The sequence below is a fragment of the Klebsiella sp. LTGPAF-6F genome (assembly GCF_001753185.1).
In the GTDB taxonomy this organism is placed as follows: domain Bacteria; phylum Pseudomonadota; class Gammaproteobacteria; order Enterobacterales; family Enterobacteriaceae; genus Klebsiella; species Klebsiella michiganensis.
The window spans coordinates 633166-1094538 of record NZ_CP017450.1 but is presented as its reverse complement, the minus strand read 5'-3'; the positions used below and the strand labels follow the sequence as shown (position 1 = coordinate 1094538).

Below are 461373 nucleotides of genomic sequence, written 5' to 3'. Positions count from 1 at the left end.
CACCGTTTCTTCCGGCAGCGCCATCTTCACGCCCAGCGCGGCGGGAAGGCCAAATCCCATCGTTCCCAGACCACCTGAGTTGATCCAACGCCGCGGTTTGTCGAAAGGATAATAAAGCGCCGCGAACATCTGATGCTGACCCACATCGGACGTCACGTACGCATCGCCGTGCGTCAGCCGCCAGATGGTCTCAATTACCGCCTGCGGTTTAATCTTGCCGCTTTGCGTGTCGTACTGCAGGCAATGACGCGCGCGCCACTGCTCAATCTGCTGCCACCAGTCGCGGATTTCATCCAGCGGCTGCTGCGTCTCTTCATGGTCGAGCAGTTCCAGCATCTGTTCCAGCACCAGGCGGGCGTCGCCAACGATAGGCACGTCGGCAGGAACGGTCTTGGATATCGAAGTGGGATCGATATCAATATGCAGCACCGTCGCGTTCGGACAGTACCTGGCCAGATTATTCGTTGTACGATCGTCGAAGCGCACGCCAACGGCGAAAATCACGTCGGAATGGTGCATGGTCATATTGGCTTCATAGGTCCCATGCATGCCCAGCATCCCTAACGCCTGCTGGTGTGAAGCAGGGAAGGCGCCCAGCCCCATCAGCGAAGACGCCACCGGCAGCTTCAGTTTCTCAACCAGCGCGAACAGCTGCGGTTCACATTGCGCATTAATCGCCCCGCCACCGACATAAACCACCGGTTTTTTGGCCGCCACCAGCGTCTGCAGCGCACGTTTAATCTGCCCTTTATGACCCGACGTCGTCGGATTATAAGAGCGCATGCTGACCGTATCTGGCCAGGCGTACGGCAGTTTTTTCGCCGGATTGAGAATATCTTTCGGTAGATCCACGACGACCGGGCCGGGACGCCCGCTGGCCGCCAGCCAGAACGCTTTTTTCAGCACGCCGGGAATATCTTCGGTTTGCTTAACCAGAAAGCTGTGTTTTACCACCGGTCGGGAGATCCCCACCATGTCGCACTCCTGGAAAGCATCGTAGCCAATTAAGGACGTCGCGACCTGGCCGGAAAGAATCACCAGCGGAATGGAATCCATATAAGCCGTCGCAATGCCGGTAATCGCGTTAGTCGCCCCCGGACCCGAGGTCACCAGGACTACCCCGACCTCGCCCGTTGCGCGCGCAAGGCCATCCGCCATATGCACGGCAGCTTGCTCATGGCGGACCAGTACGTGATCGATTCCGCCAAGGGTATGTAACGCATCATAGATATCGAGGACCGCGCCCCCGGGATAACCGAACACCTGCTTGACGCCCTGATCGACCAGCGACTGGACGACCATTTCGGCTCCTGACAACATCTCCATGGTTTGCCTCCCGGCTTATAGTTTTTAACGACAGCGGAATCCGATTTCCGCGCGCTCGCACAGGACGAAGCGCAAAAGCTTCGTCCTGAGGTGAATAGACTGCATGCCGTTACCATAACTGCTCGCTAACGGGCAGGCAATTGGCGACCGTCGGCACCTAAGAGGCATTAAAAGGATAAAAGAAAGGTTCGCAGCTAAAACACGGTGAAAAACTTCGGAGATAAGAAAATATGATAGTCAATGCTCGGGGAAAATAACCAACTACAGCAAATCATCCATTTTTTAACGGGCAGCGCCGGGGGCGGACAAGCGCAAACAGAATAAAATTCTATGTTTAGTGATTTTTGTCACACAAAGCAGGAGCCGAAGCCCCCGTTTGTATCGCGACCGTTTAGCGCTGGCAGATATTGACCAGCAATTCTTCCATCCACTGATGCCCTTTATCACGGCCCGCCGCTTCATGCCATGAAAGATAGCAGGTACGGCTATTCACTTTCAGCGGCAACGGTAATATTTGCAAATCCAGCTTATCGGCGAACTCGCTGGCTAACCAGCGCGGTGCGATAGCAACCATATTGGTCTGGGAAACCACATTTAATACGCTGACCATCGCGTTGCCTTGATAAGCAATACGCGATTGTTTATCCGCGGTGTCATACCACGGCTGGCTAAATGAAGCGTAGCGATCGAGAGCGACAACCGCGTGCTCCTCCTGATAAATATCATTTTCCATCATTGGGCCAGAAATACGCGGATGTTTCCGGCTCGCCACCAGCACCATTTCATCTTTAAATAAAGGCACGCAGGCAAACTCAGGGCGACGAAACTCTTCATAACCAATAACGAATTCAATTTCCTGATAACGTAATTGATGTTCCGTGTTTTGATTCAATGCCGATTTAAAGACCAAATGAATGTTGGGCGCAATCTCGCCAACTTTATTGAAAATAACCGAAGTCAATGCGTTATCCAGCGGGCTGCAAACGCATAAATTAAAGACCCGCTCGCTGCTGAGCGGCTCGAAGCCCGAGCCCGGCAACTCGTTCTGCACTAATTGTAATGCCTGTCGTACAGAACCAAATAGCTGATAAGCACGCGCCGTTGGCTGGATGCCGCGCCCATAACGAACAAACAGCTCATCATTAAACATCACCTTCAGTCTTGATACGGCATTGCTGACCGCCGGCTGCGACATCCCCAGGGAGTGTGCCGCACGGGTGATATTTTGTTCCTGCATTACCGCATCAAATACGGTTAACAGATTGAGGTCGACCATTCTCAGCTGAGGTTTTGCGTTTTCCACCTCTGAGTCCGGCTTATATTCAGTATTTTCTTTTAACATATTTAACTCCACTGTCACGCTAAATTCCCTTTGCCAAAGTGCAGTAATTAATTCTGAAAATATCATTTACCATGCATATGACATTTACAAAAGGGCAAAGATGAATTTTAGGAATATATTAAGGTTATGAGTGGCGACGAAAATTCTGCAGTTGAACGTACCCGCAACCCCCTAACCATATTGTTTACTTGATAAAACCAAGTGTACCCATAAATATCAAAAATAAACAATAACAGCAGCGGTTAACTATAATTTAAGCACTATTACAATATCGGTTTAAGCCGCCCTTAACATTCACATTTTATTATCATTGATAATACCCCTTTACAAACACGAACACATTCAGCAAACAAATAAATTCAGCTATTTCATTAAGATATGATTCTGGCCAGGCGCGCTATCCTTGCGGCTCTCAGCGAAAATCAAAATTATCAAATAGTGAAAATATCTCAACATGCGCTGATGTCCTAAAAAGGATCATCGGCAAAAAAGCGCGATCGTCAGCACAATTAGCTAATTCTTCTCGCGGGTAAAAAGACCTTTTGTTCACCCAAGGGTTGACATCAAACCCCATATCCAGTAACTCTAAATACATAACGATTTCATCTGGAGCATGACGCAATGATTCGCAGCATTCGCTTTCTCAGCCTACTACTACTAAACGCATCCATTTTGCGCGGTAGGCTGTTGGGCGACGTTCATCGTTAAGTCATCTTCCAGCAAGACTATAAAACCCGCGCCAATGCGCGGGTTTTTTTATGCTCGTAAGCAAGGCGCCAGGACACAGACCAAGGATCTAAACCATGAGCCAGCAAGTCATTATTTTCGATACGACCTTACGCGACGGTGAACAAGCGTTACAAGCCAGCCTGAGTGTGAAAGAGAAACTGCAGATTGCTATGGCCCTGGAGCGGATGGGCGTTGACGTCATGGAAGTGGGCTTCCCAGTCTCGTCTCCAGGCGACTTTGAATCCGTGCAAACCATCGCGCGCACGATCAAAAACAGCCGGGTTTGCGCCCTGGCCCGCTGCGTAGAAAAAGATATCGATGTTGCAGCAGAATCATTAAAAGTGGCGGAAGCGTTCCGTATTCACACTTTTATCGCCACCTCGCCGATGCATATCGCCACCAAGCTGCGCAGTAACCTGGATGAGGTTATTGAACGTGCCATCTATATGGTGAAGCGCGCACGCAACTACACTGACGATGTCGAGTTTTCCTGTGAAGACGCTGGCCGTACGCCGATTGCCGATCTGGCTCGCGTCGTTGAAGCCGCGATTAATGCAGGCGCAACAACCATCAATATTCCGGATACCGTCGGCTACACCATGCCGTTCGAATTCGCCAATATCATCACCGGTTTGTACGAACGCGTGCCTAACATCGACAAGGCCATTATCTCCGTCCATACCCATGACGACTTAGGCATCGCGGTCGGTAACGCGCTCGCAGCGGTCCACGCCGGCGCTCGCCAGGTTGAAGGCGCGATGAACGGTATCGGCGAACGCGCCGGCAACTGCTCGCTGGAAGAAGTGATCATGGCGATTAAAGTGCGCAAAGACATTATGAATGTGCACACCCGCATTAATCACCAGGAAATCTGGCGTACCAGCCAGACCGTCAGCCAGATTTGCAATATGCCGATCCCTGCCAACAAAGCTATCGTCGGAACCGGCGCCTTTGCCCACTCTTCCGGTATTCACCAGGACGGCGTGCTGAAGAATCGCGAAAACTACGAAATCATGACGCCGGAATCTATCGGTCTGAACCAGGTGCAGCTGAATCTGACCTCACGCTCCGGCCGCGCGGCGGTAAAACACCGTATGGAAGAGATGGGCTATAAAGACACCGACTACAACATGGACCATCTGTATGACGCGTTCCTCAAGCTGGCGGATAAAAAGGGCCAGGTGTTTGACTATGACCTGGAAGCATTAGCCTTCATTAATAAACAGCAGGAAGAACCGGAGCATTTCCGCCTGGATTACTTCAGCGTGCAGTCCGGCTCCAGCGATATCGCAACCGCCTCCGTGAAGCTGGCCTGCGGTGATGAAACAAAAGCTGAGGCCGCCAACGGTAACGGCCCGGTGGACGCCATTTATCAGGCTATTAACCGCATCACCGGCTATGAGATTGAGCTGGTCAAATATGACCTCAATGCCAAGGGTCAGGGTAAGGATGCGCTGGGCCAGGTGGACATCGTGGCGAACTACAACGGCCGCCGCTTCCACGGCGTGGGTCTGGCGACGGATATCGTGGAATCTTCCGCGAAAGCCATGGTTCACGTCCTGAACAATATCTGGCGCGCCGCTGAAGTCGAAAAAGAATTGCAACGCAAAGCTCAGAATAAAGAGAACAATAAGGAAACCGTGTAATGTCGAAGAATTACCATATTGCTGTTTTACCAGGTGATGGTATTGGCCCGGAAGTCATGAACCAGGCGATGAAAGTACTGGAAGCCGTTCGCCACCGTTTTGATATGCGCATTACCACCAGCCAGCACGACGTCGGCGGTGTCGCCATCGATCGTCAGGGCACTCCCCTGCCGCAGACTACCGTCGAAGGCTGCGAACAGGCCGACGCGATCCTGTTTGGCTCCGTTGGCGGACCGAAATGGGAGCACCTTCCGCCCGCGGAGCAGCCGGAGCGCGGCGCGCTGCTGCCCCTGCGTAAGCATTTCAAATTATTCAGCAACCTGCGCCCGGCTAAGCTGTACCAGGGCCTGGAAGAGTTTTGCCCGCTGCGCGCCGATATCGCCGCTAACGGCTTCGACATTTTATGCGTCCGCGAACTGACCGGCGGCATTTACTTCGGCCAGCCGAAAGGCCGTGAAGGCAGCGGCCAGCATGAGAAAGCGTTCGATACCGAGGTGTATCATCGCTTTGAGATTGAGCGTATCGCCCATATTGCGTTCGAGTCCGCCCGCAAGCGTCGCCACAAAGTGACCTCGATTGATAAAGCGAACGTGCTGCAGTCTTCTATTTTGTGGCGTGAAATCGTTAGTGAAGTCAGTAAGCAGTATCCTGACGTTGAGTTGTCGCATATGTATATCGACAACGCCACCATGCAGCTGATCAAAGATCCGTCCCAGTTTGACGTCCTGCTGTGCTCCAATCTTTTCGGCGACATCCTGTCTGACGAATGCGCCATGATTACCGGTTCAATGGGCATGCTGCCGTCCGCCAGCCTCAACGAGCAAAGCTTTGGTTTATATGAACCCGCAGGCGGCTCCGCGCCGGATATCGCCGGTAAAAACATCGCTAACCCCATCGCGCAGATCCTCTCCCTGGCGCTGCTGCTGCGCTATAGCCTGGATGCCGATAACGCGGCAACCGCGATTGAAAATGCGATCAACCGCGCATTAGAAGAAGGCGTACGCACCGGCGATTTAGCGCGCGGCGCGGCGGCGGTCAGTACCGATGAAATGGGCGATATCATTGCCCGCTATGTCGCTGAAGGGGTGTAATCATGGCGAAGACGTTATATGAAAAGTTGTTCGATGCTCACGTGGTTTATGAAGCGCAAAACGAAACCCCGCTGCTGTACATTGACCGTCATCTGGTTCATGAAGTGACCTCGCCGCAGGCGTTTGACGGTCTGCGCGCCCACAAACGCCCGGTACGTCAGCCGGGCAAAACCTTCGCCACGATGGATCACAACGTTTCGACGCAGACGAAAGACATTAACGCGTCCGGCGAAATGGCGCGCATCCAGATGCAGGAGTTAATTAAAAACTGCAAAGAGTTCGGCGTTGAGCTGTACGATCTGAACCACCCTTTCCAGGGCATCGTCCACGTGATGGGGCCGGAACAGGGCGTCACCCTGCCGGGTATGACCATCGTCTGCGGCGACTCACACACGGCAACCCATGGCGCATTCGGCGCGCTGGCCTTCGGTATCGGCACCTCTGAAGTCGAGCACGTCCTGGCTACGCAAACGCTGAAGCAGGGCCGCGCTAAAACCATGAAGATCGAAGTCAAAGGTAAAGCGGCTCCGGGCATCACCGCCAAAGATATCGTTCTGGCGATTATCGGTAAAACCGGCAGCGCCGGCGGCACCGGTCATGTTGTCGAATTTTGCGGCGAAGCCATCCGTGATTTAAGCATGGAAGGCCGTATGACCCTGTGCAATATGGCTATCGAAATGGGCGCGAAAGCGGGCCTGGTCGCGCCTGACCAGACCACCTTCGATTACGTGAAAGGCCGTCTGCACGCGCCGAAAGGCAAGGATTTTGACGAAGCCGTCGCCTGGTGGACAACCCTGACCACCGATGATGGCGCGACCTTTGACAGCGTTGTCACCCTGCAGGCGGAAGAGATTGCCCCGCAGGTCACCTGGGGCACCAACCCAGGTCAGGTCATCTCCGTCACCGACATCATTCCGGATCCGGCATCATTCACCGACCCGGTAGAGCGCGCGAGCGCGGAAAAAGCGCTGGCCTATATGGGCCTGAAATCTGGCGTACCGTTAACCGACGTGGCGATTGATAAAGTCTTTATCGGCTCCTGCACCAACTCGCGTATCGAAGACTTACGCGCGGCGGCCGAAATCGCTAAAGGCCGCAAAGTCGCGCCGGGCGTTCAGGCGCTGGTCGTGCCAGGCTCTGGTCCGGTAAAAGCGCAGGCCGAAGCCGAAGGCCTGGATAAAATCTTTATTGAAGCCGGCTTTGAGTGGCGTTTACCCGGCTGCTCCATGTGCCTGGCGATGAACAACGACCGCCTGAACCCGGGCGAGCGCTGCGCCTCCACCAGCAACCGTAACTTTGAAGGCCGTCAGGGCCGCGGCGGGCGTACTCACCTGGTCAGCCCGGCCATGGCAGCCGCGGCGGCCGTTACCGGTCATTTCGCCGATATCCGTAGCTTGAAATAAGGAAACCATCATGGCAGAGAAATTTACCCAACATACCGGCCTGGTGGTTCCGCTGGACGCCGCGAACGTCGATACCGATGCAATCATTCCAAAGCAGTTCCTGCAGAAAGTCACGCGTACCGGTTTTGGCGCCCATCTGTTTAACGACTGGCGCTTCCTGGACGACAAAGGCGAACAGCCTAACCCGGAATTCGTGCTGAACTTCCCGGAATATAAAGGCGCATCTATCCTGCTGGCGCGGGAAAACTTCGGCTGCGGCTCTTCGCGCGAGCACGCGCCGTGGGCGCTGACCGATTACGGTTTTAAAGTCGTCATCGCGCCGAGCTTCGCCGATATCTTCTACGGCAACAGCTTTAACAATCAGCTGCTGCCGGTCACCCTGAGCGAAGCGCAGGTCGATGAGCTGTTTAAGCTGGTCCACTCTCAGCCGGGCATTAAGTTTGAAGTCGATCTGGAAGCCGAAGTGGTTAAAGCAGGCGCTAAATCTTACAGCTTTAAAATTGACGCTTTCCGCCGCCACTGCATGCTGAACGGTCTGGACAGCATCGGCCTGACTTTGCAGCATGAAGAGGCGATCTCAGCCTATGAGAAAAAACAGCCGGCCTTTATGAATTAAGGCAGCCGCCATGTATATCTCAGCCCGGACCGCGATCCGGGCTTTTTTTTGCCGGTAAAAATGAGATCTGGCGCACATATATCAATATTCGTCGCTATAACGGGGCGACATTTTCGCCGCGATAAAAATAAATCATTATCAATTGGGCATCTATTCAATCATTCCCCTACTCTTTTTGTGTCATTCCACAAGTACAAGTAAAAAATCGATTGAAATATTTAAGGTAAAAACACTAATGTGTGAATAAATTGTTAATCCCATAGAATCACGCTATAGCTCCGCGCAAAAAAAAGCATTATTTTTCTATTAAACGCCTCGTTATCTTTCCCCACAGAGAAATATTAACTTTGGACAGGCCAGAATCGCCGTAAAAGGCCATCAGGCATCCAGTGGAGAGAGCATATGAGCCACTATCCCCATCTTTTTTCCCCGTTGACCATTAACGGAATGACAATAAAAAACCGCATCATCATGCCGCCAATGGGAACCAACCTGGCGAGCCTGAACGGGGAAGTCACGCAGGAGCAGATTGACTACTATGAGCTACGCGCGCGGGGCGGCACAGGACTCATCACTATCGAGAATATTTGCATCGATTTTCCTTTCGCCTCTAACGGCACTACGCAGCTGCGTATCGATAACGATCAATATATTCCGCGCCTGTTCAAATTAACCGAAACCTTACATAAACACGGCGCCTGCGTCAGTATTCAATTAAACCACGCCGGCGCGTCGGCCTATGCGTATCGCCTGAACGGCGAAATGCCGCTGTCTTCTTCCAGCACGCCGTCCAAAAAGAACGGAAATATTCCCCGCCCGATGACGCACGATGAGATATATCATGCCGTCGATAAATTTGGTGACGCGGCGGAGCGCGTTCGCCGCGCTGGATTCGACTGCGTGGAAATTCACGCCGGCCACTCTTATTTAATTAGCCAGTTTTTATCACCGCTGTTTAATAAGCGCACCGATGAATTTGGCGGCAGCGTAGAGAATCGCGCCAGAATATTAACCTTAATCGTCGATAAGGTTCGGGCCTGCGTAGGTCCGCGTTTTCCGGTCAGCCTGCGTATTAGCGCCGATGACTTTCTGAAAGGTGGAAATACGCTCGAAGACTCCTTGCGGATCCTCGAACTGTGCCAGGAAAAAGTGGATATTATCAACGTCTCCGCCGCGCAAAACGACAACCTCAATTTCCAGATTGACCAGATGTCTCTGGAAGATGGCTGGAAGCGCTACCTCTCTCGCGCGGTACGCGACAAATTCCACAAGCCCACGGTGATAGCCGGCAACATCCGTACCCCGAAAGTCGCCGAAGATATTATCGCCAGCGGCGATGCCGACCTGATTGCCATTGGCCGCGGCCTGATCGCCGAGCCGGAGTGGGTGCAAAAAGTTCAAAGCGGCAACGAACGTTTGATGCGGAAATGCATCTCCTGCAACATTGGCTGCGCGGATCACCGCATCGCCCGCTCCCGCCCTCTTCGCTGCTCGATCAACCCGGATATCATCCACGGCGACGCGTATAAGCAGCAGCGCGTGATCCGCGATACCAACGTCGTGGTCATCGGCGCGGGTACGGCGGGAATGGAAGCGGCCTGCACCGCGGCTGAAGTCGGCTGTCATACCTGGCTGCTGGAAGAGAAGCACAGCATCGGCGGACTGGCCAGCGAGATCTCCCTGCTGCCGGAGAAAAAGCGTATCGCTGATTTTCCGCAGTTTATGAAAAACCGTATCGCCTCGCTCGATAACCTGATGCTGCAGGTCGGCAGACGCGCCACCGTGGCGTCCGTTTCCGCTCTTCGCCCGGATTTAATCGTCAACGCCACCGGTTCAGTGCCCCTGCTGCCGCCCATTGAAGGACTGCGCGAGAACATCGATGTCGAAGGCGGGAACGTCTTCTCCATTACCAACATGATTCATCATCTGGACCAGTTTGCCGATGCTACAGGTAAACGCATCGCCGTCGTCGGCGCAGGCGCCGTGGGTCTGGACGTTATCGAGTACTTCTCCGCGCGCGGTGCCAGCGCCGTGCTTATCGAGATGCAGGACGCGCCGGGTCGCGATCTGGACATCATTACCAAAAACGCCATGTTGACCATGCTGGATGAACATCACGTGGAACAGCACATGCGCACGCAGCTGGTTGCCGTCACCCCGACGCATTTCACCGTTAAAAATGCGGATGGCACCTTTGACATTCCTTTCGATTACGGCTTCGTCTGCCTGGGAATGCGCGCCAACACCGCCGGTCTCACTGAGATTGAACAATGGGCCAGAGCCAATAACGTAAAAATAATGAACATCGGCGACAGCCTGATGGCCCGGCGAATCATTGATGGCGTGCGCGAAGGGCGCAACGTGCTGGACACCCTCGAAGATATGGGGGCTCTCGGCAACCGCGAATCGACAAAAATTCCATTTCTAACATATTGAGGATTTTATCATGGCAGAACGTATTACCGGACATACCGAGCTGATTGGCCTGATTGCGACCCCGATTCGTCACAGCATGTCGCCAACCATGCATAACGAAGCCTTTGCCCATCTGGGGCTGGACTACGTTTACCTGGCCTTCGAAGTGGGTAATGAAACGCTGAAAGATGTCGTTCAGGGCTTTCGCGCGTTAAAACTGCGCGGCTGTAACGTCTCCATGCCGAACAAAACGGAGATTTGCCAGTATCTGGACAAGCTCTCGCCGGCGGCAGAACTGGTTGGCGCGGTGAATACCGTGGTGAACGACAATGGCGTACTGACTGGCCACATTACCGATGGCACCGGCTATATGCGCGCGCTCAAAGAAGAGGGCATTGATATCCTCGGCAAAAAAATGACCGTTCTGGGCGCAGGCGGCGCGGCAACCGCGCTCTGCGTTCAGGCCGCGCTCGATGGCGTCAAAGCGATCTCCATCTTTAACCGCAAAGATAAGTTCTTCGCCAATGCCGAACAGACCGTCGCCAAAATCCGTAATAACACCAACTGCGAGATCCACCTGTTCGATCTGGACGATCATGACAAACTGCGCGTGGAAATCGACAGCAGCGTCATTCTGACTAACGCCACCGGCGTGGGCATGAAACCGTTTGAAGGCCAGATGCTGCTGCCTGACGACAGCTTCCTGCGCCCGGATCTGATCGTGTCTGACGTGGTCTATAACCCGCGCAAAACTTATCTGCTGGAAGTGGCCGAGAAAAAAGGCTGCCGCACCATCAACGGTCTGGGGATGATGCTCTGGCAAGGCGCGCGCGCTTTTGAAATCTGGACGGGCAAAGAAATGCCGGTTGAACACATCAAAAGTATCCTGTTCTAAGGATGGGCGCGATGAAAAATCCATATGTCCCAACGGCGGCTGGGCTCTATCTTAACTACCTGATCCACGGCATGGGGGTTTTGTTAATCACCCTCAATATGGCGAATCTGCAGGAACAGTGGGGAACCGACGCAGCCGGCGTCTCCATCGTCATTTCGTCGCTCGGGATCGGTAAGCTCGCCACGATCGTCACAGGATTCCTGTCCGACCGTTTTGGCCGTAAACCTTTTATCTATCTCGGCATCGCCAGCTATCTGGTGTTTTTCCTCGGTATTTTACTGACGAAAAACATTTATATGGCCTACTTCTTCGGCATTATGGCCGGTCTGGCAAACAGCTTCCTCGATTCCGGAACCTATCCGGCGTTGATGGAGTCTTTCCCTAACTCCGCCAGCCGCGCGAACGTGCTGATCAAAGCCTTTGTCTCTGCCGGGCAGTTCCTGCTGCCGTTCATTATCGGTGCGCTGATTTGGGCGAATATGTGGTACGGATGGTCGTTTATCATCGCCGCCGTATTGATGATTATTAGCGCTATCTACCTGATAAAAATGCCTTTCCCGGACCATCGGGCGAAAAAGGAAACCGCAGAAAAATCGTCGGCCGCCGCCGTTGCCCCGCAGGCGAACGCCGGCAAGCTGGATATGGCCATCTTTACCCTGTACGGCTATATCGGTATGGCGACTTTTTATCTGGTCAGCCAGTGGTTAGCGCAGTACGGCGAGTTCGTTGCCGGCATCCCGCACGAGTCGGCCATTAAACTCCTGAGCGTCTATACAGCCGGTTCCCTGACGTGCGTGTTCGTCACCGCGGCCTTTGTCAAAGAGGTATTTAGCTCGGCCGTCGCCATGATCGTTTACACTTTCCTGTCGATGATGTCACTGCTGATCGTTTGCCTGTTCCCTACGCCAATGATAGTGACCGGCTTCGCCTTTATCATCGGCTTTGCCGCCGCCGGCGGCGTGCTGCAGATAGGCGCGACCATTATGGCCATGAGCTTCCCGAACGGAAAAGGCAAAGCCACCGGGATCTTTTATACCGCAGGAAGTCTGGCCAGCTTTACGATCCCGCTGATCACGGCAAAACTGTCGAAGATAGGTATTGCCAGCATTATGTGGTTCGATCTTCTGATCGCGATCGTCGGCTTTGTGATCGCCCTGTACATCGGTTATCGTCAGCTTCAGGTTCGCGCCGCTGCAAAAACATCCCGGGTTGCAGCAACCGCCTGATGGTCAATGACAAAAAGAATAATGGATACCAACATGACTCAAGCAGTAACAGTAAAAAACATCACCTTCCAGGAAGGGGAAACCTTAATCTGCGTACCGCTGATCGGCAAAACACTTGCCGAGCTGCAGACTAACGCGCGCGCGCTTGCTACCGCCGGAGCCGATATTATCGAGTGGCGCGTCGATCACTTCACCCAGGTCAGAGAAACGGAGCAGGTACTGCTGGCGCTGGGCGAGATTCGCCAGCTGCTGAAAGAGATCCCGCTGCTGTTCACCTTCCGCAGTAAAAAAGAGGGTGGCGAAACGGAAATCAGCGACGAAGCCTATTTTGAGCTGAATCGCCAGGCGGCCGTTAGCGGTCTGACCGACGTGATTGATATCGAGCTGTTCAACGACGAAGCGCAAATTCGCTCGCTGGTGAGCGATGCCCACGCTGCGGGCGTCAAAGTTATCATGAGCAATCACGATTTCCATAAAACGCCGGCTCAGGAAGATATCATCTACCGCCTGCGCCGCATGCAGGATCTTGGCGCTGACCTGCCGAAGATCGCAGTTATGCCGCAGTCGCCGCAGGATGTCCTGACCCTGCTCTCGGCAACCCTGACGATGAAAGAGAAGTACGCGACTCGGCCGTTAATCACCATGTCGATGGGTAAATCCGGCGGCGTGAGCCGGGTAACCGGCCGTTTGTTCGGTTCAGCAATGACCTTCGGTACCGTCGGCCAGGCTTCTGCACCAGGGCAAATCGCCATTACCCAACTGCGTGAACTGATGGATATTCTTTCCTGATAAAACTTCGCCCGGGGGTCACCCTCCGGGCGATGTTGCTAGCGGATTTTTTGGCTGTCATTAATAATGACATCTTTAAATGACTGAATCGCCGGAGAAAGTACCCGCTCTTTCATCGTTGCCAGATAGATATAACGCGGAGGAATCGCATTTTTAATCGTCAGGATATGCACGTTGTAATACGAGAGCGCGGAAATTCGCGGCATAATCGCAATACCGTAATCAATACTGACCAGCCCCGCCATCGCCGTATCCTCATCAACGTAGCAGGCAATATCCGGCACCAGCTTTTGCTGCATAAACACGTTATCAATAAAGGGGCGTAACCCGCTATTTTCTGAAAAATAGATATAGGGATAGTGGATAGTCTCCACCAGGTCGACTTCATTTTTATAGAGCCTGGCCAGAGGGTGATCTTTTGCCGTCACCACGACCAGCTCCTGCTGAATAATAGGAATAAAGTCGATATCAGGTTCATCCGCAATATAGGAACAAATCGCCAGGTCGCTTTTCCCGGCCTTCAGTTCCTGCAGAAGCGTTAACGACGTTCCCTGAGTAAAAGAAAATGTCACATTGTGACGAGATGGTGAAAGGGAATATTTATTAATTAACTGCGGAACAACATATTCGCCCATGGTGTAAATGAACGCAATGCGAATATTCTCCTTGTTCTCGTCGCTATTTTTTTGCAACGTCATGCGGCCATTCTCTAATGAGGCCAGGGCATCTTCGACGTAGGGCAGAAAGCGCTTACCATTCTGCGTAATTTTGACATTACGCCCTTTCCTGGCAAATAGCGCCACGCCAAGCTCTTTCTCCAGTTCAGATATGGCGTGGCTTAGCGAGGGTTGAGTGATAAAAAGACTGGAGGCGGCTTCAGTGTAGTGCTCGGTTTCTGCCAGCCGCTTAAAATAATAAAGTTGCTTTAGGTTCATTATTTTTGCTCGTATAATATAAGAATTAAACTCATGCCCCTAATATACCATACAGGCTATCGATGATGAGCCGAAAAGGAGAAATATCGGGGTCATATCAAATATTGTTATGCCATGTCACAGAAGCCGTAACAAAGCGTGACTTATCATCGATAGCGTCAACGTCAAATAGAATATTTTTGCCTGCATAAATTCATGCAAAAATATTTTAAACTTTAAAGGAAATCACTATGAGGACGATCGATGCTCAGGAACGGCCGATTTTGCCGTCGGCCACGCAAAAGCGAACTAAAACGCGAATTGTAATTTTAATGTTACTATCGATAGGGACGATGATAAATTATCTCGATCGGACTATTTTAGGTGTTGTTGCGCCCAAGTTAACGAGCGAAATAGATATTGACCCGGCCATGATGGGGATCGTTTTTTCCGCTTTCGCCTGGACCTACGCGCTGGCGCAAATTCCCGGCGGGATGTTTCTCGATCGCTTCGGCAATAAGCTGACCTACGCGCTTTCTATTTTTTTCTGGTCAACCTTTACCTTACTGCAAAGCTTTTCTGTCGGCCTAAAATCGCTGCTGCTGCTGCGTTTAGGCTTAGGCATCAGCGAAGCCCCCTGTTTCCCGGTTAATAGCCGTGTCGTCAGTAAATGGTTTCCGCAGCATGAACGCGCCCGGGCAACGGCGACTTACACCGTCGGTGAATATATTGGCCTGGCCGCATTCTCTCCGCTCCTTTTTTTAATTCTGGAGCATCATGGCTGGAGAACGCTATTTTTTCTGACCGGTGGGTTGGGTATTGCGTTTACTTTTGTATGGTGGAAGTTTTATCACGAGCCACATGAATCAAAAACGGCAAATAAAGAAGAGCTGGAGTATATCGGCGTAGAAAATACGGCATCCGTCAATGAAAATATCCCTTTCAACTGGCATGATGCGAAACGTCTGCTGTGCTGCCGGCAAATCATCGGCGCCAGCCTTGGTCAATTTTCCGGTAACACCACGCTGGTTTTCTTCCTGACATGGTTCCCGACTTATCTGGCTAACGAACGCCACCTCCCCTGGCTTCACGTGGGTTTCTTCGCCTCCTGGCCGTTCCTGGCCGCGGCTATCGGTATCTTTTTCGGCGGTTGGGTATCCGATAAAATAATAAAGAAAACCAACTCAGTAAATATTAGCAGAAAGCTGCCAATTATTTCCGGACTGCTACTGTCGAGCTGCATCATCATTGCTAACTGGGTCGATAGCAACACCGCTGTCATTATTATTATGTCGATTGCATTTTTTGGCCAGGGTATGGTTGGCCTCGGCTGGACGCTTATTTCTGACATTGCCCCTAAGAATATGGGCGGATTGACCGGCGGCATTTTCAACTTCTGTGCTAATATGGCATCAATTATTACCCCATTAATTATTGGGGTTATCATATCCATGACCGGTAATTTTTTCTACGCGCTGATTTATATCGGTTTAACCGCGCTGGTTGGCGTCATCGCGTATGTTTTTATTATCGGCGATATTAAAAGGATCGTGTTGAAATAACCTGTCCAGCCCCTGTCCCGGCATCCTGCCGGGACAGGGGTGGCGATTCAGATATCTTTCACCCTGCTGGTCATAAACAGCGTCACCAGCGAAATTGCGGCAATCGTCCAGTAGACGCTGGCGTGACCATAGCTTTGCGACAGCGCGCCCTGAATCACCCCCGCCAGAATCACCCCGGTGGAAATACTGTTGGTAAACAGCGTCGTCGCGGCGCCCGCCCGTCCGGGCATCAGATCCTGAAACCACAGCATGCCAATCCCGGCAACAATCCCGATAAATACGGCATTAAACAGCTGTAGCACCAGCAGCGCCACGCGGTCGTGGAACAGAATCAGACCGATATAAAACAGCACGCCCGCCGCAACCGCTGTCACCATCATCTTGCGTTTTCCCCAGCGCTTAACGTAGTAGCCCGCCAGGATCATCGCCGGGATCTCCAGCCCGGCAGCGGTGCCCATCAAAATCCCCGCGAGGCTGTCCGGCAGGCCAAGATCGCTGCTGATCCACAGAGGCATATCAATGATATACATGGTATTGCAGGTCCACATCAGCGTGGAGGCGATAAACAGCATCCGCACGTTTTTATCGTGCCATCCTCCGGCCTGCACCAGCACGTCAGCGCCTTCCGAAGGTTGCTCAACGCGGGCGACCGAGGGCAGTTTGACGGCGATCAGCGCCAGGCTTATAACAAAGATCCCGGCGGCAATCGAAAACATGGTGGTGAAGCCATAATTCAGCGCCAGCATAAAAGCCAGCGGTGGACCAATAACCCACGCCAGCGAAAGCTGCGCACGCATTATCGAACTGAACATCACCACTTCGCGCGCCGAGCTATCGGCATATTCCCGCGCCAGGGCAAAAAGCTGCGGCATCGCGGCATTCGCCACCGAGGCCAGCATAACCCCGCAGGTAATCAGCGTCAGATAGTGGCGATTAAAAGCGAACAGCAGCGCGTTTCCCACCGCCATCAGGCAGCAAAACATAATCAGCCGCCGGCGATCGCCCCGGCTGTCGGAGCGTTTAGCCAGCGCCAGGCTGACCAGAATGCCGGCAATGGCGTTAACCGTATAGAACAGTCCTACCCAGAACGGCTGCGCGCCCACTTCGCGGCTGAGGAATAAGCTGAGCGTCGGCGCCTGCAGCGCGCCGGCGATCCCCATCATGAAAGCGACAAGCATAAAAGCGGCGTAAACGCCGTTTAGACGACGCCCCATCGTCATTAACCACAGCATGAAATATCCTTAAGCACGCGAAGAAAACGAAAAAAGCCAGCAGAAGTATTCTGCTGGCGGGTGATTCTATACTCTATGGATTTCGAGTTGCGGGCAGGCGGCCAGAACGTAAGTCCCTGGAAACATAGATAACTATGTGGCCTGGGCGAGCGGGCGCAGCCAACGCACCTGCAGCTTGAAAGACGACGAGTATAACACCAATACTCAGTCACACATGATGTCTGCAAGTCAATGATCCGAGGTCTGCGACGTAACTCCCCACTGCATCAGCTCGCCGAGCATTTTCTGCTGTCTTCCTGCCATCAGGCGGGCCAGCCAGGACGCATCCTGCGTCGCAGAAAAGTAGCGTTGGTAGAACTGTTTCATGGTTGACCCCATCATATTCACCTCCTCGCTTCATCGACGTTGATTATTGACTTAATATAGGAAGTAATAAATTGCTGAGTTTTTATCAGGAGTTCCCCTTTTATGTCTTCCGGTCGTTTACAACAGCAGTTCATCCGCCTGTGGCAGTGCTGCGATGGCAAGTCGCAGGAGACCACGCTGAATGCGCTGGCAGAGATGCTAAGCTGCTCGCGCCGCCATATGCGTACCCTGCTCAACATGATGGAAGCGCGCGGCTGGCTGACCTGGGAGGCGGAGGCCGGGCGCGGCAAGCGCTCCCGCCTCTCTTTTCTCTATACCGGTCTCGCCCTGCAGCAGCAGAGGGCGGAAGATCTGCTGGATCAGGACAGAATCGATCAGCTGGTGCAGCTGGTTGGCGATAAAGCCGCCGTCCGGCAAATGCTGGTTTCCCATTTAGGCCGCAGCTTTCGTCAGGGCCGGCATATCCTGCGCGTGCTCTACTATCGGCCGATGAAAAATCTGCTGCCCGGCAGCGCGCTGCGCCGCTCGGAAACGCATATTGCCCGGCAGATTTTTAGCGCCCTGACGCGGGTAAATGAGGAAAATGGGGAACTGGAGGCCGATATTGCTCACCATTGGCAGCAGATCGCCCCCACCCACTGGCGCTTTTTTCTGCGTCCGGGGATTCATTTTCATCATGGACGAGAACTGGAGATGGAAGATGTCATTACCTCTCTGCAGCGCAGCAACGCCCTGCCGCTGTTCTCTCATATCGAGCGCATCGACTCTCCCACCGCATGGACCCTCGACATTCATCTCCGCCAGCCCGACCGCTGGCTGCCGTGGTTGTTAAGCCAGGTCCCGGCCATGATCCTCCCGCATGAGTGGCGAACGATGGAGAATTTCTCCAGTATCCCCGTGGGGACCGGGCCCTACTCGGTTGTGCGTAATAACCAGAATCAGCTCAAAATTCACGCCTTCGATGACTATTTCGGCTACCGGGCGCTGATCGATGAAGTGAACGTCTGGGTCCTGCCGGAAATCAGCGAAGAACCCAACGGCGGGTTGACGTTACAGGGCACCACGCAAAGCGAAAAAGCGGTGGAAAGCCGCCTGGAAGAGGGGTGTTATTACCTGCTGTTCGACGCCCGCAGCCCGCTGGGCGGTAACAGCGCGGTACGCCAGTGGCTAAGCTATGTGTTCCAGCCCGCTAACCTGCTCTATCACGCGGGCGAGCACTATCAGGGCAACTGGTTCCCGGCGTATGGCCTGCTGCCCCGCTGGCATCATGCGCGCAGCCACGCCTGCGAGAAGCCTGCCGGCCTTGAGACGGTCAGGCTGACCTACTACCAGGATCACGTCGAGCATCGCGTGATGGGCGGGATCATGGCAACGCTGCTGGCCGAGCATCAGGTTAAGCTGGAGATCCAGGAGCTGGAGTATCAGGAGTGGCACCGCGGGGAGGTGGTCAGCGACGTTTGGCTCAACAGCGCCAACTTTACGCTGCCGATCGATTTCTCCCTGTTTGCCTGGCTGTATGAAGTTCCGCTGATTCGCAACTGTATCCCCATCGACTGGGAACAGGACGCCGTTCGCTGGCGCGCGGGCGAGCTGAACCCGGCCACCTGGAGTCAGCAGCTGTTGGCCAATCAAACCGTGGTGCCGCTGATCCACCACTGGCTGATGATCCAGGGGCAGCGCAGCATGCGCGGCGTACGCATGAACACGCTCGGCTGGTTTGACTTTAAGTCCGCGTGGTTCGCGCCGCCGGAGCCGTAATGCTTTCCGTTGGCAAACAAAATCATTACACTAACTGCCGTTCTCAACGGGGTGCTAATAAACATACGCAATCTCATTCAAGTTGCCTCAACGCGCGGTTAGCGCAGAAGCAACCCGAAGATAAAGCGTATGGGCTGAGAAAATACCCGTCGAACCTGATCCGGATAACGCCGGCGAAGGGATTTGAGGCCCTCTCAAAATCCTTTGCCCCCCCTTTTTCTGAGGTGCAAAGTGTTGAAAAAATTACTCCCCCTGCTGGCGCTGGTCGCCGCGCCCGTTTTTGCCAAACCGCTGCTCACCGTTTATACCTACGACTCGTTCTCCGCCGACTGGGGCCCGGGCCCGGCGGTTAAAAAAGCCTTTGAAGCCGACTGCGGCTGCGAGCTGAAGTTCGTGGCGCTGGAAGATGGCGTCTCGCTGCTCAACCGCCTGCGAATGGAAGGCAAAAACAGCAAAGCCGACGTGGTGCTGGGGCTGGATAACAACCTGCTGGAAGCCGCTTCGCAAAGCAAGCTGTTCGCCAAAAGCGGCGTCCCGGCCAGCGCGGTCAACGTGCCCGGCGGCTGGGACAACGACACCTTCGTGCCGTTCGATTACGGCTACTTCGCCTTTGTTTACGATAAAAACAAGCTGAAAAATCCGCCGAAAAGCCTGAAAGAGCTGGTTGAGGGCGAGCAAAAATGGCGGGTGATTTATGAAGATCCGCGCACCAGTACGCCGGGCCTGGGCCTGCTGCTGTGGATGCAAAAAGTCTACGGCGATAAAGCGCCGGAAGCCTGGCAGAAGCTGGCGGCGAAAACCGTTACCGTTACCAAGGGCTGGAGCGAAGCCTACGGCCTGTTCCTGAAAGGCGAAAGCGATCTGGTGCTGAGCTACACCACCTCCCCGGCTTACCACATTATCGAAGAGAAAAAAGATAACTACGCCGCGGCAAATTTCGCTGAAGGCCACTACCTGCAGGTTGAGGTAGCCGCCCGCACCGCGGCCAGCAAACAGCCGGAGCTGGCGGAAAAGTTCCTTAAATTTATGGTATCGCCGGGCTTCCAGAACGCGATCCCCACCGGCAACTGGATGTATCCGGTGACGACGGTTGCGCTTCCGGCAGGCTTTGACGCGCTGATGAAACCGCAAACGACCCTCGAATTCACACCGCAACAGGTGGCCGCCGAACGTCAGAACTGGATTAGCGCATGGCAACGCGCCGTCAGCCGCTAGCTTTCGGCTGGCTCCTGCCGGGACTCACGGCGGCCATCGTGCTGGTCGTCGTGGCGCTGGCCGCCTTTCTGGCGCTATGGTTCAGCGCTCCGGAGACCTCCTGGAACGCGCTTATCCGCGACAGCTATCTCTGGCACGTGGTGCGTTTCTCCTTCTGGCAGGCCTTCCTTTCCGCGCTTTTTTCGGTGCTACCGGCGATATTCCTCGCCCGCGCCCTGTACCGGCGGCGCTTCCCCGGGCGCACGCTGCTGCTGCGCCTTTGCGCGATGACCTTAATTCTGCCGGTACTGGTGGCGGTCTTTGGCATTCTTAGCGTCTACGGTCGTCAGGGCTGGCTGGCCCAGCTATGCCACGTTTTTGGCTGGCAGTGGGAATTCTCGCCCTACGGGCTACAGGGGATCCTGCTGGCGCACGTATTCTTTAATATGCCGATGGCCACGCGCCTGCTGCTGCAGACGCTGGAAAATATCCCCGGCGAACAGCGGCAAATCGCCGCCCAGCTCGGCATGCGCGGCTACGTCTTCTTCCGGCTGGTCGAGTGGCCGTGGCTGCGCCGGCAAATTCCACCGGTCGCGGCGCTGATCTTTATGCTCTGTTTCGCCAGCTTTGCGACCGTGCTGTCGCTGGGCGGCGGCCCACGGGCGACCACCATCGAACTGGCGATTTACCAGGCCCTTAATTTCGACTACGACCCGGCGCGCGCGGCGATGCTGGCGCTTATCCAGATGGTCTGCTGCCTCGGGCTGGTGCTGCTTAGCCAGCGCCTGAGTAAAGCCCTCGCCATCGGGGCCAGCCATATTCGCGGCTGGCGCGATCCCGACGACCGGCTGTACAGCCGGCTGTGCGACGCGGCGCTGATTGGCGCGGCGCTTTTACTACTGCTGCCGCCGCTGCTGGCGGTGATAGGCGACGGGCTGAACAGCAATCTGCTGAGCGTGCTGCATCAGCCGGCGCTGTGGCAGGCGCTGTGGACGTCGCTGCGTATCGCGCTTGCCGCCGGGCTCTTAAGCGTCATCCTTACCATGATGCTGCTCTGGAGCAGCCGCGAGCTTCGCGCCCGCCGTCACCCTCTGGCCGGTCAGGCGCTTGAGCTGAGCGGGATGCTGATCCTCGCCATGCCGGGCATCGTGCTGGCCACCGGTTTCTTCCTGTTGCTCAATAACAGCGTGGGCCTGCCCGAGTCCGCCGACGGTATCGTGATTTTCACCAATGCGCTGATGGCAATCCCCTATGCGCTCAAGGTACTGGAAAATCCGATGCGCGATATCGCCGCCCGCTACGGCACCCTCTGCCAGTCGCTGGGGATGCACGGCTTCACCCGCCTTCGGGTGGTTGAGCTTCGCGCTTTAAAGCGGCCGCTGGCCCAGGCGCTGGCCTTCGCCTGCGTGCTATCGATTGGCGATTTCGGCGTCGTGGCGCTGTTCGGCAACGAAGATTTCCGTACGCTGCCCTTTTATCTGTATCAGCAAATTGGTTCTTACCGTAGCCAGGACGGCGCCGTGACCGCCCTTCTGCTTCTGCTGCTGTGCTTTTTACTCTTTAGCGTGATTGAAAAACTTCCGGGACGCGATGCTAAAACTGAATGATGTGACCTGGCTTTACCAGCATCTGCCGATGCGTTTTACGCTTTCCGTCGAACGCGGTGAGCGCATCGCGGTTCTTGGCCCGAGCGGGGCCGGAAAAAGCACGCTGCTGAACCTGATTGCCGGTTTTTTAACGCCCGCCAGCGGCAGTATCGCGCTCGACGGCCAGCCCCATACCCACACGCCGCCCGCGCGTCGTCCGGTATCGATGCTGTTTCAGGAAAATAATCTGTTCAACCATCTCACCATCCGCCAGAACATTGCGCTGGGAATGCACCCGGGGCTCAAGCTGAACGCGGATCAATCCGCCCATCTGCAGGCGATTGCCGGGCAGATGGGGATTGACGCGATGTTAGAGCGGCTGCCGGGCGAGCTTTCCGGCGGCCAGCGCCAGCGTGCGGCGCTGGCGCGCTGTCTGGTGCGCCAGCAGCCGGTACTGCTGCTGGATGAGCCCTTCTCGGCGCTCGATCCCGCGCTGAGGCTGGAGATGCTGACGCTGGTTGCCGACGTCTGCCAGCAGCGGCAGCTGACGCTGCTGATGGTCTCGCACAGCGTGGAAGATGCGGCGCGCATCGCGCCGCGGTCGGTGGTCGTGGCTGAGGGACGCATTGCCTGGGATGGCGCGACAGCCGCGCTGCTCAGCGGCAACAGCAGCGCCTCGGCGCTGCTGGGAATTAGCGCAAAATAACCTTATGCAGGATGTCGAGATAGACCGGCATCAGCGGATGACGGAAGACAAACACCAGCGCTGCGCCGGCGGCGCACACCATGAGCGGAGCGAGCCACAGCAGGCGCGAACGCGGCAGAAAACGGGTGAGACGATCGCCAGCGCTTTTGGCGCTGCGCCACAGCCGCCAGCATAGCCACGCCGCCAGCCACGCCAGCAGCGCCGCCCCCAGCAGCAGCCACTTAAAGCTGGCGCTATTCTCATCGGCCGGGATATCAATGGCCGCCCCGGCAAGGATTCCCGGTAAGAAGTAGAGCGGCGGCCACAGCAGGCAGCCGATGATATTCGGCGGGATGAACTTCGCGACCGGCAGATCGAGCATTCCGGCGACCATCGGCACCAGCGGACGCGTTGGCCCGACAAAGCGGCCAATCAGAATCGTAAACATGCTGTGCTGATGCAGCGCATGTTCGGTTTTATCCAGCAGCGCTTTGTTTTTCTTCAAAAAAGACCAGCGATGCAGCGGCTTTTTAAACCGCCAGCCAAGCCAGAATGAAATCCAGTCGCCGAGAAAACAGCCGATAATCCCCGCCAGCCACGCCTGCCAGAAGTTAACCTCGCCGCTGCCGATCAGCGCCCCCAATCCGGCCATCATCACCGTTCCCGGTAAGATAAGCCCCACCAGCGCCAGCGACTCGAGGAAGGCGACCAGCAGAACGGCTATCAGAGAATAGACCGTGGATTGAGTAATAAAGTGTTCCAGCAATGCTTGCATAATGTACCCGGTTTAAAAACGAAGCACGGATTCTCCGGAGCCGTTCATACTTCGTCAAGCCATCATTTGTTTGTATAGTTTACTGGCTGTGTTAAAAATCCGGGCCATCATTTCACTTTCTTTACTTTTTATTCACACCCTGCGCGAAACTCGCTCGGGCTGGCGCCGGTGCATTTCTTAAACACGCGCGAAAAGTAGAGCTGGTCCTCAAAACCGACGTTACGGCCAACGGTCGCGATCGGCATCCGCGTCGTGCTCAGCAGCAGCTTAGCCTGGCTAATGCGCTGATCCTCCCGCCACCCCAGTACGCTGATCCCCAGCTGCTGGCGGAACAGATGCGACAGGCGCGACGGCGACAGGCACACGTGCTGGGCGACGCTGGCAATATCGAAATGGCTGTCCGCCAGATGATCGCTGATGTACTGGCAGGCATCGCGCACCCGGTTATCCAGCGGCGGATGCAGCGATTCGTTGATAGCTTCCATGCGCCTGAGCAGCAGCTGCTCCATAAGATTGATCGCCAGCAGCTCGGAGTAACGCCCGGCGCCCTGCCCGGCTTCCACAATCTGCCCGAACAGTTCGCCAAAGCGCGCCTGCCACTGCTCATCCGGGCGGAAAAAGCCGGTCTGGGCAAAAATCGTTGGCCAGTTAAGCCATTCATGCCAGTAGGCGCGCGGCCGGAAATAGACCCACTGGTGATACCACTCGCGGGCATCGGGATGGCGGCCATAATGGTGAATCTCTCCCGGCGGGAACAGCAGCATATCGCCAGGCCGGCAGATAAACTGCTCCCCCGTGGTTATTGATCACCCCCTTCGCCGCGAATCGTCAGATTAAGGATATAGCCCTTCATGCCCAGCGGACGGTCAATAAAGAAATCAAGATAGCCATCGGCTTCAATTGGCGTCAGGCCCGTCACCAGATGGGCGTTAAAAGAGTAACCCGGCAACAAAGGATCGTTTTGCGTTTCGGCCATAAACTCTGCTCTCCAGGAGACATTAAGGACACCAATTGTCCATACCTTGTATTTTATCCTCTGGCTGGTCGCTCATGCTGCGACGCGGGTTAGAAAATGAATTAAAACCCGCCTCTTCTCGATAAAAACTGAGCACGGCGCACAGTTCAGGCGCTTTCAGCGCATAACTGAAGTGTCTATAAAGACGGCAGGAAAGTCCACATTGAATATTTGCACGGCGTCACACTTTGCGACGTCACAGCAATATAGTCCATAAGATTAGCGAATACGGCCTGACGGTTTTCAGCCCAGATATCTACTGTTTCACCATGAATGATTTTTAGCATGGAGTAACAGTATGGCAATTGCGATTGGCCTCGATTTTGGCAGTGATTCAGTACGCGCCCTGGCGGTAGAGTGCGCGACCGGCGAAGAGCTCGCCGCAGGCGTCGAGTGGTATCCGCGCTGGCAGGAGGGGCTATTTTGCGATGGTCCGAACAACCAGTTCCGCCATCATCCACGCGACTATATCGAATCAATGGAAGCCGCGCTGAAAAGCGTCCTCACATCCCTTAGCGCCGAACAGCGCGCTGCCGTGGTGGGTATCGGCGTTGACAGCACCGGCTCCACCCCCGCGCCCATCGACGCCGACGGCAACGTGCTGGCGCTGCGCGACGAGTTCGCCAGCAACCCCAACGCCATGTTCGTGCTGTGGAAGGACCATACCGCGGTGGAGGAGGCGGAGGAGATTACCCGCCTGTGTCACCTGCCGGGCAAAGAGGATTACTCCCGCTATATCGGCGGTATCTACTCCAGCGAATGGTTCTGGGCCAAGATCCTCCACGTGACCCGCCAGGACAGCGCCGTCGCCGAGGCCGCCGCGTCGTGGATTGAGCTGTGCGACTGGGTGCCGGCCCTGCTTTCCGGGACCACCCGCCCGCAGGATATTCGTCGCGGCCGCTGCAGCGCCGGGCACAAATCCCTTTGGCATGAAAGCTGGGGCGGACTGCCGCCTGCCGGTTTCTTCGATGAACTCGACCCGATAATCAACCAGAGCCTGGCCTACCCGATGTTCAGCGATACCTGGACTGCGGATATCCCGGTCGGCACGCTCACCGCCGAATGGGCCGCGCGCCTGGGCCTGCCGCAAACCGTCGCCATCTCCGGCGGCGCATTCGACTGCCATATGGGCGCCGTCGGCGCCGGTGCGCAGCCAAACGCGCTGGTCAAAGTTATCGGCACCTCCACCTGCGACATTCTGATCGCCGATAAACAGAGCGTTGGCGAGCGCACGGTGCAAGGGATTTGCGGCCAGGTCGACGGCAGCGTCGTGCCTGACTTTATCGGTATGGAAGCGGGGCAATCCGCTTTTGGCGACATCTACGCCTGGTTTGGCCGCATTCTCGGCTGGCCGCTGGAGCAGCTGGCGCAGGCCCACCCGGAACTCAAAGAGCAGATCAAAGCCAGCCAGAAACAGCTGCTGCCCGCGCTGACCGACGCATGGGCAAAAAATCCGTCTCTTGACCACCTGCCGGTGGTGCTGGACTGGTTTAACGGCCGCCGTACGCCGAATGCCAACCAGCGTCTGAAAGGGGTCATTACCGATCTGAACCTCGCCACCGACGCCCCGGCGCTGTTCGGCGGACTGATTGCCGCCACCGCTTTTGGCGCCCGCGCCATTATGGAGTGCTTCACCGAACAGGGGATCCCGGTCAATAACGTGATGGCGCTCGGCGGCATCGCGCGCAAAAACCCGGTGATCATGCAGGCCTGCTGCGATGTGCTGAATCGCCCGCTGCAAATCGTCGCGTCCGATCAGTGCTGCGCCCTGGGCGCGGCTATCTTCGCCGCCGTTGCCGCCGGCGTATACCGCGATATCCCTGCCGCGCAGGAAAACATGGCCAGCCAGGTGGAAAGTACCCTGCAGCCTCGTCCGGCGCAGGCGCAACGCTTCGAACAACTCTATCAGCGCTACCAGCAGTGGTCGCTCAGCGCGGAACAACGTTATCTCCCTTCGACTGCAAAAGCGGAATCCGCGCCGCAATCTCAGGCAGCCCTCACCCATTAAGGACATGAAAATGACGATTTTTAATAACTATGAAGTGTGGTTCGTTATCGGTAGCCAGCATCTGTACGGCCCTGAAGCGCTACGTCAGGTGACAAAGCACGCAGAACATGTGGTGAACAGCCTGAATGCGGAAGCCAAACTGCCGTGCAAACTGGTGCTTAAGCCGCTGGGTACCACGCCGGATGAGATCACCCATATCTGCCGCGACGCAAACTACGATGATAAGTGCGCCGGGATGGTGGTGTGGCTGCATACCTTCTCGCCGGCGAAAATGTGGATCAATGGCCTCACGATCCTGAATAAACCGCTGATGCAGTTCCATACCCAGTTCAACGCGGCCCTGCCGTGGGACAGCATCGATATGGACTTTATGAACCTGAACCAGACCGCCCACGGCGGCCGCGAATTTGGCTTCATCGGCGCCCGCATGCGTCAGCAGCACAGCGTGGTGACCGGCCACTGGCAGGATAAAGAAGCCCATCAGCGCATCGGCGCGTGGATGCGCCAGGCGGTCTCTAAACAGGATACCCGCCACCTGAAAGTGTGCCGTTTCGGCGATAACATGCGCGAAGTGGCGGTCACCGACGGAGATAAAGTCGCCGCGCAGATTAAGTTTGGCTTCTCGGTTAACACCTGGGCGGTGGGCGATCTGGTGCAGGTCGTCAATGCGGTCACCGACGGTGAAATCAGCGCCCTGGTGGATGAGTATGAAAGCAGCTATCGCCTGACCCCCGCGGTGCAAATCCACGGCGATAAGCGGCAGAACCTTCTCGATGCCGCGCGCATTGAGCTGGGGATGAAGCGCTTCCTGGAACAGGGCGGCTTCCACGCGTTCACCACCACCTTTGAAGATTTACACGGCCTGAAACAGCTTCCGGGTCTCGCCGTGCAGCGTCTGATGCAGCAGGGCTACGGCTTTGCGGGCGAGGGCGACTGGAAAACCGCCGCTCTGCTTCGCATCATGAAGGTGATGGCAACCGGTCTGCAGGGCGGCACCTCCTTTATGGAGGATTACACCTACCACTTCGAGAAAGGCAACGATCTGGCGCTGGGCTCGCATATGCTGGAAGTCTGCCCGACCATCGCCACCCCTGAAAAACCGATTCTCGACGTGCAGCCGCTGGGCATCGGCGGGAAAGCCGATCCGGCGCGCATCATCTTTAACACCCAGACCGGCCCGGCGATCGTCGCCAGCCTGATCGATCTCGGCGATCGCTATCGTCTGCTGGTGAACACCATTGAAACGGTGAAAACGCCGCACGAACTGCCGAAGCTGCCGGTGGCCAACGCCTTGTGGAAAGCGCATCCGGATCTGCGCACCGCGTCCGAAGCCTGGATCATCGCCGGCGGCGCGCACCACACCGTCTTCAGCCATGCGCTCACCCTCGACGATATGCGCCAGTTTGCCGAGCTGCAGGATATCGAGCTGACCGTGATTGATAACGAAACCCGTCTGCCCTCCTTCAAGGACGCGCTGCGCTGGAACGAAGTGTATTACGGTTCAAAACGCTAAGGGCCGTCCCTTCACCCTCTCCCTGAGGGTGCGGGTGAGGGGAACTGACTCGCCAGCAATTCGGAGCACAGTATGTTAGAAGATCTCAAACGCCAGGTTCTCGAAGCCAACCTGGCCCTGCCAAAGCACAATCTGGTTACCCTCACCTGGGGCAACGTCAGCGCCGTCGACCGTGAACGGGGCGTGCTGGTGATTAAACCCTCCGGCGTCGACTACAGCGTCATGACCGCCGAGGATATGGTGGTGGTCAGCCTGGAGACCGGCGACGTGGTGGAAGGCAAGAAAAAGCCCTCTTCGGATACGCCAACCCACCGTCTGCTGTATCAGGCATTCCCGACGCTGGGCGGCATTGTTCATACTCATTCGCGTCACGCCACCATCTGGGCGCAGGCCGGACAGTCGATTCCCGCTACCGGCACCACCCACGCCGACTATTTCTACGGCGCGGTCCCCTGTACCCGTTTGATGACCGACGATGAGATCAACGGCGAGTACGAGTGGCAAACCGGCGAAGTGATCGTTGAAACCTTCCGTGAGAAAGGCATCGATCCGGCGCAAATGCCCGGCGTGCTGGTGCACTCGCACGGCCCGTTTGCCTGGGGGAAAAACGCCGAAGACGCGGTGCATAACGCTATCGTGCTGGAAGAGATCGCCTATATGGGCATCTTCTGCCGCCAGCTGGCGCCGCAGCTGCCGGAGATGCAGCAAACGCTGCTGGATAAACACTATCTACGCAAGCACGGCGCGAAAGCCTATTACGGGCAGTAAAGCCGCAGCATTCCCGGCTCGCGCTGCGCTTAGCGGGGCTACAGGCTGGTAGCCCGGCTAAGTCCGGGAAACAGCGCGCCACACCTGTATAAAACCCCAGCATCATTTGGTGAACCAGGCTATAATCAGGCCTGGTTTTTACTGATGAGAGCACGGCGTGACGCAGCCACGAGCAGGTTTTTTACTCACCCGTCACTGGCGGGATACCCCGCAGGGCACCGAACTGACATTCTGGCTGGCGACCGATGACGGCCCGCTTGAGGTCACCCTGCCGCCGCAGGAATCCGTCGCGTTCATTCCCGAATCGCAGCGCCCGCAGGCTGAACGCCTGCTGCAGGGCGAAAACGGCCATCGCCTTGCTGCGCTCACTCTGCAAGATTTTCATCGCCAGCGGGTGTTTGGTCTCTACTGCCGCGCTCACCGCCAGCTGATGCGGCTGGAAAAAAAGCTGCGCGAAAACGGCGTCACGGTATATGAAGGCGACGTTCGCCCGCCGGAGCGCTATCTGATGGAGCGCTTTATCACCGCCCCGGTGTGGGTTGAAGGCGAGGCGCGCGGCCAGCGGCTGGTCAACGCGCGGATGAAGCCCAATCCCCACTACCGACCGCCCCTAAAGTGGGTGTCGCTGGACATCGAAACCAGCCGCCACGGCGAGCTCTACTGCATCGGCCTTGAAGGCTGCGGCCAGCGGGTCGTCTATATGTTAGGGCCGGAACCGGCCACCCCGCCTGCCGTCGATTTCGAACTGGAGTACGTCGCCAGCCGCCCGCTGCTGCTGGAAAAGCTTAACGCCTGGTTTGCCGCCCACGACCCGGACGTGCTGATCGGCTGGAACGTGGTGCAGTTTGATTTACGCGTCCTGCAAAAGCACGCCGAGCGCTATCGCATCCCGCTGCTGCTCGGCCGCGGCAACAGCGAACTGGAGTGGCGCGAACACGGTTTTAAGAATGGCGTCTTCTTTGCTCAGGCCAACGGCCGCCTGATTATCGATGGCATCGAGGCGCTGAAATCCGCGTTCTGGAACTTCTCCTCTTTTGCGCTGGAGTCGGTCGCCCGCGAGCTGCTCGGCGAGGGCAAAGCCATTGATAATCCCTGGGATCGGATGGATGAAATCGATCGCCGCTTTCACCAGGATAAACCGGCGCTGGCCACCTATAACCTGCAGGACTGCGAGCTGGTCACGCGCATCTTCCACAAAACCGAGATCATGCCGTTTTTGCTGGAGCGCGCGACGGTCAACGGCCTGCCTGCGGATCGCCACGGCGGTTCGGTAGCCGCCTTCAGCCATCTCTATTTCCCGCGCATGCACCGGCTCGGCTACGTCGCGCCGAACCTCGGTGAAGTGCCGCCGCAGGCCAGCCCCGGCGGCTACGTGATGGACTCCCGCCCCGGCCTCTACGACTCGGTGCTGGTGCTGGACTACAAAAGCCTGTACCCGTCGATTATCCGCACCTTTCTGATCGACCCGGTAGGGCTGGTGGAAGGTCTGGCGCAGCCCGATGACGCTCACAGCACCGAAGGCTTTCTCGGCGCGCGCTTCTCGCGAGAAAGACACTGCCTGCCGGGGATCGTCGGGCAAATCTGGCACGGGCGCGACGAGGCCAAGCAGCATAAAAACAAACCGCTGTCGCAGGCGCTGAAAATCATTATGAACGCCTTCTACGGCGTGCTCGGTACCAGCGCCTGCCGCTTTTTCGATCCGCGTCTGGCCTCATCCATCACCATGCGCGGCCACGCGATTATGCGCCAGACCAAAGCACTGATTGAATCCCAGGGCTATGACGTTATCTACGGCGATACCGACTCCACCTTCGTGTGGCTCAAACGGTCCCACAGCGAAGAGGAAGCCAGCAGCATCGGCCGCTCGCTGGTGGCCTTTGTCAACGAATGGTGGGCGGCGGAGCTGAGCAAAGAGGGGCTTGTCAGCACCCTCGAGCTGGAGTTCGAAACCCACTTCTGCCGCTTTCTCATGCCCACCATTCGCGGCGCGGATACCGGCAGTAAAAAGCGCTACGCCGGGATGATTCAGGAAGGCAGCGAGCAGCGCATGGTGTTTAAAGGGCTGGAGACGGTACGCACCGACTGGACGCCGCTGGCCCAGCAGTTTCAGCAGGAGCTTTATCTGCGCATTTTCCGCCATCAGCCCTATCGCGATTACGTGCGCGAAACCATTGATAAGCTGATGAACGGCGAGCTTGACGATCGGCTGGTCTACCGCAAGCGCCTGCGCCGTCCGCTGGCGGAGTATCAGCGCAACGTGCCGCCGCACGTGCGCGCGGCCAGGCTCGCTGATGAGCAAAACGTCAGGCTGGGCAGGCCGCAGCAGTATCAGCAGCGCGGCAGCATTAAATACGTCTGGACCACCGGCGGGCCGGAGCCGGTGGATTATCAGCAATCACCGCTGGATTATGAACACTATCTTTCTAAGCAATTAGAGCCTGTCGCCGAAGGAATACTTCCCTTTGTCGACGACGATTTTGCTACAATAGTGACGGGGCAGCTGGGGCTATTTTGATTTTTTCTCACTCATTCCGCTGGCGCAAAAGCCGCAAAATGAAGGGTGAGGAGGACGTGACGAACGTTCCGCCATCCAGTAATATAGCGCCCTTTCCATTCCTGGACCCAATTTTGACGTATCTCCGATTCTCCATGGAGATGCTCAACTATTGCCTGCAATCAAAGAACTAAAGAGCCGAACATATATGCCTTTTACACTTGGTCAACGCTGGATTAGCGACACAGAGAGCGAACTGGGATTAGGGACGGTCGTTGCGCTGGACGCGCGCATGGTGACCCTGCTTTTCCCCGCCATCGGCGAAAACCGTCTGTACGCACGCAACGACTCCCCAATCACCCGCGTGATGTTTAACCCGGGCGATACCATCACCAGCCACGAAGGCTGGCAACTCCAGGTTGACGAAGTTAATGAAGAGAACGGTCTGCTGGCCTACACCGGCACCCGCCTCGATACCCAGGAAGCCAACGTTACCCTGCGTGAAGTGCTCCTCGACAGCAAGCTGGTCTTCAGCAAACCGCAGGACCGTCTGTTCGCCGGACAGATCGACCGTATGGATCGTTTCGCCCTGCGCTATCGAGCGCGTAAATTCCAGAGCGAACAGTACCGCATGCCGTGGAGCGGCCTGCGCGGCCAGCGCACCAGCCTGATCCCGCATCAGCTGAATATCGCCCACGACGTTGGCCGCCGCCACGCGCCGCGCGTCCTGCTGGCGGATGAAGTAGGTTTAGGTAAAACCATTGAAGCCGGGATGATCCTGCATCAGCAGTTGCTCTCCGGCGCCGCGGAACGCGTTCTGATCGTCGTCCCGGAAACCCTGCAGCACCAGTGGCTGGTGGAAATGCTGCGCCGCTTTAACCTGCGCTTCTCGCTGTTTGACGATGAGCGCTATGCCGAAGCGCAGCACGACGCGATTAACCCGTTCGAAACCGAACAGCTGGTGATCTGTTCGCTGGATTTCGTGCGCCGCAGCAAGCAGCGCCTGGAACACCTGTGCGAAGCCGAATGGGATCTGATGGTCGTTGATGAAGCGCACCACCTAGTCTGGAGCGAAGACGCCCCGAGCCGGGAATATCAGGCGATTGAACAGCTGGCCGAATGCGTGCCGGGCATTCTGCTGCTCACCGCGACGCCGGAGCAGCTGGGAATGGAGAGCCACTTCGCCCGCCTGCGCCTGCTCGACCCCAACCGTTTCCACGACTTCGCCCAGTTTGTTGAAGAGCAGCAGAACTACCGTCCGGTTGCCGACGCGGTCGCCCTGCTGCTGGCCGGTAATAAGCTGAGCGACGCCGATCTGAACGCGCTGAGCGATCTGATCGGCGAACAGGATATTGAACCATTATTGCAGGCCGCCAACAGCGATCGCGATGATGCCCAGGCCGCTCGTCAGGAGCTGGTGTCGATGCTGATGGACCGCCACGGCACCAGCCGCGTGCTGTTCCGCAACACCCGTAACGGTGTCAAAGGTTTCCCGAAACGCGAGCTGCATACGATTCGTCTGCCGCTGCCGACCCAGTACCAGACGGCCATTAAGGTTTCCGGCATTATGGGCGCCCGCAAAACCGCCGAAGAGCGCGCCCGCGACATGCTCTATCCGGAGCAGATTTATCAGGAATTTGAAGGCGATACCGGCACCTGGTGGAACTTCGATCCGCGCGTTGAATGGCTGATGGGCCATCTCACCAGCCACCGCTCGCAGAAAGTACTGGTCATCTGCGCCAAAGCGGCCACCGCGCTGCAGCTGGAGCAGGTCCTGCGCGAGCGCGAAGGCATTCGCGCCGCGGTGTTCCACGAAGGGATGTCGATTATCGAACGCGACCGCGCCGCCGCCTGGTTCGCCGAGGAAGATACCGGCGCTCAGGTGCTGCTGTGTTCTGAGATCGGCTCCGAAGGCCGTAACTTCCAGTTCGCCAGCAATCTGGTGATGTTCGACCTGCCGTTCAACCCGGATCTGCTGGAGCAGCGTATCGGCCGTCTTGACCGTATCGGCCAGGCTCACGATATTCAGATCCACGTTCCCTATCTGGAAAGAACCGCCCAGTCGGTGCTGGTGCGCTGGTATCACGAAGGCCTGGACGCGTTCGAGCACACCTGCCCGACCGGCCGAACCGTCTACGACAGCGTGCATAACGAACTGATCAACTATCTTGCCACGCCGGAAAATACCGACGGCTTTGACGACCTGATCAAAGCCTGCCGCCAGCAGCATGAAGCGCTGAAAGCGCAGCTGGAACAGGGCCGCGACCGTCTGCTGGAGATCCACTCCAACGGCGGAGAAAAAGCCCAGCAGCTTGCGGAAAGCATTGAAGAACAGGATGACGACACCAGCCTGATCGCCTTCTCCATGAACCTGTTTGATATCGTCGGCATCAACCAGGACGATCGCGGTGAGAATCTGATTGTCCTGACCCCCTCCGACCATATGCTGGTCCCGGATTTCCCGGGCCTGCCGGAAGATGGCTGCACCATTACCTTTGAGCGTGACGTCGCCCTGTCCCGCGAAGACGCGCAGTTCATCACCTGGGAGCATCCGCTGATTATCAACGGTCTGGATCTGATCCTCTCCGGCGATACCGGCAGCAGCACCATTTCGCTGCTGAAGAATAAAGCGCTGCCGGTAGGTACTCTGCTGCTGGAGCTGATTTACGTCGTTGAAGCGCAGGCGCCGAAGCATCTGCAGCTCAACCGCTTCCTGCCGCCGACGCCGGTGCGCATGCTGCTCGACAAAAACGGCAACAACCTCGCCGGTCAGGTGGAGTTCGAAAGCTTCAACCGTCAGCTGAGCGCGGTTAACCGCCACACCGGCAGCAAGCTGGTCAACGCCGTCCAGCAGGACGTCCACGCGATTTTACAGCAGGGCGAAGGCCAGGTAGCCAAAGCGGCCCAGGCGCTGATCGACGCCGCGCGTAAAGAAGCCGACGATAAGCTGACGGCCGAGCTGTCGCGCCTTGAAGCGCTGCGCGCCGTGAACCCGAACATCCGCGATGATGAACTGGCGGCTATCGAGAGCAACCGTCAGCAGGTTATGGACGCGCTGGCGCAGGCGGGCTGGCGCCTGGATGCGCTGCGCTTAATCGTGGTCACCCACCAGTAACGGAACGCGAATATGGCGATGGAAAACTACAATCCGCCGCAGGATCCCTGGCTGGTTATTCTCTACCAGGATGAGCACATTATGGTGGTCAACAAGCCAAGCGGCCTGTTGTCCGTGCCGGGCCGGCTTGCCGAGCACAAAGACAGCGTGATGGCGCGCGTTCAGCGCGACTTCCCGCAGGCCGAGTCGGTGCACCGGCTGGATATGGCGACCAGCGGCGTGATTGTGGTGGCCCTGACCAAAGCGGCAGAGCGCGAGCTGAAGCGGCAGTTCCGCGAACGGGAGCCGAAAAAGCAGTACGTCGCCCGCGTCTGGGGGCATCCGGAGAAAACCGAGGGTCTGGTGGATTTACCGCTGATTTGCGACTGGCCGAACCGGCCAAAGCAGAAGGTGTGTTACGAAACCGGCAAAGCGGCGCAAACCGAGTATGAAGTGCTGGAGTTGGCGGCGGACAACACCGCCCGCGTGCGCCTGAAGCCGATTACCGGGCGTTCGCATCAGCTGCGCGTGCATATGCTGGCGCTGGGCCATCCGATTCTTGGCGACCGCTTTTATGCGTCGCCGGAAGCGCTGGCCATGGCGCCGCGTCTGCTGCTGCACGCCGAAACGCTGACCATCACCCACCCCGCTTTCGGTAATACGATGACGTTTCGCGCGCCGATCGACTTCTGACCGTACCTCTCTGTCCCGGGTCGTGCCGCCAGCGGCTCACCCGGGCTACTCCTCGCTCATCAATGCCGCGGAAAACGGGCGTCAGTCGCGGGCAAACCACGCATCAATCATCTGCTCAACGCGGGCCACAACCTGCCCGGTGTCATGACGGCGGCTGCGCGCGCAGGCGTGCGCGGGCTCGTCGCACAGCAGGCAGCGGCGCTGGTTCTCCCCCATTGACTGACGGCCAACCAGGCCATTTTTCGGGCAAATGACGTCAATATCCCACAGGCGGCCCAGCGGATGAGTATGCTCGAGGTCGGTACAGAAGGCTTTGATTTCACTGGCGGCGTGATCGACGCACCACAGCGCTTCCGGCCCGGTCGGCAGCCACAGCACCTGGCGATCCAGCGTCTGCCAGCGGTGTTTCCACAGCATCTGATCGCAGGCCTGCAGCGCCACCCCCATCATATTACGGTAGCGAATGCTGTCTTTCACCGCGCCCGGCGTCACCAGGGTCAGCGAAATCACCGGCCGCTGATAATGGGCTAACCAGTCGGCCTGGCGCGCGGCGCGCTGCTCTTTCGCCGCCAGCAGCGCTTCCATGCTTACGCCCTCACGGGCGAGAGTATCCACTGACATTTGTTTCTCTCCTCACTTAATAAAAGGCAGCGGACAGGCTGCCGTCGCAGTCGCGAATAATGGCGCTGATTGTATCGCTAAACGATCCCTGTTTTGGAGACGGGGCGCAGATATTTTCTGCGCCATTTAGCACGAAAAAGCAGACTTAGCGGTTATAAAAAAGTTAAATCAGGCCAGAAAGTGACTGAGGAACAGCAGACCCAGCGAAACATTAATCGCGCCGCCGATCCGGGTTGCGATCTGCGCAAACGGCATCAGGTTCATGCGGTTGCCGGAGGTCAGAATCGCCACGTCGCCGGTACCGCCCTGACCGCTCTGGCAGCAGGAGACAATCGCCACGTCAATCGGGTACATGCCAATCTTTTTGCCGACCAGGAAACCGGTCGCCACCAGCGCCGTTACGGTGCTGATAATCACCAGCAAATTGGTCACGGTAAAGGCGTTGACCAGCTCCTGCCACGGGGTGATCGCCACGCCGACGGCAAACAGAATCGGATAGGTGACCGCCGTGCGGAAGAACTTATACACCATCTGCGAACCTTCCTGCAGGCGCGGAGAGACGCCGTTCACCAGCTTCAGCAGCACCGCGAGGAACAGCATGCCCACCGGCGCGGGCAGGCCGATGGTCTTCTGCCCCAGCATACCCAGCATATAAAGCAGCACCGCCAGCAGCGCGCCGGAGGCCAGCGTTGTCACGTCCATTTTGCCCTCGGCGGGCGTTTCGCGATGCGTCTCGTTGCGGCGGTTCGGCATCAGCTGCCCCTCCCCGGTCAAATGCGGGAAACGCTTGCCCAGCTGGTTCAAACAGCCGGAGATAACGATCGCCGTCAGGCTGCCCAGCATTACCATTGGCAGCACGCGCCCAAGCGCCACGCCCTGATCCATATGCATCAGCGCGGCGTAGCCAATCGACAGCGGGATCGCCCCCTCGCCAACGCCACCGGCCATGATCGGCAGGACGATAAAGAAGAACACCTGAAACGGCTCCAGCCCCAGCGCGGTACCGACGCCGACGCCGACCACCATGCCGACGATTTCGCCGCACAGCATCGGGAAGAAAATCCGCAGAAAACCCTGAATCAGCGTGGTGCGGTTCATGCTCATAATGCTGCCGACGATAATGCAGCAGATATAAAGATAAAGAATGTTGGTCGACTTGTAGAATTTGGTGGTCGACTCCACTACCACCTCCGGCAGCAGGCCGTAATGCACCAGCGCAGAAGGGATAAAGGTCGCGCAGATGGCCGCCGCGCCGAGCTTGCCGAGTACCGGCAGCCGTTTACCAAATTCGCCGCAGGCAAAGCCGAAAAAGGCCAGCGTCGCTACCATCACGACGATATCGCTCGGCAGCTTGCCGCCCAGGCAGTCCAGCGCGATCAGGCCGCCGGCCAGCAAAAAGAGCGGCAGCGGGATAATACCGACTTTCCAGTTATCGAGGATATGCCACCAGCGCTGCTTAAGCGCGGGTTTCGGCGTATTAATAGGGTCGATGGTTGCAGAGAATGCATTGTCTGTGGTGCTCATAATTAAGCCCTCTGGTTATTATTACTTTTCAGGTTAGAGGGCCACGTGCGGAGTTAATGTGAGGATCGGCAGATTAAAAAAGAAGTTTTAATGGTCACTATGGTTTTTATGGTTTCTATTATTATTGTGAAACCGCTCTGATTTATTGCCGTGGTTTTTAAGGTTTTTAAATCCAGCGCCTGATTAACCTTGATAAATTCCCCGCCAGCGGATAATTGTGGTTCCCGGACGCTCTTGTGACGTTCACCGGTTTCCCTCAGCCACGATGCCGGCAGCGAAAAAATGATACGCTGCCGTATCCCTGATACTGTGCATTATACTTATGAAGGTTTCATTCCAGTTTAAGCTGTTCATTTCGCTGGTCGCTTTTTTCTCAGTGCTGTTTGCGCTGCTGGGCGTGTATTACTATTTCGACGCCAGCCATCAGCTTTATCAGGAAATGAGCGCCCGCGCGAAAATACAGGCAGAAGAAATCGCGCTGATGCCGGATTTACGTCAGCAGGTGGCGCGTGAAGACGCGCTGGCGATAAAGCCTTTTATGCAAAATATCGCCGCCCACAGCGACGCCAGTTTTATCGTCATTGGCGATAAGCGGGGCGTGCATCTGTTTCACTCTGTCCATCCGGAGTGGGTCGGCACGCGGCTGGTTGGCGGCGATAACCAGCCGGTACTTGAGGGGAAAAGCACGACCACCATCCGCAAAGGAGGACTCGGTATTTCCCTGCGCAGCAAAGCGCCCATTTTCGATGACGCGGGTCGGGTCGTTGGCATTGTCTCCGTCGGCTATCTCACCAGCTATCTCGACAGCATTACGCTGGCAAAAGTCATCAATATCTTCATCGCCGCGGTGCTGCTGCTTATCGCGCTGTTTATCTTCTCCTGGTACTTCACCCGCAGCATTAAGAAACAAATTTTCTCGCTGGAGCCGCGCGAAATCGGCCTGCTGGTGCGTCAGCAAAAAGCGATGATGGAGTCGATATACGAAGGGGTGATTGTGATTGACCATCACCGGCGTATTGAAGTGATAAACCACGCCGCCCGCAGCCTGCTCGGACTGAGCCAGCCCGCGCACCAGCTGCGCGGTAAGTCTATCGATAGCGTCATTACGCCGCAGCCGTTTTTCGCCGGCGGAGAGATGTTCGAAAGCGATACCCACGACGAGCTGTGCCGTTTTAATCAGCTGACGGTACTCGCCAGCCGGGTGCGAATCATGCTGGAGAATGCGCTCCAGGGCTGGGTGATCACCTTCCGCGACCGCGATGAAATCAACTCCCTGAGCGCCCAGCTCAGCCAGGTAAAACGCTACGTTGATAATCTGCGCATCATGCGCCATGAACAGCTCAACCGGATGACGACCCTCTCCGGCCTGCTGCATATGGGCCACTATGACGAGGCGATTCGCTATATTCAGGCGCAGTCGGAGCATGCCCAGGAGCTGCTGGACTTTATTTCATCGCACTTTAATTCGCCGACGCTGTGCGGCCTGCTGCTGGGTAAAGCCGCCCGCGCGCGGGAAAAAGGGGTTGAGCTGAGCTTTGACCCGGCCTGCCGCATCGACCGCCCGCTGCCGTCGTTGATGGAGTCCGAGCTTATCTCTATCATCGGTAATCTGCTGGATAACGCCATTGAAGCCACCCAGCGCGCTGAACTGCCGCACGAACCGGTCGAGATCCTGATTCAGCTCAACGCCCGGGAATTAATGATTGAAGTCGCCGATCGCGGCGTCGGTATTCGTCCGGAGATCCGCGAGCATATATTTGAGCGCGGCGTCACCACCAAAACCCGCGGCGATCACGGTATTGGACTGTATCTTATTGAGCGCTATGTCACCCAGGCTGGCGGCACGATTGAAGTGGCCGACAACGCGCCGCGCGGGGCGATTTTCACGCTGTTTATTCCCGCCAGCGGGCCAGCCCATCCGCAAGAAGAGACGCACTATGCATCATGACCTGGTCGATGTCCTGATCGTTGAAGATGAAAGCGAACTGGCGCGGCTGCACGCCGAGCTTATCCAGAAACACCCGCGCATGCGGCTGACCGGCACGGCGGCCTCTCTCGCCCAGGCGCGGCAGATACTCAACGCCAGACCGCCGCAGCTGGTGCTGCTGGATAACTACCTGCCGGACGGCAAAGGGGTCACCCTGATGAACGACCCTATTATGGCCCATGCTAACTGCTCGGTGATCTTTATCACCGCCGCCAGCGATATGGAAACCTGTAGCCAGGCAATCCGCAACGGCGCCTTCGACTACATTCTTAAGCCGGTATCATGGAAGCGCCTGAGCCAGTCCCTTGAACGGTTCGTGCAGTTCTACGATCAGCAGCGCGAATGGAAAATCGTCGACCAGCAGAACGTGGATTCGCTGTATCAGCTGCAGGCTAAAAACTACCGAGCCGATAGCGGCAGTAAAGGCATTGAAGAAAAAACGCTGGCGCTGGTGCAGAGCCTGTTTACCGGCGAAGAAGAGCGCTGCTTTTCGGTTGATGACGTGGTGAGCGAGGCTGGCTTGAGCAAAACCACGGCCCGTCGCTATCTGGAGCACTGCGTGGAAATCGGCTTTCTGGAGGTGGAAATGCTGTACGGCAAGATTGGCCATCCGCGGCGTATGTACCGCCGCGCCGCCGGCGCATCGTGACGCCTCTCCCGCCCGGGAGAGGCCGGTCGTTTAGAAGCCGCGCTGCTCTTTAATCAGCTCCCAGGCTTTCTGGATCTCCTGCGCTTTCTGCTTAGCCATCTCCATCATTTCCGGCGGTAGCCCTTTCGCCACCAGCTTATCCGGATGGTGCTCGCTCATCAGCTTACGATAGGCGCGCTTGACGGTGGCGGCATCGTCGGTCGCTTTGACGCCCAGCACATTGCAGGCATCTTCAAGGGTTGGCCCGCGCTGCGCCTGCTGCCAGCCGGCGTTGCCGCCGCGCTGGCCGTAAGATTGCTGCTGCGAACCGCCGCCAAACTGCGCCCCGCCCTGCATCATGCGCAGGAACTGTTCGAACTGAGCGCGGGAGATGCCCAGCTCGTCGGCAATCACAAACAGCACGTCACGTTCGTTGGGATGCAGTTCGCCGTCGGCGAAAGCCGCCTGCAGCTGAATTTCCAGAAACATCCGAATTAAATCAAAACGCCCAAAGCAGACGCTGCGCAGCTGGCGCATTTTCTCCCGCAGCGGGTAATCATCTGATTTCCCTACGCGAAACGCGTGCTGGGCCGCGGTACGCGCTTCGCCGTGCAGGTTCATGCGATCCATCAGCAAATTGGCGACCTGAATATCGGCTTCGGTAACGCGCCCTTTCGATTTGGTCAGATGCCCCATCACTTCAAACGTCGTCGAGAAGAACAGCGACTGGCGCTCCTGCTGATTGGCAAAGACGTTCAGCCGGCGGCTGCGCGCGCGGTCAAACATATGCCCGATTAAGAAGCCCAGCACCACGCCCCAAAAGCCGCCGCCCATCATCAACGCAACCGCAACGCCAATTATTTTACCCAAATACTGCATAGACTCCCCAATCTCTCTGCCGCCAGTTAAGCTATATCTGACCGCACGTTACAAAGCGTTTACGCCTCGGTCAATTGTGGGACATAGCCTATAATTTGCTTTATCATACTCGTCATTCTACACGGTGCCTAACGCTCGGGCTCGAAACGGGCAGGATTAACACTAGCGCGATTTAGACGAGTACGTTAGGCTCTGACCGTTTGCAAGCCGCTGCCACACGATGACGGAACAACAAATACAACGTATGAAAAAACGTATTCCCAGCCTCCTGGCCACCATGATTGCCAGCGCCTTGTATAGCCAACAGGGCCTCGCTGCCGATCTCGCCACGCAGTGTATGCTTGGCGTACCAAGCTACAATCGTCCTTTGGTTGAAGGGAAACCCAACGACCTGCCGGTGACGATCGATGCCGATCATGCGAAAGGCAACTATCCTGATAACGCCGTATTTACCGGCAACGTTGATATCAATCAGGGGAACAGCCGACTGCAGGCCGATGAAGTGCAGCTTCACCAGCAGCAGGCCGCGGGCCAGCCGCAGCCGGTGCGCACGATCGACGCCCTCGGCAACGTTCACTATGATGACAATCAGGTGATCCTCAAAGGGCCGAAAGCCTGGTCGAATCTGAACACCAAAGATACCAACGTCTGGCAGGGCGATTACCAAATGGTTGGCCGTCAGGGGCGCGGTACCGCTGACCTGATGAAACAGCGCGGTGAAAACCGCTATACCATCTTAGAAAACGGCAGCTTCACCTCCTGTCTGCCGGGCTCTGACACCTGGAGCGTGGTCGGCAGTGAAGTCATCCACGACCGCGAAGAACAGGTCGCTGAGATCTGGAACGCCCGCTTCAAGCTCGGTTCCGTACCGATTTTTTATAGTCCCTACCTGCAGCTGCCGGTGGGCGACAAGCGTCGTTCGGGTTTCCTGATCCCCAACGCCAAATACAGCACCAAAAACGGCGTCGAGTTCTATCTTCCTTACTACTGGAACATCGCCCCGAACTTCGACGCCACGCTGACGCCGCACTATATGAGCAAGCGCGGCGGCGTCATGTGGGAGAACGAATTCCGCTATCTGACCAAAGCAGGAACCGGCTTAATCGAGTTCGACTACCTGCCTTCGGATAAAATTTACCAGGACGATCACTCTGGCGACAGCAATAGCCGCCGCTGGCTGTTCTACTGGAACCATTCTGGCGTCGTAGACCAGGTGTGGCGCTTCAACGCCGACTACACCAAAGTCAGCGACCCGGACTACTTTAACGACTTCAGCTCTAAATACGGTTCCAGTACCGATGGCTACGCGACGCAGAAGCTCAGCGCCGGCTACGCGAATCAGAACTTTGACGCCACCGTATCGACCAAGCAGTTCCAGGTCTTTAACCGCGACTCAAGCAACGCCTATTCCGCCGAGCCGCAGCTGGACGTGAACTACTACCAGAACGATGTCGGCCCGTTTGATACCCATCTTTATGGCCAGGCGGTGCATTTTGTTAACTCGAACAGCAGAATGCCGGAAGCAACGCGCGTTCACTTCGAGCCAACCATCAATCTGCCGCTGTCTAACGGCTGGGGAAGCATCAATACTGAGGCAAAACTGCTGGCAACCCATTACCAGCAAAGCAACCTTGATGACTACAACGCGGCCAACGGTACCGATTACAAAGACTCCGTTAACCGCGTCATGCCGCAGTTTAAAGTCGATGGTAAAATGGTTTTCGAGCGCGATATGCAGGAGAACTATACCCAGACGCTTGAGCCGCGGATGCAGTATCTGTACATCCCCTATCGTGACCAGAGCAAGATCGGCAGCTACGACTCAACCCTGCTGCAGTCGGACTACAGCGGCCTGTTCCGCGACCGTACCTATAGCGGCCTCGACCGTATCGCTTCCGCCAACCAGGTCTCCACCGGCGTCACATCTCGCGTTTATGATGCCGCCGCCGTTGAACGTTTTAATATTTCCGTTGGTCAAATCTACTATTTCACCGAGGCACGTACCGGTGACGACAACATCAACTGGGAGAACAACGACACGCGAGGTTCACTGGTATGGGCTGGCGATACCTACTGGCGCATCGCCGATGACTGGGGTTTACGCGGGGGAATTCAGTACGATACGCGTCTGGATAACGTCGCAACCGGCAGCGGAACCGTGGAATACCGTCGCGACGAAAACCGTTTAGTACAACTTAACTATCGTTATGCGAGCCCGGAATACATTCAGGCGACCCTGCCGTCTTATTCCACCGCTAAGCAGTACAAAGATGGTATCTCGCAGGTGGGGATGACCGCCAGCTGGCCAATCGTCGATCGTTGGGCAGTCGTCGGCGCGTATTACTACGACACGAATACCAGAAAGTCAGCGAACCAGATGTTAGGGGTTCAGTATAGCTCCTGCTGCTACGCTATCCGCGTCGGCTATGAACGTAAGATCAACGGCTGGGATAACAGCAGCAGCGAAAGCAAATACGACAACACCTTCGGCTTTAACATTGAGCTGCGCGGCCTGAGCTCCAACTACGGTCTCGGCACCCAGCAGATGCTGCGTTCGAACATTTTACCGTACCAGAGCTCCCTGTGATGTGGCTGGTTTACACGTAATCCGCAATTGCGGTTAATTGAAATGGAAAAAGTATGAAGAACTGGAAAACGCTGCTTCTCGGTATCGCCATGATCGCGAATACCAGTTTCGCTGCCCCACAGGTTGTCGATAAAGTAGCGGCTGTCGTCAATAATGGCGTTGTTCTTGAAAGCGACGTCGATGGCTTGATGCAATCGGTAAAACTGAACGCCGGCCAGGCCGGGCAGCAGCTGCCGGATGACGCCACCCTGCGTCATCAGATCCTTGAGCGTCTGATCATGGACCAGATTGTCCTGCAGATGGGCCAGAAAATGGGCGTGAAGATCTCTGACGATCAGCTCGACCAGGCCATCGCCAACATCGCCAAACAAAACAACATGACCATGGATCAGATGCGCAGCCGTCTGGCCTATGACGGTATCAACTACAGCACCTACCGTAATCAGATTCGTAAAGAGATGCTGATTTCGGAAGTACGTAACAACGAAGTCCGTCGTCGTATCACCGTTCTGCCGCAGGAAGTTGAAACCCTGGCCAAACAGATTGGCGATCAGAACGACGCCAGCACCGAGCTGAATCTCAGCCACATACTGATCCCGCTGCCGGAAAACCCAACGTCCGAGCAGGTGGCCGAGGCTCAGGATCAGGCCAATTCAGTGGTTCAGCAGGCGCGCAGCGGCGCGGACTTTGGCAAACTGGCTATCACCTACTCTGCCGACCAGCAGGCGCTGAAAGGCGGCCAGATGGGCTGGGGCCGGATTCAGGAACTGCCGGGCATCTTCGCCCAGGCGCTGAGCACCGCGAAAAAAGGCGATATCGTCGGCCCGATACGTTCCGGCGTGGGCTTCCATATCCTGAAAATTAACGATATGCGCGGCGGCAGCCAGAACATCTCCGTGACCGAAGTTCACGCTCGCCATATCCTGCTGAAACCGTCGCCGATCATGAACGACGATCAGGCTCGGGCGAAGCTGGAGCAGATCGCGGCTGATATTAAGAGTGGAAAAACCACCTTTGCCAAAGCGGCAAAAGAGTTCTCTGAAGATCCGGGCTCTGCCAACCAGGGCGGTGATTTAGGCTGGGCGACGCCGGATATCTTCGATCCGGCCTTCCGCGACGCCATTCTGCGCCTCAATAAAGGCCAGACCAGCGCTCCGGTTCACTCCTCCTTCGGCTGGCACCTGATTGAGCTGCTGGATACCCGCAACGTCGACAGAACCGACGCCGCGCAGAAAGATCGCGCTTACCGCATGCTGATGAACCGTAAGTTCTCTGAAGAAGCGGCGACCTGGATGCAGGAACAGCGCGCCAGCGCCTACGTGAAGGTTCTGAGCAACTAATTGCATTAGCCTCATACACAACATCGCTCAGGGTGTATCGAGGCGGCTGAGCAAATCGCCCCGGTCTCTGACGGGGGCGACGAAGCGCAGCCAGTAAGAGACCGCCTGAAGGATGACGTGTATGAATCGAGTTGTTATCACTCCCGGTGAACCCGCCGGGATTGGCCCCGACCTCGTTGTGCAGCTTGCGCAGCGCGACTGGCCGGTAGAGCTGGTGATCTGCGCCGATGGCGCTCTGCTGTCTGACCGGGCGAACCTGCTCGGTCTTCCTTTATCGCTTCTGCCTTACAACCCCACCGCTCCCGCTACGCCGCAGCGTGCAGGCACCCTGACCCTTCTCCCCGTCGCGCTCAACGCGCCGGTTGAACCGGGCGTGCTCAACGTCAGCAACGGCAGCTACGTGGTGGAAACGCTGGCCCGCGCCTGCGATGGCTGCCTGAACGGCGAATTCGCCGCGCTGATTACCGGGCCGGTGCACAAGGGCATTATTAACGATGCGGGGATCGCCTTTACCGGTCATACCGAGTTCTTTGAAGAGCGCTCGCAGGCCAGTAAAGTGGTGATGATGCTGGCGACCGAAGCGCTGCGCGTGGCGCTGGTGACCACTCACCTGCCGCTAAAAGCGATAAGCGATGCGATTACCCCTGAGCTGCTGCGGGAAATCATCACTATCCTGGATCACGATCTGCGCACCAAATTTGGTATCAGCAACCCGCACGTGCTGGTTTGCGGCCTGAACCCGCACGCGGGCGAAGGCGGCCATATGGGGACGGAAGAGATCGATACCATCATTCCGGTGCTCGAAGAGATGCGCGCGAAGGGGATGAATCTCAGCGGCCCGCTGCCGGCGGATACCCTGTTTCAGCCGAAATACCTCGACCATGCCGATGCGGTACTCGCGATGTATCACGATCAGGGCCTGCCCGTGCTAAAATACCAGGGCTTTGGCCGCGGCGTGAACATTACGCTCGGTTTACCATTTATTCGCACTTCCGTTGACCACGGCACCGCGCTTGAACTTGCGGGCCAGGGGAAAGCGGAAGTCGGCAGTTTTATCACGGCGCTTAATCTCGCCATTAAAATGATTGTTAATACTCAATGAATAATCGAGTCCATCAGGGCCACTTAGCCCGTAAACGCTTCGGGCAAAACTTTCTCAACGATCAGTTTGTGATCGACAGCATTGTCTCGGCCATCAATCCACAAAAAGGCCAGGCGATTGTTGAAATCGGCCCCGGCCTCGCCGCGCTGACCGAACCGGTCGGTGAACGCCTCGACCAGCTCACCGTTATCGAGCTGGACCGCGACCTGGCCGCTCGTCTGCAGACGCATCCGTTCCTCGGACCTAAGCTGACGATTTATCAGCAGGACGCGATGACCATGAACTTCGGCGAGCTGTCGCAGAGTATGGGCCAGCCGCTGCGCGTATTCGGCAACCTGCCGTACAACATCTCGACCCCGCTGATGTTTCATCTGTTCAGCTATACTGATGCCATTGCCGATATGCACTTTATGCTGCAAAAAGAGGTCGTCAATCGCCTGGTTGCCGGGCCGAACAGTAAGGCGTATGGTCGGTTAAGCGTAATGGCGCAGTACTACTGCCAGATCATTCCGGTGCTTGAAGTTCCTCCGAGCGCCTTTACGCCGCCGCCTAAAGTCGATTCCGCCGTGGTGCGTCTGGTGCCTTACCGCACGCTGCCGCATCCGGTGAAAGAAGTGCGCGTACTGAGCCGTATCACGACGGAAGCCTTTAACCAGCGTCGGAAAACGATCCGCAACAGTCTCGGCAACCTGTTCAGCGTTGAGGTTCTGACCGAACTGGGCATCGATCCGGCGAAGCGCGCAGAGAATATTTCCGTAGCGCAGTACTGTCAGCTAGCTAACTGGTTATCTGAGAACGCGCCCACCAAGGAGAGCTAACCATGATTAATTCGCCCCGAGTTTGTGTACAGGTGCAAAGCGTCTACATCGAATCGCAATCTTCTCCGCATGAAGAGCGCTACGTCTTCGCTTATACCGTGACCATTCGCAATCTGGGGCGGACGCAGGTTCAGCTTCTTGGCCGCTACTGGCTTATCACCAACGGCCACGGTCGTGAGACCGAAGTCCAGGGTGAAGGCGTGGTCGGCGAGCAGCCGCATATTCCGGCCGGCGGCGAATATCAATATACCAGCGGCGCGGTCATTGAAACGCCGCTGGGCACCATGCAGGGACATTATGCGATGATCGATGTGAACGGCGCGCCGTTCACCATCGAAATCCCTGTTTTCCGTCTCGCAGTACCCACTCTCATCCATTAAAACATGTCTACATACCTTATTGGCGACGTTCACGGTTGCTACGATGAACTGATCGCATTATTAGAGCAGGTGGAGTTTAACCCTGAGACTGATACGCTGTGGCTCACGGGCGACCTGGTCGCGCGCGGCCCCGGTTCGCTCGAAGTACTGCGTTTCGTGAAACAGCTTGGCGATAGCGTACGCCTCGTTCTGGGCAATCATGACCTGCACCTGCTGGCGGTCTTTGCGGGCATTAGCCGCAATAAACCCAAGGATCGGCTGAAATCGCTGCTTGAGGCACCGGACGCCGACGATCTGCTCAACTGGCTGCGTCGTCAGCCGATGATGCAAATCGATGAAGAGAAAAAGCTGGTCATGGCCCATGCCGGGATCACCCCGCAGTGGGATCTGGAAACCGCCAAACAGTGCGCCCGCGATGTGGAAGCCGTACTTGCCAGCGACTCCTATCCGTTCTTCCTCGATGCGATGTACGGCGATATGCCGAACAACTGGAGCAACGAACTCAGCGGCCTGGCGCGCCTGCGCTTTATCTCCAACGCCTTTACCCGCATGCGCTACTGCTTCCCGAACGGGCAGCTGGATATGTACGCCAAGGAGGCGCCGGAAAACGCGCCCGCGCCGCTCAAGCCGTGGTTTGCTATTCCCGGGCCGGTGGCCAGCGAGTACAGCATTGCCTTCGGTCATTGGGCTTCGCTGGAAGGGAAAGGCACGCCGGAAGGGATTTACGCGCTGGATACCGGCTGCTGCTGGGGCGGCGATCTGACCTGCCTGCGCTGGGAAGATAAAACGTACTTCACGCAGCGATCGAACCGGCAGAGCAATCTTGATGAAGGCGAGGCGATCGCCTCCTGAAGAGAGTCACCCCGGTGAGCGAACGTCACCGGGGAAAACCTTAGCGGCGCTCCAGAATCTCGAAGCAGTAGCTATGGGAATTCTGCGCATCGGCATCGTGGAACTCGCTGAATACCGACTCCCACTCATCCGGATCGTAATCCGGGAAGTGGGTATCCCCTTCCACTTCCGCATCAATATGGGTCAGATAGAGCTTGTGCGCTTTCGGCAGGAACTGCTCGTACACGCGTCCGCCGCCGATCACCATCATCTCTTCCACGTCGCCGCAGGCGGCAATGGCTTCATCTACCGATTTGACCCACTGCACGCGATCGTCGGTGCCGGGCTGGCTGCTAATCACGATATTTTTACGCCCCGGTAACGGACGGCCGATGGATTCCCAGGTAAGACGTCCCATCACTACCGGTTTGTTTAAGGTATTGCGCTTAAACCAGGCGAGATCGGCAGGCAGATTCCATGGCATGGCGTTTTCCATACCAATGACGCGATCTACCGCTAACGCCGCAATCAGACTGATCATTGAATAATTCCCGAATGCAAAAAATTGTCGCCACTATACGGAAAGCGTAATACTTCGTCGACTGGGCGAAGAGTAAAGAATCAGAAAATTTTAAGATTTGCTGGCGAGCCCACGTAAGCCCCGTGAGCCGCCAGGCAGGATTTAAATTGAAAACAAAATGTTACTTGTAAAGCTAACGTAACACCCTGAATTCTCCCTTATGCCGAGGGCTTATTTTGCGGCTCATCGGCGATGTCACCGGTATGCCGTCCCTCTTCCGTTCCTTGCCAGCCGTGACGCTGAACCAGCGATAAATGATTGCGGTCTTCGTTGATAATGCCGGTCAGCATATCGCTGGTGCGCTTGAATACCGCCACCCGGGAAGCCGCGTCGTTTTCCGCCATCGCCACCATCTCTTCCACCATTTGCAGATTGAAACGGCGGAACAGATCGGCCCGTTCGCGGGCCTCGTAGGCGCCCAGGCCCAGCGCCTCCAGCGTCATGCGTCCGGACTTCAGCGCCGCTTCGAAGGTTTCACGCTCCGGCGCTTCGACCCCGGCCTGGCGCAGCTTGATGTAATGATCGACATCGCGGGCGCGGGAGATGATCTGCAGATGCGGGAAATGTTCTTTTGCCAGCTCCGTCAGCTGCAGGTTCGTCTGCGGATCGTCGATGGCGTTAATCAGCACTTCCGCCTTTTCCGCCCCCGCCGACTCCAGCAGGTCCACCCGCGTCGCATCGCCGTAGAACACCTTCATATCAAATTTACGCAGGGTGTCGACGTGGTCAGGATCGTGATCGAGAATCACCATCTTCACCCCGCTGGAGAGCAGTACGCGGCCGGCGATCTGCCCGTAACGACCAAAGCCGGCGATAATCACCCGCGGCTGCTCTTCGTCAATTTCATCGGCTTCGCGCTCCTGGCCGCTGGCGGATTTCTCCAGGCGGGTCAGCAGCACCAGCAGGATTGGCGTGGCCGCCATTGATAGCGCCACCGCGAGGGTCAGCGCCTTCGCCCATTCGCCGTCCAGGACATCGGCCATCTGCGCCGCGCCGAAGACCACAAAGGCGAATTCGCTCCCCTGCCCCAGCAGCACCGCAAACCAGCGGCGCTGGGCGCGCGGAACGCCTAACGGCCGGGCGATCAGCCACAGCATCAGGGATTTAATCACCAGGAATCCCACCAGCAGAATCAGGATCCGCAGCGGATGCGTCACCAGGGTACCGAAGTCGATAGACATCCCGACGCCGATAAAAAACAGCCCCAGCAGCAGGCCCTTAAACGGTTCAATGTCGCTCTCCAGGGCGTGGCGGTACTCCGAGCTCGCCAGCAGCACGCCGGCGAGGAAGGCCCCCATCGCCATCGACAGCCCGACCTCTTCCAGCAGCAGCCCGAAGCCAAACACCAGGAACAGCGCCACGGCGCTGAAGACTTCACGCAGGCCGGAGCGCGCGACAAAACGCAGCATCGGCCGGGTCAGATAGCGTCCGAGCGCCACCACCAGCGCCAGCGCGCCCGCCACTTTCAGGGCCGAGAGCGCAAACGCGCCCAGCGTCGTCGAGCCGCCGCTCGCCGCCAGCAGCGGGATCATCGCCACCAGAGGAATGGCCGCGATATCCTGGAACAGCAGCACCGCAAAGGCGCTGCGGCCCAGCTGGGTAACCGTCAGGTTACGTTCGTTCATCGCCTGCATAGCGATCGCCGTTGAGGAGAGCGCCAGGGTCATGCCAATCAGCTCGGCAACCTGCCAGCGCAGACCCAGCGACATGCAGAACAGGCCAATCAGCACGCCGCAGACGACCATCTGCAGCGCCCCGCCGCCGAACACCGAGGCGCGCAGTTTCCACAGCCTCTGGGGATCGAGCTCAAGACCGATAACGAAAAGCATCAGCACCACGCCGATTTCCGCGAAGTGCAAAATCGACTCGGCGTCGGTGACCAGCCGCAGCCCCCACGGGCCAATAATACAGCCGGCAATTAGGTAGCCGAGCACCGACCCCAGCCCAAGGCGTACGGCAATCGGCACGATCAGCGCGGCGGATCCTAAATAGATCAGCGCCTGTATCAGCGTATGGCTATCCATTATTGTGCGCCTCCTGCCATTCGATTAAACGTTGACGGTAGTGGCGCGCCTGCGCCTGAAGGGTTTCGTCATCGCAGATAAAAGTGCAATGCATCGCGAACGGCGGCAGCCATTTCATGCCGCAATACAGCGCGGTCGCCTGCAGCGGCTGCGCCAGGACGTCGAAACCGGGAAAGGAACCAATATCAAAGTGGCTTTCGCCGCCGCCGGTGGTCACCGCCCACATCAGCGATTTACCGCGCAGCGCGATACCGTTGTGCCCGTATGCCCAGCCGTGCGCCAGCACTTTGTCCATCCACAGCTTGAGCAGCGGCGGCACGCTGTACCACTGCATCGGATGCTGCCAGATGACCAGATCGGCACGGGCCAGCGCCGCCTGCTCGGCAGCGATATCGATATTGAAATCGGGGTAAAGTTGATAGAGAGAGCGTATCTCGACGCCGTCAAGCGTCCCTGCCTGCTCAAGCATCCGCTTATTCGCATGCGAGTGCTGCGGATAAGGGTGCGCATAAATTATGAGGATCATTGATTAGCCTGCGTTAGCTCTTGTTGTAATCAGCAAGAGTGTAGACAGTTAATCGAACCGCTTACAGTGATAAGTGTGATTTATCTCTCGTTCAGGGCGAGGATCGGTCAGGCAGGCGTGACCCCGCGGTACGGGGCCGTGGATAACGCTTAGTTATCCAGTTCGTCCATGGACTTAACCTGATCGCGATTGATCTGCTCGGTGCGGCCGGTTTCCGCGTTTTTGTAAGACACCAGGCCGGTGTCGTCATCCACCTGCGGTTTGCCATCGGTGACAATGGTTTTTCCGTCGGTCGTTTTTAGCGACTGATTAGATGAACAGCCGGCCACGGTGAACAGTGCGGCAGCGGCGAAGATAGCAGCGGTGAGGGGCTTGTTGTGCATGGTGTTTCTCTCCCGTTATTAAGAGCCTATCCCATTAGGACTATTTCACTTGCCATTTTGGACCTGGGCAGTGCTCGAAATCCTCACGTACTACGTGTACGCTCCGGTTTCTCCGCGCTGTCCGTATCCAAACTGGCTGCGCCAATAACGCCAACTGGGATAGGCTCTAAGTCATATTCATTATCACCCTAACCACTTTAGGCTAGCTGACTGTCCGGCGAGAGAAAACCAGAACTCTCCGAAGTGGCCTGTTAACGCCGATCCCCCTGTTTTTGTTCGACGTTCAGCGCCGCGGGGAGCGTCACTTTATTCCGCCCAGGCTTATCGTCACGCAAAAAAAAGCGCCTCCGGCGTTGGCCACCGGAGGCGCTTTTACTGGCAGATAATATTACTTTTTAATCTGCGCGTGCATTTCCTGCACCGAGGTCACTTTTTCCATCGCGTTGGCATTCAGCGCCATTGCGGTCGCGAAACCGCCGTTCAGCGTGGTGTCGTAGTGCACTTTGTACTGCAGGGCGCTGCGGCGAATCAGCTTGGAGTCTTCAATCGCCTGGCGGCCCGCGGTGGTGTTGATGATGTAGGTGTATTCACCATTCTTGATGCGGTCCTGAATGTGCGGACGGCCTTCATGCACCTTGTTCACCAGACGCGGGTTGATGCCGGCTTCGCCCAGCACAATCGCGGTACCGTGGGTCGCATCCAGCTCGAAACCAAACTTCAGCAGTTTTGCCGCCAGATCCACCACGCGCTCTTTGTCGCCTTCGCGAACGGAGAGCAGCGCGCGTCCCTGTTTCTTCATCGTCGAGTTGCTGCCCAGCTGCGCCTTGGCGAACGCTTCCGCGAAGGTGCGGCCTACGCCCATGACTTCACCGGTAGAGCGCATTTCTGGCCCTAACAGCGGGTCGACGCCCGGGAATTTGTTAAACGGCAGCACCACCTCTTTCACCGAATAGTACGGTGGGATGATCTCTTTCGTGACGCCCTGCTGAGCCAGCGTTTTGCCCGCCATCACGCGCGCCGCGACTTTCGCCAGCGGTACGCCGGTGGCTTTCGAGACGAACGGGACGGTACGCGCCGCGCGCGGGTTGACTTCAATCAGGTAGACTTCGTTGTTTTTGACCGCAAACTGCACGTTCATCAGGCCGCGCACCTGCAGCTCAAAGGCCAGCTTCTGCACCTGCTCGCGCATCACGTCCTGAATTTCCTGGCTCAGAGTGTAAGCCGGCAGCGAACACGCGGAGTCGCCGGAGTGCACGCCCGCCTGCTCAATATGCTCCATGATACCGCCAATCAGCACCATTTCGCCGTCGCAGATCGCATCGACGTCGACTTCAACCGCATCGTCAAGGAAGCGGTCCAGCAGCACCGGCGCATCGTTAGAGACGCTGACGGCGGTCTGGAAGTAGCGACGCAGGTCGATTTCGTCGTAGACGATTTCCATCGCGCGGCCGCCGAGAACGTAGGACGGACGCACCACCAGCGGGTAGCCAATCTCTTTCGCCTTTTCGACCGCCATTTCGATCGCGGTCACGGTGGCGTTCGCCGGCTGCTTCAGCTTCAGGCGGTCAACCGCGTGCTGGAAGCGCTCGCGGTCTTCCGCACGGTCGATGGCATCCGGGCTGGTGCCGATAACCGGCACGCCTGCCGCTTCCAGCGCGCGCGCCAGCTTCAGCGGCGTCTGGCCGCCGTACTGCACGATAACGCCTTTCGGCTTCTCAATGCGCACGATTTCCAGCACGTCTTCCAGCGTCACCGGCTCAAAGTAGAGGCGGTCGGAGGTGTCGTAGTCGGTAGAGACGGTTTCCGGGTTACAGTTGACCATAATGGTCTCGTAGCCGTCTTCGCGCAGCGCCAGGGAGGCATGGACGCAGCAGTAGTCGAACTCGATGCCCTGGCCGATACGGTTCGGGCCGCCGCCGAGCACCATGATTTTGTCGCGGTCAACGGACGGGTTGGCTTCGCACTCGTCTTCATAAGTGGAGTACATGTAGGCGGTGTCGGTAGCGAATTCCGCCGCGCAGGTATCCACGCGCTTGTAGACCGGGTGCAGGTCATACTGGTCGCGCAGCTTGCGGATTTCCGCTTCGCGCACGCCAGCCAGCTTCGCCAGACGCGCATCGGCAAAGCCTTTACGCTTGAGCTGACGCAGGAAGTCGGCGTCGAGGCCGGTAATACCGACTTCAGCCACTTTCTCTTCCAGACGCACCAGCTCTTCAATCTGCACCAGGAACCAGCGGTCGATATTGGTCAGGTTGAATACGCCATCAACGGAGAGGCCCGCGCGGAAAGCATCAGCGATGTACCAGATACGCTCAGCGCCCGCGTCTTTCAGCTCGCGGCGAATCTTGGTCAGCGCTTCCGGGTCATCGAGGCTCACTTTCGGGTCGAAACCGGTAGCGCCCACTTCCAGGCCGCGCAGCGCTTTCTGCAGGGACTCCTGCTGGGTACGGCCAATCGCCATCACTTCGCCCACCGACTTCATCTGGGTGGTCAGACGGTCGTTCGCGCCGACGAATTTTTCAAAGTTGAAGCGTGGGATTTTGGTCACGACGTAGTCGATGGACGGCTCAAACGACGCCGGGGTGCGGCCGCCGGTGATATCGTTCATCAGCTCATCAAGGGTGTAACCAACCGCCAGCTTCGCCGCCACTTTAGCGATCGGGAAGCCGGTGGCTTTCGAGGCCAGCGCCGAGGAGCGGGAGACGCGCGGGTTCATTTCGATAACGATCAGGCGACCATCTTTCGGGTTCACCGAGAACTGAACGTTGGAGCCGCCGGTTTCTACGCCGATTTCACGCAGTACCGCCATCGAAGCGTTACGCATGATTTGGTACTCTTTGTCGGTCAGGGTCTGCGCCGGCGCCACGGTGATGGAGTCGCCGGTGTGGATGCCCATCGCGTCGAAGTTTTCGATGGAGCAGACGATGATGCAGTTGTCGTTTTTATCACGCACTACTTCCATCTCGTACTCTTTCCAGCCGATCAGCGATTCATCAATCAGCAGCTCGTTGGTCGGGGAGAGATCCAGACCGCGTTCGCAGATCTCTTCGAACTCTTCGCGGTTGTAGGCGATACCGCCGCCGGTGCCGCCCATCGTAAAGGACGGACGGATGATGCACGGGAAGCCAACTTCAGCGGCAACCGCCAGCGCTTCTTCCATGGTATGCGCGATACCGGAACGCGCGGTATCGAGACCGATTTTCTTCATCGCCACGTCGAAACGGCGACGGTCTTCGGCTTTATCAATCGCGTCGGCGGTCGCGCCAATCATGGTCACGCCGAACTCTTCAAGCACGCCCTGACGCTCCAGCTCCAGCGCGCAGTTCAGCGCCGTCTGGCCGCCCATGGTCGGCAGAACCGCATCCGGACGCTCTTTCTCGATGATCTTGCGCACCACTTCCCAGTGAATCGGCTCGATGTAGGTGGCATCAGCCATTTCCGGGTCGGTCATGATAGTGGCCGGGTTAGAGTTCACCAGAATAACGCGGTAGCCCTCTTCGCGCAGCGCTTTACACGCCTGGGCGCCGGAGTAGTCAAACTCACACGCCTGACCGATAACAATCGGGCCCGCGCCCAGAATCAGGATGCTTTTTATATCTGTACGTTTTGGCATTGCTTTCTTCTCCGAAGAACCTGTTTATGGTCGTCGCGAGCGATGGGTAGACAAGGAAAAAATTTGTGAGAAAGCGCAGTTTACAAAACGTAAATGAGCATTTTGAACAAATTTTAACGCCGTATTCCCGAGCACAGCAGAACATAAACAGGTTCTGATTATTTCGCGGACTGACGGTAGAGCTCAATTAATTCGATAAAATGGTCGAACAGCGGTGCGGCATCGTGCGGGCCGGGGCTCGCCTCCGGATGTCCCTGGAAGCTGAACGCCGGTTTATCGGTACGGTGAATCCCCTGCAGGGTGCCGTCGAACAGCGACTTGTGGGTCACGCGCAGGTGGGCGGGCATAGATGCCTCATCCACCGCAAAGCCGTGGTTCTGCGCGGTGATCATCACCACGTTGTTATCAATATCTTTTACCGGATGGTTGCCGCCGTGGTGGCCGAACTTCATCTTCACGGTCTTCGCGCCGCTCGCCAGAGCCAGCAGCTGGTGGCCGAGGCAGATGCCGAATACCGGAATATCGGTCTCCAGGAACTTCTCAATCGCTGCGATAGCGTAGTCGCAGGGCGCCGGGTCGCCGGGACCGTTGGACAGGAAGATACCGTCCGGATTCATTTTCAGCACCTCTTCAGCGGAGGTCTTTGCCGGCACCACCGTCAGACGGCAGCCGCGATCGACCAGCATGCGCAGGATGTTGCGCTTGGCGCCGAAATCGTAGGCCACCACGTGGAACGGCAGCTCGCTTTCCGCTTTGGCTTCCGGCAGGTCGCCCGCCAGCGTCCAGCTCCCCTGGGTCCAGCTGTAGGTTTCTGCGGTGGTCACTTCCTTCGCCAGATCCATGCCGTTGAGGCCCGGGAACGCTTTCGCTTTTTCCAGCGCCAGCTGCGCATCCGGGCTATCGCCGGCGATGATGCAGCCGTTCTGCGCGCCTTTTTCGCGCAGCAGGCGGGTCAGCTTACGGGTATCGATATCGGCAATCGCCACGATATTGTGGCGCTTCAGATAAGAAGAGAGGTCTTCGGTATTGCGGTAGTTGCTGGCAATCAGCGGCAGATCGCGAATGACCAGACCCTGCGCATGTACCTGAGAAGATTCTTCATCGGCGGCATTGGTGCCGACGTTGCCGATATGGGGATAAGTTAGAGTGACGATTTGGCGGGAATAGGAAGGATCAGTGAGGATTTCTTGATAACCGGTCATTGAAGTATTGAAAACGACTTCCCCAACCGCCGTGCCGGTAGCCCCAATGGCCCGACCGTGAAACTGGGTTCCGTCTTCCAGAACCAATAGCGCTGACTTAATCAAAACACCCTCCAGAGAATATCCACTCACTTTATTTGCATATTAATTCATAATGTAGATCTGAATCAATGCAAATCTGTTGCCCGCAGAATTTTGGCAAACGGCGGCATTCTGGAGAGATGGCGGATAAAAGTCAACTTAAAGCGGATATTTTTAATCTTGTTTCAGGCCACTATTCAGCAATACCTGCCTTAACGGGCAAAAAGATCACCTAACTCGCCCGGGAAAACGCTTGCGGAGGAGGATGTTTGTAAAATCGCCGGGCAGGGATTGAAAAAGTAGACCAGATGGTCAAAATTTACAATAAAACAACAAAAATAAGGCGGATAAGATAGTATTTTTCAGCCCTGGCGATAAAAAATCGATTAAACGCCAAAAATAAAAAAGGGCAATAAGACATTGCCCCTTGCAATCAATTACTTATTGAAAGCAATAACCACATCACGATGGGTAATAATCGTTATAAAGAGTTCAACTCAAGCACATCACGCATATCAAAAAGACCGTTTTTCTTGCCTTTTAGCCATAAAGCGGAACGAACGGCACCATTTGCAAAAGTCATTCGGCTGGAAGCCTTATGGCTGATCTCAATACGTTCGCCGATATCCGCAAACATCGCCGTATGTTCGCCGACGATATCCCCGGCGCGCACGGTCGCAAAGCCGATGGTGCCGGGAACGCGTTCGCCGGTATAGCCTTCGCGACTGTAGACCGCACACGCTTTCAGATCTTTATCCAGGGCTCCGGCAATCGCCTCGCCCATCGCCAGCGCCGTACCCGATGGCGCGTCGACTTTGTGACGATGATGCGCTTCGATAATCTCAATATCGGTATAGTCGCCCATCACCTTCGCCGCCTTTTCCAGCAGCTTAAGCATCACGTTGACGCCGACGCTGAAGTTGGCGGCAAACACGATGGCGATCTCCTGCGAAGCGTCGCGAATCGCCTGCTTCCCGGCGTCGTCAAAGCCGGTGGTGCCGATAACCATGCCTTTGCCGTGTTGACGGCAAAACGCAAGATGGGCCAGCGTGCCTTCCGGGCGGGTAAAATCGATGAAAACGTCAAAATCGTCTTTTACCGCCTCAAGGCTGCTTTGCACCACCACCCCTGACCTGCCCGCGCCCGCCAGCTCGCCCGCATCGCTGCCGAGCAGCGAGGAACCTTCGCGCTCCAGCGCCGCGCCAAGCGCCGCGCCGTCCATCTGCTGTACCGCCTGAATTAACTGGCGTCCCATCCGGCCGCCCGCGCCCGCGATGGCCACGCGGATTTGTGCATCATGCATAGCTATTCTCTTTTGTTAACACTACGTAAATTGTTTTCAGAGTAACCAGCCCAACGATGAGCCGCTACTCAAAAACACCGATAATTAGAAATTTATGACAAACTGCCGCCGATATCAGTAAAAACTATAAGATTGTGCCGGGAATTTGCCGTGGAGTAGTGAGAAGCGAGGAGCGCGCGCAGTCCGCAACCCCGGATTGGCCCTGTATGGCCAATCCGGGGAATACGGCGACAGAAAAGCAGCGATTAGTGCAGGAACAGCTCGCCGGCCGGGAAACCGGACAGGAACCAGGTGACCGCCAGCAGGTCGGCGCTGCCGCCCGGGCTAAGGTGGCGAATAATCAGCTCATCATCCAGCCGGCGCAGCGCGTCCATCCCGCCGTCGGACAGCACCCCGCCTTCCCACAACAGCTTTTGCGCCTGCTGCTGCACAAAATTGAGCCCTTCCAGCCCGCCGCGCGACACCAGATTGGTATCGTCATTCCAGGCCATCAGGTGCAGCAGAGTCTGCAGTAACGCCAGATTGGTATCGCCGGTGTCCGCCATAACGCGATTGAAGACCGGCATCGCCTGAGTGCGCACGGTGCGAAAGCCGCTTTCCGCTTCGCCTCTGGCGCCGGAGAGCCCGTAGCGCAGGAAATGCCCTTCGCCTTTACTGACCTTCATTCCTTCAGGAGAGGAGAGCTCGCGCCCGACCAGGCCGCGGCAGAAGCGGGCCACCCGATCGCAAACCCGGTGCTGTTCAACCGGCTCCCCTCTGGCCACCAGCCTTCCCGCCGCCGCGCTGAGCAGGCCAAAAGCGAAGATCGCGCCGCGATGGGTATTCACCCCGCCGGTAGCCTCCAGCATATCCGTCTCGCACGCCATGCCCACCGGACGCAGCATCGTCAATACCTGCTCCGGCGTGATATTGGCCGTGTCGTGGCCCATAATGAAAAACTTCTCCATCCATGGCGCGACAGCCGCCGTGCTGGCCTCAAAGGAGGCCAGATCCATATCCCGATGCGCGCCGGCGTTACGAATATCCACCAGGCCCGGTTTCGGCGTCAGGCGGACTTCGGTCAGCAGCGCTCGTTCCACGCGAGAAACCATCTCCTCCGCCGTCACCGTTTGACGGCTCAACGGGCGACGCTGGCTTATCATCACTTCGCTCATGCCTTTCTCCTCAGCGCGTTTAACCGGCGCTTTTGACCTGATGAATGACATCAATCACTGAACCGTCGCGATAGCGCACCACGGCCACCACCCGATCGGTGAATTCGATCGGGTCAGGCGTGCCGGTCAACAGTTCGGCGCGCTGCTGCAGCTCTTCAATGGTCATCAGCGGGATACCCGCGTTACGCAGGTTATCAATCAGGTCCTGACGCGCCGGGTTGACGGCAATACCGTGATCGGTGACCAGCACATCCACGCTGGCGCCCGGCGTCACGCGAGTCAGCACCTTCTCCACCACGCACGGAATACGCCCACGCACCAGCGGCGCGGTGATAATGGTTAAATCCGCGCCTGCCGCCGTATCGCTGTGGCCGCCGGATGCCCCGCGCAGCACGCCGTTGGAGCCGGTCATCACGTTAACGTTGAATCCGGTATCGATCTCCAGCGCGCTCAGCATCACCACATTCAGGCGTTCGCAGGAGACGCCTTTCGAACCGGGATTGGCGTACTGATTAGCGGAAATTTCAATATGGTTAGGGTTATTGGCCAGCGAACGCGCGGCATCGCCGTCAAAAGACTGGGTATCCAGCAGCGCTTTGATCAGACCCTTTTCGTGCAGATCGACCATCGTGCCGGTGATCCCGCCCAGACCAAAGCTGGCGGTAATATTGTTACGACGCATCTTATCTTCGAGGAAGCGGGTCACCGCCAGCGATGCGCCGCCGGTCCCCGTCTGCAATGAGAAACCGTCTTTGAAATAGCCAGAGTGTTCGATCACCTTCGCCGCCTGGCGGGCGATCAGCAGTTCGCGCGGGTTGCTGGTCAAACGGATCGCCCCGGCGGTGATTTTCGCCGGATCGCCGACCTCGTCTACCTGCACGATCAGATCGACCCGATCCTGGGCGATGCTGGCCGGATAGTTTGGATAATCCACCCACTCTTCGGTGAGCAGCACCACGCATCCGGCGGCCTCGGCATCCACTCTGGCGTAGCCCAGCGATCCGCAGCGGGATTTACCGCTAAAGCCGTTGGCGTTGCCATACTCATCGCAGCACGGCACGCCGAGGAACGCCACATCAATGCGTAGCTCACCGGTTTGCACTAAATGCGCCCGGCCGCCGTGAGAGTGGATTTGTACCGGATTTTCCATCAGCCCGGCGGAGATCGCTTCCCCCAGCTTCCCGCGCAGACCGGAGGTGTAAATCTGGCGGATCACGCCATTCTTAATATGTTCAATCAGCGGCCAGTGGGCGTCGATCAGCGAGCTTGAGGCCAGCGTCAGATCGCGAAAACCCATTTCAGCCAGCTTCGCCACCACCATATTGACCACCTTGTCGCCGCCGCGAAACGCGTGATGGAAGGAGATGGTCATACCGTTTTGCAGCCCGGAACGGCGAATCGCCTCCTCCAGCGAGGCGCAGATTTTACGCTGCCGCTTTTCGCTTTCGCTGGCCAGCCACGGGCTCTGCGCCGTCACGCCCGCATAGGGCGCTAATCCTTCCGGCATCACGTACTGCTGATTAAGCATTGCTACGGTCTCTTTCATTATTTACTCCTTAATCACGAATGCCGGAAGCCGACAGCGCCACGACTTTGCGCGCATGATCGATAATCGGTCCATCTATCATCTTGCCGTTCAGCGATACCACGCCCAGACCGCGCGCTTCCGCCTCTTCCGCCGCCGCGATCACCTCCCGCGCATGTTCAACGTCTTTCAGCGTGGGGGCATAAACCTGGTGCAGCAGCTCAATCTGGCGCGGGTTGACCAGCGATTTACCGTTAAAGCCAAGATTCTTCGCCAGATTCGCTTCCGCGAGGAAACCCTCTTCATTGTTAATATCCGACCACACCACGTCGTACGCCGCGATCCCGGCGACGCGCGCCGCGTGCAGCACCGCGCAGCGGGCGTAAAACAGTTCGGTGCCATCGCCGCGGCTGGTGCCCATATCCATAACGTAATCGAAGGCCGCCAGCGCGATGGCCGACAGGCGCGGGCTGGCGCGAGCGATCTCAACCGCGTTCACTACGCCCAGCGCCGACTCTATCGCCGCCATTAATTTCGTGCTGCCCACTTCCCGGCCGCATTCGCGCTCAATCCGCTCGACCTGCGCTTCCAGCTCATGGATATCTTCTTTGCTATCGGTTTTGGGCAGGCGCACCATATCGACGCCCGCGCGCACCACCGCCTCAAGGTCGGCGAGACCAAACGGCGTGCTGAGCGGGTTAATGCGCACCACGGTTTCCACGTCCCGGTAGAGCGGATGCTGTAGCGCATGATGCACCAGCAGGCGGGCGGTATCTTTTTCACGGAGCGAGACGGCATCTTCGAGGTCGAACATCACCGCGTCAGCGCCGTAAACAAATGAGGTGCTTAACATCGCGGCGTTGGCGCCGGGGATAAACAGCATACTGCGACGAGGTTTCATAGCTGACTCCAGTGCGGTTGAGATTGTTGCGCCGCGCGCAGCGCCGCGGCCTGAACCCGAGCCTTCAGTACGCATTCGAGCGCGCCTTTATCATCGACGACGACGTTCGCCCGGGTAACGCCAAGCTGCGTCAGCGTCTCTCTGACCACCCGCTCAATCGCCGCGCCAAACTGCTGCTTCACAATGCTGTCGATTTCAAGCTGAATACCTGGCTCATTCGCAGGCCCGATCCTGACCATCACATCGCTGGATTCCAGCGTGCCGGCCAGGGCGTCAATCATCATTTCCATAGAGGCTGATCCTTAGTTATGGAGGTAAATCAGGCGGTTTGGTGTTCGCTTTCCGCCAGATGCATCAGAAAAGAGAGGGTTCCCGGCGGCACCAGCGGCGCAATCGACGACCACTGGCGCTGCTGATACAGCCTGCGCACCCGGGAAGCGGAAATGGGCGCGCCCTCTTTCTCAACCCGCGCCAGCTCAACCACCTGAATCGCCGGCGCGTCGCCGGGCGCTTCCAGCAGCTGGTGCATGCGCTGGTTGTAGCGACGGGTTAATTCACACAGCGGTTCGCTGCCGACAAAGCGGTGGGTCACGCCCAGCGCCGGGGCTAAACGTTCGCGAAAGAGCTGCAGATCGATCTGGCTGTGGCAATCGTCAACCACGCCTTTGTCTTTAAGGAAGTAGCCGGGAAAAGTGGCGCGCGAGATCAGATAGGCCGATCCCGGATGCAGGGTCACGTTGGCGATCCCGGCGATCCCCTGTTCAATCAGCGCCACGCGATCGCGGTAGCGGAAAAACGAAGCATCCTCCTTCACCACGAACAGATGCAGCCAGTCGCAGCGTTGAGCCGCCTGCTCCACCAGCCAACGATGCCCCAGGGTAAAGGGATTGGCGTTCATCACGATGGCGCCGATTTTTTCGCCGGGCTGACGATACATCGTAAGCTGGCGGCAATAGCGGGCCAGACGTTCGCGGCTATTTTCCATTAACACGGCCTGCTCCCCCGCGCGGGCGATAGGCCAGAACCCGGCGCAGGAGAAGAGCGCCGCGTTATAGGGTTTAGTGAACAGAAACAGTTCGCTGCGGCCCAGCTCATACGCCAGGGTCATCAGTTCAGTCAGCAGCTTCAGGCTGAGCCCTTCCCCCTGCAGCGACGGGTCGACGGCAATACACTTCAGGACGCATCCGGCAATGGCGCCGCAGCCGACAATGCGCCGCTGGTACTCGACGATAATCGCCCATTCGCAGTCCGCCTCCAGCGAGAGCTGGTGCTGATGAAGAAAGAGGTCAACGGCCTCTCGCCGCCGTGGGTCGAGCTGTACCGCGACGCGTTTTACTATCAGATTCATTTTTTTCGCGCTTCATTGACCAAAACGAGCTGTATTTCGCCATCGTTCCCGCAGCGGTTCTTTTATTTCAATCACATTTTTCCGCGTACCTTAATTGGCTTTATGGTTTTTATGTTGTTAATTAATTCAGCAGAATAAAAACAATTAAATTAATTAAAAACACGACTAATCAGTGAAGATAATCACATATCGCCGGGGAACATATTTATTATTATGCCGCCGTCCTATTATTGTTTTTTCTAACGGCATTAATACACAAAATCATTCAAGTTGCATCGAGGCGGTAACTGAATGAATCCCCAGGAGCTTACGCATAGTAAGTGACTGGGGTGAGTGAAGGCTGCCAACAAAGAGGCAGCTTGAAGGATGATGTGTATATTCCTTTTTTTAACAGGGTGACGTCATATGACTAATATGAGCCAGGCTCCATCTGCGGAGAAAAAAGGGGTTAGCGATATTCTGGGGTTTAAAATCTTCGGCATGCCGCTACCGCTTTACGCCTTTGCGTTAATCACTTTACTACTTTCACACTTTTATAATGCCCTGCCGACCGACATTGTTGGTGGCTTCGCGATCATGTTTATTATTGGCGCCGTTTTTGGCGAAATTGGCAAACGCCTGCCAATCTTCAATAAATATATTGGCGGCGCGCCGGTGATGATCTTCCTCGTGGCCGCCTATTTCGTTTACGCCGGCATTTTCACCCAGAAAGAAATTGATGCGATCACTAATGTGATGGATAAAAGTAACTTCCTGAACTTATTCATCGCAGTATTGATTACCGGCGCAATCCTCTCGGTTAACCGTAAGCTGCTGCTGAAATCTCTGCTGGGTTATATTCCGACCATTTTAATGGGGATCCTCGGCGCATCCATCTTCGGGATTATCATTGGCCTGTGCTTCGGTATCTCCATCGACCGCATCATGATGCTGTACGTCCTGCCGATTATGGGCGGCGGCAACGGCGCGGGCGCGGTGCCGCTGTCTGAAATTTATCACTCCGTCACCGGCCGTTCGCGTGAAGAGTACTACTCCACCGCGATTGCTATCCTGACCATCGCCAACATCTTTGCCATCGTCTTTGCTGCACTCCTCGATATTATCGGTAAAAAACACACCTGGCTGAGCGGTGAAGGCGAACTGGTGCGTAAAGCCTCCTTTAAAGTCGACGACGATGAAAAAGCGGGCCAGATTACCCATCGCGAAACCGCCGTCGGCCTGGTGCTCGCCACCACCTGTTTCCTGCTGGCCTACGTTATTGCCAAGAAAATTTTGCCAAGCATTGGCGGCGTCTCTATCCACTATTTCGCCTGGATGGTGCTGATCGTCGCGGCGCTGAACGCTTCCGGCCTCTGCTCGCCGGAGATCAAAGCCGGGGCCAAGCGCCTGTCTGACTTCTTCTCTAAGCAGCTGCTGTGGGTACTGATGGTCGGCGTCGGCGTGTGCTACACCGACCTGCAGGAAATTATCGACGCGATTACCTTCGCGAACGTCATCATCGCGGCGGTGATCGTGGTGGGTGCGGTCGTCGGCGCAGCCGTCGGCGGCTGGATGATTGGCTTCTTCCCGATTGAGTCCGCGATCACCGCCGGTCTGTGCATGGCCAACCGCGGCGGCTCGGGCGACCTGGAAGTGCTCTCGGCCTGTAACCGTATGAATCTTATCTCTTATGCGCAAATCTCCTCCCGTCTGGGCGGCGGTATTGTGCTGGTCATTGCCAGCATCGTGTTCGGCATGATGATGTAACCAACACGCACGATGGCGATGTTTGAGCGTCAACCACAGCGGTGCTCTTTAGGGTCCAGAGCCGGGGGCGGCTTCGGGAAATCCACCCTACTCCTTAGCCGGAAGTATCGTTTGGTTAGCCTTCAAACACGCCGTCGTGCCCTTACTTTAGGGTCTTTCAATGACTGAAGCTGTACTGCTGGGTGAAGGCTTCACCCTGATGTTTCTCGGCATGGGGTTCGTGCTGGCGTTTCTGTTTCTGCTGATTTTCGCCATCCGCGGCATGTCCGCCGCCGTCAACCGCCTCTTCCCGGAACCGGCTCCCGCGCCGAAGGCCGCACCCGCCGCCGTAGCGCCCGCTGACGACTTCGCCCGCCTGGTGCCGGTGATTGCCGCCGCTATCCACCACCATCGCCGACTTAACCCTTAATTCACGGAGGAATCCATGACCGTTGCCATTACCGATGTCGTCCTGCGCGACGCCCACCAGTCCCTTTTCGCCACCCGCCTGCGCCTCGACGATATGCTCCCCGTTGCGGCCGCCCTCGATGACGCGGGCTACTGGTCCCTTGAATGCTGGGGCGGCGCCACCTTTGACGCCTGCATCCGCTTCCTCGGCGAGGACCCCTGGGTCCGCCTGCGCGAGCTCAAAAAGGCCATGCCGAAGACCCCGCTGCAGATGCTGCTCCGCGGCCAGAACCTGCTCGGCTACCGCCACTACGCCGATGACGTGGTGCAGCGCTTCGTCGAGCGCGCCGTCAAAAACGGCATGGACGTGTTCCGCGTCTTCGACGCCATGAACGACCCGCGCAATATGCAGGCCGCCCTGCAGGCGGTGCGCAGCCACGGCGCCCACGCCCAGGGCACGCTCTCCTACACCACCAGTCCGGCCCACACCCTGCAGACCTGGCTCGACCTGACCGAACAGCTGCTGGAGACCGGCGTCGATTCCATCGCGATTAAGGACATGTCCGGCATTCTCACCCCGATGGCGGCCTTCGAGCTGGTGAGCGAAATCAAAAAACGCTATGACGTCAGGCTGCACCTGCATGCTCATGCCACCACCGGGATGGCGGAGATGGCCCTGCTGAAGGCGATTGAAGCGGGGGTTGACGGCGTCGATACCGCCATCTCTTCCATGAGCGCCACCTACGGCCACCCGGCCACCGAGGCGCTGGTCGCCACCCTGGCGGGTACTGAGCACGACACCGGGCTGGATATCCTGAAGCTTGAGAGCATCGCGGCGTACTTCCGCGAGGTGCGCAGGAAATATCACGCCTTTGAAGGCCAGCTGAAGGGCACCGACAGCCGTATCCTCGTGGCCCAGGTGCCGGGCGGGATGCTCACCAACCTCGAGGGCCAGCTGAAGCAGCAGAACGCCGCCCACCGTCTGGATGAGGTGCTGGCGGAAATCCCCCGGGTGCGTGAGGACCTCGGCTTTATCCCGCTGGTCACTCCGACCTCGCAGATTGTCGGCACCCAGGCGGTGCTTAACGTGCTGACCGGCGAACGCTACAGAACCATCGCGAAGGAGACCGCCGGGATACTGAAGGGCGAGTACGGCCACACCCCGGTGCCGGTGAACGCGGCATTACAGGCGCGCGTGCTGGACGGAGCAGAGGCCATCACCTGCCGTCCGGCGGACCTGCTGAAGCCGGAGCTGGCGCAGCTGGAAGCCGACGTGAAGCGCCAGGCGCAGGAGAAGAATATTCAGCTTGCCGACAACGCCATCGACGACGTGCTCACCGTGGCCCTGTTCCCGCAGGTCGGCCTGAAGTTCCTTGAGAACCGCCACAACCCGGCGGCCTTTGAGCCGGTACCGCAGGCTGAAGAGGTCAAACCTGCTGTGAAAGCAGAGAAACCGGCCGCCTCCGGCGTCTACACCGTGGAAGTGGAAGGCAAGGCCTTTGTGGTGAAGGTCAGCGACGGCGGCGATATCAGCCCGCTGACGGCAGCGGCCCCCGTTCAGGCCACGGCCCCCGCAGCCGCCCCGGCAGGCGCCGGCACCCCGGTGACCGCGCCGCTGGCGGGTACCATCTGGAAGGTCATTGCCACGGAAGGCCAGACGGTGGCCGAGGGCGACGTGCTGCTGATTCTGGAAGCCATGAAGATGGAAACCGAAATCCGCGCCGCGCAGGCCGGGACCGTGCGCGGTATCGCGGTGAAATCCGGGGACGCGGTGGCGGTGGGCGACACCCTGCTGAGCCTGGCGTAAGGAAGAGGAACGGAAATGGAAAGTCTGAACGCCCTGATTCAGGGCATGGGGCTGATGCACCTCGGCGCCGGCCAGGCCGTCATGCTGCTGGTGAGCCTGCTGCTGCTGTGGCTGGCCATCGCGAGGAAGTTCGAGCCGCTGCTGCTGCTGCCGATTGGCTTCGGCGGTCTGCTGTCGAATATCCCGGAGGCCGGGCTGGCGCTGACCGCCCTGGAGAGCCTGCTGGCGCACCACGACGCCGGACAGCTGGCGGTGATTGCCGCGAAGCTCCACTGTACGCCGGATGTCCACGCCATCAGGGAGGCGCTGGCGCTGGCCCTGCCGTCGGTGCAGGGGCAGATGGAGGAGCTCGCCGTGGATATGGGCTACTCCGCCGGGGTGCTGGCCATCTTCTATAAGGTCGCCATCGGCTCGGGTATCGCCCCGCTGGTGATTTTTATGGGCGTCGGGGCGATGACCGACTTCGGCCCGCTGCTGGCCAACCCGCGCACCCTGCTGCTGGGGGCGGCGGCGCAGTTCGGCATCTTCGCCACGGTGATGGGGGCGCTGACGCTGAACTACTTCGGCATCATCAGCTTCACCCTGCCGCAGGCGGCGGCCATCGGCATCATCGGCGGCGCGGACGGCCCGACGGCGATTTATCTGTCGGGCAAGCTGGCGCCGGAATTACTCGGGGCCATCGCGGTGGCGGCGTACTCGTATATGGCGCTGGTGCCGTTAATCCAGCCGCCGATTATGAAGGCGCTGACCAGCGAGAAGGAGCGGAAAATCCGCATGGTGCAGCTGCGCACGGTGAGTAAGCGGGAAAAAATCCTCTTTCCGGCGGTGCTGCTGCTGCTGGTGGCGCTGCTGCTGCCGGACGCGGCGCCGCTGCTGGGGATGTTCTGCTTCGGCAACCTGATGCGCGAGAGCGGGGTGGTGGAGCGCCTGAGCGACACGGTGCAGAACGGGCTGATAAATATCGTGACCATTTTCCTCGGGCTGTCGGTGGGGGCCAAGCTGGTGGCGGACAAGTTCCTGCAGCCGCAGACGCTGGGGATACTGGTGCTGGGGGTGATTGCGTTCTGCGTGGGGACGGCGGCGGGGGTGCTGATGGCAAAGCTGCTGAACCTGTGCAGCCGGAACAAAATCAACCCGCTGATTGGCTCGGCCGGGGTGTCGGCGGTGCCGATGGCGGCCAGGGTGTCAAACAAGGTGGGTCTGGAGTCGGACGCGCAGAACTTCCTGCTGATGCACGCGATGGGCCCGAACGTGGCGGGGGTGATTGGCTCGGCGATTGCCGCCGGGGTGATGCTCAAGTACGTGCTGGCGATGTAAAAACGTGTTGTTCCCGGCTCGCGCTGCGCTTAGCCGGGCTACCCGCCCGGACGGGCGCCGCGCGCCGCCTCCGGGAAATACCCCAGGCTACGGCGCAAAAGCCCGATCGGGTGGTACGTAAAACGTCGTATTCCTACTGGATGTGTTCTGAAATCAGTAAATCTGTGGGCCGATTCAGCGCCGTCGGCCCCTAAAAAAGAGAAAATGACCTTTTGATGTCAATTCGCCCAATGTTTGCCCGAAAAATCACGCACTGGTTTGCCCGACGTTCGTTTCAGAACCGCATCTTCCTGTTGATCCTGTTTACCTCGACAATCGTGATGCTGGCCATGTCATGGTATCTCACCAGCATTACGGAGGAACGCCTGCATTACCAGGTGGGACAGCGCGCGCTGATTCAGGCCATGCAGATCTCCGCCATGCCTGAACTGGTTGACGCGGTAGAAAAGCACGATTTACCGCGCATTAAAGAACTTATCGACCCGATGCGATCGTTTTCCGACGCCACCTATATCACCGTCGGTGACGCGAAAGGCAGGCGCCTGTATCACGTGAATCCAGAGGAAATCGGTAAATCGATGGAAGGCGGAGACAGCGACGAGGCGCTGTATAACGCCAAAAGCTACGTGTCGGTGCGTAAAGGATCGCTCGGTTCGTCATTACGCGGCAAGTCGCCGATCCAGGACAGCACCGGGAAGGTGATCGGTATTGTATCGGTGGGCTACACCATCGAACAGTTAGAAAACTGGCTGAGTCTGCAAATCGGATCGCTGATGATCCCGATGGCGATCATGCTGCTTCTGCTGCTCTACTGCGCCCGGCGCTTCTCGCTGCATATCAAAAAACAGATGCTGAATATGGAACCACAGCAGCTCTCACAGCTGCTTATCCAGCAGAGCGTCCTGTTTGAATCGGTCTTTGAGGGGCTGATAGCCATTGACTCCCACTACCGAATTACCGCCATCAATCAAACCGCAAGGAGGCTATTAAACCTGAGCCAGCCGGAAACCATTCTGATTGGCAAAAGCATCAGCAGCGTCATCTCTCAGGAGGCATTCTTCTATGACGCGCCGCAGACAAATAAAAAAGACGAAATCGTCACTTTTAATCAGATTAAAGTGATCGCCAGCCGTATGGCCGTCACGCTTAATAACGAGCCCCAGGGCTGGGTCATTAGCTTTCGCAGTAAAGACGATATCAACACTCTGAGCCTGCAGCTCAGCCAGGTCCAGCAGTACGCGGATAACCTGCGCGCCGTACAGCACGAGCATCGCAATCTGATCTCCACCATTGCCGGGCTGCTGTTTTTAAAACGCTACGATAACGCGCTGGATCTTATTCAGCAGCAGTCTGAGAGCCACCAGAAAGTGCTCGATTTTATTGCCCGCAATTTTAAAGTGAACCACCTTGCCGGGCTGCTGATCGGCAAATATTACCGCGCCAAAGAGCTCGGATTAGAGCTGGTCTTCGATCCCGCCTGCCACGTTGAAACTCTCCCCTCTTCGCTGTCGCATAATGAATGGATCTCGATCGTCGGCAATTTGTTGGATAACGCCTACAACGCTGCCCTACGTCAGCCGGCAGGTTCAAAGCAGATCGAATGCCTGATCAACAGCGAGGGCGGCGAAGCGATCGTCGAGATCGCCGACCAGGGCTGCGGGATTGAGGAATCGCTGCGCGATCGTATTTTTGAGCGCGGCGTGACCAGCAGCGACAGCGGCGATCACGGCATCGGACTCTGGCTGGTTCGCAGCTACGTTGAGCAGGCGGGCGGCAATATCGTCGTCGATGACAACATCCCTTTTGGCACTATTTTTACCCTTTATATCCCCCTGACCCGAGATGAACACCATGGATAGCATCACCACTCTCATCGTTGAAGACGAACCTATGCTGGCGGAAATTCTGGTGGATACCATCAAGCAATTTCCCCAGTTCGAAGTCATTGGCATTGCGGATAAACTGGAAAGCGCAAAAAAGATGCTTCGCCTCTATCAGCCCCAGCTCACCCTGCTGGATAACTTCTTACCCGATGGCAAAGGACTCGATTTGATCCGCCACGCCGTCAATACTCATTATAAAGGGCGCATCATTTTCATCACCGCCGACAACCATATGGATACCATCAGCGAAGCCCTGCGGATGGGCGTTTTTGATTACCTGATTAAACCCGTTCACTATCAGCGCCTGCAGCATACGCTTGAGCGTTTTGCCCGCTATCGCAGCTCTCTTCGCTCAAGCGAGCAGGCAAGCCAGACCCATGTTGACGCCCTGTTCAATATCCAGGCAAAAGAGCACGCGGAAGCCGCAGGCTCTCCGCTGCGGGGTATTGATGAGAGCACCTTTAATCGGGTATTACAGCTCTTTGCCGACCCGGAAACGGTCCATACCGCAGACACCCTGGCCCGTATTCTCGGCAGTAGTAAAACCACCGCCCGCCGCTACCTTGAGCAGGGCGTTAAAAACGATTTCCTTGAGGCTGAAATCAGCTATGGCAAAGTCGGCAGACCGGAGCGGATTTATCACGGTAAACATCCTGCGCATATTTAAGCACCGGGAGATGCCCTGTTGAGTGTGCATCTCCTTTTCACTCGCTTATTCCACCGTGTAGCTGACAATAATTTGCCCTTTTTTCATCTTCACCTGGGAAATGACGACTTTACCCAGTTCGGACAGGCTGGCCACGTGCGTCCCGCCGCAGAGATAGCTCTGCATGTCGCCGAACCCGACCTTGCGCAGGCCATCGGCAAAAGTAAGCTGACGCGGTAAATTGTCTGCCTGCCAGGCCTCAACTTTTTCCAGCAGCGCGCTGGCCTCGGGCAGCCCGCCATGCGCGCCTGGGGCAAAAATAATACGGCTTTCTCCCGGCCAGTGATGTCCTTTGATCGGCTGCCAGCCCGACAGCTCCCCGGCCTGGGCAAGCGCGTGCCCGGCGGAGTGCAGACGCGCGTGCAGCCGCCGGCTCTCTGGATCGATGCGGATCGTGACCTCGCCGGCCGGCAGCGGCTGTGAAACGATATGCGCCACGCTATCGCCGCGGCTAACCACGCCCTCGACGGCGAGGCCGGCAATCCAGCCGCGATCCGCCGGCTGCCCGCCGCCCTGCGGGTGAAACAGCGTGCGATCCAGCTCAATGGCATAGCGGCCATCGGCTTCGCTCAGGCAGTTGACGACTTGCGCAAGGCATTCCTCGGCGTCGCTGGTGTAATAAAGGCGTTCAGTCATGGTTGTCCTCCTCTCTGTCAGGACAGTATATTGATATTGCTGGCGGCGATAATCCCGCCTGACATCAACGCAATTTTGCTCCGGAAGCACAAATGAATCTGAGCCTACTGCCCGACCTCGCCCTGTTCGTACAGATTGTGGAACAGGGCAGCTTCTCCGCCGTCGCACGCCAGGCCGGCGCAACGCCTTCGGCGATCAGCCGCAGCGTCTCGCGCCTGGAGCAGGAGATGGGCTGCAAGCTGCTGCACCGCACCACGCGCAAGCTGCGCCTCAGCGATGCCGGGAAAATGGTGTATGAACATGCGCTGGAGATGCTGGAATCGGCGCGTCTGGCCATGGACTCCGCCAGCAGTACCCAGGCGGTGGCGCAGGGCAAGCTCACGCTCAGCGTGCCGAAAGCCGTGGGCCGGTTTGCCATTCACCCGCTGATGCTGGAATTTTTTAACCGCTACCCGAAGATCGACGTCTGTCTGCGGCTTGAGGATCGGGTTCTCGATTTTATTGATGACGGCATCGATCTGGCGCTGCGTATCACCCCTACCCCCTCGCCGGGGCTGCACGGTAAGCCTTTGATGACTATCAGCCACGTCATCTGCGCGACGCCCGGCTATCTGGAGCACTATGGAACGCCGCAAACGCCGCAGGATCTGCGCGAACATAGCTGTATCAGCCTTGGCGAGACGCCCGCCGATTCGCGCTGGAAGTTCCGCCGCGGGGGGAAAACGGAAACAATTCAGACTCATGGCCGCTACGCCGCCAACCATACCGCCGTGCGCCTCGATGCCGTGAAGCAGAATCTGGGCATCGGCAGCCTGCCGCTGTTTACCGCCCGTGAGGCGCTGGCGCGCGGCGAGATTGTGCAGGTTTTACCGGAGTGGGAGTTTATCAGCCGCTATTCCGGCAAGCTCTGGCTACTGTGGTCGGGCAATAAGCATATGCCCGCCAGAATGCGGGCGATGATTGATTATCTTAGCGAGAAGATGAAGCCGGCTTCAGGCAGCCCAGCTTTAGCGCCGCGATCGAAAACCACGGAATAAGCGGCTATGAATAAAAACGGGGATGCAATATCACCCCCGTTGATTCATCTTGATGATCAATATCGTTTACTGATGGTGGGTTGTTAAGCGTAATTTATTATAATTAATCAGGCTTCCCGCCTTAATTATCTCCCGCTCTGCTGAGGTGAGCCCCTCCATGTAAAGAGAGAGCTCTTTAATGGGGCGCTCGTGGCCGATCACGAACGCGGTAATCTGACGCAGATCGGTTTCCAGGGCTGACCTGATCCCCGGGATATAGATGAAGTCGCCGACCTCAAACTCCGGCAGCGCCTTCATCTGCAATGGCAGCATTCCCCAGTTAATCACGTTCGAACGATAGCGCTTCGTGGCATACTGCTGGGCAATATTTGCCAGGCCACCAAGGACTCTCTGGCAGCTGGCGGCTTGCTCTCGGGCGGAACCATCGCCGGGTTTGACCGCATAAACCATGCTGCCAATCTCCGTCTGCTCAAGCGTGACATTTTCCTGCCCCGGAAGTTGGCGGATCCGGGAAAAAACCGCCTCAAGCTGCGGCTCCAGACGACAAGGATCGTCCCCCTCGATTCGTAATTTTTCCAGCGCCGCAATCTTCTTACTACGGCCGACATAGCCCGGATCGCGTCGCGAAAGGGTAAACTCAGCCAGCCCTAACGGATTGGAGCGAAATGATGAGGTTTCGCCTGATGGAATCAGTTCATCGGTGGTGGTCACCGGATCCATGATTTTTGAGGTCACGTTTAACAAAATATTGTCCGTCAGCTCACTCATCTCCGGCCAGTCTTTTATATTGGGGCCGTAGATCAGCGATTGGCGGGACGCTCCTTTAATAAACCCTTGATAAACACGGCTCCGATAAGGTGAAGCATCAAATTCATACTGCGGAATGTCTTCCCAGCAATCGAGCGCGGAAGCCGATGTCAGCACGCCCCCATTGGCAGCCGTCGCCGCTATGGAGCGGGCATCCATCAGCGCAACGGCCGACATTTGCCCATTCCCGGGTTTGGACCCTTCCCGGTTGGGAAAATTACGCGTCGTGTGGCGAATGCTCAGTCCATTATGCATGGGCGTGTCGCCTGCGCCGAAGCAGGGGCCGCAAAATGCGGTACGCATAATTGCGCCGGCGCTCAATAACGCGGTGGTCATGCCCTTTTTAGTCAGGTCCATCAACACCGGCTGGGAAGAGGGGTATATCGCGAGAGAGAAAGCGCTATCGCCGCAGGCGTGATTTTTCAAGGCATGAGCCGCTTCGACCACGTTAACATAATTTCCGCCAGCGCAGCCGGCGATGATCCCCTGCTGAATCCGCAGCTTTCCATGTTCGACTTTATCCAGCAGGGAGAGCCTGGCGCGTCCCTGGGAAATGTTATCCGCCGCAATCTCAACCTCGTGCAAAATATCCTGCAAATTCTCATTAAGCGTATCAATTTCATATACGTTGGCAGGGTGAAAAGGCAAGGCGATCATCGGCTTGATGGTGCTTAAATTCACTTCTATGCAGCCATCATAGTAGGCCATCTCTTTTGCTGAGAGCGGACAATAGTCTTGTTCCCTGCCGTGAATACGCAGGTAGTTTTTTGTCTCTTCATCCGTTTGCCAGATGGACGATAAACAGGTGGTCTCCGTGGTCATCACATCTACGCTATTCCTGAAGTCGGTAGACATTGTCGCCACCCCAGGCCCCACAAACTCCATAACTTTATTTTTCACATAACCGCGCTCGAACACCGCGCCAATTATCGCCAGGGCAATATCCTGAGGGCCAACGCCGGGCGAGGGTTTCCCTGTCAAATACACGGCGACAATCTCAGGATAATCAATATCCCAGGTCTCTCCGAGCAGTTGCTTAACCAACTCGCCGCCCCCCTCGCCAACCGCCATGGTCCCTAAAGCGCCATAGCGCGTATGGCTGTCTGAGCCCAGGATCATTTTCCCACCGCCGGCCATCATCTCGCGCATATATTGATGAATAACTGAGATATGGGGCGGGACATAAATACCGCCATATTTTTGCGCTGAGGACAAACCAAATATATGATCGTCGCTGTTGATAGTGCCGCCGACAGCGCAAAGCGAATTATGGCAATTCGTCAGAACATAGGGTAATGGAAAACGTTCCATTCCCGAGGCCTTAGCAGTCTGGATGATGCCCACAAAAGTAATATCGTGGGAGGCCATTGAATCAAATTTAATTTTTAACTGCTGTTCGTTCCCTGAAGTATTATGGGCGGAGAGGATCGTCCACGAGATCGTTCCCTTGCGCGCCTCATGCTTATCTAACGCGACTGACCCCTTATCAGCAGCAATAATACCGTGCTGATGTGATATATAGACTCCGTGGTCATACAATTTAATCATCACATATATCCTTAGATGTTGAAAAAACACGCCTGACATTAGCCATTCGGTAAAAATGGCTGACCGCGATTAATAAAATGGGAAGAAAACAGGCAGCAAAATAAAGCTGACAATGACCGATATCAAAATAAGCGGCAATCCAACCTTAACGTAATCGACAAATTTGTAGCCACCCGCGGAAAAAATCATCATATTAGCCGGGGTGCCCACCGGCGTTGCGTAAGCACATGAACAGCCGATAACAATCGCCATTAACACCGCCCGGGGATCGGCGCCCATAGAATGAGCAATAGACAGGCCAATCGGCATTAATAAAGCGGCGGTTGCCGTATTCGACATGAAATTGGTTAACGCGCAGGAGATTATCAATACGGCGCTCAGAAGTAAGAAAGGCGACGCCTGCTGGCCTAATAACGCGATAATTGAGCGCGCCATAATGGCGCCAGCGCCGGTGGTTTCCAGCGCTTTTGCTAATGCCAGAGTGCCGCCGAAGAGGAAAATCGTCTGCGAGTCGATAGCCTGGTAAGCCTGTTTTTCCGTAATAACCCGGGTCACAATCAACGACAATGCGCCAATTGAACCGACGATCGCAATCGGCAAACCCAGCTGTTTTTCAAATATCATGCCCAGTACGGTCAGGATTAATACCGATAGCGCAATCACCTGCTTATATTTCGGGCATGCCTGCGCTTTAATATTATTAACACTTTGACGCTGGGCCACATTCGTTTTTGGCAATATGCGATAGCCGATCGTCACAAAATAGAGTATGCCGCAGGCCAGCATCGGAATGCCTAACTTAGCATATTCAAAAAACCCGAAGCGTTGACCAACCTGCTCCAGCGCCGACTGCGCGATAAGATTGCCGGGTGAGCCGATCAGCGATAAATTTCCCCCCAGCGCCGAGGCAAAAGCCAGCGGCATAAGCAAGCGCGACCGGGCATATCCTGATTTCATCGCTGCGCCAATCACCACAGGAATGAGGACCGCCGCCGTGCCGGTATTGGATAGCAGCCCGGAAAGCGTTCCGCAGACCAGCATAATGACGACTATCAGCTGCTTTTCTGTCCTGGCGTAGCGTGTAACCATACTACCAATTTTATCCGTCACCCCGGTTTCGAATAAGGCGCCGCCAACCACAAACATAGCCACAAACAAAATCACATTTTGATTAATAAAACCGGCAAAAGCCGTTTTGACATCAAAAACCCCGGTCACCACCAGAGTAATACAAACAATCATGGCCGTTACCGCTAAAGGTATTTTTTCCCAAACAAACATGACAATAGAAAAAACCAATAGCGACAACGTAATCGTAACTGGAGACATAAATATATCGCACCTCACCTTGCTAAAAGGCTATGTTTTCTTAATAAGAGGACTTCCCCCCGGGCATCAGAGGATGCCCGGGCAAACCTTCATCTCCTTAAAGATTATTTAAATTACTCCCCAGGCGATTAACATCTCCCACCACCATACCCCGAGGGTGATTTGCAGAATAAAAGTCAGCAATGCTAATATCCCACCAATAATCCACCATGATTTGATATCATTATAGCCAACGCCAAAAATAACTGGCCCAGCCGCACCGCCGTAGTGGGTTACCATGCCCCCATAAGAGTTGCTGAATAATAGCGCGAGCGCGGTGAGCATTATCGGTGCGCCAGAAACATTCGCCAGCATGGCAAAGACCGGTACCATGGCGACAATATAAGCACTCCCTGACGCGAAGAAATAACGAACCAATATGCTCAGTGCGACAATCACAATAAAAGCGACATTGCCGTGGCCATCAAAGGAAATATTATTTTTAAGCGCCTCTGCAAGCCATACGAAAAATCCAACCTTAGAGAGCAATGAGCTTAAACCAATAATACCCCCGTACCAGATGAGCGTATTCCATCCTCCTTTATTCTTAATCACGTCATCCCAGGTGACGATTTTCAATACCAGCATCAGCGCCATTACGCAGATTGCAACGGTAGACTCATTGACCCCCAGGGCGCTGCTGAATACCCAACCGCCGAGCGCAAGAACAAAGAGGCAAGACAGCATCTTTTCCCGCACCGTCATCGGCCCCAAAGCGTCTATGCCTGTCTGAGCAATCTTTTTATTATCAACCCGCTTTAATTCTGGCGGATACAGCTTGTAGGTAATCAGCGGCGTCAGCAGCAACATAATGATGCCAGGTAGTCCTGCGGCCAGCGCCCAACCTCCCCAGCTTAATTTTATGTGGCAAATATCTTCGATCATTTTCAGCGCGAGGATATTCCCGGCCATGGCGGTGAAGAACATGTAGCTGGTCGTTTTAGTGACCATATAGATGTTCAGCATGAGGTAGTGGCCCACGCGCTTCGCGCTCCGCTCCGGCTCTGACCCTAAGGCGACGGCGACGCTATTGATTATGGGTAAGACGATGCCGCCGGCGCGGGCCGTATTCGACGGCGTGGCGGGCGCCAGAATCAGGTCAAGAAAAGCGGTAACATAGCCAAGGCCCAACGTCGTGCTGCCAATCTTGCCGATAAGAATATAAGCAATTCTTTTACCCAATCCGGTAATCACAAATGCCGCGCTCAGGGTAAATGCAGAAAAGACTAACCAGGTGGTACCTGATGAATATCCGCTTAATACGCTGGCGGCTTTTATCGAACCGTCACCCAAATTGCCCACAATCACCATTGATGCCGCAACGGCGATCAGCAGTACCACGGGTTCAGAAAACGGTTTAATCACTAAACCTACAATCGCTGCCAGATAGATACCGGATAATACCCAGGCAAGTGTTGATAATCCTTCCGGCGCCGGGCATAAACTGATGAGTAACGGTATTGCTATAATAACAAGCAGCTTCCATAATTTATTATTTTGCATTTCCATTCCTTACCTGCACTCAATATTTGAGGATGCTTGCTGAACGTATTCACATGCCTCCCCTCTCCTCTTCTACGGTGGATTGATAGATAAGCGGAGGGTGGATATTTATTCGGGGATGTAAACCGTTCCTGAAAGGATTTTCCGCGCGGTACGTATAACCGATGCCCGAATATCCTCCGGGCGCTCAGCTGTATGACTTAAATCGACGTCGATCCCCCCGCTGGGGTGTTCGACCGTAATAACGCCATCGCCCGATAGCTTCGTCAGTTCATTCGCAATGGTGCCTGGAATAATGCATGCGCTTGCCAGACCGATAGCGCCGGTAATCGCCAGCGATTTATGACAGTTATGCGGCATAAAATAACGTACATTTAGCGTTCCGCCGCTTAGCCCCGGAGAAATCAGAACCGGTTTAGGGATAACCATATTGCTCACATCCCCAAACCCCATCGCCTTCCCGGCCTGACGGCGAATAGATTCCAGCGATTTGAGTAAGGCTGTATCCCGATCTAATTCGCTGGCAGATTCATATCCGGTTTTTCCCAGACTCTGGGCCGGGATCACCACCATAGGCATCGCCATATCAATACAGGTCACTCGCACATTATCAAAAACTTCCATACGATTGCCCGTTGGGAAAAGCTGGCCGGATTTTGCGCCCGCGGCATTCAAAAAAGTCAGCGCAACCGGCGCGGCATGGCCTGGAACGCCATCGATTTGCGTATCGCCTTCATAAATAACCTTTCCATCTGGTGTTTGAACGTCAGCGTCAACAAAGGTATTGGTGTTCACATTTCTTATACGCACTCGCGTAACCGGCGACACCGCCTTAACCAACCCATGTTCAATGGCAAAGCCGCCAACCGCGCACAGCATATTGCCGCAGTTTGGCGTCGTATCCACCCGCCGTTCATTGACGATGACCTGAACAAACAGATAATCGATATCCGCTTTGTCGCTTAGGGATTGACTAATAATGGCCACTTTACTGGTTTGCGGGCTCCCTCCGCCAATACCGTCAATCTCCAGCTCGTGACCGGATCCCATTATGGTTAACAAGCACTCATCACGTTTCTGAATATCCTTAGGTAAATCATCTGCTAATAGAAAGGCACCTTTTGATGTCCCTCCACGCATTAATACACAGGGAATGCTCTTCATAGCATGTTCCTTATCCGCCAGAAATAAATAGAAGAATTGAATAAAACGCCGCGTGAATTTAATTGGTTTTATGTTCTTTAAGATTTTTATTTACTTAATTAACGGCCAGATAAATCACGTCAGATATTTTACCGATTCATTCTACTTGCAAGAATTTCGCTGGTTGATAAAATTTTGCCATAAGAGTTATTCCTGCTAAGTATTAATAAAAAAGCATGTCTGCTTAATAATGACTTGTCGTCTACTTAGAACAACGCTTATTAAACCCTACGGAGCAATAATGAAAAATGAACTATCCGGTATGAAAGCCTTTGTCACGGTGGCAGAGCTTGGCTCATTTAGCAAAGCCGCCGAGCAGCTCAGCCTCTCGCAGCCGGCACTCACCAAAAAGATAAAAAAAATAGAGAGTCATCTGAATATTGCGCTGTTCGAACGAACCACGCGAAAACTTGCGCTTACCCAGGCCGGAAAAATACTGCTCCCCAAGGCCAAAGCGTTGATTTCCAGTCTTGATGCGGCAATATTTAACCTCAACGATTCAACTTCTCAATTACATGATACCGTTACGCTATCTTGCATTCCGACCGCCGTATTTTACTTTTTACCGCGCGCTATCGTGCAATTTAATAAAAACTACCCCAACATCAAAGTACGAATTTATGAACAAGGTATAGAAACGTGCATGAACTCGGTACGAAAAGGCGAAGTCGATTTTGGAATAAACATGAACTTCATCACATATCCAGACATCGATTTTATCCCCCTGGTGAATGAACCTTTTGTTCTGGCCTGTCGGCAAGACCACCCTCTGGCGTGTCGAAAATTAGTCGAATGGCGGGAACTGGTGAGCCAGACCTTAATCGGCGTCAGGAAATCAAGCGGCAACCGACAGTTAATAGAGAAATGCCTGGCGGATAAGCCCTGGCGACTGGATTGGTTTTATGAAGTCAGGCATTTGTCGACCTCGCTCGGCCTTGTCGAAGCCGGACTGGGCGTCTCGGCGCTTCCCTGTCTGGCTATGCCCCATAGCGGCAATAGCACCGTCGTGAGCGTTCCGCTCGTGGAGCCGGTTATCCGGCGGACGCTTGGTATGATCCGCGTAAAGAACAGACCTCTCTCCGCGGCGGCGGAACGATTAGCTTCGCTATTACTGCTTATGTGGACGGATGAAGCGGGCGCGCTATGGCGCAACGTCGTTGATGCCACTCACAATACCTGAGCGCCGCGCCGGCCGCTTCGTCCCCCGGTTAAGGCGCCAGGGCAATCACCTCGGCCGCCCAGCGCTGAAATCCTTCGACGTCCAGCCCCAGCGCCACCCGTGCATTTGCCGGCTGGCCCAGCCTGCCTTCGATATCAACCACCGTGGTGCCTGAGGTCCATGTACCCTGGGTTTCTACCGCCACAAAGCATGGTTCAAGGGTAAAGAGCTGCGGGCGAACCAACCACGCAATCGCGCACAGGTCGTGCATACGCAGCCCGCTGCTCATGCTGCCGCTACGGTAGTGGCTAAACAGAGCGTGCAGCATTTTCCCGGTCTGATTCAACGTTGGCAGAGTGGCGAGGTAATCCGGCGCCAGCATCGCCTGATTGGTGACGTCCAGCCCGCACATGACGATATCCAGCCCGCTGTTGAACACTTTAGCCGCCGCTTCGGGGTCGATGGCGATGTTAAATTCCGCATTCGGCGTAAAGTTGCCGCGCCCGGCGGAGCCGCCCATGATCACCAGGCGACGGATATTAAAGCGGCATTCCGGGTACTGGGTCAGCAGAAGCGCAATGTTGGTTAACGGGCCGATCGCCACCAGGGTCATCGGCTCCGGGGCGTGCATCAGCGCGTCGCGGATCGCCTGAAACGCCGGTTTCGCCAGCGGCTGGCGGTGATGTTCAACGAAATCGTAGCCTTCCATACCGGACTCGCCGTGCACCGAGGCGGCGTCGCGCAGAGGGCGAACCAGCGGCATCGACGCGCCCTGGGCCAGGGGAACATCAGCGTTCCAGAAATGCAGAAGCTGAAGGGCGTTGCGGGTCGTTTTCTCCACCGACACGTTGCCCGCCACCGTGGTCATCAGTTGCAAATCAAGCTCGGGGGCGAACAGCGCGGCGGCAATCGCCGCGGCGTCATCAATGCCGGGATCGGTATCCAGAATGATAGGTAAGCGCATCGTTTCTCCATAAAAAATGCCAGACGTTAAGTCTGGCATCTTCTCATACTGCGGCGAAAAAGAACTTACTCTACTTCACGGACATCTACGCGCAGCTCTTTCGGCACCTCGAAAACGATGTTCTCTTCGCGGCCTTCCAGCGGCACCGCTTCGCCGCCGCCCAGCTCCTGCAAACGCGAAATCACGTTCTGTACCAGGATATCCGGCGCCGATGCGCCCGCGGTCACGCCGACGCAATCCGCTTCTTTGACCCAGGCTTCCTGGATATCGGTCGCGTCGTCGATCAGATAGGCCGCTTTCCCCATCCGCTGCGCCAGCTCGGCCAGGCGGTTAGAGTTAGAGGAGTTCTTCGACCCCACCACCAGCACCACGTCGGCCTGCCCGGCCAGCGCGCGGACGGCTTCCTGACGGTTAGTCGTGGCGTAGCAGATATCATCTTTACGCGGCCCGACGATTTTCGGGAAGCGCTCGCGCAGAGCGTCAATCACGTCGGAGGTATCGTCGACGGAGAGCGTCGTCTGGGTCATAAACGACAGCTTAGCGTCGTTTTTCACGTCCAGCGTCCAGACATCGTCCGGCGATTCCACCAGGTACATCCCCCCCTGCGGGTTGCTGTACTGCCCCATGGTGCCTTCCACTTCCGGGTGACCGGCGTGGCCAATCAGAATCGACTCTTCGCCGCGGCGGCTGGCGCGGGCGACTTCCATATGCACTTTAGTCACCAGCGGGCAGGTGGCGTCAAAAACCGTCAAATCGCGGCTTTTCGCCTCGTTGCGAACGGCCTGAGAGACGCCGTGGGCGGAGAAAATCAGGATGGCGCCGTCCGGCACTTCGCTAATCTGCTCGATAAAAATAGCGCCGCGTTGACGCAGGCTGTCGACAACATAGCGGTTGTGCACGACTTCATGACGCACGTAGATCGGCGCGCCGTATAGCGTCAGCGCATTTTCAACAATGCTGATAGCGCGGTCAACGCCTGCGCAGAAGCCGCGCGGGTTAGCCAACAGAATCTGCATCTTACCCCTCCAGCGCCGGATCGATCTCCAGCACTTCAACATCAAAATGAACGGTACGCCCGGCCAGCGGATGATTGAAATCAACGGTGATCGAATCGCCGTTCACTTCGCGGATCACGCCGGGCATTTCGCTGCCATCCATTGCGGTAAAGAGCATTATCGCGCCGACTTCCGGCTCGCCCGCGTCGATAAACTCCCGGCGCGAGAAATATTGAATCAGGTCCGGGCTCGGTACGCCAAACGCGGCGTCCGGCTCCAGCGAAAAGGTGGTTTTATCCCCTTCTTTCAGCCCCAGCAGATGCTGTTCAAGACCTTCAGAAAGCGAGGTATCGCCCAGGCGAAAGAGCGCGGGTTTACCGTTATTGCGGGTTGACTCTGCGGTGGAGCCATCGTCGAGCTTTAAGGTGAAGTGCACCAGCACCGCACTGTTGCTCTGTACTGATTTAGACATGCAGGTTGCTCACTTGTTTTGCCCGGCGGCAGCGCCGCCGGGCGAGTTTTGTTACGCCTGTTTCTTCGCAGCCGCGTTCGGTAAGAAGCCTTCCAGCACAATCAGCGCCGCGCCGATGCAGATAGCGGTATCGGCGAGGTTGAAGGTGGCGAAGTGCCAGTTCCCGACGTAGAAATCGATCATATCGACGACAAAACCATGCCACAGCCTGTCGAATAAATTCCCCAGCGCGCCGCCAATAATCAGGGCGTAGGCAATATTATTCAGCTTTTGCGTCGCCTTAGAACGATACATCAGCACCGCAAGGATCACGCAGATACCGATAGCGATACCGGCGAAGAACCAGCGCTGCCAGCCGCCGCTGTCGGCGAGGAAGCTAAAAGCCGCGCCATAGTTGCGCGCATAGTGCAGATTAAGCGATGGGAACAGCGATACCGTATCCCCCAGAGCGAAGTTCTGGAGGATCAGGAATTTACTGCCTAAATCGATAATCAGCACGGCTACGACGACCCACAGCCAGCGTAGCCCCGTTGAACAAATCGGTTTACTCATCAGGCAAACTTACGTTTTTCGCCGTCACCGGCGATGTTGCTGACACAGCGTCCGCAGATATCCGCGTGTTCCGCCACCTTGCCGATATCCGTGGTGTAATGCCAGCAGCGCGGGCACTTGTCACCTTCGGCTTTGCTCAGCACGACTTTCAGACCTTTGAGCAGTTCACTCTGCCACGCGTCGGCCGGAGCCTGCGCATAATCGGCAACGTTCGCCCCTGAGGTCAACAGGACAAATCGCAATTCATCGCCCAGCGCGTTCAGCTTCGCCGCGAGATCGGCATCGGCGTACAGCGTTACCGCCGCTTCCAGAGAGCCGCCCACCTGCTTGTCCGTACGAGCCTGTTCGATAACCTTGTTGACTTCGCCACGCACCTTCAGCAGCGCGTCCCAGAAGCCGTCGTTCATCGCTTCGTCAGCGTCCAGGCCAAACAGGCCGGTATACCATTCGCCGGTAAAGACGTATTTCTCGCGGTCGCCCGGCAGGTAACCCCAGATTTCGTCAGCGGTGAAGGACATGATCGGCGCCATCCAGCGCACCAGCGCCTCGGCAATATGGTACAGCGCGGTCTGGCAGCTACGACGCGCGATGCTGTCAGCCTTGGTGGTGTACTGGCGATCTTTAATGATATCGAGCCAGAACGAGCCCATTTCGATGGAGCAGAAGCGCATCAGGCGCTGCACCACTTCGTGGAAGTCGTAGGATTCGTAGGCTTTGACGATATCGTCCTGAGCCGCTTGCGCGCAGCCTACTGCCCAGCGGTCCAGCACGACCATCTCTTCCGGTTTCACCATATCTTTTGCCGGATCGAAACCGTTGAGGTTCGCCAGCAGGAAGCGCGCGGTGTTACGGATACGACGATAGCTGTCAGCGGCGCGTTTGAGGATCTCGTCAGAGACCGCCATTTCGCCGGTGTAGTCGGTGGAAGCCACCCACAGGCGCAGAATATCCGCGCCCAGCTTGTTCATCACGTCCTGCGGAGAAACGGTGTTGCCGATAGACTTGGACATCTTGCGGCCCTGGCCATCAACGGTAAAGCCGTGGGTCAGTACCTGGCGGTAAGGCGCTTTGCCCTTCATCGCGGTAGAGATCATCAGGGATGACATAAACCAGCCGCGGTGCTGGTCGGAGCCTTCCAGATACATATCGGCGGCGTGACCGGCGAACTCCGGACGCACGTCAACGACGGAAGAGTGGGTCGACCCGGAGTCAAACCAGACGTCCAGCGTATCCGGCACCTTCTCGTAGCTATCCGCGTCGGCGCCGAGGATGTCGCGGGAATCGAGATCCCACCACGCCTGGATGCCGTCGACTTCTACGCGTTTCGCCACTTCTTCCATCAGTTCCAGCGTGCGCGGATGCAGCTCCTGCGTCTCTTTATGCACGAACAGCGACATCGGTACGCCCCAGGTGCGCTGACGGGAGATACACCAGTCAGGACGGTTGGCGACCATCGATTCGATACGCGCCTGGCCCCAGTCAGGGATCCACTGCACGCCTTTGATTTCGGAAAGCGACTGTTTGCGCAGGCCTTTTTGATCCATGCTCACGAACCACTGCGGCGTGGCGCGGAAGATGATCGGCGTTTTGTGACGCCAGCAGCACGGGTAGCTGTGCTGCATTTTTTCAACGTGCAGCAGCGCGCCTTTTTCTGACAGAAGCGCAACGACAACATCGTTGGCTTTAAAGACGTTTACGCCGTCCAGCGTTGGGTAGGTTCCCGGCAGATAGGCGCCGTCCGGGCCAACCGGGTTCGCCACTTCAAGGCCATATTTTTGACCGATGACATAGTCATCCGGACCGTGGCCTGGCGCGGTATGCACCGCACCGGTACCCGCGTCCAGCGTGACGTGATCGCCCAGGATCGCCGGGACGTCAAAATCGAGGAACGGATGCTTAAAGCGCATCAGTTCCAGCTCGGCGCCGTTCACCACCGCCAGGATGGTGTAATCAGCAATGCCGGCGCGCTTCATCACGCTGTCGACCAGGTCTTTTGCCAGAATCAGCGCCTGACCGTCAACCTGCACCAGCGCATAGTCAAACTCCGGGGAGAGCGAGATGGCGCGGTTCGCCGGCAGGGTCCACGGGGTGGTGGTCCAGATAACCAGAGAAACCGGGCCGTTGACGTCGGCCACGCCAAATTTCGCCAGCACCGCCGCTTTATCGGCCGCGTGGAACGCCACGTCGATGGACGGAGAGGTTTTGTCGTAATACTCGACTTCCGCTTCCGCCAGCGCGGAACGGCAGTCTACGCACCAGTGCACCGGCTTAGCGCCTTTGTGCAGATGGCCGTTGCCGATGATTTTACCCAGCGCGCGGATGATGTTGGCTTCGGTTTTGAAGTCCATGGTCAGGTACGGGTGCGACCAGTCGCCCAGCACGCCCAGACGGATAAAGTCTTTACGCTGTCCGTCAACCTGGGTGGCGGCGTATTCGCGGCACTTAGCGCGGAACTCGGCGGCGGTGAATTTCTCACCCGGCTTACCGTACTCTTGCTCCACTTTCAGCTCGATCGGCAGACCGTGGCAGTCCCAGCCCGGTACGTACGGAGAGTCATAGCCCGCCAGCCCTTTGGACTTAACGATAATGTCTTTCAGAATCTTGTTAACCGAGTGACCAATATGAATGCTGCCATTCGCATAAGGAGGGCCATCATGCAGAATGAAGGTTTTTTTGCCTTTTTTGGCTGCACGAATGATGCCGTACAGGTCATCATCGGTCCAACGCGCCAGCATTCCCGGTTCACGCTTGGCGAGGTCGCCGCGCATCGGGAACCCTGTTTCCGGCAAATTCAGGGTCGATTTATAGTCACTCATCAGATTCTCGGTTCCGTATTTCGGTTTGATAAACACCGTCAGGGTTATGCCTGGCCGGTTAGCCCAAAGAAGTCGCGGGCCGTTAACTCATCACGTGCGATTTGCGTTTTCAGCTCATCAAGCGACGCAAATCGCTGCTCATTACGTATTTTTTTACGCAGTATTACATCTATATGGCGACCGTAGAGGTCCATTACAACATCCAGGAGATGAACTTCCAGCTGCTGACGCACGCCGGAGACCGTTGGACGAGTACCAATGTTGGCGACGCCCATAAAAGGTTTGTCGCCAAGCCCTGTCACTTCTACCGCATAGACCCCTTTTACGGGGGAAACCTGACGGCGCAGCGGTAAATTCGCCGTCGGGAAGCCTATTGTGCGCCCAAGTTCATCGCCGTGCACGACGCGACCGGAGATAGTAAACGGATGCCCCAGCAGCGTCTCCGCGAGGGGCAGATCGTCGTCCGCCAGCGCCTGACGTACCGCCGTGCTGCTGATGCGCACGCCGCCTTCACAGAAGGTTTGAGTGCTGGTGACGTCAAAGCCGAACTCCACGCCGGCTTTTTGCAGTAACAAGAAATCCCCCTGGCGACCGGCGCCAAAGCGGAAATCATCGCCAACGGCGAGGAACTGGACGCCCAGCTGGCGCACCAGCAGTTCGCTGATAAAGTCCTGGGCGGTCAATGCCGCAAAGCGCCGATCGAAGCGCACGCACAGTACGTAATCGACGCCGCTTTCGGCCAGATAATTCAGCTTCTCACGCAGGCGCGTTAAACGCGCGGGCGCTTTATCGGCGGCAAAAAGCTCAAGCGGCTGTGGTTCAAAAATCATCACCACCACCGGTAAGCCACGCTGGCGACCTTCTGCGCGCAAACGCTGCAATAATGCCTGGTGCCCGCGATGCACGCCGTCAAAATTTCCAATGGTCAGCACGCACCCGTGCGGGGCCTGACTGAGATTATGTATGCCGCGTATCAGCTTCATGTCTGGCTCAAAACAGTGAAAATCGTCCGAGTATACCTTGTACAACTGGCGACGTTAACCAGCGATTGCACCTCTTCACCGAAAGATCCCGGGAATTCATTCACTCAGCGCGAGATTGCGGGAAAATCTCTCCAGCGTCGTCGATTTTTATGGTCGAAAGGCTGTATTCGCCTGCAACAAGCTGGTAGAATCTTGCGCCATCACTACGTAATAAAGCGTTGTTGGTTTAAACGACGCTTATTTGCACAAATCCATTGACAAAAGAAGGCTAAACGGGCATTCTCCTCGGCCTTTGAATTGTCCATATAGAACACATTTGGGAGTTGGACCTTGGCTAATATCAAATCAGCTAAGAAGCGCGCCGTTCAGTCTGAAAAGGCCCGCAAGCACAACGCTAGCCGTCGCTCTATGATGCGTACTTTCATCAAGAAAGTATACGCAGCTATTGAAGCTGGCGACAAAGCTACTGCACTGAAAGCATTTAACGAAATGCAACCAATCGTGGACCGTCAGGCTGCTAAAGGTCTGATCCACAAAAACAAAGCTGCGCGTCATAAAGCAAACCTGACCGCTCAGATCAACAAACTGGCTTAATCGCCTGCTTGTTGTCGCTTTGTAAAAAAACCCGCGAAAGCGGGTTTTTTTATGCCTGTCGTTTATCACGTAATACGTCACGACTCGCGTTCTGGTTATCGCAGCCAGCTCATGCTTCCGCATGAACTGGTGGGGTATTTTCCGCGCGGCAAGAAACCGTTCTGGCCTATGCCTGAGGCGGCGTAAAGAGCGCCGAATAGTCGCGATGACAAATACGCTGCACCGCTGGATGCTGGATCATTCGTTCGGCAAAGATGGCGTGATACTCCTCCATGACGTTGTCCATGCGTCCGATCTCGACTATCGACTCATCGCTATAGAAATCATGCGCATAGAGCGTCGGCGCGACAAATATCGCATTGTGCGCCGCGCCGAAGGCCTTCATCAACGCCGCATCATCAAACTCGCCCAGAATCTCCACCTGCAAACCCTGCGAGTTAAACCAGTTCAGCAGCTTGCGCCCTAACATAGAACGGCGGCCGGGGATCAGCAAACGGCGTTCTTCCAGACAGCCGGGGAACGGTTTTTCCGGCGGCGGATTCATGCACCAGAAGCTCACGCTGCACTCGCCGATTTTCACCGAAAACAGCCCTTCCTGCTGGGTGGAATCGATGGGGCAGTCGGAGATAATCATATCGAGTTTATGCTGGCTTAGCTGCTCCAGCAGCATTTCGTGGGTCGACTCGAAGCAGCGTAAATGGATCTGTTCATTCTCGACGACGGCGGCATCCAGTACGCCGCTCACCAACCTTTTCGACAGCGCATCCGCAACGCCAACATCAAACAGCAGATTCGACTCTTTACGGTAGTTAACGATGTCGAGCATTTCCTGGCTCAGCGTAAACATGCGATCCGCATAGCGGAACACCAATTCACCTAATTCGCTAGGCTCCAGCCCCCTTCCTTTACGCTTGAACAATTTCCCCTGCAGGCGTTCTTCCAGCGCCTTAATTTGCCCGGTAATGGTCTGCGGCGTCAGGAACAGCGCTTCCGCCGCGCCAACAACGGAGCCCTCTTTGTAGACATGCCAGAAGTAGTACAGGTGGTTGTAGTTGATATGCGACATGCTTCTCTCCCTGATAATGTCCAGGAGAGCCGTAGCGGCTCTCCGTGAGATGTTAAGCCGCGTAGCCCGAATCCGTTACGCGCTTACGCAATATTATGTATCCCGTGACGGCCGATAATATCGATCCAATCAGGATGCCAAGCTTGGCCCAGTTGATCAATCCGGGGTCGACGCTACCGAAGGCCAGGGTGGCAATAAAAATCGACATTGTGAAGCCAATCCCACACAGGATGCCGACCGCCATAATTTGCTTACAGGTGGTTCCTTCGGGTAACGAAGCCCATTTCAGCTTCAGCGCCAGCCAGCAGAAGACGCTAATACCCAACGGCTTACCGATAAACAGCCCGGCAATAATACCCAACGGCAGCAGTGAGGTCAGCCCTTCTACCGTGACGCCCTGCAAAGAAACGCCCGCGTTAGCGAAGGCGAACAGGGGCAGGATCAGGAATGCCACCCACGGATGCAGCACGTGCTCAAGCTGCTTCGCCGGCGATTTGCCGTTCTGCTCTTTTAGCGGGATCATAAAGCCGACAATGACCCCGGCCAGCGTTGCGTGAACCCCCGACTTAAGAACCGCGGTCCAGAGTATGGCGCCCACCAGAATATAGATCCCGGTACGCCGTACGCCGCACAGATTTAACCCCGCCAGCACAGCAATGGCTCCGGCAGCGACAACCAATGAGACGACGGAAAGATCGTGCGTATAGAACAGCGCAATAATAATAATGGCGCCCAGATCGTCGATAATGGCCAGCGCCATCAGGAAAATCTTCAGCGCGGCGGGCACCCGATTCCCCAGCAGCGCCAGCACGCCCAGCGCGAAGGCAATATCGGTGGCGGCCGGAATTGCCCACCCTTCTCTGGCAATCGCATCCTGGCCGTTAAACGCCAGGTAGACCAGCGCCGGAACCACCATTCCGCCCAACGCCGCGACCACCGGAAACACCGCCTGGCGACGGCTGGCCAATGCCCCCTGATTCATTTCACGCTTCACTTCCAGACCGATAAGCAGGAAAAATACCGCCATCAGCGCGTCGTTAATCCACAACAGCATGTTCTTGTTGATCTCTAACGCACCGATGCGCAGCTGGACGGGCGTTTCCAGGAAAGAGCGATACAGGCCGCTGGTCATGCCGGTATTGGCTAATAACATGGCCATGATAGCGGCCAGGATTAAGATAATGCCCCCGGAAGCATCGCTCTGAAAAAAACGCTGCAGATGTTTCACTTTTACCTCACCATATCCGCAAACAACTCGATAAAAGCATAATACATATGCGGAAACCTCGAAAAAATCAGTTTTAAATTGCCATTACATTCGTTTTTTACGAATTAACCCTCATCAAGAGATTGGCCGTCCGCTCGTCAATGGGTGACGCTGCGTTGTCCGAACAGGAAGTCAGAGGTACGCCAGCCCCATCCTCAACGGCCATAAGGAAAGAATCCGTATCGCCATCTTCATGGTTATGCGTATTAGCTTAGCGTGAATGGGATGATGCATGAGCGGTTGCCGCGATCGTCGACTTTTTTATGTCCCCATAAGATATTTAAAAATTATACCAATGGGAAATCTCTCTTTACGTCATTAGCATGATTGACAGGATAATCAATATATGAATATCTCGACAATTTCCGTACCAAGAAAGTTTAAAAGGTGACTACTAATACTAATAAACACCTTTGCCCTGAAAAGTATTAAAAAGCCGTGGGTAATTTTTTCATATCTATTAAACGGCCGCCATCAATAGTTATATAGCCGCCTTTTTTCAGTTCAGAGAGAAGCTTCATGGTACGGCTACGGGAAATTCCTGTTCGGCGTTGAATGAAGTTAAGCACATTAATACTTTGTCGATATTCGCTGGCATAAGCCCAAAGCTCGATTAATAACGATCTCACCTTCAGATAAGAATCCACACCGACCAGTTCACGATCGCGTACGCTCATGACCATCAGACGATAGGCAAGTATTCGTGCGACATCGTGCCACAGATCGCACTCATCAACAGTCTTGATAAAGTCGGGCAGAGACACTGCGCGTCCGCTGCACTTCGTTTCCGCTATCAGAAAGTGTTCTGGCCGGGTCGGAACATTGTAAGTCACCCCATAACTATCGACTAATCCGATAATGGCGGGAGCAAAAGAGGAATTAACATGAAGTCCGCTGCCACAGCGGCAAAAAGAAAATATACCGGACTCCAACAGCACAATTTTATTTTCCCCGTCTGAATTCAGTAAAAACTCATCTCCGGGAGCCAAATTAAAAGGTTTACCGAAGGACCATAGCGAGGCGAAGAGTGCATCAAGCGCTGCATGCGGTTTAGCCTGTTGGGAAAAAAGATAGGAATGCAGGGTATTCCCATTATCATTTTCAGCAACGTCTAATTTCATTTTTCATTATTACCATAATCATAGATTACCCCAAGATATACTTAACGGAGGTTATCTTCAATTCATTATAAACATCCTCCCGGAAGTATATTTTTAGCCGCAAGCACGAAAACGCAATACTTAGCACAAAGCGCAAATTCTTAATATAAACTTCAACAACCACAAATAAATCGCAAAACAAAAAATTAACATAACAATAAAATAACTGCTGAAACTATCTCTCACGAAATAAAAATACACTAAAAATAGTGATTCAGAAATTAAATATTCTGAATCACTATGAACAGCGATGCATTTTTCAGGCGCTATGGCGGGGTAAATGTGACATTAACTGAAATAGGCCGGTGCGGTATAATACTCAACCATTTTATCTGCCAGCCAACCGCCATCTTCACCATTAGAGTGAATGGTGGTTATGCTTACCGTCGAGCCGCCGCCCCACAGTACTGAGAAAACATGGTAGTCGGGTAGATTCAATGCCTGCATTTGCCCCCAGTCGTAACCCTTATCCTGGCGTAAAAAGTCACCGACGGTCGCCGCGCCGTAAGTTGCGCTATTCACCGCCGTATTGAGCAGATCTGACGCGATGGTATCGAGATCGCAGCCAATACGCGCATCGCCCATAAAGAAGCTTCCGCCCGATGCGTAATGCGCGGCGGCAATTTTACTGCTGCCTTCATCCACGGTTGGCATATGGCCGCCCGGAATTTGCCACAGCATTGCCGGTTTACGCAGCGCTTTAGCCGCGTGTTTTACCATCCCCAGATAATTAAACCAGCAGGTCGCGTTCCAGGCATAGTGCGCTAATGCATCAGGGCTAAAGCAATCGCGCTCAAATTTATCAAAAGCGATAAAGTCTGGCGCATACTCACCGCTATAGACACCCAGCTCATTGATAAAGTTGGCGATAGCGGTCCCCTGCGCGGCCGGATCGGCGTTCGGCCTGAGTACCCAATCTGCCGTTCCCGTCGCCCATACGTTTGTCTGCCAGCCGAATGCCACATCCGGCGCGAACTGCCGCACAATGTAGTTGATCGCCTGGACATAACCGTAGAGATCGTTAGAAAACGTCGGCAACACCGGCGCGCTGAATCCCGGAAGCGCAGGCAAAGCATTAATCGCGGCCGCCAGTTGGACATTAACCTGCATGCTATTCGCTTGACGCACCGCAGCGTAGCCATACGGCTCCTGCTGCATCGCGCCAAGAAAATCGGGGTTCAGCACAAAGGTGGCGGGAACCGGATGCTCGTCATCCTTCCAGAATTGCGCCGCGAGACACTGGGTGATGAAGTTGCCAAAATGGTTACGCAACCGCTGAGCGTCCTGGAGATCGGCGAGCGCGCTGCCGCCGCTGGCATTGGCGGTATACACCACCATGACCGGCATTACGCAACGGCCCGCCTCTTTTTCAATCTCACGTACCAGAGGAACGGTTTTGTGAATCGGGAGCGAATCATAATCAAGAAAGCCGTCGCCGTTTTTATCCACTTCCGCAGCCGGGACGGGGTCACCGCCGCCATCAAAACCATCGTATTTAAACAGGGCGCTAAAGGGGACGTCGCGGTATAGCGATACGGTGTCCGCCGCATTCACCGTCACGCCACCGTGGGCGAGATAGTTTGGCCAGCCTTTAACCTGCAAGGGAACGCCCTGAACAAACTCCAGGGTGATATGGTTGACGCTTTGCAACAGCCGCAGCGGCGCGTCCGGTTCACAGCGCCACGGCGTCCCGGAGAGATAAACCTCTGGCGCCTCAACGCTGTACTGGCCAGGAGCCATAGGCATCGCCAGCGTTTGCAGATGGGGAGTGCTCTCCAGCATCAGAGTATATTGATATTGCCCATAGCAGAACCGATAGCGCTGGGGCGAAACGCCCTCAGGCAAGCCCAGTATAGTGGCCTGAACCTCAACAAAATCATGGCTATCAACCTCCGTCTGCCGGAAGCCGACGAGCACCTCTTTCGCCACCCCTTGTTCAGGGGTAAAAATAGTCGGCAGGGCGGGAGTCGTCACCATCTGGTTATTGATAACCGCAGGTTGCAAACCCATCTGATAGCGGTGCCCCGCGGTAAGCCGGGTCACCAGCTGCATTTGATTGACGGGCATTGTCAGGGTTCTTTCGCAGACGCCAGATTCCGTCCACAGCTCAACCACCATTTCCGCGCCGATGAACTCAGGGGCATCGACAGTCAGGCGTACCGAAGCCAACGGTACTGGCGATTGATACGCAACCCGGCAGGTTTGGGCGTCATGACCGGAAACAAGCTTAAGCGAATACGTCGATTCAACAGGCGCGATCCGCATATCATCATTGCACAGCTCCAGCACGGTGATAGCGTAATCGCCGGCGCTAAGATCGCCGATGACTAAAGCCTGTCCCCACTCGCCGGCAAAGCGTTGTGATGTTGCGTCTGGATAGCGCAGATCGATGGTCGGCTTGAGGGTTGTGCTTTCCGCCAACGGTGGAAACTCAATTTCAATCGTCCCCTGACGGCCAGGATCGTGCGCCAGGGTTGCGGTTAAGCCGCTCATCGTGACCGGAGTTTGGGTAGCGGAAAGAAAGAACTGCAGCTCGGCGCTGGCCCCGGCCGTCAGCCAGAACTCGCCATCATGATGAATGGTAATCGTATTTTTCTCGATGGGCCAACCGCCGTCGCTGCCCAGCGTCACGGGCTTATTGCCGAGCAAAGAACCGCTGAATGGGCTGTAAGGATCGGGATGCCCGCTGGCGGTAAACTCCAGCTTAAGTTGATTAAGATCGATAGAGTGGGAATAGAGATTGGTCAGCGTCAGGGTGACGCGCTGATACCAGCTGGTCGTACTCAGCTGGCTTGCCGCAATAACTATCCCTTCCTCTTCCTCAACCGCATCATCACCCTGCTCTTGAGGTTCCGGAGCAACCTCATCCGTTTCCTCATCAGCAGGGATATTGTCTTCAGGTTCGGGCTTCAGGCTATCAGTATCATCATCGGCGGGAACTTCAGGTTCTGGCTCAACCTCATCTGCAGCGTCATCCGTTGTCTCGTCTTGTGCCGAAGAGGCCAGAGTTAATGTGAAGGTCGAGAGTTTTACCGGAACCTGAGTGGCGGCAAAACTGAAGAATAACGTACCGCTTTCGCCCGGCTGCAGTAACAGCTGCCGGCTGTTATTAATAATGATTTCATTGACGTCAACGGTCCCCTGTGATTTACCGCTTAACGTAAGAGGCATGTCCCCTTTGAGGGTACCGCCAAAATTTCCCCACGGATCCTGATGGCCGGACCCGGTAAAGCTAATGACCGCATGATTCATATCCACGGCACGGTTATTTTCATTGGTGATGGTTAACGTGATTTTCTGATACCAGCTATTCACATCGATCTGGCTGTTTTTAATCGAGACCGTCATTGACAACACTCCTCGTTCCCTGGTGGAAAAAGCCCCGGTTTTCCGGGGCTTGTATTGTTGAACTCAATCCTTTTCCTTTAATGAAAAGGATTAGTAAGCACCAAGGTCAGTCCATGCCTGGCCCGCAGCGCAGTTCAGATCCGGCTGATCGCCCTGAGACCACCATTTCACCTGGTAGTTATGGCCTTTCCAGCTTACCGTTTCGAATGACCCCCAGTTCCCACCGTACACGGTTGCGGCATCCCACAGCGGATAAGGCGTAGTCGCGTCATCCCCCGAAGTCTCATCTTCTGCCGGCGTGGTATCTTCTTCCGGCTCTACGGGCACAACGCTATCTTCCTCTTCCGGCTCAGGTTGAATCTGAGACGCAGCCGGAACGGCGACCAGCACGAAACGCTGCTGGGTAGAAGGCTCGCCCCAGACATCCCGGACAAACAGGGTGAACTGGAAGTTGGTTTTAACGGAAACGTCCGGAACGACGAACTCGATCACGGGAACGGTTTTGTCAGCCACGGTGATTTCAGACGGAACACCCCAGCTGAAGGTGATATCGTCTTTATCTTCGTCAGAGGATCCTTCACCGGAAAGCTGTACGGTAGAGCCGCCGACGACGCGCAGTTCAACGGCGGCTTTCGGCGCGTGGTTCACGTCGGTAGTCGCATCTTCTTCATCCGGTTCATCCGCCGGGTCGACGTTGATGCCTTCGAAATAGAACGGCTCCATATCGATAACTTCAGACGCCATTTCATAGCCCAGACCTTCACGGGCGGCGTTAACCAGCACGCCGTTGTCCTGGTCGATTGTCCAGGTGAACAGCGCGCCCAGGCCGAGGCTGGCGGCGTATTCACCCTTGGCTTTCACCGTGCGCGGCGTATCCAGGGACATGAACAGTTTGCTGTCAGGGTTGTAGAGGTAGTCCGCGTCGGCAACCTTGTCGGTGTAGACGTTGAAGCCGTTACGGCCTTTCTGGTTTTCCAGATCCAGGTAGTTATAAATGATGTCGTACCATTCGGTGGTACCCGATTCGAAGGAGCCGACGGTGGTGCCGGTGCCCGGGCTATAGGTGCCTTTCAGCGGGGACAGGGATTCCAGCTCCGCGTTGCGCCCGTTACGGGTGTAGGCAGCGTAACCAATGTTGATGCGCTCTGCCGGGAAGCCTTCGGACAGCAGATGGCCGACAACGGTATCCACCCCCCAGCCGCCTTCTTCCAGCGCCTTCAGGTTGGTGTGGTGGGTCACGCTCTCCGCCCACGGGGTACCGAAGAAGTCATAGGTCATGACGTTGATACCGTACAGGCCCGCTTTCAGCAGCGCATTGACGTTGGAGTAGCCGAGCGTCTTGACCACCGCGGAGCTGGCAATGGAGATTTTGACGTTGCTCAGGCCTGCGGCGTCCAGCTGCTTACGCAGTTCGCCAATCAGCAGGGCGTAGTTCTCGCCGTCTTCCGGGCCGTACGGGTTGCCAGCGCCTTCGGCATTCGGATATTCCCAGTCAATGTCCACTTCGCTGAACATCGGGAACTGCTTGAACAGTTTTACCACGCCTTTGGCAAAGACCTTACGCGAGGCGTCAGACGCGGCGGTTTCATGGAAACCGTTACTCATACTCCAGCCGCCGATGCTCATGGACAGCACCAGGTCGTGGCCCTGCTGCTTCGCTTTAGCCTGCAGATCGCGCAGGCCGCCGAGCAGGCCCTTAGTATTACTCTGGGTCACGGTCTTCGGATCGACATCCCAGCCGCTGACGGTATGGCCAACGTTAACGTAAGACTGGAAGTCGCCCCACGGGTCGAGGAAGGTGGGCTCGTACTTCACTTTTCCGCACTGATCGGCACCTTCGGCAACCACGTCGCGCCACAGGTTGTCCACTTTGTGGAAGCCGGTCACGCCGACGAAACCGACGATGATTTTGTCGTAGGCGGTAGGAGAAACGTTGGCCAGGTCGTAGCCGCGACCGCGGTTATCTTTTGAATCATCGCCCTGCAGACGACCATCGTACTGTGACCAGTCGGTGTAGTAGCCGAAGACTTTGGGTTTGGTGGTGGAAGCTTTGTATTTGTTATAGACCGGTTTAGCGACGCGAGCGGAGGTATAGCTGTATGCGCTCACTTCTGTTGCCGGGTTAAAGCCGTCTGCGGCGTTGCTGGTTTCGGTCAGCGTATCGCCTTGAATCAATTTGCTGGTAGCCATTTTTAATTTCCTTTTAAGTTTGAAAAATTGTCGCAGTTCGTTCTGCCGGGCCAATAATCCAATCCTTACGAGGCGATGGCTAATCACAAAACATCACGTTTTCGATACAGACTTCACGCTAATTTATGAGGCTAAAATGATAGTAATAATCTCCGGCTCATCAGCAGGTAAACGCATCTCATCAAAACGGGATTAAAACATCAGCAGCATAGTAAATATCATTAATCACCTAGTTAAATATCATTTAACTTACATGAGATTATGTGATTAAGCTCTCACCATCAAATGACATTACAATAATACGGATGACAAGTAATAGATTAAGACAATTCTCGTACAATATATTTAACGCAAGCAAACAGGATCATATCTAAAGGACGACAATATGAAAACTTATCTCATCAACGACAATTGCGTTTATAATGAAGGAAAGTATGAACTGAGAACCGCTTCCAACTCAAAGGTCATTAAAATGACGGCAATGAGGGCGAAGTGTCTTAGCTTCATCATCGAAAATGCTGATATGGATATTATTGAGCGCCAAAAAATAACCACAGAGTTATGGGGAAGTCGTAGCCATTTTGTCAATGATGCAAATTTAACGCAAATACTCTACCTGATCAGACGAGATCTGAAGTCGCTTGGAATAAACGATCTCTTTATCACCATCCCAAGACAAGGCATTCAAGTTAATAAAGAGATCCCTATTAAAGCAATGGAAAGCAAGAAGAAAGAAAACAAACGACAGGTTTTCAGAAAGACGCTGGCAGCATTAACCACGGTCTTTTCTGTCACCCTCGGTACAGTGATGTATTTGCATATTCATTAATTCAAGGAGAGAAAAAATGAACCCAATCATTGATGGCATTTTGGCGATGGAAGGTGGTTACAGCCTGAACCCGAAAGATAAAGGTGGTGCAACCAACTGGGGAATCACTGAGGCGACAGCCCGGGCCCATGGTTATACCGGTGAGATGATCAACCTGACGCGAACTGAAGCATTTTCTATTCTCGAAGAAGATTATTGGATTAAACCCGGCTTCGAGCAGATATCAACACTCTCCTGGCCCATTTCCTTTGAACTCTGCGATGCCGCAGTCAATATTGGCCCCCACTATCCCTGCGTGTGGCTACAGCGCTGGCTAAATGCACTAAATCGGGAAGAAAGAAGCTACCAGGATATCAAAACCGATGGCAAGATTGGCCCCCGAACGCTCGCGGCCCTCAAGCATTTTCTGACCTTACGGGGTAAGCAGGGGGAGGAGGTATTAGTCAAAGCGCTCAACTGCAGCCAGGGCGCCTACTACCTGGATATCACTGAAAAAAATAGACAAAATGAAGAGTTCATTTTTGGCTGGATGAAAGCCAGAGTCAAATAACACGATTATTTAATTATAGCTAATAAAAGACTCAGGGATGAGCCTTTTATCATGATCGATATACATTAAATATGTAGTTAATGTATTTTTGCGTCATCCAGCGCTTTTTTAATTTTCTCGCCAAGAATTTTTAAAATCGGCCCTGCGAATACTCCGCCAAGACCGGCGGCGAGTAGCACCATATTAAAACTAAGCTCTTTTTCAATCGCTACAGCGCTGAGCAAAAAACTGGTAAAACAGGAAACCACCACCTGGGTCAAACAGTGCATGATTCCCTTATGGGAATGATCGTCACCCTCTTGCCTATCACGGCGGATAAGATAGCTAACAAATCCCCCCCAGGCGCCGGTAGCAATAATGGTGAACAATATTTCGACTTCCAGCAAAACGACTTCCGTGGTTTCGAGATGGTTGGGAATAGACATAGTACACTCCTTGATTAACTCATATAAAAAGGCACCACCAGAGTGTAGGTAGGTTGACTATTTTAAAATAATCAAAGAGTATCAAACCAAACCATATTTGATATAGTGTTTGAAAAGATACTCCTCAGCGACGAAATGATGACAGCGTGTGTAACCGGGAGACAACTTCGTTAATGATGGATATATTTTTACTATTTTTGTCCCATGATGCATAAATCTGTATAGATTTGAACGTAAGTTCAGGTGGCGGCTGAACAAACTTAATATCATATTTGCGCTGATTTTTATAAAAAAGTGCCAGCTTTAACGGCATTAATGCGATTAATGAGGTGCGTTCAATCATACTTAACATCCCATTGAGTGAATCGCTGCGATAGCCGATAATGCGCGATCCTTTATAATAAAAATTATCTTTAAAAAGGCCTTTATCATTTATAATCATCGGTGAATACCTACCCAGTTGATACATCGCGTGACGAGAAGAATAGAAATGATGTAATGAGATATGAGGTAAGGTACTCAGGATATGGTTGCTGGCGAAAATGCAAACAAAGCTCCTGAAGCTGTCGATAAGCTGATTATCAATTCCCGGGATATTCAACGGCTCGCTGCTAATCAGAAGATCGCATTCCGCAGTGAGTAGTAAATCAGCCAGCACCTCGCGGGAAAGGTTTCGTGATGAATAATGATTAAGTAACACGCGCTCAAAGATATCGTCTGCATAAAGCTGAGAGAGGTAGTAAGTCTCAACGATATCTCCGCCTAAAATAGTCATCCTGGCGTCAGCGTTATCTTTTTTGTCGGAAATAAATGTGCTCTCTACCAATTCCATCACCTGACGGAAATTTTGATAGATTTCAATCGCCTTCGCGGTAGGTAACAGACCATCCTTACCACGAACAAACAACTCTTCCTGATAATACCCTTGTAAACGGCGGAGCGCCAATGACACGGCAGAAGGGGTAATTCCAAGTTTTTTGGCTGCTTTAGCAGCATTTCCAGCCGAAATAACAGCATCAAGAGTCTTGATTAAATTATAATCAAAATCCTTATTGGCACCTTTCGATCCCATCCGCTGTAGGCCTCTAAAAATGAAAAAAGCAATATAGATAATACTCAAAATAAATCAATTGTTAGCCCTGATAAATAATAGGTTAATTTAAATAGTGTAGAAGCCTGATAGAAAAAAGCCTGGGCACGAAGGCCCAGGCTTGAAGAAAGTCAGGAAATGAATAGCAATTAGCGCGTCAAATCATCGAAAAACTTCTTCACGCCATCGAAGAAACTTTTAGAGCGCGGACTGTTCTTCTCACCCGTTGGCCCACCAAAGCTCTCCTGAAGATCTTTCAGCAGCTGCTTTTGTTTATCGTTAAGGCCAACCGGTGTTTCAACCACCACGCGGCACAGCAGATCGCCCTGCGCACCGCCGCGCACGGACTTCACGCCTTTACCGCGCATCCGGAACAGCTTACCTGTCTGCGTCTCGCCCGGCACTTTAAGATTTACACGACCGTCCAGCGTCGGAACCTCAATTTCTCCGCCGAGAGCGGCCATGGTGAAGTTAATCGGGACTTCGCAGTACAGATTATTTCCTTCACGCTCGAATATGGCGTGCTGCTTAACCTGAACCTGTACATACAGATCGCCAGCCGGTGCGCCATGCTCGCCCGCTTCACCTTCACCTGCCAGACGAATACGGTCGCCGGTATCGACGCCCGCCGGGATTTTAACCGACAGCGTTTTGGTTTTCTCAACGCGACCATGACCGTGGCATTTATTGCACGGATCTTTAATCAGCGTACCGCGCCCCTGGCAATGCGGACAGGTCTGCTGAACGGCGAAGAAACCCTGGCGCATCTGGACCTGGCCCGCACCGTGACAGGTTGGGCAAGTCTGCGGCTGGCTACCCGCTTTGGCTCCGCTGCCGTGGCAAACGTCGCACTCTTCCAGAGTCGGGATACGGATCTCTTTGGTTACGCCGCGAACGGCTTCTTCGAGCGTCAGATCCATGTTATAGCGCAGGTCCGAGCCGCGCGCTGCGCGCTGGCGACCGCGTCCGCCGCCAAAAATATCGCCGAAAACATCGCCAAAGATATCGCTGAAATCCGCGCCGCCGCCAAAACCACCGCCGCCGCCACCCATGCCGCCCTGCTCAAACGCGGCGTGACCGTACTGATCGTAGGCTGCACGCTTCTGGGCATCGGTCAGGATTTCATACGCTTCTTTGATTTCTTTGAATTTAGCTTCAGCCTCTTTATCACCCTGGTTACGGTCCGGGTGATACTTCATGGCCAGGCGCTTATACGCCTTTTTGATTTCACGCTCTTCCGCTGTTCTGGAAACGCCTAAAATCTCGTAATAGTCTTGCTTTGCCATTGGTGTTTTTCAGCCCCTTAACATGCGTGCACGGGCGGAGAGGAAACCTCTTCGCCCGTGCCAGTGTTTTACCCGTTCAAAGGGCGATTATTTTTTGTCTTTCACTTCTTCGAACTCAGCGTCAACAACATCGTCGTCCTTCGCGTTGCTCTCGGAAGCGTCAGCGCCGCCAGCCTGCTGCTGAGCGTGCTGCTGCTGAGCGATTTCCATCAGCTTCTGGGAAGCCTGGGCCAGCGCCTGCATTTTCGCTTCAATATCGGCTTTATCTTCACCTTTCAGCGAAGTTTCCAGCGCAGTCAGCGCAGACTCGATAGCGGTTTTATCGTCAGCCGGCAGTTTATCGCCTGCTTCCTCAACCTGCTTACGCGTGCTGTGCAGCAGGTGGTCACCCTGGTTACGGGTCTGTACCAGTTCTTCAAACTTACGGTCAGCTTCTGCGTTAGCTTCAGCATCGCGTACCATTTTCTGAATTTCTTCTTCGTTCAGACCAGAAGAGGCTTTGATGGTGATCTTCTGCTCTTTACCGCTGTTTTTGTCTTTCGCGGACACATGCAGGATACCGTCAGCATCGATGTCGAAAGTCACTTCGATCTGAGGCATACCGCGCGGTGCCGGGTTGATACCATCCAGGTTGAACTGACCCAGAGATTTGTTATCCGATGCGCGTTTACGCTCACCCTGAATAACATGGATGGTTACCGCAGACTGGTTGTCTTCAGCGGTTGAGAACACCTGGCTGTGCTTGGTCGGAATGGTGGTGTTCTTATTGATCAGCGCAGTCATCACGCCGCCCATGGTTTCGATACCCAGAGACAGCGGGGTAACGTCCAGCAGCAGAACGTCTTTCACTTCACCCGTCAGGACGCCGCCCTGAACAGCAGCGCCAATGGCAACGGCTTCGTCCGGGTTAACGTCTTTACGCGGCTCTTTACCGAAGAACTCAGCAACTTTTTTCTGCACCATCGGCATACGGGTCTGACCGCCGACCAGGATAACGTCCTGGATATCGGATACGGACAGGCCAGCATCCTGCAGAGCAACTTTCAGCGGCTCGATGGAACGGTTAACCAGATCTTCTACCAGGCTTTCCAGTTTCGCACGGGTCACTTTGATGTTCATATGTTTCGGACCGGTGGCATCTGCGGTGATGTACGGCAGATTCACGTCGGTCTGCTGAGCGGAAGAGAGTTCAATCTTCGCTTTCTCAGCGGCTTCTTTCAGGCGCTGCATCGCCAGCGGGTCGTTACGCAGGTCAATGCCCTGATCTTTCTTAAACTCGTCAACGAGGTAGTTGATCAGACGGGTATCGAAGTCTTCACCGCCCAGGTGGGTATCACCGTTGGTCGCCAGAACTTCGAAGGTTTTTTCGCCGTCAACTTCGTCGATTTCGATAATGGAGATATCGAAGGTACCACCACCGAGGTCGTACACCGCGATAGTGCGGTTGCCGACTTCTTTATCCAGACCGTAAGCCAGCGCAGCGGCAGTCGGTTCGTTGATGATACGTTTGACTTCCAGACCTGCAATACGGCCGGCGTCTTTGGTTGCCTGACGCTGAGCATCGTTAAAGTAAGCAGGTACGGTGATAACCGCTTCAGTTACCGGTTCACCCAAGTAATCTTCAGCCGTTTTCTTCATTTTCTTCAGCACTTCGGCAGAGATCTGCGGCGGTGCGGTTTTGGTGCCTTTCACATCAAGCCATGCGTCGCCATTGTCTGCGGCAACGATTTTGTACGGCATGATAGAAACGTCACGCTGGACTTCTTCGTCCTGGAAGCGGCGGCCAATCAGGCGTTTAATCGCAAACAGGGTATTTTGCGGGTTTGTCACTGCCTGACGTTTAGCCGGCTGACCAACCAGAGTTTCACCATCCTGGGTATAGGCAATGATAGAAGGCGTGGTGCGATCGCCTTCGGCGTTCTCCAGCACGCGTGCAGTAGTGCCATCCATAATCGCTACACAAGAGTTGGTAGTACCCAGGTCGATACCAATAATTTTACCCATCTAAACGTCTCCACTAAAAATTCAGTCAACATGTGGTTGTGAACCTGTAATAAGGGCGAAACGTGCGGTTTCAACTACCCAGACATCATTTTTTTTCAGGTTCATTCACTGCGGTTGACTACAAGATGGGGTCGCCCACCGCGGCATCAAGGGGGGATACAAAAAAATTTTTGCCCTGCCCGCGCCGTCGGGTGGCGAGCAGGCCTCATAAGCGGTCCGGAAAGCGGGCCTAAAAACGCACAAAACATAATTAACAATAATAATTAAAGTTAAATATATTCATAAAACAATTGACATAATCCGCAATGATTACGTGCTAAAGACAATAAAGCTCCGGTGATAAAATACGCCCCCGCTATGACACATCCAATATTCAGGAAATCCTCATGAAATCACTGATTCATATATCAGCAGGGTTATTTTTAAGCGCCGCCTTAATAACGTCAGCATCCGCTAACGATCATAAAATTTTAGGGATTGTCGCCATGCCGCGAAATGAGACTAACGATCTCACGCTGAAGCTACCGGTATGCCGGGTGATTAAGCGTATCCAGCTCACTGCCGATCGCGGCGATGTCCAGCTGTCAGGCGCGACGGTGTACTTTAAAGCCAGCAATAGCGCCAGCCAGAGCCTCAACGTTCCGTCAACCATCAAACAGGGGGCAACCACCGACTGGATTAACATTAATAGCGACAACGATAACAAGCGCTGCGTAAAAAAAATCGCTTTTTCTGGCCACACGATTAACTCTTCCGACATGGCCTCGCTAAAAATCATTGGCGACGATTAATATCACTGTTCACCTTATCTGGTATTTATGAAAATTAATTATCTGGATGATGAAGACCTCTCTTTTCTTCATCGCTGTAGCGAAGAGCATCTGGAAGCATTCACCCGAATTCTGACTCACAATGAAAATGGAAAGCCGCGTCTTTCAAGCACGCTATTGCGTAATCAAACTTTCCAGGCGATGGCAGGGCATCCCGAACGCTATCGTCGCAACTGGCAGCTCATTGCCGGCGAGCTCCAGCACTTTGGCGGCGACAGCATCGCCAACACGCTGCGTCGTCACGGAAAGTTCTACCGGGAAATTTTGCTGGATGTCTGCAAGCGGCTAAAAATCAAAGCCGATAAGCACACCTCTACGCCGGAAATAGAACTGCATCTTCTGGAGCACTTCCTGGAACACAGCTGGAAGAAGATGGACGATCGGCAGAAAGCTGACTTCTTCACTGCCGTTGAGTGCCGGGTCAACGAGCATAAAGCGTTACTTCCCCATCTGCTGCAGACAAATAAGCTGGCGCAGGGCGTCACCCACCTTCTGGAAATCCGGCTGGCGAAGATCCTGCGCACGCACGCCGCGGTTAGCGTCATCGGCCACGGTCTGGTTCGCGGCGCGGGGCTTGGCGGCCCCCTCGGCGCCGCGTTTAATGGCGTCAAAGCCGTGAGCGGCAGCGCTTATCGCGTGACCATCCCGGCCGTACTGCATATTGCCTGTTTACGGCAAATGACCAGACTTCATCAGGTGAAAAATGAAATTGGTGAAAAATACCCCGCCAGATCATAGACAGTTTCGCAGCACCTAATTATTATGCCGCGCCCCGTCGCTGAGAGGCGGGGAATGCTTCCCTTTCTAATCATTATTTTGAGGAATTATGGGCAACACTAAGTTGGCTAATCCGGCACCGCTGGGCCTTATGGGCTTCGGCATGACCACTATTCTGCTTAACCTGGCAAATAGCGGCCTGTTCGCGTTTGATGTAGCTATCCTGGCGATGGGCATTTTTTACGGCGGCATTGCGCAGATTTTTGCCGGCCTGCTGGAGTTTAAAAAAGGCAACACCTTTGGTTTAACCGCATTCACGTCTTACGGCGCTTTTTGGCTGACGCTGGTTGCTATTCTTCTGATGCCGAAAATGGGCCTTGCAGAAGCACCCAACGCGCACTTCCTCGGTATGTACCTGGGACTATGGGGCGTTTTTACCCTGTTTATGTTCTTTGGCACCCTGAAAGCCGCGCGTATGCTGCAGTTTGTTTTCCTCAGTCTGACCGTGCTGTTCGCGCTGCTGGCGATTGGTCACCTGGCTGATAACGAAGGCATCGTTAAGATTGCGGGCTGGGTCGGTCTGGTCTGTGGCGCTAGCGCCATCTATCTGGCGATGGGTGAAGTACTGAACGAGCAGTTTGGCCGCACCGTTCTGCCAATCGGCGAAAAGCATTAATTAACGTCGCCGCCCGTTCGCGAGCGGCGACGTGAGCCCTATCGATTTACGGCAGGCGCTGCAGTTCAGCTTTCGGCGCAGCGACCTGTTGTTCCAGCCCCTGGCGCAGCCAGATCCCCAGCCCCAATCCCATCAACGACAGTGCCAGCACGTACCACGCGGGCGCCATCGGCGAAACGCCCATCAGCATGGTCACCGCAATCGGCGTCAGACCGCCAAAGATGGCGTAAGAGACGTTATAAGAGAATGAGATACCGGTAAAACGCACTTCAGCCGGGAACGCGCGCACCATCACATACGGAACCGCCCCGACCACGCCGACGCACAGCCCCACCGCACCGTAAAGCAGGAACAGGCGCTGCGGGCTATCGCCGGAAAGATGATAGAACGCCCAGCTTGCCACCGCGAGGAATACGCTGCCGACAATAAACGTGCGGCTGGCGCCAAAACGGTCAGCGGCCAGCCCTGCCAGCAGGCAGCCGATACACAGCATGATGGTGGCAATACTGTTCGCCTGCAGGGTGGTTGCGGGGGCAAAACCGTAGTGCTTTTGCAGCCAGACCGGCGACATCAGGATCACCACCACCACGCCGGCGGATAAAAGCCAGGTCAGCAGCATTGAGACCACCACCGCTTTCTGATGCTTCAGCGCGACGGCTTTAACCGGCAGCTCCTGCGCTAATGCTTTACGCTGCTGCATTTCGAGGAAAATCGGCGTCTCCTGGAGCCAACGGCGCAGATACATGGCGACAAGACCAAACGCGCCGCCTAACAGGAACGGAATACGCCAGCCGCCATCGTGGATACCCTGAGGAGTCAGATGAGTATTAATCAGCGTCGCGACGACCGACCCCAGCAATATCCCCACCGTCAGGCCAGCGGTCAGCGTACCGCAGGCGATACCTATTCTTTTTTCCGGTACATGCTCCGCCACAAAGACCCAGGCGCCGGGGACTTCACCGCCAATCGCCGCCCCTTGCAGAATGCGCATAAGCAGCAGCAAAAGCGGCGCCACGATGCCTACCGACGCGTAGGTGGGCAGCAGGCCAATCGCCAGCGTAGGCAGCGCCATCAGTAAAATACTCAGGGTAAACATCTTCTTACGCCCGACCAGATCGCCAAAATGGGCCATAATGATGCCGCCAAGAGGACGAGCTAAATAGCCCGCCGCAAAAATGCCGAAGGTCTGCACCTGGCGCAGCCATTCCGGAATATCGGCCGGGAAAAATAGCTCGCCGACAACGGCGGCGAAGAAGACAAAGATAATGAAATCGTAAAACTCCAGCGCGCCGCCGAGGGCGGCCAGCGTCAGCGTTTTATAATCCTGTCGATTCAGAGGTCGGGTGTAGTGTGACATAACGGGCAATCATCCAGAGGTATGAAGATATTCTACGCACGGTGTAAAGTAAAAAACACTATATCGTAAATAAAACAACACACCACTGGTGATGCAGGTTATATCAGGAATACGGTAAATTCAGGATAATGTTTCACGCCTGGCGCTTTTAGGACGGAAAGCTGCTACTACTTCGCCGTTTGTTTCCACATAAGGCCCCTCAAGCAGCTGTACACAATACGGTACACTTGCGAAAATGCCGTGCACCAGCACGTTACCTTCCGCATCTTTCACGCCTTCCAGCGTTTCCTCAATCGCCTTTGGCTGCCCGGGCAGGTTAAGGATCAGCGCCTGCTTGCGGATAACGCCAACCTGACGAGAAAGAATGGCCGTCGGCACAAAGTGCAGGCTCACCTGGCGCATTTGCTCACCAAAGCCGGGCATCACCCGATCGGCAATCGCCAGCGTCGCATCCGGGGTAACATCACGGCGGGCCGGGCCCGTGCCGCCGGTCGTCAGGACCAGGTGGCAGCCCATTTCATCGACCAGTTCACAGAGGGTTTGCTCGATAATAACCTGTTCATCCGGGATCAAGCGGGTTTGCAATTCGAAAGGCGTGGAGAGCGCACGGGCCAGCCACGCTTCAAGCGCGGGAATGCCTTTATCCTGATAGACGCCGCTGGAGGCGCGATCGGAAATGGAAACTAAGCCGATTCGTAAGGTGTTCATGATTATTCCGTTCAAACAGTATTAATAGACAGAATAATACACCGAGGGGAGCAAGGCAGACAGTTTAATGTGGCCGACGGACGCCGGCCACATGGGGTATTACAGCAGATCGCCGATCATTTTTTCCAGTTTTTCCTGGTCGATCGCAAACTTGCGGATACCTTCCGCCAGTTTATCTACCGCCATCGGATCCTGGTTGTGCTGCCACAGGAATTCAGATTCGGTGATACGCGCCGGACGCGCTTTAACTTCGCCGCTGAAGGCCAGTTTGCGTTCGATGGCGCCTTCGCTTTCCGCCAGCTCTTTCAGCAGCGCAGGAGCGATAGTCAGACGGTCACAGCCGGCCAGTTCGAGGATCTCGCCGAGGTTACGGAAGCTTGCGCCCATAACCACCGTTTCGTAACCGTGCTGTTTGTAGTATTCGTAGATTTCGCTTACGGACACCACGCCCGGATCTTCTGCCGGCGCGTACTCTTTCTTATCGGTGTTGGCTTTGTACCAGTCGAGGATACGGCCAACGAACGGAGAAATCAGGAATACGCCCGCTTCTGCACAGGCACGCGCCTGAGCGAAGGAGAACAGCAGCGTCAGGTTACAGTTGATGCCTTCTTTTTCCAGCTGCTCAGCGGCGCGAATGCCCTGCCAGGTAGAAGCCAGTTTAATCAGAATGCGATCGTTGCCGATGCCAGCATCGTTGTACAGTTTGATGAGGCGCTTAGCTTTGGCGATAGAAGCCTCGGTGTCATAGGACAGGCGAGCATCAACTTCGGTGGAAATACGGCCAGGGATCAGCTTAAGAATTTCGAGACCAATGTTCACCGCCAGCTTATCGGAAGCATCGATAATCTGCTGCGCGCGGTCGCTGCTCTGGCCGCGAGCCCACGCAACGGCGTCATCAATCAGCTTACGGTACTCAGGGATCTGAGCCGCGCCGAGAATCAAAGAAGGGTTAGTCGTGGCGTCCTGAGGCTGATACAGCTTCATTGCCGCGATATCTCCGGTATCAGCTACGACAGTGGTGTACTGACGCAGAGAAGTCAATTTATCCGTCATGATAGTGTTTCTCTTAAACAGCAGTTAAGGGGATGTAACCGGTCTGCCAAGATGATAACACGCTGCCGGGGCAGCGCAACCGCCTACAATGCATGAGCGCAGAGTGTGATAAACTGGGCCAATTAATTCCCTGAACACTAAAGGATTGTCACTGGATTGGTAGCGCTTACACTCGCGCACCGATATGGGCAAGAGGATGCTTGATGCCTGATTTTCTGTCGTTTATCAATGAAATACTCTGGGGCTCGGTAATGATTTATCTGTTACTGGGCGCTGGCGTCTGGTTTACCTGGCGAACAAAATTTATACAGTTCCGTTATATCCGCCAGTTTAGCAGAAGTCTGAAAAAGAGCCTTCAGCCGCAGCCCGGCGGGTTAACCTCTTTTCAGGCGCTCTGTATGAGCCTGGCGGCGCGCGTGGGCAGCGGCAATATGGCAGGCGTGGCGCTGGCCATTGCCGCAGGTGGCCCCGGCGCCGTTTTCTGGATGTGGGTCTCGGCGCTGCTCGGCATGGCCAGCAGTTTCGCCGAATGTTCTCTCGCGCAGCTTTATAAAGAGCGCGACTCCCGCGGGCACTTTCGCGGTGGCCCGGCCTGGTATATGGCCCGGGGACTCGGCATGCGCTGGATGGGCGTGCTGTTTTCCATTCTTCTCCTGCTGGCCTACGGCGTCATCTTTAATACCGTACAAGCCAACTCCGTTGCCCATGCCATGGAGTATGCGTTTCGTTTACCCGATGTTATCACCGGCGGCGTGCTGGCGGCGCTGACCCTGCTGGTCATCGTTCGCGGGATTCGCGGAGTAGCGCGGCTGATGCAGTGGCTCGTGCCGCTTATGGCTTTACTGTGGGTGCTGACCAGCCTGATTATTGGCCTGTGGCATATCACCGCCCTGCCGACGATTTTTGAAATCATTTTCCGCTGCGCTTTCGGCTGGCAAGAGGCCGCTGCGGGCGCGGTGGGCTACACCATCAGCCAGGCGCTCACCAGCGGCTTTCAGCGCGGGATGTTTTCCAATGAAGCGGGTATGGGTTCGACGCCAAATTCCGCCGCCGCTGCCGCCTCCTGGCCCCCTCATCCCGCGGCGCAGGGGATCGTACAAATGATTGGCGTCTTTATTGATACCATCGTGATCTGTACCGCCAGCGCCGTGATCATCATGCTGGCGCCGCGAGACGGCAACGAAGAAGCGGCAAATGGCATTCAGGCCATCCAGCATTCGATGAGCAACCTCGTCGGCGACTGGGGTTCCAGCTTTGTCGCTTTTATCGTGCTGCTGTTCGCCTTCAGTTCGATCGTCGCAAACTATATCTATGCCGAAAATAATCTCATTTTTCTCCGCATGGATAGCCTGCGTAACATCTGGCTGCTGCGTCTGCTTACGCTGTGTATGGTCGCCACCGGCGCGATGGTCAGCCTACCGGTGGTCTGGCAGATGGCGGATATCATCATGGCGCTGATGGCGATAACTAACCTGACGGCTATCCTGCTGCTGTCGCCGACGGTGCGCATCATTGCCAGCGATTATCTGCGACAGCGGAAGCTGGGCCAGCGGCCGGAATTTGACGTCACCCGCTACCCTGAAATTCATCAGCAGCTGGTACCGGGAACATGGGACAACCTGCCGCGCGAATAGCGCGGCAATCGCAGCTATCGATCCTCTCATGACGTTTTTTTGCTAAAGTCGTCAAAAATTTCCTGTAAGGACTGGATATGCTCATTCTGATTTCACCTGCAAAAACGCTCGATTATCAAAGCCCGCTGGCAACGACGCGTTATACCCAGCCAGAGCTACTGGAACACTCTCAGGAGCTTATCGGCATTGCCCGTCAGCTGTCGGCACCGCAGATTGGTAAACTGATGGGCATCAGCGACAAGCTGGCTGACCTGAACGCGACCCGCTTTCACGACTGGCAGCCAGATTTCACCCCGGACAACGCCCGTCAGGCAATCCTGGCGTTTAAGGGCGATGTCTATACCGGCCTGCGGGCAGAGACCTTTAGCGAAGCCGATTTCGATTTTGCCCAGCAGCATCTGCGGATGCTTTCCGGCCTGTACGGCGTTCTGCGCCCGCTGGATCTGATGCAGCCCTATCGTCTGGAGATGGGGATTAAGCTTGAGAACGCGAAAGGCAAAGATCTGTATCAGTATTGGGGAGACGTTATTACCGATAAGCTGAATCAGGCGTTGAAAGCCCAGGGCGACGATATTGTGGTAAATCTGGCCTCTGATGAGTACTTCAGGTCGGTGAAACCCAAACGGCTTGAGGGCCAGCTGATTAAGCCGGTATTCCTTGATGAGAAAAACGGCAAGTTTAAAGTGATCAGCTTCTACGCTAAAAAAGCGCGCGGCTTGATGAGTCGTTACATCATTGAGAATCGCTTAACGAAGCCGGAGCAGCTGACCCGCTTTGATAGCGAAGGTTATTTCTTTGACGCCGACGCTTCGGGCAACGGAGAGCTGGTCTTTAAACGCCACGAGCAGTAAAAAAACCGCTTCCCTGCCGCCAATCACGCAGCAGGGAAGCGCTGATTCAGACTTAGCCCATCATCAGCTTACGCAGCGCGGCAAAATCGGCCGGCAGATTATGCGACAGCAGCGGCAGATCGGCGCGATCGGCCAGCTCTTTCGGCAGCGGCAGCGTCTCTTGCAGAATCTCTTCCACGCTCTCTTTAAACTTCGCCGGATGAGCCGTGCCGAGGAACAGGCCGTACTCGCCCGCCTGCAGCTGGTCGCGCAGCGCGCGATAAGCAATCGCCGCATGCGGTTCTGAGGTATAGCCGATAGCCTTCAGCTCACGCATGGTCTCTTTGGTGGTTTCATCATCCACCGCCGCGTAGCCCAGCTCGTTCAGGCGCCAGATTTTACGACGGAACAGCTCTTCCACGCGCGGCCAGTTGTTCGGCTGGCTGACGTCCATGGCGTTAGACAGCGTGGCCTGGGTTGCTTTCGGCGACCAGTTACCGTCCTGCAGGAAGCGCGGCACGGTGTCGTTAGCGTTAGTCGCCGCAATAAAGCGTTTGATTGGCAGACCCAGAGATTTGGCCAGCAGGCCGGCGGTCAGATCGCCAAAGTTACCGCTGGGTACCGAGATAACCAGCTGGTTACGGGCTTCCTGAGGCAGCTGAGCCACGGCTTCAAAGTAATAGCAAATCTGCGCCAGCAGGCGGCTGATATTGATTGAGTTAGCCGAGTTAAGACCCAGCGCAGCTTTCAGCTCTTCATCATCAAAGGCCTGTTTAACCAGCGCCTGGCAAGCGTCAAAGTCGCCGTCGATTGCCACAGTTTCAATGTTGCCGCCGAGGGTGCAGAACAGCTTTTCCTGCAGCGGGCTGATTTTGCCGCGCGGATAGAGAATGACCACTTTGACGTTTGGCAGGCCATAAAACGCGTGCGCAACCGCCGCGCCGGTGTCGCCGGAGGTGGCCGTCAGAATAGTGACCGGTTTGTCGCCTGCGATATGGGTGAGCATCTGCGCCATAAAGCGGCCGCCGAAGTCTTTAAACGCCAGAGTCGGGCCGTGGAACAGTTCGAGGCAGCCGACGTCGTCCTGCACTTTGCTGACCGGAGCCGGGAAGGTAAAGGCATTGCCGATGCGCTCTTGCAGAACGCCCTGCGGAATCTCATCGCCGATAAATGCCGACAGGATTTTTGCGCTACGCGACACAAAGTCCTGCTGCAGCATCTCGTCGATTTCAGTCAGGCTGAATTCCGGCAGATCGTGCGGGAAGAACAGCCCCTGATGCTTGCCAAGCCCCTGCGTGACGGCCTGCGCAAAGCTGACCTGTTCGTTATGATCTTTTAAGTTATAGAGTTTCATTGGTTATCCCACTACTCGAGCGCCCGCCGTGTCCAGCCGGCAAATATGAACGAAGCCTTCCTGATTTTGCAGATAGTGCGTAGCCAGCCAGTCGGCGACGCGCTGCGCGGTTTCCGGTTTATCGCATAATGCAAACAACGTTGGACCGGAACCGGAAATGCCGCACGCCTGCGCGCCAATTTCCATTGCTGCCTGACGCGCTGCGCTGAAGCCCGGCAGTAGTTTGGTACGATACGGTTCGGCAATCACATCTTTCATCAATTTCGCCGCCAGCTGAGGCTGGCGGGAATAGCAGGCGTGAATAAAGCCCGCCAGATGACGACCGTGGGCAATACAGTCCTGACGGCGATACTGCGCCGGCAAAATTGCCCGCGCTTCCGCGGTGGAGACCTTAATACCCGGATAGGCCAGCACCCACAGCCACTCGTCGAAGGCCGGAATCTGCTGGCTGATGATGCCATTTTCCTCAAGCATCAATTGTATCCCGCCCAGATAGCACGGCGCGACGTTATCGTAATGGATACTGCCGGAAATCCGCCCTTCCATCTCGCCCATCAGCGCCAGCATCCGGCTCTCATTGAGCGGCTTGCCGCAGAACTCGTTCATCGCGACCAGCGCGGCGACGACGGAACAGGCGCTGGAACCCAGGCCGGAACCAATCGGCATGTTTTTTTCCAGGGTCATCGCCACCGGTACCGTCTTGCCAATCTCCTGGCAAAAACGCTCCCAGCATTGATAGACGATATTTTCCTGCGGCGCCGTCGGCAGTTTGCTGGCGAAGCGACCCACGTTTTGCAGGCTAAAGCTCGTCGCCGCCTCAACCGAGACATTGTCCCCCAGCAGCGTGCCGTCAACCGGCGTTACCGCCGCGCCCAGCACGTCAAACCCGACGCTCATATTAGCACTGGAAGCCGGGGCATATACTTTGACCATCTTAAACTCCTAACTTCCATGACAGGGTACGCAGCAGGTCGGCGAAAACGCCAGCTGCCGTCACATCGTTACCCGCACCATAACCGCGCAGCACCAGCGGCAGCGGCTGGTAATAGTGGCTGTAGAACGCCAGCGCATTCTCGCCGTTTTTCACTTTAAACAGCGGATCGTTGCCATCAACCGCGGCGATTTTCACGCGGCAGGTGCCATCCTCTTCGATATTACCGACATAGCGCAAGACCTTACCTTCATCGCGCGCTTTTGAGACCCGCGAGGCAAACTCGTCATCCAGAGAAGGCAGGCGTGCCATAAAGCTGTCGACATCGCCGCTGGCGTCAAAACCCGCCGGTAGCGCCGGCTCTACGATAATGTCAGACAGCTCCAGTTCACGCCCGGTTTCACGCGCGAGGATTAGCAGCTTACGCGCGACATCCACGCCGGAAAGATCGTCGCGCGGATCCGGTTCGGTATAGCCCATTTCACGCGCCAGCTTCGTCGCCGCGGAGAAGCTTACGCCTTCGTCCAGCTTACCGAAGATAAATGACAGCGAGCCGGACAGAATACCGGAGAAGCGCAGCAGCTCATCACCGGCGTTCAGCAAATTTTGCAGGTTTTCGATTACCGGCAGCCCCGCGCCGACGTTGGTATCGTATAAAAACTTACGTCGTGAGCTGCTCGCGGCATGACGCAGCTGATGATAGTAATCCAGCGATGAGGTATTGGCCTTTTTGTTCGGCGTCACCACGTGGAAACCTTCGCGCAGGAAATCGGCGTACTGATCGGCCACCGCCTGGCTGGAGGTACAGTCGACAATCACCGGGTTCAGCAGATGGTACTCTTTCACCAGACGAATAAGTCGTCCCAGGTTGAACGCCTCTTTGGCTTCCGCCAGCTCATCACGCCAGTTTTCAAGGTTCAGGCCGTGTACGTTGGTCAGCAAGGCGCGCGAGTTAGCCACCCCGCAAACGCGGAGGTCGATATGTTTACTCTTCAACCAGCTCTGCTGGCGCTTGATCTGTTCGATCAGCGCGCCGCCGACGCCGCCGATGCCAATGACAAACACTTCAATCACCTGATCGGTATTGAACAGCATCTGGTGGGTCACGCGAACGCCGGTGGTCGCATCATCGTTGCTCACGACAACGGAGATAGAGCGCTCGGAAGAACCCTGGGCAATCGCCACAATGTTGATATTGGCGCGCGCCAGCGCAGCGAAGAATTTAGCGGAAATCCCACGCAGGGTGCGCATACCATCGCCGACAACCGAAATAATCGCCAGACGTTCCATGATCGACAGCGGCTCAAGCAGCCCCTCTTTCAGCTCCAGATAAAATTCATCTTCCATTACCCGCTTCGCCCGAGCGCAATCGCTCTGCGGCACGCAGAAGCTGATGCTGTATTCGGAAGAGGACTGGGTGATAAGAACAACGGAGATTCCCGCGCGGGACATAGTGGCGAACACGCGCGCCGCCATGCCAACCATCCCCTTCATCCCCGGCCCGGAGACGTTGAACATCGCCATATTGTTGAGATTAGAGATACCTTTCACCGGCAGATCGTCTTCATCGCTGCTGCCGCCGATAAGCGTACCCGGCGCCTGCGGATTACCGGTATTTTTGATTAAACAGGGGATCTGGAACTGGGCGATGGGGGCTATAGTACGCGGGTGCAAAACTTTAGCGCCGAAGTAGGAGAGCTCCATCGCTTCCTGATAGGACATCGACTTCAGCAAACGCGCATCCGGCACCTGACGCGGGTCGCAGGTATAAACGCCGTCAACGTCGGTCCAGATTTCACAGCAGTCGGCGCGCAGGCAGGCGGCCAGCACCGCTGCGGAGTAGTCAGAGCCGTTACGGCCCAGCACCACCAGTTCGCCCTTTTCGTTACCGGCGGTAAAGCCCGCCATCAGCACCATATGGTCAGCCGGGATCTGGCTGGCGGCAATGCGGCGGGTCGACTCGGCGATATCCACGGTGGATTCGAGGTAATGGCCAACGGCAAGCAGTTTTTCAACCGGATTAATCACCGTGACGTTATGACCGCGCGCTTCCAGTAAGCCGGCCATAATAGCGATGGAGAGCTTTTCTCCCCGGCAGATCAGAGACGCATTGACGCTATCCGGGCACTGTCCGAGCAGGCTAATACCGTGCAGGACGTGTTTGATTTGCGCAAACTCCTGCTCGACAAACATTTTCAACTGAGCGTGCGGAAAGCCCGGCTGGGCATCGGCGAGGCCTTGCAGAAGTTCGGCGAAAATGCGTTCGGCATCAGCGATATTGGTCAGCGCATCCTGCCCGCCAATGGTTTTTTCGATCATCGCAACCAGATGGTTAGTGATCTTCGCCGGGGCAGACAGTACGGTCGCTACCTGCCCCTGCCTGGCATTACTCTCCAGAATATCGGCAACACGCAGAAAACGTTCTGCATTTGCCACTGATGTACCGCCGAACTTCAACACACGCATGGTTATGACCCCTTGATTTTTTATCGAAAAAAAAGCCCGCACTGTTCAGGTGCGGGCTTTTTTCTGTGTTTCCTGTACGCGTCAGCCCGCACCGTTACCTGTGGTAATAGTGGTGGTGATAATCGTGGTGATCATGCCGATGCGATTCATGGATGTTGTGTACTCTGTAATTTTTATCTGTCTGTGTCCTGTGCCTATATTGGTTAAAGTATCTGTCGACTTAAGTCAACGAATTTCTACTTTTAGCCCTTTTTTTCACACCTGGCCAATACGCCATAGCAACCTGACAATTCATCCGTATTTACGCATCCAGACGCAAATAATTAGCACATAAGACCATATGAAAATAATATGACAGCATTTTACCCTGGGAGGTTTTTTTCAATATCGTGCAGTAAACGATGCAGCATGGCGGTGTCTCGCTGCTGCAAAAGTCCTATCCGCTGCTCCAGCCAGTCGGACAGTTTTACATCGTCACCCGCGCCGAGGCGGTTAAGCAGAGCGCGCGTTCGCAGGCGTAACGCCTGCAGCTGATTATCATCTGCGTCGGCGGAGGTTGACGGGGCCTGCTGCAGCAATGAGGTCAGCTGGTAGCAATAGACCATCACCGACTGCCCCAGGTTTAGCGAAGGATAGTCAGCCGCCATCGGCACACCGGTCAACACATCGGCAAGGGCCAGCTCTTCATTCGTGAGACCAGAATCTTCCCGACCAAACACCAGCGCGGCATGATGCATCCACTGCGCTTTTTCTTCCAGCAGCGGCAGGAGCTGCTGCGGCGTCGCGTAGTAGTGGAAACGCGCCCGGCTGCGGGCGGTCGTGGCCACGGTAAAATCAACATCGTGCAGCGCCTGCTCCAGCGTGGCATAAGTGTTGATATTATCGAGGATATCGCCAGAACCGTGCGCGACCCAGCGCGCGGCGGGCTGCAAATGCGCCTCGCTATCGACGATACGCATGTCGCTAAACCCCATGGTTTTCATCGCTCTGGCTGCCGCCCCGACGTTTTCCGCCCGAGCCGGGGACACTAATACAATTGATAAACGCATTCGGTTTCTCTTTTACCTTTTAGGCGGTGGGAATAACGATTTTTCCCTCATTTTACGCGCCGTGAATTTACAAATTTGCAACAAAAATCACTAAATTTGAGCTTTATCACCCATAAAAAAAACTAAACTATTCCCAAGGCACCATGACACAGAGTATGTTAACAGAACGGCTTTATCCGTATGTTTGGCAATGAAATTTACGTCCGAGTACGTTTTGAGGCTTTGGATTCACCGCGTTTATTATTTTCTCATTGCAACTAATTGAGCGAAGTATGAATTGTGAAGATGAATCCCGTTTAGATGCAATGATTTCACAAGACTGTTAACGTGCTACAATTGAACTTGATATATGTCAACGAAGCGTAGTTTTATTGGGTGTCATGCCTCACTTAGCCTGTTATGTTGCTGTTAAAATGGTTAGGATGACAGCCGTTTTTGACACCGTCGGGTCCAGAGGGAAAGTACCCACGACCAAGCTAATGATGTTGTTGACGTTGATGGAAAGTGCATCAAGAACGCAATTACGTACTTTAGTCATGTTACGCCGGGCATGTTAATTTGCGACATGCACCAGGCAGGTCAGGGACTTTGGTACTTCCTGTTTCGATTTAGTTGGCAATTTAGGTAGCAAACATGCAGACCCCGCACATTCTTATCGTTGAAGACGAGTTGGTAACACGCAACACGTTAAAAAGTATTTTCGAAGCAGAAGGTTATGATGTATTCGAAGCGACCGATGGCGCGGAAATGCATCAGATCCTGTCTGAAAATGATATCAACCTGGTGATCATGGATATCAACCTGCCGGGTAAAAATGGTCTCCTGTTAGCACGCGAACTGCGTGAGCAGGCGGACGTCGCGCTGATGTTCCTCACCGGCCGCGATAACGAAGTGGATAAAATCCTTGGCCTCGAAATTGGCGCCGATGATTATATCACTAAACCGTTCAACCCACGTGAACTGACGATCCGCGCGCGCAACCTGCTCTCCCGTACCATGAACCTGGGTACCGTGAGCGAAGAGCGCCGTAGCGTGGAAAGCTACAAGTTCAACGGCTGGGAGCTGGATATCAATAGCCGCTCGCTGGTAAGCCCCAATGGTGAGCAGTATAAGCTGCCGCGCAGTGAATTCCGCGCCATGCTGCACTTCTGCGAAAATCCGGGCAAAATCCAGTCGCGTGCGGAACTGCTGAAGAAAATGACCGGCCGTGAGCTGAAGCCGCACGACCGTACCGTGGACGTGACCATCCGTCGCATTCGTAAGCATTTTGAATCCACTCCGGACACCCCGGAAATTATCGCCACCATCCATGGCGAGGGGTACCGCTTCTGTGGCGACCTGCAGGAATAACACCATTTTTCTTGCTGTCATAACGTAAAAACGGCGCAATTCGCGCCGTTTTTTTATTTCCAGATCCTGAGCTTATCGTCATCCTGACCAGCGTCCGGCAGCTCACCTTTTGCCTTCGGCAGAGATAACGCGTACCAGTCAACGTGGCGGGTCAGGAACATCAGCGCACTTAACGCCAGCAGCAATACGCCGGTCCCCAGCAGCAATGCGCTATCTTCCGATCGCAACAGCATCCACATAACGCCGTCCAGCAGCAGTAGCGCGCAGACGAACAGTAAACTGTTACGCCAACCATTCAATACTGCCTGAAGATACACCCCGTTGATGAGCGCGCCTAGCAGGCTGGCGGCAATCCACGATGCCGTAAAACCGATATGTTCGGACAGCGCCAGCAGCACCAGATAGAACATGACCAGCGACAGCCCCACCAGCAGATACTGCATGGGGTGCATGCGATACCGCGTTAAGCTTTCAAAAACAAAAAATGCCATAAACGTCAGCGTTATCAACAGAACGGCATATTTTGTCGCCCGATCGGTCAGCTGATATTGATCGGCGGGCGTGGTGACATTCACGTTGAAAGCGGGCAACTGACGCCACTCAATCTGCCGACCCTCAACAAAAAACTTCGCCATATTGTTGGCAAACCAGGTGCTTTGCCACTGGGCGCTATAGCCTGTTGGGCTGACTTCCCGCTTTGCAGGTAAAAAGTCGCCAAGGAAACCCGGGTGCGGCCAGTTGCCGGCAAGCTGTAAGGTACTGTTGCGCCCAAGCGGAACCACCGAGAAACTGCCGCTGCCATTCAGATTGAGCGTGAATTCAATATCCAGCGCTTTTTGTTCAGGGAGTAACAGCGGCATCGGCATATGAATGCCCTCCCCGCTATCGTCGAGACCCGGCCCAGGCTCAACGGGTAGCCTCTCGCCATTGAGCTCTGGTGACTTAATCTCGCCAATACCGCGCGCATCGCTGACGCTGACAACCAGAAACGGTCTGCCCAGCGTAATCGTCTGCTTCCTGAGCGCCTTGATGCGCGAAGGATCAAAATGCGCTTTGACGCTGAGATTATTGTGCCAGATCTGCCCCTCATAGATACCGATTCGCCGTGATTCAACATCCTGATTACCGGTGACCGCCAGCGTCTCCGGCAGCCAGTAGTGTACCCATTGGGTTTGATATTCTACCGTTTTAGTTCCCTCAACCCGCGTTAGCGTCTCGGTTACCGGAATGGCAATCAGCGGTCCGGCCAGTTTCTGCGATCCGCTGGTGCTGCTCTCCAGCGCGTCAACCACGTCGCTACGATAGTCCGCGCGTTCAACGATCAGTTGCCGGACCAGCATCAGCGGGATCGACAACAGTAAAATGCACCCCAGCAGGGTGCTCATTTTCCAGAATAGTGGTGATTTCAACATAGCCCTCTCCTTAGTGATGCGCTCACCTTAAAGGGGCCGTGTGGGGAGAGTTTGAAGCTATGTGAAGTGAGCGTGAAGTGTCAGCAAAGCGCACGCGCCGCCTTCAGGACGGTTAACCAGCTGGATATCCCCCTGATGCAGGCGCGCGACTTCACGAACAAACGCCAGCCCCAGGCCACTGCTTTTTTGCCCATTTTCACGAGGCAGGGAATAGAAACGTTCAAAAATACGCCCCAGGGCGTAGTCGGGAATGCCGCATCCCGTATCGCATACGGTTAACAGCACGCCGCCATCACGCTCTTCCGCCCCAAGCAGGATTTCACCTGCGGAAGGCGTGAAATCGATAGCATTATCAAGGAGATTACCCAACGCCTGCGCCAGAAGCTCCCGATCGCCTTCAACCATCAGAGGTGTATCCTGCCAGCGCAGCGTCACTTTTTTCGCCGCCAGCGCGATCTCGCGCTCCTCGGCCAGGCGATGAAATAGCTCAGCGACGGGGACGGGACGTCGGGCGATCTCCAGCCGGTTCTCCAGCCGGGCCTGCTGGAGCAAATTTTCCACCAGCGACTGCATTCGCGCGTTCTGCGCCAGAATATTACGCGTAAAACGGGCGGCGACCTCAGGCGGAGGAGCCTCACGGAGAATTTCTGCCGCGCCGCGAATCGCCGCCAGCGGGCTCTTCAGCTCATGGGTCAGCGCATAAATATAGTTTTCAATGGCGTTTTTACCTTCAAGCTTAAGGCGCATACTCTCCAGCGCCTGCGCCAGCTTACGCAGTTCGCTGCCGCCCAGATTCGGCAGCGGAACCGGACGATCGGCGGTCACGGAGTCCGCGTAGCGAACCAGCTTGCCGATGGAAAAGTTAATCCACCATACCATCGCAGCGCCTATCAGGAGCGCGATCCCCAGCAGCGCCCCGCCGGCCCACAGAATACGCCGCTCGCTGCGTTTAATGACCGGCGCCATGGCCAGGTTGGGTTTCCCGACGCTTAGCACGCCAATGATTCGGCCGCTGTCAGTCACCGGCGCGGCAATATACATCACCGAGCTGTTATCATCGTTCGGATCGCTGCGCGTGCTGCGCGCGCCGTATTGCCCGCGTAAAGTGAGCCAGACATCGTTCCAGCGCGAGTAGTCTTGCCCCAGCGCACTGCCCGCAGAATCAAACACCACCTTGCCCTGCGCATCGGTCATATAGACGTGATATTCATTGCGAACTTTATTAATGCCGGCAATGTTGGCGTTGATCGGCTGGCGATGCAGCGTTTGAAAAGCCTGGGCCAGGCGCCCGTGCTGGGGATCGGCGGAGAGTAAATCCTCGCGGGCCAGCTCGGCAAGCAGGGTAGCCGTATCAATCAGCGTCCCTTCGGTTGCCCGCCGGACCCCGGGTTTAATCTCCTGAACGAAGATGGAAAGCACAAACCAGGCCGCGATCGCCACAATCAAAAAGTAGCCCATCAGCAGCCGCATACCGATGCGCATCAGAAGCCTCCAAGGCTGTATCCCATGCCGCGGTGCGTATTGATGGGGGAGATGTCAGGGTTCACTTCTCGCAGCTTAGCGCGCAGCGTTTTGATATGAGTATCTACGGTACGATCGAAGCTCTCGTTCGCATCGCCCCATACCTGCTCCATCAGCTGCTGGCGGGAAAAAATGCGCCCCGGAGAGTGCAGTAGCGTTTTTAATAATAAAAACTCATAGCGGGTCAGATTCAGGCTCTGACCGCACCAGGTAACCCGAGCCGCGGCGTCGTTCAATGTGAACTCCCCCACGCGCAAAAGCGGTGGAGGGGCGGCGAACTTCTGCAGCCGCCGCAGAACGGTGCGAACTCTGGCGCAAACTTCACGAGGGGAAAATGGCTTGGCAATATAGTCATCAGCGCCGATTTCCAGGCCAAGCAGCTTATCCACCTCTTCGCTGCGGGCCGTCAGGAACAGCACCGGCAGCGCCGGGTAGCGGGCAAGCAGCCGCCGACAGAGCTCAAACCCGCTGATATCAGGCAGCCCGACGTCGAGAATCGCCAGGGCGGGTTGGTGGTGATGTGCCGCATCGAGCGCCGGCAGTCCGCGCTCGAACGCCGTAACGATAAATCCTTCCTGCTGCAGCTGGTAGACGAGCGTATCGGCGATGCTCATCTCATCTTCCACCAACCAGATCCGCGGTTGTTGCATCGGCGTTCCCTGTTATTTATTCCATGGCATAATCGGCACCGCGCTAATCGCGTTCTTCGGCGAGCCATCGACGATTTTATCCGAATAGGTCAGATAGACCAGCGCATTGCGTTTGGCATCGTAAAAGCGCACCACCTGCAGCTTTTTAAATACCAGCGAGGTGCGTTTCTGGAACACGACATCGCCCTGCGTTTTACCGTTTTTGATTTTATCCGTCAGCTCAATCGGCCCCACCTGCTGACAGGAGATCGCGGCATCAGAGGTATCTTCCGCCAGCCCTAACCCGCCTTTAATTCCCCCGGTTTTCGCCCGGCTGATGTAGCACGTCACGTTTTGTACATCCGGGTCGTCAAAGGCCTCTACGACAATTTTATGATCCGGCCCAAGGAACTTAAACACGGTATCCACAGAGCCAATTTGCTCCGCCTGCGCCATCTGAGACCCCGCCAGTAAAAGCATACCTGCCACTAACTTCTTGTATTTCATATTGTTACCATTCTTAAAAATTTAGCTGAGTGATTATCACACATTAAGCAGAAAAGTTTTATAGATCACAGCTTTACAAAATTACCACCGATACTTCTGGAAGAATCGCATTTAAAAGCAAAAAAAACACTGAATGCTAAAACATCAAAAAATGCTATTATCCGCTACCTTTAGTATCAGGCACCTGAGTTTAAGGATGGGGATATTTTATGGATCAAGCAGGGATTATTCGCGATCTCCTTAGCTGGCTGGAAGGTCACCTGGATCAGCCACTCTCACTGGACAATGTGGCAGCGAAGGCGGGCTATTCCAAGTGGCATCTGCAAAGAATGTTCAAGGACGTGACCGGCCATGCCATTGGTGCCTATATTCGCGCCCGTCGCTTATCTAAGTCAGCGGTTGCCCTACGCCTGACCGCGCGTCCAATTCTCGATATTGCGCTGCAGTATCGCTTTGACTCGCAGCAGACTTTTACTCGCGCATTTAAAAAACAGTTCTCGTTGACGCCAGCCCTTTACCGACGCTCCCCCGACTGGAGCTCTTACGGTATGCGTCCTCCGCTGCGTCTGGGCGAGTTCACCATGCCGCAGTACGAATTCGTCACGCTGAACACCACTCAGCTGGTCGGCGTGACCCAGAGCTATACCTGCAAGCTGGAAGAGATCTCCGATTTCCGTAATCAGATGCGCGTGCAGTTCTGGCGTGAATTCCTCGCCAATACGCCATCGATTCCTCCGACGCTGTACGGCCTGCATGAGCCGCGTCCGAGCCTCGATAAAGACGATGAGCAGGAGGTGTTTTACACCACCGCGCTGACGCCGGAGCTGGCTAACGGCCATCTGCACAACGCCCACCCGGTGACGCTGGAAGGCGGCGAATACGTGATGTTTACCTACGAAGGATTGGGCACCGGGCTACAGGAATTTATTCTGACGGTTTACGGCACCTGCATGCCGATGCTCAATCTCACTCGTCGTAAGGGCCTGGATATCGAACGCTTCTTCCCGGAAGATGAAAACCGGAATCAGGAACCGCCTATTCAGCTGCGCTGCGAATACCTGATTCCGATTCGTCGTTAACGCTGTAGCTCATCCATCGCGGGGGCATCAAGATGCGAGACATCCCCCGCGGTTTCCACGACCCATCCCGACGCCAGCCAGGGGCTTTGCTGATAGTCAACGCGAGAGATAGAGCAGTTGCGCAGACGCAGGCGACGCTCCGCATAGGCGGGCAAGCCAAGAATCGTACTCACCAGACACCCCAGCGCCATGCCGTGGCTCACCAGCAGCGGCCGGCTACCTGCGGGCAGCTCCAGACAAGAGGTCAGCGCCGCGTGCATACGGTCGCTCAGCTCCTGCATTGACTCTCCCTGCGGGATGCGCCCGTCGGGCGTACCATTAACCAGCTGTCGACGCCAGCCCTCTTCTTCTTCGCTCAGCGAGTCGATATGGCGCTTTTCCAGCACGCCCATATCCAGCTCACGCAAGCGTGAATCGGTCATGACGCTGCATCCGCAGGCTTCAGCGATGATTTCTGCGGTACGCCGCGTCCGGCCTAAATCGCTGGCGATAATATGCGTAATCCCCAGCGTTCTGGCGCGCTCGCCTACCTGCCAGGCCTGACGCTCACCGTGGGCGGTAAGCGGACTGTCGGACTGGCCCTGAATACGTCGCTCGGCGTTCCACTGCGTTTCACCGTGGCGAACAAGGTATACCTGTAACATGCTTTATTATCCGTTATGAGCTCTTAACCATTAAGCTACAAGCATAGCCGCCTGCAACAAGAATGATTTGGAGTATACTGCGATGATGTTTAGTATTTCTGAGTTGTTTTGATTATGCACCATGTTGTCTCAGCTACCACTAATCCCGCCAAAATTCAGGCAATTCTGCAGGCTTTTAACGAGATCTTCGGCGAAGGATCCTGCCACATTGAGTCCGTCTCCGTCGAGAGCGGCGTGCCGGAACAGCCTTTCGGCAGCGACGAAACGCGCGCTGGCGCACGAAACCGCGTGGCTAACGCGCGTCGCGCGCAGCCCAATGCTGACTTCTGGGTCGCTATTGAAGCCGGCATCGATGAGGGCAGCACCTTTAGCTGGGTGACGATCGAGGACGGCAGCCTGCGCGGCGAAGCGCGCTCGGCGACCCTGCCGCTGCCGCAGGTCATTCTTGAAAAAGTCCAGGCAGGAGAAGCGCTGGGGCCGGTGATGTCTCAGTATACCGGCATCGATGAAATTGGCCGTAAAGAGGGCGCTATCGGCGTATTTACGGCCGGAAAACTGACGCGCAGCAGCGTTTATCATCAGGCCGTCGTGCTGGCGCTAAGCCCGTTTCATAACGCTATTTATCGTTAACGTTAATCAACGCCTGCTCCAGCCACAGACGCAGCTCCGGCGGGGCTGACTTCAGGCTGTTCGAACCGCGGGTAATGGTGGCGATCCCGGCGCCGAGCTCGTTTTTCAGCTCGCGCTGGCTCATCTCGCCGCGCAGCAGCTCTTCAATAATACGCACCCGCGTGCCGAGCGCCTCGCGCTCGTCGGGCGTCAGCATGAGCTGTAAAAGCGGCAGATGGAGATCGTCGGCGTACGCCTGCTGCAGGAGGGCAACAAAACGCAGCCACTCCTGATGACGCTGTTCGGCCACCGCCGCTGAATAGGGGGATTGTTGGGTCATGTTACGCCACCTGTCGAATGTACTCACTAACGAGTACAAAGCATAACATACTTCTGTCCGGACTCTACGGATTTCGGGCAACATCGCGAAATACGATGTTGCCCGACGACGGCGATATTAATAGCGCAGCTTCCACTCCGCATCGCTCAGCAGCGTCTCTTTCTGGCCCATAAAATAGCGATAGTAGGCGTCATAGGACAAAACGTTTTTCACGTAGCCGCGCGTTTCAGAGAAAGGGATGCTCTCAATAAACGCCACCGCGTCAATGCGGCCGCCGCTGTTGCCCCGCCACGTGCGCACCCGCCCGGGACCGGCGTTATAGGCCGCGGAGGCGAAGATACGGTTATTGCCAAACTGCTGATAAACATATTGCAGATAGCTGGTACCAATGTTGATGTTCATTTCCGGATCGAGCAGCTGCGATGGGCCGCTATAGCCGGGAATACTGAACATGCTCACCGTATGCGTTGCCGTCCCCGGCATAATCTGCATCAGACCGCGGGCGCCAACCGGTGAACCGGCTTTCGGGTTCCAGGCGCTCTCCTGACGCGCAATGGCCATCGCGTAGCTTTGCGGAATATCTTTACCGCTGATATAGCGGGTAAAGAGGTCGTTATAGGCCAGCGGGAAACGCTCTTCCAGCTGATCCCACAATTTGCCGGCGATGGTGGCCTGGACGCTGAGATCCCACCAGTTCTGATTAAACGCGTAACGAGCCAGCTGCGCCTGCTGGTCTTTGGTCTTGCTGGTGACCAGATTGGCCCACTCGCTGCGGGCGGTGTTATCCATATTCCAGTACATCAGTTCGCGCACCCGCGCCATTTCCGGCCCAGAGGTCAGCGCCGGATCGAGGTTCGCTGGCGCTTTATCGATGCGGAACCTGTACTCCTCGCCAAGGCGCTGCGCGGCGACCATCGGATAGAAGCCGCGCTGCTGCATCAGCGAGCGGAGAATATCTTTCGCTTCGTCATCGCGCCCGCGCTCCAGCAGCAGATCGGCCTGCCAGTAGCGCCATTCGTCCTTCTCTTTCGCCTCCATCGGCAAGCGCGCCAGCCAGGTGTTCAGGCCCCGGCGGTCCCCAAGGCCCAGCGCCATACGTACCCGGCGCTCCACCAGCGAGGTGGATTGCGAACGCATGATGGCATCGTCGCGCCAGATGGCCTGCTCTTCGGTCACGTCGCTGCCCATCAGGCGCCAGGCGACGATGTCCCGCAGCTCCTGAATCTGATCTTCATTGAGCTGCTGCGCCTGCGCTAATGAGGGGATCATCAGGCGTGCATTTTCCACATCCTGCCGCGCAACGCTGGCAAACGCGACCGCCGCCATCTGGCGGGTAAAATCCGTCGCGCCGGTTGTTCGGGCGAACGTCATCACGCTATTGGGATCGTTAGCCAGCGCGATGACCGCCGTCGAAATCGTTTGATAATCGGCAGGCATCTGCTGGGCCAGGACCCGCACCAGGCTGGTATTGCCCGCTTTCATCGCCAGGCGAATGCGTTCAAGGTAGGCCAGCGGATCCTGCTGGCCGGAGGCGCGCCAGGCGCCAAACAGCTGGTCACAGGCGTTTGGCTGACTTTTGCCGCTCAGCCACAGCGCTTTGGCACCGTCCCAGGCCTCCTGAGCCTGGCCGACGTTCCACTTCGCATAGTAGTAATTGCACTGCGCCTCGGTACCGGTCGGCTTATCCGGGCTGAAGGCCAGCAGGCCGCGCCAGTCGCTACGGCGCGCCAGTTCATTGACGAACCGTGATTTCAGCGAGCGCGCGGGAGGCAACGTCGGGTTGGCGGCGATAAAGTTGGTCACCACCAGCGCCGGCTGGTTCATCAGATCGTCGGTAATCTGCCGGTACTGGAGATAAGGATAGAGCGGATAGGTCGTCAGGGTGGGCATCAGCTGGTTGACGACGTCCATTTGTCGACTGTCCCACGCCTGTTTAATTTGAGCATAGCGGCTGCGCTGTTCATCCAGTGAATCCGCATGCGCCAGTTGGCTTAACGTCAGCAGACTTACGCCGGCGGCCAGAAGACGCCACGTCACAGTTTTGGCTTTTTCCACAAGCTCTTCCTCTATTCAGATACACCACAGCAGCATCATGCCGCGGGCAAAAATTTCAGGTATTACGTAGATATGCTAATCAGACAACGCGAATCGCGCCACGTCCCGGACATTTTTTTACGCTTTTGTGAATCCCATCGCCTCGCTGGGATTAAAGCGCGAAAAAGGCTACACTTCGCCTTTGAAAACTATTCACTACCCTACTCAAAATCATTCTGGCTGCATCAAGCGAGCCTGAGGGATGAAGAGTATATAAAAGAGGCGAAGTCCAACGTGGCTCAATTCGTTTATACCATGCATCGTGTCGGCAAAGTGGTTCCGCCGAAACGTCATATTCTGAAAAATATCTCCCTGAGCTTTTTCCCTGGCGCAAAAATCGGCGTTCTCGGTCTGAACGGCGCCGGTAAGTCTACCCTGCTGCGCATCATGGCCGGCATCGATACCGATATCGAAGGCGAAGCCCGTCCGCAGCCGGGCCTGAAAATCGGCTATCTGCCGCAGGAGCCGCAGCTCAATCCGGAGCAGACCGTCCGTGAGTCGGTTGAAGAAGCGGTGGCCGAAGTGGTCAACGCCCTGAAAGGTCTGGACGAGGTGTACGCCAAATACGCGGAGCCGGATGCCGACTTCGACAAGCTCGCCGCTCAGCAGGGCAAGTTCGAAGAGATTATCCAGGCGCACGATGGCCATAACCTGAACGTCCAGCTTGAGCGCGCGGCGGATGCCCTGCGTCTGCCGGACTGGGACGCGAAAATCGCCAACCTGTCCGGCGGTGAGCGCCGCCGCGTCGCGCTGTGCCGCCTGCTGCTGGAAAAACCAGACATGCTGCTGCTCGATGAACCGACTAACCACCTGGATGCAGAGTCCGTCGCGTGGCTGGAACGCTTCCTGCACGATTTCGAAGGCACCGTCGTGGCAATTACCCACGACCGCTACTTCCTCGATAACGTCGCCGGCTGGATCCTTGAGCTTGACCGCGGCGAAGGTATTCCGTGGGAAGGCAACTACTCCTCCTGGCTGGAGCAGAAAGATCAGCGTCTGGCGCAGGAAGCTTCTCAGGAAGCGGCGCGCCGTAAGTCAATCGAGAAAGAGCTGGAGTGGGTCCGTCAGGGCGCGAAAGGCCGTCAGTCTAAGGGCAAAGCCCGTCTGGCGCGCTTTGAAGAGCTTAACAACGTCGAGTACCAGAAGCGTAACGAGACTAACGAACTGTTTATTCCGCCAGGCGCACGTCTGGGGGATAAAGTCGTGGAAGTCAGCAACCTGCGTAAGTCCTACGGCGACCGTCTGCTGATTGACGACCTGAGCTTCTCGGTACCGAAAGGCGCTATCGTCGGCATCATCGGCCCGAACGGCGCGGGTAAATCCACCCTGTTCCGCATGATGTCCGGTCAGGAACAGCCTGATGCCGGTTCAATCACCCTGGGTGAAACCGTCAAGCTGGCCTCCGTCGATCAGTTCCGCGACGCGATGGACAACAGCAAAACCGTATGGGAAGAAGTTTCCGGCGGGCTGGATATCATGAAGATCGGCAACACCGAGATGCCGAGCCGCGCCTACGTGGGCCGCTTTAACTTCAAAGGCGTTGACCAGGGCAAGCGCGTTGGCGAGCTGTCCGGCGGTGAGCGCGGTCGTCTGCACCTGGCGAAGCTGCTGCAGGTGGGCGGTAACGTCCTGCTGCTCGATGAGCCCACCAACGACCTGGATATCGAAACCCTGCGCGCGCTGGAAAACGCCCTGCTGGAGTTCCCGGGCTGCGCGATGGTTATCTCGCACGACCGCTGGTTCCTCGACCGCATCGCGACCCACATTCTGGACTACCAGGATGAAGGTAAGGTGGAGTTCTTCGAAGGTAACTTTACCGAATACGAAGAGTACAAGAAACGCACCCTCGGCGCCGATGCGCTGGAGCCGAAGCGTATTAAGTACAAACGTATCGCGAAGTAAAAGCAAAAGGGCAACGCAGGTTGCCCTTTTTCGTGTTTGCCCCCTCCCCCGCCGGGAGAGGGTTGTAGCCCGGCGCAGGCATTCATGCGGCATCAGGCCGCAGAAGGCCTATCCCTGCTCGCCCATCATCTCTTTCACCAGCTCCACGCAGCGCAGGAAGCGGGCATCGTAGTCGGCCTCTTTTACATGCACAAAATCTATCTCGTTTTCCTTAAGCAACGACACCAGCAGCGTCTGAAACTCTTTGCGGTCCACCGAGCTGCCAAGGCTACGCAAACCATCGGCCACCCACGGCGTGTTGTTTTCCAGCAGGATGACCAGGTCAAAACGATACTCGTCGATCAGCGCCTGCACAAAGGGGTGTTCCCGCCCTTCGTACTTGAGACAGAACGCCTGGGTGCTGACAAAGTCCGTGTCGATGAACGCCACCTTGTTGGCATACTTCACCGCGAAATCAATATACTGCGCGTGGCCGAGGGCAATCTTGTCGTAGTCGGAATATTGCAGCGCCATCTCATCGCCGCCGAGGTGCGAAAAGACGTAGTCGCGGCCATACTCCCAGGCGCTGGTGGTATTAAAGATATTGGATAGCTTATTCACCAGCGTCGACTTACCGCTCGATTCACCGCCCAGGATCGCCACCGTGCGCACGAAAAACGGCTTCACTTCGGTAGGAATATATTCCCAATAGCGGAACGGATTTTCACGAATCTGCCCGCCGCTGATGTTCATAAAGGTGCGTTTAGGATCGATGAGTACGGTTTCAATTCCCAGATGATCCAGATACTGCGGCGCGTCGCCCTCTTCCGAGGTGTAGATCCAGTTAGGCTCAATGCCCTTCTCGTTCATAAAGGCGCGAATCCCGCGGCTCCAGACGTCCCAGCCGTGCGGATAAGGTTCCATCCCCTCTTCATTGAAGGCGTGGATGCGGATATTTTTCTGGTACTTGAAGGTCTGCAGCAGCCAGCGCAGGCGATCGGGCACGGTCGGCTGCTGCGACATCGCGCTCTTTTCAAACAGCTCGCGGTCGCGGGGATCATCGTAGCCCATAATGATGTGCAGCTCATCGACCTGGCTACAGGCGCGCTGAATCAAATAGATGTGGCCGGTATGCAGCGGGTAAAACTTACCAAATACCACGCCAACGCTTTTTTGCCGACGCGGAAACTCCAGCCCGAGAAACCGGTGCAGCGCTTCCAGCTTCTGCGCGCTGGGGCTTTTAATTTTCGCGTTCAGCAGCTGGCTCAGATAGCCTTTTGTCATCCCGCTGGCGTCAGCTACCTGCTGTAGCGTACACCCCTTCTGCTTAATGGCGCTTTTTAAATAGTCAAATGACGACATCGCGAGTCTCCTTTTAACTTATTATAAGTCGTCAAAGACGCTAAGTGCGTCCGCAAGCTTTTTCACGCCAAAGATTTGCATCCCTTCCGGCACTTTTTTCGGCACATTGGCTGCCGGAACAATCGCCCGACGAAAACCATGCTTAGCCGCTTCTGAAATACGCTCCTGGCCGCTCGGCACCGGGCGAATCTCGCCTGCCAGACCCACTTCGCCGAAAACCACCAGGTCCTGGGGCAGCGGACGGTCGCGCAGGCTGGAAACCATCGCCAGCAGCAGCGCCAGATCGGCGCTGGTTTCGGTGACCTTCACCCCACCAACGACGTTGACGAAGACGTCCTGGTCGGCCATCTGCAGACCGCCGTGACGATGCAGAACCGCCAGCAGGATCGCCAGACGGTTCTGCTCCAGCCCCACCGCCACGCGGCGCGGGTTGGACATCATCGAGTGATCGACCAGCGCCTGGATCTCCACCAGCAGCGGTCGCGTGCCTTCCCAGACCACCATCACCGAACTGCCGGAAGTCACTTCGTCACCGCGGCTCAGAAAGATAGCCGAGGGGTTGCTCACTTCACGTAGCCCCTGCTCGGTCATAGCGAATACGCCCAGCTCGTTGACCGCGCCGAAGCGGTTTTTATGGCTGCGCAGGGTGCGGAAACGAGAATCGGCGTCGCCGTCGAGCAGCACGGAGCAGTCGATACAGTGCTCCAGCACTTTCGGCCCGGCCAGCGAGCCGTCTTTGGTCACGTGGCCGACCATGACGATAGCCACGCCGCGCGTCTTGGCAAAGCGCGTTAAATAGGCCGCCGTTTCGCGCACCTGGGCCACGCTGCCCGGCGATGACTGCACGTCGGCCATATGCATCACCTGGATGGAGTCGATAACCATCAGCTGCGGCTTTTCTTCATCGGCAATCTGGCAAATCTGCTCAATGCTGGTTTCTGACAGCATATTGAGGTTAGCCGTCGGCAGGCCTAAACGGTGAGCGCGCATCGCCACCTGCTGAAGCGACTCTTCCCCGGTGACGTAGAGCGTTTTCATACCTTCGGCGAGCTTACACAGGGTTTGCAGCAGCAGCGTCGACTTACCCGCGCCGGGGTTGCCGCCGATCAGAATCGCGCTCCCCGGCACCACGCCGCCGCCGAGCACGCGGTCAAACTCTTTAAAGCCGGTCGAAAAGCGCGGCAGCGCTTCGAGGCTGATATCGGAGAGCTTCTGCACTTTCGATACGCCGGCATTACCGGCATATCCTGACAGACGTTCGTTTCTTGCCACCTGGGGCGAAGCGGCAATGCGCATCTCGGTTATGGTATTCCAGGCATGACAGGCGCTGCACTGCCCCTGCCAGCGCGGATAATCCGCACCGCATTCATTACAGACAAATGCGCGTTTTGGAGCTTTCGCCACGTTAACCTCTTACTTTTGATTCATGCTGCCGGAGAGAATACAGAATACTCCCATCAGGTCAGCGTGGCGGATTGTCACTTCCGCCAGTTCATTAACTTTGGGCTTAGCATGATAGGCGATGCCGAGCCCTGCCGCTTTAATCATCGGCAGATCGTTTGCGCCATCGCCAATGGCGACGGTTTGCGCCGGCGGGATCTCATACTTTTCCGCCAGTTTACGCAGCGTATTGGCTTTGTATTTCGCATCGACGATATCGCCGATAACGTTGCCGGTCAGCTTACCGTCCATGATCTCCAGTTCGTTGGCGACCACCGCGTCGAGATGCAGCTTGTCGCGCAGATACTCGGCAAAGAAGGTGAAGCCGCCGGAGGCGATCGCCACTTTCCAGCCGAGCGTTTCCAGCTTCAGCACCAGCTGGGTCAGGCCCGGCATCAGCGGCAGCGTTTCCCGCACCTGCAGCAGAATATTGGCATCGGCATCTTTCAGCGTCGCCACCCGCTGGCGCAGGCTGGCGGTAAAATCAAGTTCGCCGCGCATCGCGCGCTCGGTCACTTCAGAGACCAGCTCGCCGGTACCGGCCAGTTTGGCGATTTCATCAATGCACTCAATCTGAATCGCCGTCGAGTCCATATCCATGACCAGCAGCCCCGGCGTACGTAAATGCGGGATTTTACCCAGCGGCGCGACGTCAAAACCGGCCTCATGGGCCAGACGGGTCGCCCGTAGCGTTAAAGAACCAGCCAGCCGAATCACCTGATAGTCGTCAACCGCCCAGGAGGCAACAATCACCAGGGCCGCCCCCAGTTCGCGCTGCCACTCGGTCAGGCGACGCTTGTTAAGACCGCGGCCATACAGCAGCCAGCCGCTGCGTCCGGCGTGATAATCCAACGGCATGACCTCATCACCGCTCAGGGAAAGCGGCAATCCAGGCCACTGGGAAACATCTTCAGGCAGGTCGCACCAGGTCAAACTGTTTGGCATCACGGCTCCACATAACTTCATTCAGGCGAGGAAAATAACGCATGAGGCTACCTTGTAACCAGCGCTTCTGGCAACATTAAGCTGCAAATTTTCAAAGGTGGAATATGGTACGCGCAAAACTTAAATTCCGGCTGCATCGCGCGGTGATTGTTCTGATCTGTCTCGCGCTCCTCGTCGCCCTGATGCAGGGGGCCTCATGGTTCAGCCAGAACAGCCAGAAGCAGCGCAATCCGCAGCTGGAAGAGCTGGCCCGCACGCTCGCCCAGCAGGTCACGCTCAACCTGGCGCCGCTGATGTGTAGCGAAACGCCCGACGAAAAGCGGATTAGCCAGCTGCTGGATCAGCTTACCCATAAAAGCCGGATCCTCGACGCCGGCGTATATGACGAACAGGGCGACCTGGTGGCGCGTTCCGGCGAAAGCGTCGAGGTACGCGATCGGCTGGCGCTGGACGGTAAAAAAGCCGGCGGCTACTTCAACCAGCAAATCGTCGAACCTGTTCAGGGTAAAAACGGCCCGCTCGGCTACCTGCGCCTGACGCTGGATACCCATACCCTGGCCACCGAAGCGCAGCAGGTCGATAATACCACCAATATCCTGCGTCTGATGCTGCTGCTATCTCTGGCCATCGGCGTCGTCCTGACGCGCACCCTGCTGCAGGGTAAACGTACCCGCTGGCAGCAATCGCCTTTCCTGCTCACCGCCAATAAGCCGGTGCAGGATGAAGATAAAGATGAATCAGAATAAGGAAATCGCCATGTCCACGCTGCGCCTGCTGCTCTCCGACTCTTACGACCCCTGGTTCAATCTGGCGGTTGAGGAGTCTATTTTTCGCCAGATGCCCGCGACTCAACGGGTGCTGTTTCTCTGGCGCAATGCCGATACGGTGGTCATTGGCCGCGCGCAGAACCCGTGGAAAGAGTGCAACACCCGACGTATGGAAGAAGATAACGTGCGCCTGGCCCGTCGCAGCAGCGGCGGCGGCGCGGTATTCCACGATCTGGGCAATACCTGCTTTACCTTTATGGCCGGCAAACCGGAGTACGATAAAACCGTTTCCACAAATATCGTGTTGACGGCGCTGAATGCGCTGGGCGTAGCGGCGGAAGCCTCGGGCCGCAACGATCTGGTGGTCAAAACCGCCGAAGGCGACCGCAAGGTCTCCGGTTCCGCCTATCGCGAAACGATGGATCGCGGCTTTCACCACGGTACGCTGCTGCTGAACGCCGATTTAAGCCGCCTGGCCAACTACCTCAATCCCGATAAGAAGAAGCTGCAGGCCAAAGGCATTACCTCCGTGCGCGGACGGGTAGCCAATCTGGTCGAGCTGCTGCCGGGCATTACCCATCAGCAGGTTTGCGAGGCGATTCAGGAGGCGTTCTTCGCCCATTACGGCGAGCGCGTGGAGGCCGAAGTGATCTCTCCGGAGAAAATGCCGGACCTGCCGAATTTTGCCGCGACCTTTGCCCGCCAGAGCAGCTGGGAGTGGAACTTTGGCCAGGCTCCGGCCTTCAGCCATCTGCTGGATGAACGTTTTACCTGGGGCGGCGTAGAGCTCCATTTCGACGTCGAAAAAGGCCATATCACGCGCACGCAGATTTTTACCGATAGCCTCAACCCGGCGCCGCTGGAAGCGCTGGCCGCCAGGCTACAGGGATGCCTCTACCGCGCGGATATGCTGCAGCAGGAGTGCGATGCATTACTCGTGGATTTCCCGGAGCAGGAGAAAGCGCTGCGGGAGCTCTCGGCATGGATTGCCGGCGCGGTACGCTAACGTGCGGTCACCCCGGCCCTCTCCCATAGGGAGAGGGCGGAAGAGATGATTACTCTTTATCGCCCAGCAGAACGGATTCCAGCGCGATTTTAATCATGTCGTTGAAGGTCGTCTGACGTTCAGCGGAGCTGGTCTGCTCGTGGGTACGGATGTGGTCGGAGACCGTGCAGATGGTCAGCGCTTTCGCACCAAATTCCGCCGCGACGCCGTAGATGCCGGCCGCTTCCATTTCCACGCCCAGGATGCCGTATTTTTCCATCACGTCGAACATTTCGCCGCCGTCCGGCGCATAGAACAGGTCAGCGGAGAAAATGTTGCCCACGCGAGCGTCAACGCCCAGCGCTTTTGCCGCGTCAACCGCGTTACGCACCATGCCAAAGTCGGCAATCGCCGCAAAGTCGTGGTCCTTAAAACGCATACGGTTAACTTTAGAGTCGGTGCAGGCACCCATGCCGATAACCACGTCGCGCAGCTTAACGTCCATACGCACCGCGCCGCAGGAGCCGACGCGAATGATTTTTTTGACGCCGAAGTCGGTGATCAGCTCTTTTGCGTAAATGGAGCAGGATGGGATCCCCATGCCGTGACCCATAACGGAAATTTTGCGGCCTTTGTAGGTACCGGTGAAGCCCAGCATACCGCGCACGTTATTCACTTCGCGGACATCTTCAAGGAACGTTTCTGCAATGTGCTTCGCGCGCAGCGGGTCGCCAGGCATCAGCACAACGTCAGCGAAATCGCCCATTTCTGCGTTAATGTGTGGAGTAGCCATCGTTAAATCCTTCTGAATGTTTTACCTGATGGCGGCTATGCCTAATCAGGTCGACAAAAAAGGCCCGGCGAGCGAGGCTCACCGGGCAAATAATCACAGCATGTTTTTGCCGTATTCCATCGGAGACGTACCGAAGTACGTTGCCAGGGTCTGGCCGATATCGGCGAAGGTTTCGCGGTGACCCAGCGAACCCGGCTTCACTTTCGGGCCATAGATCAGCACCGGAATGTGCTCGCGGGTATGGTCGGTACCGGTCCAGGTCGGGTCGCAGCCGTGGTCGGCGGTCAGGATCAGAATGTCATCTTCCCCGACCAGTTCCATCAGCTCCGGCAGACGGCGATCGAACAGCTCCAGCCCTGCGGCATAGCCTGCAACGTCGCGGCGGTGGCCCCAGGAAGAGTCGAAGTCCACGAAGTTGGTGAAGACGATGGTCTCGTCTCCCGCTTCTTTCATCTCTTTGATGGTCGCGTCAAACAGCGCATCCAGGCCGGTCGCCTTCACCTTTTTGGTGATACCGCAGTTGGCGTAGATATCGGCGATTTTACCCACCGATACAACCTGGCCCTTTTTCTCGTCGACCAGCTTCTGCAGCACCGTCGGCGCCGGCGGCTCAACGGCCAAATCGTGGCGGTTACCGGTGCGCTGGAAGTTGCCGGCTTTGTCGCCGATAAACGGACGCGCGATAACGCGACCGATGTTGTAGCCGCCTTCGGTCAGCTCTTCACGCGCGATTTCACACAGCTCGTACAGCTTATCGAGACCAAAGGTCTCTTCATGGCAGGCAATCTGGAATACCGAGTCAGCGGAGGTATAGAAAATCGGCTTGCCGGTTTTCATATGCTCTTCGCCCAGCTGGTCGAGGATAACGGTACCGGAAGAGTGGCAGTTGCCGAGGTAGCCCGGCAGGTTGGCGCGCTTAACCAGTTTATCCAGAAGTTCCTGCGGGAAGCTGTTTTCATGCTCGGGGAAGTAGCCCCAGTCAAACAGAACCGGCACGCCGGCGATTTCCCAGTGGCCTGACGGGGTGTCTTTACCGGAAGAGAGCTCATGCGCCCATGCGTAGGCGCCGATAACGTCCGCGCTGCCGTCCATACCGGCGGCAATTTTACCGGTAGAACCCTCATGGGCTTTAACCAGCCCCAGACGGGTCAGATTCGGTAGATTGAGAGGGCCTTTGCGGCCGTTGTCAGCCTCGCCTTTGGCACAGGCTTCTGCAATATGGCCCATGGTGTCTGAACCGACGTCGCCAAAGCGATCGGCGTCTTCAGTCGCACCGATGCCGAATGAGTCCAGCACCATAATAAATGCACGTTTCATATTATTCTCCGTACCTTTTGCGCTGCAAAAAAGCGATCAGATCAGTATATAACTATTCGGTGATACGACGATAGACCGTCGGCGTCATTTCAGGCGCTTTATCGTCAAGTTTAATGGCCGCTTTCACGGCTTTGGCCGCTTCCTGCCAGCTGTTTTCATCTTTAGCATGGATAACCGCCAGCGGCTGCTGCGCGTCGATACGCGCGCCGAGGCGAACCACGTCGGTGAAACCGACGCTGTAATCAATCAGATCCGATGCCTGACGGCGACCGCCGCCCATTGATACCACCGCCATGCCCAGCGCGCGGGTGTCCATTTCGGCGACAAACCCTTCGCCTTCGGCATAGACGGCTTTGCTCAGCATCGCGGCCGGCAGATACTTATCGTAGTTTTCCACGAAGTCGTTCGGCCCTTTTTGCGCCGCCACCATCCGGCCGAAGACTTCTGCGGCTTTACCGTTATCCAGCACCGCCTGTAGCTTCGCCCGCGCGTCGGCGTCATTCTGCGCCAGCTTGCCGGAAATCAGCATCTCGACGCACAGCGCCATCGTCACCTCAAGCAGCCGCGGATTGCGGTACTCGCCGGTGAGGAACTGCACGGCTTCACGCACTTCCACCGCATTACCGGCGCTGGAAGCCAGCACCTGGTTCATATCGGTTAACAGCGCGGTCGTCCGCACGCCGGCGCCGTTGGATACCCCGACGATCGCTTCGGCCAGCGCGGCGGAAAGCTCATAAGTAGGCATAAAGGCGCCGCTGCCGACTTTGACATCCATCACCAGCGCGTCCAGGCCTTCCGCCAGCTTCTTGGCGAGAATGGAGGCGGTGATCAGCGGGATAGAGTCCACCGTTGCGGTGATATCGCGCGTGGCGTAAAAACGTTTGTCCGCCGGCGCCAGAGAGCTGGTCTGCCCGATAATCGCGACGCCGACATCTTTAATGATTTCACGGAAGCGGCTATCGTCCGGGAAAATATCGAACCCAGGAATCGCTTCCAGCTTGTCGAGCGTACCGCCGGTGTGCCCGAGACCGCGCCCCGAGATCATCGGGACATAGCCGCCGCAGGCCGCGACCATCGGCCCCAGCATCAGCGAGGTCACATCGCCTACGCCGCCGGTAGAGTGTTTATCGACGATCGGGCCATTGAGATTAAGACTCTTCCAGTCGAGAACGGTCCCTGAATCCCGCATCGCCATGGTCAGCGAAACGCGTTCCGGCATAGACATATCGTGGAAAAAAATGGTCATCGCCAGCGCGGCGATCTGCCCTTCTGAGATGGTGTTGTCGCGGATGCCGTTGATGAAAAAACGAATCTCTTCATCGCTCAGCGCATGACCATCACGTTTTTTACGAATAATTTCTTGTGCGAGAAACAAGATAACCTCCCGAGGAAAGAGTCAAAGACCAACCACAGGCCGGACAGCATCCGGCCTTGAGGTCAGGCAAATTACGTATTAGTAGCTGCTGGCGCTCTTACCATCGCCGTGACCCAGCGCTTTCAGCAGGCTTGCCAGCAGGCTGGAAGCGCCAAAGCGGTAGTGACGAGAGTCGGCCCAATCGGCACCGAACAGTTCATCGGCAATAGCGAGGAACTTTTGCGCGTCTTCTGCGCTACGCACGCCGCCCGCCGGTTTGAAGCCGACGCTCTGCTGAACGCCCATATCGCGGATGACTTCCAGCATGATGCGCGCGCTTTCCGGGGTCGCATTGACCGGAACTTTACCGGTAGACGTTTTGATAAAATCGGCACCGGCTTTGATGGCGATTTCAGATGCTTTACGAATCAGCGCTTCTTCTTTCAGCTCACCGGTTTCGATAATCACTTTCAGCAGCACGTTTGCCGCCGCGCAGGCTTCTTTACAGGCTTTCACCAGGTCAAAACCCACCTGTTCGTTGCCGGCAATCAGCGCGCGGTAAGGGAATACGACGTCAACTTCGTCTGCGCCGTAAGCTATCGCCGCGCGGGTTTCCGCCAGCGCAATAGCAATATCATCGTTACCGTGCGGGAAATTGGTCACCGTCGCGATCCGGATATCCGGAGTACCCTGCTCGTTCAGCGTTTTACGCGCGATCGGGATAAAGCGCGGGTAGATGCATACTGCGGCAGTATTCCCTACCGGTGTTTTGGCCTGGTGGCACAGCGCGATCACTTTTTCATTGGTGTCGTCATCGTTCAGGGTGGTCAGGTCCATCAGTTTCAACGCGCGCAGGCTGCTTGCCGTTAAATCAGTCATTTCATACTCCGACGGCGTATTGCCGTATTAAAGTTGGTTCACCTTGCGAGTCTGTTACTATTGTAACATCCCCTCTCCGTTACACTTCGATATACATCACAGTTAATGAAAACTAATTACTAATTTGCATTACTGTAGAGTGATATGAATCACATAATAAATCCCTGTGCATGCCCCCCGAAGGCCAGACTCTCTTTAAGCATAATCAGGAATCTCAGCATCGAGGCAATGTTATTATTGTAACATACCCACGCGGTAAACCTCGATATCAGCGCGGACATTTTGTGCGAAAAAATGCCAGATGCATCATGAGTGATTGATAAACAGATAATTATTAAATGATAGGATTTTAACACGCAGAGGAGAGTTCCCCGCGGCGGCGGTGCCGCGGGGTAGGGTCGTGATTAACGACGGCGCTATAGCGCGAGGAAGACGCCTGCTATCGTGGCGCTCATCAGATTAGACAGCGTCCCCGCCGCCACGGCCCGCATGCCCAGCTGGGCAATTTCCTGGCGGCGATTAGGCGCCATGCCGCCCAGTCCGCCAATCAGAATCGCAATGGATGACAGATTGGCAAAACCGCACAGGGCAAACGAGATGATGGCCTTGGTGTGGGTTGAAATCACCTGCAAACCGGCGGCTGCGACCTCGGCGTCGGCTTTCAGGTATTCACCGAAATTCATGTAGGCCACAAACTCGTTGATAATCAGCTTCTGGCCGATAAACGAGCCGGCAACGGTGGCCTCATTCCACGGAACGCCAATCACCCACGCCAGCGGCGAGAAGACCCAGCCGAGGATCATTTGCAGCGACAGATCCGGATGGTTAAACCAGCCGCCCACGCCGGAGAGAATACCGTTAACCAGGGCAATCAGCGCGATAAACGCCAGCAGCATCGCCCCGACGTTAAGCGCCAGCTGCATCCCGGAAGCCGCGCCGGACGCGGCGGCATCCAGCACGTTCGCCGGCGCCTGCGGATCGGCGTCGTTTTTTTCCATCGCCGGGTTGTCCCGGGGCTGCTCGGTTTCCGGCACGATAATCTTCGCGAACAGCAGGCCGCCCGGCGCCGCCATAAACGAAGCGGCAATCAGGTATTCCAGCGGTACGCCCATCTGCGCGTAACCGGCCAGAACGGAGCCCGCAACCGAGGCCAGGCCCCCGCACATCACCGCGAAGAGCTCGGAACGGGTCATGGTGGCGATATATGGACGCACCACCAGCGGCGCTTCGGTCTGGCCAACGAAGATGTTCGCCGTGGCAGAGAGCGATTCCGTGCGCGAGGTTTTCAGTACCGCGCGCAGCGCCCCGCCGAGAATGCGGATAACAAACTGCATGATGCCGAGGTAATAAAGCACGGCGATCAGCGATGAGAAGAAGACGATGACCGGCAGGACGCGCAGGGCAAAAACAAACCCGCCGCCGCCGAAGACTTCAAACATCTTGTCGGAAACCAGCCCGCCAAAGATAAAGCCGATCCCTTCATTGCCGTAAGCAATCACGTTGGCAACGCCGTTCGACATGGCCAGCAGCGCGGTGCGCCCGGCCGGCACGTAGAGAATTAACGCGCCGATCCCCACCTGGATAATCCAGGCGCCGAGGACGGTACGCAGGTTGATGGCTTTTCGATTACTGGAGAGGAGCACAGCGATGGCTAACAGCACCACCATGCCGATAAGTCCCATGATAATTTGCATACAGAGTCCCTGTGTATTGAGAGTTCAGCCTTAAAACCCCGCGATTATAACGGCATGAAACCATCATGCTCATTTCAGCTCACACATTTTAAGCAAAACAATGAGATAAAAAGGCAGGAATGAGACACAGGTCACTCAGCAAAGCGCTACGGAAGCGCAAAAAGCGCATTTGTATTATCAATCAGGGTATTCGCTATCTCTTCCGCGGGCTCAGAGCGTAGCTCACATAAGGTGGAGAAGACGCGAGCCGCCCGTTCCGGCCTGTTCGGCTGCCCCTGGAAACCGTTCAACGGCATATCCGGCGCATCGGTCTCCAGCAGCAGCGCCGAAAGCGGCAGCTGCGCGATCACACCGCGGGTCTTACTGGCGCGCGGATAGGTAATGGTGCCGCCAACGCCAATCTTGTAGCCCAGCTGCACAAACCGCTCCGCCTGCTGAAGGCTACCGGCAAAACCGTGCACTACGCCGGTTCGCGGTAAAGCGTGCTTTTTCAGCAGCATCGCCAGCTTGTCGTGAGTGCGTCTGGAGTGGAGGATCGCCGGCAAATCGTAGCGTTTCGCCAGCCGCATCTGCGCCTCAAATACAGAAACCTGACGTGCAAACTGCGGATCTTCCCGATAGAGATCGAGACCGATCTCCCCAACCGCGACCAGCTTAGCGTCGCGTTTCGCCAGGCAGGCTTCAAGCCGTTCAAGACTCTCTGCGCTATGCCGTTCAATCGCTATCGGGTGGAGGCCTAAGGCGGCGTAGAGCGCATCATATTTCTCCGCCAGCGCTAACACGCGGGCGAAGTTAACCGCTTCTGTCGCAGGTACCACGATCTGCGTCACGCCAGCCTCCGCCGCCCGGGCAATGCTGGCGCTTTCGTCGCCGGTGAAAGGGGGAAAATCGAAATGGCAGTGGGTATCAATAAATCGTAGGGTCACGCCAGGTCCTCATTTTCAAAGCTGGCATCATTGGCCTGCACCGCCGCGATGACCGGCGCCTGAGGGATCTCATTGGCCACCGGCGCTGGCGGAATAACGACCGTTTTCGGTACCGCAATACGCGGCGCATGGCGCAGCAGCGGCGGTCTGTCGGCCAGCAGTTTACCGACGGTAGCGAGAAAGTAGCGCCCGCACTGGCGTCCGGTCTTGTAGTCCTCCAGCAACGCCGGAAGACGGCTGCCTAACGCCATACTCTTCAACGGTTTCTGCGGATAAATTTCCAGAATTCTCAGCTTACCCGGCGGTTTTTCAATGAACTCTTGCGTGGAGCGATAGGTGGTTTCGTGATGCTGCACCAGATTCACAAACGGCTGCAGACTACTTTCGCCAAGCCAGCGCTCCATCCGTTTAAACCACTGCGGCGTGTAGTACATCTGGGACGGAACGGTGCGGATCACCACGATGGTTTGCGCCCCTCGACGGGCCGCTTCCTGTACGGGGATCGCATCGCTGACGCCGCCGTCAAGATAGCTCACGCCATCCAGCAGCACGCCGCTGCGGTAAAAACCGGGAATGGCGCTGGAGGCGCGAATCAGGTCAAGCCAGGTCTGCTGAGTGGGGGAAAAGTAGTTTGGCGTGTAATCATCGCCGCGACAGGCGCACATCCAGAACTCTTTTCCCTGAGCAAAACAATCTTCAGCATAGGCCATCGCCAGCGGCATCTTTTTCGAGGTGGTGTCGACCAGCCAGTCAAGATCGATAAGATTCCCGCCGCGCACAAAACGCATCGGGTCGAAAAACTCGCGGGCGGTGGTGTAGCGGGTGATCACTTTGCGGGCATAGCCGGGCTGGTTGCACAGATAGGCCGAGAGATTTTGCGCCCCGGCAGAGGTACCGAACATCATGTCAAACGGGTTGAATCCCGCGCGCATAAATTCGTCCAGTACCCCGGCGGTAAAAATCCCTCTCTGCCCCCCGCCTTCGCACACCAGTGCGAGCCTGCCCGGCTGGAAGGGTTTAACAGATAACGGCGTAATGTTGCCCAACGTAACGGGAATTCGCTGCCCCACCCTGCTTTCCTGTCTGGCTTATTATAAAAACAAAGGTAACGCAATTTTTAACGCCCTGAAACTGAGAAAGCCAGTCACATTGACTGGCTTTATGTAAGACGGTATTTCACGCGTTAACGTCTAGGGACGCCGACGGCCGGTGAACAGGCTGACCAGGAACAGGATAATACCGACAACGAAGACAATTTTCGCAGCCCAGGCAGCGGTACCCGCCAGGCCACCAAAGCCCAGAGCGGCGGCAATTAACGCGATCACCAGAAAAATAATGCCCCATCTAAACATACGTCTCTCCTTACCATAGTTAATGACGGTCGATTTTCTGCGCACTCAGGCCGCGCATACACAACCCTGTGGTGCTACACATCCTGCGGAAAGACCGCAGAATAAATTTTTTTAGTGAATAGATTTATTTGACGCTAAGGTCATTCTTCACGCTTTTGACGCCGGAAACGGCTTTCGCAATACCTTCCGCCCGCTCCGACTGCTTACTGGACTCTACCGTACCGGATAAATGTACAACGCCATCGGTGGTCTCCACCTTCACGTTACGCGACGGAACGATATCGTCAGCCAGTAATTTCGCTTTGATCTCGCTGGTCACCGCCGTGTCGCCGGCGTAGCCCTTCAGCGAAGCAGATTTTTCGTTCTGTACGCTAAGCTTGTCGTTAACGGAGGTCACGCCTTCAACCGCTTTCGCTACGCTAAGCGCCTGCTTATGCTGCTCTGAACTGTCAACCGTACCGCTTAACGTGACGACTTTGTTTTCAGTTTTCACAGAGATATCGGTGCTGCGAATATCTTTATGATCGATCAGCGCCGCTTTCACCCTGGCGGTGATGGTGCTGTCGTCCATAAAATTCCCGACTTTGTTCATCGAATTATCGACGGCTTGCCCGGCATTGCTTGCTGCAGATTTTGCGCTATCTGCGGTCGAGTTTTCCGCATACGCCGAAGCGCTGATTATTGCTGAGCCCAGGAAGAGGGCCAGGAGTGTCTTGCCGCTCTTAAGTTTTGTCATCGTTGTTCCTCGTTATATCTAAGCAGGTAAAGCAAAATAAGTAGTCTATTAAGCCAGGATTCCAAAAATTACTTATTAAATGTAGTAGATACGCGGAAGAGTGCGGCATTAACGGGTAAAAAAGCGCGCAAAACGGTAAGAATTAAGAACTTTCCAGAAAGGGCAATCCGAGGGGAAAATGGCGTGGAGCGCGGCGAAAACCGCGCTCCGGAGAGGATTAGTGCTCGCGGGTTTTACGGAACTGGACGTCAGGGTAACGTTCCTGCGTCAGGTTCAGGTTAACCATGGTCGGGGCGATATAAGTCAGGTTATCGCCGCCATCCAGCGCCAGCTGAATTTCGTTCTTACGCTTAAACTCTTCGAATTTCTTCGCGTCGCTGCATTCCACCCAGCGTGCGGTCGCGACGTTGACGGACTCGTAAATCGCCTCAACGTTGTACTCGCTCTTCAGGCGAGCAACAACCACATCAAACTGCAGCACACCCACCGCGCCAACGATCAGATCGTTATTGGCGATCGGACGGAACACCTGCACCGCTCCCTCTTCAGAGAGCTGAACCAGCCCTTTCAGCAGCTGTTTCTGCTTGAGCGGATCTTTCAGGCGAATGCGGCGGAACAGTTCCGGGGCGAAGTTCGGGATACCGGTGAACTTCATCATTTCACCCTGGGTGAAGGTATCGCCAATCTGAATGGTGCCGTGGTTATGCAGACCCAGGATATCGCCCGGATACGCCTCTTCCACATGCGAACGGTCGCCGGCCATAAAGGTCAGCGCGTCGGAGATCACCACGTCCTTGCCGATACGCACCTGGCGCATCTTCATACCCTTCTCGTACTTACCGGAAACCACGCGCATAAAGGCCACGCGGTCGCGGTGTTTCGGGTCCATGTTGGCCTGAATTTTAAAGACGAAGCCGGTGAACTTCTCCTCCGCGGCCTCCACGGTGCGGGTGTCGGTTTTGCGCGGCATCGGCGCGGGCGCCCACTCCACTAAACCGTCCAGCATATGATCGACGCCAAAGTTACCCAGCGCGGTGCCGAAGAATACCGGCGTAATTTCGCCCGCCAGGAACAGCTCTTTATCGAATTCGTTAGACGCGCCCTGCACCAGCTCCAGCTCATCGCGCAGCTGCTGCGCCAGGTCTTCACCCACCGCGGCATCAAGCTCCGGGTTATCCAGCCCCTTCACGATGCGCACTTCCTGGATGGTGTGGCCTTTACCGGTCTGATACAGGTAGGTTTCATCTTTATAAAGATGGTAAACGCCCTTGAACAGTTTGCCGCAGCCAATCGGCCAGGTGATCGGCGCGCAGCCGATTTTCAGCTCGTTTTCCACTTCATCCAGCAACTCCATCGGATCGCGGATGTCGCGGTCGAGTTTGTTCATGAACGTCAGGATCGGCGTATCGCGCAGACGGGTGACTTCCATCAGCTTACGGGTACGATCCTCGACGCCTTTCGCGGCATCGATAACCATCAGGCAGCAGTCCACCGCCGTCAGGGTACGGTAGGTATCCTCGGAGAAGTCTTCGTGGCCCGGGGTGTCGAGCAGGTTAACCAGGCAGTCGTGATACGGGAACTGCATCACGGACGTGGTGATGGAGATACCGCGCTGCTTTTCCATCTCCATCCAGTCAGATTTCGCATGCTGGCTGGAGCCGCGACCTTTCACCGTTCCGGCGGTCTGAATAGCCTGTCCGAATAACAGCACCTTTTCAGTAATGGTCGTTTTACCGGCATCCGGGTGAGAAATAATGGCAAAAGTGCGGCGCTTGGCCACCTCCTGCAAATAAGGAGACAACGTCATAATTCAATCTTCTTAGTAAACGCGGCAACGCGCCGCGCATGTTGAATACGAAAAAATTGCGGCTATTTTACCCATCAATGGGGGGGAGGCAATCAGTGTTTACACAGGAGTTGCTCCAGTTCGCTTAAAGAGGTGACCGTCCAGTCCGCGCGGAGGTCCGCGGGCAGTTCGCGCTGATGGGGGTTGAACCAGCAGGTCGCCAGCCCGGCATTCACGCCGCCGCGAATATCCGATTCCGCCGTATCGCCAACCATCAGCACCCGCGAACGATCGGGATTGCCCGCCTGCGCCAGCGCATAGTCGAAAATACGCGCATCCGGCTTAGCCACCCCAACCTCTTCGGAAATAATGAGCAAATCAAAGTGATCGCGCAGTCCGGTACGTTCAAGACGCGTCTGCTGCAGTGAGGTAAAACCGTTGGTGATGATGCCCATTTTTACCTTCCCCTGCAGCGAATCAAGCAGCGATACCGCTCCCGGCAGCGGCGAGCAGATCTCCGCCATCGCGTTCATAAACGCGGCGTTCAGCTCGCCGGGAGGGACGTTCAGGCGTTCCGCCCAACCGTCAAAGCGCTGATGCTGCAGCTGAAGAGAGGTAATGGCGCCGTTTTGATAATCCACCCATAGCGGCTTATTCACGGCCTGGTAGTCCTGAAAATCCTCTGCGGAGAACGTCACGCTATAGTCGAGAAACATCCGCTGTAGGCCGCTAAATGAGTCAAACGTAAATAACGTTTCGTCGGCATCAAAGAAAATCCAGTCCCACTTCATCGTATCACCTTGTCTTACATACTGATTGGCAGTGCCATTATGATGGCGTCCTCACGTCCGTCGACCGTGGGGTAATAGTTGCGGCGAATCGTCGCCTCGTTAAAGCCTAAGCTTTCATAGAGCGCGATGGCGGCGACGTTAGACGCGCGCACCTCCAGCCACAGCGTGACGACGCCGCGTTTTTCAACTTCATCAATCACCCGTTCCAGCAGCGCCCTGCCCAGACCGCGACGCTGAAAAGCGGGGTCGACGGCAATATTGAACAGCGTCGCTTCGTCGAGCACGATTTGCGTAATGGCAAAGGCCGCCATCACGCCGTCCACGGACAGTTGAAGATTCAGATAGCGCTCGCCCTGATTACTGGCAAACGTCTGTTCGCTCCACGGAAAAGCGTGGGCGCGCGTTTCAATTTGCCAGGCGCGGGGCAAATCAGCCGGGTTGAGGGTAGAAATCGTGTTCATGTGCGCAAATCTGTTGCCAGAGCGCCATGCGAGCAGGCGTGCTGGTCTGAAGTTCATCGAAAGCGGGCGTGGAAAGCTGTGCGCCCGCCAGCAGCAGCGGCGCGTCGGTGCCCAGCCGCCAGCTATTACAGCGTGCGTCCTGAGGCAGCATCGCAACGCGTTCAGGCGTCAGCTGCATCACCTGCTCCGGCATCAGGGCCAGCGCGCGCAGAATATCGCTGATAAGCGGTTCGGTCAGCGATGGCGGTTCTTCCGCCACCATCACCAGACGAATATGTCCAGGAAGCGAGATAGCGATTTCACCCTGTAACGCCCCAGGACGACGTAGCGACCACTGGGTGATGCCCAGCTGCTGTAATTGCCAGTCTCGTCGGGATGTCATAGCGAAACACTCCTGTTAATTAAGCGCGCAATATAGCAAATCCGTCGTATCTGCGCCAACAAACTACGCGGCGGTCGGAGCGCATCCCGCCGCCAACAAAGAGGCAGGCCGAAAGATAACGTGTATAATCGGCGCCAGTCTTAATGAAGGAGTGTTTCATGTCCGCTTTTACCCCGGCAAGTGAAGTCTTGCTGCGCCACAGTGATGATTTCGAGTCCGCCCGCGTTCTGTTTGCCGGTGACCTGCAGGATGACCTGCCCGCACGTCTGGACACGGCCGCCAGCCGCGCCCATACCCAGCAGTTCCACCACTGGCAGGTACTGAGCCGCCAGATGGGCGAAAATGCCCGCTATAGCCTGGTCGCAGAGGCCGGCGATGTCGCCGATTGCGATACGCTGATTTACTACTGGCCAAAGAACAAACCGGAAGCGCAGTTTCAGCTGATGAACCTGCTTTCGCTGCTGCCGACCGGTATTGATATTTTCGTGGTTGGCGAGAACCGCAGCGGCGTACGCAGCGCCGAGCAGATGCTGGCGGAATATGCGCCGCTGAGCAAAGTCGACAGCGCGCGCCGCTGTGGGCTGTATCACGGTCGTCTGGAAAAACAGCCCGCGTTCAATGCAGAACAGTACTGGGGCGAGTATTCGCTGGATAATCTGACGATTAAAACGCTGCCGGGCGTCTTCAGCCGCGATGGCCTGGATGTCGGTAGCCAGCTGCTGCTTTCCACGCTGACGCCGCATACCAAAGGTAAAGTGCTTGATGTCGGCTGCGGCGCCGGCGTGCTGGCAACCGTGCTGGCCAGCCACTCGCCTAAAGTCCGCCTCTCGTTGTGCGACGTCAGCGCCCCGGCAGTTGAAGCCAGTCGCGCCACGCTGGCCGCTAACGGCATCGAAGGGGAAGTGTTCGCCAGCAACGTGTTCTCTGAAGTGAACGGCCGCTTCGACATGATTATCTCCAACCCGCCTTTCCACGATGGTCTACAGACCAGCCTGGAGGCCGCGCAAACGCTGATTCGCGGCGCCGTTCGTCATTTGAACAGCGGCGGCGAGCTGCGCATCGTCGCTAACGCCTTCCTGCCCTATCCGAACGTGCTGGATGAGATCTTCGGCTTCCATGAAGTGATTGCCCAAACGGGCCGCTTTAAGGTCTACCGGACGGTGATGACCCGTCAGGCGAAGAAATAATCCTGCGTTTTTTCGGCGCCAGCAGACGCTGGTCGCCGATGTTTTTCCTCTCTGACCGTCCATTTTTGCAACAATCAATCCAACTGATACAATTAACTATTGACGAATAGCTGAAAACCACTAGAATGCGCCTCCGTGGTAACGATACTTTCATAGTGTCGATGGTATGCGAAGGTGGCGGAATTGGTAGACGCGCTAGCTTCAGGTGTTAGTGTCCTTACGGACGTGGGGGTTCAAGTCCCCCCCCTCGCACCATAATCCACGTTGATATTGCTCGCACTGGGTGAAGGTGGCGGAATTGGTAGACGCGCTAGCTTCAGGTGTTAGTGTTCTTACGGACGTGGGGGTTCAAGTCCCCCCCCTCGCACCAACGAGGCGATATCAAAAATTAAGAATACTGTGCGAAGGTGGCGGAATTGGTAGACGCGCTAGCTTCAGGTGTTAGTGTCCTTACGGACGTGGGGGTTCAAGTCCCCCCCCTCGCACCAATATTCTTACCCTTCCGTTTTATCCCATCAGCTTCAAATTCATTATTACCAGCATCATCCCACTGACCAGCGCCACGCATGATGGCAGCAGAACAAAGTGCCTTAGCTGACGGTGCCAAATCATTACCGCTGACATGAGCATTCCCAGCGTCACCAATCCGCGCCAGGCATCTACCGACAAATCGGCAAACCCGAGGACGGCAATCAGTACGCCAGGGATCAACACGCCCCACCCACTCCCTAAAGTTCGCTGCAACATGTTTTCGCCTCTCACAACGATAATGATAACCAATATCATATGATAATTTTTATCATTTGTCATCCCAGGAAAATAGCGCGTCCTTATTCTTTACGTTTGTGGTAATGACATACATTCATGAAGGTGATAAATTAAGCGGCAAAAAAATAATATATTAAATTATCTGATTATTTCGTAAAAACCTTATTTTGCGCACTGTTTTTTATTATTCACTTCAAACTAACATCACATTGAATTTTAACGATTAATAATGACAACTCCGACATGACTGCACAATCCTGGCGCTCCCATTACGAACAGAAATATCAGTATTCCTTACGGCTATTTTTACTGCTTAATTTAGTTTCATCCGTCTTATCCCTTGTCAGCCCGCTCTTTACCATCATCACTTTTACATTACCCTGTTTTCTGATAGTTGCCTGTAGCACGGTCCTGCTGCTATGGCACTGTAAATTCTCTCAGCACAAAATAAATATTCCGGTTATTTCTCTGCTATTTGGCCTGCTTTGGGCGTGGCACGTTGCGCTAAAAGCAATGGTGATGGGGCCGCCGCATTTTAACTACCTGGTGATCGCCTTATTAAGCGTGTTATTTATTGGCACCATTGCTTTTTCCAGCAATATCATTGGCTTTACTTTGCACTCTTTACCCACATACCTTATCTGCCTGATTCTTGGCGGAGGAGAACAATGGCTGCGCATGTCCTGGTGCTTTCTGTTGCCTATTGCCGGTATCACCCTGCAAAGCCTTATTCAGAAACGCAGCGATGTATTCACGCAGGGGCTCATGGATAAGCTGCTGAAGGAACGCAATACCCTTAACGATCTCAGTATGTTGGATCCGCTTACCGGTTTGTATAATCGCCGGGGCTTACAAAACCGGCTGGACACCATTCTTTCTCTCGACGGCGCCGGGCATTACGTTCTGCTGCTGGACATTGATCATTTCAAAGCCTACAACGACCACTACGGGCATATGATGGGCGACCAGGCTTTGATTCAGGTCTCCGCCGCCATTCGTAACGCCGTGCGCTCGCGTGACATCGTTGCCCGCTTTGGCGGCGAGGAGTTTATGGTGCTGTTGACCAGCAGCAGTGCGGAAAACGCTCTTCAGGCCGCAGAGCGCATCCGCCAGCGGGTCTACGATCTGAAAATCCCGCATATGTTTAATGAAAGCGTCGCGACCAACGTGACCATCAGTATCGGCATGACGCCGCTGATGGATGCGGATATCGACAGCGCGCTGAAACGGGCGGACAACGCGCTCTACGAAGCCAAAAATATGGGACGTAACATTATTCTCACCAGCTAGGCCTTTACCGCGCGGCAGGCGTCGCCGCGCGGACAAATCTCTTGCCAAGCCGGTGCTGCGGCATTAGTATCAGAAATCATTATCATTTAGATTTGTATCTGGCACCCGATGGCTTACCGTTCACTCGCATTCAACAATGAGATCATCTGGCGGGCTCCGCTCCCTTCGGCTGAGCGTGAACTGGCGAACGCAATACGGGACAAAATTACCGCGTTACGTCCGCATTTGCTGGATTTTATCCGTCTGAATGAAGAAGCCCCTCATCATGCCCTCACCCTGGCTGAGTGGTCGCAGCCCGCGACGCTGAGTTCGTTAATCGCGACGTATTCTGACCATATTTATCGCAACCAGCCCGGGCAAGCCCGTGAGCAAAAACCGCTGCTATCCCTCTGGGCACAATGGTACATCGGTTTATTGGTGCCCCCTTTAATGCTGGCGCTGTTGAGTGAAGAACGCGCCGTTAGCCTGGCGCCGGAGCATTTTCGCGTCGAGTTTCATGAAACAGGCCGTGCCGCCTGTTTCTGGATTGATATCCATTCAGCAGGTACTTCCCCGGCAGAATCCGCGCAGTCCCGGATGGAAAAGCTGGTCACCACCGCTTTGCAACCCGTGGTGCAGGCGCTTGAAGCCACTGGCGATATCAATGGCAAACTTATCTGGAGCAATACGGGTTATTTGATTAACTGGTATCTCGGGGAAATGAGAACCCTGGTCGGAGATGAAAAAGTGGCCGCGCTGCGTCAGCTCTTCTTCTTCAACAAACAGCTATCAGGCGGTGAGGATAACCCGCTGTGGCGTACGGTGGTTTTACGTGAAGGGCAGCTCGTGCGCCGCACCTGCTGCCAGCGCTATCGCCTGCCGGACGTACAGCAGTGCGGGGACTGTACGCTGAAATAATCGATGGTGAAAACAAACGGGCGGCTATTCAGCCGCCCGTTTGTTTTTATGCCGTTTGCTGACTCTCTTCCGCCATGCGCTGCGCCTCTTCGGCCTCCTGCGCGAGCAGCTGTTTCTCGTACACCTTGAAGAATGGGAAGTAGATAATCGCCGAAACGCAGGCCAGGACGACCACCAGAATCGCCGCCCGGAAATCCCACCCCAGCGCCCACGCGCCGCCAATCGGCGCCGGAGCAGTCCACGGTACAACCGAAATCACCCGGCCGATAAGATCCAGCTTCATTGCCGCCCAGGCCAGTACGGCGTTAACCATCGGCGCCAGCAGGAAGGGAATAAAGAATACCGGGTTCATCACGATAGGGGTGCCAAAAATAACCGGCTCGTTGATGTTAAACAGGCTTGGCACCACGCTCAGACGGCCAATCGAACGCAGATGCGCGGAGCGGCTGCGCAGATAGCAGAATACCAGCCCCATCGTCGCCCCTGAACCGCCAATCACAATAAAGAATGTCCAGAACGCTTCCATAAAGATATGCGGCAGCGGAGCCCCCTGAGCCAGGGCCTGCTGGTTCATGCCGAGGTTAGTGAGCCAGAACATTTGCAGCATGCCGGAAACAATGGCCGCACCGTGGATCCCCGCAAACCACAGCAGGTGGCCCACCAGAACCGCCAACAAAATTGCGGGTAAGGAGTCCGCTGCGGAAACCAGCGGCTTAAAGATAGCCATAATCGCCTGAGGGATCAGCATATCAAAATGATGCTGAATAAGCAGGCTCAGGGGATAGAGCGTCAGGACGACAACCAGTACCGGGATCAACAGATCAAACGAGTTTTTGATCATCGGCGGCACCTGATCCGGCAGGCGAATACCGATATTATGCGCCTTCAGGAAGCGCATCATTTCAACGCAGTAGACCGCCACCAGAATCGCCGTAAATATGCCCGTTCCTCCCAGGCTATCTACCGGCAGGCTGCCGTTCGTTTTTGGCGCCGCCACCAGCAGGAAGGCCATGATCGACAGCATGGCGCACATAAAGGGGTCGAGCTGATTGGTTTTTTCGTAATGCTTGCCGAGGTTATAGGCGATCGCGGCACAAATATAGATCGACATAATGCCCATCGTCATATCGAACGGCGTCAGAATTCGCCCTTCAAACTCTTTTGCCAGATCCAGCCAGGCGCGGGCAAATCCCCATGTGGTATCCGGTGAAAACGGCGGATACGCAAATACCAGCAGAAAAGAGCCGACAATCATAAACGGCATGGCGGAGATAAAACCGTCGCGGATTGCCATAACGTGGCGCTGAGACGAGATGCGTCCAGCGACAGGGCTGATGTAATTTTCTACGAAGCGAAATATCAGATTAAATGCAGCATGGTTAGCAGACATAGCAGCCCTCCTGACAGGCTAGATGAACAGGCCCAACAACGATTATCTTGCCGTTATGATGAACCCGCTTCGGCGAGGGGGTTACCCAATCGGGTAGCCTGCTGGCCCGACTGCTCAACCAGGTTCGATTCATCTTCGGCTCTTTGTTATAGGTGACGCAGGGAAGTTACCTTGTCAGTATTCCTGTCTCCGTGAATAACCGCAACCGGTTACAGTAACCGGTTGCGGTGAATGTGAAGGAGATCCAGAAATTAAAAAGAATCTTGATTCTCTACCATGGATATTTACACTTTGCGAAGCTTGTGACAGATTTTTAACAAGCCTTAATCAGGAGATTCCAATGAGTCTGCAGTCCGTGCGGCAGTTTTTTACTGACCACGCCCCCGATATCGAAATCATCGAACTTACTCAGAGCACGGCCACGGTAGCGTTAGCCGCAGCGGCGCATAACGTTGAACCCGGGCAAATCGCCAAAACCCTGTCTTTAAAAATAAAAGAAAGGGTTGTTCTCGTTGTCGCGAAAGGCGATGCACGCCTGGATAATAAAAAGCTAAAGGAAGCCTTTGGCGCCAAAGCCCGCATGCTAAGCAGCGATGAGGTCATTACGCTGACGGGACACCCCATTGGCGGCGTCTGCCCATTTGGCCTGGAAGTTCCGCTGGCTGTGTACTGCGATATCTCACTGAGGCAGTACCCGGAAGTGCTGCCAGCAGCAGGTTCAATATATAGCGCCGTTCGTATTTCACCTGAACGGTTGGCGCAGCTGACTGATGCTAAGTGGATTGACGTGTGTCTTTAACAGACCGCTGAGGCTACTGAGCAAGGCGCATCACCGTGGCATCATCATTATTCGCCGACAGGCGCATAAGAATGTCTGCCGCGCTCAGTAGTCCCATATCAGAACTGACGCCGAGCTTGGTCATGGCGTTAAACTTATGGGCCCGAATCGTTTTGATATTGCGTTCCAGCTGCGTCGCTATTTCCGGCAACGAGTAGCCATAAGACATATATCGCAGGATGGTATGTTCCGTTGGGCTCAAAAGTTGGCTATAGATACTCTGCTTTTGGCTCAACGAGCTCTCATTCGCCGGATAGCTACGCTCGAGAAGCTGAAGCAAGCACTCCTGCAGCTGTAGCCGACAGGCCGATTTATTCAAAATACCGTGTAAGCGAGAAGGCGTCAGATGGCTGACCAAACGCATTTCCGCTTCATCATTAGCTAAGATAATTCTTTGCGTGTCGGGACAATAACGCGCGATCTCATGGAGAAAGAGCAAGCTTTCAAGCCGGGATCTGCGGTTACCTGAAAGTGAAAAAATAATCGCAGAAAAATCTCTCGCCTGAAACTCCCGTTTTAATGCCATCGTATCTTTAAAGAACTGAATACGATAATTCTTACCACTTTCATTAATTAATATGTGGCGAAGCGCCACTTCTGTCATCGCACATTTCTCTACGATAGCGACATATCTTGTTGTGAGGTCTTTTTCCATTCTGTTTGATCTCCATAGGCTGAATAAATATTCAGCTCCTTCATTCCCTGTGCACTATTAATCCAGGCATACATCTCTGCATTACTACGCAAAGATAAGCGGCGCATAGCACTATTTTTCTGCGCACTTATGGTTTTATTGCTCTTCTTCAATAAAGCAGCAATTTGATTAATTCCCCATCCTTTTGCAAGAAGTCTCAACACTTTACGCTCAGAAAGAGTCAGAATAACCAGCTTTTGCGGTTCTTCATCGATGCGTTCTACTTCAGGAGAGAACAACGTCTGGCTAATTCGTTCAGCGGCAAGTCCACCCGCGCGCACAACCTCAATGAGACGTTTTACCGGCTCGCTGTCCGAAATTAATGTACTTTCAGGACGCATTAATAATTGAACAGCTAACGGAAAACAGGCGTTGCCTACCATAAAGACCCAGTGTATATCCCTGTATTGAGTCATTAAAGAGTAGTAATGTTCGCAAATATTTCTTGGATGCTCTATTTCACCGGACAAGTCAGCAATGACTAACACTGCACGACGCAGCTGCAGCAGGGTTAGCTCATCCTGAGAACGACAAAAACTCAATTCATAATCAGGGAGATGCTCCCCAACGATGGCTTTTAAGCCGGACTGCATAACCGGTATTCTGCTGATAATAATGCCGAACTTACCTTGTCCTGGTAACATAAACCCTCCGCTTCCTGTCGAAGACTCACCGCCGGCGGAAAAACAATTGGATGCATAATTTAATAGTCATCGTAATTATTTTGCCCAAATGAATCTTTATCATCCCTGGCGGGTGCGCGATATCGCACCCTAAAGCCAACTTAATAATGAGGAGTAACATATTGCTGTTATCCATACCAATGATTAACATTAACACAGGTAGTTGTCATCAATAAATTAGAAATGGTTAACATCGTCGTTAGATACGCTAACTTAAGATATATTAAATAAAGATTTATTTATTTTATTTTTTTCCTAAATACTTTTGGTGATTCACCGCTATAGCGGCGAAAGAAGCGAGAAAAATAGGCCGCATCAGTAAACCCTAAGTAATCAGAAAGTTGAGCGATAGTCATGCTGGTGTACTGCAGGTTGCGACGCGCCTCAAGCATCAACCTTTGATGTAAAACCCCCAGTGCGCTGCAGCCATAAAATTCATGACACAAATAATTCAAATGAGTCGCAGACACCCCCACCTCCCTGGCATACCCGGCTAATGGCATATGTTCACGATAGTGGCTTTCGATAAGGCGCGAGAAATGACGCATGACGCTCCGCTTACGTTCCGCTTTGTCCTCCGTTATGAGCTGCGGTTGATATTGCCGATTCAGCCAGACCAACAGCGCTCCCAGCAGTGAATGAAGCATCATTTCGCGCGCATCGTAATCTTCGCGGTACTCCTCTTGCAAAGCGGTAAACAGCGCCCGGATATGGCCCCGGGAGCTCTTCACCGGCACGCAACGCGGGTGGCCGAGCACATCCAGCTGACTGCCAAACTGATTTTCAAGGCTTCCGAGCAGCGGCAGCGCCAGCGACAAAACGTAGCCCTCCGTACCCGGCGAAAAGCGAAATCCATGAATACATAGCGCCGGAACCACCTGAATACAGGACTCCGTCATCACGGTCGTCGCGCCTTCGATTTCAATCTCCGCCCGCCCTTTATGCAGATACAGTAGCTGCACCAGCTCTGCGTGCTGATGCACGCGGATATGCCATTCATAAAGATGGCTGCGCTGGAGTATAGACTCACAGTGCAGAAGATCGGGCGTTGGCCAGCCCTGATCTTCGCCATACAGTTTGAAAACGGGAATGGTACTCGCTGCCTGCATCACGACTCCAGAGCCTTTTCTATTACGCCACGCGTTCCATCGGCAGACCCACATAGTTTTCAGCGATAGTGGTTAACCCGGCGCGTGATTCAAGATAGTAGCGACGATCCGCCGCCTGCATTTTTCTGTCGAACTCGCTTTGTTGCGGAAAATCATGCAGCAGACGCGTCATAAACCAGCTGAATCGCTCACCTTTCCACACTCTATCCAGCGCCAAACGCGAGTAGCTGGCTAAGAGGTCAATACGGCCATGGTGATAATACTCACGCAGGATCCGCCAAAGATAGTTCACATCGGACGCCGCGAGATTCAGCCCCTTCGCCCCGGTAGGCGGTACGATATGCGCCGCATCCCCCAGCAGAAATAGCCTCCCGTACTGCATCGGCTCCACTACATAGCTGCGCAGCGGCGCGATACTCTTCTCAAGAGAGTGACCGATTACTAACTTATTGGTCAGCTCATCAGGGAGACGCCGCTTGAGTTCAGTCCAGAAACGTTCATCAGACCACTCCTCCACCTTTTCGCTAAGCGGTACCTGCAGATAATAGCGGCTTCGAGTTAGTGAGCGCTGACTACAGAGTACAAACCCCCGCTCGTGGTGGGCGTAAATCAGCTCCGGGTTCACCGGTGGCGTATCGGCCAGCAGCCCGAGCCAGCCAAACGGCCAGACGCTCTCGTACTCTTTCAGCACCCCTGCCGGGATGCTCTGGCGGGACACGCCGTGAAAGCCGTCGCAGCCGGCGATAAAGTCGCACTCAAGGCGGCAGTTTTCGCCATTGTTGATAAAAGAGACCGACGGTCGATCGCTTTTTGCCTCATTAATGGTGACATCGCTGACGCCATAAATCGTCGCTGCCCCGCATGCCTCCCGCGCCGCCATCAAATCCCGCGTTACTTCGGTCTGGCCATACACCATCACGCTTTTGCCTGCCGTCAGTTCCGTCAGCGGAACCGGTACGCGCTTGCCCTCAAACAAGAATTCGACGCCGTGATGGACCAGCCCTTCCGCATCCATTCGCCGCCCCGCCCCGGCTTCGCGCAGCAGTTCTACCGTTCCGCTTTCCAGAATTCCCGCGCGGATCCTCCCCAGCACATACTCAGGCGTCTGTCGCTCAAGGATGACGGTCTGAATCCCGGCGTGATGTAATAACTGCCCCAGCAGGAGTCCCGACGGGCCCGCTCCGATAATCGCCACCTGTGTTTTCATCGCATCGCCTCAGTATGGTTAATTATTTGTTTGTTTTTTGTTTATTAAAAGTTTAAATTTGCATTTTTGATAACTCTGATGGGAAAAAGAAGGGAGAAACGGGTGCAAAAATTGGACTTTTCACCAATCTTGCGGAAGTGTGGCAGAGTTCAAATTTCAGGGTTCCCGTAGAGCGGGTGGTTTTTTACACATTGTTTGATCCTGACCGCTCAGCTAAAACAAGACTTCAGGTAAAAGTATCGCCAGACACTACGGCAACGGGCATCACGGACAGCAGGTATTTATGCAAGCAGATCGGGCAACTCAGCGCGCTATCACGCGATTGTGTATTCAATGTGGTCTTTTCTTATTACAACACGGCGCGGAAAGCGCGCTGGTTGAGGAGCTCTCAACCCGTCTGGGTCTGGCCTTAGGGATGGATAGCGTGGAAAGCGCCATCTCTTCGAATGCGATTGTTCTCACCACTATTAAGGACGGGGAGTGTCTGACCTCAACGCGAAAAAACACCGATCGCGGCATCAATATGCACGTCGTCACGGAGGTTCAGCATATTGTGATTATGGCAGAGCATAAGCTGCTGGATTATAAGGATGTCGAAAAGCGATTCGCGCAAATCAAGCCGCTGCGCTATCCGCGCTGGCTGCTGGTTTTCATGGTCGGCCTCTCCTGCGCCTGCTTTTGCAAACTTAACAACGGCGGCTGGGACGGTGCGCTGGTCACCTTCTGCGCCAGTACGGTAGCCATGTATATTCGCCAGGTACTCACCCATCGTTCAATGCATCCGCAAATCAACTTTTGCCTCACCGCCTTTGTCGCAACGACTATCTCCGGGCTGATGCTGCGCCTGCCGGCTTTCGTCAGCACGCCGACGATCGCGATGGCCGCCAGCGTGCTGCTGCTGGTACCCGGTTTTCCGCTGATCAACGCCGTTGCCGACATGTTTAAGGGGCATATCAACACCGGTCTGGCGCGCTGGGCCATTGCCAGCCTGCTGACGCTCGCCACCTGTATCGGCGTGGTGATGGCGATGACGATGTGGGGGCTACGCGGATGGGCATAATTTTCTATCTCTACGAACTGGCGCTGGATATGATGCTGGCAGCCATTCCCGCCGTCGGGTTCGCCATGGTGTTCAACGTCCCGCAGCGGGCGCTGCGCTGGTGCGCGCTGCTGGGCGCTATCGGCCACGGCTCGCGCATGGTCATGATGACGGCGGGTTTTAATATTGAGTGGGCGACGTTTATGGCGGCCCTGCTGGTTGGCAGCATCGGTATCCAGTGGTCCCGCTGGTATCTGGCGCACCCGAAGATTTTTACCGTAGCGGCGGTGATCCCGATGTTCCCCGGTATCTCCGCCTATACCGCGATGATTTCAGCGGTGAAAATCAGCCATTTCGGCTACTCGGAAGAGATGATGATTATGCTGCTGAGCAACTTTCTTAAGGCTTCATCGATCGTTGGCGCATTATCCATTGGCTTGTCTATCCCCGGGCTTTGGCTGTATCGCAAGCGTCCGCGCGTCTAGCTAATCGCGCCGCCGGGTCGCCCGCGGCGCTCCTTCCTGAGCGACCTCTATGCTACTATGTGTGCAGCTACCCCTCTCTTTTTAGTTGTTCAGAGTTGAGATTGATTTATGTCTTCACGAATATTAACTACCGATTTTAGCGGTCTGGATGACTTCATACAGGATCACGCAGCGGTACTGGCAAAATCGGCCAGCGGCGCCGTCGCCGTATTTGCCAACAACGCCCCCGCATTCTATGCGCTGACGCCGGAGCGTCTGGCGCAGCTGCTGGAGCTGGAAGCAAAACTCGCGCGTCCTAACAGCGATATTGCGCTGGACGCGCAGTTTTTTGACGAGCCGACGGCGACCCCCGTTGCGGTTCCTATGGGGAAATTTCCGATGTACGCCGACTGGCAGCCGGATGCGGATTTTCAGCGCCTGGCCGCGCTGTGGGGCATCGCCCTGAGCCAGCCCGTTACGCCGGAAGAGCTGGCGGCATTTGTCGCTTACTGGCAGGCGGAAGGTAAAGTCTTTCATCATGTCCAGTGGCAGCAGAAGCTGGCGCGCAGCGTACAGATTGGCCGGGCCAGCAACGGCGGCCAGCCGCGCCGGGACGTCAACGCGATTAGCGAACCTGATAATCACATTCCACGAGGATTCCGAGGATGAGCATGAAAAATGTCGGCGATTTAATGAAGCGCCTGCAAAAGATGATGCCAGCCCATGTCGAACCCGCGTTTAAGACAGGTGAGGAGCTGCTGGCATGGCAAAAAGAACAGGGCAAGCTGCGTTCTGAGGCGCTGGAACGGGAAAACCGGGCCATGAAAATGCAGCGAACCTTTAACCGCTCCGGCATCCGCCCGCTGCATCAGAACTGCTCGCTGGATAACTACCGGGTGGAGTGTGAAGGCCAGATGATTGCGCTGTCCCGAGCGCGCCAGTACGTCGAGGAGTTCGACGGCAATATCGCCAGCTTTATCTTCTCCGGCAAACCGGGCACCGGAAAAAACCACCTCGCCGCCGCTATCTGCAACGAACTGCTGCTTCGGGGTAAGTCGGTATTGATTATCACCGTCGCCGATATCATGTCAGCGATGAAAGATACCTTTGGCAACCGGGAAACCAGCGAAGAGCAGCTGCTCACCGACCTGAGCAAGGTGGACCTGCTGGTGATTGACGAAATCGGCATGCAGACGGAATCACGCTACGAAAAGGTGATTATTAACCAGATCGTCGATCGCCGCTCTTCGTCAAAGCGCCCTACCGGTATGTTAACCAACAGCACCATGGACGAGATGAACAAGCTGCTCGGCGAGCGCGTGATGGACCGGATGCGGCTGGGCAATAGCCTGTGGGTTAACTTCAACTGGGACAGCTACCGCGATCGCGTAACCGGAAAAGAGTATTAAGATATTTCCGAACCCCGCCGGCGTTATAATCAGGGGATTATTCAGTCACGGCGAAGAGTACGTCTATGAAATCTGCAAAAACGTTGTTCCGCACGGCAATGGTGGCCGGCGCTTTATTGACCTTTGGCGCGCACGCCACCTCCTGGCAGGATTCGCTCTCCAGCGCCGCTAACCAGCTCAGCAGTCAGAGCGGAAGCCAGCAAAGCGGCGGTATGTCCCTCTCTTCGCTGACCGGTTTGCTCAACGGCGGCAGCCAGTCGTTGACTTCCAGCAGCATGAATAATGCCGCCGGGATTATGTCTTACTGCGCGAAACAGAAGCTGGCTTCGGTTACCAATACCGAAAACGTTAAAAATCAGGTTCTGGATAAGCTGGGTCTCAGCACGCCGGAAAAACAAAAAGAGGACACCAGCTATCTTGAGGGCCTTCAGGGCTTGCTGACCAGTAAAGACGGCCAGCAGCTGAATCTGAACACCCTTGGCAGCAGCCCGCTGGCGGAAAAAGTGAAAACCAAAGCCTGCGATCTGGTCTTAAAACAGGGCGTGAGCTTCCTCTCCTGATTTCATCCTCTTAATGCCGCGTTTGGCGCGTTACCCCGGCCTGCGCGGCGGCAACGTCTGTTTTTTAACATCTTTCCCCCAAATCCCCTGGCTGACTGGATGTGAGGCAGTTCAAAAACGGCGATTTCTAAACCAATTCTGAACCACAGCACAAATTCATGACGATACAATTGCGGCAATATTGCGCTGCAATTACAGTGTAGCGTGAAAAAAGATCTATCTGGCCAGCCGACAGCTGGCGTGAATGAGGATGAGCTGTGTCAGAGTTGTTATCCATCGCCCTGTTTCTTGCTTCGGTGATGATTTACGCATTAAAAGCCGGTCGTAATACCTGGTGGTTCGCCGCCACCCTCACGGTGCTGGGCCTGTTCGTTGTTCTGAATATTACCCTCTACGCCAGCAATTACTTCACCGGCGACGGTATCAATGACGCGGTACTTTATACGTTGACCAACAGCCTGACGGGCGCCGGCGTGGGCAAATATATTCTGCCGGGCGTGGGGCTGGTCGTCGCGCTGGTCTCGGTATTTGGCGCACTCGGCTGGGTGCTCCGCCGCCGCCGGCATCATCCTCATCACTTTGGTTACAGCCTGGTGGCGCTGGTTCTGGCGCTGGCGTCAGTGGATGCCAGCCCCGCCTTCCGCCAGATTAGCGAGTTGGTTAAATCCCAGTCCCGCGATGGCGATCCTGACTTTGCGGCTTACTACAAAGAACCGTCAAAAAGCATCGCCAACCCGAAACTGAACCTGGTGTACATTTACGGCGAAAGCCTTGAGCGCACTTATTTTAATAACGATGCGTTCCCGAACCTGACCCCAGAGCTCGGCAAACTGAAAAGCGAGGGGCTGGACTTTAGCAACACCGCCCAGCTCCCCGGTACCGACTACACGATTGCCGGAATGGTCGCCTCCCAGTGCGGGATCCCGCTGTTTGCGCCGTTTGAAGGCAACGCCTCGGCCTCGGTTTCCAGCTTTTTCCCGCAGAATATCTGCCTTGGAGATATCCTGAAAAACTCGGGTTATGAGAACTACTTTGTGCAGGGCGCTAATCTGCGCTTCGCCGGAAAAGACGTTTTCCTGAAATCTCACGGCTTCGATCATCTGTACGGCGCGGAAGAGCTAAAAACCATGGTCGCCGATCCGGCCTATCGTAACGACTGGGGGTTCTACGATGATACGGTTCTTGATGAAACATGGAAAAAATTCGAAGCGCTTTCGCAGTCCGGAAAACGCTTTTCGCTGTTTGCGCTGACGGTCGACACCCATCATCCGGATGGCTTTATCTCCCGCACCTGCCAGCGTAAAAGCTACGATATGGACGGTAAAAAGAATCTTTCGTTCAGCGCCGTCTCCTGTAGTCAGGAGCATATCGCGGCGTTAATCGAGAAGATTAAAGCTTCGCCGTGGTTCAAAAATACGGTCATCGTGGTGTCATCCGATCACCTGGCAATGAAAAACAGCGCCTGGGACTATCTGAATAAGCAGGATCGCAGCAACCTGTTTTTCGTTCTCCGCGGCGATGAGCCCCGGCAGGATACGCTGGCCATCAAGCGTAATACCATGGATAACGGCGCGACGGTGCTCGATATCCTCGGCGGCGATAACTTTATTGGCCTTGGCCGCAGCAGCCTTTCCGGCGAGTCGCTCTCCGCCGTGTTCCTCAATATGAAAGAGAAGGTGCTGGCGTGGAAGCCGGATATCATCCGCCTGTGGAATTTCCCCAAAGAGATGAAGAATTTCACCGTGGATTCACAGAAGAATATGATCTCCTTCTCCGGCAGCCATTTCCGCCTGCCTCTGCTGCTGCGTATCTCCGATAAGCGCGTTGAGCCGCTGCCGGAAAGCGAATACTCCGCGCCGCTGCGCTTCCAGCTGGCCGATTTCGCGCCGCGCGATAACTTCGTCTGGGTCGACCGCTGCTACAAGATGGGTCAGCTGTGGTCGCCGGAAGTGGCGCTCTCCACCGACTGGTGCGTCTCGCAGGGCCAGCTGGGGGGCGAACAGAAAGTCCAGCGCGTCGACAAAGCCCAGTGGCAAGGTAAAACCGCGTTCAAAGATACCCTTATCGATATGGAGCGTTATAAAGGCAACGTCGATACGCTGAAGATCGTCGATAACGATATTCGCTATAAAGCCGACAGCTTCCTGTTTAACGTCGCCGGCGCGCCGGAAGAGGTGAAGCAGTTCAGCGGCATCTCCCGACCGGAAACCTGGGGGCGCTGGTCTAATGCCCAGCTCGGCAGTGAAGTGAAAATTGAATATAAAGAGCCGCTGCCGGAGAAATTCGATCTGGTGATTACCGCCAAAGCCTACGGGCCGAATGCCAATAAGCCGATTCCGGTACGGGTGGGCAACAGCGAACAAACGCTAACGCTGGCCAATGATGTCACCACCACCACCCTGCATTTCGATAATCCGTCGCGCAGCAGTACGTTGACGATTGCGCCGCCGGACCCGCAGTCCACGAACGAGGGCAATATTCTCGGCCACTCTCCGCGTCAGCTGGGCATCGGCATGGTTGAAATCAAAGTGGTGAAAAGCGAAGGATAAGCCATCGTGCCCGGCGGCTTTTTGCGCCGGGCCGTGGTGACGGTGGGTGGAAATTAGCTATGCAGCGGCTTTAGCTCATCCGCCGACAGTCCGGTAATCCGCTGTACCGTCTCGGTATCTAAACCGTTCTGCAGCATACTGCCGGCAATGCGCAGCGCTTCCCGCCGGCTCCCTTCCTGCAGGCCTTCCTGTATCCCTTCCTGTCGGCCTTCCTGCCTTCCCTCTTGCCGACCTTCCTGCTTGAGCTTTTGAGCGATAGACATCAACCTCTCCTCATAGTGTGGCAGACGGCGGGCCAATCGGCGGAGAAACACGCTCGGATCGGCGCTATTGCCGTACTGCAGCATATAATGAAACAGCACTCTTAACTGCCTGCGGTTAGTGTATCCCAGCATCACAAGGGTCGCCAACGACTCCGTAATCCCGCTGAGATCGCGCTGACGAATATGCTTTTGCATCAGCTCCAGCAGAGCGACCCGCCGGTGCTGAACGATTTCATCATCCGGCATCACCGTTACGTCAACCAGCGGAAACGGGCAGGCGTACAGCGTCCTCGCCATCTGCGGGTCGGCAAATTCATCCAGCCAGTTCAGGGAAAAGGGATAAGGACTGGTCGCGCCGTGATAAAAAAGCATCGGTACCACCAGCGGCAGCGTTTTGTGCCCGGCGTCGAGGTGCCGCTGCATCGCGGCAATGGCATAGCGCATCAGGCGAAAAGCCATATGGTTATCCGGCGAACTCTGGTGCTCTATCACCACATACACATATCCCAGGCCGCAGGGGGTTTGTACCGACCACAGTACGTCCGAGTACCAGGCGCGCAGATCTTCATCAATAAAGCTCGCCGGCTCCAGCCGTAGGGTAGAAAAATCACACCGCTGGCGGATCGCTTCCGGCAGGTGCAGCGTGAGAAAATCATTCGCCGTCTCCGGGTGGCGAAGAAATCGCTTAAAAACCGCATCATGCGGCGTCGAGGTCATCCGTTTTTTCATGGCCGTCCGCTTGCCTGAAAGAGAAGGAGAGCCGGACTCTACCATCGGTTTTTACTTCGTTGGTTTTGGCGATGATTTTATGGGAAGCGCCTCGGAGAATCGCGCAGCGGCCAGCCCGGCTGGCCGCCATCAGCAAAGCTTAGTAATCAAACTGACGGTAATAACGGCGGATATTAAGATCATGCCCGGTATGGTGTTCAAAATGGGCCGCCAGCCTGTCCACCAGCAGGGTGGAAACCACGCACGGCGCCATAATCCAGCGGAAAGCCTCATCAATGCCGTTCAGCGGATAGTCGCGCGGGTCAATCACCACCAGATGGTCGGTGATCTTCTCAGCGAAGCGTTCGACGCGCTCATCCAGCGCCCGGCATTTACCCTCGCCTTTGACCAGGAACAGCGGGACCTCTTTTTCCAGCAGCTCCAGGGTGCCGTGGAAAAACTCGGCTGAACTCACCGATTTGGTCCGCTTCCACTGCATCTCTTCGAGAATACACATTGAGAACAGATAGACCTCACCCCACATTTCCGCCCCGCCGATCCACATCATATAGTCGCAGCCGTGATACTGAGCGGCGATTTTATCCGCCTGCGGATCGAACTGGCGTTTGGCCTGCAGAAGATTTTCCGGCAGCAACTCCAGCTGGCTGGCAAAACGATCGTAATTGGCGAAATCACCGTGACGATAAATGATGCGGAAGAATAACCAGAAGAGCAGCATATATTCATATTCCACGCCGTTCTTGTGGCACATCGGAATATGCCAGCTCGCCGCCTCGGCTAATGGCGAATCGGCATTACGGGTAATGGCCACCACGCGAATCCCCTGCGCTTTGCACCATTCGGCAATGGCTACCGACTCTTTGGTATCGCCGGACTTGGATAACGTCACCACCACCGCATCTTTATTTAATTTTTTATGTCCGCGATGAATTAATTCCGCCGCCTGCTCAAGGTAAACCGGCACGCTGGTTAATTCTTTTGCAAACTCATTTATTGCCATCATCGGCGCCAAAGAACCGCCCACCGAGGCGAAAAATAAGGCGCTACAGCCGCTCTGATAAATATCATCGGCAACGGTTTCCGCCTGTTTGCGCGCAGCGATGATCTCGCGAGCACTGGTCAGGTACTCGTCCTGATTAAAACCCAACATAGTTTTCTCCTGAATAATCAGATTTTACTTTTTAAGACGCGATCAAAATCGTCAAAAATACGTTTAGCCAGATCGATGCCTTTCAGGCCGGCGGTATGCCAGGCCAGCATCTGGACGGGAACAATCAGCAGCAGCGGCGCCAGGTGATGTTCACACGGGCAGCTTAGCGCCAGCGTCTGCGCATCCTCTTCGTCGCTCAGCGTCAGCGTAAAGGCGCGGGCAATGGACGGCGCCATATAGTCCCGCAGCGCCCGGGTCCGCGCATCCGGCGCATCTTCAATAAACAGCATCACATGGCGGGCATTGGCTTCCAGATAGGGGCCGTGCATATAGGCCTCAAGTTCAAAACCGCTGGAAGGCACGCGTACCGTTTCGGTAAATTTGGTTTCGAACTCCTTCGCGACGCCCACCAGCGCGCCATAGCCGGTGGCGACAAAGCGCTCGCCGCCCCGCAGCGCTTCGCCATGCCTGTCGATAAACCGCGAGGTGCGGTCAATGACATCCGGGATCGCCGCCGCCAGCCGCTGCAGTTCGGCAAGATAGCGCTGCTCCTCGGCCTCGCTGGCTTTCCCCTGGGCACGGGCAATCATCAGCGCCATCAGCAGCAAATTCAGCACCGTCGCGCTAAACCCGCGGGTGACAAACCCCACGCTCTCGATACCGGTATTGATATCCAGTATCCCATCGCAGGCCCGGGCGATCGGACTTTGCGGATCGGAGGTCAGCGCAAAAACCGGCAGGCTCAATGCCTGTACCTTACGCATCGCCGCCAGCGTCGAGGCGCTTTTACCGCTCTGCGAAATCGCCACCACCAGATCGGTATGCGGATCGACCGCCTCGTAGTGCGTAAAGTTGTACGGCTCTTTAATCTCAACCAGGACGCCGAAGCGCTGCTCAAAGAAATAGCGCGTGCACAGGGCGGCGTTCAGCGACGAGCCGGTCGCCAACAGCAGAATGCGGCGCACCGGGTGCTGGCGGGCAAAGGTCTCAATCGCCGCCAGCTTTTGCCGGTAGTCGCGCAGGATCTGCGTCAGACAGGCCGACTCTTCGCTGATATAGGTCATCATCGTTGGTACCATTTTCGACTCCCGTTAAAATAAACCTATCCACGACCCCAGAATGCCCACCAGCGCCATTCCGCCGATAATAGAAAGCGGTTTAACCTTGCGCCCCAGCAGCCAGTAAACGATGCCAAAACTCACCAGCGGCAGCATGCAGGGCAGGATGTCGTTGATAATGTCCTGCACCTGGGTTTTCGCCTCTCCGGCGCCGAATGAGAGGGGGATGGTGATATCAATCATTGAGGCGGTCATCGCCCCGACCACCATCAGGCCGATAATCGACGCGCCGTAGGTCAGGCTCTCCATCATTCCGCTCTTCTGGATCCGCTGCAGAACCCCGGTGCCCAGCACATAGCCCCAGCGGGTAAAGAACCAGCGCACCAGGATGTGCGGCACGTTGAACACCAGCAGAAACAGAATGGGGCCGAGAATGTTGCCCTTTAGCGCCAGGCTGGTGCCGATACCGGTAGCGATCAGGCGCAGCGTGCCCCAGAAAAAGGAGTCCCCCAGCCCGGCCAGCGGCCCCATCAGCGACGCTTTGACGTTATCAATCGCGTTGGCGTCCATGTTCTTCTGCTGGCTATTCTTCTCCTCCATCGCCGTGGTGATCCCCAGCAGCAGGGTGACGATATGCGGCGTGGTATTGAAGAACACCAGATGCCGTTTCAACGCTCCGGCCAGCTCCTCTTTGCGCGGATAGAGCTTTTTCAGCACCGGAATCAGCGCGTAAACAAAGGCGAGATTCATCTGCCGCTCATAGTTCCACGAAAACTCCATCTGGAAGGAGCGCCAGAATACCCGGCGTAGATCGCGCGGCGTGATACGGGCCTCTTCCTGCGCCTGCGGTTGCAGAGTTTCTTCAGAAATCATCTTCGTCGTCATCGCTGACTCCTTGTTCTGTCGTCGTACGAGGTGAGCTCAGCGCGGTGACGTTAACCATCACCACCGCCACGATAGCGCCGAGAATAGCGATGCCGGTCACCGGGATTTTCAGGTAGGCCATCAGCACAAAGCCGAGGAAAAAGTACGGCGCGACTTTCTTATTAATCAGCAGTCTGGCGAGCATTGCGAAACCGAGTGCCGGAATAATGCCGGTAGCGACGCTGAGCCCGTGTTTGATAAATTCCGGGATGGTATCGAGCAGGGATTTCACCGCATTGCTGCCGACCAGGAATGAGATGGTCACCACCGTGGCGAGCATCAGCGACAACCCGAAGCCGGCAATCAGATGCATGCGCTCAATGCCGACCGTATCCGCCCGCTCCGCGTAGCCGTCAGCCTTCTGGCTGAGCATCGGGATAAACATCCCCAGATAGACGTTTTTCAGGATCAGCGTCAGGGTGGCGATGGGCAGGCCAAGCAGCAGCGCCGTTTCCGTTCCCGCGCCGGAGGTAATGGCGAACGCCACGCCGAGAATACCGCCGGTTACTACATCAGGCGGGATCGATGCGCCGACGGAGAAAGAGCCGATAAACGCCAGCTCAAGCGTCGCGCCCATGATGACGCCGGTCTGTACATCCCCCAGCACCAGCCCGGTCAGCAGCCCGGTGACGATTGGCCGCGAAATCAGCGACGTCCCCAGGGCATATTCCGATTGCGCGATAAACGCCACCAGACCCAGTAAGAGAGCCTCTACCATAATCTGTCCTCCGCGGAGTTAAACGCATTGCGCAAAAAGCTGTTTGCGATCGTTAGGGACCTGGCGGATCTCAACTTCGACGCCTTTCCCGACCAGCTGCTGCAGTTGTTCAATTTCTTCCGGCAGTAAATTGATCGCCTTAGAAATATTTTTACTGCCCGCTTTGGCTTTTATTCCGCCGAGATTAATACTTTTTATCCCCTCAACGGCGCTGGCAATACGCCAGGCGTCATTGACCGATTCCACGACGATAAAAAGATGATATTTGTCGGTCACGCCGCTTTTTATCGATTCGATAGCGTCGTTAATATTTTTAATCACCAGTTTTACCGAAGGCGGTTTAGCGAGCTTAATTGTGGTTTTCCGCAGTTCATCTTCAGGGACATTATCGTTGGCGATTAAAATGCAATCGGCGCCGACATACTGGGTCCAGGAAAAGGCCACCTGGCCGTGAAGTAATCGATGGTCAACCCTTAATAGCGTAATCATGGTGTTCCCTCATTTCAGAAGTCTTTATCAATAGTCATCGCACTGGCAATCATCTGATTGCAGTACTGAATGCTCTCTTTGGCGCTTGTTAATGCTTCAGAAATTAATTTCTCGGTATTTTCTTCGCCTGCGGAAATAAGTAAATCAATAATCAGCGGCAGGTTTAAACCGGACAATAAATGAAAATTAGGGCGCGATAAAAAACGCACAAACTCATTATTGACGCTACCGGCGAAAATATCCGTAATGACAATCAGCTCATCCTGGGCGGGGAAACGCGCCAGCAGCGTCTCCACCTGCTGCGTCAGATCGGCCTCCTCTTCGACATAGGCGCAGAGAGTATGAATATCCGGCTGCTTACCGAGGATCAGCTCCACGGAGTTCAGCAGACCGTTAGCAAAGGTGCCATGGCTGGCAAAAATATAGTGTCGTTTCATCCTTACCTCGAAAGCGCATTCCACTGCTTTCTTACTTTGCAACCGGCGTGCCAGAAACAGTGGCGTGCCGGTTAGCGCAAGGACGAACCGATGAAGAGTCTTAAAACTCTTGATCTTCCTGAATAAATTCCGTTTCTCGCGTCAGGATATCGTGAATGTAATACAGCTCAACGGCGGGGATTTTGACACTATATCCGTTCTCAATGACACTAAAGGCCTCGCGCAGAATAACCAGCTCGCTCTCCGGACACTGTTTGCCGGAATAATGGGATGGCGAAGCGTTACGGATCAGGCGTTCTATCAGACAGCTGATATGCACGTATAGCGCCACCTTGCGATCGTTAGGCACATCGCAGCCGGCCAGATGCTCATAGCGCAGTAAAAACTGCTCGACCTGATTGATCACTTTACCGGTATCGAGGATCGTCACCGACTCGATCACCCGGCGCAGCGAGAAATTTTTCAGGATCAGGTTATTGATCTCGCTGACCTGCTCAGCGGAGGCCAGTTCGCCGAAGATACGCATCAGCGGGCGGCTTCCTTCGCCGGAAATCAGCGAATCCAGCGAGATCCACGGCAGATCGGGGAGATGCGGATCGAGGGTGCCGACAATCGCCAGCACCTCATAGCGGCTGAGCATCGGTGCCCGGCGCGCGGGATCGGCGAGGGTTTCCACATCGCATGCCACAATATCGATGCCGAGCGTCTCAGGAATGCTGGCTTTTAACAGCGCCGACAGATTCGCCGCCGCCCCCAGACCGGTGGCGCAGGTTGTAAGAATCGCCCGCGGTTTGTCCGTTTGCGGGTAATAGAGCTGATGCTCTACCGCGAGGTCATTGCCTATCTCCCGGACGATATCTTCCAGCATATCGCCCTGCAAAACCCGCTCCCCGACGTACATCGCCATCCCGGTCGAGACGTTATTAATAATCGCCATCGGCGTGGACAGCCGGCGGTTGAAGTGGCTGTGAATGGCGTTCAGCGATCCCATATCGACCAGGATGACCAGTCCGGAGGCCAGCGCGTGGCTCTCGATCCAGGCCATCACCTGATCGGCGATAGCCTCCGGCGTCACGTCGAGCGGCATATCGAATGACTCAAACAGCTGGCTTTTCAGCAACCGATTCGCCACGTTGGCGATGCTGCTGGCGGTGGCATAACCGTGGGCGAGGATAACTGCCCGGGTCACCTGCTGCTGACTGATAGCGCCGTTTTTCTGTAACCACAGCACCAGCAGCAGCAGGTCAATGCGTCGGGGTTCAATATCCAGCTTCAGCGCCAGCGCGGCGAGGATCTCTTCACAAAAGCGATACAGCAGCGGGTATTTCTGCGCCAGGAAATCCTCCAGCTGGCGGCTTTTCTCATTGCTCATCGTCGACTGCGCCTGGCGAGAACGATGAATCAGGTAGTGGCTCAGGGCGTAGATACAGTTGCCGTTAAACTGAATATTGAAGCGCTTTTCAAGGCGATAAAACTCCTCCCGCACCTGATGGGTTATCAGCAGCAGCAGATGCGAGCTGTTGGCATCATGATTATCGAAAACCAGCCGATCGAAGAGGGTTTCCATCTCCTCGCCCATGCTTTTTTGCGCCTCTTCCCAGACCGTTTTTTTACTCAGCACCGCCTCATACAGCGCGAGAACGCGGCACTGAGCATCATAGATCAGCCCCTGAACCGGGTCGCGCGCGCGCAGCAGCCAGACCAGGCTGGTCTGCGGTTCAATAAGCAGCGGCTCCTGCTGGCCCATCGGTTCGCTAAGCGCCGGCGTCGCGGCCATGATATTTTCCGGCAGATCGTGCAGCGTGACGTTTAGCCTCTCGCTGCCCGGAGACCTGGCCCACGCCGACGCGACGGCGTACTTGACGACATTCTTCAGCTCACCGACGTTGCCGCGATAAACGTAGTGCGTCAGCACCTGTAAAAGCCGGGGCGTCAGCTGCAGCCGGGCGGACAGCGTGCGGGCCTCCTGCCAGAAAAACTGCAGCGTTAACGCTTCTTTCTCGCCGCGGCTGCGGTTTTGTAAATCAGGCAGGCTAATGAGGATCGGGATACGACGAATAAAGGTGGTCAGAAACGTGCTGTGAATATCTTCGGTGGTGGCAAACACCAGCCGCAGCGAAATCGGCATCCCCTGCGCCGTCTCTCCCACCCGATAGATCTCTTTGCGGTCCAGCCAGGTGAAGAGCTTCTCCTGGCCCTGCGCATCGAGGCGGTGGACCTCATCGAGAAACAGCACGCCGCCGTTTGCCGCCTCAAACGCCCCGGCTTTATCGCCCTGCGCGCCGGTAAACGCGCCTTTGACGTAGCCAAACAGGTTGGCGGCCAGCAGCTCCGGGTTGCTGGCGTACTGGGCGCAGTTGAAGCAGACAAAGGGCGCATCGGGCGCCAGCAGTCCCTGGGCGATAGCAAACTCGTGCATCAGCTCCGCCATATAGCTTTTGCCGGTTCCGCTGTCGCCGACGATCAGCAGCGGCAGCCCGCCGTTGGGATAAAACAGCGCGGTTTTCATCTGTTCGATAGGCTTGCGCAGGCTACCGTCATGGCCGGTAAGCAATGAAAAATGATCCGCCTGTTCCGGCTGCCGGTCGCTCTCCGCGAGCAGCTCCGCCATGCTGGCGTACTCGCTGCGGGAAAGGGGGAAAAACTGCTGGCAGAAAGCGGCCTTATGCAGGAAATAGACCGGACGGGTATTAATCTTCACCAGCACATCCTGGGCCACCAGCTGATTCAGATAGTGGCTGGCGGTGTTTCTTTGCATGGCAAAACGCCGGGCCAGGTAGCCGGCGGTGAAGACCTCGCTCAGGTTATCCGGATCAAAAAAATCGGTCTGATTTTGCAGAAAAGCCAACAGTTCCGTTTTACGCATCGCATCCCCCATCAATGCCATCATAGGTACTTAGAGCCTCTTCCAGTAGGCGTTATTGGCGCAGGCAGTTTGAACACGGCCAGCGCGGAAGAACCGGAGCGTACACGTAGTACGTGAGGATTATTCGCTACGCTCCCCCTCCAGGCCGCCCTGAGGGCGTTCAAAACTCTGCGAGTTTTGTCTGAGCACTGCCCAGGTTCAAAATGGCAAGCAAAATAGCCCTAATGGGATAGGCTCTTATGATGCGGGAAATCCACCAACCATTGGCGCTTAATTTATTTTTTGCGGTTCAGAGCACAAAAAAAACGACGCCCAAATCCGCGGGCGCCGCACAACAAACCGATTACAGCCGCGACAGGGCCTCCCGCATCCCCGCGCTCAAAATGACTTCCAGATACCGCGTGACCTGTTCGGCAAGACCCGGTATTGCCGTCAGATCTTCACCCCAGTGCCCGGTATCCTGCAGGACTTCGGTGACCAGTTCATGCAGCGGGCGGCCTTGCGCCACCTGCGCCCATCCTGCGGCAAAACGGCTTAGCCAGACGTCATCATCCTGCAGCGGATACGCCTGCCCGTCGCGCTGCCCGCGATAGAAGGCGATGAGCGCCGCCAGGGCGAACGTTAGCCGCGGCGGGATTGCGCCGTGCTGGCGGATATGCGTCAGCAGCTGCGGCAGGATCCGGGTGCGAAATTTGGTCATGCCGTTCAGGGCGATAGAGAGCAGCTGATGGCGAATCCAGGGATTAAGAAAGCGCCCGGTCACGGCATCGGCAAACTGCCTCAGCTCATCGGCCGGTAAATCCAGCGCCGGAATAATCTCCTCGTCGATAGTTTGCTGCACATAATGGCGAATGGCTTCGTCCTGCATCGCTTCGCCAACGGTATCGACGCCGCACAGCCACGCCACCGGCACCAGCGCGGTGTGCGCGCCGTTAAGAATGGCGACTTTGCGCTCTTTATAGGGCCGGATATCCTCTACGAGACGGATATTGAGCGGGTAACGTTCGAGCCGCAGCGTCTTCGCCAGCGCCTGCGGCCCCTGGATAACGAACAGCCAGAAGTATTCGGCGGTATCCAGGAAAGCATCATGGTAGCCCAGCTCCGCTTCGAGCTTTTCCGCTTCCTCGCGCGGGTAGCCGGTGACGATGCGATCAACCAGCGTTGAACAAAACGTATTGGCGGTCTCAACCCAGTCGCGAAAAGCCGCGGGCAATTGCCACTCTTCGGCATAGCGCAGCACCAGCGCCTTCAGCGCTTCGCCGTTGTAGTCGATCAGCTCACACGGAATCATCGTCCATCCCTTATCCGCTGCGCCGTTGAAATGGCGGAACCGTTCGAGCAGCAGCTGGGTCAGCTTCGCCGGAAAGCTGACCGGCGGCTTATCGTCAGGCCGATCTCCGGCGTGATAGCTGATGCCCGCTTCGGTGGTATTTGAAAATACGAACGCGATCGCCGGATCACGAGCCAGCGCCAGATAGCCGGCAAAATCCTGCCACGGGTTGATCTCGTTATTCACCGATCGAATAATCCGCGCCTCGCTCACCGCCTCGCCGCGTTCGTCCAGCCCGCGGATCGCCGTGGTGTAGAGTCCGTCCTGGATATTAAGCGACGGCGGAAACTCGGTGTTGATCGGGCGAATGATGGTCACGCCTGCCGCCAGATCGGTTTGCTCATTCAGCAGGTCCAGCTGCCAGTCGATAAACGCCCGCAGGAAGTTGCCTTCGCCGAACTGAATCACGCGCGTCGGGTACCGCGGCCCGGGAAAATCTTTTCTGTTTAACGATTTCATAGCCTTACCTGCTAAAAATGAATGACGCCTTTGATAAGCTGGCGATTGTTAATCACGTCGTTTTCGTAAATCTCGGCCAGCGACCTGAAATCGTAGCGGTGGGTCAGCATCATCCCGGCGGTCACTTTCCCCTCGGCCATCAGCCGCCCGACTTTGGCAAAATCCTCTTCCGTCGCATTACGGCTGCCCATCATGGTCGTCTCTTTCTTATGAAACTCCGGGTCCGGGATCTGCAGCTCACCTTTAAACAGGCCAACAAAGATGATGCTGCCGCCGTGGCGGATTAAATTCACCGTATTGTTCATCGCCTGCTGATTCCCCGTGGCGTCGATCACCTTCTGCGCCAGCGAACCACCAAACGCGGCACACAGCTTTTCGGTGAACTGCGGGTCGGAAGGGTCGAGCGTGGCCAGACCAAGGTGCTGCGCCACGTGGTCGCGCCGCGCCGGGCTGGTATCCGCCACCACCACCTGCGCCCCGTCGGCTTTGGCGATCGCCGCCGCCCCGAGACCAATGGGGCCCGCGCCGACCACCAGCACCTGCTCTCCCGGCTGGATAGCGGCGCGACGCACCGCGTGGGCGCTGATGGCAAAAGGCTCAATCAGCGCCGCGGCTTCCGGCTCGACGTCATCCACCACCAGCAGATTTTTTACCGGCACGCAGAGGTACTCGCTAAACCCGCCGTCCCGATGTACGCCGATCACGGAAATTTTCTCGCAGCAGTTTGTCCGGCCGCTCAGGCAGGCCGGACACTGACCGCAGGCGACGTAGGGTATGACGGCAACCTGCTGTCCGCTTTTCAGATTAAGAATATTTTTACCCAGACCGATAATCTCACCGCATATTTCATGACCGAGCACGCGCGGATAGCTAAAAAAAGGTTGATTCCCTCCCCAGGCATGAATATCCGTACCACAAATCCCCACCGTTTTTATTTTAATAAGCACTTCATCATCGCCGGGAATGGGAATCTGGCGTTTTTCCCAGCGCAATATTTTGGGTTCCTGACACACTAATGTATTCATCGACGTCATAATAATTTCCTCCGTATTTGTTGGTTTAGATATCGATGAAAAACAGAGGTGAGAATAAATTCATTGCAAAAATTGTGAAATCTCGCGCACAAAACTGTTTTAAATCCGGTTTTAATAGCTAAAAAAATGGAGATGCATAATGAGCCGCTCGCAAAACCTTCGTCACAACGTCATTAACCAGGTCATAAACGATATGGCGCGCGGCTTTCTTCCGTCGCCGCTGCCCTCACAAAGCGCGCTGGCGGAGATGTACAACATCAGCCGCACCACCGTGCGCCATATCCTCAGCCACCTGTGCGAGCGCGGCGTGCTGCGCCAGCGCGGTCAGGACTACCAGATCCTTCGCCAGCCGGAGATGCAGGACGGCTTCGATGGCTCCAGCGCCTCGCTGGCCGAACAGAACCGTCTCTTCGAGCAGGCGTTTTACACCATGATTAACCAGCGCCAGCTGCGCGCCGGAGAGATATTTTCCGAGCTACAGCTGGCGCGTGCTGCCGGCGTCAGCCCGGTCGTGGTCAGGGAGTTTTTGTTGAAATTCAGCCGCTACAACCTGATTGAAAGCGAAAAGCGCGGCCAGTGGAATATGAAGAAGTTTGAACAATCCTGGGCCGAGCAGCTGTTCGAACTGCGGGAAATGCTGGAAACCCACGCGCTACAGCACTTCCTCAACCTCCCGGACAACGACGCCCGCTGGCTGCAGGCGAAAACCCTGCTTGAGCGCCATCGCGCCCTGCGTGACAGCATCGGCGACAGCTTTCGTATGTTTTCCCAGCTCGATCGCGACTTTCATTCTCTGCTCCTGTCCGCGGCTGAGAATATATTTTTTAATCAATCACTTGAGATTATTTCCGTAATTTTTCACTTTCACTATCAGTGGGACGAGAGCGACCTTAAACAGCGCAATATCATCGCCATTGATGAACATATGACTATCCTGAGCGCGCTTATCTGCCGCAGCGATCTGGACGCCAACCTGGCGCTGCGTAACCACCTGAACTCGGCGAAGCAATCAATGATTAACTCGCTCAGGCAGAGCGAATCCCAGGCTTATTAAGTACCGATTAAAAACAGAAAATGATAATCAGCAGCACAGATCTCAAAACATAAACCAGCGCCAGAAAAAAGGTTATTTATGCTGAAAACAAGTCGACTTACTTTACTGTGAAATAGGTGGGTGGGGTTTAAACCATTCGATGTCACTTGTCGTTCAAATAGAATAACCAGGAGTCAGGCGTGGAATCACGAAATATCACTATCGACCCGCAGACAACCTTTGATAAAGGAAAGGCGGAGACGATGACTGTTCCGTTAGATAATATGTTAACGCGTAGTACTCGCATTAAAAAAATTCAGACAACGGCAATGATCCTGTTATTTCTGGCGGCGGTGATTAATTACCTCGACAGAAGTTCATTGTCCGTCGCGAACTTAACGATTCGCGAGGATTTGGGGCTCAGCGCCACCGAAATCGGGGCGCTGCTGTCCGTTTTCTCGCTGGCCTACGGCATCGCCCAGCTCCCCTGCGGGCCGCTGCTGGACCGTAAAGGTCCGCGCATCATGCTGGGGCTGGGGATGTTTTTCTGGTCGCTGTTTCAGGCGGTCTCGGGGATGGTGCACAGCTTTACCCAGTTCGTGCTGGTGCGTATCGGCATGGGGATCGGCGAAGCGCCGATGAACCCCTGCGGCGTCAAGGTGATTAACGACTGGTTTAATATCAAAGAGCGCGGCCGCCCGATGGGTTTCTTTAACGCCGCCTCGACGATTGGCGTCGCGATCAGCCCGCCGATCCTTGCCGCCATGATGCTGATGATGGGCTGGCGCGGGATGTTTATCACCATCGGCGTGCTGGGGATCTTCGTCGCTATCGGCTGGTATATGCTCTATCGCAACCGGGAAGATATCTCTCTCACCGCCGACGAGCAGGCCTACCTTAACGCCGGAAGCGTCAACGTTCGCCGCGACCCGCTGAGCTTTGCCGAATGGCGCAGCCTGTTTAAAAACAAAACCATGTGGGGAATGATGCTGGGCTTCAGCGGCATCAACTATACCGCGTGGCTGTATCTGGCCTGGCTGCCGGGCTACCTGCAAACGGCGTATAGCCTCGATCTGAAAAGTACCGGTTTTATGGCCGCCATTCCTTTCCTGTTCGGCGCCGCCGGTATGCTTATCAACGGCTACGTCACCGACTGGCTGGTTAAAGGCGGCATGGCGCCGATCAAAAGCCGTAAAATTTGCATTATTGCCGGGATGTTCTGCTCCGCCGCGTTTACGTTAATTGTGCCGCAGGCCACTACCTCTATCGCCGCGGTGCTGTTAATCGGTATGGCGCTGTTCTGCATCCACTTTGCCGGCACCTCCTGCTGGGGGTTGATTCACGTCGCGGTGGCCTCGAGAATGACCGCATCCGTCGGCAGCATCCAGAACTTCGCCAGCTTTATCTGCGCCTCCTTCGCGCCGGTGGTGACCGGGTTTATCGTCGATACCACCCACTCATTCCAGCTGGCGCTGATTATCTGCGGCTGCGTGACCGCCCTCGGCGCGCTGGCCTATCTTTTCCTGGTTCGTCAGCCGATTAGCGACCCGCGTAACGGCTGAATCTCAACGCCCTGCTGGCGGCGGGGCGCTCAACGTTGCGCTCATTTCATACTGTTTTAATGCCATGGGCGTATAGCCGGCGGCGTGAAACAGCGGCGTAAAGCGCTCCGGGATGGTCACCGAGGTCCCGAGCCCCGGAAAGCGTTGGGCGAGCGCCATCAGCATTTCCCGCCCCCGCCCGCGCCCGCGGGCGGCGGGATCGACCCATAAAAACTGCAGCTGCGGCCTGCTGGATAAGGTCGCCAGCACGGCGAAAGCCTGCTGATGGAGGCTCAGCGCCCGGCACGGCAGGGTGCTGAAGGTGAGCGGGTCCATCAGCCACGGCAGCTGGCCGTTAATCTCGGCGCCTGCCCTGCGCGTCAGCGCCAGCACGTCAACATCCTCTAATACGGAGGGCCCGTCACTTCCGGCCTGCGCGCTTAAATAGCCGCACAGCCCGTGCCGCACCTCGAAGCCCAGCGATTGATACAGCGCCACCGCGGCGTGGTTGTCGCGGATAACCTCCAGCCACATCCGCCGTACGCCCTGCTCGCGCAGCGCGTCGATAAGCGGCGACATCAGCCGGCGGCCAACGCCCTTTCCGCGATACGCAGGCCGCACCGCGAACGCCGCCAGCCTGGCTTCATCGCCGCGGCGGGCGACGACCGCCATCGCCGCGGGGACATCTCCATCCAGCCAGACGCAGGAATCCAGCAGGCTCAGCCCTTCGGCGCTAAAACGCTGGACAAAAACCTCTACCGACAGCGTGACGGGAACCAGGTAATCTTCGAAACAGTCGCAAAGGATCGTCGTCAGCTGCGCGACGCTGAACTGGGTGGCGGAAACGGCGGTAAGCTCCATACATTTCTCCCGGAGGCTGCTATGCTGAGGTGATGAAAACTAACACTATAACCGCCGCCGCGACGTTACGCCTGACTGAGGAGCGAGACATCCCTCTTCTGCCCGCCATTGAGCGCTCGGCGGCCCAGGCTTTTCGCCAGATCCCGGCGCTGGCCTGGCTGGCGGAAAGCGAAGTGATAAGCCCCGAGCGCCACCGGCTGTTTCTTGAAACTGACCACAGCCTGCTGGCCGTGGCCGATGACCAACCGATAGGCTTCCTGCTGAGCGAACCGCTGGATGATGCGCTGTTTATCGTGGAGATCGCCGTTCATCAGGCGTGGCAGGGACGAGGCGTTGGCCGCATGATGCTGGAGCAGGTTATAGAGACAGCCCGCCAGGCGGCGTATCCGGCGGTCACGCTCACCACCTTCCGCGACGTGCCGTGGAACGCGCCGTTTTACACGCGCCTGGGGTTTTCAATGTTAAGCGAGCTAAGGCTACCGGCGGGACTGGCGGCGAAAAGGGAGCTGGAAACGGAACACGGCCTGCCGCCGGAAACGCGCTGCGCCATGCGCTTAGCGCTGTAGCCTCTGGCGCTGATTTCAGCGGCGGAATATGGTACAAAGTACCATTCAAAACTTACCCGTTGATACCCGTATGTCCTGGTCAATCGATATCATTTCCTGCATTACCGATCGCTTTGTGGAACTCACGGCGACCGAAAAACGCATCGCGCAGTTTATTCTCGATGATGTCGCGGCGGCGGCGGAGCTGCCCATCGCGGAGATGGCGCGCCTGACCCACACCAGCCAAGCCTCGGTCACCCGCTTTGCCCGGGCGCTCGGCTGCAAAGACGTCCGCGAGCTGAAGATGAAGCTCGCGCAATCCCTGGCGGTCGGGCAGCGATTTATCCTCGATGTTCCGGACCTTGAGGGCGTGCAGGGGATCTACGAGTCGATCATCGGCGTGCTGGAAACCAACCGCCGGGCGCTGGACATTGAAGCGCTGAAGCGCGCGGTGAGCTGGCTGAGCGACGCGCGGCAGATCCTGGCCCTCGGGATGGGCGGCGGCTCCACCATCTGCGCCCAGGAGATCCAGTACCGTCTGTTTCGCCTCGGCCTGCCGGTGGTCAGCCAGAACGACGGCCTGCTGGTGCGCATGATGAGCTCGGCGGTGACGCCAAAGGATGTGGTTATCGTGCTGTCGCTGGGCGGCTATACCCAGGAAATTATTGAGAGCGCGGCGATTGCCAGGCAGTACGGCGCAAAGGTCATTGCCATCACTCCCGCCGGAACGCCGCTGGCGGAGCAGGCGGATCTGGTGCTGCCGCTGCTGGTGCGCGAAAACGACTATATCTTCAAGCCCAGCACTTCACGCTATGCGATGCTGGCGATGGTTGACGTGCTGGCCACCGAACTGGCGATGGCCAACAAAACCCAGGCAAAGGGCAGGCTGCGCCGGATTAAGCTGGCGCTCGACAGCCATCGCGGCGGCGTCGACAGGCAGCCGCTGGGCGATTAACCGCAGCGGGCGGCGGCGATAAACCTCTCCGCCTGCTGACGGGTACGCTCCACGGCCTGCCCGGCGCGATACAGATCGCTTCCCAGACCGGCGCCGGCGCATCCCGCCTCGACCCAGCTCGCCAGATTCTCCGGCGTCACGCCGCCGACCGCCAGCACCGGCACCTCCGGCGGCAGCACCGCTTTCAGCGCCCGAATATAGTCCGGGCCGAAGGTGGAAGACGGGAAAATCTTCAGCCACTGCGCCCCGGCGTCCAGCGCGCTGAACGCCTCGGTCGCGGTAGCGCATCCTGCGCAGACCCGCATTCCGCGCGCCACCGCCCGGCGGATGGTCGCCGGCTGAGTATTCGGCGTCACGATAAGCTTCGCCCCGGCATCGGCCAGAAAATCGACCTGCTCCACCTTAAGCACCGTTCCCGCGCCAATCACCGCCTGCTCGCCAAAGCGCGCGGCCATCTGCGGAATGCTCTGCTGCCAGTCCGGTGAGTTAAGCGGAATTTCGATATAGCGAAATCCCGCCTTTATCAGCGTCTCAATATGCTCCGCCGCCTCAGCGGGGCGAATACCGCGTAAAATCGCTACCAGTTTAATCTTGTCCATGCATTATCCTCGCCATGCCGCCCAGCAGCGCCTCATCGCCGCTGCAGCTGTTAACCGTCATTCCGCGCGCCTTCATCGCCCGGCTGTAGCGGGCATTCAGCGCCGGGTCGCCAACCAGCGTGACGCCAGAGGTACGGTAACGCTGCCCTAGGGTCGCCACTTCCGCGCCAATCAGCAGCCCGGAGAGATAGTCGCTGACCGAGGTCGCGGCCAGGCCTCCCAGCACCCGGGCGGCCCTGGCGACAAACAGTTCGCTAATCAGCGACGGCTGCGCCAGTCCTTTTTCCAGCCCCCGTTCAAACGCCGTCTCGTCCGGCTGCTGGACCGGCAGCCCTTTGCCGATCAGCGATTGCGTCATCAGCAGATGATGCAGTTCACCGGTCATCGCCGTGGCAAAATGACGCACCGCGCCGTTCGCCACCTGTACCCATTTGCAGTGGGTGCCCGGCAGCACGTAACACTCCGCCGGCGCCAGCTGCCAGGCCCCCAGCAGCTGCGTCTCTTCGCCGCGCATCACGTTGAAATCCCCGTCCTGTTCAATCTTGAGGCCGGGAATAATCCACACGCCTTCAGCAACGGCACATCGCTGCTGCCCTGGCGCGTCGATCGCTGCCGGACAGTCCAGATACGGCACCGCTTGCCAGCCCGCATCGCTGCCGATCATCCCGGCCATCAGCACCGGCAGCGCCTCCGCGCCGCGCCAGGGAGCCAAATGCTCCGCGAATACGTCGGCAGGCGCTCGTCCGTTCAGGCGGGTGATACCCAGCGGCAGCTGCTTTGTTTCGACGCACTGGCCATTGCGAATCAGCCAGCCGCGCAGCTGGGTAGAGCCCCAGTCGACGGCAATATAGTCCTTCATGGTGCTTCTCCCGAGGCCTGCACCGCTGTCTTCGCCGGCATCGCCTGCCCTTCACGCTCCTGCGTGATCATTTCCAGCGCCTGCTGACGGCTGATTTTGCTGGCTGGCGTCATGACGGTGACAAAAATGGCGGAAACGAAGCTGCCGACGACCGACGGTATGCACGGATTGCCCCAGTAAGCCAGCCAGTCGGCCTTAACCAGAACCACAATCGACACCAGCATGCCGCTCAGCAGCGCGGTGAGCGCGCCCTGCCAGTTAAAGCGCAGCCAGAAGCGGCCCAGAATTGAACAGACGAACAGCCCGGACATCAGCATGGAGATCATTTTGGTGATATAGCTGATGATATCGTTCGAGGTCAGGGCGAAGATCATCGCCAGGCCGATGACGAACGCCAGCATCCAGCGGGAGAGCGTTATCGCCTTATGCGCCGGCGGCATTTTTCCGGTAACGAGGGTGTAAACATCGCGCATCATGATGGCCACGGCGGCTATCGCATCGGAGCTGGCCGAGGACATGGTGGCGGAAAGCCCGGCAATCAGCACCACCAGACCCAGTATCGCCGGCAGGAAGCTGGTGGCGAACAGGAAGGCGTAGTTGCTGTTCTCAAGATGGGGGTTCATTGTCCATGCCGCCATGCCGATAATCGCCGGCAGCACCGAGAAAAACAGATACAGCACGCCGGTATAGACAAACGAGCGGCGCACCGAAGAGACATCTTTCCCCGAATAAATACGCTGGCGATAGGAAGGGGTCGCCAGCACGCCGACGCCGATGACCATCGCCAGCGATAGCGCCGGAATGACGCCCAGCTTATCGACCGCGAACAGGCTCATCGCCCTGGGATCCATCGCCTGTACGATGGCATCCCATCCGCCGACGTGAACCACCGCCAGAATCGCCATCAGGATAAAGCCGAAAAAGAGAATTAATGCCTGAATGGTATCCGTCCATACCACCGCAGAATAACCGCCGATGATGACGTAAATCGCAAAGGCCAGGGCAATAATAATTTTGGCCACCGTCAGATTTATCCCCGTCGCCCAGGATAAATACATGCTGCCGCCAAGAATATGCGCCCCCAGCCAGCCAATAGAGGCCACAAATATCATTATGCCGACGATATTTTTAATTAAATGGCTGCCGCCAGTATAATAAGAAAGCTCTTCGCTCATGGTCATAAAGCGCAGTTTACGCACCGGGGCGAACAGCCAGGCGACCAGCAAAATACCGATGGCCCCGCCCACGCCGTAGAGCATTCCGGCCCAGCCGTTGCTGTAGCCGAAGCCTACGGCGCCCATGCTTGAACCGGTCCCCACCATGGTCGCCACGGTGGAGCCCAGCGTCAGGAACAGCGGTAAGGAACGGCCGCCGAGTAAAAAATCTTCACCGCTTTTTTGATTACGCGACACGTACCAGCCAAGCCAAATCATGGCCAGCGCGTAAATAATAAAGCCGACTAAAAAGATATGACTATTCATTATTCACATCCTGCCAGTTGAGTATGTAAAAGGTAAAAGGCTACGAAGCGCTGAATGAATTCAGCGCTCAAAAATCCTGTTTATATTTCTGGTTAATAAATTTTTATACGCGAGCCGCGTTATAACAGGTCACATCTACTTCGACTTTACAATCCACCACCAGGTCCGCGACGCAGCAGATACGGGCAGGCGGGTTGTCGCCAAAGAACTCGCGGAACACTTTATTGAAAGACTGGAAATAGCGCGCATCGGTGAGAATCACCTTGACGTGCACCACGTCGGCCAGGGTGTAGCCCGCTTCGGTCATGATATCCACGCAGTTCTGAATCGCCAGACGCGCCTGGTCGACAATCCCGCCTTCCACCACTTCACCGTCCTTCATCGGCGTCTGGCCGGAAACGTACAGCCAGCCCCCCGCCTCCACCGCGCGCGCGAACGGCAGATGCTGCCCACCGGTCCCGGTACCACCTTCTACGCCATAACGTTTAATACTCATTTTGCACTCCTTAGTTCATTTGGCGGCGCAGAAAACGCCCCGCGCGCCCGATAATCTTTTTGTCGCTGCCGTAGCTCATCACGCCGTTGACCATCACCGCCTCGATCCCCTCCGCCGGTTGTTTCGGGTCGGAGAAGCTGGCGACATCGCGCACCGTCAGCGGATCGAACAGCACCAGATCGGCAAAGTAGCCCACTTTCACCAACCCACGATCCGCCAGCTGGAAACGCGCCGCCGACAGCCCGGTCATTTTGTGGATAGCGGTGGTCAGCGGAAACAGCCGTTCATCGCGGCTGTAGTGGCCCAGGACCCGCGGGAACGCGCCCCACAGCCGCGGATGCGGCATCGGGTCGTTCGGCAGACCGTCGGAGCCGATCATGGTCACCGGGTAACGCAGCACCCGCCGCACGTCCTGCTCGTCCATGTTGTAGTAGATGGCGCCTGCGGGCATCAGCCGCGCCGCCGCCTCGTGCAGGCTAACCTGCCAGCCGTCGGCAATCTGCCGCAGGGTTTTTCCGGCCTGCTCGGGCTGCGCTTCCGACCAGGTAATGACGATATCGAACTCATCGGTGACCTGCTTCATATCCAGCGTCGACGAGCTGGCAGAATAGGGGTAGCAGTCGCAGGCGATCTCCTGGCGCTGGCGCATCTCATCGAAGAAAGCCAGCGTCTCGCGGGTGCGGCCCCAGTTTTTCGCGCCGGCGCACTTATGGTGCGAGACCACCACCGGCACGTTGCCGTGGCGGCCAATGCGGAACGCCTCGTCGAGCGCCTCCAGAATCGGCTCGAACTCCGAACGCAGGTGGGTGGTATAAATTCCCCCCTCCGCCGCCAGCTCCTCGGCCAGCGCCATCACCTCTTCGGTGGTGGACTGAAACGCGCTGGCGTAGGCCAGCCCGCTGCTCAGACCCAGCGCCCCCTGACGCAGCGCGTCGCGCAGCTGCACCCGCATTCCGGCAATCTCGGTTTCCGTCGCCGGGCGGAACAGATCGTCCATATGGTTATTACGCAGCGCGGTATGGCCAATCAGCGTGCCGACGTTCAATGACGGCTTCGCCGCCTCCACCGCCTGGGCGTAAGCGTCAACGGTGGGGTAAACAAAGTGCTCCTGCTCGCCCAGCAGGTTCATCGGGTCAGGCACGCCGTCGCGCAGGGTCGCCGTCGCCGCGCTGATCCCGCAGTTGCCGACAATCACCGTCGTCACCCCCTGACTCAGCTTGGGCAAATAGGCCGGCATACGAATGACGTTGATGTCGTCATGGGTATGCACATCGATAAACCCGGGCGCCAGCACGCGCCCCTGCCCGTCAATCACCTGCTCCGCCGGCAGGTTCAGCGCCGGGGCCATATCTACAATCCGATCGCCCTTCACCGCCACGTCGCCGCGAAACTGCGGTCCGCCGCTGCCGTCAATGACCGTGACGTTTTTGAAAAGCCAGTTAACTTTCATCGCAATGACTCCCTTTCAACTCTGTCGACAAGTTAACCATTTACAAGGCGGAAAAACAGTGGAAAACTACGCAAAAACCAGATCAAATTGTGATACTTTTATTCACAAACAATAAAAATCACATATTAAATTTATATTTTTCAATTAATTAAAATTGATACTCAGCTTTATTCCGAGCATAAACCCTAAAAGGATAGTGTTATGAAATACCACTCCGATACGCTTATTCCGCACAAAGCCGCCGTGATGGCCGCTCCGGCAAATCTGCTGGCGGAGGAGGTCTGCCTCCCCGCCGCGCTGCTGAAAAAAACGGCGCTGGAAAATAACATCGCCTGGATGCAGCGCTACGCCGACGCGCGCGGCGTCTCGCTGGCGCCGCACGGTAAAACAACGATGACGCCGTGGATTTTTCAGGCCCAGCAGCGGGCGGGCGCATGGGGAATCGGCGTGGGCAGCGCCTGGCAGGCCAGCGCGGCGATGGCCAGCGGCGTTGAGCGCGTTCTGATGGTCAATCAGCTGGTCGGCAGGGCGAATATGCAGGCGGTATCGCGCCTGAAGGCGCATTACCGGGCGGCGGAGTTTATCTGCTGCATCGATAGCCTCGCCAACGCCCGCGCGCTGTCGGCCTTTTTCAGCGAACGGCGGCAAACGCTGGACGTGCTGATTGAACTGGGCGTGGCCGGCGGGCGCTGCGGCTGCCGCAGCGTTGAGGATGCGCAGGCCCTGGCGGAGGCCGTCGCGGACCTTCCGGGCCTTAAGCTGCGCGGACTTGAGCTGTATGAAGGGGTGTTGCACGGCGACGATCCGCAGCCGCAGGTGGAAGCTCTGCTGCACCAGGCAGCCGATTTGGCCTGCCGGATGGCGCATCTGGTTGAGGGGGAGTTTGTGCTGACCGGCGCCGGTACCGTCTGGTATGACGTGGTGTGCAATATCTGGCTGGCGGCGAAGAAACCGGCGCGGTGCCGGATCGTTATCCGCCCCGGCTGCTATATCACCCACGATCGGGGGATCTACGATATCGCGCAGAAAGCGCTGGCGGCGCGCGATCCGATCGCCTGCGATCTGGGCGGTGATTTAACCTCGGCGCTGGAGCTGATGGCGATGGTCCAGTCGGTGCCGGAAGCGGATCGCGCGGTGGTCAACTTCGGCAAACGCGACTGCGCCTTCGACGCCGGACTGCCGCAGCCGATCGCTCGCTATCGCAACGGCGCGCAGCTGTCTGCGGCGGGGATCGAGAGCGTGGGGATTATGGATCAGCACTGTATGCTGCGCCTCGCGCCGGGCAGCGACGTGCAGGTTGGCGATATTCTGGTGTTCGGCACCTCGCATCCGTGCCTGACGTTTGATAAATGGAAAACCCTGCTGCTGGTGGACGAGCAGTATAACGTGCTGGAAGAGCTCGATACCCTGTTCTGACCGGCCGGGAATTCCCCGGATGGCGGCTGGCGCCTTATCCGGGCTACGGGATGGCACCGGCCCGTAGCCCCGGTAAGCACAGCGCGACCGGGGAAATATTTCTAGCTTCACGGAAGGAAAATTACGCCTCTTCCTCTCCACCCACCCCATTCCCCAGGGCGATAAACTCCTCCAGCAGCGCGGTAAGCTGACGCATTTTTTCGACGGTAAATTGGGCTTCTATCTGGCGATAGGCTTCTTCGACCTGGGCCTGGGCGCTTTCATACAGCTTCAGGCCCGCAGGCGTCAGCGAAACGTACAGCTTGCGCTGATCGTTAACCGGTTTTAAACGCAGCACCAGGCCGTCGCGCTCCATGCGGGTCAGAATACCGGTCAGGCTCGGACGTAAAATACAGGCGCGAAAGGCCAGATCGTGAAAATCCATCGACGGATTTTCGGCGAGGATACGCACGATACGCCACTGCTGCTCGGTCAGATTGTGGCGTTTAACGATGGGCCGAAAGTGGGCCATCGCCGCTTCCCGCGCCTGCAGCAGCGCGATAGTTAACGAATCATGCATCACATACCTCTGAAATAAATCCCCAATCTGTTAATAAGTTAATAATTAGCGCTAATTCCTTCTGAAGGCAACCGGTTTCTGCCTCTGAAAAGTACCAGAAGGTACAATAAAATTAATTATCTAATTGATTAACAACAAATAAAAAACATAACTGTAAATTTATTGTTAATCCGATCACAAAACATTCACTTCTGTTTGCCAAACCTTTCCGCAAAGCATAAAAGATGATCATTAACATATTAATGAATTAACTAACTTCCTAATTCCGTAGCAGAGGAGTGGTCAATGAAAGGCACCATCTTCGCCGTGGCGCTTAACCACCGCAGCCAGCTCGACGCCTGGCGCGAAGCGTTCCAGCAGGCCCCGTATAAAACCCCGCCGAAGACCGCGGTCTGGTTTATCAAACCGCGCAACACCGTTATCGGCGACGGCGAAAGCATTCCCTATCCGCAAGGCGAAACCGTGCAGAGCGGCGCCACCGTGGCGCTAATCGTCGGTAAAACCGCACGCAAAATCGCCGCGGAAGACGCCGCGGCTTATATCGCCGGCTACGCGCTGGCGAACGACGTCAGCCTGCCGGAAGAGAGCTTCTATCGTCCGGCCATCAAAGCCAAATGCCGCGACGGCTTCTGCCCGCTTGGCGCGCTCGCGCCGCTCAGCAACGTCGATAACCTGACCATCATCACCGAAATCAACGGTCGCGAGGCGGACAGCTGGAATACCGCCGATCTCCAGCGCTCCGCCGCCGAGCTGCTGAGCGCCCTGAGCGAATTCGCCACCCTCAATCCCGGCGATGCGATTCTGATCGGTACGCCCCACTCCCGCGTTACGCTGCGCCCCGGCGATCGCGTACGCATTCTCGCCGAGGGCTTCCCGGCGCTGGAAAACCCGGTGATTGATGAAGGAGAGCTGGCATGAGGCAAGCACGTATTGAGTGGCAGGGACAGCGGCACGATGTCCAGGTTGATGAACGCGGGCAGGTCCAGCTCGCCAACGGCAGGTTACTTCAGGAAGGCGAGTTTCGCTGGCTGCCGCCCGCCGACGGCACCCTGTTCGCGCTGGGCCTGAACTACGCCGATCACGCCAGCGAGCTGGCGTTTACGCCGCCAACCGAACCGCTGGTGTTTATCAAAGCGCCCAACACCTTTATCGGCCATAGGCAAGAGTCGGTGCGCCCGGATAACGTCGAGTACATGCACTACGAGGCTGAACTGGTGGTGGTGATCGGCAAAACCGCGCGTAAGGTCGCCGAAGCCGACACCATGGCGTACGTGGCCGGGTACACCGTCTGCAACGACTACGCCATCCGCGACTACCTGGAAAACTACTATCGTCCCAACCTGCGGGTCAAAAGCCGCGACACCCTGACGCCGATAGGCCCGTGGATCGTCAGCAAAGAGGCGATCCCGGATCCGCATAACCTGGCGCTGCGCACCTGGGTCAACGGCGAACTGCGCCAGCAGGGCACCACCGCCGATCTGATCTTCAGCATTCCGTTCCTGATCGCTTACCTCAGCGAATTTATGACCCTGCAGCCGGGCGACATGATCGCCACCGGCACGCCGAAGGGGCTGTCGGACGTGGTGCCGGGCGATGAAGTGATCGTCGAAGTGGAAGGCGTCGGCCGCCTGGTCAACCACATCATTAGCCAGCAGGCATATGAGGAGAAGCTGTCATGAAAAAAATTAACCACTGGATCAACGGCAAAAACGTCGCCGCCGCGGAATATTTCCATACCACTAACCCGGCCACCGGCGAAGTGCTGGCGGAAGTCGCCTCCGGCGGCGCCGACGAGGTGAATCAGGCGGTGGCGGCGGCGAAAGAGGCGTTCCCGAAATGGGCCAATCTGCCGATGAAAGAGCGCGCGCGTCTGATGCGCAGGCTGGGGGATCTGATCGACCAGAACGTCCCGGAGATCGCCGCCATGGAGACCGCCGATACCGGCCTGCCGATCCACCAGACTAAAAACGTGCTGATCCCGCGCGCCTCGCACAACTTCGAATTCTTCGCCGAAGTGTGCCAGCAGATGAACGGCAAGACCTACCCGGTTGACGACAAGATGCTCAACTACACCCTCGTGCAGCCGGTGGGCGTCTGCGCGCTGGTGTCGCCGTGGAACGTGCCATTTATGACCGCCACCTGGAAGGTGGCGCCGTGCCTCGCGCTGGGCAATACCGCGGTGCTGAAGATGTCCGAGCTATCGCCGCTAACCGCCGACCGTCTTGGCGAGCTGGCGCTGGAAGCGGGTATTCCGCCGGGGGTGCTGAACGTGGTTCAGGGCTACGGCGCGACGGCGGGCGATGCGCTGGTCCGCCACCATGACGTACGCGCGGTCTCGTTCACCGGCGGTACCGCCACCGGGCGCAACATCATGAAAAACGCCGGGCTGAAAAAGTACTCCATGGAGCTGGGCGGCAAATCGCCGGTGCTGATTTTCGAAGACGCCGATATTGAGCGCGCCCTCGACGCCGCGCTGTTCACCATTTTCTCGATCAACGGCGAACGCTGCACCGCCGGCTCGCGCATCTTCATTCAGCAGAGCATCTACCCCGAGTTCATTAAACGCTTCGCCGAGCGGGCTAACCGCCTGCGCGTCGGCGACCCCACCGACCCGAATACCCAGGTGGGCGCGCTGATTAGCCAGCAGCACTGGGAGAAAGTCTCCGGCTATATCCGCCTCGGCATTGAAGAAGGAGCGACCCTGCTGGCCGGCGGCGCGGATAAGCCCGCCGATCTGCCCGCCCATCTGAGAAACGGCAACTTCCTGCGGCCAACGGTGCTGGCGGACGTCGATAACCGCATGCGCGTGGCGCAGGAAGAGATTTTTGGCCCGGTAGCCTGTCTGCTGCCGTTTAAAGACGAGGCGGAAGGTCTGCGCCTGGCCAACGACGTGGAGTACGGCCTCGCCTCTTATATCTGGACCCAGGACGTCAGCAAAGTGCTGCGCCTGGCGCGCGGCATCGAAGCCGGAATGGTGTTCGTCAACACCCAGAACGTCCGCGACCTGCGTCAGCCGTTCGGCGGCGTGAAGGCCTCCGGTACCGGCCGCGAAGGCGGCGAATACAGCTTTGAAGTGTTCGCTGAAATGAAAAACGTCTGCATCTCGATGGGCGACCATCCGATCCCAAAATGGGGAGTCTGATATGGGAAAGTTAGCGTTAGCAGCAAAAATTACTCACGTACCGTCGATGTATCTTTCTGAACTGCCGGGTAAAAACCACGGCTGCCGCCAGGGAGCCATCGATGGGCATAAAGAAATTGGCAAGCGGTGCCGCGAACTGGGTGTGGATACCATCATCGTCTTTGATACCCACTGGCTGGTTAACAGCGCCTACCACATCAACTGTGCCGACCATTTCCAGGGCGTCTACACCAGCAACGAGCTGCCGCATTTTATTCGCGACATGACCTATGACTATGACGGTAACCCGGCGCTCGGCCACCTGATCGCCGACGAAGCGGTCAAGCTCGGGGTCCGCGCCAAAGCGCATAACATTCCAAGCCTGAAGCTGGAGTACGGCACCCTGGTACCGATGCGCTACATGAACAGCGATAAGCATTTCAAAGTGATCTCTATCTCGGCGTTCTGTACCGTTCATGATTTTGCCGACAGCCGCAGGCTGGGCGAAGCCATTCTTAAGGCTATCGAGAAATATGACGGCACCGTGGCGGTCTTTGCCAGCGGCTCGCTGTCGCACCGTTTTATCGACGACCAGCGCGCCGAAGAGGGGATGAACAGCTATACCCGCGAGTTCGATCACCAGATGGACGAACGGGTCGTGAAGCTGTGGCGCGAAGGCAAATTCAAAGAGTTCTGCACCATGCTGCCGGAATATGCCGACTACTGCTTCGGCGAAGGCAATATGCACGACACGGTGATGCTGCTGGGCCTGCTGGGCTGGGACAAATATGACGGCAAAGTAGAGTTTATTACCGAGCTGTTCGCCAGCTCCGGCACCGGCCAGGTCAACGCCGTCTTCCCGCTGCCGGAAACGGCGTAAGGAGCACGCAGAATGCCGCATTTTATCGCTGAATGTACCGACAACATCCGCGAACAGGCTGATTTACCGGGCCTGTTCGGCAAAGTGAACGCCGCGCTGGCGGCCACCGGCATCTTTCCCATCGGCGGCATTCGCAGCCGCGCCATCTGGCTGGATACCTGGCAGATGGCCGACGGCCAGCACGATTACGCCTTTGTGCATATGACGCTGAAAATTGGCGCCGGACGCAGCCAGGAGAGCCGCCAGGACGTGGGCGATATGCTGTTCACGCTGATCAAAGCCCATTTCGCCGCGCTGATGGAGAGCCGCTATCTGGCGCTGTCGTTTGAGATTGATGAACTGCACCCGACGCTGAACTACAAGCAGAACAACGTGCACGCCTTGTTTAAATAGCGTGCGGCCGGTCAGGCCCTCTCCCGCCGGGAGAGGGCGAAACGACGCCGGCTTTTATTTCCGGCGCAGCAGCACCGAATGACGTAACAGGAAGCAACTATGCTCGATAAACATACCCATACCCTGATCGCCCAGCGGCTAAACCAGGCGGAAAAACAGCGTGAACAGATCCGCGCTATTTCGCTGGATCACCCGACGATCACTATCGAAGACGCCTACGCGGTACAGCGCGAATGGGTAAATATGAAAATCGCCGAAGGCCGCGTGCTGAAAGGACATAAAATCGGCCTGACCTCAAAAGCAATGCAGGCCAGTTCGCAAATCAGCGAACCGGATTACGGCGCGCTGCTGGACGATATGTTTTTCCACGACGGCGGCGATATTCCTACCGACCGCTTTATCGTCCCGCGTATCGAAGTGGAGCTGGCCTTCGTGCTGGCCAAACCGCTGCGCGGCCCCCACTGCACCCTGTTCGACGTCTACAACGCCACCGACTACGTGATCCCGGCGCTGGAGCTGATTGACGCCCGCTGCCACAACATCGACCCGGAAACCCAGCGCCCGCGCAAAGTCTTCGACACCATCTCCGATAACGCCGCCAACGCCGGGGTGATCCTCGGCGGCCGCCCGATTAAACCCGACGAGCTGGATCTGCGCTGGATCGCCGCCCTGCTCTATCGCAACGGCGTGATTGAAGAGACCGGCGTCGCCGCGGGGGTGCTGAATCACCCGGCCAACGGCGTGGCCTGGCTGGCGAACAAGCTGGCGCCGTACGACGTCCAGCTGGAAGCCGGGCAGATTATTCTCGGCGGCTCCTTTACCCGGCCGGTACCGGCGCGCAAAGGCGACACCTTCCACGTCGACTACGGCAACATGGGCGCGATTAGCTGCCGCTTTGTCTAGGAGAAACATGATGCATAACGCCTTTAAAGACGCCTTAAAAGCGGGTCGTCCGCAGATTGGCCTGTGGCTGGGGCTGACCAGCAGCTACAGCGCCGAGCTGCTGGCCGGGGCCGGGTTCGACTGGCTGCTGATCGACGGCGAGCATGCGCCAAACAGCGTGCAGACAATCCTGACCCAGCTACAGGCGATCGCTCCCTACCCCAGCCAGCCGGTGGTGCGGCCGTCGTGGAACGACCCGGTGCAGATTAAACAGCTGCTGGATATCGGCGCGCAAACCCTGCTGGTGCCGATGGTGCAGAACGCCGACGAAGCGCGGCTGGCGGTGAAAGCCACCCGCTACCCGCCCGCGGGCATTCGCGGCGTCGGCAGCGCGCTGGCCCGCGCCTCGCGCTGGAACCGCGTCCCGGATTATCTCCATCAGGCCAACGACGCGATGTGCGTGCTGGTGCAGATCGAAACCCGCGAAGCGCTCAACAATCTGCCGCAGATCCTCGATGTCGAGGGCGTGGACGGCGTGTTTATTGGCCCGGCGGATCTGAGCGCCGATATGGGCTTCAGCGGCAACCCGCAGCACCCGGAAGTGCAGGCCGCCATTGAGCGCGCCATCGGGCAAATTCGCGCGGCGGGCAAAGCGCCGGGGATCCTGATGGCCAGCGAGCCGCTGGCGAAGCGCTACCTGGAACTCGGCGCGCTGTTTGTCGCCGTCGGCGTCGATACCACCCTGCTGGCCCGCGGCGCGGAAGCGCTGGCGGCGCGATTTGGCGCGGAAAAAACCGCCCAGGGTTCGTCAGGCGTCTATTAATACCCGCAGTACCCTACAAAATTCCCATTAGAGGAAAATGATAATGAGCGATACATCATCTGCCATCCCGGAAAAGTTCGATCCGGCTAATCAGCACAAGCAGCTGACGGCGCAGCAGCAGTCGGTTATCAACAAGCTCTTTCGCCGCCTGATCGTCTTTTTGTTCGTGCTGTTTATCTTTTCGTTTTTAGATCGCATCAATATCGGTTTTGCCGGGCTGACCATGGGGCAGGATCTGGGCCTTAACGCCACCATGTTCGGTCTTGCCACCACCCTGTTTTACGCCACCTACGTTATATTCGGCATTCCCAGCAACGTGATGCTCAGCATCGTTGGCGCTCGCCGCTGGATCGCCACCATCATGGTGCTGTGGGGCATCGCCTCCACCGCCACCATGTTCGCGACCGGGCCGAACAGTCTTTATATCCTGCGGATGCTGGTGGGCATCACCGAGGCCGGTTTTCTGCCCGGCATTCTGCTCTATCTGACCTACTGGTTCCCGGCCTTTTTCCGCGCCCGCGCCAACGCGCTGTTTATGATCGCGATGCCGGTGACCACCGCGCTGGGGTCGATCGTCTCCGGCTATATCCTGTCGATGGACGGCCTGCTGAATCTGCACGGCTGGCAGTGGCTGTTCCTGCTGGAAGGCTTCCCGTCGGTGCTGCTCGGTATTATGGTCTGGTTCTGGCTTGATGATTCGCCGTCGAAGGCCAAATGGCTGACCGCGGACGATAAAAAATGCCTGCAGGAGATGATGGATAACGACCGCCTGACGCTGGTCCAGCCGGAAGGGGCGATCAGCCATCACGCCATGCAGCAGCGCAGCCTGTGGCGGGAAGTGTTCACGCCGATCGTGCTGATGTACACCCTGGCCTACTTCTGCCTGACCAATACGCTCAGCGCGATCAGCATCTGGACGCCGCAGATCCTCAAAAGCTTTAACGAAAGCAGCAGCAATATCACCATCGGCCTGCTGGCGGCGATCCCGCAGATTTGTACCATTCTGGGGATGATCTACTGGAGCCGCCACTCCGATAAACATCAGGAGCGTAAGCACCACACCGCCCTGCCGTTCCTGTTCGCCGCCGCGGGCTGGCTGCTGGCGTCGGCCACCGATCACAACCTGATCCAGCTGCTCGGGATCGTGATGGCCTCCACCGGATCGTTTAGCGCAATGGCCATTTTCTGGACCACGCCGGATCAGTCGATCAGCCTGCGCGCCAGAGCGATCGGCATCGCGGTGATCAACGCGACGGGTAATATCGGATCGGCGCTCAGCCCCTTTATGATCGGCTGGCTGAAGGATATTACCGGCAGCTTCAGCAGCGGCCTGTGGTTCGTCGCCGCCCTGCTGGTCATCGGCGCGATGATTATCTGGGTGATTCCGATGAAAGGAACGCGTCCGCGCGCGACGCCGTAAGGAGCCGCCATGTGCCAGAGCCCGATAGCCAATATCGATATTAATAAAGAGTACGATGAGAGCCTGGGGACGGAAGATGTGCATTATCAATCGTTTGCCAGGATGGCGGAGTTCTTTGGCCGCGATATGCAGGCGCACCGTCACGACCAGTATTTTCAGATGCACTTTCTCGATACCGGGCAGATTGAGCTGCAGCTCGACGATCATCGCTATTCGGTGCAGGCGCCGCTGTTTGTCCTGACGCCGCCCTCGGTGCCGCACGCTTTTATCACCGAGTCCGATAGCGACGGTCACGTGCTGACGGTGCGCGAGGATCTGGTCTGGCCGCTGCTGGAGGTGCTCTATCCCGGCACGCGGGAGGCTTTCGGTCTGCCGGGCATCTGCCTGTCGCTGGCCGACAGGCCCGAGGAGCTGGCGGCGCTGGCGCACTACTGGCGGCTGATTGAACGGGAATCGACGTCGCAGCTGCCGGGGCGGGAACATACCCTGACGCTGCTGGCGCAGGCGGTGTTCACCCTGCTGCTGCGCAACGCGAAGCTTGACGATCACGCGGCCAGCGGGATACGCGGCGAGCTCAAGCTGTTCCAGCGGTTTAACCAGCTGATCGACGGCCACTACCATCAGCACTGGACGGTGCCGGATTACGCCAGCGAGCTGCATCTGACCGAATCCCGGTTAACCGATATCTGCCGCCGCTTCGCCAACCGGCCGCCCAAACGGCTGATTTTCGACAGGCAGCTGCGCGAAGCCAAGAGGCTACTGCTCTTTTCCGACAGCGCGGTCAACGAGATAGCCTGGCAGCTGGGCTTTAAGGATCCGGCCTATTTTGCCCGCTTTTTTAACCGCTTAGTCGGCTGCTCGCCGAGCGCGTTCAGAACGCAAAAAGTACCGGTATCATAAGATCTTACCGGGGACGGCGCGGCGAGTTCGCAGCCGTCTGAGAGGCGGTAGCCCGGGCAAAGCGCGTCAGGCGCCGCCCCCGGAAGCAGAGCGCAGAGTCGCTGCATTTCCCGGAGGCGATGCTGCGCATCTGTCCGGCCTTCAAATTCAAAACCCGCCCTGGCTTGTCGTCGGATCGTCGGGGAGCCAGGCCGGAAAATAGAAAAACCAACCCCCGATCACATAACCCAACCCCGCCTGAAAAGTACCGACCGTTGACCTAAAAGTCTCTTCACGAAAGCCGCGTTAACCGCTTCAATTTAACAACAAAAACAAAACATAAATTTAACATCGCATTCCGATTAATACTGAAGAGGTCACCTATGAAACCTGAAAATTTCCGTGCCGACGCTAAACGCCCGTTAACCGGTGAAGAGTATCTGAAGAGCCTGCAGGACGGCCGCGAAATCTATATCTACGGCGAACGCGTTAAGGACGTGACCACCCACCCGGCGTTCCGCAACGCCGCCGCCTCCGTCGCCCAGATGTACGACGCGCTGCATAAACCCGAACTGCAGGATACCCTGTGCTGGGGCACCGATACCGGCAGCGGCGGCTATACCCACAAGTTCTTCCGCGTCGCGAAAAGCGCCGACGATCTGCGCCAGCAGCGCGACGCTATCGCCGAATGGTCGCGCCTGAGCTACGGCTGGATGGGCCGTACCCCGGACTACAAAGCCGCGTTCGGCTGCGCGCTAGGCGCAAACCCGGCGTTTTATGGTCAGTTTGAACAGAACGCCCGTAACTGGTACACCCGCATCCAGGAAACCGGCCTCTACTTTAACCACGCCATCGTCAACCCGCCCATCGACCGCCATAAGCCAGCCGACGAAGTGAAAGACGTCTATATCAAGCTGGAGAAAGAGACCGATGCCGGGATCATCGTCAGCGGCGCGAAAGTGGTAGCCACCAACTCGGCGCTCACCCACTACAACATGATTGGCTTCGGCTCGGCGCAGGTGATGGGCGAAAACCCGGACTTCGCGCTGATGTTCGTCGCGCCGATGGACGCCGAAGGGGTCAAGCTTATCTCCCGCGCCTCCTATGAGCTGGTCGCCGGAGCAACCGGATCGCCCTACGATTATCCGCTCTCCAGCCGCTTCGACGAAAACGATGCGATCCTGGTGATGGATAATGTGCTGATCCCATGGGAAAACGTGCTGATCTATCGCGACTTCGATCGCTGCCGCCGCTGGACGATGGAGGGCGGCTTCGCCCGCATGTATCCGCTGCAGGCCTGCGTGCGTCTGGCCGTGAAGCTCGACTTTATCACCGCCCTTCTCAAGCGCTCGCTGGAGTGCACCGGCACCCTTGAATTCCGCGGCGTGCAGGCGGATCTCGGCGAAGTGGTGGCCTGGCGCAATATGTTCTGGGCGCTGAGCGATTCGATGTGCGCCGAAGCCACGCCGTGGGTTAACGGCGCGTATCTGCCGGATCACGCCGCGCTGCAAACCTATCGCGTGATGGCGCCGATGGCCTACGCCAAAATCAAAAACATTATTGAACGCAACGTCACCAGCGGCCTGATCTATCTGCCGTCCAGCGCCCGCGATCTCAATAATCCGCAGATCAACGAATACCTGGCGAAATACGTGCGCGGATCGAACGGTATGGATCACGTCGAGCGCATCAAGATCCTCAAACTGATGTGGGACGCCATCGGCAGCGAGTTTGGCGGCCGTCATGAACTGTACGAAATCAACTACTCCGGTAGCCAGGATGAGATTCGCCTGCAGTGCCTGCGTCAGGCGCAGAGCTCCGGCAACATGGACAAAATGATGGCGATGGTGGATCGCTGCCTGTCCGAGTACGACCAGAACGGCTGGACGGTGCCGCATCTGCACAACAATACCGATATAAACATGCTGGATAAGCTGCTGAAGTAACCGGCAGCGGGAGGTCACAATGCAATTAGATGAACAACGTCTGCGTTTTCGCGATGCCATGGCCAGTCTGTCGGCCGCCGTTAACGTCATCACCACCGAAGGCGAGGCGGGCCGCTGCGGTATCACCGCCACCGCGGTCTGTTCGGTGACCGATACGCCGCCGTCGGTAATGGTCTGCATCAACGCTAACAGCGCGATGAATCCGGTGTTCCAGGGCAACGGCAAGCTGTGCATCAACGTACTGAACCACGAGCAAGAGGAGATGGCCCGCCACTTCGCCGGCATGACCGGGATGACGATGGATGACCGTTTCGGCCTCAGCGGCTGGCAAAAAGGCGCGCTGGGCCAGCCGGTGCTGAAAGGCGCGCTGGCGAGCCTCGAGGGCGAGATTAGCCAGGTGCAGACCATCGGTAGCCACCTGGTCTATCTGGTGGAAATCAGGAACATTACCCTGAGCCAGCAGGGCCACGGGCTGATTTACTTTAAGCGCCGCTTCCATCCGGTGATGATGGAGATGGACGTCGTGGCCTAATCTCTGTGACCAGGTTTGCTCATTGCCCGATGAGCAAACCTGTTTTCAACCAGGGGAGTCGACAACCATTTCTTCGTAGGCCCTCCCGGAACATTCTTTTAATCAACGTCCCGACATGAAGCCCAATCAAAACGCCCGCCGCCGCGGAAATTTTGCTCAGGGTAGTTCGCTGGTAACGTTAAATGCCAGCCTTTTCGCCTGGCGGTACAGGCAATAACCGGAAACTGAGAATAATCTATAGCGTCATGAATAAATTGTTCTTTACCAATATTTGTTAAAAAGGCATCCCCACGATTCCACAGCGCTTTTCTTAATCTGATATTCCAGACCTGATAACTTTCGCCAGCAATTGTATAACCTTCCCCCGCAGGCGCCTTTTTGCTCCAGTCAATCTCTCCGCCATCGCTTAAATATTGCCATACCGCATAGCGCTCAAGGGTAAACTGGCTGGGTAAAGTACGGACGTTTTTAGAATCGATTTTATCGAGCAACTGCGGATTCGCTAACAGTAGCGCCATCGCTTGATGCATGTAACCCAGCATAATGTCGGGACGTTCGGGGACCCCCTCTTCGGCTTCAAACAAGGAAATCCAGGCGAGATAACGTGCGTCATCACGCACTTTTTGACCGTTTGCCGCTGCGCTGGCAACGATTTTCGCCGCCCGATATTGTAGACTTCCCCAGGGTTCAGCCCCACCAACGGGTCTGTAGCGATTATTGTACTTTTCCCCCGTCAGGTAGCCTTGCGCCGCATCTAAATCGTTAGCGTTTAACGCGGATACCGCGTGCTGATGGTCGTATAAGGTCATGACGTTGCGTCCCGCATTCCTCGCCATATAATAAGACTGCCGGCAATAAGTAAGCATGATGACCATCGCGAACAGAGCAATAATCTTTAGCAGGATTTTATATTTTTTCACCGAGCAGTCCCTTTTATTTATAAATATATTGTTTTGAAACTTGTCTCGGTTCAATGTACAGCAAAACGGTTACCCGACCCTTTTTATAACTACGCTGCCATTTTGAACAGTGAGTTACTTTATTCGGATCCAACCTTTTGTTGTACCACTCTTGCTGTTTTTCAATACAGGCAGAAAGGCTATGATAGAATTTATTATTATCGGCCATAAATTCTTCTTTGGTTACCGCCGGGCCATATTCCCGGTCAAGAACCTTTATTTCCTGATTGTATAAAGCCAGCGCCTCCTTGCCATCATCAATCTTATAGGCCCGTTCGCCAGAATCAACAACGGCGCCCATGAAAATACTCTTCAGCCCTTTTTTTTTATCAAAGTAAAGGGTCATCTCCTTATATTGCAACTCACCGACTTCCTGAGGGGAAAGCGTTGAGATAATCAGATCGGGATCTTTACCCGCGTAATTTATATCGGAGACTTCCAGTGAATATAAAGGCGTGTTTCTGGCCTCATCATAGCTCATCTCCCATCGCAGCTTATAAGGCGCTGGCGGCTCACCTGCTGCCTGAGTGAATGTTGCATAAAAAGCACTAACGATGATCATTATCTTTACAAATTTCATTACCTGAATTCCCTATGATAAACGCTATCCATACCTACAGATTCAACGTCAGCATGATAGCAAAATGCCTGTGCGTGAAATAACACTTTTCATTTTTGGCTAATAAAAACGTCATCCTGAAGCGATAAAGAAGTGCCTTGCAGCAGGAAGAATAATAGAGTGATCTCAATCACATATTTTTCTTCTCCGGCGACATTCCCAACCGCTTACCCCTGCAAGTGACCGCTTAACCCCGGATATAACCACTCACAGATTTACCCAACTTTACGCGCGCGACGTTCTGGCAAGATGGTCCCCAGCATAGCTAATCAATGCCTCCTCAAACCCTAACTAAACCCAGACGGCTTCGGCCCATTATTCATCTTATTAAGCCAGGTTTTACTATGGATACTAAAAAGTTATTCAAGCACATACCCTGGGTGATTCTTGGAATCATCGGGGCATTTTGCCTCTCGGTCGTCGCTCTGCGCCGCGGCGAGCACGTCAGTGCGCTGTGGATCGTGGTGGCGTCGGTTTCCGTCTACCTCGTCGCCTACCGTTATTACAGCCTGTATATCGCGCAAAAGGTCATGAAGCTCGACCCTACGCGCTCCACGCCTGCGGTGATTAACAACGATGGCCTGAACTATGTCCCGACCAACCGCTACGTGCTGTTCGGCCACCACTTTGCCGCGATTGCCGGCGCCGGTCCGCTGGTGGGCCCGGTGCTCGCCGCGCAGATGGGCTACCTGCCGGGTACCCTGTGGCTGCTGGCGGGCGTCGTGCTGGCAGGGGCGGTGCAGGACTTTATGGTGCTGTTTATCTCCTCGCGCCGTAACGGTGCCTCGCTGGGGGAAATGATCAAGCAGGAGATGGGTCCGGTGCCGGGCTCCATCGCGCTGTTCGGCTGCTTCCTGATAATGATCATCATCCTTGCGGTGCTGGCGTTAATCGTGGTGAAAGCGCTGGCGGAAAGCCCGTGGGGCGTCTTCACCGTCTGCTCGACCGTGCCGATCGCCCTGTTTATGGGGATCTACATGCGCTTCCTGCGCCCGGGCCGCGTAGGCGAAGTATCGGTGATTGGTATCGTCCTGCTGGTAGCGTCGATTTACTTCGGCGGCGTGATTGCCCACGACCCGTACTGGGGCCCGGCGCTGACCTTTAAAGACACCACTATTACCTTTACCCTGATTGGCTACGCGTTTATCTCGGCGCTGCTGCCGGTCTGGCTGATTCTGGCGCCGCGCGACTACCTGGCGACCTTCCTGAAAATTGGCGTTATCGTCGGCCTGGCGCTGGGCATTGTTATCCTCAATCCGGACCTGAAAATGCCGGCGGTGACCCAGTACATTGACGGTACCGGTCCGCTGTGGAAAGGCGCGCTGTTCCCGTTCCTGTTTATCACTATCGCCTGCGGCGCGGTCTCCGGCTTCCACGCCCTGATCGCCTCCGGCACCACGCCGAAGCTGCTGGCTAACGAAACCGACGCCCGCTTTATCGGCTACGGCGCGATGCTGATGGAATCCTTCGTGGCGGTGATGGCGCTGGTAGCGGCCTCAATTATCGAACCGGGCCTCTACTTCGCGATGAACACTCCGCCGGCGGGTCTGGGCATCACCATGCCGAACCTGCACGAAATGGGCGGTGAAAACGCCGCGCTGATTGCCGCCCAGCTGAGGGATGTCACCGCACACGCGGCGGCGACCGTCAGCTCCTGGGGCTTCGTGATCTCACCTGAGCAAATCCTGCAAACCGCGAAAGATATCGGCGAACCGTCGGTACTGAACCGCGCGGGCGGCGCGCCGACGCTGGCCGTGGGTATCGCTCACGTGTTCCACAAAATCATCCCGATGGCGGATATGGGCTTCTGGTACCACTTCGGTATTCTGTTTGAAGCGCTGTTTATCCTCACCGCGCTGGATGCCGGTACCCGTGCAGGCCGCTTTATGCTGCAGGATCTGCTGGGCAACTTCGTGCCGTTCCTCAAGAAAACCGACTCGCTGGTGGCCGGTGTTATCGGTACCGCGGGCTGCGTCGGCCTGTGGGGCTACCTGCTGTATCAGGGCGTGGTCGACCCGCTGGGCGGCGTGAAGAGCCTGTGGCCGCTGTTCGGTATCTCTAACCAGATGCTGGCCGCCGTAGCGCTGGTGCTCGGCACCGTGGTGCTGGTCAAAATGCAGCGCACCAAATATATCTGGGTCACCGTGATCCCGGCCGCATGGCTGCTGCTGTGCACCACCTGGGCGCTGGGCCTGAAACTGTTCAGCACCAACCCGCAGATGGAAGGCTTCTTCTTCATGGCGCAGCAGTATAAAGAGAAGATCGCCGCCGGCGGCGAACTGACCGCGCAGCAGATTGCCAACATGAACCATATCGTGGTGAACAACTACACCAACGCGGGTCTGAGCATTCTGTTCCTGGTGGTGGTCTACAGCATCATCTTCTACGGCATCAAAACCTGGCTCAACGTGCGCAACAATAAAGTGCGTACCGACAAAGAGACCCCGTACGTGCCGGTACCGGAAGGCGGCGTGAAGACCTCTTCGCATCACTAAACCTTAATGCCGGATGGCGCTACGCTTATCCGGTCTACACAAACGAATGTTTGTAGGCCGGATGAGGCGCTAGCCGCCATCCGGCTTTATTCGTTCTCTGGGACTCACAATGTTTGGTAACTTAGGTCAGGCAAAAAAATACCTCGGTCAGGCAGCGAAAATGCTGATTGGCATTCCGGATTACGATAATTACGTCGAGCATATGCAGACTAACCATCCGGACAAGCCGTACATGACCTACGATGAATTCTTTCGCGAACGCCAGCAGGCCCGCTACGGCGGCGACGGCAAAGGCGGCGTACGCTGCTGCTAATGGAGGCAAACATGGCACCGATTGCAGTCACCCTGCTCACCGGTTTTCTTGGCGCGGGTAAAACCACCCTGCTGCGCCATATCCTGAACGAACGGCACGGCTTTAAAATTGCCGTTATCGAAAACGAATTTGGCGAAGTCGCCGTCGATGACCAGCTTATCGGCGATCGCGCCACGCAGATTAAAACCCTGACCAACGGCTGCATCTGCTGTACCCGTTCCAACGAACTGGAAGACGCCCTGCTCGATCTGCTCGACAGCCGCGATCGCGGAGAAATTGATTTTGACCGGCTGGTGATCGAATGCACCGGCATGGCCGACCCCGGCCCGATTATCCAGACCTTTTTCTCTCACGATGTGCTGTGTGAACGCTATCTGCTGGATGGCGTGATTGCGCTGGTTGACGCGGTGCATGCCGACCAGCAGATGAATCAGTTCACCATTGCCCAGTCGCAGGTGGGCTACGCCGATCGTATCCTGCTCACCAAAACTGACGTGGCGGGCGACAGCGACAAGCTCCGCGAACGGCTGATGCGTATTAACGCCCGCGCGCCGATTTACAACGTCACCCACGGCGATATCGACCTGAATCTGCTGTTTAACACCAGCGGCTTTATGCTGGAAGAGAACGTGGTCAGCAGCAAACCGCGCTTCCACTTTATGGCCGATAAGCAGAACGACGTGTCGTCTATCGTGGTGGAGCTGGATTATCCGGTGGATATTAGCGACGTGTCGCGGGTGATGGAAAACCTGCTGCTCACCTTTGCTGAACAGCTGATGCGCTATAAAGGGATGCTGTGGATCGACGGCGAGCCCAACCGCCTGCTGTTCCAGGGCGTTCAACGGCTATACAGCGCCGACTGGGACCGGCCGTGGGGCGATGAGCAACCGCACAGTACCCTGGTGTTTATTGGGATACAGCTTCCGGAAGATGAGATTCGCACCGCATTTGCGAGCCTGCGCAAGTAGTCATGTCGCTCGCCCCCCTCTTCTGGAGGGGGAATGCGCGGCTGAAATGTAAAATTCTGTTCTTATATGTAACAACAGAAATGTTTTTGGAAATAATTAGAAAGCCAATTATTGCGTCCACAACCGCTTTTTCGCGCCTGTTCAGCGAATATTTAGCCAAAAGATTCAACTCACGCTCAACGGCTAAAGATTACCCATTGACTCCGCAGTAAAAACAACTAACAAACAACACAAATAAATATATCTAATAACAAAATTAGCATAAAACAGTCATCCCTCGCTGATTTGCAGTCATAAAAATCGATTGTTAAGGTGCCCTCCGCGTAATGTAATGATGAGGCATAAAACATGAAAAAGCTGAATATCCTTCTTCTCTCGGCGTTGGCTGCCGTCTCGGGATCCGCACTCGCGATGGGCGGCACCGTTGAGCAGGGCAAGAACTTCACTAACCTGAATCTGGAAATGGGGAAATCCTCTTCTGGCCTGTATGTGGAAAGCAACTGGCTCAAAAATACCGATGACGGTACCCAGACAGGCGGCGTAGGCGCGGGTTATAACCTGGAACTCGGCCCGGTGATGTTTAATGCCGGCGCGAAAGCCATCTACCTCGGCCCTAAAAAAGGCGATAACGGCGTGGCCTTCCCCATCGGCGGCGGCGTCAACGTGGCCCTGACCGACAGCATCCATCTCTATGGTGAGGGCTATGCCGCACCGGAGGGCCTGAACAATAGCGTCAAAAACTACGTTGAAGCCAACGGCGGCGTAAGCTGGACGCCAATCACCCCGGTCACGCTGAAAGTGGGCTATCGCCATGTCAGCGTCGACGGCAAGGATGGCCGCCCGGGCCACACGCTGATTGACGGCGCCTATGTCGGCGGCGGGGTTACCTTCTGATGAACGGCCGCTTCGCCGCGCTTTGCGTTCTGAGCTTCACCGTGCTGCTGTCAGGCTGCGTCCAGTACAAATGGGTGAAGCCGGGAGTCAGCGATACGGAGATGAATAAAAAGCTCACGGAGTGCGAAGCGCAGGCGCTGATCGATCTCCCCCCGGATAACGTCGTCACCGGTTCAAGCTCGGAAAAAACGGACAAAAAGAACAAGAAAAAGGATATTTCCACCAGCTATACGGTTGAGGACGCCAATGAGGGGCGCAGGGATACGCTCGTCGACAGCTGCATGTTTAAGAGCGGCTGGGATAAGATTGAAGTTCAGTGAACGCCAAAAAACCTGCCAGATGGCAGGTTTTTGTCTTCACGCCGTTATTTATGCACGACCACCAGCTTCTGATTCACAAACTCTTTAATCCCGAGATCGGAAAGCTCGCGGCCGAACCCGGAGCGCTTAACGCCGCCAAACGGCAGCTCCGGCGCGGTATCGGTTAGCCAGTTGATATAGACCATACCGGTTTCAATCCGCGACGCCATGCGTTTCGCCCTTTCGATATCCTGGCTGAATACGGCTCCGCCAAGGCCATAGTGCGAATCGTTGGCCAGCTTCACCGCCTCATCGTCATCTTTCACCACGTAGATTTGCGCGACCGGGCCGAAGAACTCTTCAAAATAAGCCGGATTATCGCGGGTAATGCCGGTCAGTATAGTGGGCTCGAAAAAGCTGCCTTCCCGCTGCGCGGGTTTGCCGCCCAGATGCAGTTTCGCGCCATTTTTCACCGCCTCGTCAACCTGTTTGGTCAACGTTTCCAGCGCGTCTTTTGAGGAGAGCGGGCCCAGCGTGGTACTTTCGTCCAGCGGATCGCCGATTTTCACCTGACGGAAGGCCTCGGTAAACTGGCTCAGGAACGAGTCGGCAATTTTTTCATGCAGGATAAAGCGCTTCGCCGCGGTGCACACCTGGCCTGCGTTGTTGAGCCGCGCCTGCACGCCGATCTTCACCGCCTTCGCCAGATCGGCGTCGTCCAGGACCACAAAGACATCGTTGCCGCCCAGTTCAAGCGTCGCTTTCTTGATGTGTTTAGCCGCCTGCGCCGCCACCACGCTACCGGCTTTTTCCGAGCCGGTCAGGGCCGCACCCTGTACGCGATCGTCGGCGATAATCTTCGCCACCTGATCCTGAGAAATAAACAGGTTTGTCCACGCCCCCTCCGGCGCACCGGCTTCGCGTACCAGGTGGGCGAAGGTTTCCGCGCAGTGTGGGACGATGCTGGCATGTTTGGCGATAACCGGGTTCCCCGCCGCCAGGTTCGGTGCCAGCACGCGCATAAGCTGATAATAAGGGAAGTTCCACGGTTCTACCGCCATCAGTACGCCGATGGGATGGTGTTCAACCCAGGCTTCACCCAACTCGGACGGATACTTTACCGGCGCCAAAAACTGTTTGGCGTTGTCGGCGTAGTAGCGGGCAATTTGCGCGCACAGCTTCACTTCACCGCGGCTTTGCTCAATGAGTTTGCCCATTTCCTGGCTGGCGATTTTCGCCAGCTCGTCAACCCGGCCGTCGATCAGATCCGCCAGCTTGTGCAGCACCGATAGCCGCTGCGCTATATCGCCTTTCGACCACGACGAATGATATAGCGCATCCGCCTTCTGCAGAGCCGCTTCCACGTCCGCGTCGCTGTGTGCCGGGTACGCTTTGATAAGCTGATTGTTTGCAGGATTCACCGTCTGATAAGCCATATCGCATGTCTCCTTGTTATCGCTGTTAACGCAGTCATAAATACCGCACAGGATATTAAGGGTAGTCGAGATAGCTGAGGATGCGTCCAGACTCAGAGAGATACGGAATTTTCCCGAAATGGAACGGAGCGCGCTATCGGCATAAATCGCTCATAAATAACAGCGTAATATCAATAAGTTAGTGAGTGTCACCCCGGATATCCGCCTCCGACAAACCGGTAATTCTCAGCACCGTTTCCAGGGCCATACCTTCGGCGAGCATCGTTTGAGCAATACGCTGCGCTTCGGCGCGCTGCCCCTCCTCAACGCCCTCAAGTCGTCCTTCCTGGCGACCTTCCCGCTTCCCCTGCCTGCGCCCCACTTCACGTAACCTTTCGGCGATAGTCATGAGCTTCTCCTTATGCTGCGGAACACGCTGAGCCACTTCGCGGATAAATTTCCCCAACCGAAGCGCTTTGCCCGAGTGAATCAGGTAATTAAACAGCGTTTTTAGCTGCCTGTCATTAGCGTATCCGCTAAGCAAAATGGCCGTCAGATGTTCCACAATGCCCAGCAAATCGCGCTGACGAATATGTTTTTGCATCAGCTCCAGTAAGGCGACTCTTCGATGCTGGACAATTTCGTCATCAGGCACGACGGTAATATCCACCAGCGGAAACGGCATGGTATAAACAGCAATCCCCCTCAGCTAAGGAGCCCACCGTGAGCCATACGCGCGATATTCAGCAAACCTTCTGGCGCGACGAACAGCTGCCCTGGCTGGAGCTGCGCAGCACCTGGCAAAGCCGTCAGGCCTATAAACGTCACCGCCATCCGCAGCTCTCCGTGGGGGCGATTATCGAGGGGGAAACGCGCTGTATCTGCAACGGGCAGGAGTATCTGCTGCGGCCGGGCGATCTGATTATTATCCCCGCCCAGGCGCCCCACAGCTGCAATCCGCGCGACGGCCAGCCGCGCAGCTACCATATGCTCTATCTCGAGCTAAGCTGGTGCTTGCGACAGCTGGCAAACGATGCGCATCACGAGCGGCTGATAACCTCCCGGCCGGTGATTCGCGATGCCGGGCTCTTTGCCCGGTATCTGCAGATCGTGGCGTTGATGACTCAGCAAAACACCGCCGCGCTACCCGCCAGCGTCGCCCGGTTCCTGCGCGACCTGCCGCTGCGCCCGCTCGCGCCTGTGGCGTTTAGTCAGACCAGCGCGCGTTTGTTCAGTCGTCTGGCAACCAATCTGCAGGCGCCGCCGACGCTGGATAGCCTCGCCGATGAGTTTGCGCTGCGCAAAGAGACGCTGATCCGCGCCTTCAAGCAGGATACCGGCCTGACGCCCGCCAGCTTTATCAATATCGCGCGGATTGAATTCGCCAAAACGCGCCTGCGCGCCGGGGATACTATCGCCGATGTCGGCTACCAGGCCGGGTTTGCCGACCAGAGCCACTTTCATAAAACCTTTGTCAGCTATACCGCCGCCACGCCGCGCCAGTATGCGCAGTCCCGATCAATAACAGACAATAATTAGCGTTTACGCTGGCGTAAGGTGACCTCAGATTAATACTGAGGTTGCTATGGACATACTCGCTACGCTCTTTCCCTCCGCCTTCCCCGCGCTGGCGCTCTCCCATTTTGTCGCCCTGCTGAGCCCCGGGCCGGATTTTTTTCTGCTGGTGGGCTACGCCATCCGCTACCGCCTGCGCGGCAGCGTCGGCCTGTGTATCGGCATTGCCGCCGGAAACGGTCTGTATATTCTTCTGGCCATTATCGGCTGGGGGATCCTGCGCCAGGCGCCGCTGCTGTTTACGGTGATTGAGCTGCTGGGCGCGGCGTATTTACTGTGGATTGGCAGCCTGCTGCTCAGAAGCCGTCCGACCACGCTGGCGCTGCACGGCGCCTCGGCTTCGCGCCCGCCGCTGGTGAAACAGCTTTTTCTCGGGCTGGGTTCTTCGCTGCTCAATCCGAAAAACGCGCTGTTCTACCTCGCGCTGATGACCTCCCTGCTGGGCCCGAACGTCACGCTGGTGCAGCAGGCCGTCAGCGGAGCCTGGATGACCAGCGTGGTGTTGATATGGGATCTGTTGCTGGTCACGCTGATTGCGCTACCGTCGGTGCAGCGCCGCCTTTCCGCCGTCGTCTGGCAAGTCGAGCGCACGGCCGGCGGCGTATTGATGGCTTTTGGTTGTTGGATTGTGTGGCAGTTTATTTTTAATTAATATTACCAATCATCAAATAAGGACAAAGCCTCGCCGTTCCCCAGCAGGGAATAAACGAGGCTTCACTCTATCGCCATCTTACACAATAATTATTCCGGACTATTTGCCGTCAACATATCCATCGGCACAAATACCCACTGCTGTGCTTCCGAGCCGTTAAATTCGAAAAGAATAATCGGATTCCCCTGGTTCGTGCCGCGGTTGTAGCTGTCCATAACAAAGCTCGGGTTTTGTTTGCTTTTAATAAAGCGACGTGAGCTGACTAAATCCCACCGCTGCGTCGCTTTATTCCCGCGAACCTGGAGCTCAATCGCTGCGCCTGAGCCCATACGATCCCCGCAAATGCCCAGCAGCAGCTCCTCGCTGGCGGCCAGGACGATCTCGCCGGTCCTGTCATCAACCGACCACAGAATTTTATTTAACGGTGAGGACGCCGGTAAGATAACAGCCTTAGCCCCGGCTTGCTGATCGCTAATACCTAATACCATGTCTTTTTTTGCTGCATATTTAAATATACCAATCATGAAAAACTCCTTTTATAAAAGACCAGTAGCAAGAGAAATTGATTAACGTTTTCCCTGAAATAAACAATGCCTTATTTAACCTTGAATATAATGTGATCAAGATCACTTATTAATAACTAACTTAAGAAAAAACTCATGTGGAATATATATTATGAATGCATTTAAGTTTAATTATTTAAAAATAGAATTTAAGCTACGTAAATTAAATTAACCCTCATCGTCTCTCTCGTCGGAAAAAGAGGAATCCGAATGCCCTGGGCGTCAAATGGCGAAGATTTTACGCATTAGCCGTCAGGCTATATGCTTAAGCTTATGGAAAAACTCGCTGAACTGAAACGCGCCAAGCTGCTGGCGCTCTCGCTGCTGCTGATTGCAGCCGCCATTTTTATCACTACCCTCGTGCTGCCGCCAACGCCATGGGTCGGTGCGCTAAAGGCTATTTCCGAAGCGGCAATGGTCGGCGCGCTGGCGGACTGGTTTGCGGTCGTGGCGCTGTTTCGCCGTATTCCGCTGCCGTTCGTTGCGCGGCATACGGCGATTATTCCGCGTAATAAGGACCGGATTGCCGATAATCTCGGCTATTTCGTGCAGGAAAAATTTCTCGATACGCCCTCTCTGGTCGCGCTGATCCGGCGCTATGAACCGGCGCTGATGCTTGGTAACTGGTTCAGCCAGCCGGAAAACGCGCGTCGGGTCGGCCAGCATCTGCTGCAGGTGATGAGCGGCTTTCTGGAGCTAACCGACGATGCGCGCATTCAGCGCCTGCTGCGTCGGGCAGTACATAAAGCGATTGATAAGGTCGATCTAACCCAAACCAGCGCTATGATGCTGGAAGGGTTAACGCGCGATAACCGCCACCAGAAGCTGCTCGATTCGCTGATTAGCCAGCTGATCGCTCTGCTCCAGCGCGACAGCTCGCGGGCGTTTATTGCCCGCGGTATCGTGCACTGGCTGGAGACCGAGCATCCGCTTAAAGCCAGGCTGCTGCCTACCGAATGGCTCGGTGAGCACAGCGCTGAAATGGTTACCGATGCGGTTAACACGCTGCTCGACGAAGTGAGTCAGGATCGCGCCCATCAGATCCGCCAGGCCTTCGATCGCGCGGCGCTGAAGCTGATCGACAACCTGAAGTCCGATCCGCTGATGGCGGAAAAAGCGGACAATATCAAAGCGTATCTGAAAAACGATGAGACTTTTAACCGCTATCTGGGTGAAGTATGGGCCGATCTGCGCGGCTGGGTTAAAAACGATGTTAATAGCGACGATTCACGCATTAAGCAGCGCATTGCCGAAGCCGGTCAGTGGTTTGGCGAAACGCTGCTCCACGATGAGGCGCTGCGCGAATCCCTGAACGAACATCTTGAGCAGGCGGCGCACCGGGTAGCCCCGGAGTTTGCCGCCTTCCTGACGCGCCATATCAGCGATACGGTCAAAAGCTGGGACTCCCGCGATATGTCGCGACAAATCGAGCTGAATATTGGTAAGGACCTGCAGTTTATCCGCATCAACGGCACGCTGGTTGGCGGCACTATCGGTCTGCTGCTGTGGCTGTTTTCACAGATTCCGTCGCTGCTGCATTTACATATTTAATTCAACTTTTTGTTTTTAATGTATTTCTTACATGAATACATATTAACCGTTAAAAACACATGGATATTTAGGTTGACCCTAAATTTATTGCAGTGTGAAGTGCTGAAATAGTGCGCGCATAAACGGCTATTTATGGCGTAGAGACTCAACAAGGAGCCCACCGATGTTGCAATGGATGACCCGTTTTTTCGCCCGCCATTCCGCCACGCTTTTCTTCCCGGCGGCGCTGATCCTGTATGACTTTGCCGCCTATCTGACCACCGATCTTATCCAGCCGGGGATTATTCACGTGGTGCGCGACTTTGACGCCGACGTGGCGCTGGCTCCCGCCTCGGTCAGCCTGTATATGGCCGGCGGCATGGCGCTACAGTGGCTGCTCGGGCCGCTCTCCGATCGTATCGGCCGCCGTCCGGTGCTGCTCACCGGCGCGCTGATCTTTACCCTGGCCTGCTTCGCGACCCTGTTCACCACCTCAATGGAGCAGTTCCTCGCCGCGCGCTTTGTTCAGGGCACCAGCATCTGTTTTATCGCCACGGTCGGCTACGTCACCGTGCAGGAGGCATTCGGCCAGACAAAAGCCATTAAGCTGATGGCGATTATTACCTCGATCGTGCTGATCGCGCCAATAATTGGCCCGCTCTCCGGCGCGGCGCTGATGCACTTCGTGCACTGGAAAGTGCTGTTCGGGATTATTGCCGTCATGGGGTTTATCGCCTGGCTGGGGCTGCTGCTGAACATGCCGGAGACCGTCCGGCGCGGCGACGTCCCCTTCAGCGCCAGCGGCGTGCTGCGCGATTTCCGCGATGTTTTCCGCAACCGCGTTTTTCTGTTCGGCGCCGCCACGCTCTCGCTCAGCTATATTCCACTGATGAGCTGGGTTGCGGTCTCGCCGGTTATCCTGATTGACGACGGCGGGCTGACCACCGCCGAGTTCGCCTGGACCCAGGTGCCGGTCTTCAGCGCGGTGATTATTGCCAACCTGTCGGTGGCGCGCTGGGTAAAAGACCCGACGCGTCCGCGCTTTATCTGGTGCGCGGTGCCCATCCAGATGACCGGGCTGGCGATCCTGATCCTCGGCAACCTGCTGTGGCCGCACGTCTGGCTGTGGTCGGTGCTCGGCACCTGCTTCTACGCCTTCGGCATCGGGCTGATCTTCCCGACGCTGTTCCGCTTTACCCTGTTTTCAAACGATCTGCCAAAGGGCACCGTTTCCGCTTCGCTGAATATCGTGATCCTCAGCGTCAGCGCGCTCTCTATCGAAGCGGCGCGCTGGCTGTGGTTTAACGGCGGCAGGCTGCCTTTTCATCTGCTGGGGGTGGCGGCGGGGATCGCGGCCGCGTGCTGTCTGGCGGGTTTATTAAGCCGGATACGCCAGCAGCCGGAAGCCGCGCTGGCGCAGGAGTAGCGAAAGGCGCTACTCCACGGTCCAGGCTTCACTAAAGCTCTCGTCGGCGAACAGCTCCGTCAGGCCGCTGATCTGTTTCAGGCGCAGCACCTCGTCTGCATCCATACCGAGCTCTTCGCCGATGCGCCGATCGTCCCAGCCCTGGCGATGTAAATCGCGGACGATATCGGACATCGCCGCGATCTGATGTTTGCCCCTGGCGCGATTATGGCGAATGGTGGCGGCGATGCGCTCTTTCTGCCCTTCGCGTTCGGCATTGATGAGCGTCACCGGAAGATAACCATGCAGGCGCCGGTTCAGCTCCGGGCGACTCTTACCAATCAGATGGCGATGAAAACCGTCCACGACCAGGTGCCGTCGCTGCTGGCGAGCCACCACTACCGGTTGGGTAAAACCATCCAGTTCGATAGAGCGTTCCAGCAGCTTTTTTTCCACCGTCGCCATCACGTTGGGGTTGTAGTCATTCGCCTCAACCGTTTTGGCCTCGACCCACAGCACGCAGTCCACCGGCTCGCGGCAGAAGGGACTGTGCTGGTGGATCAGGCTCTTCAGTTCGTTAATTGCTTTGATTTTCAGGTCAACATCGTCAAACGACTCGAGATATTCAATCACTGTCTTAGCCACATCCGGCGACATCAAAGCGTCCTCCACTCTTTACGTTTGTTACTCACCAGCCGACAGTAGCGCTCATAGTGCTTTGGCTGCGTCGGGCTGAACGACAGCATCCGGCACCAGAAATCGTTTTTCAGCAGCGTCTTGCAGATGCGGCGCCATGAGGGAACATCGCGATAGCCGAGATCTTTTTCCTGCTCGTCGGGAATATCGACAGGGAAACCGCGGGTCTGGTACCAGTGCAGATAAATAGCGATTTTATTACGGTAATGCTCGGCGGTTTTTGCCGGCATGCTGTCGAGCAGAAAGAGCGCATACTCGCGCCAGCTAAAATGCGCCGGTTTGCGGATTTTGGTCTTCAGCGCAAAGTAGTCGCCGCTGGCGTTGGCGTAAATCGCGCCGCTGTGCGCGCCGCATACCCGACGGCACATCCGCTCCCAGGTCTCCGGCTCAAGAATGTGATAGAGCCACAGCCCGCGCCGCTGCTCGGGGCCGAAGGGCTCGCAGACGCGCATATTTTTCAGCGGTACGCCGGCGCGGTGCATCAGGTCATAGAGCGGATTGTAGGGGAGGCGCGACTTATGATTAAAGATCCAGATGTCGCGGGTCCGCCAGTCATAGAGGGGATAGCAGGTATAGCTGAACCCTTCCGGCGAGGCGGTGGTCCAGGGTTTATCTTCCTCAAAGCGCAGTTTGGTCGGCGAGGTGAGCGCCATATAGCGATGCAGCGACTCGTCGGTGCGGATGCCGATCAGCGAAGCGAGGCTGCGCCCCGCAGCCAGCCAGTGGGAAAAGGCCGGTATAAACGCTTCAAAGGTCATTTCCGGCTGATAAAAAGGGAAAAAACCGGCATCGGTGATGGCGTCATCCGGCGGTTGCCTCACCCATTCTTCCCCGGCCCGCCAGGCGACCCATTCCGGCTCATGCTGCGATACGCCGCTCACCGTGGTCATCGGCAGCGCCACCCAGTAAAAGCGGCTTACCACATCCTGATAGCGCTCTTTCATATTTTGTACGTGCTGGATGGTTAATAAATACTGCGCTTCCCAGTCCACGAACAATACCGCAAACTTTTTCCCTTTTTTACGCGCAACGGCTGCCGCCAGATGAAATAATACCGTCGAGTCTTTACCACCCGAAAAAGATAAACAGACCTGCTCGAAAGTATCAAATACCCAATCCAGGCGCATCAGAGCAGCGTCAAAAACATTCATATTCAGTTTTACGCGTTTCATCCTTCACCCCTGATAAATGAATCGCCGTCAGAATGTACTTATAGGAAAATTCCGTAAGCCAGATAACCTGAAATCAGGTTCATAGATTATTCATCCAGATACCGAACATGCTGAAAAAAGGCGAGCGCAACTAAATGTTATTCACACCATAAAAATCATATTATCTCATTTAAATTCATAAAGTTACGAGAATAACTCCTATTATCTTCGTTTTCTCGGGAGTACTGTGATCTCAGTCACAATTCTCCGCCGAGCGAGGTCATCAATACCCTTTATTACGGCCAAAAACATCACGCCATATCGCAACTGACTCTCCGCGATCGGATATAATCAGCAGCCCCGATCCACCGTAACAATATTGATTAAGGAACGCCATGAGCGATATCGATCTCAGCCCGCCGCAACGCGACCTGCTGCGCGAGAAGCTGTCTAAATACTGCCAAGAGAATTTTGAGCTGGAACTGGAGCAATTTGACGCGGAATTCTTTGTCGACTTTATTGCGAAAGAGCTGGGTCCAATGTTTTATAACGCCGGGATTGATGCGGCCATCGCCACCCACCTTGCGTGGGGCGATCGGATTCAGGAAGAGATGGATCTGAAAAAAGTCTACTAGCGGAAGATCAATAAATACCCACAGTAAACAGGGTTATAATGCGACCTCTTTCATCATCTCCCGTGTACGGGGAAGGAAAACCATGTCGCTTATCACCGATCTACCCGCCATTTTTGACCACTTCTCCGCAGCCCGCCAGCAGGGTTTCCTCACGGTCATGGAGCTTAAAGAGCAAAACATACCGCTGGTTGGCACCTACTGCACCTTTATGCCGCAGGAAATTCCGCTGGCCGCCGGCGCGGTGGTGGTGTCGCTGTGCTCCACCTCCGACGAGACGATTGAAGAGGCGGAAAAGGATCTGCCGCGCAACCTCTGTCCGCTGATAAAAAGCAGCTACGGTTTTGGCAAGACCGACAAATGCCCCTACTTCTACTTTTCCGACCTCGTGGTGGGCGAAACCACCTGCGACGGCAAAAAGAAAATGTACGAATACATGGCCGAATTCAAAGCCGTGCACGTGATGCAGCTGCCGAACAGCGCCAGCGATGATGCCTCGCGAGCGCTGTGGAAAGCGGAAATTTTGCGCCTGCAGAAGGTGGTGGAAGATCGCTTTGGTACGCCGATTACCGAAGCCGCCCTGCGCGAGGCGATTATCCTCAAGAACCGCGAACGGCGGGCGCTGGCGAACTTTTATCGCGTCGGGCAGCTCAACCCGCCCGCGCTCAGCGGCAGCGATATTTTAAAAGTGGTTTACGGCGCGACCTTCCGCTTCGATAAAGCGGCGCTGATCGATGAGCTCAACGACATGGCCGATCGGGTACGCCAGCAGTGGCAAGAGGGCAAACGGCTGGAGGCGCGACCGCGTATTCTGATCACCGGCTGCCCGATCGGCGGCGCGGCGGAAAAAGTGGTGAAGGCCATTGAGGACAACGGCGGCTGGGTGGTCGGTTTTGAAAACTGCACCGGCGCGAAAGCCACCGAGCGCTGCGTGGAGGAGACGGGTGACGTTTACGACGCCCTGACCGAGAAATATCTCGCCATCGGCTGCTCCTGTATTTCGCCGAACGATCAGCGCCTGTCCCTGCTCAGCCAGATGGTGGGTGAATATCAGGCGGACGGCGTGGTGGATGTCATTTTGCAGGCCTGCCACACCTACGCGGTGGAATCGCTGGCGATAAAACGCCACGTGCGCCAGCAGCACGACATCCCCTATATCGCCATTGAGACCGACTATTCGACGGCGGATATCGGCCAGCTCAGCACCCGCGTGGCGGCCTTTATCGAGATGCTTTAGGAGCGCGCGTGACCATTACCGTAGGGATTGATTCCGGATCGACCGCCACCAAAGGCATCCTGCTTGAAGACGGCGTGATTCAGCGCCGCTTTCTCTGCCCGACGCCGTTTCGCCCCGCCGACGCCATCGTTGAGGCGTGGGAAACGCTCCGCGCTGGCCTGAGCGAGCGCCCCTTTTTAACCTTAACCGGCTACGGTCGCCAGCTGGTGGATTTCGCCGATAAGCAGGTCACCGAGATCTCGTGCCACGGGCTCGGCGCGCGCCTGCTGGCCCCGCAGACCCGCACGGTCATCGATATCGGCGGCCAGGACAGCAAGGTTATCCAGCTGGACGAGGCAGGTAATCTCACCGATTTTCTGATGAATGATAAATGCGCGGCGGGCACCGGGCGCTTTCTGGAGGTGATCTCGCGTACGCTGGGGGCCAGCGTCGAGCAGCTCGACAGCATCACCGACGGTATTGAACCCCATGCGATTACCAGCATGTGCACGGTATTCGCCGAATCCGAGGTCATCAGCCTGCGTTCGGCCGGGGTGCCGCCGGAGGCGATCCTCGCCGGGGTGATCAACGCCATGGCCCGACGCAGCGCCAATTTTATCGGCCGTCTGTCGGCGCAGGGGCCGCTGCTGTTTACCGGCGGCGTCAGCCACTGCGCGGCCTTCGCGCGGAGGCTGGAGGGGCACGTGGGTATGGCGGTGCAGACGCATCCCGACGCGCAGTTTGCCGGGGCGATCGGCGCGGCGCTGATCGGCTTACGTCAGAGGAGCCGCCGGTGACGGAATATCTGTTTTTATTTCACTCAACGGTGGGGGTAGTGCGGATGCGCAAAGCCCTGCAGGCGGCGGGAGCGTCCTTCCGGGTGAAGGACATTCCGCGCCAGCTGCGCGGCGGCTGCGGGCTTTGCATTTATCTGAGCTGTGAGCCGGGCGAAGAACAGAAGTGGATTCTCCCCGGCCAAACGGAAGCCCTGTTTCGCGTCGCCGGGGATGATTATCAGCTGCTGGCTCAGTTTCCGCCGCAGGCGTAACCAGCGCGCGAATCATCGCCCGGCGGCGTACAGCGAGCACAATATCCGGGTTTGTTCCCTCAGCCCAGCAGCTGGCGAACGCAGGATTTAAACACCCGCACGCCATCCGCCAGCGCGGCACGGTCGAAGCGCATCTCCGGATGATGCAGCCCCGGCAGCAGGTCGCAGCCCAGCCCCCAGAACCCGCCCTTCACCTGTGGACGCAGGCGCAGGTAGTGGAAAAAGTCCTCGCTGCCCGGCGTACTCTTCGCCGCCGTTAAGCCGGCTTCGCCAAACGTTTCCCGAATCGCCTGGCTGACGATAGCCGTAGCCTGTTCGTCGATAATCGCGGCGGGCATCTCCTTGACGATCTGGATATCGACGGTGGCGCCATAAGCCGCCGCGCTGCTCTCTATCGCCCGCACCACCCGCTCTTTCAGCGTCGCCATGCCGTCATTTTCCGCGCTGCGCAGATCCCAGCACACGTGCGCTTTCGCCGGCACCGAGTTGGTTACCCCTGCATCGCACAGAAAGCGCGTCGCTTTAGCGCTCCAGGTCAGCGAAGGCGCCAGATGAATCCCGTTTACCGCCTGCACCGCGTGCGACGCGGCATCCAGCGCGTTAACGCCCAGGTGAGGCCGGGCGGCATGCGCGGCTTTGCCGTGGAAATCGACCATCACCGTCGCCGAGGCGGAGTAGTACATCGCCGGCACCGCCTTACCCTTCGGACACTCCTCCAGCGGCCTGAGGTGGAAGCCGAACAGCATCTCCACGTCGTCCAGCGCGCCCGCGTCCGTCAGCGCGATAGCCCCGGTGCCCAGCTCTTCGGCGGGCTGAAAGAGTATTTTCAGCTTCCCGCGCTTCACCAGCCCTTCGGCGAGGATCTCTTCCGCGGCGGTCAACACCACCGAAGAGTGACCGTCATGACCACAGGTATGGCGAGCCTCTAAGCGGCCATCGATGATATGGCCCAGCGCATCCATATCCGCCCGCAGCGCCACGACCGGCCCCGGCTTACCGCTATCCAGCAGCGCAACAATGCCGGTGGTGCCGCCGACGTTGCGCTGAACCTGAAACCCCGCGGCTTCTAATGCATCGCCGATGTATGCCGACGTTTTGTGCTCCTCAAAGCCCAGTTCAGGGATTTGATGCAGATAGTTGAAATGCTCTAAAGTTCGCGACACGTCTTACTCCTTGCCTTCTATTATGCAATCACGCGCATGACCAGCATGGCGATAACGGCATTGATAATGCTCACCGCCATCAGCAGCGGCCAATATTTTTTCGGGACATCCGCCACGCCGAGCAGGCGCCCCATGTACTGAAGCTGCGAACCCATGAGGAAAATCGCCGGGATGAGAATCGTGATATCCGCCACGTTGAGGGTGCCTTTGCTCAACAGGCTCACCGCCACGCCGGTTCCCGCAGAGGCGGAAAGCCAGGAGGTCAGCAATACGGTAATGGCTTCACCCGGCAGGCCAAACAGGCCCATCAGCGGCGCGCAGACGTGGCCGATGATCTGCATCACGCCGAGCAAATTCAGCATTTCAGCGATCACGTAGGCCATTAATACATTCGGCATCAGATTGTTGATGGCGATATTAAATCCTTTGCGCGCGCCGATAACGAAAATATCGAACGGGTTACTGCCGACTTTTGCCGAATTATTCATTTTCAAAATCCCTTTTATAAGCGGTATTCAGAACCAGACGCGTGATTGCCGCGCCGACAAATTTCAGCACAAACATTAAAAGCAGCGGAATAATGATAGGAATGGTTAACGAAGCGAAAAGCGCTGAGCCAATCGAGAAGTAGTTATTAATCAGACCGGCGCCGGAATATTGCCAGGCGCCCATAATAACCAGATCCTTACGATTTATTTTGTCGCTATCATATAGCTCTTTGGTCAGCGCCGCCCCGGCATCGGTACTCTGTAAGTCGGTAATCAGCGCCAGGCCGGTATAACCCGGGATCCCGAGCAGCGGGCGAAGCAGCGGGGTCAGCAGCTTATGCGCCGCGCGGATCGCGCCGTAGTGGGTAAATATCTCCAGCAGCCCCAGCGCCAGCATCACCGTCGGCACCAGCGACAGGGCAAACAGGAAGCCGGCCTTGGCGCTGATGCCGCCGCTGCCGATAAAGGTGTTGGTTTCCGGCGTTTTCATGGTGCCGAACGCGCCGCCGAGGGTGGTAAAGTCAAACGCCCCCAGCCAGGCCATGCCTTCAACCTTAAACAGCAACCCGGAGAAAACTAACAATACGACGATCAGTGAAATCCAGGCTCCGGGCCCGACTTTCCACTCATTTGTCGTTTCGTCGGAGGAACATTCCAACGTTTTATTTTCACTCATACCCTGTCCTCTCACATAATGAAATGTTAGTGCGATTGTTTGCAATTTGAAATTATGTCAATTTATTGTTATTCGAATTTATTATTTTCACTGATAAGCTTTTCCATATTCCCTTAATCAGCATCATCACCATTTCTTATTCTTCAACTCCCCGAGCCTTGCCGCCTTAATAGCGCACCGGGAATAAGCGATGAGAATTTTCCTCCCTGTCAGTTTTTGTCCGAATTACGATTATCTATAACTTGCCGGGATGATAAATACCTGTGAAAGGGTGTTATTGTTGACCACAGGTCAACAAAGGAGCGAGAAACGATGTTGCATGAGAGGCCGATGAGCTATCTGTATGAAGTCGGGATTCAGGGAGGCATTCGCCGGGCCGCCGATATGCTGGGCATCAACCCGTCAGTCATCAGCCGCCAGATAGCGCAGCTGGAACGGGCGCTGGAGCTGCCGCTGCTGGAACGCCAGGGACGAAACGTGGTGCTGACCGAAGCCGGACGTCTGCTGGCGGAGGACTACTTCGAAAGCCGTCAGCGCCGGGAAAAGCTGGAAAGTCACCTGAAGGATTTACGCCATATGCGCGGCGGGACTATCTCGGTGAGGATTGGCGGCGGGCTGGTCACCACCTTTATTGAATCGGTGATGAGCACCTTTGCGCAGTCCTGGCCTAACGTATTCGTGGATATTATTGTCGGCAGCATGCAGGAGATGCTCAACGATATCGCCAGCGGTGAAGCGGATATGGCGGTCGCCTTCGGCCCCATCGGCAACCCGGAGCTTAAACGCCACAGCTTTCAGTGGGGCCCTATCTGCGCCGTGGTCTCGCCACAGCATCCCATCGCTGCCCTGCCCGCCGTCACCATCGATGAGCTCACGCAATATCGCCTGATCGCGCTCACCGACAGCTTTGGCCTGCAGCGCCATATGAACGCCATGTTTAAAACCGCCGGACGGCAGTTTCACCCGGCCTATCGCTGCAACCTCTTTTCCACCGCCATGAGCCTGAGCCAGGCGGGATTGGGGATCTCTTTTATGACCGCATACGCCGCCCGGGAGGCGATCGCCCACGGTATTCTGACCGCGGTCCCCATCGATCATCCTATCGCCAGCAGCGCCCAGTGCCACCTGCTACGCAACTCCGACCGCCGCTTTTCCCCGGCGGCGCATCATATGTGGCGGCTGCTGCACAACGCTTTTCGCGACGCGCAGCGGGCGCTGGCGGCCTGAGCTTATTCGGTCACTACGAATCGGGTTGGCGCAAAGCAGTTCAGCAGCCGATGCATAAGGAAGACCATGGTCAGCGTAACGATCAGCGCCACGGTGACGGAAGTGATGCGGTACAGATCGCTGAACACCAGGTCCTGGTCCGGATGCAGGTTCTGGCCGAACATGATGCCGATGGTGGTAATGCTGGCGAAGCCAACGCCGGCCCCCACCTTCTCCATCACGTGCAGGCGGGCGCTAAACGCCAGGCCGAGACCAATCAGCGGCATCATCAGCACCATATGATTGCTGAAGTCGTAGATAATCAGCTGCACCACCAGGATATAAAGGCAGGCCAGCACCACCCCCACCACGCGCCAGATCGAGCTGATCACCGCGCCGCGATAGTGCATCGGGAACAGAATTAAAATTCCCGCCATGAGCGCCGACAGCGAGTCGCTCAGGTCGCAGACCTGAAAGATCACAAAGATCATTGTCGCCACGCTGCCGGAGAGCAGCGATTCGTGGCGAATACGGGCAGCATCTTTTTCAATGCGCGGCGGCGGCTTGCGCGGTTCAACGTCCGGGATGAAGTAATTAAGCAATGCGCTAAGCGCCACCGCCATCACGCAGGCCTCCATATTGGAGAACATCAGGGTGTGCCAGTTACTGGTGGGATAGCTCATAAAGTTGAGCATCGTGCTTTGACACACCACGCCCATCGACCCCAGCAGAAACAGCGGCCCCTGGCTCATAAAGCGAAAGCGCATCACGTACAGGCCAAACACCACCAGCGTCATAATCACCGGCCACTGCGACAGATAGCCGACGATTAACACCATTTCGACGCAGTTTACCGCTGCGCTGAACACAAACTGCCGCGCCACGTGACGGTTAAATACCGGCACCAGCGACAGCAGCATCAGCGGATAAACCACGAAAAAGACGCCGTACTGTACGTCGTAGAAGGTCGAAATGCTCAGTGCGATAGTGCCGGCCACGGCGATGCGCAGCGTCTGGCGAAAATCGTTCGCCGTGTAGACGATGTTGCCGTGCGGGGTGAAGACCCGCGCCAGGGTATTAATAGACATAGTGCAGGAAGCTCACCAGATGGATCTGCGCGCCGGCGAAGGTACGGGCGAACGGGCCATCGCTGTTATAGAGCTGTACCGTCGCGCGGGCGCCGGTGGGCAGCGGCTTATCCAGCGGCTCGTCCAGGGCGACGTGAATGCGCATGCGCTGCGCGTCGCGCACCCAGCGGGTGGATTGCTCCGGCTGCGATAGCTGGCCGTTAACTTCTTCTTGTCCAGCCAGAATACCGGCATCGCTGCTGGTGACGTGCGCCGGGAAGACTTTCCCCGGCAGCGCATCAAACACCACCGCAGCATCGGTATTGACGCCGGTGTGGCGCAGGCTCTTCTCGCGGAAATCGGCGACGATATCGGTCTGATTGCTCACCAGCGCCAGCAGCGGCGTGGCGGCGGTGGCGTACAGACCGGGGTTAAGCTGCAGGTTGCTCACCATCCCGTCAGTCTCCGCGCGGACCTTCGTCCAGCCGAGGTTAAGCTGCGCCTCTTCCAGCGCGTTGCGGTACTTCTGCAGCGTGACGTTGCGCCCATCGTCGCGCTCGCCGCGCTGGATCAGCAGATTCTGGATACTGGCGTTGAGCGCGCTGACCGACTGCTCGCTGGTCTGCCAGGTGGTGCGCACTTTATCCAGATCCGACTGGGAAACGTTCTGCATGGTGCTCAGGCGCTGGTAGCGCTCGAAGGTCACCTTATCGTTGCGCGCGGTGTACTGGGCGGTGCGCAGGTTAGCGCGGGCAGAGGCGATCTGCGCGTCCAGCTGCTGGTTGCTCAGCTTCGCCTGTTCAAGGGCGATCTGCGCCGCTTCCACTTTATTGATAAACGGCGTCGGATCCAGTTCATAGAGCAGGTCGCCCTTCTTCACCTGGCTGTTGTTGTGCACATAGACATGGGAGACATAGCCGGAGACGCGCGACGAGACCGGCGTGACCACGCGCATCACGGTGGAGTCCGGCGTGAGCGGGATCCAGATATCGGCAACGATAAACCAGGCGAATATGGCCAGGAAGGCGGCAATACTCACCCTTACCCAGCGGGCAAATTTCTGTTCAGGGGTCATCATAGTGTTTTAGATCTTGTTATCTTCTTCGCGGATAGTCCGCAGATTGCAGGCGATTTGATTTAACGTAGCGCTAAAGGCGGCGAGCTGCGCTTCAGGGATAGTTTCGGTGACGCGCTGTTGATAGGTCTCAATCACGCGGTTCAGCTTCTCCAGAATAGCGCGGCCTTCCGCCGTCAGCGTCAGCAGGCGTATGCGTTTGTCATAAGGCGATGTAGAACGCAGCAGATAGCCCTGCTTTTCCAGCTGCGTGAGGGTGCGCATCAGCGGCGGCAGTTCAATGCCCTGCACCTCCGCCAGCTCGCTGACCGAGACGTTATCACCCAGCTGGTGCAGCTGCATCAGCACCGTCCAGCTTGACTGGGTCAGGCCGGTGTCGGTGATGGCAGAATCAATAATCGCGCGCCACTGGCGCACCACCATCGCCATGCGCATCCCCATCGGGCGGCGGGCAAACAGGTCGTCTTCGGTCATCTTTTTTTCCTCACTTAACGGTGAGGAAAATAATACTTATCACGGTAAGTATCAAGAAACGAAGAGTGGATAAGCATGAATTGATAAATTCTGTGAATGTATTATCCCCGGTCGCGCTCACGCTTACCGGGGCTACAGTTCTGCGCGGTCTGGTCGCCCGGACAGGCGCGTTAAGCGCCGCCTCCGGGGAAATCCCCGGTCGCGCTTGCGCTTACCGGGGCTACAGCTCTGCGCGGTCTGGTCGCCCGGACAGGCGCGTCAAGCGCCGCCTCCGGGGAAATCCCCGGTCGCGCTCACGCTTACCGGGGCTACGGCTCTGCGCGGTCTGGTCGCCCGGACGGGCGCGTCAAGCGCCGCCTCCGGGAAAATCCCCGGTCGCGCTCACGCTTACCGGGGCTACAGCTCTGCACGGTCTGGTAGCCCGGCCAGGCGCGTTAAGCGCCGCCTCCGGGAAAATGCCGGGTAAAAAATCGCACTTTTTAATTGATCTGATCCCGACGCAGCCCGACATCTTTTAGCTGTTCGTCGCTCATACGCTGCAATGTTCTGCGCGTTTGTTCACGAAGCCACCATTTTTTGATTATCCGCGCCAGAAATACGAAGCCGATAAACGGCTGTCTTGCCCGATTCTCGTGAAATTCCATCCTCTACCTCCTCACCTTGCCAGAGGCTTTATCTTCACGGATCCGCGGGCAAACAATACAGATTCACAAAATACTTTTCTTTAACATACAGATTCGCTAAAACGTACAGCAGACCTCATTTTTACCGCCAATCTGTACTGGTTTATTGATCTGTATGGCGACGATCAAGGATACAGCATGACCCGCTATCAACATCTCGCCAGCCTGCTGGCAGAACGCATCGAACAAGGGCTGTATCGTCCCGGCGAAAAGCTGCCGTCGGTACGCAGCCTGAGCCAGGAACACGGCGTCAGCATCAGCACCGTTCAGCAGGCCTACCAGACGCTGGAACAGCAGCAGCTGATCGTGCCGCAGCCGCGATCCGGCTATTTTGTGGCCCCGCGTAAAGCCCAGCCGCCGGTACCGCCGATGTCGCGTCCGGTCCAGCGTCCCGTCGAGATCACCCAGTGGGATCAGGTGCTGACCATGCTCGACGCCCGCCACGATAAATCGATTATCCCCTTCGGCGGCGGCTCGCCGGACGTCACTCAGCCGAGCCTGAAGCCTATCTGGCGCGAGCTGAGCCGGGCAATTCAGCACAACCTGAGCGAAGTGCTGAACTACGACGAGCTGGCCGGGCGTCGCGAACTGCGTGAACAGATCGCCCGCCTGATGCTCGACGGCGGATCGGTGGTCACCGCCAACGATCTGGTGCTCACCAGCGGCTGCCACAGCGCGCTGTCGCTGGCGCTGCTGTCGGTGTGCCAGCCCGGCGATATCGTCGCCGTCGAATCCCCTTGCTACTACGGCACCATGCAGATGCTGCGCGGATTAGGGCTAAAAACCATTGAGATCCCCACCGATCCGGAAACCGGGATCAGCATCGAGGCGTTAGAGCTGGCGCTCGATCAATGGCCGATCAAAGGGGTGATCCTGGTCCCCAACTGCAATAATCCGCTGGGATTTATCATGCCGGATGCCCGCAAGCGGGCGGCGCTGTGCCTCGCCCAGCGCCACGATATCGTTATCTTTGAGGATGATATCTACGGCGAGCTGGCGACCGAATACCCGCGCCCGCGCACCATCCATTCCTGGGATATCGACGGCCGGGTGATGCTCTGCAGTTCGTTTACCAAAACCATCGCTCCCGGCCTGCGCATCGGCTGGATTGCCCCCGGCCGTTATTACGATCGTCTGCTGCAGATGAAGTATGCCGCCAGCGGTACCAACGTCCCCTCCACCCAACTGGCGGCCTGTAACTTTATTCGCGAAGGCCACTATCACCGCCACGTGCGGCGGATGCGGCAGATCTACCAGCGTAATATGGAGATTTACACCTGCTGGCTGCGGGAGTTTTTCCCCTGCGGGATCTGCGTTACCCGCCCGAAAGGCGGCTTTATGCTGTGGGTCGAGCTGCCGGAGCAGGTGGATATGGTCTGCGTCGCGAAGCAGCTGTGCCGGCTGAAGATCCAGGTCGCGCCGGGATCGCTGTTTTCAGCATCCGGTAAATACCGCAACTGCTTAAGGATCAACTGCGCCCTGCCGCCGATAGATAAACATAAAGAGGTGATGGTACAGCTGGGAATGGCGGTGAAGGTGGCGATGGAGTGGGCGCCGGAGTGAGCTGCGCTGGCCGGTAGCCCGGACAGGCGCGTCAAGCGCCGCCTCCGGGGAAACGTTTCTATTATTTTAACCACGCGGGAATATTATATTCAGGTAAATACTCGACTGCATAAAAATCTTTCCTGTTACTGCCTTTTTGGCAAGTAAGCTCATAGAAACCCCATTTATCATTTTTATCTGTATAAAAAACGGTATATTTATCAGTATTAAAGCCAAAGTATTTTTCATTTTTATTCTTCACTTTTAGCTCACCGCATTTTGCTTCATCACGCCATTCATAATTGATGGTTCTGTTTAACACATAATAAGCAGCATCACCAAACAGTTTAGGAACAAGTAGAAACAAAAAAACTGACATAATAAAGGCACCGGTTAATGTAAATATTCGATACCCTTTCGCTTTATCACCGTAAATGATAAACAATCCATAACAAATTGGCTGTGATAACCACAAGAAAAACATAAGATATGCCGTGGCTTTCCAGCAATATTCTAACCATGGAGAGGACGATAGCTCCAGATTACTAATTTGCCAGAAAATACTGGCTGAATAGCTACTGGTAAATGTAAACACACCTGAAAAGACGGTAACCGCCAGACCGATTATTTTAAGAGTTTTTGCTGTATTATTTCTGGCAATATCTAAAACCGTCAAAATACTGCTAATGAGGATGAGGAGCGAAAAGAAAATCGCTAACCAATACGTTATAGTATTTACAAACACATTAGCAGACAACAATAAAAGCAAAAAAATTGACCATGCAGTTAGCGATAGAATACCAGCAAATCGAGTCAGTAAATGGTCGTTGCATGTACGTACAAAGAAGTTAATATATTCTCTAAGCCGAAATTCTTGAGTGCATGCGAAGATTAAAATAGATATAAAAAGAAACGCAACAAGGTAACTTTTCAACGGAAATTTATAGGGAATTAAATAGATGGCGATCGCTCCGTAGATAACCACCGCAGAGTCTAATTTTTTCTGTTTGAAATGTTTAAGAAAGGATTTCCAAATCTTAATAATTTCCATATTAAAACCTTATATGTTGAGTACAGGATTCACGAATTCATCTAAAACAGAGACTTAAGACAAATAATGCACATAGAGTGTAATGATTTCATCTGATTTTGTGTGTAGAATTTGCGCATCGCTATTTGATGAGAATCCCCAATGGCTGACCTGAACCTGAGTACCCTGACGGAAGCAGACATCATCACCAAACGCGTTATGCCCGCCATCCTTGATGCTGGCTGGAGCGACACAACGCAAATCCGACAGGAGGTCAAACTCCGGGATGGTAAGGTCATCGTGCGCGGTAAGGTTGCAGCGCGCAGAACGGTGAAATCCGCAGATATCGTGCTGTATCACAAGCCGGGTATTCCGCTGGCGGTCATTGAAGCCAAAGCCAACAAACACGAAATCGGCAAGGGGATGCAGCAGGGCATCGAGTACGCGCGACTGCTGGACGTTCCTTTCGTCTTCGCCACTAACGGCGACGGTTTTATTTTCCGCGATGCCACGGCAGCCGAAGGCGAGTTGCTCGAAAAAAGTATTACCCTTGACGAATTTCCATCCCCAACCGAACTCTGGCACAAGCTCTGCGTCTGGAAGGGCTACACCGCAGCCCAGCTACCGGTGATTACCCAGGACTACTACGACGACGGCAGCGGCAAAGCGCCGCGTTATTACCAGCTACAGGCCATCAATAAAACCATTGAAGCTGTTTCCGCCGGGCAGGACCGCGTTCTGCTGGTGATGGCGACCGGAACGGGGAAAACCTACACCGCCTTCCAGATCATCTGGCGCTTATGGAAAGCCAAAAGTAAGAAGCGGATCCTGTTCCTCGCCGATCGCAATATTCTGGTCGATCAGACCAAAAACAACGACTTCCTGCCGTTTGGCACGGCTATGACCAAGGTCGCCGGGCGCACCATCGACCCGGCCTTTGAAATCCACCTCGCGCTGTACCAGGCCATCACCGGCCCGGAAGAAGATCAAAAAGCCTTTAAACAGGTGGCCCCGGATTTCTTTGACCTGATTGTCATCGACGAATGCCATCGCGGCAGCGCTTCGGAGGACAGCGCGTGGCGCGAAACCCTCGACTATTTCAGCGCCGCCACGCAGGTTGGCTTAACCGCCACGCCGAAAGAGACTCATGAAATCTCCAGCACCGATTACTTCGGCGACCCGGTGTATATCTACTCGCTGAAAGAAGGTATCGAAGACGGCTTCCTTGCTCCCTATAAAGTGGTGCGCGTCGACATCGACGTCGATCTCCAGGGCTGGCGCCCGACCAAAAGTCAGACGGATAAAAACGGTGAGCTGATCGATGACCGTATCTACAACCAGAAAGATTTTGACCGCACGATGGTGATCGATGAGCGCACCGAACTGGTAGCGAAAACCATTACCGATTACCTCAAACGCACCAACCCGATGGATAAAACCATCATCTTCTGTAACGACATCGATCACGCGGAGCGGATGCGCCGTGCGCTGGTCAATCTCAACCCGGAACAGGTCAAAAAGAACGACAAGTACGTGATGAAAATCACCGGCGATGACGACATTGGCAAAGCCCAGCTGGATAACTTTATTAACCCCAAAAAAGAGTATCCGGTTATCGCCACCACCTCCGAGCTGATGACCACCGGCGTGGATGCCAAAACCTGCAAACTGGTGGTACTGGACCAAAACATTCAGTCGATGACCAAATTCAAGCAGATCATCGGCCGCGGCACCCGCATCGATGAACGCTACGGCAAGCTATGGTTCACCATCCTCGACTTCAAAAAGGCCACCGAACTGTTCGCCGACGAACGCTTCGACGGCATCCCGGAAAAAGTGATGGACACCACGCCGCAAGATATCGCCGACCCGGAGTCTGATTTTGAAGAGCAGTTTGACGAACACGAAGAAGAGACCGAAGACGACATCACCGGTGTCGATGAAGATCCCGCCCCGTATACCGTCACCGATTCCGGCGATGTCGGCCCGCTGCCGGAAGAGGACGAGAACAAAGTGCGCAAGTTTCACGTCAACGGCGTGGCCGTCGGCGTAATCGCCCAGCGCGTGCAGTATTACGACGCCGACGGCAAGCTGATCACCGAATCCTTCAAAGATTACACCCGCAAAACGCTGCTCAAAGAGTACGCCTCGCTGGATGATTTCACCCGCAAATGGCAGGGCGCCGAGCGCAAACAGGCCATCATCAAGGAGCTGGAACAGCAGGGGATTATCTGGGAAGTGCTGGCGGAAGAGGTCGGTAAAGAGCTCGACCCGTTCGACATGCTGTGCCACGTGGTGTATGGTCAGCCGCCTTTAACCCGCAAAGAGCGGGCGGAGAACGTGCGCAAGCGCAACTACTTCACCAAATACTCCGACGCCGCGCAGGCGGTGCTGAATACGTTGCTGGATAAATACGCCGACGCGGGCGTGCAGGAAATAGAGAGTATTCAGGTGCTGAAGCTCAAGCCGTTCGACAGCATGGGTACGCTGCCGGAGATCATTAAAAGCGGATTCGGCGACCGCAATGGGTATAATCAGGCCATCAGCGAGCTGGAGAGCGAAATCTACCACTTACCGCCCCGCTCCGCGTAACCACTCCCCTTTTGCGCCTTCTGCTGCCACCGCGTAGCAGAAGGCCTTATTGTTAATGAAACATGGAACACATCATGTCAATCAGCTCGGTTATCAAATCATTACAGGACATTATGCGCAAAGACGCCGGCGTGGACGGCGATGCGCAGCGCCTCGGCCAGCTCTCCTGGCTGCTGTTTCTGAAAATCTTCGACGCCCAGGAAGAGGCGCTGGAACTGGAGCAGGATAACTACCAATACCCTATTCCGCAGCGCTACCTGTGGCGCACCTGGGCGGCGAACGCCGAGGGCATTACCGGCGACGCCCTGCTGGAGTTCGTCAATGACGACCTGTTCCCAACGCTGAAAAACCTCACCGCCCCCATCGATAAAAACCCGCGCGGCTTTGTGGTCAGACAGGCATTCAGCGATGCCTATAACTACATGAAAAACGGCACCCTGCTGCGTCAGGTGATCAACAAGCTCAACGAAATCGACTTCACCAGCGCCAGCGAGCGCCACCTGTTCGGCGACATTTACGAACAGATCCTCAAAGATCTGCAATCGGCGGGCAACGCCGGTGAATTCTATACCCCGCGCGCCGTCACGCGCTTTATGGTCGATCGCGTCGATCCGAAACTCGGCGAGTCAATTATGGATCCGGCCTGCGGCACCGGCGGCTTCCTCGCCTGCGCGTTCGATCACGTAAAAAACAACTACGTGAAGAGCGTGGCCGATCACCAGACGCTGCAACAGCAGATCCACGGCGTGGAGAAAAAACAGCTCCCGCACCTGCTGGCGACCACTAATATGCTGCTGCACGGCATCGAAGTGCCGGTGCAAATCCGTCACGACAACACCCTCAACAAACCGCTGTCGTCGTGGGATGAACAGTTGGATGTGATCGTCACCAACCCACCGTTCGGCGGCACCGAAGAAGACGGCATCGAGAAGAACTTCCCGGCTGAGATGCAGACCCGCGAAACGGCGGATCTGTTCCTGCAACTGATCGTTGAAGTGCTGGCGAAAAACGGTCGCGCGGCGGTGGTGCTGCCGGACGGTACGCTGTTTGGCGAAGGCGTGAAAACCAAAATTAAAAAGCTGCTCACCGAGGAGTGCAACCTGCACACCATCGTGCGTCTGCCGAACGGCGTGTTTAACCCGTACACCGGGATCAAAACCAACCTGCTGTTCTTTACCAAAGGCCAACCAACCAAAGAGATCTGGTTCTACGAGCACCCGTATCCGGCGGGCGTGAAAAACTACAGCAAAACTAAGCCGATGAAGTTTGAAGAGTTCCAGGCCGAGATCGACTGGTGGGGCAACGAGGCCGACGGCTTCGCCAGCCGCGTCGAGAACGAGCAGGCGTGGAAGGTCAGCATCGACGAGGTGATTGCCCGCAACTTTAACCTCGATATCAAAAACCCACACCAGGCGGAAACCGTCAGCCACGATCCGGATGAACTGCTGGCACAGTATGCGAAGCAGCAGCAGGAGATCCAGACCCTGCGCCACCAGCTGCGCGATATCCTCGGCGCGGCGCTCTCCGGTAAGGAGGCCAACTGATGGCGGTGGAAAAACTGATTGTCGACCATATCGACACCTGGACCACGGCGCTGCAAACCCGCTCCACGGCGGGGCGCGGCAGCTCGGGTAAGATCGACCTGTACGGCATTAAGAAGCTGCGCGAGCTGATTCTGGAGCTGGCGGTGCGCGGCAAGCTGGTGCCGCAGGATCCGAACGACGAACCGGCGTCTGAACTGCTGAAACGTATTGCGGCGGAAAAGGCCGAGCTGGTGAAGCAGGGGAAAATTAAGAAGCAGAAGCCGCTGCCGGAGATTAGCGAGGAGGAGAAACCGTTTGAGCTGCCGATGGGGTGGGAGTGGGTAACACTGGCGACCGTAGGTGAAATAGTCGGTGGAGGTACGCCAAAGTCAGATAATCCACAATACTGGGCCAAAAATGGTATTAAGTGGCTTACTCCGGCAGACCTATATGGGCTCAAAGGGAAGTACATTTCGTCTGGAGCCCGTGATATTTCACCCACAGGACTGTCAAACTCATCAGCTAGGTTAATGCCAAAAGGGAGTGTACTTTTCTCTAGCCGAGCACCAATTGGATATGTCGCGATAGCCGATGCAGAACTATCAACAAACCAGGGTTTTAAATCTTGTGTTCCATATATCAAAGATAGTGCAGAATATATATATTACTTCCTAATGGCATCAGCAAAAAAAATAGATGCAGAGGCAAGTGGTACTACATTTAAAGAAGTATCAGGGGCAATTGTATCGAAAATATTATTTCCTTTACCGCCATTAAGTGAACAACTAAAAATCGTCTCAAGGGCAAATGAACTTATGTCCCTCTGCGACCAACTGGAACAGCACACCCTGACCAGTCTGGACGCCCATCAACAGCTGGTTGAAACCCTGTTAACCACGCTAACCGACAGCCAGAACGCCGATGAACTGGCCGAAAACTGGGCGCGTATCAGCGATCATTTCGATACGCTGTTCACCACCGAAGCCAGCATTGACGCCTTAAAACAGACCATTCTGCAACTGGCGGTGATGGGTAAACTGGTTCAAAGCAGTGATGTTGTCGAGTATAAAAAGCTAAAAACGTTTCTTTCTTTTGGCCCAAGAAATGGGTTTTCTCCTGTAGAATCAAAAAATAATACTCGGATCAAAGTCTTAAAGCTTGGTGCAACTTCTTATGGAGAACTAAATATACAAGAATCCAAGTTTGTAGATATTGACATCGATAATAACAGTCATCTGTATATTAATGAGGGTGACATTTTAATTCAAAGGGGAAACTCTGCAAATTTTGTTGGCTGTAATGTTTTGGTAAAAGAAAATCACAAAAATATCATTTATCCAGATCTAATGATGAAAATAAGAACAAATGAAGATCTCTTACCCGAATATGCTTCTATTTGGCTATCATCACCTTTAGCCAGGGGATTTATGTGGGACAGAATGACTGGAACATCGGGAACAATGCCTAAAATCAGCAAGAAAGTAGTCGAAGAAATTCCGATTATAGTTCCATCTATTGCTACCCAGCAAAAATGCATAGCATTCGTGAATCTGGCTATCAAGATTTGCTCTGATCTTAAAATTCGTCTGCAAACTAGCCAACAAACTCAGCTCCACCTGGCCGACGCCCTCACCGACGCCGCCATAAATTAACCCGCCCTTCATAAACCAATAAAGCGGCTAAATAGCCGCTTTATTCCCATCACCAGAAATAATCCATCCCTTTATCCCCGCCGTTATTTTCATTCATTTTCAGCTGGACTTTCCGTCTATTCCCTGATGATATGTACAGGTATTTATCGCAAGACGCCCGTGCTGCAACACGAGCGCCTCGCTAATCACAATCCCTATTGAAAAGGAATAGAGACCATGACTACCCCGCATTCTATTGCAGAATTCACCGATCCAGAAGTCTCCCCGGAAAATAACCGTAAAGGCACCGTCAGTTACGCGAGCCGCTTTGAAGATCATCAGCGTATCCCGGCGATTATCATGAAAGGCCAGTGGCTGGCAGCCGCCGGTTTTGCCACCGGCGCCAAAATCGATATCAAAGTAATGGAAGGCTGTATCGTGATTACCGCGAAACAGCCGGAGCCGGAACTGGTGGAGTCTCTGCGCCAGCTGCATAAGCTATCGGCGCGCAAGCAGAAGCAGGTGCAGGCATTAATCGGCGCGATCGCCGGGCAGAAACGTAAGCTGGCCTAAGCTAAATTCCCCGGCGGCGCTGCGCTGACCGGGGCTACGGGATACCGGCCGTCTGCGGACCGGTAGCCCGGACAAGGCGCGTCAAGCGCCGCCTCCGGGATTTCTCTTCTCACGGCACCTAAAACCACATAATGCGCTCATATCACCGCATATTTTAAATCATACTGCCGTACTCAGCAGCGTAATATGCTGGATAATAACCCCGGAGCAGTAAACAATTAGCAAATGACCACTAAAGCCAAAATAACAAAAAGTTTTTTGCTAAATAACCAGCATATAAGAAAACCCCACCAATATATCTAACCGCCTGATTCACCAGCAAATATATACCATTTATTTTTGAAAAAACTGACCTGATTGCCTTCCTGTGATAATCCCGATAAATTCACTCATTCCCTATACGGGAAACTCTAAATATAAAAAACACAACAATATAACCGGGATGAATGTCATGAAAATAACCAAAGATCGGGTGGTTTACGCCATGTCGCGGGATAACGCTCCTGTCGCTACCGTCAGCAGCGGAAGTGAAGTGCTGTTCGAAACCTGCGACTGCTTCTCCGACCAAATCACCTCCGCCGATGCCGTGTTCAACGAGCTGGACTGGCAGCGCATCAACCCGGCGACCGGGCCGGTGTACGTCGAGGGCGCCGAGCCGGGCGATGCGCTCAAGGTCACCATCAAACGCATTACCCTGAGCAGCAATCAGGCGGTGATGGTCACCGCGCCGCAGCTGGGGGTGATTGGCGACGAGCTCGATGCTCCGAAGGTCACCATCGTGCCCATTGAAAACGACCATGCCGTGCTGCCCGGCAACGTGCGCGTGCCGCTTAATCCGATGGTCGGCGTGATCGGCGTCGCGCCTGCCGGGGAAGCCATCTCCTGCGGCACGCCGGATAGCCACGGCGGCAATATGGACTGCAAAATGATTACCGCCGGCAGCACCCTGTGGCTGCCGGTCAACGTTCCCGGGGCGCTGTTCGGGCTGGGCGATTTACACGCCGCGATGGGCGATGGTGAAGTCTCGGTCTGCGGTCTGGAAATCCCTGGCGAAGTGCTGGTCGAACTGACGGTGGTTAAAAACCGCCGCCTGCCGCTGCCGATGCTCGAAAACAGCGAGACCCTGTTTACCCTCGCCTCGGCGCTGACCCTCGATGATGCCGCCGCCCTGGCCACCCGCAATATGGCGCACTTTATCGCCGACAATACCTCCCTGGCGCTGGCTGAAGCGATCAGTATTCTGAGCATCGCCGGCGACCTGCAAATCTGTCAGGTAGTCGACCCGCTGAAAACCTGTCGTTATGCCTTACCGAAATCAGTGGCTGAACAGCTCTCCCTGAGCATCGAAGGGGAGCAGGCATGAGCGTCGAACAGTTTGGCTATAAGCAGGAGCTGCACCGGGCGCTGACCTTCCGCGACCTGCTGGTCTACGGCATGATATTTATGGTGCCCATCGCGCCGTTTGGCGTCTTTGGCTACGTCTGGGACGGCGCGCAGGGCATGGTGGCGCTGGCCTATCTTATCGGTATGGTGGCGATGTTCTTTACCGCCATGAGCTACTGGTCGATGTCGCGCGCGTTCCCGGTTTCCGGCTCGGTATACGCCTATGCCCAGCGCGGGATTCATCCCATTGTCGGCTTTTTTGCCGGCTGGCTGATCCTGCTGGACTATATTCTGGTGCCATCGCTGCTCTATATCGTCAGCGCGGCGGCGCTGGCGCCCATGCTGCCGGGCGTGCCGGGCTGGCTGTGGATTGTCGGCTTTATCGCGATTAACAGCCTGATTAATCTGCGCGGCATTACCTTTACCGCACGCGCCAATAACACGATTCTGATCGCGGAGATCGTGGTGCTGTCGGTGTTCGTCGTGCTGGGGCTGATTGCGCTCTACTCCGGCGCCGGGGCGGGCCATCTGACCCTCGACCCGCTCTACAACGCCGATAAGTTCAGCCTGCCGCTGGTGATGGGCGCGGTCTCCATCGCCGTGCTCTCGTTCCTCGGCTTCGACGGGATCTCCACGCTGTCCGAGGAAACGAAAGGCGGCGTGGATACCGTGGGTAAGGCATCGCTGGGCGCGCTGATGCTGGTCGGTTCGCTGTTTATCCTGCAAACGTGGATTGCCGCCGACCTGGCGCAGGGCATGACGTTCAGCAGCCTCGATACCGCCTTCTACGATACCGCGAATCTGGCGGGCGGCGGCTGGCTGAAGTACGTCACCATGTGGTCGACGGTGATCTCCTGGGGGATTGCTAACGCCCTGGTGGCGCAGGCCGCCGTGTCGCGTATTCTGTTTGCGATGGCGCGCGACAAGCAGCTGCCGCAGCTGCTGGCGAAAGTGCATCCGCGGCTGAAAACGCCTTACGTCAGCACCCTGTTTGTGGCGCTGATTTCGCTGGCTTCCGGCCTCTGGTTCTACGGTGATATCGATAACCTCAGCCGGCTGGTGAACTTCGGCGCGCTGATGGGCTTCCTGGTACTGCATATCGCCGTGATAAACCATTACATCATTCGTCAGAAATCGCGCAATCTGGTGGTACACCTGCTGTTCCCGGTGATTGGCCTGTGTATTATCGGCTTTGTTATTTATGAGATGGACGCGCAGGCGAAGGTGCTGGGGCTAAGCTGGCTGCCAGTTGGCGTGGTCTATTACCTGCTGATGCGCCTGGTGCTCAAGCGCAATGTGGAACTGAAGCTGGAAGGCTAACGCGATTTATCTCCCCGGCTCGCGCTGCGCTTAGCCGGGCTACAGGTTCCCAGCCGTCTGCGGGCCGGTAGCCCGGAGAAGGCGCGTCAAGCGCCGCCTCCGGGGTAATCATGAGGCAGGCTATTTCTTGTTAAGATCGCGAATCATCGCTTCTCTTAAGATCGCATTCAGTCGCGTTTGATAACCTTTCCCGGGACGTTTAAGCCACTCCATAATATCGGCATCAATACGGACAGAAGCCTGAGTTTTTAGCGGTCGGTAAAATTTACCGCGTACGGCATCTGACCACTGTGCGTCGTCTGTGGCGGGAATATCGCTATAATCGATTTCATCATCCGTTTTGTTGGCCAGCGCTTTAAGCTCATCGGCTCGCTTAGCCGTAAGCGTATCCGGATTGTCACGTTTATGTTTAACCATGTTCATAACGATTTCTCTCTTTGCTGTCCGCCTTCCGGGCGCTGATAATACGAATGACCTCTGTTCCACTTTCAAAACGGACCGAATGCGCAACCATGATAACAATGACCCCATGAACGAGACCGATAGTTTGCCAGCGATATTCACCATTCTCATAACGATCCTGTCGGGAAAGATGCCGGGGATCGTCAAAGACGAGCACCGCTTCTTCAAACCGGATTCCATGTTTTCTTAGATTACTTCTTGCCTTGTTCGCATCCCATTCAAACTCCATTGGCATCATATTCATCCTGATTGTATATACAAAAAAGTATAGACAATTATCCAGCGATAATACTCTCAACGTTGGAAAAAACTTCACATTTTTAAAGCAGGAATTGTAAGAGATGTTCCCGGCTCACGCTGCGTTTAGCCGGGCCACCCGAGCGCACGGGCCGGTAGCCCGGACAAGGCGCGTCAAGCGCCGCCTCCGGGGAAACAACGCGCAATACAGCCTCCACTTTTCCCCGGCTCGCGCTGCGCTGACCGGGCTACGGGTTCCCGGCCGCCTGTTCGTCCTCGCCAAAAAACACCATACCTTTATAGGGCTGCTTCCGGCACGCCGCCAGGCGCTGGGCGAGATTGCCAACGTGCAGCTCCAGCTTGTGGCCGTCCGGGTCGAGAAAATAGTGCGACGCGCCTTCGCTTTTATTGGTTTTCCATACCGGGACGCCAGCCGCATTCAGACGCCCGGCAAAAAGTGCGAAATCCGCCTCCGCAATGCTGAACGCGTAGTGGGTGTAGTCGCTCTCCTCCGGCGAAATGACGCGCCGCTGCGGGTCCAGCGACAGGCACAGCCAGAGGTCGCCGCAGGAAAAATACGCGCCTTTATCCCAGCGCGCGCGCAGCGTCATCCCGGGCAGCTGCTGATAAAACGCCACGCTCGGCGCCAGCTGGCTAACCGCCAGGGTCAGATGGTTTAATCCGCTTAACATGGCTTCTCCTCTAATGACGTTACGATTTGCTGGCGCAGCCACCGATGCGCCGGGTCGCGATGCCAGCGCTCGTGCCACAGCATCAACATATCAAATCCGGCGACCGCCAGCGGCGGTTCGACCACCGTCAGACCCGCAGCTCCGCTCACCAACCGCTCCGGCAGCACCGCCACCAGCTCGCTATTGCGCAGCGTCTCCAGCATAAACAGGAAATGTGGCACGGAAAGGACAACCCGCCGCGCCAGCCCGAGATTCGCCAGCGCGCTATCGGTCGCGGCGCTGAATCCACCGCCGTCCGGCGAGACAATCACCTGCTCCAGCTGGCAGAACTGCGCCAGGCTTAACGCCGACCGCAGCGCCGGGTGCCCGGCCCTGCCCGCCAGCACGTAGCGTTCGCGGAACAACAAACGCTGATGCAGCCCGGGCGGCGCGCCGTCTCGCGTGTGAAAAAATAGATCCACTTCGTCGCGATCCGCCTGCTGTACCAGCCGCGCGGGCTGTAGCTCAAACAGCGCCAGGCGGCTGGCCGGAGAGGCGATGCGCAGGGTATTGAGCACCGGCAGCAAAATCGCCGACGCCATATAGTCGGTCGCCGCCACCCGCCAGGTCTGCGCCGCCGTGGCCGGGTCGAAAGGCTGAACCGGCGCTACCGCCAGCTCCAGCGCCAGCAGCGCATCGCGCAGCGGCCCGCGTAGTTCATCGGCGCGGGCGGTGGGCTGCATTCCGCGCGGCCCCGGCAGCAGCAGCGGGTCGGCGAAAATCTCCCGCAGTCGCGCCAGCTGCACGCTGACCGACGGCTGCGACAGGTTGAGGCGCTGCGCCGCGCGGGTGACGTTATTTTCGCTGAGCAGAACGTTCAGCGTGCGCAGCAAATTGAGATCCAGCCCCTGGAGATTAATCATCGCTATACCTGTTATTGAAGCAATTCATTTCTACTATAGCGTCGCCGACTCTACTCTGCAGCTCTCCATTGCTCAGAGGTGATTTCAATGAAAATACTACTGGTTTACGCCCATCCTGAACCGCATTCGCTTAACGGCGCGCTGAAAGATTTTACCGTGCAGCATCTGCAAAACGCCGGCCACGACGTGCAGGTGTCCGATCTCTACGCCATGCGCTGGAAGGCGGGATTTGATGCCGACGACAGCAGCGCGCCGCCGGTCGGTGAAAGCTGGCGGGCAACGCGGGATTCGCAGTACGCCTTCGCTAACGGCACGCAAAGCGCGGATATCGTGGGCGAACAGGAGAAGCTGCTGTGGGCCGATACGGTGATTTTTCAGTTCCCGCTGTGGTGGTTTTCGCTGCCCGCCATCATGAAGGGCTGGATTGATCGGGTCTACGCTTACGGCTTTGCCTACGGCGTCGGCGAGCACAGCGAAACCCACTGGGGCGATCGCTACGGCGAAGGCACGTTCGCGGGGAAACGGGCGATGCTGGTCGTTACCACCGGCGGATGGGCGGAACACTACGCGCCGCGCGGAATTAACGGGTCTATCGACGACATCCTGTTCCCCATTCAGCACGGGATGCTGTTCTATCCCGGCTTTGAGGTGCTGCCGCCGGTGGTGTTCTACCGCACCGACAAACTCGATGCACAGCGCTTCGCCACGCTGCGCGAGGCGCTGGCCCGGCGGCTGGATACCCTCTCCGAAACGCCGCCCATTCCCTTCCGTCGGCAGAATCACGGCGACTATCAGATCCCCTCTCTGAACCTGCGTCCGGAGCTGGCGCCGGGAGAAAACGGCCTCGCTATCCACGTGAAGCCTGTGTGAATCTCGGTGGGTGATATTCGCGGCGCGGCGAATATCACCACAATTCATAAGGTGAACTGTGAGCCTCCACGCAATAACGTCATCCCGTCCCGCTGCGCCCCTTCGCATATTGATAGCGATCAAGAATAATCATACCGTCTGGTCGGTATGATTCGGGCCATGAATATGGAAGCCCAACATCGTAAAAAAGATCCCGTCCGCCTGCATAAGCAACTGCTGGAATCCGCCGCCACCATCGCCGGCCGGGACGGTATCGCCTCGCTGTCGCTGAACGCCGTCGCGCGCGAAGCGGGCGTCAGCAAAGGCGGTTTACTGCACCATTTCCCCAACAAGCAGGCGCTGATTTTCGCCCTCTTTGCCCGCCTGCTGGCGATTATGGAAGAGGCGATTGCAGAGCTTATGGCCGCGGATAACGTCTCTTATGGCCGCTTTACCCGCGCCTATCTGCGCTATCTGTCGGCGCCGGAACTCACGGATACCCAGGAGAGCCGCCAGCTGATGGTGCTGTCGCTGGCCATGCCGGATGAACCGGTGCTGCGAAAATGCTGGCGCGACTGGATGCTGGACCATCTGGCGAAAGGCGATGAACTGGACAATAGCCATACCGGCACGCTGGTGCGCTATGCAGCGGACGGCATCTGGCTATCGGAATTAACCGAGGGGCGCACCATGAGCCCCGGGCACCGGCAGTCGCTGGTCAGCGATCTGACGAAGATGACGCTTCCTGCGTGAAGCATATATACACTAAATAATTCGCGTTGCAGGAAGGCGGCAAGGGAGCGAATCCCTGGGAGCATAGATAACTATGTGACCAAGGTGAGCGAACGCAGCCAACGCACCAGCAACGTGAAGTATGACGTGATAGATTGAGGCCACGATGCGCTATAACATCCATGGCCGTCTTATTTATGATGCAATGGACGGCACGCTAACGTTACCGGGAAGCGATGAGGCGGACAGCCAGCTGTCCATCACCGCCAACGCGCTGCTGTGGTTCTTCCTGCGCCACACCGAGGTGGTCAGCCGCGATGAGGTGCTTAAAAAAGTCTGGGATGACAACGGGTTAACCTCATCCAACAGCAATCTCAATCAGTACCTGAGCATGCTGCGCAAAACCTTTCGCCACTACGATATCGACAATATTATCGTCACCGTGTCGCGCGGACTGCTGCAGCTCAATCCGGATCTCACCATCGAGAGGCTCGACGCCAGCCCGGAGCCGGAGCCGCCGCCCGCGCCAAAAGCCGAGCCAGACCCGGCCGCGGTCCCGGAAGAACAAAAGACCGTTTCCAGCCGCCACGCGCGCGGTACCTGCTGGTATCTCGCCGGCGGCTGCCTGCTCACCATCGCCCTGCTGCTGGTGGTCTGCAGTTTTCTCGGCGGCAGCACATCGCACCCCATCACCCTGACGCAAATGCGCCACAGCCAGTGCGAGCTGCTGGCCAGCGATGAGATGCTGCGCTCCGTTGCCGGAACCGCCTACGGCAAGAATTTTGATGCCGTGCGCCAGCGCCTGAAGCTGGAATGCAAGCCCGGCGAACGCTTCGTCTTCTTCTATGGCGACCGGCTGGAAACCAACGGCCTGGGCCGGGTATTCCTCGCCCACTGCGCGATGCATGAAGATAACCCGTTCAGCTACTGCGATAACTATTTTTACTATTCATGGAAACCGCAATGAGACTCGCCCCGCGCCCCTTTTTCGCCCTCTCCAGCCTGGTATTTATTGCCGCCGCCGGGTTCTGCGCCTGGAAGCTGCTGCCGGTCGAGAACGGCGGGGTGATGAGCTGCTCGACCAAAGCGATTATGCGCTTTGAGAACATGGAGAAGGAGAACGTTAACGGCAATATCCATTTCAACTTTGCCGCCAACGGCAAAGGGTCGATGGTCGTCGAGGGCTACACCGATTCCGCCGCCGGCTGGCTTTATCTCCAGCGCTACGTCAAATTTAGCTACACCAGCAAACGCATCTCCACCACCGAGCGCCACTATCGCATCAGCAAGTGGGAATCCAGCGCCTCGTCCATCGATGAGTCGCCGGACGTAATCTTCGACTATTTTATGCGCGAGATGTCCGACAGCCACGATGGCCTGTTTCTCAACGCGCAGAAGCTCAATGAGAAAGCCATTCTTCTCAGTTCTATCAACTCCCCGCTCTACGTCTGCACGCTGAAGTCCGGCAGCAAGCTTGACTAAGCTCACACCCGCTTTTCCTTCCTCGCTTTCCCGTGAGTAAAACCGCACGTTTTGCATTTAGCCTGCCGAAGAAAACGCGATCCTCCCCACACTTCATACATCGTCAAATTACCCCCGTTCTGCAATAAATTAGCAACTTATTAACATCAATCCGCCTCCGGTTAAATGGTGAAAAAAGCGCCACAATCGTCACTGAATTCGCCCCGCCATCGCAGCACAAATGCATAAATCAGCGCCTTAACCAACCTAAATCACAGAGCAAAAGACTAAAAATACCACTCTAGCAGATTTAAATTTCACTTCACTCGCCATTCCCTATAGTGAATCCCGAACGCCGCATCCGCGTCCTGACGCCGTTACGCGGTCGGTTTTCCGAATCACAAAACTGTTCTGGAGGAGAAACCATGGGTGATGCATTAGGGCTTATCGAAACCAAAGGTCTGGTGGCCTGCATTGAAGCCGCGGATGCGATGTGTAAAGCCGCCAACGTCGAGCTGATTAGCTATGAAAACATCGGCTCGGGGCTGGTGACCGTCATGGTGAAGGGCGACGTCGGCGCAGTGAAAGCGGCGGTGGATTCCGGCGTCGAATCCGCGCAGCGCATCGGTGAAGTGGTGACCTCGCTGGTTATCGCTCGTCCGCATAACGACATCAACAAAATCGTCATTAAACACAAGGCCTGATGGCCAGGAGAACGCAAATGGGTGATGCATTAGGTCTGATTGAAACCAAAGGGCTGGTGGCCTGTATCGAAGCGGCGGATGCGATGTGTAAAGCCGCCAACGTGGAACTGATTGGCTATGAAAACGTCGGCTCCGGCCTCGTCACCGCGATGGTGAAAGGCGACGTCGGCGCGGTGAAAGCGGCGGTGGATTCCGGCGTCGAATCCGCGCAGCGCATCGGTGAAGTGGTGACTTCGCTGGTTATCGCCCGCCCGCATAACGACATCAACAAAATCGTCTCGCATTACAAAATCATGGATTAACCGGAGAAAAACCTGATGAAAGAAGCGCTAGGGCTTATCGAAACCAAAGGGCTGGTGGCCTGTATTGAAGCGGCGGATGCGATGTGTAAAGCCGCCAACGTGGAGCTGATTGGCTATGAAAACGTCGGCTCCGGCCTCGTCACCGCGATGGTGAAAGGCGACGTCGGCGCGGTGAATGCCGCGGTGGATTCCGGCGTGGAAGCGGCAAAACGCATCGGCGAAGTCGTCACCTCTCGCGTCATCGCGCGTCCGCATAACGACATCGAAAAAATCGCGGCGCAGCACAAAGCATGACCTGACAGGGCGCGCCCCGTCTCCACTCTTTTAGTCTGATGAAGGATAGACTCATGATTGAACTGGATAACGATTTGCAGTCCCGGCAGAACGCCCGGGAGCTGGTGCGCAATGCCAAAAAGGCGCAGGCGATTCTGGCCACCTTTTCGCAGCAGCAAATCGACGCCATCGTGAAGAACGTGGCCCAGGAAGCGGCGCATCATGCCGAAGCGCTGGCGAAAATGGCCGCGGAAGAAACCGGTTTTGGCAACTGGCAGGACAAAGTGCTGAAGAACCGCTTCGCCTCGCTGCGCGTCTACGACGCCATCAAAGATATGAAGACCGTCGGCATCATTCATGACGATCCGCTACAAAAAGTGATGGACGTGGGCGTGCCGCTGGGGGTGATTTGTGCGCTGGTGCCGTCGACCAACCCGACCTCCACCGTCATCTACAAAACGCTGATTGCCCTGAAGGCCGGCAACGCAATTATCTTCTCCCCGCATCCCGGCGCCCGCCAGTGCAGCTGGAAAGCGATTGAAATCGTGAAGCGCGCGGCGGAAGCGGCAGGGGCACCTGCCGGTAGCGTCGACGCCATTAGCCAGCTGACCCTCGAAGCCACCTCAGAGCTGATGCACAGCAAAGACGTGTCGCTGATCCTGGCGACCGGCGGCGAAGGCATGGTGCGCGCCGCCTACGCGTCCGGCACGCCGACCATTAGCGGCGGCCCGGGTAACGGCCCGGCGTTTATCGAACGCAGCGCCGATATCCCCCACGCGGTGAAAGATATCATCACCAGTAAAACCTTCGATAACGGCGTGATCTGCGCCTCCGAGCAGTCAATTATCGTCGAACGCTGCATCTACGACGAAGTGCATCGCGAACTGGAAGCCCAGGGCGCGTACTTCATGAACGAAAGCGAAGCGGCAAAAATGGCGGCCCTGCTGCTGCGCCCCAACGGCACCATCAACCCCAAAGTGGTCGGTAAAACCGCGCTCTATCTGAGCCAGATGGCCGGCTTCTGCGTCCCGGCCAGCACCCGGGTGCTGATTGCCGCGCAGACCACGGTATCGCATTCCAACCCCTACTCGCGGGAAAAACTGTGCCCGGTACTCGGCCTGTACGTCGAAGAGGACTGGAAAGCCGCCTGCCACCGCGTCGTGGAGCTGCTGACCAACGAAGGCCTCGGCCACACGCTGGTGATCCACACCCGCAACCAGGACGTCATCCGCCAGTTCTGCCTGGAAAAACCGGTTAACCGCATTCTGATCAACACCCCGGCGGCGCTGGGCGGCATCGGCGCGACCACCAATATCACCCCGGCCCTGACCCTCGGCTGCGGCGCGGTCGGCGGCGGCTCCAGCTCAGACAACGTCGGGCCGATGAACCTGCTCAACATCCGCAAAGTGGGCTACGGCGTGCGCTCCATCGATGAGCTGCGCGCGCCGGGCAGCCGCCCGGAACCGCAGCCGACCATCGTCAGCCCGGCGGCCGGCCCGAACCGCAGCATCTTCGACGATGAGCGCTTTAACGCCCCGGTGACCGCTGCCACCGCAGCCCATCCGGCCAGCGCCGACGATCGCTTTGCGGCTGCCGCCGTCGTCGGCGCGGACAGCGAGATTAATGAGCAAAACGTGGAACGCGTCATCCGCCAGGTGCTGGAACGCCTTGGTAAGTAACACATTGATATAAGGCGATAAAAACAATGATTCTCGCAAAGGTAGTCGGACATGTCGTCGCCACGCAGAAGTGCGATGAGCTACGGGGCAGCAACCTGCTGCTGATCGTCAAATTAGATGATGACCAGCAGCCGATGAAAGACCAGACCTGGGTTGCCGTTGATAGCGTCGGCGCCGGTATGCACGACATCGTGCTGGCCGAAGAGTACCTGGCGCTCAACAAAGAGCGCTACAAGGCCATGTCGGTGGTCGCCATTGTCGAGAACGTGTTTCGGGACGCTTAAGGAGTCAATAACCCAATGAGTGAATTTTTGCTGAAACCCCGGATTCGCTTTGGTCAGGATGCGCTTGCCATCCTGAACGAGCTGCCCGCCCGCAACGTGCTGCTGGTCACCGACCAGGCGATGGTTAAGTTTGGCCTCGCCGATCGCGTCACGCAGATCCTCAATGCGCGCGGCATCGCTTTCCAGGTCTGGGACGACGTGGTGGCCGACCCGGATATCGCCACCGTGGTGCGCGGTATGAAGCGGATGGATAACAGCTATCCGGATCTGGTTATCGCGCTGGGCGGCGGTTCGGTGATTGATGCAGCCAAAGCGGTTATTTTCGCCCTGGCGCAAACCCGTCCGGACGCTCACCGCGAGCCGCCCTGCTTTGTGGCGATCCCCACCACCAGCGGCACCGGCTCTGAGGTCACCGCCTTTTCAGTGGTGAAAGCCCATGCCGAGAAGCTGGTGCTGGTGGACCCGTCGCTGCTGCCGGATATCGCCATTCTTGACCCGGCGCTGGTGGCCTCGGTGCCGCCGGCGATCACCGCCGATACCGGGATGGACGTGCTGTGTCACGCGCTGGAAGCCTATGTCTCCCTCGCCGCCAGCGACTTTTCCGATGCGCTGGCGGAGAAAGTGGTGCAGCAGGTATTTCGTTTTCTGCCGACCTGCTGGCGCAACGGTGGCGACCTGCTGGCGCGGGAAAAGATGCACAACGCCTCCTGCATGGCGGGCATGGCTTTCACCAACGCCTCGCTGGGCATCACCCACAGCCTCGCCCACGCGCTCGGCGGCGTGTTTCGCGTCCCCCACGGCCGCGCTAACGCCCTGCTGATGGCGGACGTGGTGGCCTGGAACGCCGATTATCACGGGCAGTGCGATACCGATGCCGCCCGCAAATACGCCCGATTAGCCCATCTGCTGGATCTGCCCGCGGCCACTACCCGCCAGGGCGTCGCCAGCCTGCTGGTCGCCATTCAGGCGCTAAAAGACGAGATGAGCATGCCGGCCGGCATTCGTGATACCGGCGTCATTGCCGCCGAATTTGAACAGCGGCTGGCGGAGATGGTCGGCCAGGCGCTACGCGACAGCTGTACCCCGACGAACCCACGCGCGCCGGACGCTCACGCACTGACCGAACTCTATCGCCGGGCATGGACCGGCAACGCCGTTCAGGGCCACTGATAACAAGATTTGGAGAACCTTACCTATGGCACACTACAGCTTAACGCCGCGCGTCAAAGTGTTGGCAGAACGTTTACTCTCACAAAAAAGCACCCTGTGCACCGAACATGCCACCACGCTCAACGCCCTTGATGGCGATATCGCCGGGGTTCCCGCCGCCGTCAAACCGGCGCGCCGCTTCTATGAACTGATGCGCCAGCTGCCGCTGTGCATCAGCGCCGACGAGCTGATCGTCGGCAACCAGACCCGCAAACCGCACGGGGCGATTTTCCACGAAGAGAGCGCCGTCCGTCGCCCGTCCGCGTTCCAGTTCCTCAACCTGAATAGCGATCTCGACTCCCCGGATTACAAGCTGGTGATGGAAAAAGGCGTGCTGGCGATAAAACATCAGCTGGAAGAGAAAACCCGCGCGCTGGGCAGCGCCGTCAGCCGCAGCGGCATGGATGAAGTCAACGGCTGCCGCGCGGCCATCTACGCCTGCGATGCCCTGCTGGCGCTGGCGCAAAACCTGGCCAACAGCGCCGAACAGCTGGCCGCCGCGGAAACCAACGCTTACCGCCGGGCGGAACTACTGGACAGCGCCGCCATCCTGCACCACGTTCCGGCGCATCCGGCGCGCAGCTTCAAAGAGGCGTGCCAGGCCTTTTATCTGTTCCAGCTGGCGCTCCAGCTCGATAACGGCAGCTACGCCGTCAACCCGGAAGGCGCCGACAAAGCCCTGCTGCCTTACTACCAGCACGATATCAACAACGGTGCGCTCTCCCCGCAGCAGGCGTATGAAATCGTCGAATCGCTGTGGTTCAAGCTGGCGGAGCTGTGCGAAGTGCGCGCCGCCTGCGCGATCGACGGTTATCCGATGTTCGACGCCCTGCTGCACGGCGCAAGCCTTGAGAACGCGCGCATTAACGAACTCTCCGACATGTTCCTCAGCGCGCAGCACAACCTGAGCGCCCTGAATCTGCCGGTGCGTTTGTTCAAGGGCGTCCAGCACGTTTCCGCCGCCCCGTTTGCCGCCGCCGGCGAGACGCCGGCAGCAGAAGGGCTGACCCCGCGCATGCAGCGCCTGCGTAACCACTACCTGACCGTGCGCCCGAGCGTCTCTATCTACCGCGCGCTGGCCTTTACCGAAGTGGTCAAAGCCAACCCCGGCATGCCGACGATTCTGCTGCGCGCCAAAGCCTTCCGCCACGCCTGCGAAACCGCACCGATTCTGATTCAGGACGATGAGCTGATCGTCGGTCATCCGTGCGGCAAGCCGCGCGCGGGCGCCTTCTCGCCGGATATCGCCTGGCGCTGGGTGCGCGACGAACTCGATACCATGAGCACCCGTCCGCAGGATCCGTTTGAGATCAGCGAAGCAGATAAAAAAACCATCCGCGAAGAGATCGTCCCGTTCTGGGAAGGCCGCTCGCTGGATGAAATCTGCGAAGCCCAGTACCGCGAAGCGGGCGTATGGGCGTTCAGCGGCGAGACCTTCGTCAGCGACCTCTCCTACCACCAGATCAACGGCGGCGGCGACACCTGCCCGGGCTACGACGTGCTGCTGTTTACCAAAGGGATGAACGGCATTAAAGCCGACGCCGAGGCGCATCTCGCCAGCCTGAGTATGGAAAACCCGGAAGATATCGACCGCATCTACTACTACAAAGCGGCCATTGAAACCTGCGAAGGGGTGATTAACTACGCGCACCGCATCGCCGCCCGCGCCCGCGAACTGGCCGCGATTGAGCAGAACGCCCAGCGCCGCGCCGAGCTGCTGACCATCGCCGAGGTGAACCAGAACGTGCCGGCGAATCCGCCGAAAACCCTGCAGGAAGCGCTGCAGAGCATCTGGACCGTAGAGTCGCTGTTTGAAATTGAAGAGAACCAGACCGGACTGTCCCTGGGACGCGTAGACCAGTACTGCTACCCGATGTTTGAAGCCGATATCCGCGAAGGCCGCCTGACTCACGACACCGCGCTGGAGCTGCTGCAGGCGTTTATCATCAAATGCGCCGAGCTGATGTGGATGTCCAGCGAGCTGGGGGCGAAATATTTCGCCGGCTATCAGCCGTTTATCAACCTGACCGTCGGCGGTCAGAAGCGCTCTGGCGGCGATGCCTGTAACGACCTGACCTACCTGATCATGGACGCCGTGCGCTTTGTGAAGGTTTACCAGCCGTCGCTGGCCTGCCGTATTCACAACCAGTCGCCGCAGAAGTATATGGAAAAAATCGTCGACGTCGTCAAAGCGGGGATGGGCTTCCCGGCCTGCCACTTCGACGACTCCCATATCAAGATGATGCTGCGTAAAGGCTTCGATTTCGAAGACGCCCGCGACTACTGCCTGATGGGCTGCGTCGAGCCGCAGAAATCCGGCCGCATCTATCAGTGGACCTCCACCGGCTACACCCAGTGGCCCATCGCCATTGAGTTCGTTTTAAACCGCGGTCGGATGGTGCTGTTTGACAGCTATCAGGGGCTGGATACCGGCGACCTGCGCGACCTGCACACCTTCGAGGATTTCGACGCGGCGGTGAAAAAACAGATCGCCCATATCGTACGCCTGTCGGCGATCGGGACGGTCATCAGCCAGCGCGTGCACCGCGACGTGGCGCCGAAGCCGCTGATGTCGCTGCTGGTGGAAGGCTGCATGGAAAAAGGCAAAGACGTTGCCGCCGGCGGCGCGATGATCAACCACGGCCCGGGGCTGATCTTCTCCGGTCTGGCGACCTACGTCGACTCCATGGCGGCGATTCGTAAGCTGGTATTTGAAGAGAAGAAATACACCCTCGAGCAGGTGCGCGACGCGCTGCTGGCGAACTTCGAAGGCTTTGAAGGCCTGCGCCGCGACTGCCTCAACGCGCCGAAATACGGCAACGACGATAACTACGTCGATCGGTATGCGCTGGATATCACCGAGTGGACCGAGCGCGAGTGCCGTAAGTACAAGATGCTCTACTCCACCCTGAGCCACGGCACCCTGTCCATCTCCAACAACACGCCGATCGGCGAGCTGACCAACGCCACGCCGAACGGTCGCCTGGCGTGGATGCCGCTCTCCGACGGCATCAGCCCGACTCAGGGCGCGGATAAGCAGGGTCCGACGGCGATCATCAAGTCGGTGAGCAAGATGAACGTCGAAACCATGAACATCGGCATGGTGCACAACTTCAAGTTCCTCAAAGGGCTGCTGGATACCCCGGAAGGTCGTCACGGCCTGATTACCCTGCTGCGCACCGCGTCGATTCTCGGCAACGGCCAGATGCAGTTCAGCTATGTCGATAACGAAGTGCTGAAAAAAGCCCAGCAGGAGCCGGAAAAATACCGCGACCTGATCGTCCGCGTCGCGGGCTACAGCGCCTACTTCGTTGAGCTGAGCAAAGAAGTTCAGGACGAGATTATCAGCCGTACGGTCATCGAGAAGTTCTGATAAAGACACGGACGTTTTTGGACATGGATGTCCCGATCGTTTTTCTGGAGGTATGTGTGAGCGCAAAACAAGAATTAACCGGGCGAATATTCAATATTCAGAAATATTCGATCTATGACGGCGATGGGATCCGCACGCTGGTTTTTTTCAAAGGCTGCAATATTCGCTGCCCGTGGTGCGCTAACCCGGAAGGGCTGAATAGCCAGTTTCAGGTGATGTTCTCACAGGATAAATGCATTAACTGCGGCGACTGCGTCAACGTCTGCCCGGCGGGAATTCATTATCGGGCGGAAGAAAACGGCGAAATGAAGCATTTCGTCAACCGCAATAAAGACTGTATCGGCTGCCGCAAGTGCGAAGAGATCTGCACCCAGAACGCGCTGGATATTATGGGCAAAGATGTCACCGTCAGCGAACTGATGGAGATCATCATGCAGGACTACGACTTTTATATCTCCTCCGGCGGCGGCGTCACCATCGGCGGCGGGGAAATGAGCCTGCAGACCGATTTTGCCGTCGCGCTCTTTAGCGAATGCAAAAAGATGATGCTCAATACCGCCGTGGAAACGCAGGGCACCACGCCGCTGGCCAATTATCAAAAGCTGGCGCCGGTGACCGACACCTTCTTATTCGATATTAAGCAAATTAACAGCGAGCACCATAAAGCGTTATTTGGCATCGGTAACGAAGGCATTCGCCGCAACCTGGAGTGGCTGGTGGACTCCGGCGCTAACGTCATTATCCGCATGCCGCTGGTTCGCGGCTATAACGACTCGTTCGATGCCATTACCGGGGCCATTGATTACGTACAAAAGCTGGCGAAGCGCGGAAATATCCGCCGCATCGATATGCTGCCGTACCACCAGCTGGGGCGCAAAAAATATGAGCGCCTCGATATGCCTTACCCCATTACCCGAGACCCAACTTATTCCGCCGAGGAGTTAGACCGGCTGGAAACGTTCTTCACGCAGTTTGATTTTGATATTCGCTTAGTCCGCCATTAACAGGAGCCGACAATGAAAAGTTTAGGCGTAATTGAAACGCGAGGGTTAGTTGCCGCCGTTCAGGCCGTGGATGCCGCCTGCAAAAGCGCAGGCGTGTCCTGCATTGGCTACCGCAAAGTCGGTTCGGGGCTGGTGAGCGTCTGCTTTGAAGGGGAGATCAGCGCGATTCACACCGCTATCGAACGCGGCGTGGCCGTCGCCGCGCTCATCGACCCGCAGGTCAAATCCCTGACGATCGCCCGTCCGGAGCGCAGCGTCGTGGACGCCCTCAGCACCCTGAAAGGCCGTCCGCCGCGCGCGGAAGCTGCCGCGCCGCTTGAGGCTGAAGCTGCCGCGCCGCTTGAGGCTGAAGCCGTCGCGCCCGCCGCTGTAGAAACAAGGGAACCCACTGAACCCGCCGCCGCGCCTGCGCCGACGGAAGATAAAAACGCGGCGATGAGGAAAGGGAAGAAGGCATGATCGACACCCTGCTCCATGAAAAAATCGCCGCCCGCCTGAGCCACGCTGCTCCGGCTATCCCGGTCGGCATCTCTAACCGCCACGTCCATCTGGCGCAGCAGGACGTCGAAGCGCTGTTTGGCAAGGGCTACGTCCTGACGCCGTTTAAGCCGCTGCGCCAGCCGGGGCAGTTCGCGGCCCAGGAGTGCGTCACCGTGGTCGGTCCGAAGGGCTCGCTCACCCAGGTGCGCGTCCTCGGCCCAACCCGCCCGGTATCGCAGCTGGAAATCTCCCGCGCCGACTGCTTTACCCTCGGCATCAAAGCGCCGGTTCGCGAATCCGGCCAGCTGGAGAACGCGGGCAGCGCGCTGCTGATCGGCCCGGCAGGCCACGTTGAGCTGCGATCGCAGGTGATCTGCGCCTGGCGGCATATCCATATGTCGCCGCAGGACGCCCGCCAGCTGAACGTCGCCAACGGCCAGAAGGTTAGCGTCCGCAGCGACGGCGAACGCCAGCTGACCTTTGATGAAGTGGTGGTGCGAGTACGCGAAGACTTCGCGCTGGAGTTTCATATTGATACCGAAGAGGCCAACGCCGCCGGCTTGAAAAACGGCGCGCAGGTCACGCTCATCGGCTAACGGAGGCTCGCCATGACCGACCAACAGATGGAAGACCTGGTTGAACGCATTATCCAGCGTCTGCGGCCGCCGGTACTGGTGATGGTGACCGCCGCGGCGGGCTACCGGCACGCTATTCGCCAGCGGCTGGCCGGCTGCGGCGAGAGCCTGCACCTGGCGCTGGATAGCGGGATTGGCGACGGCGAGCAGTGGCGGGCTATTGGTAAAACGCTGCCGGCGGCCGACTGGCAACAGGAGCTGCCTTCTGCCTCGTATAAGGCGCTGCTGCTGCCGTTTCTCGACTACCCGCTGGCGGCGGATCTGGTGAAGGGTTCCCTGCACGGTCCCGTTGCCCGCCGCGTGCACGATGCCCTGCTGAGCGGCCTGCCGGTGCTGGCGCTGCGCTATCACTGCGATCCCGCCAGCGAGCTTAACCAGCTGCGCGGGGCGCAGCCTGATAGCGCTTACGCCGGGCATATGCAGGCCACGCTGGCCCGCCTGGCCGAATGCGGCATCGCGCTGTGCACCATGAACGAATTGCTGGAGAAGCTGGCGTCGGGTCGCGAAGCGACGGCGCCGTCGGCGAGCGGTCCGCGGCGTTATCTCACTGTCACAGACGTAGTGAATAATCCGGCGCTGGCCTGTGCCCCTGAAGCACAGTTGACCGATGCCGCTATCGATTTTTTAAAAAACAGAAAAAAAGAACCTTACCTTAAATAGTAAACCCGGAGTTTAACTTATGTCTTCAAAAACAAAGTGTTGGCTATGGATGCTGCTGGTTATCGTTTCCGAAACCTCAGCCACCTCCACCCTCAAAATGTTCGGCAGCAGTGAAGGGATGAGCAAAATGCTGCTGCTCGGGCTGCTGGTGCTGCTGTACTGCACCTGCTACTACTCGCTATCCCGCGCGGTGAAGGATATTCCCGTCGGTCTGGCCTACGCCACCTGGTCCGGTACCGGCATTCTCGTGGTATCGACGCTGGGAATGGCGTTTTACGGCCAGCATCCGGACACCGCCGCCATTATCGGTATGGCGGTTATCGCCAGCGGGATCGTGATCATGAACCTGTTTTCCAAAATGGGTAGCGAAGAGAGCGAGGAAGCACCCGCGCAGCCGGCCGCTGCATCTCTGGACAAAAAAGTCGCCAACTAACAGAAAAGGAACCGCTTATGTTTAACCTCGGATTTTTATGGCTGGCGCTGTCTATCGGCTCCGAAATCACCGGCACGTCGATGATCAAAAAGACCAATGGCTTCAGCAAGCTGGCGCCGTCGGTGCTGGTGGTATGCGCCTACGGCCTGTGCTACTTCGCCCTCACCCGCGCGATGAGCACCATTCCGGTCGGCGTCGCCTACTCGCTGTGGTGCGGCTTTGGTATCGTCGGCGTCACGATTTGCTCAATGATCCTTTATAAGCAAAAACCGGATATCCCGGCCATTCTCGCCATGGTGCTGATCATCTCCGGCGGCATCATTATGAACGTCTTCTCCAGCATGTAAGTCCCGCCTGCGCCTTCATTGATTGCGGTGAAGGCGCTAATAACCTCACTCAATAAGCCGTTATTGGCGTAATAAAAAAACAAAAAACCATTGCCTGCTAATCAATAACGCTAAAAAGACGACGAGCGTCAAATTTTTATACTCCGCTTATCGATAAATTATTTTTTGTGATTTTAATCGTGGTTATTTTCTCATTTTACCTTATTTTTATGGCATCCCTTCACCCACAGAGGACGATGTCATGACGCAAAAATCGATTTATCGCCTCATTGCCCAGGGCGGCCTGGACGACTGGTATAATTTAGATCACCGCATCTCCAACGACTTCCCTCGTTAATTCTCCGCTGCTGTTTACTCCCTAAAAAAATTAATTCAGCACTGCGTTTAGTCGCTATTTGTTGCGCTTTTTATTTGTCGCCAAATAGCCAAACGCGGCACAGCATCCCCATGGAGAAAATAAATGAAACGTATCCCTGAGCCGTTCCGCATTAAAATGGTCGAAAATATTCGTATGACCACCTTTGACGATCGCGTCAAAGCGCTGGAAGAGGCGGGCTATAACCCGTTTTTGCTCAATAGCCAGGACGTGTATATCGACCTGCTGACCGACTCCGGCACCGGCGCGATGAGCGACCATCAGTGGGCCGGGCTGATGATGGGCGACGAAGCCTACGCCGGGTCGCGTAACTATCAGCATCTGTGCGAAAAGGTCAAAGAGATTATCGGCTATCCGTATACCATTCCCACCCATCAGGGGCGCGGTGCGGAGCAGATTCTGTTCCCGAGCCTGATTGCTCGCCGCAAGTCGGCGCATCCGGTGTTTATTTCCAACTTCCACTTCGATACCACCGCCGCGCACGTGGAGCTCAACGGCGCAAAAGCCATTAACGTGGTGACGCCGAAAGCCTTCGATACCACCTCGTGGTACGACTGGAAAGGCAACTTTGATATTGATTTGCTGAAAGCGACCATCGCCGAACACGGCGCGGAAAACGTGGCGGCAATTATTACCACCGTCACCTGTAACAGCTCCGGCGGCCAGCCGGTATCGCTGGCGAATATGCGCGAGGTGTATCAGATTGCCCGCCAGAATAATATTCCGGTGGTGATCGACTCCGCCCGCTTCTGCGAAAACGCCTGGTTTATTAAACAGCGCGAAGAGGGCTACGCCGATAAATCGGTGAAAGAGATTATTCTTGAGATGTACCAGTACGGCGATATGCTGACCATGTCCGCCAAGAAAGACCCGATGGTGAATATCGGCGGCCTGTGCTGCTTCCGCGATGACGAAGATCTGTTCAACGAAGTGCGCATCCGCTGCGTGCCGATGGAGGGCTTTGTCACCTACGGCGGCCTGGCGGGACGCGATATGGAGGCGCTGGCTATCGGCCTGGAAGAAGGGACCAACGAGGATTACCTCGCTTATCGCATCAATCAGGTGGAATACCTCGGTGAACGCCTGCGCGAAGGCGGCATTCCGATTCAGTATCCGACCGGCGGCCATGCGGTGTTCGTCGATGCTAAGCTGCTGCTGCCGCATATCCCACCGGAGCAGTTCCCGGCGCACGCGCTAAACAATGAGCTGTATCTGGAAGCGGGAATCCGCAGCGTGGAAATCGGCTCCCTGCTGCTGGGCCGCGACCCGGAAACCGGCAAACAGAAGGCGTCGCCGATGGAGCTGCTGCGCCTGACCATTCCGCGTCGGGTTTATACCAACGATCATATGGACTATATCGCTGATGCGCTGATCGCCGTTAAGGCGCGCGCCGACACGATTAAGGGCCTGACCTTCACCTACGAACCGCCGGTACTGCGCCACTTCGTCGCCAGACTGAAACCGGTGAAATAAACCGCATCACGGCGCTCTCGCAATGAGAGCGCCATTAATTTAATTCCATCTCTTTAAGCTCAATTATTCGGGTTGCGCCGGGTAGCCGTTTTCCCGCAGCCCCTTATTTAATATATAGCCACGTGAGGAATGCACCTTATGGCTACACTATCAGTCTCAAAAGCGGTCTCAACTAATACGCCATCGCTGATTGGCGGAGCGATGATTATCGGCGGTACCATTATTGGCGCAGGCATGTTTTCTTTACCGGTGGTGATGTCCGGCGCCTGGTTTTTCTGGTCGCTGCTGGCGCTCATTTTTACCTGGTTTTGCATGCTGCATTCCGGGTTAATGATCCTCGAAGCCAATCTCAATTATCATATTGGCGCCAGCTTCGACACGATTACAAAGGATTTACTGGGAAACGGCTGGAATATTATTAACGGCCTGACCGTCGCCTTTGTTTTATATATCCTGACCTACGCCTATATTTCCGCAAGCGGTTCAGTTATTCAGCATACTTTTGCGCAGATGAACCTCGCGGTTCCCGCACGCCTGGGCGGGCTGGCGTTCGCGCTGGTGGTCGCCTTTATCGTCTGGCTAAGTACGAAAGCGGTAAGCCGGATGACGACTATCGTGCTGGGCGCCAAAATCCTCACCTTCTTTATGACCTTCGGCGGCCTGATGTGGCACGTGGAGCCCGCGATTCTGTTTAACCGCGCGGAGGTCAATGCGTCCTATCTCCCCTACGTCCTGATGACGCTGCCGTTCTGCCTGGCCTCCTTTGGCTATCACGGCAACGTCCCCAGCCTGATGAAGTACTACGGTAAAGACCCGCTTATCATTCGCCGCTGCCTGCTGCTCGGCACGCTGATGGCGCTGGTGCTGTATATCATCTGGCTGGTCGGCACAATGGGCAATATTCCGCGCCCGGCGTTTATCGCTATCGCCGAAAAAGGCGGCAACATCGACGTGCTGGTGCAGACCTTAAGCGGCCTGCTGAACAGTTCGACCCTGGACTTACTGCTGACGGTCTTTTCCAACTTCGCCGTCGCCAGCTCGTTCCTGGGCGTGACTCTTGGCCTGTTTGATTATCTGGCGGATCTGTTTAAGTTTGACGATAGTCGGCTGGGGCGGTTTAAAACCGCGCTGGTGACCTTTCTGCCGCCGATCGCCGGCGGGCTGCTGTGGCCTAACGGTTTTATCTACGCCATTGGCTTCGCCGGCCTCGCCGCCACCGTCTGGGCCGCTATCGTCCCCGCCCTGCTGGCGCGCGCCTCGCGCAGGCGTTTCGGCAGCCCGAACTATCGGGTCTGGGGTGGCAATGCCATGATTGTCCTGATTTTGTGCTTCGGCGGCGCCAACGCAATAATTCATATTTTATCCAGCTTTAACCTGCTGCCGGTTTATCGCTGAATAAAAAAGGGCTTTTACTGCCGCGGCTTTTCGTGGCAGGATAAAAAGATGAACAGAAACGTTGTCATCTCTCACCTCCGCCGTTGGTGGCTGCCTGCATAACAGGCGGCAAGATTTCACGTTTCCTCTATTCAAAGCCGCCGGAAGGCGGCTTTGTTGTTTCTGAGTGTCGCCCTTCGGCCTGATAGCATCCTAAGGAGTCACTCATGAACACCAGCCAAACGATCCTGACCGGCGACCGTCCTACCGGCCAGCTGCACCTCGGCCACTACGTCGGTTCCCTGCGCCAGCGCGTGCTGCTCCAGCACGACCACCAGCAGTTTATCCTCGTCGCGGATCTCCAGGGACTGACCGACAACGGCAGCAACCCGCAAAAAATCAGCAGCAATATCCTTGAGGTGATGGCCGATTATCTCGCCGTCGGCATCGATCCGCAGAAGACCACCATTTGCCTGCAATCCGCCCTGCCGGCGCTGGCCGAACTCAGCGCGCTGTATATGAATATCGTCACCGTCGCCCGGGTTGAACGCAATCCGACGGTGAAAAATGAAATCGCCCAGAAGGGATTTTCCCGCTCGCTGCCGGTGGGATTTTTAGCCTATCCCATAAGCCAGGCCGCCGATATTACCGCCTTTAAGGCCGAACTGGTGCCGGTCGGCGACGATCAGCTACCGATGATTGAACAGACCAATGAGATCGTGCACAAAATGAATAGCCTGACGACGACGCCGATCTTACGGCACTGCAAAGCGCTGCTCAGCGACGTCAGCCGCCTGCCGGGCATCGATGGCAACGCCAAAATGTCGAAATCGCTGGGAAACACGCTCACCCTTTCGGCCAGCGAAGAGGAGATCCACCGCGCGGTCAGCGCCATGTATACCGACCCGAATCACCTACGGGTCGCCGACCCGGGTCAGACAGAAGGCAACGTGGTCTTTACTTATCTCGACGCCTTTCATGCTGATAAGACCTTCGTTGCCGAGATGAAAGCCCACTATCGGCGCGGAGGGCTGGGAGACAGGCAGTGCAAAAACGCGCTGGAGACCTGCTTACAGGAGCTGCTGGCGCCGATACGCGAACGCCGGGCGACCTATATTCAGGATAAAGGCATGCTGCTGGCGCTGCTGCGCCGGGGAAGCGAGCGGGCGCACGAACTGACGCAACGGACGCTGCATGAAGTAAAACGCGGCCTGGGGCTGCCGGTGCTGTTTTGAGGCGCGGCGATCTCTCCGCACTGAAATCCGCTGCCACATCTCTCCCGGGGGCGGCGCCTGAGGCGCCTTGCCCGGGCTACAGGTTCACAGCCGTCTGCGGTCAGGTAGGCGGGACAGGCGCAGCGCGCCGCGCCCGGGATGGCGCCCGACCGGAAGATATTCTGCGGTTTATTCCCCGGTGGCGGCTATCGCCTTACCGGGGCTACGGGTTCACAGCCGTCTGCGATCAGGTAGCCCGGACAGGCGCAGCGCGCCGCCTCCGGGATGGCGCCCGACCGGAAGATATTCTGCGGTTTATTCCCCGGTGGCGGCTGTCGCCTTACCGGGGCTACGGGTTCACAGCCGTCTGCGATCAGGTAGCCCGGACAGGCGCAGCGCGCCGCCTCCGGGAAGGACCCGGCAGCTTAGTTGCCGTCGCCTTCATGCAGCTTCACGCAGTTGCGCCCATCGCGCTTGGCGACGTACAGCGCGCTGTCGGCATCGCGCAGCAGCAGATTGTAATCCGGATGACCGGTGTGGACGGCGTAGCCGATGCTGGCGGTAATCGAAATCTCATTGTCAGCGCCAACGCTAAACGCCAGCTGGCTGATTTTTTTACGCAGCCGTTCAAGGATAGTAAAGGCTTCCGCGGCGCCGGTCTCCACCAGCACCAGCAGAAACTCCTCGCCGCCGTAGCGGAAGATATAATCGCTGGATCGAATATTATCGCTGAGCAGCTCCGCAACGTGCTTAATCGCCCGGTCGCCAACCATATGACCCCAGCTATCATTGATCTCTTTAAAGTGGTCGATGTCGATAATCGCCACCGTCATCGGCAGTTCATATTCCATCGCCAGCGTCACTTCATGCTTGAGGACAACCGGCAGATAGCGGCGGTTAAGCAGGCTGGTCAGCGTATCCTTACCGCTTTGCATCTGCGACAGGCTGCTAAACAGCACCCCCATCTGGCTGCCGATCTGCTGGCAATGGATATGGATCCCCTGCAGCAAAGCCTGCGTGTTTTTATACTCAGAACCCTCAGACGAGGATTTCCAGGCGGATAACAGCGCATCCACCTTGCTAATTAAGTCGGCGATTTCCTGCATTTGCGGATTTTTGTTAAAGTAACGCACGCATTTATGACGGAACCACAGGCCAAATTCAGAATCAGATAATAACGCTCCGTTAATATCGCTTTTATTATCGCTAACGATATTAAAAATAGCGGTATTTTCCCATCCGGAGAGCGAGGCCTGCTGTTTGCCATATTCCAGCGGCACGTTATCCATCAGGCTATACAGGCGGTACGCTTCTTCATTTTTCGTTGCCCGATAGTGCGACAGGGTATAGGCGTGGCACATCATTTCTACCGCCATGTTAATGGCCATGATGGCGTAGTAGATGGCGGAAACGCTGGTCTCGCGATCGAGCTGGCTATCGCGGATATTTTCAATCAGCCCGGCTTTCAGCTGGCGCGCGCCGCGCAGTACCGCCTCTGCCGGGATACCAATGCGTGAATGGATGCTGCCGATCAGGTACTGCCGCTCCGCCAGCGCCTGCAGATTTTCCTTATCGCACATCAGGATATCTTTCACCCACCCGGCCAGCGAGCTGCTGAGCCGCTCCTCAACTAAGTCATAGCTAAGGTGCCGCGCAATGTCCGGGTCCTGGAAAATAAAATCATAAAAACGGGTCGCTAACGCCTCCGCCTGCTGCCCGGCAATATTTTTAAGTACCGCCCTCACTTCCGGCGTCAGGCTGTCGTACAGCGGCAACCACTCCTTAAAAATAATCGAGATATATTTTTGGCTTTCATCTTTCATTGAATAAAGCGCTCGCCCGGCGTGAGTGTATTTTCAGGGCCGCCGATCATACAACAGTTCTCCTGGGGCAACCAGATTAAAAATGCGCCAGTCGCCAGGGAATAATATCCTCTGGTTATTAGCACTAAGGAATAGCTTATATGTACGATGATTTAATGAAGAACGATTATGATTATCTGCGCCGGTATCACCCCAATAGGCATTATGGGTAATATTGTGCCATCGCGCTCCTCGCTGTTTTTATGTTAACCCGACAACAAGACCCTGCTTTGTATATGGACATACTCATTGCGGGTGTTAGTATGACATTGACGGTAGCAATAAATATGCGTGTTTCATTTAAGGCGAGGATTGCTGATGATGACCACATTGATCGCACCTCTTTCTGACCGGTTAGCAGCGCTGCAGGCTCCCTGCGCCGGTCGGCCTTATTCCCGATATCTCCCTTCCCTGAAGAGACGAAACTCCGCCATGCGGAGGAGAAGCGCGCACCACTCAGCCTATGGAACAAAGCGAGTCGCGTATGGACAAAATCAAACGGCGTTGGGTTGGATACGTTATTGGTTTAGCGGTGGTGATTGCCGCAGCGGCATGGTGGATGCTGCGCCCGCCGGGGATTCCAGCGGGCTTTGCCAGCAGTAACGGCAGGATTGAAGCCACTGAAGTCGATATCGCCACCAAAACCGCCGGGCGTATCGACACCATCCTGGTCAAAGAGGGGCAGTTTGTTCGCCAGGGCGACGTGCTGGCGCGTATGGACACCCGGGTACTCAACGAACAACGGCTGGAGGCCGCCGCGCAAATCAAGGAAGCAGAGAGCGCGATTGCCGCCGCGAAAGCCCTGCTCGACCAGCGTCAAAGCGAAATGCGCGCTACGGAAGCGGTGGTGAAGCAGCGGCAGGCGGAGCTGAACTCCTCGGCTAAACGTCACGTCCGCTCCAGCACGCTCTCGCAGCGCGGCGCGGTCTCCGCGCAGCAGCTGGATGACGACCAGGCGGCGGCAGAAAGCGCCAGGGCGGCGCTGGAATCCGCCAAAGCGCAGGTCTCTGCCGCCAGGGCCGCGATTGAGGCGGCGCGCACCAGCATCATTCAGGCGCAAACCCGGGTCGAGGCCGCCCAGGCGACCGAACGGCGGATTATCGCCGATATCGACGATAGCGAGCTGAAAGCCCCGCGCGATGGCCGCATTCAGTACCGCGTAGCCGAACCGGGAGAGGTGCTGGCGGCGGGCGGCCGGGTGCTGAATATGGTCGATTTATCCGATGTCTATATGACCTTCTTCCTGCCTACCGAGCAGGCGGGTCTGCTGGCGCTGGGCAGCGAAGCGCGAATTATCCTCGATGCCGCGCCGAATCTGGTGATCCCCGCCAATATCAGTTTTGTCGCCAGCGTGGCGCAGTTTACGCCTAAAACGGTGGAAACCAGCGATGAACGGCTGAAGCTGATGTTCCGCGTAAAAGCCCGTATTCCGCCAGAGCTGCTGGCGGAGCATCTGGAGTATGTGAAGACCGGCCTGCCCGGGATGGCCTGGGTTCGTCTGGATAACCAGCAGGCGTGGCCTGAAGCGCTGACGGTGAGGTTGCCGCAATGAAAACCGTCGCCCGCCTGGAAAACGTCAGCCAGCACTTTGACGCAACCGTCGCGCTGAAGGACATTACGCTGAGCATTCCCGCTCGCCGTATGGTGGGCCTGATCGGGCCCGACGGCGTGGGCAAGTCCAGCCTTCTATCGCTGATCTCCGGCGCGCGCGTGATTGAGCACGGCAACATTATGGTGCTCGGCGGCGATATGAGCGAGGTACGTCATCGCCAGGACGTCTGCCCGAAAATCGCCTGGATGCCCCAGGGGCTGGGGAAGAACCTCTACCATACCCTATCGGTCTATGAAAACGTCGATTTCTTCGCCCGTCTGTTCGGCCATGATAAAGCCGAACGCGACATCCGCATCAATGAGCTGCTCCAGAGTACCGGCCTGGCGCCGTTTCGCGACCGCCCGGCAGGAAAACTCTCCGGGGGGATGAAGCAAAAGCTCGGCCTGTGCTGCGCGCTCATTCACGACCCGCAGCTGCTGATCCTCGATGAACCCACCACCGGCGTCGATCCCCTCTCGCGGGCGCAGTTTTGGGATCTGATCGACAGCATCCGCCAGCGTCAGCCGGAGATGAGCGTCCTGGTCGCCACCGCTTACATGGAGGAGGCGGAGCGCTTTGACTGGCTGGTGGCCATGAACGCGGGGGAAGTTCTGGCGACCGGCAGCGCCGATGAGCTTAAAGCGCACACGGCGAGTCAGACGCTGGAACAGGCGTTTATCGCCCTGCTTCCCGAAGCCCAGCGCCTGGCGCATAAAGAGGTGATCATCCCGCCGCGCAATGCCGATGAAAGCGAAGTTGCGATTGAAGCGCGCGGGCTGACGATGCGCTTCGGTCAATTTGTCGCCGTTGATCACGTCAACTTTCGCATCGCCCGCGGCGAGATTTTCGGCTTCCTCGGATCTAACGGCTGCGGCAAATCAACAACCATGAAAATGCTGACCGGGCTGCTACCGGCCAGCGAAGGCGAGGCCTGGCTGTTTGGCCAGCCGGTCGACCCCAGGGATATCGAAACCCGCCGCCGCGTTGGCTATATGTCGCAGGCCTTCTCCCTCTATAGCGAACTGACCGTACGGCAAAACCTCGAGCTGCATGCCCGCCTGTTCCACATCCCGGATGCGGAGATCCCGGGGCGGATCGCCGAAATGAGCCAGCGCTTTATGCTGGAAGAGGTTGAGGACACCCTGCCCGCTTCGCTGCCGCTAGGTATCCGCCAGCGCCTCTCGCTGGCGGTCGCGGTGATCCACCGCCCGGAAATGTTAATCCTTGATGAACCCACCTCCGGCGTCGATCCGGTAGCCCGGGACATGTTCTGGCAGCTGATGGTCGATCTTGCGCGTCAGGACCGGGTGACCATTTTTATCTCCACCCACTTTATGAATGAAGCGGAACGCTGCGATCGCATTTCGCTGATGCATGCCGGAAAAGTGCTGGCCAGCGATACGCCGCAGGCGCTGGTGGAGCAGCGCGGATCGGCCAGCCTTGAAGAGGCGTTTATCGCCTGGCTACAGGAAGCGGCGGATGCCGCGCAGCCGCCTGATGCGCAGGCTGCACCGATTCCCGCGATGGAACATAAAGCCGAAAGCGTGGCGCCGCGTCAGGCGTTCAGCCTGCAGCGCCTGTTTAGCTACAGCCGCCGCGAAGCGCTTGAGCTGCGCCGCGATCCGGTGCGATCGACTCTGGCACTGCTCGGCACCGTGATCCTGATGTTTATTATGGGCTATGGGATCAGTATGGACGTCGAAGATCTGCGGTTTGCGGTGCTCGACCGCGACCAGACCATCAGCAGCCAGGGCTGGTCGCAAAATATCGCCGGCTCACGCTACTTCATCGAACAGCCGCCGCTGCAAAGCTATAGCGAACTGGACAGAAGAATGCGCAACGGCGAGCTGGCGGTAGCGATTGAAATTCCGCCTAATTTTGGCCGCGATATCGCCCGGGGAACGCCGGTGCAGATTGGCGTGTGGGTGGACGGCGCGATGCCGAACCGCGCGGAGACGGTGCGCGGCTACGTGCAGGCCATGCATCTGGCCTGGCTGCAGGAGATGGCCGGTCGCCAGGCCAGCCCCAATCGCGATACCTCACTGATTTCCATCGAGACCCGCTATCGCTATAACCCGGATGTGAAGAGCCTGCCGGCGATTGTACCGGCGGTGATTCCGCTGCTGTTAATGATGATCCCGGCGATGCTCAGCGCGCTCAGCGTGGTCCGCGAGAAAGAGCTTGGTTCAATCATCAATCTGTACGTGACGCCAACCACCCGCAGCGAATTTCTGCTGGGTAAACAGGTGCCGTATATCGTGCTGGGGATGTTCAACTTCTTCCTGCTCTGCGCGCTGTCGGTCTTTGTTTTTGGCGTGCCGCACAAAGGGAGTTTTCTGACGCTCACCCTCGCCGCGCTGCTCTACGTCACTATCGCCACCGGACTTGGCCTGCTGATTTCAACCTTTATGAAAAGCCAGATTGCGGCGATTTTCGGCACCGCGATCATTACGCTTATCCCGGCGACGCAGTTTTCCGGGATGATCGACCCCGTCGCCTCGCTGGAAGGCCCCGGGCGCTGGATTGGCCAGATTTATCCAACCAGCCACTTTCTGACCATCGCGCGAGGAACGTTTTCCAAAGCGCTGAATCTGACCGACCTGTGGGGATCCTTTATTCCGCTGCTTATCGCGGTTCCGCTGGTGCTGGGCCTGAGCGTGTGGCTGTTGAAAAAACAGGAGGGATAATGCGCGGACTACGCAATATTTATAATTTGGGGATGAAAGAGCTACGCAGCCTGCTGGGCGATAAAGCGATGCTGACGTTGATTGTCTTTGCTTTTACCGTCTCGGTTTACTCCTCCGCGACCGTTATGCCGGGTTCGCTGCATCTGGCGCCCATCGCTATTGCCGACATGGATAAGTCGCAGCTTTCATCGCGTATTATCAATGGTTTTTACCGGCCCTGGTTTTTGCCGCCGGCGCTGATTACAGCTGATGAGATGGACGCCGGACTGGATGCGGGGCGCTATACTTTCGCCATCAATATTCCACCGGATTTCCAGCGCGACGTTCTGGCCGGACGCCAGCCCGAGCTACAGGTTAACGTCGACGCGACGCGAATGAGCCAGGCGTTTACCGGCAATAGCTATATCCAGAATATCGTCACCGGCGAGGTGAACAGCTTTGTCGCCCGCTACCGGGACAACGGTACGCTGCCGGTTGAGCTGGCCGTCAGGATGCGTTTTAACCCGAACCTGGAGCAGGAGCGTTTCGGCGCCGTCATGGCAATTATCAACAATATCACCATGCTGGCGATCGTGCTGACCGGCTCGGCGCTGATACGCGAGCGGGAACATGGTACCGTGGAGCACCTGCTGGTTATGCCGGTCACGCCGTTTGAAATCATGATGGCGAAGATATGGTCAATGGGGCTGGTGGTGCTGGTGGTTTCCGGACTCTCCCTGATCCTGATGGTTCAGGGCGTGCTGCAGGTACCGATAGAAGGCTCGATACCGCTCTTTATGCTTGGAGTGGCCCTGAGCCTGTTTGCCACTACCTCAATCGGCATTTTTATGGGCACGGTGGCGCGTTCCATGCCGCAGCTGGGGCTGCTGATGATTCTGGTGCTTTTGCCGCTGCAGATGCTTTCCGGCGGCTCCACGCCCCGGGAAAGTATGCCGCAGGCTGTACAAGATATTATGCTCACCATGCCGACGACCCACTTTGTCAGCCTGGCGCAGGCCATTCTTTATCGAGGCGCTGATTTCTCTATCGTCTGGCCGCAGTTTCTGACGCTGCTGGCTATCGGTGGCGTGTTTTTTACTATCGCCCTACTGCGTTTTCGTAAGACGATCGGGGAAATGGCCTGAGGCAATACCGATGTCGCGCTCTGCCGGTCGCGGCATCGGCGCTATTTATGGCGATTCATAAAGCGCCGCAGAGCCCAGGTGAATCCCATCGCCATGCTGAACAGGATAAACAGCAGCAGCACCCAGCTGACGGAAATTCTCAGCAGCGCACTTAGCGTCATAAGCGGCTGAAGATACACGGTAAACGAGTGGTCGGTGGGTTTACCCAGAAGAACCATCAATCCATCCGTTAACCAGACAAGCGCCCGGCAAACCAGCCAGATGATCGCCGGCCAGCAGAGCAGGACCAGAAAGGTAAAACGCTCCCGGATATAATGTATCAGTTGGCGCAAAGGAGGCCAGTTAATCAGAATTTTCATTAATATTCTCATATTGCCAGCCGGTAACATGCACTATTCGTCAAAAGACGTTACCGGGTTAGCTTCCATACAGGCAATGCACCCTATGTTTTTAGCAAATTTGAATTAACTTAAACCAGATCGAGTTAACAAAGTGTTAAGGACACTAAGTCATTTCGCAGAAAAAGTCCAGCTGTTATGCCTGTGTGCTCGGCAGGGGAGAGGGTTTCGTATCTATTTGTTAACCTGATGACTTTAGAATAACTTAAGAGTTATGCGGGTAATATTCTTAATATAATTCCTGTTAAATATTCAGAAACGCGTTTATCTCTATTTTTATTTCCATATAACGTTCACGCCAATAAAAACGCACTTGCCATAGAATTAATTTATTCACAGAGTAAATTCCTGGCTGATCAGTTTTCGATAAAAATGAGGTTTAGATAGATCTATGCTATTCGCCGTTACGGCGTTCAGTGATTTTGCCGGCAAGCTCTCTGCACAATTCATCGCTCTCGTTGTGACGCCAGGTTAAGTACAAAAAACCTTTTATTTCAAAGCGATATATACTTATTTCGCTTAAGTACTGCGGATGCCCTATCGTGAAAAAGGTCTGGTAAAGGATCCTTGCCGGGCTTTAATACGGATTTCTCAGACGACAAAAACGCAAAAAGCCCATCCGTCAGGATGGGCTCTTCACTTGTTTGATGCCTGGCAGTTCCCTACTCTCACATGGGGAGACCCCACACTACCATCGGCGCTACGGCGTTTCACTTCTGAGTTCGGCATGGGGTCAGGTGGGACCACCGCGCTGTCGCCGCCAGGCAAATTCTTTGTGCTCAGTACGCAATTCTTTATCGCATCAGCCGCGTTGCCCGCGCTCGCAAAGTCAGTCACATACCTCAGTATGCTTCCTCCTTTCCTTCGCTTGTCGCCTTGCTGCTGCGCAAATTATTGCGTACTCAACTCTGAATCTAAGCTGAAAATCTCTCAATCCGCCAAAACATCTTCGGCGTTGTAAGGTTAAGCCTCACGGTTCATTAGTACCGGTTAGCTCAACGCATCGCTGCGCTTACACACCCGGCCTATCAACGTCGTCGTCTTCAACGTTCCTTCAGGACCCTTAAAGGGTCAGGGAGAACTCATCTCGGGGCAAGTTTCGTGCTTAGATGCTTTCAGCACTTATCTCTTCCGCATTTAGCTACCGGGCAATGCCATTGGCATGACAACCCGAACACCAGTGATGCGTCCACTCCGGTCCTCTCGTACTAGGAGCAGCCCCCCTCAATTCTCCAGCGCCCACGGCAGATAGGGACCGAACTGTCTCACGACGTTCTAAACCCAGCTCGCGTACCACTTTAAATGGCGAACAGCCATACCCTTGGACCTACTTCAGCCCCAGGATGTGATGAGCCGACATCGAGGTGCCAAACACCGCCGTCGATATGAACTCTTGGGCGGTATCAGCCTGTTATCCCCGGAGTACCTTTTATCCGTTGAGCGATGGCCCTTCCATTCAGAACCACCGGATCACTATGACCTGCTTTCGCACCTGCTCGCGCCGTCACGCTCGCAGTCAAGCCAGCTTATGCCATTGCACTAACCTCCTGATGTCCGACCAGGATTAGCTGACCTTCGTGCTCCTCCGTTACTCTTTAGGAGGAGACCGCCCCAGTCAAACTACCCACCAGACACTGTCCGCAACCCGGATTACGGGCCCACGTTAGAACACCAGCCATTAAAGGGTGGTATTTCAAGGATGGCTCCATGCAGACTGGCGTCCACACTTCAAAGCCTCCCACCTATCCTACACATCAAGGACCAGTGTTCAGTGTCAAGCTATAGTAAAGGTTCACGGGGTCTTTCCGTCTTGCCGCGGGTACACTGCATCTTCACAGCGAGTTCAATTTCACTGAGTCTCGGGTGGAGACAGCCTGGCCATCATTACGCCATTCGTGCAGGTCGGAACTTACCCGACAAGGAATTTCGCTACCTTAGGACCGTTATAGTTACGGCCGCCGTTTACCGGGGCTTCGATCAAGAGCTTCTCCGTGAGGATAACCCCATCAATTAACCTTCCGGCACCGGGCAGGCGTCACACCGTATACGTCCACTTTCGTGTTTGCACAGTGCTGTGTTTTTAATAAACAGTTGCAGCCAGCTGGTATCTTCGACTGATTTCAGCTCCACGAGCAAGTCGCTTCACCTACCATCAGCGTGCCTTCTCCCGAAGTTACGGCACCATTTTGCCTAGTTCCTTCACCCGAGTTCTCTCAAGCGCCTTGGTATTCTCTACCTGACCACCTGTGTCGGTTTGGGGTACGATTTGATGTTACCTGATGCTTAGAGGCTTTTCCTGGAAGCAGGGCATTTGTCACTTCAGCACCGTAGTGCCTCGTCATCACACCTCAGCGTTAGTGACGTTCCGGATTTACCTGGAACATCCGCCTACATGCTTAAACCGGGACAACCGTCGCCCGGCCAACATAGCCTTCTCCGTCCCCCCTTCGCAGTAACACCGAGTACAGGAATATTAACCTGTTTCCCATCGACTACGCCTTTCGGCCTCGCCTTAGGGGTCGACTCACCCTGCCCCGATTAACGTTGGACAGGAACCCTTGGTCTTCCGGCGTGCGGGTTTTTCACCCGCATTATCGTTACTTATGTCAGCATTCGCACTTCTGATACCTCCAGCAACCCTCACAGGCCACCTTCAACGGCTTACAGAACGCTCCCCTACCCAACAACACATAGTGTCGCTGCCGCAGCTTCGGTGCATGGTTTAGCCCCGTTACATCTTCCGCGCAGGCCGACTCGACCAGTGAGCTATTACGCTTTCTTTAAATGATGGCTGCTTCTAAGCCAACATCCTGGCTGTCTGGGCCTTCCCACATCGTTTCCCACTTAACCATGACTTTGGGACCTTAGCTGGCGGTCTGGGTTGTTTCCCTCTTCACGACGGACGTTAGCACCCGCCGTGTGTCTCCCGTGATAACATTCTTCGGTATTCGTAGTTTGCATCGGGTTGGTAAGTCGGGATGACCCCCTAGCCGAAACAGTGCTCTACCCCGAAGATGAGTTCACGAGGCGCTACCTAAATAGCTTTCGGGGAGAACCAGCTATCTCCCGGTTTGATTGGCCTTTCACCCCCAGCCACAAGTCATCCGCTAATTTTTCAACATTAGTCGGTTCGGTCCTCCAGTTAGTGTTACCCAACCTTCAACCTGCCCATGGCTAGATCACCGGGTTTCGGGTCTATACCCTGCAACTTAACGCCCAGTTAAGACTCGGTTTCCCTGCGGCTCCCCTATACGGTTAACCTTGCTACAGAATATAAGTCGCTGACCCATTATACAAAAGGTACGCAGTCACCCAACCAGTGGGCTCCTACTGCTTGTACGTACACGGTTTCAGGTTCTTTTTCACTCCCCTCGCCGGGGTTCTTTTCGCCTTTCCCTCACGGTACTGGTTCACTATCGGTCAGTCAGGAGTATTTAGCCTTGGAGGATGGTCCCCCCATATTCAGACAGGATACCACGTGTCCCGCCCTACTCTTCGAGTTCACAACCTGTGTGTTTTAGTGTACGGGAGTATCACCCTGTACCCTGCGACTTTCCAGACGCTTCCACTAACACACAAGCTGATTCAGACTCCGGGCTGCTCCCCGTTCGCTCGCCGCTACTGGGGGAATCTCGGTTGATTTCTTTTCCTCGGGGTACTTAGATGTTTCAGTTCCCCCGGTTCGCCTCGTTAACCTATGTATTCAGTTAACGATAGTGCAACGAATTGCACTGGGTTTCCCCATTCGGACATCGCCGGCTGTAACGGTTCATATCACCTTACCGACGCTTTTCGCAGATTAGCACGTCCTTCATCGCCTCTGACTGCCAGGGCATCCACCGTGTACGCTTAGTCGCTTAACCTCACAACCCGAAGATGTTTCGTAAAACATCATCGTGTCGCGAAAATTTGAGAGACTCGAACACACATTAACTGTGTGTCGTTTCAATTTTCAGCTTGATCCAGATTTTTAAAGAGCAAATATCTCAAACGTCACCCGAAGATGAGTTTTGAGATATCGGTTGGTTGTGCCTTTCACTCACAGCCAGCAAGTGGCGTCCCCTAGGGGATTCGAACCCCTGTTGCCGCCGTGAAAGGGCGGAGTCCTAACCGCTAGACGAAGGGGACACGAGGTGTCGCGACTTCGCAGCCGTCTTGCTTCTTTACATCTATCAGACAATCTGTGTGAGCACTACAAAGGCAGGTTCTTTAAGGTAAGGAGGTGATCCAACCGCAGGTTCCCCTACGGTTACCTTGTTACGACTTCACCCCAGTCATGAATCACAAAGTGGTAAGCGCCCTCCCGAAGGTTAAGCTACCTACTTCTTTTGCAACCCACTCCCATGGTGTGACGGGCGGTGTGTACAAGGCCCGGGAACGTATTCACCGTGGCATTCTGATCCACGATTACTAGCGATTCCGACTTCATGGAGTCGAGTTGCAGACTCCAATCCGGACTACGACATACTTTATGAGGTCCGCTTGCTCTCGCGAGGTCGCTTCTCTTTGTATATGCCATTGTAGCACGTGTGTAGCCCTACTCGTAAGGGCCATGATGACTTGACGTCATCCCCACCTTCCTCCAGTTTATCACTGGCAGTCTCCTTTGAGTTCCCGGCCGGACCGCTGGCAACAAAGGATAAGGGTTGCGCTCGTTGCGGGACTTAACCCAACATTTCACAACACGAGCTGACGACAGCCATGCAGCACCTGTCTCAGAGTTCCCGAAGGCACCAAAGCATCTCTGCTAAGTTCTCTGGATGTCAAGAGTAGGTAAGGTTCTTCGCGTTGCATCGAATTAAACCACATGCTCCACCGCTTGTGCGGGCCCCCGTCAATTCATTTGAGTTTTAACCTTGCGGCCGTACTCCCCAGGCGGTCGACTTAACGCGTTAGCTCCGGAAGCCACTCCTCAAGGGAACAACCTCCAAGTCGACATCGTTTACAGCGTGGACTACCAGGGTATCTAATCCTGTTTGCTCCCCACGCTTTCGCACCTGAGCGTCAGTCTTTGTCCAGGGGGCCGCCTTCGCCACCGGTATTCCTCCAGATCTCTACGCATTTCACCGCTACACCTGGAATTCTACCCCCCTCTACAAGACTCCAGCCTGCCAGTTTCGAATGCAGTTCCCAGGTTGAGCCCGGGGATTTCACATCCGACTTGACAGACCGCCTGCGTGCGCTTTACGCCCAGTAATTCCGATTAACGCTTGCACCCTCCGTATTACCGCGGCTGCTGGCACGGAGTTAGCCGGTGCTTCTTCTGCGGGTAACGTCAATTGCTGAGGTTATTAATCTCAACACCTTCCTCCCCGCTGAAAGTACTTTACAACCCGAAGGCCTTCTTCATACACGCGGCATGGCTGCATCAGGCTTGCGCCCATTGTGCAATATTCCCCACTGCTGCCTCCCGTAGGAGTCTGGACCGTGTCTCAGTTCCAGTGTGGCTGGTCATCCTCTCAGACCAGCTAGGGATCGTCGCCTAGGTGAGCCGTTACCCCACCTACCAGCTAATCCCATCTGGGCACATCTGATGGCAAGAGGCCCGAAGGTCCCCCTCTTTGGTCTTGCGACGTTATGCGGTATTAGCTACCGTTTCCAGTAGTTATCCCCCTCCATCAGGCAGTTTCCCAGACATTACTCACCCGTCCGCCACTCGTCACCCGAGAGCAAGCTCTCTGTGCTACCGTTCGACTTGCATGTGTTAGGCCTGCCGCCAGCGTTCAATCTGAGCCATGATCAAACTCTTCAATTTAAGTTTGATGCTCGTAGAATTAAACTTCGTAATGAATTACGTGTTCACTCTTTGAGACTTGGTATTCATTTTTCGTCCGAGGACGCTAAGAATCCATGTCACTTTGAGTGCCCACACAGATTGTCTGATAAATTGTTAAAGAGCAGTGCAACGCGGCTTTCGCTCACCGTTGCGAGGTGGCGTATATTACGCTTTCCTCTTTCAGAGTCAACCCGTTATTTCAGGATTTTTTCTCTTCAACCGACCCGGTTGTTTGTGAAGTGATTCACATCTGCCGTGTCAGTGGGAGCGCATTATAGGGAGCTGCCGGGATATAGCAACCCTTAAAATACAAAAAACTTATCAAACGCTCATAATTTAAACTTCTCACGCTCCCTCCACGCCGGAAAAAATGGGGGAAAGCCAGACGCCACGCGGGCTGCAGCGAATTCAGGCAAAAGCGACATTTTGCGAAAATCAACGTTATCCGCTTGACGTTTCCCCCTCTCTTACCCTGTCGTAACTTCAGATGATGAATTAAGCACCAGCCTTGACCCATGACAAAGCGGCTTGAGGATGCATATTTCTATAATCAGGCCCGTTTCTTCTTATTGGTATGAACCTATGGCTTATCAACTCAACATTAACTGGCCTGAGTTTTTAGAAAAGTACTGGCAAAAGCAGCCGGTCGTATTAAAGAAGGCTTTCGCGAATTTCGTCGATCCGATTACGCCGGATGAGCTGGCCGGGCTGGCCATGGAACCGGAAGTCGATAGTCGACTGGTGAGCTTCAAGAACGGTCAATGGCAGGCCAGCAACGGGCCGTTTGAACATTTTGATGGCCTGGGCGAAACCGGCTGGTCGCTCCTGGCTCAGGCGGTAAACCACTGGCATATGCCCGCCGCTGAACTGGTGCGCCCCTTCCGCGTGCTGCCGGACTGGCGTTTAGACGATCTGATGATCTCCTTTTCCGTACCGGGCGGCGGCGTGGGCCCGCATATCGACCAGTACGACGTCTTTATTATTCAGGGCATGGGCAGCCGCCGCTGGCGCGTGGGCGATAAGCTACCGATGCGTCAGTTCTGCCCGCATCCGGCGCTGCTGCACGTTGACCCGTTCCCGCCGATCATTGATGAAGATCTGCAACCTGGCGATATTCTGTACATTCCGCCCGGATTCCCGCACGACGGAATCACTCACGAAACGGCGCTGAACTACTCCGTCGGCTTCCGTGGGCCAAACGGCCGCGATTTGATCAGCAGCTTTGCCGATTACGCGCTGGAAAACGATCTCGGCGGCGAGCACTACAGCGATCCGGATTTGACCTGCCGCGAACATCCGGGACGGGTAGAAGAGTATGAACTGGAACGCCTGCGCGGCATGATGATCGAGATGATTAGCCAGCCGGAAGATTTCCGCCGCTGGTTTGGGCGTTTTGCCACCACGCCGCGCCACGAGCTGGATATTGCGCCCGCTGAACCGCCTTTTGAAGAAGAGGAGATTGTCGACGCGCTGGCGGGCGGTGAAATGCTGACTCGCCTGAGCGGCCTGCGCGTACTGCACATCGGCGACAGCTTCTTTGTGAATAGCGAACAGCTGGAGCCAACCGATCCCGCGGCTCTGGACGCACTGTGCCGCTATACCCTGCTGGGTAAAGAGGAGCTAGGCGAGGCCGCGCTGCGCAATCCGGCTTTTATTGCCGATCTGACCCGCCTGATTAACCAGGGCTACTGGTTCTTCGACGAATAGCTTCATCATCGGTTCATATAAAGAAGGCGCGGAACCCGCGCCTTCTTCTTTACTATCGCTACAGCATCATTTACCGAGCAGCGCCTCAAACTGCGCCTGGTAGTGCGGCGCGTTCCATGAACCATCAAACAGGGTGTAAGTAATATATCCTTTGTTGAGCCAGCCCGAGTCATTATCCCCTTCCGCCGGTTTCATCGCCTCCGGATTCATCGTCTGTTTGGCGGTACCGTCCGCCAGAAGTTCATAACCAATCTGCGGCACAGGGAATTGTTCATTCTCAATATAATGAACGCCCTTAATTTCAGCCGACGGCAGCGGCGGATAGTTAATGCTCAACCCGGCCCCCTGCGGCATAATCGGGCTTCCCGGTTTATGCGCGGCGTTAAGTTTATCCACCAGCGAGACGACATAATCCACCGAATCAGGCCAGTACTTATGCGTGCTCGGCCATTTGTTCTTCATTTCTTCTTCCGTGAAGCGGTAGCCAATGCTGGCGGCAATCGCCGGGAAACCGTAGCGTACGGCGCGGGCCGCGGCGCTCACGGTGCCGGAGTTAACCTGCGCCATACCGGTATTGGGACCATCGTTGACGCCCGAAATCACCAGATCCGGCGGCGCGTCTTTCAGCACGCCCCACAGGCCAAAATCCAGCGCATCGGCAGGAGTTCCAGGGAAGCAGTAGCGTTTGTCAGCGGCTTTTTTGACATCAAAAACTTTACCCGTCTTAAAGGTAATTGCCGACCCGATACCGCTCTGATTCGTTGCCGGCGCCACCATCCAGACGTCATACCCTTTGGCCGCCAGTTTTTCCTGCAGCGAAGTGGTCCCCACAGACTGGCAGCCATCGTCGTTAACCAGCAGTATTTTCAGCGGTTTTTCAGCAGCCTGTACGCCAGCGGCAGATAACGCCAGAATGGCGGCAGTCAGGATTTTCGTTCTCATCATCACTCCTTGTTGGGTAGCAGAGGTATTTCTTAGGCGCAAAAAAAAACCTAAGACTCCTGCCGCACGCCAAATTGGCGGACAGGGGTCTTAGGTTTTGCCTGTGGTCAGTAACAATCCCAGAGTGCTGCGAAAATAACGCCAGAGCGTAAAAGAGTCCAGCCCGGACATCATTATTCTGTGACGGAGATCAATCCTCTAAAATTATTTAAGCCGAAAACTGCCAATTAATCTGAAAATTAAACTTAAGATACAACTCAATCAACAAAATTACCTCCATGAAGACGATCACATTTATTGACATTCATAATAAATAGAGGATGTCTTTTCTCATAATTAGTGCTAACGTCGCCCTTGTTGGATTGTTACTGTTTAGAACAGGCGAAACCTACGTTATAGACGTTCGAGCGAACATAATCTTATTTATGCTTCGCGTCGAATATCTGACGTAGGTTTTTTTTTGCTTATAAAAAGACCATTCAGGTGGAGCGTTATATGAAGAAGTGGCTAATAGCATTAATGATGGCGGCAGGCGCGGCAACCTGCTCTGCGGCGGAAGTTAAAAACGATGACGGCGTGAATATCTATTTCGCCCGTCATGGCAAAACGCTGCTGAATACGTTTGACCGCGTGCAGGGTTGGGCGGACTCACCGCTTACCGAAGACGGCATTCGCGTCGCTCGTTATCTCGGCGAGGGGCTTAAAGGTATTCCTTTTGATAGCTTCTATTCCAGCGATGCCGGACGTCAGCGTGAAACCATGCAGGTGATCCTTAAGCAAACCGGAGTAAGTGATTACAAACTTACTGAGCTCAGCGGCCTGCGGGAAGCCTTCTTCGGCGGTTTCGAAGGCGGCTATAACAAAGATATGGCCGACGCCGGCGCCAGACAGCTGGGGCTTAAAGACGGCGCTGCGCTGTTCAGCCAAATGAAAGCGGGCACCCTGGCCGTCGATACCAACCAGAACGCGCTGGCAGCGGCCGACCCAAAGGGTATGGCGGAAAACTATCAGCAGGTAAAAACCCGTACCCAGGCAGCGCTGCACACTATCGTTGAAAACGCGCAGGCCCGGGGCGATAAAAACGTGCTGGCAATTTCATCCGGTACCGCAATGCAGATTATGATTTCCGATTTAACCGACGATAACGCGAAAAACAAGCCGCTTGCCAATGCCGCGGTGGTTAAAATTGTTTATAAAGACGGCAAATATACCGTTCCAGAAATTGGCACCATGAAATATGTTGAAGCCGGAAAACAGGCTCTCGATAAAAAATAATACCCACGCTTAATTATTTATTACGGCAGACTTCAGGCGAAAACACCTCGCCTGGATCGCTGCGTCCCTACTCTGGGGTTTATTATGAAAATCAATACTACAACAGTCGCCATTATGCTGCTGGCTATTCCCGCCAGCGCCTGGTCAGCTTCGACCACTAACAGCCTGAAGGAGCGCGATTATATCGATACCGTGCTCGACGATCCGTTATTCAGCCAGTCCCATATGAATTTATCGTTTAAAAACTACTGGAAATATCTTAAGGAAGAAGAGACCGAGCCAAAGAAAGTCCATAATGCCTGGGGTCAGGGCGTCGCCGTCGATTATCAGTCCGGCTATTTTGCCGATATTATTGGCTTTGATGCCACTTACTACGGAGCGGTCAAGCTCGGCGCCAGCGATTACTTTAACTCCCGCGGCGTGCTGTATAACAACGGCAGCGGGAATAAAAAGAGCAACGCTGAAGGCTTTTCCAAATTTGGTCAACGCAACGTCAAGCTACAGTATCGCCTGGCGGACACTCATCTGAACGCCCGCTGGGGCTGGCAGACGATGAAAAACTTTGGCGTCATCTCCAACTCCACCCGACTCTCTCCGACCACCTATTTGGGCTGGACCGGCGCGGTGAACTACGGCCCCTTCACGCTGCGCGGCGCGTACATCGAAAGCGCGATGGATCGTAACTCGCCGGATAAGAAACGCTTCCAGACCAACAGCGGACAGTACATTAACCATATCGCCAGCGGCGATATTCTGTGGCAAAGCGAGCACCTGAACATGCAGTACGGCTATGGTGAAAGCGATAACTATCTGCGCCGCCATATTCTGTTTACCAATATTAAGCCGATAAAAGCGCTGAACATCGGTACTCAGGTCTACGCCACTCACGCGCTGGACGAGTATAAAGCGATGCCAGCGAATAAGCGTGACTTTGACGACGACGCCTGGCACATCGCCATGGATGTGAAGTGGCAGGCGGACAACTGGAGCACCAAGTGGGGTCTGGGCTATACCGATGCGAACAAGGCCAATGAAGTGGGCTTCTACCCGCGCCATATGAGTAAAAACTCGCGCGGGACCTTTATCTCAATGGCTTACGCCGGTAACGACTATATGCGCGACGGTGAACTGGTTCTCTCTAATATGTCGGACTATAACCTGACGCCGGAGCTGGCGATCGGTCTCGCCGGCAACATCGCCCAGTTTAACTACCGCGGCAACCACGTCCGTACCGGGGAAATTAACGCCTTCAGCCGCTGGGTGCCGACGCACCCAAGACTGAAAAATCTCACCGTCTGGGCGATGTTCGGGCCGGGCTGGTCCTATAAGATGAATGGCAAAACGCCGGTGCTTACCGACGGCCATTACAGCCGGGCCAACTCGCTCTCTTCGGAAGTGATTATCGAATATAAATTTAATCTGTTCTGATACGCCCGCCCCGCCGGTCATGGCGGGGCAACCCTCCCCGGCTACTTCTTCACCTCATTAAGCTCATCGTTATAGCTTTCCCGCGTCACGCAGACGCACAGGATGGTAATCAGTGCCATGCAGGCGAGAAACAGCGAGATGGGCCACGATGCGCCGCCGGACCACACCAGCAGCAAGGTACCGATCATCGGCGTTAGGCCGCCGACGATGTTCGCCAGCTGAAAGCCGAGCGAGACGCCGGTATAGCGCACGCTGGTGTCAAAAAGCTCCGAAAAGAAGGCCGGCTGAACGCTGAACATCATGCCCAGCCCCACGGAATAGCAGAAGGTGGTGGCGAACATAAACATCTTCACCGAGCCGGAATCGATCATCCAGAATAGCGGGAAAGCAAAGATCAGCGTGATGGCGGCGCCGGCCAGATAGACCGGTCGGCGGCCAATTTTATCGGAAAGCCAGCCGAAGAACGGAAAGGTAAAAATGCCGACAAAGCTGGCCAGCAGCAGCCCGTTCAGCGCCGTTTCGCGAGTGAAGTTGAGTTCCCTTGTCACATAGGACATAAAGAACGCCACCGTCAGCCAGCCCAGAACAATCTCCCCCATGCGCATGCCCATCGCCAGGAACACCGCTTTACGGTGATGCTTGAGTACGGTGAGAATGGGAAACTTCTGCTCCGCCGCTTTCGGCGCGTTCTGCTGCTGTTTCTGATTCTCCTGGAACACCGGCGTCTCTTCGATCCTTGAGCGGATAAACATCCCGACAAACAGCAGCGCGATGCTTAACAGGAAAGGCACGCGCCAGCCCCAGGACATCAGGTCATCCTCCGGCAGCATCACCACCAGCGCAAAAACGCCGGTGGCGATAAACAGGCCAAGCACGTTGCCCAACTGAACAAAAGTGCCGAAAAAGCCCCGGCGATGGCGCGGCGCATACTCGGTGATCAGCGTCGTCGCCCCACCCCATTCGCCGCCGATGGCAAAGCCCTGGCAGAGGCGCAAAAAGATAAGTATCAGCGGCGCGGCGTTGCCTATGGTGTCGTAGCTGGGGATTAAGCCTATGAAAAAAGTCGAAATCCCCATAATCATCAGCGACAGAACCAGCGATTTTTTGCGGCCGATCTTATCGCCATAGTGGCCAAATACGATGGCCCCGATGGGCCGGCTGACGAAGGTAATCGACAGCGTCAGGAAGGACACCAGCAGCGCCATCAGCGGCGAGAGGTTAGGAAAAAACAGCGACGGAAACACCAGCGCGGCGGCGGTGCCGTAGATAAAAAAGTCATAGAACTCAATCGTTGTGCCGGAAAGACCGGAGCCCAGCACGGTGAGCAGCTTTCTTCTTTCATGCGTTTGTTGCGATGTTTGTTCATTTTTTGCAGGGGTCATGGCGGGCGAGGTAAGCATAGTCATCATTAAATCCTCTGTCCTGAATCATTATTGTTAAGTCGGGCAGCGCCTGGCTAACCGCGGTCGCGAGGGAAAATCGCCCGCAAGCTAACTCGAATTAGCTAATTATAACAAGATACGGAGATTCACAACGTAAATGCTAAAAGAGTGTGACCAGGATCGGTTAAATTTTAACACCCGCCCTAGCGCCGCGAGACAAATCGCTCACGAAATAACGTAAATAATTCATTAATTTCAATCAATTATATATTTAACGCTGATTTACCGTCCCCGCAGCGCTTCCCGTCCGCTTTGCTGCCCGCCTTTATGCCGCCTCAGCAAGCGTTCCCTGTCACCTCGACCCACCGTTTAAAATAAAGAGTTAAATATTAATAAGTTAATAATTGCACATTGATAGCCATCACAAATCCCCAGTAAAGAGTTTGTTCCTGTCTTTTTTTTATCCTAATTTGCTAATTCGAGTTAGCTTAAGAAATTAGCCAGCAACAGAACGATTGATGCCGCGCTTACCCCGGCGCAGCACGCTCAACGATAACTAAGCGACCTATCCCCTACAGGAGAAATTCACATGCTGAATTTAACGTTACCCGCGGAAGCCGGGCTTATTACCCCGCAGCCAGGCGAAGTGTTGATGGTGACCAATGCGGATCTCCGCGAACCGGCTAACGTCACCTGCTGGCCCACGCAGAAGCTGTTTGAAGAGCGTCTGGAAACGGCGCTGGAAACATTAGGCTATCGCCTGCGCCGCGCCCATCCGGTCAACGAGCAGCGCGGTCACGGGTTTATCAGCAGCCAGAAAGAGGGTAGCGAGCTGTTCGCCGGGATCGATCCGGATGCGCCGGTTATTGTCCTGCTTACCGCCTGGCAATACTCCCATCACCTTGCTCCTTCGCTGGTACATCATCGCGGCCCTATTTTGCTGCTCGCCAATTTTGACGGTACCTGGCCGGGCCTCGTCGGCATGCTCTGTATGGCAGGCTGCCTCACCAGCCTGGAGCGCAACTACTCGCGGCTTTGGTCGGAAACCTTCGCCGACGAGGCGTTTATTCGCGGCTTAGACACTTGGCTGCGCGACGGCCATCTCAGCCATAAGCTCAGCTATCTGCATCCGGTTGCGCCCAGCGCGCCGCTGCTGGCCAGCGAAGCCGGGCAGATTGGCGTGAAGGTTGGGCAGTCGATCCTCAAACACAAGGCCATTGTCGGGCTGTTCGATACCTTCTGTATGGGGATGATCAACGGCGTGTTCCCGCAAAAAGCGATGATTGACGTAGGGATGCCGGTGGAGTCGCTGTCGCAATCGGCGCTGCTGGTTGAAATGAACAAGGTGCCGACCGCCCTGCGCGAAGCCTGTCTCGACTGGTATGAGACCCGCGGTATGCGCTTCCGGTTCGGCGCCGACGGGACGAAGGATCTGACCCGGGAGCAGGTGCTGGAACAGTGCGCGATGATGATCGCCATGGCGCGCTTCGTGAAGCGCTTCGGCCTGACGGCAGTGGGCGTGCAGTATCAGCAGGGGCTCAAAGACAGCTGCGCCGCCTCGGATTTTGCCGAAGGCGCCATCGGTAACGCGGAACGTTTCCCGATCCCGGATGAGAATGGCGAGATCGTCTGTCCGGACGCGCCGATCCCCTGCATCAACGAGGTGGATATGGGCAGCGCCATCCCGCAGGTGATGCTGGCGAAGCTGCTCGGCGCGCTGGGCATGGCGAGCGAAACCACCCTTCACGATATCCGCTGGGGTAGCGAGTACAACGGCACGTTCTACTGGGATCTGGAGATCTCCGGCGCTGTGCCGTTCGCCCATCTGAAAGGCGGGATCGCCGGGGCCACCGGCTATCGCCAGCCGGCGATGTTCTTCCCCTATGGCGGCTCGACCATTGCCGGTCAGGGCAAAGCCGGACGCTTTATCTGGGCGCGAGCGCACTACGAAGGCACCCAGGTGATCCTGCATATCGGCACCGGCACCGCCGTCGAACTACCGCATGACGAATTCGAACGCCGCCGCCGGGCGACCAACTACGAGTGGCCGTTACTCAACGCCGTTCTCGACGGGGTTTCGCGCGACGATTTAATGGCGGGACACCAGAGCAACCATCTCAGTCTGGCTTACGTAGAGGAGGAGGTATTATCCGAAGTGCTGAACGCCTTTATTGCCCAGGCGCTGACGCAAAATATGAAAGTCTTTATCGCAGGCGATGCGCATTTATTAATGAAATAACAACTGATTCGCTTATGTAATTTTTACGTTGTTAGCGATCCTGGCAAACATCCGCTTTATTCGTCTCTTTATCGCCCATAAAGAGCGGATCAACGCGCATCTGTCCGGGCGGGCTCTCCGCCTGCCCGGATAAGAGAGGATTATATGTATCAGCAGCAACATATTGAATTTATTATCCAGAAGGCAAAGAAACGGCTCGATCTGCAGGAGGCCCCTGGCTGCACCAAAGCGGGATGGCTAATGATCACCGCATTATTAATTGAGTCATGGGATATTTATTCCATGGCGTTTATTTTATTCGCCCTGAAAGATATTTATGAGCCCAGCAGCTGGCTGCTCGGTTTTACCGCCGCCGGCACCCAGCTCGGCGCGGTGGTCGGCGCGCTGCTCGGCGGCTGGCTGACCGATAAGCTCGGACGGCGTAAAATTTTCCTCTGGTCGATGATCCTGTTCGCGATCTTCGCCGTTCTTCAGGGCCTGGCGCCCAATATGTACTGGCTGGCGATTATTCGCTGCCTCGCCGGGATCCCGGTGGGTGCGGACGTGGCTAACGGCTTTACCTACATCATGGAGGTGATGCCGAAGGGCAAGCGCGAAGTGATGGCTAACCGCTGGCAGTTTATGTTCGCGCTGGGGATTATCGCCGCCATTCTGCTGGTCACCACGCTGGTGGCGCTTGATGTTCACCCGGATATGATCTGGCGCATCGTGCTGGCGGTCCCGGCGATCCCGGCCTGCCTGCTGCTGTTTATGCGTCGGGAGCTGCCGGAGACGCCAGCGTGGTTCGTCGAACGCGGCCGCTTTATCGAAGCGAAAAAAGCCTCCCGTGAATATTACGGCGAACAGGATGGCCGTCTGCTGGACGACATTCTGCCCAATGAAAACGTCACTATCGCCGACCCGACGCTCAAAGAGACGCTGCACGATCTGTTCCGCCGTCCGTTTACCCGCCGCACCACCCTGTTCGGCTGGTTCTCCTGCGCCGTGCAGTCGTTTGAAAACTACGCCTTCTCCTTCTTCCTGCCGCTGATCCTCGTGACCATCGGGATTTCCGGGCAGATCCAGAATAACCTCGCCCTGCTGGCGGTGAACTGTATCGCCGCGCTCTCGGCATTTGTCGGCCCGCTGCTGTTGCCGAAGCTCGGGCATAAGGGACTGAGCAAATACGGCTTCCTGCTGGTCACTATCGGTATTTCGATATCGGCGTGGGGCGTCTACAGCAGCAGCTTCGCATTTATCATCTTCGGCGCGGCGCTAATGCTGTGGGGCCACTACTGGGATTCCGAAAGCGGCATGACGGTGATCTCGCTGGTGGCAAAACCGCGCTATCGCGGCGTGGCCTCCGGCATCGGCTACACCATCGTCAAGGTCACCGCCTTCGTTACCACCCTGGTCTTCCCGGCCCTGTTTGAAGCGGTCGGCGTACCGGTCGCCTCGATGATTATCGCTATCGCGCCGTTCTGCGCCTTCCTCGCCTCCATCTTCCTGCTGCCGGAAGTCTTCGGCCATGCGGTGGGCGACGAGAACGATCGAGAACATGACGACAGCCCGGCAATCGCCCTGGAGGGTCATGAATCCCCGGCCTCCAAACATTAACCGCCCGGGCCGCAGGGGCGGCCCCCGCTGAACCCATAAAGGAAGGAATCAGATGAACAGCACAAAAATGCCCGTGATTGAAAATATCGAACTGATGACCGCCCGCGTTCCGCTGCCGGAAGGCCCGTGGGGAGATCAAATTCACCACGTCACCGATATCGAAGTGGCGATTGTTGACGTCTACGGTTCTAACGGCCACGTCGGGACCGGCTTTAGCCACACTTCCGGCTGGTGCGGGAAAACCATCTCCGCGCTGATTGCCGAGATTATCCCGGACGTTATTGGCCAGCCGCTCTCCCCGCGCGGCCTGTGGCATCGCTCGTATAAACACGTACACGACGTCGGCGGCGCAGGCGTCACCACCCATGCCCTGGCGGCGCTGGATATTGCCTACTGGGATCTGTTAGGTAAAACCCTCAATGCGCCGATTATCGACATTCTTGGCCGCGTACGCGATCGCGTTCCGCTGTACGGCAGCGGCATCAACCTGCATCTGTCCATTGAGGAAGTGATTGACCAGGTCAAACGCTGGAAAAGCACCGGCTACCTGGCGGCGAAAGTGAAAGTGGGCAAACCGACGCTGGAGGAGGACGTGGAGCGGCTGCGTAAGATTCAGGAAGCAGTGCCGGGCTTCCCGCTGGCGGTGGACGCCAACCAGGGCTGGAGCTTCCCGCAGGCGCTGCGCGCGTTCAAGCTGTTCGAACCGCTCAATCTGCTGTGGATTGAGGAGCCGCTGCCCTCCGACGATATCGCCGGCCACCTGCGGCTGCGCGAACGCAGCGCCACGCCTATCGCGCTGGGAGAAAACGTCTATAACTTAAACCAGTTTACGCAGTACATCGAGAGCGGCAGCGCGGATTACATCCAGGCGGATCTCGGCCGCGTCGGCGGGATCACCGGCTATCTGGATATCGCCGCCGTCGCCCGCGCGCACAACCTGCCGATGACGCCGCATTTTGTCATGGAGCTCAGCGCCAGCCTGCTGGCAACGGTGCCGAATATCTCATACGCCGAGATGACCGACGGCGGGCGCTGGAAAGATCTGCGCATCATCGCCGAAGCGGGCGAAGAGGTGGACGGCTACTACGTGCCGAGCGAAAGGCCGGGCCACGGCATTATTCTCGATCGTGATTACCTCGCAACCCACAAAATCTAACCACGCAGTGAGGGGAAAGGACAATGGAAGACTCGTTATTCTCGGTTAAAGACAAGGTCATCATCGTGACCGGCGGCCTGGGACAGCTGGGGGCGCAGTACGTGAAGACGTTACACGACCGCGGCGCGAAGGTGGCGGCGCTGGCCACCCGCGTCGATGCCGCGCGCGTCGACCGCGTGCTGGGGGCGATCAAGGACTCCGACCGCCTGCTGTGCGCGGAAGTGAATATTACCGATAAAGCCAGCATTAACCGGGTGCTGGATAGCATTGAAGCGAAGTGGGGCGTCCCGGATGGCCTGGTCAACAACGCGGGCGTCGACACCCAGCCCAGCGCGCCGCCGGAAGTCTCCGGCCCGTTTGAAGAGTTTCCGGAAGAGGTGTTCCGCGAGGTGGTGGAAGTGAACCTGGTCGGCACCTTCCTGATGACCCAGCAGGTCGGCAAGCGCATGAAACAGGCCGGCAAAGGCGGCTCGATCATCAACGTCGGTTCGATCTACGGCGTGGTCTCCCCTGTGCAGGATATCTATAGCTACAAAAAAGAGGACACCGGCATTCCGTTCGTCAAACCGGTGGCCTATTCGGCGGCAAAGTCCGGGCTGTATAACTTTACCCGCTACTGCGCCACCTACTGGGGGCGCGACGGCATTCGCGTCAATACTCTGACCCTCTCCGGCGTCGAGCGCAGCGATCAGGACCCGCGCTTCCAGAAAAACTACACCAACCGTATCCCCATCGGGCGGATGGCGAAAGCCCACGAGTACAACGGCGCGGTGGTGTTTTTGCTCTCCGACGCCTCGGTCTATATGACCGGTTCCAACGTGGTGGTGGATGGAGGCTGGACCGCATGGTAAGCGATAAATGGCAGGTTTTTCGCGGCATTATCTCCGCCGTGGTGACGCCGATGCACGCCGATGAGTCGGTGAACTACGCGGCGCTGGACGCTCTCGCCCGCGCCCAGCTGGCGCGCGGGGTTGAGGGCTTTTACTGCTGCGGCTCCTCCGGGGAGGGGCCGTTGCTGCGTTTCGATGAGCGCCGGCAGGTGCTGGCAACGCTGGTGCAGTCGGCGGGCGGTCGCGTGCCGGTGATCGCCCACGTGGGGACGCCGCGCACCCGGGATGCCGTCGAGCTGGCGAAGCACGCCGAGCAGGACGGCGCCAGCGCGGTGTCGCTGGTGCCGCCCTACTACTACAAATATAGCCGCGAGGAGATTATCGCCTACTACCGTCGGGTGCTGGACGCCATTTCGATTCCGGTGATTTTGTATAATATTCCGCAGTTTACCGGCGTCGAGCTGGATGCCCAGAGCGCCGACGCGCTGCTCGGCGATGAGCAGGTTCTGGGGGTGAAGCATACTTCGCATAACCTCTATTCGCTGGAACGGATGATCGCCCGCTACCCGGAGAAAGTCTTTTTTAACGGTTTCGATGAGATCTTCCTTTCCAGCCTCGCGGCGGGCGCGACGGCCACGGTTGGCACCACGGTTAACCTACAGCCGGAGCTGTTTCTCGCCCTGCGCAGCGCTTTTCAGCAGGGCGACATTGCCCGGGCGCAGCGCCTGCAGCAGCAGATCAACGAGGTGGTGGAGCAGCTGGTCGCGCGCGGCGTGTTCCAGTCGGCGAAGTATCTTACCGCGAAAGAGACCGTCGATACCGGCCCCACCCGCGAGCCGTTTGTGGCGCTGACGGCGGCGCAGAAAGGCGAGCTGGATGACCTCTATCTGCGCTTAAGGGGGTATATCGCCGATGCCGGACAATGACGCGCTCTGTCCCCAGATCCGTCTGAACGATAGCGTCGTGTGCCAGCAGGTCGCGCGGTTTTTACAGGAGACGGAAAGCGATGCGCGAACCCGGGGGCTGGCGGTGGCGGTTGTCGGGCCGGAGGGCGAGCTCATCGCCTTTGGCGCGCACGCTCGCTGCCCACCGCTACCGCGCCAGCTGGCGCAGCGCAAGGCCTGGAGCGCCCTGCGCTTTCGCCGTCCGACGGCAACGCTGGCGCAAGAGGTCAGCGCCGGCGCCCTGCAGCTGGCGGTATTTAACGACCCGCAGCTGCTGGCGATGCCGGGCGGCGAGCCGGTGATAGTTGAAGGGCTGGCCATTGGCGGCGTCGGGATCAGCGGCCTGCCGCCGGCGCTGGACGCCGGGCTGGCGGCGCAGTTTGTTCAGCGATTGACTTGATGAGGGATCGTTAAGGGTTCCCGGATTGCGGCGCCCGCGCCTTATCCGGGCTACCAGCGCGCGCAGGATGCGGTATTTGTAGCCCCGGCCAGCATAGCGCAGCCGGGGATTGACGTGTTCACACTAGCCGTGTCATTTACTGGCTCCGCTGCTTCTCCACCGACAGCGGACGATGAATCAGGGTCATCGGCACGGTGATCTTCACATCAGCATTTTCCCCCTGCAGCTTCTGCTGCATCAGATGAAACGCGTGCTGCGCCCAGGCGTCCTCATCCTGGCGCATCGACCATACCTCGTTCGGCAGAAATCCCAGCATCTGATGTTCATCGAAGGTGCCGATGGGAATATCCGACGGAATAAAGCCGTAGGTTTCCCGCAGCGCGCTCAGCGTCCCTTCCAGAATGGGCAGAGAGGAGGCGATAAACGCCTTCGGCGGCTCGCGGTGCTGACGGAGAAAATCGAGCATCAGCTGTTTGCCCTCTTCCTGACGGTTATGGCTGGCGGACAATATCCACTCCTTGCCGGCGGGCAGCTCGCTCAGGTAGCCCTGCAGACGACGCTGGATCGACGGCTGCTGGGTATCCCCGGCGATAAAAAAAATCGGCGAGACGTCCACCGCCAGGGTCATCGCCTGCACCAGCTTTTTGCTGCCGTTGTAGTTATCGCTCACCACCAGCGACACGTCGCTCTCGCCAAAATCGCGGTCGAGCAGCACCAGCGGCCGCTTGCGCGCTACCTTCTGGTGATGCAGCTGCGTTTCCCGGGTAGAGGGCACCACGAAGAGCCCGTCAACGTTGCGCGCCAGCAGTCCTTCAACCAGACTGTTTTCATGCTCGCTGTCGCTGTAGGTGCAGGCAATCATTAGCTGATACCCCGCCTGACGGCAGCAGGCTTCGAGCTTTTCCGCCAGGGTGGAGAAAAACAGGTTGGATAAACGCGGGATCACCAGCCCTAAGGTCTCGGTTTTATTGAGCTTCAGGCTGCGGGCGATATGGTTAACGACCAGCCCGTTCTCGGCGATGTAATCATTAATACGCTGCTGCGTTTTGGCGCTGATGCGATACTGCTCAGCTTTGCCACCCAGCACCAGGCGCACGGTGGTAATCGAGATTCCCAGCGCCCTGGCGACTTGCTCAACGGTTTTGGCCATAAACTCATTTTCCATAACGAACAGAACGGCTTAATCATAAACTAATTCGAGTTAGCAATACATTAGCCGCGCTGTTATTTTGAACAAGGCGTCAGTTTTCTGACGCCGCTGGCGCTGTCGATGGCGATCCCGCTACGCGGACGATCGTTAAGATCCTTCCCTGTCCTCTCTGTCGGCGTGTGTGCCGGGAGAGAGTCTGGTCGCGTGATTTCACTTTGCCGGTTTAACCTCGGTCACCCAGGTGGGGAGATCCCATGTCCCGCCGAGGCGAAGATAGCGGCACATTCCCGTGGTCGCTTCACGGCTTTTGCGGAACGTTGTGCCATCCCAGAGCCAGCTCGCCGTCCCCCAGCAATCGCCGAGCCCTCGCCCTTTCTGGCTCATAAAAATCTCGCCGTCGCCATACTCAGAACCGGAAACCGTAATAAGCGTTGGATTACCCTCAAGTTTGCTATCCACAACCCAATAGCCGTATCCCTCGTTATAGGCCGCCCGCCAGCACAAGGCAGAAATCAGGGAATGCGCGTTATCCAGCGGAGTCAGGCTGATGGTTTCAGCCTCCTCCCCCTCCTCAGGCTGGAGGCGATCGCACCAATCATCGTTATTTAGCGTGGCCAGAAGCTTCGGCTTGAGCACCGCCAGCTCAGGCGCGGTTAACGCTCTCTCCTGCGCCTTCTCAGGCATGACCCGGTGAATGACCGGGGCAGGAATCGCCGCCCGGACGCTATTTTCCGGCCTGTCGCCTTTTTTGGTCAACGCGCCCGGCGTGCCGATTCGCCCCTGAACATCGTCCATTTTCAGCAGTACCGCGTAAGCGCCTTCGCCGGAAATCACAAACGGCGCCTCCCCGCCTGTAAATTCGACCTTCCCGCTGCCTTTGATGGCGTTAACGATCGCCCGGGCCTGTTTCTCCGACAGCGGCCAGCTCTCTTTTGCTGGCTTCACATCGCCTGCCGGCTGGCCATTGATCCACAGCGTCAGTTTGCCCGGCAGAACGTCGCTGTCGGTCACCTCCGCCAGCATCAGCTCTCCCGAGACGGCGGTGCCCGCTCCGGCCTGGCGGGTCAGCAGCACCGAACCTCCGCTTCCTTCTTCAGCGCTGTATCCCGCCGCCCGGCAGGTCAGCGTGTTATCGCATACCACTTCCCAGTCTTTGTGGCTGAATGACACGCCTGTTTTCGCCATCGCGGGGAGGCTAAGTACGGCCAGTGCCAGCACGCCTCTCCAGAGTTCCTTTTTCATACCTTCTCTCCTTAATCGGTCATCCGCGTAGTCTGAGTAATCCCCCGCTCAGAGAGAAGCGTTTTCCCCTGCCGCGACATTTTTTCGGACAACGACATGGATGCCGCACCGCTTTACGCTTCGCTGGACATATTCCCCCGTTCAGCCCGGCTGAAAATAGCGGGCTTGAGAGTCTGATCACCTCATTCAACATCATTTCCGGGATCACAAAATAACATCCGCCGTGATGTTAAATCATCTTGTGATATTCCGCGCGGCTGCGACCGGCTAACTCTTTTTACGCTCTCAATTCATCTTTGCGATTCATAGCTGAATTCCGCTCTGGTTATTCAGGGGCTTCTTTTATGCATCGGTTCATCTTTTCTTTGACGTCATCAATATTATGAAACTATCCCGAGTATTCAGCGTTCTGCCGTCGCTATTTTTTGCCGTCGCGTGCGCTGCCGCATCATCCGGCGAGGATCATTGTGAAGTGGGCTGCCCGACCGGCGGAAGCGCGCAGACGCTGGTTCGCGAAGCCTATACGCTCAATAACAACAGCCAGCGCAAATTCGCTAATTGGGTGGCGTATAAAATCACCAAAGCCAGCCTGGCCAGCGGGCGTTCGCGCAGCTGGAAGCGCGATCCGGATTTACCCGCTGCGGATACCCTTGCCCCCGCGGCGTATAAAGGGGCCAGCGCAGCATTGGCGGTCGATCGCGGGCATCAGGCGCCGCTCGCCGGGCTGGGCGCCAGCGCAGACTGGCAGGCGTTAAACTATCTTTCCAATATCACTCCGCAGGCCTCCAACCTGAATCAGGGGGCGTGGGCGCGGCTGGAGGATAAGGAGCGCGCCCTCGCCGAGCGCCGCGACGTGGCGGCGGTGTGGTCCGTTACCGGGCCGCTGTTCGAACGGCATATCGCCACCCTGCCCGCCGCGCCCGAGGTGGAGATCCCCAGCGGCTACTGGAAGATTATTTTTATCGGCTCCAGTCCGGATAAAGGCGAATACGCGGCGTTTTTGCTGGATCAGGCGACGCCCAAAAGCGCCAGTTTTTGTGATTATCAAGTGACGGTGGAGGAGATTGAGCGGCGGACTCATCCGACGCTCTCGTTCTGGTCCGCCCTGCCGGCAGGTATCGCCCGCCGCCTGAAGTCCCGGAAGGGGACGCTGGCAAAAGAGATGGGGTGCCCGTAATTGGGCATGGGTATCCTGTTGCGCGCATTATCTCGCTTTTGTTTTTTGAATCTGCTTTGCGGTTATTTCAGCAATATCAGGAAAGTCATTTTCCACAGGCGCTAATTAATAGCGTCACGTATTCTGTTAATTCTTAATTTGCGGTTAAAGACGTTTATTATGTCCGATTTAAGTCTGGACTTTATTTTTATTACTGGTTAGGTTTACAGGTGTTATTTAGCGCGGTGCGAATGTGCGCCAACACACCCGCACCGCTGATCACAATTACTATTTCGCGAGAATAGCAACCATGACTAATGCTGATTGTATTGTAGATTCGTTTGATCCAGAAGTGTCGCCGAAAAATAAGCGTCAGTTGACGGTGAGTTATGTGAGACGTTTGCCAGATCGTCGTCTTGTTCCGGAGCTGATCATGAAGGGCGAGTGGCTGGCGGCGGCAGGGTTTTCGACCGGCACCCGGGTGGAGGTGCGGGTGATGGATGGCTGTATTGTGCTGACGGCGGTTGAGCCGGAACCGGAGCTGGAAGCCGCGATGCGCAGGGTGGAGAAGCTGTCGGCCAGGAAGCAGAAGCAGGTCAGAGAGTTTATCGGGGTGATTGGGGGACGAGGTTGAGGGGTCAGCCACATCGATGCCCTCATAATAATGAGGGCTTCATAAAGCTACATCGAGCCCCTGGGTTTCACGCTTGCCTACCTAGTGGGGTAAGTGACTGTGAAATGGTATAAAGGATTGCTTCATCGCTGAATTTTTTAATTTAACACCTTAAATACAATGTTTCTAATCCAAAGTTGATATAGAAAAATTTGTCGAGTAGAATCAATTTACACCACAAGAATTACATTCAAATGGAAGACTCAGAGATGGCAAACTTTCAAGTGGCAGCTAGAACCTTACTTCACCTAGGTTCGGAACTTATAACTTCAGATGAAGTGGCGATTTACGAATTACTTAAAAATGCATTCGATGCCGAATCGCCGAGAGTTAAAATAAGAATTATGTGTCCAGTAAATAGCAAAATACTTAGAGAGTGCAATACATTACTTGCTGCTCAGTTTAACAAAAAAAACATTGTGCTATGCGAACTAAAAGCAGATTTAATTGACAAAATAAAAGGAGGATGGATTTTAAAAGGTGAAGATGGCAGTATCATTGACAGCGAAAATAAATTATACAACATACACTCTGCCGATAACATAGACACTTTAAAAAATGCTTGTTTAAAATTAAACTATATTGAAATCACAGACTCAGGAAAGGGGATGGATGAAAATAATTTATTGGATGCTTTTTTAAAGATTGGCACTTCTTACAAAGATATAAATGGAATAAAGACAGATGGTAAGGCAGTACTAGGAAACAAAGGCATTGGACGTTTATCTATGATGAGATTAGGTGGAAAATCACTAATTGAAACATGGTGTAAAGGTAGCGAATATTTGCATGCAATTGAGTTTGACTGGCAATCATTTGACTCATCTGATTTATTACTAAGTGAAATAAACTTTCCGATATTAAAAATGAATGATAAGCCAAGCGAGCAAGGGACACGTATAACTATCTATTCACTTTTTTCCGACTGGACAGAAACTAAGATTCAAGATGAAATTGTAAATAATTTTTTAAGACGCATGAATAACCCATTTGAAAAAATGCCGACAAATTTCCCAGTAGATTTATATTTTAACAATGATAAAAGAGTACCTATTAAGCCGATAAACCCTGAGCTATTAAAATTAGCAGACAGAGATATGAGTCTTGAGTTCTTTCCACGTAAATCAATGAAGGACTCTGATGAAATTTTAAAAAGCACAATCGAGACTCCAAGCAAGGAATTTTCAAAAAAACCACAATCAAGAACTTTAAGAGATTTCAAAAGCAAATTTAATTGTTCACTGGATGATTTAGAAAAAATAGGTCCTTTTTCACTAAAAATAAGATGGTTTAATCGTGCTAAATTAGCCCAAAAAGGGCTAGGTTCAGATCTGAGTCGTTTTAGAAAAGAACTTGACTTCTGGAATGGAGGTGTTGCTATTTATCGAGATGGTTTCAGAATTGGATTATCTGGGTCCAGCAAAGATGGGGACTGGTTAGGTATTGATAATGAAGCATTCAGAGGCCAAGGTCTGACTTTAAATAGAATACAGACTGTTGGTGCTTTAGAAATAACAAAGAAAAATAATCCACATCTGATAGACCGCTCTAATAGAGAAGGACTTGTTGATAATGACTCTATAATACTATTGAGAAAAATCCTTCGTGAATTTGCTTTAAATGAACTAAGAGAACAAGTACGGCTAGAAGAAAAGGTACAGAAGAAAACAATTGAAGCACACTTATTAGATGATGGCCTTAACTCAATGGAAAGTCGACTTATGGAGTCAGAAAAAATAATCCATGAAATACAGGAAATTTCCCCCGAGGCGAAGAAACATGTTACAGCCCTTCATCAAAATATTCAGTTTATAACAAACAATGTAAAAAAATTCCAAAAAGCAATGACTGAATTACAGGAAAGAAGAGAGGACATACTTGAACTTGCTGGTGTAGGTAATGTTATGCGTAGTATTATGCATGAATTGACAAGAACTACTGGACAGACTCGCTTATTACTTAACCAAGTAGCTAAAAAAGCAGATAATGAAACAGCAGACCTCCTTAAGAAACTTGAGTCAGAGATTAAGTCCTTAAATATAAGATTAAGTCAGTTAGATCCTTTAAGCACAAATAAAAGAAATAGAAGTGGTGATTTTGAATTAATGGGTTTAATTAAAACCATCATAAGTGGATACACCTCAAGATTTGAACGGCATAATATAGATTATATAATAACATTCAATGGTAAAATTTTATCATCTGAGACTCTAATGGTCAAAATGGTAAAAGGTTTTGTCAGCTTAACTATCGAAAACTTAATATTAAATTCGATCTATTGGCTAAAACAGGATTTTTACAACCTGGCGAAGAAAAAGCAAAAATCACCATTAATGTAGATTCATACTCCAAAGTAATAGAAGTTTATGATAATGGGCCAGGAATTTCTCCAACAGATAAAGAAAGAATATTTAACCCTGGGTTTTCCTTAAGAAAAGACGGCAGAGGTTATGGTTTATACATAGCAAAAGAGGTATCAGCAAATTATCATTCTAACATTTATCTTGATGATCAACCTTTTCAAGATGGTAGGCTTAGAATGTTTATTATAGAGCTACCAAAAGAGGATAATAAATAATGATTAAAGTTGCTATTATCGATGATGATTTCAACGAAAAAATAACATTATCTGATTTAAAAAAAACAGATGATGATAATATACTTGATGCATTAGAAGATATTAACTCTCCAGAATATGAAATAATTTACAATTATTTTAGCGAAATGAAGTTGGTATATAATTCATTAGAAGATATCGTCAACATATTTAACAGCACAAAAGATATATCGTCATTACCGCGTGCGTTTTTAAGGTTAAGAGATAAAGCGTTAGAGCGAAAAGAATTACTTATTGCTCCTGTAAAAAGAATAATTAATTGGCTTTGCACGTCCGGTTTAAGCATAAATGAATCTGACATTGATATATATTCAAGCCCCTCAAGTTATTTTAATGAAAGAAAATCATTAAGCTATGATTTAATATGTATTGACTATCTACTTGTTAACGACTCGGAGCAAGAAACAATACCTTTCATTAATAATATTAAGAATGAATCAGCAGAGCAGGGATACACTCCCTCATTTATTTTAATGTCTTCACATGAAAATCTTATTACGAACGATTTCCTTGATATAAAATCAAAGTTAAGCATGACTAGCTCTCGCTTTAGAATTATGGAAAAGCCGAGTACAAATTTAAATTCTAGGGAAGTCATATGGAAAACAACCTTTAAACAGATATTTGAACAAAAAAAATTTATACATGATATAGAGATGTTTATTCATGGTTGGATTAACCATTTCCAAATTGCTTCCTTAAGTCTAGCAAAAATACTTTGGGCGCTAGATGCACATAGCTTAGATGTATTACGTCGCACAGCAAAAGATGACAATATAAGTTTTTCAGAATATTTTACAGAAGTAATTTTCAAAAAGGTATTAGCTGAGTTCGAATCCTCATTAAATACTGGTGCTGAATCAGTTAGATCTTCAGGGGAAACATTGCAAACCGTATTAGAAAATAATATTTTAATCAGTCCGGGAAATGAGGTTCAGGACTCACGATTGATATTAAAGACACTTCTTAAGGATACAAATTGGCATGAAAGAAACTGGTATCAAATTCAAGAATCATATCCAGTCTTGGTTAACGAGGCATGTGATCTACCATCGCTTTATCATTACCAATTAAAATGGTTGAAGGAAAATTTAAGATTCGGAATTGTTTTAAGAAATAAAGAAACAAAAACACTGCTAGTAAATTTAACTCAGCCATGTGACTTAGCACATTTGAAGCCGTATCAAATTGATAAAATAAATTTATTTTTTATGCAAGGTCTGGATATCCATATGAGCATAAATAATACAACAGATAAGCAAGCGTTATCAACCGCTCTCTTTGTTGATTCAAGCTGGAGAAATGTTCATTGGGATTTATCAAGACCATTGACTCCACCTATAATTTCATTTATGCAAAAAATAGAGAATTACGAAACAATTGGTCAACTGAGGCATGAACAATCTCAGCATATACTCAACCGATATGTTGCAAAAATAAGCAGAGTCGCTACAATTAGAATGCCATATCTTTTTGATATAAAATATTTGGTTATCGCCTTTGATGAAAAAGGAGAAGTTAATATAAAAACAAAAGGTGTAGGCCATGCGATAAAAACAAGTGAAAAAAATATAACAGTGAGTTTTTCGCCAGAACATGCGAGTACTATTGAGTCAAATCTTCCTCTCCCCAAAAGTATATTTGAGGATTTAGTTAGTGGTTTTGTTATACCCCAAAAGGGTAAGCTTAGACTCCCAGCGTCTTACAGTATGGACAATATCTACCTTTTGAATAAGTGTTACTCAGAAAAAGAGGCTTTAAAACAAATAGATGCAAACTACAAAAGTTCATTGATACGCGAAAAAATAAACTATCTTTTTATTTATAATGATTAATACTTTCTTATAATTTATCGGCTGATTTTGCCTAAAAATCTCAATCAGCCGTAATAAATAGAAATTATTTATGACAAATATTACAAGCCCCCCCCCCTTCATCCTCAAAATACAAATCATCAATATCTATCAACAACTCCTCAGGCCGTAAAGGGTTCACTGGCCGACGACTTCTATCTCTCTTTAGCCTAGCTTCATAGTCAGTAATTATTTCTTTTATCCTTTGTGGTTTTTCTAAATCAGCCAGTGATTCACCTTGTGACCAAGTAAACGGAGAACCATGTTCAAGCGCATCTTTCTCGTAATTTTTAGCTTTATCAAATTCATCAGGATGTTTTTCTTTTAGCCTTACCCATTCGATTTTTTGCTGATAAAAGCAAAAAGTACAACCGCTACGTGAACGCCATTGATAGTAATCAGGCCAGCCAACCCCCGACTTTACTAAAATATTTCCTACAGCAGCTTTATCAATATTATCTTGTCTAAAAGGCAGCACAACCTTGAGATTATTATTAGACGATGAATATCCTTCTCGATAATTTTCATCAGAACGTATAGCTACGTAAGAATATACTGTCGCTCCCTCGGCAAGCATAGGTCTTACCCATTGCTCAAATGGTAGTAGTTTAAGTTGTCTCGTACACCATCTAGTTTGTGGGGAGGGTAGGAAATGATTGTATTCTTTTAGCCAAAAATCAAAGTCACGCCTTGGATTTAAGCGATTAATTTGTTTGCCTAAATATCCTTCAATTTTTTCTAAAAACTGATAAACCTCGGGTAATTCCTTACCTGTATCAGTAAAGAAATATTCAATATCTAAATGAGGGTAGTTTTCTCTCATATAGATCGCTAGGGCAGCGCTATCTTTTCCCCCGGACAATCCAAGGAGGTGCCGATCTTTCATTATTTTTCTCCTTCTGAATCTTGGATACTTAATTTAGTCACAGCCGCTAATAACATTGCCAGTTCGATTCCGCTATCTTTTGCTTTTCTTACAATATCCATCGCAATTAAATCAACTTTGTTACTAACATCTTTATCAACTATAAAATTATGAATTCTCGTTTCAGTACTTTTACCTATACCAGTCACGAGCGCAACTACACTATTTTGAGCTTCACGATTTTCTACATGCAAATATGCTTCAAGATGCTTGAATCGTGTTATCCATTCGGTACTGGATAGATATGCTAAATTTACATCATTATCATCAAGTTGGGATAATGGTTTATTTGCTAAAAATGTCAAAATCGTTTCAACATTAGCCTTATTGGAAATAACCTCATTCATCCTGCCCAAAAATGCCTTAAACTGCAGATCTGATACTTTTTTAACAATTGCTTGAGACCTTGCAGAAAAATCATTAGCAGAACCCAACTCCTCTAATAAATGCTTCTGAAATGCATTAAGCATTTTAGGGTATGCTTTGATAAGTTCTGTTAAGCAATTCTTAATTTTGTTAAGATATGAATCATATTCATCGCTAACACTAAGTACTTGTTTAAGATCTACGAATAGAATTTTGTAAGGATCGTTAGCCTCAAGTAATTTATCACGTACCATTTTTGCTTCCCTTGATAGAGTATTAGTCACTCTTACCCATCCAGGGAGAGAGAAAACAATCCGTACAAGCCCTCGAGCTATTTCTAAAGGAGAGTCATCTTGTATCAAAATAGAAACCCTTTCCTCAATCGCTAATTTCATTGATTGAAGAAATTGCTTTTCCTTAATACCTAACAAAACTTTTCTGACAGAAAACCTATCAACGCTTTGCAATAACTCATCAACTTCAACATCCATAAAATCTGTCAAAAGATATTTATCTTTATAAACAGAAAGAATATTCTTTCTGGAAAGAAAATATATAAGAAATAAAATAGGTATAATTCCCACCTGAATACCAAATGGTGATTCTCTCCATTTTTTATAAATATCTCTTGCTTCAACTATTCCCGATGAAAAAAGAGCATCTGTTTCCTCCCAAAGATCATATAAAACAGGAGAAAGCTTCTTATCCGGTGGTGATATTTTCCACACATTTTTTTTATCACGGATGTGAAGATGATTTTTTCTAAGAATTATTTCATATAAGCCTCTTTCTGCTGGATAACCCTCAATACCAAGATTTTCAATATTACTATTTAAAACCAACTTATGCATAAGCTCTCTTCTTGCTTTCGCCGCACTCGAAGATAACTTATTTCGATTAATGATCTCACTATTAATTAAAGGAGTTTTATAATAACGTTTATCTGCTATTTCTGATGCGATACAAGATAAATTATGTGTTGTAAACTCTTTTTCTTTTGACATCCATTTTGATTTTAACAACAAAGCGTTTATTTCAGCTTCTATACTATTTTTCAATGAATTAAGTCTTCCTTCAACCTCTTTTCTAGCAACAGAGTCATTTTCAAGTTCGCCTCCATTTTGAAAAATACGATTAAGTGCTACTAACTCTTTGCCAAGAGAATACAATTTATTTTTGTTAGGAGAAAATGTTACAACAATATCATTTTTAATTTTATTGCTTGATAATTTAGTTATAATATCTGAATATTCACTTTCAATGTCATAAAGGATTATGAACTTCCCGAAAGAATCATGGTCTTGCATTTCTCTATGAAACTCTTTTTCAAATTCATATTCGTTTGCAAGCACAACTTCCATTCGACGAAGAGTACCAGTTTCATAATAATGACGCTTAGCAATAACGGGTACAATATCGCAAACCTTTGTTAATTCCTTTGAATCTAAATGTTCAATATTTTTAAGCTCTTTTTTTATCGTGGCATCAATATCAAAATCACTGCCATCAAAAACAACCCAAGAATTCAAATATTTTCTGAAGATGATAACTTTCCACTCTTCTAATTTTTGTAACGCCTCTTCAATTTCTGATGATCTATAATCAAAGAAGATAGCATTCAAGATAGTACTATTAGAACTTAGCCCAGTACCATTCTTAAATATATTAATGATAGAAATTGTTTTTAGTATCATTATATGAAGCACACATTCAGCTTCAACGCGTGCTTCCACCCTTTCAACAGCTTCAACGGATTGTGCCCATTTATGACTATCTGAAGATGTGCTAATGGTATTCTCAAGATTAGCGCGAATGTAGTCCCAAAATTGGTGTGGTCTGTAGCAGGAATTGTCAGTTAAATCCGTAACTTTCAAATAATCTTGAAAAGCGCAAACCTCACTGGATGATAAAAAAGTAAATATGCTTCTTTCGTTTTGCGAATACTGTTTTCTCGAAACTGAACTTAACAAAACAGGCATCACAGGATGTAAGGGCCAGCACCCCTTCAACGTATCAATAAACCCTTTATCAATAGCTGGGCGGTGTTTAGATATTTCATCAAAAACATCTTTAAAAATCTCAGACTTAGTAGGAATAATATCACAACTTATTGCGTTGGATATTAATTCAACAACTTCATCAGATCCAACAATGACAGGTAAATCAGCATATCGCCCCTGTATTTTCGACCATTCATCAATAATATTCTGGCCCGATTTTATTGCATACTGTCGAAAAGATTGATGCAATATACCTATAACAACTAACCGACCATTACTTCTTGCTGCAACCTCTGCAATTTCTTGGAAAAAATGTATGTCGTGGCCCGCAGACAAAGCTTCTTCTAAAAACTTCCCCATCTCATCGATAATTACAAGTAAACCATCATCATTATAAGAAAGCTCAACTAATTTTTTAACTAACTCTGGAGGAGTTAAGTCATTTGGTAATTTTTCTTCCCAAGAAAAATTATTATTAATTGAATTAATAATCTCTTCAATATAGTTGTTTTTTTTACCAACTATTGGCAAAACACGCCATCCCTGAGATTTTATAGGAAATGCAGATTCTATAAGCTCTTTTAACTCAGGTTTAATTTTATTTTTTACATGCTCTCTTATATGTACTGCCCTACAAATAGCTGAACTAAAAGCCAATGCCAAGGATGATTTTCCACTACCATATGGTCCTGTAAAGGTAAACGCCCCCTGGTTATTTAAAAGTTTTTGATTTGCCAAGTTAGCTATAATTTGATTAGCTGTTTCATGAAAAATATAACCCTCAAAGGCTTCCTCTTTCAGAAAATCAGAATCAATACGAATAGACTTCTGATATTGAAGGGAGATCTCAACTTTATTCCCCATTTTATTTTCATTATTCATTATAGCTACTCTCTAATCTTGAAACTGCCAATTTAGTAAACTCATCACCTCCCAGGCCTTGCTTTTTCATTACTTGATGTATCCCGGAAGTACTTGCCCAAATCAATAAATCACCAGTTCTTTCTCCAATTCCAATTAATCTCTCAGCTATTGCATCTTCATCCATCTTGAACACTAAACCTAAAGAACCTTTTGCATGACAAATATCATACAGCGATAAAGCATTCAGATCCTTTGAGAGTGATTGCCAAAAGATAATCAAACAATAATCAAAAATTCCATCGGGTAATGTACTCCTCGTACCACGCTGGAAACCTAGTTTTCCAGATGTAGTGGGCCTTATTAAGGCTAATTCTGCAAGAACCGGCTCAGAAATATCATCAGAATTATTATTTTTAGGTAACGAAATATAACTTCTTAAACAGACATCAATATCACGCTGTAAGCTATTTTCAGATATTTTCTTTCGTGCATTGTTAGCTATAAATTTATATATATTATTTAACAAATCTTTGTTTGAAAAATCAGCAGTTATAAATGTATTGAATAGCAATACCCATGTCGTACTTCTGGTTTTAAAACTCGTTTCTAATTTAGAAGTGCCGGCTAGCTGCCAATGCAACAACCAGGTCGTAGCAATATTTTCAGAAAAGGGGTCCAAACCATCCACAGCGAAGATTTTTTTTGCTAAAGATGACAGACGATAATATTTTGATGAGTTTTCATCAAGTATCATCCCGGTAGCAAGTGCCCAATGCTTCATTGAAGACACCATGTTCTTACCAACACCAAACCGTACTATTGCTTCTTCATCGGTGAAAACGGATTTGGCAATTCTCCCATCCTGATCTGCCTGATCGCAGACACGTTTCAGCCACATGTTTCGTAGTGGAAACGTTTCATGGCCCGAGAAATGAAGCTCTAATGTACTAAGGTCAGTCATAGGGGATTCTCAAATATACTGTATAAATATACACATTATGCATCTGTTATTTGTAGAATGATACTTGAGATGAAGGCCAAGATGAACTGGTGAAAGCCTCCAGTAGCAAGGAAGGTTGATTTTTAACATTTCATAATACGGCATAAAGCTATATTTTATAATTAAAACAGTAAGTTAGTAATCAAGTGAGTATTATGCATGCATAATTTATGGATGGAGTTTTTACAGGACTGTAAAGCTGACCGCTGAATTTTTTTGCTTACAAAAAAAGCCACCCTTAGGTAGCTAATTCTTGCATCACTTGGTGCCGAAGGCCGGACTCGAACCGGCACGTATTTCTACGGTTGATTTTGAATCAACTGCGTCTACCGATTTCGCCACTCCGGCACGGAAAGGATACGGAAAACGTTCTGGATTATACCTGTCATACGCTGCCATGCAAGCAACGTTGCATTCACCTGCCACCAAGTGATGAATTTTTCATCGGCTCAGTGTGTTAGCCTCTTCAGGGTACATTTTGCCCTCCTCTATAACCCCCCATCCCCCTCCTTCTGCCAGGCGTCCCCTCGCCCCATGCTCTACACTTCCTTCTTAACTACGCCAAACCCAAGGAAACTGTCATGAGCACTATTAAAAGTTACGCCGCCAAAGAAGCGGGCGCCGATCTGTCGCTGTGGGAGTACGATGCCGGCGACCTTAAGCCGGAAGATGTCGAAGTGCAGGTGGAGTACTGCGGGATCTGCCACTCCGACCTGTCGATGATCGACAATGAATGGGGCATGTCGAGCTATCCGCTGGTGGCCGGTCACGAGGTGATTGGCCGGGTGGCGGCGCTGGGCAGCGCGGCACAGGATAAAGGGCTGAAGGTCGGTCAGAAGGTCGGCATTGGCTGGACAGCGCGCAGCTGCGGCCACTGCGACGCCTGTATCAGCGGCAACCACGTGAACTGTCTGGAAGGCTCGGTGCCCACCATCATCAACCGCGGCGGCTTCGCCGATAAGCTGCGCGCCGACTGGCAATGGGTGATCCCGCTGCCGGAAAACGTCGATCTTGAATCCGCCGGGCCGATGCTCTGCGGCGGCATCACGGTCTTCAAACCGCTGCTGATGCATCACGTCACGGCCAACAGCCGCGTCGGCGTCATCGGCATTGGCGGCCTCGGCCATATCGCCATCAAGCTGCTGCACGCGATGGGCGCGGAAGTCACCGCCTTTAGCTCCAATCCGGCGAAAGAGCAGGAAGTGCTGGCAATGGGCGCCGATCGCGTAGTGAACAGCCGCGATCCCGAAGCCTTAAAGGCGCTGGCCGGCCAGTTCGACCTGATTATCAATACCGTCGCCGTCGACCTCGACTGGCAGCCGTACTTTGAAGCGCTGGCGTACGGCGGCAACTTCCACACCGTCGGGGCGGTAATGAAGCCGTTCCCGGTCCCCGCTTTTACCCTGATTGGCGGCGACCGCAGCATCTCCGGTTCGGCCACCGGCAACCCGGCCGAGCTGCGCAAGCTGATGAAATTCGCCGGACGCAGCAAAGTCGCGCCGACCACCGAGCTGTTCCCGATGTCGCAGATCAACGAGGCGCTGAAGCACGTTCGCGAGGGCAAGGCCCGCTACCGCGTGGTGCTGAAAGCCGACTTCTGATCAACCCTCGTCATGCTTCAGGCTGCAGCCGCGCGGCCTGAACGCCACTGACCGGGGTGATGCCGGGCGGCCCATCTGCCCGGCGCTTGTTTCCCTGGTCATTAAACCGTCATCTCCCCGCCATACGTTTGCAGTCAATCCTTCTCACAATCCGGGCTTCTACAAACGCCTGAATGAGACGTCCGCCACCATGAGAAAAACCTGGCTTCCCTGGCTGATACTGTCGCCTTCCCTGCTGTTTTTATTACTGTTTACCTGGTTTCCCCTCGGGCGATCGGTCTATGACAGCCTGTTCGATACCCGCATGGTCAGCGACGGCGGCCAGTATGTCGGGCTGGAGAACTTTAGTCGTCTGTTCGCCGACAGCGTCTTCTGGCAGTCGCTGGTGAATAACCTGCTTTATATCCTGCTGACGGTGGTACCGGGCGTAACGCTCGCCCTGCTGCTGGCGGTCGCCCTGACCGAGAATCACCGCGTCAACCGCTGGCTGCGCACCGCGTTCTTTTTCCCGATGATTATCCCGATGGTCAGCGCCGCCGCGCTGTGGCTGTTTATCTTTATGCCCGGACTTGGGCTGCTCGACCACTATCTGGCGAAGCTGTTCGGCCCGATGAACAACAACTGGCTGGGGCGCAGCAATAGCGCGCTGCTGGCGCTGGCGCTGATTGGCGTGTGGAAGTTCGCCGGTTACTACATGCTGTTTTTCCTCGCCGGGCTGCAAAGCATTCCGGCCTCCACGCGCGAAGCGGCGATAATGGAAGGCGCCACCCGCACGCAGGTGTTCTTTAAGGTCACGCTGCCGCTGCTGCGCCCGACCCTGAGCTTTGTAATAACCACGGCGCTGATCTACTCCATCACCCAGATCGACCACGTGGCGGTGATGACCCGCGGCGGGCCGGATAACGCCACGACCGTGCTGCTCTACTACATCCAGAACCTCGCCTGGGACACCCATGATTTAGGTAAAGCTTCCGCCGCCACCTTCCTGACGCTGGCCGGGCTGTTTGCTTTCTCGCTGATTAACCTCAAACTGCTGGAGAAAGGAGCGCACTATGAGCGCTGAAATCTCGCCGCTGGCGCTGCGATCGCACAGCGCATCGCGCCCGCTCTGGCTGCGCCTGCGCCGCTCGCAGCCCTTTACGCTCACGGTATTAATGTGCTGCCTGGCGCTGTTGTGGATGAGCCCGTTTTTATGGATGCTGGCGACCTCGTTTAGCGCCACGACCTTCGGCGAGGATATGGCCTCCCTGCTGCCCCGTATGCCGCTGACGCTGGATAACTTCCGCGATGCCTGGGCCAGCGCCGACTGGCTGAGCCTCTACGCCAACACCCTTATCTTCACCTTCGGCACCTTCTTCGTGCAGCTGTTGACCATCACCACCGCCGGCTACGTCTTCGCCTGCCACGAGTTCCGCGGCAAGAAGACGCTGTTCCTGATGTTCCTCGTCCAGCTGATGATCATGCCGGTGGTGATGATGGTGCCGAACATGCTGACCCTGAAAACCTTCGGCCTGCTCAACACCCTCACCGGGGTAATGATGCCCTACTTCACCTCGGCGTTCGGCGTGTTCCTGATGCGTCAGGCGTTTCTGTCCATCCCCAAAGAGCTGGAAGAGGCGGCGCTGATGGAGGGCTGTCGCTGGTGGCAGGTGCTGTTCCGCGTGCTGCTGCCGATGTCCTGGCCGTCGGTGCTGGCCTTCGCCACCGTCAGCATTACCTACCACTGGAACGAGTATCTGTGGCCGCTGATGATGCTGAACGACCCGGACAAACAGGTGCTGACCGTGGGGCTGGTCTCGTTCGCCATGGGCGCAGAATCCGGCGGCCAGTGGGGCATCATCGGCGCCGGCACGCTGATGGTCTGCCTGCCGCTGATGCTGGCGTTCATCCTCTTCCAGAAACAGTTCCTGCGAAGCTTCGGCTTCTCCGGGATCAAATAAGGAGCTCTTCATGCTGTTAGCGCAAATTTCCGATACCCATTTCCGCAGCCGCGGCCAGAAGCTGTACGGCTTTATTGACGTCAACGCCGCCAATGCCGACGTCGTCTCCCAGCTGAACGCCCTGCAGGAGCGTCCGGACGCGGTGGTGGTGAGCGGCGATATCGTCAACTGCGGCCGCCCGGAAGAGTATGAGGTCGCCCGCCAGATCCTCGGCAGCCTGAACTATCCGCTGTATCTCATTCCCGGCAACCACGACGATAAAACGCTGTTTCTGGAATACCTGCATCCGCTGTGCCCGCAGCTCGGCCGCGACGCGCAAAACATGCACTACGCGGTAGACGATTTTGCCACTCGCCTGCTGTTTATCGACTCCAGCCGGGCGGGTACGTCGAAAGGCTGGCTGACCGAGGAAACCATCAAGTGGCTGGAAGCCCAGCTGTTTGATGGCGGCGATAAACCGGCGACGGTGTTTATGCATCATCCGCCGCTGCCGCTGGGCAACGCGCAGATGGACCCTATCGCCTGCGAAAACGGCCATCGTCTGCTGGCGTTGGTTGAGCGTTTCCCGTCGCTGACGCGCATTTTCTGCGGCCATAACCACAGCCTGACCATGACCCAGTATCGCCAGGCCATCATCTCCACCATCCCGGGAACCGTCCACCAGGTGCCCTATTTTCATGAAGATACCCGTCCGTATTACGACCTCTCTCCGGCGTCGTGCCTGATGCATCGCCAGGTCGACGAGCAGTGGGTGAGCTATCAGCATCCTCTGTCCCACTACGCCGGACCGTGGATGTACGACGAAAATATCAGCTGCCCAACGGAAGATTGCTAAACGCCATGCTTAGTCTGCAAAACATCAGTAAACAGTTTGACGGTAAACCGGCCCTCAGCGCCCTGTCGCTGGATATTCGCGAAGGGGAATTCGTGGTGCTGGTGGGTCCGTCCGGCTGCGGTAAAAGCACCCTGCTGCGCCTGCTCGCCGGGCTGGAGCCGGTCAGCGAGGGGGAGATCTGGCTGCACGATGAGAACATCACCGAGATGTCGCCCAGAGAGCGCAACTTCGCGATGATCTTCCAGAACTATGCGCTGTTTCCACACCTGTCGGTGCGCGACAACATCACCTTCGGCATGAAGGTGCGCAAAGAGGAGAAGACCAGCTGGCAGCCGCGGGTGGATAAAGTCGCGCAGATGCTGCAGCTGGATACCCTGCTCGATCGCAAACCGGCGAAGCTCTCCGGCGGCCAGCGGCAGCGGGTGGCGATGGCGCGGGCGATTGTGCGCAATCCGCGCCTGTTCCTGATGGATGAGCCGCTCTCCAACCTCGACGCCCGCCTGCGTAGCGAAGTGCGCGACAGCATTATGGATCTCCACCAGCAGCTCAGAACCAGCACCGTCTACGTCACCCATGACCAGACGGAAGCGATGTCGATGGCCGACCGCATCGTGGTGATGAACGGCGGCCACGTACAGCAGGTCGGGCGACCGGAGTATCTGTACGCCAACCCGGCCAACCTGTTTGTCGCCGGGTTTATCGGATCTCCGGCGATGAATCTGCTCTCACTGCCCTGCGCTGATGGTGAGGTATTACTGGGTGAGCTGCGCTATCCGCTGCCGCCGCGCTACCGTGAAGAATCCCGGGTGTGGTTAGGCATTCGCCCGGAACATATCAGCGACCGCGTGGAGGAGAGCCATCTGCGCCTGCCCGCCACCGTGCTGCAACGAGAACTGATGGGAGCCGATTATTTGCTCCACGTCAGCACCCCCATCGGCACCTTACGCTTTAGTCGTCGCCATCGCGGCGCGGTGCCGGAGAAAGGCGATTCGCTGATCCTCGGCTTTTCACCTGCCGATGTGCATCTTTTTCATGCTGAGAAACAGCATAATTTAGCGCCGGTACATCAGGCGTAATTGTTGCAGTCAGTTTGGACACGGACAGCGCGGAAGAACCGGAGCGTACGTGTAGTACGTGAGGATGATTCGCTACGCTCCCCCTTCGGGCCACCCTGGAGGGTGTTCAAAACTCTACGAGTTTTGTCTGAGCACTGCCCAGGGCCAAACTGGCAAATAAAATAGCCTGTGGACAGGTGCTTACTGATGGAGACAAACTATGTTTAAACCTCTCACCGCTCTCGCGGTTGGGCTCAGCCTTGCCCTGAGCGGCGCGGCGCTGGCGAAAGAGAAGATCGACTTCATGTTTCCGGCGCCGGTGGACGGCAAGCTGACCATGGAGATGACCCGCGTCATTAAGCAATTCAACGAGTCGCAGCAGGATGTCGAAGTGCGCGGGATCTTTACCGGCAACTACGACACCACCAAGATCAAAGCCGAATCGGCGCAGAAGGCCGGGCAGCCGCCCGCGCTGGTGATTATGTCCGCTAACTTCACCACCGATCTGGCGCTGAAGGATGAGATCCTGCCGATGGACGAGCTGTTCCAGTATGGCGATCAAAAAGCGGGGGATTTCCTGGTGAAGGCCTTCTGGCCCGCAATGCATAAAAACGCCCAGGTGATGGGCACCACCTATGCGATCCCGTTCCATAACTCGACGCCGATCCTCTACTACAACAAAACGATGTTCGATCGGGCCGGGCTCAAACAGCCGCCGCAAACCTGGGCCGAGCTGCTGGCGGACGCCAGAAAGCTGACCGACGAAAGCAAAGGCCAGTGGGGGATCATGCTGCCGTCGACCAACGATGATTACGGCGGCTGGATCTTCTCGGCGCTGGTGCGCGCCAACGGCGGAAAATACTTTAACGAGGACTATCCGGGCGAAGTCTATTACAACACGCCAACCACCATCGGCGCCCTGCGCTTCTGGCAGAACCTGGTCTATAAAGACAAAGTCATGCCTTCCGGCGTGCTGAATTCGAAACAGATCGGCGCCAGCTTCTTCTCCGGCAAAGTCGGGATGGCGATGCTGAGCACCGGCGCGCTGGGCTTTATGCGCGAGAACAGCAAAGATTTTGAGCTGGGCGTGGCGATGCTGCCGGCCAAAGAGCAGCGCGCGGTACCGATCGGCGGCGCCAGCCTGGTGAGCTTCAAGGGCATCAACGACGCGCAGAAAAAAGCGGCGTATCAGTTCCTGACGTATCTGGTGAGCCCGCAGGTCAACGGCGCCTGGAGCCGCTTTACCGGCTACTTCTCCCCGCGTAAGGCCGCCTACGATACGCCGGAAATGAAGGCGTATCTGCAGCAGGATCCGCGCGCGGCTATCGCCCTCGAACAGCTGAAGTATGCCCATCCGTGGTACTCCACTTGGGAGACCGTTGCCGTGCGTAAAGCGATGGAAAACCAGCTGGCCGCGGTGGTCAACGATGCCAAAGTCACCCCGGAAGCCGCGGTGCAGGCGGCGCAGAAGGAGGCCGATGCGCTGATGAAGCCCTACGTCGATAAGACCGCGCTGGCGGAAGTGAAGTAGGCCTTTCCCTCACTATCCCCGCAGATAGCTGAGGTATCTTCTGCAATACCGTACGGAAGCAGTGTGCCCCCTCCCCCTTTTCAAGGGGAGGGGATCGTTCGATACGGCTCGTTAGCCCGGACCGTGCAGACCGCTGAGCACCGCTCCAGCATTGCAGATACCGTTGGCAATCAGCGTTACACTTTATCCGCCTGCGATTCAGCCATTATTCGCCGGGCCCTGGCGGCCTGCCCTTCTTCACTGGTGTCCAGCTTATCCCGCAGATAGTGCTCGATTTGTTCAAGACTACGGTGGCGGGTTTCCGGTACGCATTTAATTACGAATATCGCGCCAAATACGCCAATACCGGCGAAGATAAAGAAGGTGCCTGAAAGCCCTAACCACGCCAGCAGTATCGGGAAGAACAGGGAGATCAGGAAGTTGGCAATCCACATTGAAAATACCGCCCCCCCCATAAAAATACCGCGCAGGCGGGTTGGAAATATTTCCGACATGAGCAGCCAGGTCACTGGCGATAGCGCCCCCTGCTGAAAGCTCAGAAACAGTAACATCCCTGCCAGAACCATATAGGCGCGCAGCGCATCAGGCTGGCCGTTAACCGTCTCCGGCAGCAGATAGCTGACCGCACCGATAAAGACCAGGCAAGCGGTGCAGCCAAACTGACCAATCATGGTCATCGGGCGACGGCCAATTTTGCCAAGCATCCAGATGCCAACGAATGTCATCAATACGGAGACTACGCCGTTGGCGATAGTGGCAAACAGCGCGGCATTATCAGTCATACCAACCGAGGTCAGCACCGTGGGGGCATAGTACATAATGGTATTTACACCGGTAAGCTGTTGGATAACCGCTATACCAATACCGATCATAAACAGCTTGAACAACCACGGGGTCATAATCTCGCTGAACCGGGGCTTACCGAGATTGCGCTGCTCATCCAGCGTTTCGGTGATCTCCAGCAGCTCCCACTCAACATCATCTTTATGCCGGGTGCGCTCAAGCACGCGACGGGCTTCCGCCAGGCGCCCTTTCATCGCGTACCAGCGCGGTGAATCCGGCATAAACATCATGCCAAACCAGAGCAGCACGGCGGGTAGCGTCGCCACCGCCAGCATCCAGCGCCAGGTGCTTTCCCCGCCCCAGACTTCATGGAACGTGGCATTAGAAATATAGGCCAGCAGCTGACCGGATACGATCATCAGCTCCTGCAAAGTAACCAGCTGTCCGCGCTTATTCGCGGGAGCTATCTCGGCAATATAGACCGGTACGGTGGCCGCCGCCCCGCCGACCGCCACGCCGAGAATAAGGCGAAAGAAAATCATCCAGTTAACGTCCGGCGCCATAGAGGTGCCTATCGCGCCGATGGCAAAAAGCACCGCCAGCCACAGAATAATTTTCTTTCTGCCCGCTGCATTCGCCAGATTGCCAGAAAGCAGCGCGCCAAAGGCGGCGCCGAATAGCAGCGAGCTGGTGACCAGACCGGTGGTAAAGGGAGTAAGATGAAGCTCGGTGCCCATAAAGAGTAAGGCACCGGAAATCACCCCGGTATCATAGCCAAAAAGTAAACCGCCAAGCGTCGCGATCAGGGCGACAACTTTTACAAAGGGCGTTGTCGGGGTCTCGCTATTCGGTCCCGACGCTTTATTGAGTGTAAGATATTGTTCCTTAGACATAATAGACTCCAGTAACCCGCCTTGTTTGAGGGAAGATTTGCTCTAGTCTGAATGCAGAGGCTGAGGCCTCACCGACGTGTTGTTTTCGTTCTACGTCTTGAGCTACTGCTGAGTGATGGGGTAAAAAAAGCAGGCCATACGACGTATGGCCTGAAAATAAAACAACGATTAGATTCCTGCCGTCTCGCGGATATATTTGCGCGCTTTTACGGCGTATTCGAATGGGTTGGCCAGCGCCGGATCCTGCTCGGCCTCAACCACCATCCAGCCTTTATAACCATGCTCGTCCAGCAGCTTGAACACCGGACGGAAATCAATGACGCCGTCGCCCGGCACGGTGAAGGTCCCCTTCTTCACGCCGTCCAGGAAGGAGAGCCCTTCGCGACGCACTTGCTCGATCACCGGCGGACGCACGTCTTTCAGGTGCACGTGGTTAATGCGCGGCAGATATTTTTTCAGAATCGCCAGCATCGGCTCTTCGCCGCCTTCGGAATACCAGGCGTGTCCGGTGTCGTAGAGCAGGAAGACTTTGTCATCCACCAGCGACATAAACTTGTCGATCTCTGCCGTCGTCTGGATACCGGTGCCCATATGGTGGTGCAGACAAACCTGCATGCCCTTTTCCGCCGCCAGGCGACCGAGGGTGTTATAGCCTTCCGCCACCCGCTGCCACTCTTCTTCGCTAAAGCACGGTTTCGCATTCTCCAGGATGGGCTTTTCCAGCCCCTGGATGCTACCGCTCTGCTCAGAGCAGCCGATCACTTTCGCGCCCATAGCATGCAGGAAATTCATGTGGTTAACGAATTCATCAATGGTCTTTTCCCGCTGGCCGTTAGCAAAAAAGGTGCTGAACCAGGCGTTGCAAATCTGAATGCCGCGGATATCCAGCATCGGCTTGAGAACCGCCGGATCGCGTGGATATTTGCTGCCGACTTCGCTGCCGGTAAAGCCCGCCAGCGCCATTTCGCTGACGATTTGCTGGAAAGTATTCTCGCTGCCCAGCTCCGGCATATCGTCGTTAGTCCAGCCAATCGGGGCGATAGCCAGTTTTACGTTATCTTTGTTCATAGTAGGGGGCTCCTGCCGCTGCGCCTTACCGGCGCAGCAATTCACGTTCGATGAGTTCACGGGTTTCCACTGCCTGGTATTTCATTTTTTCCGGGTAGCCGAACAGCGAGGTGGCCACAATCGGCTCACCGCCGACCTTGAAGGTCTGCTCGGCAAATTTCATATCGCGCAGGGTGCGGAACAGCGCGTCGAAATCAACATCCCCTTCTCCGACGCCCACGTGCTGGTGAACGACGGCATCTACGCCCGGTGGGTTAACAATATAGCGGCAGTGTTTTGTATGGTTGCGGGTATCCGCGATCAGCACATGGGAGAGATCGCTTCCCGCGTAGCGCAGCATCTTCTCAACGTCGCCCACGCCTTTGTCATAGAAGAAGGTGTGCGGGACGCTGTAAACGTACTTAACGTTATCGCTGCGGAACGACTTCACGATATCGACGGTTTCGTTGTTCTCTTCGCAGAAGTCCCACGGATGTGCCTGAATTTCAACGCGGATGCCTTCGCGCTCAAAAATTGGCAGCAGCTCTTCCATGGAGCGATAGAACATCTCATCGCAAATCTCCGGCTGGTTAGGATCGCCGGAGAACTCGGTGTTGATCACCTGTACACCCATTTCAACCGCGATTTCGATCAGCCGTTTCCAGTTTTTTACTGCCGCCTGACGGCGCAGCTCATCCGGACCGGACCAGCGGTAGACGCAGATAAACGAGGAGAGCTCCACGCCGGTATCGCGCAGCGCCTGCTTGTACTCAGCCATAATTTCCCGGCTGGCGCGCGGGTGCTTGTAGAACGGGTTGATCTGCGGGTGCGGCGATTGCTCAATGTACTTGTAGCCCCACTCCGCCACCTGATGGACCATTCGGGTTACCCCGAGGTCTTTAATGACATCAACGTCAAAAGCAATTTTCATCGTCGTTACCTGTGCAAAGAAGTTCCGTCAGCAAAGCGGGATTAACGTTTGTAGAATGCCGGGCATTCCGGCAGCGTCACCTCAACCGGCTCGCTGGTTTCCTGGGCTTTGATACAGGCGTCGGCAGCAACGGACGCCGCGTAGCCATCCCACGCCGATGGGCCGTGCAGCTGGCCGGCCTGAACATCATTGATAAAGGCCTGTAGTTCAACGTCATACGCTTTGATAAAGCGATCCTTCCAGTCGGTCAGGATAGCGGTCGACAGGTTAGCGGCTTTGCGCATCTGCACAGCCGACGGCTCAGGCAGGCGGGCAATCCCGGTTTCCCCTACCACTTCACACTGGATGTCGTAGCCGTACTGGCAGTTCACGAAGACTTCCACGTCGATCAGCGTGCCTTTTTTGGTTTCAAACGACACGATCTGCGGGTCTTTCAGGCGCGCGTGGGTGTGGGACGTGGAGCGCGGGAAGCGCACCTGCACGGAAACATAGTCGTCATTCAGCAGCCAGCGCAGAACGTCCAGTTCGTGAATCAGGGTGTTGGTGATCGCCATGTTGGTGATGTAATCCTCACCCACCGACTGGTTGCGGTGCGCGCAGCGCAGCATCAGCGGCGCGCCGATATCGCCGTCATCGATCACTTTTTTCAGCGCCAGATAGCCTTCGTCGTAAGGGCGCATAAATCCAACCTGCACCAGGCGGCGACCGGCCTTCATTTCCGCATCAACGATGCGGCGGCAGCCTTCCGCGCTCATCGCCAGCGGCTTCTCGCAGAACACCGGCTTCCCGGCGGCGATGGCGGCCAGGGTGTACTCTTCGTGGGTGGGGTCCCATGAGGTGACCAGAATAGCGTCCACGTCGCTGGCCTTAATCACGTCATGACCGTCGGCGTACACTTCGGCGTGCACGCCCGGCAGCGCAACCGCGGCGCGGGCGTTCTCTTCGTTGATATCCGAAACCGCCACTACCGTGGCTCCCTGCAGTACCTGAGTGCAACGACGGATATGCTCTTTACCGATAGCGCCGGCACCGATGACACCTAATTTGAGTGACATAGTTGGTTTTCTCCCGAGATTTGTAGGGTTCAGGGTTTGTGTTCTGTTTTAGTAATCCCGCGCCTGAGCGCGTTTTTCATTGATCATTTGCGCCACCTTGCGGATCCGCTCGGAGAGCGCAGACTGCGCGACGCCGACGTTCCACCAGCTGCCGTATTTGTGCACCATGGTTTTCGGCAGCACTTTAATGTCTATCAGGGTGCTGACGGTTTCGCGGCGTGCGGCGTCCAGCGCGTGGCGTAGTTCTTCTAGCGTCGTGACGCGCCAGGTTTTGCAGCCGTAGCCGGCAGCGACGGTGGCGAAATCTACCGGCACCAGGCCGCCCTGCAGCTGGCCCGATTCGGCGCAGCGGAAGCGGAACTCGGTGCCGAAGCTGTCCATACCGTGCTCCATCTGCAGGTTGTTAATGCAGCCGTTGGCCATGTTGTCGAGCAGCACGATGTTGATCTTCGCGCGCTCCTGCAGGGAGGTCACCAGCTCGGAGTGCAGCATCATGAACGAGCCGTCGCCGACCAGCGAATAGACCTCGCTTTGCGGTTGGGCTAACTTCACGCCCAGCGCGGCGCTGACTTCGTACCCCATGCAGGAGTAGCCGTATTCCACGTGATAGGTGTTGGTGGCCCGGTTGCGCCAGACGCGCTGCAGGTCTCCCGGCAGGCTACCCGCCGCCGCCACAATCACCGCATCCGCCGGCAGCGTTTCGTTGAGTACGCCAAGGACGCTGCTTTGCGTCAGGGTGGAGTCGGTTATCTGACGAAATTCGCGATACACCGATTCCCGATCCAGATGGTCGTCGATTTCCGGGACGAAAGCGGTTTCCTGCCACACCGCCTGGTAAACGCGCTGGGTCTCTTTCAGCTGGCGGCTCTGTACGCTTTCAATCTGCTCGCCCCAGCCAGCCTGCCAGGATTCGCCGGACAGGGCGTCATCGAGGGCGGTGAGGGCTTCGCGGGCATCCGCCAGCATCGGAATCCCATCCAGCTTCCAGGCGTCGAAGTTGCTGACGTTAATATTGAGGAAGCGCACGCCCGGGTGCTGGAAAATCCATTTTGACGAGGTGGTGAAATCGCTGAAACGCGTGCCGAGACCGATGACCAGATCCGCCTCTTTCGCCAGCAGGTTCGCCGCCAGGCAGCCGGTTTCGCCGACGCCGCCCACGTTATACGGATGCGAAGAGACAACGCTGCCTTTACCCGCCTGGGTTTCGGCAAACGGCACGCCGTAGCGCTCGGCAAAACGGGTCAACGCCTCGCCGGCGCCGGAGTATTTCACCCCGCCGCCGCAAACGATCAGCGGCTTACGGCTGGCTTTAATCGCCGCCACGGCATCCGCCAGCTGCGCGGCGCTGGCCGGACGGCGATCAAGGCGGTGTACCCGGCGGGTAAAGAAGGATTCCGGATAATCCCAGGCTTCGCCCTGGACATCCTGCGGCAGACAGAGCGTGACCGCACCGGTTTCCGCCGGGTCGGTCAATACGCGCATGGCGTTGATGCAGGCGCTCATCAGCTGTTCCGGACGGGTGATGCGATCCCAGTATTTACTCACCGCGCGAAACGCGTCGTTAGTGGTAATGCTGAGATCGTGGCTCTGTTCGATTTGCTGCAGCACCGGGTCAGGCTGGCGGGTCGCAAACACATCGCCCGGCAGCAGCAGCAGCGGGATGCGGTTGGCGGTCGCGGTGGCGGCAGCGGTAATCATGTTCGCCGCGCCGGGGCCAATGGAGGAGGTGCAGGCAATAATCTGACGACGCAGGGACTGTCTGGCAAAACCGGTGGCGACATGCGCCATCCCTTGCTCGTTACGCCCCTGATAGACCCGCATTTCACCGCTATCTTGTTCAAGGGCCTGACCCATTCCCAGCACGTTGCCGTGGCCAAAGATAGCAAAGATGCCTTTGACGAACTTATGCTCTTCGCCATCGACTTCCAGGTACTGGTTATCCAGGAACTTCACCAGCGCCTGCGCCATTGTCAGTCTCAGTTTGCCCATGTTGCCCAATCCTTATTGTTCAGTATTTGCGTGTGGGTTCGCGTTTTGCCCTGCCCAGCGATACAGCGATGAGTCAGGGAAATCGTTAACGTCACTGGAATACTTCTGGATTATAGGCAAACATTTTTTTCATTAAATAGAAATACAGAAGAAATATTTCATTTTGCGAGAGCGATCAAACTCTCTATGCATTTCACCCGTTTCATTCGCATCCTGTATACGGGATAACGCGCAAATTACGCGGCCCACCTCTTAATATCCCCTTAAAAATCATAGGTAAAGACCGCATCTAAACGGACTCTGGTTCAACTTTCAGCCGCAGCCCAGGATCCGAGGCAGAATGAGGCTCAGCGCGGCATAGTGGTATATCCCTCACATTTTTGGTTTTTTAATTTCGATCTAGTTTGCAAATGAAATATTTATTTCTCAAACTAGAGATAACCAATAACCCTCAGGCTGTTTTCGGAGACGCTGTCGGTATCCCGACTCTTCCGTACAGCAGAAATGCAAAAGGAAACCCTAGCTATGAATGCAGCAGTAAAGCGACTCGACGTCATCTGTATTGGCCGGGTGGCAGTCGATCTCTATGCCCAGCAGATTGGCGCGAGGCTGGAAGATGTCGCCAGTTTTTCTAAATACCTGGGTGGCTCTTCCGGCAACGTCGCCTTCGGCACCGCCATTCAGGGATTAAAATCGGCAATGCTCGCTCGCGTGGGCGATGAGCATAATGGTCGTTTTCTACGCGAAACCCTGAGCCGCGCCGGCGTCGATACCGAATATCTGATCACCGATAAGCAGCGCCTGACGGCGTTAGTGATGCTGGGGATTAAAGATCAGGAGACGTTTCCGCTGATTTTTTACCGCGATAACTGCGCCGATATGGCCCTTTCGCCAGAAGATATTAAGGAAGAGTACATCGCCTCTTCCCGGGCGCTGGCGGTAACCGGCACCCACCTTTCGCACGCCAACACGCGCGAAGCGGTGCTGAAGGCGCTGGAGTACGCCCGCCGTCACGGCCTGCGTACCGCGCTGGATATAGACTATCGTCCGGTGCTTTGGGGGTTAACGTCTTTAGGCGACGGTGAAACGCGTTTCATTGAGTCCGGCCAGGTGACCAGCCAGCTGCAGGAAGTCCTGCATCTGTTCGATTTAGTGGTGGGGACAGAAGAGGAGTTTCATATTGCCGGCGGCAGCACCGATACCCTGACCGCGCTGAAAAACGTGCGTAACGCCACGAAAGCGACGCTGGTTTGCAAGCGCGGTCCGATGGGCTGCGTGGTGCTGGAAGGCGCTATTCCCGACAGCTGGGATAGCGTGCCGCTGCAGCAGGGCGTACGCGTAGACGTGCTTAACGTCCTGGGCGCGGGCGATGCCTTTATGTCCGGGCTGCTGCGCGGCTGGCTTAACGATGAAGGCTGGGAGCAGGCCTGCCGCTACGCTAACGCCTGCGGCGCGCTGGTGGTTTCACGCCACGGCTGCGCGCCCGCAATGCCGACCAAAGCCGAGCTTGACGACTATCTGTCGCGGGCAGAATCGGTGCCGCGTCCGGATATCGACGATCGTCTCAACCATCTCCATCGCGTCACCAGCCGCCGCCAGGCGTGGCCGGAGCTGTGCATTTTCGCCTTTGACCACCGTAAACAGCTGGCAGATCTGGCGTTGGAAACCGGGCGTGATGAATCCTGCATTCCGCAGCTGAAGCTGCTGCTGCTGGCGGCCGCGGAAGCCGCCGCAGACGAAGCCGGTCTTGACGGTCGCAGCGGCATCCTCGCCGATGGCACCTACGGCCAGCGCTCGCTCAATGCCATCACCGGCAAGGGCTGGTGGATTGGTCGACCGATTGAAATGCCGAGCTCGCGCCCGCTGCGTCTGGAACACGGCAACATCGGTTCCCAACTGATCGACTGGCCGCTGGAGCACGTGGTGAAATGCCTGGTCTTCTATCATCCGGCCGATCCGGCCGAGCTGCGCGCCGAACAGGATGCGCTGCTGCTGGAGGTCTGGCAGGCGTGCAACAAGTCCGGGCATGAGCTGCTGCTGGAAATCATCCTGCCGGAAAACGGCCCGGATAAAGATGAACGCCACTACCACGACATGCTGGAGCACTTCTATCAGCTGGGCATCCAGCCGGACTGGTGGAAGCTGCCGCCGCTGTCGAGCGCGGAATGGGAAAGGATTGGCAAACTGATCGCGCGCGAAGATAGCTGGTGCCGCGGGATCTTAATCCTCGGCCTGGACGCCCCTTCGGACCGTCTGCGCGCCGGTTTTGCCGAAGCGGCGAAGCATCCGATGATCAAAGGTTTTGCCGTAGGACGCACCATTTTTGGCCAGCCTTCACGGCGCTGGATGCAGGGAGAGCTCAGCGACGAGGCGCTGATTAACGAAGTGAAACGCAACTACCTCACGCTCATCGGCTACTGGCGAGAAGCCCGCGGCTGATTCCGCCCAGGCCCGCATCCTCTTCAGAAGATGCGGGCTTTTTTCTGGATCTTCGTGAAATGAATCGCGTATTTCATCGTAGTAAATGAAAAATTCGCTTCATTTGATACACTGGAAATTATATTCCTTTCATTTTCTCAGAGCGCAATCTATGGCCAATAATCCGACCCAACTTACCATCTTGCAGGATGAAATCAGGCGTCGCTACGACACGTTAAGCAAACGCCTGAAACAGGTAGCCCGCTATATTCTCGATAACAGCAATAGCGTGGCTTTCGACACCGTGGCCTCTATCGCGCAACAAGCTGACGTCCCCCCTTCCACGCTGATCCGCTTCGCTAACGCCTTTGGTTTTAGCGGCTTCAACGAAATGAAGCAGATGTTCAAGCAGCACCTGATGGAAGAGACGGCTAACTATACCGAGCGCGCGCGTCTGTTCCGCCAGACCACCACGGATGACGCAACCCCGCCGGAAACGCCGACCGAAATCCTGAATATGTTCACCATGGTCAATACCCAGGCGCTGCAGCAGCTGGCGATGCAGACCTCCGGCGACGATCTGCAGCGCGCGGTCGCGCTGCTGGCGGAAGCTGAGAATATCTACGTTATTGGCCTGCGCCGCTCCTTTAGCGTCGCCTCCTATCTGACCTACGCCCTGCGCCATCTGGACCGTAAAGCGTTCCTGATTGACGGTCTGGGCGGCATGTTTACCGAGCAGCTCAGCCTGGTCGGGCCGAAAGATGTCGTGGTGGCGGTGAGCTTCTCTCCGTATGCGCGGGAAGTGGTTGAACTGGTGGAGCTCGGCGCGCAGCGTAAAGCACGGCAGATAGCGATTACCGACAGCCAGGTCAGCCCGCTGGCGGCCTTCAGCGACGTCTGCTTTGTGGTGCGCGAGGCGCAGGTTGATGGTTTCCGCTCGCAGGTGGCCTCGCTGTGCCTGGCCCAAACGCTGGCGGTCTCGCTGGCGCTGAACAGCAGCAAAGATGCAGAGACGAAGCAGCTGGCTTAAGCTTTTCATTATTCCCGGATGGCGACGTAAACGTCTTATCCGGGCTACTTGTCCGCAGACGACGGTAAACCCGTAGCCCGGCTGAGCGCAGCGCGAGCCGGGGGTGCCGCTGGCTTAAGTTTTTCATGACTCCCGGATGGCGACGTAAACGTCTTATCCGGGCTACTTGTCCGCAGACGACGGTAAACCCGTAGCCCGGCTAAGCGCAGCGCGAGCCGGGGTGCAGCTGGCTTAAATTTTTCATACCTCCCGGATGGCGACGTAAACGTCTTACCCGGGCTACTTGTCCGCAGATGGCGGTAAACCCGTAGCCCGGCTAAGCGCAGCGCGAGCCGGGGTGCAGCTGGCTTAAGTTTTTCATGACTCCCGGATGGCGATGTACACGTCTTATCCGGGCTACTTGTCCGCAGACGACGGTAAACCCGTAGCCCGGCTAAGCGCAGCGCGAGCCGGGGTGCAGCTGGCTTAAATTTTTCATGCCTACGGATGGCGACATAAACGTCTTACCCGGGCTACTTGTCCGCAGACGATGGTAAACCCGTAGCCCGGCTAAGCGCAGCACGAGCCGGGGATGTGGCAGAATTGCGACGACGATCTTATTCGGGTAACAGGATCAAAAAGGCCGGCTAGCATGGCTAACCGGCCTTTTTATCCTCAACCGATGTTAATCGTGGCGGGGATAATCTGGGCTATTGATCCACGCGTGATCCTCTTCCCAGGTAAACATCCATTTGCGATCCGGGCCGGCCATCACGTTCAGATAGTAGCTGTCATATCCGGCAATCGCCGCCACCGGATGGTAGCCGCGCGGCACCATGACCACATCGTGGTTGTAGGGGGCCATGCATGCATCAAGGCTGCGGTCATCGGTATAGACGCGCTGGAAGGCAAAACCCTGCGGCGGATCGAAACGGTGATAGTAGGTCTCTTCCAGCTGGGTTTCCTGTCCCGGCAGCGCCGTGTCGTGCTTGTGCGACGGCCATGAGCTGGTCGCCCCTTCGTCAGTGTAAACCTCCACCACCAGCAGGCAGTCCGCCTGCGCGCTATCCGGCAGAATATTGTGCACCAGCCGCTGGTTACGCCCCTTACCGCGATGCTCTACGCCCACGTCCTGCGGGGAGATAACCCGTGCAGGGAAGGTTCCTTTACCCGGCGCGCTGCATACGGCCAGCTCGAGGTCAGAATCCGCCGTCACTTCGACTTTATCCTGCGGCGGCACGTAGACTGACCAGGGCGGCGTCCGCTCAAACGGCGACATACGCTGGCCGAGGTTCGGAAAATCCGCCTGCGTGGTTTTTACCGAAGCCAGGCCGGCAACCAGCACCAGGCACAGTTCGCGATCGCCGCTTTCCAGGGTGACGGTTTGCCCTTTCTTTAACATCCAGACATCAAAACCAATGTACTTCCACCCCGCGCTCTGCGGGGTGATGTGCTGAATCTGCCCTTCTTTTTTTGCTTTAGCCAGTAAAGACATGGCGCTCTCCTTCGCCGATTAGCCTAACGTCGGCATACTGAATTCAGATACGGTTTGCTGACCCTGCGGCCAGCGGACGGTGGCGGTTTTCATACGCGTATAGAAGCGCACGCCGTCCGGGCCATGGACGTTCAGTGCGCCGAATACGGAGCGTTTCCAGCCGCCAAAGCTATGGAAGGCCATGGGAACGGGTACCGGTACGTTGACCCCAACCATTCCGGCCTGGACATCATGGACAAATTCACGCGCGGTGTGGCCGTTGCTGGTAAAGACGGCGCTACCGTTGCCGAACTCATGGCTGTTCACCAGCTCCAGCGCGCTGTGGTAATCCGCCACGCGAACAATCCCCAGCACCGGGCCAAAAATCTCTTCGCGCCAGATAGTCATCTCCGGCGTGACGTTGTCGAACAGCGTTCCGCCGACGTAGTATCCCTCTTCAAACCCGGGCACCTGCGGCTTGCGTCCGTCAACCACCAGCGTCGCCCCCTCGCTGACCCCTTTATCAATATATCCCAGCACTTTTTTCTGATGGGTATCGGAGACGACCGGCCCCATTTCGTTCTCTTCTTTTCCGCGCATACAGCCCGGCCCAACCTTCAGGGATTCCACCAGCGGCTTCAGGCGCGCAATCAGTTTATCCGCCGTTTCATCACCCACGGCGACCACCACCGGCAGCGCCATGCAGCGCTCGCCCGCCGAGCCGAACGCGCCGCCCATAATGGCATTCACGGTGGCATCAAGATCGGCATCCGGCATCACAATCGCGTGGTTTTTCGCCGCGCCAAACGCCTGTACCCGCTTGCCATAAGCGCTGGCGGTTTTATAAATATGCTCCGCCACGCCGGAAGATCCGACAAAGCTTACCGCCGCGATCCGCGGGTCCCGGTATAGCTGCTCGGCATCTTCGTTGCTGCAGTGCACGACGTTAAAGACGCCATCCGGCAGACCCGCTTGTTTCAGCAATTCCGCCAGACGCACCGCGGCAGTAGGCGCCAGCGCTGGCGGCTTCAGGACAAAGCTGTTGCCGCAGGCCAGCGCCAGCGGGAACATCCACATCGGTACCATCGCCGGGAAGTTGAACGGCGTAATGCCCGCTACCACGCCCAGCGGCTGCATCAGAGAATAGCTATCAACCCCGGTGCCGACATCCGATGAGAACTCCCCTTTGATCAGGTGCGGAATACCGCAGGCAAACTCAACGACTTCCATGCCGCGCGTCAGCTCCCCCATCGCGTCGGAAAACACTTTACCGTGTTCGCTGACGATAATCCCCGCCAGCTCTTCAGCGTGCTGTTCCAGTAACATTTTAAAATTGAACATCACGCGGGCGCGGCGCAGCGGCGTGGTGCGCGACCAGCTTTCAAAAGCATCACGCGCCACCTGAATGGCGTCAGAGACTTCCTGCGCGGTCGATAACGTGACTTCGCGGACCACTTTGCCCGTCGCGGGGTCGAAAACCGGCATTGTTTTGCTGCTGCCGCTGGTAACGGTTTTCCCGCCAATAAAGTTTCCTGTGATAGTCATGCTCTCGCCTCATCTGTATGGGGTATCGGGGGCCAACGCAGTACGGCCCATTACAGGATCTGCTGTGCTGTAACCGTAGTAAAATGAAATTAATATTTCAATATTGATAGCTGGTGAAATTCTATTTTGGTGATGATGGTCGCAATTTCGTGTAAGAAATTGCCGGCTTGCGGACTAAAGCACGATAAAAAGAGTTGAGATTTAGCGCCACCTGCAACCCGTGCTCTTTAAAACGCAGCAGAAAAATATTTTGCGAGTCGGCTCAAAAAATCACCATTTCATACATTGCTAATTTTGGAATAAATGTTTTGACTATGAGGCATTCGAACGAATCCGATCCCTACATTTCTGGAGAGTCAAGATGGCTATTGCATCGCAACGTTTCTGCATCAACCGCAAGATCGCCCCGTCACTCAGCATTGAGGCCTTTTTCCGGCTGGTGAACGGCCTGGGGTTGAACAAAGTCGAGCTACGTAACGACCTCCCCAGCGGAAAAGTAACCGACGACCTGAGCCACCAGCAGGTGCGGGAGCTGGCTGACCGCTACCATATTGAGATCCTCACTATCAATGCGGTCTACCCCTTCAACTGCCGCACCGCAGAGGTTCGTAGCCTGACGGAGTCATTGCTGAAAGAAGCCAAAGCCGTTGGTGCCAAATCGCTGGTGCTGTGCCCGCTGAACGATGGTACCGAGGTTCCGGCGAGCGAAACCCTTAACGCCCTGCGTGACCTGGCGCCGCTATTCGCCTTCTACGGTATTCAGGGGCTGGTGGAGCCGCTCGGTTTCCCGCAGAGCTCGCTCCGCTCCTCGGCGCAGGCGCAAACGCTGATCCACGACGCGCGGGTGCCGTTTAAGCTGCTGATAGATACCTTCCATCATCATCTTTATCCGCAGGCGGAGCAGGAGTTTAACCAAGTGGATATTGGCGAAATCGGTCTGGTCCATCTTTCCGGCGTAGAGGATACCCGCCCGCGCGAAGCCCTTACCGACAATGAGCGCATCATGCTGACCGCAAAAGACCAGCTGCAAAGCTGCGAGCAGGTCAAAAACCTGGAGGCGCGCGGCTATCAGGGCGTGTATGCGTTCGAACCCTTCGCGCCGGAATTGGCAAACTGGAGCGAAGACGATATCCGCCGAGAAATCGAGCAGAGCATCGCGTTAATTCAGCGCCACTGCGCCTGACGTGAATAAGCGAGGGTGCGCGTGATTTCCCTCCTTTTGCTATCAGGTTGCCTATACTCGCAGCAGGATAAATGGAGAAATCGCTCATGAGCTCACCTCTGCTGATTGCACGCACGCTGGATAAACAGCTGCATTTACTGCCCGCTATGGCCAACCGCCACGGCTTGATTACCGGCGCCACGGGGACCGGTAAAACCGTCACTCTGCAAAAGCTGGCGGAGTCTTTCTCGGAAATCGGCGTTCCGGTATTTATGGCCGATGTGAAAGGCGACCTCACCGGTATCGCCGAGTCGGGCCAAAGTTCGGAAAAGCTGCAGGCGCGTCTGGAAAAAATCGGCGCAACGGACTGGCAGCCGCACGCCAATCCGGTGGTGCTATGGGATATTTTTGGCGAAAAAGGCCACCCGGTTCGCGCCACGGTTTCCGATCTCGGGCCGCTGCTGCTGGCTCGCCTGCTTAACCTCAATGAGGTTCAGTCCGGGGTGCTGAATATCATCTTCCGTATTGCCGACGATCGCGGGCTGCTGCTGCTCGACTTTAAAGACCTGCGCGCTATAACCCAATACATTGGCGACAACGCCAAAGCGTTTCAGAACCAGTACGGCAACATCAGCAGCGCCTCCGTTGGGGCGATTCAGCGCGGATTATTAACCCTGGAGCAGCAGGGCGCGGAGCACTTTTTCGGCGAACCTATGCTCGATATCCAGGACTGGATGCGCGTCGACGCTGAGGGTAAAGGGGTGATTAATATCCTGAGCGCCGAAAAGCTTTACCAGATGCCGAAGCTGTACGCCGCCAGCCTGCTGTGGATGCTCTCCGAGCTTTACGAACGCCTGCCGGAGGCCGGTGACCAGGAGAAGCCAAAGCTGGTCTTTTTCTTTGATGAAGCGCATCTGCTGTTTAACGATGCGCCGCAGGTGCTGCTGGATAAAATCGAGCAGGTCATTCGCCTGATTCGTTCTAAAGCCGTCGGGGTCTATTTTGTTTCACAAAACCCGGCGGACATTCCCGATGCGGTTCTCGGTCAGTTGGGTAATCGCGTGCAGCACGCCCTGCGCGCCTTCACGCCGAAAGACCAAAAAGCGGTAAAAACCGCCGCGCAGACCATGCGCGCGAATCCCGCGTTCAGTACCGAACAGGCGATCCAGGAGCTGGGCACCGGCGAGGCGCTGATCTCCTTTCTTGATGAGAAAGGCAGCCCTTCGATAGTGGAACGCGCGATGGTTATCGCCCCCTGCTCGCGTATGGGGCCGGTCACCGATGACGAACGTAACGGGCTGCTTAACCACTCGGCGCTGTACGGAAAATATGAAGAAGAGATCGACCGTGAATCGGCCTTTGAAATGCTGCAACAGGGCGTTCAGAGCACAACGGAGCAGCAGCAATCACCGCCCGCAAAAGGCCAGCAAAACGGCGATGACGACGGTCTGCTCGGCGGGCTCAAAGACATTCTGTTCGGCACCACCGGGCCGCGCGGCGGCAAACGCGACGGCATTGTGCAAACGGCGGCCAGGAGCGCGGTGCGTCAGGTCACCAACCAGATAGTCAGGGGAATGCTGGGAAGCTTACTTGGCGGGCGGAAACGCTAAAAAAAGCCCCCTTTCTGAATTCAGGAAGGGGGCGCGTGACGTCAGGTTTTACGCATCATCAGCCAGAGGCTCAGCAAGAAGAAGCTGGCGCTCGGCAACAGCGCGCCGATAATCGGCGGAATGCCGTACACCAGGGTGAGCGGGCCGAAAATCTGGTCCAGCACGTAGAAGATAAAGCCGAAGCTGATCCCGGTCACCACTCTGACGCCCATCGGTACGCTACGCAGCGGGCCGAAGATAAACGACAGCGCCATCAGCATCATCACCGCCACCGACAGCGGCTGGAAGATTTTGCTCCACATATTGAGCTGATAGCGGCCCGGATCCTGACCGCTGGACTTCAGATAGGTAACATAGTTGTGCAGGCCGCTGATGGACAGCGCGTCCGGGTCCAGCGCCACCACGCCGAGCTTGTCCGGCGTCAGGTTGGTCTTCCAGGTCCCGCTGACCGTCTGCGTTCCGGTGACCTGTTTCGGGTCAGTCAGGTTGGATTCATCCACCTGCGACAGTCGCCAGAGCTTATTCTCGGTGTCGAACTTTGCCGAAGCGGCATAGCGAACGGACTGCAAGCGGCGCTGGTCGTTAAAGGCGTAAATGCTCACCCCGCCCAGCTCATCGTTGCCTTTTACCCGCTCGATATACACAAAGTTATGGCCGTCTTTCGCCCATAGCCCCTGCTGAGTGGAAAGCAGCGAACCGCCGTACATCTGCTGAGCACGATAGTTACGCGCCATCTGCTCGCCCTGCGGGGCAACCCACTCGCCCATCGCCATGGTCAGCAGCACCAGCGGAATCGCGGTTTTCATCACCGACAGCGCCACCTGCAAACGGGTAAAGCCGGAAGCCTGCATCACCACCAGTTCGCTGCGCTGCGCCAGCATCCCCAGCCCCAGCAGCGCGCCGAGCAGCGCCGCCATCGGGAAGAAGATTTGGATATCTTTCGGCACGCTGAGAATCGTGTAGATTCCGGCCCCCAGCGCATCATAGTTGCCCTGCCCGGCCTTTTTCAGCTGGTCGACAAACTTGATGATGCCCGAGAGGGAAACCAGCATGAACAGGGTCATCATGATGGTATTGAAAATCGTCTTACCGATATAACGGTCAAGTACCCCAAACGCCTGCATCACGCCGCTCCTTTGTTAAAACGGGCACGGAAGCGGCGCATCGGCACCGTATCCCACAGGTTCAACAGCACGGCCAACGCGAAATAGAGCAGGTTTACCGCCCACATCCAGACCATCGGATCCATTTTGCCTTTACCGCCGCTCGATTTAATCGACGTTTGCAGCAGGAAGAACACCAGATAGAGCAGCATCGCCGGCAGCATCGACAGCACGCGGCCCTGGCGCGGGTTCACCACGCTGAGCGGCACCACCATCAGGGCCATGATGAACACCGTTGCCACCAGCGTGAAGCGCCAGTGCAGCTCCGCCCGGGCGCGATCGGTATCGGTATGCCACAGGGTGCGCATATCCATCTGCTCGGTATCGTTCGGGTCGGAGGCCACCGCCTGATGGCCGACTATCGCCTGATAGTTTTTGAAGTCGGTAATGCGGAAGTCGCGCAGCATCGCGGTGCCTTCAAAGCGGGTGCCCTGATTCATGGTCACCACCTGCGAGCCGTCTTTACGCAGCGAGAGCTCGCCGGTATCCGCGACCACCACCGACGGGCGCGCGTTGCCTCGCGGCCGCAGCTGAGCAAGGAAAACGTCGCTGAAGCGGTTGCCGTTGACGTTCTCAATAAACAGCACCGCGCTGCCGTCGCTGGCCTGCTGGAACTGGCCCTGAGCCAGCGCCGCCATGCCGGGGTTCGCTTTCGCTTCCGCCAGCACTTCATCCTGGTGACGAGAAGACCAGGGGCCGGCCCACATCACGTTGACCGCCGCGACGACGCCCGTAAAGAGCGCCAGGATCATGGCGGCTTTCACCAGCACGGCTTTACTCAGGCCGCAGGCGTGCATCACCGTAATTTCGCTTTCGGTATACAGTTTGCCCAGCGTCATCAGCAGCCCGAGGAATAAACTCAGGGGCAGAATAAGCTGCGCCATTTCAGGTACGCCAAGCCCTAACAGCGAGAGCACCAGATTTGTCGGGATATCGCCATCAACAGCCGCGCCGAGGATCCTGACCAGTTTCTGACAAAAGAAAATGAGCAGCAGGATGAATAGGATCGCCAACTGGCTTTTCAGCGTCTCACGAACCAGATATCTTATGATTATCACTATAAATACGCCCGTAAAAACCCGTTTTATTGCAGGAAAATTGCTTGTTTCATGGCTTAAACGTCATTTATTCTCTTTGGTCGTCGAAAACATCGCTAAGATTAAATGACTCGCTGGTTCTGCGTATCAGGATCTTTTCTGACGAACCAAGGCCGTAATAACGTTAAGATTAACACGAAGTCACCACAACAGCGGACATGAGTTACGAAAGCTTTCAATTTCTATACTCTATGGATTTCGAGTTGCAGGCAGGCGGCAAGACTGTGAAGCCCCGGAGCTTACATCAGGTAAGTGACAGGGGTGAGCAGGCGCAGCCAACGCATCTGCAACTTGAAAGACGACGAGTATATCTGTAGCCACCACTGTTGTCTTTAAGATTCAGGAGCATAGTGCATGGAGTTCAGTGTAAAAAGCGGTAGCCCGGAGAAGCAGCGGAGCGCCTGTATCGTGGTCGGCGTCTTTGAACCACGTCGCCTCTCCCCCATCGCCGAACAGCTTGATAAAATTAGCGACGGTTATATCAGCGCCCTGCTGCGTCGCGGCGAGCTGGAAGGCAAACCTGGCCAGACTTTATTGCTGCACCATGTGCCGAACATTCTGTCAGAGCGCATTCTGCTTATTGGCTGCGGCAAAGAGCGCGAGCTGGATGAACGTCAGTACAAGCAGGTCATTCAGAAAACAATCAATACGCTGAATGATACCGGCTCAATGGAAGCCGTCTGCTTCCTGACCGAGCTGCACGTCAAAGGCCGCAATAACTACTGGAAAGTGCGTCAGGCGGTCGAGACCGCCAAAGAGACGCTGTACAGCTTTGACCAGCTGAAAACCAACAAAAGCGAGCCGCGTCGCCCGCTGCGTAAAATGGTCTTCAACGTCCCAACCCGTCGCGAGCTGACCAGCGGCGAACGCGCTATTCAGCACGGTCTGGCGATTGCTGCCGGCATCAAAGCGGCGAAAGATCTCGGCAATATGCCGCCAAACATCTGTAACGCCGCCTATCTGGCCTCTCAGGCGCGCCAGCTGGCCGATACCTACAGTAAGAACGTCATTACTCGCGTTATCGGCGAACAGCAGATGAAAGAGCTGGGAATGAACTCCTATCTGGCGGTCGGCAACGGTTCGCAAAATGAATCGCTGATGTCGGTTATCGAATATAAAGGCAACCCGGCGGAAGACGCGCGCCCTATCGTGCTGGTGGGTAAAGGTCTGACCTTTGACTCCGGCGGCATCTCCATCAAGCCTTCCGAAGGCATGGACGAGATGAAATACGACATGTGCGGCGCGGCGGCGGTGTACGGCGTGATGCGTATGGTTGCCGAACTTCAGCTACCGCTGAACGTTGTCGGCGTGCTGGCCGGATGTGAAAACATGCCGGGCGGCCGCGCCTATCGTCCAGGCGACGTGTTGACCACGATGTCCGGGCAAACGGTGGAAGTGCTGAACACCGATGCCGAAGGGCGTCTGGTGCTGTGCGATGTGCTGACCTACGTTGAGCGCTTCGAGCCGGAAACCGTTATCGACGTGGCCACGCTGACCGGCGCCTGCGTGATTGCGCTGGGCCATCACATCACCGGTCTGATGTCGAACCACAACCCGCTGGCCCACGAGCTGATCGGTGCGTCCGAACTGGCGGGCGATCGCGCATGGCGTCTGCCGCTCGGCGACGAGTTCCAGGAGCAGCTGGAGTCTAACTTTGCGGATATGGCCAATATCGGCGGCCGTCCCGGCGGGGCGATTACCGCGGGCTGCTTCCTGGCGCGCTTTACCCGCAAGTACAACTGGGCGCACCTGGATATCGCCGGTACCGCGTGGCGTTCCGGGAAAGCCAAAGGCGCGACCGGTCGTCCGGTGGCGATGCTGTCGCAGTTCCTGCTCAACCGCGCCGGATTTACCGGCGAAGAGTAATTGCCGTCTGATGCCCGGCGGCGTTACGCTTGCCGGGCCAACGAAAAGATGCCGTTTATAGGCCGGGTCAGCGTAGCGCCGCCCGGCTTAAGCATTTAAAGTCACCACAAGAAGCCCCATATATGAAAAACGCAACGTTCTATCTTCTGGACAATGATACGCAACAAGACGGCCTGAGCGCCGTTGAACAACTGGTGTGTGACATTGCCGCAGAACGTTGGCGCAGCGGCAAGCGGGTACTCATCGCCTGTGAAGATGAGCTGCAGGCCATTCGTCTGGACGAAGCGCTCTGGGCTCGACCCGCGGAAAGTTTCGTTCCGCATAATCTGGCGGGAGAAGGTCCGCGCGGCGGCGCGCCGGTGGAGATTGCCTGGCCGCAAAAGCGCAACAGCAGCCCGCGGGATATTCTGATTAGCCTGCGGCTAAACTTTGCAGATTTTGCCACCGCTTTCACAGAAGTGATAGACTTCGTCCCTTATGAAGATTCTTTGAAACAACTGGCGCGCGAACGCTATAAAGCGTACCGCATGGCTGGTTTCAACCTGAACACGGCAACCTGGAAATAATGGAAAAGACATACAACCCCCAAGATATCGAACAGCCGCTTTACGAGCACTGGGAAAAGCAGGGCTATTTCAAACCCAATGGCGACGAAAGCCAGGAAAGTTTCTGCATCATGATCCCGCCGCCGAACGTCACCGGCAGTTTGCATATGGGTCATGCCTTCCAGCAAACCATCATGGATACCATGATTCGCTACCAGCGCATGCAGGGTAAAAACACCCTGTGGCAGGCCGGTACCGACCACGCGGGTATCGCTACCCAGATGGTGGTTGAGCGTAAGATTGCCGCCGAAGAAGGTAAAACCCGCCACGACTACGGTCGCGACGCCTTTATCGATAAAATCTGGCAGTGGAAAGCGGAGTCCGGCGGCACCATTACCCGTCAGATGCGCCGCCTGGGCAACTCCGTGGACTGGGAGCGCGAGCGCTTCACCATGGACGAAGGCCTGTCCAACGCCGTAAAAGAAGTCTTTGTCCGCCTGTACAAAGAAGATCTGATCTACCGCGGTAAGCGCCTGGTCAACTGGGACCCGAAACTGCGCACCGCCATCTCCGATCTGGAAGTGGAAAACCGCGAGTCTAAAGGCTCGATGTGGCATATCCGCTATCCGCTGGCCGACGGCGCGAAAACCGCTGACGGTAAAGATTATCTGGTCGTCGCCACCACCCGTCCGGAGACCGTGCTGGGCGATACCGGCGTGGCCGTTAACCCGGAAGATCCGCGCTATAAAGACCTTATCGGCAAATTCGTGATCCTGCCGCTGGTTGACCGCCGCATTCCGATTGTGGGCGATGAACACGCCGATATGGAAAAGGGCACCGGCTGCGTGAAGATCACCCCGGCGCACGACTTTAACGACTATGAAGTGGGCAAGCGTCATGCGCTGCCGATGATCAACATCCTGACCTTTGACGGCGACATCCGCGAAACCGCGGAAGTTTACGACACCAAAGGCAACGAGTCCGATGTCTACTCAAACGCCATCCCGGCGGAGTTCCAGAAGCTGGAGCGCTTTGCCGCGCGTAAAGCGGTGGTTGCCGCTATCGACGCCCTGGGCCTGCTGGACGAGATTAAACCGCACGATCTGACCGTCCCGTACGGCGACCGCGGCGGCGTGGTAATTGAGCCGATGCTGACCGACCAGTGGTACGTCCGCGCCGACGTGCTGGCTAAACCGGCGGTTGAAGCGGTGGAGAACGGCGACATCCAGTTCGTGCCGAAGCAGTACGAAAACATGTACTTCTCCTGGATGCGCGATATTCAGGACTGGTGTATCTCCCGCCAGCTGTGGTGGGGTCACCGCATCCCGGCATGGTACGACAACGACGGCAACGTCTACGTTGGCCGCACCGAAGACGAAGTGCGTCAGGAAAATAACCTGGGCGCCGACGTGGCGCTGCGTCAGGACGAAGACGTTCTCGATACCTGGTTCTCCTCCGCGCTGTGGACCTTCTCCACCCTCGGCTGGCCGGAAAACACCGATGCCCTGCGTCAGTTCCACCCGACCAGCGTGATGGTTTCCGGCTTCGACATCATCTTCTTCTGGATTGCCCGCATGATCATGATGACCATGCACTTCATCAAAGATGAAAACGGCAAGCCGCAGGTGCCGTTTAAAACCGTCTATATGACCGGTTTGATCCGCGATGACGAAGGCCAGAAGATGTCCAAATCGAAGGGCAACGTTATCGACCCGCTGGATATGGTCGACGGCATTTCCCTGCCGGAGCTGCTGGAAAAACGCACCGGTAACATGATGCAGCCGCAGCTGGCGGAAAAAATCGCCAAACGCACCGAGAAGCAGTTCCCGAACGGCATTGAGCCGCACGGTACCGACGCCCTGCGCTTTACCCTGGCGGCGCTGGCCTCTACCGGCCGCGATATCAACTGGGATATGAAGCGTCTGGAAGGTTACCGTAACTTCTGCAACAAGCTGTGGAACGCCAGCCGCTTTGTGCTGATGAATACCGAAGATCAGGATTGCGGCTTTAACGGCGGCGAGATGACCCTGTCGCTGGCGGACCGCTGGATCCTGGCGGAATTCAACCAGACCATCAAAGCCTACCGCGAAGCGCTGGACGGCTTCCGCTTCGATATTGCCGCAGGCATTCTGTACGAGTTCACCTGGAACCAGTTCTGCGACTGGTATCTGGAGCTGACCAAGCCGGTAATGAACGGCGGTTCCGAGTCTGAGCTGCGCGGCACCCGTCACACGCTGGTGACCGTTCTGGAAGGTCTGCTGCGCCTGGCGCACCCGATTATTCCGTTCATCACCGAGACCATCTGGCAGCGCGTGAAGGTCATTTGCGGTATCACTGCCGATACCATCATGCTGCAGCCGTTCCCGCAGTACGATGCGTCTCAGGTTGACGAAGCGGCGCTGGCCGATACCGAATGGCTGAAGCAGGCGATCGTCGCCGTGCGTAACATCCGTGCGGAAATGAACATCGCCCCAGGTAAGCCGCTGGAGCTGCTGCTGCGCGGCTGCAGCGAAGCCGCGATTCGTCGCGTGAACGACAACCGCAGCTTCCTGCTGAATCTGGCGCGTCTGGAGAGCATCACCGTGCTGCCTGCCGATGATAAAGGTCCGGTTTCCGTGACCAAAATTATCGACGGCGCCGAGCTGCTGATCCCGATGGCTGGCCTCATCAATAAAGAAGATGAGCTGGCGCGCCTCGCTAAAGAGGTGACCAAAATCGAAGGCGAGATTGGCCGCATCGAAAGCAAACTCTCCAACGAAGGCTTTGTGGCGCGCGCGCCGGAAGCGGTGATCGCCAAAGAGCGTGAGAAGCTGGAAGGTTACGCGGAAGCAAAAGCGAAGCTGATTGAGCAGCAGGCGATTATCGCCGCGCTGTAATTCACTCGCCCCTTATCCATTCGGATAAGGGGCGTTTTCTGTGAAAGATCCTCGCTTGCACTCTCCCCTCCCGCAGTGTTATTAACAACATTATCCGTCATTATTTTGCAATGAGTCTTCACATGAATACGAGCGCAACCCTACCGCTAACCCTGCGCCGCATCACGGCTAATGATAATCCGGCGATTGCCGCTGTTATCCGCCAGGTCTCCGCTGAATATGGTCTGACCGCCGACAAAGGCTATACGGTAGCCGATCCGAATCTGGATGAACTCTATGAGCTTTATAGCCAGCCGGGTTCCGCCTATTGGGTCGTTGAGCAGAATGGTGAAGTGGTGGGCGGCGGCGGCGTGGCACCGCTCTCCTGCAGCGAGCCCGATATCTGCGAACTACAAAAAATGTATTTTATGACCTCCGCGCGCGGCCAGGGGCTGGCGAAAAAGCTGGCGCTGATGGCCCTTGATTACGCCCGCGAGCAGGGATTCAAACGCTGCTATCTGGAAACCACCGCCTTCCTGAAAGAAGCGGTCGGTTTATATGAGCACCTCGGCTTCGAGCATATTGCTGAGCCGCTGGGCTGCACCGGCCATGTTGACTGCGAAGTCAGGATGTTGAAAGTGCTGTAGCGCCCGCAAAACGGCGACGTTGATTAATCGAAAAAATGCATGGTTTTCATGCAAAAAGAGCGTTATTCACCGCACGTTTTCGCTAATACACTCTTCGAGCATTGGATCTTTTCGCCTGCCGCCGCGGCAGGCTTTGCTCAGGATAGAACATCATGAAAAAACTCCCCCTCCTGCTCACCGGCGGCCTGCTGCTTGCCGGCATGGCTTCCTGCGTTAACGCCGGCGAACTTGCTGGCAATACCGAAGGCGCTCAGGTCATTCGCGTGGAAAAAACCCGGGGCCGTATCGATGCGCTCAACGATATCGTTTATAGCCAGGTAAAAAGCACCGTCGCCGTTCGTCAGCTGCATATGTCTTTACTGGTACCGCGTAACGGCGATCTGAAACCGGCAATCATCTATTTCCCCGGCGGCGGTTTCACCAGCGCGACCTGGAATAAGTTTATCGAGATGCGTATGGCGCTGGCGGCGGCGGGATTCGTCGTCGCGGCGGCGGAATACCGTACGGTTCCCGACACCTTCCCAGCCCCGGTTATCGATGGTAAAGCCGCCGTACGCTATCTGCGCGAACATGCCGCGGAATACGGTATAGACCCGTCGCGTATTGGCGTGCTGGGGGATTCCGCAGGCGGCTATATGGCGCAGATGCTGGCGCTCACCAACGGTGACAAAACGTTCGAGCGTGGCGATAACCTGGCGCAATCCTCGGACGTGCAGGCCGCCGCCACGCTGTACGGTATCTCGAACCTGTTGAATATCGGCGAAGGTTTTCCGCAGGCGATTCAAAAGGTGCACCAGTCGCCGGCGGTCACTGAAGCGCTGCTGGTACACGGTAGCGCCTTTCGCGACTGGCCGGGAGCGACGATTGACAGCGATCCGCAAAAAGCCCTGGCGGCCAGCCCGATGGGCCATATCAGCGGTAAAAAGCCGCCGTTTTTAATTATGCACGGCAGCGCCGACACCCTGGTTTCACCGGTACAAAGTCAACAGCTCTATCGCGCGCTGAAAAAGGAGGGCAACCCGGCCGATTACGTGTTGCTGGCGGGCGCGGAGCACGGCGATGACAGCTGGTATCAGAAGCCGGTTATTGAACGGGTGGTGAACTGGTTTAAAGCGACCCTCGGCGCGCCCAAAGCCGCCGCGACGGCAGAGAAAGACAAAAACGCCAATCTGTAATGCATCGTCAGGCCGCTGCGGTGAAGCGGCGGCCTGACGTTCAGGCGGGCACGCCGCTGTGAAAACGAAACTCCGCTTCAGGCGCGTTAATAAGCGCCGCTTCCGCTTCGCCAAGCTGGCGCACGCGTTCGCTGATATCGTCCTGGGCGATTCTCTGCGCCAGGTCCAGATAGTCCTGATAGTGGCGCGCTTCGGAACGCAGCAGCGACAGATAAAACTTCTGCAGATCGTCATCCAGCCATGGCGCCAGCGCGGCAAAACGCTCGCAGGAGCGGGCTTCAATATAGGCTCCGCAGATGAGTTTATCGATCAGCATGACCGGTTCGTGAGAACGCACTTCCCGGCGCAGCCCGCGGGCATAGTTGCTGGCGGTGATTTTGACGTACGGGATTTCGCGGGAAAGCATGATTTCCCTCACCTGCCAGAAGTGATGCAGCTCCTCTTTGATCAGCAGAATCATGCTGTCGAGTAGCTGACGTCCCCAGGGATCGTCGGTCTGCGGCATGGCGCTTTTATTTATCTGCTTATGCAGCGCGACGAAATCCGGCTCCGGCCCCCAGCGGTAGGTGAAGTCCTCATACGGCTTCAGGCAGGCCAGCAGCTCATCCGCGTCCGCTTTATCCGCGACGTATCGACGCACCAGCAGCATAGCGTTTTGCGCCGCTTTCAGCTCGCACACCATATGGTCGGTCAACAGCAGCGGGAGGTTTTCCGGTTTACGGGCTTCATCAATCCACGCCTGAGGAGTTGGGCAATGCAGAAAGCTTAAAATCGGGGCGAGTATTTGCGGGTAATCCATTAAAATTCCTTGCTATACGGCGGCATATCGCACCGCCGTATACCTCTGCTACTTAGTGGCGAACGCCGTCGTCGTCTTCATCAACCAGATCTTCGTCGTCGTCACCTTCTTCGTCTTCCCCGTTCGGATCTTCGTAGTAGGTGCCCCAGCCGTCGTATTCAACGTCGTATTTTTCCGCCAGGGTCATCAGCTGCTCAACCTGGGCGTCAATCAGCTCGGCATTCAGCGCGGATTCGCTGAGGATATCGCAGCAAATCACGGTATCGCCCTCTTCGACTTCCAGCTCTTCCGGCTCAGTCACTTCGTAGCCCAGCTTGAAGGCCTCGACCGCCACTTTCTCCAGCGTTTCGAAATCATCGGCAGAGAGATGATGCTCAATGGTGTACAGCGCGTCAGGATCGCTGCCGTCTTCGAGCAGCTCTTCAATAATCAGGCGCGTTTCTTCACGCTGTTCTTCCAGTAATTCCGGGTTTGCCATGGCTCGTTCCTCATAATGTGTCGCGGATGCTTCTATTGTCACATACCGCCGTGATTGCCTCCACCTTCTGAGCGAAAGATTTATGACACGGGGTTGCAAATGAATATTCATACATATAAAGTGAATTTTAATTCAACAAATGGCTTGAGCCATGTGAGGGAACCATGTCCGCGTTTTATCAGAAGCATTTTTTAAAGTTGCTCGATTTTACCCCCGCCGAAATCACCGCTCTGCTTGAGCTGGCGGCCAGGCTTAAAGCTGATAAGAAAAACAATATTGAAATTCAGCATCTCACCGGCAAAAACATCGCGCTCATCTTCGAAAAAGACTCTACCCGCACCCGATGCTCTTTCGAAGTTGCCGCATTTGACCAGGGCGCTCGCGTCACCTGGCTCGGCCCCAGCGGCAGCCAGATTGGCCATAAAGAGTCGATTAAAGACACCGCCCGCGTGCTGGGGCGCATGTACGACGGTATTCAATATCGCGGCCACGGCCAGGAAGTGGTTGAAACCCTGGCCGAGTATGCCGGCGTTCCGGTATGGAACGGCCTGACCAACGAATTCCACCCCACCCAGCTGCTGGCGGACTTACTGACCATGCAGGAGCATCTGCCGGGCAAAGCCTTTAATCAGATGACCCTGGTCTACGCCGGCGACGCGCGGAATAATATGGGCAACTCCATGCTCGAAGCCGCCGCGTTGACCGGGCTGGATCTGCGTCTGGTCGCGCCAACCGCCTGCTGGCCGGAAGAGAAGCTGGTCGAGCAGTGCCGGGCGCTGGCGCAGAAAAACGGCGGCAATATTACGCTGACCGAAGATATTGCGGCGGGCGTGAAGGGCGCGGACTTTATCTATACCGACGTCTGGGTATCGATGGGCGAAGCCAAAGAGAAGTGGGCGGAGCGTATCGCGCTGCTGCGCGGGTATCAGGTAAATAGCGAGATGATGGCGCTGACCGGCAATCCGCAGGTGAAATTCCTCCACTGCCTGCCCGCGTTCCACGACGACCAGACCACGCTCGGCAAACAGATGGCGGCGGAGTACGGCCTGCACGGTGGTATGGAAGTGACCGACGAGGTATTTGAATCCGCGGCGAGCATCGTTTTCGACCAGGCGGAAAACCGCATGCATACCATCAAAGCGGTGATGGTGGCGACGCTGGGTAAGTAAGCGTTCTCGCGATATTCCCCCGGATTGCGCTGCGCTTATCCGGGCTACCCGCCCCCAAACCGCGCGGATCTGTAGCCCGGGCAAGGCGCCAGCCGCAGCCCGGGGTATTTTTTACGCCATCAGCATCTTCACAACCGCTTTGCGCACCTTCGCCGGTGTGCCGACGGCGCACAGCGGCTTATGCACTTCACCGGGATAGAACACCACAAAGTCGCCTTCGCTGAGGATGACGGTTTTTTCCTGCGCCCCCTCCGCCAGGAAAGCGATGTCTTTCTCCGCCAGCCAGTCGATATCCGGCGCGCCGGCAGGGAGAACGCTAAAGGTCATTCCTTCCTGGCCTTTCAGTACAATCTGGATATCCAGGTAGCGGGCGTGATACTCGGCGCGGCGGTCGGCCATCGGCTCGGTGGTATCTTCGGAAATGAGATAGAACAAGTTGTTGCCGTCAATATCATGTTTACCCAGCGGCGTCGCGTCGGTGACATGCGCTTTAACATGTTCGATCGCCTCACGCAGAGACGCCGGCAACCCGCTTTGCAGATGGTGAATATTTCCAACGATCATAATAGCCCTCAAATATAAAACAGCTTTTCATTTCGCGTTTATACCCCCCATCCGACTGCCATACCACCTCTTTTTGCGGGTTTTTTGCGTTAACGCATGATTCCCCAGGCAAACGTTTACCTGTTTGTGGATTAATCGCTTGATCCGAAATATGAGCTGCGTATAATGCCACCCGTTTTGCCGGGAGGAATTATGGTTCAGTGTGTACGACATCGCGTCTTACCGCGTCTGAAAACAGACGCTGGCCTGCCGTTTTTTCTTTCCGTTGCATCCGTATTCGTAAAGCCCCTTATTTAAGGGGCTTTTTTTTTGCCCAGGCGTCAGGAGATAAACATGGCTAACCCGCTATATCAAAAACATATCATTTCCATAAACGATCTCAGCCGCGAAGACCTTGAACTGGTACTGGCAACCGCAGCAAAACTCAAAGCCAATCCGCAGCCGGAGCTGCTCAAGCATAAAGTGATCGCCAGCTGCTTTTTTGAAGCGTCGACCCGCACCCGCCTGTCGTTTGAGACCTCCATGCACCGCCTGGGCGCCAGCGTGGTCGGTTTCTCAGACAGCAGCAACACCTCGCTGGGCAAAAAAGGCGAAACCCTGGCCGATACCATCTCGGTCATCAGCACCTATGTCGATGCCATCGTCATGCGCCACCCGCAGGAGGGCGCGGCGCGTCTGGCGACCGAGTTCTCCGGCGGTATTCCGGTACTCAACGCCGGCGACGGCGCGAACCAGCATCCGACGCAGACCCTGCTGGATCTGTTCACCATTCAGGAGACCCAGGGCCGTCTGGAAAATCTTAACGTGGCGATGGTGGGTGACCTGAAATATGGCCGCACCGTCCACTCCCTGACCCAGGCGCTGGCGAAATTTAACGGCAACCGCTTCTACTTTATCGCCCCGGACGCGCTGGCCATGCCGCAGTACATCCTCGACATGCTCGATGAAAAAGGCATTGCCTGGAGCCTGCATAGCGCCTTTGAAGAGGTGATGGAAGAGGTGGACATTCTGTATATGACCCGCGTGCAGAAAGAGCGCCTCGACCCGTCGGAATATGCCAACGTGAAGGCGCAGTTCGTCCTGCGCGCCGCCGACCTGGAAGGCGCGCGCGCGAACATGAAGGTGCTGCATCCGCTGCCGCGCATTGATGAAATCACCACCGATGTCGATAAAACGCCGCACGCCTGGTACTTCCAGCAGGCGGGCAACGGCATCTTCGCGCGCCAGGCGTTACTGGCGCTGGTACTGAATAGCGATCTGGCACTGTAAGGGGAAAAAGAGATGACACACGACAATAAATTACAGGTAGAAGCCATCAAACGTGGCACCGTTATCGACCATATCCCGGCGCAGGTCGGCTTTAAGCTGCTGACCCTATTCAAACTGACCGAAACGGATCAGCGCATCACCATCGGCCTGAACCTGCCGTCAGGCGAAATGGGCCGCAAAGATTTGATCAAAATTGAGAACACCTTCCTGACCGACGAGCAGGTCAACCAGCTCTCCCTGTACGCGCCGCAGGCCACGGTAAACCGCATTGATGAGTATGAAGTCGTCGGTAAATCCCGACCGAATCTGCCGGACCGTATTAACAACGTGCTGGTATGCCCGAACAGCAACTGTATTAGCCACGCCGAGCCGGTATCCTCCAGCTTTGCGGTGAAGAAACGCGAAAACGATATCGCGCTGAAGTGCAAATATTGTGAAAAAGAATTTTCACATCATGTCGTGCTGGCAAATTAAATTCGCCAGCTTTTATCCGGAGCAGCCCGATAAGCGGGACTGCTCCTGAACGATAATTTAAATCATCCGCACGGCCGTCAACTCACTGACCTCGGGTCAGATAACCAACATTCATCAATTTCTCATCAACACGTCTAATTATTAAAAATAACAAACAATGAGATTAATCATTAAATATCACTGCTATTGAACCTGAATTTTTCCCTTCATACACTCCAGTGCGTTTTCTATTTTTTTAATCAATGTTCACAGGATGAATTATGAAAGTGAAAAAAATATCGTTATATACAGCAACATTATTATTTACCTCCTCAGCATTGGCTCACGGCTATGTGGAATCGCCGCCAAGTCGGGCGTACCAATGTCATTTAGGGAAAAACACCGACTGCGGTTCGGTGCAGTGGGAACCGCAAAGCGTCGAGCAAGCGAGCGGTTTTCCTGAAGGGGCAATGCCGCCTGATGGTAAACTGGCCAGCGCGGGTAAAAGCAACTTCTCGCAGCTGGATAGCCAGAGCCCGACTCGCTGGGCGAAAACCACGATAAAGAGCGGTAAAAATAATTTCGTCTGGCACCATTCTGCGCCGCATAGAACGACTAACTGGCGTTATTACATTACCAAACAGAACTGGGATCAAAATAAGCCGCTGACGCGCAGCGATTTTGAAAGTAAGCCATTTTGTCAAATCGACGGTAATGGCGCGACGCCGGCTGTACAGGTCACGCACTCCTGTAATGTACCCGATCGCACCGGCTATCAGGTTATTTATGCCGTCTGGGAAATTGCCGATACGGCAAATAGTTTTTATCAGGCCATTGACGTTGATTTCGGCGGCGCCAGCGATGAAACGGAGAATGAATCCCTCTGGACTACGCAGCTCGCAGGCCAGCTTAGCGGGAAAGATCTGCATGCGGGAGATAAAGTCATTGCCCATTTCTTTAACGCGAGCGGTGAAGTTCATTCTCTGCAAACGGAATTGACCATCGCCAGCGAAGCGCAAGGAAAAAGCAGCCAGTGGTCTTACGATCTGGCTGAAGCTATTAATACCGCGCATCAGGGCAAGCTGCGCGCCGGGGTAAAAGGGAGTGATGGCAACATTACCCCCCTCCACGGAGTTAACCAGGTGTATGTGCCAAAAGACAGCACCGTTCAAAGCGTTACGCTGACCTACGCCGAGTCGCAGTCAGACGATATCGTGGAAGAATCCCTGAGCGTCACCAACGTTAACGCAACCAAAATCGCCAACGGGAAAGCGACGGTGACGTTCAACGCCACGGCCAGGGGCAAAATGCATCTCACCGCCACCGTCAACGACCATGCGGGCACGCAGAAAGGGAGCATTCAGCAGACGATAGATAATCGCTCCCTGACGGTATCTATTCCGCTGACCAACGTTCAGGCAGGTCATCATATGCTGCGCTACTCTGCCAGCAATGCGCAGGGCGCCACCCTCAGCCAGGGGGTCATTGACCTGATGCTGGAAGAGAGTACGGTTCAGCCGGATCCGACCCCGACGCCTGCGCCTGCGGGAAACTACGACTATACCTTCCCGGATAACCTGAAAAGCTATAAGGCGGGAACGAAAGTCATGCAGCCTAAAAACGGCAAAGTGTACCAATGTCGCCCGTTCCCCTACAGCGGCTACTGCGTGCAGTGGAGCCAGTACGCCACTCAGTTCGAACCGGGCACAGGTTCTGACTGGGCCATGGCATGGACGGAAGTCACCCACTAACTTCATCCTTCAGGCTCACGCCTTATGCGGATAGCGCGCTGCGTTATCCGCTTTTCTCCTTCGCAAAATGCGGCCTGCTTAATGATAAAGCAGCCAGCACTCTTTATAATGACCCACGCCAGTCAGATTACATTCACATATTTCAGGAGAACTCATGTCTAAAACTATCGCGACGGAAAATGCGCCAGCAGCCATCGGCCCGTACGTTCAGGGCGTCGATCTGGGTAACATGATCATCACTTCCGGCCAGATCCCGGTAGACCCGAAAACCGGTAGCGTGCCGGAAGATGTCGCCGCTCAGGCGCGTCAGTCTCTGGAGAACGTGAAAGCTATCGTCGAAGCCGCGGGCCTGAAAGTGGGCGATATCGTTAAAACCACCGTTTTCGTCAAAGACCTCAACGATTTCGCCACCGTTAACGCCACCTATGAAGCCTTCTTCACCGAGCACAACGCCACCTTCCCGGCGCGCTCCTGCGTGGAAGTGGCGCGTCTGCCGAAAGACGTAAAAATTGAGATTGAAGCGATCGCCATTCGTCGCTAATCGTAGACAGTATGAACAAAGGCAGCCCGGGGCTGCCTTTGTTGTTTCTGCACGTAAAGCGCCTCGCTCACTGCCAGCCGTAGCGGCGGCTGTAGAAGCCTTTGACCATCTGGGTTAGCGTCATATAGCCCGCAAGGATCGCAATCAGCCATGGGAAGTAGCTGAGCGGCAGCGCCTGAAGCTGCAGGTAGCCCGCCAGCGGCGAGAACGGCAGCGCAATCCCCACTACCATCACCAGCAGCGTCATCACAATAAGCGGCCAGGCCGCGCGGCTCTGGATAAAGGGGATCCGCCGCGTACGGATCATATGCACAATCAGCGTCTGCGACAGCAGGCCAACCACGAACCAGCCGGACTGGAACAGGGTCTGATGTTCCGGCGTGTTGGCGTGGAACACCCACCACATCAGGCAGAACGTCAGAATATCGAATATCGAACTGATTGGCCCAAAGAAGACCATAAAGCGGCCGAGATCCGCCGGGTTCCAGCGCTGCGGTTTACGGATCTGCTCATCGTCAACGTTATCAAACGGAATGGCGACCTGGGATACATCGTACAGCAGATTCTGGATCAGCAGATGCAGCGGCAGCATCGGCAGGAACGGCAGGAAGGCGCTGGCCACCAGCACGCTGAACACGTTGCCGAAGTTGGAGCTGGCGGTCATTTTGATGTATTTGAGCATATTGGCGAAGGTCCGGCGGCCTTCAATAACCCCCTCTTCCAGCACCATCAGGCTCTTCTCCAGCAGGATGATATCCGCCGCCTCGCGGGCGATATCCACCGCGCCGTCGACGGAAATACCGATATCCGCCGCGCGCAGCGCCGGAGCGTCGTTAATGCCGTCGCCCATAAATCCCACTACGTGTCCTTCGCGTTTCAGCAGAGTCACGATACGCTCTTTGTGCAGCGGCGCCAGGCGCGCAAACAGGGTGGTACGTTTTGCCAGCTCGGCCAGTTCATCATCGCTCAGCGCTTCAACCTGGCTGCCGATCACCACGTCACCCGCATCCAGACCTACTTCGTGGCAGACTTTGGCCGCCACCAGCTCGCTGTCTCCGGTCAGGATTTTGACCGTAATGCCGCTGGCCTTCAGCGCTTTCAGCGCCGGGGCTGTGGTCTCTTTAGGCGGATCCAGAAAGGCGATATAGCCTTCAAGGATCAGGTCGGATTCATCCGCGCGCTGGTAGTCGCCTTCTCGGGCGGGCAGGTACTTCGTCGCCACCGCCACCACGCGCAGTCCCTGACGGTTGAGGGTGTCGGTTACGCGACGGATGCGCCGCAGCATGGTGTCGTCCAGCGGTACGATGTCGCCGTTATAGCGCACCTGGGTCGAGACGTTGAGGATCTCCTGCAGCGCCCCCTTGCAGATTAGCTGATGGACGTTGTCCTGCTCCTGCACCACCACCGACATGCGGCGACGCTCAAAATCGAACGGGATCTCATCGACTTTCTGCCAGCGTTCCGCCAGCCCGCGCGCTGACTCCAGCTCGACGCCCTCCAGCACCGCGGTATCGAGCAGATTCTTCAGCCCGGTCTGATAGTGGCTGTTAAGCCATGCCGTATGCAGCACGCGTTCGCTCACCTTGCCGGAGACATCGGTGTGGTTCTCCAGCACGATTTTATCCTGCGTCAGGGTGCCGGTTTTATCGGTGCACAGGATGTCCATCGCGCCAAAGTTCTGTATCGCGTCGAGGTGCTTGACGATCACTTTCTGTTTCGACAGCTTCACCGCCCCGCGCGCCAGGGTCGAGGTGACGATCATCGGCAGCATTTCCGGGGTCAGGCCCACCGCGACGGAGAGCGCGAACAGCGCCGCCTCCCACCAGTCGCCTTTGGTATAGCCGTTAATCAGCAGCACAACCGGCGTCATCACCAGCATAAAGCGGATCAGCAGCATGCTGACCCGGCTGATGCCTTTCTGAAAGGCGTTCGGCTCGCTTTCCTGCTCGCTGACGCGGCCAGCCAGTTGACCAAACCAGGTACCGCCGCCGGTGGCGAAAACAATCGCCTGCGCCGAACCGCTCACCACGTTGGTACCCATAAAGCACAGGGTGCCGCACTCCAGCGGGTTTGCCTGCAGCGGGTCGCGGGTGCGGGCCACTTTTTCGACCGGCAGCGATTCACCGGTCAGCGAGGCCTGAGCGACAAACAGGTCGCGCGCCTGAATGACGCGCAGGTCTGCCGGAATCATGTCTCCCGCCGATAGCTTGACGATATCTCCCGGCACCAGCTGGTCGATGGGCAGCTCGCACCAGCGGCTCTCGCCCTGCTCGTTCACCACCCGCAGGACCGTCGCGGTGTTGCTGACCATCGCCTTCAGGGCGTCCGCCGCTTTAGTTGAACGGGCTTCCTGAATAAAGTTCAGCAGCGTGGAGATCCCCACCATCAGGGCGATAACCGCGGCGGCAAACAGATCTTCCGTTGAGTAGGAGACGATACCCAGAACGGTCAGCAGCAGGTTGAAGGGGTTGCGGTAGCAGCTCCAAAGATGCACCCACCACGGCGACGGCTTCTGCGCCGGGATCTGGTTTTCGCCATACTGCGCGATTTTCTGCGCCACTTCGCCCGCATTTAGCCCTTCCGGATGGCTGGCGAAGGCGCGCCAGATTTCATTCTCATCCATTGCCGCCACGTCCAGGCACTGCTTGCCGAGGGAGTCCGGGATCGGCGCGCTCGCCAGATTGCGGGCATCGGGTAGCGGATCGCGTTGTACTAAACGACGCGGTAAATGACGACCAAGCTGGGCAAACAGCTGGCGGGTAAAATTTTTAAACATAAACAGTCCCTCCGCGCTCGCGCGAGCGAACGCAGGCTACCGACAGGCGCGAGTCAACCTTACCTGTCAGGCATGTTATTTTTATGGCAGGGACGTCAAAGACATCGCTGCTTTACGCTTCCGGTAAAGCAGCGCTACGCAGATTTACCGGAAAAAAAGGGGGCTCCATCGAGGATGAGGAGTGGGATCGGGGTCCATAAAATCTCCGGTAAATGAATACAAACGGCGCGAATTATACCGTCGCCGATAATCTATTTGTGGCTATTATGGCGATAATACCCCCGGGCAACTAAACCAGACGTAAACCAGACTTTGCTCATTGTGGTTTCGTTGAGTAGCATTAGGCTCACTTTAAGCGGACCACAACGAGAACCCTGCATGCAAAACCGGCTGACCATCAAAGATATCGCACGCTTAAGCGGCGTCGGGAAATCGACGGTATCGCGCGTGCTTAATAACGAAAGCGGCGTCAGCGAACGCACGCGTGAGCGCGTTGAAGCGGTGATGCAGCAGCACGGGTTTTCGCCCTCACGTTCCGCCAGGGCGATGCGCGGCCAGAGCGATAAAGTGGTGGCGATCATCGTCACCCGTCTGGATTCGCTGTCGGAAAACCTCGCCGTACAGACCATGCTTCCCGCCTTTTACGCTCAGGGCTACGATCCGATTATGATGGAGAGCCAGTTCTCCCCGGCGCTGGTCGAGGAGCATCTCGGCATGCTCGCCCGGCGCAATATCGACGGCGTGGTGCTGTTTGGTTTCACCGGCATCCATGAAGAGATGCTCACCCCGTGGCGAGAGACGCTGGTGCTGCTGGCCCGCGACGCGCCGGGCATCGCCTCCGTCTGCTATGACGATGAAGGTTCGATCAGGATGTTGATGCAGCGCCTGTACGATCGCGGGCATCGCCACATCAGTTTCCTCGGCGTGCCGCACAGCGACATCACCACCGGGCAGCGCCGCCACCAGGCCTACCTCGATTTCTGCCAGAAAAAACACCTCACGCCCCTCGCCGCGCTGCCGGGTCTGGGCATGAAGCAGGGCTACGAAAACGTCGCCGGCGTGCTGTCGGCTGAAACCAGCGCGCTGGTCTGCGCCACCGATACCCTCGCGCTGGGAGCCAGCAAATATCTCCAGCAGCAGGGAATCGATCGTCTCCAGCTCGCCAGCGTCGGCAGCACGCCGCTGATGAAGTTTCTCCACCCGGAGATCCTCACGGTCGATCCCGGCTACGCCGAGTCCGGACGCCAGGCGGCGCAGCAGCTGATCGAGCAGATCGCCGGAAACCGTGAACCCCGTCAAATCGTGATTCCCGCCGTACTGAATTAAGCCTGTCTTAACGATTTATGTGATCTTCGCTGGGTTTCGGGAACGTTCCCATTTTGCAATTCAAGCGGAGCGAGTAGGATCCAATGCAAGTTAAATGCAACCTCTCCCCTCGGTCATGAGGCCTCATCATGAGTAAAGTGAATCAGCAGGACATCGATAAACTTATCGAACTGGTGGGCGGGCGCGACAATATCGCCACCGTCAGCCACTGTATTACCCGTCTGCGCTTTGTGCTGAATAATCCAGCCATTGCCAAACCGAAAGAAATTGAACAGCTCCGCATGGTGAAGGGCTGCTTTACCAACGCCGGTCAGTTCCAGGTGGTGATCGGTACCGAGGTTGGCGACTACTATAAAGCGCTGCTGGCGACCACCGGCCAGGCCAGCGCCGATAAAGAACAAGCCAAGAAAGCCGCGCGGCAGAATATGAAGTGGCATGAACAGCTCATTTCACACTTCGCGGAGATCTTCTTCCCGCTGCTGCCTGCGCTGATCAGCGGCGGCCTGATCTTAGGCTTCCGCAACGTGATCGGCGATCTGCCGATGAGCAACGGCCAGACGCTGGCGCAGATGCACCCGTCGCTGAAAACCCTTTATGACTTCCTGTGGCTGATTGGCGAGGCGATCTTCTTCTACCTGCCGGTGGGTATCTGCTGGTCCGCGGTAAAGAAAATGGGCGGCACGCCAATCCTCGGCATCGTGCTGGGCGTTACGTTAGTTTCTCCGCAGCTGATGAATGCCTACCTGCTGGGCCAGCAGGTGCCGGAAGTATGGAACTTCGGCCTGTTCACCATTGAGAAAGTCGGCTACCAGGCGCAGGTGATCCCGGCCTTGATGGCGGGGCTGGCGCTCGGCTTTATCGAAACGCGGCTGAAACGCATCGTGCCTGACTACCTCTATCTGGTGATCGTGCCGGTCTGTTCACTGATCCTGGCGGTCTTTCTCGCCCACGCTTTTATCGGCCCGGTTGGCCGCATGATTGGCGACGGCGTGGCCTGGGCCGTGCGTCATCTGTTAACCGGCAGCTTCGCGCCGATTGGCGCCGCGCTGTTCGGCTTCCTGTACGCGCCGCTGGTGATTACCGGGGTCCATCAGACCACGCTCGCCATCGATATGCAGATGATTCAAAGCATGGGCGGTACGCCGGTCTGGCCGCTGATCGCGCTGTCCAACATCGCCCAGGCGTCGGCGGTGGTGGGTATCATCATCGCCAGCCGTAAACAGAACGAACGCGAAATCTCCGTTCCGGCCGCCATTTCCGCCTACCTCGGCGTCACGGAACCGGCCATGTACGGCATCAACCTGAAATACCGCTTCCCGATGCTCTGCGCGATGGTCGGCTCCGGTCTTGCCGGGCTGCTGTGCGGACTGAACGGCGTGATGGCCAACGGCATCGGCGTCGGCGGCCTGCCGGGTATCCTCTCCATTCAGCCAACCTACTGGCAGGTTTACGCGCTGGCGATGGCTATCGCCGTGGTCGTGCCGATTGTCCTGACAACGGTTGTTTACCAGCGCAAATTCCGCCAGGGCACCTTACAGATTGTCTGACGTCTTATTTTCGGGGCGCGCTGTCGCCCCCTTTTTTGTAGCAGGAACGCAAGTATGAATACCCTTCCCCTCTGGTGGCAAAACGGCGTTATTTATCAAATCTATCCGAAGAGTTTCCAGGACACCACCGGGACCGGCACCGGCGATTTGCGCGGCGTGACCTCCCGCCTCGACTATCTGCAAAAGCTCGGCGTTGACGCTATCTGGCTGACGCCGTTCTACGTCTCGCCGCAGGTGGATAACGGCTACGATGTGGCCAACTATACCGCTATCGATCCCGCCTACGGCACGCTCGACGATTTCGACGAGCTGGTGGCCCAGGCGAAGGCGCGAGGAATTCGTATCGTGCTGGATATGGTGCTGAACCACACGTCGACCGAGCACGCCTGGTTCCGCGAAGCGCTCAACAAAGAGAGCCCGTATCGTCAGTTCTATATCTGGCGCGACGGCGAACCGACCACGCCGCCGAACAACTGGCAATCTAAGTTTGGCGGCAACGCCTGGCAGTGGCACGCCGAAAGCGAGCAGTACTATCTGCATCTGTACGCCGTCGAGCAGGCGGATCTGAACTGGGAAAATCCGGCGGTGCGCGCGGAGCTGAAAAAAGTCTGCGAATTCTGGGCCGATCGCGGCGTCGATGGCCTGCGCCTCGACGTGATCAATGTTATCTCCAAAGACCAAACCTTCCCGTCCGATACCGCGGGTGACGGCCGGCGCTTCTATACCGACGGTCCACGAGCGCACGAATTTTTGCAGGAGATGAGCCGCGATGTCTTTACCCCGCGCAACCTGATGACGGTGGGCGAAATGTCCTCCACCACGCTTGAGCATTGCCAGAAGTACGCGGCGCTCGACGGCAGCGAGCTATCGATGACCTTTAACTTCCACCATCTGAAGGTGGACTATCCCGGCGGCGAGAAGTGGACGCTGGCGCGCCCGGATTTTGTGGCCTTGAAATCGCTGTTCAGGCACTGGCAGCAGGGGATGCACAATCGCGCGTGGAACGCGCTGTTCTGGTGTAATCACGATCAGCCGCGCATCGTCTCCCGCTTCGGCGACGAGGGGGAGTACCGCGTCCCGGCGGCGAAAATGCTGGCGATGGTGCTGCACGGCATGCAGGGCACGCCCTATATCTATCAGGGCGAAGAGATTGGCATGACCAACCCGCACTTTACGCGCATTACCGATTATCGCGACGTTGAGAGCCACAACATGTTTATCGAACGCGCGGCGCAGGGCCGGGATGCGGATGAACTGTTGGCGATTCTGGCTAGCAAATCGCGCGATAACAGCCGCACGCCCATGCAGTGGAACAGCGGTGAGGGCGGCGGATTCACCGCCGGCGAGCCGTGGATTGCGCTGTGCGATAACTATCGCGAGATTAACGCCGAGGCGGCGCTGGCGGACCCGGAATCGGTGTTTTATGCCTATCAGCAGCTGATTACGCTGCGCAAGAGCACGCCGGTGCTGACCTGGGGCGACTATCAGGATCTGCTGCCGGAACATCCGTCGCTGTGGTGCTATCGCCGTCAGTGGCAGGGGCAAACCCTGGTGGTCGTGGCGAACCTGAGCCGCGAGTTCCAGCGCTGGCAGCCGGAAGCGATGAGCGGCGACTGGCGGATGCTGATGAGCAACTACGCGGAGGCGGCGAACCGCCCTGCCGATATGACCCTGCGTCCGTTTGAAGCGGTATGGTGGCTGCAGGAGTAACCCACGGCTTACGCTGAGAGTCCCGGGTCGCGCTGCGCTTACCCGGGCTACAGGTTCACCATCTTCTGCGAGCCGGTAGCCCGGACAGGCGCGTCAAGCGCCGCCTCCGGGAATATGCTTTAAATACGATCGGCCGCAGACAGCGTCGCGCTGGCTTCCGGCTGCGCGGACGCCTGCTCTTCTTTCGCCTTCAGGCGATCCCATGCCCGGAAGAACGGATAGTAGATCACCAGCGAGATCGCCAGGTTCACCACCTGCAGCACCGCGCCGGAAATGTGCCCTCCCGTCGCCAGATAGCCGCTCATAAAAATAGGCGTGGTAAACGGCAGCGCAATCCCCGCTGGCTTCATCACCAGCCCGGTGGCCATCGCGGTATACGAGACAATCACCAGCAGGACCGGCGTCAAAATAAACGGCAGGAAGAAGTACGGGTTCATCACCAGCGGAATGCCGAATACCATCGGCTCGCTGATATTGAACAGCGCTCCCGGCGCGGCAATTTTCCCCAGCTGTTTCATCTGCTGGCTACGGCTGCGCAGCAGCATAAAAATCACCAGCCCTAACAGCGCTCCGGTACCGCCGGGCGCAATCCACAGGTCATAAAACTGCTGGGTGATGATATGCGGGATCGGCAGCCCATTCTGAAACGCTTCCAGGTTTTCCGACATATTCGACAGCCAGACCGGGCGAATAAACACCAGCACAATGGTGTCGCCATGCAGCCCCAGGGTCCACAGGATACCAATCAGGATCACCGAGATAATCATCCCCGGCAGCGAACCGCCGACGTGCGACATGGGAATACCGATAAGGGTGGTAATCATGCTATTGATATCACCGAACGGCGAAGCTTCAACGATCAGGCGCAGCGCCAGCACCACGGCCAGCACGCAGAAGCCGGGGATCAGGGCGAGAAAAGATTTCGCCACCGCGGGCGGTACGCCCTCCGGCATGCGGATCACCAGATTACGGCTGGCCACCAGGCGGTAGATCTCCGTGGAAAGCAGCGAAATCACAATCGCCACAAACAGCCCCTGGCTGCCAATCATCCCCACCGGCAGCACGCCTTTGACAAGTTGCGCCGCCGAACCGTCTGCCGGCGTAAAGAGCGTCACCTGGGGGATCGTCATCACAAACGCCACCAGCGACATCGCCCCGGCGCTGAGCGGGTCCAGGGTGCGATATTTTTCCGCCAGCCGGTAGGCAATGCCGAACGCGGAGAGCAGCGCCATGATGTCATAGGTCGCTTTGACCGGGTACAGCATCTTATCGCGCCAGGCATCGCCAAACACGCTGGTCATCATCTCACCGTAGCCGGGAATCGGCAGGTAGGCGAATATCAGGAAAAACGAGCCAATCAGCATAAACGGCATATTGAGAATAATGCCGTCGCGTACCGACAGGACATGCTTCTGACCGCCGATTTTCAGCGCGGCGGGCATGACATAGCGTTCAATAAATGAAGTACGAGACATAGTGGTATCCCCGAAGGCGGAAAAGTTTAGTTAAACTGCGTTAACCAGGGGCGGTTGATGGTTAACACCTCATCAAGCAGCGCCCGGGCATCGGTCACATTCCCGACCAGCGGGTTACTCACCAGCGCCAGCAGCGCGCTATCCCGGCAGCCGTGGACCGCGGCCTCAATCGTCAAGCGCTCGAAGGCTTTCACCTGCTGCGTCAGTCCGTTCATGATCGGCGGCAGCGCGCCAAAGGCCAGCGGTCGTGCGCCCTGCGCGTCAATAATGCTGTTAATTTCCACCACCGCATCATCATCAAACCCGTGAATCGCGCCGTTGTTGCGGGTGTTGACGACCATCTCTTTGCCAAGATTGTTGTAGATGGCGTTAATCAACTCCACCGCCACTTCGGAGTAGTACGCCCCGCCGCGGAAGCTCAGCTGTTCGGGCTTTTCATCCAGCTCGGGCCGGGCATAGATATCAAACAGCTCCTGTTCCACCTTCATCACCTGTTCCGCGCGGGTGCCTTTGGTTTTCGCCGCCTCAATCTCTTCCGCCAGCATCGCCGGCGTCAGCCAGAAATAGCGATGATAGGGACAGGGGATTGCCTTCAGGGCCCGCAGAAACTCCGCCGGCCACGGCAGCGCTTGAATATTGTTCATCGAGAGCGATTGACCGTCACACAGCATGTCGATGACCTTACTGGTCACCTCTTCCCGCCCCTGCATCACCTTGTGTACCCAGACCATATGATTCAGCCCGGCAAAGCTCAGCCGGACCTCCTCTTCTTTTGCGTCCAGCATTCCGGCAATCATGTGCTGCATATTGATGGGCACGTTGCACAGGCCGATGATTTTCGCGCTGCTGTAGCGGCTCACCGCCTCCGTCACGATCCCTGCCGGATTGGTAAAATTAAGGATAAAGGCGTCGGGCGCCAGCGCTTCCACCTTGCGGGCAACCTGTAAAATCACCGGAATCGTGCGCAGCGCTTTGGCAAAGCCGCCGACGCCGGTGGTTTCCTGACCCAGCAGATGGTACTTCAGCCCCAACCGCTCATCCGCCGCCCGCGCCGCCAGCTGCCCAACCCGCAGCTGGGTCAGCACGAATTGAGCGCCGCGAATGGCCTCATCGAGGCCGAAATGCACGCTGACCTTCACCTGTTCAAGGCCATGGCGCTTTAGCATACGCTGGGTCAGCGCGGCGATAATCGCCACTTTCTCGCGCCCGGCTTCGACATCCACCAGCGCCAGTTCCGTGACCGGAATCTGCTGATGGCGAAGGATAATGCCTTCGATAAGTTCCGGCGTATAGCTGCTGCCGCCGCCGATGACGGCAATTTTCAATGTTTGCATAGTGGCCTCATTTTTGGCGTACAGATCCCCGCGCAAGGCCGCAGCGGCGTTGCGAAATGAACGCGTTGATGGGAAAGGGTTAGGAGTTCAGCAGAGCGAGCGCTTTATCGAGGACGGCGGCCCCGCGCATCATGCCGTAATCCGCCATGTCGATCACCGCCACGGCTTTCCCGTGCGGTGCAGCAAGCTCCGTCAATCGGGCCGCTTCATACTTCACCTGAGGCCCCAGTAAGATCACGTCGGCATTGGGCAACTCGCGCTCAAACTCGGCGACGGGTACGGCGTAAATCTCCAGCCCCAGCGCGCGCTGCTGCGCCTCGGCCTTCATTTTGTTAACCAGCATGCTGGTGGACATTCCGGCGGCGCAGCACAGGACGATACGTGGCATAATTCCTCCCAATGGATTTGGCGTAAGCGAGCGCTAAACAGACACCATCGACTATAAGACGAGGTGCCGGTATCGGTGAAGGCTATATGAAAATTTTTTTCACGTACGTGATCGGAGCGTTATTTTTCACCTCTTTACCCCGGCATAAAAGCGAAAGCGGCAATAATCTCAGGCATTGTGCGTGATTGCGTGGTATAAAAAGCCCTCATTACTTGAAAAATATTTTCAATCAGGCGGTGGCGGAGAAAGAGGCTGAAAGCATGGATATCGTAGGACAGTTACAGGAAGGCATGACACGCTTTAGCGCTCAGGAATCAAGAGTCGCGGCATTTATTCTGCAGAATTTAAGTTTTACCGCCAGCGCTTCGATTGATGAACTGGCGGTGCGCGCTGGCGTGAGCGCAGCCACAATTACCCGCTTTGCCCGCTCCGTCGGCTGCGAGGATATTCGTGATTTGCGAAAGCAGCTGGCGCAGGCTTGCGAACGTCGTACCAGCTGGCTTAACGAGGAGAGCGCCGCGCTGCCCGCCGCGTGGCGCGACAAATTAAGCCTGATTAGCACACATCTTGAGCAGCAGCTGGTGAGCACGCCCGAATCAACGCTGCAAAAGCTGCGCACGCGCCTGCAAAATGCCCGCGCCGTACACTGTTTCGCCCTCGGCGCACAGGACATCGCGCTGGCGACGCTGCTTCAGCACCAGCTGCTCTCCATCGGGATCGTGATGAATCTCTGCCAGGACAGCGCCCTGATGCGGATGATCGCCAGTACCCTCAGCGACGATCATCTCCTGCTGGTGCTGGCAACCGGCGAGGCCGACGCGATTTTGCAGGGCGCGACCCTACTGGCCCGGGTACAGGAAGCGACAATTTTCGCCCTCACCCCCGCCAACCACGCGTTAAGCAATATGGCCTCCGCGCTGCTGCCCCTGCCTGAGAATGCTCAGGCCGCGCGTTACGCCCTGCTGCTGCTGGTTGACCTGCTTAACGACGCGCTGCTCGCCTGACGTTATTCCTTTTGAGCCTGAATTTCCTGCGTTCAGGCCCCATTTTTGCTTATTTTATAAGCGGATAAATTTACATTAAGCGCAAGCGCCCATCATTCCTGCTCTCCTCTTTTTACTTTGTTCTGCATCAATAAAATTGCAAACATCTTTGATGCAAAGCACTACATATAGAACTTAAAATGCATTCCGGCCCCACATATTGTATTAATAGTCTATTATATCACCACTCCCATCGTACTCAGGCGGTGATGGGATGTGGATAAAAAGGGCCGGGATCGGAGGGAAACGGCGGCAGCTACAGCGCCCCGGGGCTTCGGTTGACCTTCCGCCTCTGTGGATAACCTGTTCTGTAAAAAATTATGGAGTGATCATGACACCGCATGTGATGAAACGCGATGGCTGTAAAGTGCCGTTCAAGTCAGAGCGCATTAATGAAGCAATTCTACGTGCAGCTAAAGCAGCGGGAGTCGATGACGCAGACTATTGCGCCACCGTCGCAGAAGTCGTTAGCCAGCAAATGCAGGGCCGCGCCCAGGTGGATATCAGCGAGATCCAGACCGCCGTTGAGAACCAGCTGATGTCCGGTCCCTACAAGCAGCTGGCGCGTGCCTACATTGAATATCGCCACGACCGCGATAGCCAACGTGAAAAGCGCGGTCGTCTGAACCAGGAAATTCGCGGCCTGGTTGAGCAGACCAACTCGGCGTTACTCAACGAGAACGCCAACAAAGACAGTAAAGTCATCCCTACCCAGCGCGATCTGCTGGCGGGCATCGTCGCCAAGCACTACGCGCGCCAGCACCTGCTGCCGCATGACGTGGTCATGGCCCACGAGCGCGGCGTGATCCACTATCACGATCTCGACTACTCCCCATTCTTCCCGATGTTCAACTGTATGCTGATCGATCTTAAAGGCATGCTGACCCAGGGTTTTAAAATGGGCAACGCCGAGATTGAGCCGCCGAAGTCGATCTCTACCGCTACCGCGGTAACGGCGCAGATTATCGCTCAGGTCGCCAGCCATATTTATGGCGGTACGACCATCAACCGCATCGATGAAGTACTGGCGCCGTTTGTTACCGAAAGCTTCAATAAGCACCGTAAAATTGCCGAAGAGTGGCACATCCCCGACGCCGAAGGCTACGCCCGTTCCCGCACCGAGAAAGAGTGCTACGACGCCTTCCAGTCGCTGGAATATGAAGTGAACACCCTGCATACCGCCAACGGTCAAACGCCGTTCGTGACCTTCGGTTTCGGCCTCGGCACCAGCTGGGAATCGCGTCTGATTCAGCAGTCCATTCTGCGCAACCGCATTGCGGGACTCGGTAAAAACCGTAAAACGGCGGTATTCCCGAAGCTGGTCTTCGCCATTCGCGACGGCCTGAACCACAAGTTCGGCGATGCGAACTACGATATTAAGCAGCTGGCTCTGGAGTGCGCGAGCAAGCGCATGTATCCGGATATTCTTAACTACGATCAGGTCGTGAAGGTGACCGGCTCGTTCAAAACCCCGATGGGCTGCCGCAGCTTCCTCGGCGTGTGGGAAAACGAGGACGGCGAACAGGTGCACGATGGCCGCAACAACCTCGGCGTTATCAGCCTCAACCTGCCGCGCATCGCGCTGGAAGCCCGTGGCGACGAGACTGAGTTCTGGAAACTTCTCGACGAACGCCTGCAGCTGGCGCGTAAAGCGCTGATGACCCGCATCGCCCGCCTGGAAGGGGTGAAGGCTCGCGTGGCGCCGATTCTGTATATGGAAGGCGCCTGCGGCGTGCGTCTGAAAGCGGACGACGACGTCTCTGAGATTTTCAAAAACGGCCGCGCGTCGATTTCGCTGGGCTATATCGGCATTCATGAAACCATCAACGCGCTGTTCGGCAACAAGCATATGTACGATAGCGAAGCGCTGCGTGAGAAAGGCGTCGCCATCGTTCAGCGCCTGCGCGAAGCGGTAGACCAGTGGAAAGACGAGACGGGCTACGGCTTTAGCCTGTACAGCACGCCGAGCGAAAACCTCTGCGACCGCTTCTGCCGTCTGGATACCGCTGAGTTCGGCGTGATCGAAGGCGTAACCGATAAAGGGTATTACACCAACAGCTTCCACCTTGACGTAGAGAAGAAGGTAAACCCGTACGATAAAATCGATTTTGAAGCGCCTTATCCGCCGCTGGCTAACGGAGGCTTTATTTGCTACGGCGAGTACCCGAATATTCAGCACAACCTGAGAGCGCTGGAAGACGTGTGGGATTACAGCTATCAGCACGTGCCCTATTACGGAACCAATACGCCGATCGACGAATGCTACGAGTGCGGCTTTACCGGTGAGTTCGAATGCACCAGCAAAGGCTTCACCTGCCCGAAATGCGGCAACCACGATGCCTCCCGCGTGTCGGTAACCCGCCGCGTGTGCGGCTATCTCGGGAGCCCGGACGCCCGTCCGTTCAACGCCGGCAAGCAGGAAGAAGTGAAGCGCCGCGTGAAGCATCTGGGCAACGGGCAGATCGGTTAATTCCGGGTGGTTTAGCCCCTCCCCTAATTCTCTCCCCTGCCGGGAGAGGGGGCCGGCCGGTCACTCAGGAGCTGTTCCCGGATCGCGGCGCAAAGCGCCTTATCCGGGCTACAACCGCGTATGCGGCTCTTCGTAGCCCGGCCGAGCGCAGCGACGCCGGGAGCCGTTCCCTTTACAAATGCAAAGCTCCTCCGTTTTCGCAAAGCAATTCGCGTCAGAGCAAGGCGGCAAACGAGGGAATCCCCGGGAGCGTACATTAAGTACGTGACTGGGGTGAGCGAGCGCAGCCAACGCGGCTATGGCGTTAATTGAGAAGCGAAAAATGAATTACCATCAATATTACCCGGTAGATATCGTTAACGGTCCGGGCACTCGCTGCACCCTGTTCGTTTCCGGCTGCGTTCACGAGTGCCCCGGCTGCTATAACAAGAGCACCTGGCGGCTAAACTCCGGCATGCCGTTCACCGCCGAGATGGCCGACCGCATTATTGCTGACCTCAACGATACCCGCGTTAAGCGCCAGGGGATCACGCTTTCCGGCGGCGACCCGCTGCACCCGCAGAACGTCCCGGAGATCCTTAAGCTGGTGCAGCGCGTTCGCGCCGAGTGCCCCGGCAAAGATATCTGGGTGTGGACCGGCTACAAGCTGGACGAACTTAACGCCGCGCAGATGCAGGTGGTGGATCTCATCAACGTGCTGGTTGATGGCAAATTTGTGCAGGACTTAAAAGACCCGGCGCTAATCTGGCGCGGCAGCAGCAACCAGGTTGTACATCACCTGAGATAGCCTCCCGCTACAGCCGTTTATGGACGTTCCGATAGACGGCTAATTTCTCTCGTTTTCCCACAGCAATAACATAAACCCTCACCACCCCATCCCGAACCTGATATACCCGTCGGTATCCCAAAGCGCGCGCGGCTCGAACTCTGGCTGCGCATCTCAAAACCGGCTGACGCACTCCATGGCCACCGTTTTAAACTCAGCAAAACTGCGGGTGGCGGCAAGGCGGGCCATTGCCCGTTCGCGCAGGAATGTGACGAAAATATCGTAGATGGCCATCGCCTCTTCATACTCGCTTTTACTGATGGCGAGCAGGAAGATGATATGCGCGGTTTCGTCGCCCCAGGCGATACCGTGCGGGGCGATAACCGTATAGACCACGGTCTTTTTCGCCAGCAGGCCGAGGGCGTGGGGTAACGCAATACCGTCTCCGAGCATGGTGCTGACGATAGCCTCACGCTCCACCACCGACCCATGAAACTCCGCTCCGACAAACCCCTCCTGCTGCAGCTGCTGGCACAGCGTGGCAAACAGCGCCTGCTGATCCATCGGGGTATCTATCACCTGGAAGTGGGCCTCATCAAAATACTTATTCAGCATCCAGGGACGCGTGCGGTCCACCAGCACCAGCTTGCCGATTTGGTCGAGCTGGTAGTCGGTAGGAAACGGCGCAATGGTGACCACCGGCTTCTCTTTCTCGCTGATGCGCACGGTGGAAATAACAAAATCTTCCGCGATCTCTTCCCGCTGTTCATATTCGCGTTGCGAAAGGGTGGCGGCAATTTCCAGCTGCGGATACTTACGCTGCAGGATGGCTTCAATCATCCGCACCATCGCGTTGCTGGTATCGCAGACCAGCAGCACCTGCGGCTGACGCTGATAGCCGATATTGTAATGGCGCTCCAGCCCGACGCCGATATGCAGCACCAGAAAGCCGATCTCGTTTTCGCTGATGGCGTAGGGAGTATATTTCCCCCAGCTCGATACCGCCGCCAGGGTCATGTCCCACGCCATGGGGTAGTGCTGTTTGATATTTTCCAGAAGCGGGTTGGGGATCATTATCTGGTAGCGCACGCGGGTGATCATGGTCTTAATATGGGTCAGTAAATCCGCATGCAGCTGGGCATCGTCCAGCAGATTGTAGTTATATTGCTGATTGATATAGCGCAGGATGTAGTTCACCAGCGCTTCATCGTCGTCGGCGCTGATGGTGCCCGGATCGACGTCCTGCACCTGGCGGGCGGCAAGGTGGACGCACAGCCACTCTTCTTCCGCCGGAGCAAGCAGTTTGCCCGCCAGCTGCTGCATCGTGTTTGCCAGCTCGCGTGCGGCGTCGCGTACGTTTTGCGCCACATCCTCGGCGCTAAAATCCGCCAGCGGATACCCTTCGCTCACGCGGCGCACGGCAACCGCGCCGTACAGGCAGATAAAGCGCTCCCCGGCGTCCGTCAGCCGCACGTGATGGCGGGTTAACGTCTCCTGCAGCACGCCGGCCAGCAGCGTCGGTACGCTGGCGTCAAACGCCTCTCCGCCAATAAGCGAGTTAAGCGGCCCCTGCTGGCTCAGCTCCCACAGCAGATCGGTCAGGCAGGCGCGAATGGAGACCTCGCTGCCGAACAGCTTCATGCCGTGGCGCGGCCGGGTCTCGAGGGTGAGCTGATAACGCTGAAAACGCTCGCGTACGTCAACCATATCGCCCTGTAAGGTGGCGCGGCTGACGAACCACGCATCGGCCAGATCCTCCAGCTTGATAGAAAACGCGGAAGTTAAAAAGCGCACCAGCAAAAAGTGGATGCGATCCGCCGCGGTTCGCGGGATATGCTGCGCTTTCGGCGCGCTCTCTTCCAGCGTCTGATAGCGCGTCGGATCGTGAATCACCAGCTGATAGCCGCTGCCGCGGGTGAGGATAAACTGCGCGCCGTAGTGCAGCAGCAGCGCGTTCAGCGCGGTGATATCCGCGCGTACCGTGCGAGTAGAAACCGACAGCCGCTGCGCCAGCTCCTCCTGCGGCAGCGTTTCGTTTTGCAACAGAGTAAACAGCTGCGCTAAACGTTGATGGGGAAATCGCATGTCAGTTCCTTTTTCTTACGGCTCAGGGTTGAGCGGATATCACCATCTGCGACGGGCTGCCAACCGGGGTGTAGTCCGGAGAGAACGTCAGCCTGCCATCCTTCGACGCGACGCGAAAGCGGGTGATGTTGTCGCTACGCTGGTTCATGACGTACAGCCACTGCCCCTGACTGTCCAGCATCAGCGTGCGCGGATAGTCGCCGCGGGTCCAGATATCGTCCTGGTGGCTCAGGCTGCCGTCAGCCAGCACCGTAAAGTGGGCAATACTGTTATGCAGTCGGTTGGCGACGTACAGCTGTTTGCCATCGCGGCTCAGGACCAGGCCGGCGGCAAAGCTGGTGCCCTTATACTCTGCAGGCAGCGCCGAGACCGTTTTCCCCTCGCGCAGCAGGCCGCTTTGCTTATCGAGATGATAAAAAGTGAGCGTCGACGCCTCTTCGTTAATCAACCATAGTCCGTCGCCCTGCGGCGTAAACACAAAGTGGCGCGGTCCGGCGCCGGGAGATGAGGCCGCGATAAACGGCGGATCGTTCGGCGTCAGCTTCCCTGTGGCGCTATCCAGCCGGTACTGATAGATCCGGTCCAGGCCGAGATCGGTGGAGTAAACGAATTTACCGCTGGGATCGGCGGCGATCATATGGGCGTGGGGGCCGTTATGATCGCTGATGGCAAAACTGCCTTCGACGGCTGCCGCCGGGCGTTCCGCGCCCGCAGGCCCTTGATCCTGACGCACATCCACCGCCTCGCCCAGGTTACCATCTTCTTTCACCGGCAGCACGGCGATACTGCCGCTGACGTAGTTTGCCACCAGCAGATGACGTCCATCGGGGGTCAGGGAGAGATAAACCGGCCCGGCGCCGCCGGAAGCGACCTGATTCAGCTCGCTCAGTTCACCGTTGCTGCCGATGCGCCACGCCTGCACCACTCCCTTTTCCACTTCGCTGGCGCCGTACAGGGTTTTGCCATCCGCCGAGACGGTAAGCTGGGCCAGGTCAGGCAGCGTCCCGACCAGCGTTTTATCGCGCAGCGCCCCGGTCTGGCTATCAACGGTAAAGCGATACAGCCCTTCGCCATTGGGGTTGTAGGTGCCGACCCAGGCGTACTGGGTTTGCGCAGCGGCGCCGGCGGTGAGCAGAGAGAGTGAAGCAACAAGCAGGTGACGAGCGGTTGGCATGGTGACTCCTTGATGGTTCGGTGGCGGTTTCCCTTCGCCCTAATCCTCTCCCCGTTGGGGAGAGGGCCGGGTGAGGGATAATCGGCGCTATTTTACTAACTGTTTGGTGATCGAAAGCAGCTGACGCACGTCCGCCGGGCGGGTGTGACCGCTGGCTTTATCAATAATCGAACTGTAGATATGCGGGATAATTTTACTTACCCCTGTGTCCAGCGCGATCTGCAGGATCTCGCCGTAGTTTTCCAGATCGATCCCGCCGGTGGGCTCCAGCCAGAAATCATGACGGGCGCAGGCCTCGGCCACCGCAATAAACTCGTCGCGATGCTTCAGCCCGCCCATCGGGAAATATTTAATCGAACTGCCGCCCATATCTTTCAGCAGCGCAATCGCCGTTTCCAGCGGTACGATGCCGTCCGGCGCGCCGCTGCTGAGCGGGCCGGTGGAGATCTTCACCATTCCCGGCGTACCGGTTGGCGACACCAGGCCGTTAACCACGGTTTCGTTCTGCCCCAGCAGCGCGCGGCTGGTCGCCACGCCGGTAAATACCTGGTTGACGTGCTGCGGCTGCACCTGACGCGAAATTTCGCTGACCATCGCCGACTGGTTCGGGTCGCCCGCGCCCAGTCCCACGGAGAGCGCGTTATCAATCCGCTGCGCGTATTCACGCATATCGGCAACCGCGCTGGCGACGTCCGGGTAATTTTTGGAGAGCACGCCCACCAGTACATGACCTTCCGCCGCCTCATAAATCTCGCTGGCGTTCTCTTTGCTCCCCGCCAGCACGTTCAGGCAGACGCGGTCACGATAAAAATTAGGGGTCAGTTTCATGCGTTTTTCTCCTTGTTCAAAACTTCTGCGATGCGACGGGAGACAATCTCCAGCTGCTGCGCGTTCACGCTGCGGACATCGGCTTCAATAATGCCTTCATTTGCTTTATAGCCACGGAAGTAGATGGCGTATTCGCCCTGCTTCAGCGCATTGACCAGATCGCCGGTATCGACGCCGGTCACCGCTTCATCAAACTTAATCTCCGCCCGCGCGATATCGCGGCCGGCGCTGTCCCAGACCACCCGCGCGGTGACGCCATCGAGCGTATTGAGCTGCTGAATAAACGGCGTCATCTTCGCCACCATCTCTTCACCGCTCTCTTTGCGCGCCGTCAGATAGTGCTCAATGGCGCAGGTCAGGCCGAGGATCCCCTCTTTGCCCACCTTCATCGCCCGGCCAATGCCGTTCGACTGGCGTTTAACCCACTCAACGTATTGGGTTTTGCCAATCACCAGCCCGCTGGTCGGCCCTTCGATCGCCTTCGCGCCGCTATAAATCACCAGATCCGCGCCGGCGCGATAGTAGGCCTGGAGGTCTTCCTCCGCCGCCGCGTCGACAATCAGCGGCAGATTATGGCTCTGCGCCACCGCTGCCGCCTGCGCCACGTTGAGCATGCTTTTCTGCACGCAGTGGTGGGATTTGATATACAGAATGGCCGCGGTGCGCGGGGTAATGGCCGCCGCCAGCTGCCCGGCGGAACATTCATTGGCGTAGCCCGCTTCCACCAGCCTACCGCCGCCCAGCGCCACCATGATGCCCACCGGCGCGCCAAAATTGACGTTATGACCCTTAGGCAGCACGATTTCGTTGTTTTCAATCGGCGTCACGTGCAGGTTTTCCAGCAGCCAGTCGCTGTCTTTTACCAGCACCGCCGCCACCGACTGGGCGATGCCCGCCGAGGCACAGGAGACGACGGTCGCCCCTTCCACCTCCAGCAGCTTCGCAATATACGCGCCGGTTTTATTGACCAGATCTTTCATCTCGAAGTACTGGTTCATCCCCGCCATCGCGGCGTCCACCACTTCCGGCCGCGGCGTGGAGACGCCGAGAATGGTCATACGACCGGAGGTATTAATCACCTGTTTTAAATCATATTTCTCAAAAATCGAAGGCATTTTCCGCGCTCCCTTGTTCGGTCAGATAGCCCTTGCCCGCGCGAACGGCGGCAAGCGGCAGCAGAATCTTGTCGGTCTGAAGGCTCTCTTTTTCCGCATCCACCAGCACCGTTGGCGTCTGCGCGAGGGTAAACAGCGTCAGGTCGGCGTCGTAACCCACTTCCAGCCGCCCTTTGTGGCTAAGACGCAGGCCTTCAGCGGCGTTGGCGGTCACGCAGTCAATGACCTGCGGCAGCGACATGCCAATGGCGAGGAATTTCGACATCACCAGCGCCAGCGATCGCACCGGGCCGTCGATACGGTTGCGGCAGTAAATATCGGAGCTGATGGTGTGCGGCAGAATGCCCATAGCAATCGCCCGCCGCGCCACCTCGAAGCTGAAGCTGGCGGTGCCGTGGCCGATATCAAGGCGCACGCCGCGCTGTAGCGCGCGGGAAATCGAGCTTTTCAGCTCGCCGGACGGCGTCAGGATACGATTGGGTTTACCGTTGTAGCAGTGGGTAATGATGTCGCCGGAGGTCAGCAGGTCGGCGATCTCATCCAGGTCGGGCGGATTGTTGCCGATATGCACCATCAGCGGCAGGCCGCCGTTTTCCTGCTGAATCGCCTTTGCGCGCGCCAGCGGCGTAATGCCGTTTTCCCCCACCACGCTGCTGCTCATCCGCGCCTTCAGGCCGACGATAAAGTTCGGGTAGCGGTTGACCGCCTGCTTCACCGCCTCCGCGTCGATATTCGCCATATTAGCCAGTTCATTCTGGGCAATCAGCCCGACGCGGGAGATGTTAAGCAGGGCGTAAACTTCGGTCGCGGCTTTGCGGGTCAGCTGGTAGAAATCATCCACGTCGTCCGCGCCGGTGCTGCCCGCGTCAATCACGGTGGTCACGCCGGTAGCAACCCCCACGCTGTCCGGCTCATCATGGTAAATCGGCGAGTTCGGATAGCAGTGAACGTGAGAGTCAATCCAGCCTGCGCTGACGTAATAGCGACCGTCCAGCTCAAGGGTTTTGCGCGCAGGCGCGCTAATCTCGCCAAGCGCCGCGATTTTACCGTCCCGGATGGCGATATCGGTCAGGGTATCGTCGACGAGGCGTGCACGGCGCAGGAGTAAATCAAACATATCTCTCTCCTGTTAACGCGGGCGCCGAGGCGCCCGCAGGACTTAACTAATCGCCACCGGGAAGATTGATCCAAGAAGCATGGCGCCAAGGATCGCGCCGCCGGTGATAGGCTTCTGCCAGATGTAGAACAGCAGCGCGCCCGCCAGGGAACCGATGCCGATAGGAATAGAAGCGGTCATGGCGCTGAGGATAATCAACGGTCCGAGGAAACGGCCTGAGGCGTTACCGGCCCCCATCATGACGTCCGCACCGTAGGTGGAATCGCTCTGGTTGATGGTGAATTTACGCGCCAGGATGATGATGTAGCCAATCGCGAGGCCCAGCACCAGGCCGGTGACCAGCGAGGCGGCAAAGTTGGCGACCGGGAAAACAAAGCCCGCGCCGAGCAGCAGCGCCGGAACGCCTAAGCCGACGCCGGTCTGAATCGCCCCGCCGATATCCAGAATCCCCACCAGCGAGCCTTCGATAATACGCGCGAACAGGAAGCTGGCGCCGAACGCCGCTACCGCGCCGTAGGCCCCGGTATCAATTCCCGCTTTCAGCATCGCCACGAAGGCGACTTCGTTAAACGCTCCGATGCCGTAGAGGTAGTACATATGCGTCCCGGCAAAGACGCCGGCGGAGAGCAGGCCAACAAAGATCGGGAACGACCAGTCGGCATACCAAAAACCTTTATTTTGTTCCATGAGAGGCTCCTGTTATTTACCGCTGAGCGAGTTGTGGATCAGTTCCAGCCAGTTCGGCACGGTCAGATGGAAGGATTCAATCATCTTCATGTCGAAACCGCGGAAGAAGCCGCTCAGAACGAACAGCGCGACGATCGCCACCATCATCACCTTGGTGACGCGGTGCCAGCCGCTCTCTTCAACGCCTTTCCCGATCAGGATGCCCAGCACCAGGCCCGGAACGGCGTTACCCATAATCAGCTGCGCCGCGCCGCCGAAAATCGTCGCCCAGAAGCCCGATTTTTTACCGGCATCAATCGCCGCCAGCCAGAAGATGACCGGCATCACCGTATTCACCAGCAGGTTTGCCGCCGGAACCAGCACTTTTACCGCCGTCACCTGCAGCGCTTCCGGTACAGAAGAGGCGGTGAGGTTGAGGAAAGCGACCACGATCATGCCGATAATGCCGCAGGCGATGGCCATCTTTTTCGGATCGTGCAGCGTCTCGCCGACGTTGCGGTTTTTAATCATCAGCGCTGCCGCCCCCCAGTTGGGGATAATGCGGTGGTCAACGTCCTGAGTGAAGGAGCCTGCCGCGACGGAAGAGGCCCAGGCGTTGAAGAAGAAGCCCAGGCCAAATGAGAAGTGGGAAGCCGGATCGCCTTCACATGAATTCAGCTCGCCCAAGGTACGAAACGCCCCCATCCCCTGCGTGGTGGGCGCATGAAACATGCGTGCCGCTCCGGCGCCTACGCCGACGCCAACCAGGCCGCCGATGATGAGCGATTTTATTAAAATTATCAGGAACATAGTCTGACCCTTTGGTGAAAATCAGGTTTGCGTGACGAAATCCACTTTATCGAGATTAATGGCGGTCACGGTGACGGTGACCTTCAGCTCCACGCTGTAGGTTCGTCGCTCACGGCGCAAAAAGAAGAATAAAAAGGCCTCTTTCCGTACCGCTTCACGCGCATGAACAACCTCCACGTCCTGTGGTTCAATACGCAGTAAGATGTGCGGCGACGTTTTCATCACCGCCGCCTGGACATGGTTCAGGGCATCGGCAAAAGCGCGCGTTTTGCTCTCGCCTTTGCCGGTAACGCTCACCGTGGTGGTGAATTGCTCTTTCATGCTCACGCGCCGTACTTCTTCTTCCAGGCCTCAACCAGGCGTTCACCCAGCTCTTCTTTATCCATAAAGCCGAAGCCCAGTACGTTGTAGCCTTCGTTGATCGCGGTGACGCCTTCATCAACGGAACGCATGCCATATTTCGCCTTGTAGCCGTGCTTATTCTGCGCGGTGATCGCCCCTGCGCCGCCGCTGCCGCAGAAAGAGATACCGAAGGTGGCGTTTTCCGCCTTCATCATGTCGCCCAGCTTCATATCCGCGGCAACGCCCGGCACGACCACGGCGCGAGCGCCGGCTTTTTCCGCACCTGCGGCAACTTTTTGTCCTTTACCCAGGCGATCGCCAATAACAACGGTGATTTGTTCCATTTGTGTGCTCCTTACAGGTTATCTTTCGCGACTTCGAAGTGGACGGACAGCAGCCAGGCTTCTTCATCTGGCAGATTGCCGAACTGCGCGACCACTTCGCGGGCCAGCATCATTGAATCTTCTGAGATCTCTTCGAACAGGCTGGCATCCACTTCCGGCAGCGGCTCGCCGCTGATTGACCGATGGGCCATCGCCCGAACGTGGGAAGTCAGCATTTGCTCCTGAACGTCGTTGGGGACGATGTTGCGGCGGCTTAATAGTGCGAAAACCTGCTGCAGCATCTTGTCGGCCAGCTGTTCGGTTAGCGTGGCCTGCTCCTCTGGGACGTGTGTTACCGCTCCGTTATTCACTTGAATTACCCCGTTGATGTCTCTGGGGATAACACTAATGCCGGGGGCAAAGAGTTTGTAGCGAGTTGTTTTCCACTTCGAAGTGGAAAGGAAGAAGGCAGGCGTGATCTATTTCACATAGTTATTGTGGATGTATTCGCCCCAACCAATTCTCGTGATGAACATCACAAGATCATCGGTGTCACGGTGGCGAAAACTGGCATGCAGGAAAAGCGAAAAATGTGACGGTGATGGAGTTTTGAATTAACAGAATGTGGGAGGCATCGGCTGACGCCTTCCCACAAAGAGAAATTAACGGTACTTCTTATGGTATGTATTGCGGGTGGTTTTAAACTCTTCCGCTGCGGCCTGGGCTTCTTTGACTTTGCCTTCATCAGCCAGCTTCAGCGCGCCGTCAATCTGGCCGATCAGCACATCGAAACCGTGACGATAGTCTTTCATTTCCGCGCTGTCCGCCGCTTTACCTTCCAGCTTCGGCGGCGTCTCTTTCTGGGCGTCAGCCGCCGCTGTACGCATCTTATTCAGCGCCGCTTTCAGCTCGCCGGCATCTGAAGTTTTCTGCACCACTTGCAGGTTCTCAGCAAGGGTATCCATATCTTCGCCCAGATCGGCGAAAGCCGATGCCGAACCAAGCGCAAAAGCCGATACGGCCAGCATCGCTAACAGTTTTTTACGCATTGCTCACTTCCTTTTTTATTATTAAGCACACAAGTGTTATTGCCCGGCGATCTTCATCTCCGGCAGCAGTACGGAACCGCACTGAATGTTGCTGCGCGTTTCGATATCGTCGCCGATGGTCACGATATTACGCCACATATCTTTCAGATTTCCTGCAATGGTTATCTCACTGACCGGATACTGAATTTCGCCGTTTTCTACCCAGAAGCCGGACGCGCCGCGTGAGTAGTCGCCGGTGACGCCGCTTACACCCTGCCCCATCAGTTCCGTGACGACAAGACCGGTCCCCATCTCTTTAAGCAACTTTGCAAAACTCAGGCCGCGGCCGTTGATCCGCCAGTTGTGAATACCGCCCGCGTGGCCGGTGCTCTTCAGCCCCAGCTTACGCGCCGAGTAGTTGGTCAGCAGCCACTGGGTCAGTACGCCGTCTTTAATGATATCCCGGCGTTCCGTACGGACGCCTTCGCTATCAAACGGCGTCGAAGCCAGACCTTTCAGCAGGTGAGGATGCTCTTCAATGGTCAGCCAGTCCGGCAGGATCTGGCTACCCAGCGCATCAAGCAGGAAGGTGGATTTACGGTAAACCGAACCGCCGGCGATCGCCCCGACCAGATGGCCAAACAGACCGGTAGCGACTTCGTTGGCGAAAATCACCGGCGCTTTCATCGTCGATAGCTTACGCGGGGCCAGGCGCGACAGGGTGCGGCGGGCGCACTCTTCGCCAACCCACTCCGGCGACTGCAGGTCGTCTATCGCCCGTCCGATGGTGTAAGCGTAATCGCGCTCCATATCGCCATTCTCTTCGGCAATCACGCAGCTGGAGAGCGAGTGGCGGGTAGAGCAGTAGCTCTGCAGCATGCCGTGGCTGTTGCCGAACACTTTAATGCCGTAGTGGCTGTTAAAGCTGCCGCCTTCGGTATTGCTGATGCGTTTATCGGCTTTTAGCGCCGCCTGTTCAGCGCGGGAGGCCAGCTCGATGGCTTCATCCGGGGAAACTTCCGCCGGATGGAACAGGTCAAGATCCGGGGCTTCAAAAGCCAGCAGTTCTTTATCCGCCACGCCCGCGCACGGGTCCGGCGAGGTATAGCGGGCGATATCCAGCGCCGCCTGCACCGTGCGGGCAATAGCCTGCGGGCTGAGATCGGTCGAAGACGCGCTGCCTTTGCGATTCTGGTGATAAACGGTGATGCCGAGAGCACCATCGCTGTTGAATTCTACGTTCTCCACTTCGCCGTAGCGGGTGCTCACGCCGATACCGGTAGTTTTACTGACGGAGACTTCCGCGCCGTCGGATTTGCCTGCCGCCAGTTCCAGCGCCGTGGTCACGGCCTCTTCCAGCGTCTTACGCTGTTGTGCAACTTGAGAGATGACTTTCATCGCTAATGCCATAATGTAAGAAGGAGTTAACTGAAGTCTAACAGAGAACCGTTTTTCAGTGCGCGCCTTAACTGGTAACATTAGTCTCTTTTTTAAGGAGCCTGAGATGACAAAGCAGCCCGAAGACTGGCTCGACGACGTCCCTGGTGATGACGTCGAAGATGAAGACGATGAAATTATCTGGGTCAGTAAAAGTGAAATTAAGCGTGACGCCGAAGAACTGAAGCGTCTTGGCGCGGAAATGGTCGAGCTGGGTAAAAACGCGCTCGATAAAATCCCGCTGGATACCGACCTGCGCGACGCGATTGAACTCGCCCAGCGTATCAAGAAAGAAGGCCGCCGCCGCCAGATGCAGCTGATTGGTAAAATGCTGCGCAGCCGCGACGTCGAGCCGATTCGTCAGGCGCTGGACAAGCTGAAGAACCGCCACAACCAGCAGGTTGCGCTGTTCCATAAGCTTGAGCAGATCCGCGATCGTCTGATTGATAATGGTGATGATGCCGTGGCTGAAGTGCTGAACCTGTGGCCAGATGCCGATCGTCAGCAGCTGCGTTCGCTGATCCGCAACGCCAAAAAAGAGAAAGAAGGCAACAAGCCGCCGAAGTCCGCGCGTCTTATCTTCCAGTACCTGCGTGAACTGGCCGAAAGCGAAGGCTAATTCTGTATGACTCCCCGGATTACGGCTATTGCCCGATCCGGGCGACCCACTCCCTCGAACGCAATGCCATGGACAATGGTCAATTCGAATTTTCCCTGCATTTAAATCGGTTTTAATTTTTCATTTTCATTCCATTTCGCGCTTATATTTAACTTTTATTTCACAAAAAAGCCGTTCCATTGCAATCCGGCTGGCAATCTCCCCTCGCCATCAACGCCAATGCCATCAACACAACATGTTAACTTTATTATATAAAACCATATAACCCTGCCTTTAGGGCGCTGACTTTATCAGCAGTTTGCTTATCTTTGATCCACCTCTCAAAACGGTTTTGATATTTCATACATCATAATAATGAAAAATAAATTTCATTAAAGTACAAGAACCGAAACGGTGCGTGCGCGTATTTTTGGCCAGTGAGTTCTGTTCATTAAAACCTGGCGTCTGCAGGCTTTCCTCAGCAGAAAGTCGACAAAATCATCCGCACCGCCGCAGGTGAATCGCCCAGCGGAGGCCATCGTCCGGCAAGAAGCTGGAATTCACTTTTCACGAGAGGGGCTAACCCGGCGGTCGGTTATTTGCCGCCGACCGGAGCCAGATTTTAGAGAGTCGACAGCTATCATCATGGAGAAAAATATGACTACTGTACCAAGGCTGAAATATTTCGTTGATGGTCAATGGCGCGTATCGCAGACCGAACGCTATATGGACGTCTATAACCCAAGTACCGGGGAAGTCATGGCTCAGGCCCCCTGCTGCACCGAGCAAGAAGTGCTGGATGCCGTTGCCGCGGCGCGCAAAGCCTTTCCGGCGTGGTCAGATACGCCGGCCATTAAACGCTCGCAAATTATGTTCCGCGTTCGCGAATTATTAATCCAGCATCAGGACCGCTTAACCGAGCTGGTGGCAAAAGAAAACGGTAAAGCCTGGGGCGACGCCCAGGGCGATGTATTAAAAGCGAAAGAAGGTACCGAGCTTGCCTGCTCGATTCCCACTCTCATGGCCGGTGAAAACCTGATGGACGCCTCTGCCGGGATCGACACCAACCTTTATCGTGAGCCAATCGGCGTGTTCGCCGGTATTGTGCCGTTTAACTTCCCGGCAATGATCCCGATGGGATGGATGGCGCCATTATGCGTCGCCTCCGGTAATACCATGGTGATTAAAGCGGCCAGTATGACGCCGATGACCTGTATGGAAATCACCAAACTCTATCAGGAAGCAGGTGTGCCGGATGGGGTGATTAACGTCGTGACCTGCTCACGCAATGAAGCCGATATCTTGCTGACCCACCCGGACGTCAACGGCGTCTCCTTCGTCGGCTCAACCTCCGTGGGTCTGCACGTTTACTCCAAAGCCGCCGCTCACGGCAAGCGCGTTCAGGCGCTGTGCGAAGCGAAAAACCATGCCCTGGTGCTGGCCGATGCGCCAATTAACCGTACCGCAGCGGGGATTATCAACGCCGCGTTTGGCTGCGCGGGCGAACGCTGCATGGCGCTGCCGGTTGTCGTGGTGCAGGAAGAGATCGCTGATAAGCTGATTGCCGCCGTCGTCGAGAAAGCCAAACAGCTGAAAATCGGCCCCGGCTATCTGCGCGATACCGATATGGGTCCGGTGATTTCTAAAGATCATAAGCAATCGGTCATCAACTGGATTAATAAAGGCATTGAGGAGGGGGCAAAGCTGGTGCTCGATGGTCGCGCTATTCAGGTGCCGGGCCAGGAAAATGGCTTCTACGTCGGGCCAACCATCCTGGATCGCGTAACCGAAGAGATGAGCGTCGGCACGCAGGAAATTTTCGGGCCGGTGCTGTGCTTTAAGCGGGTCAAAACCTTCGAAGAAGGTCTGCAACTTATGAACAATAACCCGTTTGCCAACGGCTCGGTTATTTTCACCCAAAGCGGCTACTACGCCCGCGAATTCCAGAAACGCACCCACGGCGGCATGGTCGGTATCAACGTCGGTATTCCGGTGCCGGTCGGCGTATTCCCGTTCTCAGGCCATAAGCAGTCCTTCTTCGGCGACCTGCACTGCCTGGGCAAAGACGGCGTCCGTTTCTACACCGAATCAAAATGCGTGACCTCGCGCTGGTTTGATGAAGAGGAAGCGAAACGCGAAAAAGTCGACTCCTGGGACGGTACGATTTAAACACCGCTAATACCCCAAATAATTCAAGTTGCAGTCAACGCACCAGCCGCTCGAAGTATGACGGTCAACTCCCTCCAGATATTGCTTCGGCAATATCTGGAGCATTAATTCGATTTTTTTACTCTGCACGTGTCGCTGAATCGTAAATGACGAATGCACACTAAAAAAATCCTTAATATTAAATGGAGTTTCCTATGACCCAGGCCTTCTCAATTCCTCGCAGTATTATTTATGGCGAAAATGCTTTAGAACATCTTTCCACGCTGAGCGGCAAAAAAGCCGCGTTAGTCACTGGCGGAAGTTCCATGAAGCGTTTTGGCTTTCTGGATAAAGCCGTCAGCGAACTTAATAAAGCGGGTATGGAGTGCATTATTATCGATAATGTCGAACCCAATCCGTCCATTAAAACCGTCTGGCGCGGCGCAAAAGCGATGCAGGCTTTTGAACCGGACTGGATAGTGGCGATTGGCGGCGGCTCCGCGCTTGATGCCGCAAAAGTGATGTGGTGTTTCTACGAGCATCCGCAGCTGAAGTTCGAGGATATTCTTCCGGTCGGTTCCATGCCGGCGCTACGCAATAAAGCCCGATTTGTGGCGATCCCTTCCACCAGCGGCAGCGCCTCTGAGATCACCGCATTTTCGGTGATCACCGACACGGCAAATCATATCAAATACCCGATTGTTGCCGCCGATCTGGTACCGGATATCGCCATTCTCGACCCCACCATTCCGGCAAAAATGCCGCCGCACGTTACCGTTCATACCGGAATGGACGTTCTGACCCACGCCATTGAAGCCTATGTGTCCACCGCGGCCAACTCGTTTACTGACCCCTATGCGGTAGAAGCGATTCGGCTGGTGTTTACGTATCTGGAAATCGCCTGGCGCTCACCTGATGATTTAAACGCCCGCATGCATATGCACAATGCTTCTGCGCTGGCGGGAATCGCCTTCACCAACGCCTCGCTGGGGTTAGTTCATTCAATGGCGCATAAGATTGGCGGCGAGTTTGGTATTACCCACGGTCTGGCAAACGCGATTATGCTGCCTTATATCATTCAATATAATGCGAAGTTCACCAAAAAATATCGTCAGCTGGAAGCGGCGTTAGGCATCAAAAACCTGATTGAAGCGATCAACGCGCTGAATCAACGTCTGGGCGTGCCGAAAACGCTAAGCCAGTGCGGCGAAGTTGAAATCAATGAAATCACCTTTGTGAACGTCCTCGACAGAATGAGTCACCATGCCGTTGACGATCCCTGCACATTAACGAATCCTAACTATCCGTCCGTTCAGGATGTCAAAGGGCTCTATACCAAAGCGTTCTACGGCGCTTGATAACCTCCCCGCTGCGTTTTTTTTAAACGATAAAGCCGCTTCAACCAGGGCCGCCTGGGCCACTAAAGCCCGGCGGCCCTGTCGTTTCTAAAGGCTTCATCATAGCCGTAGCCAGTAATAGCTGAATCGTTAAAGCTAAAATCATCCTGATTCACATTTTTTTAGCAACAACTTTTATAATTACTTAAAAAAAGCGATTTAAATCTCATTTAAAAATATAAAAACGGCCGTTTTCTCACCAGGTGAGACACTTCACATTTTCATAATCCACTTACAACTAAATTTCCTGCATCAGCAACACAATCGATTCAGCAAAAGGGTTAAAAAATGAAAAAAACATTAGCTTTAACAGCAATTGCCATGCTTGTTTCTGGGCCAGTAGTCGCGAAAACATGGGTGCTGACAAGCGCTGAAAGCGGCATGGATAAAGGAAACTGGCAGATAACCAGCGACCAGCTGAAGATAAAAGATCATAACTTCAGCATTGAGCAAAAAGTCCTTCACGGCGGGAAACAGGAAGGCAGCAAAATCCTCGTGATCCACAGCAAAGACGGCCTGACGATTACCCTGAGCCCGACTCGCGGCATGAATCTGCTGAAAATCGAAGGTTTTGGTTCACGGATGGGCTGGGACTCACCGGTAAAAGAGGTGGTCAATCCGGCCTTTATTAACCTCGAAAGCCGCAACGGACTGGGCTGGCTGGAAGGCTTCAATGAAATGATGGTGCGCTGCGGCTATGAATGGACCGGCCACCCGGTAACCGCAGACGGACAGATTTATACCCTGCACGGCAAGGTCGGCAACACGCCGGCTTCACAGGTGGAAGTGGAAGTCGCGGACACCGCGCCGTATGAAATTCGCGTTCGCGGGCTGGTGAAGGAGAGCACGTTTAAGAAAGCGGATCTGCAGACCATGACCGAGCTGCGCTATGTACCCGGCAGCAACAGCTTCAGCCTGCACGATGTCTTAACCAACCATGCTGACTATCCGCATGACTATCAGATTATCTATCATAGCAACTTTGGCAAACCGATCCTCGAAGAGGGGGCCCGCTTTATGGCGCCGATCGCCAGCATCAGCCCGTTCAATGACTACGCCAAAGCCGGCTTAAAAACCTGGCAAACCTACGCCGGTCCAACCAAAGATTTCGATGAAATGGTGTTTAACATGCAGCCGCTGGCTGATGAAAATCATCAAACGCTGGCCGCGGTGGTCAACAAAGCCGGCGACAAAGGGGCATCGATTCAGTTTGATACCCGCCAGCTGCCGGTGCTGACGCTGTGGAAAAACACCGATACCGAGAAACAGGGTTACGTGACCGGTATTGAGCCGGGTACCAGCTACGCCTATCCGGTAACCATCGAGCGCGAGCAAAAACGCGTTAAGCAGCTTCAGCCCGGGGCAAGCACCCAGTTTGATCTGACCTATACGCTGCTGCACAGCAGCGAGCAGGTTGCCGACGTGGAGAAGAAAATCGCGGCCATTCAGGGCGATACCAAAGTGGCGGAAAACGAAACGCCTATCGCGAAGGAGTAGCGTAAGCTTTGAGCCCATCCCGGGTTGCGGCGTAACGCCTGACCCGGGCTACCGGCCCGCAGACGGCGCTGAACCCGTAGCCCGGCTAAGCGCAGCGCGAGCCGGGGAAAAAAGCGGAGGTGGCATTGCGGGCTGCTTCCCGGAGGCGGCGCTTGACGCGCCTTGTCCGGGCTACCGGCCCGCAGACGGCGCTGAACCCGTAGCCCGGCTAAGCGCAGCGCGAGCCGGGAGAACAGCGGAGGTGACATTGCGCGCTGCTTCCCGGAGGCGGCGCTTGACGCGCCTTGTCCGGGCTACAAAACCTTAACCGCGCCAGCCTGCTCCATGACCACCAAACGCAAATCCTGCGCAAAGCGCTGGTACTGCGCCTCATTAATCGGCTGCGGATAGCTCAACACGATCAGTTCATGATCGGCGATGCCCTGATGATAGGTCGGATGGCGATGCGCCCAGGGATTCGCGCAAAAGCCCATGGTTTGATAAAAGCGCAGGCGCTTATAGGCAACTTCGCTGGTCAGCGGATCGATTTCCAGAACGGTCAGCGGCGCGCGCTGAAGTATTTCAGCTAACAGCCGCTTGCCGTAGCCGCGCGATCGCAAGGTATCGTCGATGGCCAGATGTTCAACGTAGCGATAGTCAGCAAACCGCCAGCAGCCGCTCAGGCCAATAAACTGGCCATCATCGAACCAGGCTTCCAGTTCATAATGCGGATTATCAAGCGCCTGCTGCTTAGCCTCGGCTTCACGCTGCTCGTGCCACGGGAAGGCCCTGCCGTACAGCGCGTCAAGCGCGGGAAAATGCGCGGAATCGGTAGAGGCCACTCTTTCTGAATTCAACATGAACCCTCCTGGCCACAAAAACTATCCGCCCTCACGCGGAGAGCGGATAAACGAGGAGAATAGCCTACTCGGCCGCCTCGGCTTTTTTCGCCAGCTTATCGAGCAGCTTCTGATGAATGCCGCCAAATCCACCGTTGCTCATCACCAGAATGTGGTCGCCAGGATGGGCGGTTTTAACAATCATATCCACCAGCGCATCGACATCGGCGCTCCAGTGCGCAGGCTGTACGCAAGCATCAGCCACTTCAGCAACCTGCCACGGGATATGCTGCGGCTGCAGCAGGAAGACCTCGTCCGCGCGACCGAGAGACGGCGCCAGGTCGTCTTTGCAAATGCCCATTTTCATGGTGTTAGAACGGGGTTCAAGCACGGCAAGAATACGCGCGGTACCGCCAACTTTGCCGCGTAGCGCCTGCAGAGTCGCCAGAATCGCCGTCGGGTGGTGGGCGAAATCATCGTATACGGTCACGCCGTTGGCTTCGCCGCGCAGCTCCAGACGGCGGCGGGCGTTGATAAAGCTGCCCAGCGCGTTGGCCGCATCGGCAGGCAGCACGCCGACATGCCGGGCGGCGGCGATGGCCATCAGGCCGTTATGCATATTATGCTCGCCGACCAGCGCCCACTTCACTTCGCCGACTTTCTCGCCGTCCAGCCACACTTCCCAGGAGGAAGCATCGGTGGTGAGCTTTTTCGCCTGCCAGTGCCCCTGTTCGCCAACCAGCTCCTGCTCGCTCCAGCAGCCCATCGCCATCGTCTGCTTCAAATTGATGTCGTTCTCCGGCAGGATAATCTTGCCTTTGCCCGGCACAATACGCACCAGATGATGAAATTGCTTCTGGATAGCTTTTAGATCGTCAAAGATGTCCGCGTGGTCGAATTCAAGGTTATTGAGAATCAACGTGCGCGGGCAGTAATGAACAAATTTGGAACGTTTATCGAAGAAAGCGCAGTCGTATTCATCGGCTTCAATCACGAAGAACGGGCTGTCGCCGAGGCGCGCGGAAACATCGAAGTTGCCCGGAACGCCGCCGATAACAAAGCCCGGCTTGTAGCCGCAGGCTTCGAGGATCCAGGTCGCCATGCCGGCAGTGGTGGTTTTCCCGTGCGTTCCGGCAACCGCCAGCACCCAGCGATCGCGCAGCACGAAATCGTGCAGCCACTGCGGACCGGACATGTAAGGGATATTATTTTCCAGCACCGCTTCCACGCACGGATTTCCGCGCGTCATTGCGTTACCGATGATAACCAGGTCCGGCTGCGGATCCAGCTGGCTGGCATCATATCCTTGAATTAACTCAATTCCCTGGTTTTCCAGCAGGGTACTCATTGGCGGATAGACGTTCGCATCCGACCCCGTTACCTCATGACCGAGGGAACGCGCCAGCATCGCCAGCCCCCCCATAAACGTGCCACAGATTCCTAAAATATGAATGCGCATTCGTCATTTCCTTCTCTTATCTGAAGCACAGTTTACCGGGATGTTGGGGGGGAAAGAAATGCATTTCAGGCGAATCCGTATTTTGCTGGCGCGATTCACCAGTGCGAACTTTTTTTATTCTTTGTTAAGATTGTTATGTTCGTTTTACTTCACATAAACATGCAGGGAACGGGTTATGAAAACGTTAGGTGAATTTATTGTCGAAAAGCAGCACGAGTTCTCTCACGCAACCGGCGAGCTTACTGCTTTTTTGTCGGCGATAAAGTTAGGCGCCAAGATCATCCACCGCGATATCAACAAGGCCGGCCTGGTCGATATCCTGGGTGCCAGCGGTGCTGAAAACGTTCAGGGCGAGGTTCAGCAAAAACTCGACCTGTTTGCCAATGAAAAGTTGAAAGCCGCACTGCGAGCACGCGATATTGTTGCCGGGATCGCCTCTGAAGAAGAAGATGAGATCGTCGTCTTTGAAGGATGCGAACACGCCAAATACGTGGTGCTGATGGACCCGCTGGATGGATCTTCTAACATCGACGTTAACGTCTCTGTTGGCACGATCTTCTCTATTTACCGCCGCGTCACGCCGGTGGGCACCCCCGTTACCGAAGAAGATTTCCTGCAACCGGGCAACCGACAGGTCGCCGCGGGCTATGTGGTGTATGGCTCCTCGACGATGCTGGTTTACACTACCGGCTGCGGCGTCCACGCCTTTACCTATGACCCCTCCCTTGGCGTCTTCTGCCTGTGCCAGGAGCGCATGCGCTTCCCGGAAAAAGGCAACACCTACTCGATTAACGAAGGTAACTACATTAAGTTCCCGATGGGTGTGAAGAAGTACATTAAGCACTGCCAGGAAGAAGATAAAGAGACCCAGCGCCCGTATACCTCACGCTACATCGGCTCTCTGGTGGCGGATTTCCACCGCAACCTGCTTAAAGGCGGCATCTATCTCTATCCGAGCACCGCCAGCCACCCGGACGGTAAACTGCGCCTGCTGTACGAATGCAACCCGATGGCGTTCCTTGCGGAACAGGCGGGCGGTAAGGCCAGCGATGGTAAAGAGCGTATTCTGGATATCATCCCGGAAAGCCTGCATCAGCGCCGTTCTTTCTTCGTCGGCAACAACCATATGGTTGAAGACGTCGAAAACTTTATTAAAGAGTTCCCGGACGCGTAACCCGCCTCTTCCCCTCCCGCCTTACGGGAGGGGAAATCCTTCCGTCAGTGCCCCACCCTTGTCACCGGCGAACTCTGCCGATTCTCCCACAGCACCGTCAGGCCGCGCTGCAGCGCGATAAAGATGAACAGCAGGATACCGATAGCGATCTTGGTCCACCATGAACTCAGCGTACCGTCGAAGTTGATGTAGGTTTGAATCAGCCCCTGAATGGCGACGCCAAACAGCGTGCCGAGAACCGTCCCCACCCCACCGCTCAACAGCGTACCGCCGATAACCACCGATGCAATCGCGTCCAGTTCAACGCCAACGCCCGCCAGCGCATAGCCCGCCTGGGTATAGATGGAGAAGACGATCCCCGCCAGCGTCGCCAGCCCGGTAGAGAGCATATAAATACGGATCGTCGTGCTCCGCGTGGAAATCCCCATCAGGTTCGCCGAAGTCGCATTACCGCCGATGGCATAAACCTGATTGCCAAAGCGGGTGCGGTGGGCCATAAAAATTCCGCCGATCACCACCAGCAGCATCAACAGCCCCATCGCGCTCAGACGCCCGCCGCCGGGGATGGTCCATGCCAGTCCTGACAGCGCGTCATACACCGGATGATTAATGGGAATCGACTCTTCCGAGACCAGGTAGCTGACGCCGCGCAGAAAAAACATCCCGGCGAGGGTGATGATAAACGCCGGGATCTTCAGCGCATCAATAAGCAGGCCCATAAACGCGCCAAAGGCGCAGCCCATCACCAGCACCAGCGGAAACGCCACCAGCGGCGAAATCCCCCAGAAACCGATCGCTTTAGCGAGAAATACGCCGGTAAAGGCGATCACCGACCCGACCGACAGATCGATCCCGCCGGAGAGGATCACGAAGGTCATGCCGACGGCGATGATCCCAAGAAAGGCATTGTCGGTCAGGATATTGCAGATCACCCGCGTCGAGGCAAAGCCGGGAAACTGGGTCAGGCAGTAAAGGTATCCCAGTACGAAGACCGCGAGGGTAATCATTAACGGTAAATTACGTTTTATCATGGCCGCGCATCCCCTTCAGTATGCTGATAAAGCGCGGCGACTGGACGATCAGTACGCACAGCACCACCACCGCTTTGACTACCTGATTAAGCTCCGGCGGGAATCCTGACAGCAGGATCCCGGTATTCATCCCCTGGATAATCAGCGCCCCGACGACCGAGAGCAGCAGGTTAAAGCGCCCGCCCATCAGCGAGCCGCCGCCGATAACCACCGCCAGGATGGCGTCCAGCTCCAGCCATAGCCCGGCATTATTGGCATCCGCGCCGCGAATATCCGCCGCAACGATAATGCCGGCAATCGCCGCGCAAACGCCGCTCAGCACGTAGGCCAACATCACGACGATGCGAGTATTTACCCCGGCGTTTTTTGCCGCGCGAATGTTAATCCCCACCGCTTCGATAAACATCCCCAGCGCGGTTTTGCGGGTAAACAGCCAGAACAGCACCAGCGTCACGATGGCGATAATCACCGGCGTCGGGAACAGCAGTAGCGATCCGCTGCCGAGCCACGCCAGATGCGGAGAGTCAAAGGTCACGATCTGCCCGGAGGTGATCAGCTGCGCCACGCCGCGTCCGGCGACCATCAGGATCAGCGTGGCGACGAACGGCTGGATCTTCAGCACCGCCACCAGAATGCCGTTCCACAGACCGGCCAGCGCGCCGGCCCCCAGCGATGCGAGCAGCACAACCGTCAGGCTGTGCCCCGCCACGGTCATTGACGCCGCCGTTGCGCCGGCAATCGCCATCACCGCTCCGACGGAGAGGTCAATCCCGCCGGTGGCGATAACCAGCGTCATGCCAATCGCCAGCAGCGCCACCGGTGCGGCGCGGTTCAAAATATCTATCGGGCTACCGAACAGTCTCCCGTCCTGGAGCACGATCTGGTAGAAATGCGGGGCGACCAGGCTGTCAACGACCAGCACCAGCAGCAGCGCAATAATTTGCGGCATCCCTTTTGGCCAGTTAAAGCGCCGTTTCGGCTGGCCGGTTTTCGGAACAGATTGAGGCATCATCGGTTACTCCTTATGCCGCAATAGCGTTCATGATCGCCGGCACGGAGAGCTCGCTCAGAGCCAGCTCCGCCACCTGCTGGCGATCGCGCATGATAATCACCCGATCGGCGTAACCCACCAGCTCTTCCAGCTCTGAAGAAATGACCAGCAGCGCCAGACCATCGGCGCACAGGGTTTCAATCAGGCGGATGATTTCGGCGTGGGCGCCAACGTCAATACCGCGAGTCGGTTCATCAAGGATCAAGAACTGCGGCTTCGTCAGCAGCCACCGGGAGAGCAGCACCTTCTGCTGATTACCGCCGGAGAGAAATTCGATCGGCTGTTCAGCGCTGGGGGTACGAATACCCAGTTGGCGAATGAAACGTTCAGCAATCTCATTTTGTTCGCGCCGACCAATCGGCCGCAGCCAGCCGCGCTGCGCCTGTAGCGCGAGAACGATATTTTCCCGCACCGAGGCGGCGGCGATAATGCCGTCGGTTTTACGGTCTTCCGGACAGAAGCCGATCCCGAGGCAGGATGCCTGATGCGGCGAGCGCAGGGTTTGCGGCTTGCCTTTGATCCACGCTTTGCCGCTGTCGGCGGGTTTAATACCGAAGATCACCTCCGCCGTTTCCGTACGTCCCGAGCCTAACAGCCCCGCCAGGCCGACGATTTCACCGGGACGGACCTGCAGACTAAACGGTGCGATGGTGCCTTTTTTGCCAAAATCTTCGAAGGCGGCCACCGGCTTATCGCTCAGCAGGGTGCGGCCCGCGCGCTGCAGGGCGTTATGCTCCAGCTCACGGCCCAGCATCATCTTCACCAGTTCAATTTGCGGCAGCTCGCGGGTTTCCCGGCAGCCGACAAAACCGCCGTTACGCAGCACGGTGATGCGATCGCTGACGGCATACACCTGGTCGAGGAAGTGGGTGACGAAAATCAGGCTGACCCCGCTATCGCGCAGCTGGCGCATCAGGGTAAAGAGCATCTCCACCTCCTGGGTATCCAGGCTGGCGGTCGGTTCATCAAGAATTAACACTTTTGCTGACAGGTCGATCGCCCGGCAGATCGCGACAATCTGCTGCATCGCCACCGAAAAGCGGTTCAGCGGTTCACGGACGTCAAGAGAAAAACCGTAGGACGCCATCAGCGCGGTGGCGCGCTTTTCCATCTCTTTACGCCGCAGCAGGCCAAAGCGTCTGGGCTCGCGGCCGATAAACAGATTGTCCGCCACCGACATATTAGGCAGCAGGTTCACTTCCTGATAGACGGTGCCGATCCCCAGCTGCTGGGCGTGAGCGGTATTTTTCGGCGCGATCTCCCGCCCTTCCAGCCAGATGGCCCCGCGATCGGCATGATAGACGCCGGTCAGCGCTTTGATCAGGGTGGATTTACCCGCGCCGTTTTCGCCTAACAGAGCCATGATTTCGCCCCGGCGCAGGCTAAAATTAACGTTATCCAGTGCCTTCACGCCGGGAAAAAATTTGCTAAGCCCTTCAGTACGAAGGATTTCCTGATGTAATTCGCCGTTCATGCTCTCCCCCTCACCTTTGCCCTCTCCCCGATGGGAGGAGAGGGAAATCAGCCGCGCTTTAGCGACCGGGGACATCCCGGAGGCGGCGGTGAACCTGTCATTCGGCTACTCAGTAGCCCATATTTTTCTTCTTCTCTAACTCTTCTTTCGCCGTATCCGGCAGGTAGAGGGTCGATTTGGTGATGGTGACTTTTTCAGGCAGGGTGCCGTCTTTTTTGTATTTCTCCAGCGCATCGAACGCCGGACCGGCCATATTCGGCGTCAGCTCGACGCTGGCATTGGCCTCGCCGGCCATCATCGCTTTATAGATATCCGGCACGCCGTCGATAGAGCCGGTGAGGATATCTTTGCCCGGCTTCAGCCCGGCCTCTTTAATCGCCTGAATGGCGCCAATCACCATGTCGTCGTTATGGGCGTAAACCATGCAGATGTTCTTGCCGTTGTTTTCCGCTTTGATAAAGCTCTCCATGACTTCTTTGCCCTTGCTGCGGGTAAAGTCGCCGGACTGGGAGCGGATGATTTTGATATTAGCGGCTTTAGAAATGGCCTCAGCGAAGCCTTTCTTGCGGTCAATCGCCACGCTGGCCCCCACGGTGCCCTGCAGTTCAACAACGTTACACGGCTTGCCGTCGACGGTTTTGACCAGCCACTCGCCGATCAGCTGGCCTTCCAGCACGTTGTTCGCGGTAACGGTGGTCATGTAGAGATCTTTGTCTTTAACATCAATTGAGCGGTCGAGCAGGAATACCGGGATTTTGGCCTCTTTCGCTTCTTTCAGTACCGGCTCCCAGCCGGTCGCCACGACCGGCGCGATGAAGATGGCATCGACGCCCTGAGCGATAAAGGAGCGTACGGCTTTAATCTGGTTTTCCTGTTTTTGTTGCGCGTCGGCAATCTTCAGAGTGATGCCGCGCTTCGCGGCCTCCTCTTTCGCGACGTTAGTTTCGGCCGCACGCCAGCCGGATTCAGAACCGACCTGCGAAAAACCTACGGTAAGAGGGGCAGCCATGACCATAGACGACATAGCTGCGGAAACTGCTGTGACAAGAAGTAAGCGCTTCCACATAAGAGGATCCTCGTAGGGTTATTGTTGGTTAAAGCCTCACCTGCGGACAAACTATAGACAATCGGAGATGTAACTGAATGCGTTACATCACACTTCAAAAAAGTTAATTAGATGTTAATCGGCGGCCATCTCACCAGCGGAGAGCCGGTGAGGCTTCGCGAGCCGCGCGAGCTTCGCCGTTTATGACGAAATTTTGCACACTTTGAGATATCAAGCATATGCAATGAAAACGGTTACATAATTTTATTCAGTATGCGGCTATGTTTATGGATTTTCAGGCTGTCTTACGCTGAAAAATTCAGACTCCACCCACCCGTTCTGGGGAAAAAGAAGCGAAGACATTCGATGTGAGTTGGCTATAATACCGGGCACTTGTTTGCCATACATTTTAAAGGAAACAGACATGAGCTTACTCAACGTACCTGCGGGCAAAGATCTGCCGGAAGACATCTACGTCGTGATCGAGATCCCGGCGAACGCAGATCCTATCAAATACGAAGTCGACAAAGAGAGCGGTGCACTGTTCGTTGACCGTTTCATGTCCACGGCGATGTTCTATCCGTGCAACTACGGCTACATCAACCACACCCTGTCCCTGGACGGCGACCCGGTTGACGTTCTGGTCCCGACGCCGTACCCGCTGGAGCCAGGTTCAGTCATCCGCTGCCGTCCGGTTGGCGTGCTGAAAATGACCGACGAATCCGGTGAAGATGCGAAATTGGTTGCGGTACCGCACACCAAGCTGAGCAAAGAGTACGATCACATTAAAGATGTGAACGACCTGCCGGAACTGCTGAAAGCGCAGATCACCCACTTCTTCGAGCACTATAAAGACCTCGAAGCAGGCAAATGGGTTAAGGTTGACGGCTGGGACAACGCTGAAGCGGCGAAAGCTGAAATCGTGGCTTCCTTCGAGCGCGCTAAGAAGTAATTCAGCCGCACTCAGGTTCGCAAAAACACCGCCTCCGGGCGGTGTTTTTTTGGCCGTTGATCCATGCCCGAGCCGGCGACAGCACCCAACGCCACAAAAAACAACGCCACCCGAAGGTGGCGTTATCGTTATTAATACTGGTCTTTATCCAACCAGTTGCCGCTTTCTATCAGCGTGAAGCCCTCAACGGGGCGCTGATAGACATACATCCAGGCGCTACCGTAGGGCGTCTGGATCAAGTGACGAGCATACTCGCCGCCTTTGGTACGCAGCGCATCCAATTCAGCCAGCGTCGATGCGTCAATACGATAGACCTCACCATGTACCGTGCCATCGCCGGGCACCGCGCCTGGATAGTGGCCCAGGCTGTACAGTTGATAATCATTGACACTATGATCGCCCAGCCACTGAGCGTTGGTCATCCAGTGGCTGTTGCCTTGTTTGCGTCGTAAACTGCCGTAAACAAATATTCGCATTGCTAAAACTCAAACTGATAGAGCAAATCGAGAGCCTGGTCTACGCCAGACACAGCTTCCATATATAGCTTAGGCATCAGGCGATAGCGTAACGTCAACGTCGCCAGGGAGTCAAAGATCCCTACCCCATATTTTACCTGCAGACCCGGCAGTACATAGCCGCTGACCACCACCTGGGAGGAGTCGCCCACTCCCTCGGTATCCAGCGCCAGATTGCTTACGCCAAACGTCTCGCCGATTTTACCCACAACCTGACCACTTTGTGCAACCCCCATACCAATAAGCATTGAAGTCATGGCTGCGCTATCGCTCTGTCCGCTGCCTAAACCCTGCCCGCGTAGCAGGTAAGAGAGCGCTTCCTGCTGCGACATCGCCGGATCGGAGAAAATCTCCGCTTTCGGCTGATCGGCCGAGCCGGTCACGCGAACGCCGGCGATAACGTCGTCCTCGGTGGCGTCCGGATTACGAATGGCTTCGATGTTCAGCAGCGGCTGATCCGGCGGACCGGAGAACAGCAGCTCGCCTTTACGCACGATCAGATCCTGGCCGTAGGCATGGAAACGCCCTTCCGGGATGTTGATCTGCCCGTTGAGCCCCAGCCCCTGTTTGTCCTGCGCCACTTTCAAATCGCCGGTCAGACGCGCTTTCAGACCAAAGGCGTCGAGACGAACGTTGTTGCCCACGTGAATCGTCAGATTGCTGTTGATAGGGATACCGGCGCTCTGCTGCTTAATCGGCTGCAGATTTTTATCCAGCATCACTTCGTCAGATGAGACCCCAACGGCGCTTTCCGGCACTTCGTTGACGACGATACGCGCCCAGGGTACGTCAACGCTGCCATCCAGGTTAAACAGGCTTGGCGTGGCGGTAAAGACCACGTCCGGCGACACATCCAGGCGCACCATCGGCGGCACGGTTATCCGCACCCGGCTGCCCTTCGCCGCAATCTGCGCGCGCCAGTTGTCAATCTGCGTCCAGTCGGCGTTGCCGCTGAGCGCAATCTGTCCCTGGCGAGTATTCACCGTCCCCTGCAGGGTCGAACGGGTACCGGTAAAATTCATCGCCAGCTGGCTCGGCTGCATATCAAACGGCATAAAGTTACCGTCAATATCCACGCCGTTCAGCTGCATCTGACCGAAAAGCTGCGGGCTCTGGACGTTACCGCCCAGCGTCAGACGCGCGTTCAGTCTCCCTTCCGCCTTTTCACCGCGCGAGAAGATAGGGTTGATCATCGCCAGCGAGAAGTTGCTGATATTGACGTTACCGCCCAGATTGCGTCGGCCCTGGGGATCGGTGACCTGCACCTGTCCGTCCAGCTGGCCATTGTTGGTCAGGCGAATCAGCCAGCCCAGCTGGGCGCGGTTATTGTGCAGATCGGCCGTGAGGTTCAGGGTATCGAAAGCCACCGGCAGCGGCGCGTCGTTGACCGTCTGCGTCACCTTCACGTTACGCCCGCTCAGGGTGACCTTACCCTGCGGCAGCCCCTCTTTGGTGGTGTCCCAGCTCACATCGGCATTACCGCTAAACACGCCGCTGGCCTGGGTCACTTCCGGCATAAAGGGCTTGAGCATCGCGAGATCGAAACGGTTGAGGTTCACCACCGCGCGCCCGCTCGCGCCGGCGTCGATGGTCTGCGGTACGCACAGCTCGGCGTTCGGGTTAGTCCAGCAGTGCGGGCCGATGCTGATTTTCTGCTCAAGGTTGCGGTAATCCAGCGCGATATCACGCGTCAGCGCCACCGGCCCCACCGGGGTCTGGAAACGGGTATTGCTCAGCGTGCCTTTCCAGCGCTCCGCTTTGCGGTCAAAGCTCCCCGCCAGCGAGAGCTGCCCGGAGACCGGATCGCCCTGCACCCGCAGTTGCAGGTCGTGCTGCTTCTCATTGCCCTTCGCATTGAGCTGCACCAGGCTGATATTCACGCCCGGCTGGCTAATACGGTCAACGCGTACGTCAAGGTTACCGCCAATCTGGTCGGTGGATTTCACATCGCCCTTCACGTTCACCTGAGCCACCGACAGCTCCTGCCAGCGCAGCGCCCGGGCGGTGATATCCGCCAGCAGCTGCGGCGCGTCGACGGTGCCGCGAACCTTCACCAGCCCTTTCGCCGTCCCGCCCAGGCCCGGCAGGGCGTTATCGAGATGCGGCGCGTCAATGGTGGCGTCGAGGTTAAGGTCTTTGACCCCCAGCTCGCCTTTCACGTCGGCGCTGTTAGGGCCTAAAGCCAGATGCAGGCCGGGGATTTTCCACTGCATATAGCTGTTGCCCTGCAGCGATCCGCTTACATCGACTTTGTTTTGCTTCACGTTACCGCTGATTTTCAGCTCCGGCACCGACATCTGCCAGCTGCCGCCGTACAGGCTGCCCTGGGTCTTAATCAGACCGTTGAGCTTCGACGGCCAGTCCGGGACCTCTTTAGCGGTGTTGATACCGTCAAGCGTCAGTTCGCCGCGCCAGCTGATCGCCTGCTGCCAGTCGAGCAGCGCCTTCAGTTCGGTTTTCCCTTCGAGGGCGGCGACGGTGAGCTTATCGAGATTCACCTGCTGCTCGTTGCCCTTCGCGTTCAGGTTAATCTTCGCTGGCGGCAGCGACTGCCCTTTCACCGCGGTGCTAAAGGCCAGGGTGTAGTCGGTCATCTTGCCGTTAAATTTCAGCAGAAGATCGTCAGCCTGATACGCTTTCTCGCCGGTAAACGGCCAGTAGAGCTGCTTGCTTTTCACCTCCATATCCAGCGGCAGGCCGGCCTCCGCCAGCTGCGTTTCGGCGCGCAGCGTCATCGCGACTGGACCATTCAGATCGACGCCGACCGTGAGCTTTTTACGCACTTCGCCGCCCACTTTTAGCTGCACTTTCTCGCCCTTCAGGGGGTCAATATTCAGCGTACCGTTGAGGGTGATATCGACCGGCCAGTTATCCTGCAGCTGCGCGTTACCGGAAGCCGTGACTTTCCCCTGGTCGGAGTCCACGTCCAGCGCGTCCAGCTTCATCTGTCCATCGATGCTGCTGACTTTAAGCAGCAGATTGTAGATGGTTATATCGGTATCGCCGGTAAGACGCAGCTGCTCGCCGCGGAACGCCTGAATATTAAGATTCAACGGCAGATGGACGTCGGTCATTTCCGGCAGCACCGGTTTCGAGAACAGATCTTTCATCGTCTCGCCGAGCGGCTTTTCTTCCGGCTGCGGGTTGTCAATTTTCGGCTCGACGACCTGCTCTTGGGCCACCTTCGCCACCTTCGGCAGCGCGATGAGCAACCCCTGCAGCGAGGTCGGCGTCAGGGTGAGGTTTTTCTCCTGCCAGTTGAGCCCGGTGGAAAAGTCGCGCACCGAGACAGCGGTATCGTCAATTTTTACGTTGACGTTATGCAGCGCCACCCGGCTCAGGGTGACGGGATAAGGCGTGGAGAGATTCAGCGGCCCGCTCTCTTCTTCTTCAACCGGCGCCGCTGGCGGCATCTTGCTGGTATCGATCGCCACATAGATATCGCGCAGGGAGATATCGTTGACGCACAGGCTGCTGTCCCACAGGCAGCGCAGCTTAACGCCCAGATGGAACTGGCCGGCGGTGACCGCCACGCCCGGCTGCTCAAAGCGCACGTTCTCCAGCGTCAGATCGCGCCAGCCGCCGGTGGCTTTACCGATTTCCAGCCCCGGGACCCAGCGATCTGCGGCTTTAATAACCAGATGCAGGCCGGTCGTCGTCCCCACCAGGAATCCTACCGTCCCCAGCAGCAGCAGCAGAAAAATCAGTACGCCGAGGCTTATCTTCTTCCATAAACTCATAATTCAGGCCCCAGACCGATGTAAAACTGTAAACCGTGCTCTTCTTTGTCGCCGATCGGTCTGGCGATATCCAGCTTGATTGGCCCGACCGGAGACTGCCAGCGCACGCCGAGGCCGGCGCCGGTTTTAAAGTTGCTTTCGCGGATATCGCTTACCGCTTCACCGCTATCGACGAACACCGCGCCCCACCACTTGCCGCTCACGTTGTACTGATACTCCAGCGAGCCGGTAGCCAGCTTCGAGGCCCCCATCAGTTTGCCGTCGTCATCTTTTGGCGAGATAGATTTGTATTTATAACCGCGAATGCTGCGGTCGCCGCCGGCGAAGAAACGCAGATCCGGCGGGACTTTGCTGAAGTTATCGGCCTCAATCCAGCCGAGGTTGCCGCGCACCACGAAGCGGTGGCGGTCATAAAGAGTGCGGATCCAGACGTCCTGCGCCTGCATCACAATAAAGTTAATATCCGAGCCCCACATGGTGTTGGAGTAGTCCACCGAATAGCGCTGCGAATCGCCCCAGGTCGGCATCAGGCCGCCGCGCGAACGGGTACGGTTCACCGACACGCCGGGATAGATCAGCATGGTGGTGTTGGTGACGTTGGCCTGGGTAAAGTGGTCAAGGCTCCAGCGCAGGTTCAGCGCGCGCTGCCAGCCGCTCGACATCTCCCAGTAGCGCGAAACGGCCAGGGTAGTGGAGTCAGATTTGGTATCGTTGAGATCCGTACGTTTAAAGCCGCCCTGCATCAGGTAGTACTGCTCCAGGGGGCTTTTTAACAGCGGTACCTTGTAGCTGAAATCAAGCTGCTGTTCAGGGGCGGAAAGGCTGAGGCTGGAAGTGAGGCTGTGGCCGTAGGAGTTCATCCACGGCTTTCTCCAGGTGCCTTTGACGCGCGGCCCGACGTCGGTTGAGTAGCCAACCCCGGTTTCCACGGTGTTCTCTTTACGCGGAGAGACCACGCCCTGCAAAGGCAGCACTTTCGTCTGGCGGGACTTGTCAAACTGCGGCGCCACCACGACGGAGCTAAACCAGCCGGTTGCCGCCAGGCGGCGGTTAAGTTCGGCTAAATCCTGCGAGGTGTAGTAGTCGCCCTGCTTAAACGGCACCAGGTTTTGCAGATATTCGTCGCGAATTTGCGAGCCTTCAAAAGTGACCGGGCCAAAGCGGTAGCGCTCGCCGCTGTTGTAGTCGATATCCCAGAAGGCCTGATGCCGGTCGAGGGAAACGCCAAGCTGGCTTTTATTAAACTCGCTGTCAAAGTAGCCCTTACGCAGCGCAACCCGGGTCAGAGAGCTTTTAAAGCTGTCATAATCACCGTGATTGAGGACCGTGCCGATCGCCGGGCGCGTGTTTAGCAAATCCAGATAGTCGCGATCGGTTCGGGCGCCGCCGCGTAAAATCACGTCAGTGCCGCCAATGCGCACCGGTTCGCCGGGCGTGACTTTGGCGATCAGCACCTGACGCCCCCTCGCCGGCGGCGGACGTAAATCAAAATCAATCGTGGGTTCGTAGTAGCCCAGCGCTTTCAGTCCTTCGCGGATAGCATCATCAACGCGCGCGCGAAAGCGCCGGTCCGGCGTGACTTCATCGCTCTGGATCGTAGAGAGTTGGGCGCGGACGTTTTTTTCCAGTTCCCCGGATAGTCCCTCAACCTGCAAACGCACGCTCGCTGCGCTGGCGACCCCGCTGACCAGCAAAACGCTGGCGATACATAACTGGCGGATTTGTAGCACTTTTTCTCCTGAATATCCTTGTTTCCCCCCGAAGGAAACGAAAGTGCCGCTCCACGGCTTAACAAAACCCTAACAACTAAGGGTTGAAAAATAGACGTTATCCCAAATAATTCTTATGTTTAAATCTAGACGTATTAAGCGCGTTTATTGTGTTCAAAGACACGCTTGGTTACAACCTTAACCACATTTTCTGTTTTGAGAGGCCCACCGTGAGTCTATTTGATAAAACGCATCTTGTCGCCCAAGCGGACGCGCTGCCGGGACGCAACACGCCGATGCCGGTGGCTACGCTCCACGCCGTCAATGGTCACTCGATGACCAACGTTCCCGCAGGAATGGAAGTCGCTCTGTTTGCTATGGGCTGCTTCTGGGGCGTTGAACGCCTGTTCTGGCAGCTGCCCGGCGTTTATAGCACCGCCGCCGGCTATACCGGCGGCTATACGCCCAACCCGACCTACCGCGAAGTCTGCAGCGGCGAGACCGGCCATGCTGAAGCCGTGCGCGTGGTCTACGATCCGCAGGTTATCAGCTATGAGCAGCTGCTCCAGGTATTCTGGGAAAATCACGACCCGGCGCAGGGCATGCAGCAGGGTAACGACCGCGGAACGCAGTATCGCTCCGCGATTTATCCGCTAACGCCTGAGCAGAGCGAGGCGGCGAAGGCCAGCCTGGCGCGTTTCCAGGCGGCAATGAATGAAGCCAACGACCCGCGCACTATCACCACCGAGATCGCCACGGCGAAGCCGTTCTACTATGCGGAAGACGATCATCAACAGTATCTGCATAAAAATCCGTACGGATACTGCGGCATTGGCGGAATTGGGGTTTGTTTGCCGCCGCAGGCCTGATGCGGCTGCACCGTAGGGCAGGCCGCCGGATTGAATAATTTACGCTCTGGCGGCTTTACAGTACCTTACGCTATACTACGCCGTGCTATCGCCGGTCCAGAGCCTTCGGACCGGCTTTTTGTGAATTCCACTTAGCGTTATCCACTTCCCTTCCGAGGATCTGATCTCAACGGTCAGATAAGATATGTTAAACAGTATTTTAGTAATACTTTGTCTGATAGCCGTCAGTGCGTTCTTTTCGATATCGGAAATCTCGCTGGCCGCATCACGTAAAATCAAACTCAAGCTGCTGGCCGATGACGGCAACATCAACGCTCAACGCGTGCTGAAGATGCAGGAAAACCCCGGGATGTTCTTTACCGTGGTGCAAATCGGCCTCAACGCGGTAGCGATTCTCGGCGGTATCGTCGGCGATGCGGCATTTTCGCCGGCGTTTAACAGCCTCTTTAGCCGCTATATGTCCCCGGAGCTCTCCGAGCAGCTGAGCTTTATTATCTCCTTTACCCTGGTCACCAGCCTGTTCATTCTGTTTGCTGACCTGACTCCGAAACGCATCGGTATGATCGCGCCTGAAGCCGTCGCTTTACGCATCATCAACCCGATGCGCTTCTGCCTGTTTCTCTTCCGCCCGCTGGTGTGGTTGTTTAACGGCATGGCCAACAATATCTTCCGCCTGTTCAAAATTCCGATGGTGCGTAAAGACGACATTACCTCCGATGATATTTACGCCGTGGTGGAAGCCGGCGCGCTGGCAGGGGTGCTGCGTAAGCAGGAGCATGAGCTGATTGAGAACGTATTCGAACTGGAATCGCGCACCGTGCCTTCATCGATGACCTCGCGTGAAAACGTCATCTGGTTCGATCTTCACGAAGATGAACAGAGCCTGAAGAATAAGGTCGCGGAGCATCCGCACTCCAAGTTCCTGGTCTGTAATGAAGATATCGACCACATCATCGGCTACGTTGACTCCAAAGACCTGCTGAACCGCGTGCTGGCAAACCAGAGTCTGGTGCTGACCGGCGGCGTGCAGATTCGCAATACGCTGATTGTCCCGGATACCCTGACGCTGTCTGAAGCGCTGGAAAGCTTTAAAACCGCCGGTGAAGACTTCGCCGTGATCATGAACGAATATGCGCTGGTGGTCGGGATTATCACCCTGAACGACGTGATGACCACCCTGATGGGCGACCTCGTCGGCCAGGGGCTGGAAGAGCAGATCGTCGCGCGCGATGAAAACTCCTGGCTCATTGACGGCGGAACGCCGATCGACGACGTGATGCGGGTGCTGGATATCGATGATTTCCCGCAGTCCGGCAATTACGAGACCATCGGCGGCTTTATGATGTTTATGCTGCGTAAAATTCCCAAGCGCACCGACGCGGTGAAATTCTCCGGCTATAAGTTCGAAGTGGTGGATATCGACAACTACCGCATCGATCAGCTGCTGGTGACCCGTATCGACAATAAGCCGACGGTGCTGGTGCCCAAGCTGCCGGACGCGGCCAACAGTGATAAAGAGTCAGCGTAAAACCGTTGACGAACCGACAAGGCGGATGAAAATCCGCCTTTTTTATTGCCCGAATGTGAGGCTGCTCACGCCCCTCGGGCAATAGCAGATTTTTACTGCTCCACAGCGAAACGTTCATGACTCCCCTCTGCGCAAAAAGGTAACTTTGCTCGCGTCTACACGATCATATTCCTGAATAAAGGAAGCGAGGGTTACCATGATAGAATCAAATAAAAACTACTATATAAGCTGTCTGTTCTTCCTGTTCTTCTTTATTGGCTGGGGATGCTGCTATCCTTATTTATCATTGTGGTTAACGGAAACCATCGGCATTAATTACACTGACGTCGGTCTGGTTTATTCCTTTACCGCGATTATTGCCGTTTGCGTTCAACCACTATTCGGTTTTATATCCGACAGGCTGGTCTATCGTAAAAACCTGATGTGGCTGCTGGCCATCATTATTACCCTCTTTGCCCCCTACTGGATCTACGTCTTTGCCCCATTATTAAAAGTTAACGTTTTTCTCGGGGCGCTGGCGGGCGGCATCTATATTGGCATGGCCTATGGCGCAGGCTGCGGTATTTGCGAAGCTTACATTGATAAAGTCAGCCGCGCTTCCGGTTTTGAGTTTGGTCGCGCCAGAATGTTTGGCGGCATTGGCGCGGCTATCGGCACCTTCGCGGCAGGCAAGCTCTACGGGATCGACCAGAACATGATTTTCTGGCTGGCCAGCGGTGCCGGCGTATGCCTGCTGGTCATTGTCTGGAAAATGCAGATTAGCGCGAATAAACAAGGCGCGATACACAGCAGTAAAGCCTCGCCGGTCACCCTGAGCGACGCCACCTCGCTGCTGAAAATGAAGAAATTCTGGTTCTTCGCGATCTACACGATCGGCGTCGGCGCGGTATATGAAACCTACGACCAGCAGTTCGCCATCTATTACAGCCACTTCTTTGAGAGCAAAGCGCGCGGCGCGGAAGTCTTCGGCTATTTAACCACAGGTCAGATTTTCCTTGATGCGGTCGTGATGTTTTTCGCCCCATGGTTCGTGAATAAAATCGGCCCGAAAAATGCTCTGCTGTACTGCGGAATGATCATGAGTCTGCGCATTATCGGCTCGGCCTGGGCTATGGGTCCGGTGTCCATTAGCCTGATTAAACTGCTGCACGGTTTTGAGAGCTCGGTATTACTCGTCGCCGCGCTGAAATATATTACGGCCAACTTCAACCCGCTGCTTTCGGCCACGGTTTATTTAATCGGCTTCCAGTTTTCGAAAAGCTTTAGCTCTATTTTCCTTTCTACCGGCATCGGTCACATGTACCAGAGCATGGGCTTTACCAGCAGCTATATCGTGCTCGGCGGTATCGCCCTGTGCTTTACCCTGATTTCATTTATTACGCTGGACAAAGCGCGCGCTTTTGCCCCGCAGCCGGCGCCCGCGCATTAATTTAAGGAGGTAACCTGTATGTCTGATTTATTTTATGGCGTGGCCTATTACGATGAATATATGCCGGAAGATCGGCTGGCGAAAGATATCGCCTTAATGCAGGAAACGGGCATTAACGTGGTGCGGATTGCCGAATCGACCTGGAGTACGCTGGAGCCCCGGGAGGGCGAATATAACTTCTACCATATCGACCGGGTGCTGAATGCCATGCATAAAGCGGGGATCGCGGTGATTATCGGCACGCCAACCTACGCCGTCCCGGCCTGGCTGGCGGCGAAGCACCCGGATATTCTGGTCACTACCGTCAACGGGCAGCAAAAATATGGCCCGCGCCAGATTATGGATATCGTCAACCCGACCTTTCGCCGCTATGCCGAAAAGATTATCCGTACGCTAATGGCGCACGTGCAGCACCATCCGGCGATTATTGGCTGGCAGCTGGATAACGAAACCAAGCATTACGATAATATCGGCCGCCATATGCAGGAGGGTTTTGTACGCAGCCTGCGGGAAAAATACCCCGATCTTGACCGGTTGAATAACGATTTTGGTCTGGACTACTGGAGCAACCGCATCGATAGCTGGCAGGATTTTCCGCCGGTCGAAAACACTATCAACGCCAGCCTCGCCTGCGCGTTCTCCCGCTACCAGCGCCAGCAGGTGACGGAGTATCTCGCCTGGCAGGCGGAGATCGTGCGCGAATATGCCCAGCCGCATCAGTTCGTCACCCACAACTTCGATTTTGAATGGCGCGGCTACTCCTACGGCGTGCAGCCGCGAGTTGACCATTTTGCGGCGGCGCAGACGCTGGATATTGCCGGTGTCGATATCTATCACCCGAGCCAGAAACACCTGACCGGGCGAGAAATCGCGTTTGGCGGCGCCATTACGCGTTCGCTAAAGCAGGGTAAGAATTACTTCGTGCTGGAAACCCAGGCGCAGGGCTTTGCCCAGTGGACACCTTATCCGGGCCAGCTGCGCCTGCAGGCTTTTAGCCACGTGGCATCGGGGGCGGCAATGGTCTCTTACTGGCACTGGCATTCGATTCATAACGCGTTCGAGACCTACTGGAAGGGGCTGTTAAGCCACGACTTCTCGCGCAACGCGACCTGGCAGGAGGCCACCACTATCGGGGCTGACTTTGCCCGCCTGTCGCCGCAGCTGGCGGAGCTGAAGGTAGAAAACGACGTCGCGCTGCTGATAAGCAATGAGGCGATGGACGCCCTTAACCAGTTCCGTCCCGGCGACGCGCAGGGCAATATTTATAACGATATTTTCCGCCGCTTCCACGATGCGCTGTACGACCACAATATCAGCCTCGATATTATCCACGACGTTAACGAGGAAACCGCGCGCTACCGCGCGCTGATCGTACCCGGACTCTACGCTGCCGATGATGGCCTGCTGACGCGCATCAACCGCTATATCGAGCAGGGCGGCAGAGCGCTGATCGGCTTTAAATCAGGCTTTAGCGATGAAAACGTGAAGGTGCGCAGCGGCGCGCAGCCGGGAATTTTGCGCGAGAGCTGCGGCGTGAGCTACAGTCAATTCACCCTGCCGGAAGAAACCACGGTAAGCGCCTGCAGCGCTGACATTGATTGCCGTCAAGACAATCAGGCCGAGCTGTGGATGGAGCTGCTGACGCCGGACGCCGGTACCCGTACGCTACTGCGCTATCAGCATCCGGCATGGGGCGACTATGCCGCCGCCACCGAGGCGGATTACGCTCAGGGTCGGGCCATTTACGTTGGCTTCCTGCCGCAGAAAACGCTGATTAGCCAGCTGTTCGATCGGCTGACCGCAGGACTGGATCTGCGTTCACGTACATCGGCCTACCGCTATCCGCTGGTGGTCAAAAAGATGCGCAACCGCGACGGCAACAGCATCCACTTCCTGTTCAACTACTCCGGCGAACCGCAGGCGTTTATCAGCGAGACATCGGGCAACGCGCTGTTGAGCGGGGAAAAAGTTAGCTGCGGCCAGCCGTTGCGCCTCAAAGCATGGGAATTTACTATCATCGAAAGTTAAGCGGGCGGCGGCGCTCGGGCGGGAGAAACGATGGAACTGTATATCAATGAGCTACTGAACTTCTCGCCATTGATGAAGACCTTTACCTTCAACGCCTGGGTCGTCGCCGGCTTTACCCCCATCACCCGCGGCTCAAAGCTGGACTACTACATAAACCGCCCGCAGGGGATGAAAGGTTACATCATCAATCTGACGCTTCGCGGCCAGGCGCGCGCGAAAGCGGGAGACGGCTCCCTTCTGTGTCGTGAAAACGATCTGCTGCTCTTCCCACCCGGCGTTCCCCACCATTACGGACGGGATGAACACAGCGAATACTGGGATCATTTATGGATCTACTTCATCCCCCGGCCCTACTGGATAGACTGGCTAAAATGGGATCAAACGACCCACGGCATTGGTAAAACCACGGTCAACGATCCTGAGCAGCTGCAGAGTCTGCGCGATCTGTTCTATGAAGTTATCCGCCACTACTCCGCTTCCGCCCCGCTGTCGGAGGCGCTGGCGATGAATGCGCTGGAGCGCCTGATCCTGAACTGCTTTCAGCGACAGCCCATCAGCAACCGCCACGCCCACGACCCGCGGATTAACGCCGTGTGCGACTATCTTAACGAACATATTGCCCAGGAGATGAAGATCGAGACCCTGGCGGCGATGGTTTTTCTCTCCCCTTCGCGGCTGGCGCATTTGTTCAAAAATGAGCTGGGGCAAACGGTTTACGCCTGGCGCGAGGCGCAGCGCATCAACCGCGCGAGGTGGCTGATCCAGAGCACCTCCCTGCCGCTTAACAAGATCGCTCTGTCGGTAGGTTACGGAGACCCGGTCTATTTCACGCGCATTTTCCGTAAACATAACGGCATTCCCCCGGGCGAGTACCGTAAACGCTATGCGGAAATGAAGGGATAGGTCCAGAAACATCAACGGCTCCCTTAGGGAGCCGCCTTTTTACCGTGTAGTCATACCTCTTTTCAGGTTATGCCATCTCTGTTTGCAGACGGCTCACCTGGCGGTTGACTTCAGACATCACTGACAAATGCAGCTTGTCCTTAACCTTCGGGATAAGGATTTTGCCCTTATCAAACTCAAAAGCGCCAACGTCCTTGATATACAAACGTCCACGGAACAGGATCTTCACGTACTTCGCTACTTGTAGCGGGTTGTAGCGTTGGAAAATTTTCATTGTTGTCTCCTGCCAGGGTTACGCTCCTGTGGTGCCACAGTTAGCCCACGTACCGGAATCGCAAATTTTAATGCCCTGAAACTATAGTCCAGAATCTGAGTGATACCCAGTTTGTATAAGTTTATTTACCTTATGATGACAATAATTCAGAGTTTTCGTTTCAGGCATCCGATGAAGGTAGTATAAGTCGCCGATTTTAGACGGAATTGTGCGTCAACACGCAAACTGGCACCATCATTGCGGGTAATGCCCATAAATCGCACTTATGATTAAAGCAGACCAAGTGGTCGGATCACCTGCACAGATAATAAAAGGAAACACCATGACCCTACGTAGATTACTGGCCGTTTCATGTCTCCTGTTCCCGCTTATGGCGTCGGCGCATAACTTTGTCGATGGTCAGCGCGTTGCGCCGGTCGGCGTCGCGGATCGGGGGGAGCTGGTACTGAGCAACGATAAGTTTAGCTATAAAAGCTGGAATAGCGCGCAGCTGGTGGGGAAAGTGCGCGTCGTGCAGCATATTGCCGGGCGCTCGTCGGCAAAAGAAAAAAACGCGACCCTGATTGAAGCGATTAAAAGCGCGAAGCTCCCGCACGATCGCTATCAAACCACCACAATCGTCAATACCGATGACGCTATCCCGGGTTCAGGCATGTTTGTCCGCAGCAGTATTGAGAGCAACAAGCAGCTCTACCCCTGGTCGCAGTTTATCGTCGACAGCAACGGTGTGGTCCGCAAAGCGTGGCAGCTTAATGAAGAGAGTTCGGCCATCGTGGTGCTGGATAAAGACGGCCGCGTACAGTGGGCTAAAGACGGCGCGCTTAGCCAGGAAGAGGTGCAGCAGGTGGTTGCCCTGCTGCACAAGCTGCTCAATAAATAGAGACCCGGAAGCCGGGGTTGAGGAACGATTCACGCGGCGTGTAATCAAGGGTACGCCCCTGCCAGTCGTGAACGTGCGCCCCGGCGGCGCTGGCGACCGCATGACCGGCCGCGGTGTCCCAGGTGGAGGTCGGCCCGAAGCGCGGATAAAGCTGGGCCTGCCCTTCGGCGACCAGACAGAACTTCAGCGACGAACCGATTGAGGTGGTCTGGTGTTCGCCAAGCTGCTCCAGATACTCCTGCAGCTCCGGGTCATTGCCGTGGGAGCGGCTAATCACCACCAGCGGCGGACGCGCATCGCGGACCTGAATCTGCTTGCGAACGCCGCACTCCTCTTTCCACGCTTTGCCCTTTTCCGCGCTGTACATCACCTTCATCACCGGCGCGTAGACCACGCCAAGGATCGGCTTCCCGTTTTCAATCAAGGCGATATTGACGGTAAACTCGCCGTTGCGCTTGATAAACTCTTTGGTGCCGTCCAGCGGGTCCACCAGCCAGTAGCGCTGCCAGTGCTGACGCACCTCCCAGGCCGGCGGGTCCTCTTCCGACAGAACCGGAATATCGGGCGTCAGCGCCAGCAGGCCGCTGATAATCACCTTGTGTGCCGCAATATCCGCGGCCGTGACCGGAGAATCGTCCTTCTTGCTGGCAACGTCCATCGGCTGTTTTCCATCGTAAACTTCCATGATGGCATCGCCCGCGTTCCGTGCTAGCTGACATACTTGTTCTAACATTCTCCACCTCGTCTGGTTACAGTGGCGTTAACTCGTTGTTTTATTTATATCGCATCATTGTGAGTTCCGCTATCTGTGATAACGATGGCGGTTTCCTTCACCGCTTTTCTGGCATGATTCACATTTCTGTAAGCAACAGAATGTAAATACATTTTCTTCTGTGCCATTGCTCATAAAAAAGGACGCCACTGATGATTAAGTTTAGCGCAACGCTGCTGGCCACGCTGATCGCCGCCAGCGTAAATGCGGCGACGGTCGATTTGCGGATCATGGAAACCACCGATCTGCACAGTAATATGATGGACTTTGACTATTACAAAGACAGCGCCACGGAAAAATTTGGCCTGGTGCGCACCGCAACCCTGATTGAGAAAGCGCGCCAGGAAGCCAAAAACAGCGTGCTGGTCGATAACGGCGACGTTATTCAGGGCAGCCCGCTGGGCGACTATATGGCGGCGAAGGGACTGAAAGAAGGTGATGTTCACCCGGTCTACAAGGCGATGAATACCCTGGATTATGTCGTAGGTAACCTCGGCAACCACGAGTTTAACTACGGGCTCGACTTCCTGCACAAAGCGCTGGCCGGGGCAAAATTCCCCTACGTGAACGCCAATATTATTGACGCCAAAACCGGCCAACCGATGTTTACGCCTTATCTGATTCAGGATACCCAGGTACAGGATAGCGACGGCAAAACGCAGACCCTGCGCATTGGCTATATCGGCTTCGTACCGCCGCAGATTATGACCTGGGATAAAGCCAATCTCAGCGGCAAAGTCACCGTCAACGACATTACCGCCACCGCGCGCAAGTTTATCCCGGAAATGCGTGAGAAAGGCGCGGACGTGGTGGTGGTCATTGCCCACTCCGGCCTTTCCGCCGACCCGTATCAGGCGATGGCGGAGAACTCCGTTTACTATTTAAGCCAGGTGCCTGGGGTCGATGCCATTATGTTCGGCCACGCGCACGCCGTCTTCCCGAGCAAAGATTTTGCCGGTATCAAAGGCGCAGATATCGCGAAAGGTACGCTGAACGGCGTACCGGCTGTAATGCCGGGCATGTGGGGCGATCACCTTGGGGTGGTCGATCTGGTTCTGAACAACGACAGCGGTAAATGGCAGGTCAGCGCAGCGAAAGCCGAAGCGCGGCCGATCTACGACTCGGTGGCGAAGAAATCGCTGGCGGCAGAAGACAGCAACATGGTGGCGGTACTAAAAGCCGACCATGACGCCACCCGCGAGTTTGTCGGCAAACCGATTGGTCAATCCTCGGACAATATGTACAGCTATCTGGCGCTGGTGCAGGACGATCCGACCGTACAGGTGGTCAATATGGCCCAGAAGGCCTACGTTGAGCACTATATTCAGGGCGACCCGGATCTGGCGAAACTACCGGTACTCTCCGCCGCCGCGCCGTTTAAAGTCGGCGGACGCAAAAATGACCCCGCCAGCTTTGTTGAAGTGGAAAAAGGGCAGCTCACCTTCCGCAACGCCGCCGACCTCTACCTGTATCCCAACACCCTGGTGGTGATGAAAGTCAGCGGTAAAGAGGTTAAAGAGTGGCTGGAGTGCTCCGCCGGGCAGTTCAATCAGATTGATCCCGGCAGCAGCAAGCCGCAGTCGCTGATTAACTGGGACGGCTTTCGCACCTACAACTTCGATGTCATCGATGGCGTGAACTACCAGATCGATATCACCCAGCCGGCGCGCTATGACGGCGAATGTCAGCCCGTTAATCCGCAGGCCGAGCGAATTAAAAACCTGACCTTTAACGGCAAGCCAATCGATCCGAACGCCACTTTCCTCGTCGCGACCAATAACTACCGCGCTTACGGCGGTAAATTCCAGGGCACCGGCGAGGATCATATCGCGTTCGCCTCGCCGGATGAAAACCGCTCGGTGCTGGCGGCGTGGATTGGCGCGGAGTCGAAGAAAAACGGCGAGATCCATCCGGCGGCGGATAACAACTGGCGCCTGGCGCCGATCCACAGCACCGTACCGCTGGATATTCGCTTTGAAACCTCACCGGGCGATAAGGCCGCGGCGTTTATCAAAGAGAAAGCGCAATACCCGATGCGCCAGGTGGCTACCGACGATATCGGCTTTGCCATTTATCAGCTGGATTTGAGTAAATAATTGCCGGTTCCCCGGTTGTGCTGCGCTTACCGGGGCTATCCTGACATCCTCCTCAGGCTACCTGTTCGTGGTTCGCCAGAACCGCGGGCAGGTTCAGCTCAATCCAGTCCGCCAGCGCCGCCACCTTCTCGCTCACCTGCTCACCGAGCGGAGTCAGACTATATTCAACGTGCGGCGGTACCACCGGGTACGACACGCGGTTAAGAAAGCCATCCTGCTCCAGCGCCTGGAGCGACTGGGCCAGCATCTTTTCGCTGACGCCGCCGATCTTACGCCGCAGATCGCTAAACCGATGGGTGCCATCGCGCAGGGACACCAAAATCAGTACGCCCCAGCGGCTGGTCACGTGCTTGAGCACTTCCCGCGAGGGGCACTGTTCGGCAAACAGGTTGCCGTTGCGTAGCTGCTCGCTCAGCGTCAGATTCGCCATATTCATACTTACCTTTTTGTACGTACTTACTAAAAGTTAGTTAAGGTGTTAGCTTACCACAACTGCCAATGAACACGAAGGAGAAGACCTATGATCGCAATTACCGGCGCAACCGGCCAGCTTGGCCAGCACGTCCTGGAAAATCTGTTAACTACCGTCCCCGCAGGCCAGGTTGTGGCTATCGTGCGCAACCCGGCGAAGGCTGAATCGCTGAGCCAAAAGGGCGTAGTGGTTCGTCAGGCCGACTACAGCGATGAAGCCGCGCTGACCGCCGCCCTGCAGGGCGTGGACAAACTGCTGCTGATCTCGTCCAGCGAAGTTGGCCAGCGCGCCGTCCAGCACCGCAACGTGATTAACGCGGCGAAAGCCGCCGGCGTGAAATTTATCGCCTACACCAGCCTGCTGCACGCCGATACCTCCCCGCTGGGGCTGGCGGATGAGCATATCGCCACCGAGAAAATGCTCGCCGACTCCGGCATTGCGTATGCCCTGCTGCGCAACGGCTGGTACACCGAAAACTACCTTGCCAGCGCGCCGCCGTCGATTGAGCATGGCGTATTTATCGGCGCGGCCGGTAACGGCAAAATCGCCTCCGCCACCCGCGCGGACTACGCCGCCGCCGCCGCTCGCGTTATCGCCGAAGAGGGCCATGCCGGAAAAGTGTACGAGCTGGCGGGCGATGAAGCGTGGACCCTCAGCGAACTTGCCGCTGAGCTGAGCAAACAAAGCGGTAAAAACGTGGTGTATCAAAACCTCAGCGAAGCCGACTTCGCCGCCGCGCTGAAGGGCGTAGGCCTGCCCGCTGGCCTGGCTGACATGCTGGCGGATTCTGATACCGGCGCGTCCAAAGGCGGTCTGTTCGACGATAGCCGCACCCTGAGTAAGCTCATCGGTCGCCCAACCACGACGCTGGCAGAGAGCGTCAAAGGCATTCTGTAACTGTTACATAGTGGTTAATTTTTGTAGCATCCCGGCGGGCCATCCTCAATAATGCACGGATGTCCGTCGGGAGTTATCGCATGCAAGGCGTACCAGAACAGTTCAGTGATGAAAGAGACAGCGCGCGCTTTCGCCATCTGGCGCAGCTGCCCGGCGTTGAGCTGTACCATGCCCATATCTCCCGCTACGCCTTTGAACCGCACACCCATGAAGCCTTTGGTATCGGCGCGATAGAGCTCGGCGCCGAGCGTTTTCGCTATCGCGGCAGCCAGCACGTGGCTTCGGTCAACTCTATCGTCACCATGAATCCCGATGAACTGCACACCGGCGAGGCGGAGACCGCCGACGGCTGGCGCTATCGGATGATTTATCTCGACCCGGATACGCTGGAAGAGGTGACCGGCGTGCGCCACTGGTGGTTCAGCGAGGTGGTGCGTCAGGATCCCCTGCGCTCCCGGCAAATCGGCAATCTCATCTACGGCCTGTGGCATACTGACGATCCGCTGGCGCAGCAGGGTCTGCTGCTGGATTTGATCGATACCTTCCGCCCGTTTGCCCATCACGCCGCTGCGCTGCCCGAAGCCCGCCACCGCTTCGAGCGGGTGCGCGACTATCTGCACGATAACTATATGCGTACGGTGACCCTCGATGAGCTGGCGCAGGTAGCGGCGCTGAGCCCGTACCATTTCCAGCGCCAGTTCAAAGCGCACTTCCACGTTACGCCGCACCAGATGCTGATGGCGATTCGCCTGTGGCGCGCTAAAGCGTTTCTCACCCACGGCATGCCCGCCGCCGACGTCGCTCTCGCCGCCGGGCTGACCGACCAGTCGCACCTGACCCGCGCGTTCACCCGCCGCTACGGCATTACGCCGGTGCGTTATCAAAAGCAGGTTCTCCCGCGCTAATGCGCAACCTCATACAATATTCCCGCTTTTGGCTCGCCTACACTGTTGCCAACGAAAAGAGTAATGGAAGGCGTGATGATTAGTGGTGTGCTGTACGCCCTGCTGGCAGGGCTGATGTGGGGATTGATATTCGTGGGTCCTTTACTGGTGCCGGAATACCCGGCGGTTTTACAGTCGATGGGGCGCTATCTGGCGCTGGGGCTGATCGCCCTGCCGCTGGCCTGGCTGGGCCGCGCGCGGCTGCGCCAGCTCACCGGGAAAGACTGGTGGACGGCGCTGGGGCTGACCATGATGGGCAACTTAATCTATTACGTCTGCCTGGCCAGCGCGATTCAGCGTACCGGCGCGCCGGTATCGACGATGATCATCGGCACCCTGCCGGTCGTGCTGCCGGTTTTCGCCAACCTGCTCTATAGCCAGCGAGACGGCAAGCTGCCGTGGCGACGCCTGTTCCCGGCGCTGGTCTGTATTGCCCTCGGCCTGACGTGCGTCAATATCGCCGAGCTGCATCAGGGCTTACCCGATTTCAGCCCGTGGCGCTACGGCTCCGGTATCGCGCTGGCGCTGATCTCGGTGGTGTGCTGGGCCTGGTACGCGCTGCGCAACGCCCGCTGGCTGCGGGAAAATCCGGATAAACCGCCGATGATGTGGGCCACCGCGCAGGCGCTGGTGACCCTGCCGGTATCCCTGGCCGGATACCTTATCGCCTGCGGGTGGCTGCACGGCCAGCACGCGGACTTTCCGCTCCCCTTCGGCCCGCGCCCGGCGGTGTTTGTCACCCTGATGCTGGCGATCGCTATTTTCTGTTCATGGGTCGGCGCGTGGTGCTGGAACGTTGCCAGCCAGCGTCTGCCAACGGTGATCCTCGGGCCGCTGATCGTCTTCGAAACCCTTGCCGGACTGCTGTATACCTTTATTCTGCGCCAGAGCCTGCCCCCGCTTCTCACCTTCAGCGGTATCCTGCTGCTGGTGCTCGGCGTGGTGTCCGCCGTGCGTGCCCGCCCGGAAAAGCCCGCGCTGCAGGAGCTGGTCAGCGAGAAAAAATAGCCTGGTATCCTAAAGGGGTATTCCCAGGAACATAAGGTGCATTTAAAATACAACTTATATTCTTGATGACGAGGTAACTGCTATGGCTTTCCGTGACCAACCTTTAGGCGAGCTGGCGCTGACGATTCCGCGCGCCTCCGCGCTGTTCCGTCAATACGATATGGACTACTGCTGCGGCGGCAAACAGACGCTAGAGCGCGCGGCGTCTCGCAAAGAGCTGGACGTCGCGGTGATTGAAGCCGAGCTGGCCAAACTGGCGGAAGAGCCGGTAGAGCGCGACTGGCGGGCTGCGCCCTATGCGGAAATCATCGATCACATTATCGTTCGCTATCACGACCGGCATCGCGAGCAGCTGCCGGAGCTGATTTTACAGGCCACTAAAGTCGAGCGCGTTCACGCCGACAAGCCCAACGTTCCGAAAGGCTTAACCAAGTACCTGACCATGCTGCACCAGGAGCTTTCCAGCCATATGATGAAAGAGGAGCAGATTCTGTTCCCGATGATCAAACAGGGCATGGGAACGCAGGCCGGCGGTCCTATCAGCGTCATGGAAAGCGAGCATGATGAAGCGGGCGAGCTGCTGGAGGTGATTAAGCACATCACGCAGAACGTGACGCCGCCGGCGGAAGCCTGCACTACATGGAAAGCGATGTACAACGGCATCAACGAGCTGATTGATGACCTGATGGAACACATCAGCCTTGAAAATAACGTACTGTTCCCGCGTGCCCTCGCCGGAAAGTAAATAAAAAGGCGCCCGCAGGCGCCCTCGACATTGTCAGTCTTATTGGCCACCCCGGGTGGCCTTTTTTATGACGGACCGTTGCAAGCAACGTTAAAAACCGCTGCCGAAGATTTTTTATTTCGCCAGGCGCTTCTTGCCGGCAAACAGCCAGCCCGCGCCGAGCAGCACAAACCACAGCGGGGTCACCATCAGCGCTTCGCGGGTATCGGCTTCCAGCGTTAGCAGGACCAGCACAAAGACGAAGAATGCCATGCACACCCAGCACATCAGTTTGCCCAGCGGCATCTTATATTTGGACTGCTCATGCAGCTGCGGACGCTTTCTGCGATAGGCCAGATACGAGCACAGGATAATCGTCCAGACGAACATAAACAGGATCGCCGACACCGTGGTAATCATGGTAAACGCCGCGATCACGCTTGGATTGACCATCAGCATGACCACGCCGCCCAGCAGACACATACAGGAGAAGGTCAGGCCTTTCGCCGGTACCGCGCGCTTCGACAGCTTGGCGAACATTTTCGGCGCCTGTCCGTCCTGCGCCAGACCGAACAGCATACGGCTGGTGGAGAACACGCCGCTGTTAGCGGAAGAGGCCGCCGAGGTCAGCACCACGAAGTTGATCAGGCTTGCCGCCGCCGGCAGCCCGACCAGCACAAACAGCTCAACGAACGGACTCTTTGACGGCACGACGGAGCTCCACGGCGTCACTGACATAATCACGATCAGCGCAAAGACGTAGAACATAATGATGCGGATTGGAATCGAGTTAATCGCCCGCGGCAGGGATTTCTCAGGATCTTTCGTTTCCGCCGCCGTGGTTCCCACCAGTTCGATGCCCACAAAGGCGAAGACCGCTATCTGGAAGCCGGCAAAGAATCCGCTGATGCCTTTCGGGAACCAGCCGCCGTCATTCCACAGATGGGCGAAAGAGGCTTCTACGCCGGTCGGTGACTGGAAGTGCATCATCACCATCACCAAGCCGACGACAATCAGCGCCACGATAGCGACAATTTTGATCATCGCAAACCAGAACTCCATCTCGCCGAACATCTTTACGGTGGCGAGGTTAAGACCCAGCAGCAGCAGGATGACCGCCAGCGAGGCGACCCAGTCGGAGAGTCCCGGGAACCAGAACTGCGCGTAGGCGGTGATCGCCACCACGTCCGCCATCCCGGTTACCACCCAGCAGAACCAGTAGGTCCAGCCGGTAAAATAGCCTGCCCAAGGGCCCAGCAGGTCGGCGGCAAAATCGCTGAACGACTTGTATTCGAGATTCGACAGCAGCAGTTCGCCCATGGCGCGCATGACGAAAAACAGCATAAAGCCGATGATCATATAAACAAAAATAATTGACGGCCCGGCAAGGCTGATGGTTTTGCCTGAGCCCATAAACAGCCCGGTGCCAATCGCACCACCGATAGCAATAAGCTGAATATGCCGGTTAGTGAGATTTCGCCGCAGCGATTGTTCAGTCGGAGCCTGTTCGTCGGCAGCGACTTTTACCTGATCTACCATGTGATTTTTTCCTGTTGTACCTGTCTGTGTTGTTCGGGCTCTACTGGCCCTTCATTCGTATTAACCCCGGAACGAGGGTTTATCGATATTAGGTAAGAATCGGAGGGATGAATACTATGATTTAGATATAATGTTAATTTTATGTTTAAAGTGAGTGTTATATCACTCCGGTTACGCGAAACAGCTCACAAAAATACACCCATTAAGCAGATATGCAATATAAAGCTCCACCAAACGCTCAACTTAAGGGTTTTACACTATTTAAAGCGGCTCCCTCCCCCATACGGGAGAGGAAGCACCTGCTGTTTAGATAATATCCAGCAGTTCAACTTCAAAAATCAGGGTGCTGAACGGAGGAATGGATGCGCCCGCGCCGCGCTCGCCGTAGGCCAGGCTGTGCGGAATCGTCAGTTCCCATTTGGAACCCACCGGCATCAGGGTCAGCGCTTCAATCCAGCCGCCGATCACTCCGGTCACCGGGAATTCAGCCGGTTCGCCGCGCGCAACGGAGCTATCGAAGACGGTACCGTCGATCAGCTTGCCGGTGTAGTGAACGCGAACGCGGTCAGTACGCGCCGGGATCGGGCCTTCGCCCTGGGTCAGAACGCGGAACTGCAGGCCAGACTCGGTGCTGTTCACGCCTTCGCGCTCGCGGTTTTCTTCCAGGTATTTCTCGCCATCCGCGGCCATTTCCTGGAAACGCTCGCGACGCACGGCGTCAGCGCGTTCGTGGATTTCGCGCAGCGCGCGGTGAACGGCTTCCACCGGCACCTGCGGCTGTTGACCTTCCAGCGCGTCAGCAATACCCGCGACCAGCGCTTCCGGCAGCAGCCCCTGCAGGCCAGATTCGCTCAGCTGTTGTCCAACCTGCAAGCCGATACCGTAACTTGCCTGTGCTTCGATCGTGTCAAAAGTTGGGGTTGCCATCTTTGTTCCTTTTTTGGTGGGGATTCTCATGCTCCCGGGCCTTCAAATTGCGAAAGGCGGCGAGCGGAGAAAAGAGGTGGGAAGCATATCAGCCATAGCACGACGGGTAAAACTTTGTCGCCTGGATGATGACAAATCTAAGGGAAACAGAAACAATAGAGAGATAAGGTTAACCTCACGAAACATAGCTTTGTCTCGTCCTTCAGGAAGTTAGCCATCTATACTCTAGAGAGAGCAGGATAAAAATATGCGGAGCAGGAGGAAAGCCATGCCCGGGCGCTTTGAACTGACATCTACCCTGGCGAAGATCTGGCACGCCCCGGATCATTTTCGCCTCATGGATCCGCTACCGCCGATGCACCGCCGCGGCATCATTGCCGGGGCGCTGCTGGTAATTATCGGCGTTCTGCTCCCTTCCGAGGATAACAGCAGCCCGGTTCAGGCCAGCCGCGAGGCGAATCTCAACCTGCAATCCCAGTCGCAGCCCTCTTCCGGCAATCAGGCGGTCCCGCTGCCGCCCATCACCAACACGCCGCCGGTCAACGATGCCGATCAGGTGGCGCCGGTCGCACCGGAGCCGATTCAGGATGAGCAGCCGGATCAGCCGCAGCAGCAGACCGCATCTCAGCCGTATCAGGAACCGCAGTCGACTCCCGGCATCGAGCAGCAGTGGCGGACCTACCGTATTGAATCGGGGAAAACTCTCGCGCAGCTATTCCGCGACCATAACCTGCCGCCGACCGACGTTTACGCCATGGCCCAGGTGGAAGGCGCCGGTAAACCGCTAAGCTCACTGCAGACCGGGCAGACGGTCCAGATCCGTCAGAACGCCAGCGGCGTGGTCACCGGGCTGACTATCGATACCGGCGGCGGCCAGCAGGTGCTGTTTACCCGCCAGTCGAACGGCAGCTTTATTCGCGTCCGTTAGGCCTCACGGCCGGGTAGCTTACCCGGCCTGCTGTGGCGATTTCCCGGATGTTGTCCCCGGCTTATTCACCCACCAGATCCCGGCGCACACCAGCGCCAGCGCAACCGCATATTTCAGTTCAAGAATATTCTCGCCGAGGAAGATGGCCGACAGTACGGTGCCGGCGACCGGGACCACAAAGTTGAACGGCGCAATCATGCTCACCCGGTTATGCTTGAGCAGCACGCTCCATAGCGCAAAAGCGATGGAAGAGAGCAGCGTCAAATAAGCCAGAACCAGCGCAGCAGCGGCGCTGTGAACCTCAAGGGTGCCGCCGGTCAGATAGCCGCCGCCGACCAGTACCAGACCGCCAAACGCCAGCTGCCAGCCGGTCATCACCGTCGGGTCAACCGTCTGCGAAATGCGCTTCCCGTACAGCGTCGCCGCCGACAGGATAAACGCCGCCAGCACCACAAAGCCGTCACCCTGCCAGACAAAGCTAAAATCGCTCAATGAACGATTAACGTTCACCAGCATCACGCCGGCAAAGCCGACAATACAGCCGATGGCTTTGTTGTAGCTCAGCCTGTCATTCTGATAGATAAAGTGCGCCAGCAGAACGCTGAAGAAGGTACCGGTGGCGTTCATAATCGATCCCTTCACGCCGGTGGTAAACGCCAGGCCAACGTAGAAGAAAACGTACTGGATAGAGGTTTGCGTGACGCCCAGTATCGCCAGCTGCCCGCACTGACGGGGATTCAAGCGGGCAATCGGCTTACGCTGCGCCAGAGCGAAGAGCAGCAGCAGCGCGCCGGCAAACAGAAAGCGATAGCCAGCAAAGACGATTTTAGACGGCACATCATCAGTGGCAATCTGAAACAGTTCATAGCCGCTTTTAATCGCCGGATAGGAGCTTCCCCACAGCAGACAGCAGAGGGTTGCGCAGGCATAAGCCACTTTCTTGCGGGAAAAAATCGAGGGTGCGTCCATTCACTTCACCAGAAATAAAATAGTGTTTTATTTTATTATCCAGAAAGTTGCTAAGAATAGCCACCATACCAGGAAAAGATTCGACAAAGACAGAAAAGCAAAACGCCGGCACAAGGCCGGCGTCTCGACGTGAGTTGAGTAAAAAATTACTCAGCTACAACGTTAACAACCAGTTTAGCGAAAACTTCGCTGTGAACCTGGAAGTCCACTTCGTGCTCACCGGTGGTGCGCAGAACGCCGTTCGGCAGACGAACTTCGCTCTTAGCAACGGCAACGCCAGCTGCAGTTACAGCGTCAGCGATGTCGCGAGTACCGATGGAACCGAACAGTTTACCTTCGTCGCCAGATTTAGACGCGATGGTAACGGTGCCCAGTGCGTTGATTGCTTCAGCACGTGCGTTAGCAGCGCCCAGAACTTCGGCCAGTTTGGCTTCCAGTTCAGCACGGCGTGCTTCGAAGAATTCAACGTTTTTCTTGGTAGCAGGAACAGCTTTACCCTGTGGTACCAGGAAGTTACGAGCATAGCCCGCTTTAACGTTAACCTGATCACCCAGGCTACCCAGGTTTGCTACTTTATCAAGCAGAATAACTTGCATTACCTTATCCTCTCAAAGTCGTATTAATGGACCGTGACCGATTACTGATGACGATCAGTGTACGGCAGCAGGGACAGGTAGCGAGCGCGTTTGATAGCGCGTGCCAGCTGACGCTGATATTTTGCACGGGTACCGGTGATACGGCTCGGGACAATCTTACCGCTTTCGGTGATGTAGTTTTTCAGCGTAGCGATATCTTTATAGTCGATCTCTTGAACGCCTTCCGCGGTGAAACGGCAGAACTTGCGACGACGGAAATAACGTGCCATATGGCTAGTCTCCAGAATCTATCAATTCAATCTGCTCGGCATGCAGAACCATTTTGCTCAAGCCGTTCTTTGCCTTGTGGCAAGAGATGAACCCTCGAACGATTACTGCGCTACCGACCGTTATACTGTGAGTAATGGCCTGGTTCTGGTGTCCGCTAATTATCACGGGCATCTGGCACCATGCCTGCCGGTGAAAACCGGCTTCCTCCTGCACTGAACGATGCTCAAGCACGAACTGGCAGTGTGGAATTCCTGACGGGCTGACCTTACGAAGTGGAGTCCTGCATACAATGCCGGACAGCTCCAGACGGTTGGTCATCAGGATTACTCTTCAGAATCCCCAGCTTCAGAATCATCTGCGGTTTCGTTGGCGAAATCTTCGCGACGCTCACGGCGCTCGTCTTTCGCTTTAACCATCGGAGATGCTTCGGTAACAGCGTGCTTAGTACGCATTACCATGCTGCGGATAACGGCGTCGTTGAAGCGGAAGTTAGTTTCCAGCTCATCGATCGCTTCCTGCGGCGCTTCAACGTTCAGCAGAACGTAGTGAGCTTTGTGCAGTTTGTTGATCGGATAAGCCAGCTGACGGCGGCCCCAGTCTTCCAGACGGTGGATCGTACCTTCTGCTGCAGTGATTGCACCAGTGTAACGTTCGATCATGCCCGGAACCTGTTCGCTCTGGTCAGGATGGACCATAAAAACGATTTCGTAATGACGCATCGAATTGCTCCTTACGGATTATTCAGCCTCCTGTCTGGGTCAGCCGCGGCCCATGGAGGCAAGGAACGTGTTAAAGGGCGGCTGAAAAATTGACGCGTCATAATACGGGCGAGCGGGGTTTAAGACAAGTAAATTGTGCAAATAATTCGCACTAAGCGCGAAGTGGCCTTAAGCCAGTGATTTAAAATTAATCAACGACGGAAGCGACAATTTTTTGAACAACTGCATCAGAAATGGTCGCGATACGCCAGACAGGCAGAGATTACACTTAGATCAGAAGCAATCCATACCCCAGGGAAGCGGGTGAACGTCAGGAGCGTCATAAGGAGGTAGGTGATGAAATACATCCTCATAACCATGATGGCAGCGCTTTTGTTGAGCGCCAACGCGCTGGCTGCTATTAAAATCGATGCCCGCCAGGCCCGCAACATGGACGATGTGCAGAGCCTCGGCGTTATCTATATCAACCACAACATCGCCACCGAGCAGGAAGCCGACCAGGCGCTTAGCCAGCAGAGCGATGCTCAGGGAGCGAAGTACTTCCAGCCGATCCTCATTCATGAACCGGGAAGCGACGGCGCCATTCACGCCAGTGCCGCCATTTACCGCTAGTTTTCCCGGATCGTTGGCTTCTTCCCGTTGCAGGGGGAAGCCAACGATGGCATTGCCCGGCGGTCATACCCGCACAATCGCGCCTTAATGCAATTGAGAATTATTTTTTCTCGTGACTTATCAGCGCCAGCGTAACCTGATTTAATCACTCTTTAACCGCATGATTATCCGGAGTGCTTCATGGTTCCGCGTTTTGCCACGCTAAGCCGTATCCCAAAAGGGGTTTGGGTTCTTGGCGGCGTTAGCCTGCTGATGGATGTTTCCTCGGAAATGATCCACAGCCTGCTCCCTCTATTTATGGCCACCACGCTGGGAGCCAGCGTCATTGTTATCGGCATTATCGAAGGCGTCGCGGAAGCCACCGCGCTGATACTGAAGGTGTTTTCCGGCGTCATCAGCGATTATGTCGGCAAACGTAAAGGGCTGGCGCTGCTCGGCTATGGCCTGGGTGCGCTGAGCAAGCCTCTTTTCGCCATCGCGCCCACCTCAGGCGTAGTGTTTAGCGCCCGGATGATCGACCGCGTGGGCAAAGGGATACGCGGCGCGCCGCGGGATGCGCTGGTCGCCGACGTCACCCCGCCGGAAATTCGCGGAGCCGCCTACGGGCTGCGCCAGTCGCTGGATACCATCGGCGCTTTTCTGGGGCCGCTGCTTGCCGTCGCGCTGATGTTTCTCTGGGATAACGATTTCCAGTCTATTTTTTGGGTCGCGGCGATCCCCGCCGTTCTCTCTATCGCTTTACTGGGCTTTGGATTAAAAGAGCCCAGGACGGCGGTCGTCCAGAAACGCACTAACCCCCTGCGCCGCGAGAATCTCAAGAAGCTTTCCGCCGCCTACTGGTGGGTGGTGGCTATCGGCTCGATTTTTACCCTCGCCCGCTTCAGCGAAGCCTTTCTGGTCCTGCGCGCCCAGCAGATGGCGATCCCGCTGTTCGCTATTCCGCTGGTGATGGTCGCCATGAATCTGGTTTACAGCCTGACCGCCTATCCATTCGGGAAACTATCGGACAGCATGAGCCACAGCAAAATGCTGCAGTGGGGCCTGCTGGTGCTGATCGCCGCCGATATCGTGCTGGCGCTCAGCAGCCACTGGAGCACGCTTTTAGCCGGCGTCGCGCTGTGGGGTATTCATATGGGCATGACGCAGGGTCTGCTGGCGGCGATGGTGGCGCACACCGCCCCGCCTGAACTGCGCGGAACAGCGTTCGGGATGTTCAACCTGATGAGCGGCATCGCCCTGCTGCTGGCCAGCGCCGGTGCGGGCGTGCTGTGGGAAGTTCTGGGCGCCGCCTCGACGTTTTACGCCGGCGCGATAATCTGCGTTGTGACGCTGGTTGGTATGCGCTGCATGCCGTCGGCTTATCAGCAAAACTAAAAATGGCTCCGGAGCAGACCGGTTGATTCATCATAAAGATGAAATGCTCCGGAGCACCTGTTTCACTTTTGCCCGTAATAGGCATCTGGCCCGTGCTTGCGCATAAAATGTTTGTCCATCAGCCAGCTATCGATGGGCTTCAGCTGCGGGTTGATCGCGCGAGCAATCCACGCCATCCGCGCCACCTCTTCCATCACCACCGCGTTATGCACCGCATCGTGCGCATCCTTGCCCCAGGCAAAAGGCCCGTGCTGATAGACCACGATGCCCGGCGTATGCAGCGGCTCAACGTCACCCAGCGTTTCGATAATCACGTGGCCCGTGTTCAGCTCATAAGCCTCCGCCACTTCCTGCGCGCTTAACGCCCGGGTGCAGGGAATGTCGCCAAAGAAGTAGTCCGCGTGGGTCGTTCCCAGCGCGGGAATGGCCAGACCCGCCTGCGCCCAGGCCGTCGCGTGCGTCGAGTGGGTATGCACCACGCCGCCAAGGCTCGGATAGCGGCGATACAGCGCCAGATGCGTGGCGGTATCGGAAGAAGGACGATAGCGTCCTTCCACCACGTTCCCCTCGAGATCCACGACCACCATATCGTCCGCTTTCATGGTCTCGTAGGCGACGCCGCTGGGCTTAATCGCCACCAGCCCGCGTTCGCGGTCGATAGCGCTGACGTTACCCCAGGTAAAAGTGACCAGGCCGTAGCGCGGTAAATCCATATTGGCGTCGAAAACCTGCCGTTTCAGCGTTTGCATTATGCCACCTCCAGCAGACCGGCGCTGGCCATCCGCGCCTTCACCCAATCGCGCGCTTTCGCGACCTCGGCGGCGGGATCGTCGGTCGTTTCGCTCCACATTTCAATTAGATACGGGCCGCAGTAGCCCGTCTGCTTGAGCGTTTCGAAACAACGTTCAAAATCGACGACGCCTTCACCGAACGGCACGTTTTTAAATACGCCGGGTTTCGTGTCTTTTATATGCACCGCCACGATATGCCCCATCCCGGCCTGAAGCTCCATCTGTACGTCATTATCCCAGGCGGAAAGGTTGCCGATGTCCGGATAGAGCTGGAACCACGGATTATTCAGGTAGTGGGCGTAGCCCAGCGCCTTGCTGATCGAGTTCATCAGCGGGTAGTCCATAATTTCCATCGCCAGCGTTACCTGCGCGCGGCTGGCCATTTCAACGCTCTCTTTTAGCCCATCGCGGAAACGACGGCGCGTCTCGTTATTGGCTTCCTGGTAGTAGACGTCGTAGCCCGCCAGCTGGATTACGCGAATCCCCACGTCCTGCGCCAGCCGAATCGCTTTGCGCATAATCTCCAGGCCCTGCGCCCGTACCGCGTCGTCTTCGCTACCGAGCGGGAAGCGCCGATGGGCGCTCAGGCACATTGAGGGCACGCGCACCCCGGTTTCCGCAATCGCGTTAACCAGCGCGAAGCGCTGCTCCCGGCTCCAGTCGAGCCGGGCCAGGCGGTCGTCAGTTTCATCGACCGACATTTCGACGAAATCAAAACCGAGCGCCTTAGCCAGCCGCAGACGTTCCAGCCAGCACTCCCCGGCGGGGAGCGCTTTTTCATAGATGCCGAGCGGAATAGGTTTCGACAGCATAGCCGCTCCTTAGCCCCACAGCTGGGCGATCGAACGTTTAAACTGCCGCGCGGCTTCCACCGGGGAAGCGGCGTCGCGAATGCTGCGACCGGCGATAAAGACGTGGATCGGAATCCCCTGGAACAGCGGCAAATCCTCCAGCGCCAGGCCGCCGGTGACGGTGACTTTAAAGCCCATCCCGGACAGGCGTTTGATCGCGCTGATATCCGCCTCGCCCCACGCTACGCCGGCGGCCTGGGCATCGCGGCTGCGGTGATAAACCACCTGCTGAACGCCCGCTTCATGCCACTCCTGCGCCTGCTCCCAGGTCCAGTAGCCGGTCAGTTCGATCTGGACGTCGCCGTTGAACTCTTTCGCCACGTCCAGCGCGCCTTTGGTGGTGTTGATGTCCGCGCAGCAGATCACGGTGACCCAGTCAGCGTTGGCTTCAAAGCACATGCGGGAGAGAATTTTACCGGCATCGGCGATTTTGGCGTCCGCCAGCACGATTTTGTTGGGATAGAGCGCCTTCAGGTCGCGAACGGCGCGTACGCCCTCAGCCACGCAGAGAATGGTACCGACTTCAATAATGTCCACTTCATCGGCAATCAGGCGCGTCGTTTCATACGCGGAAGACATAGATTGGTTATCGAGCGCAACCTGCAACATAGGTAATGACATTTTGGTGTTCCTTTTAAACGGCCGCTGCCGTAGCGTTATCAATTAATTCCAGAACTTCCTGCGCGGAGCGGCAGGCGCGTAAACGGTCAAAATTGGCTTCATCTTCAAACAGGTTGACGATCTGCATGATGCCGACTTCCTGATGGGTATTGGCATCCACGGCCGCCATGGTGATCAGGATGTCGACCGGGTCGTTATCCTCATGATTGAAAACCAGCGGCGTTTTCAGCGTAACCAGCGCAAAGCCCGTTTTCTTCACCCCCTCTTCCGGCCGACCGTGCGGCATCGCCAGACCGGGAGCAATCACAAAATAAGGGCCGTGCTGAGCAACGCCATCCAGAATGGCCTGGTAGTAGCGCGGCTCCACGACATCCGCCTTCACCAGTAAATCAACGCTCAGCTTGACGGCTTCCTGCCAGGTGCCGGCGTCGGCCTGCAAAAGGATGGAGTTGTTCTCCACCAGCGAATCACGTAATTTCATTTGGCGTCCTTACTTCACATCCTGCGGGAAGTGCGCTTTGATCACCTCCAGCAGTTTTGGGCCAAAATCCGCAGGCGAGAGCATGTTGCGCACGCCAACCACGTATTTGTTGCCGGAGACGCTAATCTCACCGGCGATATGGGTGGAGGCGATGATGATGTCCGCGCCGTTGAGTTCACTTTTGTATTCCCCCACCGCGCAGCTGTTTACCGTGTGATCGATATTTGATTGGGTCAAAAACTGGTCCACCTTCATCTTCATGATCATGGAACTGCCTTGCCCGTTGCCACATACAGCCAGAATACGTACGGTCATAGTCAAAACTCCTTATTGAGCAGAAGCATCTGCCAGTTGTTTTTCCGCGTCCTCTTCAGCGCGCAGCGTGCGCCCTGCGAAGAACATATAAGCCAGTGCGATAATGATAATGACGGCCATAAACGCGATACCGATGGAGGCGAAGCCCTGCATCATCGGCGGCGCCAGAATTGACCAGTCCGCCATGCCCATCCAGGCGCTCATGCCGGTCAGCTTCACCGCCCAGACGCAGCCAAAGATTTCGATCATGCCCATCACCAGACAAATCTTGAGCGCCGCGCGCCAGCCGCCAAAGTGGTTAGCAAAGACGCCGATGGTGGCGTTCGAGAAAAACATCGGGATAAAGCCCGGAATAATCAGAATGGAAGAGCCGAAGCCGACCAGAATACCGACGGCGATCAGCTGACCGATGGTGCCCCACATAAAGCCCCAGACGACGGCGTTTGGCGCAAAGCTATAGATCGCCGCACAGTCAATGGCCAGTACGGCGCCGGGAATCAGGCGCTGGGAGATACCGTTGAACGCCTCGGAAAGTTCGGCGACGAACATGCGCACGCCCTGGGTGATAATGAAAATAGCGACGGCGAACGAGAAGCCCGTTTGCAGGATATAGACCGTCCAGTGGGTGTTACCCGCCATCGCCTGTACGGTGTCGATGCCGAAGGAGAGCAGTATCGCGCCGAAGAAAATGGTCATCACGATGGCCGTGGAGACGATATTGTCGTGAAAGATGTTCAGCCAGCCCGGCAGCTTAAGATCCTCAACGCTCTCCTCTTTTTTGCCCAGATACGGGGCGACCTTGTAAGCAATCCATGAAGCGAACTGCTGCTGGTGTCCGATGGAGAAGCCGCAGCCGTCGGTCACTTCCTGAGTCGGCTTATACATCATGTTCGAGGTAATGCCCCAATAGAGTGACACCAGTACCGCCGTACAGATGATGGTCGTCCACATCGGGTAGCCGAAGATGTAAAAAGAGACGGCAATCAGCCCCGCCTGCTGGAACATGATGTGCCCGGTCAGCATGATGGTGCGAATACCGGTAATACGCCGCAGCAGGACATAACAGATATTCAGCGCCAGGGCTAACAGTACGGCATAGCCCACCCAACTGTAGGCGTCGCCCATGCGTTCGATCGTGGCCATCATTGACGCGTAGGTATCGGAGATAGCGCCGTTAATGCCGTAAACCTCAGACATTTTCGCCACGACCGGCTTAAACGTGCTGGTCAGAATGCCGGAGCCGGCCTGCAGCAGCATAAAACCGATAATGGTTTTAATCGTCCCTTTAACAATAACGCTGGCGCTTTTGCGCAGCAGGATATAGCCCAGGCAGGTCACAATACCCAGCAGCAGCGGGGCGTTGGTCATAACCTGGTTAAAGAACACGGTAAAGATGTGGTAGAGAATCTCCATAACACACTCCAGAAGGTGGACGCTCTGAACGCACGCTACGCCCAGGTTGGTTGTTGCGATCACTCTAATAATCAAAAATAATCACAACAAGATTATATTTGATTAAATGTGACGCACGCCGCAAATAATCACACAATCCGCCATCGTATTAATTCTCATTTCTACAAACTGTGAAATAGTATATTTAAATCAATTAAATAAAACCTAACTCATGTCATAACGTCAGCCTGCCCCTCTTTTTACCCTCCACGATCCCTCTCATGAATGGCAAATTTCAGGATTGCAATCCTGAACAAACGGTGCCAGTATTCGTCAAAACAAATCACATTGTGATTACTTTTGATAATATGTGAGGGAAAAACAAATGAGTAAAGTACAAACCATCACCCGCGAATCATGGATCCTGAACACTTTTCCGGAGTGGGGTAGCTGGCTGAACGAAGAAATTGAACAAGAGCAGGTTGCGCCGGGCACCTTTGCCATGTGGTGGTTGGGTTGTACGGGCATCTGGCTGAAATCCGAGGGCGGAGCCAATATCTGCGTCGATTTCTGGTGCGGTACCGGCAAGCAAAGCCACGGGAACCCGCTGATGAAAACCGGTCACCAGATGCAGCGTATGGCCGGCGTGAAGAAGCTCCAGCCAAACCTGCGCACCACTCCGTTTGTTCTCGATCCGTTCGCTATTCGCCAGATCGACGCCGTACTGTCCACCCACGATCATAACGATCATATTGATGTGAACGTGGCCGCCGCGGTCATGCAGAACTGCGCCGAGGACGTGCCGTTCATCGGCCCGCAAACCTGCGTCGACCTGTGGATGGGCTGGGGCGTTCCAAAAGAGCGCTGTATCGTGATGAAACCAGGGGATGTGGTTAAAATAAAGGATGTTGAAATCCACGCGCTTGACGCTTTTGACCGTACGGCCCTGATCACCTTACCCGCGGATCAAAAAGCCGCAGGCGTCCTGCCGGACGGAATGGATCAGCGCGCGGTGAACTATTTGTTCAAAACGCCGGGCGGCAACCTGTATCACAGCGGCGATTCCCACTACTCCAACTACTACGCGAAGCACGGTAACGAACACCAGATCGACGTGGCGCTGGGCTCCTATGGCGAGAACCCGCGCGGTATCACCGACAAAATGACCAGCGCCGATATCCTGCGCATGGCCGAGTCGCTGAATGCTAAAGTGGTAATCCCGTTCCATCACGATATCTGGTCAAACTTCCAGGCCGATCCGCAGGAAATCCGCGTTTTGTGGGAGATGAAAAAAGATCGTCTGCAGTATGGCTTTAAGCCTTTCATCTGGCAGGTGGGCGGAAAATTCACCTGGCCGCTGGATAAAGACAACTTCGAATACCATTATCCGCGCGGATTCGACGATTGCTTCACGATGGAACCGGACCTGCCCTTTAAGTCGTTCCTGTAAGGCTTCTCCGGCGGGACCGCCCGCCGGAAATTATCCCCGTCAGCATTAGTATTTTCACCTGATTTCAAATATCATCTTTGCTTATCACTTTTAATCGGATTTGCTCATGACGGAAGCGCAAAGACATCAAATTTTACTGGATTTGCTGGCACAAACGGGATTTGTCACCGTGGAGCAGGTGATTTCCCGGCTGGGAATTTCTCCGGCGACGGCACGACGCGATATCAACAAACTCGACGAAAGCGGCAGGCTGAAAAAAGTCCGCAACGGCGCGGAAGCCGTCAGCGAGCAGCGCCCGCGCTGGTCGCCAATGAATATTCACCAGGCGCAAAACCACGATGAGAAGGTACGGATTGCGCGTGCGGCTTCGCAGCTGGTCAACCCTGGCGAAAGCATCGTCATTAACTGCGGCTCTACCGCATTCCTGCTTGGGCAGGAGCTGTGCGGCAAACCGGTACAGATCATCACCAACTATTTGCCGCTGGCCAACTATCTGATCGATCAGGAACACGACAGCGTCATCATTATGGGCGGGCAGTATAACCGCAGCCACTCTATCACCCTGAGCCCGCAGGGCAGCGAAAACAGCCTGTATGCCGGGCACTGGATGTTCACCAGCGGCAAAGGGTTGACCGCCGAAGGGCTGTATAAAACCGATATGCTGACGGCGATGGCGGAGCAAAAAATGCTTAACGTCGTCGGCAAACTCGCGGTCCTGGTCGACAGCAGCAAAGTCGGCGAACGCGCCGGAATGCTCTTTAGCCAGGCCGGGCAAATCGACCTGGTGATTACCGGTAAACAGGCGGATGAGGCGATCCTCAAGCAGCTTGAGGATCAGGACGTACAGGTGATTCGCGTTTAAAGGTGACGTTGAAAAAAGTCCACCGTCGCGGCTAACGCTTCCGGCGTAATGCGGTGGCGGACGCCTTTCTGCCAGAGGCAGGTTAAATTGTCGGCCAGCGCGTTTTGCTGCAGCGCCTGCTGCAGGCGGAAGGTTTCCCCCGGCGGCACGACATCATCTTCATCGCCGTGCCAGAGCAGCAGCGGACGGCTGGCCAGGGTCGCCAGCTGCTGGCTGACGTCCCACGCCACCAGCTGTTCTGCATCGAACGAAGGCGAAGGGAAAAGCGCCTGCGAGAGCGAACTGAAATAGCCTGACCCCATCAGGCAGGCTACGCTTTTCAGCTCCGGGTGGTGGGTCATAATCCCTAATGCCGTCATTCCGCCCATCGATGCGCCTGCCACCGCCAGCCTGTCGTCAGCAAGCCATCCCCGATCCCGAATCGCCTCCTGTAGTGCCGGAAATTCAATAAAATTGTTCATCAGAATCGGCCAGAAGCGCTGCATCCGCCCCTGTTCGTCTCCCCGGTAGCGCGCGCCGTGTTCCGCTGCATCAGGCATAATCACCCGAAACCCCGCCTCTGCAAGCGCAACGGCAAAATAGCTGTAGACCAGCTTAGAAGAGGTAAAACCATGATAAAAGACAATGCAAGGCAGCGCCGTATCCGCGGCGCCCTGCGGGTACGCATGGAGAACCTCCCCACCCGCAAGGTTACGCATTTCTAGTGCGATCATTTACCGTCTCCTTTCTCTCAAGTGATGTTATGTTATTACTCAAGTCGCTCGTTCGCACATGATTCATAATCTTGAGAACCAGATTACGCTTTCACGATATTTTCATTCGAAAATCGCGTACGGGATAACAATTTGGGAACATTCCCCGGAAATGACATTCAGGCTACCACTACACTATGACTAACAGGAAACGAGATATGGTTATGCGTAGGTTTGCACCGTGGTTAATGGCAATCGCTTTAACCGGCTGTAGCGCCCTACAGGGGACGCCAAAGGCGCCGCCGCCGGCAACCGACCATCCACAAGAGATCCAGCGTAATCAGACGGCGGGTATGCAGAAGATGGGGACGGTGAGCGTATTAATGTACGGCTCACCGATGGATGTCGAGGCTGCGCTAAAGGTCAAAGCTGAGGCGGCTAAAGCGGATTACTACGTCATCATAATGATTGATGACACCATGGTTCCGGGCCAGTGGTATTCGCAGGCAATTTTGTACCGTAAATAGCGGTCAACCTTTAAGCCAGCTTTACACTGCTTTGCATCCATTCACGTTCTTCTGTGCATAATAACGTTCGGCCAGCTGTAACCAGGCAGAACGTTAGCAACGGACTGCCCTCAGGACTATGTGAAATGGAGCTGACGATGAAACGAACTTTTACCCTACCCAGCCTGATGTTGACCACCGTCACGGCCAATACTTCCGCGCAGTCAGCGGAGTTTGCCAGCGCTGACTGCGTAACGGGCCTGAACGAAATTGGCCTGATTTGCGTTAACAACATCTCGGGCAGCCAGCAGGATGTTGAACACGCTATCGCCGTGCAGGCCGATGAGCAGGGCGCCTCCTGGTATCGCATCGTCCAGATGTACGAGGAGCAGCAGCCGGATAACTGGCGGGTACAGGCCATTCTTTATGCCTGAGGCGCCTGTCGTCCACGCCCCGTTGCCCGTAACAGTAAGTCATCCAGCGTCTGCTCATCCAGCCGCATGCCGCCGCGCGCGTCGAGCATCATACGGCACCAGGCCTCGGCCAGCGGCGGTGACGCGAAGCGTAATAGCTGCGCCCCAACGCCCAGCATATAGACCAGCCGGGTAATCTCCCGCCCCTGCTCTTCCAGAGGCCGCCGTAGCCACTGCTGCAGCTGCCGCCACGTCCGATCGAAATGACGATTTTGCCCTTTCACTTCCGCGCACTCCGCCGCCAGAAGTTCGAGCGCCGCCGGCTGCTTCATCAGAACCCGCATCACGTCCAGACACATAATATTACCGGAACCTTCCCAGATGCTGTTTACCGGCATTTCACGGTACAAACGCGGTAATTCACTCTCTTCACAATAGCCTGAGCCACCCAGTACCTCCATCGCCTCGGCGACGAACGCGATCCCGGATTTGCAGACAGCAAATTTCGCGGCGGGCGTGAACAGCCTTGCCCATAGCGCTTCCTGCACATCGTCGCGCCTGTCCCAGGCCCTCGCCAGGCGGAACAGAAAGGCGGTTTGTCCTTCCAGCCGCAGCGCCATCTGCCCCAGAACCTGACGCATTATCGGCTGATCGACCAGATTTTTACCAAATGCCTGACGCTGCAGAGCATGGTATAGCGCTACCGAATAGGCCCGGCGCATCAGCGCATGGCTACCCAGCGCGCAGTCAAAACGGGTCAGGCCGCCCATTTTGAGAATTTGCCGGACGCCATCGCCCTCTTCCCCGACCAGCCAGCCGCAGGCATTGAAAAACTCGACTTCGCTGCTGGCGTTCGCGCGGTTACCTAATTTATCTTTCAGCCTTTCCAGATGTACGCCGTTACGCTGTCCATCCGGCAACAGGCGCGGAACAAAAAAGCAGGAGAGGCCCGCCGGCGCCTGAGCCAGCACCAGATGAGCATCGCTCTGCGGTACCGAGAAAAACCATTTATGACCGATCAGATGATAAAAGCCTTCTGCGCTTTTCTCCGCTCGCGTCGTGTTGCTCAGGACATCGGACCCGCCCTGCTTTTCCGTCATCCCCATCCCGATAAGCAGCCCGCGTTTCTGATTACCCGGCACAAGGTGCGGATCGTAGCGATCGCTTAATAGCGGCGATAGCCAGTCGCTAAAAGTCTCGGGTAAGGAGCGCTGCAGCAATGGAATAGCGGCAAAGGTCATGGTAGTGGGGCACAGGGTGCCCGCCTCGACCTGCGCATGCAGCATAAAGCGGGCAGCGCGGGCAACGAAGGCACCTTCGCGAGCCTCTTCCTGCCAGGCAAGATTATGTACCCGGTTAGCGCACAGCCCCTGCATCAGTAAATGCCAGGCGGGATGGAAACGCACATCGTCAAGACGCGATCCCGTTGCGTCATAGCGCAGCAGTTCCGGCGGATTGCTGTTGGCCAGGCGCCCCAGTTCCAGCGATTCGGCCGTCCCCAGCTGTTGGCCAATGCTCGCCAGCAGATCGCCATCCCAGCCCGCGCCTTCGCGGATGACGGCTTCACGCAGGGCGGTATCGGACAGGAATAAGTTACTGTTACATAGCGGCGAGGGTTGATTAAATACGGTATGAGTTTGCCAGTGCATTATGTTTCCCTCCTTCAATGGCTCTATCCATAAGTATGGACAACGGCGCACTTTCCGTCAGAGAACTCTGTTATAAAGTTCTCTCACAATCAGAAAGGGAATTTCATGATTCATTTAATTATTGAAGATCGGCAAAATGCGCCGAACTATATTCCGCTTATCCACCGCCATCTCCCTCATCTCGCGATGAGCGCTATCAAACAGAACCTGAACGCTTCCGGTTACGTCACCTCATTTGATGAAAACAAAATCTGCGATGACATTCTGGAAGAGCAGAATCCTATTGGAAGTTTTCTTAATCTCATCAAAGTATTAAAGAATCGAGGCGCGCAGCTTAAATTCCTCGAGCAAACGGGAGATGAACCGGGAGAGGAATTACCCTTGAGCCAGGTCCTGAACTATGTTGAAAGAGGTCTCGACATTGCCCGTCGGATAGAGCGAGAAGGCGGTCAGAACTGAAGAAGATAAGCCATTCCAGAGAATGGCTTATTTGGAAAGAAGAGATTAGCTGCGCTGGCGTACCGCTTCAAACAGGCAAATACCGGTGGCGACCGATACGTTCAGCGACGACACGCTACCGGCCATCGGGATGCTGATCAACTCGTCGCAGTGCTCCCTGGTCAGGCGGCGCATGCCTTCGCCTTCCGCCCCCATGACCAGCGCCAGCGATCCGGTCATTTTGCTCTGGAACAGCGTATGATCGGCCTCGCCGGCGGTACCGACGATCCAGACGTTCTCTTCCTGCAGCAGACGCATGGTACGCGCCAGGTTGGTGACGCGGATCAGCGGGACGTTTTCCGCCGCGCCGCAGGCCACTTTTTTCGCCGTGGCATTCAGCTGCGCAGAACGGTCTTTGGGGACAATCACCGCATGCACGCCAGCGGCGTCAGCGCTACGTAAACAGGCGCCGAGGTTGTGCGGATCGGTCACGCCGTCAAGGATCAAAAAGAACGGCTGATCGAGAGAGGCGATCAGATCCGGCAGATCGTTCTCCTGATACTGACGTCCGGGCTTCACGCGGGCAATAATTCCCTGATGAACGGCGCCTTCGCTTTTCTCATCCAGAAACTGGCGGCTGGCGACCTGAATCACCACGCCCTGCGCTTCCAGGGCATGGATCAGCGGCATAAGGCGCTTATCCTCACGGCCTTTCAGAATAAAGACTTCCTGAAAACGTTCAGGAGCGCGCTCCAGCAGTGCCTGCACCGCGTGGATGCCGTAAATCATTTCACTCATTTATCTACTCGTTTAGGTTCTGTTATCCGTTCCCTTCCCTCGCCCCGCCACGATGTCGGGAGGCGCGGGGGTAAAGGGAATCGCACTACTCAGCGATATTCTTTTTCTTCGCCGCGCGCTTGGCTTTGGTCGCTGCGGCTATCTTCTGGGTTTTCTCCGACGGCTTTTTCGCTTTCTTCTCGCCTTTTGGCTGAGCGGCTTTCGGCTGAGACTGACCTTTCTGTTTGCGGAATGCGCTATCCGGCTCGAAGTTTACCTGCTTGCCCGCCTGACGGCGACGTCCGGAAGATTTACCTGCGCCGCCTTTCTTCGCTTTTTCACGCTCGGTCTTACCGACGTTGCGCGGCGCGCGCTCGCTGGAGATAAGCGAGAAGTCAATTTTACGCTCGTCCATGTTGACCGCTTCAACGCGCACTTCCACGCGATCGCCCAGTCGATAGGTCTGGCCGCCGGATTCACCAATCAGACGCTGCCCGACCTGATCGAAGCGGTAGTAGTCGTTATCGAGGGAAGAGACGTGCACCAGACCATCAATAAACAGCTCATCCAGACGGACGAAGAAACCAAAGCCGGTCACGCTGGCAATCACGCCCTTAAAGACGTTACCCACCTGATCCAGCATGAAATCACACTTCAGCCAGTCCGAAACATCGCGCGTCGCTTCATCAGCACGACGCTCGGTCATCGAACAGTGCGCCCCCAGCTGCAGCATCTCGTCCATGCTGTAGTGCCAGCCGCCGGTCTCGGTGCTATTGCCTTTATGTCCCTGCTCTTTCGCCAGTAAATACTTGATCGCGCGATGCAGCGAAAGGTCAGGATAGCGGCGAATCGGCGAGGTGAAGTGGGCATAGGATTGCAGCGCCAGACCAAAGTGACCGCGGTTTTCCGGGTCGTATATCGCCTGTTTCATCGACCGCAGCAGCATAGTTTGCAGCATCTCTGCATCCGGACGATCGGCGATAGAGGTCAGTAATTCCGCATAGTCGCGCGGCTCCGGCTTGTTGCCGCCAGGCAGCTCAAGCCCCAGCTCCGCGAGCACCGAACGGAATGCGGTAATCGCTTCCGTACTCGGTTTGTCATGGATACGGAACAGCGCCGGTTCCTCGGCCTTCTCAACGAAGCGCGCAGCGGAGATGTTCGCCAGGATCATGCACTCTTCAATCAGCTTGTGCGCGTCGTTACGCTGGGTCTGCTCAATACGTTCAATACGGCGTTCAGCATTAAAGATGAATTTAGCTTCTTCACTCTCAAATGAGATACCGCCGCGCTCTTCACGCGCGCCGTCCAGCACTTTGTAGAGGTTATGCAGCTCTTCAATATGCTTAACCAGCGGCGCGTACTGCTCACGCAGATCCTGGTCGCCCTGCAGCATATGCCAGACTTTGGTATAGGTCAGACGGGCATGGGAGCTCATCACCGCTTCGTAGAATTTGAAGCCGGTCAGACGCCCCTTGGCCGAAATCGTCATTTCACAAACCATACAGAGCCTGTCGACCTGAGGATTCAGTGAACACAGGCCGTTAGAGAGCACTTCAGGCAGCATCGGAACCACCTGAGACGGGAAGTAGACCGACGTGCCGCGGCTGCGCGCTTCGCCATCCAGCGGCGTACCCGGACGCACGTAGTAGCTCACATCGGCGATCGCCACCCACAGACGCCAGCCACCGCCGCGTTTCTTCTCGCAGTACACGGCATCATCAAAGTCACGGGCGTCTTCGCCATCAATGGTGACCAGCGGCAGGCTGCGTAAATCAACGCGCCCTTGTTTCGCCTCTTCCGGTACCTGTTCTTTCAGGCCGGCCACCTGTTTTTCGACCGCTGGCGGCCAGACGTAGGGAATTTCATGGGTGCGCAGGGCCATATCGACCGCCATGCCGGTACCCATATTGTCGCCGAGGACCTCAACGATCTTGCCGACCGCTTTGGTGCGGCGGGTTGGGCGCTGGGTCAGCTCAACCACCACCACAAACCCCATCCGCGCGCCCATGATCTGTTCCGGGGGGATCAGGATATCGAAGCTCAGGCGGCTGTCATCCGGCACCACGAAGCCAACGCCCGCATCGGTAAAGTAGCGGCCCACAATCTGGCCCGTTTTTGGCACCAGTACGCGGACAATACGCGCTTCGCGACGGCCTTTACGGTCGGCGCCCAGCGGCTGCGCCAGCACCTGATCGCCGTGAATACAGGTTTTCATCTGCTCGGACGACAGATACAGGTCATCTTTACGGCCTTCAACGCGCAGGAAGCCATAACCATCGCGATGACCGATAACGGTCCCTTTCAGCAGGTCAAGACGTTCCGGCAGCGCATAGCACTGACGACGCGTAAAGACCAGCTGACCATCGCGTTCCATTGCGCGCAGTCTGCGGCGCAATGCTTCTTGTTGTTCTTCGCCTTCAATATTCAGCTCTATTGCCAGCTCATCTCGGCTAGCCGGTTTTTCGCGTTTTGCTAAATGATCGAGGATAAATTCCCGGCTCGGGATTGGATTAGCGTATTTTTCAGATTCGCGGTCCAGGAAAGGATCTTGTGACATGTCGGTTCCTCCGTTGTCATCTCCAGTGAAGTTTACGTCACTCCACCAGCAATAATTTATAAAGCGGTTGATTCTTTTCAACCAAATCGGCCAGCGTGTAGTTATCCAGTTCCTTGAGAAAACTTTGCGCGGCTTCAGCAAGCGCCTGTTTCAGACGACAGGCGGGCGTAATATGGCAAAATTCGCTGCTGCAGTTGACCAACGAGAGCGGCTCCAGATCGCGAACAACATCACCCACGCGAATCATATTTGCCGGTTTCCCCAGACGAATTCCCCCGTTTTTTCCCCGTACCGCCGTCACGTACCCCACGCGACTTAGCTGATTGATTATTTTAACCATATGATTACGGGAAACGCCGTAAACCTCCGTCACTTCGGAGATGCTGGTCATTCTTCCATCCGGTAGCGACGCCATATAAATCAGCGCGCGTAATCCGTAATCAGTGAAACTCGTTAACTGCACAATCAACCTCAGGGAAAAGAAAAACAGAGTGCGTCGGTAGACAATTACTATTGATGATAAACCAGCCAGCGCTCAGGCCGCTAATTTATTTAAATGGGGCGGGCGAACAGCAAAAACAAGAGGCGCCTTAACGGCGCCCCTGGGGATCGTTATGCGTCGAACGGATCGCGCAAAATCATCGTCTCGGTACGGTCAGGACCGGTAGAGATAATATCAACCGGTACGCCGGTCAGCTCTTCAATGCGTGCGATGTAGTTCAGCGCTGCCTGCGGCAGACCGCTGCGCTCTTTCACGCCAAAGGTGGTTTCAGACCAGCCCGGCATGGTTTCGTAAATCGGCTCGATGCCTTCCCAGTTGTCAGCAGCCAGCGGAGTGGTCGTCACTTCGCGGCCATCCGGCATCCGGTAGGCTACGCAGATTTTAACTTCTTTCAGGCCGTCCAGGACGTCCAGCTTAGTCAGGCAGAAACCGGACAGGGAGTTAATCTGCACCGCGCGGCGCACCGCTACGGCATCCAGCCAGCCGGTACGACGACGACGGCCGGTGGTAGCGCCAAACTCGTTACCCTGCTTGCACAGGAACTCGCCGGTTTCATCAAACAGCTCAGTCGGGAACGGACCCGCGCCTACGCGAGTGGAGTAGGCTTTGATAATACCCAGAACGTAGTCTACATAACGCGGACCCAGACCGGAGCCGGTCGCCACGCCACCTGCGGTGGTGTTGGAAGAGGTTACGTACGGATAGGTACCGTGATCGATATCGAGCAGCGTACCCTGTGCGCCTTCAAACATGACGAAATCGCCACGCTTGCGCGCCTGGTCAAGCAGATCGGAAACGTCAACAACCATCGCGGTCAGGATGTCGGCAATCGCCATGACGTCATCGAGAACCTTCTGGTAGTCAACCGCTTCAGCTTTGTAGAAATTCACCAGCTGGAAGTTGTGATATTCCATCACTTCTTTCAGTTTCTCAGCGAAGGTGGCTTTATCAAACAGATCGCCAACGCGCAGACCGCGGCGAGCCACTTTATCTTCGTAAGCCGGGCCGATACCGCGACCGGTCGTACCGATAGCTTTCGCGCCGCGCGCTTTTTCACGCGCAACATCCAGCGCAACGTGATATTCGAGGATAAGCGGGCACGCTTCAGAAAGCAGCAGACGCTCGCGGACAGGGATACCACGGTCTTCCAGACCTTTCATCTCTTTCATCAGCGCAGCCGGAGAAAGCACGACACCGTTACCGATGATGCTGGTGACATTCTCGCGAAGAATACCTGATGGAATGAGATGGAGGACGGTTTTTTCACCGTTGATTACGAGAGTATGGCCGGCGTTGTGACCGCCCTGATAGCGCACAACATATTTAGCCCGTTCAGTCAGGAGATCGACGATCTTCCCTTTACCTTCGTCACCCCATTGGGTGCCCAGTACGACGACGTTGTTACCCATTTTTCAAAATCACCGTTTGCTTAAAAATGGATTCTACCATCGCTTTTTCAGAGTTACAGCACTTTTTGCACTCAAAAGGCGGGAAATTAGTCTACTTTACGCTCAGCCAATCGTTTTCCTCAACATGTAGTAGATGACGATACCGGCAACCACAAGACCTCCGCCAAACCGGCGTAATAAATTATCCGGTAATTGGCTCATCGTGGCGACCATTCGACGCCACGCGCGCGGATAAAGCAATGGCCCAAGCCCTTCAAGTACTAAAACCAGCGCCAGTGCCAGCCAGATTGTTGAGTTCATTATTCACCTTTATTTAAGTACAGCCACCGTCGCTCACCCCTGTGAGTCGTTGCTCAATTCATATTCTCCGGTATTTCATCATTGTTATGAACCGGCTTTATGAAACAAAATACATAACCCATTGGCGAACCCAAATCCGCTGCGAACATTGTAAAAAAGGCGCCTCAACGGGCGCCTTTTTGCTTACTCATTGCTTATCAGCGGGTCGCTGACGTGGGTGATTTCATATAGCGGAAGAAATCGCTGTCCGGGCTGAGAACCATTACATCCTGATTGCTCTGGAAGCTGTTCTCATACGCACGCAGGCTACGGATAAAGGCATAGAAGCCTGGATCCTGGCTGAATGCATCAGCAAACAGTTTCGCCGATTCAGCATCGCCTTCACCGCGCAGAATACGACCCTGACGCTCGGCTTCCGCCAGCGTTTTGGTCACTTCATAATCCGCGGTCGCGCGCAGTTTTTCAGCTTCTTCCTGACCCTGTGAACGGTGACGACGCGCTACCGCTTCACGCTCGGCGCGCATACGGTTGTAGATCGCTTCAGACACTTCGGCAGGCAGGTTGATCTGTTTAATACGCACGTCGACGACTTCAATACCCAGCGCCGCCATACTGTTCGGGTTGATCACCTGAACCTTACCGTTTGTTTCTGCTTCAACACGCTCCGCCGCTTTGGCAATCGCGTCATCGGCAGCCGGCGTACTGACTTCATCTTCTGTGCCCGCAGAACCTGAGTTCAGCGCATCGCGGACTTCCAGGGTCAGACGGCCGCGGGAGTCGGTCACGATGTCTTTCACATCTAGGCGGCCAATTTCAGAACGCAGACGGTCAGAGAATTTACGCTTCAGCAGCACCTCGGCCTGGGAGACGTCACCGCCGCCGGTTGCCAGGTAGTAACGGCTAAAGTCGCTGATGCGCCACTTGATGTAAGAGTCAACAATCAGGTCCTTCTTCTCTTTGGTAACAAAGCGGTCGGCCTGGTTGTCCATCGTCTGGATACGCGCATCAAGCATCTTCACGGATTCAATAAAAGGAATCTTGAAGTGAAGGCCAGGCGCGTACACCAGCGGTTTATTTTCATCGTCGCGCAGAACTTTACCAAAACGCAGCGTGATGCCGCGCTCGCCCTCTTTGACCACAAAGATGGACATGTAGAGCACCACCAGCACGATGACAATTATCGCGATAACAGATTTACGCATCGTTATTCCCCCTGACGCTGGTAGTCGTTACGCTGCGCGTTGGCGCGGCGTTGGTCCATAATGGTGCCTCCCGTAGAGGTAGAAGCGTTACTGGCGCTGTTTGAGCTGGCTGCAGGCGGCAGACGCAGCAGATCGCTTGCGCCACTGCTATCGCTCTTTGCCGCCGGCGCGCCGGCGCCTTTCAGCATCTGATCCAGAGGCAGAACCATCAGGTTGCTCCCCTTATCGTTAACCAGCACTTTGCGCGTATGGCTCAGCACTTTTTCCATGGTTTCGATATACAGACGCTCGCGGGTAATTTCCGGAGCCGCTTTATACTCAGGCAGAATTTTTGCAAAACGAGCCACTTCACCCTGCGCTTCAAGAACGGTCTGGGTCTTATAGGCGCGAGCCTCTTCAAGGATACGCTGCGCCTGACCGTTAGCCCGCGGCTGGACTTCGTTGGTGTAAGCTTCCGCTTCACGAATGTACTGCTGTTCGTTTTCACGCGCGGCAATCGCATCATCAAACGCGGCTTTTACTTCCTCCGGCGGACGCGCCGTCTGGAAGTTGACGTCGAGCAGGGTGATACCCATGTTGTACGGACGAATGGTCTCTTCCAGCTCGCGCTGGGTATCGCTACGAATGACGGTACGTCCTTCGGTCAGGATACGGTCCATGGTGTATTTACCGATCACGCCACGCAGGGCGCTGTCGGTGGCCTGACGCAGGCTGTCGTCCGCGCTGGTGACGCTAAACAGATAGCGTTCCGGATCGGTCACGCGGTACTGCACGTTCATCTCAACGCGCACGACGTTTTCGTCAGACGTCAGCATGACGCCGGAAGCCGCCAGTTCGCGGACCGACTCAACGTTAACCGCCTGAACGTTATCAATGAAAGTAGGTTTCCAGTTAAGACCAGGCTCAACCAGATGGCTAAATTTACCAAAGCGAGTGACGACGCCACGTTCAGCTTCTTTAATGGTATAGAAACCGCTGGCTGCCCAGATAATAACCGCAGCGGCGGCAACGATGCCGACGATACGTCCGCCCATTGGCCCGCGAGGTCCCTGAGAGCCGCTACCGCCGCCCAGTCCACCTTTTCCGCCACCCAGGCCGCCAAGTTTTTTACTTAGCTTACGGAAGATATCATCCAGATCGGGAGGTCCCTGCTCGCGACCGCCTTTGTTGCCATTTCCCCCAGAGTTGCCGCCTTGGTTATTGCTGCTTCCCCACGGGTCGCGGTCCTGTCCGTTATTACCGGGCTGATTCCACGCCATGTATATGCTCCATATTTGTTTTTGATATCCCCACAGGGGTCAATATCTTCAGGCAAGCTGCAAGGTCAAATCACGTATTCAACCAGCGCTGGCTCTTGTTTACAGAGGCGACGCCAGTCAACGATCGGCATGCGCACCTGCAGACCAACGCTACCGTCATCCTCCATCCACTCTTTCTCTATCGCCTGAAGCTGATAGAACCGGCTTCTCAACCGACCTTCCTGCGGTGGCAGGCGCAGCGTGTGCTGGGCCACTTCACCAGAAAGCCGTTCCGTCAAAGCCTGAAAAAGCAGCGGTACGCCAACCCCGGTCTGGGCGGAAAGCCAGACCCGAATCGGTTTATTTTCTTCATCCCGATCGATACGCGGCTCAAAATCATCCAGCATGTCGATTTTATTCATGACCAGCAGCGCCGGGATCTCATCAGCTTCGATTTCCGCGAGCACCGTATTCACTGCGTCAATATTTTCCTGCACGCGCACATCGGCAGCATCAATGATATGCAGCAACAGCGTCGCCTGGCGCGTCTCCTGGAGCGTCGCTTTAAACGCGGCCACCAGATCGTGCGGCAGGTGGCGAATAAAGCCTACGGTATCCGCCAGGACGGTTTCGCCGACATCAGGGACATCAATCCGGCGCAGCGTTGGGTCCAGAGTGGCGAACAGCTGGTTCGCAGCATAGACCTCGGCTTCGGTTATCTGGTTGAACAACGTGGATTTACCGGCGTTGGTATAACCGACCAGCGACACGGTTGGAATATCGGCTTTGGCGCGTGACCGCCGTCCCTGCTCACGCTGTTTTTCAACTTTTTCCAGTCGCGCCAGGATCTGCATAATACGGTTACGCAGCAAGCGGCGGTCAGTTTCGAGCTGGGTTTCCCCCGGGCCGCGCAAACCAATCCCGCCTTTCTGTCTTTCAAGGTGGGTCCAGCCGCGAACGAGGCGAGTCGCCATGTGGCGCAGCTGCGCCAGCTCGACCTGCAGTTTCCCTTCGTGGGTACGCGCTCGCTGGGCAAAAATATCTAAAATCAGGCCGGTACGATCGATAACCCGACATTCGCATAAGCGCTCCAGGTTTCGTTCCTGTGCCGGACTCAGGGCATGATCGAAGAGCACGACCGATGCACCGGTCGCTTTTACGGCTTCCGCAATTTCGACAGCTTTACCTTCACCAACAAAATACTTCGGGTGCGGTGCTTTACGGCTACCGGTAATCACCTGCATTGCTTCGACACCGGCGGAAGAGGCCAGAGTTTCAAACTCCTGGAGATCTTCCATATCTTTGTCTTGCGAAAAATAGATGTGTACCAGTACCGCCTGCTCACCGGCATCATAACGGTCAAACAAGCGTAAACCCCTTATAAAATACCAGCGGGGAACGCAGAAAACCTGGCTCCCCGACGTGGAAAAACAGCATCTGCCTTATTCGGCGTCTTCGCTGTCTTGCTGCGGCGCAGAAGAACCCTGAGCACCACCACCGTGGTGATAGTTGTTTGTACCGCCGCCAGCATTGTTGCTGTGGTGTGACACCGGGCGAGACGGGACAACAGTAGAAATTGCGTGCTTATAGACCATCTGGCTGACCGTGTTTTTCAACAGGATCACGAACTGATCGAAAGACTCAATTTGCCCTTGCAGCTTAATACCATTCACCAAATAAATAGAAACCGGAACACGTTCCCGACGCAAAGCGTTCAGGAACGGATCTTGTAAAGATTGCCCCTTAGCCATTCTCTCTTTTCCTTATATGTATGCTTGTTTTGTACTCAGAACCTTACGATTCTTAAAAAAATTACGCACGATACCCGTTCAATTGTACACGTTCAGTCCAGGCTAGCACCAACAACCTGTAATACTTTGTTGAACGCTTGTTCAGGTTGTTCACTGTCTAACCAGTGGATACCTTCCCAACCGCGCAGCCAGGTCACCTGACGTTTAGCTAACTGTCTCGTGGCGCAAACACCTCGATAAACCATTTCATCATACGGGATCTCGCCATTAAGGTAAGACCACATCTGGCGATATCCGACACAACGAATGGAAGGCATATCCGTATGCAAATCTCCCCGGGCAAAAAGCGCCCGCACTTCTGCTTCAAAACCTGAAGCCAACATCTGATGAAAACGCTGTTCTATGCGCTGATGGAGCAGTTCACGGCTCGCCGGGGCGATGGCGAACTGGTGCACCTTATACGGCAGAGCATCACCTGACGTTTGCGTCAGCTCCGTTAAAGTTTTACCCGAAATGAAAAAAACTTCCAGTGCTCGGGAAAGTCTTTGCGGATCATTTGGATGAATACGCGCGGCGGCAACCGGATCAATTTCCTGTAGCTGCTGGTGTAACGCGTTCCATCCCTGCTCTGCGGCCTGTTGCTCGATCCTGGCTCTGACCTCAGGGTCAGCCGAGGGTAGAGGCGACAATCCTTCCAACAACGCCTTGAAATACAACATCGTTCCGCCAACCAGTAGCGGAATACGCCCGGCAGCGACGATATCGGCCATCTCTGCCAGCGCATCGCGGCGGAAATCCGCCGCGGAATAAGCCTCGGCCGGGTCAAGAATATCCAGCAGACGATGCGGCGCAGCGCTCAGCTCCGCGGCATCGGGCTTGGCCGTGCCTATGTCCATTCCTCGATAGATGAGGGCTGAATCAACGCTAATCAACTCTACTGGCAAAACTTTACGTAAGGCGATAGCCAATGCGGTTTTACCAGAGGCCGTAGGGCCCATTAAAAATATTGCCTTAGGCAGGCTTGCCTCAGTTACATCACTCATCTTTCAGGGCATTCATCGCCGAATGTAAATCAACAGGTTGTAACAGACCACCCGGCGGCGCTTTAACCAGCTGCGGACATAAGCGTTCGATATCCGCCAGGACGGCAATCGCCTGCGCCATGTTCCACTGCGCATGTTCGCTCGCCAGATTACGCGCTATCCACTGAGCAATGTTGCCGACGTCGACGGTTTTTTGCTGCGCCAGGTAGCCTATCAGTTCAGGAATCAAGATTTGTAAATTTTGTTGTCTTAAGGGTAAAGGCACTGCGCGGACCGTCACGTGGTGCGCATCGGACTGGAGTTCAATACCGACCTCAGCCAGCGCCGACTGCGCCTGCTTGAGCGCGTCTTTTTCCTCGTCGGACACTTTTATCCGCAGCGGAATAAGCAGCGGTTGGGCGCAAACCGCCTCTGCGCCCGGCGTTAGCTGCGCCTGGCGCAGCCAGCGCTCAGCAACCGGCAGAGCCAGCAGCGCTAACTTACCGCCGCGCTCCAGCAGCGCGCAGTCGCTATCGATAATCGTCAGTACGCGGCCAAAGCTTTGGCTATGACCCGACAGGCCTTCCGCTGCCGGTGCGGGAGCCAGGGGTTTGCGCTCCGTGGCCGGCGTGTCCAGCAGTTGGCGATAAAGCGCACCCTGCTGTTTTTGGTAGCCTGGCTGCGCGTGCGGCCAGGCGGCTCCGCCAGATGAACCCGAGGCGGCGGACTCTCGCGAACCTCCGGTATTCAAACGCGGCGCGGCGGGCTCATCCCGGTAACGGGGAGCGGCGCTTTCACGCGCGACCGCCGGCTGGGCAAAATGATTGCCGCCCGCCGCAATGCGGTTTTCCGGCACCTGCCGCGGCGCGGGCTCATCGCCCTCTTCCGCCAACGGCACCTCCAGCTGCTGCTGCAGGACGCTCAGCACGCCCTGATAGATAAAGTCATGCACCAGGCGCGACTGATGAAAACGCACTTCATGTTTGGCCGGATGGACGTTCACATCCACCTGATGCGGATCTATCTTCAGATATAGCACAAAGGCAGGCTGCTGGTCGGCGCCCAGTTTGTCTTCACAGGCCTGGCGAATCGCGTGATTAATCAGGCGATCGCGCATCATCCGCCCATTGACGTAGCAATACTGAATCTCCGCCAGCGTCGGATTGGTATGTAGCGGATCGGCCACCCAGCCGCTGAGGGTCAGGTCGCCGTGCTGCCACTCAATCGCCAGCGCGTGTTCGAGAAATGGCAAACCGCAGATCGCGCCCAGACGCCGCTCACGCTGACCGTCCTGCGATACCGCCCGGTACTGGCGCACGGCCTTGCCGTTGTGGCTGAGGTTGATGGTCACGTCGAAGCGCGCAAGCGCAATGCGCCGCACGATCTCGTCGATATGGCCAAACTCGGTTTTCTCGGTGCGCATAAATTTGCGCCGGGCGGGGGTGTTATAAAACAGATCCAGCACTTCCAGCGTTGTTCCCACCGGGTGCGCCGCCGGCTTCACGGTGACCGCCTGATCGCGCCCTTCGGCATAGGCCTGCCAGGCCTCCTGCTGCTCCTCGGTACGCGAGGTCAACGTCAGGCGAGCCACTGAGCTGATACTGGCCAGAGCTTCGCCGCGAAAGCCGAGGCTAATGATCGCCTCAAGGTCATCCAGCGAAGCAATTTTACTGGTGGCGTGACGAGCCAGCGCCAGCGCCAGTTCGTCTTTTTTGATGCCGCAGCCGTTATCGCGAATGCGGATTAACTTCGCCCCACCGCGCTCAATATCAATGTCGATACGCGTCGCCCCGGCATCGAGGCTATTTTCCACCAGCTCTTTGACCACCGACGCCGGACGTTCCACCACTTCACCTGCGGCAATCTGGTTGGCGAGCTGCGGCGGTAGAACCTGAATCGGCATGGCCGTCTCCTTAATTTAACAACGTCCCGTCTGACGAACCTGCGCTGGCAGTCTGCGCGGCTGCCCCGCGCGGCGCGGATTGCAGAGGGTGCTGCATAAAGTAGTTACGCAGGCCGTTATAAATCGCCTCTGCGACCTGCTGCTGATAAGCATCGCTGCCCAGCAGCCGCTCTTCGCCGGTATTACTGATAAAACCCGTTTCCACCAGGATCGACGGGATATCCGGCGAACGCAGTACGCCGAGGCTGGCATGCTCAGGACGACGCTTATGTAAATCGCCGATCCGCTGCAGCTGGCTCAGCACATTGGTCGCCACATCATACCCGACGCGCTGGGAATGGCCGAACTGTAAATCCAGCACCGCCTGGCTCAGGTAAGGGTCCGACTGGCTGTTGGCCAGTACATCGCCCGCGCCGCCCAGCAGTTCTGACTGTTTCTCATGCTGCTCGAGCCAGCCGGCCATTTCGCTGTTCGCGCGGCGGTTGGAAAGCACCCAAACCGAGGCCCCGGTAGCATCGCGATTCGGCGCAGCGTCGGCGTGAATCGAGACAAGGAAATTGGCGTTTTGCTTACGTGCGACGTCAGAACGCCCCATGACGGAAATGAAATAATCGCCGTCGCGCGTCAGCACGGGCCTGAACTGCGGATCGGCATTCAGCAGCGCGCGGAGCTTGCGCGCAATCGCTATGGTCACATTCTTCTCTTTCGTGCCGTTCGGACCAATGGCTCCCGGATCCTGGCCGCCGTGGCCGGCGTCAATGGCGATAATCACTTTATCGTCGCCGGAAACGGTACGCGCCGCAGGACGCGTTACGCTACTGGTGCTGGTCACCGCGGTGAGCCGGTCGTTATCGGCTTTAAACGGGTTGCGCGCGGGTTCGCTCGGACGCACGGGCTGCGCCACGGGCCTTTCCGCCTGTCTAACCACCACCGGCTGGGGTGGAGGCGGAGGCGGCGCGTCGGCGTTAATCGTAAACACCACGGTGTAGTTAGAGCCGTTCTGCTGTTTCACCGCGCGGGTTTTGCCGTCGGCGGTGAGATCCACCAGCAGGCGCAGCGACTGCGTATCCTGCGGCGTCCCGGAACGAATGCTTTTTACCAGATTATTGCCGCTAAACTGCAGCGGTAGCCCCTGGAGTACGCCAGTCTGTTTAATATCCAGCGCCACGATGCGTTTGCCCTGGGGGGTAAACGAATATTCAGGTTCGCCGATAAAGCTAATGGTAATGCGGGCCTGCCGATCGCCATTTGAGACCTGGATATCGGATAAACTTGCCGCAGTGGCCTGAATGCTGAACAGCATCAGTGCGGCGGCCAGCCAACTGGTTAAGCGATACATCATCCCGTCGTCCTTCAGGCTAATTAGCCAAACGCGCCAATAAAGACTCACCCAATGAGGAGACCGCGGTTACGCGCGCCTCACGCCCTTGTGCCTGATACTCAAGGTGAATTTCAACATCCGGGTCCGGCAGTACTCCCGTGCCCTGCTGCGGCCATTCCACCAGGCAGATAGCATCGTCAGTAAAATAATCGCGGATCCCCATAAACTCGAGTTCCTCAGGATCCGCCAGGCGATAAAGATCGAAGTGATAGACCATCAAATTATCGAGGCTGTAAGGCTCGACGAGGGTGTAGGTTGGGCTTTTAACGTTGCCACGGTGACCGAGAGCCTGAAGGAAACCGCGGCTAAAGGTGGTCTTACCCGCCCCTAAATCGCCATACAAATAGATGACCGTCGCGCCAGCGCATGCCTGCGCGACGCGGTTGCCAAGGCTTAAAGTCGCCTGCTCATCGGGTAAAGGAATCACTCGGTTAATCATGGTCTACGTCAATCACATCCGGGTTAACAACACGCCTGAGCGTGAAAAAAAGATCGGTCGCCAGCATTCCGCGGGTGCCGTGTCTCGCCGCCAGCCGATCGGCGGCTTCGCCATGAGCAACGCATCCGGCGCAGGCAGCATCATACGGCGTCAGGCGCTGGCCTAACAACGCAGCGACAATACCGGTCAGCACATCGCCCATCCCGCCGCTGGCCATCCCAGCGTTACCGGCGTCGATAATAGCCATTTCGCCCGTTTCGCTCGCCACGATCGTACCTGCACCTTTCAGCACCACGATGCCACCATAACGTTTTACCAGACGTTGTGCAGAATGTAAGCGATCGCTTTCAATTTCTGCCACACTCACGTTCAGCAGGCGGGCGGCTTCGCCGGGATGCGGCGTCAGCACGCGATTGTGACGTTTATCGGGATTGATTGCCAGCAGGTTCAGCGCATCCGCATCCCAGACCATTGGTTTGCGAAAATTCTCCGCCTGGCGTAGCGCATTTTTACCCCACTCGCCCTGCCCCAGACCCGGCCCAATCGCAATGACATCCGCCCAGTGCAGACTCTCTTCGAGAGAACGGGACGTCAGCTCATGGACCATCAGCTCCGGCCTGGCGGTCAGAATGGGGGCAATGTTGTCCCGGTGAGTCAGTACTCGCACCAGCCCGGCGCCCGCGCGCAGCGCCGCTTCACCGCTCATTCGTATGGCGCCCGCCGTCCCCGGTTCGCCGCCAATAATCACCAGCTTACCGTGGTCGCCTTTGTGCGAGGTTGGACGCCGCGGCGGCAGCCAGCCGGGGAGCTGCGAGGCATCGAAGCGACTGAGCGCCGTCGTTTGGCCTGCCAGCCAACCCTCAAGCCCCAGGGCGTGGTGATGCAAACGGCCAACGACATCGCGGGCTTTGCCGGTCAGCAGCCCCGGCTTAAGCGCGATAAAGGTGATGGTATGAGCGGCATGGATAACCGCGCCCGGCGTCGTCCCCGTTTGCGCATTCAGGCCGGAGGGGATATCCAGCGCCACAACCGCAGCCGGATGGGCGTTTGCCCGCGCGATCAGCGCCGCAACGTTTTCCCGGGGCGCGCTCTGTAACCCGGTACCGAGCAGGCCGTCAATAATCAGCGTGATATCTTCCGGCCAGGGGATGCTGGCGGCATGAATCGTGCCGCCGGCGTTGAGCCACTCCTCACGCGCGAGGCTGGCCTCTTCCGGCAGCGGCTTCTCGCTCTCCAGCGCCAGCAGCGTGACCTGAATGCCTCGCGACTGTGCCAGGCGAGCCACCACGTAGCCGTCGCCGCCGTTATTACCGTGGCCGCAGAGAATCAGCCAGTGCCGGCTTTCAGGATACTGGACGCGCGCAAGCTCAAAAGCCGCTTCGCCCGCACGACGCATCAATTCATACAACGTCAGCCCAAGGGTATCCGCCGCCTCTTTTTCCGCTCGTCGTAGCGCCTCCGCCGACCAGATGATATGTGGTATACTCCCGGTGTTTTTCGTCATCGTATGGTCCATCATGTCACAGCCCCTCGATCTCAATCAGTTAGCGCAGCAAATCAAACAATGGGGCACAGAGTTGGGGTTCCAGCAGGTCGGTATTACCGATACCGATCTCAGCGCCAGCGAACCTAAACTGCAGGCCTGGCTGGATAAACAATACCACGGCGAAATGGCGTGGATGGCGCGTCATGGCATGATGCGCGCGCGCCCCCATGAGCTCCAGCCCGGTACCCTGCGCGTGATTAGCGTGAGAATGAACTACCTGCCCGCTAATGCCGCTTTCGCCCGCACCCTGAAAGACCCCGCGGTGGGTTACGTTAGCCGTTACGCCCTCGGACGGGACTATCACAAGCTATTACGTCATCGCCTGAAAAAATTAGGTGAGATGATTCAGGGACAGTGTGCTTCGCTCAATTTTAGACCTTTTGTCGATTCCGCGCCGATTCTTGAACGCCCTTTAGCCGAAAAAGCGGGGCTGGGATGGACAGGTAAGCACTCGCTCATCCTTAGCCGCGATGCCGGCTCGTTCTTTTTCCTCGGTGAACTGCTTATCGATCTCCCTCTTCCCATTGACCAGCCCGTCAAGGAAGAGTGCGGCCGCTGCGTTGCCTGTATGACCATCTGCCCAACCGGCGCCATCGTCGAGCCCTATACCGTCGATGCCCGGCGCTGTATTTCCTATCTGACTATCGAACTGGAAGGCGCTATTCCGGAAGAGTTTCGTCCGCTGATCGGCAACCGCATATACGGCTGCGATGACTGCCAGTTGATTTGCCCGTGGAACCGCTTCGCGCAGCTCACCGATGAAGAGGATTTCAGTCCGCGCAAGGCGCTACACGCCCCGGCGCTTATTGAGCTGTTCGCCTGGAGCGAACCCTGGTTTTTAAAAGTGACGGAAGGTTCGGCCATTCGCCGTATTGGTCATCTGCGCTGGCTGCGTAATATCGCCGTCGCGTTGGGCAACGCGCCCTGGGATGAAGCGAACCTGAAGGCGCTGGAAAGCCGCAGGGGTGAGCACCCGCTTCTCGACGAACATATCGAGTGGGCGATGGCGCAGCAAATTGAAAAGAGAAATGCCAATGTGGTTGAGGTGCAGTTACCCAAAAAGCTGCGTCTGGTCAGGGTGGTTGAAAAAGGGCTACCGCGCGACGCCTGATTCATTCACAGGGTGTGAATAAAAATAAAAACACATTGCGTTTCAAGGGGCAGACGTTCGTCAAGTGATCGGATTAACACTTTGAAATGAAATTTAACTCTTATCTTTCAATTAGATATAAGAATACTATTTACATAGTGAAGTAATTTTCTGAGAGAGGACGAAAGGTTAACCTGTGGATAACTCTGTTCACAGTATTTTCAGGACCGCGCGAAAATCATCACCGGCGCGTGCTTGCGCTGTGGATAAACTGGGTATGAGAAGAAATTTGGAGCGGGAAACGAGACTCGAACTCGCGACCCCGACCTTGGCAAGGTCGTGCTCTACCAACTGAGCTATTCCCGCTTGGGTATGGTAACTTTCAAATTTTGGAGCGGGAAACGAGACTCGAACTCGCGACCCCGACCTTGGCAAGGTCGTGCTCTACCAACTGAGCTATTCCCGCTTGGGTGTGGTAACTTTCAAATTTTGGAGCGGGAAACGAGACTCGAACTCGCGACCCCGACCTTGGCAAGGTCGTGCTCTACCAACTGAGCTATTCCCGCATACTTCTGGCCATATTTCTATGGCGTCGTGATTTGCATTTCTGCTTCGTCACGGGAGGCGCATTATACGAGAATTCGATTTACCTGCAACCCCCCTGAGCGCAATTTTTTTCGTTTTTGGTTTAAGTGACCACTTTATCACCACACACCGGCCTGAATTGTCTAAATAACCAGCAAATGCGGCAAAATCACTTTTTCCCGGCCCGCTAAAGGCGCAAAATCGCTCAAGTTTATAGGCGGATATCGCCCGCTGACGGTCAACAACGATGACAACCAGGGAAATAAAATGAAAAAAGCGCTTACCGTCCTGCTGCTGGCCACGCTTGCCACAGGAACAGCATCGGCAACAACGCTACATTTTGGGACAACGACGGCCAATCCGCCGTATGAAACCGTCAATGGTAAAAATCAGCCCACGGGTTTTGATATCGACCTGGCCAACGCGCTGTGCAGGCAGATGCAGGTCGAATGCAAATTCACTCCCCAGGGGTTCGATACCCTCATCCCGGCGCTGCGCTTTAAGAAATTCGACGCCGTGATTGCCGGTATCGAAGTGATTCCGATGCGAGAAAAGCAGGTTGCGTTCAGCCATCCCTATCGTCAGGCGCTGTCCGGCGTAGTTGTCACCGCGAAAGACGCCGCCCACACCTTTGCCGATCTGAAGGATAAAAAAATCGGCGTCGTGAAAGGCACCCTTCATCAGCACTATCTGCGGGAGAAACAAAAAGCCGTGCATGCGGTGCCTTACGACAGCGACGAAAGCGCCCTGAGCGCGCTGAAAGAAGGCGTGATTAGCGGCGTGATGGGCGATCAGGAGACGTTAACGAAATGGCTCCAGGATAACCCCGACTACGCCATGATGGACGAACGCGCCACGGATCCCGGCTACTACGGTAAGCAGTACGCCATTGCGGTACGTAAAGACGATCCCGAGCTGCTGAATAACATCAATGCCGCTCTGGATGTCGTAAAAGCCTCGCCGGAGTTCCAGGCCATGGAACAGAAGTGGTTTAAATAGTCGGGGGTATGACCGGGGCGTGTTGGCCCCGGCACGGGCGTTAAAGCTTAATAAAGTGTTCGCGATAGTAGGCCAGTTCCGCGACCGATTCGCGAATATCGTCCATCGCCTGATGGGTTCCTTGTTTCTTAAAACCGTCGAGAATTTCCGGCTTCCAGCGACGAGCCAGCTCTTTGAGCGTGCTGACGTCCAGATAGCGGTAGTGGAAATACGCTTCCAGCTCAGGCATATATTTAAACAAGAAGCGGCGATCCTGGCCGATGCTATTGCCGCAGATCGGCGACTTACCTGCCGGTACCCACTTTTTGAGGAATTCGATAGTCGCCAGTTCGGCTTCACGATCGCCCTGGGTACTCGCCTTCACCCGCTCCACCAGCCCGCTGCCGGTATGGGTACGCACGTTCCACTCGTCCATCAGCGCCAGCTGCGCGTCTGACTGGTGCACCGCAATGGTCGGCCCTTCCGCCAGAATGTTCAGATTCGCGTCGGTCACCAGGGTGGCGATTTCGATGATGCGATCGCGCTCCGGATCCAGCCCCGTCATTTCAAGATCGATCCAAATCAGGTTGTTTTCATCTGCACTCATGTTATTTTCCACCCTTCTTACGTCACTATATTCATCTAAAATAGCGTGTATCATAGAGGTTTTGCCCGTACAGGGCGACCAGGAGCCAGTTCGATTGAGTAAAAATAAACTCTCCAAAGGCCAACAGCGCCGCGTGAAGGCCAACCACCAGCGCCGCCTGAAAACGACTTCGGAGAAGGCCGATTTTGATGACAACCTGTTCGGTGAGAAATCCGAAGGGACCGTCATTAGCCGCTTTGGCATGCATGCCGATGTCGAATCCGCCGACGGTAGCGTCCACCGTTGCAACATACGCCGCACTATCCGTTCGCTGGTCACCGGCGATCGCGTGGTCTGGCGGCCTGGCAAAAGCGAAGCTGACGGCGTCAACGTCAAGGGCATCGTCGAGGCCGTCCATGAACGGACCTCCGTACTGACGCGTCCGGATTTCTACGACGGCGTCAAACCCATCGCCGCCAATATCAATCAGATTGTCATTGTTTCCGCGATCTTGCCTGAGCTTTCTCCGAATATTATCGACCGCTACCTCGTGGCCTGCGAAACGCTGAACGTTGAGCCGCTGATCGTGCTCAATAAGATCGACCTGCTGGATCAGGCGAGCATGGACTTCGTCAACGAGCAAATGGACATTTATCGCCATATTGGTTACCGCGTACTGATGGTCTCCAGCCGCACGCAGGATGGCCTGAAGCCGCTTGAAGAGGCGCTCACCGATCGTATCAGTATCTTTGCCGGGCAGTCAGGGGTAGGCAAATCCAGCCTGCTGAACGCGCTGCTGGGCCTGCATGATGACCAAATCCTCACCAATGACGTTTCGGATGTCTCCGGACTGGGGCAGCACACCACCACGGCCGCGCGCCTGTACCACTTCCCGCACGGCGGCGATGTGATTGACTCGCCGGGCGTACGCGAGTTCGGCCTGTGGCATCTCGACGCGGAACAAATCACCCACGGCTTTGTCGAATTCCATGATTATTTAGGCCGCTGCAAATACCGCGACTGCAAACACGACAATGACCCGGGCTGCGCCATTCGCGAAGCGGTGGAGAAAGGCGAAATCGCCGAAAGCCGGTTTGAAAACTACCATCGCATTCTGGAAAGCATGGCGCAGGTACAGGTAAAAACGCGTAAAAGCTTTTCATCAACCGATGACTGACATTTAAGCTGAGCATCGTTAGAATCGTCCCCCTTTTTTCAGGCTCCGCTGCTACGCGGGGCCAGGAACGACAAATAATGGCCTGGAGGCTACCTTGTTAAACGATCTTAAACTTTCACTGCAATACATTCTGCCTAAACTGTGGCTCACCCGCCTCGCAGGCTGGGGTGCACGCAAACGAGCAGGCTGGCTGACAAAACTGGTCATCGATCTGTTCGTGAAATATTACAAGGTCGATATGAAAGAGGCGCAAAAGCCTGACACCGCCAGCTACCGTACCTTTAACGACTTCTTCGTTCGCCCGCTGCGCGACGACGTCCGTCCGCTAAACACCGACCCGAGCGTGCTGGTAATGCCCGCCGACGGCGTCATCAGCCAACTGGGCGCCATTGAAGACGACAAAATTTTGCAGGCTAAAGGCCATAACTACAGCCTGGAAGCGCTGCTGGCCGGTAACTACCAGATGGCTGACCTGTTCCGTAACGGCAGCTTCGTTACCACCTATCTTTCGCCGCGCGATTACCACCGCGTGCATATGCCGTGCAACGGTATTCTGCGCGAAATGATCTACGTGCCGGGGGATCTGTTTTCCGTAAACCATCTGACCGCGCAAAACGTTCCGAATCTTTTTGCCCGCAACGAGCGCGTCATCTGCCTGTTCGACACTGAGTTTGGCCCTATGGTGCAAATCCTCGTCGGCGCCACCATCGTCGGCAGCATCGAAACCGTGTGGTCCGGTACCGTCACGCCGCCGCGCGAAGGCATCATTAAGCGCTGGACCTGGCCTGCTGGCGATAGCGAAGGCTCCGTCGCCCTGCTGAAAGGCCAGGAGATGGGCCGCTTTAAGCTGGGCTCCACGGTGATTAACCTGTTTGCTCCGGGCCAGGTGAAGCTGGTTGAGCAGTTACAAAGCCTGTCGGTGACCAAAATAGGCCAGCCGCTGGCGATCGCGCCTGAAGCCACAGCGCCGGTAGAGCCCGTGCCGCTGGCGGAAGAAGAAGTCCGCGCTGAACACGCCGCCAGCCCGCTGGTTGACGATAAACAAGACGAAGGTTAATTCCTGAAAAAAGGTTACGCCGTGCGCCTGATATACACTTTCCTGTTGGCCTGGTGCCTCAGTTTTGGGGCGTACGCAGCGACAGCCCCGGATGCTAAACAGATAGCCCAGGAGCTGGAACAGGCGAAGGCGGCAAAGCCCGCCCAGCCTGAAACCGTTGAAGTCCTGCAATCTGCCCTGAACGCCCTTGAGGAGCGTAATGCCTCCCTTGAGCGCGCCCGTCAGTACCAGGACGTTATCGATAACTTCCCCAAACTGTCGCAAAACCTGCGCGCGCAGCTCAACAATCTCAGCGATGAGCCGCGCCAGGTCTCCACTACCCTCTCCTCCGATGCCCTGAACCAGGAGATTCTCCAGGTCAGCAGCCAGCTGCTGGAAGCCAGTCGTAAAGCCCAGCAGGAGCAGGATCGCGCCCGCGACATCGCCGACTCCCTCAACCAGCTGCCGCAGCAGCAGAGCGATGCCCGCCGCCAGCTGAATGAGGTTGAACGCCGGGTCGGCGCGCAAAGCAGCAATACCCCGCTGGCACAGGCGCAAAATCTTGGTCTGCAGGCGGAGTCCGCGCGGCTGAAAGCGCTGGTCGATGAGCTGGATCTGGCGCAGCTTTCCGCCAATAACCGCCAGGAGCTCTCACGGTTGCGATCCGAGCTGGCGCAGAAAGAGAGCGAGCAGCTCGACGCCTGGCTACAGGCGCTGCGAAATCAGCTCAATAACCAACGGCAGCGTGAGGCGGAAAAAGCGCTGGAAAGCACCGAACTGCTGGCGGAAAACAGCGAAAACCTGCCGCCGGATATCGTGGCGCAGTTTAAAGTTAACCGCGAGCTGTCGCAGGCGCTCAACCAGCAGGCGCAGCGGATGGATTTGATCGCCTCGCAGCAGCGCCAGGCGACAAATCAGACCCTCCAGGTGCGTCAGGCGTTAAACACCCTGCGCGAGCAGTCCCAGTGGCTGGGCTCTTCCAATCTGCTTGGTGAAGCCCTGCGCGCGCAGGTGGCGCGGCTGCCGGAAATCCCGCGGCCGCAGCAGCTGGATACCGAAATGGCGCAGCTGCGCGTGCAGCGCCTGCGCTATGAGGATCAGCTCGGCAAACAGCCGCAGCTAAGACAAATTCGTCAGGCCAGCGGTGAACCGCTCACCGCGGAACAGAACCGTATTCTGCAGGCCCAGATGCGCACGCAGACCGAGCTGCTCAACTCCCTGCTGCGCGGCGGCGATACGCTTATGCTCGAACTGACCAAGCTGAAGGTCGCTAACGGTCAGCTAGAGGATGCGCTTAAAGAGATCAACGAAGCGACCCATCGCTATCTGTTCTGGACCTCGGACGTCAGCCCAATCGGCTTCTCATGGCCGCTGGAGATCGTTCAGGATCTCCGCCGCCTGATCTCGCTCGATACCATGAGCCAGCTCGGTAAGGCCAGCATGATGATGCTGACCAGCAAAGAGACCCTGCTGCCGCTCTTCATCGCGCTCATTCTGGTGGGGTTCAGTATTAGCTCACGCCGCCATTTCACCAGCTTCCTTGAGCGCTCCAGCGCGCGCGTCGGTAAGGTTACGCAGGATCACTTCTGGCTCACCCTGCGCACGGTGTTCTGGTCCATACTGGTGGCCTCGCCGCTGCCGGTGCTGTGGATGACGCTGGGCTACGGGCTGCAGGCCGCCTGGCCTTTCCCGCTGGCCGTGGCGATTGGCGATAGCGTCACCGCCACGGTACCGCTGCTGTGGGTCGTGATGATTTGCGCCACGTTCGCCCGCCCTAACGGCCTGTTTATCGCCCACTTTGGCTGGCCGCGCAGCCGCGTCAGCAAAGCGATGCGCTACTACCTGATGAGCATCGGGCTGATCGTACCGCTGATTATGGCGCTAATTACTTTCGATAACCTCAACGATCGCGAGTTCTCCGCCTCGCTGGGCCGCCTCTGCTTTATGCTGATTTGCGGCGCGCTGGCGATGGTGACCCTGAGCCTGAAACGCGCCGGCATTCCGCTGTATCTCGACAAAGAAGGCAGCGGCGACAATATGCTGAACCGGCTGCTGTGGAATATGCTGCTCGGCGCGCCGCTGATAGCGATGCTGGCGGCGGCGATCGGCTATCTCGCCACGTCGCAGGCGCTGCTCGCCAGGCTTGAAACCTCGGTCGCCATCTGGTTCCTGCTGCTGGTGGTTTATCACATCATACGCCGCTGGATGCTGATCCAGCGGCGCCGCCTGGCGTTCGATCGCGCGAAGCACCGTCGGGCGGAGATCCTCGCCCAGCGCGCCCGCGGCGAAGAGGAAGTCCAGCATACCAGCAGCCCGGAAGGTTCGATGGAAGCAGAGGTCAGCGAGGTCGATCTTGATGCCATCAGTACCCAGTCGTTGCGTCTGGTGCGCTCCCTGCTGATGCTGATCGCGCTGGTGTCGGTTATCGTGCTGTGGTCAGAAATCCACTCCGCGTTTGGCTTCCTGGAGAATATCTCGCTGTGGGACGTCACCTCCACGGTACAGGGCGTTGAGAGCCTGGAGCCGATTACCCTCGGCGCGGTGCTGATAGCCATCCTGGTGCTGATTATTACTACCCAGCTGGTGCGCAACCTGCCCGCGCTGCTGGAGCTGGCTATCCTCCAGCATCTGGAACTGACGCCGGGCACCGGCTACGCCATCACCACCATCACTAAGTATCTGCTGATGCTGATCGGCGGTCTGGTCGGCTTCTCGATGATTGGGATTGAGTGGTCCAAGCTGCAGTGGCTTATTGCCGCGCTCGGTGTGGGTCTCGGTTTTGGCCTGCAGGAGATCTTCGCCAACTTTATCTCGGGCCTGATTATCTTGTTTGAGAAACCGATCCGCATTGGCGATACGGTCACCATTCGCGATCTCACCGGCAGCGTGACGCGTATTAATACCCGCGCCACCACCATCAGCGACTGGGACCGTAAAGAGATTATCGTACCGAACAAGGCGTTCATCACCGAACAGTTCATCAACTGGTCGCTGTCGGATTCGGTGACCCGCGTGGTGCTAACGGTGCCTGCTCCGGTAGATGCCGATACCGAAGAGGTGGCGCAGATCCTGTTAAATGCCGCGCACCGCTGTTCGTTGGTTATCGATACCCCGGCGCCGGAAGCGTTTCTTGTTGATCTGCAGCAGGGGATCCAGATTTTCGAGCTGCGTATCTACGCCGCCGAAATGGGGCACCGGATGCCGCTGCGCCACGAGATGCACCAGCTGATTCTGGCCGGATTCCGCGAGCACGGTATCGATATGCCGTTCCCGCCGTTCCAGATGCGCCTGGAGAGCATCGATGGCAGAAAAAGCAGCAGGGCGCTGACCTCGGCAGGGAAAACCAGCCGCGCGCCCGGCAGCCTGTAAGAACGGCCTTGCCTGAACGCAGGCAAGGCCAGCGTTTTAGCTCTCCTGAACCATCAGCTGCACCGCCGTACGCCGGCGGTAATTCTCATAGATCCCCAGCGCCAGCAGCGAAAAGAAAGCCGGTCCGCCGACCATCCACAGCGCGCTGCTCCAGTCACCTGCTTCCATCACCGGCTCAATCACGGTAAAGATATTGGCAAATGCCACCACCAGTACCACAACGGCGGTCGCCAGCAGCGTCGAGCCGCGGTGTTTAAAAATCACAAAGGGGCGATCGAGATCCTGCTTCGCCTTAAAAAAAGGAAATGCCAGCGTTAAAAACAGATACGGCAGCGTCATAGAGACATTCGCCATCAGCGTCAGTTTGTTATAAAACGCCGACGCGGTATCGCCCCCAAAGGAAACCAGCAGAATAAACACGCTCACCAGCAGGCACTGCCACCACATGGCGTTCGCCGGCATACCGTTCGCGTTAATTCGCGTCATTGCTGAAGGCCAGAGCGCTTTTGGCGTGCCCTGAATAATCGCCTTTAACGGCGAGTAGCTCAGGGTAAAGAAAGCGCCGGTATAAGCGAGGAACATGGCGAGTCCGGTGATTCTGGCAAACCATAATCCGCTCAGGGCGGCGACGGCGGGCGGCAGATGCATCGCATTAGCCAGGGTGGCGCCAAGGCGGGTCATCAGCACGTAGGTGATATTACCGAGGTTCGTGGAAGGGTTGCTCAATACCTGCTGCCAGTTGGCGCTCACGCCCCACAGAACAATCGCCAGCGAATAGCCAACAGAAATGACGACCGCCGCGATAACAATGCCTTTGGCAAAATTCTTTTCCGGCTGCTCGGTTTTATCCACCAGACCGCCAACCGCTTCGATTCCGCCGTAGGCAAAGATGGCAAAAACCACGAACGATAGCATCGCCAGACCGGACTGATAGCCTGGATTAGGCGAGGCCGTGAAATCCAATGGTTGGGCAAAATGGCCGCCGTTGAGCAGTAAAATCACTAGGCTCACCAGCAGCAGGACCAGATTAAGGCCCATGACCGCGATCCCCCCGACGGCGGTAATTTTGGCGATTTTGTGCATGCCTTTTACCGCGACAAAGGTCACCAGCAGCATCCAGCACGCGGCAAGAATACCGACCGTTTGCGTGGAAGTCAGTCCGGCCAGCGCCCAGGATTGCGTTTTATCCGCGCCGAATAAGAATGTGGAAAACGGCACCCAAATTTTAGCCGCCGTGCTGACCATCCAGACCACATAGGATGAAAACCACATAAAGGCCCCCATAAACGCAAAGCGCGGGCCGACGCTATGATTCATCCATGAATAGATCCCGCCCTCCTCCTTACGATAGGCCGCCCCCATCTCCGCCATCATTAGCGCAAACGGGATAAAGAAAAACAGAGCGGAGAAGAGATAAAACGGCATCGCGCTGTAGCCCATCAGGTAGAATGCAGAGGGGCTGTTTGCAAAACCAAATACCGAGGTGAAGATCATTAATATCAGCCCAATCAGGCTCATCTTCTTTATTTGCTGGTGCATAAATCTATCCAAACGCGGTATCGCGGCAGAGGATGCCGGATAGCCCAAAAAAATGAGCGCGGATAGTAGCAAAAAACCAAATGGTTATTGTGGGTATTAGGGCTAAAAGGCGGGCTTCCCTTCCATCATCGAAAGGGAAGCTAAGAGAGGATCAGGCGCGGTCGACGGTGAAAGAGAGAACCTCACCGATGCTTTCTGCCCCCAGGGCCAGCATCACGACACGGTCAACGCCCAGCGCCACGCCGGAACAATCCGGCAGCCCGGCTTCGAGAGCGGCCAGCAGATTATGATCGATTGGCTGCTGCGGAAGGCCGCGAGCCGCACGCTTGCGGTTATCCTGCTCAAAACGCTGCCGCTGTTCGCGCGCGTCGGTCAGCTCATGAAAACCGTTCGCCAGCTCAATGCCTTTGTAATAGACCTCAAAACGTTCCGCCACGCGGTGATCTTCGGTGCTGATTTGCGCCAGCGACGCCTGACTTGCCGGGAAGTGATAAATAAACGTCGGACGATCTTTACCGATGTGCGGCTCGACGCCCATGGTAAAAAGTAGCTGAAGCAGCGTATCCCGGTCCTCTTCCGTATCGGCAATATTGCTCAGATCCAGCTTCGCCGCCGCTTCGCGCAGCTGCGTTTTATCCGCCGACAGCGGATCGATTTCCAGATGACGCTGGAAGGCTTGCTGATAGGAGAGGCTTTCGGCTGGCTGGCAGTCGAGGACCTGCTGGAGCAGATCGTCCACTTCATTGATCAGCCGGTACATGTCATAGCACGGACGATACCACTCCAGCATGGTGAACTCCGGGTTATGGTGGCGCCCCATCTCTTCATTGCGGAAGCTACGGCACAGCTGAAAGACCGGGCCGCAGCCGGCCGCCAGCAGGCGCTTCATGTGATACTCCGGGCTGGTCATCAGGTACAGATTCAGTCCCTGAGAATGACCAGGACCGACGAAACGCGTCTCAAACGGGACCATATGAATATCCGTCACCGTCGCCTGACTCATGCAGGGCGTCTCCACCTCCAGCACGCCGCGGTCGGTAAAGAAACGGCGAATTTCCGCCATCACCGCTGCACGTTTTAATAGATTTGTAATGGATGCGCTCGGCTGCCAGGTTGCCGTTTCGCTCATGGTACGTTCTCCGATTTGAAACAAGGGCACGAAGTCTACTCGTAACTGGCGGATGAAACAAATTTTGTGCGAATACGTAAACGCGTTACATACACTTAATTTATTGATAACCCAAAAACATAAAGCAATGAGATAAACGACCGCACAGAACGATAAAAAAATCGAACACGTCAATTTTCCCTCATAACCCTACGGCTATACTCCTTACCTATAAAGGAGCAGTGATACGTTTTCGCCAGCCCGGCGGCGAAATAAACAAAAACTGGAGGAATGTCGTGCAAACTTTTCAAGCCGATCTTGCCGTAATAGGCGCAGGCGGAGCAGGTCTTCGCGCCGCAATAGCCGCCGCGCAAGCTAATCCAAATGCAAAAATCGCTCTAATTTCAAAAGTCTATCCTATGCGCAGCCATACCGTTGCTGCTGAAGGGGGTTCCGCTGCCGTCGCGCAGGATCATGATAGCTTCGAGTACCATTTTCACGACACCGTTGCCGGCGGCGACTGGCTATGTGAGCAGGACGTCGTTGACTACTTCGTTCATCACTGCCCGACGGAAATGACCCAGCTCGAACAGTGGGGATGCCCGTGGAGCCGCCGCCCGGACGGCAGCGTCAACGTCCGGCGATTCGGCGGCATGAAGATCGAACGAACCTGGTTCGCTGCCGATAAAACCGGCTTTCATATGCTGCACACCCTGTTCCAGACCTCGCTTCAATTCCCGCAAATCCAACGCTTCGACGAACATTTTGTTCTGGATATTCTGGTCGATGATGGGCAGGCTCGCGGTCTGGTCGCGATGAATATGATGGAAGGTACGCTGGTGCAAATCCGCGCCAACGCGGTAGTTCTGGCTACCGGCGGCGCTGGACGCGTGTATCGCTACAATACCAACGGCGGTATCGTCACCGGCGACGGGATGGGTATGGCGCTCAGCCACGGCGTACCGCTGCGCGATATGGAGTTCGTGCAGTACCACCCCACCGGCCTGCCGGGCTCCGGTATTCTGATGACGGAAGGCTGCCGCGGCGAAGGCGGTATTCTGGTCAACAAGAACGGCTACCGCTACCTGCAGGATTACGGCATGGGTCCGGAAACCCCGCTGGGCGAACCGAAAAATAAATATATGGAGCTGGGTCCGCGCGATAAAGTCTCCCAGGCTTTCTGGCACGAATGGCGCAAGGGCAACACGATCCCTACGCCGCGAGGCGATGTGGTCTATCTCGATCTGCGCCATTTGGGTGAGAAAAAGCTGCTTGAACGTCTGCCGTTTATCTGTGAACTCTCGAAAGCCTACGTTGGCGTCGATCCGGTAAAAGAGCCGATTCCGGTGCGTCCAACCGCACACTACACCATGGGCGGGATTGAAACCGACCAGCAGTGTGAAACCCGTATCAAAGGGCTGTTTGCCGTTGGCGAGTGTTCTTCTGTGGGTCTGCACGGCGCCAACCGCCTTGGCTCCAACTCCCTGGCGGAGCTGGTGGTCTTTGGTCGTCTGGCCGGTGAGCAGGCCATGCAGCGCGCAACCGAAGCGGGCGAAGCCAATAGCGCCGCGCTGGACGCGCAGGTCGTCGATATCGAGAAGCGCCTGAAAGACCTGGTTAATCAGGAAGGTAACGAGAACTGGGCGAAGATTCGCGACGACATGGGTCTGTCGATGGAAGAAGGCTGCGGCATCTACCGTACGCCGGAGCTCATGCAGAAAACGGTCGATAAGCTCGCCGAGCTGCAGGAGCGCTTCAAGCGCGTGCGGATCACCGACACGTCCAGCGTGTTCAATACCGACCTGCTGTACACCATCGAGCTGGGCCATGGCCTGAACGTCGCCGAATGTATGGCGCATTCCGCCCTCGCGCGTAAAGAGTCCCGCGGCGCGCATCAGCGCCTGGATGAAGGCTGCACCGAGCGCGACGACGTCAACTTCCTCAAGCATACCCTCGCCTTCCGCGATGCCGATGGTCACACCAGGCTGGAGTACAGTGATGTGAAAATCACCACTCTGCCGCCGGCAAAACGCGTGTACGGTGCGGAAGCGGAAGCAGCCGAGAAGAAGGAGACGACGAATGGCTGAGATGAAAAACATGAAAGTCGAAGTGGTGCGCTACAACCCGGAAGTGGACATCGCACCGCACAGCGCTTTCTATGAAGTTCCCTATGATGAGCAAACCTCGCTGCTTGATGCGCTGGGCTATATCAAAGACAATCTCGCGCCGGACCTCAGCTACCGCTGGTCCTGCCGTATGGCGATTTGCGGTTCCTGCGGCATGATGGTGAACAAGGTGCCAAAGCTGGCCTGTAAAACCTTCCTGCGCGAATACACCAAAGGCATTAAAGTCGAGGCGCTGGCTAACTTCCCGATTGAGCGCGATCTGGTGGTCGATATGACCCACTTTATTGAAAGCCTGGAAGCGATTAAGCCGTACATTATTGGCAACCCGCGCACGCCCGATCAGGGACCAAACAAGCAAACGCCGGCGCAGATGGCGAAATACCATCAGTTCTCCGGCTGCATCAACTGCGGCCTGTGCTACGCGGCCTGCCCGCAGTTTGGTCTTAATCCGGAGTTTATCGGCCCGGCGGCGATCACCCTCGCCCATCGCTATAACGAAGACAGCCGCGACCACGGTAAAAAGGAACGTATGGCGCAGCTTAACGGCCAGAATGGCGTCTGGACATGTACTTTCGTGGGCTACTGCTCCGAAGTCTGCCCGAAACACGTCGACCCGGCGGCCGCGATCCAGCAGGGCAAGGTAGAAAGCTCGAAAGACTTTCTTATCGCCACCCTGAAACCACGCTAAGGAGTGCAGTATGACGACTAAACGCAAACCCTACGTGCGGCCGATGCCGTCCACCTGGTGGAAAAAGCTGCCGTTTTATCGCTTCTATATGCTGCGTGAGGGAACAGCGGTACCCACGGTCTGGTTCAGCATCGTGCTGATTTACGGATTGTTCGCACTGAAGCACGGCGCGGAGAGCTGGGCCGGGTATATCGGTTTTCTGCAAAATCCGATTGTCGTGATCCTGAACCTGATCACGCTTGCAGCCGCGCTGCTGCATACCAAAACCTGGTTTGAGCTGGCACCGAAAGCTGCCAATATTATCCTTAAAGGCGAGAAAATGGGGCCAGAGCCGGTTATTAAGGGGCTTTGGGTCGTCACTGCGGTCGTCACCGTGGTGATCCTGTTTGTCGCGCTGTTCTGGTAAGGAGGCTGGAATGATTAATCCCAAACCAAAACGTTCTGATGAACCGGTATTCTGGGGGCTGTTTGGCGCTGGCGGCATGTGGGGAGCGATTGTCGCCCCCGTCATCGTGCTGCTGGTGGGTATTATGCTGCCGCTCGGACTGGCGCCCGCGGACGCCTTCAGCTACGAACGCGTGCTGGCTTTCGCCCATAGCTTTATTGGCCGCGCATTCATTTTCCTGATGATTGTGCTGCCGCTATGGTGTGGACTTCACCGTATTCACCATGCGATGCATGATTTGAAAATTCACGTACCCAACGGTAAGTGGGTCTTCTACGGCCTTGCGGCGATTCTGACCGTCGTCACTCTGGTCGGCATATTGTTCATCTAAAGCGCTCGCCGGAGGCCGCTTTTACCTCCTCGGCTATAAGCCCGGTAGCATTATGTTACCGGGCTCGCTTCTCAAGAAAATTCTGCCGCATTTTTCCTGCCTGAATCTACACTTAGCTTAAAACTGGCAAGGAAAACATTATGCGTCTGCTACCCGTTATTGCGGTTGTTGCCGCTTCATTTCTGCTTGTAGCCTGCAGCGCGCCGACGCCACCTCCTGGCGTAACCGTGGTCAGTCCGTTCAACCCTCAACGCTATCTTGGCACCTGGTATGAGATTGCCCGCTTCGATCACCCTTTTGAGAGCGGTTTAGAAAAAGTTACCGCAACCTATAGCCTGCGCGACGATGGTGGGCTGGACGTGGTCAATAAGGGATACAACCCCGACCGGGGGATGTGGCAGAAAACCGACGGCGTAGCTTACTTTACCGGGGAGCCCACGCGAGCCGCGCTGAAAGTGTCATTTTTCGGCCCCTTCTATGGCGGCTATAACGTGATTGCGCTGGACAAGGATTATCGCTACGCGCTGGTTTGCGGACCTGATCGGGATTATCTCTGGCTACTGGCGCGCGCGCCGAAAATCCCGCCAGAAGTGAAGCAGCAGATGCTGGATATCGCTACCCGGCAGGGATTCGACGTTAGTAAACTGCTGTGGGTCAATCAGCAGTATTAATGCGCGCTCATTTTCAGGCCAATGATACCAATCACAATACACGCCAGGCTGGCAATGCGCATCGGGCTGGCGGATTCGCCTAGCAGGATAATCCCCGTCACGGCTGCGCCGACCGCGCCAATTCCGGTCCAAACGGCGTAAGCCGTCCCCACGGGTAGCGTTTTCATCGCCCACGACAACAGCGCCATGCTGATGACCATGGCGGCAATCGTTATCACGCTTGGCACCAGGCGGCTAAACCCATGGGTATATTTCAGGCCGACAGCCCAGACGACTTCCAGCAGACCCGCGATAAACAGAATAAACCAGGACATATGGCTCCTTTGATGGGGCCGTCCCCAGATGTGAAACGCTTACAGGCCGTCCCGTAAGGTAGATGATATTCCACAGGAATTATACACGACGTGGCAACGGTGAGGAAGAACGGTACGACCAACGGCCGTACCGCCATGGTCTATTGCTGAGCTTTGGTCGCGGCGCCCGAAATCGCGCTGCCGCCTTCTGAAATATCCTGACCTACACCGCGCGTGGTGTTACATGCGGTCAGTACAGAGGAAAGTGCCAAAACCGTAAAGAACGCTGCAATCGCTTTTTTTACCATAATGTCATCCTTATTAACCAGTTTTAGTTATCGTGCTCTATAAGCATAGACAAACTGGTCCAGGATGAGGGAAGCGAGACGATTTTTAAGAGAAAAAGAAGTGAAGAGAGGGAATCAGATAGAGCGTGAGTATATGAATAAGAATTGCCTGATGAAATAAGATTAGCTGACCGCGTGAGAAATAGCATGACCCAGGCTCTGGATATCCTCGCCCATGCCGCGAGCCGTATTGCATCCAGTCAGCAGCGAACCGCTCAGCAATAACAGTAGCAAAAGTTTCAGTGTGGGATTCATTTTCCTTGCCTGCGGTTTCAACCTGTAGCGGCGCAGCATCGCGCTGCGCCAACTCTTTCGCCGCCTGAATTACTTCACGCGGGAGACGTATTCGCCAGAGCGAGTATCGACTTTGATGACTTCGCCAATCTGTACGAACAGAGGAACTTTAACCACTGCGCCAGTGGACAGCGTTGCAGGCTTGCCGCCGGTACCCGCGGTATCGCCTTTCAGGCCTGGATCGGTTTCAACGATTTCCAGCTCAACAAAGTTTGGCGGGGTGACGGAAATTGGCTGACCGTTCCACAGGGTCACGATGCATTCAGCCTGATCCAGCAGCCATTTAGCGTTATCGCCAACGGCTTTAGCGTCAGCGGCCAGCTGTTCGAAAGTAGAGTTGTTCATAAAGTGCCAGAACTCACCGTCGTTATACAGGTAAGTCAGGTTCATATCGACAACGTCCGCACCTTCAGCAGAATCGGTAGACTTGAAGGTTTTCTCAACGCGAGTACCGGTCAACAGGCGGCGCAGCTTAACGCGCGCGAAAGCCTGGCCTTTGCCGGGTTTAACGAATTCACTGGCTTCAACGGCATAAGGTTCGCCGTCCATCATGATTTTAAGACCGGCACGAAAATCGTTGCTATAGTAAGTCGCCATAAGGCCCTCTGAAATTTTGTTAATTGGTAGCTAAGCCACAAAATGGCGCATATTGTAACCCTAAATACCCCATCCAGAGAAGATTGGTTAACGCAACTTGCCGATGTTGTGACCAGTCCTGATGAACTGCTGCATCTTTTAAATGTAGACGCTGATGCGAATCTATTGGCAGGGCGTGATGCTAAACGCCTGTTCGCACTGCGTGTTCCGCGGGCGTTTATTGCCCGTATGGAGCCAGGTAATCCCAACGATCCTCTTCTTCGTCAGGTACTTACCTCCCAGGAAGAGTTTATTAATGCCCCGGGATTCTCTACCGATCCGCTGGAAGAGCAGCATAGCGTTGTGCCCGGTCTGCTGCATAAATACAGCAACCGTGCGCTACTACTGGTGAAAGGCGGCTGCGCGGTAAATTGTCGTTATTGCTTCCGTCGTCACTTCCCCTATGCTGAAAACCAGGGCAATAAGCGTAACTGGCAGCAGGCCCTGGAGTACATTTCGGCACATCCCCAGCTGGATGAGATCATTTTTTCCGGTGGCGATCCGCTTATGGCCAAGGATCATGAACTCGACTGGCTATTGACGCAGCTGGAATCTATTCCGCACATCAAGCGCCTGCGTATTCACAGCCGGCTGCCCATTGTGATTCCTGCGCGTATTACTGATACGCTGGTTGCCCGTATTGCTGCATCATCGTTACAGGTACTGCTGGTGAACCACGTTAACCACGCCAACGAGATTGATGCGGCGTTTCGTGCCTCTATGAAAAAACTGCGTATGGCTGGCGTGACCTTATTGAATCAAAGCGTGCTGCTGCGCGGCGTAAATGATAACGCCAACACGCTTGCCGACCTGAGCAACGCGCTATTCGACGCCGGCGTCATGCCTTATTATCTGCACGTGTTAGACAAAGTGCAGGGTGCGGCGCATTTTATGGTCAGTGACGAAGAGGCCAGAGCGATCGTGCGCGAATTGTTGACGCTGGTGTCCGGCTATTTAGTACCCAAACTAGCGCGGGAAATCGGCGGGGAACCCAGCAAGACGCCCCTCGACCTGGGGTTAAAGCAGCAATAGTCAATCCGTCTGCCGGGCGAAGCCAGGCAGACTGCTTATTTACTATTACTCACTGGGATATAAATACTGCGGCTTAATCATTTTCGTAAAACCAGTCGTTATCCTTTCCGGAAGAAAGTAAAAGCAAATATAAAAGCAAGCTGTAAACCCACTCATTAAAGTTACAAGAAAAGAGAAAGAATGTTTGCTGCGGTCATCACCAATAGCAGGGGTAAAATCCACTTAGGTAATTTGAACTCGGTTGCGTTATTGTCACTGAAACTTTTTTGCGCATCGTCCTGAATGGCTAAATGGTGAATCACATTGTTCTCAACCGGAGGCGAAGATGTGCTCGCGGTGATCTGCACATTTTCAGGGTTTTCTGGCTCTTTTTCGTCCGTACGGAAGAATGACGCGATATTTGATCCTGCGGCGAGAACAAATCCCCGCTGCCTTACTGTAACAATAATATCTTGCGACAATCCTGCTTTCACTAACGACTTTCTTAGCAAGGAAATGTTTTGATAAAACGTATTCTGAGAAACGACAATTCCTCTATTTTTCCATACTATATCCAGAAATTCTTCTCTGGATATAATCTTCCCGTTGCTTTCGAGTAAAAGCTGCAGGCAGCGTGCCGTTGGTGCGTTGAGGGTCACACTATCCCCATTGTCTCCTACAGGCTGCAGCTCATTCATATTTACATTAAAAATAACTTCATTATTAATGATATATTCATTGAATATCATAATCCCAATCCTCTCTCACCATTCCATATGAAACAAAGATGAATTAAATTCAATTTCACCTTTAGCAAACACAGAACATCCCTTTTAGCCTGCCAGATTAGATAATTCCAAGGATAAATCCCCGCTCCTCCCAGAGCGGGGATAATATTATCATGATATTTGAACCAAAGGGAAGGCTGATTTACAACTATACGTTCCAGCTACGCTCATTATTATCTACGAAATCTGCTTGTGAATTTGCAAGCTTCAACAACTAACCTTTAAATTCAAACAGAATTCACATGCATTTTATCTATCCTGCACTTAGATTTGGTACCGCTCCGGCACAATATGCGCTATGTATATCAGATTTGTATAATAGCGTCGGCAGGAGGAAAATAACGATAGTGTTCAGGAATACATAGCGGAATGTTAGTTATTATCTATCATGCTAATTAATATCCACGCTCTGGCACTATTCAGGACTTTAGTATATATAAATGGATTAAATAAATGAAAAAAACAATTGTAGCTGTAATGGTCGCTGCTTCTGCAGCTTTGAGCGTTCAGGCTTTCGCGGCAGGGAACAGCTCTTCTCTGACTATTCTGGGTAACGTTACTGACACCGGCGAATCCTGTAACGTAACGCCGTCCGCGATGATTTCAGGCGGTTCTTTAACTCTGGACGATGTCAAAGCATCCGTGCTGGAGGCAATGGCAGTCAACACGCCGTATATGTCTACAGCAAAAGACATTGAGTATAAAATCGAAGACTGCCAGAAAGGCGCGACTAAATATTCCGGTAATATCAACGTAACCGTAACAGGCGACTACATCAGCGGCCTGGATGACGTACTGACCAACACCGCTGCCAGTCCGGCGACTAACGCTGCTGTTACCGTAGTTAACACTGATGGAACCCGCGTAAGCTTCACCGGTACTACGCCTAAGGTTATTGCTTATACTGCAGGGACTCCTTCTTATCTGCGTTATAAAGCGGCATATATTAAAACCGCAAACGGCGTTACCGATGGTGCAGTTAAGGGTGTAGCAACCTTTACTATTAGCTACTAATAAGCATACCGGGGTTTACCTCAGGTAAACCCCATTATTTTATTCAGGGAATGAATTATGCTGAAGTCATTATTGAGGCTGACTACACTTTCTTTTTTTACCATCTGCTTTGTGGCTCAGGCCGGAGTCGTGGTTGATTCAACCCGCCATCTTTATAAAGAAGGCGCGCGAGAAATCAGCGCAAACATTGAAAACAAAGATGATACGCCCTATCTCATTAAATCCTGGGTTGAAGCATCTGAAGGGATAAAAGATAGCTTTTTTATGGTGACGCCTCCGCTTTTCCGTCTGGAGGGAAAGCAAACGAATACGGTGCGTATTTTCCCTAATGCGTATATATCCAAAGCGCCGCAGGATCGTGAAACCGTTTACTTCTTTAACGTTATGTCTATCCCACCGACCAGCGAAAGTGAAGCCGACAAAAACAAGCTGCAGCTCGCCGTTCGCCACAGAATGCGTCTCATCTATCGCCCTCGAGCTATTCAGGATCTGAATATTACTACTGAAGCTAAAAAACTGCAGTGGCGTAAGTCCGGTAATAAAATAACGCTAAAAAATCCGACACCGTTCTTCATTTATTTTAAATCAATAATAATAAACGGCAGGGATATTACCAGTTCAGTTAATAATATTGATGCTTTTGCCAGCAAAGAGTTTACTTTGCCTGCAGATATAAATGGTTCAGAGATCGAGTGGAAGGTTGCTACGGATAACGGGGGTTCAGGGCCAGCCAATACCTCATCGATATAAATTCTTCTTCATTGGCCAGGGTGAAAAGTATGTCTATTTCAATAAAAAAAATGGGAGGGGCACTATCTGCAACCTACCACACATTTTTCGTTCTCGTTCCGGCGCTCGCTCTCGGTTTAAGCGCTAATACCCTCGCACGTGATTTTTTTGATCCCGCTTTTATTAAGTCAGTAAATCAGGGCGATCCATCCTCAATACCGGATTTATCCCTCTACTCAACCAGGGATGCGCAGGCGCCAGGGGTGTATCGGATTGACGTTATTTTAAATAATAGTCTGCAAGAAACAGCTGATATCCGCTTTGTTGACAAAAAAGATCCGGTGACAGGTGCGCAAAAATTGGCCCCTTGTTTAAGCATTGCTAAATTAACAACCTATGGTTTACGTTCAGAAGCATTTCCAACATTAAGAGAGGATGCAAACGGCTGTGCTGATACGAGCGTCATCCCGGATTTGACTACCGATTTTAACTTTAATACTCAACAGTTGCTGATCTCCATACCGCAGGCAGCTCTGTCGACAATCGCTCAGGGTTTTGTTTCTCCCGATGAGTTTGATGACGGTATTAACGCCTTGCTGACCAACTATCAGTTTAGTTCAGGTAAAGACTACGACGCTGACAATGAATATTACAATCTTAATTTACAATCCGGCCTGAACGTTGGGCCGTGGCGCCTGCGCAACCTTAGTACCTGGAATAAATCAGCCGGTACGAAGAGTGACTGGGATTCCGTCTATCTCTATGTGCAGCGAAGCATTGTTCCGTTAAAAAGCACCTTAGTCATGGGTGAAAGCACCTCTCTCTCCAGCATTTTTGACAGCGTCCCCTTCACGGGTATTCAACTGGCAACCGATACGGATATGATTCCTGAAAGCCTGCGCGGTTTCGCACCAATTGTTCGGGGTATTGCCAGGACCAACGCTCGCATCGTCATTAAACAGAATGGCTATCAAATCTACCAGGCCTTTGTCGCCCCAGGCGCTTTCGAAATCACCGATCTCTACTCGACCGGCGGTAACGGCGATCTTTACGTCACCGTCGAGGAGTCAGATGGTTCCCGACAGAACTTCGTCGTGCCTTACGCCTCTCTGCCATTAATGCTCAGAGAAGGCCAGATGGAGTATGAAATTACGAGCGGTAAATATCGCCCATATGACGGAAATATAGATGAAAAGCCGTTTACGCAGGCTACGATCAGCTACGGTGTCTTAAGCAACACCACTTTCTATACCGGTTTGCAGGCGGCATCCAACTATCAGGCGCTCGCTTTCGGAGCCGGGCAAAACCTTGGCGATATTGGCGCAGTTTCCGCAGACGTCACGACAGCCTGGTCCAGCAAGAAAGATGAAGATAAAACATCCGGCCAATCCTGGCGTATCCGCTATGGTAAAAATATTCTTGAGACCGGCACCAATATTACCGTAGCTGGCTATCGCTATTCGACCTCCGGGTACAATACGCTAAGCGATGTGATGAACACCTATAGCAACAGATACGGCGGCTATACTCCGCGCTCTCTGCGTAACAGAACCAATATTACCGTGAGCCAAAGCCTGGGGGCGGGGTTAGGTAGCCTTTCTGTATCCGGTATATTTGAGGACTACTGGGACAGCAAGCGCCACAATAACTCGCTAAATATTGGTTATAATGGCGGGTTCCGTCGCTTCAACTATTATGCGGGCTATAGCTATAGCCGCTACAGCTGGGGAAATAATGGCTCCGGCCGTTATGTAGAGGATGACCATGTCGTTTCATTTAATATCTCTATTCCTTTAAGCGAGTGGTTGCCCAATGCTTATGCGACCTACAACGCCACCAACAGCAGTCCGGGCTCCACCGATCAGTATGTTTCCCTGAGCGGGGTTGCGCTAGAAAATCATAACCTCGACTGGAACGTCCAGCAGGGCTACAGCAATAGGGAAGATGCCAGCGGCGGCATCTACGGCAACTATCGTGGTTCCGCGGGTTCAGTTAACGCCGGCTACAGTTATGCCAAAAATAGCCAGTTAATTAACTATGGTCTGAGCGGTGGCGTATTAGTTCATGCCGACGGTATTACCTTAGGTCAGGAAATGTCTGAGACCGCCGTATTGGTTAAAGCGCCCGGGCTGAAAAATGTACGCCTGGAAAACGACGCGACTATCGAAACGGACTCCCGCGGCTACGCGATTATTCCGTACGTTACGCCATACCATCGGACCAACGTAACCTTAGATAGCACGACTCTGGGTAATAATATGGAGTTGCCAAATACGACGCAAAAAGTGGTGCCCACCCGTGCGGCCGTTGTACGGGCTAACTTCGCGGGCAATATTGGCCGTCGCGCATTTCTTATCCTTAAGAGAGCGTCAGGAGAAAACGTGCCGTATGGCGCAACGGTAACATCAACTACCGATAAAAATGCCCAGGCCAGCATCGTATCTGATGGCGGTATGGTCTATATGTCCGGTCTGAAAGATAACGGTGAAGTCTATGCCCAGTGGGGGTCAAAGGCCGGTCAGCAGTGTAAAGCGGCTTATAGTCTGGCTACGGAAATCGAAGGCATCGCGCAGACGACTGCGGTTTGCCACCAACAGGGAAAGTAATACTATGAAATGTCTTTTTTTTATTATTAGTTTACTCAGCATAAGCTTACAGGCGGTGGCTACCTGCTCATATAGTAAAACGGGTGGCGGTGCGATTACCGTTAGTTTTAACGGTTCTGTCATCGCGGATTCCACATTACCTAACGGTAGCATATTAGCGTCGGCAAGACGTGGAAGTGTAAATCCCAAAACATTTTCATCGTGTAGTTCCAGCGATGTTTATGTCGTCAGAGCCGTACCTGTCGTAAGCCCATCTAATATTACTAAAATTGGTGGAAAAATAGTTTATGAGACGGGCATCCCCGGTATTGGGTTTCAGATTTCTGATATTACCTTACCATCAGTTAACTATTTTTCCCCTGCAGAAATAGATCAGCCAGAAATAGCCAGCAATCATTATTTTTCTAAAGCGTCTGGCCAGGTCATGGTCTGGTTAGTGAAAACCGGCCCCATAACGAAACAAAAGGGAAACAAAACGGCGGTTTATTTTATGGCTGGCCCGCCAAATCAGACCAACACAGGTGCATCGAATACCGCTGAATTATTCAGAATCAATGTGGATTTGACTAACATTACTTTTAAGGAAACTACCTGTGAAATCTCGCCGCGAAATGGGAGTATCGTAAAACTATCCACCATTGACATTTCAGATTTAAACTCAGTAGCCGTCGGCAGCGCCGCAGGCAAGGCTAAAAACATTACCCTCGATATTAAGTGCCCAGATTCGGAAACTAACAAAAAATATATTTACTGGTTTAGCCCCATATCTGTAGCATCAACGAGCGTAAATGGGCTACTATTAAACTCATTACCAGACGGTGCTCAAAACATAGGTATCATTCTTAAAAAAAATGGTTCTGCGATAAAATTTAACGATCTGGACGCTTATCCCTTCGTCAGTACTAAGAGTCAAGACTTAACTCTCACTGCTGACTATTTTAAAATCGCTAAAAATGTTTCTGCAGGAATCACCGGTGAGATAAAAACAGATTTAGAGGTCATTCTCCAGGAGGAATAGTCTTCTCCTTAACAAGGATATAAATTCATCCCGGTCGGTTTAGCACAGAACTATTGGTGCGATAAAAACTCAATTATCAAAAATGATTTTAGTTGCGAGTGGGCTCCCAGAAGTTTACTGGATGAAGTTTATGGGATGAGCGAACACAGCCGATGCATAAGCAACTTCAAGTATGGCGAGCTAAACACTTCTCTTTGTCAAGTTTTTTACTCACACATAATCACATCATAGATATTAATTCACAAAGGTTGTTACATGAATCACTAAAAATTCATTAATCAATCATCAAAGCGAACATTGAAAAATAATAAACACATACTAGAATCAGCGTCGAAATATCACTTTGCGCATTCGTGGTTTTCATTTAAAAAGTGTTAAATTACTTTTTATTTGACTTGTTGTATTCAAAAAAGCACCCATATATAAAAGGAATATATAATGAAACAATTAACTGTATTTGAAATGGAAGAGATTTCTGGCGGCTACTCCTGGGATTTCTCGTCTGTTGCTAATGCCTTAAGTAGCATTATTTGTAATGGCGCAGAAGCTATTGGGGCATCCATTTTAGGCGCCACTGCTGGCGCACTTGCCGGTTCTGCTATGGGCGGTATCTTTGGCGGCAATGGTGGCGGTATTTTAGGTATCGGGTCAATTGGCCAGGCGGTGGGGATGATTTACGGTCTGTGCGTTGGCGGCGTTGGTGGCGCTATTGCTGGTGCCATGGTTGGCTGGGATATCACTCTCGATAAATGCATCGAGATGTTTGATGGATTTGTTGATGGTACGCTAGCCTACTGGTAAGAAAATTTTCAGACCATAACTTTATGAAGGCTCTAACGAGCCTTCTTTTATCTCACTTCTCTATCTCAAAGCTGATAACAATGTTAAAAAATATCTATCGCAAGGAAGCGATTGAGTACAAAAAAATTCACTGGAAAGGGAAAGCATTATTGTTAGCAGGTATTCCGGCGTGGTTGGTCACCTTGTTAGCATCACTTTTTCTTATCGCCCTTGTATTGTCTCTCATATTTTGTACCTTTACTCAACGCATTGATGTGCGTGGCGAGGTCATTACGCTCCCCCACTCCGTTAACGTCTTCGCCCCACAGCAAGGTTTTGTGGTTAATCAGCACGTAAAAGTAGGTGATATCGTTAATAAAGGTCAACCGCTTTATGAGCTTGACGTTTCGCGTAATACCATCAATGGGAATGTGAGCGCAGCCCAAATTGAAGTAATTAATGAAAAAATCGCTAATGCGGAAGATATCATAAGCAAACTGATGCGCAATAAATCTGAAACATTAACTGCGCTTGAGAAACAGATTAAAACCACCAGCGCCTCATTGGCAGAAACTAACCGCATGCTGGCGACGACTCAGGTTGGCTTAAATAAAATGTTTACCAACTTATCCAGCTATGATAAATACCTCAAGGATGGTCTGATAACCAAAGACCAGTATAACTATCAGCATTCTTTATATTTTCAACAGCAAAGCGCCTATCAATCTCTGGTTACCCAAAAGATGCAGCTGGAATCTCAGCTCACGCAAACCAATAGCGATAAAATAACCAAAGCAGCAGACTTTGATAATCAGATCTCCAGCCAGCACAATCAAATCAATGATTACAAAAACCAGCTGGTTGAATCTAACGCGAACGGTAATCTCATTATTAAAGCCACAACTAATGGAAAGATTGAGTCGCTGGCCGTGACTAAGGGGCAGATGGTTGAGAACGGCAGCAGCCTCGCACAGATAAAACCCACAGAGGATATTGAGTATTATCTCATCCTATGGTTACCCAATAATACTATCCCTTATGTGAAGCCAGGCGACACGATTAATATTCGCTATGATGCTTTTCCTGCGGATAAATTTGGACAATTTCCAGGAAAGGTGATTTCTATCTCCTCGGTTCCAGCATCACGCCAGGAGATGGCTGAATATACCAACGTTAATAACGGCACTAGCCAGCAGGAGCTGGCGCTCTATAAAGCCATTATAAAAATTAAAGACAAGACTTTTAGCTACAATGGAAAAACGCTCACGCTCTCTAACGGCCTGAAGGCTCAGGCGGTAGTTTTTCTTGAAGAACGCCCGCTGTATATGTGGATGTTTACCCCTTTCTATAAGATGACGCAAAGCGTGAGTGGCCCGATCGATGAATAAAGAACTTTTTAAGACGATTACCGACAAGCTAAATTTTTCATTCCGCCACAAAACGCCGGTGATATTACAGTCGGAGGCTGCCGAATGCGGTATCGCCTGTCTGGCGATGGTTTGCGGCTTCTACGGGCTCAATATCGACCTGTTCAATTTCCGTCATCGCTACGGCAGCCCTTCGCAGGGCGTTACGCTCATGTCGTTGAGCAAAACGGCGGAACATGCCGGGTTGAAAAGCCGCGCGCTATCCCTCGACCTGGATGAAATCAAGCAGCTAAAGCTGCCCTGCGTCATCCACTGGGGTATGAACCATTACGTGGTACTCACTAAAGTGCGTAAAAGCAGCTTTATTGTTCACGACCCGGCGCTGGGTAAACGGGTTATTGGCATCCAGGAAATGTCCAATAACTTTACCGGCGTTGCGCTGGAGCTATGGCCGGACCAAAATTTTCAGCAGGAACAGGCGAAATCTCGTCTACGCCTGCTGGACCTGATGCGTAATATTGTTGGGCTGAAATCCGTCCTGCTCAAGATCTTTGCCTTTTCAGTGGTGGTTGAAGCTATCGGTCTGTTATTACCCATCGGCACGCAGCTGGTCACCGACCACGTCATCATGGCGCACGATCAGAGCCTGCTTTCGGTTATCTGTATTGGTCTGGTCTTCTTCACGCTCTTCCGTACATTTATTAGTATGCTGCGGGCCTGGATCTCATTAACGTTAAATACGCTGACCAATATTCAGTGGAAGACAACGCTGTTCGATCATCTGACGAGCCTGCCGTTATCCTTTTTTGAGAAGCGCCATCTGGGCGATATTCAGTCTCGTTTCTCTTCGCTGGATACTATCCGCTCAACCTTCACCAATAGCATTGTTACCGGCATTATCGATTCGATTATGACCGTTGGCCTGCTGATTATGCTAACGCTTTACGGCGGCTGGCTGGTTTGGGTCGTGGTGGGCTTTACTTTATGCTACGTCATCATGCGTTTTGCGACCTACAGCTTCTACCGCCGCGTTGCCGAAGAGCAGGTTATCAAGGGCGCCCGTTCCAGCTCGCACTTTATGGAATCGCTCTATGGTATTTCAACGATTAAGGCGTTGAACTTGAAAGAACGCCGTTCTCAGCACTGGTTAAATATCAACATCGACGCCTGTAATGCCGGTATCAAACAGACTCGGTTCGATATGATGTTTGGCGGTATTAATACCTTTATTACTTCTATCGACCAGGTTGCGGTTCTCTGGTTAGGGGCAATTATGGTTATTGATAACAATATGACCCTTGGCATGTTTATGGCCTTTAATGCCTATCGCGGTCAGTTCTCACAGCGCGCCTCAAGTTTGATCGATCTGATTATGCAGCTGCGTATGCTGTCGTTACATAATGAGCGTCTTTCAGAGATCGTCTTTAGCGAACCGGAAAAAGAACTGCCTTCACGACGCGTTTTTGCAGAAAACACGGGCGTTAAACTGGAAGTCAAGAATCTCAGCTACCAGTACGATCCGTTTTCACAGCCTATTTTTTCTAATTTAAATATTACCGTTGAACCGGGCGAATCCATCGCGCTGGTCGGCCCTTCCGGCGTCGGTAAAACCACGCTACTGAAAGTCATGTGTGGCCTGCTGTCCCCGACCAGCGGCGATGTGATAGCGGATAACCTCGATATTCAGAAAATCGGCCTTAACAACTTCCGTCATGGAACGGCCTGCGTTCTGCAGGAAGACAGACTCTTCTCGGGTTCCCTGATCGATAATATCAGCGGCTTTGAAGATAACGCCGATATGGACTTTATCGTTGAATGCGCACGCAGATGTAATATCCATGATGAAATCATGAAAATGCCGATGGGATACGAAACCATTGTCGGCGAACTCGGTTTAGGCATCTCTGGCGGGCAAAAACAGCGGCTCTTAATCGCTCGCGCCCTCTACCGAAAACCCAGCATTCTGTTTATGGATGAAGCTACCAGTCATCTCGATCTTAAAAATGAGTCGATGATTAACCAGTCTATCTCTGGGTTAAGCATTACCCGAATCATCGTCGCTCATCGGCCATCCACTATTGCCTCAGCCGATCGCATCATTGATTTATCACAGCTACGCACGCTGGCACCAGCATAACCCACAGGAAAAGGAGATCCGTATGCAAGGCACATTTATTGGTTTTAATACCGCATCAATTAAATATGAAGACAAATTTTTAGCATTAATGCTCAAAGTAAAGCTGAGTAACCAACTTTGCCAGTCTTACTATCTTCAGGCCCAGGCGCTTACCGACCTCCTGTTAGTTTTACAACACAGGATGGGCGTTGTATTACAGCGCTTAAACGCTGAAGGTGAAAGTTATAAGAGTGAGCTGGTTGCTTTTAATGAGCAGCTCATAGAAAACACCCCGGTTATAGATATGCCGGAAGTCCAGCAGCCCAATCCGGAAAGGCGAGTCATATCGATTACGTTAAAACCAGGAGCGACCTGGTCAACGCTCATTCTGGTGCTGCAAAACGAGCAAATTGCTACGCTGCGCATTGATGATATGCAGGTTGAAGCGCTGCTGATTGGCATTCAGCAATCCCTTAAAAACGCCGGTGATAACGAACTGATTAAAAATTTAACGTCATCACTGGAAAGCCTGATGCTATATGCACTGGATTTAACGAATAACAAGAATGTTGATTACCAACAGTACATCCAGGATGAGTGGAAACTCAATTTGTTTTCCCATTATCTGGGCGTACTGTACTGCTGTGACACGGAGGAAGGCCGAAAAATCATCTCCGGCGCGGTGATTAAAACCAACGCCGCCCATCCGTCAGAGCAGGAGAATAGCGTTGTGATGCGCTTAATTGAGAAGAGCCCAAAACTGAAAGAAGTGCATGCGCAGCATCAACCCTGCCAGATTTTTAGCCAAATTATTCCTTCTCAGCCGGGAAGAATGCTGTCGCTGGAGGAGTGCCTGCGGCCTTTACATGCGTTCTACCTGGCGACACAGGCGAAAATCAACGCGCGCTAAAAATATGCCAGGTGCCTCTATTGGCTCAAGAGAGGCACCTGTTAAATCAATTCGGGCACTTATAAACCTGGCCGTTCATTTGGCTATCGGTCGGGACAAAGCTGGACAACAGATTCTGCGTCGGGCTGCTGACGCCGTAAATCACGTTGCCTCCCATTTCTGCCGCATGGTTACGCAGAGCGTTTGCCGCACCGCGCATAGAGCCGCCTTCATCACCATTCTGCCCGGACAGCCAGTTGCTCTGCGTACCGGTCGCGGTGCCTAACAGCTGGCATTCAGAACCCGGTTTATCCTCAACAAAGCGTACGTTCTGGCCACCAGAGGTCAATTCGTTGCTGGAGCTGCAACCTGCTAACAACAATGCTGCGCCGACAATCCCTGCTAAATATTTTACCTGCATGTTATTCCCCACGATCAATGAGCTGGACGCACTGGCCCGGATGTACAACCTTATACTAAAAAGACGACAAAAAGAAAAACCCCCGAGCATTTCTGCCCGAGGGTTCTTTATTTCTAAGGGGTATAGCGCACGATTACATCATGCCGCCCATACCGCCCATGCCACCCATACCGCCAGCAGCCCCTAAGTCAGGCGCGTCGCTTTTCGGCAGGTCAGTGACCATGCACTCGGTGGTGATCATCAGACCAGCAACGGATGCTGCGTACTGCAGAGCAGAACGCGTCACTTTGGTTGGGTCCAGGATACCGAAGTCGATCATGTTGCCGTATTCTTCAGTTGCGGCGTTATAACCGTAGTTACCTTCCCCGCCTTTCACGTTGTTCGCAACAACAGACGGCTCTTCACCGGCGTTGGATACGATCTGACGCAGCGGAGCTTCCATTGCGCGCAGCGCAACTTTGATACCGACGTTCTGATCTTCGTTCTGAGCGGTCAGGCCAGCCAGTTTAGCGGCAACGCGAACCAGCGCTACGCCACCACCGGCAACCACGCCTTCTTCAACCGCAGCACGGGTCGCGTGCAGGGCATCGTCAACGCGTGCTTTCTTCTCTTTCATTTCAACTTCGGTCGCTGCGCCAACTTTGATTACCGCAACGCCGCCTGCCAGTTTCGCAACGCGCTCCTGCAGTTTTTCACGGTCGTAGTCAGAAGTCGCTTCTTCGATCTGCTTACGGATCTGAGTTACGCGGCCCTGAATCGCAGCTTCTTCACCCACGCCATCGATGATGGTGGTGGTGTCTTTGTTGATAACAACGCGTTTCGCCTGACCCAGGTCTTCCAGAGTCGCTTTTTCCAGCTCCATACCGATCTCTTCAGAGATAACGGTACCGCCGGTCAGAGTTGCGATGTCCTGCAGCATAGCTTTACGACGGTCGCCGAAGCCCGGAGCTTTAACCGCAGCCACTTTAACGATGCCGCGCATGGTGTTCACCACCAGGGTCGCCAGCGCTTCACCTTCAACGTCTTCAGCGATGATAACCAGCGGTTTGCCAGCTTTCGCTACGGCTTCCAGAACCGGCAGCATTTCGCGGATGTTGGAGATTTTTTTGTCAGCCAGCAGGATGAACGGGCTTTCCAGCTCAACAGCACCGGTTTCCGGCTTGTTGATGAAGTACGGGGACAGGTAGCCGCGGTCAAACTGCATACCTTCAACCACGTCCAGTTCGTCTTCCAGACCGGTACCGTCCTCAACGG

410 protein-coding genes, 8 tRNA genes, 3 rRNA genes, 3 pseudogenes, 1 riboswitch and 1 other annotated feature (2 of these 426 cut by a window edge) are annotated in these 461373 nt (G+C 55.7%); of the genes and pseudogenes, 210 read left to right on the top strand and 214 right to left on the bottom strand.

The features are described from left to right. Both ilvI and leuO read right to left on the bottom strand, forming a co-directional pair. Positions 1 to 1326, bottom strand: partial view of an acetolactate synthase 3 large subunit gene (gene ilvI, locus BJF97_RS05140; protein ID WP_025106489.1) — the 5' portion only. The gene continues 399 nt to the left of window position 1, outside the view; only the first 1326 of its 1725 coding nucleotides appear in the window; its start codon is at positions 1324 to 1326; its stop codon lies beyond the left edge, outside the window. Between the two features lie 391 nt (positions 1327 to 1717). Then, on the bottom strand, positions 1718 to 2686 hold the full coding sequence (gene leuO / locus BJF97_RS05135; RefSeq protein ID WP_086073947.1) for a transcriptional regulator LeuO: 969 nt from the start codon (positions 2684 to 2686) through the stop codon (positions 1718 to 1720). A 603-nt stretch (positions 2687 to 3289) separates the two neighbouring features. Here leuO and leuL point away from each other — a divergent pair. The 9 genes from leuL to aroD all read left to right on the top strand — a co-directional run bounded on the left by leuL (position 3290) and on the right by aroD (position 13478). Then, positions 3290 to 3376: a leu operon leader peptide gene (gene leuL / locus BJF97_RS35625; RefSeq protein WP_009654551.1), complete on the top strand. Its 87-nt coding sequence runs from the start codon at positions 3290 to 3292 to the stop codon at positions 3374 to 3376. 95 nt (positions 3377 to 3471) lie between these two features. Beyond that, positions 3472 to 5043 carry a 2-isopropylmalate synthase gene (gene leuA, locus BJF97_RS05130; protein WP_004098567.1) on the top strand — a complete coding sequence of 524 codons (1572 nt, stop codon included), beginning with the start codon at positions 3472 to 3474 and terminating at the stop codon, positions 5041 to 5043. Continuing rightward, on the top strand, positions 5043 to 6134 hold the full coding sequence (leuB, locus tag BJF97_RS05125) for a 3-isopropylmalate dehydrogenase (protein WP_032694424.1): 1092 nt from the start codon (positions 5043 to 5045) through the stop codon (positions 6132 to 6134). Before leuA ends, leuB begins: the two co-directional genes overlap by 1 nt. Before the next feature lie 2 nt (positions 6135 to 6136). Then, entirely contained in the window at positions 6137 to 7537 is a 1401-nt protein-coding gene (leuC, locus tag BJF97_RS05120; RefSeq protein ID WP_014227914.1) for a 3-isopropylmalate dehydratase large subunit, read from the top strand. A gap of 10 nt (positions 7538 to 7547) precedes the next feature. Further along, positions 7548 to 8153, top strand: a complete 606-nt coding sequence (gene leuD, locus BJF97_RS05115) for a 3-isopropylmalate dehydratase small subunit (RefSeq protein ID WP_032694425.1) — start codon at positions 7548 to 7550, stop codon at positions 8151 to 8153. Positions 8154 to 8555: 402 nt separating this feature from the next. Then, positions 8556 to 10589 carry an oxidoreductase gene (locus BJF97_RS05110; RefSeq protein ID WP_025106486.1) on the top strand — a complete coding sequence of 678 codons (2034 nt, stop codon included), beginning with the start codon at positions 8556 to 8558 and terminating at the stop codon, positions 10587 to 10589. A 10-nt stretch (positions 10590 to 10599) separates the two neighbouring features. Then, complete coding sequence (locus BJF97_RS05105) at positions 10600 to 11463, top strand: shikimate dehydrogenase (RefSeq protein ID WP_032694426.1); 864 nt, start codon at positions 10600 to 10602, stop codon at positions 11461 to 11463. Positions 11464 to 11474: 11 nt separating this feature from the next. Next, on the top strand, positions 11475 to 12689 hold the full coding sequence (locus BJF97_RS05100; protein ID WP_032694427.1) for an MFS transporter: 1215 nt from the start codon (positions 11475 to 11477) through the stop codon (positions 12687 to 12689). Positions 12690 to 12722: 33 nt separating this feature from the next. Further along, entirely contained in the window at positions 12723 to 13478 is a 756-nt protein-coding gene (gene aroD / locus BJF97_RS05095; protein WP_014837399.1) for a type I 3-dehydroquinate dehydratase, read from the top strand. A 38-nt stretch (positions 13479 to 13516) separates the two neighbouring features. Here the strand turns inward: aroD and BJF97_RS05090 are convergent, their stop codons facing one another. Then, positions 13517 to 14413 carry a LysR family transcriptional regulator gene (locus tag BJF97_RS05090; protein WP_032694428.1) on the bottom strand — a complete coding sequence of 299 codons (897 nt, stop codon included), beginning with the start codon at positions 14411 to 14413 and terminating at the stop codon, positions 13517 to 13519. A gap of 230 nt (positions 14414 to 14643) precedes the next feature. On the opposite strand from BJF97_RS05090, the gene BJF97_RS05085 reads away from it, so the two are divergent. Next, complete coding sequence (locus BJF97_RS05085; RefSeq protein ID WP_032694429.1) at positions 14644 to 15954, top strand: MFS transporter; 1311 nt, start codon at positions 14644 to 14646, stop codon at positions 15952 to 15954. Between the two features lie 47 nt (positions 15955 to 16001). Here the strand turns inward: BJF97_RS05085 and BJF97_RS05080 are convergent, their stop codons facing one another. Beyond that, entirely contained in the window at positions 16002 to 17186 is a 1185-nt protein-coding gene (locus BJF97_RS05080; RefSeq protein WP_009654594.1) for a sugar efflux transporter, read from the bottom strand. A 228-nt stretch (positions 17187 to 17414) separates the two neighbouring features. After that, entirely contained in the window at positions 17415 to 17567 is a 153-nt protein-coding gene (gene sgrT, locus BJF97_RS32205) for a glucose uptake inhibitor SgrT (RefSeq protein ID WP_004098552.1), read from the bottom strand. An 87-nt stretch (positions 17568 to 17654) separates the two neighbouring features. Here sgrT and sgrR point away from each other — a divergent pair, with 87 nt between their 5' ends. From sgrR to thiQ, 4 genes are all read left to right on the top strand, one after another. Beyond that, positions 17655 to 19310 (top strand): HTH-type transcriptional regulator SgrR, encoded by a 1656-nt coding sequence (gene sgrR / locus BJF97_RS05075; RefSeq protein ID WP_032694430.1) that lies wholly within the window; start codon positions 17655 to 17657, stop codon positions 19308 to 19310. Positions 19311 to 19347: 37 nt separating this feature from the next. Beyond that, positions 19348 to 19510, top strand: a riboswitch (TPP riboswitch). Positions 19511 to 19541: 31 nt separating this feature from the next. After that, positions 19542 to 20525 carry a thiamine ABC transporter substrate binding subunit gene (thiB, locus tag BJF97_RS05070; protein WP_032694431.1) on the top strand — a complete coding sequence of 328 codons (984 nt, stop codon included), beginning with the start codon at positions 19542 to 19544 and terminating at the stop codon, positions 20523 to 20525. Next, positions 20501 to 22111 carry a thiamine/thiamine pyrophosphate ABC transporter permease ThiP gene (thiP, locus tag BJF97_RS05065; RefSeq protein ID WP_014837395.1) on the top strand — a complete coding sequence of 537 codons (1611 nt, stop codon included), beginning with the start codon at positions 20501 to 20503 and terminating at the stop codon, positions 22109 to 22111. The genes thiB and thiP overlap by 25 nt, the downstream gene beginning before the upstream one ends. Then, the gene (thiQ, locus tag BJF97_RS05060) at positions 22095 to 22796 is read left to right on the top strand and encodes a thiamine ABC transporter ATP-binding protein ThiQ (RefSeq protein WP_014227903.1); all 702 of its coding nucleotides are present in this window, start codon (positions 22095 to 22097) and stop codon (positions 22794 to 22796) included. The genes thiP and thiQ overlap by 17 nt, the downstream gene beginning before the upstream one ends. On the opposite strand, the gene BJF97_RS05055 is transcribed toward thiQ, so the two are convergent. Continuing rightward, positions 22783 to 23550, bottom strand: a complete 768-nt coding sequence (locus BJF97_RS05055; RefSeq protein WP_032694432.1) for a DedA family protein — start codon at positions 23548 to 23550, stop codon at positions 22783 to 22785. The two genes, thiQ and BJF97_RS05055, sit on opposite strands and share 14 nt — an antisense overlap. 128 nt (positions 23551 to 23678) lie before the next feature. Then, positions 23679 to 24526 (bottom strand): annotated as a pseudogene (gene araC, locus BJF97_RS05050) (arabinose operon transcriptional regulator AraC). 337 nt (positions 24527 to 24863) lie between these two features. Between araC (BJF97_RS05050) and araB the strand changes: the two are divergent. The 6 genes from araB to rluA all read left to right on the top strand — a co-directional run bounded on the left by araB (position 24864) and on the right by rluA (position 35135). Beyond that, complete coding sequence (gene araB / locus BJF97_RS05045; protein ID WP_032694433.1) at positions 24864 to 26573, top strand: ribulokinase; 1710 nt, start codon at positions 24864 to 24866, stop codon at positions 26571 to 26573. 10 nt (positions 26574 to 26583) lie between these two features. Continuing rightward, positions 26584 to 28086 (top strand): L-arabinose isomerase, encoded by a 1503-nt coding sequence (gene araA / locus BJF97_RS05040; protein WP_004098541.1) that lies wholly within the window; start codon positions 26584 to 26586, stop codon positions 28084 to 28086. A gap of 72 nt (positions 28087 to 28158) precedes the next feature. Then, positions 28159 to 28854, top strand: a complete 696-nt coding sequence (gene araD / locus BJF97_RS05035; RefSeq protein WP_014227900.1) for an L-ribulose-5-phosphate 4-epimerase — start codon at positions 28159 to 28161, stop codon at positions 28852 to 28854. A 157-nt stretch (positions 28855 to 29011) separates the two neighbouring features. After that, complete coding sequence (gene polB / locus BJF97_RS05030; protein ID WP_032694434.1) at positions 29012 to 31369, top strand: DNA polymerase II; 2358 nt, start codon at positions 29012 to 29014, stop codon at positions 31367 to 31369. A gap of 187 nt (positions 31370 to 31556) precedes the next feature. Continuing rightward, complete coding sequence (gene rapA, locus BJF97_RS05025; RefSeq protein WP_025106476.1) at positions 31557 to 34463, top strand: RNA polymerase-associated protein RapA; 2907 nt, start codon at positions 31557 to 31559, stop codon at positions 34461 to 34463. A gap of 12 nt (positions 34464 to 34475) precedes the next feature. Then, a complete protein-coding gene (gene rluA / locus BJF97_RS05020; RefSeq protein ID WP_004098537.1) occupies positions 34476 to 35135 on the top strand; it encodes a bifunctional tRNA pseudouridine(32) synthase/23S rRNA pseudouridine(746) synthase RluA in 660 nt (219 codons plus the stop codon). A gap of 81 nt (positions 35136 to 35216) precedes the next feature. On the opposite strand, the gene citX is transcribed toward rluA, so the two are convergent. Together citX and BJF97_RS05010 are read right to left on the bottom strand one after the other, a co-directional pair. Beyond that, positions 35217 to 35756: a citrate lyase holo-[acyl-carrier protein] synthase gene (gene citX, locus BJF97_RS05015; protein ID WP_004098536.1), complete on the bottom strand. Its 540-nt coding sequence runs from the start codon at positions 35754 to 35756 to the stop codon at positions 35217 to 35219. Positions 35757 to 35924: 168 nt separating this feature from the next. Next, positions 35925 to 37280 (bottom strand): 2-hydroxycarboxylate transporter family protein, encoded by a 1356-nt coding sequence (locus BJF97_RS05010; protein ID WP_004098535.1) that lies wholly within the window; start codon positions 37278 to 37280, stop codon positions 35925 to 35927. 322 nt (positions 37281 to 37602) lie between these two features. Between BJF97_RS05010 and BJF97_RS05005 the strand changes: the two genes are divergently transcribed. Together BJF97_RS05005 and BJF97_RS05000 are read left to right on the top strand one after the other, a co-directional pair. Then, entirely contained in the window at positions 37603 to 39228 is a 1626-nt protein-coding gene (locus tag BJF97_RS05005) for an ATP-binding protein (RefSeq protein WP_014837388.1), read from the top strand. Continuing rightward, entirely contained in the window at positions 39218 to 39916 is a 699-nt protein-coding gene (locus BJF97_RS05000; RefSeq protein ID WP_025106473.1) for a response regulator, read from the top strand. Before BJF97_RS05005 ends, BJF97_RS05000 begins: the two co-directional genes overlap by 11 nt. Positions 39917 to 39946: 30 nt before the next feature. Here the strand turns inward: BJF97_RS05000 and djlA are convergent, their stop codons facing one another. Continuing rightward, positions 39947 to 40774 carry a co-chaperone DjlA gene (gene djlA, locus BJF97_RS04995; RefSeq protein ID WP_014837387.1) on the bottom strand — a complete coding sequence of 276 codons (828 nt, stop codon included), beginning with the start codon at positions 40772 to 40774 and terminating at the stop codon, positions 39947 to 39949. Positions 40775 to 41018: 244 nt separating this feature from the next. On the opposite strand from djlA, the gene lptD reads away from it, so the two are divergent. The 6 genes from lptD to apaH all read left to right on the top strand — a co-directional run bounded on the left by lptD (position 41019) and on the right by apaH (position 47853). Next, positions 41019 to 43361: an LPS assembly protein LptD gene (gene lptD, locus BJF97_RS04990; protein WP_032694435.1), complete on the top strand. Its 2343-nt coding sequence runs from the start codon at positions 41019 to 41021 to the stop codon at positions 43359 to 43361. Between the two features lie 53 nt (positions 43362 to 43414). After that, a complete protein-coding gene (gene surA, locus BJF97_RS04985; RefSeq protein ID WP_004098530.1) occupies positions 43415 to 44701 on the top strand; it encodes a peptidylprolyl isomerase SurA in 1287 nt (428 codons plus the stop codon). 121 nt (positions 44702 to 44822) lie between these two features. Then, positions 44823 to 45803, top strand: coding sequence for a 4-hydroxythreonine-4-phosphate dehydrogenase PdxA (gene pdxA, locus BJF97_RS04980; RefSeq protein WP_014837386.1), 981 nt, complete (start codon positions 44823 to 44825; stop codon positions 45801 to 45803). Then, entirely contained in the window at positions 45800 to 46621 is an 822-nt protein-coding gene (gene rsmA / locus BJF97_RS04975) for a 16S rRNA (adenine(1518)-N(6)/adenine(1519)-N(6))-dimethyltransferase RsmA (protein WP_004098527.1), read from the top strand. The genes pdxA and rsmA overlap by 4 nt, the downstream gene beginning before the upstream one ends. 2 nt (positions 46622 to 46623) lie before the next feature. Then, complete coding sequence (apaG, locus tag BJF97_RS04970; RefSeq protein WP_032694436.1) at positions 46624 to 47001, top strand: Co2+/Mg2+ efflux protein ApaG; 378 nt, start codon at positions 46624 to 46626, stop codon at positions 46999 to 47001. Positions 47002 to 47004: 3 nt separating this feature from the next. After that, positions 47005 to 47853, top strand: a complete 849-nt coding sequence (apaH, locus tag BJF97_RS04965; RefSeq protein ID WP_014227890.1) for a bis(5'-nucleosyl)-tetraphosphatase (symmetrical) ApaH — start codon at positions 47005 to 47007, stop codon at positions 47851 to 47853. Between the two features lie 40 nt (positions 47854 to 47893). Here apaH and folA read toward each other — a convergent pair whose 3' ends face one another. The 12 genes from folA to citC form a co-directional block, all read right to left on the bottom strand. Then, positions 47894 to 48373 carry a type 3 dihydrofolate reductase gene (gene folA / locus BJF97_RS04960; RefSeq protein WP_004098524.1) on the bottom strand — a complete coding sequence of 160 codons (480 nt, stop codon included), beginning with the start codon at positions 48371 to 48373 and terminating at the stop codon, positions 47894 to 47896. A 197-nt stretch (positions 48374 to 48570) separates the two neighbouring features. Further along, positions 48571 to 50436: a glutathione-regulated potassium-efflux system protein KefC gene (gene kefC / locus BJF97_RS04955; protein WP_032694437.1), complete on the bottom strand. Its 1866-nt coding sequence runs from the start codon at positions 50434 to 50436 to the stop codon at positions 48571 to 48573. Further along, positions 50429 to 50962 carry a glutathione-regulated potassium-efflux system oxidoreductase KefF gene (kefF, locus tag BJF97_RS04950; protein WP_004098522.1) on the bottom strand — a complete coding sequence of 178 codons (534 nt, stop codon included), beginning with the start codon at positions 50960 to 50962 and terminating at the stop codon, positions 50429 to 50431. Before kefF ends, kefC begins: the two co-directional genes overlap by 8 nt. A 149-nt stretch (positions 50963 to 51111) precedes the next feature. Continuing rightward, a complete protein-coding gene (locus BJF97_RS04945) occupies positions 51112 to 51345 on the bottom strand; it encodes a YgdI/YgdR family lipoprotein (RefSeq protein ID WP_014227888.1) in 234 nt (77 codons plus the stop codon). A gap of 388 nt (positions 51346 to 51733) precedes the next feature. After that, positions 51734 to 54958 (bottom strand): carbamoyl-phosphate synthase large subunit, encoded by a 3225-nt coding sequence (gene carB / locus BJF97_RS04940; protein ID WP_014227887.1) that lies wholly within the window; start codon positions 54956 to 54958, stop codon positions 51734 to 51736. 158 nt (positions 54959 to 55116) lie between these two features. Then, positions 55117 to 56265 carry a glutamine-hydrolyzing carbamoyl-phosphate synthase small subunit gene (gene carA, locus BJF97_RS04935; protein ID WP_032694438.1) on the bottom strand — a complete coding sequence of 383 codons (1149 nt, stop codon included), beginning with the start codon at positions 56263 to 56265 and terminating at the stop codon, positions 55117 to 55119. A gap of 457 nt (positions 56266 to 56722) precedes the next feature. Further along, positions 56723 to 57544 carry a 4-hydroxy-tetrahydrodipicolinate reductase gene (gene dapB / locus BJF97_RS04930; RefSeq protein ID WP_004098517.1) on the bottom strand — a complete coding sequence of 274 codons (822 nt, stop codon included), beginning with the start codon at positions 57542 to 57544 and terminating at the stop codon, positions 56723 to 56725. Positions 57545 to 57789: 245 nt separating this feature from the next. After that, positions 57790 to 58635, bottom strand: coding sequence for a triphosphoribosyl-dephospho-CoA synthase CitG (gene citG / locus BJF97_RS04925; RefSeq protein WP_369816094.1), 846 nt, complete (start codon positions 58633 to 58635; stop codon positions 57790 to 57792). A gap of 82 nt (positions 58636 to 58717) precedes the next feature. Continuing rightward, positions 58718 to 60244: a citrate lyase subunit alpha gene (citF, locus tag BJF97_RS04920; RefSeq protein ID WP_014227883.1), complete on the bottom strand. Its 1527-nt coding sequence runs from the start codon at positions 60242 to 60244 to the stop codon at positions 58718 to 58720. Positions 60245 to 60254: 10 nt separating this feature from the next. Next, positions 60255 to 61124 carry a citrate (pro-3S)-lyase subunit beta gene (gene citE, locus BJF97_RS04915; RefSeq protein WP_025106468.1) on the bottom strand — a complete coding sequence of 290 codons (870 nt, stop codon included), beginning with the start codon at positions 61122 to 61124 and terminating at the stop codon, positions 60255 to 60257. Beyond that, the gene (gene citD, locus BJF97_RS04910) at positions 61121 to 61414 is read right to left on the bottom strand and encodes a citrate lyase acyl carrier protein (RefSeq protein ID WP_014227881.1); all 294 of its coding nucleotides are present in this window, start codon (positions 61412 to 61414) and stop codon (positions 61121 to 61123) included. The genes citE and citD overlap by 4 nt, the downstream gene beginning before the upstream one ends. A 29-nt stretch (positions 61415 to 61443) precedes the next feature. Next, complete coding sequence (gene citC, locus BJF97_RS04905; protein ID WP_032694439.1) at positions 61444 to 62472, bottom strand: [citrate (pro-3S)-lyase] ligase; 1029 nt, start codon at positions 62470 to 62472, stop codon at positions 61444 to 61446. A 405-nt stretch (positions 62473 to 62877) separates the two neighbouring features. Here citC and citS point away from each other — a divergent pair, with 405 nt between their 5' ends. The 6 genes from citS (at position 62878) to citB (ending at position 70279) form a co-directional block, all read left to right on the top strand. Beyond that, a complete protein-coding gene (gene citS / locus BJF97_RS04900) occupies positions 62878 to 64218 on the top strand; it encodes a citrate/sodium symporter CitS (protein ID WP_014837380.1) in 1341 nt (446 codons plus the stop codon). 160 nt (positions 64219 to 64378) lie between these two features. Then, entirely contained in the window at positions 64379 to 64627 is a 249-nt protein-coding gene (locus BJF97_RS32190) for an oxaloacetate decarboxylase subunit gamma (protein WP_074193856.1), read from the top strand. Between the two features lie 15 nt (positions 64628 to 64642). Then, on the top strand, positions 64643 to 66412 hold the full coding sequence (gene oadA / locus BJF97_RS04890) for a sodium-extruding oxaloacetate decarboxylase subunit alpha (protein WP_070082851.1): 1770 nt from the start codon (positions 64643 to 64645) through the stop codon (positions 66410 to 66412). A 15-nt stretch (positions 66413 to 66427) separates the two neighbouring features. Beyond that, the gene (locus BJF97_RS04885; protein WP_070082850.1) at positions 66428 to 67729 is read left to right on the top strand and encodes an oxaloacetate decarboxylase subunit beta; all 1302 of its coding nucleotides are present in this window, start codon (positions 66428 to 66430) and stop codon (positions 67727 to 67729) included. A gap of 230 nt (positions 67730 to 67959) precedes the next feature. Beyond that, entirely contained in the window at positions 67960 to 69588 is a 1629-nt protein-coding gene (citA, locus tag BJF97_RS04880; RefSeq protein ID WP_014227876.1) for a citrate sensor histidine kinase CitA, read from the top strand. After that, positions 69581 to 70279, top strand: a complete 699-nt coding sequence (gene citB / locus BJF97_RS04875) for a citrate response regulator transcription factor CitB (protein WP_004098499.1) — start codon at positions 69581 to 69583, stop codon at positions 70277 to 70279. The genes citA and citB overlap by 8 nt, the downstream gene beginning before the upstream one ends. Positions 70280 to 70324: 45 nt before the next feature. On the opposite strand, the gene BJF97_RS04870 is transcribed toward citB, so the two are convergent. Beyond that, the gene (locus BJF97_RS04870; RefSeq protein WP_070082849.1) at positions 70325 to 70954 is read right to left on the bottom strand and encodes a hypothetical protein; all 630 of its coding nucleotides are present in this window, start codon (positions 70952 to 70954) and stop codon (positions 70325 to 70327) included. Between the two features lie 92 nt (positions 70955 to 71046). Between BJF97_RS04870 and BJF97_RS04865 the strand changes: the two genes are divergently transcribed. Continuing rightward, positions 71047 to 71991, top strand: coding sequence for a LysR family transcriptional regulator (locus BJF97_RS04865; protein ID WP_032694604.1), 945 nt, complete (start codon positions 71047 to 71049; stop codon positions 71989 to 71991). 66 nt (positions 71992 to 72057) lie between these two features. Here BJF97_RS04865 and BJF97_RS04860 read toward each other — a convergent pair whose 3' ends face one another. The 4 genes from BJF97_RS04860 to BJF97_RS04845 form a co-directional block, all read right to left on the bottom strand. After that, positions 72058 to 74346 (bottom strand): hydratase, encoded by a 2289-nt coding sequence (locus tag BJF97_RS04860; protein ID WP_032694605.1) that lies wholly within the window; start codon positions 74344 to 74346, stop codon positions 72058 to 72060. 69 nt (positions 74347 to 74415) lie between these two features. Next, on the bottom strand, positions 74416 to 75675 hold the full coding sequence (locus BJF97_RS04855; RefSeq protein ID WP_032694606.1) for an SLC13 family permease: 1260 nt from the start codon (positions 75673 to 75675) through the stop codon (positions 74416 to 74418). A 108-nt stretch (positions 75676 to 75783) separates the two neighbouring features. Continuing rightward, positions 75784 to 77217, bottom strand: a complete 1434-nt coding sequence (locus tag BJF97_RS04850; protein ID WP_004098491.1) for an anion permease — start codon at positions 77215 to 77217, stop codon at positions 75784 to 75786. Between the two features lie 108 nt (positions 77218 to 77325). Further along, entirely contained in the window at positions 77326 to 78381 is a 1056-nt protein-coding gene (locus tag BJF97_RS04845) for a 4-oxalomesaconate tautomerase (protein WP_032694607.1), read from the bottom strand. A gap of 280 nt (positions 78382 to 78661) precedes the next feature. Here BJF97_RS04845 and BJF97_RS04840 point away from each other — a divergent pair, with 280 nt between their 5' ends. Then, positions 78662 to 79600: a LysR family transcriptional regulator gene (locus BJF97_RS04840; RefSeq protein WP_014227868.1), complete on the top strand. Its 939-nt coding sequence runs from the start codon at positions 78662 to 78664 to the stop codon at positions 79598 to 79600. A 28-nt stretch (positions 79601 to 79628) separates the two neighbouring features. Here the strand turns inward: BJF97_RS04840 and rihC are convergent, their stop codons facing one another. The 6 genes from rihC to ribF all read right to left on the bottom strand — a co-directional run bounded on the left by rihC (position 79629) and on the right by ribF (position 86361). After that, entirely contained in the window at positions 79629 to 80543 is a 915-nt protein-coding gene (gene rihC, locus BJF97_RS04835; RefSeq protein WP_025108499.1) for a ribonucleoside hydrolase RihC, read from the bottom strand. A gap of 65 nt (positions 80544 to 80608) precedes the next feature. Continuing rightward, positions 80609 to 81559, bottom strand: a complete 951-nt coding sequence (gene ispH / locus BJF97_RS04830; RefSeq protein WP_014227866.1) for a 4-hydroxy-3-methylbut-2-enyl diphosphate reductase — start codon at positions 81557 to 81559, stop codon at positions 80609 to 80611. Position 81560: 1 nt separating this feature from the next. After that, complete coding sequence (gene fkpB / locus BJF97_RS04825) at positions 81561 to 82010, bottom strand: FKBP-type peptidyl-prolyl cis-trans isomerase (protein WP_004098486.1); 450 nt, start codon at positions 82008 to 82010, stop codon at positions 81561 to 81563. A gap of 51 nt (positions 82011 to 82061) precedes the next feature. Beyond that, positions 82062 to 82562 carry a signal peptidase II gene (lspA, locus tag BJF97_RS04820; protein ID WP_004098485.1) on the bottom strand — a complete coding sequence of 167 codons (501 nt, stop codon included), beginning with the start codon at positions 82560 to 82562 and terminating at the stop codon, positions 82062 to 82064. After that, on the bottom strand, positions 82562 to 85378 hold the full coding sequence (gene ileS, locus BJF97_RS04815; RefSeq protein WP_014227864.1) for an isoleucine--tRNA ligase: 2817 nt from the start codon (positions 85376 to 85378) through the stop codon (positions 82562 to 82564). Before ileS ends, lspA begins: the two co-directional genes overlap by 1 nt. A gap of 44 nt (positions 85379 to 85422) precedes the next feature. After that, complete coding sequence (gene ribF / locus BJF97_RS04810) at positions 85423 to 86361, bottom strand: bifunctional riboflavin kinase/FAD synthetase (RefSeq protein ID WP_004098483.1); 939 nt, start codon at positions 86359 to 86361, stop codon at positions 85423 to 85425. A gap of 330 nt (positions 86362 to 86691) precedes the next feature. On the opposite strand from ribF, the gene rpsT reads away from it, so the two are divergent. Next, positions 86692 to 86955 (top strand): 30S ribosomal protein S20, encoded by a 264-nt coding sequence (gene rpsT / locus BJF97_RS04805; protein WP_003018940.1) that lies wholly within the window; start codon positions 86692 to 86694, stop codon positions 86953 to 86955. 166 nt (positions 86956 to 87121) lie between these two features. On the opposite strand, the gene nhaR is transcribed toward rpsT, so the two are convergent. The 5 genes from nhaR to BJF97_RS04780 form a co-directional block, all read right to left on the bottom strand. Then, entirely contained in the window at positions 87122 to 88021 is a 900-nt protein-coding gene (nhaR, locus tag BJF97_RS04800) for a transcriptional activator NhaR (RefSeq protein WP_014227863.1), read from the bottom strand. 52 nt (positions 88022 to 88073) lie between these two features. Continuing rightward, a complete protein-coding gene (nhaA, locus tag BJF97_RS04795; protein ID WP_014227862.1) occupies positions 88074 to 89249 on the bottom strand; it encodes a Na+/H+ antiporter NhaA in 1176 nt (391 codons plus the stop codon). A 467-nt stretch (positions 89250 to 89716) separates the two neighbouring features. Continuing rightward, the gene (locus BJF97_RS04790) at positions 89717 to 90409 is read right to left on the bottom strand and encodes a winged helix-turn-helix transcriptional regulator (protein ID WP_032694608.1); all 693 of its coding nucleotides are present in this window, start codon (positions 90407 to 90409) and stop codon (positions 89717 to 89719) included. Positions 90410 to 90736: 327 nt separating this feature from the next. Then, positions 90737 to 93796, bottom strand: a complete 3060-nt coding sequence (locus BJF97_RS04785) for a chitinase (RefSeq protein WP_032694609.1) — start codon at positions 93794 to 93796, stop codon at positions 90737 to 90739. 90 nt (positions 93797 to 93886) lie between these two features. Next, complete coding sequence (locus BJF97_RS04780; RefSeq protein WP_042944266.1) at positions 93887 to 95986, bottom strand: glycosyl hydrolase family 18 protein; 2100 nt, start codon at positions 95984 to 95986, stop codon at positions 93887 to 93889. Positions 95987 to 96371: 385 nt separating this feature from the next. On the opposite strand from BJF97_RS04780, the gene BJF97_RS04775 reads away from it, so the two are divergent. Together BJF97_RS04775 and BJF97_RS04770 are read left to right on the top strand one after the other, a co-directional pair. Continuing rightward, positions 96372 to 96815, top strand: coding sequence for a winged helix-turn-helix domain-containing protein (locus tag BJF97_RS04775; RefSeq protein ID WP_014227858.1), 444 nt, complete (start codon positions 96372 to 96374; stop codon positions 96813 to 96815). Positions 96816 to 96831: 16 nt separating this feature from the next. Beyond that, on the top strand, positions 96832 to 97365 hold the full coding sequence (locus BJF97_RS04770) for a glycoside hydrolase family 108 protein (protein WP_014227857.1): 534 nt from the start codon (positions 96832 to 96834) through the stop codon (positions 97363 to 97365). Between the two features lie 77 nt (positions 97366 to 97442). On the opposite strand, the gene BJF97_RS04765 is transcribed toward BJF97_RS04770, so the two are convergent. The 4 genes from BJF97_RS04765 to dnaK form a co-directional block, all read right to left on the bottom strand. After that, positions 97443 to 97790, bottom strand: a complete 348-nt coding sequence (locus BJF97_RS04765; RefSeq protein ID WP_014227856.1) for a phage holin family protein — start codon at positions 97788 to 97790, stop codon at positions 97443 to 97445. A 124-nt stretch (positions 97791 to 97914) separates the two neighbouring features. Further along, on the bottom strand, positions 97915 to 98862 hold the full coding sequence (locus BJF97_RS04760; protein WP_014227855.1) for a LysR family transcriptional regulator: 948 nt from the start codon (positions 98860 to 98862) through the stop codon (positions 97915 to 97917). 167 nt (positions 98863 to 99029) lie between these two features. After that, positions 99030 to 100166, bottom strand: a complete 1137-nt coding sequence (gene dnaJ / locus BJF97_RS04755) for a molecular chaperone DnaJ (RefSeq protein WP_014837364.1) — start codon at positions 100164 to 100166, stop codon at positions 99030 to 99032. A gap of 87 nt (positions 100167 to 100253) precedes the next feature. Continuing rightward, positions 100254 to 102170 carry a molecular chaperone DnaK gene (dnaK, locus tag BJF97_RS04750; RefSeq protein ID WP_004128758.1) on the bottom strand — a complete coding sequence of 639 codons (1917 nt, stop codon included), beginning with the start codon at positions 102168 to 102170 and terminating at the stop codon, positions 100254 to 100256. A 386-nt stretch (positions 102171 to 102556) separates the two neighbouring features. On the opposite strand from dnaK, the gene BJF97_RS04745 reads away from it, so the two are divergent. From BJF97_RS04745 to satP, 3 genes are all read left to right on the top strand, one after another. Beyond that, complete coding sequence (locus BJF97_RS04745) at positions 102557 to 102961, top strand: DUF2541 family protein (protein ID WP_014227853.1); 405 nt, start codon at positions 102557 to 102559, stop codon at positions 102959 to 102961. 27 nt (positions 102962 to 102988) lie between these two features. After that, positions 102989 to 103738 (top strand): acidic protein MsyB, encoded by a 750-nt coding sequence (msyB, locus tag BJF97_RS04740; protein ID WP_014227852.1) that lies wholly within the window; start codon positions 102989 to 102991, stop codon positions 103736 to 103738. An 88-nt stretch (positions 103739 to 103826) separates the two neighbouring features. Beyond that, complete coding sequence (satP, locus tag BJF97_RS04735; RefSeq protein ID WP_014227851.1) at positions 103827 to 104393, top strand: acetate uptake transporter; 567 nt, start codon at positions 103827 to 103829, stop codon at positions 104391 to 104393. Positions 104394 to 104439: 46 nt separating this feature from the next. Here the strand turns inward: satP and BJF97_RS04730 are convergent, their stop codons facing one another. From BJF97_RS04730 to tal, 3 genes are all read right to left on the bottom strand, one after another. Next, positions 104440 to 105750, bottom strand: a complete 1311-nt coding sequence (locus BJF97_RS04730) for an MFS transporter (RefSeq protein WP_032692975.1) — start codon at positions 105748 to 105750, stop codon at positions 104440 to 104442. A 120-nt stretch (positions 105751 to 105870) separates the two neighbouring features. Then, complete coding sequence (gene mog / locus BJF97_RS04725; protein WP_032692977.1) at positions 105871 to 106458, bottom strand: molybdopterin adenylyltransferase; 588 nt, start codon at positions 106456 to 106458, stop codon at positions 105871 to 105873. A 99-nt stretch (positions 106459 to 106557) separates the two neighbouring features. After that, positions 106558 to 107511 carry a transaldolase gene (tal, locus tag BJF97_RS04720; RefSeq protein ID WP_004098458.1) on the bottom strand — a complete coding sequence of 318 codons (954 nt, stop codon included), beginning with the start codon at positions 107509 to 107511 and terminating at the stop codon, positions 106558 to 106560. Positions 107512 to 107714: 203 nt separating this feature from the next. On the opposite strand from tal, the gene BJF97_RS04715 reads away from it, so the two are divergent. Both BJF97_RS04715 and yaaA read left to right on the top strand, forming a co-directional pair. Beyond that, positions 107715 to 109145: an alanine/glycine:cation symporter family protein gene (locus tag BJF97_RS04715; RefSeq protein ID WP_032692978.1), complete on the top strand. Its 1431-nt coding sequence runs from the start codon at positions 107715 to 107717 to the stop codon at positions 109143 to 109145. A gap of 77 nt (positions 109146 to 109222) precedes the next feature. Then, positions 109223 to 109996: a peroxide stress protein YaaA gene (gene yaaA, locus BJF97_RS04710; RefSeq protein WP_004098454.1), complete on the top strand. Its 774-nt coding sequence runs from the start codon at positions 109223 to 109225 to the stop codon at positions 109994 to 109996. A gap of 52 nt (positions 109997 to 110048) precedes the next feature. On the opposite strand, the gene thrC is transcribed toward yaaA, so the two are convergent. The 6 genes from thrC to yjjY all read right to left on the bottom strand — a co-directional run bounded on the left by thrC (position 110049) and on the right by yjjY (position 116313). Next, positions 110049 to 111329: a threonine synthase gene (gene thrC, locus BJF97_RS04705; RefSeq protein ID WP_004098452.1), complete on the bottom strand. Its 1281-nt coding sequence runs from the start codon at positions 111327 to 111329 to the stop codon at positions 110049 to 110051. Positions 111330 to 111332: 3 nt separating this feature from the next. Then, positions 111333 to 112262: a homoserine kinase gene (thrB, locus tag BJF97_RS04700; protein WP_014227848.1), complete on the bottom strand. Its 930-nt coding sequence runs from the start codon at positions 112260 to 112262 to the stop codon at positions 111333 to 111335. Position 112263: 1 nt separating this feature from the next. After that, complete coding sequence (thrA, locus tag BJF97_RS04695) at positions 112264 to 114726, bottom strand: bifunctional aspartate kinase/homoserine dehydrogenase I (RefSeq protein ID WP_032692979.1); 2463 nt, start codon at positions 114724 to 114726, stop codon at positions 112264 to 112266. A gap of 25 nt (positions 114727 to 114751) precedes the next feature. Further along, positions 114752 to 114869: a sequence feature (Thr leader region), on the bottom strand. Then, a complete protein-coding gene (thrL, locus tag BJF97_RS32180) occupies positions 114808 to 114876 on the bottom strand; it encodes a thr operon leader peptide (protein WP_004222578.1) in 69 nt (22 codons plus the stop codon). (Overlaps the previous feature by 62 nt.) Before the next feature lie 212 nt (positions 114877 to 115088). Next, positions 115089 to 115775, bottom strand: a complete 687-nt coding sequence (locus BJF97_RS04690; protein ID WP_032692980.1) for a tRNA/rRNA methyltransferase — start codon at positions 115773 to 115775, stop codon at positions 115089 to 115091. Positions 115776 to 116172: 397 nt separating this feature from the next. Next, positions 116173 to 116313, bottom strand: a complete 141-nt coding sequence (yjjY, locus tag BJF97_RS33945; protein WP_001541509.1) for a protein YjjY — start codon at positions 116311 to 116313, stop codon at positions 116173 to 116175. A gap of 95 nt (positions 116314 to 116408) precedes the next feature. Here yjjY and arcA point away from each other — a divergent pair, with 95 nt between their 5' ends. Beyond that, a complete protein-coding gene (gene arcA / locus BJF97_RS04685; RefSeq protein WP_002887843.1) occupies positions 116409 to 117125 on the top strand; it encodes a two-component system response regulator ArcA in 717 nt (238 codons plus the stop codon). Between the two features lie 53 nt (positions 117126 to 117178). Here the strand turns inward: arcA and creD are convergent, their stop codons facing one another. From creD to creA, 4 genes are read right to left on the bottom strand one after another with little or no spacing between them, the layout of a single operon-like run. Next, on the bottom strand, positions 117179 to 118537 hold the full coding sequence (gene creD / locus BJF97_RS04680; RefSeq protein ID WP_032692981.1) for a cell envelope integrity protein CreD: 1359 nt from the start codon (positions 118535 to 118537) through the stop codon (positions 117179 to 117181). Between the two features lie 57 nt (positions 118538 to 118594). Further along, positions 118595 to 120019, bottom strand: a complete 1425-nt coding sequence (creC, locus tag BJF97_RS04675; RefSeq protein ID WP_014227844.1) for a two-component system sensor histidine kinase CreC — start codon at positions 120017 to 120019, stop codon at positions 118595 to 118597. Further along, positions 120019 to 120708, bottom strand: a complete 690-nt coding sequence (gene creB / locus BJF97_RS04670) for a two-component system response regulator CreB (RefSeq protein ID WP_032692983.1) — start codon at positions 120706 to 120708, stop codon at positions 120019 to 120021. The genes creC and creB overlap by 1 nt, the downstream gene beginning before the upstream one ends. Before the next feature lie 12 nt (positions 120709 to 120720). Continuing rightward, complete coding sequence (gene creA, locus BJF97_RS04665) at positions 120721 to 121194, bottom strand: protein CreA (protein ID WP_004098425.1); 474 nt, start codon at positions 121192 to 121194, stop codon at positions 120721 to 120723. A 209-nt stretch (positions 121195 to 121403) separates the two neighbouring features. Between creA and robA the strand changes: the two genes are divergently transcribed. Beyond that, complete coding sequence (gene robA, locus BJF97_RS04660) at positions 121404 to 122273, top strand: MDR efflux pump AcrAB transcriptional activator RobA (protein ID WP_014227841.1); 870 nt, start codon at positions 121404 to 121406, stop codon at positions 122271 to 122273. Here the strand turns inward: robA and gpmB are convergent. Beyond that, positions 122270 to 122917: a 2,3-diphosphoglycerate-dependent phosphoglycerate mutase GpmB gene (gene gpmB / locus BJF97_RS04655; RefSeq protein ID WP_014227840.1), complete on the bottom strand. Its 648-nt coding sequence runs from the start codon at positions 122915 to 122917 to the stop codon at positions 122270 to 122272. The two genes, robA and gpmB, sit on opposite strands and share 4 nt — an antisense overlap. 114 nt (positions 122918 to 123031) lie before the next feature. On the opposite strand from gpmB, the gene yjjX reads away from it, so the two are divergent. Next, positions 123032 to 123547, top strand: coding sequence for an inosine/xanthosine triphosphatase (gene yjjX / locus BJF97_RS04650; protein WP_014837357.1), 516 nt, complete (start codon positions 123032 to 123034; stop codon positions 123545 to 123547). On the opposite strand, the gene trpR is transcribed toward yjjX, so the two are convergent. Both trpR and sltY read right to left on the bottom strand, forming a co-directional pair. Next, the gene (gene trpR, locus BJF97_RS04645; RefSeq protein WP_004098417.1) at positions 123534 to 123866 is read right to left on the bottom strand and encodes a trp operon repressor; all 333 of its coding nucleotides are present in this window, start codon (positions 123864 to 123866) and stop codon (positions 123534 to 123536) included. The two genes, yjjX and trpR, sit on opposite strands and share 14 nt — an antisense overlap. Positions 123867 to 123983: 117 nt before the next feature. Then, positions 123984 to 125921 (bottom strand): murein transglycosylase, encoded by a 1938-nt coding sequence (sltY, locus tag BJF97_RS04640; protein ID WP_014227838.1) that lies wholly within the window; start codon positions 125919 to 125921, stop codon positions 123984 to 123986. A gap of 273 nt (positions 125922 to 126194) precedes the next feature. Between sltY and ettA the strand changes: the two genes are divergently transcribed. Continuing rightward, positions 126195 to 127862 carry an energy-dependent translational throttle protein EttA gene (gene ettA / locus BJF97_RS04635; RefSeq protein WP_014227837.1) on the top strand — a complete coding sequence of 556 codons (1668 nt, stop codon included), beginning with the start codon at positions 126195 to 126197 and terminating at the stop codon, positions 127860 to 127862. A gap of 108 nt (positions 127863 to 127970) precedes the next feature. Here ettA and nadR read toward each other — a convergent pair whose 3' ends face one another. From nadR to serB, 3 genes are read right to left on the bottom strand one after another with little or no spacing between them, the layout of a single operon-like run. Next, positions 127971 to 129203, bottom strand: coding sequence for a multifunctional transcriptional regulator/nicotinamide-nucleotide adenylyltransferase/ribosylnicotinamide kinase NadR (gene nadR / locus BJF97_RS04630; protein WP_004098414.1), 1233 nt, complete (start codon positions 129201 to 129203; stop codon positions 127971 to 127973). A 21-nt stretch (positions 129204 to 129224) separates the two neighbouring features. Continuing rightward, positions 129225 to 130607, bottom strand: a complete 1383-nt coding sequence (gene radA / locus BJF97_RS04625) for a DNA repair protein RadA (protein ID WP_004098408.1) — start codon at positions 130605 to 130607, stop codon at positions 129225 to 129227. Between the two features lie 9 nt (positions 130608 to 130616). After that, positions 130617 to 131588, bottom strand: a complete 972-nt coding sequence (gene serB / locus BJF97_RS04620; RefSeq protein ID WP_014227836.1) for a phosphoserine phosphatase — start codon at positions 131586 to 131588, stop codon at positions 130617 to 130619. Between the two features lie 104 nt (positions 131589 to 131692). Between serB and BJF97_RS04615 the strand changes: the two genes are divergently transcribed. Together BJF97_RS04615 and lplA are read left to right on the top strand one after the other, a co-directional pair. Beyond that, complete coding sequence (locus tag BJF97_RS04615) at positions 131693 to 132334, top strand: YtjB family periplasmic protein (RefSeq protein ID WP_032692985.1); 642 nt, start codon at positions 131693 to 131695, stop codon at positions 132332 to 132334. 10 nt (positions 132335 to 132344) lie between these two features. Further along, positions 132345 to 133361, top strand: a complete 1017-nt coding sequence (gene lplA, locus BJF97_RS04610) for a lipoate--protein ligase LplA (protein ID WP_014227834.1) — start codon at positions 132345 to 132347, stop codon at positions 133359 to 133361. A gap of 49 nt (positions 133362 to 133410) precedes the next feature. Here lplA and deoD read toward each other — a convergent pair whose 3' ends face one another. The 13 genes from deoD to BJF97_RS04545 form a co-directional block, all read right to left on the bottom strand. Next, on the bottom strand, positions 133411 to 134133 hold the full coding sequence (gene deoD / locus BJF97_RS04605) for a purine-nucleoside phosphorylase (protein ID WP_004098401.1): 723 nt from the start codon (positions 134131 to 134133) through the stop codon (positions 133411 to 133413). A 93-nt stretch (positions 134134 to 134226) separates the two neighbouring features. Next, positions 134227 to 135450 carry a phosphopentomutase gene (gene deoB / locus BJF97_RS04600; RefSeq protein ID WP_014837353.1) on the bottom strand — a complete coding sequence of 408 codons (1224 nt, stop codon included), beginning with the start codon at positions 135448 to 135450 and terminating at the stop codon, positions 134227 to 134229. A gap of 52 nt (positions 135451 to 135502) precedes the next feature. Further along, positions 135503 to 136825 (bottom strand): thymidine phosphorylase, encoded by a 1323-nt coding sequence (gene deoA, locus BJF97_RS04595; RefSeq protein WP_014227832.1) that lies wholly within the window; start codon positions 136823 to 136825, stop codon positions 135503 to 135505. Positions 136826 to 136903: 78 nt separating this feature from the next. Next, on the bottom strand, positions 136904 to 137683 hold the full coding sequence (gene deoC / locus BJF97_RS04590) for a deoxyribose-phosphate aldolase (protein ID WP_014837351.1): 780 nt from the start codon (positions 137681 to 137683) through the stop codon (positions 136904 to 136906). A 416-nt stretch (positions 137684 to 138099) separates the two neighbouring features. Beyond that, positions 138100 to 139377: a NupC/NupG family nucleoside CNT transporter gene (locus BJF97_RS04585; protein ID WP_004098395.1), complete on the bottom strand. Its 1278-nt coding sequence runs from the start codon at positions 139375 to 139377 to the stop codon at positions 138100 to 138102. Positions 139378 to 139523: 146 nt separating this feature from the next. Further along, a complete protein-coding gene (locus tag BJF97_RS04580; protein ID WP_014227829.1) occupies positions 139524 to 140303 on the bottom strand; it encodes a metal-dependent hydrolase in 780 nt (259 codons plus the stop codon). Beyond that, a complete protein-coding gene (locus BJF97_RS04575; protein ID WP_004128693.1) occupies positions 140300 to 141373 on the bottom strand; it encodes a patatin-like phospholipase family protein in 1074 nt (357 codons plus the stop codon). The genes BJF97_RS04580 and BJF97_RS04575 overlap by 4 nt, the downstream gene beginning before the upstream one ends. Positions 141374 to 141493: 120 nt before the next feature. Beyond that, a complete protein-coding gene (locus BJF97_RS04570) occupies positions 141494 to 141655 on the bottom strand; it encodes a DUF1328 domain-containing protein (RefSeq protein WP_003856556.1) in 162 nt (53 codons plus the stop codon). Between the two features lie 124 nt (positions 141656 to 141779). Next, positions 141780 to 142391, bottom strand: coding sequence for a molecular chaperone OsmY (gene osmY / locus BJF97_RS04565; RefSeq protein ID WP_014227828.1), 612 nt, complete (start codon positions 142389 to 142391; stop codon positions 141780 to 141782). Between the two features lie 217 nt (positions 142392 to 142608). Next, positions 142609 to 144198, bottom strand: coding sequence for a peptide chain release factor 3 (prfC, locus tag BJF97_RS04560; RefSeq protein WP_004098388.1), 1590 nt, complete (start codon positions 144196 to 144198; stop codon positions 142609 to 142611). Positions 144199 to 144290: 92 nt separating this feature from the next. Beyond that, complete coding sequence (gene yjjG, locus BJF97_RS04555) at positions 144291 to 144968, bottom strand: pyrimidine 5'-nucleotidase (RefSeq protein ID WP_004098385.1); 678 nt, start codon at positions 144966 to 144968, stop codon at positions 144291 to 144293. 14 nt (positions 144969 to 144982) lie between these two features. After that, positions 144983 to 145429 carry a ribosomal protein S18-alanine N-acetyltransferase gene (gene rimI / locus BJF97_RS04550; protein ID WP_004098383.1) on the bottom strand — a complete coding sequence of 149 codons (447 nt, stop codon included), beginning with the start codon at positions 145427 to 145429 and terminating at the stop codon, positions 144983 to 144985. Further along, positions 145398 to 145811 carry a DNA polymerase III subunit psi gene (locus tag BJF97_RS04545; RefSeq protein ID WP_014837349.1) on the bottom strand — a complete coding sequence of 138 codons (414 nt, stop codon included), beginning with the start codon at positions 145809 to 145811 and terminating at the stop codon, positions 145398 to 145400. The genes rimI and BJF97_RS04545 overlap by 32 nt, the downstream gene beginning before the upstream one ends. Before the next feature lie 158 nt (positions 145812 to 145969). On the opposite strand from BJF97_RS04545, the gene rsmC reads away from it, so the two are divergent. From rsmC to BJF97_RS04525, 4 genes are all read left to right on the top strand, one after another. Next, positions 145970 to 146998 carry a 16S rRNA (guanine(1207)-N(2))-methyltransferase RsmC gene (rsmC, locus tag BJF97_RS04540; protein ID WP_014227826.1) on the top strand — a complete coding sequence of 343 codons (1029 nt, stop codon included), beginning with the start codon at positions 145970 to 145972 and terminating at the stop codon, positions 146996 to 146998. A 168-nt stretch (positions 146999 to 147166) separates the two neighbouring features. After that, a tRNA-Leu gene (locus BJF97_RS04535) sits at positions 147167 to 147253 on the top strand. A 28-nt stretch (positions 147254 to 147281) separates the two neighbouring features. Then, positions 147282 to 147368, top strand: a tRNA-Leu gene (locus BJF97_RS04530). 31 nt (positions 147369 to 147399) lie between these two features. Continuing rightward, a tRNA-Leu gene (locus BJF97_RS04525) sits at positions 147400 to 147486 on the top strand. A gap of 19 nt (positions 147487 to 147505) precedes the next feature. On the opposite strand, the gene BJF97_RS04520 is transcribed toward BJF97_RS04525, so the two are convergent. After that, entirely contained in the window at positions 147506 to 147745 is a 240-nt protein-coding gene (locus BJF97_RS04520) for a DUF1435 domain-containing protein (protein WP_014227825.1), read from the bottom strand. Positions 147746 to 148009: 264 nt separating this feature from the next. On the opposite strand from BJF97_RS04520, the gene BJF97_RS04515 reads away from it, so the two are divergent. Both BJF97_RS04515 and fhuF read left to right on the top strand, forming a co-directional pair. Beyond that, the gene (locus BJF97_RS04515) at positions 148010 to 149056 is read left to right on the top strand and encodes a GGDEF domain-containing protein (protein ID WP_032692986.1); all 1047 of its coding nucleotides are present in this window, start codon (positions 148010 to 148012) and stop codon (positions 149054 to 149056) included. Between the two features lie 108 nt (positions 149057 to 149164). Continuing rightward, entirely contained in the window at positions 149165 to 149953 is a 789-nt protein-coding gene (gene fhuF, locus BJF97_RS04510) for a siderophore-iron reductase FhuF (protein WP_014227823.1), read from the top strand. A gap of 46 nt (positions 149954 to 149999) precedes the next feature. On the opposite strand, the gene BJF97_RS04505 is transcribed toward fhuF, so the two are convergent. Next, positions 150000 to 151343, bottom strand: coding sequence for a PTS sugar transporter subunit IIC (locus BJF97_RS04505; RefSeq protein ID WP_014227822.1), 1344 nt, complete (start codon positions 151341 to 151343; stop codon positions 150000 to 150002). A gap of 340 nt (positions 151344 to 151683) precedes the next feature. Here BJF97_RS04505 and BJF97_RS04500 point away from each other — a divergent pair, with 340 nt between their 5' ends. Beyond that, a complete protein-coding gene (locus BJF97_RS04500; protein WP_014227821.1) occupies positions 151684 to 152142 on the top strand; it encodes a YbaK/EbsC family protein in 459 nt (152 codons plus the stop codon). A gap of 13 nt (positions 152143 to 152155) precedes the next feature. Here the strand turns inward: BJF97_RS04500 and bglJ are convergent, their stop codons facing one another. From bglJ to pobA, 4 genes are all read right to left on the bottom strand, one after another. Beyond that, complete coding sequence (gene bglJ / locus BJF97_RS04495; RefSeq protein ID WP_032692987.1) at positions 152156 to 152836, bottom strand: DNA-binding transcriptional activator BglJ; 681 nt, start codon at positions 152834 to 152836, stop codon at positions 152156 to 152158. Continuing rightward, positions 152797 to 153519: a helix-turn-helix transcriptional regulator gene (locus BJF97_RS04490; RefSeq protein ID WP_014227819.1), complete on the bottom strand. Its 723-nt coding sequence runs from the start codon at positions 153517 to 153519 to the stop codon at positions 152797 to 152799. Before BJF97_RS04490 ends, bglJ begins: the two co-directional genes overlap by 40 nt. Positions 153520 to 153797: 278 nt before the next feature. After that, positions 153798 to 154667 (bottom strand): helix-turn-helix domain-containing protein, encoded by an 870-nt coding sequence (locus BJF97_RS04485; protein WP_014227817.1) that lies wholly within the window; start codon positions 154665 to 154667, stop codon positions 153798 to 153800. Between the two features lie 22 nt (positions 154668 to 154689). After that, positions 154690 to 155874, bottom strand: a complete 1185-nt coding sequence (gene pobA, locus BJF97_RS04480) for a 4-hydroxybenzoate 3-monooxygenase (protein WP_014227816.1) — start codon at positions 155872 to 155874, stop codon at positions 154690 to 154692. 283 nt (positions 155875 to 156157) lie between these two features. Here pobA and BJF97_RS04475 point away from each other — a divergent pair, with 283 nt between their 5' ends. The 6 genes from BJF97_RS04475 to opgB all read left to right on the top strand — a co-directional run bounded on the left by BJF97_RS04475 (position 156158) and on the right by opgB (position 161895). Beyond that, on the top strand, positions 156158 to 156934 hold the full coding sequence (locus tag BJF97_RS04475) for a threonine/serine ThrE exporter family protein (protein WP_004098366.1): 777 nt from the start codon (positions 156158 to 156160) through the stop codon (positions 156932 to 156934). Continuing rightward, positions 156925 to 157398: a threonine/serine exporter gene (locus tag BJF97_RS04470; protein WP_004098364.1), complete on the top strand. Its 474-nt coding sequence runs from the start codon at positions 156925 to 156927 to the stop codon at positions 157396 to 157398. The genes BJF97_RS04475 and BJF97_RS04470 overlap by 10 nt, the downstream gene beginning before the upstream one ends. A gap of 108 nt (positions 157399 to 157506) precedes the next feature. Beyond that, positions 157507 to 158046: a primosomal protein DnaT gene (dnaT, locus tag BJF97_RS04465; RefSeq protein WP_032692989.1), complete on the top strand. Its 540-nt coding sequence runs from the start codon at positions 157507 to 157509 to the stop codon at positions 158044 to 158046. 2 nt (positions 158047 to 158048) lie between these two features. Beyond that, positions 158049 to 158786 carry a DNA replication protein DnaC gene (dnaC, locus tag BJF97_RS04460; protein ID WP_014227813.1) on the top strand — a complete coding sequence of 246 codons (738 nt, stop codon included), beginning with the start codon at positions 158049 to 158051 and terminating at the stop codon, positions 158784 to 158786. 65 nt (positions 158787 to 158851) lie between these two features. Further along, positions 158852 to 159346 (top strand): DUF2501 domain-containing protein, encoded by a 495-nt coding sequence (locus tag BJF97_RS04455; protein ID WP_014227812.1) that lies wholly within the window; start codon positions 158852 to 158854, stop codon positions 159344 to 159346. 257 nt (positions 159347 to 159603) lie between these two features. Further along, a complete protein-coding gene (gene opgB, locus BJF97_RS04450; RefSeq protein WP_032692990.1) occupies positions 159604 to 161895 on the top strand; it encodes a phosphatidylglycerol--membrane-oligosaccharide glycerophosphotransferase in 2292 nt (763 codons plus the stop codon). Between the two features lie 53 nt (positions 161896 to 161948). On the opposite strand, the gene BJF97_RS04445 is transcribed toward opgB, so the two are convergent. The 10 genes from BJF97_RS04445 to BJF97_RS04400 all read right to left on the bottom strand — a co-directional run bounded on the left by BJF97_RS04445 (position 161949) and on the right by BJF97_RS04400 (position 173352). Then, positions 161949 to 162887 (bottom strand): Rpn family recombination-promoting nuclease/putative transposase, encoded by a 939-nt coding sequence (locus BJF97_RS04445; protein ID WP_032692991.1) that lies wholly within the window; start codon positions 162885 to 162887, stop codon positions 161949 to 161951. 139 nt (positions 162888 to 163026) lie between these two features. Then, entirely contained in the window at positions 163027 to 164037 is a 1011-nt protein-coding gene (locus BJF97_RS04440; RefSeq protein ID WP_014227809.1) for an SIS domain-containing protein, read from the bottom strand. A 17-nt stretch (positions 164038 to 164054) separates the two neighbouring features. Beyond that, positions 164055 to 165116, bottom strand: a complete 1062-nt coding sequence (locus BJF97_RS04435; protein WP_014227808.1) for an SIS domain-containing protein — start codon at positions 165114 to 165116, stop codon at positions 164055 to 164057. A 12-nt stretch (positions 165117 to 165128) separates the two neighbouring features. Beyond that, complete coding sequence (locus BJF97_RS04430) at positions 165129 to 165980, bottom strand: PTS system mannose/fructose/sorbose family transporter subunit IID (RefSeq protein ID WP_014227807.1); 852 nt, start codon at positions 165978 to 165980, stop codon at positions 165129 to 165131. Next, positions 165958 to 166737, bottom strand: coding sequence for a PTS mannose/fructose/sorbose/N-acetylgalactosamine transporter subunit IIC (locus tag BJF97_RS04425; protein WP_014227806.1), 780 nt, complete (start codon positions 166735 to 166737; stop codon positions 165958 to 165960). The genes BJF97_RS04430 and BJF97_RS04425 overlap by 23 nt, the downstream gene beginning before the upstream one ends. An 18-nt stretch (positions 166738 to 166755) precedes the next feature. Then, positions 166756 to 167226 carry a PTS sugar transporter subunit IIB gene (locus BJF97_RS04420; protein WP_014837345.1) on the bottom strand — a complete coding sequence of 157 codons (471 nt, stop codon included), beginning with the start codon at positions 167224 to 167226 and terminating at the stop codon, positions 166756 to 166758. Positions 167227 to 167240: 14 nt separating this feature from the next. After that, positions 167241 to 167663 (bottom strand): PTS sugar transporter subunit IIA, encoded by a 423-nt coding sequence (locus tag BJF97_RS04415; RefSeq protein WP_032692993.1) that lies wholly within the window; start codon positions 167661 to 167663, stop codon positions 167241 to 167243. 100 nt (positions 167664 to 167763) lie between these two features. Then, positions 167764 to 170529, bottom strand: coding sequence for a sigma 54-interacting transcriptional regulator (locus tag BJF97_RS04410; RefSeq protein WP_032693051.1), 2766 nt, complete (start codon positions 170527 to 170529; stop codon positions 167764 to 167766). Between the two features lie 343 nt (positions 170530 to 170872). Beyond that, positions 170873 to 172318 carry a tagaturonate reductase gene (locus BJF97_RS04405; RefSeq protein WP_032692994.1) on the bottom strand — a complete coding sequence of 482 codons (1446 nt, stop codon included), beginning with the start codon at positions 172316 to 172318 and terminating at the stop codon, positions 170873 to 170875. 11 nt (positions 172319 to 172329) lie between these two features. Then, positions 172330 to 173352: a zinc-binding alcohol dehydrogenase family protein gene (locus tag BJF97_RS04400; RefSeq protein WP_032692995.1), complete on the bottom strand. Its 1023-nt coding sequence runs from the start codon at positions 173350 to 173352 to the stop codon at positions 172330 to 172332. A gap of 139 nt (positions 173353 to 173491) precedes the next feature. Between BJF97_RS04400 and BJF97_RS04395 the strand changes: the two genes are divergently transcribed. Then, positions 173492 to 174406, top strand: a complete 915-nt coding sequence (locus BJF97_RS04395; RefSeq protein ID WP_014227800.1) for a GntR family transcriptional regulator — start codon at positions 173492 to 173494, stop codon at positions 174404 to 174406. A gap of 179 nt (positions 174407 to 174585) precedes the next feature. Then, positions 174586 to 175947, top strand: coding sequence for an MFS transporter (locus BJF97_RS04390; protein ID WP_032692996.1), 1362 nt, complete (start codon positions 174586 to 174588; stop codon positions 175945 to 175947). Between the two features lie 3 nt (positions 175948 to 175950). On the opposite strand, the gene BJF97_RS04385 is transcribed toward BJF97_RS04390, so the two are convergent. Then, a complete protein-coding gene (locus BJF97_RS04385; RefSeq protein WP_014227798.1) occupies positions 175951 to 176787 on the bottom strand; it encodes a GNAT family N-acetyltransferase in 837 nt (278 codons plus the stop codon). Between the two features lie 32 nt (positions 176788 to 176819). Between BJF97_RS04385 and BJF97_RS04380 the strand changes: the two genes are divergently transcribed. Next, on the top strand, positions 176820 to 177353 hold the full coding sequence (locus BJF97_RS04380; protein WP_029946908.1) for a GNAT family N-acetyltransferase: 534 nt from the start codon (positions 176820 to 176822) through the stop codon (positions 177351 to 177353). A gap of 70 nt (positions 177354 to 177423) precedes the next feature. Continuing rightward, entirely contained in the window at positions 177424 to 178287 is an 864-nt protein-coding gene (locus tag BJF97_RS04375; protein WP_014227796.1) for a MurR/RpiR family transcriptional regulator, read from the top strand. On the opposite strand, the gene BJF97_RS04370 is transcribed toward BJF97_RS04375, so the two are convergent. The 5 genes from BJF97_RS04370 to BJF97_RS04350 all read right to left on the bottom strand — a co-directional run bounded on the left by BJF97_RS04370 (position 178284) and on the right by BJF97_RS04350 (position 183172). Next, positions 178284 to 178886, bottom strand: a complete 603-nt coding sequence (locus BJF97_RS04370; protein WP_014227795.1) for a 2-dehydro-3-deoxy-6-phosphogalactonate aldolase — start codon at positions 178884 to 178886, stop codon at positions 178284 to 178286. The genes BJF97_RS04375 and BJF97_RS04370 overlap by 4 nt on opposite strands. Beyond that, positions 178873 to 179745: a 2-dehydro-3-deoxygalactonokinase gene (locus BJF97_RS04365; RefSeq protein ID WP_032692997.1), complete on the bottom strand. Its 873-nt coding sequence runs from the start codon at positions 179743 to 179745 to the stop codon at positions 178873 to 178875. Before BJF97_RS04365 ends, BJF97_RS04370 begins: the two co-directional genes overlap by 14 nt. Continuing rightward, positions 179742 to 181226, bottom strand: a complete 1485-nt coding sequence (locus tag BJF97_RS04360) for a sodium:solute symporter family protein (RefSeq protein ID WP_032692999.1) — start codon at positions 181224 to 181226, stop codon at positions 179742 to 179744. The genes BJF97_RS04365 and BJF97_RS04360 overlap by 4 nt, the downstream gene beginning before the upstream one ends. Positions 181227 to 181329: 103 nt before the next feature. Beyond that, entirely contained in the window at positions 181330 to 181722 is a 393-nt protein-coding gene (locus tag BJF97_RS04355) for a RidA family protein (RefSeq protein ID WP_004098320.1), read from the bottom strand. A 10-nt stretch (positions 181723 to 181732) separates the two neighbouring features. Next, positions 181733 to 183172, bottom strand: a complete 1440-nt coding sequence (locus BJF97_RS04350; protein WP_032693000.1) for an N-acyl-D-amino-acid deacylase family protein — start codon at positions 183170 to 183172, stop codon at positions 181733 to 181735. A gap of 201 nt (positions 183173 to 183373) precedes the next feature. Between BJF97_RS04350 and BJF97_RS04345 the strand changes: the two genes are divergently transcribed. Continuing rightward, entirely contained in the window at positions 183374 to 184588 is a 1215-nt protein-coding gene (locus tag BJF97_RS04345) for an amino acid deaminase (RefSeq protein WP_014227791.1), read from the top strand. 121 nt (positions 184589 to 184709) lie between these two features. Here BJF97_RS04345 and hpaR read toward each other — a convergent pair whose 3' ends face one another. Next, entirely contained in the window at positions 184710 to 185147 is a 438-nt protein-coding gene (hpaR, locus tag BJF97_RS04340; RefSeq protein ID WP_014227790.1) for a homoprotocatechuate degradation operon regulator HpaR, read from the bottom strand. 285 nt (positions 185148 to 185432) lie between these two features. On the opposite strand from hpaR, the gene BJF97_RS04335 reads away from it, so the two are divergent. The 11 genes from BJF97_RS04335 to BJF97_RS04285 all read left to right on the top strand — a co-directional run bounded on the left by BJF97_RS04335 (position 185433) and on the right by BJF97_RS04285 (position 196023). After that, complete coding sequence (locus tag BJF97_RS04335; RefSeq protein ID WP_014227789.1) at positions 185433 to 186065, top strand: fumarylacetoacetate hydrolase family protein; 633 nt, start codon at positions 185433 to 185435, stop codon at positions 186063 to 186065. Further along, positions 186062 to 186826, top strand: a complete 765-nt coding sequence (locus BJF97_RS04330; RefSeq protein WP_070082848.1) for a fumarylacetoacetate hydrolase family protein — start codon at positions 186062 to 186064, stop codon at positions 186824 to 186826. The genes BJF97_RS04335 and BJF97_RS04330 overlap by 4 nt, the downstream gene beginning before the upstream one ends. Continuing rightward, entirely contained in the window at positions 186823 to 188289 is a 1467-nt protein-coding gene (hpaE, locus tag BJF97_RS04325; RefSeq protein WP_014227787.1) for a 5-carboxymethyl-2-hydroxymuconate semialdehyde dehydrogenase, read from the top strand. The genes BJF97_RS04330 and hpaE overlap by 4 nt, the downstream gene beginning before the upstream one ends. Before the next feature lies 1 nt (position 188290). Continuing rightward, positions 188291 to 189148 (top strand): 3,4-dihydroxyphenylacetate 2,3-dioxygenase, encoded by an 858-nt coding sequence (gene hpaD / locus BJF97_RS04320; RefSeq protein WP_032693002.1) that lies wholly within the window; start codon positions 188291 to 188293, stop codon positions 189146 to 189148. A 12-nt stretch (positions 189149 to 189160) separates the two neighbouring features. Continuing rightward, positions 189161 to 189541: a 5-carboxymethyl-2-hydroxymuconate Delta-isomerase gene (locus tag BJF97_RS04315; RefSeq protein ID WP_014227786.1), complete on the top strand. Its 381-nt coding sequence runs from the start codon at positions 189161 to 189163 to the stop codon at positions 189539 to 189541. A 99-nt stretch (positions 189542 to 189640) separates the two neighbouring features. Beyond that, entirely contained in the window at positions 189641 to 190444 is an 804-nt protein-coding gene (hpaH, locus tag BJF97_RS04310) for a 2-oxo-hept-4-ene-1,7-dioate hydratase (protein WP_004098303.1), read from the top strand. A gap of 10 nt (positions 190445 to 190454) precedes the next feature. Further along, positions 190455 to 191246, top strand: a complete 792-nt coding sequence (gene hpaI / locus BJF97_RS04305; RefSeq protein WP_004098302.1) for a 4-hydroxy-2-oxoheptanedioate aldolase — start codon at positions 190455 to 190457, stop codon at positions 191244 to 191246. A gap of 43 nt (positions 191247 to 191289) precedes the next feature. Further along, positions 191290 to 192666: a 4-hydroxyphenylacetate permease gene (gene hpaX / locus BJF97_RS04300; RefSeq protein ID WP_014227785.1), complete on the top strand. Its 1377-nt coding sequence runs from the start codon at positions 191290 to 191292 to the stop codon at positions 192664 to 192666. A gap of 9 nt (positions 192667 to 192675) precedes the next feature. Then, on the top strand, positions 192676 to 193566 hold the full coding sequence (gene hpaA, locus BJF97_RS04295; protein WP_009652862.1) for a 4-hydroxyphenylacetate catabolism regulatory protein HpaA: 891 nt from the start codon (positions 192676 to 192678) through the stop codon (positions 193564 to 193566). A 362-nt stretch (positions 193567 to 193928) separates the two neighbouring features. Beyond that, complete coding sequence (gene hpaB / locus BJF97_RS04290; RefSeq protein ID WP_004128599.1) at positions 193929 to 195491, top strand: 4-hydroxyphenylacetate 3-monooxygenase, oxygenase component; 1563 nt, start codon at positions 193929 to 193931, stop codon at positions 195489 to 195491. A 19-nt stretch (positions 195492 to 195510) separates the two neighbouring features. Continuing rightward, positions 195511 to 196023 carry a 4-hydroxyphenylacetate 3-monooxygenase reductase subunit gene (locus BJF97_RS04285; protein ID WP_004098296.1) on the top strand — a complete coding sequence of 171 codons (513 nt, stop codon included), beginning with the start codon at positions 195511 to 195513 and terminating at the stop codon, positions 196021 to 196023. A 98-nt stretch (positions 196024 to 196121) separates the two neighbouring features. Here the strand turns inward: BJF97_RS04285 and BJF97_RS04280 are convergent, their stop codons facing one another. Further along, the gene (locus tag BJF97_RS04280) at positions 196122 to 196832 is read right to left on the bottom strand and encodes a transcriptional regulator (protein ID WP_162680370.1); all 711 of its coding nucleotides are present in this window, start codon (positions 196830 to 196832) and stop codon (positions 196122 to 196124) included. Positions 196833 to 196956: 124 nt separating this feature from the next. Beyond that, complete coding sequence (locus tag BJF97_RS04275) at positions 196957 to 197562, bottom strand: hypothetical protein (RefSeq protein WP_032693005.1); 606 nt, start codon at positions 197560 to 197562, stop codon at positions 196957 to 196959. A 383-nt stretch (positions 197563 to 197945) separates the two neighbouring features. On the opposite strand from BJF97_RS04275, the gene btsT reads away from it, so the two are divergent. From btsT to BJF97_RS04250, 5 genes are all read left to right on the top strand, one after another. Beyond that, a complete protein-coding gene (gene btsT, locus BJF97_RS04270; protein ID WP_014227784.1) occupies positions 197946 to 200096 on the top strand; it encodes a pyruvate/proton symporter BtsT in 2151 nt (716 codons plus the stop codon). A 109-nt stretch (positions 200097 to 200205) separates the two neighbouring features. Continuing rightward, the gene (locus tag BJF97_RS04265; protein WP_004098292.1) at positions 200206 to 200409 is read left to right on the top strand and encodes a YbdD/YjiX family protein; all 204 of its coding nucleotides are present in this window, start codon (positions 200206 to 200208) and stop codon (positions 200407 to 200409) included. Positions 200410 to 200420: 11 nt separating this feature from the next. Continuing rightward, positions 200421 to 201377 carry a GTPase gene (yjiA, locus tag BJF97_RS04260; protein WP_032693006.1) on the top strand — a complete coding sequence of 319 codons (957 nt, stop codon included), beginning with the start codon at positions 200421 to 200423 and terminating at the stop codon, positions 201375 to 201377. Between the two features lie 348 nt (positions 201378 to 201725). Next, on the top strand, positions 201726 to 202271 hold the full coding sequence (locus tag BJF97_RS04255; protein WP_014227782.1) for a YfaZ family outer membrane protein: 546 nt from the start codon (positions 201726 to 201728) through the stop codon (positions 202269 to 202271). Beyond that, a complete protein-coding gene (locus tag BJF97_RS04250; protein WP_004098289.1) occupies positions 202271 to 202591 on the top strand; it encodes a hypothetical protein in 321 nt (106 codons plus the stop codon). The genes BJF97_RS04255 and BJF97_RS04250 overlap by 1 nt, the downstream gene beginning before the upstream one ends. A gap of 44 nt (positions 202592 to 202635) precedes the next feature. Here BJF97_RS04250 and BJF97_RS04245 read toward each other — a convergent pair whose 3' ends face one another. Both BJF97_RS04245 and BJF97_RS04240 read right to left on the bottom strand, forming a co-directional pair. After that, on the bottom strand, positions 202636 to 204006 hold the full coding sequence (locus BJF97_RS04245) for an NAD-dependent succinate-semialdehyde dehydrogenase (protein WP_032693007.1): 1371 nt from the start codon (positions 204004 to 204006) through the stop codon (positions 202636 to 202638). Between the two features lie 178 nt (positions 204007 to 204184). Then, positions 204185 to 204679: pseudogene (locus tag BJF97_RS04240) on the bottom strand (Rpn family recombination-promoting nuclease/putative transposase); the annotation flags it as partial. 29 nt (positions 204680 to 204708) lie between these two features. Here BJF97_RS04240 and BJF97_RS04235 point away from each other — a divergent pair. Both BJF97_RS04235 and BJF97_RS04230 read left to right on the top strand, forming a co-directional pair. Further along, on the top strand, positions 204709 to 205524 hold the full coding sequence (locus tag BJF97_RS04235) for an AraC family transcriptional regulator (RefSeq protein WP_032693008.1): 816 nt from the start codon (positions 204709 to 204711) through the stop codon (positions 205522 to 205524). A gap of 46 nt (positions 205525 to 205570) precedes the next feature. Further along, the gene (locus BJF97_RS04230) at positions 205571 to 206212 is read left to right on the top strand and encodes a LysE family translocator (RefSeq protein WP_032693010.1); all 642 of its coding nucleotides are present in this window, start codon (positions 205571 to 205573) and stop codon (positions 206210 to 206212) included. Positions 206213 to 206301: 89 nt separating this feature from the next. Here the strand turns inward: BJF97_RS04230 and BJF97_RS04225 are convergent, their stop codons facing one another. Next, positions 206302 to 206736 carry an RICIN domain-containing protein gene (locus BJF97_RS04225; protein WP_032693011.1) on the bottom strand — a complete coding sequence of 145 codons (435 nt, stop codon included), beginning with the start codon at positions 206734 to 206736 and terminating at the stop codon, positions 206302 to 206304. Between the two features lie 300 nt (positions 206737 to 207036). On the opposite strand from BJF97_RS04225, the gene BJF97_RS04220 reads away from it, so the two are divergent. Beyond that, the gene (locus BJF97_RS04220) at positions 207037 to 208326 is read left to right on the top strand and encodes a DUF445 domain-containing protein (RefSeq protein ID WP_014227777.1); all 1290 of its coding nucleotides are present in this window, start codon (positions 207037 to 207039) and stop codon (positions 208324 to 208326) included. A gap of 163 nt (positions 208327 to 208489) precedes the next feature. Next, a complete protein-coding gene (gene mdtM, locus BJF97_RS04215) occupies positions 208490 to 209731 on the top strand; it encodes a multidrug efflux MFS transporter MdtM (protein ID WP_032693013.1) in 1242 nt (413 codons plus the stop codon). Positions 209732 to 209740: 9 nt separating this feature from the next. Here mdtM and BJF97_RS04210 read toward each other — a convergent pair whose 3' ends face one another. Then, entirely contained in the window at positions 209741 to 210367 is a 627-nt protein-coding gene (locus BJF97_RS04210) for an IbrB-like domain-containing protein (protein WP_014227775.1), read from the bottom strand. Then, positions 210367 to 211578, bottom strand: coding sequence for a phosphoadenosine phosphosulfate reductase (locus BJF97_RS04205; RefSeq protein WP_032693014.1), 1212 nt, complete (start codon positions 211576 to 211578; stop codon positions 210367 to 210369). Before BJF97_RS04205 ends, BJF97_RS04210 begins: the two co-directional genes overlap by 1 nt. A gap of 374 nt (positions 211579 to 211952) precedes the next feature. Here BJF97_RS04205 and BJF97_RS04200 point away from each other — a divergent pair, with 374 nt between their 5' ends. The 4 genes from BJF97_RS04200 (at position 211953) to BJF97_RS04185 (ending at position 214453) form a co-directional block, all read left to right on the top strand. Next, complete coding sequence (locus tag BJF97_RS04200; RefSeq protein ID WP_032693015.1) at positions 211953 to 212192, top strand: DUF2164 domain-containing protein; 240 nt, start codon at positions 211953 to 211955, stop codon at positions 212190 to 212192. An 82-nt stretch (positions 212193 to 212274) separates the two neighbouring features. Then, positions 212275 to 213426: a double-cubane-cluster-containing anaerobic reductase gene (locus BJF97_RS04195; RefSeq protein WP_032693016.1), complete on the top strand. Its 1152-nt coding sequence runs from the start codon at positions 212275 to 212277 to the stop codon at positions 213424 to 213426. An 8-nt stretch (positions 213427 to 213434) separates the two neighbouring features. Beyond that, positions 213435 to 214202, top strand: a complete 768-nt coding sequence (yjiL, locus tag BJF97_RS04190) for a putative 2-hydroxyacyl-CoA dehydratase activator YjiL (RefSeq protein ID WP_014837323.1) — start codon at positions 213435 to 213437, stop codon at positions 214200 to 214202. Continuing rightward, positions 214199 to 214453: a DUF3343 domain-containing protein gene (locus BJF97_RS04185; RefSeq protein ID WP_014227770.1), complete on the top strand. Its 255-nt coding sequence runs from the start codon at positions 214199 to 214201 to the stop codon at positions 214451 to 214453. Before yjiL ends, BJF97_RS04185 begins: the two co-directional genes overlap by 4 nt. 59 nt (positions 214454 to 214512) lie before the next feature. Here BJF97_RS04185 and BJF97_RS04180 read toward each other — a convergent pair whose 3' ends face one another. From BJF97_RS04180 to BJF97_RS04170, 3 genes are read right to left on the bottom strand one after another with little or no spacing between them, the layout of a single operon-like run. After that, complete coding sequence (locus BJF97_RS04180; protein WP_032693018.1) at positions 214513 to 215616, bottom strand: M20 peptidase aminoacylase family protein; 1104 nt, start codon at positions 215614 to 215616, stop codon at positions 214513 to 214515. Between the two features lie 20 nt (positions 215617 to 215636). Further along, positions 215637 to 216104 carry a YjiG family protein gene (locus tag BJF97_RS04175; protein WP_004128539.1) on the bottom strand — a complete coding sequence of 156 codons (468 nt, stop codon included), beginning with the start codon at positions 216102 to 216104 and terminating at the stop codon, positions 215637 to 215639. Next, positions 216097 to 216780, bottom strand: coding sequence for a nucleoside recognition domain-containing protein (locus BJF97_RS04170; protein ID WP_014227768.1), 684 nt, complete (start codon positions 216778 to 216780; stop codon positions 216097 to 216099). The genes BJF97_RS04175 and BJF97_RS04170 overlap by 8 nt, the downstream gene beginning before the upstream one ends. Before the next feature lie 312 nt (positions 216781 to 217092). On the opposite strand from BJF97_RS04170, the gene BJF97_RS04165 reads away from it, so the two are divergent. Continuing rightward, positions 217093 to 218007 carry a LysR substrate-binding domain-containing protein gene (locus BJF97_RS04165; protein WP_004098266.1) on the top strand — a complete coding sequence of 305 codons (915 nt, stop codon included), beginning with the start codon at positions 217093 to 217095 and terminating at the stop codon, positions 218005 to 218007. Between the two features lie 2 nt (positions 218008 to 218009). Here the strand turns inward: BJF97_RS04165 and BJF97_RS04160 are convergent, their stop codons facing one another. The 4 genes from BJF97_RS04160 to BJF97_RS04145 form a co-directional block, all read right to left on the bottom strand. Continuing rightward, positions 218010 to 219074, bottom strand: a complete 1065-nt coding sequence (locus BJF97_RS04160; protein WP_004098265.1) for a DUF2955 domain-containing protein — start codon at positions 219072 to 219074, stop codon at positions 218010 to 218012. Then, positions 219064 to 220131, bottom strand: a complete 1068-nt coding sequence (locus BJF97_RS04155) for an HlyD family secretion protein (protein ID WP_032693019.1) — start codon at positions 220129 to 220131, stop codon at positions 219064 to 219066. Before BJF97_RS04155 ends, BJF97_RS04160 begins: the two co-directional genes overlap by 11 nt. Before the next feature lie 6 nt (positions 220132 to 220137). Then, positions 220138 to 220602, bottom strand: coding sequence for a MarR family winged helix-turn-helix transcriptional regulator (locus tag BJF97_RS04150; RefSeq protein WP_014227766.1), 465 nt, complete (start codon positions 220600 to 220602; stop codon positions 220138 to 220140). Positions 220603 to 221081: 479 nt separating this feature from the next. Beyond that, positions 221082 to 221246, bottom strand: coding sequence for a DUF1127 domain-containing protein (locus BJF97_RS04145; RefSeq protein WP_004098259.1), 165 nt, complete (start codon positions 221244 to 221246; stop codon positions 221082 to 221084). Between the two features lie 177 nt (positions 221247 to 221423). Here BJF97_RS04145 and BJF97_RS04140 point away from each other — a divergent pair, with 177 nt between their 5' ends. After that, positions 221424 to 222848 carry an aminotransferase-like domain-containing protein gene (locus BJF97_RS04140; protein ID WP_004110291.1) on the top strand — a complete coding sequence of 475 codons (1425 nt, stop codon included), beginning with the start codon at positions 221424 to 221426 and terminating at the stop codon, positions 222846 to 222848. A gap of 61 nt (positions 222849 to 222909) precedes the next feature. Here the strand turns inward: BJF97_RS04140 and BJF97_RS04135 are convergent, their stop codons facing one another. After that, a complete protein-coding gene (locus BJF97_RS04135; RefSeq protein ID WP_032693020.1) occupies positions 222910 to 223878 on the bottom strand; it encodes a hypothetical protein in 969 nt (322 codons plus the stop codon). A 141-nt stretch (positions 223879 to 224019) separates the two neighbouring features. Here BJF97_RS04135 and hsdR point away from each other — a divergent pair, with 141 nt between their 5' ends. From hsdR to BJF97_RS04105, 6 genes are all read left to right on the top strand, one after another. Next, positions 224020 to 226449: an EcoAI/FtnUII family type I restriction enzme subunit R gene (hsdR, locus tag BJF97_RS04130; RefSeq protein ID WP_070082847.1), complete on the top strand. Its 2430-nt coding sequence runs from the start codon at positions 224020 to 224022 to the stop codon at positions 226447 to 226449. 74 nt (positions 226450 to 226523) lie between these two features. Beyond that, positions 226524 to 227993: an N-6 DNA methylase gene (locus tag BJF97_RS04125; protein WP_032693022.1), complete on the top strand. Its 1470-nt coding sequence runs from the start codon at positions 226524 to 226526 to the stop codon at positions 227991 to 227993. Next, complete coding sequence (locus BJF97_RS04120) at positions 227993 to 229624, top strand: restriction endonuclease subunit S (protein WP_032693023.1); 1632 nt, start codon at positions 227993 to 227995, stop codon at positions 229622 to 229624. Before BJF97_RS04125 ends, BJF97_RS04120 begins: the two co-directional genes overlap by 1 nt. Before the next feature lie 216 nt (positions 229625 to 229840). After that, positions 229841 to 230176 carry an endoribonuclease SymE gene (symE, locus tag BJF97_RS04115; protein WP_014227760.1) on the top strand — a complete coding sequence of 112 codons (336 nt, stop codon included), beginning with the start codon at positions 229841 to 229843 and terminating at the stop codon, positions 230174 to 230176. Positions 230177 to 230627: 451 nt separating this feature from the next. After that, positions 230628 to 231539 carry an acetamidase/formamidase family protein gene (locus tag BJF97_RS04110; protein WP_032693024.1) on the top strand — a complete coding sequence of 304 codons (912 nt, stop codon included), beginning with the start codon at positions 230628 to 230630 and terminating at the stop codon, positions 231537 to 231539. Beyond that, entirely contained in the window at positions 231536 to 232879 is a 1344-nt protein-coding gene (locus tag BJF97_RS04105) for an APC family permease (protein ID WP_070082846.1), read from the top strand. Before BJF97_RS04110 ends, BJF97_RS04105 begins: the two co-directional genes overlap by 4 nt. A gap of 120 nt (positions 232880 to 232999) precedes the next feature. Here BJF97_RS04105 and BJF97_RS04100 read toward each other — a convergent pair whose 3' ends face one another. The 4 genes from BJF97_RS04100 to BJF97_RS04085 form a co-directional block, all read right to left on the bottom strand. Then, entirely contained in the window at positions 233000 to 233302 is a 303-nt protein-coding gene (locus BJF97_RS04100; RefSeq protein ID WP_025108476.1) for a BrnA antitoxin family protein, read from the bottom strand. After that, the gene (locus BJF97_RS04095) at positions 233289 to 233576 is read right to left on the bottom strand and encodes a BrnT family toxin (RefSeq protein WP_042933975.1); all 288 of its coding nucleotides are present in this window, start codon (positions 233574 to 233576) and stop codon (positions 233289 to 233291) included. The genes BJF97_RS04100 and BJF97_RS04095 overlap by 14 nt, the downstream gene beginning before the upstream one ends. Positions 233577 to 233826: 250 nt before the next feature. Continuing rightward, the gene (locus BJF97_RS04090; RefSeq protein WP_032693030.1) at positions 233827 to 234270 is read right to left on the bottom strand and encodes a FosA family fosfomycin resistance glutathione transferase; all 444 of its coding nucleotides are present in this window, start codon (positions 234268 to 234270) and stop codon (positions 233827 to 233829) included. Beyond that, complete coding sequence (locus BJF97_RS04085; RefSeq protein WP_032693031.1) at positions 234264 to 235172, bottom strand: LysR family transcriptional regulator; 909 nt, start codon at positions 235170 to 235172, stop codon at positions 234264 to 234266. Before BJF97_RS04085 ends, BJF97_RS04090 begins: the two co-directional genes overlap by 7 nt. A gap of 87 nt (positions 235173 to 235259) precedes the next feature. Between BJF97_RS04085 and BJF97_RS04080 the strand changes: the two genes are divergently transcribed. From BJF97_RS04080 to trpS, 21 genes are all read left to right on the top strand, one after another. Beyond that, the gene (locus tag BJF97_RS04080) at positions 235260 to 236042 is read left to right on the top strand and encodes an NAD(P)H-dependent oxidoreductase (RefSeq protein ID WP_032693033.1); all 783 of its coding nucleotides are present in this window, start codon (positions 235260 to 235262) and stop codon (positions 236040 to 236042) included. Positions 236043 to 236189: 147 nt separating this feature from the next. Beyond that, on the top strand, positions 236190 to 236774 hold the full coding sequence (locus BJF97_RS04075) for a TetR/AcrR family transcriptional regulator (RefSeq protein WP_004098242.1): 585 nt from the start codon (positions 236190 to 236192) through the stop codon (positions 236772 to 236774). Positions 236775 to 236919: 145 nt separating this feature from the next. Continuing rightward, entirely contained in the window at positions 236920 to 237720 is an 801-nt protein-coding gene (locus BJF97_RS04070; protein ID WP_032693034.1) for a winged helix-turn-helix domain-containing protein, read from the top strand. Continuing rightward, complete coding sequence (locus BJF97_RS04065; protein ID WP_004098240.1) at positions 237717 to 238235, top strand: FidL-like protein; 519 nt, start codon at positions 237717 to 237719, stop codon at positions 238233 to 238235. Before BJF97_RS04070 ends, BJF97_RS04065 begins: the two co-directional genes overlap by 4 nt. A gap of 404 nt (positions 238236 to 238639) precedes the next feature. Continuing rightward, positions 238640 to 238918 (top strand): BMC domain-containing protein, encoded by a 279-nt coding sequence (locus tag BJF97_RS04060; RefSeq protein ID WP_004098239.1) that lies wholly within the window; start codon positions 238640 to 238642, stop codon positions 238916 to 238918. A gap of 17 nt (positions 238919 to 238935) precedes the next feature. Further along, positions 238936 to 239220 carry a BMC domain-containing protein gene (locus BJF97_RS04055; RefSeq protein WP_004098238.1) on the top strand — a complete coding sequence of 95 codons (285 nt, stop codon included), beginning with the start codon at positions 238936 to 238938 and terminating at the stop codon, positions 239218 to 239220. Positions 239221 to 239235: 15 nt separating this feature from the next. Beyond that, on the top strand, positions 239236 to 239514 hold the full coding sequence (locus BJF97_RS04050) for a BMC domain-containing protein (RefSeq protein ID WP_002442217.1): 279 nt from the start codon (positions 239236 to 239238) through the stop codon (positions 239512 to 239514). Positions 239515 to 239567: 53 nt separating this feature from the next. Next, entirely contained in the window at positions 239568 to 241172 is a 1605-nt protein-coding gene (locus BJF97_RS04045; protein ID WP_032693036.1) for an acetaldehyde dehydrogenase (acetylating), read from the top strand. 26 nt (positions 241173 to 241198) lie between these two features. After that, positions 241199 to 241456, top strand: coding sequence for a EutN/CcmL family microcompartment protein (locus BJF97_RS04040; RefSeq protein ID WP_004098229.1), 258 nt, complete (start codon positions 241199 to 241201; stop codon positions 241454 to 241456). A 15-nt stretch (positions 241457 to 241471) separates the two neighbouring features. After that, on the top strand, positions 241472 to 242626 hold the full coding sequence (locus tag BJF97_RS04035) for a 1-propanol dehydrogenase PduQ (RefSeq protein WP_014837305.1): 1155 nt from the start codon (positions 241472 to 241474) through the stop codon (positions 242624 to 242626). 25 nt (positions 242627 to 242651) lie between these two features. Continuing rightward, complete coding sequence (cutC, locus tag BJF97_RS04030; RefSeq protein WP_032693038.1) at positions 242652 to 246038, top strand: choline trimethylamine-lyase; 3387 nt, start codon at positions 242652 to 242654, stop codon at positions 246036 to 246038. Between the two features lie 56 nt (positions 246039 to 246094). After that, positions 246095 to 247042, top strand: a complete 948-nt coding sequence (gene cutD, locus BJF97_RS04025) for a choline TMA-lyase-activating enzyme (protein ID WP_014227748.1) — start codon at positions 246095 to 246097, stop codon at positions 247040 to 247042. A gap of 12 nt (positions 247043 to 247054) precedes the next feature. Beyond that, positions 247055 to 247501 carry a BMC domain-containing protein gene (locus tag BJF97_RS04020; protein ID WP_032693040.1) on the top strand — a complete coding sequence of 149 codons (447 nt, stop codon included), beginning with the start codon at positions 247055 to 247057 and terminating at the stop codon, positions 247499 to 247501. After that, positions 247498 to 248118 (top strand): phosphate propanoyltransferase, encoded by a 621-nt coding sequence (locus BJF97_RS04015; protein ID WP_004128477.1) that lies wholly within the window; start codon positions 247498 to 247500, stop codon positions 248116 to 248118. The genes BJF97_RS04020 and BJF97_RS04015 overlap by 4 nt, the downstream gene beginning before the upstream one ends. Before the next feature lie 12 nt (positions 248119 to 248130). Beyond that, positions 248131 to 248817, top strand: coding sequence for a hypothetical protein (locus BJF97_RS04010; protein WP_032693042.1), 687 nt, complete (start codon positions 248131 to 248133; stop codon positions 248815 to 248817). Positions 248818 to 248836: 19 nt separating this feature from the next. Continuing rightward, on the top strand, positions 248837 to 249250 hold the full coding sequence (locus tag BJF97_RS04005; RefSeq protein ID WP_014227744.1) for a DMT family transporter: 414 nt from the start codon (positions 248837 to 248839) through the stop codon (positions 249248 to 249250). Between the two features lie 17 nt (positions 249251 to 249267). Then, positions 249268 to 249597, top strand: a complete 330-nt coding sequence (locus tag BJF97_RS04000; protein WP_004108688.1) for a DMT family transporter — start codon at positions 249268 to 249270, stop codon at positions 249595 to 249597. Between the two features lie 241 nt (positions 249598 to 249838). Next, the gene (gene tnaC / locus BJF97_RS03995) at positions 249839 to 249934 is read left to right on the top strand and encodes a tryptophanase leader peptide (RefSeq protein WP_004098218.1); all 96 of its coding nucleotides are present in this window, start codon (positions 249839 to 249841) and stop codon (positions 249932 to 249934) included. 123 nt (positions 249935 to 250057) lie between these two features. Beyond that, positions 250058 to 251446: a tryptophanase gene (gene tnaA, locus BJF97_RS03990; protein ID WP_032693044.1), complete on the top strand. Its 1389-nt coding sequence runs from the start codon at positions 250058 to 250060 to the stop codon at positions 251444 to 251446. 138 nt (positions 251447 to 251584) lie between these two features. Next, complete coding sequence (mtr, locus tag BJF97_RS03985) at positions 251585 to 252841, top strand: tryptophan permease (RefSeq protein WP_025108468.1); 1257 nt, start codon at positions 251585 to 251587, stop codon at positions 252839 to 252841. 206 nt (positions 252842 to 253047) lie between these two features. Next, positions 253048 to 254055, top strand: a complete 1008-nt coding sequence (trpS, locus tag BJF97_RS03980) for a tryptophan--tRNA ligase (protein WP_014227742.1) — start codon at positions 253048 to 253050, stop codon at positions 254053 to 254055. A gap of 404 nt (positions 254056 to 254459) precedes the next feature. Here the strand turns inward: trpS and BJF97_RS03975 are convergent, their stop codons facing one another. Further along, positions 254460 to 255857 carry a diguanylate cyclase gene (locus tag BJF97_RS03975; RefSeq protein WP_032693045.1) on the bottom strand — a complete coding sequence of 466 codons (1398 nt, stop codon included), beginning with the start codon at positions 255855 to 255857 and terminating at the stop codon, positions 254460 to 254462. Between the two features lie 523 nt (positions 255858 to 256380). Between BJF97_RS03975 and BJF97_RS03970 the strand changes: the two genes are divergently transcribed. The 3 genes from BJF97_RS03970 to BJF97_RS03960 are packed head-to-tail and all read left to right on the top strand — an operon-like array spanning position 256381 to position 261298. Then, complete coding sequence (locus tag BJF97_RS03970; protein ID WP_032693056.1) at positions 256381 to 257448, top strand: HlyD family secretion protein; 1068 nt, start codon at positions 256381 to 256383, stop codon at positions 257446 to 257448. Next, positions 257445 to 260174: a ribosome-associated ATPase/putative transporter RbbA gene (gene rbbA, locus BJF97_RS03965; RefSeq protein WP_032693048.1), complete on the top strand. Its 2730-nt coding sequence runs from the start codon at positions 257445 to 257447 to the stop codon at positions 260172 to 260174. Before BJF97_RS03970 ends, rbbA begins: the two co-directional genes overlap by 4 nt. Beyond that, positions 260174 to 261298: an ABC transporter permease gene (locus BJF97_RS03960; RefSeq protein WP_014837297.1), complete on the top strand. Its 1125-nt coding sequence runs from the start codon at positions 260174 to 260176 to the stop codon at positions 261296 to 261298. Before rbbA ends, BJF97_RS03960 begins: the two co-directional genes overlap by 1 nt. A gap of 41 nt (positions 261299 to 261339) precedes the next feature. Here the strand turns inward: BJF97_RS03960 and BJF97_RS03955 are convergent, their stop codons facing one another. The 5 genes from BJF97_RS03955 to BJF97_RS03935 form a co-directional block, all read right to left on the bottom strand. Continuing rightward, on the bottom strand, positions 261340 to 261657 hold the full coding sequence (locus BJF97_RS03955) for a hypothetical protein (RefSeq protein ID WP_032693050.1): 318 nt from the start codon (positions 261655 to 261657) through the stop codon (positions 261340 to 261342). Between the two features lie 688 nt (positions 261658 to 262345). Continuing rightward, a 5S ribosomal RNA gene (gene rrf / locus BJF97_RS03950) occupies positions 262346 to 262461 on the bottom strand. A gap of 194 nt (positions 262462 to 262655) precedes the next feature. Beyond that, positions 262656 to 265559: ribosomal RNA gene (locus BJF97_RS03945) — 23S ribosomal RNA — on the bottom strand. A gap of 190 nt (positions 265560 to 265749) precedes the next feature. After that, a tRNA-Glu gene (locus BJF97_RS03940) sits at positions 265750 to 265824 on the bottom strand. Between the two features lie 87 nt (positions 265825 to 265911). Then, positions 265912 to 267451 (bottom strand): 16S ribosomal RNA (locus BJF97_RS03935). Together the 16S, 23S and 5S rRNA genes with 1 tRNA gene alongside form the textbook arrangement of a ribosomal RNA operon. Positions 267452 to 268054: 603 nt before the next feature. Here BJF97_RS03935 and BJF97_RS03930 point away from each other — a divergent pair. Next, a complete protein-coding gene (locus BJF97_RS03930) occupies positions 268055 to 269179 on the top strand; it encodes a ribosomal protein uL16 3-hydroxylase (RefSeq protein WP_032694262.1) in 1125 nt (374 codons plus the stop codon). Positions 269180 to 269245: 66 nt separating this feature from the next. Here the strand turns inward: BJF97_RS03930 and surE are convergent, their stop codons facing one another. Then, on the bottom strand, positions 269246 to 270121 hold the full coding sequence (surE, locus tag BJF97_RS03925; RefSeq protein ID WP_014837294.1) for a 5'/3'-nucleotidase SurE: 876 nt from the start codon (positions 270119 to 270121) through the stop codon (positions 269246 to 269248). A 495-nt stretch (positions 270122 to 270616) separates the two neighbouring features. Here surE and BJF97_RS03920 point away from each other — a divergent pair, with 495 nt between their 5' ends. Together BJF97_RS03920 and BJF97_RS03915 are read left to right on the top strand one after the other, a co-directional pair. Then, positions 270617 to 271396, top strand: coding sequence for a histidine phosphatase family protein (locus BJF97_RS03920; RefSeq protein WP_032694263.1), 780 nt, complete (start codon positions 270617 to 270619; stop codon positions 271394 to 271396). A gap of 84 nt (positions 271397 to 271480) precedes the next feature. Next, on the top strand, positions 271481 to 272824 hold the full coding sequence (locus BJF97_RS03915; protein WP_009654447.1) for an OprD family outer membrane porin: 1344 nt from the start codon (positions 271481 to 271483) through the stop codon (positions 272822 to 272824). 41 nt (positions 272825 to 272865) lie between these two features. Here the strand turns inward: BJF97_RS03915 and BJF97_RS03910 are convergent, their stop codons facing one another. After that, positions 272866 to 274230: an MFS transporter gene (locus BJF97_RS03910; RefSeq protein ID WP_014227732.1), complete on the bottom strand. Its 1365-nt coding sequence runs from the start codon at positions 274228 to 274230 to the stop codon at positions 272866 to 272868. A 565-nt stretch (positions 274231 to 274795) separates the two neighbouring features. Between BJF97_RS03910 and BJF97_RS03905 the strand changes: the two genes are divergently transcribed. The 6 genes from BJF97_RS03905 to BJF97_RS03880 all read left to right on the top strand — a co-directional run bounded on the left by BJF97_RS03905 (position 274796) and on the right by BJF97_RS03880 (position 281371). After that, entirely contained in the window at positions 274796 to 276445 is a 1650-nt protein-coding gene (locus BJF97_RS03905) for a signal transduction protein (RefSeq protein ID WP_032694264.1), read from the top strand. 144 nt (positions 276446 to 276589) lie between these two features. Continuing rightward, a complete protein-coding gene (locus BJF97_RS03900; protein WP_032694265.1) occupies positions 276590 to 278041 on the top strand; it encodes an MFS transporter in 1452 nt (483 codons plus the stop codon). A 52-nt stretch (positions 278042 to 278093) separates the two neighbouring features. After that, entirely contained in the window at positions 278094 to 279197 is a 1104-nt protein-coding gene (locus tag BJF97_RS03895; protein ID WP_032694266.1) for a mandelate racemase/muconate lactonizing enzyme family protein, read from the top strand. 23 nt (positions 279198 to 279220) lie between these two features. Continuing rightward, positions 279221 to 280048, top strand: coding sequence for an SDR family oxidoreductase (locus BJF97_RS03890; protein WP_004128395.1), 828 nt, complete (start codon positions 279221 to 279223; stop codon positions 280046 to 280048). After that, positions 280042 to 280953, top strand: coding sequence for a dihydrodipicolinate synthase family protein (locus BJF97_RS03885; RefSeq protein ID WP_014837290.1), 912 nt, complete (start codon positions 280042 to 280044; stop codon positions 280951 to 280953). Before BJF97_RS03890 ends, BJF97_RS03885 begins: the two co-directional genes overlap by 7 nt. Continuing rightward, positions 280940 to 281371: a GlcG/HbpS family heme-binding protein gene (locus BJF97_RS03880; RefSeq protein WP_032694267.1), complete on the top strand. Its 432-nt coding sequence runs from the start codon at positions 280940 to 280942 to the stop codon at positions 281369 to 281371. The genes BJF97_RS03885 and BJF97_RS03880 overlap by 14 nt, the downstream gene beginning before the upstream one ends. A 136-nt stretch (positions 281372 to 281507) precedes the next feature. Here BJF97_RS03880 and BJF97_RS03875 read toward each other — a convergent pair whose 3' ends face one another. Together BJF97_RS03875 and BJF97_RS03870 are read right to left on the bottom strand one after the other, a co-directional pair. Continuing rightward, positions 281508 to 282521, bottom strand: coding sequence for a LacI family DNA-binding transcriptional regulator (locus BJF97_RS03875; RefSeq protein ID WP_014837288.1), 1014 nt, complete (start codon positions 282519 to 282521; stop codon positions 281508 to 281510). 210 nt (positions 282522 to 282731) lie between these two features. After that, positions 282732 to 283763, bottom strand: coding sequence for a DUF1176 domain-containing protein (locus BJF97_RS03870; RefSeq protein ID WP_032694269.1), 1032 nt, complete (start codon positions 283761 to 283763; stop codon positions 282732 to 282734). A gap of 382 nt (positions 283764 to 284145) precedes the next feature. Between BJF97_RS03870 and BJF97_RS03865 the strand changes: the two genes are divergently transcribed. The 5 genes from BJF97_RS03865 to BJF97_RS03850 all read left to right on the top strand — a co-directional run bounded on the left by BJF97_RS03865 (position 284146) and on the right by BJF97_RS03850 (position 290044). Next, positions 284146 to 284940: a DNA/RNA non-specific endonuclease gene (locus tag BJF97_RS03865; protein WP_032694270.1), complete on the top strand. Its 795-nt coding sequence runs from the start codon at positions 284146 to 284148 to the stop codon at positions 284938 to 284940. 289 nt (positions 284941 to 285229) lie between these two features. Next, positions 285230 to 285553 carry an endoribonuclease SymE gene (symE, locus tag BJF97_RS03860; protein ID WP_070082845.1) on the top strand — a complete coding sequence of 108 codons (324 nt, stop codon included), beginning with the start codon at positions 285230 to 285232 and terminating at the stop codon, positions 285551 to 285553. Positions 285554 to 285801: 248 nt separating this feature from the next. After that, the gene (locus tag BJF97_RS03855; protein ID WP_070082844.1) at positions 285802 to 287931 is read left to right on the top strand and encodes an ATP-binding protein; all 2130 of its coding nucleotides are present in this window, start codon (positions 285802 to 285804) and stop codon (positions 287929 to 287931) included. Next, complete coding sequence (locus BJF97_RS32155) at positions 287871 to 288170, top strand: ATP-binding protein (RefSeq protein WP_187418271.1); 300 nt, start codon at positions 287871 to 287873, stop codon at positions 288168 to 288170. Before BJF97_RS03855 ends, BJF97_RS32155 begins: the two co-directional genes overlap by 61 nt. Then, on the top strand, positions 288170 to 290044 hold the full coding sequence (locus tag BJF97_RS03850) for a hypothetical protein (protein ID WP_064388779.1): 1875 nt from the start codon (positions 288170 to 288172) through the stop codon (positions 290042 to 290044). Before BJF97_RS32155 ends, BJF97_RS03850 begins: the two co-directional genes overlap by 1 nt. A 64-nt stretch (positions 290045 to 290108) precedes the next feature. Here BJF97_RS03850 and BJF97_RS03845 read toward each other — a convergent pair whose 3' ends face one another. The 4 genes from BJF97_RS03845 to BJF97_RS03830 form a co-directional block, all read right to left on the bottom strand. Further along, a complete protein-coding gene (locus BJF97_RS03845) occupies positions 290109 to 290948 on the bottom strand; it encodes a phosphoadenosine phosphosulfate reductase domain-containing protein (protein ID WP_064388776.1) in 840 nt (279 codons plus the stop codon). Continuing rightward, positions 290948 to 294235: a hypothetical protein gene (locus BJF97_RS03840; RefSeq protein ID WP_142394556.1), complete on the bottom strand. Its 3288-nt coding sequence runs from the start codon at positions 294233 to 294235 to the stop codon at positions 290948 to 290950. The genes BJF97_RS03845 and BJF97_RS03840 overlap by 1 nt, the downstream gene beginning before the upstream one ends. Further along, positions 294228 to 295178: a DUF4007 family protein gene (locus BJF97_RS03835; protein ID WP_074193855.1), complete on the bottom strand. Its 951-nt coding sequence runs from the start codon at positions 295176 to 295178 to the stop codon at positions 294228 to 294230. The genes BJF97_RS03840 and BJF97_RS03835 overlap by 8 nt, the downstream gene beginning before the upstream one ends. A gap of 302 nt (positions 295179 to 295480) precedes the next feature. Continuing rightward, positions 295481 to 295565, bottom strand: a tRNA-Leu gene (locus BJF97_RS03830). Between the two features lie 233 nt (positions 295566 to 295798). Between BJF97_RS03830 and ahr the strand changes: the two genes are divergently transcribed. The 6 genes from ahr to BJF97_RS03800 all read left to right on the top strand — a co-directional run bounded on the left by ahr (position 295799) and on the right by BJF97_RS03800 (position 302179). After that, positions 295799 to 296818, top strand: coding sequence for an NADPH-dependent aldehyde reductase Ahr (ahr, locus tag BJF97_RS03825; protein WP_004128305.1), 1020 nt, complete (start codon positions 295799 to 295801; stop codon positions 296816 to 296818). Positions 296819 to 297008: 190 nt separating this feature from the next. After that, positions 297009 to 297881 carry a carbohydrate ABC transporter permease gene (locus BJF97_RS03820; RefSeq protein ID WP_004128303.1) on the top strand — a complete coding sequence of 291 codons (873 nt, stop codon included), beginning with the start codon at positions 297009 to 297011 and terminating at the stop codon, positions 297879 to 297881. Further along, positions 297871 to 298758 (top strand): carbohydrate ABC transporter permease, encoded by an 888-nt coding sequence (locus tag BJF97_RS03815; RefSeq protein ID WP_032694864.1) that lies wholly within the window; start codon positions 297871 to 297873, stop codon positions 298756 to 298758. The genes BJF97_RS03820 and BJF97_RS03815 overlap by 11 nt, the downstream gene beginning before the upstream one ends. 10 nt (positions 298759 to 298768) lie before the next feature. After that, on the top strand, positions 298769 to 299593 hold the full coding sequence (locus BJF97_RS03810; protein ID WP_032694863.1) for a phosphodiesterase: 825 nt from the start codon (positions 298769 to 298771) through the stop codon (positions 299591 to 299593). A gap of 5 nt (positions 299594 to 299598) precedes the next feature. Continuing rightward, complete coding sequence (locus BJF97_RS03805) at positions 299599 to 300669, top strand: ABC transporter ATP-binding protein (protein WP_032694862.1); 1071 nt, start codon at positions 299599 to 299601, stop codon at positions 300667 to 300669. Positions 300670 to 300868: 199 nt separating this feature from the next. Then, on the top strand, positions 300869 to 302179 hold the full coding sequence (locus BJF97_RS03800; protein WP_032694861.1) for an ABC transporter substrate-binding protein: 1311 nt from the start codon (positions 300869 to 300871) through the stop codon (positions 302177 to 302179). 176 nt (positions 302180 to 302355) lie between these two features. On the opposite strand, the gene BJF97_RS03795 is transcribed toward BJF97_RS03800, so the two are convergent. The 5 genes from BJF97_RS03795 to iolD form a co-directional block, all read right to left on the bottom strand. Next, positions 302356 to 303855, bottom strand: coding sequence for a sugar porter family MFS transporter (locus BJF97_RS03795; protein ID WP_014227683.1), 1500 nt, complete (start codon positions 303853 to 303855; stop codon positions 302356 to 302358). A gap of 168 nt (positions 303856 to 304023) precedes the next feature. After that, positions 304024 to 304923: a myo-inosose-2 dehydratase gene (iolE, locus tag BJF97_RS03790; RefSeq protein ID WP_004098147.1), complete on the bottom strand. Its 900-nt coding sequence runs from the start codon at positions 304921 to 304923 to the stop codon at positions 304024 to 304026. A gap of 25 nt (positions 304924 to 304948) precedes the next feature. Then, complete coding sequence (locus tag BJF97_RS03785) at positions 304949 to 305833, bottom strand: sugar phosphate isomerase/epimerase family protein (RefSeq protein ID WP_004098146.1); 885 nt, start codon at positions 305831 to 305833, stop codon at positions 304949 to 304951. A gap of 41 nt (positions 305834 to 305874) precedes the next feature. Next, positions 305875 to 306888, bottom strand: a complete 1014-nt coding sequence (locus BJF97_RS03780; RefSeq protein ID WP_004098145.1) for a Gfo/Idh/MocA family protein — start codon at positions 306886 to 306888, stop codon at positions 305875 to 305877. Between the two features lie 48 nt (positions 306889 to 306936). Next, entirely contained in the window at positions 306937 to 308877 is a 1941-nt protein-coding gene (gene iolD / locus BJF97_RS03775; protein ID WP_014227682.1) for a 3D-(3,5/4)-trihydroxycyclohexane-1,2-dione acylhydrolase (decyclizing), read from the bottom strand. Between the two features lie 525 nt (positions 308878 to 309402). Here iolD and BJF97_RS03770 point away from each other — a divergent pair. Then, a complete protein-coding gene (locus tag BJF97_RS03770; protein ID WP_014227681.1) occupies positions 309403 to 311316 on the top strand; it encodes a bifunctional 5-dehydro-2-deoxygluconokinase/5-dehydro-2-deoxyphosphogluconate aldolase in 1914 nt (637 codons plus the stop codon). Positions 311317 to 311467: 151 nt separating this feature from the next. Further along, positions 311468 to 312325: a MurR/RpiR family transcriptional regulator gene (locus BJF97_RS03765; RefSeq protein ID WP_004098142.1), complete on the top strand. Its 858-nt coding sequence runs from the start codon at positions 311468 to 311470 to the stop codon at positions 312323 to 312325. 664 nt (positions 312326 to 312989) lie between these two features. Here BJF97_RS03765 and iolB read toward each other — a convergent pair. Both iolB and BJF97_RS03755 read right to left on the bottom strand, forming a co-directional pair. Continuing rightward, complete coding sequence (gene iolB, locus BJF97_RS03760) at positions 312990 to 313799, bottom strand: 5-deoxy-glucuronate isomerase (RefSeq protein ID WP_014227680.1); 810 nt, start codon at positions 313797 to 313799, stop codon at positions 312990 to 312992. A gap of 18 nt (positions 313800 to 313817) precedes the next feature. Then, positions 313818 to 315323 carry a CoA-acylating methylmalonate-semialdehyde dehydrogenase gene (locus BJF97_RS03755; RefSeq protein ID WP_014837226.1) on the bottom strand — a complete coding sequence of 502 codons (1506 nt, stop codon included), beginning with the start codon at positions 315321 to 315323 and terminating at the stop codon, positions 313818 to 313820. Positions 315324 to 315684: 361 nt separating this feature from the next. On the opposite strand from BJF97_RS03755, the gene BJF97_RS03750 reads away from it, so the two are divergent. Both BJF97_RS03750 and BJF97_RS03745 read left to right on the top strand, forming a co-directional pair. Continuing rightward, complete coding sequence (locus tag BJF97_RS03750) at positions 315685 to 316506, top strand: TIM barrel protein (RefSeq protein WP_032695177.1); 822 nt, start codon at positions 315685 to 315687, stop codon at positions 316504 to 316506. Between the two features lie 86 nt (positions 316507 to 316592). Next, positions 316593 to 318095 (top strand): helicase HerA-like C-terminal domain-containing protein, encoded by a 1503-nt coding sequence (locus BJF97_RS03745; RefSeq protein ID WP_014227677.1) that lies wholly within the window; start codon positions 316593 to 316595, stop codon positions 318093 to 318095. A 41-nt stretch (positions 318096 to 318136) separates the two neighbouring features. Here BJF97_RS03745 and lptG read toward each other — a convergent pair whose 3' ends face one another. Next, positions 318137 to 319219 (bottom strand): LPS export ABC transporter permease LptG, encoded by a 1083-nt coding sequence (gene lptG / locus BJF97_RS03740; protein WP_014227676.1) that lies wholly within the window; start codon positions 319217 to 319219, stop codon positions 318137 to 318139. Beyond that, positions 319219 to 320316 (bottom strand): LPS export ABC transporter permease LptF, encoded by a 1098-nt coding sequence (gene lptF / locus BJF97_RS03735; protein ID WP_004098132.1) that lies wholly within the window; start codon positions 320314 to 320316, stop codon positions 319219 to 319221. The genes lptG and lptF overlap by 1 nt, the downstream gene beginning before the upstream one ends. Positions 320317 to 320709: 393 nt before the next feature. On the opposite strand from lptF, the gene pepA reads away from it, so the two are divergent. The 5 genes from pepA (at position 320710) to BJF97_RS03710 (ending at position 327443) form a co-directional block, all read left to right on the top strand. Further along, positions 320710 to 322221 (top strand): leucyl aminopeptidase, encoded by a 1512-nt coding sequence (gene pepA / locus BJF97_RS03730; RefSeq protein ID WP_004098131.1) that lies wholly within the window; start codon positions 320710 to 320712, stop codon positions 322219 to 322221. A gap of 122 nt (positions 322222 to 322343) precedes the next feature. After that, complete coding sequence (gene holC, locus BJF97_RS03725) at positions 322344 to 322787, top strand: DNA polymerase III subunit chi (RefSeq protein WP_032695176.1); 444 nt, start codon at positions 322344 to 322346, stop codon at positions 322785 to 322787. Then, positions 322787 to 325642 carry a valine--tRNA ligase gene (locus tag BJF97_RS03720; protein ID WP_004098127.1) on the top strand — a complete coding sequence of 952 codons (2856 nt, stop codon included), beginning with the start codon at positions 322787 to 322789 and terminating at the stop codon, positions 325640 to 325642. Before holC ends, BJF97_RS03720 begins: the two co-directional genes overlap by 1 nt. A 122-nt stretch (positions 325643 to 325764) precedes the next feature. Further along, on the top strand, positions 325765 to 326268 hold the full coding sequence (locus tag BJF97_RS03715; RefSeq protein WP_004098126.1) for a GNAT family N-acetyltransferase: 504 nt from the start codon (positions 325765 to 325767) through the stop codon (positions 326266 to 326268). A gap of 152 nt (positions 326269 to 326420) precedes the next feature. Continuing rightward, entirely contained in the window at positions 326421 to 327443 is a 1023-nt protein-coding gene (locus tag BJF97_RS03710; protein WP_032695175.1) for an alpha/beta hydrolase, read from the top strand. Positions 327444 to 327483: 40 nt separating this feature from the next. On the opposite strand, the gene miaE is transcribed toward BJF97_RS03710, so the two are convergent. Continuing rightward, entirely contained in the window at positions 327484 to 328242 is a 759-nt protein-coding gene (gene miaE / locus BJF97_RS03705; RefSeq protein WP_014227673.1) for a tRNA isopentenyl-2-thiomethyl-A-37 hydroxylase MiaE, read from the bottom strand. 52 nt (positions 328243 to 328294) lie between these two features. Next, positions 328295 to 328720, bottom strand: a complete 426-nt coding sequence (gene rraB / locus BJF97_RS03700; RefSeq protein WP_004098122.1) for a ribonuclease E inhibitor RraB — start codon at positions 328718 to 328720, stop codon at positions 328295 to 328297. Positions 328721 to 328819: 99 nt separating this feature from the next. Here rraB and argL point away from each other — a divergent pair, with 99 nt between their 5' ends. Together argL and argF are read left to right on the top strand one after the other, a co-directional pair. Then, positions 328820 to 328915: a putative translational regulatory protein ArgL gene (gene argL / locus BJF97_RS35620; protein ID WP_370798676.1), complete on the top strand. Its 96-nt coding sequence runs from the start codon at positions 328820 to 328822 to the stop codon at positions 328913 to 328915. Further along, entirely contained in the window at positions 328885 to 329889 is a 1005-nt protein-coding gene (argF, locus tag BJF97_RS03695; protein WP_014227672.1) for an ornithine carbamoyltransferase, read from the top strand. The genes argL and argF overlap by 31 nt, the downstream gene beginning before the upstream one ends. A 111-nt stretch (positions 329890 to 330000) precedes the next feature. On the opposite strand, the gene BJF97_RS03690 is transcribed toward argF, so the two are convergent. Then, positions 330001 to 330453, bottom strand: coding sequence for a YhcH/YjgK/YiaL family protein (locus BJF97_RS03690; RefSeq protein WP_014227671.1), 453 nt, complete (start codon positions 330451 to 330453; stop codon positions 330001 to 330003). A 192-nt stretch (positions 330454 to 330645) separates the two neighbouring features. Between BJF97_RS03690 and BJF97_RS32145 the strand changes: the two genes are divergently transcribed. The 5 genes from BJF97_RS32145 to ridA all read left to right on the top strand — a co-directional run bounded on the left by BJF97_RS32145 (position 330646) and on the right by ridA (position 334467). Then, positions 330646 to 330750, top strand: a complete 105-nt coding sequence (locus BJF97_RS32145) for a pyrBI operon leader peptide (RefSeq protein ID WP_072351778.1) — start codon at positions 330646 to 330648, stop codon at positions 330748 to 330750. A 36-nt stretch (positions 330751 to 330786) separates the two neighbouring features. After that, on the top strand, positions 330787 to 331722 hold the full coding sequence (gene pyrB / locus BJF97_RS03685) for an aspartate carbamoyltransferase (RefSeq protein ID WP_032695174.1): 936 nt from the start codon (positions 330787 to 330789) through the stop codon (positions 331720 to 331722). Positions 331723 to 331734: 12 nt separating this feature from the next. Then, complete coding sequence (gene pyrI / locus BJF97_RS03680; RefSeq protein ID WP_004098115.1) at positions 331735 to 332196, top strand: aspartate carbamoyltransferase regulatory subunit; 462 nt, start codon at positions 331735 to 331737, stop codon at positions 332194 to 332196. 260 nt (positions 332197 to 332456) lie between these two features. Next, positions 332457 to 333926: an N-acetylglucosamine-binding protein GbpA gene (gene gbpA, locus BJF97_RS03675; RefSeq protein ID WP_038423978.1), complete on the top strand. Its 1470-nt coding sequence runs from the start codon at positions 332457 to 332459 to the stop codon at positions 333924 to 333926. A gap of 154 nt (positions 333927 to 334080) precedes the next feature. Beyond that, complete coding sequence (ridA, locus tag BJF97_RS03670; RefSeq protein WP_009652347.1) at positions 334081 to 334467, top strand: 2-iminobutanoate/2-iminopropanoate deaminase; 387 nt, start codon at positions 334081 to 334083, stop codon at positions 334465 to 334467. A 67-nt stretch (positions 334468 to 334534) separates the two neighbouring features. On the opposite strand, the gene mgtA is transcribed toward ridA, so the two are convergent. Together mgtA and mgtL are read right to left on the bottom strand one after the other, a co-directional pair. Beyond that, positions 334535 to 337243: a magnesium-translocating P-type ATPase gene (gene mgtA, locus BJF97_RS03665; RefSeq protein WP_032695172.1), complete on the bottom strand. Its 2709-nt coding sequence runs from the start codon at positions 337241 to 337243 to the stop codon at positions 334535 to 334537. A 144-nt stretch (positions 337244 to 337387) separates the two neighbouring features. After that, positions 337388 to 337441 (bottom strand): mgtA regulatory leader peptide MgtL, encoded by a 54-nt coding sequence (gene mgtL, locus BJF97_RS35615; RefSeq protein WP_219539102.1) that lies wholly within the window; start codon positions 337439 to 337441, stop codon positions 337388 to 337390. A gap of 180 nt (positions 337442 to 337621) precedes the next feature. Here mgtL and treR point away from each other — a divergent pair, with 180 nt between their 5' ends. From treR to treC, 3 genes are all read left to right on the top strand, one after another. Continuing rightward, positions 337622 to 338569 (top strand): trehalose operon repressor TreR, encoded by a 948-nt coding sequence (gene treR, locus BJF97_RS03660; protein WP_014227667.1) that lies wholly within the window; start codon positions 337622 to 337624, stop codon positions 338567 to 338569. A 128-nt stretch (positions 338570 to 338697) separates the two neighbouring features. Then, positions 338698 to 340116, top strand: a complete 1419-nt coding sequence (treB, locus tag BJF97_RS03655) for a PTS trehalose transporter subunit IIBC (RefSeq protein ID WP_014227666.1) — start codon at positions 338698 to 338700, stop codon at positions 340114 to 340116. A gap of 54 nt (positions 340117 to 340170) precedes the next feature. Beyond that, complete coding sequence (gene treC, locus BJF97_RS03650; protein WP_025107456.1) at positions 340171 to 341826, top strand: alpha,alpha-phosphotrehalase; 1656 nt, start codon at positions 340171 to 340173, stop codon at positions 341824 to 341826. A gap of 119 nt (positions 341827 to 341945) precedes the next feature. On the opposite strand, the gene celB is transcribed toward treC, so the two are convergent. The 3 genes from celB to BJF97_RS03635 all read right to left on the bottom strand — a co-directional run bounded on the left by celB (position 341946) and on the right by BJF97_RS03635 (position 344978). After that, entirely contained in the window at positions 341946 to 343301 is a 1356-nt protein-coding gene (gene celB, locus BJF97_RS03645) for a PTS cellobiose transporter subunit IIC (RefSeq protein WP_014227664.1), read from the bottom strand. Between the two features lie 26 nt (positions 343302 to 343327). Next, on the bottom strand, positions 343328 to 344635 hold the full coding sequence (locus tag BJF97_RS03640) for a 6-phospho-beta-glucosidase (RefSeq protein ID WP_032695171.1): 1308 nt from the start codon (positions 344633 to 344635) through the stop codon (positions 343328 to 343330). Between the two features lie 79 nt (positions 344636 to 344714). Then, positions 344715 to 344978 carry a PTS sugar transporter subunit IIB gene (locus BJF97_RS03635; protein WP_231718934.1) on the bottom strand — a complete coding sequence of 88 codons (264 nt, stop codon included), beginning with the start codon at positions 344976 to 344978 and terminating at the stop codon, positions 344715 to 344717. Between the two features lie 305 nt (positions 344979 to 345283). Between BJF97_RS03635 and BJF97_RS03630 the strand changes: the two genes are divergently transcribed. The 3 genes from BJF97_RS03630 (at position 345284) to nrdG (ending at position 349323) form a co-directional block, all read left to right on the top strand. Beyond that, entirely contained in the window at positions 345284 to 346027 is a 744-nt protein-coding gene (locus tag BJF97_RS03630) for a MurR/RpiR family transcriptional regulator (RefSeq protein ID WP_032695179.1), read from the top strand. A 370-nt stretch (positions 346028 to 346397) separates the two neighbouring features. Then, on the top strand, positions 346398 to 348536 hold the full coding sequence (nrdD, locus tag BJF97_RS03625) for an anaerobic ribonucleoside-triphosphate reductase (RefSeq protein ID WP_032695170.1): 2139 nt from the start codon (positions 346398 to 346400) through the stop codon (positions 348534 to 348536). A 322-nt stretch (positions 348537 to 348858) separates the two neighbouring features. Next, positions 348859 to 349323 (top strand): anaerobic ribonucleoside-triphosphate reductase-activating protein, encoded by a 465-nt coding sequence (nrdG, locus tag BJF97_RS03620; RefSeq protein WP_014227659.1) that lies wholly within the window; start codon positions 348859 to 348861, stop codon positions 349321 to 349323. A gap of 7 nt (positions 349324 to 349330) precedes the next feature. On the opposite strand, the pseudogene BJF97_RS35000 reads toward nrdG, so the two are convergent. From BJF97_RS35000 to pmbA, 13 genes and pseudogenes are all read right to left on the bottom strand, one after another. Continuing rightward, positions 349331 to 349450, bottom strand: a pseudogene (locus tag BJF97_RS35000) (type II toxin-antitoxin system mRNA interferase toxin, RelE/StbE family); the annotation flags it as partial. A gap of 26 nt (positions 349451 to 349476) precedes the next feature. Beyond that, on the bottom strand, positions 349477 to 351387 hold the full coding sequence (locus BJF97_RS03615; protein WP_032695169.1) for a BglG family transcription antiterminator: 1911 nt from the start codon (positions 351385 to 351387) through the stop codon (positions 349477 to 349479). 22 nt (positions 351388 to 351409) lie between these two features. Continuing rightward, a complete protein-coding gene (locus BJF97_RS03610; protein WP_032695168.1) occupies positions 351410 to 352561 on the bottom strand; it encodes a lactonase family protein in 1152 nt (383 codons plus the stop codon). A gap of 87 nt (positions 352562 to 352648) precedes the next feature. Then, positions 352649 to 353389, bottom strand: a complete 741-nt coding sequence (gene dagF / locus BJF97_RS03605; RefSeq protein WP_032695167.1) for a 2-dehydro-3-deoxy-phosphogluconate aldolase — start codon at positions 353387 to 353389, stop codon at positions 352649 to 352651. Further along, positions 353386 to 354504: a DgaE family pyridoxal phosphate-dependent ammonia lyase gene (locus tag BJF97_RS03600; RefSeq protein ID WP_070082842.1), complete on the bottom strand. Its 1119-nt coding sequence runs from the start codon at positions 354502 to 354504 to the stop codon at positions 353386 to 353388. The genes dagF and BJF97_RS03600 overlap by 4 nt, the downstream gene beginning before the upstream one ends. Continuing rightward, positions 354488 to 355621, bottom strand: a complete 1134-nt coding sequence (locus BJF97_RS03595) for an amidohydrolase/deacetylase family metallohydrolase (RefSeq protein WP_032695165.1) — start codon at positions 355619 to 355621, stop codon at positions 354488 to 354490. Before BJF97_RS03595 ends, BJF97_RS03600 begins: the two co-directional genes overlap by 17 nt. 42 nt (positions 355622 to 355663) lie before the next feature. Continuing rightward, a complete protein-coding gene (locus tag BJF97_RS03590; protein ID WP_004098076.1) occupies positions 355664 to 356308 on the bottom strand; it encodes a DUF4310 family protein in 645 nt (214 codons plus the stop codon). Between the two features lie 12 nt (positions 356309 to 356320). Continuing rightward, positions 356321 to 357097 carry a DUF4311 domain-containing protein gene (locus BJF97_RS03585; protein ID WP_004098075.1) on the bottom strand — a complete coding sequence of 259 codons (777 nt, stop codon included), beginning with the start codon at positions 357095 to 357097 and terminating at the stop codon, positions 356321 to 356323. Between the two features lie 21 nt (positions 357098 to 357118). After that, positions 357119 to 357418 (bottom strand): DUF4312 family protein, encoded by a 300-nt coding sequence (locus tag BJF97_RS03580; RefSeq protein ID WP_004098073.1) that lies wholly within the window; start codon positions 357416 to 357418, stop codon positions 357119 to 357121. A 2-nt stretch (positions 357419 to 357420) separates the two neighbouring features. Then, positions 357421 to 357783: an SFCGS family glycine-rich protein gene (locus BJF97_RS03575; RefSeq protein ID WP_004098072.1), complete on the bottom strand. Its 363-nt coding sequence runs from the start codon at positions 357781 to 357783 to the stop codon at positions 357421 to 357423. Positions 357784 to 357794: 11 nt separating this feature from the next. Further along, entirely contained in the window at positions 357795 to 358133 is a 339-nt protein-coding gene (locus BJF97_RS03570; RefSeq protein ID WP_004098070.1) for a PRD domain-containing protein, read from the bottom strand. Between the two features lie 291 nt (positions 358134 to 358424). After that, a complete protein-coding gene (cybC, locus tag BJF97_RS03565; RefSeq protein ID WP_032695164.1) occupies positions 358425 to 358811 on the bottom strand; it encodes a cytochrome b562 in 387 nt (128 codons plus the stop codon). A 36-nt stretch (positions 358812 to 358847) separates the two neighbouring features. Continuing rightward, positions 358848 to 360200 carry a metalloprotease PmbA gene (gene pmbA / locus BJF97_RS03560; RefSeq protein WP_004098067.1) on the bottom strand — a complete coding sequence of 451 codons (1353 nt, stop codon included), beginning with the start codon at positions 360198 to 360200 and terminating at the stop codon, positions 358848 to 358850. 94 nt (positions 360201 to 360294) lie between these two features. Here pmbA and yjgA point away from each other — a divergent pair, with 94 nt between their 5' ends. From yjgA to BJF97_RS03540, 4 genes are all read left to right on the top strand, one after another. Further along, complete coding sequence (yjgA, locus tag BJF97_RS03555) at positions 360295 to 360846, top strand: ribosome biogenesis factor YjgA (protein ID WP_004098062.1); 552 nt, start codon at positions 360295 to 360297, stop codon at positions 360844 to 360846. Between the two features lie 636 nt (positions 360847 to 361482). Continuing rightward, a complete protein-coding gene (locus BJF97_RS03550) occupies positions 361483 to 362994 on the top strand; it encodes a CoA-acylating methylmalonate-semialdehyde dehydrogenase (RefSeq protein ID WP_004098061.1) in 1512 nt (503 codons plus the stop codon). A 194-nt stretch (positions 362995 to 363188) separates the two neighbouring features. Next, positions 363189 to 364331, top strand: coding sequence for an iron-containing alcohol dehydrogenase (locus tag BJF97_RS03545; protein WP_014837210.1), 1143 nt, complete (start codon positions 363189 to 363191; stop codon positions 364329 to 364331). 327 nt (positions 364332 to 364658) lie between these two features. Continuing rightward, on the top strand, positions 364659 to 365867 hold the full coding sequence (locus BJF97_RS03540) for an aldose 1-epimerase family protein (protein WP_025107443.1): 1209 nt from the start codon (positions 364659 to 364661) through the stop codon (positions 365865 to 365867). A 293-nt stretch (positions 365868 to 366160) separates the two neighbouring features. On the opposite strand, the gene BJF97_RS03535 is transcribed toward BJF97_RS03540, so the two are convergent. Together BJF97_RS03535 and mpl are read right to left on the bottom strand one after the other, a co-directional pair. Then, positions 366161 to 366706, bottom strand: a complete 546-nt coding sequence (locus BJF97_RS03535; RefSeq protein WP_032695163.1) for a GNAT family N-acetyltransferase — start codon at positions 366704 to 366706, stop codon at positions 366161 to 366163. A 64-nt stretch (positions 366707 to 366770) separates the two neighbouring features. Continuing rightward, positions 366771 to 368144 (bottom strand): UDP-N-acetylmuramate:L-alanyl-gamma-D-glutamyl-meso-diaminopimelate ligase, encoded by a 1374-nt coding sequence (mpl, locus tag BJF97_RS03530; protein ID WP_004098056.1) that lies wholly within the window; start codon positions 368142 to 368144, stop codon positions 366771 to 366773. Positions 368145 to 368319: 175 nt separating this feature from the next. Here mpl and fbp point away from each other — a divergent pair, with 175 nt between their 5' ends. Next, the gene (gene fbp / locus BJF97_RS03525) at positions 368320 to 369318 is read left to right on the top strand and encodes a class 1 fructose-bisphosphatase (protein WP_070082841.1); all 999 of its coding nucleotides are present in this window, start codon (positions 368320 to 368322) and stop codon (positions 369316 to 369318) included. A 44-nt stretch (positions 369319 to 369362) separates the two neighbouring features. On the opposite strand, the gene yjfF is transcribed toward fbp, so the two are convergent. The 4 genes from yjfF to ytfQ all read right to left on the bottom strand — a co-directional run bounded on the left by yjfF (position 369363) and on the right by ytfQ (position 373940). Continuing rightward, complete coding sequence (gene yjfF, locus BJF97_RS03520; RefSeq protein WP_004098052.1) at positions 369363 to 370349, bottom strand: galactofuranose ABC transporter, permease protein YjfF; 987 nt, start codon at positions 370347 to 370349, stop codon at positions 369363 to 369365. After that, positions 370336 to 371361 carry a galactofuranose ABC transporter, ATP-binding protein YtfT gene (gene ytfT, locus BJF97_RS03515; RefSeq protein ID WP_014227645.1) on the bottom strand — a complete coding sequence of 342 codons (1026 nt, stop codon included), beginning with the start codon at positions 371359 to 371361 and terminating at the stop codon, positions 370336 to 370338. Before ytfT ends, yjfF begins: the two co-directional genes overlap by 14 nt. A gap of 10 nt (positions 371362 to 371371) precedes the next feature. After that, the gene (gene ytfR / locus BJF97_RS03510; protein ID WP_014837206.1) at positions 371372 to 372874 is read right to left on the bottom strand and encodes a galactofuranose ABC transporter, ATP-binding protein YtfR; all 1503 of its coding nucleotides are present in this window, start codon (positions 372872 to 372874) and stop codon (positions 371372 to 371374) included. Positions 372875 to 372983: 109 nt separating this feature from the next. Further along, complete coding sequence (ytfQ, locus tag BJF97_RS03505) at positions 372984 to 373940, bottom strand: galactofuranose ABC transporter, galactofuranose-binding protein YtfQ (protein WP_032695162.1); 957 nt, start codon at positions 373938 to 373940, stop codon at positions 372984 to 372986. Between the two features lie 403 nt (positions 373941 to 374343). On the opposite strand from ytfQ, the gene ppa reads away from it, so the two are divergent. Next, positions 374344 to 374871: an inorganic diphosphatase gene (ppa, locus tag BJF97_RS03500; protein ID WP_004098041.1), complete on the top strand. Its 528-nt coding sequence runs from the start codon at positions 374344 to 374346 to the stop codon at positions 374869 to 374871. 131 nt (positions 374872 to 375002) lie between these two features. On the opposite strand, the gene BJF97_RS03495 is transcribed toward ppa, so the two are convergent. Genes BJF97_RS03495 through tamA form a run of 3 tightly spaced genes read right to left on the bottom strand, consistent with a single transcriptional unit; the run spans position 375003 to position 380856 of the window. Next, positions 375003 to 375347 (bottom strand): gamma-glutamylcyclotransferase family protein, encoded by a 345-nt coding sequence (locus BJF97_RS03495; RefSeq protein ID WP_004098039.1) that lies wholly within the window; start codon positions 375345 to 375347, stop codon positions 375003 to 375005. Between the two features lie 2 nt (positions 375348 to 375349). Beyond that, positions 375350 to 379126, bottom strand: a complete 3777-nt coding sequence (gene tamB, locus BJF97_RS03490; RefSeq protein WP_064388475.1) for an autotransporter assembly complex protein TamB — start codon at positions 379124 to 379126, stop codon at positions 375350 to 375352. After that, positions 379123 to 380856, bottom strand: a complete 1734-nt coding sequence (gene tamA, locus BJF97_RS03485) for an autotransporter assembly complex protein TamA (RefSeq protein WP_014227642.1) — start codon at positions 380854 to 380856, stop codon at positions 379123 to 379125. The genes tamB and tamA overlap by 4 nt, the downstream gene beginning before the upstream one ends. 209 nt (positions 380857 to 381065) lie before the next feature. On the opposite strand from tamA, the gene msrA reads away from it, so the two are divergent. The 5 genes from msrA to araC (BJF97_RS03460) all read left to right on the top strand — a co-directional run bounded on the left by msrA (position 381066) and on the right by araC (BJF97_RS03460) (position 387592). Then, positions 381066 to 381704 carry a peptide-methionine (S)-S-oxide reductase MsrA gene (gene msrA / locus BJF97_RS03480; protein ID WP_014227641.1) on the top strand — a complete coding sequence of 213 codons (639 nt, stop codon included), beginning with the start codon at positions 381066 to 381068 and terminating at the stop codon, positions 381702 to 381704. Between the two features lie 184 nt (positions 381705 to 381888). Further along, positions 381889 to 383232, top strand: a complete 1344-nt coding sequence (locus tag BJF97_RS03475; protein WP_025107621.1) for a hemolysin family protein — start codon at positions 381889 to 381891, stop codon at positions 383230 to 383232. A gap of 196 nt (positions 383233 to 383428) precedes the next feature. Then, positions 383429 to 384661 (top strand): oligosaccharide MFS transporter, encoded by a 1233-nt coding sequence (locus BJF97_RS03470; RefSeq protein ID WP_014837204.1) that lies wholly within the window; start codon positions 383429 to 383431, stop codon positions 384659 to 384661. Positions 384662 to 384679: 18 nt separating this feature from the next. Then, a complete protein-coding gene (locus tag BJF97_RS03465) occupies positions 384680 to 386689 on the top strand; it encodes a beta-galactosidase (RefSeq protein ID WP_064388471.1) in 2010 nt (669 codons plus the stop codon). A gap of 30 nt (positions 386690 to 386719) precedes the next feature. After that, complete coding sequence (gene araC / locus BJF97_RS03460) at positions 386720 to 387592, top strand: arabinose operon transcriptional regulator AraC (RefSeq protein WP_032695159.1); 873 nt, start codon at positions 386720 to 386722, stop codon at positions 387590 to 387592. Positions 387593 to 387659: 67 nt separating this feature from the next. On the opposite strand, the gene BJF97_RS03455 is transcribed toward araC (BJF97_RS03460), so the two are convergent. Next, the gene (locus tag BJF97_RS03455) at positions 387660 to 387866 is read right to left on the bottom strand and encodes a DUF1107 domain-containing protein (RefSeq protein WP_004098023.1); all 207 of its coding nucleotides are present in this window, start codon (positions 387864 to 387866) and stop codon (positions 387660 to 387662) included. 322 nt (positions 387867 to 388188) lie between these two features. Between BJF97_RS03455 and BJF97_RS03450 the strand changes: the two genes are divergently transcribed. Further along, complete coding sequence (locus tag BJF97_RS03450; RefSeq protein ID WP_025107624.1) at positions 388189 to 388746, top strand: YtfJ family protein; 558 nt, start codon at positions 388189 to 388191, stop codon at positions 388744 to 388746. Here the strand turns inward: BJF97_RS03450 and cysQ are convergent. After that, positions 388736 to 389479 carry a 3'(2'),5'-bisphosphate nucleotidase CysQ gene (cysQ, locus tag BJF97_RS03445; RefSeq protein ID WP_004098019.1) on the bottom strand — a complete coding sequence of 248 codons (744 nt, stop codon included), beginning with the start codon at positions 389477 to 389479 and terminating at the stop codon, positions 388736 to 388738. The two genes, BJF97_RS03450 and cysQ, sit on opposite strands and share 11 nt — an antisense overlap. Positions 389480 to 389670: 191 nt before the next feature. Between cysQ and BJF97_RS03440 the strand changes: the two genes are divergently transcribed. Then, entirely contained in the window at positions 389671 to 391614 is a 1944-nt protein-coding gene (locus tag BJF97_RS03440) for a bifunctional 2',3'-cyclic-nucleotide 2'-phosphodiesterase/3'-nucleotidase (protein WP_032695158.1), read from the top strand. 52 nt (positions 391615 to 391666) lie between these two features. On the opposite strand, the gene BJF97_RS03435 is transcribed toward BJF97_RS03440, so the two are convergent. Further along, positions 391667 to 392044, bottom strand: coding sequence for a winged helix-turn-helix transcriptional regulator (locus tag BJF97_RS03435; RefSeq protein WP_004098015.1), 378 nt, complete (start codon positions 392042 to 392044; stop codon positions 391667 to 391669). Positions 392045 to 392134: 90 nt separating this feature from the next. On the opposite strand from BJF97_RS03435, the gene BJF97_RS03430 reads away from it, so the two are divergent. From BJF97_RS03430 to ytfE, 4 genes are all read left to right on the top strand, one after another. Continuing rightward, on the top strand, positions 392135 to 392983 hold the full coding sequence (locus BJF97_RS03430; RefSeq protein WP_014227633.1) for an SDR family oxidoreductase: 849 nt from the start codon (positions 392135 to 392137) through the stop codon (positions 392981 to 392983). 80 nt (positions 392984 to 393063) lie between these two features. Continuing rightward, positions 393064 to 393888, top strand: coding sequence for an AraC family transcriptional regulator (locus BJF97_RS03425; protein WP_004098011.1), 825 nt, complete (start codon positions 393064 to 393066; stop codon positions 393886 to 393888). Positions 393889 to 393963: 75 nt separating this feature from the next. Continuing rightward, a complete protein-coding gene (locus tag BJF97_RS03420) occupies positions 393964 to 394935 on the top strand; it encodes a DMT family transporter (protein ID WP_014227631.1) in 972 nt (323 codons plus the stop codon). 82 nt (positions 394936 to 395017) lie between these two features. After that, positions 395018 to 395680, top strand: coding sequence for an iron-sulfur cluster repair protein YtfE (ytfE, locus tag BJF97_RS03415; RefSeq protein WP_014227630.1), 663 nt, complete (start codon positions 395018 to 395020; stop codon positions 395678 to 395680). A 114-nt stretch (positions 395681 to 395794) separates the two neighbouring features. Here the strand turns inward: ytfE and cycA are convergent, their stop codons facing one another. Both cycA and fklB read right to left on the bottom strand, forming a co-directional pair. After that, complete coding sequence (gene cycA, locus BJF97_RS03410) at positions 395795 to 397198, bottom strand: D-serine/D-alanine/glycine transporter (protein ID WP_004128150.1); 1404 nt, start codon at positions 397196 to 397198, stop codon at positions 395795 to 395797. Between the two features lie 306 nt (positions 397199 to 397504). Further along, positions 397505 to 398125: an FKBP-type peptidyl-prolyl cis-trans isomerase gene (gene fklB / locus BJF97_RS03405; RefSeq protein WP_004871077.1), complete on the bottom strand. Its 621-nt coding sequence runs from the start codon at positions 398123 to 398125 to the stop codon at positions 397505 to 397507. Positions 398126 to 398393: 268 nt separating this feature from the next. Between fklB and BJF97_RS03400 the strand changes: the two genes are divergently transcribed. Further along, on the top strand, positions 398394 to 399053 hold the full coding sequence (locus tag BJF97_RS03400; RefSeq protein WP_004098005.1) for a LysM-like peptidoglycan-binding domain-containing protein: 660 nt from the start codon (positions 398394 to 398396) through the stop codon (positions 399051 to 399053). A gap of 18 nt (positions 399054 to 399071) precedes the next feature. Here BJF97_RS03400 and BJF97_RS03395 read toward each other — a convergent pair whose 3' ends face one another. From BJF97_RS03395 to rpsF, 5 genes are all read right to left on the bottom strand, one after another. Beyond that, complete coding sequence (locus BJF97_RS03395; protein WP_009652306.1) at positions 399072 to 400022, bottom strand: DMT family transporter; 951 nt, start codon at positions 400020 to 400022, stop codon at positions 399072 to 399074. A gap of 146 nt (positions 400023 to 400168) precedes the next feature. Beyond that, positions 400169 to 400618, bottom strand: a complete 450-nt coding sequence (gene rplI / locus BJF97_RS03390; protein ID WP_004098003.1) for a 50S ribosomal protein L9 — start codon at positions 400616 to 400618, stop codon at positions 400169 to 400171. Between the two features lie 41 nt (positions 400619 to 400659). Beyond that, positions 400660 to 400887: a 30S ribosomal protein S18 gene (rpsR, locus tag BJF97_RS03385; protein WP_000135199.1), complete on the bottom strand. Its 228-nt coding sequence runs from the start codon at positions 400885 to 400887 to the stop codon at positions 400660 to 400662. Between the two features lie 4 nt (positions 400888 to 400891). Continuing rightward, the gene (gene priB, locus BJF97_RS03380) at positions 400892 to 401206 is read right to left on the bottom strand and encodes a primosomal replication protein N (protein ID WP_004098002.1); all 315 of its coding nucleotides are present in this window, start codon (positions 401204 to 401206) and stop codon (positions 400892 to 400894) included. A gap of 5 nt (positions 401207 to 401211) precedes the next feature. Then, on the bottom strand, positions 401212 to 401607 hold the full coding sequence (gene rpsF / locus BJF97_RS03375) for a 30S ribosomal protein S6 (protein ID WP_004098001.1): 396 nt from the start codon (positions 401605 to 401607) through the stop codon (positions 401212 to 401214). 336 nt (positions 401608 to 401943) lie between these two features. On the opposite strand from rpsF, the gene BJF97_RS03370 reads away from it, so the two are divergent. Then, the gene (locus BJF97_RS03370; RefSeq protein WP_004098000.1) at positions 401944 to 402219 is read left to right on the top strand and encodes a DUF1471 domain-containing protein; all 276 of its coding nucleotides are present in this window, start codon (positions 401944 to 401946) and stop codon (positions 402217 to 402219) included. Positions 402220 to 402399: 180 nt separating this feature from the next. Continuing rightward, complete coding sequence (locus BJF97_RS03365) at positions 402400 to 403593, top strand: MFS transporter (protein WP_032695157.1); 1194 nt, start codon at positions 402400 to 402402, stop codon at positions 403591 to 403593. Between the two features lie 62 nt (positions 403594 to 403655). Here BJF97_RS03365 and BJF97_RS03360 read toward each other — a convergent pair whose 3' ends face one another. Genes BJF97_RS03360 through ulaA form a run of 6 tightly spaced genes read right to left on the bottom strand, consistent with a single transcriptional unit; the run spans position 403656 to position 408065 of the window. Further along, complete coding sequence (locus BJF97_RS03360; protein WP_004097998.1) at positions 403656 to 404342, bottom strand: L-ribulose-5-phosphate 4-epimerase; 687 nt, start codon at positions 404340 to 404342, stop codon at positions 403656 to 403658. Next, a complete protein-coding gene (locus BJF97_RS03355) occupies positions 404342 to 405196 on the bottom strand; it encodes an L-ribulose-5-phosphate 3-epimerase (RefSeq protein WP_014227628.1) in 855 nt (284 codons plus the stop codon). The genes BJF97_RS03360 and BJF97_RS03355 overlap by 1 nt, the downstream gene beginning before the upstream one ends. Positions 405197 to 405205: 9 nt before the next feature. Then, positions 405206 to 405856: a 3-keto-L-gulonate-6-phosphate decarboxylase UlaD gene (locus BJF97_RS03350; RefSeq protein ID WP_032695156.1), complete on the bottom strand. Its 651-nt coding sequence runs from the start codon at positions 405854 to 405856 to the stop codon at positions 405206 to 405208. A 13-nt stretch (positions 405857 to 405869) separates the two neighbouring features. Continuing rightward, complete coding sequence (ulaC, locus tag BJF97_RS03345; RefSeq protein ID WP_032695155.1) at positions 405870 to 406337, bottom strand: PTS ascorbate transporter subunit IIA; 468 nt, start codon at positions 406335 to 406337, stop codon at positions 405870 to 405872. Between the two features lie 9 nt (positions 406338 to 406346). Beyond that, complete coding sequence (gene ulaB, locus BJF97_RS03340) at positions 406347 to 406652, bottom strand: PTS ascorbate transporter subunit IIB (RefSeq protein ID WP_004109091.1); 306 nt, start codon at positions 406650 to 406652, stop codon at positions 406347 to 406349. Between the two features lie 12 nt (positions 406653 to 406664). Continuing rightward, complete coding sequence (gene ulaA / locus BJF97_RS03335) at positions 406665 to 408065, bottom strand: PTS ascorbate transporter subunit IIC (protein ID WP_004097992.1); 1401 nt, start codon at positions 408063 to 408065, stop codon at positions 406665 to 406667. 364 nt (positions 408066 to 408429) lie between these two features. Between ulaA and ulaG the strand changes: the two genes are divergently transcribed. Then, positions 408430 to 409494 (top strand): L-ascorbate 6-phosphate lactonase, encoded by a 1065-nt coding sequence (ulaG, locus tag BJF97_RS03330; RefSeq protein ID WP_004097991.1) that lies wholly within the window; start codon positions 408430 to 408432, stop codon positions 409492 to 409494. Between the two features lie 106 nt (positions 409495 to 409600). Further along, complete coding sequence (ulaR, locus tag BJF97_RS03325; protein ID WP_032695154.1) at positions 409601 to 410356, top strand: HTH-type transcriptional regulator UlaR; 756 nt, start codon at positions 409601 to 409603, stop codon at positions 410354 to 410356. On the opposite strand, the gene yjfP is transcribed toward ulaR, so the two are convergent. Then, a complete protein-coding gene (yjfP, locus tag BJF97_RS03320) occupies positions 410353 to 411069 on the bottom strand; it encodes an esterase (RefSeq protein WP_004097989.1) in 717 nt (238 codons plus the stop codon). The two genes, ulaR and yjfP, sit on opposite strands and share 4 nt — an antisense overlap. 197 nt (positions 411070 to 411266) lie before the next feature. On the opposite strand from yjfP, the gene bsmA reads away from it, so the two are divergent. Next, a complete protein-coding gene (gene bsmA / locus BJF97_RS03315; protein WP_032695153.1) occupies positions 411267 to 411575 on the top strand; it encodes a biofilm peroxide resistance protein BsmA in 309 nt (102 codons plus the stop codon). 137 nt (positions 411576 to 411712) lie between these two features. Next, positions 411713 to 411988: a DUF1471 family protease activator YjfN gene (gene yjfN / locus BJF97_RS03310; RefSeq protein WP_014227626.1), complete on the top strand. Its 276-nt coding sequence runs from the start codon at positions 411713 to 411715 to the stop codon at positions 411986 to 411988. On the opposite strand, the gene BJF97_RS03305 is transcribed toward yjfN, so the two are convergent. Further along, positions 411979 to 413616 (bottom strand): isovaleryl-CoA dehydrogenase, encoded by a 1638-nt coding sequence (locus tag BJF97_RS03305; protein WP_032695152.1) that lies wholly within the window; start codon positions 413614 to 413616, stop codon positions 411979 to 411981. The genes yjfN and BJF97_RS03305 overlap by 10 nt on opposite strands. Before the next feature lie 105 nt (positions 413617 to 413721). On the opposite strand from BJF97_RS03305, the gene BJF97_RS03300 reads away from it, so the two are divergent. Next, entirely contained in the window at positions 413722 to 414075 is a 354-nt protein-coding gene (locus BJF97_RS03300) for a hypothetical protein (RefSeq protein ID WP_032695151.1), read from the top strand. A gap of 45 nt (positions 414076 to 414120) precedes the next feature. Here BJF97_RS03300 and rlmB read toward each other — a convergent pair whose 3' ends face one another. From rlmB to nnr, 14 genes are all read right to left on the bottom strand, one after another. After that, positions 414121 to 414852: a 23S rRNA (guanosine(2251)-2'-O)-methyltransferase RlmB gene (gene rlmB / locus BJF97_RS03295; protein ID WP_004109129.1), complete on the bottom strand. Its 732-nt coding sequence runs from the start codon at positions 414850 to 414852 to the stop codon at positions 414121 to 414123. 85 nt (positions 414853 to 414937) lie between these two features. Next, positions 414938 to 417388 (bottom strand): ribonuclease R, encoded by a 2451-nt coding sequence (rnr, locus tag BJF97_RS03290; RefSeq protein WP_004097981.1) that lies wholly within the window; start codon positions 417386 to 417388, stop codon positions 414938 to 414940. Between the two features lie 37 nt (positions 417389 to 417425). After that, positions 417426 to 417851: a nitric oxide-sensing transcriptional repressor NsrR gene (gene nsrR, locus BJF97_RS03285; protein ID WP_004097980.1), complete on the bottom strand. Its 426-nt coding sequence runs from the start codon at positions 417849 to 417851 to the stop codon at positions 417426 to 417428. A gap of 149 nt (positions 417852 to 418000) precedes the next feature. Next, positions 418001 to 419299 carry an adenylosuccinate synthase gene (locus tag BJF97_RS03280; protein ID WP_004097979.1) on the bottom strand — a complete coding sequence of 433 codons (1299 nt, stop codon included), beginning with the start codon at positions 419297 to 419299 and terminating at the stop codon, positions 418001 to 418003. 102 nt (positions 419300 to 419401) lie between these two features. Then, positions 419402 to 419599 (bottom strand): DUF2065 domain-containing protein, encoded by a 198-nt coding sequence (locus tag BJF97_RS03275; protein WP_004097978.1) that lies wholly within the window; start codon positions 419597 to 419599, stop codon positions 419402 to 419404. A gap of 197 nt (positions 419600 to 419796) precedes the next feature. Then, positions 419797 to 420801: a protease modulator HflC gene (hflC, locus tag BJF97_RS03270; RefSeq protein ID WP_004097977.1), complete on the bottom strand. Its 1005-nt coding sequence runs from the start codon at positions 420799 to 420801 to the stop codon at positions 419797 to 419799. Between the two features lie 2 nt (positions 420802 to 420803). Next, positions 420804 to 422060, bottom strand: a complete 1257-nt coding sequence (gene hflK / locus BJF97_RS03265) for an FtsH protease activity modulator HflK (RefSeq protein ID WP_014227623.1) — start codon at positions 422058 to 422060, stop codon at positions 420804 to 420806. 65 nt (positions 422061 to 422125) lie between these two features. Further along, positions 422126 to 423406 (bottom strand): ribosome rescue GTPase HflX, encoded by a 1281-nt coding sequence (gene hflX, locus BJF97_RS03260; RefSeq protein ID WP_004097973.1) that lies wholly within the window; start codon positions 423404 to 423406, stop codon positions 422126 to 422128. Positions 423407 to 423481: 75 nt separating this feature from the next. Continuing rightward, a complete protein-coding gene (hfq, locus tag BJF97_RS03255) occupies positions 423482 to 423790 on the bottom strand; it encodes an RNA chaperone Hfq (RefSeq protein ID WP_004097968.1) in 309 nt (102 codons plus the stop codon). A 92-nt stretch (positions 423791 to 423882) separates the two neighbouring features. Further along, entirely contained in the window at positions 423883 to 424833 is a 951-nt protein-coding gene (miaA, locus tag BJF97_RS03250) for a tRNA (adenosine(37)-N6)-dimethylallyltransferase MiaA (RefSeq protein ID WP_032695150.1), read from the bottom strand. After that, complete coding sequence (gene mutL, locus BJF97_RS03245; protein WP_032695149.1) at positions 424826 to 426715, bottom strand: DNA mismatch repair endonuclease MutL; 1890 nt, start codon at positions 426713 to 426715, stop codon at positions 424826 to 424828. Before mutL ends, miaA begins: the two co-directional genes overlap by 8 nt. A gap of 10 nt (positions 426716 to 426725) precedes the next feature. Next, positions 426726 to 428057, bottom strand: a complete 1332-nt coding sequence (gene amiB, locus BJF97_RS03240) for an N-acetylmuramoyl-L-alanine amidase AmiB (protein WP_014227620.1) — start codon at positions 428055 to 428057, stop codon at positions 426726 to 426728. Between the two features lie 16 nt (positions 428058 to 428073). Further along, on the bottom strand, positions 428074 to 428535 hold the full coding sequence (gene tsaE, locus BJF97_RS03235) for a tRNA (adenosine(37)-N6)-threonylcarbamoyltransferase complex ATPase subunit type 1 TsaE (RefSeq protein ID WP_014227619.1): 462 nt from the start codon (positions 428533 to 428535) through the stop codon (positions 428074 to 428076). Further along, positions 428528 to 430039: a bifunctional ADP-dependent NAD(P)H-hydrate dehydratase/NAD(P)H-hydrate epimerase gene (gene nnr / locus BJF97_RS03230; RefSeq protein ID WP_162097185.1), complete on the bottom strand. Its 1512-nt coding sequence runs from the start codon at positions 430037 to 430039 to the stop codon at positions 428528 to 428530. The genes tsaE and nnr overlap by 8 nt, the downstream gene beginning before the upstream one ends. Positions 430040 to 430052: 13 nt before the next feature. Here nnr and queG point away from each other — a divergent pair, with 13 nt between their 5' ends. Further along, positions 430053 to 431192 (top strand): tRNA epoxyqueuosine(34) reductase QueG, encoded by a 1140-nt coding sequence (gene queG / locus BJF97_RS03225; RefSeq protein WP_014227617.1) that lies wholly within the window; start codon positions 430053 to 430055, stop codon positions 431190 to 431192. A 269-nt stretch (positions 431193 to 431461) separates the two neighbouring features. On the opposite strand, the gene BJF97_RS03220 is transcribed toward queG, so the two are convergent. The 3 genes from BJF97_RS03220 to BJF97_RS03210 form a co-directional block, all read right to left on the bottom strand. Further along, positions 431462 to 431537: transfer RNA gene (locus BJF97_RS03220), tRNA-Gly, on the bottom strand. Positions 431538 to 431561: 24 nt separating this feature from the next. After that, positions 431562 to 431637: transfer RNA gene (locus BJF97_RS03215), tRNA-Gly, on the bottom strand. 24 nt (positions 431638 to 431661) lie between these two features. Then, positions 431662 to 431737, bottom strand: a tRNA-Gly gene (locus BJF97_RS03210). A gap of 286 nt (positions 431738 to 432023) precedes the next feature. Between BJF97_RS03210 and BJF97_RS03205 the strand changes: the two genes are divergently transcribed. After that, positions 432024 to 432755 carry an arginine ABC transporter substrate-binding protein gene (locus BJF97_RS03205; RefSeq protein WP_032695148.1) on the top strand — a complete coding sequence of 244 codons (732 nt, stop codon included), beginning with the start codon at positions 432024 to 432026 and terminating at the stop codon, positions 432753 to 432755. A gap of 40 nt (positions 432756 to 432795) precedes the next feature. Here BJF97_RS03205 and orn read toward each other — a convergent pair whose 3' ends face one another. Continuing rightward, positions 432796 to 433341, bottom strand: a complete 546-nt coding sequence (orn, locus tag BJF97_RS03200) for an oligoribonuclease (protein ID WP_004097954.1) — start codon at positions 433339 to 433341, stop codon at positions 432796 to 432798. Positions 433342 to 433435: 94 nt separating this feature from the next. Between orn and rsgA the strand changes: the two genes are divergently transcribed. From rsgA to mscM, 3 genes are all read left to right on the top strand, one after another. Then, positions 433436 to 434497, top strand: coding sequence for a small ribosomal subunit biogenesis GTPase RsgA (gene rsgA, locus BJF97_RS03195; RefSeq protein ID WP_004097952.1), 1062 nt, complete (start codon positions 433436 to 433438; stop codon positions 434495 to 434497). Between the two features lie 94 nt (positions 434498 to 434591). Further along, entirely contained in the window at positions 434592 to 435554 is a 963-nt protein-coding gene (gene asd, locus BJF97_RS03190) for an archaetidylserine decarboxylase (RefSeq protein WP_032695147.1), read from the top strand. A gap of 21 nt (positions 435555 to 435575) precedes the next feature. Further along, positions 435576 to 438902 (top strand): miniconductance mechanosensitive channel MscM, encoded by a 3327-nt coding sequence (gene mscM / locus BJF97_RS03185; protein ID WP_014227614.1) that lies wholly within the window; start codon positions 435576 to 435578, stop codon positions 438900 to 438902. A gap of 36 nt (positions 438903 to 438938) precedes the next feature. Here mscM and yjeM read toward each other — a convergent pair whose 3' ends face one another. Next, entirely contained in the window at positions 438939 to 440441 is a 1503-nt protein-coding gene (gene yjeM / locus BJF97_RS03180) for a glutamate/gamma-aminobutyrate family transporter YjeM (protein ID WP_032695146.1), read from the bottom strand. 151 nt (positions 440442 to 440592) lie between these two features. Continuing rightward, the gene (gene epmA / locus BJF97_RS03175) at positions 440593 to 441570 is read right to left on the bottom strand and encodes an elongation factor P--(R)-beta-lysine ligase (RefSeq protein ID WP_070082840.1); all 978 of its coding nucleotides are present in this window, start codon (positions 441568 to 441570) and stop codon (positions 440593 to 440595) included. A 275-nt stretch (positions 441571 to 441845) separates the two neighbouring features. Between epmA and frdA the strand changes: the two genes are divergently transcribed. The 5 genes from frdA to BJF97_RS03150 all read left to right on the top strand — a co-directional run bounded on the left by frdA (position 441846) and on the right by BJF97_RS03150 (position 445810). After that, positions 441846 to 443636, top strand: coding sequence for a fumarate reductase (quinol) flavoprotein subunit (gene frdA, locus BJF97_RS03170; protein ID WP_014227611.1), 1791 nt, complete (start codon positions 441846 to 441848; stop codon positions 443634 to 443636). Then, positions 443629 to 444363 (top strand): succinate dehydrogenase/fumarate reductase iron-sulfur subunit, encoded by a 735-nt coding sequence (locus BJF97_RS03165; protein WP_004109180.1) that lies wholly within the window; start codon positions 443629 to 443631, stop codon positions 444361 to 444363. The genes frdA and BJF97_RS03165 overlap by 8 nt, the downstream gene beginning before the upstream one ends. A gap of 10 nt (positions 444364 to 444373) precedes the next feature. Then, positions 444374 to 444769, top strand: coding sequence for a fumarate reductase subunit FrdC (gene frdC, locus BJF97_RS03160; RefSeq protein ID WP_004097939.1), 396 nt, complete (start codon positions 444374 to 444376; stop codon positions 444767 to 444769). A 10-nt stretch (positions 444770 to 444779) separates the two neighbouring features. After that, positions 444780 to 445139: a fumarate reductase subunit FrdD gene (gene frdD / locus BJF97_RS03155; RefSeq protein WP_004097938.1), complete on the top strand. Its 360-nt coding sequence runs from the start codon at positions 444780 to 444782 to the stop codon at positions 445137 to 445139. 140 nt (positions 445140 to 445279) lie between these two features. Then, the gene (locus BJF97_RS03150) at positions 445280 to 445810 is read left to right on the top strand and encodes a lipocalin family protein (protein ID WP_014227610.1); all 531 of its coding nucleotides are present in this window, start codon (positions 445280 to 445282) and stop codon (positions 445808 to 445810) included. Here BJF97_RS03150 and sugE read toward each other — a convergent pair. The 4 genes from sugE to efp all read right to left on the bottom strand — a co-directional run bounded on the left by sugE (position 445807) and on the right by efp (position 447341). Further along, entirely contained in the window at positions 445807 to 446124 is a 318-nt protein-coding gene (gene sugE, locus BJF97_RS03145; protein WP_014227609.1) for a quaternary ammonium compound efflux SMR transporter SugE, read from the bottom strand. The genes BJF97_RS03150 and sugE overlap by 4 nt on opposite strands. Before the next feature lie 140 nt (positions 446125 to 446264). Then, on the bottom strand, positions 446265 to 446411 hold the full coding sequence (gene ecnB, locus BJF97_RS03140) for a lipoprotein toxin entericidin B (RefSeq protein ID WP_004097935.1): 147 nt from the start codon (positions 446409 to 446411) through the stop codon (positions 446265 to 446267). 162 nt (positions 446412 to 446573) lie between these two features. Continuing rightward, complete coding sequence (locus BJF97_RS03135; protein WP_004097932.1) at positions 446574 to 446705, bottom strand: entericidin A/B family lipoprotein; 132 nt, start codon at positions 446703 to 446705, stop codon at positions 446574 to 446576. Positions 446706 to 446774: 69 nt separating this feature from the next. Then, positions 446775 to 447341, bottom strand: a complete 567-nt coding sequence (gene efp, locus BJF97_RS03130; protein ID WP_004097931.1) for an elongation factor P — start codon at positions 447339 to 447341, stop codon at positions 446775 to 446777. A gap of 42 nt (positions 447342 to 447383) precedes the next feature. Here efp and epmB point away from each other — a divergent pair, with 42 nt between their 5' ends. After that, positions 447384 to 448412, top strand: a complete 1029-nt coding sequence (gene epmB / locus BJF97_RS03125) for an EF-P beta-lysylation protein EpmB (RefSeq protein ID WP_032695144.1) — start codon at positions 447384 to 447386, stop codon at positions 448410 to 448412. Between the two features lie 161 nt (positions 448413 to 448573). Here epmB and BJF97_RS03120 read toward each other — a convergent pair whose 3' ends face one another. Then, positions 448574 to 449140, bottom strand: a complete 567-nt coding sequence (locus BJF97_RS03120) for a winged helix-turn-helix domain-containing protein (protein WP_014227606.1) — start codon at positions 449138 to 449140, stop codon at positions 448574 to 448576. 492 nt (positions 449141 to 449632) lie between these two features. Between BJF97_RS03120 and BJF97_RS03115 the strand changes: the two genes are divergently transcribed. The 8 genes from BJF97_RS03115 to yjeJ all read left to right on the top strand — a co-directional run bounded on the left by BJF97_RS03115 (position 449633) and on the right by yjeJ (position 459719). Beyond that, positions 449633 to 450193 (top strand): fimbrial protein, encoded by a 561-nt coding sequence (locus tag BJF97_RS03115; RefSeq protein WP_014227605.1) that lies wholly within the window; start codon positions 449633 to 449635, stop codon positions 450191 to 450193. 57 nt (positions 450194 to 450250) lie between these two features. Continuing rightward, the gene (locus BJF97_RS03110) at positions 450251 to 450943 is read left to right on the top strand and encodes a fimbrial biogenesis chaperone (RefSeq protein ID WP_014227604.1); all 693 of its coding nucleotides are present in this window, start codon (positions 450251 to 450253) and stop codon (positions 450941 to 450943) included. A gap of 29 nt (positions 450944 to 450972) precedes the next feature. Continuing rightward, a complete protein-coding gene (locus tag BJF97_RS03105; RefSeq protein WP_032695143.1) occupies positions 450973 to 453528 on the top strand; it encodes a fimbria/pilus outer membrane usher protein in 2556 nt (851 codons plus the stop codon). A 4-nt stretch (positions 453529 to 453532) separates the two neighbouring features. After that, the gene (locus BJF97_RS03100; protein ID WP_014837173.1) at positions 453533 to 454546 is read left to right on the top strand and encodes a fimbrial protein; all 1014 of its coding nucleotides are present in this window, start codon (positions 453533 to 453535) and stop codon (positions 454544 to 454546) included. Positions 454547 to 454984: 438 nt separating this feature from the next. Further along, complete coding sequence (locus BJF97_RS03095; RefSeq protein ID WP_014227601.1) at positions 454985 to 455347, top strand: hypothetical protein; 363 nt, start codon at positions 454985 to 454987, stop codon at positions 455345 to 455347. Between the two features lie 80 nt (positions 455348 to 455427). Continuing rightward, complete coding sequence (locus BJF97_RS03090) at positions 455428 to 456714, top strand: HlyD family secretion protein (protein WP_032695142.1); 1287 nt, start codon at positions 455428 to 455430, stop codon at positions 456712 to 456714. Continuing rightward, entirely contained in the window at positions 456707 to 458830 is a 2124-nt protein-coding gene (locus BJF97_RS03085) for a peptidase domain-containing ABC transporter (RefSeq protein ID WP_032695141.1), read from the top strand. Before BJF97_RS03090 ends, BJF97_RS03085 begins: the two co-directional genes overlap by 8 nt. A gap of 22 nt (positions 458831 to 458852) precedes the next feature. Next, positions 458853 to 459719, top strand: coding sequence for a YjeJ family protein (gene yjeJ, locus BJF97_RS03080; protein WP_070082839.1), 867 nt, complete (start codon positions 458853 to 458855; stop codon positions 459717 to 459719). Positions 459720 to 459765: 46 nt separating this feature from the next. On the opposite strand, the gene BJF97_RS03075 is transcribed toward yjeJ, so the two are convergent. Together BJF97_RS03075 and groL are read right to left on the bottom strand one after the other, a co-directional pair. Continuing rightward, on the bottom strand, positions 459766 to 460119 hold the full coding sequence (locus tag BJF97_RS03075) for a DUF4156 domain-containing protein (protein ID WP_004097909.1): 354 nt from the start codon (positions 460117 to 460119) through the stop codon (positions 459766 to 459768). 133 nt (positions 460120 to 460252) lie between these two features. After that, positions 460253 to 461373, bottom strand: the 3' portion of a protein-coding gene (groL, locus tag BJF97_RS03070) for a chaperonin GroEL (protein WP_014227597.1). It continues 526 nt past the right edge of the window; 1121 of the gene's 1647 nt are visible here — the last part of the coding sequence; its start codon lies beyond the right edge, outside the window; the stop codon is at positions 460253 to 460255.

Coding starts and splice junctions, on each gene's coding strand:
- leuL (WP_009654551.1), top strand. CDS start 3,290: ATGATTCGCAGCATTCGCTTTCTCAGCCTACTACTACTAAACGCATCC.
- leuA (WP_004098567.1), top strand. CDS start 3,472: ATGAGCCAGCAAGTCATTATTTTCGATACGACCTTACGCGACGGTGAA.
- leuB (WP_032694424.1), top strand. CDS start 5,043: ATGTCGAAGAATTACCATATTGCTGTTTTACCAGGTGATGGTATTGGC.
- leuC (WP_014227914.1), top strand. CDS start 6,137: ATGGCGAAGACGTTATATGAAAAGTTGTTCGATGCTCACGTGGTTTAT.
- leuD (WP_032694425.1), top strand. CDS start 7,548: ATGGCAGAGAAATTTACCCAACATACCGGCCTGGTGGTTCCGCTGGAC.
- BJF97_RS05110 (WP_025106486.1), top strand. CDS start 8,556: ATGAGCCACTATCCCCATCTTTTTTCCCCGTTGACCATTAACGGAATG.
- BJF97_RS05105 (WP_032694426.1), top strand. CDS start 10,600: ATGGCAGAACGTATTACCGGACATACCGAGCTGATTGGCCTGATTGCG.
- BJF97_RS05100 (WP_032694427.1), top strand. CDS start 11,475: ATGAAAAATCCATATGTCCCAACGGCGGCTGGGCTCTATCTTAACTAC.
- aroD (WP_014837399.1), top strand. CDS start 12,723: ATGACTCAAGCAGTAACAGTAAAAAACATCACCTTCCAGGAAGGGGAA.
- BJF97_RS05090 (WP_032694428.1), bottom strand. CDS start 14,413: ATGAACCTAAAGCAACTTTATTATTTTAAGCGGCTGGCAGAAACCGAG.
- BJF97_RS05085 (WP_032694429.1), top strand. CDS start 14,644: ATGAGGACGATCGATGCTCAGGAACGGCCGATTTTGCCGTCGGCCACG.
- BJF97_RS05080 (WP_009654594.1), bottom strand. CDS start 17,186: ATGCTGTGGTTAATGACGATGGGGCGTCGTCTAAACGGCGTTTACGCC.
- sgrT (WP_004098552.1), bottom strand. CDS start 17,567: ATGATGGGGTCAACCATGAAACAGTTCTACCAACGCTACTTTTCTGCG.
- sgrR (WP_032694430.1), top strand. CDS start 17,655: ATGTCTTCCGGTCGTTTACAACAGCAGTTCATCCGCCTGTGGCAGTGC.
- thiP (WP_014837395.1), top strand. CDS start 20,501: ATGGCAACGCGCCGTCAGCCGCTAGCTTTCGGCTGGCTCCTGCCGGGA.
- thiQ (WP_014227903.1), top strand. CDS start 22,095: ATGCTAAAACTGAATGATGTGACCTGGCTTTACCAGCATCTGCCGATG.
- BJF97_RS05055 (WP_032694432.1), bottom strand. CDS start 23,550: ATGCAAGCATTGCTGGAACACTTTATTACTCAATCCACGGTCTATTCT.
- araB (WP_032694433.1), top strand. CDS start 24,864: ATGGCAATTGCGATTGGCCTCGATTTTGGCAGTGATTCAGTACGCGCC.
- araA (WP_004098541.1), top strand. CDS start 26,584: ATGACGATTTTTAATAACTATGAAGTGTGGTTCGTTATCGGTAGCCAG.
- araD (WP_014227900.1), top strand. CDS start 28,159: ATGTTAGAAGATCTCAAACGCCAGGTTCTCGAAGCCAACCTGGCCCTG.
- rapA (WP_025106476.1), top strand. CDS start 31,557: ATGCCTTTTACACTTGGTCAACGCTGGATTAGCGACACAGAGAGCGAA.
- rluA (WP_004098537.1), top strand. CDS start 34,476: ATGGCGATGGAAAACTACAATCCGCCGCAGGATCCCTGGCTGGTTATT.
- citX (WP_004098536.1), bottom strand. CDS start 35,756: ATGTCAGTGGATACTCTCGCCCGTGAGGGCGTAAGCATGGAAGCGCTG.
- BJF97_RS05010 (WP_004098535.1), bottom strand. CDS start 37,280: ATGAGCACCACAGACAATGCATTCTCTGCAACCATCGACCCTATTAAT.
- BJF97_RS05005 (WP_014837388.1), top strand. CDS start 37,603: ATGAAGGTTTCATTCCAGTTTAAGCTGTTCATTTCGCTGGTCGCTTTT.
- BJF97_RS05000 (WP_025106473.1), top strand. CDS start 39,218: ATGCATCATGACCTGGTCGATGTCCTGATCGTTGAAGATGAAAGCGAA.
- djlA (WP_014837387.1), bottom strand. CDS start 40,774: ATGCAGTATTTGGGTAAAATAATTGGCGTTGCGGTTGCGTTGATGATG.
- lptD (WP_032694435.1), top strand. CDS start 41,019: ATGAAAAAACGTATTCCCAGCCTCCTGGCCACCATGATTGCCAGCGCC.
- surA (WP_004098530.1), top strand. CDS start 43,415: ATGAAGAACTGGAAAACGCTGCTTCTCGGTATCGCCATGATCGCGAAT.
- pdxA (WP_014837386.1), top strand. CDS start 44,823: ATGAATCGAGTTGTTATCACTCCCGGTGAACCCGCCGGGATTGGCCCC.
- rsmA (WP_004098527.1), top strand. CDS start 45,800: ATGAATAATCGAGTCCATCAGGGCCACTTAGCCCGTAAACGCTTCGGG.
- apaG (WP_032694436.1), top strand. CDS start 46,624: ATGATTAATTCGCCCCGAGTTTGTGTACAGGTGCAAAGCGTCTACATC.
- apaH (WP_014227890.1), top strand. CDS start 47,005: ATGTCTACATACCTTATTGGCGACGTTCACGGTTGCTACGATGAACTG.
- folA (WP_004098524.1), bottom strand. CDS start 48,373: ATGATCAGTCTGATTGCGGCGTTAGCGGTAGATCGCGTCATTGGTATG.
- kefC (WP_032694437.1), bottom strand. CDS start 50,436: ATGGATAGCCATACGCTGATACAGGCGCTGATCTATTTAGGATCCGCC.
- kefF (WP_004098522.1), bottom strand. CDS start 50,962: ATGATCCTCATAATTTATGCGCACCCTTATCCGCAGCACTCGCATGCG.
- BJF97_RS04945 (WP_014227888.1), bottom strand. CDS start 51,345: ATGCACAACAAGCCCCTCACCGCTGCTATCTTCGCCGCTGCCGCACTG.
- carB (WP_014227887.1), bottom strand. CDS start 54,958: ATGCCAAAACGTACAGATATAAAAAGCATCCTGATTCTGGGCGCGGGC.
- dapB (WP_004098517.1), bottom strand. CDS start 57,544: ATGCATGATGCACAAATCCGCGTGGCCATCGCGGGCGCGGGCGGCCGG.
- citG (WP_369816094.1), bottom strand. CDS start 58,635: ATGGTTTCTCGCGTGGAACGAGCGCTGCTGACCGAAGTCCGCCTGACG.
- citF (WP_014227883.1), bottom strand. CDS start 60,244: ATGAAAGAGACCGTAGCAATGCTTAATCAGCAGTACGTGATGCCGGAA.
- citE (WP_025106468.1), bottom strand. CDS start 61,124: ATGAAACCTCGTCGCAGTATGCTGTTTATCCCCGGCGCCAACGCCGCG.
- citD (WP_014227881.1), bottom strand. CDS start 61,414: ATGGAAATGATGATTGACGCCCTGGCCGGCACGCTGGAATCCAGCGAT.
- citC (WP_032694439.1), bottom strand. CDS start 62,472: ATGAATCTGATAGTAAAACGCGTCGCGGTACAGCTCGACCCACGGCGG.
- citS (WP_014837380.1), top strand. CDS start 62,878: ATGACTAATATGAGCCAGGCTCCATCTGCGGAGAAAAAAGGGGTTAGC.
- BJF97_RS32190 (WP_074193856.1), top strand. CDS start 64,379: ATGACTGAAGCTGTACTGCTGGGTGAAGGCTTCACCCTGATGTTTCTC.
- oadA (WP_070082851.1), top strand. CDS start 64,643: ATGACCGTTGCCATTACCGATGTCGTCCTGCGCGACGCCCACCAGTCC.
- BJF97_RS04885 (WP_070082850.1), top strand. CDS start 66,428: ATGGAAAGTCTGAACGCCCTGATTCAGGGCATGGGGCTGATGCACCTC.
- citA (WP_014227876.1), top strand. CDS start 67,960: ATGTTTGCCCGAAAAATCACGCACTGGTTTGCCCGACGTTCGTTTCAG.
- citB (WP_004098499.1), top strand. CDS start 69,581: ATGGATAGCATCACCACTCTCATCGTTGAAGACGAACCTATGCTGGCG.
- BJF97_RS04870 (WP_070082849.1), bottom strand. CDS start 70,954: ATGACTGAACGCCTTTATTACACCAGCGACGCCGAGGAATGCCTTGCG.
- BJF97_RS04865 (WP_032694604.1), top strand. CDS start 71,047: ATGAATCTGAGCCTACTGCCCGACCTCGCCCTGTTCGTACAGATTGTG.
- BJF97_RS04860 (WP_032694605.1), bottom strand. CDS start 74,346: ATGATTAAATTGTATGACCACGGAGTCTATATATCACATCAGCACGGT.
- BJF97_RS04855 (WP_032694606.1), bottom strand. CDS start 75,675: ATGTCTCCAGTTACGATTACGTTGTCGCTATTGGTTTTTTCTATTGTC.
- BJF97_RS04850 (WP_004098491.1), bottom strand. CDS start 77,217: ATGCAAAATAATAAATTATGGAAGCTGCTTGTTATTATAGCAATACCG.
- BJF97_RS04845 (WP_032694607.1), bottom strand. CDS start 78,381: ATGAAGAGCATTCCCTGTGTATTAATGCGTGGAGGGACATCAAAAGGT.
- BJF97_RS04840 (WP_014227868.1), top strand. CDS start 78,662: ATGAAAAATGAACTATCCGGTATGAAAGCCTTTGTCACGGTGGCAGAG.
- rihC (WP_025108499.1), bottom strand. CDS start 80,543: ATGCGCTTACCTATCATTCTGGATACCGATCCCGGCATTGATGACGCC.
- ispH (WP_014227866.1), bottom strand. CDS start 81,559: ATGCAGATTCTGTTGGCTAACCCGCGCGGCTTCTGCGCAGGCGTTGAC.
- fkpB (WP_004098486.1), bottom strand. CDS start 82,010: ATGTCTAAATCAGTACAGAGCAACAGTGCGGTGCTGGTGCACTTCACC.
- lspA (WP_004098485.1), bottom strand. CDS start 82,562: ATGAGTAAACCGATTTGTTCAACGGGGCTACGCTGGCTGTGGGTCGTC.
- ileS (WP_014227864.1), bottom strand. CDS start 85,378: ATGAGTGACTATAAATCGACCCTGAATTTGCCGGAAACAGGGTTCCCG.
- ribF (WP_004098483.1), bottom strand. CDS start 86,361: ATGAAGCTGATACGCGGCATACATAATCTCAGTCAGGCCCCGCACGGG.
- nhaR (WP_014227863.1), bottom strand. CDS start 88,021: ATGTCGCATATCAACTACAACCACCTGTACTACTTCTGGCATGTCTAC.
- BJF97_RS04790 (WP_032694608.1), bottom strand. CDS start 90,409: ATGAAATTAGACGTTGCTGAAAATGATAATGGGAATACCCTGCATTCC.
- BJF97_RS04785 (WP_032694609.1), bottom strand. CDS start 93,796: ATGACGGTCTCGATTAAAAACAGCCAGATCGATGTGAATAGCTGGTAT.
- BJF97_RS04780 (WP_042944266.1), bottom strand. CDS start 95,986: ATGGCTACCAGCAAATTGATTCAAGGCGATACGCTGACCGAAACCAGC.
- BJF97_RS04775 (WP_014227858.1), top strand. CDS start 96,372: ATGAAAACTTATCTCATCAACGACAATTGCGTTTATAATGAAGGAAAG.
- BJF97_RS04770 (WP_014227857.1), top strand. CDS start 96,832: ATGAACCCAATCATTGATGGCATTTTGGCGATGGAAGGTGGTTACAGC.
- BJF97_RS04765 (WP_014227856.1), bottom strand. CDS start 97,790: ATGTCTATTCCCAACCATCTCGAAACCACGGAAGTCGTTTTGCTGGAA.
- BJF97_RS04760 (WP_014227855.1), bottom strand. CDS start 98,862: ATGGGATCGAAAGGTGCCAATAAGGATTTTGATTATAATTTAATCAAG.
- dnaJ (WP_014837364.1), bottom strand. CDS start 100,166: ATGGCAAAGCAAGACTATTACGAGATTTTAGGCGTTTCCAGAACAGCG.
- dnaK (WP_004128758.1), bottom strand. CDS start 102,170: ATGGGTAAAATTATTGGTATCGACCTGGGTACTACCAACTCTTGTGTA.
- BJF97_RS04745 (WP_014227853.1), top strand. CDS start 102,557: ATGAAATCACTGATTCATATATCAGCAGGGTTATTTTTAAGCGCCGCC.
- msyB (WP_014227852.1), top strand. CDS start 102,989: ATGAAAATTAATTATCTGGATGATGAAGACCTCTCTTTTCTTCATCGC.
- satP (WP_014227851.1), top strand. CDS start 103,827: ATGGGCAACACTAAGTTGGCTAATCCGGCACCGCTGGGCCTTATGGGC.
- BJF97_RS04730 (WP_032692975.1), bottom strand. CDS start 105,750: ATGTCACACTACACCCGACCTCTGAATCGACAGGATTATAAAACGCTG.
- mog (WP_032692977.1), bottom strand. CDS start 106,458: ATGAACACCTTACGAATCGGCTTAGTTTCCATTTCCGATCGCGCCTCC.
- tal (WP_004098458.1), bottom strand. CDS start 107,511: ATGACGGATAAATTGACTTCTCTGCGTCAGTACACCACTGTCGTAGCT.
- BJF97_RS04715 (WP_032692978.1), top strand. CDS start 107,715: ATGCCTGATTTTCTGTCGTTTATCAATGAAATACTCTGGGGCTCGGTA.
- yaaA (WP_004098454.1), top strand. CDS start 109,223: ATGCTCATTCTGATTTCACCTGCAAAAACGCTCGATTATCAAAGCCCG.
- thrC (WP_004098452.1), bottom strand. CDS start 111,329: ATGAAACTCTATAACTTAAAAGATCATAACGAACAGGTCAGCTTTGCG.
- thrB (WP_014227848.1), bottom strand. CDS start 112,262: ATGGTCAAAGTATATGCCCCGGCTTCCAGTGCTAATATGAGCGTCGGG.
- thrA (WP_032692979.1), bottom strand. CDS start 114,726: ATGCGTGTGTTGAAGTTCGGCGGTACATCAGTGGCAAATGCAGAACGT.
- BJF97_RS04690 (WP_032692980.1), bottom strand. CDS start 115,775: ATGCGTTTATCAATTGTATTAGTGTCCCCGGCTCGGGCGGAAAACGTC.
- yjjY (WP_001541509.1), bottom strand. CDS start 116,313: ATGACTAAAGTACGTAATTGCGTTCTTGATGCACTTTCCATCAACGTC.
- arcA (WP_002887843.1), top strand. CDS start 116,409: ATGCAGACCCCGCACATTCTTATCGTTGAAGACGAGTTGGTAACACGC.
- creD (WP_032692981.1), bottom strand. CDS start 118,537: ATGTTGAAATCACCACTATTCTGGAAAATGAGCACCCTGCTGGGGTGC.
- creC (WP_014227844.1), bottom strand. CDS start 120,019: ATGCGCATCGGTATGCGGCTGCTGATGGGCTACTTTTTGATTGTGGCG.
- creB (WP_032692983.1), bottom strand. CDS start 120,708: ATGCAACAACCGCGGATCTGGTTGGTGGAAGATGAGATGAGCATCGCC.
- creA (WP_004098425.1), bottom strand. CDS start 121,194: ATGAAATACAAGAAGTTAGTGGCAGGTATGCTTTTACTGGCGGGGTCT.
- robA (WP_014227841.1), top strand. CDS start 121,404: ATGGATCAAGCAGGGATTATTCGCGATCTCCTTAGCTGGCTGGAAGGT.
- gpmB (WP_014227840.1), bottom strand. CDS start 122,917: ATGTTACAGGTATACCTTGTTCGCCACGGTGAAACGCAGTGGAACGCC.
- yjjX (WP_014837357.1), top strand. CDS start 123,032: ATGCACCATGTTGTCTCAGCTACCACTAATCCCGCCAAAATTCAGGCA.
- trpR (WP_004098417.1), bottom strand. CDS start 123,866: ATGACCCAACAATCCCCCTATTCAGCGGCGGTGGCCGAACAGCGTCAT.
- nadR (WP_004098414.1), bottom strand. CDS start 129,203: ATGTCGTCATTTGACTATTTAAAAAGCGCCATTAAGCAGAAGGGGTGT.
- serB (WP_014227836.1), bottom strand. CDS start 131,588: ATGCCAAACAGTTTGACCTGGTGCGACCTGCCTGAAGATGTTTCCCAG.
- BJF97_RS04615 (WP_032692985.1), top strand. CDS start 131,693: ATGGTACGCGCAAAACTTAAATTCCGGCTGCATCGCGCGGTGATTGTT.
- lplA (WP_014227834.1), top strand. CDS start 132,345: ATGTCCACGCTGCGCCTGCTGCTCTCCGACTCTTACGACCCCTGGTTC.
- deoD (WP_004098401.1), bottom strand. CDS start 134,133: ATGGCTACTCCACACATTAACGCAGAAATGGGCGATTTCGCTGACGTT.
- deoB (WP_014837353.1), bottom strand. CDS start 135,450: ATGAAACGTGCATTTATTATGGTGCTGGACTCATTCGGCATCGGTGCG.
- deoC (WP_014837351.1), bottom strand. CDS start 137,683: ATGACTGATTTAACGGCAAGCAGCCTGCGCGCGTTGAAACTGATGGAC.
- BJF97_RS04585 (WP_004098395.1), bottom strand. CDS start 139,377: ATGCAAATTATCATGGGACTTATCGGCATGGTGGTGCTGTTAGCCATC.
- BJF97_RS04570 (WP_003856556.1), bottom strand. CDS start 141,655: ATGTTTAGATGGGGCATTATTTTTCTGGTGATCGCGTTAATTGCCGCC.
- osmY (WP_014227828.1), bottom strand. CDS start 142,391: ATGACAAAACTTAAGAGCGGCAAGACACTCCTGGCCCTCTTCCTGGGC.
- prfC (WP_004098388.1), bottom strand. CDS start 144,198: ATGACGTTGTCTCCTTATTTGCAGGAGGTGGCCAAGCGCCGCACTTTT.
- yjjG (WP_004098385.1), bottom strand. CDS start 144,968: ATGAAGTGGGACTGGATTTTCTTTGATGCCGACGAAACGTTATTTACG.
- rimI (WP_004098383.1), bottom strand. CDS start 145,429: ATGAACACGATTTCTACCCTCAACCCGGCTGATTTGCCCCGCGCCTGG.
- BJF97_RS04545 (WP_014837349.1), bottom strand. CDS start 145,811: ATGACATCCCGACGAGACTGGCAATTACAGCAGCTGGGCATCACCCAG.
- rsmC (WP_014227826.1), top strand. CDS start 145,970: ATGTCCGCTTTTACCCCGGCAAGTGAAGTCTTGCTGCGCCACAGTGAT.
- BJF97_RS04520 (WP_014227825.1), bottom strand. CDS start 147,745: ATGTTGCAGCGAACTTTAGGGAGTGGGTGGGGCGTGTTGATCCCTGGC.
- BJF97_RS04515 (WP_032692986.1), top strand. CDS start 148,010: ATGACTGCACAATCCTGGCGCTCCCATTACGAACAGAAATATCAGTAT.
- fhuF (WP_014227823.1), top strand. CDS start 149,165: ATGGCTTACCGTTCACTCGCATTCAACAATGAGATCATCTGGCGGGCT.
- BJF97_RS04505 (WP_014227822.1), bottom strand. CDS start 151,343: ATGTCTGCTAACCATGCTGCATTTAATCTGATATTTCGCTTCGTAGAA.
- BJF97_RS04500 (WP_014227821.1), top strand. CDS start 151,684: ATGAGTCTGCAGTCCGTGCGGCAGTTTTTTACTGACCACGCCCCCGAT.
- bglJ (WP_032692987.1), bottom strand. CDS start 152,836: ATGGAAAAAGACCTCACAACAAGATATGTCGCTATCGTAGAGAAATGT.
- BJF97_RS04490 (WP_014227819.1), bottom strand. CDS start 153,519: ATGTTACCAGGACAAGGTAAGTTCGGCATTATTATCAGCAGAATACCG.
- BJF97_RS04485 (WP_014227817.1), bottom strand. CDS start 154,667: ATGCAGGCAGCGAGTACCATTCCCGTTTTCAAACTGTATGGCGAAGAT.
- pobA (WP_014227816.1), bottom strand. CDS start 155,874: ATGAAAACACAGGTGGCGATTATCGGAGCGGGCCCGTCGGGACTCCTG.
- BJF97_RS04475 (WP_004098366.1), top strand. CDS start 156,158: ATGCAAGCAGATCGGGCAACTCAGCGCGCTATCACGCGATTGTGTATT.
- BJF97_RS04470 (WP_004098364.1), top strand. CDS start 156,925: ATGGGCATAATTTTCTATCTCTACGAACTGGCGCTGGATATGATGCTG.
- dnaT (WP_032692989.1), top strand. CDS start 157,507: ATGTCTTCACGAATATTAACTACCGATTTTAGCGGTCTGGATGACTTC.
- dnaC (WP_014227813.1), top strand. CDS start 158,049: ATGAAAAATGTCGGCGATTTAATGAAGCGCCTGCAAAAGATGATGCCA.
- BJF97_RS04455 (WP_014227812.1), top strand. CDS start 158,852: ATGAAATCTGCAAAAACGTTGTTCCGCACGGCAATGGTGGCCGGCGCT.
- BJF97_RS04445 (WP_032692991.1), bottom strand. CDS start 162,887: ATGAAAAAACGGATGACCTCGACGCCGCATGATGCGGTTTTTAAGCGA.
- BJF97_RS04440 (WP_014227809.1), bottom strand. CDS start 164,037: ATGTTGGGTTTTAATCAGGACGAGTACCTGACCAGTGCTCGCGAGATC.
- BJF97_RS04435 (WP_014227808.1), bottom strand. CDS start 165,116: ATGGTACCAACGATGATGACCTATATCAGCGAAGAGTCGGCCTGTCTG.
- BJF97_RS04430 (WP_014227807.1), bottom strand. CDS start 165,980: ATGACGACGAAGATGATTTCTGAAGAAACTCTGCAACCGCAGGCGCAG.
- BJF97_RS04425 (WP_014227806.1), bottom strand. CDS start 166,737: ATGGTAGAGGCTCTCTTACTGGGTCTGGTGGCGTTTATCGCGCAATCG.
- BJF97_RS04420 (WP_014837345.1), bottom strand. CDS start 167,226: ATGATTACGCTATTAAGGGTTGACCATCGATTACTTCACGGCCAGGTG.
- BJF97_RS04415 (WP_032692993.1), bottom strand. CDS start 167,663: ATGAAACGACACTATATTTTTGCCAGCCATGGCACCTTTGCTAACGGT.
- BJF97_RS04410 (WP_032693051.1), bottom strand. CDS start 170,529: ATGCGTAAAACGGAACTGTTGGCTTTTCTGCAAAATCAGACCGATTTT.
- BJF97_RS04405 (WP_032692994.1), bottom strand. CDS start 172,318: ATGAAATCGTTAAACAGAAAAGATTTTCCCGGGCCGCGGTACCCGACG.
- BJF97_RS04400 (WP_032692995.1), bottom strand. CDS start 173,352: ATGACGTCGATGAATACATTAGTGTGTCAGGAACCCAAAATATTGCGC.
- BJF97_RS04395 (WP_014227800.1), top strand. CDS start 173,492: ATGAGCCGCTCGCAAAACCTTCGTCACAACGTCATTAACCAGGTCATA.
- BJF97_RS04385 (WP_014227798.1), bottom strand. CDS start 176,787: ATGGAGCTTACCGCCGTTTCCGCCACCCAGTTCAGCGTCGCGCAGCTG.
- BJF97_RS04380 (WP_029946908.1), top strand. CDS start 176,820: ATGAAAACTAACACTATAACCGCCGCCGCGACGTTACGCCTGACTGAG.
- BJF97_RS04375 (WP_014227796.1), top strand. CDS start 177,424: ATGTCCTGGTCAATCGATATCATTTCCTGCATTACCGATCGCTTTGTG.
- BJF97_RS04370 (WP_014227795.1), bottom strand. CDS start 178,886: ATGGACAAGATTAAACTGGTAGCGATTTTACGCGGTATTCGCCCCGCT.
- BJF97_RS04365 (WP_032692997.1), bottom strand. CDS start 179,745: ATGAAGGACTATATTGCCGTCGACTGGGGCTCTACCCAGCTGCGCGGC.
- BJF97_RS04360 (WP_032692999.1), bottom strand. CDS start 181,226: ATGAATAGTCATATCTTTTTAGTCGGCTTTATTATTTACGCGCTGGCC.
- BJF97_RS04355 (WP_004098320.1), bottom strand. CDS start 181,722: ATGAGTATTAAACGTTATGGCGTAGAAGGTGGTACCGGGACCGGTGGG.
- BJF97_RS04350 (WP_032693000.1), bottom strand. CDS start 183,172: ATGAAAGTTAACTGGCTTTTCAAAAACGTCACGGTCATTGACGGCAGC.
- BJF97_RS04345 (WP_014227791.1), top strand. CDS start 183,374: ATGAAATACCACTCCGATACGCTTATTCCGCACAAAGCCGCCGTGATG.
- hpaR (WP_014227790.1), bottom strand. CDS start 185,147: ATGCATGATTCGTTAACTATCGCGCTGCTGCAGGCGCGGGAAGCGGCG.
- BJF97_RS04335 (WP_014227789.1), top strand. CDS start 185,433: ATGAAAGGCACCATCTTCGCCGTGGCGCTTAACCACCGCAGCCAGCTC.
- BJF97_RS04330 (WP_070082848.1), top strand. CDS start 186,062: ATGAGGCAAGCACGTATTGAGTGGCAGGGACAGCGGCACGATGTCCAG.
- hpaE (WP_014227787.1), top strand. CDS start 186,823: ATGAAAAAAATTAACCACTGGATCAACGGCAAAAACGTCGCCGCCGCG.
- hpaD (WP_032693002.1), top strand. CDS start 188,291: ATGGGAAAGTTAGCGTTAGCAGCAAAAATTACTCACGTACCGTCGATG.
- BJF97_RS04315 (WP_014227786.1), top strand. CDS start 189,161: ATGCCGCATTTTATCGCTGAATGTACCGACAACATCCGCGAACAGGCT.
- hpaH (WP_004098303.1), top strand. CDS start 189,641: ATGCTCGATAAACATACCCATACCCTGATCGCCCAGCGGCTAAACCAG.
- hpaI (WP_004098302.1), top strand. CDS start 190,455: ATGCATAACGCCTTTAAAGACGCCTTAAAAGCGGGTCGTCCGCAGATT.
- hpaX (WP_014227785.1), top strand. CDS start 191,290: ATGAGCGATACATCATCTGCCATCCCGGAAAAGTTCGATCCGGCTAAT.
- hpaA (WP_009652862.1), top strand. CDS start 192,676: ATGTGCCAGAGCCCGATAGCCAATATCGATATTAATAAAGAGTACGAT.
- hpaB (WP_004128599.1), top strand. CDS start 193,929: ATGAAACCTGAAAATTTCCGTGCCGACGCTAAACGCCCGTTAACCGGT.
- BJF97_RS04285 (WP_004098296.1), top strand. CDS start 195,511: ATGCAATTAGATGAACAACGTCTGCGTTTTCGCGATGCCATGGCCAGT.
- BJF97_RS04280 (WP_162680370.1), bottom strand. CDS start 196,832: ATGACCTTATACGACCATCAGCACGCGGTATCCGCGTTAAACGCTAAC.
- BJF97_RS04275 (WP_032693005.1), bottom strand. CDS start 197,562: ATGAAATTTGTAAAGATAATGATCATCGTTAGTGCTTTTTATGCAACA.
- btsT (WP_014227784.1), top strand. CDS start 197,946: ATGGATACTAAAAAGTTATTCAAGCACATACCCTGGGTGATTCTTGGA.
- BJF97_RS04265 (WP_004098292.1), top strand. CDS start 200,206: ATGTTTGGTAACTTAGGTCAGGCAAAAAAATACCTCGGTCAGGCAGCG.
- yjiA (WP_032693006.1), top strand. CDS start 200,421: ATGGCACCGATTGCAGTCACCCTGCTCACCGGTTTTCTTGGCGCGGGT.
- BJF97_RS04255 (WP_014227782.1), top strand. CDS start 201,726: ATGAAAAAGCTGAATATCCTTCTTCTCTCGGCGTTGGCTGCCGTCTCG.
- BJF97_RS04250 (WP_004098289.1), top strand. CDS start 202,271: ATGAACGGCCGCTTCGCCGCGCTTTGCGTTCTGAGCTTCACCGTGCTG.
- BJF97_RS04245 (WP_032693007.1), bottom strand. CDS start 204,006: ATGGCTTATCAGACGGTGAATCCTGCAAACAATCAGCTTATCAAAGCG.
- BJF97_RS04230 (WP_032693010.1), top strand. CDS start 205,571: ATGGACATACTCGCTACGCTCTTTCCCTCCGCCTTCCCCGCGCTGGCG.
- BJF97_RS04225 (WP_032693011.1), bottom strand. CDS start 206,736: ATGATTGGTATATTTAAATATGCAGCAAAAAAAGACATGGTATTAGGT.
- BJF97_RS04220 (WP_014227777.1), top strand. CDS start 207,037: ATGCTTAAGCTTATGGAAAAACTCGCTGAACTGAAACGCGCCAAGCTG.
- mdtM (WP_032693013.1), top strand. CDS start 208,490: ATGTTGCAATGGATGACCCGTTTTTTCGCCCGCCATTCCGCCACGCTT.
- BJF97_RS04210 (WP_014227775.1), bottom strand. CDS start 210,367: ATGTCGCCGGATGTGGCTAAGACAGTGATTGAATATCTCGAGTCGTTT.
- BJF97_RS04205 (WP_032693014.1), bottom strand. CDS start 211,578: ATGAAACGCGTAAAACTGAATATGAATGTTTTTGACGCTGCTCTGATG.
- BJF97_RS04200 (WP_032693015.1), top strand. CDS start 211,953: ATGAGCGATATCGATCTCAGCCCGCCGCAACGCGACCTGCTGCGCGAG.
- BJF97_RS04195 (WP_032693016.1), top strand. CDS start 212,275: ATGTCGCTTATCACCGATCTACCCGCCATTTTTGACCACTTCTCCGCA.
- BJF97_RS04175 (WP_004128539.1), bottom strand. CDS start 216,104: ATGAATAATTCGGCAAAAGTCGGCAGTAACCCGTTCGATATTTTCGTT.
- BJF97_RS04170 (WP_014227768.1), bottom strand. CDS start 216,780: ATGAGTGAAAATAAAACGTTGGAATGTTCCTCCGACGAAACGACAAAT.
- BJF97_RS04165 (WP_004098266.1), top strand. CDS start 217,093: ATGTTGCATGAGAGGCCGATGAGCTATCTGTATGAAGTCGGGATTCAG.
- BJF97_RS04160 (WP_004098265.1), bottom strand. CDS start 219,074: ATGTCTATTAATACCCTGGCGCGGGTCTTCACCCCGCACGGCAACATC.
- BJF97_RS04155 (WP_032693019.1), bottom strand. CDS start 220,131: ATGATGACCCCTGAACAGAAATTTGCCCGCTGGGTAAGGGTGAGTATT.
- BJF97_RS04150 (WP_014227766.1), bottom strand. CDS start 220,602: ATGACCGAAGACGACCTGTTTGCCCGCCGCCCGATGGGGATGCGCATG.
- BJF97_RS04145 (WP_004098259.1), bottom strand. CDS start 221,246: ATGGAATTTCACGAGAATCGGGCAAGACAGCCGTTTATCGGCTTCGTA.
- BJF97_RS04140 (WP_004110291.1), top strand. CDS start 221,424: ATGACCCGCTATCAACATCTCGCCAGCCTGCTGGCAGAACGCATCGAA.
- BJF97_RS04135 (WP_032693020.1), bottom strand. CDS start 223,878: ATGGAAATTATTAAGATTTGGAAATCCTTTCTTAAACATTTCAAACAG.
- hsdR (WP_070082847.1), top strand. CDS start 224,020: ATGGCTGACCTGAACCTGAGTACCCTGACGGAAGCAGACATCATCACC.
- BJF97_RS04125 (WP_032693022.1), top strand. CDS start 226,524: ATGTCAATCAGCTCGGTTATCAAATCATTACAGGACATTATGCGCAAA.
- BJF97_RS04120 (WP_032693023.1), top strand. CDS start 227,993: ATGGCGGTGGAAAAACTGATTGTCGACCATATCGACACCTGGACCACG.
- symE (WP_014227760.1), top strand. CDS start 229,841: ATGACTACCCCGCATTCTATTGCAGAATTCACCGATCCAGAAGTCTCC.
- BJF97_RS04110 (WP_032693024.1), top strand. CDS start 230,628: ATGAAAATAACCAAAGATCGGGTGGTTTACGCCATGTCGCGGGATAAC.
- BJF97_RS04105 (WP_070082846.1), top strand. CDS start 231,536: ATGAGCGTCGAACAGTTTGGCTATAAGCAGGAGCTGCACCGGGCGCTG.
- BJF97_RS04100 (WP_025108476.1), bottom strand. CDS start 233,302: ATGAACATGGTTAAACATAAACGTGACAATCCGGATACGCTTACGGCT.
- BJF97_RS04095 (WP_042933975.1), bottom strand. CDS start 233,576: ATGCCAATGGAGTTTGAATGGGATGCGAACAAGGCAAGAAGTAATCTA.
- BJF97_RS04090 (WP_032693030.1), bottom strand. CDS start 234,270: ATGTTAAGCGGATTAAACCATCTGACCCTGGCGGTTAGCCAGCTGGCG.
- BJF97_RS04085 (WP_032693031.1), bottom strand. CDS start 235,172: ATGATTAATCTCCAGGGGCTGGATCTCAATTTGCTGCGCACGCTGAAC.
- BJF97_RS04080 (WP_032693033.1), top strand. CDS start 235,260: ATGAAAATACTACTGGTTTACGCCCATCCTGAACCGCATTCGCTTAAC.
- BJF97_RS04075 (WP_004098242.1), top strand. CDS start 236,190: ATGATTCGGGCCATGAATATGGAAGCCCAACATCGTAAAAAAGATCCC.
- BJF97_RS04070 (WP_032693034.1), top strand. CDS start 236,920: ATGCGCTATAACATCCATGGCCGTCTTATTTATGATGCAATGGACGGC.
- BJF97_RS04065 (WP_004098240.1), top strand. CDS start 237,717: ATGAGACTCGCCCCGCGCCCCTTTTTCGCCCTCTCCAGCCTGGTATTT.
- BJF97_RS04060 (WP_004098239.1), top strand. CDS start 238,640: ATGGGTGATGCATTAGGGCTTATCGAAACCAAAGGTCTGGTGGCCTGC.
- BJF97_RS04055 (WP_004098238.1), top strand. CDS start 238,936: ATGGGTGATGCATTAGGTCTGATTGAAACCAAAGGGCTGGTGGCCTGT.
- BJF97_RS04050 (WP_002442217.1), top strand. CDS start 239,236: ATGAAAGAAGCGCTAGGGCTTATCGAAACCAAAGGGCTGGTGGCCTGT.
- BJF97_RS04045 (WP_032693036.1), top strand. CDS start 239,568: ATGATTGAACTGGATAACGATTTGCAGTCCCGGCAGAACGCCCGGGAG.
- BJF97_RS04040 (WP_004098229.1), top strand. CDS start 241,199: ATGATTCTCGCAAAGGTAGTCGGACATGTCGTCGCCACGCAGAAGTGC.
- BJF97_RS04035 (WP_014837305.1), top strand. CDS start 241,472: ATGAGTGAATTTTTGCTGAAACCCCGGATTCGCTTTGGTCAGGATGCG.
- cutC (WP_032693038.1), top strand. CDS start 242,652: ATGGCACACTACAGCTTAACGCCGCGCGTCAAAGTGTTGGCAGAACGT.
- BJF97_RS04020 (WP_032693040.1), top strand. CDS start 247,055: ATGAAAAGTTTAGGCGTAATTGAAACGCGAGGGTTAGTTGCCGCCGTT.
- BJF97_RS04015 (WP_004128477.1), top strand. CDS start 247,498: ATGATCGACACCCTGCTCCATGAAAAAATCGCCGCCCGCCTGAGCCAC.
- BJF97_RS04010 (WP_032693042.1), top strand. CDS start 248,131: ATGACCGACCAACAGATGGAAGACCTGGTTGAACGCATTATCCAGCGT.
- BJF97_RS04005 (WP_014227744.1), top strand. CDS start 248,837: ATGTCTTCAAAAACAAAGTGTTGGCTATGGATGCTGCTGGTTATCGTT.
- BJF97_RS04000 (WP_004108688.1), top strand. CDS start 249,268: ATGTTTAACCTCGGATTTTTATGGCTGGCGCTGTCTATCGGCTCCGAA.
- tnaC (WP_004098218.1), top strand. CDS start 249,839: ATGACGCAAAAATCGATTTATCGCCTCATTGCCCAGGGCGGCCTGGAC.
- tnaA (WP_032693044.1), top strand. CDS start 250,058: ATGAAACGTATCCCTGAGCCGTTCCGCATTAAAATGGTCGAAAATATT.
- mtr (WP_025108468.1), top strand. CDS start 251,585: ATGGCTACACTATCAGTCTCAAAAGCGGTCTCAACTAATACGCCATCG.
- trpS (WP_014227742.1), top strand. CDS start 253,048: ATGAACACCAGCCAAACGATCCTGACCGGCGACCGTCCTACCGGCCAG.
- BJF97_RS03975 (WP_032693045.1), bottom strand. CDS start 255,857: ATGAAAGATGAAAGCCAAAAATATATCTCGATTATTTTTAAGGAGTGG.
- BJF97_RS03970 (WP_032693056.1), top strand. CDS start 256,381: ATGGACAAAATCAAACGGCGTTGGGTTGGATACGTTATTGGTTTAGCG.
- rbbA (WP_032693048.1), top strand. CDS start 257,445: ATGAAAACCGTCGCCCGCCTGGAAAACGTCAGCCAGCACTTTGACGCA.
- BJF97_RS03960 (WP_014837297.1), top strand. CDS start 260,174: ATGCGCGGACTACGCAATATTTATAATTTGGGGATGAAAGAGCTACGC.
- BJF97_RS03955 (WP_032693050.1), bottom strand. CDS start 261,657: ATGAAAATTCTGATTAACTGGCCTCCTTTGCGCCAACTGATACATTAT.
- BJF97_RS03930 (WP_032694262.1), top strand. CDS start 268,055: ATGGCTTATCAACTCAACATTAACTGGCCTGAGTTTTTAGAAAAGTAC.
- surE (WP_014837294.1), bottom strand. CDS start 270,121: ATGAGAACGAAAATCCTGACTGCCGCCATTCTGGCGTTATCTGCCGCT.
- BJF97_RS03920 (WP_032694263.1), top strand. CDS start 270,617: ATGAAGAAGTGGCTAATAGCATTAATGATGGCGGCAGGCGCGGCAACC.
- BJF97_RS03915 (WP_009654447.1), top strand. CDS start 271,481: ATGAAAATCAATACTACAACAGTCGCCATTATGCTGCTGGCTATTCCC.
- BJF97_RS03910 (WP_014227732.1), bottom strand. CDS start 274,230: ATGACTATGCTTACCTCGCCCGCCATGACCCCTGCAAAAAATGAACAA.
- BJF97_RS03905 (WP_032694264.1), top strand. CDS start 274,796: ATGCTGAATTTAACGTTACCCGCGGAAGCCGGGCTTATTACCCCGCAG.
- BJF97_RS03900 (WP_032694265.1), top strand. CDS start 276,590: ATGTATCAGCAGCAACATATTGAATTTATTATCCAGAAGGCAAAGAAA.
- BJF97_RS03895 (WP_032694266.1), top strand. CDS start 278,094: ATGAACAGCACAAAAATGCCCGTGATTGAAAATATCGAACTGATGACC.
- BJF97_RS03890 (WP_004128395.1), top strand. CDS start 279,221: ATGGAAGACTCGTTATTCTCGGTTAAAGACAAGGTCATCATCGTGACC.
- BJF97_RS03885 (WP_014837290.1), top strand. CDS start 280,042: ATGGTAAGCGATAAATGGCAGGTTTTTCGCGGCATTATCTCCGCCGTG.
- BJF97_RS03880 (WP_032694267.1), top strand. CDS start 280,940: ATGCCGGACAATGACGCGCTCTGTCCCCAGATCCGTCTGAACGATAGC.
- BJF97_RS03875 (WP_014837288.1), bottom strand. CDS start 282,521: ATGGCCAAAACCGTTGAGCAAGTCGCCAGGGCGCTGGGAATCTCGATT.
- BJF97_RS03870 (WP_032694269.1), bottom strand. CDS start 283,763: ATGAAAAAGGAACTCTGGAGAGGCGTGCTGGCACTGGCCGTACTTAGC.
- BJF97_RS03865 (WP_032694270.1), top strand. CDS start 284,146: ATGAAACTATCCCGAGTATTCAGCGTTCTGCCGTCGCTATTTTTTGCC.
- symE (WP_070082845.1), top strand. CDS start 285,230: ATGACTAATGCTGATTGTATTGTAGATTCGTTTGATCCAGAAGTGTCG.
- BJF97_RS03855 (WP_070082844.1), top strand. CDS start 285,802: ATGGCAAACTTTCAAGTGGCAGCTAGAACCTTACTTCACCTAGGTTCG.
- BJF97_RS03850 (WP_064388779.1), top strand. CDS start 288,170: ATGATTAAAGTTGCTATTATCGATGATGATTTCAACGAAAAAATAACA.
- BJF97_RS03845 (WP_064388776.1), bottom strand. CDS start 290,948: ATGAAAGATCGGCACCTCCTTGGATTGTCCGGGGGAAAAGATAGCGCT.
- BJF97_RS03840 (WP_142394556.1), bottom strand. CDS start 294,235: ATGAATAATGAAAATAAAATGGGGAATAAAGTTGAGATCTCCCTTCAA.
- BJF97_RS03835 (WP_074193855.1), bottom strand. CDS start 295,178: ATGACTGACCTTAGTACATTAGAGCTTCATTTCTCGGGCCATGAAACG.
- ahr (WP_004128305.1), top strand. CDS start 295,799: ATGAGCACTATTAAAAGTTACGCCGCCAAAGAAGCGGGCGCCGATCTG.
- BJF97_RS03820 (WP_004128303.1), top strand. CDS start 297,009: ATGAGAAAAACCTGGCTTCCCTGGCTGATACTGTCGCCTTCCCTGCTG.
- BJF97_RS03815 (WP_032694864.1), top strand. CDS start 297,871: ATGAGCGCTGAAATCTCGCCGCTGGCGCTGCGATCGCACAGCGCATCG.
- BJF97_RS03810 (WP_032694863.1), top strand. CDS start 298,769: ATGCTGTTAGCGCAAATTTCCGATACCCATTTCCGCAGCCGCGGCCAG.
- BJF97_RS03805 (WP_032694862.1), top strand. CDS start 299,599: ATGCTTAGTCTGCAAAACATCAGTAAACAGTTTGACGGTAAACCGGCC.
- BJF97_RS03800 (WP_032694861.1), top strand. CDS start 300,869: ATGTTTAAACCTCTCACCGCTCTCGCGGTTGGGCTCAGCCTTGCCCTG.
- BJF97_RS03795 (WP_014227683.1), bottom strand. CDS start 303,855: ATGTCTAAGGAACAATATCTTACACTCAATAAAGCGTCGGGACCGAAT.
- iolE (WP_004098147.1), bottom strand. CDS start 304,923: ATGAACAAAGATAACGTAAAACTGGCTATCGCCCCGATTGGCTGGACT.
- BJF97_RS03785 (WP_004098146.1), bottom strand. CDS start 305,833: ATGAAAATTGCTTTTGACGTTGATGTCATTAAAGACCTCGGGGTAACC.
- BJF97_RS03780 (WP_004098145.1), bottom strand. CDS start 306,888: ATGTCACTCAAATTAGGTGTCATCGGTGCCGGCGCTATCGGTAAAGAG.
- iolD (WP_014227682.1), bottom strand. CDS start 308,877: ATGGGCAAACTGAGACTGACAATGGCGCAGGCGCTGGTGAAGTTCCTG.
- BJF97_RS03770 (WP_014227681.1), top strand. CDS start 309,403: ATGAATGCAGCAGTAAAGCGACTCGACGTCATCTGTATTGGCCGGGTG.
- BJF97_RS03765 (WP_004098142.1), top strand. CDS start 311,468: ATGGCCAATAATCCGACCCAACTTACCATCTTGCAGGATGAAATCAGG.
- iolB (WP_014227680.1), bottom strand. CDS start 313,799: ATGTCTTTACTGGCTAAAGCAAAAAAAGAAGGGCAGATTCAGCACATC.
- BJF97_RS03755 (WP_014837226.1), bottom strand. CDS start 315,323: ATGACTATCACAGGAAACTTTATTGGCGGGAAAACCGTTACCAGCGGC.
- BJF97_RS03750 (WP_032695177.1), top strand. CDS start 315,685: ATGGCTATTGCATCGCAACGTTTCTGCATCAACCGCAAGATCGCCCCG.
- BJF97_RS03745 (WP_014227677.1), top strand. CDS start 316,593: ATGAGCTCACCTCTGCTGATTGCACGCACGCTGGATAAACAGCTGCAT.
- lptG (WP_014227676.1), bottom strand. CDS start 319,219: ATGCAGGCGTTTGGGGTACTTGACCGTTATATCGGTAAGACGATTTTC.
- pepA (WP_004098131.1), top strand. CDS start 320,710: ATGGAGTTCAGTGTAAAAAGCGGTAGCCCGGAGAAGCAGCGGAGCGCC.
- holC (WP_032695176.1), top strand. CDS start 322,344: ATGAAAAACGCAACGTTCTATCTTCTGGACAATGATACGCAACAAGAC.
- BJF97_RS03720 (WP_004098127.1), top strand. CDS start 322,787: ATGGAAAAGACATACAACCCCCAAGATATCGAACAGCCGCTTTACGAG.
- BJF97_RS03715 (WP_004098126.1), top strand. CDS start 325,765: ATGAATACGAGCGCAACCCTACCGCTAACCCTGCGCCGCATCACGGCT.
- BJF97_RS03710 (WP_032695175.1), top strand. CDS start 326,421: ATGAAAAAACTCCCCCTCCTGCTCACCGGCGGCCTGCTGCTTGCCGGC.
- miaE (WP_014227673.1), bottom strand. CDS start 328,242: ATGGATTACCCGCAAATACTCGCCCCGATTTTAAGCTTTCTGCATTGC.
- rraB (WP_004098122.1), bottom strand. CDS start 328,720: ATGGCAAACCCGGAATTACTGGAAGAACAGCGTGAAGAAACGCGCCTG.
- argL (WP_370798676.1), top strand. CDS start 328,820: ATGAATATTCATACATATAAAGTGAATTTTAATTCAACAAATGGCTTG.
- argF (WP_014227672.1), top strand. CDS start 328,885: ATGTCCGCGTTTTATCAGAAGCATTTTTTAAAGTTGCTCGATTTTACC.
- BJF97_RS03690 (WP_014227671.1), bottom strand. CDS start 330,453: ATGATCGTTGGAAATATTCACCATCTGCAAAGCGGGTTGCCGGCGTCT.
- BJF97_RS32145 (WP_072351778.1), top strand. CDS start 330,646: ATGGTTCAGTGTGTACGACATCGCGTCTTACCGCGTCTGAAAACAGAC.
- pyrB (WP_032695174.1), top strand. CDS start 330,787: ATGGCTAACCCGCTATATCAAAAACATATCATTTCCATAAACGATCTC.
- pyrI (WP_004098115.1), top strand. CDS start 331,735: ATGACACACGACAATAAATTACAGGTAGAAGCCATCAAACGTGGCACC.
- gbpA (WP_038423978.1), top strand. CDS start 332,457: ATGAAAGTGAAAAAAATATCGTTATATACAGCAACATTATTATTTACC.
- ridA (WP_009652347.1), top strand. CDS start 334,081: ATGTCTAAAACTATCGCGACGGAAAATGCGCCAGCAGCCATCGGCCCG.
- mgtA (WP_032695172.1), bottom strand. CDS start 337,243: ATGTTTAAAAATTTTACCCGCCAGCTGTTTGCCCAGCTTGGTCGTCAT.
- treR (WP_014227667.1), top strand. CDS start 337,622: ATGCAAAACCGGCTGACCATCAAAGATATCGCACGCTTAAGCGGCGTC.
- treB (WP_014227666.1), top strand. CDS start 338,698: ATGAGTAAAGTGAATCAGCAGGACATCGATAAACTTATCGAACTGGTG.
- treC (WP_025107456.1), top strand. CDS start 340,171: ATGAATACCCTTCCCCTCTGGTGGCAAAACGGCGTTATTTATCAAATC.
- celB (WP_014227664.1), bottom strand. CDS start 343,301: ATGTCTCGTACTTCATTTATTGAACGCTATGTCATGCCCGCCGCGCTG.
- BJF97_RS03640 (WP_032695171.1), bottom strand. CDS start 344,635: ATGCAAACATTGAAAATTGCCGTCATCGGCGGCGGCAGCAGCTATACG.
- BJF97_RS03635 (WP_231718934.1), bottom strand. CDS start 344,978: ATGCTGGTTAACAAAATGAAGGCCGAGGCGCAGCAGCGCGCGCTGGGG.
- BJF97_RS03630 (WP_032695179.1), top strand. CDS start 345,284: ATGGATATCGTAGGACAGTTACAGGAAGGCATGACACGCTTTAGCGCT.
- nrdD (WP_032695170.1), top strand. CDS start 346,398: ATGACACCGCATGTGATGAAACGCGATGGCTGTAAAGTGCCGTTCAAG.
- nrdG (WP_014227659.1), top strand. CDS start 348,859: ATGAATTACCATCAATATTACCCGGTAGATATCGTTAACGGTCCGGGC.
- BJF97_RS03615 (WP_032695169.1), bottom strand. CDS start 351,387: ATGCGATTTCCCCATCAACGTTTAGCGCAGCTGTTTACTCTGTTGCAA.
- BJF97_RS03610 (WP_032695168.1), bottom strand. CDS start 352,561: ATGCCAACCGCTCGTCACCTGCTTGTTGCTTCACTCTCTCTGCTCACC.
- dagF (WP_032695167.1), bottom strand. CDS start 353,389: ATGAAACTGACCCCTAATTTTTATCGTGACCGCGTCTGCCTGAACGTG.
- BJF97_RS03600 (WP_070082842.1), bottom strand. CDS start 354,504: ATGCCTTCGATTTTTGAGAAATATGATTTAAAACAGGTGATTAATACC.
- BJF97_RS03595 (WP_032695165.1), bottom strand. CDS start 355,621: ATGTTTGATTTACTCCTGCGCCGTGCACGCCTCGTCGACGATACCCTG.
- BJF97_RS03590 (WP_004098076.1), bottom strand. CDS start 356,308: ATGGAACAAAATAAAGGTTTTTGGTATGCCGACTGGTCGTTCCCGATC.
- BJF97_RS03585 (WP_004098075.1), bottom strand. CDS start 357,097: ATGTTCCTGATAATTTTAATAAAATCGCTCATCATCGGCGGCCTGGTT.
- BJF97_RS03580 (WP_004098073.1), bottom strand. CDS start 357,418: ATGAAAGAGCAATTCACCACCACGGTGAGCGTTACCGGCAAAGGCGAG.
- BJF97_RS03575 (WP_004098072.1), bottom strand. CDS start 357,783: ATGGAACAAATCACCGTTGTTATTGGCGATCGCCTGGGTAAAGGACAA.
- cybC (WP_032695164.1), bottom strand. CDS start 358,811: ATGCGTAAAAAACTGTTAGCGATGCTGGCCGTATCGGCTTTTGCGCTT.
- pmbA (WP_004098067.1), bottom strand. CDS start 360,200: ATGGCATTAGCGATGAAAGTCATCTCTCAAGTTGCACAACAGCGTAAG.
- yjgA (WP_004098062.1), top strand. CDS start 360,295: ATGACAAAGCAGCCCGAAGACTGGCTCGACGACGTCCCTGGTGATGAC.
- BJF97_RS03550 (WP_004098061.1), top strand. CDS start 361,483: ATGACTACTGTACCAAGGCTGAAATATTTCGTTGATGGTCAATGGCGC.
- BJF97_RS03545 (WP_014837210.1), top strand. CDS start 363,189: ATGACCCAGGCCTTCTCAATTCCTCGCAGTATTATTTATGGCGAAAAT.
- BJF97_RS03540 (WP_025107443.1), top strand. CDS start 364,659: ATGAAAAAAACATTAGCTTTAACAGCAATTGCCATGCTTGTTTCTGGG.
- BJF97_RS03535 (WP_032695163.1), bottom strand. CDS start 366,706: ATGTTGAATTCAGAAAGAGTGGCCTCTACCGATTCCGCGCATTTTCCC.
- mpl (WP_004098056.1), bottom strand. CDS start 368,144: ATGCGCATTCATATTTTAGGAATCTGTGGCACGTTTATGGGGGGGCTG.
- fbp (WP_070082841.1), top strand. CDS start 368,320: ATGAAAACGTTAGGTGAATTTATTGTCGAAAAGCAGCACGAGTTCTCT.
- yjfF (WP_004098052.1), bottom strand. CDS start 370,349: ATGATAAAACGTAATTTACCGTTAATGATTACCCTCGCGGTCTTCGTA.
- ytfT (WP_014227645.1), bottom strand. CDS start 371,361: ATGATGCCTCAATCTGTTCCGAAAACCGGCCAGCCGAAACGGCGCTTT.
- ytfR (WP_014837206.1), bottom strand. CDS start 372,874: ATGAACGGCGAATTACATCAGGAAATCCTTCGTACTGAAGGGCTTAGC.
- ytfQ (WP_032695162.1), bottom strand. CDS start 373,940: ATGTGGAAGCGCTTACTTCTTGTCACAGCAGTTTCCGCAGCTATGTCG.
- ppa (WP_004098041.1), top strand. CDS start 374,344: ATGAGCTTACTCAACGTACCTGCGGGCAAAGATCTGCCGGAAGACATC.
- BJF97_RS03495 (WP_004098039.1), bottom strand. CDS start 375,347: ATGCGAATATTTGTTTACGGCAGTTTACGACGCAAACAAGGCAACAGC.
- tamB (WP_064388475.1), bottom strand. CDS start 379,126: ATGAGTTTATGGAAGAAGATAAGCCTCGGCGTACTGATTTTTCTGCTG.
- BJF97_RS03475 (WP_025107621.1), top strand. CDS start 381,889: ATGTTAAACAGTATTTTAGTAATACTTTGTCTGATAGCCGTCAGTGCG.
- BJF97_RS03470 (WP_014837204.1), top strand. CDS start 383,429: ATGATAGAATCAAATAAAAACTACTATATAAGCTGTCTGTTCTTCCTG.
- BJF97_RS03465 (WP_064388471.1), top strand. CDS start 384,680: ATGTCTGATTTATTTTATGGCGTGGCCTATTACGATGAATATATGCCG.
- araC (WP_032695159.1), top strand. CDS start 386,720: ATGGAACTGTATATCAATGAGCTACTGAACTTCTCGCCATTGATGAAG.
- BJF97_RS03455 (WP_004098023.1), bottom strand. CDS start 387,866: ATGAAAATTTTCCAACGCTACAACCCGCTACAAGTAGCGAAGTACGTG.
- BJF97_RS03450 (WP_025107624.1), top strand. CDS start 388,189: ATGACCCTACGTAGATTACTGGCCGTTTCATGTCTCCTGTTCCCGCTT.
- cysQ (WP_004098019.1), bottom strand. CDS start 389,479: ATGTTAGAACAAGTATGTCAGCTAGCACGGAACGCGGGCGATGCCATC.
- BJF97_RS03440 (WP_032695158.1), top strand. CDS start 389,671: ATGATTAAGTTTAGCGCAACGCTGCTGGCCACGCTGATCGCCGCCAGC.
- BJF97_RS03435 (WP_004098015.1), bottom strand. CDS start 392,044: ATGGCGAATCTGACGCTGAGCGAGCAGCTACGCAACGGCAACCTGTTT.
- BJF97_RS03430 (WP_014227633.1), top strand. CDS start 392,135: ATGATCGCAATTACCGGCGCAACCGGCCAGCTTGGCCAGCACGTCCTG.
- BJF97_RS03425 (WP_004098011.1), top strand. CDS start 393,064: ATGCAAGGCGTACCAGAACAGTTCAGTGATGAAAGAGACAGCGCGCGC.
- BJF97_RS03420 (WP_014227631.1), top strand. CDS start 393,964: ATGATTAGTGGTGTGCTGTACGCCCTGCTGGCAGGGCTGATGTGGGGA.
- ytfE (WP_014227630.1), top strand. CDS start 395,018: ATGGCTTTCCGTGACCAACCTTTAGGCGAGCTGGCGCTGACGATTCCG.
- cycA (WP_004128150.1), bottom strand. CDS start 397,198: ATGGTAGATCAGGTAAAAGTCGCTGCCGACGAACAGGCTCCGACTGAA.
- fklB (WP_004871077.1), bottom strand. CDS start 398,125: ATGGCAACCCCAACTTTTGACACGATCGAAGCACAGGCAAGTTACGGT.
- BJF97_RS03400 (WP_004098005.1), top strand. CDS start 398,394: ATGCCCGGGCGCTTTGAACTGACATCTACCCTGGCGAAGATCTGGCAC.
- BJF97_RS03395 (WP_009652306.1), bottom strand. CDS start 400,022: ATGGACGCACCCTCGATTTTTTCCCGCAAGAAAGTGGCTTATGCCTGC.
- rplI (WP_004098003.1), bottom strand. CDS start 400,618: ATGCAAGTTATTCTGCTTGATAAAGTAGCAAACCTGGGTAGCCTGGGT.
- rpsR (WP_000135199.1), bottom strand. CDS start 400,887: ATGGCACGTTATTTCCGTCGTCGCAAGTTCTGCCGTTTCACCGCGGAA.
- priB (WP_004098002.1), bottom strand. CDS start 401,206: ATGACCAACCGTCTGGAGCTGTCCGGCATTGTATGCAGGACTCCACTT.
- rpsF (WP_004098001.1), bottom strand. CDS start 401,607: ATGCGTCATTACGAAATCGTTTTTATGGTCCATCCTGACCAGAGCGAA.
- BJF97_RS03370 (WP_004098000.1), top strand. CDS start 401,944: ATGAAATACATCCTCATAACCATGATGGCAGCGCTTTTGTTGAGCGCC.
- BJF97_RS03365 (WP_032695157.1), top strand. CDS start 402,400: ATGGTTCCGCGTTTTGCCACGCTAAGCCGTATCCCAAAAGGGGTTTGG.
- BJF97_RS03360 (WP_004097998.1), bottom strand. CDS start 404,342: ATGCAAACGCTGAAACGGCAGGTTTTCGACGCCAATATGGATTTACCG.
- BJF97_RS03355 (WP_014227628.1), bottom strand. CDS start 405,196: ATGCTGTCGAAACCTATTCCGCTCGGCATCTATGAAAAAGCGCTCCCC.
- BJF97_RS03350 (WP_032695156.1), bottom strand. CDS start 405,856: ATGTCATTACCTATGTTGCAGGTTGCGCTCGATAACCAATCTATGTCT.
- ulaC (WP_032695155.1), bottom strand. CDS start 406,337: ATGAAATTACGTGATTCGCTGGTGGAGAACAACTCCATCCTTTTGCAG.
- ulaB (WP_004109091.1), bottom strand. CDS start 406,652: ATGACCGTACGTATTCTGGCTGTATGTGGCAACGGGCAAGGCAGTTCC.
- ulaA (WP_004097992.1), bottom strand. CDS start 408,065: ATGGAGATTCTCTACCACATCTTTACCGTGTTCTTTAACCAGGTTATG.
- ulaG (WP_004097991.1), top strand. CDS start 408,430: ATGAGTAAAGTACAAACCATCACCCGCGAATCATGGATCCTGAACACT.
- ulaR (WP_032695154.1), top strand. CDS start 409,601: ATGACGGAAGCGCAAAGACATCAAATTTTACTGGATTTGCTGGCACAA.
- yjfP (WP_004097989.1), bottom strand. CDS start 411,069: ATGATCGCACTAGAAATGCGTAACCTTGCGGGTGGGGAGGTTCTCCAT.
- bsmA (WP_032695153.1), top strand. CDS start 411,267: ATGGTTATGCGTAGGTTTGCACCGTGGTTAATGGCAATCGCTTTAACC.
- yjfN (WP_014227626.1), top strand. CDS start 411,713: ATGAAACGAACTTTTACCCTACCCAGCCTGATGTTGACCACCGTCACG.
- BJF97_RS03305 (WP_032695152.1), bottom strand. CDS start 413,616: ATGCACTGGCAAACTCATACCGTATTTAATCAACCCTCGCCGCTATGT.
- BJF97_RS03300 (WP_032695151.1), top strand. CDS start 413,722: ATGATTCATTTAATTATTGAAGATCGGCAAAATGCGCCGAACTATATT.
- rlmB (WP_004109129.1), bottom strand. CDS start 414,852: ATGAGTGAAATGATTTACGGCATCCACGCGGTGCAGGCACTGCTGGAG.
- rnr (WP_004097981.1), bottom strand. CDS start 417,388: ATGTCACAAGATCCTTTCCTGGACCGCGAATCTGAAAAATACGCTAAT.
- BJF97_RS03280 (WP_004097979.1), bottom strand. CDS start 419,299: ATGGGTAACAACGTCGTCGTACTGGGCACCCAATGGGGTGACGAAGGT.
- BJF97_RS03275 (WP_004097978.1), bottom strand. CDS start 419,599: ATGAACTCAACAATCTGGCTGGCACTGGCGCTGGTTTTAGTACTTGAA.
- hflC (WP_004097977.1), bottom strand. CDS start 420,801: ATGCGTAAATCTGTTATCGCGATAATTGTCATCGTGCTGGTGGTGCTC.
- hflK (WP_014227623.1), bottom strand. CDS start 422,060: ATGGCGTGGAATCAGCCCGGTAATAACGGACAGGACCGCGACCCGTGG.
- hfq (WP_004097968.1), bottom strand. CDS start 423,790: ATGGCTAAGGGGCAATCTTTACAAGATCCGTTCCTGAACGCTTTGCGT.
- miaA (WP_032695150.1), bottom strand. CDS start 424,833: ATGAGTGATGTAACTGAGGCAAGCCTGCCTAAGGCAATATTTTTAATG.
- mutL (WP_032695149.1), bottom strand. CDS start 426,715: ATGCCGATTCAGGTTCTACCGCCGCAGCTCGCCAACCAGATTGCCGCA.
- amiB (WP_014227620.1), bottom strand. CDS start 428,057: ATGATGTATCGCTTAACCAGTTGGCTGGCCGCCGCACTGATGCTGTTC.
- tsaE (WP_014227619.1), bottom strand. CDS start 428,535: ATGATTAACCGAGTGATTCCTTTACCCGATGAGCAGGCGACTTTAAGC.
- nnr (WP_162097185.1), bottom strand. CDS start 430,039: ATGACGAAAAACACCGGGAGTATACCACATATCATCTGGTCGGCGGAG.
- queG (WP_014227617.1), top strand. CDS start 430,053: ATGTCACAGCCCCTCGATCTCAATCAGTTAGCGCAGCAAATCAAACAA.
- BJF97_RS03205 (WP_032695148.1), top strand. CDS start 432,024: ATGAAAAAAGCGCTTACCGTCCTGCTGCTGGCCACGCTTGCCACAGGA.
- orn (WP_004097954.1), bottom strand. CDS start 433,341: ATGAGTGCAGATGAAAACAACCTGATTTGGATCGATCTTGAAATGACG.
- yjeM (WP_032695146.1), bottom strand. CDS start 440,441: ATGCACCAGCAAATAAAGAAGATGAGCCTGATTGGGCTGATATTAATG.
- epmA (WP_070082840.1), bottom strand. CDS start 441,570: ATGAGCGAAACGGCAACCTGGCAGCCGAGCGCATCCATTACAAATCTA.
- BJF97_RS03165 (WP_004109180.1), top strand. CDS start 443,629: ATGGCTGAGATGAAAAACATGAAAGTCGAAGTGGTGCGCTACAACCCG.
- frdC (WP_004097939.1), top strand. CDS start 444,374: ATGACGACTAAACGCAAACCCTACGTGCGGCCGATGCCGTCCACCTGG.
- frdD (WP_004097938.1), top strand. CDS start 444,780: ATGATTAATCCCAAACCAAAACGTTCTGATGAACCGGTATTCTGGGGG.
- BJF97_RS03150 (WP_014227610.1), top strand. CDS start 445,280: ATGCGTCTGCTACCCGTTATTGCGGTTGTTGCCGCTTCATTTCTGCTT.
- sugE (WP_014227609.1), bottom strand. CDS start 446,124: ATGTCCTGGTTTATTCTGTTTATCGCGGGTCTGCTGGAAGTCGTCTGG.
- ecnB (WP_004097935.1), bottom strand. CDS start 446,411: ATGGTAAAAAAAGCGATTGCAGCGTTCTTTACGGTTTTGGCACTTTCC.
- BJF97_RS03135 (WP_004097932.1), bottom strand. CDS start 446,705: ATGAATCCCACACTGAAACTTTTGCTACTGTTATTGCTGAGCGGTTCG.
- efp (WP_004097931.1), bottom strand. CDS start 447,341: ATGGCGACTTACTATAGCAACGATTTTCGTGCCGGTCTTAAAATCATG.
- epmB (WP_032695144.1), top strand. CDS start 447,384: ATGGCGCATATTGTAACCCTAAATACCCCATCCAGAGAAGATTGGTTA.
- BJF97_RS03120 (WP_014227606.1), bottom strand. CDS start 449,140: ATGATATTCAATGAATATATCATTAATAATGAAGTTATTTTTAATGTA.
- BJF97_RS03115 (WP_014227605.1), top strand. CDS start 449,633: ATGAAAAAAACAATTGTAGCTGTAATGGTCGCTGCTTCTGCAGCTTTG.
- BJF97_RS03110 (WP_014227604.1), top strand. CDS start 450,251: ATGCTGAAGTCATTATTGAGGCTGACTACACTTTCTTTTTTTACCATC.
- BJF97_RS03105 (WP_032695143.1), top strand. CDS start 450,973: ATGTCTATTTCAATAAAAAAAATGGGAGGGGCACTATCTGCAACCTAC.
- BJF97_RS03100 (WP_014837173.1), top strand. CDS start 453,533: ATGAAATGTCTTTTTTTTATTATTAGTTTACTCAGCATAAGCTTACAG.
- BJF97_RS03095 (WP_014227601.1), top strand. CDS start 454,985: ATGAAACAATTAACTGTATTTGAAATGGAAGAGATTTCTGGCGGCTAC.
- BJF97_RS03090 (WP_032695142.1), top strand. CDS start 455,428: ATGTTAAAAAATATCTATCGCAAGGAAGCGATTGAGTACAAAAAAATT.
- BJF97_RS03085 (WP_032695141.1), top strand. CDS start 456,707: ATGAATAAAGAACTTTTTAAGACGATTACCGACAAGCTAAATTTTTCA.
- yjeJ (WP_070082839.1), top strand. CDS start 458,853: ATGCAAGGCACATTTATTGGTTTTAATACCGCATCAATTAAATATGAA.
- BJF97_RS03075 (WP_004097909.1), bottom strand. CDS start 460,119: ATGCAGGTAAAATATTTAGCAGGGATTGTCGGCGCAGCATTGTTGTTA.